Annotated in this window: 380 protein-coding genes, 5 tRNA genes, 4 rRNA genes and 4 pseudogenes (2 of these 393 running past the window's edge); 192 read left to right on the top strand and 201 right to left on the bottom strand. The window is 60.1% G+C overall.

The genetic code is table 11. The annotated features are described in order from the left end of the window. A protein-coding gene (oadA, locus tag J3P95_RS25050; RefSeq protein ID WP_434559612.1) for a sodium-extruding oxaloacetate decarboxylase subunit alpha crosses the window boundary here: on the top strand, window positions 1–575 show its end. 1,234 nt of this gene lie to the left of the window's left edge; 575 of the gene's 1,809 nt are visible here — the last part of the coding sequence; its start codon lies off the left edge, out of view; it ends in the stop codon at window positions 573–575. A 63-nt stretch (window positions 576–638) separates the two neighbouring features. Here the strand turns inward: oadA and J3P95_RS25045 are convergent, their stop codons facing one another. The 3 genes from J3P95_RS25045 to J3P95_RS25035 form a co-directional block, all read right to left on the bottom strand. Continuing rightward, window positions 639–2,663 carry an autotransporter outer membrane beta-barrel domain-containing protein gene (locus J3P95_RS25045; RefSeq protein ID WP_434579311.1) on the bottom strand — a complete coding sequence of 675 codons (2,025 nt, stop codon included), beginning with the start codon at window positions 2,661–2,663 and terminating at the stop codon, window positions 639–641. 207 nt (window positions 2,664–2,870) lie between these two features. Next, a complete protein-coding gene (locus J3P95_RS25040) occupies window positions 2,871–3,704 on the bottom strand; it encodes an amino acid ABC transporter permease (protein ID WP_434579312.1) in 834 nt (277 codons plus the stop codon). Next, a complete protein-coding gene (locus J3P95_RS25035) occupies window positions 3,701–4,522 on the bottom strand; it encodes an ABC transporter substrate-binding protein (RefSeq protein WP_434579314.1) in 822 nt (273 codons plus the stop codon). Before J3P95_RS25035 ends, J3P95_RS25040 begins: the two co-directional genes overlap by 4 nt. A gap of 114 nt (window positions 4,523–4,636) precedes the next feature. Here J3P95_RS25035 and J3P95_RS25030 point away from each other — a divergent pair, with 114 nt between their 5' ends. The 3 genes from J3P95_RS25030 (at window position 4,637) to J3P95_RS25020 (ending at window position 15,793) form a co-directional block, all read left to right on the top strand. Next, a complete protein-coding gene (locus J3P95_RS25030; RefSeq protein ID WP_434579315.1) occupies window positions 4,637–5,536 on the top strand; it encodes a homocysteine S-methyltransferase family protein in 900 nt (299 codons plus the stop codon). Window positions 5,537–5,686: 150 nt separating this feature from the next. Further along, a complete protein-coding gene (locus tag J3P95_RS25025; RefSeq protein WP_434626230.1) occupies window positions 5,687–10,639 on the top strand; it encodes a dermonecrotic toxin domain-containing protein in 4,953 nt (1,650 codons plus the stop codon). A 369-nt stretch (window positions 10,640–11,008) separates the two neighbouring features. Further along, a complete protein-coding gene (locus J3P95_RS25020; RefSeq protein ID WP_434579319.1) occupies window positions 11,009–15,793 on the top strand; it encodes an OTU domain-containing protein in 4,785 nt (1,594 codons plus the stop codon). 96 nt (window positions 15,794–15,889) lie between these two features. Here J3P95_RS25020 and J3P95_RS25015 read toward each other — a convergent pair whose 3' ends face one another. From J3P95_RS25015 to J3P95_RS25005, 3 genes are read right to left on the bottom strand one after another with little or no spacing between them, the layout of a single operon-like run. Next, complete coding sequence (locus J3P95_RS25015; RefSeq protein ID WP_434579320.1) at window positions 15,890–16,561, bottom strand: GNAT family N-acetyltransferase; 672 nt, start codon at window positions 16,559–16,561, stop codon at window positions 15,890–15,892. Between the two features lie 10 nt (window positions 16,562–16,571). Continuing rightward, complete coding sequence (locus J3P95_RS25010; RefSeq protein ID WP_434579322.1) at window positions 16,572–17,018, bottom strand: GNAT family N-acetyltransferase; 447 nt, start codon at window positions 17,016–17,018, stop codon at window positions 16,572–16,574. Between the two features lie 2 nt (window positions 17,019–17,020). Beyond that, on the bottom strand, window positions 17,021–17,662 hold the full coding sequence (locus J3P95_RS25005) for an FMN-binding negative transcriptional regulator (RefSeq protein ID WP_434579324.1): 642 nt from the start codon (window positions 17,660–17,662) through the stop codon (window positions 17,021–17,023). A 100-nt stretch (window positions 17,663–17,762) separates the two neighbouring features. Between J3P95_RS25005 and J3P95_RS25000 the strand changes: the two genes are divergently transcribed. Then, on the top strand, window positions 17,763–19,310 hold the full coding sequence (locus tag J3P95_RS25000) for a PLP-dependent aminotransferase family protein (RefSeq protein WP_434559588.1): 1,548 nt from the start codon (window positions 17,763–17,765) through the stop codon (window positions 19,308–19,310). A 35-nt stretch (window positions 19,311–19,345) separates the two neighbouring features. Here the strand turns inward: J3P95_RS25000 and J3P95_RS24995 are convergent, their stop codons facing one another. The 8 genes from J3P95_RS24995 to aspA form a co-directional block, all read right to left on the bottom strand. After that, window positions 19,346–23,830 (bottom strand): dermonecrotic toxin domain-containing protein, encoded by a 4,485-nt coding sequence (locus J3P95_RS24995; protein WP_434579325.1) that lies wholly within the window; start codon window positions 23,828–23,830, stop codon window positions 19,346–19,348. Window positions 23,831–24,096: 266 nt separating this feature from the next. Next, window positions 24,097–25,197, bottom strand: a complete 1,101-nt coding sequence (locus J3P95_RS24990; protein ID WP_434579327.1) for a polyamine ABC transporter substrate-binding protein — start codon at window positions 25,195–25,197, stop codon at window positions 24,097–24,099. A gap of 11 nt (window positions 25,198–25,208) precedes the next feature. Further along, a complete protein-coding gene (locus tag J3P95_RS24985; protein ID WP_434559580.1) occupies window positions 25,209–26,240 on the bottom strand; it encodes a histone deacetylase family protein in 1,032 nt (343 codons plus the stop codon). Window positions 26,241–26,551: 311 nt separating this feature from the next. Continuing rightward, complete coding sequence (locus J3P95_RS24980) at window positions 26,552–26,914, bottom strand: DUF6124 family protein (protein WP_434559578.1); 363 nt, start codon at window positions 26,912–26,914, stop codon at window positions 26,552–26,554. A gap of 480 nt (window positions 26,915–27,394) precedes the next feature. Continuing rightward, a complete protein-coding gene (locus J3P95_RS24975; protein WP_434559576.1) occupies window positions 27,395–28,387 on the bottom strand; it encodes an AraC family transcriptional regulator in 993 nt (330 codons plus the stop codon). 80 nt (window positions 28,388–28,467) lie between these two features. Beyond that, window positions 28,468–29,472, bottom strand: coding sequence for an asparaginase (locus J3P95_RS24970; protein ID WP_434559574.1), 1,005 nt, complete (start codon window positions 29,470–29,472; stop codon window positions 28,468–28,470). Window positions 29,473–29,603: 131 nt separating this feature from the next. Next, complete coding sequence (locus J3P95_RS24965) at window positions 29,604–31,055, bottom strand: alanine/glycine:cation symporter family protein (protein ID WP_434559572.1); 1,452 nt, start codon at window positions 31,053–31,055, stop codon at window positions 29,604–29,606. A 488-nt stretch (window positions 31,056–31,543) separates the two neighbouring features. Then, window positions 31,544–32,968, bottom strand: coding sequence for an aspartate ammonia-lyase (gene aspA / locus J3P95_RS24960; RefSeq protein WP_434559570.1), 1,425 nt, complete (start codon window positions 32,966–32,968; stop codon window positions 31,544–31,546). 181 nt (window positions 32,969–33,149) lie between these two features. Between aspA and J3P95_RS24955 the strand changes: the two genes are divergently transcribed. Beyond that, window positions 33,150–34,061 carry a LysR substrate-binding domain-containing protein gene (locus J3P95_RS24955; RefSeq protein WP_434559568.1) on the top strand — a complete coding sequence of 304 codons (912 nt, stop codon included), beginning with the start codon at window positions 33,150–33,152 and terminating at the stop codon, window positions 34,059–34,061. 42 nt (window positions 34,062–34,103) lie between these two features. Here the strand turns inward: J3P95_RS24955 and J3P95_RS24950 are convergent, their stop codons facing one another. Continuing rightward, window positions 34,104–34,673 (bottom strand): hypothetical protein, encoded by a 570-nt coding sequence (locus J3P95_RS24950; protein ID WP_434559566.1) that lies wholly within the window; start codon window positions 34,671–34,673, stop codon window positions 34,104–34,106. 351 nt (window positions 34,674–35,024) lie between these two features. On the opposite strand from J3P95_RS24950, the gene purE reads away from it, so the two are divergent. The 4 genes from purE (at window position 35,025) to J3P95_RS24930 (ending at window position 37,587) form a co-directional block, all read left to right on the top strand. Continuing rightward, a complete protein-coding gene (purE, locus tag J3P95_RS24945; protein WP_003187060.1) occupies window positions 35,025–35,516 on the top strand; it encodes a 5-(carboxyamino)imidazole ribonucleotide mutase in 492 nt (163 codons plus the stop codon). A 12-nt stretch (window positions 35,517–35,528) separates the two neighbouring features. Continuing rightward, entirely contained in the window at window positions 35,529–36,614 is a 1,086-nt protein-coding gene (locus tag J3P95_RS24940) for a 5-(carboxyamino)imidazole ribonucleotide synthase (protein WP_434579331.1), read from the top strand. A gap of 102 nt (window positions 36,615–36,716) precedes the next feature. After that, on the top strand, window positions 36,717–36,962 hold the full coding sequence (locus tag J3P95_RS24935; protein ID WP_186633148.1) for a GlsB/YeaQ/YmgE family stress response membrane protein: 246 nt from the start codon (window positions 36,717–36,719) through the stop codon (window positions 36,960–36,962). An 88-nt stretch (window positions 36,963–37,050) separates the two neighbouring features. Then, window positions 37,051–37,587 (top strand): DUF3299 domain-containing protein, encoded by a 537-nt coding sequence (locus tag J3P95_RS24930; RefSeq protein ID WP_434559562.1) that lies wholly within the window; start codon window positions 37,051–37,053, stop codon window positions 37,585–37,587. 59 nt (window positions 37,588–37,646) lie between these two features. On the opposite strand, the gene J3P95_RS24925 is transcribed toward J3P95_RS24930, so the two are convergent. Both J3P95_RS24925 and J3P95_RS24920 read right to left on the bottom strand, forming a co-directional pair. Next, a complete protein-coding gene (locus tag J3P95_RS24925; RefSeq protein ID WP_434579334.1) occupies window positions 37,647–38,546 on the bottom strand; it encodes a D-hexose-6-phosphate mutarotase in 900 nt (299 codons plus the stop codon). A gap of 57 nt (window positions 38,547–38,603) precedes the next feature. Then, window positions 38,604–39,008, bottom strand: a complete 405-nt coding sequence (locus J3P95_RS24920; protein WP_030139126.1) for an acyl-CoA thioesterase — start codon at window positions 39,006–39,008, stop codon at window positions 38,604–38,606. A 373-nt stretch (window positions 39,009–39,381) separates the two neighbouring features. Between J3P95_RS24920 and J3P95_RS24915 the strand changes: the two genes are divergently transcribed. The 8 genes from J3P95_RS24915 (at window position 39,382) to J3P95_RS24880 (ending at window position 49,938) form a co-directional block, all read left to right on the top strand. Beyond that, the gene (locus J3P95_RS24915; RefSeq protein WP_434579336.1) at window positions 39,382–40,680 is read left to right on the top strand and encodes an MFS transporter; all 1,299 of its coding nucleotides are present in this window, start codon (window positions 39,382–39,384) and stop codon (window positions 40,678–40,680) included. A gap of 167 nt (window positions 40,681–40,847) precedes the next feature. Further along, window positions 40,848–41,846, top strand: coding sequence for a phosphate ABC transporter substrate-binding protein PstS family protein (locus J3P95_RS24910; RefSeq protein WP_434559556.1), 999 nt, complete (start codon window positions 40,848–40,850; stop codon window positions 41,844–41,846). 407 nt (window positions 41,847–42,253) lie between these two features. Continuing rightward, complete coding sequence (locus tag J3P95_RS24905) at window positions 42,254–44,287, top strand: ABC transporter permease subunit (RefSeq protein ID WP_434563963.1); 2,034 nt, start codon at window positions 42,254–42,256, stop codon at window positions 44,285–44,287. Between the two features lie 15 nt (window positions 44,288–44,302). Continuing rightward, window positions 44,303–45,973 (top strand): phosphate ABC transporter permease PstA, encoded by a 1,671-nt coding sequence (pstA, locus tag J3P95_RS24900; RefSeq protein WP_434626225.1) that lies wholly within the window; start codon window positions 44,303–44,305, stop codon window positions 45,971–45,973. 93 nt (window positions 45,974–46,066) lie between these two features. Continuing rightward, on the top strand, window positions 46,067–46,900 hold the full coding sequence (gene pstB, locus J3P95_RS24895) for a phosphate ABC transporter ATP-binding protein PstB (protein WP_039593593.1): 834 nt from the start codon (window positions 46,067–46,069) through the stop codon (window positions 46,898–46,900). A gap of 114 nt (window positions 46,901–47,014) precedes the next feature. Beyond that, window positions 47,015–47,776: a phosphate signaling complex protein PhoU gene (gene phoU / locus J3P95_RS24890; protein WP_030139132.1), complete on the top strand. Its 762-nt coding sequence runs from the start codon at window positions 47,015–47,017 to the stop codon at window positions 47,774–47,776. Window positions 47,777–47,941: 165 nt separating this feature from the next. Beyond that, window positions 47,942–48,892 carry a response regulator gene (locus J3P95_RS24885; RefSeq protein ID WP_434559552.1) on the top strand — a complete coding sequence of 317 codons (951 nt, stop codon included), beginning with the start codon at window positions 47,942–47,944 and terminating at the stop codon, window positions 48,890–48,892. A 149-nt stretch (window positions 48,893–49,041) separates the two neighbouring features. Further along, window positions 49,042–49,938, top strand: coding sequence for a peptidoglycan DD-metalloendopeptidase family protein (locus J3P95_RS24880; RefSeq protein ID WP_434559550.1), 897 nt, complete (start codon window positions 49,042–49,044; stop codon window positions 49,936–49,938). 58 nt (window positions 49,939–49,996) lie between these two features. Here J3P95_RS24880 and J3P95_RS24875 read toward each other — a convergent pair whose 3' ends face one another. The 3 genes from J3P95_RS24875 to phoB all read right to left on the bottom strand — a co-directional run bounded on the left by J3P95_RS24875 (window position 49,997) and on the right by phoB (window position 53,575). Further along, the gene (locus tag J3P95_RS24875; protein ID WP_434559548.1) at window positions 49,997–51,337 is read right to left on the bottom strand and encodes a hemolysin family protein; all 1,341 of its coding nucleotides are present in this window, start codon (window positions 51,335–51,337) and stop codon (window positions 49,997–49,999) included. A 122-nt stretch (window positions 51,338–51,459) separates the two neighbouring features. Then, window positions 51,460–52,746, bottom strand: coding sequence for a phosphate regulon sensor histidine kinase PhoR (gene phoR / locus J3P95_RS24870; protein WP_434581327.1), 1,287 nt, complete (start codon window positions 52,744–52,746; stop codon window positions 51,460–51,462). A gap of 139 nt (window positions 52,747–52,885) precedes the next feature. After that, window positions 52,886–53,575 (bottom strand): phosphate regulon transcriptional regulator PhoB, encoded by a 690-nt coding sequence (phoB, locus tag J3P95_RS24865; protein WP_003177195.1) that lies wholly within the window; start codon window positions 53,573–53,575, stop codon window positions 52,886–52,888. Between the two features lie 152 nt (window positions 53,576–53,727). Between phoB and J3P95_RS24860 the strand changes: the two genes are divergently transcribed. Further along, entirely contained in the window at window positions 53,728–54,111 is a 384-nt protein-coding gene (locus J3P95_RS24860) for a COG4315 family predicted lipoprotein (RefSeq protein ID WP_434559546.1), read from the top strand. Window positions 54,112–54,266: 155 nt separating this feature from the next. Here the strand turns inward: J3P95_RS24860 and ubiA are convergent, their stop codons facing one another. Continuing rightward, window positions 54,267–55,157, bottom strand: a complete 891-nt coding sequence (gene ubiA / locus J3P95_RS24855; protein WP_434579339.1) for a 4-hydroxybenzoate octaprenyltransferase — start codon at window positions 55,155–55,157, stop codon at window positions 54,267–54,269. Then, a complete protein-coding gene (locus J3P95_RS24850; RefSeq protein ID WP_434579341.1) occupies window positions 55,157–55,720 on the bottom strand; it encodes a chorismate--pyruvate lyase family protein in 564 nt (187 codons plus the stop codon). The genes ubiA and J3P95_RS24850 overlap by 1 nt, the downstream gene beginning before the upstream one ends. A 176-nt stretch (window positions 55,721–55,896) precedes the next feature. Here J3P95_RS24850 and J3P95_RS24845 point away from each other — a divergent pair, with 176 nt between their 5' ends. From J3P95_RS24845 to J3P95_RS24835, 3 genes are all read left to right on the top strand, one after another. After that, window positions 55,897–56,064 (top strand): rubredoxin, encoded by a 168-nt coding sequence (locus J3P95_RS24845; protein ID WP_003437744.1) that lies wholly within the window; start codon window positions 55,897–55,899, stop codon window positions 56,062–56,064. A gap of 23 nt (window positions 56,065–56,087) precedes the next feature. After that, window positions 56,088–57,236 carry an NAD(P)/FAD-dependent oxidoreductase gene (locus J3P95_RS24840; RefSeq protein ID WP_434579342.1) on the top strand — a complete coding sequence of 383 codons (1,149 nt, stop codon included), beginning with the start codon at window positions 56,088–56,090 and terminating at the stop codon, window positions 57,234–57,236. Window positions 57,237–57,427: 191 nt separating this feature from the next. Continuing rightward, window positions 57,428–57,703, top strand: coding sequence for an HU family DNA-binding protein (locus J3P95_RS24835; protein ID WP_003213368.1), 276 nt, complete (start codon window positions 57,428–57,430; stop codon window positions 57,701–57,703). 102 nt (window positions 57,704–57,805) lie between these two features. Here J3P95_RS24835 and J3P95_RS24830 read toward each other — a convergent pair whose 3' ends face one another. Beyond that, window positions 57,806–58,168, bottom strand: a complete 363-nt coding sequence (locus J3P95_RS24830) for a DUF6124 family protein (protein ID WP_434559538.1) — start codon at window positions 58,166–58,168, stop codon at window positions 57,806–57,808. A gap of 647 nt (window positions 58,169–58,815) precedes the next feature. On the opposite strand from J3P95_RS24830, the gene J3P95_RS24825 reads away from it, so the two are divergent. Genes J3P95_RS24825 through J3P95_RS24815 form a run of 3 tightly spaced genes read left to right on the top strand, consistent with a single transcriptional unit; the run spans window position 58,816 to window position 61,101 of the window. Beyond that, the gene (locus tag J3P95_RS24825; RefSeq protein WP_434579345.1) at window positions 58,816–59,250 is read left to right on the top strand and encodes a DcrB-related protein; all 435 of its coding nucleotides are present in this window, start codon (window positions 58,816–58,818) and stop codon (window positions 59,248–59,250) included. Window positions 59,251–59,275: 25 nt separating this feature from the next. Further along, window positions 59,276–60,571 carry a PAAR domain-containing protein gene (locus J3P95_RS24820; protein ID WP_434579347.1) on the top strand — a complete coding sequence of 432 codons (1,296 nt, stop codon included), beginning with the start codon at window positions 59,276–59,278 and terminating at the stop codon, window positions 60,569–60,571. Continuing rightward, window positions 60,568–61,101, top strand: coding sequence for a hypothetical protein (locus J3P95_RS24815; protein WP_434579348.1), 534 nt, complete (start codon window positions 60,568–60,570; stop codon window positions 61,099–61,101). Before J3P95_RS24820 ends, J3P95_RS24815 begins: the two co-directional genes overlap by 4 nt. Before the next feature lie 136 nt (window positions 61,102–61,237). Here the strand turns inward: J3P95_RS24815 and J3P95_RS24810 are convergent, their stop codons facing one another. The 4 genes from J3P95_RS24810 to J3P95_RS24795 form a co-directional block, all read right to left on the bottom strand. Beyond that, a complete protein-coding gene (locus J3P95_RS24810; protein WP_434579350.1) occupies window positions 61,238–61,600 on the bottom strand; it encodes a DUF6124 family protein in 363 nt (120 codons plus the stop codon). A gap of 633 nt (window positions 61,601–62,233) precedes the next feature. After that, window positions 62,234–63,448, bottom strand: coding sequence for a hypothetical protein (locus J3P95_RS24805; RefSeq protein ID WP_434579352.1), 1,215 nt, complete (start codon window positions 63,446–63,448; stop codon window positions 62,234–62,236). Beyond that, on the bottom strand, window positions 63,445–63,915 hold the full coding sequence (locus J3P95_RS24800; protein WP_434579353.1) for a hypothetical protein: 471 nt from the start codon (window positions 63,913–63,915) through the stop codon (window positions 63,445–63,447). Before J3P95_RS24800 ends, J3P95_RS24805 begins: the two co-directional genes overlap by 4 nt. Further along, window positions 63,896–67,426, bottom strand: a complete 3,531-nt coding sequence (locus tag J3P95_RS24795; RefSeq protein ID WP_434626220.1) for a hypothetical protein — start codon at window positions 67,424–67,426, stop codon at window positions 63,896–63,898. The genes J3P95_RS24800 and J3P95_RS24795 overlap by 20 nt, the downstream gene beginning before the upstream one ends. A 258-nt stretch (window positions 67,427–67,684) precedes the next feature. Here J3P95_RS24795 and J3P95_RS24790 point away from each other — a divergent pair. Further along, window positions 67,685–67,879, top strand: a pseudogene (locus J3P95_RS24790) (serine/threonine protein kinase); the annotation flags it as partial. Here the strand turns inward: J3P95_RS24790 and J3P95_RS24785 are convergent. Next, window positions 67,868–68,959 carry an aminopeptidase gene (locus J3P95_RS24785; RefSeq protein ID WP_434579356.1) on the bottom strand — a complete coding sequence of 364 codons (1,092 nt, stop codon included), beginning with the start codon at window positions 68,957–68,959 and terminating at the stop codon, window positions 67,868–67,870. The pseudogene J3P95_RS24790 and the gene J3P95_RS24785 sit on opposite strands and share 12 nt — an antisense overlap. 58 nt (window positions 68,960–69,017) lie before the next feature. Between J3P95_RS24785 and J3P95_RS24780 the strand changes: the two genes are divergently transcribed. Together J3P95_RS24780 and J3P95_RS24775 are read left to right on the top strand one after the other, a co-directional pair. Continuing rightward, complete coding sequence (locus tag J3P95_RS24780; RefSeq protein WP_434579357.1) at window positions 69,018–69,431, top strand: hypothetical protein; 414 nt, start codon at window positions 69,018–69,020, stop codon at window positions 69,429–69,431. A gap of 40 nt (window positions 69,432–69,471) precedes the next feature. Next, a complete protein-coding gene (locus J3P95_RS24775) occupies window positions 69,472–69,897 on the top strand; it encodes a hypothetical protein (RefSeq protein WP_434559520.1) in 426 nt (141 codons plus the stop codon). 6 nt (window positions 69,898–69,903) lie between these two features. Here the strand turns inward: J3P95_RS24775 and J3P95_RS24770 are convergent, their stop codons facing one another. Together J3P95_RS24770 and J3P95_RS24765 are read right to left on the bottom strand one after the other, a co-directional pair. Further along, window positions 69,904–70,137 carry a DUF1161 domain-containing protein gene (locus tag J3P95_RS24770; protein WP_434559518.1) on the bottom strand — a complete coding sequence of 78 codons (234 nt, stop codon included), beginning with the start codon at window positions 70,135–70,137 and terminating at the stop codon, window positions 69,904–69,906. A 138-nt stretch (window positions 70,138–70,275) separates the two neighbouring features. Then, window positions 70,276–70,707 (bottom strand): OsmC family protein, encoded by a 432-nt coding sequence (locus J3P95_RS24765; RefSeq protein WP_434559516.1) that lies wholly within the window; start codon window positions 70,705–70,707, stop codon window positions 70,276–70,278. Between the two features lie 236 nt (window positions 70,708–70,943). Between J3P95_RS24765 and J3P95_RS24760 the strand changes: the two genes are divergently transcribed. Continuing rightward, complete coding sequence (locus J3P95_RS24760; RefSeq protein ID WP_434579358.1) at window positions 70,944–71,945, top strand: LLM class flavin-dependent oxidoreductase; 1,002 nt, start codon at window positions 70,944–70,946, stop codon at window positions 71,943–71,945. Between the two features lie 55 nt (window positions 71,946–72,000). On the opposite strand, the gene J3P95_RS24755 is transcribed toward J3P95_RS24760, so the two are convergent. Together J3P95_RS24755 and J3P95_RS24750 are read right to left on the bottom strand one after the other, a co-directional pair. Then, complete coding sequence (locus J3P95_RS24755; RefSeq protein WP_434559512.1) at window positions 72,001–72,225, bottom strand: DUF1161 domain-containing protein; 225 nt, start codon at window positions 72,223–72,225, stop codon at window positions 72,001–72,003. 115 nt (window positions 72,226–72,340) lie between these two features. After that, window positions 72,341–72,556: a dodecin gene (locus J3P95_RS24750; RefSeq protein ID WP_003177209.1), complete on the bottom strand. Its 216-nt coding sequence runs from the start codon at window positions 72,554–72,556 to the stop codon at window positions 72,341–72,343. A 156-nt stretch (window positions 72,557–72,712) separates the two neighbouring features. On the opposite strand from J3P95_RS24750, the gene J3P95_RS24745 reads away from it, so the two are divergent. Further along, window positions 72,713–73,039 (top strand): DUF883 family protein, encoded by a 327-nt coding sequence (locus tag J3P95_RS24745; RefSeq protein WP_186611411.1) that lies wholly within the window; start codon window positions 72,713–72,715, stop codon window positions 73,037–73,039. Here the strand turns inward: J3P95_RS24745 and J3P95_RS24740 are convergent. Continuing rightward, window positions 73,012–73,929 (bottom strand): LysR family transcriptional regulator, encoded by a 918-nt coding sequence (locus J3P95_RS24740; protein ID WP_434559510.1) that lies wholly within the window; start codon window positions 73,927–73,929, stop codon window positions 73,012–73,014. The two genes, J3P95_RS24745 and J3P95_RS24740, sit on opposite strands and share 28 nt — an antisense overlap. Window positions 73,930–74,041: 112 nt before the next feature. On the opposite strand from J3P95_RS24740, the gene trpB reads away from it, so the two are divergent. Beyond that, window positions 74,042–75,274 (top strand): tryptophan synthase subunit beta, encoded by a 1,233-nt coding sequence (trpB, locus tag J3P95_RS24735; RefSeq protein WP_434559508.1) that lies wholly within the window; start codon window positions 74,042–74,044, stop codon window positions 75,272–75,274. Then, complete coding sequence (gene trpA / locus J3P95_RS24730) at window positions 75,274–76,086, top strand: tryptophan synthase subunit alpha (protein ID WP_434559506.1); 813 nt, start codon at window positions 75,274–75,276, stop codon at window positions 76,084–76,086. Before trpB ends, trpA begins: the two co-directional genes overlap by 1 nt. A gap of 73 nt (window positions 76,087–76,159) precedes the next feature. On the opposite strand, the gene J3P95_RS24725 is transcribed toward trpA, so the two are convergent. The 10 genes from J3P95_RS24725 to J3P95_RS24680 all read right to left on the bottom strand — a co-directional run bounded on the left by J3P95_RS24725 (window position 76,160) and on the right by J3P95_RS24680 (window position 85,985). Continuing rightward, window positions 76,160–78,121: a DUF4105 domain-containing protein gene (locus tag J3P95_RS24725; RefSeq protein WP_434579361.1), complete on the bottom strand. Its 1,962-nt coding sequence runs from the start codon at window positions 78,119–78,121 to the stop codon at window positions 76,160–76,162. Further along, on the bottom strand, window positions 78,118–78,438 hold the full coding sequence (locus tag J3P95_RS24720; RefSeq protein WP_186708198.1) for a DUF2388 domain-containing protein: 321 nt from the start codon (window positions 78,436–78,438) through the stop codon (window positions 78,118–78,120). The genes J3P95_RS24725 and J3P95_RS24720 overlap by 4 nt, the downstream gene beginning before the upstream one ends. Window positions 78,439–78,464: 26 nt before the next feature. Continuing rightward, a complete protein-coding gene (locus J3P95_RS24715; protein WP_434559502.1) occupies window positions 78,465–78,773 on the bottom strand; it encodes a DUF2388 domain-containing protein in 309 nt (102 codons plus the stop codon). A gap of 106 nt (window positions 78,774–78,879) precedes the next feature. Next, the gene (locus J3P95_RS24710; RefSeq protein ID WP_434559500.1) at window positions 78,880–79,197 is read right to left on the bottom strand and encodes a DUF2388 domain-containing protein; all 318 of its coding nucleotides are present in this window, start codon (window positions 79,195–79,197) and stop codon (window positions 78,880–78,882) included. A gap of 337 nt (window positions 79,198–79,534) precedes the next feature. Continuing rightward, on the bottom strand, window positions 79,535–79,750 hold the full coding sequence (locus J3P95_RS24705; RefSeq protein ID WP_434559498.1) for a DUF1127 domain-containing protein: 216 nt from the start codon (window positions 79,748–79,750) through the stop codon (window positions 79,535–79,537). A gap of 319 nt (window positions 79,751–80,069) precedes the next feature. Continuing rightward, window positions 80,070–81,563, bottom strand: coding sequence for an acetyl-CoA hydrolase/transferase family protein (locus J3P95_RS24700; protein WP_434579364.1), 1,494 nt, complete (start codon window positions 81,561–81,563; stop codon window positions 80,070–80,072). Between the two features lie 197 nt (window positions 81,564–81,760). Then, the gene (locus tag J3P95_RS24695) at window positions 81,761–83,197 is read right to left on the bottom strand and encodes an NAD(P)(+) transhydrogenase (Re/Si-specific) subunit beta (RefSeq protein ID WP_434559494.1); all 1,437 of its coding nucleotides are present in this window, start codon (window positions 83,195–83,197) and stop codon (window positions 81,761–81,763) included. Then, entirely contained in the window at window positions 83,197–83,520 is a 324-nt protein-coding gene (locus J3P95_RS24690; RefSeq protein WP_003187010.1) for an NAD(P) transhydrogenase subunit alpha, read from the bottom strand. The genes J3P95_RS24695 and J3P95_RS24690 overlap by 1 nt, the downstream gene beginning before the upstream one ends. A 15-nt stretch (window positions 83,521–83,535) precedes the next feature. Beyond that, window positions 83,536–84,657 (bottom strand): Re/Si-specific NAD(P)(+) transhydrogenase subunit alpha, encoded by a 1,122-nt coding sequence (locus J3P95_RS24685; protein WP_434559492.1) that lies wholly within the window; start codon window positions 84,655–84,657, stop codon window positions 83,536–83,538. Window positions 84,658–85,085: 428 nt separating this feature from the next. Further along, window positions 85,086–85,985: a LysR family transcriptional regulator gene (locus tag J3P95_RS24680; protein ID WP_434579367.1), complete on the bottom strand. Its 900-nt coding sequence runs from the start codon at window positions 85,983–85,985 to the stop codon at window positions 85,086–85,088. 158 nt (window positions 85,986–86,143) lie between these two features. On the opposite strand from J3P95_RS24680, the gene J3P95_RS24675 reads away from it, so the two are divergent. The 14 genes from J3P95_RS24675 (at window position 86,144) to pgaD (ending at window position 103,716) form a co-directional block, all read left to right on the top strand. Next, complete coding sequence (locus J3P95_RS24675; RefSeq protein WP_434559488.1) at window positions 86,144–87,325, top strand: acyl-CoA dehydrogenase; 1,182 nt, start codon at window positions 86,144–86,146, stop codon at window positions 87,323–87,325. Between the two features lie 13 nt (window positions 87,326–87,338). Beyond that, window positions 87,339–88,559, top strand: coding sequence for a CaiB/BaiF CoA transferase family protein (locus J3P95_RS24670; protein WP_434579369.1), 1,221 nt, complete (start codon window positions 87,339–87,341; stop codon window positions 88,557–88,559). A gap of 629 nt (window positions 88,560–89,188) precedes the next feature. After that, window positions 89,189–90,725: ribosomal RNA gene (locus tag J3P95_RS24665) — 16S ribosomal RNA — on the top strand. A 123-nt stretch (window positions 90,726–90,848) separates the two neighbouring features. Then, window positions 90,849–90,925, top strand: a tRNA-Ile gene (locus tag J3P95_RS24660). Between the two features lie 10 nt (window positions 90,926–90,935). After that, window positions 90,936–91,011 (top strand) — tRNA-Ala (locus J3P95_RS24655). 242 nt (window positions 91,012–91,253) lie between these two features. Next, window positions 91,254–94,145, top strand: a 23S ribosomal RNA gene (locus J3P95_RS24650). Between the two features lie 160 nt (window positions 94,146–94,305). After that, window positions 94,306–94,421 (top strand): 5S ribosomal RNA (rrf, locus tag J3P95_RS24645). Window positions 94,422–94,525: 104 nt separating this feature from the next. Further along, window positions 94,526–94,641, top strand: a 5S ribosomal RNA gene (rrf, locus tag J3P95_RS24640). The 16S, 23S and 5S rRNA genes sit together here with 2 tRNA genes alongside, the layout of an rRNA operon. A gap of 183 nt (window positions 94,642–94,824) precedes the next feature. Further along, complete coding sequence (locus J3P95_RS24635) at window positions 94,825–95,460, top strand: NADH:ubiquinone oxidoreductase subunit N (RefSeq protein ID WP_434559484.1); 636 nt, start codon at window positions 94,825–94,827, stop codon at window positions 95,458–95,460. 158 nt (window positions 95,461–95,618) lie between these two features. After that, window positions 95,619–97,124 carry a YdgA family protein gene (locus J3P95_RS24630; RefSeq protein ID WP_434581136.1) on the top strand — a complete coding sequence of 502 codons (1,506 nt, stop codon included), beginning with the start codon at window positions 95,619–95,621 and terminating at the stop codon, window positions 97,122–97,124. Between the two features lie 241 nt (window positions 97,125–97,365). Further along, window positions 97,366–99,849, top strand: coding sequence for a poly-beta-1,6 N-acetyl-D-glucosamine export porin PgaA (gene pgaA / locus J3P95_RS24625; RefSeq protein WP_434579371.1), 2,484 nt, complete (start codon window positions 97,366–97,368; stop codon window positions 99,847–99,849). A 12-nt stretch (window positions 99,850–99,861) separates the two neighbouring features. Further along, the gene (gene pgaB, locus J3P95_RS24620) at window positions 99,862–101,859 is read left to right on the top strand and encodes a poly-beta-1,6-N-acetyl-D-glucosamine N-deacetylase PgaB (protein ID WP_434579373.1); all 1,998 of its coding nucleotides are present in this window, start codon (window positions 99,862–99,864) and stop codon (window positions 101,857–101,859) included. A 1-nt stretch (window position 101,860) separates the two neighbouring features. Beyond that, entirely contained in the window at window positions 101,861–103,216 is a 1,356-nt protein-coding gene (pgaC, locus tag J3P95_RS24615; RefSeq protein ID WP_434579375.1) for a poly-beta-1,6-N-acetyl-D-glucosamine synthase, read from the top strand. Then, window positions 103,213–103,716: a poly-beta-1,6-N-acetyl-D-glucosamine biosynthesis protein PgaD gene (pgaD, locus tag J3P95_RS24610; RefSeq protein ID WP_434579377.1), complete on the top strand. Its 504-nt coding sequence runs from the start codon at window positions 103,213–103,215 to the stop codon at window positions 103,714–103,716. Before pgaC ends, pgaD begins: the two co-directional genes overlap by 4 nt. 35 nt (window positions 103,717–103,751) lie before the next feature. Here pgaD and J3P95_RS24605 read toward each other — a convergent pair whose 3' ends face one another. Further along, complete coding sequence (locus J3P95_RS24605) at window positions 103,752–105,284, bottom strand: FAD-dependent oxidoreductase (RefSeq protein WP_434579378.1); 1,533 nt, start codon at window positions 105,282–105,284, stop codon at window positions 103,752–103,754. Between the two features lie 140 nt (window positions 105,285–105,424). Here J3P95_RS24605 and J3P95_RS24600 point away from each other — a divergent pair, with 140 nt between their 5' ends. The 6 genes from J3P95_RS24600 to J3P95_RS24575 all read left to right on the top strand — a co-directional run bounded on the left by J3P95_RS24600 (window position 105,425) and on the right by J3P95_RS24575 (window position 110,674). After that, window positions 105,425–105,985, top strand: coding sequence for a YbhB/YbcL family Raf kinase inhibitor-like protein (locus J3P95_RS24600; RefSeq protein WP_434559472.1), 561 nt, complete (start codon window positions 105,425–105,427; stop codon window positions 105,983–105,985). A gap of 135 nt (window positions 105,986–106,120) precedes the next feature. Then, window positions 106,121–106,294, top strand: coding sequence for a hypothetical protein (locus J3P95_RS24595; protein ID WP_434559470.1), 174 nt, complete (start codon window positions 106,121–106,123; stop codon window positions 106,292–106,294). 31 nt (window positions 106,295–106,325) lie between these two features. Beyond that, window positions 106,326–107,639 carry an MFS transporter gene (locus J3P95_RS24590; RefSeq protein WP_434579380.1) on the top strand — a complete coding sequence of 438 codons (1,314 nt, stop codon included), beginning with the start codon at window positions 106,326–106,328 and terminating at the stop codon, window positions 107,637–107,639. A gap of 161 nt (window positions 107,640–107,800) precedes the next feature. Further along, on the top strand, window positions 107,801–109,462 hold the full coding sequence (locus J3P95_RS24585) for a vWA domain-containing protein (RefSeq protein WP_434579383.1): 1,662 nt from the start codon (window positions 107,801–107,803) through the stop codon (window positions 109,460–109,462). A 25-nt stretch (window positions 109,463–109,487) separates the two neighbouring features. Then, window positions 109,488–110,060, top strand: a complete 573-nt coding sequence (locus J3P95_RS24580; RefSeq protein WP_434579385.1) for an RNA polymerase sigma factor — start codon at window positions 109,488–109,490, stop codon at window positions 110,058–110,060. Beyond that, window positions 110,057–110,674: a hypothetical protein gene (locus J3P95_RS24575; RefSeq protein WP_434579387.1), complete on the top strand. Its 618-nt coding sequence runs from the start codon at window positions 110,057–110,059 to the stop codon at window positions 110,672–110,674. Before J3P95_RS24580 ends, J3P95_RS24575 begins: the two co-directional genes overlap by 4 nt. A 62-nt stretch (window positions 110,675–110,736) precedes the next feature. Here the strand turns inward: J3P95_RS24575 and J3P95_RS24570 are convergent. Continuing rightward, window positions 110,737–110,813 (bottom strand) — tRNA-Arg (locus tag J3P95_RS24570). A gap of 349 nt (window positions 110,814–111,162) precedes the next feature. Between J3P95_RS24570 and gabD the strand changes: the two genes are divergently transcribed. The 3 genes from gabD (at window position 111,163) to J3P95_RS24555 (ending at window position 115,441) form a co-directional block, all read left to right on the top strand. After that, on the top strand, window positions 111,163–112,605 hold the full coding sequence (gene gabD / locus J3P95_RS24565) for an NADP-dependent succinate-semialdehyde dehydrogenase (RefSeq protein ID WP_186641367.1): 1,443 nt from the start codon (window positions 111,163–111,165) through the stop codon (window positions 112,603–112,605). 169 nt (window positions 112,606–112,774) lie between these two features. Then, window positions 112,775–114,052, top strand: coding sequence for a 4-aminobutyrate--2-oxoglutarate transaminase (gene gabT / locus J3P95_RS24560; RefSeq protein WP_434559458.1), 1,278 nt, complete (start codon window positions 112,775–112,777; stop codon window positions 114,050–114,052). Window positions 114,053–114,223: 171 nt separating this feature from the next. Further along, window positions 114,224–115,441, top strand: coding sequence for an HDOD domain-containing protein (locus J3P95_RS24555; protein WP_434579389.1), 1,218 nt, complete (start codon window positions 114,224–114,226; stop codon window positions 115,439–115,441). Between the two features lie 35 nt (window positions 115,442–115,476). Here the strand turns inward: J3P95_RS24555 and J3P95_RS24550 are convergent, their stop codons facing one another. Both J3P95_RS24550 and desA read right to left on the bottom strand, forming a co-directional pair. Then, the gene (locus J3P95_RS24550) at window positions 115,477–116,466 is read right to left on the bottom strand and encodes a GGDEF domain-containing protein (protein ID WP_434581138.1); all 990 of its coding nucleotides are present in this window, start codon (window positions 116,464–116,466) and stop codon (window positions 115,477–115,479) included. 297 nt (window positions 116,467–116,763) lie between these two features. Further along, window positions 116,764–117,948 carry a delta-9 fatty acid desaturase DesA gene (desA, locus tag J3P95_RS24545; RefSeq protein WP_186613951.1) on the bottom strand — a complete coding sequence of 395 codons (1,185 nt, stop codon included), beginning with the start codon at window positions 117,946–117,948 and terminating at the stop codon, window positions 116,764–116,766. A gap of 145 nt (window positions 117,949–118,093) precedes the next feature. Between desA and J3P95_RS24540 the strand changes: the two genes are divergently transcribed. Further along, window positions 118,094–118,408 carry a hypothetical protein gene (locus J3P95_RS24540; protein WP_434563983.1) on the top strand — a complete coding sequence of 105 codons (315 nt, stop codon included), beginning with the start codon at window positions 118,094–118,096 and terminating at the stop codon, window positions 118,406–118,408. 130 nt (window positions 118,409–118,538) lie between these two features. Here J3P95_RS24540 and J3P95_RS24535 read toward each other — a convergent pair whose 3' ends face one another. Then, window positions 118,539–118,922, bottom strand: coding sequence for a DUF6124 family protein (locus J3P95_RS24535; protein ID WP_434559452.1), 384 nt, complete (start codon window positions 118,920–118,922; stop codon window positions 118,539–118,541). A gap of 488 nt (window positions 118,923–119,410) precedes the next feature. On the opposite strand from J3P95_RS24535, the gene oscA reads away from it, so the two are divergent. The 5 genes from oscA (at window position 119,411) to J3P95_RS24510 (ending at window position 123,556) form a co-directional block, all read left to right on the top strand. Next, complete coding sequence (gene oscA, locus J3P95_RS24530; RefSeq protein ID WP_003186967.1) at window positions 119,411–119,593, top strand: sulfur starvation response protein OscA; 183 nt, start codon at window positions 119,411–119,413, stop codon at window positions 119,591–119,593. 125 nt (window positions 119,594–119,718) lie between these two features. Further along, the gene (locus tag J3P95_RS24525; RefSeq protein ID WP_434579392.1) at window positions 119,719–120,732 is read left to right on the top strand and encodes a sulfate ABC transporter substrate-binding protein; all 1,014 of its coding nucleotides are present in this window, start codon (window positions 119,719–119,721) and stop codon (window positions 120,730–120,732) included. Window positions 120,733–120,861: 129 nt separating this feature from the next. Beyond that, entirely contained in the window at window positions 120,862–121,680 is an 819-nt protein-coding gene (cysT, locus tag J3P95_RS24520; RefSeq protein WP_434579393.1) for a sulfate ABC transporter permease subunit CysT, read from the top strand. A gap of 13 nt (window positions 121,681–121,693) precedes the next feature. Further along, complete coding sequence (gene cysW / locus J3P95_RS24515; RefSeq protein ID WP_186613959.1) at window positions 121,694–122,563, top strand: sulfate ABC transporter permease subunit CysW; 870 nt, start codon at window positions 121,694–121,696, stop codon at window positions 122,561–122,563. Between the two features lie 3 nt (window positions 122,564–122,566). After that, a complete protein-coding gene (locus tag J3P95_RS24510; protein WP_186641358.1) occupies window positions 122,567–123,556 on the top strand; it encodes a sulfate/molybdate ABC transporter ATP-binding protein in 990 nt (329 codons plus the stop codon). 38 nt (window positions 123,557–123,594) lie between these two features. On the opposite strand, the gene J3P95_RS24505 is transcribed toward J3P95_RS24510, so the two are convergent. Beyond that, window positions 123,595–124,119 carry a DUF962 domain-containing protein gene (locus tag J3P95_RS24505; RefSeq protein WP_434579396.1) on the bottom strand — a complete coding sequence of 175 codons (525 nt, stop codon included), beginning with the start codon at window positions 124,117–124,119 and terminating at the stop codon, window positions 123,595–123,597. An 87-nt stretch (window positions 124,120–124,206) separates the two neighbouring features. Between J3P95_RS24505 and J3P95_RS24500 the strand changes: the two genes are divergently transcribed. The 3 genes from J3P95_RS24500 to J3P95_RS24490 all read left to right on the top strand — a co-directional run bounded on the left by J3P95_RS24500 (window position 124,207) and on the right by J3P95_RS24490 (window position 126,478). Then, window positions 124,207–124,893, top strand: coding sequence for a Crp/Fnr family transcriptional regulator (locus tag J3P95_RS24500; RefSeq protein ID WP_434559444.1), 687 nt, complete (start codon window positions 124,207–124,209; stop codon window positions 124,891–124,893). 105 nt (window positions 124,894–124,998) lie between these two features. Continuing rightward, a complete protein-coding gene (locus J3P95_RS24495) occupies window positions 124,999–125,247 on the top strand; it encodes a helix-turn-helix domain-containing protein (protein ID WP_434559442.1) in 249 nt (82 codons plus the stop codon). Then, a complete protein-coding gene (locus tag J3P95_RS24490) occupies window positions 125,240–126,478 on the top strand; it encodes a type II toxin-antitoxin system HipA family toxin (RefSeq protein ID WP_434559440.1) in 1,239 nt (412 codons plus the stop codon). The genes J3P95_RS24495 and J3P95_RS24490 overlap by 8 nt, the downstream gene beginning before the upstream one ends. 38 nt (window positions 126,479–126,516) lie before the next feature. Here the strand turns inward: J3P95_RS24490 and J3P95_RS24485 are convergent, their stop codons facing one another. After that, entirely contained in the window at window positions 126,517–127,521 is a 1,005-nt protein-coding gene (locus J3P95_RS24485) for an AraC family transcriptional regulator (protein WP_434559438.1), read from the bottom strand. 100 nt (window positions 127,522–127,621) lie between these two features. Here J3P95_RS24485 and J3P95_RS24480 point away from each other — a divergent pair, with 100 nt between their 5' ends. Further along, entirely contained in the window at window positions 127,622–128,695 is a 1,074-nt protein-coding gene (locus J3P95_RS24480; RefSeq protein WP_434579399.1) for a fatty acid desaturase, read from the top strand. Between the two features lie 72 nt (window positions 128,696–128,767). Here the strand turns inward: J3P95_RS24480 and J3P95_RS24475 are convergent, their stop codons facing one another. The 3 genes from J3P95_RS24475 to J3P95_RS24465 all read right to left on the bottom strand — a co-directional run bounded on the left by J3P95_RS24475 (window position 128,768) and on the right by J3P95_RS24465 (window position 132,850). Further along, the gene (locus J3P95_RS24475; RefSeq protein ID WP_434579401.1) at window positions 128,768–131,272 is read right to left on the bottom strand and encodes a TonB-dependent siderophore receptor; all 2,505 of its coding nucleotides are present in this window, start codon (window positions 131,270–131,272) and stop codon (window positions 128,768–128,770) included. Window positions 131,273–131,358: 86 nt separating this feature from the next. Further along, a complete protein-coding gene (locus J3P95_RS24470) occupies window positions 131,359–132,360 on the bottom strand; it encodes a FecR domain-containing protein (protein WP_434579403.1) in 1,002 nt (333 codons plus the stop codon). Continuing rightward, a complete protein-coding gene (locus J3P95_RS24465; RefSeq protein WP_434579404.1) occupies window positions 132,350–132,850 on the bottom strand; it encodes a sigma-70 family RNA polymerase sigma factor in 501 nt (166 codons plus the stop codon). The genes J3P95_RS24470 and J3P95_RS24465 overlap by 11 nt, the downstream gene beginning before the upstream one ends. A 270-nt stretch (window positions 132,851–133,120) precedes the next feature. Here J3P95_RS24465 and J3P95_RS24460 point away from each other — a divergent pair, with 270 nt between their 5' ends. Further along, a complete protein-coding gene (locus J3P95_RS24460) occupies window positions 133,121–135,001 on the top strand; it encodes a methyl-accepting chemotaxis protein (protein WP_434559428.1) in 1,881 nt (626 codons plus the stop codon). 184 nt (window positions 135,002–135,185) lie between these two features. Here J3P95_RS24460 and J3P95_RS24455 read toward each other — a convergent pair whose 3' ends face one another. From J3P95_RS24455 to J3P95_RS24435, 5 genes are all read right to left on the bottom strand, one after another. Further along, window positions 135,186–135,659 carry an SRPBCC family protein gene (locus J3P95_RS24455; RefSeq protein WP_434579407.1) on the bottom strand — a complete coding sequence of 158 codons (474 nt, stop codon included), beginning with the start codon at window positions 135,657–135,659 and terminating at the stop codon, window positions 135,186–135,188. Window positions 135,660–135,690: 31 nt separating this feature from the next. Beyond that, window positions 135,691–139,116 carry an amino acid adenylation domain-containing protein gene (locus tag J3P95_RS24450; protein WP_434579409.1) on the bottom strand — a complete coding sequence of 1,142 codons (3,426 nt, stop codon included), beginning with the start codon at window positions 139,114–139,116 and terminating at the stop codon, window positions 135,691–135,693. Between the two features lie 10 nt (window positions 139,117–139,126). After that, window positions 139,127–140,059, bottom strand: a complete 933-nt coding sequence (locus J3P95_RS24445) for a diiron oxygenase (RefSeq protein WP_434579412.1) — start codon at window positions 140,057–140,059, stop codon at window positions 139,127–139,129. Further along, window positions 140,056–140,832, bottom strand: a complete 777-nt coding sequence (locus J3P95_RS24440; RefSeq protein ID WP_434579413.1) for a DUF3050 domain-containing protein — start codon at window positions 140,830–140,832, stop codon at window positions 140,056–140,058. Before J3P95_RS24440 ends, J3P95_RS24445 begins: the two co-directional genes overlap by 4 nt. A 694-nt stretch (window positions 140,833–141,526) precedes the next feature. Further along, window positions 141,527–142,207, bottom strand: coding sequence for a GntR family transcriptional regulator (locus tag J3P95_RS24435; RefSeq protein WP_434579415.1), 681 nt, complete (start codon window positions 142,205–142,207; stop codon window positions 141,527–141,529). A 269-nt stretch (window positions 142,208–142,476) separates the two neighbouring features. Here J3P95_RS24435 and lapG point away from each other — a divergent pair, with 269 nt between their 5' ends. The 3 genes from lapG to J3P95_RS24420 all read left to right on the top strand — a co-directional run bounded on the left by lapG (window position 142,477) and on the right by J3P95_RS24420 (window position 146,834). Then, window positions 142,477–143,097 carry a cysteine protease LapG gene (gene lapG / locus J3P95_RS24430; protein WP_434563955.1) on the top strand — a complete coding sequence of 207 codons (621 nt, stop codon included), beginning with the start codon at window positions 142,477–142,479 and terminating at the stop codon, window positions 143,095–143,097. Window positions 143,098–143,111: 14 nt separating this feature from the next. Then, window positions 143,112–145,058, top strand: coding sequence for a cyclic di-GMP receptor LapD (lapD, locus tag J3P95_RS24425; protein WP_434579417.1), 1,947 nt, complete (start codon window positions 143,112–143,114; stop codon window positions 145,056–145,058). A gap of 1,389 nt (window positions 145,059–146,447) precedes the next feature. Next, window positions 146,448–146,834 (top strand): DUF6124 family protein, encoded by a 387-nt coding sequence (locus J3P95_RS24420; RefSeq protein ID WP_434563953.1) that lies wholly within the window; start codon window positions 146,448–146,450, stop codon window positions 146,832–146,834. A gap of 175 nt (window positions 146,835–147,009) precedes the next feature. Here the strand turns inward: J3P95_RS24420 and J3P95_RS24415 are convergent, their stop codons facing one another. Both J3P95_RS24415 and J3P95_RS24410 read right to left on the bottom strand, forming a co-directional pair. Continuing rightward, window positions 147,010–147,348, bottom strand: a complete 339-nt coding sequence (locus tag J3P95_RS24415; RefSeq protein WP_434559414.1) for a tryptophan synthase subunit beta — start codon at window positions 147,346–147,348, stop codon at window positions 147,010–147,012. Between the two features lie 117 nt (window positions 147,349–147,465). Then, complete coding sequence (locus J3P95_RS24410; protein WP_434579419.1) at window positions 147,466–158,604, bottom strand: retention module-containing protein; 11,139 nt, start codon at window positions 158,602–158,604, stop codon at window positions 147,466–147,468. A gap of 361 nt (window positions 158,605–158,965) precedes the next feature. Between J3P95_RS24410 and J3P95_RS24405 the strand changes: the two genes are divergently transcribed. From J3P95_RS24405 to J3P95_RS24330, 16 genes and pseudogenes are all read left to right on the top strand, one after another. Continuing rightward, entirely contained in the window at window positions 158,966–160,315 is a 1,350-nt protein-coding gene (locus J3P95_RS24405; RefSeq protein ID WP_434626209.1) for a TolC family outer membrane protein, read from the top strand. Between the two features lie 36 nt (window positions 160,316–160,351). After that, window positions 160,352–162,508: a type I secretion system permease/ATPase gene (locus J3P95_RS24400; RefSeq protein WP_434579421.1), complete on the top strand. Its 2,157-nt coding sequence runs from the start codon at window positions 160,352–160,354 to the stop codon at window positions 162,506–162,508. Beyond that, window positions 162,498–163,865 (top strand): HlyD family type I secretion periplasmic adaptor subunit, encoded by a 1,368-nt coding sequence (locus tag J3P95_RS24395; protein WP_434559406.1) that lies wholly within the window; start codon window positions 162,498–162,500, stop codon window positions 163,863–163,865. Before J3P95_RS24400 ends, J3P95_RS24395 begins: the two co-directional genes overlap by 11 nt. A gap of 354 nt (window positions 163,866–164,219) precedes the next feature. Continuing rightward, window positions 164,220–165,122 (top strand): TauD/TfdA dioxygenase family protein, encoded by a 903-nt coding sequence (locus tag J3P95_RS24390; protein ID WP_434559404.1) that lies wholly within the window; start codon window positions 164,220–164,222, stop codon window positions 165,120–165,122. A 37-nt stretch (window positions 165,123–165,159) separates the two neighbouring features. Next, window positions 165,160–166,185: an ABC transporter substrate-binding protein gene (locus tag J3P95_RS24385; protein ID WP_434579424.1), complete on the top strand. Its 1,026-nt coding sequence runs from the start codon at window positions 165,160–165,162 to the stop codon at window positions 166,183–166,185. Window positions 166,186–166,218: 33 nt separating this feature from the next. Next, window positions 166,219–167,051, top strand: a pseudogene (locus J3P95_RS24380) (ABC transporter ATP-binding protein); the annotation flags it as partial. 13 nt (window positions 167,052–167,064) lie between these two features. After that, entirely contained in the window at window positions 167,065–167,931 is an 867-nt protein-coding gene (locus J3P95_RS24375; protein ID WP_434559400.1) for an ABC transporter permease, read from the top strand. A gap of 274 nt (window positions 167,932–168,205) precedes the next feature. Then, entirely contained in the window at window positions 168,206–168,694 is a 489-nt protein-coding gene (locus tag J3P95_RS24370) for a cell division protein (protein ID WP_434559398.1), read from the top strand. Then, window positions 168,687–170,129, top strand: a complete 1,443-nt coding sequence (locus J3P95_RS24365; RefSeq protein WP_434559396.1) for a TIGR01777 family oxidoreductase — start codon at window positions 168,687–168,689, stop codon at window positions 170,127–170,129. Before J3P95_RS24370 ends, J3P95_RS24365 begins: the two co-directional genes overlap by 8 nt. 9 nt (window positions 170,130–170,138) lie before the next feature. Beyond that, window positions 170,139–172,574, top strand: coding sequence for an alpha/beta hydrolase (locus J3P95_RS24360; protein WP_434579427.1), 2,436 nt, complete (start codon window positions 170,139–170,141; stop codon window positions 172,572–172,574). 234 nt (window positions 172,575–172,808) lie between these two features. Then, a complete protein-coding gene (locus J3P95_RS24355; RefSeq protein WP_434559392.1) occupies window positions 172,809–173,054 on the top strand; it encodes a DUF2789 domain-containing protein in 246 nt (81 codons plus the stop codon). Window positions 173,055–173,173: 119 nt separating this feature from the next. Next, entirely contained in the window at window positions 173,174–173,755 is a 582-nt protein-coding gene (locus J3P95_RS24350; RefSeq protein WP_434579429.1) for an alpha/beta hydrolase, read from the top strand. 48 nt (window positions 173,756–173,803) lie between these two features. Further along, window positions 173,804–174,727, top strand: coding sequence for a sigma 54-interacting transcriptional regulator (locus tag J3P95_RS24345; RefSeq protein ID WP_434579431.1), 924 nt, complete (start codon window positions 173,804–173,806; stop codon window positions 174,725–174,727). 261 nt (window positions 174,728–174,988) lie between these two features. Further along, window positions 174,989–175,960, top strand: coding sequence for a hypothetical protein (locus J3P95_RS24340; protein ID WP_434579433.1), 972 nt, complete (start codon window positions 174,989–174,991; stop codon window positions 175,958–175,960). Continuing rightward, window positions 175,953–180,686, top strand: coding sequence for an RHS repeat domain-containing protein (locus J3P95_RS24335; protein ID WP_434579435.1), 4,734 nt, complete (start codon window positions 175,953–175,955; stop codon window positions 180,684–180,686). The genes J3P95_RS24340 and J3P95_RS24335 overlap by 8 nt, the downstream gene beginning before the upstream one ends. Before the next feature lie 178 nt (window positions 180,687–180,864). Beyond that, window positions 180,865–181,647 carry a MetQ/NlpA family ABC transporter substrate-binding protein gene (locus J3P95_RS24330; protein WP_434579436.1) on the top strand — a complete coding sequence of 261 codons (783 nt, stop codon included), beginning with the start codon at window positions 180,865–180,867 and terminating at the stop codon, window positions 181,645–181,647. A 129-nt stretch (window positions 181,648–181,776) separates the two neighbouring features. Here J3P95_RS24330 and J3P95_RS24325 read toward each other — a convergent pair whose 3' ends face one another. Further along, a complete protein-coding gene (locus tag J3P95_RS24325; protein ID WP_434559380.1) occupies window positions 181,777–182,937 on the bottom strand; it encodes an AAA family ATPase in 1,161 nt (386 codons plus the stop codon). A 125-nt stretch (window positions 182,938–183,062) separates the two neighbouring features. On the opposite strand from J3P95_RS24325, the gene J3P95_RS24320 reads away from it, so the two are divergent. Genes J3P95_RS24320 through J3P95_RS24310 form a run of 3 tightly spaced genes read left to right on the top strand, consistent with a single transcriptional unit; the run spans window position 183,063 to window position 188,271 of the window. Then, a complete protein-coding gene (locus J3P95_RS24320) occupies window positions 183,063–184,166 on the top strand; it encodes an efflux RND transporter periplasmic adaptor subunit (RefSeq protein ID WP_434579437.1) in 1,104 nt (367 codons plus the stop codon). Further along, a complete protein-coding gene (locus J3P95_RS24315; RefSeq protein ID WP_434559376.1) occupies window positions 184,163–185,227 on the top strand; it encodes an efflux RND transporter periplasmic adaptor subunit in 1,065 nt (354 codons plus the stop codon). The genes J3P95_RS24320 and J3P95_RS24315 overlap by 4 nt, the downstream gene beginning before the upstream one ends. Further along, the gene (locus tag J3P95_RS24310; protein ID WP_434579438.1) at window positions 185,224–188,271 is read left to right on the top strand and encodes an efflux RND transporter permease subunit; all 3,048 of its coding nucleotides are present in this window, start codon (window positions 185,224–185,226) and stop codon (window positions 188,269–188,271) included. Before J3P95_RS24315 ends, J3P95_RS24310 begins: the two co-directional genes overlap by 4 nt. A gap of 91 nt (window positions 188,272–188,362) precedes the next feature. Here J3P95_RS24310 and J3P95_RS24305 read toward each other — a convergent pair whose 3' ends face one another. Continuing rightward, window positions 188,363–190,582 (bottom strand): heavy metal translocating P-type ATPase, encoded by a 2,220-nt coding sequence (locus J3P95_RS24305; RefSeq protein ID WP_434579439.1) that lies wholly within the window; start codon window positions 190,580–190,582, stop codon window positions 188,363–188,365. An 85-nt stretch (window positions 190,583–190,667) separates the two neighbouring features. Between J3P95_RS24305 and cadR the strand changes: the two genes are divergently transcribed. Then, on the top strand, window positions 190,668–191,114 hold the full coding sequence (gene cadR / locus J3P95_RS24300; protein ID WP_434579440.1) for a Cd(II)/Pb(II)-responsive transcriptional regulator: 447 nt from the start codon (window positions 190,668–190,670) through the stop codon (window positions 191,112–191,114). 64 nt (window positions 191,115–191,178) lie between these two features. Here cadR and J3P95_RS24295 read toward each other — a convergent pair whose 3' ends face one another. The 4 genes from J3P95_RS24295 to J3P95_RS24280 all read right to left on the bottom strand — a co-directional run bounded on the left by J3P95_RS24295 (window position 191,179) and on the right by J3P95_RS24280 (window position 195,030). Continuing rightward, window positions 191,179–192,126 carry an IS110 family transposase gene (locus tag J3P95_RS24295; protein WP_434578380.1) on the bottom strand — a complete coding sequence of 316 codons (948 nt, stop codon included), beginning with the start codon at window positions 192,124–192,126 and terminating at the stop codon, window positions 191,179–191,181. A 222-nt stretch (window positions 192,127–192,348) separates the two neighbouring features. Further along, window positions 192,349–193,320, bottom strand: coding sequence for a thymidylate synthase (locus J3P95_RS24290; protein WP_434579441.1), 972 nt, complete (start codon window positions 193,318–193,320; stop codon window positions 192,349–192,351). A 49-nt stretch (window positions 193,321–193,369) separates the two neighbouring features. Beyond that, the gene (gene lgt, locus J3P95_RS24285; RefSeq protein ID WP_434559368.1) at window positions 193,370–194,179 is read right to left on the bottom strand and encodes a prolipoprotein diacylglyceryl transferase; all 810 of its coding nucleotides are present in this window, start codon (window positions 194,177–194,179) and stop codon (window positions 193,370–193,372) included. A 68-nt stretch (window positions 194,180–194,247) separates the two neighbouring features. After that, the gene (locus J3P95_RS24280) at window positions 194,248–195,030 is read right to left on the bottom strand and encodes a sulfite exporter TauE/SafE family protein (RefSeq protein ID WP_434559366.1); all 783 of its coding nucleotides are present in this window, start codon (window positions 195,028–195,030) and stop codon (window positions 194,248–194,250) included. Between the two features lie 174 nt (window positions 195,031–195,204). On the opposite strand from J3P95_RS24280, the gene J3P95_RS24275 reads away from it, so the two are divergent. Next, a complete protein-coding gene (locus tag J3P95_RS24275) occupies window positions 195,205–195,963 on the top strand; it encodes an NRDE family protein (protein WP_434579442.1) in 759 nt (252 codons plus the stop codon). Window positions 195,964–196,078: 115 nt separating this feature from the next. Here the strand turns inward: J3P95_RS24275 and ptsP are convergent, their stop codons facing one another. Further along, window positions 196,079–198,358, bottom strand: coding sequence for a phosphoenolpyruvate--protein phosphotransferase (gene ptsP / locus J3P95_RS24270; protein ID WP_434559362.1), 2,280 nt, complete (start codon window positions 198,356–198,358; stop codon window positions 196,079–196,081). A 22-nt stretch (window positions 198,359–198,380) separates the two neighbouring features. After that, entirely contained in the window at window positions 198,381–198,860 is a 480-nt protein-coding gene (locus J3P95_RS24265) for an RNA pyrophosphohydrolase (RefSeq protein WP_003186867.1), read from the bottom strand. 143 nt (window positions 198,861–199,003) lie between these two features. On the opposite strand from J3P95_RS24265, the gene J3P95_RS24260 reads away from it, so the two are divergent. Further along, complete coding sequence (locus J3P95_RS24260) at window positions 199,004–199,660, top strand: HAD family hydrolase (protein ID WP_434559360.1); 657 nt, start codon at window positions 199,004–199,006, stop codon at window positions 199,658–199,660. A 6-nt stretch (window positions 199,661–199,666) separates the two neighbouring features. On the opposite strand, the gene J3P95_RS24255 is transcribed toward J3P95_RS24260, so the two are convergent. From J3P95_RS24255 to ilvA, 4 genes are read right to left on the bottom strand one after another with little or no spacing between them, the layout of a single operon-like run. Next, a complete protein-coding gene (locus J3P95_RS24255) occupies window positions 199,667–200,134 on the bottom strand; it encodes a DUF2269 family protein (RefSeq protein WP_434579443.1) in 468 nt (155 codons plus the stop codon). After that, complete coding sequence (locus J3P95_RS24250; protein WP_434579444.1) at window positions 200,131–201,387, bottom strand: SDR family oxidoreductase; 1,257 nt, start codon at window positions 201,385–201,387, stop codon at window positions 200,131–200,133. Before J3P95_RS24250 ends, J3P95_RS24255 begins: the two co-directional genes overlap by 4 nt. Before the next feature lie 15 nt (window positions 201,388–201,402). Beyond that, window positions 201,403–201,816 (bottom strand): DUF2269 family protein, encoded by a 414-nt coding sequence (locus J3P95_RS24245; protein WP_434559354.1) that lies wholly within the window; start codon window positions 201,814–201,816, stop codon window positions 201,403–201,405. Window positions 201,817–201,854: 38 nt separating this feature from the next. Then, the gene (gene ilvA, locus J3P95_RS24240) at window positions 201,855–203,369 is read right to left on the bottom strand and encodes a threonine ammonia-lyase, biosynthetic (RefSeq protein ID WP_434579445.1); all 1,515 of its coding nucleotides are present in this window, start codon (window positions 203,367–203,369) and stop codon (window positions 201,855–201,857) included. Window positions 203,370–203,621: 252 nt separating this feature from the next. On the opposite strand from ilvA, the gene rpiA reads away from it, so the two are divergent. Continuing rightward, window positions 203,622–204,293 (top strand): ribose-5-phosphate isomerase RpiA, encoded by a 672-nt coding sequence (gene rpiA, locus J3P95_RS24235; protein WP_434559350.1) that lies wholly within the window; start codon window positions 203,622–203,624, stop codon window positions 204,291–204,293. Between the two features lie 46 nt (window positions 204,294–204,339). Here the strand turns inward: rpiA and J3P95_RS24230 are convergent, their stop codons facing one another. From J3P95_RS24230 to J3P95_RS24215, 4 genes are all read right to left on the bottom strand, one after another. Continuing rightward, window positions 204,340–205,254: an SdiA-regulated domain-containing protein gene (locus tag J3P95_RS24230; protein ID WP_434579446.1), complete on the bottom strand. Its 915-nt coding sequence runs from the start codon at window positions 205,252–205,254 to the stop codon at window positions 204,340–204,342. Window positions 205,255–205,371: 117 nt separating this feature from the next. After that, on the bottom strand, window positions 205,372–206,304 hold the full coding sequence (locus J3P95_RS24225) for an SdiA-regulated domain-containing protein (RefSeq protein WP_434559346.1): 933 nt from the start codon (window positions 206,302–206,304) through the stop codon (window positions 205,372–205,374). A 150-nt stretch (window positions 206,305–206,454) separates the two neighbouring features. Next, window positions 206,455–207,120 (bottom strand): fumarylacetoacetate hydrolase family protein, encoded by a 666-nt coding sequence (locus J3P95_RS24220; protein WP_434579447.1) that lies wholly within the window; start codon window positions 207,118–207,120, stop codon window positions 206,455–206,457. A gap of 43 nt (window positions 207,121–207,163) precedes the next feature. Further along, window positions 207,164–208,558: an FAD-binding oxidoreductase gene (locus tag J3P95_RS24215; RefSeq protein ID WP_434579448.1), complete on the bottom strand. Its 1,395-nt coding sequence runs from the start codon at window positions 208,556–208,558 to the stop codon at window positions 207,164–207,166. 204 nt (window positions 208,559–208,762) lie between these two features. Here J3P95_RS24215 and serA point away from each other — a divergent pair, with 204 nt between their 5' ends. Beyond that, complete coding sequence (gene serA, locus J3P95_RS24210) at window positions 208,763–209,992, top strand: phosphoglycerate dehydrogenase (RefSeq protein ID WP_434559342.1); 1,230 nt, start codon at window positions 208,763–208,765, stop codon at window positions 209,990–209,992. A gap of 84 nt (window positions 209,993–210,076) precedes the next feature. Here serA and J3P95_RS24205 read toward each other — a convergent pair whose 3' ends face one another. Then, window positions 210,077–210,502, bottom strand: a complete 426-nt coding sequence (locus tag J3P95_RS24205; protein WP_434559340.1) for a DUF4399 domain-containing protein — start codon at window positions 210,500–210,502, stop codon at window positions 210,077–210,079. A 133-nt stretch (window positions 210,503–210,635) separates the two neighbouring features. Here J3P95_RS24205 and J3P95_RS24200 point away from each other — a divergent pair, with 133 nt between their 5' ends. Then, the gene (locus tag J3P95_RS24200; protein ID WP_434559338.1) at window positions 210,636–211,202 is read left to right on the top strand and encodes a transporter substrate-binding domain-containing protein; all 567 of its coding nucleotides are present in this window, start codon (window positions 210,636–210,638) and stop codon (window positions 211,200–211,202) included. 75 nt (window positions 211,203–211,277) lie between these two features. Here J3P95_RS24200 and J3P95_RS24195 read toward each other — a convergent pair whose 3' ends face one another. The 12 genes from J3P95_RS24195 to J3P95_RS24140 form a co-directional block, all read right to left on the bottom strand. Further along, the gene (locus J3P95_RS24195; protein ID WP_434559336.1) at window positions 211,278–211,904 is read right to left on the bottom strand and encodes a class I SAM-dependent methyltransferase; all 627 of its coding nucleotides are present in this window, start codon (window positions 211,902–211,904) and stop codon (window positions 211,278–211,280) included. Between the two features lie 99 nt (window positions 211,905–212,003). Next, window positions 212,004–212,648 carry a methionine ABC transporter permease gene (locus J3P95_RS24190; RefSeq protein WP_434579449.1) on the bottom strand — a complete coding sequence of 215 codons (645 nt, stop codon included), beginning with the start codon at window positions 212,646–212,648 and terminating at the stop codon, window positions 212,004–212,006. Next, window positions 212,638–213,762 carry a methionine ABC transporter ATP-binding protein gene (locus J3P95_RS24185; RefSeq protein ID WP_434579450.1) on the bottom strand — a complete coding sequence of 375 codons (1,125 nt, stop codon included), beginning with the start codon at window positions 213,760–213,762 and terminating at the stop codon, window positions 212,638–212,640. The genes J3P95_RS24190 and J3P95_RS24185 overlap by 11 nt, the downstream gene beginning before the upstream one ends. A 2-nt stretch (window positions 213,763–213,764) precedes the next feature. Further along, on the bottom strand, window positions 213,765–214,574 hold the full coding sequence (locus J3P95_RS24180; protein ID WP_434579451.1) for a MetQ/NlpA family ABC transporter substrate-binding protein: 810 nt from the start codon (window positions 214,572–214,574) through the stop codon (window positions 213,765–213,767). A gap of 21 nt (window positions 214,575–214,595) precedes the next feature. Next, window positions 214,596–215,957 (bottom strand): LLM class flavin-dependent oxidoreductase, encoded by a 1,362-nt coding sequence (locus J3P95_RS24175; protein WP_434559328.1) that lies wholly within the window; start codon window positions 215,955–215,957, stop codon window positions 214,596–214,598. After that, a complete protein-coding gene (locus J3P95_RS24170) occupies window positions 215,957–217,150 on the bottom strand; it encodes an SfnB family sulfur acquisition oxidoreductase (RefSeq protein WP_434559326.1) in 1,194 nt (397 codons plus the stop codon). The genes J3P95_RS24175 and J3P95_RS24170 overlap by 1 nt, the downstream gene beginning before the upstream one ends. Window positions 217,151–217,173: 23 nt before the next feature. Next, entirely contained in the window at window positions 217,174–218,415 is a 1,242-nt protein-coding gene (locus J3P95_RS24165; protein WP_434559324.1) for an SfnB family sulfur acquisition oxidoreductase, read from the bottom strand. Window positions 218,416–218,707: 292 nt separating this feature from the next. Further along, window positions 218,708–219,475 carry a hypothetical protein gene (locus J3P95_RS24160; protein ID WP_434559322.1) on the bottom strand — a complete coding sequence of 256 codons (768 nt, stop codon included), beginning with the start codon at window positions 219,473–219,475 and terminating at the stop codon, window positions 218,708–218,710. Window positions 219,476–219,933: 458 nt separating this feature from the next. Then, window positions 219,934–220,695, bottom strand: a complete 762-nt coding sequence (gene tcyN / locus J3P95_RS24155) for an L-cystine ABC transporter ATP-binding protein TcyN (RefSeq protein WP_434579454.1) — start codon at window positions 220,693–220,695, stop codon at window positions 219,934–219,936. 3 nt (window positions 220,696–220,698) lie between these two features. Continuing rightward, a complete protein-coding gene (gene tcyL / locus J3P95_RS24150) occupies window positions 220,699–221,364 on the bottom strand; it encodes a cystine ABC transporter permease (protein WP_163006689.1) in 666 nt (221 codons plus the stop codon). Then, complete coding sequence (tcyJ, locus tag J3P95_RS24145; RefSeq protein ID WP_434559318.1) at window positions 221,364–222,164, bottom strand: cystine ABC transporter substrate-binding protein; 801 nt, start codon at window positions 222,162–222,164, stop codon at window positions 221,364–221,366. Before tcyJ ends, tcyL begins: the two co-directional genes overlap by 1 nt. A gap of 213 nt (window positions 222,165–222,377) precedes the next feature. After that, window positions 222,378–223,376 carry a D-cysteine desulfhydrase gene (locus J3P95_RS24140; protein WP_434559316.1) on the bottom strand — a complete coding sequence of 333 codons (999 nt, stop codon included), beginning with the start codon at window positions 223,374–223,376 and terminating at the stop codon, window positions 222,378–222,380. 335 nt (window positions 223,377–223,711) lie between these two features. On the opposite strand from J3P95_RS24140, the gene betT reads away from it, so the two are divergent. Further along, window positions 223,712–225,673: a choline transporter BetT gene (betT, locus tag J3P95_RS24135; protein ID WP_434563951.1), complete on the top strand. Its 1,962-nt coding sequence runs from the start codon at window positions 223,712–223,714 to the stop codon at window positions 225,671–225,673. 12 nt (window positions 225,674–225,685) lie between these two features. Here the strand turns inward: betT and J3P95_RS24130 are convergent, their stop codons facing one another. After that, entirely contained in the window at window positions 225,686–226,426 is a 741-nt protein-coding gene (locus J3P95_RS24130) for an SDR family oxidoreductase (protein WP_434579455.1), read from the bottom strand. Window positions 226,427–226,558: 132 nt separating this feature from the next. On the opposite strand from J3P95_RS24130, the gene J3P95_RS24125 reads away from it, so the two are divergent. Both J3P95_RS24125 and mgrA read left to right on the top strand, forming a co-directional pair. Next, window positions 226,559–227,449 carry a LysR family transcriptional regulator gene (locus J3P95_RS24125; protein ID WP_434579456.1) on the top strand — a complete coding sequence of 297 codons (891 nt, stop codon included), beginning with the start codon at window positions 226,559–226,561 and terminating at the stop codon, window positions 227,447–227,449. Window positions 227,450–227,549: 100 nt separating this feature from the next. Further along, window positions 227,550–228,587, top strand: coding sequence for an L-glyceraldehyde 3-phosphate reductase (mgrA, locus tag J3P95_RS24120; protein WP_434559310.1), 1,038 nt, complete (start codon window positions 227,550–227,552; stop codon window positions 228,585–228,587). 183 nt (window positions 228,588–228,770) lie between these two features. Here mgrA and J3P95_RS24115 read toward each other — a convergent pair whose 3' ends face one another. The 7 genes from J3P95_RS24115 to J3P95_RS24085 all read right to left on the bottom strand — a co-directional run bounded on the left by J3P95_RS24115 (window position 228,771) and on the right by J3P95_RS24085 (window position 236,723). Further along, a complete protein-coding gene (locus J3P95_RS24115) occupies window positions 228,771–229,322 on the bottom strand; it encodes a TauD/TfdA family dioxygenase (protein ID WP_434579457.1) in 552 nt (183 codons plus the stop codon). 48 nt (window positions 229,323–229,370) lie between these two features. Further along, window positions 229,371–230,210 carry a taurine ABC transporter permease TauC gene (tauC, locus tag J3P95_RS24110; RefSeq protein ID WP_434579458.1) on the bottom strand — a complete coding sequence of 280 codons (840 nt, stop codon included), beginning with the start codon at window positions 230,208–230,210 and terminating at the stop codon, window positions 229,371–229,373. After that, on the bottom strand, window positions 230,207–231,001 hold the full coding sequence (tauB, locus tag J3P95_RS24105) for a taurine ABC transporter ATP-binding subunit (RefSeq protein ID WP_434579459.1): 795 nt from the start codon (window positions 230,999–231,001) through the stop codon (window positions 230,207–230,209). The genes tauC and tauB overlap by 4 nt, the downstream gene beginning before the upstream one ends. Before the next feature lie 26 nt (window positions 231,002–231,027). Beyond that, complete coding sequence (tauA, locus tag J3P95_RS24100) at window positions 231,028–232,005, bottom strand: taurine ABC transporter substrate-binding protein (RefSeq protein ID WP_434579460.1); 978 nt, start codon at window positions 232,003–232,005, stop codon at window positions 231,028–231,030. A 246-nt stretch (window positions 232,006–232,251) separates the two neighbouring features. Further along, window positions 232,252–233,835 (bottom strand): glutamate--cysteine ligase, encoded by a 1,584-nt coding sequence (gene gshA, locus J3P95_RS24095; protein WP_434579461.1) that lies wholly within the window; start codon window positions 233,833–233,835, stop codon window positions 232,252–232,254. Between the two features lie 180 nt (window positions 233,836–234,015). Then, the gene (locus tag J3P95_RS24090; protein ID WP_434579462.1) at window positions 234,016–234,399 is read right to left on the bottom strand and encodes a PaaI family thioesterase; all 384 of its coding nucleotides are present in this window, start codon (window positions 234,397–234,399) and stop codon (window positions 234,016–234,018) included. Continuing rightward, window positions 234,399–236,723 (bottom strand): Tex family protein, encoded by a 2,325-nt coding sequence (locus J3P95_RS24085; protein ID WP_434579463.1) that lies wholly within the window; start codon window positions 236,721–236,723, stop codon window positions 234,399–234,401. The genes J3P95_RS24090 and J3P95_RS24085 overlap by 1 nt, the downstream gene beginning before the upstream one ends. 357 nt (window positions 236,724–237,080) lie before the next feature. Between J3P95_RS24085 and ompR the strand changes: the two genes are divergently transcribed. Beyond that, window positions 237,081–237,821 carry an osmolarity response regulator transcription factor OmpR gene (ompR, locus tag J3P95_RS24080; protein WP_003186825.1) on the top strand — a complete coding sequence of 247 codons (741 nt, stop codon included), beginning with the start codon at window positions 237,081–237,083 and terminating at the stop codon, window positions 237,819–237,821. Between the two features lie 107 nt (window positions 237,822–237,928). Next, window positions 237,929–239,242, top strand: a complete 1,314-nt coding sequence (locus tag J3P95_RS24075; protein WP_434559290.1) for an ATP-binding protein — start codon at window positions 237,929–237,931, stop codon at window positions 239,240–239,242. A 77-nt stretch (window positions 239,243–239,319) separates the two neighbouring features. On the opposite strand, the gene rimK is transcribed toward J3P95_RS24075, so the two are convergent. Together rimK and J3P95_RS24065 are read right to left on the bottom strand one after the other, a co-directional pair. After that, window positions 239,320–240,225 carry a 30S ribosomal protein S6--L-glutamate ligase gene (gene rimK, locus J3P95_RS24070; protein ID WP_003196697.1) on the bottom strand — a complete coding sequence of 302 codons (906 nt, stop codon included), beginning with the start codon at window positions 240,223–240,225 and terminating at the stop codon, window positions 239,320–239,322. Beyond that, a complete protein-coding gene (locus J3P95_RS24065) occupies window positions 240,222–240,686 on the bottom strand; it encodes an ATP-dependent zinc protease family protein (RefSeq protein WP_186612649.1) in 465 nt (154 codons plus the stop codon). The genes rimK and J3P95_RS24065 overlap by 4 nt, the downstream gene beginning before the upstream one ends. Window positions 240,687–240,938: 252 nt before the next feature. On the opposite strand from J3P95_RS24065, the gene J3P95_RS24060 reads away from it, so the two are divergent. The 8 genes from J3P95_RS24060 (at window position 240,939) to J3P95_RS24025 (ending at window position 249,771) form a co-directional block, all read left to right on the top strand. After that, window positions 240,939–241,343 carry an RNA-binding S4 domain-containing protein gene (locus J3P95_RS24060; protein WP_434579465.1) on the top strand — a complete coding sequence of 135 codons (405 nt, stop codon included), beginning with the start codon at window positions 240,939–240,941 and terminating at the stop codon, window positions 241,341–241,343. Between the two features lie 240 nt (window positions 241,344–241,583). Then, window positions 241,584–242,486: an Hsp33 family molecular chaperone HslO gene (gene hslO, locus J3P95_RS24055; protein ID WP_434559288.1), complete on the top strand. Its 903-nt coding sequence runs from the start codon at window positions 241,584–241,586 to the stop codon at window positions 242,484–242,486. Window positions 242,487–242,664: 178 nt separating this feature from the next. After that, window positions 242,665–244,209: a phosphoenolpyruvate carboxykinase gene (locus tag J3P95_RS24050; protein WP_434559286.1), complete on the top strand. Its 1,545-nt coding sequence runs from the start codon at window positions 242,665–242,667 to the stop codon at window positions 244,207–244,209. A gap of 209 nt (window positions 244,210–244,418) precedes the next feature. Next, window positions 244,419–245,618: a colicin E3/pyocin S6 family cytotoxin gene (locus J3P95_RS24045; RefSeq protein ID WP_434579467.1), complete on the top strand. Its 1,200-nt coding sequence runs from the start codon at window positions 244,419–244,421 to the stop codon at window positions 245,616–245,618. After that, window positions 245,615–245,842 carry a pyocin S6 family toxin immunity protein gene (locus tag J3P95_RS24040; RefSeq protein WP_434559282.1) on the top strand — a complete coding sequence of 76 codons (228 nt, stop codon included), beginning with the start codon at window positions 245,615–245,617 and terminating at the stop codon, window positions 245,840–245,842. Before J3P95_RS24045 ends, J3P95_RS24040 begins: the two co-directional genes overlap by 4 nt. Before the next feature lie 197 nt (window positions 245,843–246,039). Continuing rightward, on the top strand, window positions 246,040–247,968 hold the full coding sequence (locus tag J3P95_RS24035; RefSeq protein WP_434559280.1) for a RecQ family ATP-dependent DNA helicase: 1,929 nt from the start codon (window positions 246,040–246,042) through the stop codon (window positions 247,966–247,968). Between the two features lie 107 nt (window positions 247,969–248,075). Continuing rightward, window positions 248,076–249,302 carry a 3-hydroxyacyl-CoA dehydrogenase NAD-binding domain-containing protein gene (locus J3P95_RS24030; RefSeq protein WP_434579468.1) on the top strand — a complete coding sequence of 409 codons (1,227 nt, stop codon included), beginning with the start codon at window positions 248,076–248,078 and terminating at the stop codon, window positions 249,300–249,302. 49 nt (window positions 249,303–249,351) lie between these two features. Beyond that, a complete protein-coding gene (locus J3P95_RS24025) occupies window positions 249,352–249,771 on the top strand; it encodes an acyl-CoA thioesterase (RefSeq protein ID WP_434559276.1) in 420 nt (139 codons plus the stop codon). Window positions 249,772–249,855: 84 nt separating this feature from the next. On the opposite strand, the gene J3P95_RS24020 is transcribed toward J3P95_RS24025, so the two are convergent. From J3P95_RS24020 to J3P95_RS24005, 4 genes are all read right to left on the bottom strand, one after another. Continuing rightward, the gene (locus J3P95_RS24020; protein ID WP_305497521.1) at window positions 249,856–250,338 is read right to left on the bottom strand and encodes a glycine zipper domain-containing protein; all 483 of its coding nucleotides are present in this window, start codon (window positions 250,336–250,338) and stop codon (window positions 249,856–249,858) included. Window positions 250,339–250,585: 247 nt separating this feature from the next. Continuing rightward, window positions 250,586–252,934: an FdhF/YdeP family oxidoreductase gene (locus tag J3P95_RS24015; RefSeq protein ID WP_434579469.1), complete on the bottom strand. Its 2,349-nt coding sequence runs from the start codon at window positions 252,932–252,934 to the stop codon at window positions 250,586–250,588. Beyond that, complete coding sequence (fdhD, locus tag J3P95_RS24010) at window positions 252,931–253,770, bottom strand: formate dehydrogenase accessory sulfurtransferase FdhD (protein WP_434559272.1); 840 nt, start codon at window positions 253,768–253,770, stop codon at window positions 252,931–252,933. The genes J3P95_RS24015 and fdhD overlap by 4 nt, the downstream gene beginning before the upstream one ends. A gap of 93 nt (window positions 253,771–253,863) precedes the next feature. Beyond that, window positions 253,864–254,751 carry a LysR family transcriptional regulator gene (locus J3P95_RS24005; protein ID WP_434559270.1) on the bottom strand — a complete coding sequence of 296 codons (888 nt, stop codon included), beginning with the start codon at window positions 254,749–254,751 and terminating at the stop codon, window positions 253,864–253,866. A 136-nt stretch (window positions 254,752–254,887) separates the two neighbouring features. On the opposite strand from J3P95_RS24005, the gene lysM reads away from it, so the two are divergent. Beyond that, window positions 254,888–255,328 (top strand): peptidoglycan-binding protein LysM, encoded by a 441-nt coding sequence (lysM, locus tag J3P95_RS24000; protein ID WP_186612607.1) that lies wholly within the window; start codon window positions 254,888–254,890, stop codon window positions 255,326–255,328. A 47-nt stretch (window positions 255,329–255,375) separates the two neighbouring features. On the opposite strand, the gene yrfG is transcribed toward lysM, so the two are convergent. Then, the gene (yrfG, locus tag J3P95_RS23995) at window positions 255,376–256,038 is read right to left on the bottom strand and encodes a GMP/IMP nucleotidase (protein ID WP_434579470.1); all 663 of its coding nucleotides are present in this window, start codon (window positions 256,036–256,038) and stop codon (window positions 255,376–255,378) included. 88 nt (window positions 256,039–256,126) lie between these two features. Between yrfG and nudE the strand changes: the two genes are divergently transcribed. After that, a complete protein-coding gene (nudE, locus tag J3P95_RS23990) occupies window positions 256,127–256,693 on the top strand; it encodes an ADP compounds hydrolase NudE (RefSeq protein WP_434579471.1) in 567 nt (188 codons plus the stop codon). Further along, complete coding sequence (cysQ, locus tag J3P95_RS23985; RefSeq protein ID WP_434579472.1) at window positions 256,690–257,517, top strand: 3'(2'),5'-bisphosphate nucleotidase CysQ; 828 nt, start codon at window positions 256,690–256,692, stop codon at window positions 257,515–257,517. The genes nudE and cysQ overlap by 4 nt, the downstream gene beginning before the upstream one ends. Before the next feature lie 131 nt (window positions 257,518–257,648). On the opposite strand, the gene J3P95_RS23980 is transcribed toward cysQ, so the two are convergent. From J3P95_RS23980 to rfbC, 4 genes are all read right to left on the bottom strand, one after another. Beyond that, window positions 257,649–258,104 carry a YiiD C-terminal domain-containing protein gene (locus tag J3P95_RS23980; RefSeq protein ID WP_434579473.1) on the bottom strand — a complete coding sequence of 152 codons (456 nt, stop codon included), beginning with the start codon at window positions 258,102–258,104 and terminating at the stop codon, window positions 257,649–257,651. A 36-nt stretch (window positions 258,105–258,140) separates the two neighbouring features. Continuing rightward, window positions 258,141–259,532, bottom strand: a complete 1,392-nt coding sequence (locus J3P95_RS23975) for a sigma-54-dependent transcriptional regulator (RefSeq protein WP_434579474.1) — start codon at window positions 259,530–259,532, stop codon at window positions 258,141–258,143. After that, entirely contained in the window at window positions 259,529–261,337 is a 1,809-nt protein-coding gene (locus J3P95_RS23970; RefSeq protein ID WP_434559260.1) for a sensor histidine kinase, read from the bottom strand. The genes J3P95_RS23975 and J3P95_RS23970 overlap by 4 nt, the downstream gene beginning before the upstream one ends. A gap of 61 nt (window positions 261,338–261,398) precedes the next feature. Continuing rightward, window positions 261,399–261,947 carry a dTDP-4-dehydrorhamnose 3,5-epimerase gene (gene rfbC, locus J3P95_RS23965; protein ID WP_434579475.1) on the bottom strand — a complete coding sequence of 183 codons (549 nt, stop codon included), beginning with the start codon at window positions 261,945–261,947 and terminating at the stop codon, window positions 261,399–261,401. A gap of 149 nt (window positions 261,948–262,096) precedes the next feature. On the opposite strand from rfbC, the gene J3P95_RS23960 reads away from it, so the two are divergent. The 5 genes from J3P95_RS23960 (at window position 262,097) to J3P95_RS23940 (ending at window position 269,243) form a co-directional block, all read left to right on the top strand. Further along, window positions 262,097–265,009: an aminotransferase gene (locus J3P95_RS23960; protein WP_434579476.1), complete on the top strand. Its 2,913-nt coding sequence runs from the start codon at window positions 262,097–262,099 to the stop codon at window positions 265,007–265,009. Window positions 265,010–265,187: 178 nt separating this feature from the next. After that, window positions 265,188–266,066, top strand: coding sequence for an N-carbamoylputrescine amidase (gene aguB, locus J3P95_RS23955; RefSeq protein ID WP_434559254.1), 879 nt, complete (start codon window positions 265,188–265,190; stop codon window positions 266,064–266,066). A 3-nt stretch (window positions 266,067–266,069) separates the two neighbouring features. Beyond that, on the top strand, window positions 266,070–267,176 hold the full coding sequence (gene aguA / locus J3P95_RS23950) for an agmatine deiminase (RefSeq protein ID WP_434579477.1): 1,107 nt from the start codon (window positions 266,070–266,072) through the stop codon (window positions 267,174–267,176). 241 nt (window positions 267,177–267,417) lie between these two features. Beyond that, window positions 267,418–267,618: a hypothetical protein gene (locus J3P95_RS23945; RefSeq protein ID WP_186612636.1), complete on the top strand. Its 201-nt coding sequence runs from the start codon at window positions 267,418–267,420 to the stop codon at window positions 267,616–267,618. Between the two features lie 338 nt (window positions 267,619–267,956). Continuing rightward, the gene (locus tag J3P95_RS23940; protein WP_434559248.1) at window positions 267,957–269,243 is read left to right on the top strand and encodes an OprD family porin; all 1,287 of its coding nucleotides are present in this window, start codon (window positions 267,957–267,959) and stop codon (window positions 269,241–269,243) included. Window positions 269,244–269,354: 111 nt separating this feature from the next. Here J3P95_RS23940 and J3P95_RS23935 read toward each other — a convergent pair whose 3' ends face one another. Next, window positions 269,355–270,101, bottom strand: coding sequence for a DUF4123 domain-containing protein (locus tag J3P95_RS23935; protein WP_434579478.1), 747 nt, complete (start codon window positions 270,099–270,101; stop codon window positions 269,355–269,357). Between the two features lie 399 nt (window positions 270,102–270,500). Between J3P95_RS23935 and J3P95_RS23930 the strand changes: the two genes are divergently transcribed. The 4 genes from J3P95_RS23930 to J3P95_RS23915 are packed head-to-tail and all read left to right on the top strand — an operon-like array spanning window position 270,501 to window position 272,704. Beyond that, the gene (locus tag J3P95_RS23930; RefSeq protein ID WP_434579479.1) at window positions 270,501–271,247 is read left to right on the top strand and encodes a 2OG-Fe dioxygenase family protein; all 747 of its coding nucleotides are present in this window, start codon (window positions 270,501–270,503) and stop codon (window positions 271,245–271,247) included. Window positions 271,248–271,260: 13 nt separating this feature from the next. Next, window positions 271,261–271,698, top strand: coding sequence for a GNAT family N-acetyltransferase (locus J3P95_RS23925; protein ID WP_186613313.1), 438 nt, complete (start codon window positions 271,261–271,263; stop codon window positions 271,696–271,698). Then, the gene (locus tag J3P95_RS23920; protein WP_186613166.1) at window positions 271,695–272,408 is read left to right on the top strand and encodes an AzlC family ABC transporter permease; all 714 of its coding nucleotides are present in this window, start codon (window positions 271,695–271,697) and stop codon (window positions 272,406–272,408) included. Before J3P95_RS23925 ends, J3P95_RS23920 begins: the two co-directional genes overlap by 4 nt. Beyond that, complete coding sequence (locus J3P95_RS23915) at window positions 272,387–272,704, top strand: AzlD domain-containing protein (protein WP_434559238.1); 318 nt, start codon at window positions 272,387–272,389, stop codon at window positions 272,702–272,704. Before J3P95_RS23920 ends, J3P95_RS23915 begins: the two co-directional genes overlap by 22 nt. Here J3P95_RS23915 and J3P95_RS23910 read toward each other — a convergent pair. Further along, window positions 272,621–273,544 (bottom strand): LysR family transcriptional regulator, encoded by a 924-nt coding sequence (locus tag J3P95_RS23910; protein WP_434559236.1) that lies wholly within the window; start codon window positions 273,542–273,544, stop codon window positions 272,621–272,623. The two genes, J3P95_RS23915 and J3P95_RS23910, sit on opposite strands and share 84 nt — an antisense overlap. Before the next feature lie 338 nt (window positions 273,545–273,882). Here J3P95_RS23910 and J3P95_RS23905 point away from each other — a divergent pair, with 338 nt between their 5' ends. Together J3P95_RS23905 and J3P95_RS23900 are read left to right on the top strand one after the other, a co-directional pair. Further along, complete coding sequence (locus J3P95_RS23905; RefSeq protein WP_434559234.1) at window positions 273,883–274,293, top strand: MbcA/ParS/Xre antitoxin family protein; 411 nt, start codon at window positions 273,883–273,885, stop codon at window positions 274,291–274,293. After that, window positions 274,293–274,970, top strand: a complete 678-nt coding sequence (locus J3P95_RS23900) for an RES family NAD+ phosphorylase (RefSeq protein WP_434579480.1) — start codon at window positions 274,293–274,295, stop codon at window positions 274,968–274,970. Before J3P95_RS23905 ends, J3P95_RS23900 begins: the two co-directional genes overlap by 1 nt. A 107-nt stretch (window positions 274,971–275,077) precedes the next feature. Here the strand turns inward: J3P95_RS23900 and J3P95_RS23895 are convergent, their stop codons facing one another. Together J3P95_RS23895 and J3P95_RS23890 are read right to left on the bottom strand one after the other, a co-directional pair. Continuing rightward, entirely contained in the window at window positions 275,078–276,685 is a 1,608-nt protein-coding gene (locus tag J3P95_RS23895; protein ID WP_434626190.1) for a methyl-accepting chemotaxis protein, read from the bottom strand. A 243-nt stretch (window positions 276,686–276,928) separates the two neighbouring features. Further along, window positions 276,929–277,207, bottom strand: coding sequence for a DUF3077 domain-containing protein (locus J3P95_RS23890; protein ID WP_434579482.1), 279 nt, complete (start codon window positions 277,205–277,207; stop codon window positions 276,929–276,931). Window positions 277,208–278,361: 1,154 nt separating this feature from the next. On the opposite strand from J3P95_RS23890, the gene J3P95_RS23885 reads away from it, so the two are divergent. Genes J3P95_RS23885 through J3P95_RS23875 form a run of 3 tightly spaced genes read left to right on the top strand, consistent with a single transcriptional unit; the run spans window position 278,362 to window position 279,848 of the window. Continuing rightward, entirely contained in the window at window positions 278,362–278,598 is a 237-nt protein-coding gene (locus tag J3P95_RS23885) for a colicin E3/pyocin S6 family cytotoxin (RefSeq protein ID WP_401328798.1), read from the top strand. 9 nt (window positions 278,599–278,607) lie between these two features. Next, window positions 278,608–278,919 (top strand): hypothetical protein, encoded by a 312-nt coding sequence (locus tag J3P95_RS23880; RefSeq protein ID WP_401328801.1) that lies wholly within the window; start codon window positions 278,608–278,610, stop codon window positions 278,917–278,919. After that, on the top strand, window positions 278,892–279,848 hold the full coding sequence (locus J3P95_RS23875; RefSeq protein WP_434579483.1) for an ImmA/IrrE family metallo-endopeptidase: 957 nt from the start codon (window positions 278,892–278,894) through the stop codon (window positions 279,846–279,848). Before J3P95_RS23880 ends, J3P95_RS23875 begins: the two co-directional genes overlap by 28 nt. Window positions 279,849–280,076: 228 nt before the next feature. Here J3P95_RS23875 and J3P95_RS23870 read toward each other — a convergent pair whose 3' ends face one another. Further along, the gene (locus J3P95_RS23870) at window positions 280,077–281,441 is read right to left on the bottom strand and encodes a HEPN domain-containing protein (protein ID WP_434579484.1); all 1,365 of its coding nucleotides are present in this window, start codon (window positions 281,439–281,441) and stop codon (window positions 280,077–280,079) included. 892 nt (window positions 281,442–282,333) lie between these two features. Here J3P95_RS23870 and J3P95_RS23865 point away from each other — a divergent pair. The 3 genes from J3P95_RS23865 to J3P95_RS23855 all read left to right on the top strand — a co-directional run bounded on the left by J3P95_RS23865 (window position 282,334) and on the right by J3P95_RS23855 (window position 283,990). After that, window positions 282,334–282,522, top strand: a complete 189-nt coding sequence (locus tag J3P95_RS23865) for a hypothetical protein (protein WP_434579485.1) — start codon at window positions 282,334–282,336, stop codon at window positions 282,520–282,522. Between the two features lie 411 nt (window positions 282,523–282,933). After that, window positions 282,934–283,425: a helix-turn-helix domain-containing protein gene (locus J3P95_RS23860; RefSeq protein WP_095155734.1), complete on the top strand. Its 492-nt coding sequence runs from the start codon at window positions 282,934–282,936 to the stop codon at window positions 283,423–283,425. 49 nt (window positions 283,426–283,474) lie between these two features. Continuing rightward, the gene (locus J3P95_RS23855) at window positions 283,475–283,990 is read left to right on the top strand and encodes a hypothetical protein (protein ID WP_401328812.1); all 516 of its coding nucleotides are present in this window, start codon (window positions 283,475–283,477) and stop codon (window positions 283,988–283,990) included. Window positions 283,991–284,311: 321 nt separating this feature from the next. On the opposite strand, the gene J3P95_RS23850 is transcribed toward J3P95_RS23855, so the two are convergent. The 9 genes from J3P95_RS23850 to J3P95_RS23810 form a co-directional block, all read right to left on the bottom strand. Then, window positions 284,312–284,587, bottom strand: coding sequence for a hypothetical protein (locus tag J3P95_RS23850; RefSeq protein WP_401328815.1), 276 nt, complete (start codon window positions 284,585–284,587; stop codon window positions 284,312–284,314). Further along, the gene (locus J3P95_RS23845) at window positions 284,584–285,564 is read right to left on the bottom strand and encodes an integrase domain-containing protein (RefSeq protein WP_434579486.1); all 981 of its coding nucleotides are present in this window, start codon (window positions 285,562–285,564) and stop codon (window positions 284,584–284,586) included. Before J3P95_RS23845 ends, J3P95_RS23850 begins: the two co-directional genes overlap by 4 nt. Window positions 285,565–286,469: 905 nt before the next feature. Further along, window positions 286,470–287,798, bottom strand: a complete 1,329-nt coding sequence (locus J3P95_RS23840; protein WP_434579487.1) for a tyrosine-type recombinase/integrase — start codon at window positions 287,796–287,798, stop codon at window positions 286,470–286,472. 164 nt (window positions 287,799–287,962) lie between these two features. Beyond that, window positions 287,963–288,038, bottom strand: a tRNA-Thr gene (locus tag J3P95_RS23835). 372 nt (window positions 288,039–288,410) lie between these two features. Next, a complete protein-coding gene (locus J3P95_RS23830) occupies window positions 288,411–289,664 on the bottom strand; it encodes a methyltransferase (RefSeq protein WP_434579488.1) in 1,254 nt (417 codons plus the stop codon). Beyond that, entirely contained in the window at window positions 289,645–290,334 is a 690-nt protein-coding gene (locus tag J3P95_RS23825; RefSeq protein WP_434559226.1) for an ABC transporter permease, read from the bottom strand. The genes J3P95_RS23830 and J3P95_RS23825 overlap by 20 nt, the downstream gene beginning before the upstream one ends. Next, complete coding sequence (locus J3P95_RS23820; protein WP_434559224.1) at window positions 290,331–291,026, bottom strand: ABC transporter permease; 696 nt, start codon at window positions 291,024–291,026, stop codon at window positions 290,331–290,333. Before J3P95_RS23820 ends, J3P95_RS23825 begins: the two co-directional genes overlap by 4 nt. 78 nt (window positions 291,027–291,104) lie before the next feature. Continuing rightward, complete coding sequence (locus J3P95_RS23815) at window positions 291,105–291,857, bottom strand: ABC transporter substrate-binding protein (protein WP_434626184.1); 753 nt, start codon at window positions 291,855–291,857, stop codon at window positions 291,105–291,107. Between the two features lie 13 nt (window positions 291,858–291,870). Beyond that, window positions 291,871–292,644 carry an ABC transporter ATP-binding protein gene (locus J3P95_RS23810; protein ID WP_434559220.1) on the bottom strand — a complete coding sequence of 258 codons (774 nt, stop codon included), beginning with the start codon at window positions 292,642–292,644 and terminating at the stop codon, window positions 291,871–291,873. 371 nt (window positions 292,645–293,015) lie between these two features. On the opposite strand from J3P95_RS23810, the gene J3P95_RS23805 reads away from it, so the two are divergent. Next, a complete protein-coding gene (locus J3P95_RS23805; protein WP_434579489.1) occupies window positions 293,016–293,453 on the top strand; it encodes a carboxypeptidase regulatory-like domain-containing protein in 438 nt (145 codons plus the stop codon). 9 nt (window positions 293,454–293,462) lie between these two features. Here J3P95_RS23805 and J3P95_RS23800 read toward each other — a convergent pair whose 3' ends face one another. From J3P95_RS23800 to panM, 11 genes are all read right to left on the bottom strand, one after another. Continuing rightward, window positions 293,463–293,909 (bottom strand): hypothetical protein, encoded by a 447-nt coding sequence (locus J3P95_RS23800; RefSeq protein WP_434559216.1) that lies wholly within the window; start codon window positions 293,907–293,909, stop codon window positions 293,463–293,465. Window positions 293,910–293,949: 40 nt separating this feature from the next. After that, window positions 293,950–296,184 carry an ATP-binding protein gene (locus J3P95_RS23795; RefSeq protein ID WP_434579490.1) on the bottom strand — a complete coding sequence of 745 codons (2,235 nt, stop codon included), beginning with the start codon at window positions 296,182–296,184 and terminating at the stop codon, window positions 293,950–293,952. Next, window positions 296,181–296,789 (bottom strand): biliverdin-producing heme oxygenase, encoded by a 609-nt coding sequence (locus J3P95_RS23790; protein WP_434579491.1) that lies wholly within the window; start codon window positions 296,787–296,789, stop codon window positions 296,181–296,183. Before J3P95_RS23790 ends, J3P95_RS23795 begins: the two co-directional genes overlap by 4 nt. Window positions 296,790–296,840: 51 nt before the next feature. Next, entirely contained in the window at window positions 296,841–297,938 is a 1,098-nt protein-coding gene (locus J3P95_RS23785; protein ID WP_434579492.1) for a PDDEXK nuclease domain-containing protein, read from the bottom strand. A 198-nt stretch (window positions 297,939–298,136) separates the two neighbouring features. Continuing rightward, window positions 298,137–298,544: a hypothetical protein gene (locus tag J3P95_RS23780; RefSeq protein WP_434579493.1), complete on the bottom strand. Its 408-nt coding sequence runs from the start codon at window positions 298,542–298,544 to the stop codon at window positions 298,137–298,139. Window positions 298,545–298,608: 64 nt separating this feature from the next. Further along, complete coding sequence (locus tag J3P95_RS23775; RefSeq protein WP_434559206.1) at window positions 298,609–298,938, bottom strand: DHCW motif cupin fold protein; 330 nt, start codon at window positions 298,936–298,938, stop codon at window positions 298,609–298,611. 118 nt (window positions 298,939–299,056) lie between these two features. Next, window positions 299,057–299,132 (bottom strand) — tRNA-Phe (locus J3P95_RS23770). A gap of 102 nt (window positions 299,133–299,234) precedes the next feature. Then, window positions 299,235–299,507, bottom strand: a complete 273-nt coding sequence (locus J3P95_RS23765) for an oxidative damage protection protein (RefSeq protein ID WP_003186755.1) — start codon at window positions 299,505–299,507, stop codon at window positions 299,235–299,237. Next, complete coding sequence (mutY, locus tag J3P95_RS23760; protein WP_434579494.1) at window positions 299,504–300,571, bottom strand: A/G-specific adenine glycosylase; 1,068 nt, start codon at window positions 300,569–300,571, stop codon at window positions 299,504–299,506. The genes J3P95_RS23765 and mutY overlap by 4 nt, the downstream gene beginning before the upstream one ends. Next, window positions 300,568–302,793 (bottom strand): AsmA family protein, encoded by a 2,226-nt coding sequence (locus tag J3P95_RS23755; RefSeq protein WP_434579495.1) that lies wholly within the window; start codon window positions 302,791–302,793, stop codon window positions 300,568–300,570. Before J3P95_RS23755 ends, mutY begins: the two co-directional genes overlap by 4 nt. A gap of 111 nt (window positions 302,794–302,904) precedes the next feature. Next, the gene (gene panM, locus J3P95_RS23750) at window positions 302,905–303,303 is read right to left on the bottom strand and encodes an aspartate 1-decarboxylase autocleavage activator PanM (RefSeq protein WP_434579496.1); all 399 of its coding nucleotides are present in this window, start codon (window positions 303,301–303,303) and stop codon (window positions 302,905–302,907) included. Window positions 303,304–303,564: 261 nt separating this feature from the next. Here panM and J3P95_RS23745 point away from each other — a divergent pair, with 261 nt between their 5' ends. From J3P95_RS23745 to hisF, 6 genes are all read left to right on the top strand, one after another. Next, complete coding sequence (locus J3P95_RS23745; protein WP_434559198.1) at window positions 303,565–305,226, top strand: OFA family MFS transporter; 1,662 nt, start codon at window positions 303,565–303,567, stop codon at window positions 305,224–305,226. 278 nt (window positions 305,227–305,504) lie between these two features. Then, complete coding sequence (hisB, locus tag J3P95_RS23740) at window positions 305,505–306,098, top strand: imidazoleglycerol-phosphate dehydratase HisB (protein ID WP_003186751.1); 594 nt, start codon at window positions 305,505–305,507, stop codon at window positions 306,096–306,098. Further along, window positions 306,098–306,736: an imidazole glycerol phosphate synthase subunit HisH gene (hisH, locus tag J3P95_RS23735; RefSeq protein WP_434559196.1), complete on the top strand. Its 639-nt coding sequence runs from the start codon at window positions 306,098–306,100 to the stop codon at window positions 306,734–306,736. The genes hisB and hisH overlap by 1 nt, the downstream gene beginning before the upstream one ends. Beyond that, window positions 306,736–306,990, top strand: coding sequence for a DUF2164 domain-containing protein (locus J3P95_RS23730; protein ID WP_003186749.1), 255 nt, complete (start codon window positions 306,736–306,738; stop codon window positions 306,988–306,990). The genes hisH and J3P95_RS23730 overlap by 1 nt, the downstream gene beginning before the upstream one ends. Before the next feature lie 99 nt (window positions 306,991–307,089). Next, a complete protein-coding gene (hisA, locus tag J3P95_RS23725) occupies window positions 307,090–307,839 on the top strand; it encodes a 1-(5-phosphoribosyl)-5-[(5-phosphoribosylamino)methylideneamino]imidazole-4-carboxamide isomerase (protein WP_434559194.1) in 750 nt (249 codons plus the stop codon). Window positions 307,840–307,915: 76 nt separating this feature from the next. Beyond that, window positions 307,916–308,686 carry an imidazole glycerol phosphate synthase subunit HisF gene (gene hisF, locus J3P95_RS23720; protein WP_047226901.1) on the top strand — a complete coding sequence of 257 codons (771 nt, stop codon included), beginning with the start codon at window positions 307,916–307,918 and terminating at the stop codon, window positions 308,684–308,686. 2 nt (window positions 308,687–308,688) lie between these two features. Here the strand turns inward: hisF and J3P95_RS23715 are convergent, their stop codons facing one another. Beyond that, complete coding sequence (locus J3P95_RS23715) at window positions 308,689–310,236, bottom strand: trypsin-like serine peptidase (RefSeq protein ID WP_434579497.1); 1,548 nt, start codon at window positions 310,234–310,236, stop codon at window positions 308,689–308,691. A gap of 214 nt (window positions 310,237–310,450) precedes the next feature. Between J3P95_RS23715 and J3P95_RS23710 the strand changes: the two genes are divergently transcribed. Continuing rightward, window positions 310,451–311,206 (top strand): substrate-binding periplasmic protein, encoded by a 756-nt coding sequence (locus tag J3P95_RS23710; protein WP_434559190.1) that lies wholly within the window; start codon window positions 310,451–310,453, stop codon window positions 311,204–311,206. A 21-nt stretch (window positions 311,207–311,227) separates the two neighbouring features. Here J3P95_RS23710 and J3P95_RS23705 read toward each other — a convergent pair whose 3' ends face one another. From J3P95_RS23705 to gpmI, 4 genes are all read right to left on the bottom strand, one after another. Beyond that, entirely contained in the window at window positions 311,228–312,007 is a 780-nt protein-coding gene (locus tag J3P95_RS23705) for a divergent polysaccharide deacetylase family protein (protein ID WP_434559188.1), read from the bottom strand. A gap of 1 nt (window position 312,008) precedes the next feature. Beyond that, window positions 312,009–313,325, bottom strand: a complete 1,317-nt coding sequence (locus J3P95_RS23700) for a S41 family peptidase (protein WP_434559186.1) — start codon at window positions 313,323–313,325, stop codon at window positions 312,009–312,011. Window positions 313,326–313,357: 32 nt separating this feature from the next. Further along, window positions 313,358–314,650, bottom strand: a complete 1,293-nt coding sequence (locus J3P95_RS23695) for a murein hydrolase activator EnvC family protein (protein ID WP_434579498.1) — start codon at window positions 314,648–314,650, stop codon at window positions 313,358–313,360. Between the two features lie 147 nt (window positions 314,651–314,797). Next, entirely contained in the window at window positions 314,798–316,327 is a 1,530-nt protein-coding gene (gene gpmI / locus J3P95_RS23690) for a 2,3-bisphosphoglycerate-independent phosphoglycerate mutase (RefSeq protein ID WP_434579499.1), read from the bottom strand. 152 nt (window positions 316,328–316,479) lie between these two features. Between gpmI and J3P95_RS23685 the strand changes: the two genes are divergently transcribed. Genes J3P95_RS23685 through secB form a run of 3 tightly spaced genes read left to right on the top strand, consistent with a single transcriptional unit; the run spans window position 316,480 to window position 317,672 of the window. After that, window positions 316,480–316,893 (top strand): rhodanese-like domain-containing protein, encoded by a 414-nt coding sequence (locus J3P95_RS23685; RefSeq protein WP_186638826.1) that lies wholly within the window; start codon window positions 316,480–316,482, stop codon window positions 316,891–316,893. A gap of 1 nt (window position 316,894) precedes the next feature. Further along, entirely contained in the window at window positions 316,895–317,149 is a 255-nt protein-coding gene (gene grxC, locus J3P95_RS23680; RefSeq protein ID WP_305497430.1) for a glutaredoxin 3, read from the top strand. 40 nt (window positions 317,150–317,189) lie between these two features. Continuing rightward, the gene (secB, locus tag J3P95_RS23675) at window positions 317,190–317,672 is read left to right on the top strand and encodes a protein-export chaperone SecB (protein WP_434559180.1); all 483 of its coding nucleotides are present in this window, start codon (window positions 317,190–317,192) and stop codon (window positions 317,670–317,672) included. A gap of 65 nt (window positions 317,673–317,737) precedes the next feature. Here the strand turns inward: secB and trmL are convergent, their stop codons facing one another. Then, window positions 317,738–318,193 (bottom strand): tRNA (uridine(34)/cytosine(34)/5-carboxymethylaminomethyluridine(34)-2'-O)-methyltransferase TrmL, encoded by a 456-nt coding sequence (trmL, locus tag J3P95_RS23670; protein ID WP_434579500.1) that lies wholly within the window; start codon window positions 318,191–318,193, stop codon window positions 317,738–317,740. Between trmL and J3P95_RS23665 the strand changes: the two genes are divergently transcribed. Next, entirely contained in the window at window positions 318,192–318,632 is a 441-nt protein-coding gene (locus tag J3P95_RS23665) for a hypothetical protein (RefSeq protein WP_434579501.1), read from the top strand. The genes trmL and J3P95_RS23665 overlap by 2 nt on opposite strands. A gap of 420 nt (window positions 318,633–319,052) precedes the next feature. Here J3P95_RS23665 and ntrC read toward each other — a convergent pair whose 3' ends face one another. The 7 genes from ntrC to glnA all read right to left on the bottom strand — a co-directional run bounded on the left by ntrC (window position 319,053) and on the right by glnA (window position 325,641). Beyond that, window positions 319,053–320,489, bottom strand: coding sequence for a nitrogen regulation protein NR(I) (ntrC, locus tag J3P95_RS23660; RefSeq protein ID WP_186613250.1), 1,437 nt, complete (start codon window positions 320,487–320,489; stop codon window positions 319,053–319,055). Continuing rightward, window positions 320,486–321,571, bottom strand: a complete 1,086-nt coding sequence (glnL, locus tag J3P95_RS23655; RefSeq protein WP_434579502.1) for a nitrogen regulation protein NR(II) — start codon at window positions 321,569–321,571, stop codon at window positions 320,486–320,488. Before glnL ends, ntrC begins: the two co-directional genes overlap by 4 nt. A gap of 253 nt (window positions 321,572–321,824) precedes the next feature. After that, on the bottom strand, window positions 321,825–322,451 hold the full coding sequence (locus tag J3P95_RS23650; RefSeq protein WP_434579503.1) for a DUF4124 domain-containing protein: 627 nt from the start codon (window positions 322,449–322,451) through the stop codon (window positions 321,825–321,827). Then, window positions 322,448–322,960, bottom strand: coding sequence for a DUF4124 domain-containing protein (locus J3P95_RS23645; protein WP_434579504.1), 513 nt, complete (start codon window positions 322,958–322,960; stop codon window positions 322,448–322,450). Before J3P95_RS23645 ends, J3P95_RS23650 begins: the two co-directional genes overlap by 4 nt. 24 nt (window positions 322,961–322,984) lie before the next feature. Next, window positions 322,985–323,341, bottom strand: a complete 357-nt coding sequence (locus tag J3P95_RS23640; protein WP_434559168.1) for a cupin domain-containing protein — start codon at window positions 323,339–323,341, stop codon at window positions 322,985–322,987. 208 nt (window positions 323,342–323,549) lie between these two features. Continuing rightward, window positions 323,550–324,110, bottom strand: coding sequence for a chorismate mutase (locus J3P95_RS23635; protein WP_434559166.1), 561 nt, complete (start codon window positions 324,108–324,110; stop codon window positions 323,550–323,552). A gap of 124 nt (window positions 324,111–324,234) precedes the next feature. Then, entirely contained in the window at window positions 324,235–325,641 is a 1,407-nt protein-coding gene (glnA, locus tag J3P95_RS23630; RefSeq protein ID WP_186638815.1) for a type I glutamate--ammonia ligase, read from the bottom strand. A 326-nt stretch (window positions 325,642–325,967) separates the two neighbouring features. Here glnA and thiI point away from each other — a divergent pair, with 326 nt between their 5' ends. Both thiI and typA read left to right on the top strand, forming a co-directional pair. After that, on the top strand, window positions 325,968–327,422 hold the full coding sequence (gene thiI, locus J3P95_RS23625; protein ID WP_434559164.1) for a tRNA uracil 4-sulfurtransferase ThiI: 1,455 nt from the start codon (window positions 325,968–325,970) through the stop codon (window positions 327,420–327,422). 134 nt (window positions 327,423–327,556) lie between these two features. Beyond that, window positions 327,557–329,377, top strand: coding sequence for a translational GTPase TypA (typA, locus tag J3P95_RS23620; protein WP_186638811.1), 1,821 nt, complete (start codon window positions 327,557–327,559; stop codon window positions 329,375–329,377). Window positions 329,378–329,505: 128 nt separating this feature from the next. Here the strand turns inward: typA and J3P95_RS23615 are convergent, their stop codons facing one another. After that, a complete protein-coding gene (locus J3P95_RS23615; RefSeq protein WP_003196865.1) occupies window positions 329,506–329,943 on the bottom strand; it encodes a YkgJ family cysteine cluster protein in 438 nt (145 codons plus the stop codon). Window positions 329,944–330,194: 251 nt separating this feature from the next. Here J3P95_RS23615 and J3P95_RS23610 point away from each other — a divergent pair, with 251 nt between their 5' ends. The 5 genes from J3P95_RS23610 to J3P95_RS23590 all read left to right on the top strand — a co-directional run bounded on the left by J3P95_RS23610 (window position 330,195) and on the right by J3P95_RS23590 (window position 339,648). After that, entirely contained in the window at window positions 330,195–332,645 is a 2,451-nt protein-coding gene (locus J3P95_RS23610; protein WP_434579505.1) for a glycogen/starch/alpha-glucan phosphorylase, read from the top strand. Window positions 332,646–332,851: 206 nt separating this feature from the next. Then, entirely contained in the window at window positions 332,852–336,475 is a 3,624-nt protein-coding gene (locus tag J3P95_RS23605; RefSeq protein WP_434579506.1) for a DUF2339 domain-containing protein, read from the top strand. Further along, window positions 336,472–337,842 carry a DUF3999 domain-containing protein gene (locus J3P95_RS23600; RefSeq protein ID WP_434579507.1) on the top strand — a complete coding sequence of 457 codons (1,371 nt, stop codon included), beginning with the start codon at window positions 336,472–336,474 and terminating at the stop codon, window positions 337,840–337,842. Before J3P95_RS23605 ends, J3P95_RS23600 begins: the two co-directional genes overlap by 4 nt. A 195-nt stretch (window positions 337,843–338,037) precedes the next feature. Further along, a complete protein-coding gene (locus J3P95_RS23595; RefSeq protein ID WP_025211364.1) occupies window positions 338,038–339,048 on the top strand; it encodes a class 1 fructose-bisphosphatase in 1,011 nt (336 codons plus the stop codon). A gap of 3 nt (window positions 339,049–339,051) precedes the next feature. Beyond that, on the top strand, window positions 339,052–339,648 hold the full coding sequence (locus J3P95_RS23590; RefSeq protein ID WP_434559156.1) for a DUF924 family protein: 597 nt from the start codon (window positions 339,052–339,054) through the stop codon (window positions 339,646–339,648). A gap of 7 nt (window positions 339,649–339,655) precedes the next feature. Here J3P95_RS23590 and J3P95_RS23585 read toward each other — a convergent pair whose 3' ends face one another. The 3 genes from J3P95_RS23585 to J3P95_RS23575 form a co-directional block, all read right to left on the bottom strand. After that, window positions 339,656–339,988: a type II toxin-antitoxin system RelE/ParE family toxin gene (locus tag J3P95_RS23585; protein WP_434559154.1), complete on the bottom strand. Its 333-nt coding sequence runs from the start codon at window positions 339,986–339,988 to the stop codon at window positions 339,656–339,658. After that, window positions 339,985–340,257 (bottom strand): type II toxin-antitoxin system Phd/YefM family antitoxin, encoded by a 273-nt coding sequence (locus J3P95_RS23580; RefSeq protein WP_186613274.1) that lies wholly within the window; start codon window positions 340,255–340,257, stop codon window positions 339,985–339,987. The genes J3P95_RS23585 and J3P95_RS23580 overlap by 4 nt, the downstream gene beginning before the upstream one ends. 150 nt (window positions 340,258–340,407) lie before the next feature. Further along, on the bottom strand, window positions 340,408–342,300 hold the full coding sequence (locus tag J3P95_RS23575) for a methyl-accepting chemotaxis protein (RefSeq protein ID WP_434559152.1): 1,893 nt from the start codon (window positions 342,298–342,300) through the stop codon (window positions 340,408–340,410). A 285-nt stretch (window positions 342,301–342,585) separates the two neighbouring features. Between J3P95_RS23575 and J3P95_RS23570 the strand changes: the two genes are divergently transcribed. The 4 genes from J3P95_RS23570 (at window position 342,586) to J3P95_RS23555 (ending at window position 351,404) form a co-directional block, all read left to right on the top strand. Beyond that, window positions 342,586–342,840: a hypothetical protein gene (locus tag J3P95_RS23570; RefSeq protein ID WP_434559150.1), complete on the top strand. Its 255-nt coding sequence runs from the start codon at window positions 342,586–342,588 to the stop codon at window positions 342,838–342,840. Between the two features lie 43 nt (window positions 342,841–342,883). After that, entirely contained in the window at window positions 342,884–343,453 is a 570-nt protein-coding gene (locus J3P95_RS23565) for a lipocalin family protein (RefSeq protein WP_434559148.1), read from the top strand. Between the two features lie 518 nt (window positions 343,454–343,971). Next, a complete protein-coding gene (locus J3P95_RS23560; RefSeq protein WP_434579508.1) occupies window positions 343,972–345,744 on the top strand; it encodes a ShlB/FhaC/HecB family hemolysin secretion/activation protein in 1,773 nt (590 codons plus the stop codon). Between the two features lie 35 nt (window positions 345,745–345,779). Next, a complete protein-coding gene (locus tag J3P95_RS23555) occupies window positions 345,780–351,404 on the top strand; it encodes a YDG domain-containing protein (RefSeq protein ID WP_434579509.1) in 5,625 nt (1,874 codons plus the stop codon). Between the two features lie 36 nt (window positions 351,405–351,440). Here J3P95_RS23555 and J3P95_RS23550 read toward each other — a convergent pair whose 3' ends face one another. Further along, window positions 351,441–352,805, bottom strand: coding sequence for a formimidoylglutamate deiminase (locus J3P95_RS23550; RefSeq protein ID WP_434579510.1), 1,365 nt, complete (start codon window positions 352,803–352,805; stop codon window positions 351,441–351,443). Between the two features lie 144 nt (window positions 352,806–352,949). Between J3P95_RS23550 and hutC the strand changes: the two genes are divergently transcribed. The 18 genes from hutC (at window position 352,950) to J3P95_RS23460 (ending at window position 376,370) form a co-directional block, all read left to right on the top strand. Then, a complete protein-coding gene (gene hutC / locus J3P95_RS23545; protein WP_186613319.1) occupies window positions 352,950–353,660 on the top strand; it encodes a histidine utilization repressor in 711 nt (236 codons plus the stop codon). Beyond that, the gene (locus J3P95_RS23540) at window positions 353,657–354,226 is read left to right on the top strand and encodes a HutD/Ves family protein (protein WP_434579511.1); all 570 of its coding nucleotides are present in this window, start codon (window positions 353,657–353,659) and stop codon (window positions 354,224–354,226) included. The genes hutC and J3P95_RS23540 overlap by 4 nt, the downstream gene beginning before the upstream one ends. Window positions 354,227–354,672: 446 nt before the next feature. Continuing rightward, window positions 354,673–356,361 carry a urocanate hydratase gene (gene hutU, locus J3P95_RS23535; protein WP_434579512.1) on the top strand — a complete coding sequence of 563 codons (1,689 nt, stop codon included), beginning with the start codon at window positions 354,673–354,675 and terminating at the stop codon, window positions 356,359–356,361. Window positions 356,362–356,410: 49 nt separating this feature from the next. Next, window positions 356,411–357,874, top strand: coding sequence for a purine-cytosine permease family protein (locus J3P95_RS23530; RefSeq protein WP_434579513.1), 1,464 nt, complete (start codon window positions 356,411–356,413; stop codon window positions 357,872–357,874). 70 nt (window positions 357,875–357,944) lie between these two features. Next, window positions 357,945–358,913, top strand: a complete 969-nt coding sequence (locus J3P95_RS23525; RefSeq protein WP_434559134.1) for an ABC transporter substrate-binding protein — start codon at window positions 357,945–357,947, stop codon at window positions 358,911–358,913. Window positions 358,914–358,984: 71 nt separating this feature from the next. Further along, entirely contained in the window at window positions 358,985–359,836 is an 852-nt protein-coding gene (locus J3P95_RS23520) for an ABC transporter permease (RefSeq protein ID WP_186613288.1), read from the top strand. After that, entirely contained in the window at window positions 359,833–360,663 is an 831-nt protein-coding gene (locus J3P95_RS23515) for a quaternary amine ABC transporter ATP-binding protein (protein WP_434559132.1), read from the top strand. The genes J3P95_RS23520 and J3P95_RS23515 overlap by 4 nt, the downstream gene beginning before the upstream one ends. Before the next feature lie 194 nt (window positions 360,664–360,857). Further along, window positions 360,858–362,381 (top strand): histidine ammonia-lyase, encoded by a 1,524-nt coding sequence (gene hutH, locus J3P95_RS23510; protein ID WP_434579514.1) that lies wholly within the window; start codon window positions 360,858–360,860, stop codon window positions 362,379–362,381. Window positions 362,382–362,511: 130 nt separating this feature from the next. Next, window positions 362,512–364,050 carry a histidine ammonia-lyase gene (hutH, locus tag J3P95_RS23505; RefSeq protein ID WP_434579515.1) on the top strand — a complete coding sequence of 513 codons (1,539 nt, stop codon included), beginning with the start codon at window positions 362,512–362,514 and terminating at the stop codon, window positions 364,048–364,050. Between the two features lie 18 nt (window positions 364,051–364,068). Then, a complete protein-coding gene (gene hutI / locus J3P95_RS23500; protein WP_434579516.1) occupies window positions 364,069–365,271 on the top strand; it encodes an imidazolonepropionase in 1,203 nt (400 codons plus the stop codon). Between the two features lie 11 nt (window positions 365,272–365,282). Further along, complete coding sequence (gene hutG, locus J3P95_RS23495) at window positions 365,283–366,086, top strand: N-formylglutamate deformylase (RefSeq protein ID WP_434579517.1); 804 nt, start codon at window positions 365,283–365,285, stop codon at window positions 366,084–366,086. A gap of 260 nt (window positions 366,087–366,346) precedes the next feature. Then, entirely contained in the window at window positions 366,347–367,294 is a 948-nt protein-coding gene (locus J3P95_RS23490) for a choline ABC transporter substrate-binding protein (protein WP_434579518.1), read from the top strand. A gap of 197 nt (window positions 367,295–367,491) precedes the next feature. Continuing rightward, window positions 367,492–368,403 carry an alpha/beta hydrolase gene (locus J3P95_RS23485; protein WP_434579519.1) on the top strand — a complete coding sequence of 304 codons (912 nt, stop codon included), beginning with the start codon at window positions 367,492–367,494 and terminating at the stop codon, window positions 368,401–368,403. A 105-nt stretch (window positions 368,404–368,508) separates the two neighbouring features. Further along, entirely contained in the window at window positions 368,509–369,480 is a 972-nt protein-coding gene (pip, locus tag J3P95_RS23480; RefSeq protein WP_434559118.1) for a prolyl aminopeptidase, read from the top strand. Continuing rightward, window positions 369,477–369,914, top strand: a complete 438-nt coding sequence (gene dtd / locus J3P95_RS23475; RefSeq protein ID WP_434559116.1) for a D-aminoacyl-tRNA deacylase — start codon at window positions 369,477–369,479, stop codon at window positions 369,912–369,914. The genes pip and dtd overlap by 4 nt, the downstream gene beginning before the upstream one ends. A gap of 350 nt (window positions 369,915–370,264) precedes the next feature. Continuing rightward, window positions 370,265–372,007 (top strand): glucan biosynthesis protein G, encoded by a 1,743-nt coding sequence (locus J3P95_RS23470; RefSeq protein ID WP_434579520.1) that lies wholly within the window; start codon window positions 370,265–370,267, stop codon window positions 372,005–372,007. Further along, window positions 372,000–374,570 carry a glucans biosynthesis glucosyltransferase MdoH gene (gene mdoH / locus J3P95_RS23465; protein ID WP_434559112.1) on the top strand — a complete coding sequence of 857 codons (2,571 nt, stop codon included), beginning with the start codon at window positions 372,000–372,002 and terminating at the stop codon, window positions 374,568–374,570. Before J3P95_RS23470 ends, mdoH begins: the two co-directional genes overlap by 8 nt. A gap of 651 nt (window positions 374,571–375,221) precedes the next feature. After that, on the top strand, window positions 375,222–376,370 hold the full coding sequence (locus tag J3P95_RS23460; RefSeq protein WP_434579521.1) for a hypothetical protein: 1,149 nt from the start codon (window positions 375,222–375,224) through the stop codon (window positions 376,368–376,370). A gap of 85 nt (window positions 376,371–376,455) precedes the next feature. On the opposite strand, the gene J3P95_RS23455 is transcribed toward J3P95_RS23460, so the two are convergent. Continuing rightward, a complete protein-coding gene (locus J3P95_RS23455; protein ID WP_434579522.1) occupies window positions 376,456–376,797 on the bottom strand; it encodes a DUF6124 family protein in 342 nt (113 codons plus the stop codon). 538 nt (window positions 376,798–377,335) lie between these two features. Here J3P95_RS23455 and J3P95_RS23450 point away from each other — a divergent pair. Further along, window positions 377,336–378,510, top strand: a pseudogene (locus tag J3P95_RS23450) (integrase core domain-containing protein). Between the two features lie 840 nt (window positions 378,511–379,350). Here the strand turns inward: J3P95_RS23450 and J3P95_RS23445 are convergent. From J3P95_RS23445 to ubiE, 10 genes and pseudogenes are all read right to left on the bottom strand, one after another. Continuing rightward, window positions 379,351–381,267, bottom strand: coding sequence for a methyl-accepting chemotaxis protein (locus J3P95_RS23445; protein ID WP_434579523.1), 1,917 nt, complete (start codon window positions 381,265–381,267; stop codon window positions 379,351–379,353). Window positions 381,268–381,480: 213 nt separating this feature from the next. After that, window positions 381,481–382,188 (bottom strand): 16S rRNA (uracil(1498)-N(3))-methyltransferase, encoded by a 708-nt coding sequence (locus J3P95_RS23440; RefSeq protein ID WP_434559104.1) that lies wholly within the window; start codon window positions 382,186–382,188, stop codon window positions 381,481–381,483. Next, window positions 382,185–382,982, bottom strand: coding sequence for a twin-arginine translocase subunit TatC (gene tatC / locus J3P95_RS23435; RefSeq protein WP_434559102.1), 798 nt, complete (start codon window positions 382,980–382,982; stop codon window positions 382,185–382,187). The genes J3P95_RS23440 and tatC overlap by 4 nt, the downstream gene beginning before the upstream one ends. Next, window positions 382,979–383,392 (bottom strand): Sec-independent protein translocase protein TatB, encoded by a 414-nt coding sequence (tatB, locus tag J3P95_RS23430; protein ID WP_434559100.1) that lies wholly within the window; start codon window positions 383,390–383,392, stop codon window positions 382,979–382,981. The genes tatC and tatB overlap by 4 nt, the downstream gene beginning before the upstream one ends. 10 nt (window positions 383,393–383,402) lie before the next feature. Then, entirely contained in the window at window positions 383,403–383,687 is a 285-nt protein-coding gene (locus J3P95_RS23425) for a twin-arginine translocase TatA/TatE family subunit (RefSeq protein WP_434579524.1), read from the bottom strand. A gap of 24 nt (window positions 383,688–383,711) precedes the next feature. After that, complete coding sequence (locus tag J3P95_RS23420; RefSeq protein WP_003186671.1) at window positions 383,712–384,044, bottom strand: phosphoribosyl-ATP diphosphatase; 333 nt, start codon at window positions 384,042–384,044, stop codon at window positions 383,712–383,714. Further along, window positions 384,037–384,435 (bottom strand): phosphoribosyl-AMP cyclohydrolase, encoded by a 399-nt coding sequence (gene hisI, locus J3P95_RS23415; RefSeq protein WP_434559098.1) that lies wholly within the window; start codon window positions 384,433–384,435, stop codon window positions 384,037–384,039. Before hisI ends, J3P95_RS23420 begins: the two co-directional genes overlap by 8 nt. 132 nt (window positions 384,436–384,567) lie before the next feature. Then, window positions 384,568–386,172 (bottom strand): ubiquinone biosynthesis regulatory protein kinase UbiB, encoded by a 1,605-nt coding sequence (ubiB, locus tag J3P95_RS23410; protein WP_434559096.1) that lies wholly within the window; start codon window positions 386,170–386,172, stop codon window positions 384,568–384,570. Further along, a pseudogene (locus J3P95_RS23405) lies at window positions 386,169–386,793 on the bottom strand (ubiquinone biosynthesis accessory factor UbiJ). The gene ubiB and the pseudogene J3P95_RS23405 overlap by 4 nt, the downstream one beginning before the upstream one ends. Next, complete coding sequence (gene ubiE, locus J3P95_RS23400) at window positions 386,793–387,563, bottom strand: bifunctional demethylmenaquinone methyltransferase/2-methoxy-6-polyprenyl-1,4-benzoquinol methylase UbiE (RefSeq protein ID WP_186615663.1); 771 nt, start codon at window positions 387,561–387,563, stop codon at window positions 386,793–386,795. The pseudogene J3P95_RS23405 and the gene ubiE overlap by 1 nt, the downstream one beginning before the upstream one ends. A 155-nt stretch (window positions 387,564–387,718) precedes the next feature. On the opposite strand from ubiE, the gene J3P95_RS23395 reads away from it, so the two are divergent. The 3 genes from J3P95_RS23395 (at window position 387,719) to J3P95_RS23385 (ending at window position 389,527) form a co-directional block, all read left to right on the top strand. Next, window positions 387,719–387,994 carry a polyhydroxyalkanoic acid system family protein gene (locus tag J3P95_RS23395; protein ID WP_186615665.1) on the top strand — a complete coding sequence of 92 codons (276 nt, stop codon included), beginning with the start codon at window positions 387,719–387,721 and terminating at the stop codon, window positions 387,992–387,994. A gap of 200 nt (window positions 387,995–388,194) precedes the next feature. Continuing rightward, window positions 388,195–388,617, top strand: a complete 423-nt coding sequence (locus J3P95_RS23390) for a phasin family protein (RefSeq protein WP_434559094.1) — start codon at window positions 388,195–388,197, stop codon at window positions 388,615–388,617. 10 nt (window positions 388,618–388,627) lie between these two features. Then, the gene (locus J3P95_RS23385; protein ID WP_434579525.1) at window positions 388,628–389,527 is read left to right on the top strand and encodes a phasin family protein; all 900 of its coding nucleotides are present in this window, start codon (window positions 388,628–388,630) and stop codon (window positions 389,525–389,527) included. A 119-nt stretch (window positions 389,528–389,646) separates the two neighbouring features. On the opposite strand, the gene J3P95_RS23380 is transcribed toward J3P95_RS23385, so the two are convergent. The 10 genes from J3P95_RS23380 to J3P95_RS23335 form a co-directional block, all read right to left on the bottom strand. Continuing rightward, complete coding sequence (locus tag J3P95_RS23380; protein WP_434579526.1) at window positions 389,647–390,267, bottom strand: TetR/AcrR family transcriptional regulator; 621 nt, start codon at window positions 390,265–390,267, stop codon at window positions 389,647–389,649. Window positions 390,268–390,327: 60 nt separating this feature from the next. Next, window positions 390,328–392,010, bottom strand: coding sequence for a class II poly(R)-hydroxyalkanoic acid synthase (gene phaC / locus J3P95_RS23375; protein WP_434559088.1), 1,683 nt, complete (start codon window positions 392,008–392,010; stop codon window positions 390,328–390,330). Window positions 392,011–392,121: 111 nt separating this feature from the next. Beyond that, a complete protein-coding gene (gene phaZ, locus J3P95_RS23370; RefSeq protein WP_186639630.1) occupies window positions 392,122–392,979 on the bottom strand; it encodes a poly(3-hydroxyalkanoate) depolymerase in 858 nt (285 codons plus the stop codon). Between the two features lie 85 nt (window positions 392,980–393,064). Then, window positions 393,065–394,744, bottom strand: a complete 1,680-nt coding sequence (gene phaC / locus J3P95_RS23365; RefSeq protein WP_434559086.1) for a class II poly(R)-hydroxyalkanoic acid synthase — start codon at window positions 394,742–394,744, stop codon at window positions 393,065–393,067. 278 nt (window positions 394,745–395,022) lie between these two features. Next, entirely contained in the window at window positions 395,023–395,400 is a 378-nt protein-coding gene (locus J3P95_RS23360; protein WP_434559084.1) for a gamma-butyrobetaine hydroxylase-like domain-containing protein, read from the bottom strand. Window positions 395,401–395,502: 102 nt separating this feature from the next. Beyond that, on the bottom strand, window positions 395,503–396,840 hold the full coding sequence (hslU, locus tag J3P95_RS23355; RefSeq protein ID WP_186615681.1) for an ATP-dependent protease ATPase subunit HslU: 1,338 nt from the start codon (window positions 396,838–396,840) through the stop codon (window positions 395,503–395,505). A 41-nt stretch (window positions 396,841–396,881) separates the two neighbouring features. After that, window positions 396,882–397,412 (bottom strand): ATP-dependent protease subunit HslV, encoded by a 531-nt coding sequence (gene hslV / locus J3P95_RS23350; RefSeq protein WP_003186641.1) that lies wholly within the window; start codon window positions 397,410–397,412, stop codon window positions 396,882–396,884. Window positions 397,413–397,681: 269 nt separating this feature from the next. Beyond that, window positions 397,682–398,377 (bottom strand): SPOR domain-containing protein, encoded by a 696-nt coding sequence (locus J3P95_RS23345; RefSeq protein ID WP_434559082.1) that lies wholly within the window; start codon window positions 398,375–398,377, stop codon window positions 397,682–397,684. A gap of 1 nt (window position 398,378) precedes the next feature. After that, window positions 398,379–400,115, bottom strand: coding sequence for an arginine--tRNA ligase (gene argS, locus J3P95_RS23340; protein WP_434579528.1), 1,737 nt, complete (start codon window positions 400,113–400,115; stop codon window positions 398,379–398,381). Between the two features lie 155 nt (window positions 400,116–400,270). Then, window positions 400,271–402,490: a primosomal protein N' gene (locus tag J3P95_RS23335; protein WP_434579529.1), complete on the bottom strand. Its 2,220-nt coding sequence runs from the start codon at window positions 402,488–402,490 to the stop codon at window positions 400,271–400,273. A gap of 169 nt (window positions 402,491–402,659) precedes the next feature. On the opposite strand from J3P95_RS23335, the gene rpmE reads away from it, so the two are divergent. The 3 genes from rpmE to J3P95_RS23320 all read left to right on the top strand — a co-directional run bounded on the left by rpmE (window position 402,660) and on the right by J3P95_RS23320 (window position 405,162). After that, window positions 402,660–402,884: a 50S ribosomal protein L31 gene (rpmE, locus tag J3P95_RS23330; protein ID WP_434559076.1), complete on the top strand. Its 225-nt coding sequence runs from the start codon at window positions 402,660–402,662 to the stop codon at window positions 402,882–402,884. 41 nt (window positions 402,885–402,925) lie between these two features. Further along, a complete protein-coding gene (locus J3P95_RS23325; RefSeq protein ID WP_434579530.1) occupies window positions 402,926–403,708 on the top strand; it encodes a thermonuclease family protein in 783 nt (260 codons plus the stop codon). A 185-nt stretch (window positions 403,709–403,893) separates the two neighbouring features. Beyond that, complete coding sequence (locus J3P95_RS23320) at window positions 403,894–405,162, top strand: malic enzyme-like NAD(P)-binding protein (protein ID WP_434579531.1); 1,269 nt, start codon at window positions 403,894–403,896, stop codon at window positions 405,160–405,162. Window positions 405,163–405,311: 149 nt separating this feature from the next. Here J3P95_RS23320 and J3P95_RS23315 read toward each other — a convergent pair whose 3' ends face one another. Continuing rightward, the gene (locus J3P95_RS23315; protein WP_434581142.1) at window positions 405,312–407,756 is read right to left on the bottom strand and encodes a penicillin-binding protein 1A; all 2,445 of its coding nucleotides are present in this window, start codon (window positions 407,754–407,756) and stop codon (window positions 405,312–405,314) included. A 207-nt stretch (window positions 407,757–407,963) separates the two neighbouring features. On the opposite strand from J3P95_RS23315, the gene J3P95_RS23310 reads away from it, so the two are divergent. The 11 genes from J3P95_RS23310 to hemE all read left to right on the top strand — a co-directional run bounded on the left by J3P95_RS23310 (window position 407,964) and on the right by hemE (window position 423,722). Next, window positions 407,964–409,028 carry a pilus assembly protein PilM gene (locus J3P95_RS23310; RefSeq protein ID WP_434559071.1) on the top strand — a complete coding sequence of 355 codons (1,065 nt, stop codon included), beginning with the start codon at window positions 407,964–407,966 and terminating at the stop codon, window positions 409,026–409,028. Continuing rightward, window positions 409,028–409,594 (top strand): PilN domain-containing protein, encoded by a 567-nt coding sequence (locus J3P95_RS23305; protein WP_434559069.1) that lies wholly within the window; start codon window positions 409,028–409,030, stop codon window positions 409,592–409,594. Before J3P95_RS23310 ends, J3P95_RS23305 begins: the two co-directional genes overlap by 1 nt. Next, the gene (pilO, locus tag J3P95_RS23300) at window positions 409,591–410,214 is read left to right on the top strand and encodes a type 4a pilus biogenesis protein PilO (RefSeq protein WP_186611751.1); all 624 of its coding nucleotides are present in this window, start codon (window positions 409,591–409,593) and stop codon (window positions 410,212–410,214) included. The genes J3P95_RS23305 and pilO overlap by 4 nt, the downstream gene beginning before the upstream one ends. After that, entirely contained in the window at window positions 410,211–410,738 is a 528-nt protein-coding gene (locus tag J3P95_RS23295; protein ID WP_434559067.1) for a pilus assembly protein PilP, read from the top strand. Before pilO ends, J3P95_RS23295 begins: the two co-directional genes overlap by 4 nt. 13 nt (window positions 410,739–410,751) lie before the next feature. Beyond that, the gene (pilQ, locus tag J3P95_RS23290; protein WP_434579532.1) at window positions 410,752–412,824 is read left to right on the top strand and encodes a type IV pilus secretin PilQ; all 2,073 of its coding nucleotides are present in this window, start codon (window positions 410,752–410,754) and stop codon (window positions 412,822–412,824) included. Window positions 412,825–412,828: 4 nt separating this feature from the next. Then, window positions 412,829–413,347, top strand: a complete 519-nt coding sequence (gene aroK / locus J3P95_RS23285; RefSeq protein WP_186611754.1) for a shikimate kinase AroK — start codon at window positions 412,829–412,831, stop codon at window positions 413,345–413,347. A 148-nt stretch (window positions 413,348–413,495) separates the two neighbouring features. Next, on the top strand, window positions 413,496–414,596 hold the full coding sequence (aroB, locus tag J3P95_RS23280; protein WP_434579533.1) for a 3-dehydroquinate synthase: 1,101 nt from the start codon (window positions 413,496–413,498) through the stop codon (window positions 414,594–414,596). Between the two features lie 10 nt (window positions 414,597–414,606). Continuing rightward, window positions 414,607–416,172 (top strand): AAA family ATPase, encoded by a 1,566-nt coding sequence (locus tag J3P95_RS23275; protein ID WP_434559061.1) that lies wholly within the window; start codon window positions 414,607–414,609, stop codon window positions 416,170–416,172. Window positions 416,173–416,522: 350 nt separating this feature from the next. Further along, a complete protein-coding gene (gene gltB / locus J3P95_RS23270) occupies window positions 416,523–420,971 on the top strand; it encodes a glutamate synthase large subunit (protein ID WP_434579534.1) in 4,449 nt (1,482 codons plus the stop codon). A gap of 127 nt (window positions 420,972–421,098) precedes the next feature. Further along, on the top strand, window positions 421,099–422,517 hold the full coding sequence (locus tag J3P95_RS23265; RefSeq protein WP_434559057.1) for an FAD-dependent oxidoreductase: 1,419 nt from the start codon (window positions 421,099–421,101) through the stop codon (window positions 422,515–422,517). 137 nt (window positions 422,518–422,654) lie between these two features. Continuing rightward, window positions 422,655–423,722: a uroporphyrinogen decarboxylase gene (gene hemE, locus J3P95_RS23260; RefSeq protein WP_434559055.1), complete on the top strand. Its 1,068-nt coding sequence runs from the start codon at window positions 422,655–422,657 to the stop codon at window positions 423,720–423,722. A gap of 45 nt (window positions 423,723–423,767) precedes the next feature. Here the strand turns inward: hemE and J3P95_RS23255 are convergent, their stop codons facing one another. Continuing rightward, complete coding sequence (locus tag J3P95_RS23255; protein WP_434563945.1) at window positions 423,768–424,985, bottom strand: MFS transporter; 1,218 nt, start codon at window positions 424,983–424,985, stop codon at window positions 423,768–423,770. 176 nt (window positions 424,986–425,161) lie between these two features. Between J3P95_RS23255 and J3P95_RS23250 the strand changes: the two genes are divergently transcribed. Continuing rightward, entirely contained in the window at window positions 425,162–426,064 is a 903-nt protein-coding gene (locus tag J3P95_RS23250) for a LysR substrate-binding domain-containing protein (protein ID WP_434579535.1), read from the top strand. A gap of 117 nt (window positions 426,065–426,181) precedes the next feature. On the opposite strand, the gene J3P95_RS23245 is transcribed toward J3P95_RS23250, so the two are convergent. Then, complete coding sequence (locus J3P95_RS23245; RefSeq protein ID WP_434579536.1) at window positions 426,182–427,792, bottom strand: hypothetical protein; 1,611 nt, start codon at window positions 427,790–427,792, stop codon at window positions 426,182–426,184. A gap of 2 nt (window positions 427,793–427,794) precedes the next feature. Beyond that, window positions 427,795–432,333 (bottom strand): M3 family metallopeptidase, encoded by a 4,539-nt coding sequence (locus J3P95_RS23240; RefSeq protein ID WP_434579537.1) that lies wholly within the window; start codon window positions 432,331–432,333, stop codon window positions 427,795–427,797. Window positions 432,334–432,520: 187 nt separating this feature from the next. On the opposite strand from J3P95_RS23240, the gene J3P95_RS23235 reads away from it, so the two are divergent. Next, entirely contained in the window at window positions 432,521–432,964 is a 444-nt protein-coding gene (locus tag J3P95_RS23235) for a DUF2846 domain-containing protein (protein WP_434579538.1), read from the top strand. Window positions 432,965–433,407: 443 nt separating this feature from the next. Beyond that, window positions 433,408–433,941 (top strand): hypothetical protein, encoded by a 534-nt coding sequence (locus J3P95_RS23230; protein ID WP_434579539.1) that lies wholly within the window; start codon window positions 433,408–433,410, stop codon window positions 433,939–433,941. A gap of 150 nt (window positions 433,942–434,091) precedes the next feature. Here the strand turns inward: J3P95_RS23230 and J3P95_RS23225 are convergent, their stop codons facing one another. The 21 genes from J3P95_RS23225 to J3P95_RS23125 all read right to left on the bottom strand — a co-directional run bounded on the left by J3P95_RS23225 (window position 434,092) and on the right by J3P95_RS23125 (window position 452,679). Beyond that, window positions 434,092–434,538, bottom strand: coding sequence for a hypothetical protein (locus tag J3P95_RS23225; protein WP_003197008.1), 447 nt, complete (start codon window positions 434,536–434,538; stop codon window positions 434,092–434,094). Window positions 434,539–434,568: 30 nt separating this feature from the next. Next, a complete protein-coding gene (locus J3P95_RS23220) occupies window positions 434,569–435,795 on the bottom strand; it encodes a beta-ketoacyl-ACP synthase (protein WP_434559047.1) in 1,227 nt (408 codons plus the stop codon). Then, window positions 435,795–436,523 carry a 3-oxoacyl-ACP reductase FabG gene (fabG, locus tag J3P95_RS23215; protein ID WP_434559045.1) on the bottom strand — a complete coding sequence of 243 codons (729 nt, stop codon included), beginning with the start codon at window positions 436,521–436,523 and terminating at the stop codon, window positions 435,795–435,797. The genes J3P95_RS23220 and fabG overlap by 1 nt, the downstream gene beginning before the upstream one ends. Next, window positions 436,520–436,987 carry a hotdog family protein gene (locus J3P95_RS23210; protein ID WP_434579540.1) on the bottom strand — a complete coding sequence of 156 codons (468 nt, stop codon included), beginning with the start codon at window positions 436,985–436,987 and terminating at the stop codon, window positions 436,520–436,522. Before J3P95_RS23210 ends, fabG begins: the two co-directional genes overlap by 4 nt. After that, window positions 436,984–438,180 carry a beta-ketoacyl-[acyl-carrier-protein] synthase family protein gene (locus J3P95_RS23205; protein ID WP_434579541.1) on the bottom strand — a complete coding sequence of 399 codons (1,197 nt, stop codon included), beginning with the start codon at window positions 438,178–438,180 and terminating at the stop codon, window positions 436,984–436,986. Before J3P95_RS23205 ends, J3P95_RS23210 begins: the two co-directional genes overlap by 4 nt. Then, complete coding sequence (locus J3P95_RS23200; protein WP_434559039.1) at window positions 438,177–438,659, bottom strand: DUF3261 domain-containing protein; 483 nt, start codon at window positions 438,657–438,659, stop codon at window positions 438,177–438,179. Before J3P95_RS23200 ends, J3P95_RS23205 begins: the two co-directional genes overlap by 4 nt. Continuing rightward, window positions 438,656–439,384, bottom strand: coding sequence for a class I SAM-dependent methyltransferase (locus tag J3P95_RS23195; protein WP_434559037.1), 729 nt, complete (start codon window positions 439,382–439,384; stop codon window positions 438,656–438,658). Before J3P95_RS23195 ends, J3P95_RS23200 begins: the two co-directional genes overlap by 4 nt. Before the next feature lie 10 nt (window positions 439,385–439,394). Beyond that, entirely contained in the window at window positions 439,395–440,642 is a 1,248-nt protein-coding gene (locus J3P95_RS23190; protein WP_434579542.1) for an NAD(P)/FAD-dependent oxidoreductase, read from the bottom strand. Further along, window positions 440,629–441,786, bottom strand: coding sequence for a sodium:proton antiporter (locus tag J3P95_RS23185; RefSeq protein WP_434579543.1), 1,158 nt, complete (start codon window positions 441,784–441,786; stop codon window positions 440,629–440,631). The genes J3P95_RS23190 and J3P95_RS23185 overlap by 14 nt, the downstream gene beginning before the upstream one ends. Continuing rightward, entirely contained in the window at window positions 441,783–444,119 is a 2,337-nt protein-coding gene (locus tag J3P95_RS23180; RefSeq protein WP_434579544.1) for an MMPL family transporter, read from the bottom strand. The genes J3P95_RS23185 and J3P95_RS23180 overlap by 4 nt, the downstream gene beginning before the upstream one ends. Beyond that, window positions 444,103–444,696 (bottom strand): outer membrane lipoprotein carrier protein LolA, encoded by a 594-nt coding sequence (locus tag J3P95_RS23175; protein ID WP_434579545.1) that lies wholly within the window; start codon window positions 444,694–444,696, stop codon window positions 444,103–444,105. Before J3P95_RS23175 ends, J3P95_RS23180 begins: the two co-directional genes overlap by 17 nt. Further along, on the bottom strand, window positions 444,693–445,118 hold the full coding sequence (locus tag J3P95_RS23170) for an acyl-CoA thioesterase (RefSeq protein ID WP_434579546.1): 426 nt from the start codon (window positions 445,116–445,118) through the stop codon (window positions 444,693–444,695). The genes J3P95_RS23175 and J3P95_RS23170 overlap by 4 nt, the downstream gene beginning before the upstream one ends. Then, complete coding sequence (locus J3P95_RS23165) at window positions 445,111–446,655, bottom strand: HAL/PAL/TAL family ammonia-lyase (RefSeq protein WP_434579547.1); 1,545 nt, start codon at window positions 446,653–446,655, stop codon at window positions 445,111–445,113. Before J3P95_RS23165 ends, J3P95_RS23170 begins: the two co-directional genes overlap by 8 nt. Further along, window positions 446,636–447,574 (bottom strand): glycosyl transferase, encoded by a 939-nt coding sequence (locus J3P95_RS23160; RefSeq protein ID WP_434579548.1) that lies wholly within the window; start codon window positions 447,572–447,574, stop codon window positions 446,636–446,638. The genes J3P95_RS23165 and J3P95_RS23160 overlap by 20 nt, the downstream gene beginning before the upstream one ends. Further along, window positions 447,571–448,305 carry a glycosyltransferase family 2 protein gene (locus J3P95_RS23155; protein ID WP_434559021.1) on the bottom strand — a complete coding sequence of 245 codons (735 nt, stop codon included), beginning with the start codon at window positions 448,303–448,305 and terminating at the stop codon, window positions 447,571–447,573. Before J3P95_RS23155 ends, J3P95_RS23160 begins: the two co-directional genes overlap by 4 nt. 146 nt (window positions 448,306–448,451) lie before the next feature. Continuing rightward, window positions 448,452–450,134 (bottom strand): AMP-binding protein, encoded by a 1,683-nt coding sequence (locus tag J3P95_RS23150; protein WP_434559019.1) that lies wholly within the window; start codon window positions 450,132–450,134, stop codon window positions 448,452–448,454. Then, window positions 450,131–450,676, bottom strand: coding sequence for a hypothetical protein (locus J3P95_RS23145; protein WP_434559017.1), 546 nt, complete (start codon window positions 450,674–450,676; stop codon window positions 450,131–450,133). Before J3P95_RS23145 ends, J3P95_RS23150 begins: the two co-directional genes overlap by 4 nt. Beyond that, window positions 450,673–450,927, bottom strand: coding sequence for an acyl carrier protein (locus J3P95_RS23140; protein ID WP_434559015.1), 255 nt, complete (start codon window positions 450,925–450,927; stop codon window positions 450,673–450,675). The genes J3P95_RS23145 and J3P95_RS23140 overlap by 4 nt, the downstream gene beginning before the upstream one ends. Window positions 450,928–450,936: 9 nt before the next feature. Next, window positions 450,937–451,194 carry a phosphopantetheine-binding protein gene (locus J3P95_RS23135; protein WP_434559013.1) on the bottom strand — a complete coding sequence of 86 codons (258 nt, stop codon included), beginning with the start codon at window positions 451,192–451,194 and terminating at the stop codon, window positions 450,937–450,939. After that, window positions 451,175–451,984 carry a lysophospholipid acyltransferase family protein gene (locus J3P95_RS23130; protein WP_434559011.1) on the bottom strand — a complete coding sequence of 270 codons (810 nt, stop codon included), beginning with the start codon at window positions 451,982–451,984 and terminating at the stop codon, window positions 451,175–451,177. The genes J3P95_RS23135 and J3P95_RS23130 overlap by 20 nt, the downstream gene beginning before the upstream one ends. Further along, window positions 451,960–452,679: a beta-ketoacyl synthase chain length factor gene (locus J3P95_RS23125; protein WP_434559009.1), complete on the bottom strand. Its 720-nt coding sequence runs from the start codon at window positions 452,677–452,679 to the stop codon at window positions 451,960–451,962. Before J3P95_RS23125 ends, J3P95_RS23130 begins: the two co-directional genes overlap by 25 nt. A gap of 356 nt (window positions 452,680–453,035) precedes the next feature. Here J3P95_RS23125 and J3P95_RS23120 point away from each other — a divergent pair, with 356 nt between their 5' ends. Next, window positions 453,036–453,806, top strand: a complete 771-nt coding sequence (locus J3P95_RS23120; protein ID WP_186639737.1) for a ParA family protein — start codon at window positions 453,036–453,038, stop codon at window positions 453,804–453,806. 27 nt (window positions 453,807–453,833) lie between these two features. Here J3P95_RS23120 and trxC read toward each other — a convergent pair whose 3' ends face one another. Together trxC and ycaC are read right to left on the bottom strand one after the other, a co-directional pair. Further along, window positions 453,834–454,256, bottom strand: coding sequence for a thioredoxin TrxC (gene trxC / locus J3P95_RS23115; RefSeq protein WP_434559007.1), 423 nt, complete (start codon window positions 454,254–454,256; stop codon window positions 453,834–453,836). Between the two features lie 116 nt (window positions 454,257–454,372). Continuing rightward, window positions 454,373–454,999, bottom strand: a complete 627-nt coding sequence (gene ycaC, locus J3P95_RS23110) for an isochorismate family cysteine hydrolase YcaC (protein WP_018603387.1) — start codon at window positions 454,997–454,999, stop codon at window positions 454,373–454,375. Between the two features lie 207 nt (window positions 455,000–455,206). On the opposite strand from ycaC, the gene J3P95_RS23105 reads away from it, so the two are divergent. After that, window positions 455,207–456,112, top strand: a complete 906-nt coding sequence (locus tag J3P95_RS23105) for a LysR family transcriptional regulator (protein WP_434563943.1) — start codon at window positions 455,207–455,209, stop codon at window positions 456,110–456,112. Window positions 456,113–456,214: 102 nt separating this feature from the next. Further along, window positions 456,215–456,493, top strand: coding sequence for a hypothetical protein (locus J3P95_RS23100; RefSeq protein ID WP_434559005.1), 279 nt, complete (start codon window positions 456,215–456,217; stop codon window positions 456,491–456,493). 414 nt (window positions 456,494–456,907) lie between these two features. On the opposite strand, the gene selO is transcribed toward J3P95_RS23100, so the two are convergent. Both selO and mscK read right to left on the bottom strand, forming a co-directional pair. Then, window positions 456,908–458,371 (bottom strand): protein adenylyltransferase SelO, encoded by a 1,464-nt coding sequence (gene selO, locus J3P95_RS23095; RefSeq protein ID WP_434579549.1) that lies wholly within the window; start codon window positions 458,369–458,371, stop codon window positions 456,908–456,910. Between the two features lie 37 nt (window positions 458,372–458,408). Beyond that, a protein-coding gene (mscK, locus tag J3P95_RS23090) for a mechanosensitive channel MscK (RefSeq protein ID WP_434559001.1) crosses the window boundary here: on the bottom strand, window positions 458,409–461,373 show its 3' portion. It continues 398 nt past the right edge of the window; only the last 2,965 of its 3,363 coding nucleotides appear in the window; its start codon lies off the right edge, out of view — the gene reads right to left on this strand; its stop codon occupies window positions 458,409–458,411.

The raw sequence follows: 461,373 nt of genomic DNA, 5'->3' as shown, positions 1-461,373 counted from the left end.
GTGGAGAAATCGGCGCCTTGGCCAAATCCGAGGAAGACGTGCTGACCTATGCGATGTTTCCGGACATCGGTCGCAAGTTCCTCGAAGAACGCGACGCCGGCACCCTGACCCCTGAAGTGCTGCTGCCGATTCCCGAGGCGGGCAGCGTGAGTTCTGCGGGCGGCGAAGGCGTGCCAACCGAATTCGTCATCGATGTTCACGGTGAAACCTACCGCGTCGACATCACCGGTGTGGGCGTCAAGGCCGAAGGCAAGCGTCACTTCTACCTGTCCATTGATGGCATGCCGGAAGAAGTCGTGTTCGAACCGCTCAATGAGTTTGTCAGCGGCGGCAGCAGCAAGCGCAAGCAAGCCACTGCGCCAGGCCATGTCAGCACCACCATGCCGGGCAACATCGTCGATGTGCTGGTCAAGGAGGGCGACATGGTCAAGGCCGGCCAAGCGGTGCTGATTACCGAAGCGATGAAAATGGAGACCGAAGTGCAGGCGGCTATCGCCGGCAAGGTCACCGCCATTCACGTGGCCAAGGGCGACCGGGTCAACCCGGGCGAGATCCTGGTCGAGATCGAAGGCTGACTGAACAGCCTCGATACAACGTTTTAACCTCGGGGGGGCATGTGCTCCCCTTTTTTTGGCTCGTCAGAACATCATTCGCCATTGTCCCATCAGCGCTCCGTTGCGGTTGTCCTGGCCGGTTTCGCCGCTGTAACTCAATCCCAAGGTATGCCGGGGCGAAACGGCCAGGTCCAGCCCCGCTTGCAGCAGCAGGCTGTCACGGTCCAACTCGACCCCTTCGATCATATAAGTCCTGCCGCCGTTAGCCAGCTGTTGATGGGAGCTGCCCCCGATATCGCCGTACAGGTGTTTCCAGGCAACATCCAGGTGCGGTGTCAACCGTATGCCTTGGTCGAACACAAAAGGACGGGCGAGGCGCAGGCCCAGGTCGCTGTTGTAGTGTTCCTGGGTTTGACCGTTGTACTGCAACGCGGCGTCGCCACCTTTTTCCGAGTAGGCGTCGCGTTGATAGCGTTGGTAGCCCACTTGGACGTAGGGCTCTATATCGAATTGTCCGACGTCCAGGTTGTAGCCGACCTGTCCAAAGACCTGTTGCGTCGTGGCGTCGTAACGACCCTTGAGGCGGTCCCTGAATCCATTGAACGCGACATGGCGCTTGGTGCTGCCGTCATGACTGCCATAGACAGCGCCCAGGCGCAGCGCCAGCGGCCCGTCCTGACGCAAGGCGTACGCGCCTGCGAGCCAACTGTCGAGCGCTCCTTCGAATCGATAACTTTCCAGCCGTGTCTGGGTCTTGCTGCCGATGATGCCCAGCCGCCAATCGGGCGTGACAGCCCAATCGGTTCCCAGCATCAGGCCCTTTGTCGAATGTTCAAGGGCAAAGCTACCCAGTTCCTTGGCGAGGCTGCCGCTGTTGCCGATGGCCTGGACCCAGACTTGACCGTTGTCATGCTTACCCATGGGGTTATTGCGGCCCATCGCCGAGAGCATTCCCGAGCTGATCGGTGCGACGCTGCTCAGGGTGGCGTTGCCCAGGTCGGCGGTGTCGTAGCCACTCAACTGGTCGAGGGCACTGGCGGCGGTGATCAGGTTGCTGCCGAGCAGGGCGTTGACGGCGGTATTGGGTTGCGGGGCGGGGCTGGCCGGTTGCGGCTCGTTGATGCTGTCCGCAACCGATCGAGCGGGATCAGAGGTGGCCGCCACGTTGATTGGAAGGCCGGTGCGCGCGTAGCTCAGGCTGACCTGCGTCGCGGTGGAGTGCATTGTTGCCGTCATGTATGGCAGCTCGCTGATTACTGGCCCAAATGCACCGATGATCTGTCCCGCTTTGATGACGGTGTGCTCTTTCGCCCCGACGTACTCGCCGGGTACACCGACAATCTTCAGCGTCGCGTTGTTCAAGGTTGCGGCGTTTTCAACCTTGATCGTTGAGCTGTGGCCCTCAGCGTCTACGCCATAGATCAATACAGCGGTTGGGGAAAACGTTAAATCCTTGGCGGAGGGGGCACCTATTTCATGGCCAACCTCCAACCGACCTTTTACGTTCAGCAAGCCCACTGAGCCCGGACCGCTGAACGTTGCATCCTGTTGAACATCTACCCGGCCAGTTACGGTTCCGGAGTTCACCATGCGAGCGCCCGGTTCGACAGTCACGTTATTTGCAACGTCCCCCTTGTTGTCAAAATCACCGAGGACCCCGATCTGTCCGGTGAGATGGCCGGTGTTGATCAATTTCGTTTTCGACTCGATCACGCCCCAGCCAGCGAAGCTTGTGGTGTGCTCCCACTCGCCATGGGTGACGTGCAAAGCCTGGAAGTTGCGGGTCTCCGGCAATTGGGAAGACGTTGCATCGCCTAATTGCAGGATGTTGGTTCCACCGCCGCCATCAACAATCCCGCCGAACATGCCATTGGCGCTGACGTTGACAACGTCATTGGCCTTGGTCAGTTTCAAGCCGGTTTTGCGAGGTTTATCGAGAGTGTGCTGTTTGGTATCTGGCGCTTCTGCGACGGCCTTCAGGCGCTCCTGCAACTCGGCAGTGGTGAAGATTTCAGCAGGTTGCTGAGCCATCGAGACATCGGCGAAACCGACTGCCAGCGCGATTGCCAAAGCGAGGTGCTGAGGCAGGAATAGGTGTTGGGTAGGCATCGAATGCGGCTCTTATGAAATGAGTCCGCACTTTAAAAATTCCCCCTGAGAGACGATGCCAGCCAACTCGTCGCCGCTGGCGAGACATGGCGATGAAGCTCGTAGGCTGTCCGTGCCGCGATCACCGCATCGCTGCATTGGCACTCGTGATCGCAGGCTTTGCCCTACACCGTTCTCGGATCGTTCCGTTTGACGACGTGCCGCCGATCAACTGCGCTTGAGATAAGCCTTCCCATAATGCCGCTCCATCCGCGCCTGAATCAGCTCCAGCGCAATGGACATCAACCAGTAGATGATCGCCGCCGTAGTCAGCATTTCGATATAGCGATAGCTCGATCGACCGTAGGATTGCGCCAAAAACATCACCTCCCAAACCCCCATCACCGAGATCAGCGAGGAGTCCTTGAGCATGGAGATGAACTGGTTGGTGGTCGGCGGGATGATGGTGCGCATGGCCTGGGGCAGGGTGACGCGCCAGAAGATCACGGTTTCGCCCATGCCCAGCGCCAGCGAGGCTTCGCGTTGGCCGTGGGGCACGCCGAGGATGCCGGCGCGAAAGATTTCGCTCAGGTAGGCGCCGTAGTTCAGCGACAGGGCGATGATCCCGGCAGCGATGGCGCCGGGCACGACGCCCAGTTGGGGCAGGCCCAGGTAGATCAGCAGGATCTGGATCAGCAGTGGCGTGCCGCGAAAGAACGAGGCGTAGAAACTGGCGATGCCGAACGCCACCGCGCTGCTGGACAGCCGCGCCAGGGCGGTGATGAAACCCAGCAGAGAGGAAGCGAAGATCGAGCATACGCATAGGAACAACGTCAGCACCGCGCCCTGCAGAAAGCCGTTGGGCGCCAGGTGCACGCCCAGCAGGTTCGGCAGTTTGTCGAGGATGATCGAGAACTTCAGGTCGAAACTCAGGAAGAAACTGGCGAACAGCGCCAACATCGCCGCCCAGGTCAGGTACAACCGGGTGCGAAAACCGAAGATTCTTTGCAGGCGTGACTCAGCCACCGGTGGCGGTGGCTGAGGGGGTGGAAAAGAAGTCATTGGCTGATATCGGCGCCGATCCATTTCTGCGAGAGTTTGCTCAAGGTGCCGTCCTGTTTCAACTGAGCGAAGACTTCACGCACCTTGCTGTTCCACTCGGCGTCACCCTTTTCGATAGCGACCGAGTTGGGCTCGGAATACAGCGCCTCGCCCGCCAGTTTGAAACGCTTGTCTTCGGTCAGGCGCGGCTGCGCGGTCACCAGGTTGGTCAGCACTGCATCCAGTCGCACCCCGGCGCCGAGGCCCAGGTCTTGGAACGCTACGTTGTCGGTGTCGTACGGGGCGATCTGCACGTCCTCGAACGGATAGCTCAGTTGGGTATCTTCAGCGCCTTCGATGACCAGGTTCTTGTTCAGGTAGCTCTCGTAACTGGAGGCGCTGGTGAGGCCGACTTTTTTGCCGCTCAGGTCCTTGGCGCCGTGGATACGATCGTCCTTGGCGTTGACCACGATCACCGCTGGCGAGGCGTAGTACTGCACCGGGAAATCGAACACTTCGGCGCGCGCCCTGCTCGGCGTCATGGAGCAGATGCAGATGTCATAGCGCCCGCTCCAGTGACCGGCCGCGATCACGTCCCATGAAGGCGTTTCCAGGCGCAGCTTCACGCCCAGTTTTTCAGCGACTGCCTTGGCGACGTCCACGTCAAAACCATCGAGTTGGTTTTGATCGTTGAGGAACGAGAAGGGTGGATAGCTTTCCATCAGTACACCGACCATCTCCTTCTTCTGTTCGATGCGATCCAGCGTGGCGCCGGCGAACGCTTGCGAAGAGGCGCCCAGAAGAGTCAGGCCCAGGGCCAGCAACGGTTGTAATTTCATGTGACGTGCCCTGTTAGAAAAATAAGTTGTAGTTCTCAGATTGGTGCGTATTAAATAGTTATAAGAACGACTCCGGTAGTGAGTATTTTTCATAAGCTTATGAGTGAATCGCATATGGCCGCAGCAACGACAGTCATTCTCGATGGCGGCATGGGCCGCGAACTGCAACGCCGGGGCGCGCCGTTCCGACAGCCCGAGTGGTCGGCGCTGGCCTTGAGCGAAGCGCCCGAGGCGGTAGAAGCCGTGCACGCGGCCTACATTGCCAGCGGCGCCAACGTCATCACTAGCAACAGCTACGCCGTGGTGCCGTTCCACATTGGCGAGGCGCGTTTCGCCGCCGAAGGCCAGGCCTTGGCCGCGCTGGCGGGTGAATTGGCGCAACGGGCGGTACAGGCTTGCGGCAAAGCGGTTCGGGTGGCCGGGTCGCTGCCGCCGCTGTTCGGTTCCTACCGGCCGGACCTGTTCGATGCTTTTCGCGCCAATGAACTGTTGACGCCCCTGGTGAACGGCCTGGCGCCCCATGTCGACTTATGGCTGGCCGAGACCCAAAGCTCCACGGTCGAAGCGCGGGCGATTCACGCCGGTCTGCCGAAAGACGGCAAGCCGTTCTGGCTGTCGTTCACCTTGAAAGATGAAGACACCGATGAAGTGCCACGCCTGCGTTCTGGCGAGCCGGTGGCAGACGCCGCGGCGGTGGCGGCGGAACTGGGTGTCGAAGTGCTGCTGTTCAACTGCAGCCAACCGGAAGTGATCGGCGCCGCCATCGATGCGGCGCGGGACACCTTCGAACGCTTGGGGGTGAAGATCGCCATCGGTGCCTACGCCAACGCTTTCCCGCCGCAACCGAAGGAAGCGACCGCCAACGACGGCTTGGACCCGCTGCGCGAAGACCTCGATCCGCCAGGATATCTACGGTGGGCGGCTGACTGGCGCCAGCGCGGGGCGAGTCATCTGGGCGGCTGCTGCGGCATCGGGCCCGAGCATATCGCGGTGCTGGCGCAACGGTTGGGTTAATCCGCCTGGCGTTGGCGCCACGGCTGCGGACCTTCTTACATTTAAACTTACGGTTTTGCGGATAGGTTCGCGTCGCCTATATATATGTATGTCATTTGTGGTTGGCCAGCGCGATAGGTTCTTCGCTTTCCAACCACAATGGACAGTCAGATGCCTATTTCCTCAGGAAATGGACCCGACACTTTGTCGCTCCCTCATGTTTCTCAATTACCCGCCCTCGGCCAGACCTCCGACTTATCGAGCCCCCCCCAGGAGAAGGCGCAGGCAACGCTGTTAGGCCTGCTGGACATAAACCAGGCAGAACTGACGCGGTTGTTTGCCGGCCTTCCGACATTCGACACAGCGCTCAAGAATCTGATGGTCAATACGATCAAGGCGAAGATTCCCGAAAACAAGTTTCGTGCTTTGTTGCTTGAGCAAATCGACCCAGATCACGGGTACGTGAATCATTACTCCACTGGGTCGGACGGTGCACGTTCGTTGACCGCCTCGAAGAGTTTCAGCGAGGTTATGTGGGGTGGCTTATCGACCGGTTTGCCGCCCAACTACACGGGGAAGTCCTTGGGTTTTTTTATCCGCCCGGACAGCGTTGACGAACGTGACAGCATATTTGTCGACCCTGTGGATACGCAGATATCAAAGGCCATGGAAACGGCGCTTTATATCGAAAATCCGACAACCAACGACCGAATCAAGCAGCAGTTTCGCCAGGAGCTTGCGCTGTTTCGAAGTCAAAAATACGAGGGGGGCTCGCTCGGTACGACCACGTCGTTGACGGTGGAAACCGCCTTTGCGCATTTGCTTTCGCAACGATTCCTGCACCTTTTCGATTTATATAAGGTTGATCGGGATGCAGACGGTCAAACCCGCGGCAATGCCAGCACTCGGGATGCGGACGAAGACCGCCTGCTGGACATCATCACGACTCATCCTTCGAAGCTGGACAGAAGTCGATTGATGCGAGATCCAATTCCGCAGGTCTATTGCGTCATGCTCGATGGGGAAGCCAACGCACTTCAAAAGTGGCCCGCTGCGATGGTCATCAAACGAGCGGACCGAGAGGCGTTGTTTCTCTACTCCCTGGAAAGCGGATTGCAGCGATTTTCCTCTTTTAAGGAATTGGTCAATAAAGTCCAACCGGTCTACAAGGAACATCAGCGCACGATCCGGAATATTTCTTCTGAACTGTCCGGGCATGTCTTTGATGTTGCGGCAGAGGACTTGCTGCACCTGCAACGCGCCGCGCTTGAAGCCGTACTGGGTGCGCCTGAAAACAAAATGATCGCGGTCAGGGCCTTTGCCAACAAACTGGAAGCCGCACTGCTTTTGCCCATGCTGTCGCTCCTCGGTCCGTTGCTTTTCCGTGCGGCAACAACAATCGAGAACAAACGCCCCAATTTCTATAAAACCGCAACGCCCTTGGAACAAGCCCACTATCGTCGTCTTGAAGAACGGGTCATGGACGCGGCCTCTCGATTGGCTGGCGGGGTCCAGGGGCTGGAGCAGTTCGCCCGCGAGAAAATCAAGGATTACCTTCATCAAACCGTGCACCTGGATATCAAACCAGACCCAGACAAGACAACGATTACGCTTTTCTCAGGAACAAGCCCGGATCCAAGGAATTCGCGTGTTACCAGTTTGACTCAGCTGATGCTCGATAATGTCCGCCCGCTTCACTACCCGAACGCGATGAGGGAGCTATTGCCGGTGTATCTGGTCGACCGAGATAGCCAACGCATTTCGCACCCAGTCGCTGGCTCTCCGATCACGTTGAAGGGAGACGAGCTTGCCAAGATGGCAACAACGCTCGATATCGGCGGAAACTACGAAATCCAGCTTCAAAACGAGCTGAATAAGCCTGCTTATAAATCGGCTTGGCAGACAGCGTACCTGGCCAACTTGAAGTTCAAGCGCTACGAGGCGACGCTCAAGGGGAGCGAAGTATTCAAGGTCGAGGTGCTTGATAAGAGCCTCAAGCCACCGAAATCCAGAAAGCTGCTCGCGCTCTGGTTGAATGCCATTTTGAAATCGCCGACGGCAGCTGGACGTGGTCTGGTCTGCGAGCGACGGGTGCATGTCTTTGGTCTTCTGCTGGGCGGAAGCGTGGGCATCGGTGGGCAGGACGGGACGATGGGCAACGCGGCCAGCATCGACGGCGCGCTGATTTTTTCGGATCAGGAAGGACCGGTGATCAAGGGAACCGTCGGCGTCTATCTCCCTGACGGCCCCGAGGGCAATGACCTTCATGAGTTCTCTGATTTGAGCGATGGCATTACAGCTCTTCTTCAACAAGCGGCGTGGCAGAAGTACTTTCGTTCACGCATCAGCAGTGTCGACGAAGAAGAGATCAAAGATCTGCTGGGGCAGCACCGTCGCCGTCCTCTCATTCGGGTGGTGTTGATGACGGGGGATTTTCTGAAAACCTTTCATCAGGCACACGTCAACTTTCACAAGGCCTACGCGGATCATCGCTCTACCAGCAACCGCGATATCCAACGTCAAACTGCGCTCAGGCTCGGCATGATGGCGGTAGAAGCCATCATGGACGTGGTCGGTCTGCTTTTTACGCCGGGCTTTCGATTGCTCAAGAGTGCGGTGGACATTGGTTACCGGGCGTTCAGGACTGGGATTCCAATGGATCTGAAAACTTTGATCCGGGTGCACAATCTCGTTTCACGCAGAGGCCGACGTTCTGTCCGTGAAGTAATTCTCGCTCTAGAAGGGCAGGGGTTTTCCTTGAACATGGCCGCCCGTCAGGCCCAGGGCGATGTCTTTGCGGGGTTGCCCTTGGAAGAGACGCTTTATCGCCGTTATGCCGTGAGTGATGCGTCTTTGCTTCAAGGGGTTTCGGCGGATACTCACGGCTTTTATCGCCCTACCGTCACCGATAGTGTCACCGGCAGCGTGACTCGTCCCGTGTATGTTCGGCAAGCCGATGGGACGGTGTTCCGCGTACACGATCACACTCGGTTGAACGCTATCGAAGCCACGCTGGTCGACCCGGTGACCGGCTTGAGTATCCGTTCAAGCGGAGTGATGAGAAGTACGGTGGCACGAATGCCCGATGGCGAGTGGCGAGCCGTGGGATTTGGCCGTGGAGGAGGAAAGCGCTCGGGTGACACCCCCCCTCAACCAGGGTCTTCAAAGCCTAAAGTGCCCGCCTTGTCGCGAATGTCCGACTCAATACGCACGCCAGGCAGTTGGGACAATGAAATCATGGACCTGGTCCCAGCCATCATGACTCGCCTTGAGCGTTGGCCGCAAAACCGAAGTCTGCTGATCCGGGATGAAACATCAGCGGAAAATTATTGGTCGGTGCGTTTTACCCCGGGGCAGAATGAGCGCATCTATCCTTTGCGTCTTCACCCTGATGCGTCGGCCAATGACGTCGTCCTGAGTCGAGTCGGCAGTAATCATTACCGCTTGATCCTGAACGATCGTGTCGTAGATATCCCTGCCGATGGCGATTGCTTCTTCAATGCCGTTGCCCAAGGCCTGAACGAGGGGCAGGCGCAGGGTACGTTTTCAGTACAGGGGCTGCGTAACGAGGCCGCTGACTATATCGATCAACATCCAGAATTGAGGCAATACCTGCCGGCCCGAGAAGGCCCAGGCGTGCAGCTGGCGCTGTTTCATAACGCCCCCGCACTGAAAAATATGCTGGACATCGATGCGTTCACCGAACTGACACGGATCATCCATGGAGCCCCTAACCCGCATGGATTATTCCAGCCCGCTCTTAACTACTTGGACCTGATTGTCAGCAGAGTGGGGCGTGAAACATTGTATCGAGCGGAAAATGCCCGGTTACCAGCAGAAATATTCCAGCTCATTGGCCGCGAGCTATCCCCCCATTCCCCTGGCCGGTTACGCCGTTGGTATGGCCCTCTCTCATTGGAAGAACAGCAATCCTTGCAAAACACCTTGGAGAGCATTCTGTTGGCGCCCGTTGAGAGTGGTTATCTCACCGCAGTGCTTGAACACGATCACCTTATATTAGGTGCCGATCAGTTTCATATCATGCTCGAGTACGGCGTCACCGCCCAAGAATTGTCATGGAATCATCCGCACTCCGAAGATTTCTTTGCCATGTTCGATCCGGCAACCCATGGTCAACTCGACGAGGATCAGCTCGACGAACTCGGCGTTTCCCTGGTGTCCAGCGAAGAGTTGGAGGCGCTGGCGCAAAGACTCAAGCAGGCCACCGGTTACGTGCTCGAGGACGAAGAGCAGCTGCTGAGTGCCTACATAGACGACAATAACGCGGACCGTACGAGAAGCCTCTATCGCGGGGCGCTTGGGCGTTTTCCAGAGCTACAAAGACGGGCTCGAATTCTGCTGAGATCGTCGGTGATCGAGTGGACGCTGGGCGACCAGCTGAGGGTGAGCTTGTTTGCGAGTTGGTTGCGCAATCCGGCGCTGTCTGACGAGCGCCTTCGATTGATTGCCGCGTACGCCAGCACCCGCTATCGGGAGTTGTTATTCGATCATGACCTCGACATCAGCTGGATGCAGCCATTCGATGATCAGAATGTGCAGAGCTTCATCACTCATCAGGAGGAGTTGAGGGCGTTCCGGACGTTTTTGCTGGGGGCAGATGACGAGGAGGACATTTTTAGCGTTTCTAAACAGATGCCTTCAAACATCAGGATCAGACTTCTGTTCAACACCCCGGACTTGTGGAACTCCCTGCAGCGGTTTCCACTCGATCAAGCCAGGCAAGTCTGGGAGGATCTGGTGGGGCCGCACTTTAGCGATACCCATATTCGCTTGGCGCTCGAACGGCCTGACGCGTTACGTTCGGAGTTGGATTTTGCATTGGCACTGCAAGCCAGCCTTGGACAGGAGGAGGCCCGTGCGAATCGGATTATCCAAGGCCTTTTCGGTTTCGGCCAACGGCGAGCACAACAGTATCTGTACAATTTTGAGTTCCCCAGCCAGCGTCTTGGGCATAGCCGTCTGGACTTCGCATTGCACCTGGAAAGTCATCTGCAGATACCGGACTGGGCTTGGCAATATGCCAGGGAAGGCGTGACGCCGGACTCGCTGAAATCGTTCGGAATCATGAAAGCGGCAAAACCAAGCGAAGATAAAATCAATTAACCGATGAACATGCGCGCCGGCACACAGCGTGCCGGCGCTGCCGCTTTAAATGGCGTCTTTGGTAGCCCGTACAACGTGGCTTACGGTTTTTTCCGGGCTTGGCGGGGACGCTATATATATGTATGTCATGGCTGATCAAATAGGGCGATAGCTTCTGCACTTTCCAACCGCTTGGACAGTCAGATGCCTGTTTTTCCAGAAATTGAATCCATCAACTCGTCGCCCTCCCATGGCGATCAACTTCCCGTCGACATAACGTCTACCGTGCAGCGGGCCATCGCCGAGGCAGACGCACAGGGCCGAACGCTCAGCGCCCAAGGCAAGGAACAGCTCAGGCAACTGGCGCTGCTCGACGCCAACCAAGCGCGCATGGCCCGCTTGTTCGCGGGCCTGCCGACCTTCGATACAGTGATCGGCAACTTGCTGGTCAGCACCCTCAAGGCAAAGATTCCAACACGCAAGTTGCGAGCCCCGTTGCTTGGGCAGATCGACCCGGAAGGTTGGTATGTGAATCACTTCACCACCGACCCCGAAGGTCGGCGTTCGCTGACGACTTCAGAGCGTTTCATCGACGTCATGTGGGAGTGTCTGTCCGCCGATTCGCCGCCCATCTACACGGAAGGTGGCGTCGGTTTTTTCACCCGGCCGGACGTGGTGGATGAAGCGTCCAGCATTTTTACCGATTCGGTGGACCGGCAAATCCTCAGCGCCATGGAGTCGGTGCTCTATATCGCCAGCCCCCCAACGAGCGATGCTGTGGGGCGTCAGTTCCGGGAAGAATTGGCGCTGTTTCACGATCAGCCAGTGGACGATGACTCGCTCGATACAACGACCCCGTCGACCACCCGAACAAAGTTCGCCCATCTGCTCTCCCAGCGGCTCCTGCACTTGGTCGATCTGTACAAAGCCGATCGAAATCCAGATGCGCCCATGACCCAAGGTGCCCGGGCCCAGCAGGTCGAGGACGATCGTCTGCTGGGCATCATCAACACTCACCCGAGCAAGGCAGATCGAAACCGTCTGCTGCAAACGCCTGTTCCCCAGGCTTATGCCGTCATGCTCGACATGGGCTCAGCGGCCGCGCAAAAGTGGCCCGCTGCAATGGTGGTCAAATACCCCGAGCGACAAGGGTTGTTCCTGTACTCGATGGAAGCGGGCCTGCAACGATTCCAGTCCTTCCAGGACCTTGTCGGCGCGGTATGCCCCGTCCATCAAGGGCTACCGCGCACGATCCGCGATATTTCCTCCGAGCTGTCCAACCATGTCTTTGAAGTGGCGGCTGACGATTTGCTCAAGGCTCAGGGCGCCGCGCTCGAAGCAGTATTCGATGCCCCGGAAAACGAGACGCTTGGCTTGAGGGCTTTTGCGCAGAACACAGAAAACGCACTGGGTTTGCCGATGTTGTCGTTGGCCGGTCCCTTGCTGGCCCGCCAGCAGTGCCTGATCGAAGACAACCGCCCCGCGAGCTATAAAACCGCGACACTGTCGCAAAAGGCCCGGTACCGCCGTCTCGAAGAGGATGTTTTTCAAGCGCTCCATGACGTGGGCGACGGCGTTCAGACGTTATGGCAATTCACTCGTCAGAAAATCAAACAGTACCTGCGGCAAACCGTGCATCCGGGCATAGATCCGGATCCGGACGAGACCCTGGTCACGCTATCGTTCGGCAGCCGTGCCAATCCCAGGCAGAGTCGCACGTCGCCTCTGACCCAATTAATGCTGGATAACCTGCGCCCGAGTCAGTTTCCCAACGCCATGCGGGAAGTGCTGCCGGTGTATCTGGCCGATCAACAGGGCCAACGGATCCGGCATCCCGCCAACGGCTACTTCATCACCTTGGCGGGGGGCGAGCTTGCCAGGATGGCCGTGAGCATCGATGCCGGTGGCCGTTATGAGCACTATTTGCGCGAAGCCATGAATAAAACCCAGTACAAGGCGGCTTGGCGGACAGCCTATCTGGCCAATCTGAAATTCAAGGCCTATGAGGCTGGGCTCAAGGAAGATGAGGTCTTCCGGGCCACTGTGGTGGATAAGGCTTTCAGTCCGCCCAAACGTCAAAAGCAGGTTGCGCTCTGGTTGAACGCTGTTCTGCAATCGCCGGCGGCGGCCAGTCGGGCGCTCGTTTCCGGTCGAAAGGTGCAGGTGCATGGCCTCCTGTTGGGTGGAAGCACGGGCGCTGGGGAGCGGCATGGCACGATGGGGAATGCGGTCAGTGTTGATGGTGTGATGTTTTTTTCTGATCAGGATGGGCCCGAAATCAACGGCACGGTAGGTGTTTATTTTCCGGACAGTCCGCAGGGTGACGACATCCACGAGCTCGACGACCTGAGCGACGGCATTACCGCGCTCCTGCAACAGGCGCAATGGCAGGACTACTTTCGCTCGCGAATTTCCACGGCTGACCCCGAGGAAATCAAACGGACCCTGGGCCAGCGCGTCAGACCGCTGGTTCGCGGCGTTTTGATCGAGGACGATTTTCTTGAGGCGCTCCACCGAGCCCATGTCAATTTTCACAGTGCTTATGCGGACCATCGTTCCAACAGCAATCGGGAGGTCCGGCAGCAAATAGCCGTCAGGATGATGATGGTGGCGATCGAGGTGGTGCTGGACTTGGCCGGTATGCTGTTGGTGCCCGGTGTCCAGTTGCTCAAGCGTGCCGTACAAACCGGCGCGTTAGTGCTCAGGACCGGTGCGGTGCCCATGGACCTGGGCACCCTGGCATTCGTACACGAAGTGGCGCGCCATGGAACGCGGCGCGCGGCCCGGGCAATGGTAGTGCCTTCTCGGGGCCAGGCTTCATTCCTCGCGTTGACGGCGCGGCCGAGCAAGGGTGGGGTCCTTCTAGGATTGCCATTGGAGCAAGCGCTTTATCGCCGTTATGCCGTGACGGACACCGCGTTGACACGAGGGTTTTCGGCAGACTCCCAGGGATTCTATCGTCCCCAAGGCAGCGGCGCGGTGTACATCCGCCAACCCGACGGGACGGTGTTCCGGGTGCATGACCAGACGAGGCGGATGGCCACGGAGGCGACTCTGGTCGATCCCGTAACCGGGCTAAACATTCGCTCCAGTGGCGTGATGAGAAGTACCGTTGCGCGCATGCCCGATGGTGAATGGCGCGCCGTGGGATTCGGCCATGGGGGAGGCAAGCGCCCCGGGGGGAAATCGCCACAGCCCGGTCCTTCCAAGCCCAAGCTGCCAGCGCTGGAGTCTCTCGATGTGGCCCGCTCGATACGCACGCCAGGCAGTTGGGATAACCAGATCATGGACCTGGTGCCGGCCATCATTACCCGCCTGCCAAGTTGGCCGCAAAACCGCAGCCTGGTCATCATTGATGAAATCACCCCGGGGCGTCATTGGTCGGTACGCTTTACGCCGGGCGAAACCGAAGTCATCTATCCGATGAGGGCCCATCCAAATGAAACGGACGCCGACGTCCTCCTGAGGCGAATGGGCAGCAACCATTACCAGTTGGTGCTGGAGGATCGCCCGGTGGATATTCCCGCCGACGGTGATTGCTTCTTCAATGCCATTGCCCAAGGGCTGAACGAGGGGCAGGCGCAGCCGCGTTATTCAATACAGCAATTGCGTAACGAAGCCGCGGATTACATCGATCACCACCCGGAGCTAAGTCATTACTTGGTGTCGCAGCCTTCCATGACCCACCAAGCGCTGTTCGATAATGCCCGTGTGTTGGACCTTATCCTGGACGAGAAGGCGCTGCTCGATCTCACTCGGATCATTCATGGCGGTCCCAATACCCTGCGTGTGTTCGAACCTGCCCTGAACTACCTGAATACTTACGCCAGCAATTTGGTCTCGAATCAAACAACGGGCGCCGTTTTGCCAGCAGAGATACTGCAAATGATCGGGAGTTTCCTGGCGCCTCGGTCGAGGGGATTGTTAAGGCCAAAGACTGCGCCCCTGGCCCCGCTGGAAAGGCAGCTTGTGCAAAAGTATCTGGAAGGCATCCTGCTGGGTACTGCTGAGCCTCATCTGATCGCTGAATTGCTCGAAAGCCGGTCTTTTACGTTGTCTCAGGACCTCAATCATATTTTGCTGGAGTACGGTCTTACCACGCGACAGTTGAGATACAACAACCCCTTGAGCCAAGAGCCGTACGTCCGGTTCGATGAGGCCATCCATGGCAACCTCGACGAGGATGAATTGGAAGATTTGCTCGATGGCGCTTATCTGGTGAACAGCGACGAACTGTACGATTTACAGCATGAGCTCAGGAGTGACTTGGGAATAGACGTTCGGGAAAACGCGGAGCTGTTTGACTGGTTCAAATACAATCAAGCGGTCGAGGGCATCGTCGAGTTGCTTGAAAAAGCGCTTACACGTTTCCCCGAGTTGCGAAGGCGAGCCGAAATCCTGCTGAGCTCCCCGGTCGTCGCCTTGAACCTGGGCGGCATGTTACGGGTTAATTTCGTGGCCAACCTGATACGTAATCCGGCGATATCGGATGAGCGGCTTACTCTCATTGCCGAGTACGTCAGTACCCGTTATGACGAGCTGCTAGGGGATGAGCACATCGATGTCGATTGGATGGGCCTTTTCGATAATCGGAACCTGCGAAGTATTGTGACGCGGCGCAAGGAGCTCACCGGATTCCTGAGCCATGTAGGGGGGGCGTGGGGTGTCGCGGAAGAAACCGATATACCCTCCATCGCCAGATTGTTCAGCCATCTGGGACAGCCGGTTTCCGATAGTCGGGTTGCGCTTCTATTGGATACGCCCGGTTTGCTGCCCGCCGTCCAGAATCTTCCGGTGCAATATCGTTGGCGCGTCTGGGCCGAATTGACCGGCCCCCACTTCAGCGATGCCAATATCCAAGAAGCGCTTCAACACCCAGAGGTGTTCAGCTCCCCGGAAGGCCTGGTGACAGCCTTGCGAGCCAGCCTGGGGCCGGAAGAAGCTCGTGCGAACCAGATTATCCGGGACGTATTTGCCATTGGCCAAAGCCAGGCCCAGGTATATCTGCATCACTTCGATTTCCCCGTGGGACGCCTGGGCCGTAGTCGCCTGGATTTTGCGTTGCACTTGGAAAGCCATATGGCGATACCGGAGTGGGCGTGGCAATACGCAAGGGCAGGGGTTACCGCGGATTCGCTCAAGCATTTCGTGGCGAAAAAACCGCAGTCGAACTGAGTGATCCGGCTGACGGTTGAATCATGACCCTGGCGAGCAGTCTCGTTGCCCTGGCAAACAGGGCGACGAGTCAGCTCGTGTGGCTACTGGATCAAATCACGCTCTGCACTGCGCCAGGCTTCGCACTTGGCCACCCTCGCGCTGGTTTTCCTCGCTCAGCCAGCGCTCGAAGCCGGCGCCGATGTCTGGCCATTCCGAATCCAGCATCGAATACCACGCGGTGTCGCGGTTCTGTCCCTTGACCACCATGTGCTGGCGAAACACTCCCTCAAAGGTGAAGCCCAGTCGCTCGGCGGCATATTTGGAGCGGGCATTGGCGGCGTTGCATTTCCATTCGAGGCGACGGTAACCCAAGGCAAAACTCTCCTTGGCCAGCAGATAGACCGCCTCGGTGCTCTTGGGCGAGCGCTGCATCGGCGCGCCGAACGTCACGTGGCCAATCTCGATGCGACCTTGGGCCGGGACGATGGACATCAGGCTGAGGATGCCCTGCACGTCGCCGCTGGCGCGGTCGATCACGCTGAAGAAATACGGGTCGGCGTTGGCGGCGTGGTTGTTCAGCCAGGCATCGAACGCGCCGCGTTCCTTGAACGGACCGTAGGGCAAGTAATCCCAGAGTTTCGGGTCGGCGCCTGGGCCTTCAAGGGCTTGCCACAGACCCTCGGCATGCCGGGCCGGGTCGAGTTTCTCCAGGCGGATGAAACGCCCTTCGAGCCACTGCGCAGAGGGCGCAGGGACACCTTTCCAATCGGCGAGTGAAGTCGACATGCTGTGCTCCTTACAGGGCTTTGCGAAATTGAATGTAGCCTGGGCGTTCGGCGATGCGCTCGTAGAGCTGGATCGCGGTCGTGTTGGTTTCGTGAGTCAACCAGTGCACCTTGCAGCAACCATCGGCCTTGGCGGTGGCGTAGACAAACTCGATGAGCTGGCGACCCACACCGCTGCCCCGGTTCTGTTCCGTCACCAACAGGTCTTGCAGGTAGCAGGAGTTCTCGATGCTCCAGTTCGACCGGTGATAGATAAAGTGCACCAGGCCCACCGCCGTGTGGCCCTTCCAGGCCAGGGCAGCATGGGTCGGTTCACGCTCATCGAGCAAGCGCTGCCAAGTGCTTTGGCTGACCGCATCCGGCAGTTCGGTGTTGTAGAACCGCAGGTAGGCTTGCCACAGCGGCAGCCAGGCGGCGTGATCGTCGGCGCTGACGCGGCGGATGTCGAGTTGGCTCATGTTCACTCCTTGGACGATTTTTCAGGCATTAGGTCGGCGAGGGCACGGTCCTGCGCATCGGGGCTGGCGGCAAGCCCGTTGCGCACCCCGGCGGCGTCCTCGGGGCTGCGGTTCTGGCTTATTTTGCGTTTACCCTCCAGGCGCTGGATGGGCAGGGCGAAGCCGACGATGGCCTTGAGCATGCTGTCGATGTACTCGGCCGGTGCGTCATCGATCTTCCACGGCTGCTCGCGGCCGCTTTCGTGGCGGTCGGTGAGGGCGCCCACCAGGTTGCGCAGGCGCTGGGCGTCGCTGAATACCTCGGCGCTGCCGTACGCGTGGACGGCCACGTAGTTCCAGGTCGGCACGACTTTGCCGTGTTCGACCTTGCTCGGGTACAACCCTGGGCTGACGTAGGCATCGGCACCGACGAATATCACCAGGGCTTGGGCCCCGGCTTCCAAATCGCGCCATTGTCGATTGGCCCGGGCCATGTGCCCGTAAAGGCTGCCGTTCGGCCCCTGCTGCGTGTCCAGCAACAGCGGCAAATGACTGGCCTGCAAGCCGTGTTCGCCGTGGGTGACCAATACGGCCAGGCGGCAATCGCCGATGATCTGGTGCAGTTGGGGCAGGTCTTCGACGGCAAAGGCTTTGGGATTGTACATGATGATTTTCCTTGGCGAATGCGAGCATCCTAGGCAGGCTATTGGTCTGTTGTAAGAGCCACTTCAGGCCAATTCGATAGGTCCATTCACGAGGGATGTCATGCACAACGCCGTGCCGCCACTGTCCTTCAACCCCGCTGGCATCGAGCTCGATCGCGGCCAGGGGCTTAGCCGCCAGCTTTACCAGGCCTTGCGCGCCCGCGTGTTGGACGGGCGGCTGGCCAGCGGTACGCGGCTGCCGGCCAGCCGGGACCTGGCAACGGCCTTGTCGATTTCCCGTAACAGCGTCGTGCGGGCCTACGACCAGCTCTATGCCGAGGGTTTCATCGAGGGACGGGTTGGCGACGGCACTTATGTGGCGAAACTCTCTTCCTCGGTCTTGCCGCTGAAAAACATATCCACAAAATTGTCCACAGGGTTTTCAACAGGCTTACCCACAGGGTTATCCACAGAATGGCTCGATTTACCTGTGATTCCATCCAGCAAAGTTATCCACAGCGGTGCGCTGGAGCGGCTCGAAAAGCATCATTTGGCCCAGCCTCCCAGCGGGCCGCCCAAAGCGTTTCGGGTCGGCGTTCCGGCGTTCGATCTATTCCCATTCGACGTATGGGCCAAGCTGAACGCGGCTTTCTGGCGCAAACCGGATCTGCAGCAGCTGTGTTATGGCGATTCCCAGGGCGATGCACGATTGCGCAGTCTGATCGCCGCTTACCTGCGCAGCTCCCGTGGGTTGCAGTGCACCGCTGAGCAAATTGTGATCACCAGCGGCGCGCAGCAGGGCATTAGCCTTTGTGCACAGCTGCTGGTGGACCCTGGCGACAGGGTGGCGATTGAAAACCCGGGCTATCGCGCCGCCGGGCACGCGTTTGCCGTCGCCGGTGCCGATGTGCGTGGCGTGCCCGTCGACAGCGAAGGCCTCGACTGCAGCGCGCTCGGCAGACTTGAGGGTTGTCGGCTCGCTTACGTCACGCCGTCCCATCAGTACCCGATGGGGGTGGTCATGAGCCTGGCGCGGCGACTGGAGCTGCTGGCCTGGGCCGAACGCAATGACGGCTGGATCGTCGAGGATGATTACGACGGCGAATACCGCTACAGCGGCGCGCCGCTGGCACCATTGGCGGCGCTGGATCGCCAGGGCCGTGTGCTGTATGTCGGGACGTTCGGCAAAGTCGCGTTCCCGGCGTTGCGCCTGGGCTACCTGGTGCTGCCACCCGGCCTGGTGGATGCTTTTGCGCGACGGCGGGCCGTGGACGTGCGTCATTCCGAAGTCAGCACCCAGGCGGTGATGGCCGAATTCATGGCCGCCGGGCATTTCCAGCGGCACATCCGGCGCATGCGACGGGCTGCCCTGGCCCGGCGTGATGCGCTGTTGACGGGATGGCCCAAGGCTGTGCCGGGCGTCGGCCCGCTGCCTTCGGTCGTGGCGGGGTTGCACGTCACGGTGCCGGTGGACAGCCCCGAGCGTGAGCGTGAGCTGGTCGCACAAGCGACCAGCGTCGGCGTGGAAATCAACGGATTGAGCAGTTATTGGCTGCCCGGCACGGCACCGTCGACGATCAGTGCCGGGCTTGTGCTGGGCTTTGCCGCCGTCCCGCCAGCGGCGATCGCCATCGCCCTGGCGAGCCTGGCGAAAGTCTGGAAAGGCTGAGGCGGGGGGCATTGATCGATGCCCCGGTCCGATGCCTAGGATTTTTCCTTGGGAAAAAATACCTGCTGGGCCTGGTCCACAGCGATTTCGCTGCGATAAAGCGCGATCAGTTGACGCTGATCCAACTCCCGGGTCGAGGCATCGGTGACCACCTGGTCGATTTGCTCCAAGGTTTTCAACCGCGCCGAAAGGAACGTGCGGGCAGGCACCCAATCCGTCGAATAGCGGAAGTCCGCGAACCAGAGTGTCTTATTGGTCTTGCGATCCTTGATCTGGTACCGGTCGAGGTAGCCATAAGGCGGCGTTTTCCTGCGCTGCCGGTTGAGCTGCTTGGTGATGGTGATCTGGTTGCGGTCCTTCAGCCAAATGACGCCTTCCATGGTTGGTGGGCTTTGCTTGATGATGTTCAGCACGGTCTGGAACTCCAGCGCGTAAAGGGCCTGGGACTCGAGCTTGAGTTGCTTGCGCAACGATTCAGCCGCGCGTCGCACGTCGGCCGGGGTTTCAGTCGTTTCGTTGGTGGAAACACCTTCCGCCTGTTCAAGTGCCTTATCGATCGCATTGCCGACTTTCTCCATTCGACCTGCATGAGCATTGATGATCATGCCGATTCCGGCTGGCGTTCGGTGGGGTCGCTTCAGGTCTTTTTCCAGCTGCGCCTTGAACGCCGGCAGTCCGTCGATCAGCGCCTGGCCTTTGCTGATGCTGGTGGCCAGGACAGGGACGGTCAGGGGACGGCTGGCCATTACGTGAGGCACCCATTCGCCGGTTTCCTTGCGGTGGAACGAGGCGATGGTCGCGTCCGAGAATGGGTTTTTCACATCGACCCAATCGGTTTCTTCCCTCAGGTTCGATAGACGAGGCTCGCCGCTGATCAGGCCCCAGTAGCGTGCCCTGATAAAGCGTTTCCTGGGCCTTGGACGCTCCTCATAAGGGCTGCCGATAGTGCGCCGGTTGCTTCTTTCATCGAGGGCGCGGGCCAAATGACCCAGTGTTCGCTTCTTGAGCCCGATGATCCGGGCGCGCATGCGATTGATTTGTCCAGGGCTGGCGCTGCCTGCGTATTCGGTGCCCAGGTAGTCCAAGTGCTCGGCGATGGCGGTGAACTGCTCGGTCAGGCTGCCGAACGCGTTGATCTGTTCGTCTAGCCGGATCACGCTGCGCTCGTCGACGGCGTCGATCAGGCTTTGGAACGCAACCGTGGCATTGTCGACCACTTGGTTAATTTCCGCCCAGCCTTCGGGCATCGTGCTGACGCTTTCGAGTGAAAGACAAAGGTGGCGGTACATGTCCAGTTGGATCAGCCGCAGGTCGTTGCTGTTGAACACCGGCATCTTGCGCCGATGCTGGCGGACGAAGCCAAAACCTTCGCGCCCCAGTTGCTTGAGCTCGGCGAATCGCGTCTCCATGTAGTCCAGCCGTTCGATCATGTCGTCGCTGGTCTTGATCATGTTCTCGGCGGCATCGACGTGCTGCTGTTCAAGCACTTCCACGCCGGACGTAATCATGTCCATCGCGGCTATCATGGCCGGGGCGAAGCGTTCTCCCAGCGCCTCCATTTCGACGAAGGTGAAATTGACCTGGGCATTCAGATAGCCGAGTCGGGTTCGCGGGCTGTCGGCCCGGGATTGGAACACCGGCCATTCAGTGAGTATTTTCAACGCTTCTTCATAACGTTCTCGCTGGGTCTTCAGCGTATTGACGTATTCGTCGCGCCGGGCCTCCCTCGCCGTGCCCGTTGCTTTATCGAATGCTTGTGCCTCCATGGTCAGCTGTTTTTGATCCTGGGTTTTTCGCTCTTCGAACTGGTTCAGCTCGGCCATCAGCTGGATGCTGCGACGTCTGGCCTGGGAGACGACTTGTTGCCGGGCGCCTTTGGAGCCGGCGCCGCGTAGCTGCAAGCGAGTCTCGATGTGCCATTGGCCGCCCGTATCGAGCCACAGCGCAGGTCCCATGCGCGAGGGCTGCTTGGCGTCGATGATGACCGCCTGGTCTCCTGTCACATTGACGTTGAACCATGTCTGCGCGACCTTCGCGTACCACGTGCCATTTTGCTCATATAAGCCTCTGGTTGGGCCGTCGAGCTTGGGTTGCCCCAGGTTTTTGGGGGCCTCGATGCTGAAGGTCTCCAGCAGTTTCCCGCTTTCCCATGACTTGCTCATCAAGGCGCCGCTGGTATGGACGGTCTCATAGCGCTCAACTGCCAGCGCCGCGTGGGTCACGGACGCGAGCTTCTCGATGATGAGTTCAGGTTTGGGCAACCTGGGCTGGGCAGGTACTACCTCCGGGGCCTCGGTCCGGCGACCGCGTCCGGTTTTGCGGGTTTGCTCGATGGCGACGTTAAGGGTGGCCAACGCCATGTTCAACAGCAGATCGACGAAGGTCTGCCATTTGGCCTGGCTGTCGGACGCCTCGTCACGTTCGGTCAGCTTTTCAACGTCATCCAGGATCTGCCAGAGCCAGACCGCGTTCCCCACCGTGGAGCCCAGGTAGGGCAGCGCCAGGTTGAAAATCAACCAACCCGTCTGCTTGAACGTCTCCCAGCGGCTTTCGCTGTTGGAAACCGATTGGCGGTCGGCGAGTTCGACCAAGGCGTTGGCGTTGGCCTTGAACAACAGCGGCATGAAGTCCGAATCCAAGGGGTCGTCGACCAGGCTGACGGGGCCGCTGTAGGCGAAAGAGGTCAGTGGGTCCACCGCAAACTCCACGACAGTCCAGGGCGAAGGCAGTGGCCCGGAAAAAACGTATCGGCTATAGGTTTCGCGCACGCCGTCGGGCAGCCAGGCCAGCACCGATTGGCGCAGCGAGGGCGTTTGCCGGATGGCATACAGCAGGTTGCTGAACGACGGGAATTGGCTCAGCTGTGGCTCAAGCAGGGGCCGATAAAGCAGGCATGGGCCGGCGCTCGGATCTTTCGGGCCGATCACGAACATATTGGTCACGACGTCTTCTGAGCGGGTCAGCTGCAGTTCCGGCACGAAAGTCAGCTTGCGCATCACGACCCGTTGCCCGTCGACATTCGGCTCGGTTTGTTCGGCGTCCATCAGCGCCATGACATAACGCACACCCAGTTCATTCAGGTTGCCCTGGCCCCGGAGTTTGTTTTCCAGCGCCAGCATCGGCAGCTGAATGCGCAATTGCGCGATGTACAACTGCTCGCGGCGGGCCGATTCAGCAGGGTCGTCGAGGAGCTTTTGCTTGACCAGTTCAGGATAGACACGACCCACGTCGATTTGGCTGATCAACCCCTCGACGTATTCGACCGTCATCCATTTGGGCAACGCAGAGTCGTCGGTCGAGCGGATGGATTTATTGCCCAGGGGAAGGGCAATCAGGTTTTGCAGGGCAAGTTCAACGACGCTGAACGTGGTGGTGTCGATTTGCCCGGGTACGACGAAACTGCCCCAGAGCACTGGGCTGCGTATCTCGATCTGGATCTTGTGCGGATCCAGCGTGGAAGCGTCGTCATGCTCGGCTTGCATCAGCTTTTTCAGGGCGCTCGATGCATAGTCCTTGATGGACGGAATGTCGTCCAGGTAGGTCTTGCCGGCATGGGCGTTGCTCAGGGCGGACAGGTTTCTCAGGCACTGGGCGAACAACGTCTGGTCCGATATCGAGGCGGCCTGTAGCCAGGGGGGCACTTGTCGTTCGAACCAGGCTTCGCCAAAACTCTTTTTGGCTTGCAAGCGCTCGGTGCCAGGTTGCGGCTCCGCGTCGGCTGGCGTAACGCCCTGGAGATGGGCGGAACCCAGGATCTTCACCTGCATGGCGATGACGCCGCAGGCCTTGTTGTCAAAGATGTCCCCGTCGGGCTCATAGAGCCGCCAACGGATTTTTTTACCGCTGGACATGGGTCCCAAGTATGGCGGCAGTGACTGACCCAACGCCTCCCTCGACTCGAACTTCTGGTAACCGTTGAGCAAGGAGTGAGCAAGGATCACTTCCTCATTGTCGATCAGGCCGATCAACACCACGATCGAGTTGTCCTCCAGCCGCCGCACTGTTTCGCCGTCGACATCCTCAATGTCGACCAGGTAGGCGTGGCTGTCATAAGGGCCTTTGCGAGTTAGTACGTCAGGATGCAAGTAAAGCTGTCTGGCCATCTTGCATTCTTCCGTGGTCCAGCCGTCGATCCGGCTGACATCCCATAGCTTGCGTAGCGATCGCGAAAGCTCATGCCAGCGCGGACCGGAAGCGCCCTGCGAAGCATTCCAGTAGGCCAGTTGTTTTTCCTGGTAGGCCGGCAATATGGTGGGGACCAGTTCGTTGATCACCCGACCAATCTGGTCGATGCGTACCGGCAGGTGCACTTCGGGGAAGGTGATGGGCAGCCGGGTCAGGTAATGCAGCCCTTCGATAAACAGCGACGAATCGTCCTTGACCACGCGCGCGGCGATGATGGCGGCCAGGGTCTCATAGCGAATGGGCAGCTCGACGATGTCATCCCCGACAATCTGCCAGGTCGGCACGGCGACGACGGTCGTGTGTGGATCGATGTCCAGCGTGGGATAAAGCTTCACCAGCGCATCCCGAAGAAGCTCGGCGGCCACTTCTGGGTACGAGGGGCCCGTAAGCAACTGATTGAATATGGCGTCCCGTAGAGGGGCGTCGGGTGACGGATCCGGGGTTGTAGCGCGCTCTGTCATCTCAATAGTCCTGTCTCGCAATCCATGGAAACCCGAAGCCAAAAGGCTTCGGGTTTCTCGATGCTAGGGATTGGCGGGACAGGCTAGGTGGTAACTATGTATAGGCCGCCGTGCGACACGCAATGAAACTGTGCCTGGGATCACTGGCCGGACTTGATCCGCGTCCAGGCCCGGGTCCGCGCCCGTTCGGCGTCCCTGGGCAGGGGTTGCAGCGTGTACAGCGTGGCCATGGCCGCTTCGGTCGGATAAAGGTTGGGGTTGCCGCGGATCGCCGGGTCGACCATCTCGGTGGCGTCCTTGTTCGGGTTCGGGTAACCGACAAAATCGCTCACCGGCGCGATCACCTGCGGTTGCAACAAGTAGTTGATGAAGGTGTAGGCATCGTCCGGGTTTTTCGCGCCTTTGGGGAGGGCGAGCATGTCGAACCAGATCGGCGCGCCTTCCTTGGGCAGGCGCATGTCCACGGTCACGCCGTTCTTGGCTTCCTTGGCGCGGTTGGCGGCCTGGGAAAAGCTGCCGGAATAGCCCACCGCCACGCAGATGTCGCCATTGGCGATGTCGGCCATGTACTTGGACGAGTGGAAATAGGTGATGTATGGGCGCACCTTCATCATCAGCGCTTCGGCCTTGGCGTAGTCCGCCGGCTGCTTGCTGTTGGGGTCCAGGCCCAGGTGCTGCAAGGCCAGGGGCAGGATCTCCGACGGCGAATCGAGCAGCGCCACGCCGCACTGCTTGAGCTTACTGATGTTCTCTTCCTTGAAGATCAGGTCCCAACTGTCCACCGGCGCGTTGTCGCCCAAGGCAGCCTTGATCTTGTCCGGGTTGAAACCGATCAGAATGGTGCCGTACATGTAGGGCACGGCGAACTTGTTTCCCGGGTCGTTGGCTTCGATCAGTTTCATCAGCTTGGGATCGAGGTGGTGCCAGTTCGGCAACTTGCTGCGATCCAGCGGCTGGAACACCCCGGCTTCAATCTGCTTGGCCAGGAACACGTTGGACGGCACCACCACGTCGTAGCCAGCGTTACCGGTCAACAGCTTGGCCTCCAAGGCCTCGTTGGTATCGAAGATGTCATAGACCAGTTTTACTTGGGGGTTCTGCGCCTTGAAATCATCCAGCGCCTTGGGCGTGATGTAGTCGAACCAGTTATAGACACGCAGGGTGCGCTCCTCGGCCTGCGCCACGCCGCTCAGCAGCGCGGCGCACAGGGCTGGAGCCATCAAACGCTTGAGTCTGTTCATACTGTTATTCCTCATTGGGCGCTTTGGAAACCTTCGAGAACGTTCACGGCGTTGATGCCGATTTCTGCCACCGCGTAGCCGCCTTCCATCACGAACAGGGTTGGCTTGCTTAGCGCTGCGATGCGCTTGCCCATCGCCAGGTAGTCCGGGCTGTCGAGCTTGAATTGCGAAATCGGGTCGTCCTTGAAAGTGTCCACGCCCAGGGAGACGACGATGACATCCGCGTCGTAGCGTTGGAGTTCGCCGCAGGATTGCTCAAGGGCGTTGCTCCACGTGTCCCAGCCGGAGCCTGCGGGCAAAGGATAGTTAAAGTTGAAACCCTCGCCGGCGGCTTCGCCGCGCTCATCGGCATAGCCGAGGAAGAACGGAAATTCGGCTTCCGGGTGGCCGTGGATCGAGGCAAACAGTACGTCGCTGCGCTCGTAGAAGATTGATTGCGTGCCATTGCCGTGGTGGTAGTCGACATCGAGGATCGCGACTTTTTTGCGGCCTTGGTCAAGGAATGCCTGGGCAGCGATGGCAGCGTTGTTGAGGTAGCAATAACCGCCCATCAAGTCGCTGGCGGCGTGATGCCCCGGTGGGCGGCACAACGCAAAGGCGCTGCGCGCACCCCGCTGGATCTCGGCCTGGGCGGTGAGGGCAACTTGCGCGGCGCTGTAGGCGGCTTGCCAGGTCCCGGCGGTAATTGGTGCACCGCCGTCGAAACTGTAATAACCGAGCTGGCCGTGCAGGCTGGTCGGGATGACGGGGCGCAGGGTACGGGCCGGCCAGGTATAGGGCAGCAGATCACCGTCGCGTTTGAATTCGGTCCAGCGGTCCCAGGCGCCTTTGAAGAATTCCAGATACGCCGGGGTGTGGATGCGCTGGATTGGCCCCAGGCCAAAATCCTCAGGTGCTCTGACCGGACCCAGGCCTTGGGTCTTGACCCGGTCCAGCACATGGTCGGCCCGGGAGGGCATTTCGAAGCAGGGCATCAATTGCCCATCCATCAACTCGCAGCGTCCATGGTGCAGGTGGTGATCGTCCGAGTAGATCGTCAGCATTTTTGTTCTCCGCAGGGCTGATTCGCTGAAACACAGTCTTGCGGCGCGCGGCGTTTCGGAGAACGGCAGGAGAGGCCAAAAGGGGATCGAAATGGCCAAAAGATTTGACCGTAAATCGCCCCTTATTGGCGCGGGTATGAGCGGGTTTAGGGCATGAGTGAGGTTCAGGGCCACCCTGGAACCCGTGGCGAGGGAGCTTGCTCCCGCTCGGCTGCGAAGCAGTCGTCGCTTTTGGAGCCGCTACGCGCTGGAGCGCCAGCCCGGCCCAGCGGGAGCAAGCTCCCTCACCACAGTGGGTTGCGGTGTGGCGGCTATCGTGGATCGACGTTATCCAACACTCGATTCGCCAGCAGCGAGCTCAGCTCGATCAGTTGCTGGATGCCAAGAAGGAAGTGCCGGTGTGAGCCTTCCAGGTCGAAAGCAAGTTTGTTGACCATCGCATCAGCTGAAGCCAGGGTTTCGCTGAGGTTGGCCAGCAGGCATTCGTTGTCCATGTCTTTTACAACGGTGAATAGCTGGCCGGGTTGTGGGGTTTCTTCGGGCTTGTCCGGTTTGGGCGCCAGGTAATAGTCCAGCGCGCGCTTGGCGGCTTCGTCGAGCCTCTTGGCGTTGAGGCCGTCCAGATAGGGAGAGTTTGGATCAGCTTCCGGTGGGTTCGGGGTGATTTTGAACATGGTGAAGCTCCTTTCGTATGAGGAACCGTCACCGTCTGCCGCCAAGCAGAAGGGGTGACGGATTACACAAGGTTGGCGGACCGGAACGAAAGGCACCCGGTATCCCCGAGGGGATCCTTGCGCAACCCGTCATAAAGAATGCCGATGCCAGAAGCACCGCAATGACTGCTGAAGGGTTTGGTGCGCCTTTCGTCAACCGGGCCGCCAAGCCCGTTCGCTGATGTCAGCGACAAGGAGACGATAGGGGCTCGGGGGAAAGGCGCACAAGCCGGCGGATTCTGGCGTAGTTGTAGGCAAAGGCGCAAGGATGCGTGGTTCGGCGTTCGAGGGCTGAAGAATCTGTCAGACGCGCCTCTCAACCCGTGGCGAGGGAGCTTGCTCCCGCTGGGCTGCGAAGCGGCCCTAAAACTTTGCGGTCGCTGCGCAACCGAGCGGGAGCAAGCTCCCTCGCCACGGGGATCGTGTTGAAACCAACGCGGATCACGGCCTAAACTGACTCGGCGCCACGCCGCTCCAGCGCACGAACGCATGGCGAAAACTGGCGGTTTCGCTGAAGCCGAGCAGTTCGGCGATCCGGTAGATTGGCAGTTGATCCTCGCAGAGCATCTGCTTGGCCCGCTCGAAACGCAGTTCATCGAGCAGTTCCTGATAGCTACAACCCAGGTCTTTGAGGTGCCTGCGCAGCGTGCGCGCCGAGCAGTTCATGTGTTCGGCCAAGCCTTCGAGACCCGGCGCGGCGTCCAGTTGCGCGGCAAGCAGTTGGCGGATCCGGCCCAGCCAGGCCTGGCGTCCGGTGAATTCGGTGTTCTGCCGGCGACAGCGTTCGACCATGGCGTGATGGGTGATCGGGTCGGCCAAAGGCAGGGGCTGTTCCAGCCAGTGGCGGTCGAAAGCGAAGGCGTTGTCGATGCAGTCAAAGCGCACCGGGCATTCGAACAGCGCGCCGTAGCGTTCTTGATAATCCGGTGCCGAATGCTGGAACCGCGCCGCGCGCAAGGGCAGCGGGTGGCCGAGCAGGTCGTTGCAGATCACCTTCAGCGAGACCATGCAGAACTCGGCGTTGAACACCGCCAGGGCCGGGTTCTCTCGATAGTCGCTGGCGCTGAGCCAGATGTGCTGGCCGTCGTCTTCCAGGGCCAGTTCGAAGAGTGTTCCCAATAGCGCCGGATAACGCAGCGCCAGGCGCAAAGCGTCACCTAAGGTGGCACTGGTGAGCAGGGCGTATCCGAGCATGCCGTAGGACGAAACGTGCATGTTGCGGCCCAGTTCCAGGCCAATGTCGCGCTTGAGGGCCACGGCGCTGGCGCAGACCTGCATCTCCTGGTTGGTAGTGATGCGGGTGTCGGCCCGGCTCAGGTCCGCCGCGCTGATGCCGCTGCCGGCCAACAATGCGTCACTGGGCAAGCCTTCGTTCTTGAAGGCGTTGAGCACCAAAGAGACAGCGTTGAGGGTAGTGAGGTGGGAATGAAGCATGGTCCGTTTCCAGCCTTTGGGGACTGGAAACGGAGCAAGTTGTATGCCGAACGGTTTTTGTCATGCGTTGCAGATTTGAATCAGACCAGCTCACCACACAGATCCAGCTCAACCAACCGCCGAACCTCATCCACCGGCAAACCCGCGCCGATCAACGCGTGCAACTTGCCGAACGCCGCCTCGCGGGTCATGCCGCCGCCGGACAGAACGCCGACGCCACGCAAGCGGCTGCCGGCTTCGTACACGTCCAGCTCGACGCCGCCTTCATGGCATTGAGTGACCGCCACGACCACCACGCCGTTGTCCCGCGCCCGTTCCAGGCTGGCGAGGAAGGCCGGGTTGTCGCTCGGACCGGTGCCGCTGCCGTAGCATTCCAACACCAGGCCCTGGATGCCGCTGCCCAGCAAGCCATCGATAACCTCGGCGGCAATGCCAGGGAACAATGGCAGCACCACGACATTTGCCAACTGTTTCGGCTGGTTGTAATTCAACTGCGCCGGCAGCGACGTGGCCTCGATGCCGCCACCCTGGCGCTCCAGGCGCTTGAACGGATGGCGACCAAAGCTGCGCACCTTGGCGCAGCGGGTCGGCACCAGCAGTTCACCGTGGAAGTAAAGGTGTACGCCCGGCGCCAGGCCTTGGCCGAGGGCGACCAGCGCACCGCTGAGGTTTTCCCAGGCGTCGCTGTCGTTCACGCCGGCGGGCAACATCGAACCGGTGAAGCAAACCCGCGCGTGCAAGCCCAACAACTGGAAGCTCATGGCGGCGGCGCTGTAGGCCAGGGTGTCGGTGCCGTGCAGGATCAGGACACTGTCGCAGCCCTGTACGTCGACGGCATCGACCACCGCTTCGCGCAGTTGCTGCCAGTAGCCCGGGGTCATGTTGGCGCTGTCGATCAGCGGCGACATCTCCCGGAAGCGCCATTGCGGGATAACCAGTTCGGGCTGGCTGTGCAGGTAGTCGCGCATCCGCGCTTCGAAACCGGATGCCGGGGCCAGGCCGTTGGCGCTGGCCTGCATGCCGATGGTACCGCCGGTGTAGAGCACCATGACGTGCTGGGCGGCGGGATAGGTCGAGGCATTCATGGGTGTTCTCCGAGGACGAAAACAGCAGCTTCACTCGCTGCCGCAACATAAGGCCGAGCATGACGCCGACCTTGTGCTGTGTCACGCCAGGCGCAGGGGATGCGCCCGGTTTTTTTCAAACAGACTGTTGATCAGCGTTGCGCTGCAGCCAGGCTTGCCGGAGCGTTTCCAGATTCGGCAACCGGTGCCGACGGGGTCGCTGGCCAGGCGTTGCGGTCCAGGTCCAGGTCCGGGAACTTGCTGGAATCGAAAACTGGAACCTTGATGCCGGCCGAACGCTGGTCGTCGTAGTCGCGCAGGATGCGCATGCCGACCTTGAACAGCAGGAACAACGCGATCAGGTTCACGAACGCCAGCAGCGTCATGGTGATATCGGCGAAGGCGAACACGGTGCCGAGGTTCTCGATGGCGCCCCAGAAAATCAGCCCCAGGACCAAGGCGCGATAGGCCATCAGCGCCTTGCGGTTTTCACCGAGCATGAAGCGCAGGTTGTTTTCGCCCAAGTAATAGTTGTAGAGGATCGAGGTGAACACGAACAACGACAGGGCCACGGAGATGAATATCCGGCCCCAGTCGCCGACCACGGCCGCCAGGGAGTTCTGGGTCAGGGCAATGCCGTCGCCTTCGAAGCCTGGGGTGTAGAAACCCGACAGCAGGATCAGCAGCGCGGTGCAGGTGCAGATCACGAACGTGTCCAGGAAAACGCTGAACGCCTGGACCACGCCTTGCGCGACCGGGTGCTCCACCGACGCCACGGCCGCCACGTTAGGCGCGCTGCCCAGGCCGGCTTCGTTGGCGAACACGCCACGCTTGACGCCCATGACGATGGCGCTGCCGATCAGGCCGCCAAAGGCCTGGTCCAGACCGAAGGCGCTCCTGACGATCGTCGCCAGCATGCCTGGTACATGTTCGAATTGCAGCACTATCACGTAGAGCGTCACGGCGATGTATGCCAGGGTCTTGACCGGTACCAGCAGGTCGGCAACCTTGGCGATGCGCTTGATTCCGCCGATGAACACCAGGCCCAACAGCACCGCCAGGCCCAGGCCGGTATAGGTGGTATCGAAGCCGAAGGCGTTGTTCAGGGAGTGCGTGACGGCGTGGGCTTGCAGGCCGTTGAAGGCGAAGCCGAAGGTGATCAGCAGCAGGAACGCCATGATCATGCCCAGCCAGCGTTTCTGCAGGCCGTGCTGGATGTAATAGGACGGGCCGCCACGGAACTGGCCTTCGGAGTCGCAGCGCTTGTAGAGCTGGCCGAGGGAGCATTCAAAGAAGCTGCTGGACATGCCGACCAGCGCGGTCACCCACATCCAGAACACCGCACCGGGACCACCGAGGGTCACGGCGATGCCGACACCGGCGATGTTGCCCGCGCCGACACGGCCGGCCAGGCTGAGCATCAAGGCCTGGAAGGAGCTGAGCTGGTCAGTGCTGCTTTTCAGGCTGTCACGGAACACCGCGAACATATGAAAGAAATGACGGAACTGGACGAAACGCGAGCGGATCGTGAAGTAGCCACCGAGCCCGACAATGAGCACGATCAGCACTTTCCCTGAGAGGAAGTCGTTGATGACTTCGAGCATGAGTATTCCTCGCTGTTTTTTGTTTAAGCAAATGCTGGCCATTTGGAAACATCGTGTTACATCGGTCCGCAGGCGGCTCGACAGGTCAGGCGATGTTTCGTCCCGGTCCACTTCGCGGGTTTGTTATTAGTTCGGTTTTCGCATGTTGTTGAGGCCTCGTTGACGACGACCACTCATGCGAAGAGGGGCGGCACTATACCTATCAGTGCGACGCCCGTCTGCACAGTTGTGGTGCGTACGACGAAACGGACCTTTGTTGCTCCTGGCCTATCGGTCAGGTTCTTGCGGGACCGAGCCAGCTCGCGACGGCGGGCGACGCGGGTTACAACGGCAGCGTGTCGTCGTTTATCGCGAGCTGGCTCGGTCCTACAGGTTCTGTCTTGCTTGCAGTCATTTGTTAAAAAAAAGGGCTTGGGGAACGAGTCCCCAAGCCCTCAAAAGGTGAGAGGTGTCTAGTCCCTCGACCTGGTGAGCAGTGGTCGCGTCGATCAAGCCTTCAGCGGGACCAGACGCGGAGCAATCATGTTTTCCGGGCGCAGGATGTCGTCGAGCATGGCGTCGTCGAGCAAACCTTCTTCGCGCACTAGTTCCAGCACGCCGCGGCCGCTTTCCAGGGCGACACGGGCGATGCGAGTGGCGTTTTCATAGCCGATGTACGGATTCAGGGCGGTGACCAGGCCGATCGAGTGCTCGACCAGTTCACGGCAGCGCGCTTCGTTGGCGGTGATGCCGACGATGCAGTGCTCGCGCAGCATGTCCATGGCCCGTTGCAGCAAGCGGATCGAGTCAAAGATCTTGAAAGCGATCAGCGGCTCCATCACGTTCAGTTGCAGCTGGCCGCCTTCGGCCGCCATGGTCAGCGCCAGGTCGTTGCCAATGATCTGAAACGCGACCTGATTGACCGCTTCAGGGATCACCGGGTTGACCTTGCCGGGCATGATCGAGCTGCCTGGCTGGCGGGCCGGCAGGTTGATTTCATTGATGCCAGTGCGCGGGCCGCTGGACAGCAGGCGCAAGTCGTTGCAAATCTTCGACAGCTTGACTGCGGTGCGCTTGAGCATGCCGGAGAACAACACGAAGGCGCCCATGTCAGAGGTGGCTTCGATCAGGTCCGCGGCCGGCACCAGCGGCTGGCCGCTGATGGTCGCCAGGCGTTGTACGGCCAGGGCCTGATAACGCGGGTCGGCATTGATGCCGGTGCCGATGGCGGTGCCGCCCAGGTTCACTTCGGTGAGCAGTTCAGGCGCCAGGGTTTTCAGGCGCGCCAGGTCTTCGCCAAGGGTCGTGGCGAAGGCGCGGAATTCCTGGCCGAGGGTCATCGGCACGGCGTCTTGCAATTGTGTGCGGCCCATTTTCAGGACGTGGCTGAATTCCTGGCCCTTGGCGGCGAACGCCTGAATCAGGCTGTCGAGGCTGGCCAGCAGCGCGTCATGCCCCAGCAGCAGACCCAGGCGGATCGCGGTCGGGTAGGCGTCGTTGGTGGACTGCGCCATGTTCACGTCGTTGTTGGGATGCAGGTACTGGTACTGGCCTTTCTGGTGACCCATGGCCTCCAGCGCGATGTTGGCGATGACTTCGTTGGCATTCATGTTTGTCGATGTGCCAGCGCCGCCCTGAATCATGTCCACCACGAACTCTTCGTGGAAATCCCCGCGGATCAACCGTGCGCAGGCTTCGCTGATCGCGGCGTGCTTGGCTTCGCTGAGTTGGCCCAGCTCACGGTTCGCGTCAGCGGCGGCTTGCTTGACCATCGCCAGACCGACCACCAGCTTGGGGTAATGCGAGATCGGGACACCGGAGAGACGAAAGTTGTTGATCGCTCGCAGGGTCTGGATGCCGTAATACGCTTGCGCCGGTACTTCGAGTACGCCAAGCAGGTCTTTTTCTGTGCGGAATGATGCAGCGGAGGACATGATGGAAATCATCTCAATAAGGACCCGGTCTGTGCCGGAACGCTGTGAATCCTAGGCTTTCAGGAAAATTTGGGCCAATGCTGTTAAACACTGCCCTATGCATATTCGGCATAATGCGCGTGTGACGCCGACGACTCGGCGAACGTGTGACCTGTTTTGGTGCGTCCTTCGGAGGACGAAGATGAATCTTGAAAGCAAATGGCTTGAGGACTTCAGTGCCCTGGCCGCGACCCGCAGTTTTTCCCAGGCGGCCGAGCGTCGCTTTGTCACGCAACCGGCTTTCAGTCGGCGGATCCGCAGCCTGGAGGCGGCGCTGGGGTTGACGCTGGTCAACCGCTCCCGTACGCCGATCGAACTGACCGCGGCGGGGCAGCTGTTCCTGGTGACGGCGCGCACGGTGGTCGAGCAATTGGGCGAAGTGTTGCGGCATCTGCATCATCTGGAGGGCGGGCAGGGTGAGGTCATCCAGGTGGCGGCGGCCCATTCCCTGGCGCTGGGTTTTTTCCCGCGCTGGATTGCCCAGCTGCGCAACGAAGGCATGAACATCGCCACGCGACTGGTCGCGACCAACGTGGGTGATGCGGTGCATGCCTTGCGTGAAGGTGGCTGCGACCTGATGTTGGCCTTCTATGACCCGGACTCGGCAATGCAAATGGACCCGGAGATCTTTCCATCCTTGCACCTGGGCCAGACCGAGATGCTCCCGGTCTGCGCGGCCGATGCCGACCGCAAGCCGTTGTTCGATCTGGAGGGCGAGGCCAGCGTGCCCTTGCTGGCCTATAGTGCCGGGGCTTTCCTGGGACGTTCGGTGAACCAGTTGTTGCGCCAGCGTGCGCTGCGCTTCACCACGGTCTATGAGACGGCCATGGCCGACAGCTTGAAAAGCATGGCCTTGGAAGGGCTGGGGATCGCCTGGGTGCCTCGACTCAGCGTACGCGCCGAGCTGGAGCGTGGGGAGCTGGTGATCTGCGGCGGGACGCAATGGCACGTGCCGCTGGAGATCCGCCTGTACCGCTGCGCCCTGGTGCGCAAGGCCAATGTGCGGTTGCTGTGGCGCAAGCTTGATGGCGGTATGGCAAGCGCCATAGGTTGATAAATAATCATTGCACCGCCAACCAAGACCTGACTGATGGGCTCATCTGAGCTGGTTAAAATACTGCCGCATGTTGTCCCTGTTCTTTTCGGAGTAACGATACGTGTTGCCACGCAAGTGTGAAAAGTTATCCGTCAGCATGATCGAGTCATGCCACCAGCCGTCATACTCAACGGCGCTATCCTCATGAGTGGCGTGGAACATATGACCTATCTCATGGGCAGGGAAGCGAAAGGATGTAATAGATGAAATAGCGAAACTTCCTCCTTGGTGAGCAACGCCGCCGACCGTCCTGTTCAGGTTGTTTCTGGTTAACAGGAGCGTTTTGGTGATTCTCGGATCATAGTTGCCCGACCGGACGCGTGTGTAATGCCAATCCGCAGCGACATTTTTCCATGAATTCAAAATTGCGCCCACGTCTTGGCCTTGGTAGTCGAACGTGGATAATTCAATGGGCAACCGGCTCCGATTCAAGAGGATGACAGTTTCACGCTGCGAAATATATTCCAGTTCTGACTTAAGCCAAACAAAGTAGTCGGAGTAAAGTTTGTCTTTGCCGTAGCTTTTCAAGTCTTCATGTAGACAGACCAGTATCGTGATTTGGTTTTTCATTAGTTGAACATCCTTGTTCGGTGGGCGTAGTTCTCGGCAACTTGTTCATGCGATCAGTGCGCTGTTTTTATAAAGCTTTTTAAGCATGGGTTGAACGTTGGTTGCACTTCAGAATGTGTAGTAACGAATAGAAACACGGCGCGCTGACTTTCAAGTCAGGAAGTGGGGGCTTTTTCAGTGTGTGACAGGTGGTCGCGACAGGGGCTGTTTATCCGCTCCATTGCGGTATACTGCGCGGCCTTTGGCCGGTCCGGATCGGCCATAATTCGTACAACAAGCCACGCTGGTTTTCCCGCGTGGCTTGTTGTTTTTTGACGCGCCTGCGGGCGCCCAGAGAGAAGAGGCACGACGATGAGTGCACTGGTTGGCGTGATCATGGGCTCCAAGTCCGATTGGTCCACCCTTAGCCACACCGCCGATATGCTGGAAAAGCTCGGCATCCCTTACGAGGTGAAAGTGGTGTCCGCCCACCGTACCCCGGACCTGCTGTTCCAGTACGCCGAAGAGGCCGAGTCCCGTGGCATCGAGGTGATCATCGCCGGAGCCGGTGGCGCGGCCCATCTGCCGGGCATGTGTGCGGCCAAGACGCACCTGCCGGTGCTGGGCGTGCCGGTGCAGTCGTCGATGCTCTCGGGTGTCGATTCGCTGCTGTCGATCGTACAGATGCCGGCTGGCATCCCGGTTGCCACCCTGGCCATCGGCAAGGCCGGCGCGATCAACGCGGCGCTGTTGTCGGCGAGTATCCTGGGGGCCAAGCATCCGCAGTTTCATACCGTGCTGAAAAAATTCCGCGCTGAGCAGACAGACAGCGTCCTGGACAATCCAGACCCACGCATTGCCTGAGGTTGTTGACGAATGAAGATCGGTGTAATCGGTGGCGGCCAGTTGGGTCGCATTTTGGCCTTGGCGGGTACGCCGCTGGGGATGAACTTCGCTTTCCTGGATCCGGCGCCGGACGCCTGCGCCGCTGCCCTGGGTGAACACCTGCGGGCCGATTACGGCGACCAGGATCACCTGCGCCAGCTGGCCGATGAAGTCGACCTGGTGACTTTCGAATTCGAAAGCGTCCCGGCCGAGACCGTTGCCTTCCTGTCCCAGTTCGTCCCGGTCTACCCGAGCGCCGAAGCCCTACGCATCGCCCGCGATCGTTGGTTCGAAAAGAACATGTTCAAGGACCTGGGCATCCCGACACCAGCCTTCGCTGACATTCAGTCCCAGGCCGACCTGGACGCCGCGGTCGCGTCCATTGGCCTGCCGGCCGTGCTCAAGACCCGTACCCTGGGTTACGACGGCAAGGGTCAGAAGGTCCTGCGCAACCCCGAAGACGTCGCCGGTACTTTTGCCGAACTGGGCAGCGTTGGCTGCCTGCTGGAAGGTTTCGTGCCGTTCACCGGTGAAGTCTCGCTGATCGCCGTGCGTGCTCGTGACGGTGAACTGCGCTTCTACCCGCTGGTGCACAACACCCACAAAGACGGCATCCTCAAGCTGTCCGTCGCCAGCACCGACCATCCGCTGCAAGCCTTGGCCGAAGATTACTCCAGCCGAGTGCTCAAGCAGCTCGACTATGTGGGTGTCATGGCGTTCGAGTTCTTCGAAGTGGACGGTGGCCTCAAGGCCAACGAAATCGCCCCGCGCGTGCATAACTCCGGGCACTGGACCACCGAAGGCGCCGAGTGCAGCCAGTTCGAAAACCACCTGCGGGCGGTGGCCGGGCTGCCGCTGGGCTCGACGGCCAAGGTCGGTGAAAGCGCGATGCTGAACTTCATTGGCAAAGTGCCGGATACCGAGAAGGTCCTGGCGATTGCCGACTGCCACCTGCATCACTATGGCAAGGCCTTCAAAGTGGGTCGCAAGGTCGGTCATGCCAACCTGCGTTGCGCCGACCGGGCCACGCTGGCCCAGCAGATCATCAAGGTCGAGACGTTGATCGCCGAGCAATAATCCGAAACATTCTTTGAACCATTCGTCGGCCGGCTTCTCTCATGGCAAGGTGCCAAAGTCTGACTAGGCTTTGGCATAGCTATTCAACCAGAGGGAAATGCCATGGGAATCATCGGAACCATCTTAATCGGCTTGATCGTCGGCCTGCTGGCGCGCTTTCTCAAACCGGGCGATGACAGCATGGGCTGGATCATGACCATCCTGCTCGGTATCGGCGGTTCGTTGGCGGCCACGTACGGCGGCCAGGCCTTGGGTATCTATCAGGCCGGCGAAGGCGCTGGTTTCCTCGGTGCCCTGGTGGGCGCCGTGGTGTTGCTGGTGATCTACGGCCTGATCAAAAGAAACTGATCAAACGTGACAAAGCCCTCTCTGCGCGGCGCGCTTAGAGGGCTAAACTGCCCGGCGTTTCATTTATCACTCATTGCCGAGCCACTTCATGCGCCGTCTAGTATTTATCCTTCTTCTGCTGGGCAGTGGCTTGGCCCACGCCGCCGAGCTGCCCGAAACCGACTGGCTCGAACTGATGCCCAAATCGGACCAGAAAGCTCTCGAGGCCATGCCCGAGATTGACCACAACTCCCCCGAAGCCAACGGCACGTTCACCGAAAAGGGTGGCCTGAAGCAAAGCAAAGGCTTGCCGGCGGTGATGTACTCGGCAAAGACCGTGGCGTCGATGAACGACAAGCACATCCGCCTGGGCGGTTATCCGGTGCCGCTGGAAACCGACGCCAAGGGCCGCAGCACGCTGTTTTTCCTCGTGCCTTATCCGGGGGCCTGCATCCACGTCCCGCCTCCGCCGCCCAATCAGTTGGTGCTGGTGCGTTATCCCAAGGGTGTGAAGCTGGACGATATCTACGCACCGCTGTGGGTGACCGGCACGCTGAAGATCGAAAAGGTCGATAACGACTTGGCGAGCGCAGCCTATGCGATGGAGGCGCAAAAAGTGAGGGTGGTGCAGGAGGCGGATCTGTAGGCCTGTAATACGCTCACTGTAGGAGCGAGCAGGCTCGCTCCTACATGAATTGGCCTGGCTTAGAGCTGCTTGCTGCGGATGCTTACGCCAAGGGTATGACTGGCATCCGGCAATAGCGTCACTACATCGTCCATCACGTTCGCGGTCTCGATGCACAGCATGCGCTGCCAGCCATCGTCGGCCATGTCGCTGAAGGCCTTGGCCCGTTCGGTCCAGGGGTTCCAGATTACCGCCGAGCGTGAGCCGCTGCTGGTCAGTTCGATGCGTCGCTGCCAGTGCGGGTCAACGATGCTCAGCGTCGGCGGAGTATCGAGATAGATCCGGTCGGTTTCGCCGGCAAAATGTAGATCGCCGGCCTGGGCGTGGGTCTTCCAATCGTCCAGGGTCTCGATGTAGCTCAACCCATCCACGCCGTCGACATGCACATTGCGCACATCGCTGACAGCGAAATAACTGTGCAGCGCCTGGCTGAGGCTGACGGTTTCGCTGCCACGGTTGTGGCTGGTGAGGCGGATGTGCAGCTGCTCGTCCATCACGATCGCCAGCGTAAGGTCCACGTGGTGGGGCCAGCCCGAGAGGCCGTTTTCCGGGTAGGGCAAGACGAATTCGATCTTCAGGCTTTCGCCCTCGGCCTCGATGCCCTTGAGTTCCCAATCCATCGCCCGCACCAAGCCGTGGGCCGTGGCCGGTTCGTTGCTGACGCGCATCGCCTGGACACTGTCAGGGTTGAGGGTCAGGTTACCGAACCACGGCCAGCACACTGGAACGCCGGCGCGGATGCTCTTGCCGGTCTTGAACGTGGCCTGGTCGTTGAGCCAGATCAGCGGCGGCTGGCCGTCCACTTGATAGCTGAGGACATGCGCGCCTTGCTGGGCCACCAGCAACTCGGCCTGACCGTGGCGGATGCGCCAACCGTTCAGTTCATCCAGTTTGACGGCTTCGACGTTAGGCGTAGGCATCTGGCAAATCTCGTTCAGGAACATGAACTGCAATGGACCGCAAAACGGTCGCCGTGTTTAACGGGCGCGTGGCGGAACCGAGCGGGTGCGACCACTGCCATCAATCGCGACGAATACAAACACCGCTTCGGTGACCTTGCGCCATTCGCTGGACAGCGGGTCGTCGCTCCAGACTTCAACCATCATCTGGATCGAGCTGCGGCCAATTTCCAGGGCCTGGGTATAGAACGACAGCTGCGCGCCGACGGCCACCGGCACCAGGAAGGCCATGCGATCAATGGCCACGGTCGCCACGCGTCCGCCGGCAACCTTGCTGGCCATCGCGGTGCCGGCGAGGTCCATCTGGGACACCAGCCAGCCGCCAAAAATATCGCCAAAGCCGTTGGTGTCTCGAGGAAGCGCGGTGATCTGCAAGGCCAGGTCGCCTTGCGGAATTGGATCTTCTTGTTCGAGCTCTATCATGCCGAAGGGGCCTCTGACCCGTAACTCTGTCTTGTCTTTCAGGTGAATAGCCGTCTTTGAAAAAACGATTCAGCCCGAACATGCCACGTTCGTCACGTTTTTCGTAAAGGCGTGCCAAAGGGAAACTCTGCGAAACCGGCTGATTTGACTACATCACCAACGACGTTTTCGCACAGCAACCCCTTACAGAGTGTCGCAAGGTTGCGAGTATATCGGGCGAGAGACGTCGAGACGACCACTGGGTTCTGATTTCGACTGTCTATTACGCACCTCTATGTGCTTTTTCTAACAATTTGCTATCGTGCCGGACCTGCCCAGGCTCCCATTGCGCGTTGTCGGGGCCGCAGAACCGACTATAAGAGAAGCCCTTGCCATGACCACTGCGCCTTCGAGCACGGCGATGCCCGCACAACCCGCCCGTCCGCTGACCCGTAATGACTACAAGACCTTGTCGCTTTCTGCCTTGGGCGGCGCGCTGGAGTTCTACGATTTCATCATTTTCGTGTTCTTTGCCACCGTGGTCGGCAAACTGTTCTTTCCCGCCGAGATGCCGGAATGGCTGCGCCTGATGCAAACGTTTGGCATTTTTGCCGCCGGTTACCTGGCCCGGCCGCTGGGCGGGATCGTCATGGCCCACTTCGGTGACCTGCTGGGCCGCAAGAAAATGTTCACCCTGAGCATTTTCATGATGGCGGTGCCGACCCTGATCATGGGCTTGCTGCCGACATATGCGCAGATCGGCATGTGGGCGCCGATCCTCTTGTTGCTGATGCGGGTGATTCAGGGCGCGGCCATCGGCGGCGAAGTGCCTGGGGCCTGGGTATTCGTCTCCGAACACGTGCCAGCGCGCCACATCGGCTATGCCTGCGGCACCCTGACCTGTGGGCTGACGACGGGAATTCTGTTGGGTTCGCTGGTCGCCACCGCCATCAATAGCCTTTATACGCCGATGGAAGTGGCGGATTACGCCTGGCGGATCCCGTTCCTGCTGGGCGGTGTGTTCGGCTTGTTCTCGGTGTACCTGCGCCGCTGGCTGCACGAAACCCCGGTTTTCGCCGAGCTGCAACTGCGCAAGGCCCTGGCCGAAGAGGTACCGCTGCGGGCCGTGCTGCGCGACCACCGCGGTGCCATCGCCATTTCGATGCTGCTGACCTGGCTGCTGTCAGCCGGTGTCATCGTCGTCATCCTGATGACGCCGACCGTGCTGCAGACTGTGTATCACTTCAGCCCGACCACGGCATTGCAGGCCAACAGCCTGGCGATCGTATTCTTGAGCCTGGGTTGCATCGGCGCGGGTGTGCTGGCAGACCGTTTCGGTGCGGGGCGGGTGTTTGTCTTCGGCAGCGGTTTGCTGCTCGTCACGTTCTGGACCTTCTACCACAGCCTGTTCGAGCACCCCGAGTGGTTGTTCCCGCTCTATGCCTTGAGTGGCTTGCTGGTGGGTACTATCGGCGCAGTGCCCTACGTCATGGTCAACGCCTTCCCGGCCGTGGTGCGCTTCAGCGGCCTGTCGTTTTCCTACAACCTGGCCTACGCAATCTTCGGCGGATTGACACCGATGATCGTGACCCTGCTGTTGAAAGAAAGCCCGATGGGGCCGGCGTATTACGTGGCGATCATCTGCGGGATCGGGATGGTGGTGGGTGGTTATCTTTGGAAGAAGGGTCGCTAAGCGACGCCGAACAAGCTTTGTGGCGAGGGGATAAAGTCCCTCGCCAAGACATCCGACGAAACCCGATGCTGGCCTTTCATCCAATTGTCATATTTCAGCAATAGAGTGTTCACACGGCTTACCGATACTTGGCCGACTTAACACACCCTATCTGCTAGGAGTAAGGCATGAAACTGAAGCGTTTGATGGTGGCAATGACTGTTGTCGCTGCTGGCGTTGCGACTGCCAACGCGGTTGCCGCTGTTGACCCTGCGATCCCGAGCTACACCAAGACCACTGGTGTGTCGGGCAACCTGTCCAGCGTCGGCTCCGATACCCTGGCCAACCTGATGACCTTGTGGGCTGAGAACTACAAGAAAGAATACCCGAACGTAAACATCCAGATTCAGGCCGCCGGTTCCTCCACCGCGCCGCCCGCACTCACCGAAGGCACCGCCAACCTGGGCCCGATGAGCCGCAAGATGAAGGACAACGAACTGCAGGCCTTCGAAACCAAGTATGGCTACAAGCCTACCGCTATCCCGGTTGCCGTGGACGCCCTGGCCGTATTCGTCCACAAGGACAACCCGATCAAGCACCTGACCATGGCTCAAGTCGATGCCATCTTCTCCTCGACTCGCCTGTGCGGCGCCAAGGCTGACGTCAAGACCTGGGGCGACCTGGGTGTGACCGGTGACTTGGCCAACAAGCCAGTCCAGCTGTTTGGCCGTAACTCGGTGTCCGGCACCTACGGCTACTTCAAGGAAGAAGCCCTGTGCAAAGGCGACTACAAGCCTAACGTCAACGAACAGCCGGGTTCGGCTTCGGTTGTGCAGTCGATCAGCAGCTCGCTCAACGGCATCGGCTATTCGGGCATCGGCTACAAGACCGCCAGCGTGAAAACCGTTGCCCTGGCCAAGAAAGAAGGCGGCGAGTTCATCGAAGACACCGAAGAAAACGCCCTGAACGGCAAATACCCGCTGTCGCGTTTCCTCTACGTTTACGTCAACAAGGCACCGAACAAGCCTCTGGCCCCGCTGGAAGCCGAGTTCGTCAAGCTGATCCTGTCCAAGCAAGGCCAGGAAGTCGTGGTCAAGGACGGCTACATCCCGGTTCCAGCCAAAGTCGCCGCCAAGGCACTGGCTGACCTCGGTCTGCAAGCAGGCGGCAACGTCGCGAAGCAGTAACGCCTGAGTCCGGGCCAACGCCCGGGCTGCTGTGGGAGGGAAGACCGCTCCCACGGCCTAATTTTCCTGTCCGCTGCCAGCGTCCCGTTGGCGGCGGATTTGTTGCGTCACTTCACTGTCATCTTTCTGTCATACAGGATCGCTAGGGTGTGCGCATGAATGATCTGGCCAACTCCACAATGACTACGACTTCCCCTCCCAAGCGCATTGACTTCAATACGCCTGAGCTGCAACGCAAGCGTCGCATCCGCGCGCTCAAGGATCGCCTGACACGCTGGTACGTGCTGGTTGGCGGCCTCGCCGTCCTAGCGGCAATTACCCTGATTTTCTTCTTCCTGGCTTATGTGGTGCTCCCGCTGTTCCAAGGTGCGGACCTCACGGCCAAGGACTCGATCACGCCTGCCTGGATGCAGGACGCCGGCAAACCTTTGATGATCGCCATCGAAGAACAGAACCAAGTTGCCATGCGGATTTCCGACAAAGGCCAGGCGCTGTTTTTCGAGCTCGACAACGGTGCCGAACTGCGTCGCGTCGACCTGCCGATCCCGGCCGGCGCCAGCGTGACGTCCATCGGCGAGGACCAGCCCGGCAGCCCGTTGGTAGCGATCGGTCTTTCCAATGGCCAGGCCCTGGTGGTGCGCCACACTTATAAAGTCAGCTATCCCGACGGCAAGAAAACCATTTCGCCGGCCATCGAATACCCTTACGGTGAAGCGCCGATCGCCTTGAACGAGCAGGGCGCTGCCCTGGAGCACGTCAGCCTCAACGCCACCGATTCGACCCTGTTGCTGGCCGGCTCCAGCGGCGCCCAGTTGCAGGTGCTGTCGCTCACCAGCGAAGAAAACATGATGACCGGTGAAATCACCAGCGAGCAGACGCGTATCGACCTGCCGCAGATGACCGAGCCGGTGAAGAACATTTTCGTCGACCCGCGCCAACAGTGGCTGTATGTAATCAACGGTCGCGCCCAGGCTGACGTATTCAGCCTGCGGGACAAGAGCCTCAACGGTCGCTACAAGCTGCTGGAAAACGCCGAAGCCCAGATCACCGCCACGGCTCAACTGGTAGGCGGTATCTCGCTGATCTTCGGGGACTCCAAAGGTGGCTTGGCCCAGTGGTTCATGGCGCGCGATCCGGACGGCGAGCAGCGCCTGAAGCAGATCCGTACCTTCCAGATGGGCTCTGCGCCGATCGTTGAAATCAGCGCCGAGGAACGTCGCAAAGGCTTCGTGGCCCTTGATGCCGCCGGCAAGCTCGGCGTGTTCCACAGCACCGCCCACCGCACCTTGCTGGTGGATCAGGTCGTCGATGGTCAAGGCTTGTTTGGCATGTCGCCACGGGCCAACCGGTTGATCGTGGAGCAGGGCGGCAAACTGCAGCCCTTGCTGCTGGAAAACCCGCACCCGGAAGTTTCCTGGAGCGCGTTGTGGAGCAAGGTCTGGTACGAAAACTACGATGAACCCAAGTACGTCTGGCAATCGACCGCGGCCAACACTGACTTCGAACCCAAGCTGAGCCTTTCGCCGCTGACCTTCGGCACCTTGAAAGCCGCGTTCTACGCGATGCTGCTGGCCGCGCCATTGGCGGTTGCCGCGGCAATCTACACCGCCTACTTCATGGCCCCGGGCATGCGCCGCAAGGTCAAGCCGGTAATCGAGCTGATGGAAGCGATGCCGACGGTGATCCTTGGTTTCTTCGCCGGCCTGTTCCTCGCCCCGTATGTCGAAGGGCACCTGCCAGGCATCTTCAGCCTGCTGATGTTGCTGCCGATCGGCATCCTGGTCGCCGGTTTCGCTTTCAGCCGCCTGCCGGAATCCATTCGCCTGCGAGTGCCGGACGGCTGGGAAAGCGCCTTGCTGATCCCGGTGATCCTGTTCGTCGGCTGGCTCTCGCTGTACATGAGCCCGTACATGGAAGCCTGGTTCTTTGGTGGCGACATGCGCATGTGGATCTCCCATGACCTGGGCATCACCTACGACCAGCGCAACGCCTTGGTGGTTGGCCTGGCGATGGGCTTCGCAGTCATTCCGAACATCTATTCGATTGCTGAAGACGCTGTGTTCAGCGTGCCGCGCGGCCTGACCTTGGGCTCGCTGGCCCTGGGAGCCACGCCGTGGCAGACCATGACGCGCGTGGTGATCCTCACTGCCAGCCCGGGCATCTTCTCAGCCTTGATGATCGGCATGGGCCGTGCGGTGGGCGAGACGATGATCGTGCTGATGGCCACCGGCAACACACCGGTCATGGAAATGAACCTGTTCGAAGGCCTGCGCACCCTGGCGGCCAACGTCGCGGTGGAAATGCCGGAATCGGAAGTCGGCGGCAGCCATTACCGCGTGCTCTTCTTATCGGCCTTGGTGTTGCTGTTGTTCACCTTCGTCATGAACACCCTCGCGGAGCTGATCCGTCAGCGTCTGCGCAAGAAATATTCGTCGCTTTAAGAAAGGTAGAAGTCTGTGAAACAGAACTCCCTGAAAGGATGGTTCAAGAGCGGCGCCCCTGGCGTCTGGATCAGCGGTGGCGCCGTGTCCATCGCGGTCATCATGACCATTGGCCTGCTGGCGGTGATTGCCGTGCGTGGCCTGGGCCACTTCTGGCCGGCGGACCTGATCCACGCCAGCTACACCGTGCCGGGCATGCCTGCGCAGTTGGTGGTCGGCGAAGTTGTGCAGAAAGAAGAAGTGCCTCGCGAACGCCTGAAAAGCGCCGGTCTGCCGGTGCCGGACGAAGGCCCCGAGTTCATGACCCGCGAGCTGGTGAAGGTCGGCAACCGCGACCTCAACGGCACCGACTTCACCTGGATCGTCGGCGACTGGCTGACCAACCAAACGATGCCGCCGGAACTGATGGCCCTCGAGCGCCGCGAGTGGGGCAACTTCTACGGTTACTTGGTCAACGTCAAGGAACAAGGCAAGGTCATCGCCGAAGGCGAGGCCGCCTGGCCGCAGCTGCAGACCCGTATCGAACGGGTGAACCAACTGGCCGACGAACTCAAGACCCTGGAAAAAGCCGACATCGGCGCGATCAACGCCGGGCTCGAGCGCATTCGCCTGCACGGTCGCAAACTGGAACTGGAGGGCAAGCTCGACGCCACCGCACAAGCCGATTTGGAAAGCGAGCGCGCCGAACTCAACGCCCGCTACAAGGACATCGAAGCGCGCCTGGCCGACCTGCACGCGCAGTTCAATCGCGACAGCCTGACGGCACGCGATGCCAACGGCAAGGAAGTGGAGATCGAAATCGGCAAAGTGGTACACGCCTACCAGCCAAACGGCATGGGCACGTTCACCAAGATCGGTTTCTACTTCAGCAAGGTCTGGGAATTCCTCAGCGACGACCCTCGCGAAGCGAACACCGAAGGCGGGATCTTCCCGGCGATTTTCGGCACCGTGATGATGACCCTGATCATGGCGATGATCGTGACGCCGTTCGGCGTGCTAGCGGCGGTGTACCTGCGTGAATATGCCCGCCAGGGGCCGATGACCCGCTTGATCCGCATTGCCGTGAACAACCTGGCGGGCGTTCCGGCCATCGTCTACGGCGTGTTCGGCCTGGGTTTCTTCGTCTACGTGCTGGGCGGCTCGGTTGACCGGCTGTTCTTCCCCGAAGCCTTGCCGGCACCGACCTTCGGCACGCCGGGCCTGCTCTGGGCCTCCCTGACGCTGGCGCTGCTGGCGGTGCCGGTAGTGATCGTCGCCACCGAAGAAGGCCTGGCGCGGATTCCGCGCACCGTGCGTGAAGGTTCGCTGGCCCTTGGCGCAACCAAGGCCGAGACCCTGTGGAAAATCGTCCTGCCGATGGCGAGCCCGGCGATGATGACCGGCATGATCCTGGCCGTGGCCCGTGCCGCTGGCGAAGTCGCGCCGTTGATGCTGGTGGGCGTGGTGAAACTCGCGCCGTCGCTGCCGCTGGACGGCAACTACCCGTATTTGCACCTGGACCAGAAAATCATGCACCTGGGCTTCCATATCTATGACGTCGGCTTCCAGAGCCCGAACGTCGAAGCGGCCCGACCGTTGGTGTACGCCACGGCGCTGCTGCTGGTGCTGGTGATCGCCACGTTGAACCTGTCAGCGGTGTGGATCCGTAACCACCTGCGCGAAAAATACAAAGCGTTGGATAGCTAAAAAGCCTTAGCCACAAGCGGCAAGCTACAAGCCGCTTTTGCTCAAACTTGCAGCTTGCAGCTCAAAGCTTGCAGCTACGAACGGAGTGAGATCATGCAACACGAAGCGCATACACACGGCATCAACATGTCGGCCCTGGGCCGCGACAAGCAGAGCCTGAACCTGGCTCAGGAAACCGTCGCCATCGAAGTGCCCGGGCTGAACCTCTTCTACGGCCAGAAACAGGCGCTCTATGACGTCAGCCTGAACATTCCGAAACAGCGCGTTACCGCGTTCATCGGCCCGTCGGGTTGCGGCAAGTCGACGTTGCTGCGCACCTTCAACCGCATGAATGACCTGGTGGACGGTTGCCGCGTCGAAGGTGAAATCAACCTCTACGGCAATAACATCTACCGTAAGGGCGAAGACGTCGCCGAGCTGCGTCGCCGGGTGGGCATGGTGTTCCAGAAGCCCAACCCGTTCCCGAAGACCATCTACGAAAACGTCGTCTACGGCCTGCGCATCCAAGGCATCAACAAGAAGCGCATCCTCGATGAAGCCGTGGAATGGGCGCTCAAGGGCGCGGCGCTGTGGGACGAGGTCAAGGACCGCCTGCACGAATCGGCCTTGGGTCTGTCCGGCGGCCAGCAGCAACGTCTGGTAATCGCCCGCACCATCGCCGTGGAACCGGAAGTGCTGTTGCTCGACGAACCGTGCTCGGCCCTCGACCCGATCTCGACATTGAAGGTCGAAGAGCTGATCTATGAGCTCAAGTCCAAGTTCACCATCGTCATCGTGACCCACAACATGCAACAGGCGGCTCGGGTATCGGACTACACCGCGTTCATGTACATGGGCAAGCTGGTGGAGTTCGGCGACACCGATACCCTGTTCACCAATCCGGCCATGAAGCAGACCGAGGATTACATTACAGGCCGCTACGGCTAGCCGTAGAGCCGCAAGCGTCAAGCTGCAAGCGGCAAGTAAAAAGCGATCCGAGTCACGACACATATCAGCTTGCAGCTTGAAGCTTGCAGCTCACAGCTTTTGCGGAGCAAAACCATGATTTCGAAGGAAGGTCTCACTCATCACATTTCCGCGCAGTTCAACGCCGAGCTGGAAGAGGTGCGCAGCCACCTGCTGGCCATGGGCGGGCTGGTGGAAAAACAGGTCAACGACGCGGTGACCGCGCTGATCGAGGCTGACTCCGGCCTGGCCCAGCAAGTGCGCGAGATCGACGACCAGATCAACCAGATGGAACGCAACATCGACGAAGAGTGCCTGCGCATCCTGGCCCGTCGACAGCCGGCTGCGTCCGACCTGCGCCTGATCATCAGCATCTCCAAGTCGGTGATCGACCTTGAGCGCATCGGCGACGAAGCCACCAAGATCGCCCGCCGTGCCATTCAGTTGTGCGAAGAAGGCGAAGCGCCACGCGGTTACGTCGAAGTCCGCCACATCGGTGACCAGGTGCGCAACATGGTCCGCGATGCGCTGGACGCCTTCGCCCGTTTCGACGCCGACCTTGCGCTGTCGGTGGCCCAGTACGACAAAATCATCGACCGCGAATACAAGACCGCCCTGCGCGAACTGGCGACCTACATGATGGAAGATCCGCGCTCGATCTCGCGGGTGTTGAGCATCATCTGGGTGCTGCGCTCGTTGGAGCGTATCGGCGATCATGCGCGCAACATCTCGGAACTGGTGATCTACCTGGTGCGTGGCACCGATGTGCGCCATATGGGCCTCAAGCGGATGAAGGAGGAAGTTGAGGGCACACCGTCCGAAACCGCTAATGTTCCCGGCGAAACTGACGATAAGTAAGATTGCCAAGAAAAGCGCCCGGCCTTCTGGTCGGGCTTTTTTTTGCGGTCTTTTTAATCGAAAGCAGCACCCCGCGAACGAAAGTCCCGGCGTGACTGAAGGTTTTTGGCAGTGTGCCATCAGTAAAGCGGTATGCTTGCCGGGATTTTTTAGAGGTGTATCTGGATGAGTAAGGTCAGTGTGTTGGTCGTGGACGATGCTTCGTTCATTCGTGACTTGGTGAAGAAGTGCCTGCGCAACTACTTCCCAGGCATCCGCATCGAAGACGCGGTGAACGGCAAGAAAGCCCAGGCCCTGCTGGCCCGTGAAGCGTTTGACTTGGTGCTGTGCGACTGGGAAATGCCGGAGATGTCCGGCCTGGAACTGTTGACCTGGTGCCGCCAGCAAGACAACCTCAAGGGCATGCCGTTCGTCATGGTGACCAGCCGTGGCGACAAGGAAAACGTAGTCCAGGCGATCCAGGCCGGCGTTTCCGGCTATGTCAGCAAGCCCTTCACCAACGAGCAACTTCTCACCAAGGTCAAACAGGCGATGCACAAGGCCGGCAAGCTCGAATCCTTGATGAACAGCGCCCCGACCAAGATGAACTCGGCCTTCGGCAATGATTCCCTCAGTGCCCTGACGGGTGGTAAGCCTGCGGTTGCAGCTGTTGCTTCGGCGCCTGCGGTGAATCCTTTTGCCAAGCCAGCCGCCCCGGCTCCCGCAGCCGCTGCCGCCCCGGCCCGTGGTTTGCTCAATAGCCCGCCGGTGAAGGCACCTGCCGCATCGGCGTCGTCGAGCAATCGCGGCCAAGGCCAGTTGCGCCTGTCCAGCGGCACCCAGCAATGCGTGATCAAGGCCCTGAGCCTCAAGGAAGCGCTGTTGGTGGTCAAGCGCACCGACATCCTGCCACAGGTCCTTGAAAGCGCCGTGCTGGACATGGAGCAGGGCGACAACGCCGAAACCGCTCGTCTCAACGGTTACCTGCACGCCATAGTCGCTCACGAACAAACCCCCGACAGCGAGTGGCTGCAACTGACCTTCCGCTTCGTCGACAAAGACCCGCAGAAGCTCGACTACATCTCCCGCCTGATCGCCCGCGGCACCGCGCAGAAGCATTTCGTACCGGGCGCCTGATTCGGCCATGTAGATCGTTCCCATGCTCCGCCTGGGAACGATCAGCAACACCGATCGCTGAACCGATTTTGAAACATCCGTCGACTACGCTGGTCCATCCCAGCTGCTAGGCTGCTTTGCAGGCCTTCATTTCGACAGAATTCTTGCCCATGCTCGTGCCGCTGCTGTTCGCCTGTGGTCTTGTCCTGGCCGTCACCCCGGCCCTGGCCATGACTATTTATAAATCCACCGATGCCAATGGCGTGGTCTCCTACAGCGACCGCCCCACCAAGGGCTCCCAGGTGTTCGTGTTCCGTGATCGCATGGTCGAGCGCCTGGAGCGGCAGGTGTTTCTCGACATCAGGAAGCAGAACGACGCGGACGCGGTGTTCGTGCGCAACGACTTATACGCCCCGGTTGAAATCGAGCTGAGCTTTGCCGGTCTGCGCAACGTCAGTGGAGCGCCGAGCCGGCCGATTCGGCGTGTGCTGCCGGCGCGCAGCAATCTGCGCCTGGCGCTGCTGACGGCCACCCGGCCCGGAAGGCCGCTGGCGTATACCCCAAGATTCGAATACTCCCTGGGCGACCCGGCGGGCGCGGCGCAGGCGTATCGGTATCCGTTGCCTTGGCGAGGCGGGCCGTTTCGACTGAGCCAGGGCGCCAACGGCCAATACAGCCACTACGGACCCAAGAACCGCTACGCCATGGACATCGCCATGCCCGAGGGTACGCCGATCATCGCGGCCCGGGGCGGCGTGGTGGTCAAGACCGAAAACGAGCAGACCGGACGCGGCACCGACCCATCCGGCAATTTCGTGCGTGTGCTGCACGACGACGGGACCATGGGCGTGTACCTGCATTTGCAAAAAGGCTCGGTGAGCGTACAGGAAGGGCAGCGGGTCGTGGTCGGCACACCCTTGGCGCTGTCGGGCAACACCGGCAACAGCTCCGGCCCGCACCTGCACTTCGTGGTGCAACGCAACACCGGGTTGGGGCTGGTCTCGATTCCCTACCAGTTCAACCAACCGGTAGGCGAGTTGCCCAACTTTGCGGTGGGCAAGCAGTAGAGGCTTGCGGGGGCTTTTCGTGGCGAGGGAGCAAGCTCCCTCGCCACAAGGGGCTCAGTCAATCGAGCATCAACACCTTCGCCAGGATGATCTTCGGTCCTTTCATCTTCTTGATGATGATCCGCAGGCCTTCGACTTCCAGCACTTCTTCCTCTTCCGGCACCCGTTTCAGGGTTTCATAGACCAACCCTGCCAGGGTTTCCGCCTCGATGTGGTCCAGGTCGATGCCCAGCAGGCGTTCCACCTTGAACAGTGGCGTGTCGCCGCGTACCAGCAGTTTGCCCGGTTGATAGGCGAGGATGCCGCGCTCGGCCTTGCGGTGTTCGTCCTGGATATCGCCCACCAGCACTTCCAGCACGTCCTCCATGGTCAGGTAGCCGATGATGTTGCCATCGGCTTCCTCGACCACGGCGAAGTGCGAGCCGCCCTTGCGGAACTGCTCCAGCAACTGCGACAGCGGAAGGTGCCGCGACACGCGCTCCAGTGGACGGGTCAGTTCGGCCAGGTTGAACGACTCGGGAATGTGATCCAGGGCCGCCAGTTCCAGCAGCAGGTCCTTGATGTGCAGCAGGCCGACGAACTCCTGGCGCTCGCTGTCATAGACCGGGTAACGGCTGAACTTGTGACGGCGGAACATTGCCAGGATTTCCTTGAGCGGCGCATTGAACTCCAGCGTCACCAGGTCTTCCCGGGAGTTGGCCCAGTCGACCACTTCAAGCTCGCCCATTTCCACGGCCGAAGCCAGCACGCGCATGCCTTGGTCGCTCGGGTCCTGGCCTCGGCTGGAGTGCAGGATCAGCTTCAGCTCCTCGCGACTGTAATGGTGTTCGTGATGCGGGCCGGGCTCGCCTTGGCCGGCGATGCGCAGGATGGCGTTGGCGCTGGCGTTGAGCAGGTAGATTGCCGGGTACATCGCCCAATAGAACAGGTACAGCGGCACGGCGGTCCACAGCGACAGCAGCTCGGGTTTGCGGATCGCCCATGACTTGGGCGCCAGTTCACCGACCACGATGTGCAAATAGGAAATGATGAAGAACGCGGTGAAGAACGATACACCCTTGATCACTTCCGGCGACTCGACGCCGACAGCGCCCAGCAGCGGCTCGAGGATATGTGCGAACGCCGGTTCGCCGACCCAGCCCAGGCCCAGCGAAGCCAGGGTGATCCCCAGTTGGCAGGCTGACAGGTAGGCATCGAGCTGGCTGTGGACGGTGCGCAGGATGTGCCCGCGCCAGCCGTTCTGCTCGGCGATGGCCTCGACTCGGGTCGAGCGGAGCTTGACCATGGCAAATTCGGCCGCAACGAAAAAACCGTTGAGCAGGACCAGGATCAGAGCAAAAAGAATCATGCCGAATTCGGCGAAGAGTGTGACGAGGGACAAGCCAGGGGAAGGGTCCATGATGGAGTTTTGCAGGTTCCGTATGTTCGTAAGAGTGAAAAACAGTGCCTGAAAAGGCAGGCACAAGTCAGCCAATGTAGCGGCTGACCCGGCGATTGCCTAGTGGGGAGCGCTGGCCGGTGTCACTCGTCGCGGCTGGGGACGCGTCCGCGAACCACCTGCGCCGGGGCGAAATGGCACGTGAACGTGCTGCCATGCCCCGGCACGCTGCTGATTTCCATGCGCCCGCGGTGACGCAGCAAGACGTGTTTCACAATCGCCAGCCCCAACCCGGTGCCGCCGGTGTTGGAGTTGCGGCTGGAGTCGACCCGGTAGAAACGTTCGGTCAGGCGCGGCAGGTGCTTGCTGTCGATGCCGATGCCTGAATCGCGCACGCTCAGGTGCGCGCCTTGTTCATCACCCCACCAGCGGACCTGGATTCGCCCCTGTTCCGGCGTGTATTTGACCGCGTTGAACACGAGGTTGGAAAAAGCGCTGCGCAATTCCGCCTCGCTGCCTTTGAGCTGCACGGTCGGATCGGCTTCCAGGGTGATGGCCTGCTGCTTGGGGCCGGACAGCTCCTGGGCGTCCTCCACAATGATTTGCAGCAACTCGTCGATGGGCACCGGCTGGTTGTCCGACGGGTAATCGGTGGCTTCCAGCTTCGCCAGCAGCAGCAAGTCGTTGAGCAGGGTCTGCATGCGCCCGCCTTGCTGCTGCATTTGTTGCAGGGCGCGGCTCCAGCGTGGGTTCACCTCCTCGACGTTATCGAGCAGGGTTTCCAGATAGCCGCAGATTACCGTCAACGGCGTGCGCAGCTCATGGGACACGTTGGCAATAAAGTCTTTACGCATCTGTTCCAACTGATGAATGCGCGTCACGTCCCGCACGAGCATCAAATGCTCGTTGTTGCCGTAGCGGGTGATATACAGCTGGATGCGCAAGCGATCGTTGGTCGGCGAGGGAATTTCCAACGGCTCGGCGTAGTTGTCCTGTTCGAAATATTCCTTGAAGCGCGGATGACGCACCAGGTTGGTCACTGGCTGGCCGCTGTCCTGTGGCGTCTTGAGGCCTAGCAGGGTTTCGGCGGCGCGGTTCCACCATTCCAGGTTGCCGTCGCTGTCGAGCATGATCACCGCGTCTTTCAGCGCGGCTGTGGATTCCTGGACGCGGTCGATCACCGCCTGCAGGCGCCCGCGCACGCGTTGGTCGCGCCGTTGCAGGTGATAGATGCTGTCGAACACTTCGCCCCAAAGGCCGTAGCCGTCGGGCGGGGCCTCGTCAGGCTGGTGCAGGCGCAGCCACTCGTGCAGGCGCAGCAGTTGCTTGAGAGTCCAGGCCAGGTAAAGCGCCAGGCCCACGGCCAGGCTCCAGCCGTAATAGCCTGTGATCAGGCCGATCAACAGGCAACCGGTCACCAGCAACAACATGTGGCGGATCAGGGTGCCATGCCAGTTTTGATTCACGGAAAAATCCCTAGGGCAGCTTCAAGCTCCAAGCTTCAAGCTTCAAGCGACAAGTTAAAAGCCAAGCGCGGCTCAGCTTGCCGCTTGTAGCTTGCAACTGTCGTTAAGCCTTTGTCGAAAAACGATAACCGGTGCCGCGCACGGTTTGTACCAGATTCTCGTAGGCATCGCCGAGGGCTTTGCGCAGGCGTCGGATGTGTACGTCCACGGTGCGTTCCTCGACATACACATTGCCGCCCCACACCTGGTCCAGCAGTTGGCCGCGGGTGTAGGCGCGCTCCTGGTGGGTCATGAAGAATTGCAGCAGGCGGTATTCGGTCGGGCCCATCTCGGCAGGCTTGCCGTCGATGGTTACGCGGTGGCTGATCGGGTCCAGCAGCAAGCCACCGACTTCGATCGGCGCTTCGCCATCGGTCGGACCGGCACGCCGCAGCACGGCCTTGAGGCGCGCCACCAGCTCCCGAGGGGAAAACGGCTTGGTGATGTAGTCGTCGGCGCCGACTTCCAGGCCCTGGATCTTGTTGTCTTCTTCGCCCTTGGCGGTGAGCATGATGATCGGGATATCACCGGTCAGCTCGTCGCGCTTGAGGCGCCGCGCCAGCTCGATGCCGGAAGTGCCAGGCAGCATCCAGTCCAGCAGGATCAGGTCGGGCTTGCGGTCGACGATGATGGCGTGGGCCTGTTGAGAGTTCTCTGCTTCCATGCAGTCATAGCCGGCCATCTCCAACGCAACGGCGATCATCTCGCGAATGGGCGCCTCGTCGTCGACGATCAGAATGCTCCTGCCAACCATGGGGTAATCCTCTTGTCATTTAACTGTCTTGCGCCGCATTAGATAACGGAATTATTGCAGTCGTGTGACAGTTATTTCCTTGAGCGGCAGCGAAGGGGATCTTGGACTACGCTTTTCAGTCCGAATCCTGACAACTGCGAAGGAAGGTTTCCATGGCTTATTACACTCAATCCATCAAGGCGCTGGGGCTGGTGGCTGCGCTGATGTTGCCGGCGATGGCGTTTGCGGCTGGCGAACCGGCAATGGTCAAGGATGGCGTGCTGGTCGATCACAAGGGCATGACCCTTTACACCTATGACAAGGACGACGACAGCAAATCAATGTGCAACGACAAATGCGCCGAGAATTGGCCACCGCTCAAGGCCGAAAGCACCGCCACTCCGTCAGGGGAATGGACCGTGATCACTCGCGATGACGGGGCCTCGCAGTGGGCCTATGACGGCGATCCGCTGTACACCTTCGTCGGCGACAAGAAGGCCGGCGACAAGACGGGCGACGGCAAGGGTGGCGTCTGGAAAATAGCCAAGCCCGACTGACCAGCACCAAACCGCTCTTCGTGGCGAGGGAGCTTGCTCCCGCTGGGTTGCGAAGCGGCCCCAAAAATCTTGCGGTCGCTACGCAACCGAGCGGGAGCAAGCTCCCTCGCCACAGGGTTCTTCTTCATCCCAAACCCAGCGCTCGGCCACAGAACTCAGCGCAACCCGTAATCCAGCACAATCCCCACGAAAATCGCCAACCCGGCCCAATGGTTGTGCAAAAACGCCTTGAAGCAACGCATCCGGTCCTTGCCACGGGTGTACCAGAACTCCCAGGCGAAACATCCCGCAGCGGCCAGCAACCCCAGGTGGAACCAGCCGCCCAGGTTGAATTGAGTCCCAGCCAGCAACAGACAACCCAGCGCCAGGCCTTGCAGCGTCAGAATGATCGCCCGGTCGGCATCGCCAAACAGGATGGCCGTGGACTTCACGCCGATCTTCAGGTCATCGTCCCGGTCGGTCATCGCGTAGTAAGTGTCGTAGCCCACCGTCCACAGCAGGTTGGCGATGTACAACAACCACGCGGCGGCCGGCAGATGGCCGGTTTCGGCGGTGAATGCCATCGGCATGCCCCAGGAAAACGCCGCGCCTAAAACCACTTGCGGGTAATAGGTGTAGCGCTTCATGAACGGATAACTGAACGCCAGGGCCAAGCCGCCCAAGGACAACAGAATCGTCGGCGCATTGGTGCACAGCACCAGCAGGAAGCTCACCCCCATCAGCACCGCGAAGAACACCAGCGCTTCTTTCGAACTGATCTTGCCGCTCACCAGCGGACGCTGTTCGGTGCGTTTGACGTGGCCGTCCACCTTGCGGTCGGCCCAGTCGTTGATCACGCAACCGCCGGCGCGGGTCAGCACCACGCCGAGCACGAAAATCACGATGTTGGCCAGGGAGGGCGAGCCTTCGCCGGCAATCCACAACGCCCACAATGTGGGCCACAGCAGCAGATAGATGCCGATGGGCTTGTCCATGCGGGTCAGTTGCACGAAGTCCCAGGCTCGCGGGTTCAGGCGGTTCAAGGATTTGAGCAATTGCACGTACATCAGCAGTTCTCCGAATAGGCGCGCGCAACGGTCCACAGGCGCGGCAGGAAAATCTCCGCCACCAGCACGCTCAGCGCACCGCGATCGAAACGCGAGCGACGGCCCCACAGCGCGCTGGCGCGAACCTGGGGTGGCAACCATTCGCTCGGGTAGTGACACACCTCGATAGCCCGGCGCTGGAACGCCTGGTCGCAAAACAGCAGCTCACCCAGGGAGCGGCTACCGAGTTCATCCATTTGCAAACCGTCGCCCTGCAAGGCGCTGCGCGCCGCCACGCTACGGGCGAATACCCAAGGCACGCCGTGGCCGCGCAGGTACACCTCGCGCACCCAACCCTCGCTGCCGTCGGCCAGATCCAGCGCGGCGCATTCGTCGGCGCGCAACGGCTGCCAGCCCTCGAACAACGGCGTCACGCTGAAATGCTCGTCCGACAGGCCGGTCAGGCGTCGGGTCAGGGATCCCTCGTCGAACAACCAGTCCAGCACGCAAGCATCTGGACGGGGCGACAGCAGGTGCTGGGGCAGCCATTGGAGTGTAGGAAATTTCGAATTTGTATGCGGCACAGAGGTCTTGATTGGCAGCAAATGAGGCCGCGAGCTTACCATGTCGGTCGGTGATTTTGCCTGAGCGGACCCGCCGCCGCGCGGATCCTGCTTGCATCTGTTGCGAACGATCAGTACAAAACCGCCCTGAGCCGGAAAATACCGGCCAAGGCCTGACATCTTGAGGAAATATTGGAATGAAGAAGTGGCAATGTATCGTCTGCGGCTTGATCTACAACGAAGCTGACGGCTGGCCGGACGATGGCATCGCGCCCGGCACTCTGTGGCAAGACGTACCAGAAGATTGGCTGTGCCCGGACTGCGGCGTCGGCAAAATGGATTTCGAAATGATCGAAATCAACTGATCGTTCCTCAAAGGGAGAGCAACATGAGCGCACCTGTCGTCATCGTCGGTACCGGCCTGGCTGGCTACAACCTGGCCCGGGAGTTTCGCAAGCTCGACAGCGAAACCCCGTTGCTGCTGATTACCGCGGACGATGGTCGTTCCTACTCCAAGCCGATGCTCTCCACGGGCTTCGGCAAGAATAAAGACGCCGACGGCCTGAGCATGGCCGAGCCTGGCGCCATGGCCGAGCAGCTCAAGGCCGAGGTCCGCACCCACACGCGCATCAGCGGCATCGACCCGGGCCACCAGCGCCTGTGGATCGGCGAGGAAGCGGTGAGTTATCGCGACCTCGTCCTGGCCTGGGGCGCCGAAACCGTGCGCGTGCCCGTGCAGGGCGACGCGGCGGACTTGATCTTCCCCATCAACGATCTCGAAGACTACGCACGCTTTCGCGCCGCCGCCGATGGCAAGCGCCGGGTGCTGCTGCTCGGCGCCGGCCTGATCGGCTGCGAATTCGCCAACGACCTGATCCTGGGCGGCTACGAAGTGCAGCTGGTAGCGCCATGCGAACAAGTCATGCCGACGCTGTTGCACCCGGCCGCCGCCGCAGCGGTGCAAGCGGGTTTGGAAAGCCTGGGCGCGCGTTTCCACTTGGGGCCGGTGCTCAATCGCCTGCAACGGGTGGCCGACGGATTGGAGGCACACCTGTCGGACGGCCAAGTGATCGCCTGCGATCTCGTCGTCTCGGCCATCGGCCTGCGCCCACGCATCGACCTGGCAGCGGCCGCCGGGCTGGTGATCAATCGCGGCGTGGTGGTTGATCGTCAGCTGAAAACGTCTCACGCCAACATCTACGCCCTGGGCGATTGCGCCGAAGTCGATGGCCTGAACCTGCTCTACGTTATGCCGCTGATGAGCTGCGCTCGCGCCCTGGCCCAGACCCTGGCCGGCAACCCGACCGCTGTCAGCTACGGCGCCATGCCGATCACGGTGAAGACCCCGGTTTGCCCGTTGGTGGTCTCGCCGCCACCACGGGGTAGCGAAGGCGTGTGGAGCGTCGAAGGGCAGGGCGCCGACATCAAGGCCTTGTGCCGCGACGCCCAAGGCAACCTGCTGGGTTATGCCCTAACGGGCGCGGCGGCCATGGAGAAACTGGCGCTGAACAAGCAGCTTCCGGCACTACTGGCGTAAACGCCGGTCGTTCTGTCGTAAATACCCTGCTTTTGAGGCGACAAAGGCCCGCCGGACACTGGCGCCGGTTGCGGCCCCGTGCCATCCTCACTCCCGTCTGCCGCAGAGTAGAGCCTGCGGCGCCTTAGGGGTTGTTCCGAAGAGAACAGCACGGACATAACAACAAAAAAACCGTCAAAGGGGCTTCATTCATGCGTAAACCAGAACTCGCTGCCGCCATCGCGGAAAAAGCAGACCTCACCAAAGAACAAGCCAACCGCGTCCTCAACGCCGTCCTCGAAGAAATCACCGGCGCCCTGCACCGCAAGGACAGCGTCACGCTCGTCGGCTTCGGCACCTTCCTGCAACGCCACCGCGGCGCCCGCACCGGCAAGAACCCACAAACCGGCGAGCCAGTGAAGATCAAGGCCAGCAACACCGTTGCGTTCAAGCCAGGCAAGTCGTTGAAGGACAGCGTTAACCCGTAAATGGCGGGGTACCTCTGTCGAGGAAAGAAAGCGGCGACAAAAAAGGCATACCGATGAATCGATATGCCTTTTTTTGTGCCTGAGTAAATCGTGGCGCAGCGGTTAGCGCGGATCGACGTTGTTCAACACTCGGTTCGCCAGTAACGAACTCAGCTCGGTCAGTTGCTGGATGCCTAGGAGAAAGTGGCGGTGCGCGCCATCCAGGTCGAAGGCCAGGGTGCTGACCATCGCGTCAGCGGAGGCCAGGGTTTCGCTGAGGTTGGCCAGCAGGCATTCGTTGTCCATGTCTTGTACGACAGTGAACAGCTGGCCGGATTGAGGGGGTTCTTCGGGCTTTTCCGGTTTGGGCGCCAGGTAATAATCCAGCGCGCGCTTGGCGGCTTCGTCGAGTTTCTTGGCGTTGAGGCCGTCGAGGTACGGAGAGTTGGGATCTGCTTTTGGAGGATTCGGAGTTATTTTGAACATCGTTACGCTACCTCTGATTTAGTAGGCCGCAACCGTCTCGCTACTAAACGAAAGGAGGCAGCTGTGCGCAAGTTAGTAGACCGGTAGAGGCAACGGAACCCGGCGCGCCCGAAGGCGCCTTGCGCACAACCACCATCGAGTGCAGGCAATGCCTGACTGATGAGACTCATGCAGCCGTTGCTATTACCGGGCTACTAAACCCGACCACTGATGGGCAGTGGCAGGAAGACGATAGGCCCCCGGGGGCAAGGCGCACAAGCCGGCGGATTCTGGCGTAGTTGTAGGCAAAGGCGCAAGGATGCGTAGCTTGGCGGAAGAGGGAGACTCAGGATGAATTTTGTTCTGACGGATGCCCCCGATTCGTGGCGAGGGAGCTTGCTCCCGCTCGGCGGCGCAGCCGTCGTAGGCCGGTTGATGCGGTTTGTCTGTAGGAACGCGCCGGGCCTTTTGGGGCGGCTTTGCCACCCAGCAGGAGCAAGCTCCCTCGCCACGGATCCGGGGTTGCTGGTGGAACTCGGGCGGCAAAATTGAGACCGGCGTCATGGCCTCGAAAACGGCCTCTTCAGGCACCTTGATTGTTACCCTCCATTGCTTGAAGATCTGCCGCTCGTTCAAGCCTCCCTCTTGCCTGGAAAACGACCCGGATCATGACGCTCTATCGCCTCCACGAAGCCGATCTCGACATCCCTGACACCTGGCAGGACCAGAGCATCAACATCTTCAAGTTGCCAGCCGTCGGCGGCGCCAAGGAAGCCAGTTTCGTCATCAGTCGCGACCCGAGCCGAGGCGATACGCCGTTCAACGATTATGTCGATCAACAACTGGCCAGCGCCGAGCAGCAACTGCCTGGGTTCAAGCTGATCAAGCGTTGGGATTTTTTCCTCCACGAACATGCCGCCGTGCTGCTCGACTACAGCTGGCAGCGTGAAGGACGGGAGCTGATGCTGCGCCAGGTGTTTATCGACCGCCAACCCGTGGGGCTGATCACCACGTTGACCACGACGCCGGGTGATCTGGTGCATCACGAACCCGCCTGGAAAGCCGCCATGCATTCCTTCAAGGTTTTGTCCGCGACCGCCTGATCAATCTCCGGAAGACCCTAACGCGATGGATATGCTGGCCGCTGCGCGCCTCGGCGACGAAATAGCCCACGGTTTCGGTGTCGCCGCGATGGTGGCGGGCGCCGTTGCCGGTGCGTTGATCGGCGCGGCGGTGGTAGCGGCCACGGTCGCGACCGGGGGCGTGGCGCTGGCGATCATGGCGGGCTCGATTGCCGCCGGCGGCTTGTCGATGTTCCAGATACTCAAAGGCCTGAACACCCTTTTCAACTTGCCCGAGCCTACGACGGGCGCGTTGATCATGGGCAGCCTCAACGTCCACATCAACCGGCGCAACGCCATGCGCGCCGGCGTCGACGTGTCGGCGGGGTGTACGGGCCTGCCGATGAACCATCCGATCTGGCCGTTCCCGGTGCTGATCGCCGAGGGCAGCGCCACCGTCTATATCAACGGCAAGCCAGCGGCGCGCTTGCAGAGCAAAATGGTCTGCGGCGCCCACATCAAGACCGGCAGCCCCAATACGTTTATTGGCGGGCCGACGATCTCGGTGGCGTTTGTCCTCGACATCGAAGGGTGGCTGCACACCGGCCTCGAAGCCTTGGGGCTGGTCGCCATGGGCGCGGCGGCCATACTGGCGGCGATGGCCGGCGCGGCGGCGTTTGCAGGCTTCGTGGTGATTGGCGGCGCCATGATGGGCGGCATGGCCTTGCTGGGCGATTTGGGTGATCGCCTCGGGCCGGGTTATCGCGACTTGCTCCAGGGCATCGCGGGTATGGCGCTGCTGGGGCTGGGGCCGAAAATGGCCCGCCTCGGCGCAGCGCCCAAACCTCGCGTCGCGGCGTACAAGCCGGGCACCACCGACGCCGATATCATGGCGATTCCCAAGGGCAGTCGGCCGCCACCGAGCGACTACCTCGAAGGCCCGTATATCGACAAGCACCTCAAGACCTTCGAGGACGAGGGCGGCAGTTTCCTCTTCACCACCGACGACATCGCCAACCCGAAATATGGCTCGTTCAACCCGAACAAATTCGTCATGGCAAAGTCCGACCTCAGCGCGGTGGTGACCGAGTACAAGAAAACCGGCGACGTTTCGGTGCTGGAGTCAGCCCTGGGGTACGATCCGGGATCGCTGGTGGGCAAGGACATTTACATGCTGAGCCTGGACAAACCCAAGGTCCTGATGCCGACCGGTAACGAAGGGGGCGTGAACTCGCTCTGGCGCCCCGGCGGCCTGACCCATCCGGGCGGCATGCGCGAAGCGGTGCTGGACAACGTACCGATCTTCCACGGCAATGACATCAACGCGCTGATGAAGGCCCAAGACGTAGTGAGAGTCCCATGAGTAACCCGCAAGACAACGTGTTGCTGTTGGCCCTGGCCAATGATGAGTTGGACAAATTCCTGGTGGGCGAGCCGTTCTACTTTCTCGAAGCCAAGACTGACAACAACGAGCCACAAAACGTCGTGGCCGCGTTCGACCAATTGATCATGCCGTACTGGCGCCAGACCCACGACGCTAGCTTTCCCCTGCGTTTCGTGGCAGCCCTGCTGACGATGCTGGCGACGTACCCAGACCGCACGCGGGCGATCTACATCGCCGCCGATTGGGTCTGGTATTACCGTTTCTGCCAGGACAAACAGCGCCAACAGCCGCTCGGCCCGTATGGCGATCTGTTCGACGTGGACATGGGCAGCGTCGCCGTAGCGCTCAAGCGACTGCTGGAAAACCACAAGGCTGAACTGATCGCCGACACCCGCTGGGCCGGCGCGGCGTGGAACAGCCCGGACGGCATGTGGACGCCGCTGATGCGTTCGGCGGTGATGGTGCGGGACAAGCTGGGTGGGCCGGATTTTGTGCCGGGGAATATTTGACGAACGCCAATGTATTTAACGGTCTGAGCTGACCGTCGGCGTCGACAATCTGCAGGGGAGTTGGGTTACAGATGTCGACGCTCGTTGATTCGTGGCGAGGGATTGCTCCCTCGCCAGAACGGGTTACGTGTAACGGTTAACGCGGATCAACGTTTTGCAGCGCCCGGTTCGCCAGCAACGTGCTCAGCTCGATCAATTGCTGGATGCCTAGGAGAAAGTGGCGGTGCGCGCCATCCAGGTCGAAGGCCAGGGTGCTGACCATCGCGTCTGCGGAGGCCAGGGTTTCGCTGAGGTTGGCCAGTAGGCATTCGTTGTCCATGTCTTGTACGACGGTGAATAGCTGGCCGGGTTGAGGGGGTTCTTCGGGCTTTTCCGGTTTGGGCGCCAGGTAATAATCCAATGCGCGCTGGGCGGCTTCGTCGAGTTTCTTGGCGTTGAGGCCGTCGAGGTACGGAGAGTTGGGATCTGCTTTTGGAGGGTTTGGAGTTATTTTGAACATATGCATTATTCCTTCTAGTAGGCCGCAACCATCTCGCTACTAAACGAAGGGTGGCAGCTGTGCGCAAGTTAGTAGACCGGTGGAAAACACATAAAAGCCCGGCGCGCCCGAAGGCGCCATGCGCACAGCCACCATCGAGTGCAGGCAAGGCCTGACTGATGAGACTCATGCAACCGTTATGTATTTCCAACCAGGGCTACTAAACCCGACCACTGATGGGCAGTGGCAGGAAGACAATAGGCCCCGGGGGCAAGGCGCACAAGCCGGCGGATTCTGGCGTAGTTGTAGGCAAAGGCGCAAGGATTCGTAGCTCGGCGGAGGCGTGGCGTTTAGAAATTAAACAACGCTGAACACCTTCCGAATCGAGACGTGGAGGCTTGCTCCTGCTCGTCAAAAGGAAGAAGGGGCCTGGCACAGAGCCTCGCCTAGGCTGCCCTCTGCCCTCCCAGCTCAGATTGAACAGATGTGCTATGCCAAAAGTTGCGGCAAATAACTCCGTTGAGAAGGGGCATCTTGGTCTGCTTTCGGCCAGAAGCGGACGGTACGCGTCCGCATAGATTTTTCGATTAACATCCCCCCGTGGCAATGAGCCATTGGAGAATGCCAAGAGATAAAACAAAGTAGCTCACACCTTTAAGTCAAATGTTCATCAGTAAAAAGTCGATTAAAAAAAGCCGCGCTCGTATATGCCGCATATGATTGCCAAAGATCATTTTTTTCCGCGTCAGCAAAATCACAGACTGACTTAATTGCGACTGGAATGGGCGAAGGTTTGCAAGCGAAATCTGCAGACGCCATCACAGCATAAGCTTCCATCTCGACGCCGAGAACCTCGCGATTTTGGGCGGTAATGGGTTGCATTGCGTCACTAGTAGCTAAGACCGCAGCACCTGAGGCCATAGGCCCCACTCTAATGCTTAGTTTTCCCTCTGGTGTGTCACCGTCCCAGCCAGTTTGAAGTTCGCGGGCAACTTTGTCATTGGCAAGTTCCATAGCCAATTGGGAAATATGAATATCCAGTGGATGTGGGTAAGGGGCGGCCATGAATACTCTAGTCCCGTCATCCGTTTCTGCATATTTGCCGCTTCCCCAGTCCCATGAAGGATCTGCGATTATGACATCTCCATAGTTGGTTTTTCCTTTAACGCCTGCACAAATGCCCAACATTACAACATACTTTGGTTGGAATCTTGCGACCATCTTCGAGGCCAGTGCGGCTGAAGATGGCATACCCTTACGTCGAGCAGAAGCAGCCACGACGCTCAGACTTCCTCGTGCCCTCGGAATTTTCCCAGCATGGTAGCCAGTAGGATCGTTACCAAACCTTAAGGTTTTCCAACCATATTCGAGCTTAAGTACTGCGCTTAGCTCTGGCTCTCCAAGAGCAGTCATCACTACCACGTCGAAACGAGGGGATGATGCATTGATCCTAGCTCTTCGTTGTGAAGCATACTTGATTTTACCTGATAAAATCTGTTTCCAGATTCCAGAATCGCTAGTGCTATAAGAGCAAAAAATTGCCCCTCGTTCATTTACCGCTTGCTCTGCTTCTTCCAATGAGTCTTCGAGCGCAGATAAGAAAACAACATCCGGAAGCAAAATTGCTTTATCTAATAAAAGTAAATCGAAAAACTCAAGCCCACCATTCCGGGTTGGTGAAGCGCCAAGAGTTGCTGGCAGATTAAGATCGATAATCAAAAGATCAAATTCGTTTTCTTGAAGCTTGCGGCGGCCTTCATTAGAAGTACTTGCGTGCTCTATTTGAATAGAACTATCCAAAGCCATCACAATCTGGGAGATCGCAGAGATTTTTGCGTATTCATCATCTACAACTAAGAGCTTAATCATCGGCCACCTTCCCTAATATTGTTAATTATAATTTTTAGCGAAGATCGCCACCCATCTTCCGCCGGATTGTAATAGACAGAACCTTTAAAAATTGGATGAAACTGCCTAGCAAGTTTTTCAACTAGTTGATCCAAAGAAACTTTGGAAGAATTATCACCAAAAGCATCAAACATTGTTACGACCACAGTTGGGATTTGAATGCCGCGGAGCTTCATTTGTGCCAATAATTCGCTTCCGGCAAAACTTTCAGGGCTTCCACCGCTAGGCTCACTAGGACTCACATCATAATTTGGCATGCTCATGTCGAGCAGAATGAAATCATATATTTTATTTCCTTTGATTATTGCCCTCAAGCCGCTATTGTATGACTTGGCTGTTTCTACCATATATCCTGGAAATTCTTGATCGATGAAGTCAGCTAGTGTCTTAAGCTTGTCCTCATCATCTTCAATTATAAGCATTTTCATAGTTGGTCACCTCAGTCTTGAAGCTAACGATCACCTCGAATACTGCGGGATCTTTGAAGCCGAATTCCAATGATGGCTCCCAATATTGAGGCGCATTTATTATAGCCCAAAGCTTATGAAATCCACTCCGGCCTTCTTTCTGTGCTTTATTTCGATTGTCATCTTTGGTTAGCTCCGCTCGAATGCGTTGAAGTCGACTTTCGTCCCGCTCAGCAAATGTTCTATTAAAGACAGAGTTGCGTAGCGTCGCATTGAAACAGCCATCAACAAATCGCAAGTCAGCAGACACCTTAAGGTTCGTTAAGCTCTCTCCGGAGTGGCCTATCGCATTTTCGAATAAAACGCAGAACATGTCGACCATAGCGTCCAGGCTTCTTCCCGGCATGAGACCTTGAACTTCCGAAATATTAAGGTCTATGCCCTCCCAGTCCCGGGCACCAGAAATAGAGTTGCGAATCATATTTGTGGCAACTAGCATGGGGAATTCGATTGAGTAATCTTGCCGATCGTAGACCTCGCTCCGTTTGAACCATGAGGTCACATTGTTAAGCTGCGCTTGGGTATTGGTGCGAGCCCGGAATACATGATTAATTAGCTCTCCAAGCCTATCGGCAAAACTCAGCGAATACAAAGATCTGTTTAGCTCATCAAATGCTGACGATAGCTTCTGTCTAATCTCTGTGCGCAGTACATTTTGAACAAGGACTAAGTTTGCGTCTGTTTTGTCCCATAGGGTGTCCACGCACAAATCAATAAACTCGTCTAGGCTTTTAACTGTCGCATCATTGGCTTGCATGTACATCCGCTCTAGGTTTGTCGTTTGGTAGGCGAATAACGCAAAATGATTAGTGTCCTTGGAAACGAGCTCATGAGTAACCCTAACCTGAATAAGGTCATCTTTGACGTGAGATATTATTGAGTCAAGAGTGCTCGCAAATATCTCTAGTACCTCTGAAAGTTGCTCGTGCTGTTCTTGATCAAGACCGCTTAATGTCTGAGCCCAATGATAATTAGGGACATAGAAGGTAGACCCCTCTTTTCGCTCGGTAACAAGGTACTCATCCGCCGCCGGCTTGCGAAGGGCGTTGCTTAACTTACCATGACGGACTCTAGTGCTTAGGTAGGCATTTAGTCCATGGTCTCCACGCAAAAATTCGTTCGTAACCTCAGCGAACATCGCAGCAAACTGGAGATCTAGTTCGCTCGTTGTTGTGTTTTTACGTATGAGATGGATGCTAGACATGAGGCGGGTTACTGATATATCGCTTCCTGACTGTGATAGCGCCTCTGAAATAGTCTCCATTAGTTTGGTATCAGATGCCGCGACGCTGGGAGCAGCAGACTTATATCGAGCGTAAGCGTCGCCCAACTTATTTCTTAAGGATTTTTTTATTGCCGCTATATCGACATAGACTTTACTTTGCTCTACCAAGTTAGTCGCCTTGGCAATTTCTAGAGTTTTAACGCGCTCACGTATTTCGGCGAGATATTTTAGCGAATTCGAACTATCAATGTCTGCCAAAACTTGACATACCCTAATCCGTTCCTCTTCGATTTCCCGGGTGCCTTCATACAGCACGGTCTGTCTCATAACCTCCGGACGCCAAACGCTGTTCAGGTAGTAAATTACTTTTCCTAATCCAAATTCGGAGGCGCGTTCCTTCAATTCAAAGGGCGAAGATAAATTAAATTCATTGTGGAAGCGCTCAAATGCATAGCGTAAATGCGTCATTCGATCATTTGAGCAGAACGAAGTATATAGTTCAAATATAAGTGGTACGCATATTGACTCAGGCCAGTTCTCAGGTAAATCGAGTCCGGAAACAATCTCGTGTAATGGAAGAACAGTGGGGGCGTGCGGCCAATTTAGGTAGCCGCTCACTAAAGACTCAGCTGAGCTTAAATACTGCCCGCATCGTGCATATGCAATGGCTGCAGCAGCAGAGGCCCGCATTGATTCGGCTTCGGATAAATTTGTAATTAACCATTCAAAATTTTCGATGGCTTCTTGGAGATTTCCTTTGTTTAGAGCATAACTACCTAGATAGCGTCTCCGACGCTCTTCACTGATACTTGACGGGTTGTTGGAAGTGCCATAAGTGGCAAGTCTAAAAACCTCAATTGTGCTGGTGAATAATTTACGTTTTTCAAAATAACTAATTAAATGATGTTCGCTGCCCTTAGCTGGTTGTAGAAGAGCTGTGAATGGTGTCGGCGTCGGCTCCAGAACCAGAGTCCGCCTCAATGCAACTGAGGGGTAGTCGAACTTTTCTGTTTCCAGCTCTAAATTAACTATCCCTTTTAGAAAAGCAGTCCAAGAATGGCCGAAAAATCTATCATAAAGAGCAAATAAAGAAAGCGCAGATGAGTAAGTGTCCGGGCTAAGAGAGATTATATTCCGGAGGTGCTGTACAACTTCCCCCAAAACACCTTCATATTTTATCGTCGAGGCATTACACTTTTTCTCTGTGCGCACCAGCATTACTAGTGCACCTATGTCATCAGCATGCTGAGAAAGATGGGATGCAGCCAGAGTCAACGCTTCCTGATATCTACCTTGAGAATATGCTTCAATGAATTTAATTTTGCTGTCTGCGCTTTTATACAAGTTTGGATCTACAACTCCAAATGCAATTAGGATTGGGACTAGTCGCCTATCCGCAGTGAGTCGAAATAATTTTTGTATCGGGTGGGCCAATACTGAAGCCACGGTAGCAGCTAGTTCCGCAATAACAACTATGGTTTGTAAAACCGAGATCACACTTTCATAATGATCAATCGCACTGAGCTTGGAGTCGATGTTTAAAACTAGAGCTAGTGTATCTACATCGGCATCAGACAGATCTATAATTTTAGCTTTTAGATAATTATAGGCTGCCCCCTCATAGCTATTAGCTAGCTCGCTTTGCAAATAGCCCGGAACGCCAGTTCCCTCAATCCTCTTTGCCATGAAGTGCAGCATGATGGTTAATAGCGGACTATGACTTACCTCCTTCTCATATATCGAGGTAAGTCGTCTCTTTTCCTCAACGCCATCTTTGTACTGCGCGTTCGCTAGGGTATTTTGCATGTACCATATTGACCATCCAAATTGCAACTGGCAGTCGCTCAATACATCAACAGCACCAGAGCTATTGTTTGAAACAACTGCAAGCTCAAATCGCTGTCTCTGCTTAACAAACTCCTTAATTTTTGCTCCATTTGGTAGAAGCGTTGCTACGGCCCATATTATTTCATTGGCTAACGCGCCATAACTGCCGACCAGCGAAGTGGTAAATACTTTGTCAAGGGATGATGGGAATGGTTCGCCTTTGAGTTTAATTAACTGCGCTTGACTTAAGTTCAAGCTGTTGAGCAAAGCAAAAAGCTCATTAGAAGGAGCTTCTTGCTTCAATCGTGCAATAGTTTTCGAGTCAACTCCGACGGATTGAATCGCTGCGACTTTCTTTTTTACCGTCGCGTGGTTGCTTACTGATCTGTTTTGGCGCCACTTGGGAATCTTCCTTGGCATGAGAGCACTCTGCAACTAGATTGGACGCGAAATTGCAAAACGCCATTATGGCATGCTTGATAGCACGCTGTTAATGCCGTTTACCTTAACTCTAGACACCGTCTTTATTCTCTGTAGTCTTTTTTAGGCAGCGTACAAAACCTCATGAACGAGGAAGTGAAGGGCCGCAACGGGCCGATTGCGGCCCGTTCCGAGAGCCAGTTATAACAATTTATACTATCGACAGCTGGTTTGGGTGCCCACTAATAAACATGCTGCAAACATCCCTACCGACGTTTACCGTCAAACCAGGCGCGCGATACCGGGCTGGAGCGCCAACTCAAGGCACCGCGCAGCCTGCCCAGGCGCTGTTGGCCGTCGTTGCGTACGACGCTGGCCTTCGATCCAGAACGGCGCAGCCTCAATGCGGCGCAGTTGCGTAAGGTTTGGGCGGGTGGTTCATTATGGTGGTAGCGGCTTGCTTGCACTGAGCGCCTTCAAGGCTGCCTTGCGCTCATCCACCGGCAACCGGCCAAGGTTTTCCACTGCCGCATAAAACGCAACCCAATCCCCACCCTCACGCTCGAACAACGCCGCAAACGCCGGCACCCATTGGTCATACAGGCCGAAGGGCAGTAGCCGTGCGTTGTTCAGTGGCGTGTAGACCCAGGCGTCGTAGCGCTTGTCACCGGCCCACTGGGTATCGCGCATTTGCGCGTAGTCGGCGCGCAGTCGTTCAAATTCCGCAGCCTTGCGCTGGCGCATCTGATCGGCCGGCAGCGGTTGGGCGTAGAGGGTTTCCAGCCGCTGGCGGGTGTCGAGGATCAGTTGGATGAATTGGTCGCGTTGGCGCACCTTGTTGCCGTTGTCCGGCGCCAGCCCACGATGGGCGCGCCATTGCCGGGTGCCCTGCTGCTCGACGAAGGTGGCAAAGGATTCGTTGAATTCCGTATCGTCCTTTACGTAGAACCGCTGGTGCGCCAGCTCATGAAAGATCAGCGTCGCCAGGCGCTCGTCGCCCCAGTGCAGCATCGAACTCAGGATCGGGTCGTTGAACCAGCCCAGGGTCGAATAAGCCTCCACGCCGCCAATCGACACATCCATGCCCCGCAGGCGCTGCAACGCGGCCTCGCCTCGGGCGGCGCTTTGGCTGTAGTAGCCGCGATACGCGACGCAACCGGCGATGGGGAAGCAATGGTTTTGCGGTGCCAGGGAGAATTCCGGGGTGGCGAAGACATTCCAGACGACGAAGGGGCGATCAATGTCCGCATACAGGCGATAGCTTTTGTTGTCGGGCAGGTGCAGGCGGGCGCTGGCGAACGCCCGGGCCTCGCGCGCCTGGGCCAGATGGGCGCGCAATGTCGGGTCGCGGGCGGGGTCGGCGATGACCCGGTCGATCGGTTCCCGGGCTTGCAGCAGTCGCAGTTGTCCGCTGGCGAGCTGGCCGTAGTAGCTGACGCTGGAGCAACCGTTGAGTAACAAAAGCACGAGGGCGGGAAACAAAATTCGGAAAACACGGTCGAGTAACCGATGGCGTGAACGCTGCCTGATCAATTGGAATCACCCTGGGAAAGTCTGCCCCAAGACTATCCCGCTTGCCCGGAGCTTCGCTATGCGCGTGTTGATGCTGACGAGTGGACTGTTGCTGCTGACCGGTTGTGCCGGTTTGCCCGATCCTGATCCGTCCCAAGCGTGGGTCGACCTTGCAGACCATCAGAACACGGCGTTGCAGGCGTTGGAGGTCGACGACAAGGAATCCATCGACCGGCGTTATTTCGAAGTGCAACCCGGCAGCCATGAGCTGACGGTGCGTTATCAATTTGCCGTGGAGCCGGGCAACATCGGCCCGGATGCAGAGCCGCTGTGGCGTGATTGCCGGCTGAACGTGAAATTCAAGGACTTCAACGCGGGCCAGCGTTATCAACTGCAGGCCGGCAGTATCGGTTTCCGTCCGTGGGCCAAGCTGTATGACCAGCAGCGCAAAGTGGTTGGGCAAGGGACGCCGGCGGGCTGCCAACAAACGTGATTGGCGCTATGCTCAGTGCCTGATCCTCGGGAGACTCACCATGCGCTTACCCCTGCTGTTACTGGCCCTGGTCTCCTTGAGCGGTTGCGCAACGAGCCCGCTGCCCCAGGTCGACCCGAACATGGCGTGGATCGATTTCGCCACACCCATGCCGGGCGGCAAAATGTTGATGGCTGAAAGCCTGGATGGCCAGCGGTTGCGAGACGGAAGGTTCTTTCAGGTTTCGCCGGGCAGCCACGAACTGAGAGTTCGCTTCGACTTCGAGGTGTTCAGCGGTGGCGGGTTGGGCATGCAAGCCGAACCGCAAGAGCGGCTGTGCTATATGCTCGTGCGTTACGACCATTTCGAGGCTGGCCAGCGCTATCGACTGGAGGGACGCAACCTGGCGTTCACGCCCAGCGCCCGGCTCTATGACGCCAAGCGTCAAATCGTGGCCGAAGAGCGACAAGTCAATTGCGTTCCGTAGAGCGCTCTACCGGTCGTTCTTCTGGTAGATGATCTTCTTCGTGCCGTTTTCGCAACTGCCCACCACCATGTTCTGATCGTGCGCTTCGTCATTGGTGACGATTTCCAAGGTGTATGACAGCACGTTGTTGGCCTGGATTTTCGCTTCGATCTCTGCTTTCAGTTCCTCGCAGGATTTAGGCGCCGCGAGGGCCGATGTGGCCAATGCGCAACCGATGACTGCCAGGGCGAATCGTTTCATGCTGGAATTCCTCAATACAGCGCGCACTGCCTGTGCGCTGAAACTGCAGACCTGCATTCGATCACAATTGCTTTCGGGTAAATAGATCGCCCATGAGGAAGATCGCAACCTATTGGGGGCTGCGATCTTTTCAGTTCATCAACTTACCAGCGATGCCTCCAGGGTGATCTTGGCGTTGAGCACCTTGGAAACCGGGCAACCTTCCTTGGCCTTGTTGCTCAATTCCTCGAATTGTTCCTGGCTGGCGCCGGGAATCCTGGCCTTGAGAATCAGCTTCACCGCGGTAATCGCAAAGCCGCCCTCAACCTGGTCCAGCGTGACTTCGGCGTTGGTGTCGATGCTGTCGGCCTTGAGCCCGGCGTCGCCGAGGATCATCGAAAATGCCATGGAGAAACAGCCCGCGTGGGCCGCGCCGATCAATTCCTCGGGGTTGGTGCCCTTGCCACCTTCAAAACGTGCCTTGAAGCCATAGGGCGCTTCACGCAACACGCCGGTTTCCGTGGAGATCGAGCCGATTCCGGTCTTCAGGTCACCTTCCCAGTGAGCCGATGCTTTCTTGACGATAGCCATGTGTGCCTCCTCTTGATCCGGCGCGAGGGTTCGCGCCTGGGTATTTTTCAGTGCCAGGATTGTGAGGATAGACCGACCGATAAAGTTCATCCGGTCGATTAGCCGACTAATTTAGTAGGAAAATTCTTCGCTGCTATTGAAACTCGGGTATATGCCCACATTGCATGTAGCACACCTATAGAAACGGCAGGCTTTCGTCCGTAGGAAAGCTCATACGCCGTTGGAGATGCCGGCCCATGAAACAGCTGTCCGAAGTTAAATTTTCTACCCTTGACCTTGTGCCCGTCCGTGCTGACGGCAACGCCGGCCAGTCCTTGCGAAACTCCCTGGACTTGGCGCAGCACGTGGAAAAATTCGGCTACACCCGCTTCTGGGTGGCCGAGCACCACAACATGGACGGCATCGCCAGCTCGGCGACGGCGGTTCTGCTGGGCTATCTGGCAGGGGGCACTTCGACCATTCGTGTTGGCTCCGGCGGCGTCATGCTGCCGAATCACGCGCCGTTGGTGATCGCCGAGCAGTTCGGCACGCTTGAGAGCCTCTTTCCTGGCCGGATTGACCTTGGGCTGGGACGCGCGCCCGGCTCCGACCAGATGACCGCCCGGGCGCTGCGCCGTGAACGTTCCGGCAGCGCCGATGATTTCCCCGAAGACGTGACGGAACTGATGCGCTATCTCGGCCCGCGGACGCCCGACCAACGCATCATCGCCATGCCCGGCACGGGCACTCATGTGCCGGTGTGGTTGCTGGGTTCAAGTTTGTTCAGCGCGCAGCTGGCCGGTGAGCGCGGTTTGCCGTACGCCTTCGCCTCGCATTTCGCACCGCGTTTCATGCACGAGGCGATTCGCGTCTATCGCAGCCACTTCAAGCCGTCGGCGGTGCTCGACAAGCCCTATGTCATGCTCGGCGTGCCGCTGGTGGCGGCGGATACCGACGAGCAGGCCGATTACCTCGCGACTTCGGTGTACCAGCGGATCCTCGCGTTGATGCGCGGCCAGAGCCTGGTGCAACGCCCGCCCGTCGAAACCATGAACGGCCTCTGGCTGCCCCATGAGAAAGAAGCGGTGGGCGACTTCCTCGGCCTGGCCATGGTTGGCGGCCCGCAGAAGATCCGCGCCAAGTTGGACGTGCTGATTGAGCAAACCCAGGCCGATGAGCTGATTTTCACCAGCGACCTGTACGAGCATGCCGACCGCCTGCACTCATATGAGCTGCTGGCGCAAGTCATGAAGGGCTGAATCACAGCCACAAAAAAGCCGACGCAGGTGCGTCGGCTTTGATTTGGACGCGTAATCAGCCGCGTTTGTAGACGATTTCCTTCGAGCCGCCTTCGCAGGTGCCGACGACTTTTGCGTCAGCCGCTGCGCCTTTATCGACAACTTCCAGCGAATAACCCGACACGCCTTTGGCATCGAGCTTCGCTGCGATTTCGCTTTTGAGTTCTTCGCAGGGCTTGCCGGCCGCGAACGCGGTCCCTGCAAGGCTTAGTAAACCCAGGGCCACCATCAACTTTTTCATCGCTTGCACTCCTTGGTCGGATCATAGGAAAGGTATGAGACAGGGCGACGCGCTCGTTCGATAGCGCATCGCCATTCCCTATGGCACTCCGCCAGTGTGCAAAGTTCACCGAGCGTCAGCTATTGGCGATCCGGAAGCCGACCTTGATGGTCACCTGGAAATGCGCGGCCCGGCCGTTTTCGATGTGACCGCGGGTTTCCGTGACTTCAAACCACTCCAGATGCTTGAGGCTTTTGCTGGCCTCGGCCAAGGCATTGTTGATGGCGTCTTCAATGCTGGTGGGGGACGAGCCGACCAGTTCGACTTTTTTGTACGTGTGATGATCACTCATGACGTTCTCCTTGGTTGTTTTTAACAGCCTAGCAGCGATTTTTCGCCTTACTTGTGTCGCCGTTTACGCTGCGAAAGTTCAGATTTACTGCACTTTCCCAAACGGTCGGAGTCCCAACTCTCACACGCTACTCAACCACTGCAGGAGAGAGCCACTATGGCCAGCACTTCGTTACGCAAAGCCTCGTTGCAAAGCATGGAAGCGGAAATCGAGAGTCTGCTCAAGTCGTTGGAAAGCCTGAAGGACGACGCCTCGGACGAGTCGCGTAAGACCCTCAAGTCGCTGAAGGCAAATGCCGAAAGCGCACTGAAACATTCCCGGCATCTGCTGAGCGATGCCTATGAGGAGGTCAAGGTGAAAACCCGCGAAACGGGGATCGCCACACGCGACTACGCTCAAGAACACCCTTGGACCACCGCCGGTGTCGCGGTCGGGGCGCTGGGTTTGTTGGCCGCCTACTTGCTGTGCAAGCGCGGTGACTGAATCGATGGGTTCAGCTCTTGCCTGAGCCATTGCGCCAATTGCCGGGCGCGCCCATCGGCGGCGCGCTTGGGCAGCCATAACGCCAGCCGCGCCGAAGTTTCACTGAAACCCCACGGCGCGGCCAGGCGCCCGGCACGCAGGTCTTCGGCGACCAGCGGCTCGGGGGCAATGGCCACGCCAAGCCCGGCTACGGCAGCCTCCAGCAAATAATACAAATGCTCGAAACCTTGCCCGAACTTCAACGCCTGGGGTTCAAGGGCATTTTGCCGTGCCCAGGTCGGCCAGGCCTGGGGGCGCGAAGTGGTGTGCAACAGCGGTTCGCCGAGCAGCGCACTGGCCGGTGCATCTTGCAAGTGTACGAACCCGGCGTAACGAGGGCTGATGACCGGGCCGATTCGCTCGCTGACCAGTTCATACACTTGCATGTCGGCCGGCCAGGGCGGCTCGGCGAACACCAGCAATGCGTCGAGCCCCGGGCGCCTGGGGTCCAGGTCGCCCTCTCCGGCGGACAAGTGCAAGCGCAAATCCGGCAGGTCGGCATTGAGCCTGCCCAGGCGAGGAATGAACCAGCGCGCCAGCAAGCTTCCCGAGCAGCCCAACACGAACGGAGCGTCCGCTGTGCTTTGCGTCAGCTCTGCGCAAACGGTGCGCAGGCGCTCGAACGCATCGGCACTGGCGTCACGTAGGCGCAACCCTGCATCTGTGAGTTTAAGGCCACGTCCATCCTTGACGAACAGGCTGACGCCCAAGTGCTCTTCGAGCACCTTCAGTTGCCGGCTGACGGCGCCGTGGGTTACATGCAGCTGTTCTGCCGCTTGGCTTACGCTGTTCAGGCGGGCGGTGGCTTCGAAGGCACGCAGGGCGTTAAGCGGCGGTAAGTCGTGGCTCATGGTATCTGTGAGTTTTTCTGACAGGTTGCGGCGATCTTATCGGTTTTCAGGGCGAGATGTCAGGGGTAGAGTGAGCCTCATTGTCTTTCTACGCATTCGCCTGGAGCGCCCGATGACCCAGTCTACGACCTCTTTCAACCTCAGTAGCGGCCCTGATGCGAACGGTATGTTCGGCGCGTTCGGTGGCCGCTATGTGGCCGAAACCTTGATGCCGCTGATTCTTGATCTGGCCCGCGAATACGACGTGGCGAAGGAAGATCCTGCGTTCATCGAGCAATTGGCCTACTTCCAGCGCGACTACGTCGGTCGTCCGAGCCCGCTATATTTCGCCGAACGCCTGACCGAATATTGTGGCGGCGCGAAGATCTATCTCAAGCGTGAAGAGCTGAACCACACCGGCGCGCACAAGATCAACAACTGCATCGGCCAGATCCTGCTGGCGCGGCGCATGGGTAAAAAACGCATCATTGCCGAGACCGGCGCCGGCATGCACGGCGTGGCCACTGCCACCGTCGCGGCGCGTTTCGGCCTGGACTGCGTTATCTACATGGGCACCACTGACATCGAGCGCCAGCAGGCCAACGTGTTCCGCATGAAGCTGCTCGGTGCCGAAGTCATCCCGGTGGTCGCCGGTACCGGCACCCTGAAGGATGCGATGAACGAGGCGCTGCGCGACTGGGTGACCAACGTCGATAGCACGTTCTATTTGATCGGCACTGTGGCAGGTCCGCATCCGTACCCGGCTATGGTCCGCGACTTCCAGGCCGTGATCGGCAAGGAGACCCGCGATCAACTGCAAGCCCAGGAAGGTCGGTTGCCGGACAGCCTGGTGGCGTGCATCGGCGGCGGTTCCAATGCCATGGGCCTGTTCCATCCATTCCTGGATGACAAGAGTGTCGAGATCATTGGTGTCGAAGCTGCCGGCTATGGCATCGAGACCGGCAAGCACGCGGCGAGCCTGAACGGCGGCGTGCCGGGCGTGCTGCACGGCAACCGTACCTTCCTGTTGCAGGATGACGACGGTCAGATCATCGACGCCCATTCGATCTCTGCAGGCCTCGACTATCCCGGTATCGGCCCGGAGCATGCCTGGTTGCACGACATTGGTCGCGTCCAATACACCTCGGTCACTGACGCCGAAGCCCTGGAAGCGTTCCACAAATGCTGCCGCCTGGAAGGGATTATCCCTGCGCTGGAAAGCGCCCATGCCCTGGCTGAAGTGTTCAAGCGCGCACCGAACTTGCCAAAGGATCACCTGATGGTGGTCAACCTGTCCGGCCGTGGCGATAAAGATATGCAAACCGTGATGCACCACATGGAACAGTCCCAGCAGGAGAAACACTGATGAGCCGCCTGCAAACCCGTTTTGCCGAACTCAAGGAACAGAACCGCGCGGCCCTGGTGACGTTTGTCACCGGCGGCGACCCGGACTACGACACCTCGCTGGCGATTCTCAAGGGACTTCCTGCCGCTGGCGCCGATGTGATCGAGTTGGGCATGCCATTCACCGACCCGATGGCCGACGGCCCGGCGATCCAGTTGGCTAACATCCGGGCCTTGGGCGCCCAGCAAAACCTGGCGAAAACCCTGCAGATGGTTCGTGAGTTCCGCAAGGACAATACAGATACGCCGTTGGTGCTGATGGGTTATTACAACCCGATCCATCGTTATGGCGTGCAGCGTTTCATTGGCGAGGCGCTGGACTCCGGTGTCGACGGCCTGATCGTCGTGGACATGCCGCCCGAGCACAACAGTGAGTTGTGCGAACCGGCCCAGGCGGCAGGGCTGGACTTCATCCGCCTGACCACGCCGACTACCGATGACGTGCGCTTGCCGACTGTGCTCAACGGCAGTTCGGGTTTCGTGTACTACGTGTCGGTGGCGGGCGTAACCGGTGCCGGTGCTGCGACGCTGGAACATGTCGAAGAGGCTGTCGCACGCCTGCGTCGCCATACCGATTTGCCGATCAGCATCGGGTTCGGCATCCGCACGCCGGAGCAGGCGGCGGCCATCGCACGACTGGCTGATGGGGTGGTGGTGGGTTCGGCGCTGATCGATCATATCGCCAGCGCCGATACGCCGGAGCAAGCGATTGATGGGGTGTTGAGTCTGTGTGCTGCCTTGGCTGATGGCGTGCGCAAAGCGCGTGTCGACTGATTGGGATCAGCATCAAAAAAGGGGTTCAGAACTGGGTTCTGAACCCCTTTTTGTTACTGCAGGAGTGTTTTCGTCAGGGTAGCTCCAACCCGCCTCCGGCCTTGTGCAGCTTGCGCAAATGCTCGCCAATCGCTTTCACATTGGCCTCGCTTGCAGCAATTTCAGCGGCGCGGCTCGGTTCCAGCAACGCCCGGACTTCCTTGTCCAGATCACCTGTCAGCGTTTGCAGCTGTTTCTGACGCAAGCTGCTTTCTGATTCCAAGCGCTGCCACTCGCTGGGTTGCGGCAATCCGTAGCCGCTGGTGCCTAGCAGTTCAGCCGGACGGCTCAGGAAGCCGCTGTTGGCTAGAATTTGCTGCAACGTCGCGTTAGCCCGTTCCATGCCGCCGTTCTGCAGTTCACGGGCTCCGAGGTAGCGTTGTTTGACTTCATCCTGTGCCAACAATAGTTGTCGACGATAGCTGGCCTGTTCCAGCAATAACAACGCTGCGCTGGTGCGCAGGTCGGCCTGTTCGAACCAGACGCGGCGCTCGGCGGCATCCAAGGCCAGCCAGTCCTCCACCGTTTGTTGCTTGATGGGCAGATGCTTCTTCAGCACCTCGAACATTGCCTGGTACCGGTCACGGAATGAGTCGAAGCGGTAGCCCAGGCGCAAGGCTTCCTTGGGATCATCCAGCACGCTGGTATCCGCCAGGCCTCGGCCCTTGAGCACTTCCAGCAGGCCGTTGGGCATGATGCTGTCCAGGCCCTTGAGCTGTTCGTTGTTGCTGCCGCTGCGCAGTAGCTTCAGGCTTTCCACGGCGCAGTTATTGGAAAGGAAGTAATAACTGCCGTCGTAGCTCCAGTGCATTTCGGCGGCGTGTTCGACCGTTTCCTCTATCTCAGTGCGCGACAGGTTCAGCGGTACAGACGCCAGGCTGCGCAATTCGGTCTTGGTGTATTCATCGATCACTTGGGCGAGCGGTAGCACGAACAGGCGCGACGGGTATTTGCCCACCAGTCCGTCCCAGCTCGACAACTGCACGTCGCCCACAAAGGCGCGGTAGGACAGCACCAGGTGTTGGTCCAGGTCCAGGCGGCAGTCCGGGCCACGCGGCCGGTCCGGTGCGCAAATGACCAGGCGGAGCATGCTGTGGCCCCAGCGGCTGACCCAGTTCTGGTTGGCTTCGGCCAACAGGTAGTCAATGGCATAGACCCGTTCCGGATCGACCTTGCCCAGTGGCGTCTTGGCGAAGTCGTTGCCGGCATTGAGGAAGGCGAACGATTTTGCGCAGATGTCCTTGGCGGCGGGGGCCCAACCAAAGTGTTCCCGATAATAGCGATACAGCGCGGGACGTCGGCAGGCATAGCTGGAGTCCAGGAGAAAGTACTCCATGTTGACCGCGACGAACTCCTTGGGGCTGCTCGTCTCGTAAAGGTCCGGGCTGCGGACGACTTGACGATTGTGCTGCTCCCGTTCACCGCGCCGGCCGACGTATTGCGGCCAACCCGCCAGGTCGAGCAAGCGAGGATCGTCGCTCAGTGTAAAGCGGCGATCGTTCTGGCCTCGGCATTCATCGGGCAGGCCAATCAACCCGGCGCTGCTGTTGCGTCGGGTGCAACGCTGGATCAGGGTACGCTCGGCATCCGGCCATAGACGCGAGCGGTCATAAATGTGGGTCAGTTCGTGCAGGACCGTAGCGAGCATTTCCCGCCGTACCGTGCCGTGGGGGCGCTGGGTCTTCTGTGTGGCGGCGCTGCCGTCGGTGAGGCTGTCCAGCAGGTTTCGGTTCAGGTCCAGCTGTGACACCAGGGAGGCCTGGCCGTAGGCGTTGGCGGGCATCTGGTCAGTCCAGCCAACATCGATGCGGCGGTCCAGTCGCTCGATGAAGCGTGGCGGCAATGCCTGCATGGCTTCGTCGAGCAGTGCCTGGCTGGCCTGCTGCTGCGCCGGCGTCAAGCCGTCGGCGTTAAGGTGTAGTTGCAGGCCGGCCTGGGCGGTGCTGCCGATAAGCAGCGCGACCCCGGCCGTTAGCCAGGCGGCGAGCCGCCTCACAATGCGAGGATGGCTTCGGCGAGAACCTGGTCACTGGCGTCGCGCGCTTCCGGCACGCGTGTACGCAAGGTATCGAAGGCGGCCTCGAGATGAGCGCCACGAATTTCGCCGTTGCTGGCGACGAAGCTGGCCGCGTCGTCGTGGGCTTCACGAACGATCTTCGAATCACGGATGGATGTGGTGGTGTCGGAAGTGAAATCGATCGTGCGCTGGGAAGCGCGAACGATGATGTTACTGGTGGCTACCAGGGTTTGTGCCTGGGCCACATCGGCCAACACCAGCAGGCCTAGGGCGGCAGCAATCAGCGGGCTACGCATGGAACGACTCCGGAAAATGAAGATAACTATTGGACGAGAATTGCCTGTGCCAGTTCAAGGTCGCTGGCGTGAAGTTTTGGCTGGGTCCGGCGCATGTAGTCCAGGGCCGATTCCAACCGTGCACCTCTCAGCTGTCCATCGCTGGCAACGAATACCGCAGCGTCATCACGGGCGGCGACGACCAGTTTATTGTCGAAGGGCGCAGAGGTCACCAAGGATGTGGCGTAGCCGCTAGCCACCACTTGCTGGGTGGTCACATCGAAGGCGTGGGCCGGAACAGGCCAGCAAAAAACCACTAGGCAAGACGCGATAAACGGATTTGGATAAAAACGCATGGGACTCGACGGTTGATGGCGAGCCTGAAGGCTAGCGCAAACCTGCGGGCCAGAGCCAGTGCTGAAACATCGGAACACCATAAGGCGCCCGATGTTTCATGTTGCTTCAGATCACCAGAATGGCCTGGGCCAGTTGGGCGTCGGTGGCGTTGATCTGGGGGGCCTGCTGGCGAATATAGTCCAGCGCACTTTCTAGCTTCACACCACGGATGGCGCCTTCGCTGGCCACGAAGCTGGCGGCGTCATCTCGGGCGGCCTGGACGATCTTGTTGTCCCGCAGTGATGAGGTTGCATCGGAGGTGACGTCGGACGTGGCCTTGAGCGCACCGACAATGGAGTCTGTGGTAACGATGAAGCTGCTGGCGTTGGAGTGGGCGGCGACGGCCAGCAGGGCAACGGTGCTGAGCAGGCGAAGACGGATCATGATGAACTCCTTGGGAATTGAGGTAATGCAGGTGCAGGTAGCTGGAAGAAGAGACGCAGGCTCGACTCGCTTCGCCACGTTGTATTGATATTAGGACAGAACGCCTTGGCTGACAGCTGGGAATAACCCCGTTATACCGCATGCGGCTCGCACCGGCTGCGGTGTAGATAAACTGTACCTAATAATATATAAAAATATTCAACTGTTATGGTTTTAGTGGATCGACTGAAATCTGCCCCATAAACGACAAGACCCGTCGCGGTTTCCCGCGACGGGTCTTGTTTGTTCAATTCGGTGCTGGCGGTGGACCCGGTGGGTCAGGGCCAGCGACGCTGAGTTAGCGCCAGAACGGCTTGCTCAGCTCTTCGTAACGTTGGGCTTCGCTGATACCGGCATCAGCCAGCAGGCGCGAGTCCAGACGAGCCAGTTGATGGCGGCTGGCAATGCGGCGCTGCCACAACATCAGGTTGGCGATAACGCGAAGAGGCATGGAAGCCTGGTTGTTTTCAGCTTTGTCTTCGAAAAACAGCTCGGAACTGAGTGTACGTTCCATGGTTGACATCCTTCCGCTTGTGGCGGGATTAGGTAGTGGTTTAACTGGTGCCCATGATCTGCTCGTTTGGCCAGCGACTGTAGATACAGTTCATTTGTATTGTGAGAGACCAGTTAACTGTTAAAGAGTGGTGTACTGGTCAATAACGAGGCAACTGTACTTGTCTGCGCGATTATGGTGCATTTGTGCGGTTAAGTCGTGGTTTTGTGGGAAAATACGGTAGGAAAATACCAGTACAGAAGTACAGTTTTTGTCGGGTGACGCGTAAGCGGTGGGCTCCAATCAGAACTGTATGTACAACAGCTGTTTTCCAGCTGTATCAGAGCGCCAACATGCGCCCGGTTTCTTCGAGGTTCAGGTGCCAACTCAGTGCATCGCGCAGGATATGCGGCGTATGCCCACCCAATGCGCACGCGGCGTCGAAATAGTCGTTCAAGGCCTGGCGGTAGGAAGGGTGCACGCAATTGTCGATGATCACGCGTGCCCGCTCCCGTGGCGCCAGGCCCCGCAGGTCGGCCAGGCCGATCTCGGTCACCAGGATGTCGACGTCATGTTCGGTATGGTCCACATGGCTGACCATCGGCACGACACTGGAAATGGCACCGCCCTTGGCGATCGACTTGGTGACGAAGATCGCCAAGTGAGCATTGCGGGCGAAGTCCCCCGAGCCGCCGATGCCGTTCATCATCCGCGTGCCGCAGACATGGGTTGAGTTCACATTGCCGTATAGGTCGAATTCCAGCGCGGTGTTGATGCCGATAATGCCCAGGCGGCGCACGACCTCGGGATGGTTGGAGATCTCCTGCGGACGCAGCACCAGTTTGTCCTTGTACCTTTCCAGGTTTCCGAACACGTCGGCATTGCGTCGACCCGACAGCGTGATCGAGCTGCCAGAGGCGAAACTCAGCTTGCCGGCGTCAATCAAGTCAAACGTCGAGTCCTGCAAAACCTCGGAATACATGGTCAAGTCTTCGAACGGCGAATCGATCAGCCCGCACATCACGGCGTTGGCGATGTTGCCGATCCCGGCCTGCAGCGGCCCGAGCTTGTTGGTCATGCGCCCGGCCGAAACCTCCTGCTTGAAGAAGTCGATCAGGTGATCGGCGATGGCCTGGGTGTCGCTGTCTGGCGGCGCGACTGTCGAAGGCGAGTCCCCTTGGTTGGTTATGACAATGGCGGCAATTTTTTCCGGCAGGATCGGGATCGCGGTGCTGCCAATACGGTCGTCAACTTTCACCAAGGGGATCGGTGTGCGAGTGGGGCGATAGGTCGGGATATAGATGTCGTGCAACCCCTCAAGATTTGGGTTGTGAGCCAGGTTGATCTCGATGATCACTTGCCGGGCGAAGATGGCGAAGCTGGCTGAGTTACCCACCGATGTGGTCGGTACGATATGCCCTTGCTCGGTGATGGCCACTGCTTCGATCACGGCAATATCGGGCAGTTTGAGCTGGCCGTTGCGCAGTTGCTCGACGGTTTCCGAGAGATGCTGGTCGATGAACATCACCTCGCCTGCGTTGATTGCCTTACGCAACGTGCTGTCGACCTGGAACGGCATGCGTCGCGCGAGCACACCGGCTTCGGTGAGCTCCTTATCGAGGTCGTTGCCCAGGCTCGCCCCGGTCATCAAGCTGATTTTAAGCGGGGTGACCTTGGCACGCTCAGCCAGGGCGTGGGGCACTGCTTTGGCTTCTCCGGCGCGGGTAAAGCCGCTCATGCCGACGGTCATGCCGTCCTCGATCAACAAGGCGGCTTCGGCAGCGCTCATCACTTTATTCAACAACGAAGGCAGGCGGATGCGATCACGGTACATGGAGGGTCGTCTCGGGCTGGAAGCTGGATGCGCAGTCTAGAGAATTCGCGCTTTGCCCGACCCGCTACAAAAGTCGCATTTAAGGCGTCTATTACGGGGGTTTCAGGCAAAACATTGTTACCGGATCGGTAATGCTTTGCCTTGATACAAATCAAAACGCCCCGACAAGGCGGGGCGTTTTTGGCGAAACGGGAAAATTATTCCACCGCTTTGACCATGTCCTCGATCACCTTTTTGGCGTCACCGAACACCATCATGGTCTTGTCGAGGTAGAACAGTTCGTTGTCCAAACCGGCATAGCCGCTGGCCATCGAGCGCTTGTTGACGATGATGGTCTTGGCCTTGAAGGCTTCGAGGATCGGCATGCCGGCAATCGGCGACTTCGGATCGTTCTTCGCCGCCGGGTTGACCACGTCGTTGGCGCCCAGCACCAACACCACATCAGCCTGGCCGAACTCGGAGTTGATGTCTTCCATCTCGAACACCTGATCGTAAGGCACTTCGGCCTCGGCCAGCAGGACGTTCATATGCCCAGGCATGCGTCCGGCCACCGGGTGGATCGCGTATTTCACGGTGACGCCGCGGTGGGTCAGCTTCTCGGTCAGCTCTTTCAGCGCATGCTGTGCCCGAGCTACCGCCAGGCCGTAGCCCGGCACGATGATCACCGTGTCGGCGTTGGTCAGCAAAAAGGTCGCGTCGTCAGCCGAACCGGATTTCACCGGCCGGGCTTCTTTCGAGCCTGCCGGGCCAGCCGCGTCCGGCGTGTTGCCGAAGCCGCCGAGCAGTACGTTGAAGAACGAACGGTTCATCGCCTTGCACATGATGTACGAGAGGATCGCGCCGCTCGAACCCACCAGCGAACCGGCAATGATCAGCATCGAGTTGTTCAGCGAGAAGCCGATACCCGCTGCGGCCCAACCGGAATAGCTGTTGAGCATGGAGACCACCACCGGCATGTCCGCGCCGCCGATCGGGATGATGATCAGCACGCCCAGGACAAAGGCCAGGGCCAGCATCAAGGCGAATGCGCCGAGGTTGCCGGTGAACATGAACATCAGGCCTAGGCCCAGCGTTGCCAGACCCAGGATCAGGTTGAGCTTGTGCTGGCCACCAAACTGTACCGGTGCGCCCTGGAACAGGCGGAACTTGTACTTGCCCGAGAGCTTGCCGAACGCGATCACCGAACCGGAGAAGGTGATTGCACCAATGGCGGCACCGAGGAACAGCTCCAGGCGGTTACCCGCCGGAATCGGATCCCCCAATTGCTTGACGATGCCCAGGGATTGCGGCTCGACGACCGCCGCGATGGCAATGAACACCGCCGCCAGGCCGATCATGCTGTGCATGAACGCCACCAGCTCCGGCATCTTGGTCATCTCGACGCGCTTGGCCATGATCGAGCCGGCGGTACCGCCGACCAGCAGGCCGACGATGACGTAGCCGATGCCAGCAGTGGCCAGCTCAGCACCGAGCTTATAGATGAGGCCCACAGTGGTGATCACCGCCAGCGCCATGCCGAGCATGCCGAACAGGTTGCCTCGGCGCGAAGTGGTGGGGTGCGACAGGCCTTTGAGGGCCTGGATGAAGCAGATCGACGCGATCAGGTAGAGCGTCGTTACCAGGTTCATGCTCATTACTTGGGCGCCTCTTCTTTTACGGCTTTCGGGGCTTTTTTCTTGAACATCTCAAGCATGCGGCGTGTCACCAGGAAGCCACCGAACACGTTCACGGCGGCCAGGGCCACGGCGAGGGTGCCCATGGTCTTGCCCAGAGGCGTTACGGTCAGCGCGGCGGCGAGCATGGCGCCGACGATCACGATCGCCGAAATGGCGTTGGTCACCGCCATCAATGGTGTGTGCAGCGCGGGTGTAACGTTCCAGACCACGTGGTAGCCGACATAAATCGCCAGCACGAAGATGATCAGGTTGTAGATACCGGGGGAGATAAGCTCTTCCATTGTCTGAATCCCTGCTTAGGCGTTTTTGCGGATGACTTGGCCGTCGCGGCACATCAGGCACGCGGCGACGATGTCGTCTTCCAGGTTCACGTCGAACTGACCTTCCTTGGTGAAGACCAGCTTCAGGAAGTCCAGCAGGTTACGGGCGTACAGCGCCGAAGCATCGGCCGCGACTTCACCGGCCAGGTTGGTCGGGCCGCAAATGGTCACGCCATTCTCAATCACGACCTGATCGGCCACGGTCAGCGGGCAGTTACCGCCCTGGGCTGCCGCGAGGTCGATGACCACCGAGCCGGGCTTCATCTGCGCGACGGTTTCGGCACTGAGCAAAGTCGGTGCCTTGCGGCCCGGAATCAATGCAGTGGTGATGACAATGTCAGCCTGCTTGGCGCGCTCGTGTACGGCTTGGGCCTGGCGCTGCATCCAGCTGGCCGGCATGGGGCGGGCGTAGCCACCGACGCCGACGGCGCATTCACGCTCTTCATCGGTCTCGTAAGGCACGTCGACAAACTTGGCGCCGAGGGATTCGATTTGCTCCTTCACCGCCGGACGCACATCCGAAGCCTCGATCACCGCACCCAGGCGCTTGGCGGTGGCAATCGCCTGCAACCCGGCCACGCCCGCGCCAAGGATCAGCACCCGCGCCGCTTTCACGGTGCCAGCGGCGGTCATCAGCATCGGCATGAAGCGCGGATAGTGGTGGGCGGCCAGCAGCACGGCTTTGTAACCGGCAATGTTCGCTTGAGACGACAGCACGTCCAGGCTTTGGGCTCGGGAAGTCCGTGGCGCGGCCTCAAGGGCAAAGGCGGTGATGCCGCGTTCGGCCAGCTTGGCAATGGTTTCGTTGTTGAATGGATTGAGCATGCCCACCAGAACGGTGCCGCTCTTGAACAGCGTCAGTTCGCTGTCGCTAGGGGCAACCACTTTGAGGATCAGCTCAGCGCCAAACGCATCACTGGCGCTGCCAATGGTTGCGCCCGCTGCCTCATAGGCACCGTCGATAACGCTGGCCTTGATGCCCGCGCCGCTTTGGACAGTGACTTTATGGCCTTGGCCGATCAACTTCTTGATGGTTTCCGGGGTAGCAGCAACCCGTGTTTCACCCGTTTGGGTTTCGAGGGGAACACCAATGTGCACGTCAAATCTCCTGCGTGATCTTATTGAGTAAACCCAGGCACTTCGGATGGTGCGGCTGGGGCGGCCGATCAGCACGATCCCGCTGGAAGGCGGGGCGCGGCATTTTGCAGGCGAAAATACAGCCCTTCAAGGGATTATGACGGGTGACGGAAAATTAACTACAAGTCACCCTGTGACCGAATGTCGCAACCCCTGGGGTTTGTTCCTTGAAAGCCCCGTAAATATTGAGCGTTCTATAAAAAGTCATACTTTTCCATTGGCCAGTTGAATAAGCGGTCATGCGGTGCACAATATGGCTCAACGCCACGTATTTAGACGCTTGTGGGACGAATGTTCCTACTCGATGACAGTTTGGCTTTATGCGACATAAACGTATATCTGTAGCGCTGCGATATAACTGACTACGAGGTCAGCATAAGAATTTTTCCTTAACTTTCAGGTAGATAGTTGTTGGCTTGATGGACCAGCCAGTCGCGAAAAGCCTGGAGAGAAGCGGATTCCACTTTTCGTTCCGGGATCATCAGGTAATAAGCCTTGATGCTCGACAATCCGTTGCGGTTGGCGATGACCAGACGTCCTTCGGCCAATTCTCTCTGAATTAAAAACGGTGGGATCAGCGCGATACCCATGTCGTGCATGGCCGCTTGGGCCAGCATGGAGAATAGTTCATAACGCGGGCCTGTCAGGTCGCGTGGGATGGTTAGCTCTTGTGAATTGAACCATTGGCGCCAGGCATAGGGGCGCGTGGTTTGCTGGAGCAATGGCAATTCGGCAATGGTGGCCGGCGTCAGCATCTTCCGGTTGCCCAGTAGGGTGGGGCTGCATACCGGCATCGGGTTTTCACCCATCAGCTTGTGTGATTGGGTTCCGGACCAATCGGCATCGCCGAAATAGATGGCCGCGTCAAACTCGGTGTCAGCAAAGAGAAAGGGGCGCGTGCAGTTGGTCAGGTTGACCGTGACTTCAGGGTGCTGCTTCTGAAAGTCCTTCAGGCGCGGCAATAGCCACTGGGTGCCGAACGTTGGAACGACCGCTAGCTCGATAACGTTCGCGCCTGTATGCCCCATGACTGAAAGGGTGTCGCGTTCGACCGCGTCCAACTGGGTCGCAACCCGGCGACTATAGGAAAGGCCTGCCTCGGTCAGTTTGACGCCACGCCTCGAACGTCGGAACAACTCAACGCCCAGGAAATCCTCCAGGCTGGCGACCTGTCGGCAGATGGCCCCCTGGGTAAGTGATAGTTCTTGCGCAGCCTTGGTAAAGCTCTCGTAGCGGGCGGCGGCCTCGAAACTGATCAAGGCGGCGGTGCTGGGGATTTTGCGGCGCATTTACGGCAACCTCACTCATGGTGGGCTTGAATTGGCCTCATAAGCCCTTACGGAGTGAGAAATTAGCACAACCGCATGCGTAATCCTCGTTTGCTCCCGTAGGAAACCGCGCCTAGGATCAGTCCACGACTTTTCATTTCATTGGCGAGGACTTTTTCATGGCTGGTAACGCGAGTTTCAACTGGATCGATCCGCTCTTGCTGGACCAGCAGCTCACTGAAGAAGAGCGCATGATTCGCGACACGGCCGAACAATTCGCCCAGCAGAAGCTCGCGCCGCGAGTGCTGGAAGCGTTCCGCCATGAAAAAACCGATCCGGCGATCTTTCGTGAAATGGGTGAGGTAGGCCTGCTGGGGGCAACCATCCCCGAGCAATACGGCGGCAGCGGCTTGAACTATGTCAGCTACGGCCTGATTGCCCGAGAAGTGGAGCGTGTCGATTCCGGGTACCGTTCGATGATGAGCGTGCAGTCCTCCTTGGTCATGGTGCCCATCAATGAGTTCGGCACCGAGGCACAGAAGCAAAAGTATCTGCCGAAGCTGGCCTCCGGGGAATGGATCGGCTGCTTTGGTCTGACAGAGCCGAATCATGGTTCCGACCCAGGCGCGATGATCACTCGCGCACGCAAGGTGGACGGTGGCTATAGCTTGACGGGTAGCAAGATGTGGATCACTAACAGTCCAATCGCCGACGTCTTTGTGGTCTGGGGTAAGGATGACGCGGGTGATATCCGCGGCTTCGTTCTGGAAAAGGGCTGGAAGGGCCTGAGTGCCCCGGCCATTCATGGCAAGGTCGGTCTTCGGGCTTCGATCACTGGCGAGATCGTCATGGATAACGTATTCGTCCCGGAAGAGAACATATTTCCAGATGTGCGTGGCTTGAAAGGGCCATTCACTTGTTTGAATTCGGCGCGTTATGGCATTTCCTGGGGGGCGTTGGGCGCCGCCGAGTTCTGCTGGCATACCGCTCGCCAGTACACGCTTGATCGGCAACAGTTCGGACGCCCGCTGGCGGCCAACCAGTTGATCCAGAAGAAACTGGCCGATATGCAGACCGAAATCACTCTCGCTCTGCAAGGATGCTTGCGTTTGGGGCGTATGAAAGATGAGGGCACGGCTGCGGTTGAAATCACCTCGATCATGAAGCGCAACTCTTGCGGCAAGTCCCTGGATATTGCGCGTATGGCGCGGGATATGCTCGGCGGTAACGGTATCTCCGACGAGTTCGGCATTGCTCGTCATCTCGTGAATCTGGAAGTCGTGAACACCTACGAGGGCACACATGATGTTCATGCGCTGATCCTGGGGCGTGCGCAAACCGGTATCCAGGCGTTCTATTAATAGGAGAACGACCATGGGCGCGCTTTCGCATCTGCGGGTATTGGATTTATCCAGGGTGCTGGCCGGGCCTTGGGCTGGGCAGATCCTGGCGGACCTGGGGGCTGACGTCATCAAGGTCGAGCGCCCCGGCAATGGCGACGATACACGCGCATGGGGCCCGCCCTTCTTGAAGGACGTCCACGGCGAGAATACGACCGAGGCGGCCTATTACCTGTCGGCCAATCGCAACAAGCAATCCGTCACTATCGATTTCACGCGTCCCGAGGGGCAGAAGCTGATCCAAGAGTTGGCGGCCAAGTCCGACATCCTGATCGAAAACTTCAAGGTGGGTGGGCTTGCGGCCTATGGCCTGGATTACGACTCGCTGAAACTGATCAACCCGCATTTGATCTATTGCTCGATTACTGGGTTTGGCCAGACGGGACCGTACGCCAAAAGGGCCGGGTATGATTTCATGATCCAGGGGCTGGGAGGCTTGATGAGCCTGACCGGCCGGCCGGAGGGAGACGAAGGCGCCGGGCCGGTGAAAGTTGGTGTTGCGCTGACCGACATTCTTACAGGCCTGTATTCAGCCGTTGCCATCCTCGCAGCATTGGCTCACCGCGATAATGTAGGTGGAGGGCAACATATCGATATGGCATTGCTGGACGTTCAAGTGGCTTGCTTGGCTAACCAGGCGATGAACTACCTGACTACAGGTATTGCGCCGAAGCGGTTGGGAAATGCGCATCCGAACATTGTGCCTTATCAGGATTTTCCTACTGCCGACGGTGACTTCATTCTTACGGTGGGTAATGACGGCCAGTTTCGAAAATTCGCTGAGGTTGCCGGTCAGCCACAATGGGCCGATGACCCTCGGTTTGCGACAAACAAGATGCGGGTGGCGAATCGGGCACAATTGATTCCGTTGATTCGCCAGGCGACAGTATTCAAGACGACGGCTGAATGGGTTATTCAGCTTGAGCAGGCTGGCGTGCCGTGCGGGCCGATCAACGATTTGGCTCAAATGTTTGCTGATCCTCAGGTGAAAGCTCGCGGGTTGGCAATAGAACTGCCTCACGCGCTGGCGGGCAGGGTACCGCAAGTCGCCAGCCCGATTCGTCTGTCCGAAACGCCTGTCGAATACCGAAGTGCGCCTCCATTATTAGGTGAGCACACGCTGGAAGTGCTCCAGCGAGTACTGGGGATGGACACGGCGACCGTCACGGCTTTCAAGGACGCAGGCGTTCTATGATTTCCTTCTATATAGACGGTGCTGCTTATCTAGGCAGGCGTCCACGGTTTTCGGGAGCTCAGGCAGCTCATTGAAATAAAAGCGAAATAAAGGGTTGACGGCAAATCCTGGGTGTCTATAATTCGCCCCACTTCCGGCGCAGTCGAAACGGAAAACTCCTTGAGTTTCAACGAGTTAAGTAGGTTTCGATGTAAGCGTGCTTCAGTTCATCGAGGCACGGAAGGAGCGGGTAGAGCGGCGTTGTTTGGCTCTATCGGCGGTTCGATCTTCTCGGTCGAAAGCGGAGAAAAAGAGGTGTTGACAGCAGCGACTAACGCTGTAGAATTCGCCTCCCGCTAACGAGAGATCGAAAGCGCAAGTGGTTGAAGTTGATAAGGAAACTTTGAAAACTTCTAAAAATAACCGCTTGACAGATGCACGGGGCGCTGTAGAATGCGCGCCTCGGTTGAGACGAAAGACTCAGCCAACCGCTCTTTAACAACTGAATCAAGCAATTCGTGTGGGTGCTTGTGGAGTCAGACTGCTAGTCAACAGATTATCAGCATCACAAGTTACTCCGCGAGAAATCAAAGATGTAACCAACGATTGCTGAGCCAAGTTTAGGGTTTTCTCAAAACCCAAAGATGTTTGAACTGAAGAGTTTGATCATGGCTCAGATTGAACGCTGGCGGCAGGCCTAACACATGCAAGTCGAGCGGTAGAGAGGTGCTTGCACCTCTTGAGAGCGGCGGACGGGTGAGTAATGCCTAGGAATCTGCCTGGTAGTGGGGGATAACGCTCGGAAACGGACGCTAATACCGCATACGTCCTACGGGAGAAAGCAGGGGACCTTCGGGCCTTGCGCTATCAGATGAGCCTAGGTCGGATTAGCTAGTTGGTGGGGTAATGGCTCACCAAGGCGACGATCCGTAACTGGTCTGAGAGGATGATCAGTCACACTGGAACTGAGACACGGTCCAGACTCCTACGGGAGGCAGCAGTGGGGAATATTGGACAATGGGCGAAAGCCTGATCCAGCCATGCCGCGTGTGTGAAGAAGGTCTTCGGATTGTAAAGCACTTTAAGTTGGGAGGAAGGGCATTAACCTAATACGTTGGTGTCTTGACGTTACCGACAGAATAAGCACCGGCTAACTCTGTGCCAGCAGCCGCGGTAATACAGAGGGTGCAAGCGTTAATCGGAATTACTGGGCGTAAAGCGCGCGTAGGTGGTTCGTTAAGTTGGATGTGAAATCCCCGGGCTCAACCTGGGAACTGCATTCAAAACTGTCGAGCTAGAGTATGGTAGAGGGTGGTGGAATTTCCTGTGTAGCGGTGAAATGCGTAGATATAGGAAGGAACACCAGTGGCGAAGGCGACCACCTGGACTGATACTGACACTGAGGTGCGAAAGCGTGGGGAGCAAACAGGATTAGATACCCTGGTAGTCCACGCCGTAAACGATGTCAACTAGCCGTTGGGAGCCTTGAGCTCTTAGTGGCGCAGCTAACGCATTAAGTTGACCGCCTGGGGAGTACGGCCGCAAGGTTAAAACTCAAATGAATTGACGGGGGCCCGCACAAGCGGTGGAGCATGTGGTTTAATTCGAAGCAACGCGAAGAACCTTACCAGGCCTTGACATCCAATGAACTTTCCAGAGATGGATTGGTGCCTTCGGGAACATTGAGACAGGTGCTGCATGGCTGTCGTCAGCTCGTGTCGTGAGATGTTGGGTTAAGTCCCGTAACGAGCGCAACCCTTGTCCTTAGTTACCAGCACGTTATGGTGGGCACTCTAAGGAGACTGCCGGTGACAAACCGGAGGAAGGTGGGGATGACGTCAAGTCATCATGGCCCTTACGGCCTGGGCTACACACGTGCTACAATGGTCGGTACAGAGGGTTGCCAAGCCGCGAGGTGGAGCTAATCCCACAAAACCGATCGTAGTCCGGATCGCAGTCTGCAACTCGACTGCGTGAAGTCGGAATCGCTAGTAATCGCGAATCAGAATGTCGCGGTGAATACGTTCCCGGGCCTTGTACACACCGCCCGTCACACCATGGGAGTGGGTTGCACCAGAAGTAGCTAGTCTAACCTTCGGGAGGACGGTTACCACGGTGTGATTCATGACTGGGGTGAAGTCGTAACAAGGTAGCCGTAGGGGAACCTGCGGCTGGATCACCTCCTTAATCGACGACCGCAGCTGCTCCATGAGCTCCCACACGAATTGCTTGATTCATTGAAGAAGACGATAGAAGCAGCTTTAAGCTCCAAGCTGATAGCTCACAGCTAACAGTTACAAGCTCGAAATTGGGTCTGTAGCTCAGTTGGTTAGAGCGCACCCCTGATAAGGGTGAGGTCGGCAGTTCGAATCTGCCCAGACCCACCAATTTTGTAATGGGGCCATAGCTCAGCTGGGAGAGCGCCTGCCTTGCACGCAGGAGGTCAGCGGTTCGATCCCGCTTGGCTCCACCATAAACTGCTTCTGAAAGCTTAGAAATGAGCATTCCATCGACGTGATGGTGAATGTTGATTTCTAGTCTTTTGATTAGATCGTTCTTTAAAAATTTGGGTATGTGATAGAAAGATAGACTGGACGTTACTTTCACTGGTAACGGATCAGGCTAAGGTAAAATTTGTGAGTTCTCTTAGTTGAGGAATTCGAATTTTCGGCGAATGTCGTCTTCACAGTATAACCAGATTGCTTGGGGTTATATGGTCAAGTGAAGAAGCGCATACGGTGGATGCCTTGGCAGTCAGAGGCGATGAAAGACGTGGTAGCCTGCGAAAAGCTTCGGGGAGTCGGCAAACAGACTGTGATCCGGAGATGTCTGAATGGGGGAACCCAGCCATCATAAGATGGTTATCTTGTACTGAATACATAGGTGCAAGAGGCGAACCAGGGGAACTGAAACATCTAAGTACCCTGAGGAAAAGAAATCAACCGAGATTCCCTTAGTAGTGGCGAGCGAACGGGGACTAGCCCTTAAGCTTCTTTGATTTTAGCGGAACGCTCTGGAAAGTGCGGCCATAGTGGGTGATAGCCCTGTACGCGAAAGGATCTTAGAAGTGAAATCGAGTAGGACGGAGCACGAGAAACTTTGTCTGAATATGGGGGGACCATCCTCCAAGGCTAAATACTACTGACTGACCGATAGTGAACTAGTACCGTGAGGGAAAGGCGAAAAGAACCCCGGAGAGGGGAGTGAAATAGATCCTGAAACCGTATGCGTACAAGCAGTGGGAGCCCACTTTGTTGGGTGACTGCGTACCTTTTGTATAATGGGTCAGCGACTTATTTTCAGTGGCGAGCTTAACCGAATAGGGGAGGCGTAGCGAAAGCGAGTCTTAATAGGGCGTCTAGTCGCTGGGAATAGACCCGAAACCGGGCGATCTATCCATGGGCAGGTTGAAGGTTGGGTAACACTAACTGGAGGACCGAACCGACTACCGTTGAAAAGTTAGCGGATGACCTGTGGATCGGAGTGAAAGGCTAATCAAGCTCGGAGATAGCTGGTTCTCCTCGAAAGCTATTTAGGTAGCGCCTCATGTATCACTGTAGGGGGTAGAGCACTGTTTCGGCTAGGGGGTCATCCCGACTTACCAAACCGATGCAAACTCCGAATACCTACAAGTGCCGAGCATGGGAGACACACGGCGGGTGCTAACGTCCGTCGTGAAAAGGGAAACAACCCAGACCGTCAGCTAAGGTCCCAAAGTTATGGTTAAGTGGGAAACGATGTGGGAAGGCTTAGACAGCTAGGAGGTTGGCTTAGAAGCAGCCACCCTTTAAAGAAAGCGTAATAGCTCACTAGTCGAGTCGGCCTGCGCGGAAGATGTAACGGGGCTCAAACCATACACCGAAGCTACGGGTATCACGCAAGTGATGCGGTAGAGGAGCGTTCTGTAAGCCTGTGAAGGTGAGTTGAGAAGCTTGCTGGAGGTATCAGAAGTGCGAATGCTGACATGAGTAACGACAATGGGTGTGAAAAACACCCACGCCGAAAGACCAAGGTTTCCTGCGCAACGTTAATCGACGCAGGGTTAGTCGGTCCCTAAGGCGAGGCTGAAAAGCGTAGTCGATGGAAAACAGGTTAATATTCCTGTACTTCTGGTTATTGCGATGGAGGGACGGAGAAGGCTAGGCCAGCTTGGCGTTGGTTGTCCAAGTTTAAGGTGGTAGGCTGAGATCTTAGGTAAATCCGGGATCTTAAGGCCGAGAGCTGATGACGAGTTACCCTTTGGGTGACGAAGTGGTTGATGCCATGCTTCCAAGAAAAGCTTCTAAGCTTCAGGTAACCAGGAACCGTACCCCAAACCGACACAGGTGGTTGGGTAGAGAATACCAAGGCGCTTGAGAGAACTCGGGTGAAGGAACTAGGCAAAATGGCACCGTAACTTCGGGAGAAGGTGCGCCGGTGAGGGTCAAGCACTTGCTGCGTAAGCCCACGCCGGTCGAAGATACCAGGCCGCTGCGACTGTTTATTAAAAACACAGCACTCTGCAAACACGAAAGTGGACGTATAGGGTGTGACGCCTGCCCGGTGCCGGAAGGTTAATTGATGGGGTTAGCTAACGCGAAGCTCTTGATCGAAGCCCCGGTAAACGGCGGCCGTAACTATAACGGTCCTAAGGTAGCGAAATTCCTTGTCGGGTAAGTTCCGACCTGCACGAATGGCGTAACGATGGCGGCGCTGTCTCCACCCGAGACTCAGTGAAATTGAAATCGCTGTGAAGATGCAGTGTATCCGCGGCTAGACGGAAAGACCCCGTGAACCTTTACTATAGCTTTGCACTGGACTTTGAATTTGCTTGTGTAGGATAGGTGGGAGGCTTTGAAGCGTGGACGCCAGTTCGCGTGGAGCCAACCTTGAAATACCACCCTGGCAACTTTGAGGTTCTAACTCAGGTCCGTTATCCGGATCGAGGACAGTGTATGGTGGGTAGTTTGACTGGGGCGGTCTCCTCCTAAAGAGTAACGGAGGAGTACGAAGGTGCGCTCAGACCGGTCGGAAATCGGTCGTAGAGTATAAAGGCAAAAGCGCGCTTGACTGCGAGACAGACACGTCGAGCAGGTACGAAAGTAGGTCTTAGTGATCCGGTGGTTCTGTATGGAAGGGCCATCGCTCAACGGATAAAAGGTACTCCGGGGATAACAGGCTGATACCGCCCAAGAGTTCATATCGACGGCGGTGTTTGGCACCTCGATGTCGGCTCATCACATCCTGGGGCTGAAGCCGGTCCCAAGGGTATGGCTGTTCGCCATTTAAAGTGGTACGCGAGCTGGGTTTAGAACGTCGTGAGACAGTTCGGTCCCTATCTGCCGTGGACGTTTGAGATTTGAGAGGGGCTGCTCCTAGTACGAGAGGACCGGAGTGGACGAACCTCTGGTGTTCCGGTTGTCACGCCAGTGGCATTGCCGGGTAGCTATGTTCGGGAAAGATAACCGCTGAAAGCATCTAAGCGGGAAACTTGCCTCAAGATGAGATCTCACTGGGACCTTGAGTCCCCTGAAGGGCCGTCGAAGACTACGACGTTGATAGGCAGGGTGTGTAAGCGCTGTGAGGCGTTGAGCTAACCTGTACTAATTGCCCGTGAGGCTTGACCATATAACACCCAAGCAATTTGCTGATCCTGCACGCAGGGCACCAGATTGCGGTGTGTGAAGACGAAACGAACCGAAAGTTCGAATCTCACAAAACACCGAAGCTATCACATACCCAATTTGCTGAAGCGAGGCCAGCCGGCCACGACTCAGTACCCGAATTTCTTGACGACCATAGAGCATTGGAACCACCTGATCCCATCCCGAACTCAGCAGTGAAACGATGCATCGCCGATGGTAGTGTGGGGTTTCCCCATGTGAGAGTAGGTCATCGTCAAGATTAAATTCCGAAACCCCTATCTGCTGATGCAGGTAGGGGTTTTGTTTTTGTAGAAGTCCACGATTTTCACCAACACGTTTTTAAACGGGTCGGTCACCGAATTTCTTGACGACCATAGAGCATTGGAACCACCTGATCCCATCCCGAACTCAGCAGTGAAACGATGCATCGCCGATGGTAGTGTGGGGTTTCCCCATGTGAGAGTAGGTCATCGTCAAGATTGAATTCCCAGAACCCCTGTCTGCCAACGCAGCCAGGGGTTTTGTCGTTTTGAGGCCGATAATCGGATTCGGTCCCCTGATTGCTCTCCCTGCCCGGCAATCCCCGAAGCCGTTGCTATGCTTTGATTGTTGGGCGTTGGCAACAAGCGCCCGCGACATGACTGGTCATGGGGATTCCAATAATGAAAAACCCTTATGCTCCTGGCTTCTGGTGCGCTATCGCGGCCTTGGTGCTGCTTTCGGCCACCTATTTTTATGGTGTGATGCTGACTCACCAGATCGACAAAGCGCTCATTTTCCTCGATAGCGCGTCCGCGCTGATCGGTGTCATATCCATCGCCATCGTCGCCTGGGCTTCACTTCAAGGCCAGCGCATCAAGAAAAAACAACTTGAGCAAGGCAAGACCTTGGTGCTGATCTGGGATACCAAGGTTGCTCTACGGCGGGTCGAAACGGTGTTCGATCGCTATTTCTGGGGCAGTTACTGGCAGCCGGGGCGCACGTTCCAAGAGGTCATGGGAGAACTCACCGGTACCCCGCTGGAGAAAAGCCTCGAGGCCCTGAAAATCCAATGCGTCGCCTTGGACAAGCAAGTTGCTCAAGATGACTGGCATTGGCTCAACAATGCCCGCGAACTGTGCGATGTTGCCAACGCCATGGCTCGGGAGCGCTATCAATTGGATTTTTGCGATGGGCGTGCCGATTCATCGGGCGCGGCAGTGATCAACCGTGATTTTGAAGTGCTGGTCTACACCTGGACGGCGCGGCTAAAGACCTTCGATCACCAACTCGACGAGATCGAAGTCCAATATTCGTAGACCATTTCGCAAGATCGCGCTTTTTCCCCTTTAAACATTGGGCTTGCCTGCCTGCCTGATGCTAATCTCCCCACCACTTTTACCGCGTCGAGCCACAGCCCTTGCGGGTCAAGGAAGACGACGACTTTTTCAACCATGGAAATACGATCGGGTCACTCATGAATAAATCAGCAAGCGTACTTCTGGGAATCGTTGTGGTTATCGGTGCGGTCAGCGCAGGTGGCGCCTGGTATACCGGCACGAAACTCGAGGGAGTGCTGAAAACCGCTATTGCCGACAGCAATAAGCAAATGCAAACCGCACTGGCCGGCTCTAATGGCACCGCTTCTATCGAACTGGTTTCCCTGGATCGTGGCACATTCAGCAGTACCGCGCATTACCGCCTGAAGGGCGAAGGCGAGATGTTTGGTGGTGAGCCGGTCGAGTTGCTGTTCGTGGACAATATCGAACACGGGCCACTGCCGTTCTCACGCCTGATTACGCTCAAATGGTTGCCCGTCATGGCTACCAGTCACACCGAACTTGAGCGCACCCCGCTGACTGAAAAATGGTTCGTGGCTGCGAAGGACAAGTCTCCTCTCAAAGGTGTTGTTAACCTGGGATACGACCAGTCCAGCAACGGTACAGTTGAGCTGCTGCCCCTGGACACCAAGCTGGATGAGCAAACACAGCTCACTTTTTCTGGTCTGAAGATCGATGTGGCCGCCAGTGCCCAAGCGCAAAAGATCAAGGCCGACGGCTATATGGACAGCTTCAAGCTGACCACCGTCGCCGAAGATCAGACCCCGGTGCAAGTCGAATTCAGTGGCCTGACGATAGCCAGCAATCTGACCAAGAGCACATACGGCTACTACATGGGTGACAACACCCTGCTGTTGAGCAGTAGCAAAACCAGTTTTGGCGAACCGAAATCGGTGCTGGGCTTGAAGAACTTCGAAATGAAGAACCACAGCAGCGAGAACGGTACCAGCGCTTCGGGGCGTGCCGACTACAAGGTCGGCGAATTGTCTTTCAACGACAAGGTTATCGGGTCTGCGCAGATGGCGGTCAGCCTGAAGAACCTGGATATCCCTGCCACCATGTCGCTGATGCAGGTTTACCAGTCCAAACTGCAGCCTTATGAGAGAGCGGCTGCCGAGGCGGCTGCAGCTGGCGAACCGGCTCCGGAACTGGACCTGACCGAGGCTGAAGAAGCACAGGTCAAGGCGGATCTGGAGAAACTCCTAGCGGGTGGCCCGCAAGTCGCGCTGGAAAATCTGTCGTTCAATACCGCCAACGGTGAAAGCCGCGCGAGCCTGATCGTTGACTTGGCCAAGCCGCAATCCATGGACCTTCCGCCTGATGAGCTTGGCCGTCAGTTGCTCGCCCTGCTGGATTTCAAGGTGAAAGTATCCAAGCCAATGCTGGTGGATCTCCTGACCGTGCAGGCGCAGATGGAGGGTCAGACCGACGCCAAACTGATTGCTGACCAGGCCACTGCCACCAGCGATATGTTCAGCGCCATGGCGATAGGTACCGAGCTGGCGAAGCTTGAAGGCAACGACGTTGTCACCAACCTGCACTACGCCAACAATCAGGTTGATTTCAATGGCCAGAAAATGACAGTCGAACAATTTACGGCATTCGTCATGAGCAAGCTGGGCGGCGGCGTCGCCGTTCAGTAATTCGCCTCAGTAACACCAAGACCGGCCCGTGCCTTGCGCACGGGCCGTTTTTTTTGCTCATCGAAAAAGCCAGCGCTGAAATCTGCATGGATTCTGAAGAATTATGGCGTTCCGGAAGATGACCCTTCACAGGATGCAAGACTAGGCACGTTAGAGCTTGGCTGGATTCCTTTGATCCGGCCTCCTGTTTGATGGGCAAGGGGGCACTGCGACCCGGCTGGCCATGTAAGGATGCTGACGAATGCCGCGTACTGTGGGTCCTCTTATTCAATTCGGTTTGCGCCCGTTGTTTCGCGTCGCGCTGTGCAGCCAATTGTGCTGGCCGGTAGTGGCGTTTGCCGACCCCGCTTATGACCAGATGGTGCTCGACGCCAGGGCGGGCAATCACGCGCCCGCGTTGACCGTTTTGCGCCAGGTGCCGCCCGGTCAGGTCAGCACTGCGCAGGTCAGTGATCATCTGCAGATCGCCAGCTGGGCCGGTCTCGATGCCGAGGTGGTCAACGTCTACGAAACCCAGGGGCGATCTCGCGACTTGCCGGTCCAAGCGCTGGCCGCTACGGCCCGGGCTTACCGCAACCTCAAGCGTTGGGACTCGGCGGCTGAATTGTATCGTCGGGCACTGGCGATCGATCCGCAGAATCCTGACCTGCAACTCGGCCTGGCCTTGACCCAGGCCGACGCCGGCAAGCCTGACGAAGCCGTCAGCCGTGCCAGGGCGCTTGTTGCCGCGAAGCCTGAAGACCCGATGCGCCGGTTGGCCCTTGGCTACGCCCTGACGCGCGCCGACAACCCCCACGGAGCGTTGTTTGAATACGACCAGGCCTTCACTCGCGCCGGTGGCAACAAGCGCGAGGTCGCGCGCGAATATATCCATGCCTTGCAGCGCGCCCGGTTGCCCGAGCCGGCCCTGCGCCTGGCCCGTCTTCAACCTGGGTTGATCGACCGTGGCGTGCAGCGCAGGCTCGAAGGCGATGTCGCGGCCGAGCGGGTGCGCTTGGCGGACATGGCCAGTCGCAGCGAGAAGGAGCGTTTTGTCATCGCAGATCGCGCCCTGGCCGATTACGACAAACTGCTCGCCACCTGGACCCCGGTGGCCGAGGCTCATGACGACGTGTTGCGCTGGCGAATTGACCGCATGGGCGCCCTCAACGCCCGGGCTCGCCGGGCGGAAGTGATCGCCGAATACCAGAAGCTGGTCGCTGAAGGGGTCAGTATTCCCACGTACGCCTTGCGCTGGGTTGCCTCTTCCTATCTGGAGCAGCGTGAGCCAGAAATCGCCGTTGACCTTTACCGTCGCGTGCTCACCGCGCCCGATGCCGACCCTGCGGATCGTTTCGAGGACAGCACCGCGCTTTACTACGCATTGTTGGAAAGCGAAAAATCCGAAGAAGCCCGCGCGCTCGCCGAAGACCAGGCCAAGTCCCAGCCCCCACGGGTCGAACTCAAAGGCCTGCCCATCGGCAACCCTAACGACGAATGGATGGATGCCCAGCAATTGGCCGCCCAGGCGGGCACTTACGGCGCTGATCTGCCTTCGGCCGAAGCGCGCCTGAACGATCTTGTCTATCAAGGCCCCGGCAACACCGGTTTGCGCCTGGCCCAGGCCGATCTGTACCAGGCCCGTGAATGGCCGCGTCGTTCGGAGATGCTGCTCAAGGAAGTCGAGGCCACGACGCCGCGCAGTCGCGATCTGGAAGTCGCCCAGGCCCGTGCCGCCATGGACTTGCAAGAATGGCGGCAGATGGACGTGCTGACCGACGACGTGGTTGCCCGCTATCCGGAGAATGCTCACGTCAAACGCCTGCAACGCCAGCGCGAAGTCCACGACATGGCCGAACTGCGCATCGAAGCCTATACCGGCAAGAGTTACGGCGGCGGTAATGGCGATGCCGGCGCAGTCACCGGCAGCCGGGACTTTGGTATCGAGACCTTGCTGTACAGCCCGCCCATTGACGAGGACTGGCGCCTGTTCGGCGGTGCCGGCTACGCCACCGGCGATTTCGAAGAGGGCACGGGCCATCATCGCTGGCAGCGCCTGGGAGTGGAGCGGCGCACCCGTGACATGACCCTCGAAGCCGAAGTGTCCAACCACTCGTATGGCTCCGGTGACAAACAAGGCGCGCGCGTGGCCGTGGCGCGGGACATCAATGACCATTGGCAGTACGGCGGCAGCCTGGATTACCTCTCGGCCAACACTCCGCTTCGAGCGCTCAACAGCGGCATTAGGGCCAACGGTGGGAGCGGCTTCGTTCGCTGGCGAGCCAATGAAAGCCGTGAATGGCGACTGGATGTCAGCCCGTCCCACTTCAGCGATGGCAACAACCGCCTCGAGACATTGCTGACGGGCCGCGAAGGCATCTATAGCGCCCCGAGGTTGCAAGTAGAGCTGGGCCTGGAGGTCGGTGCCAGTCGCAACAGCGGCTCCGATGAAGTGCCGTACTTCAATCCGAAGTCGGACTTCAGCGTCATGCCGACTGTCAGCGCCAACCACGTGCTGCACCGCCGTTACGAAACCACCTGGAGCCAGCAATTCCAGGCCGGTGCCGGTACCTACAGCCAGCGCGACTACAGCACCGCAGCCATGGGTTTGCTCAGCTACGGCCAGCGCGTGATCTGGAACGACGTGCTTGAGGCCGGCGCTGCACTGAGCTGGCTCAACCGCCCCTACGACGGCGATCGTGAAAGCGATCTGCGCCTGCTTGTCGATCTCACCTACCGCTTTTAGAAGAGTTTGAAAATGCCCGTCATTTCGCGATTCATCCTTCTGCTGGGAGCTTTGCTGATCAGCGCTTGTGCCCAGCAGGCCCCGGCATTCGCTCCGCCTTCGCAACGACCGGTAGCCGCCAACGATGCTCCGTGGCCAAAAAACCACGTGCTCGGCATTGCCTATCACGATGTCGAAGACCTCGACCCCGACCAAGCCTTGGTGGCCGTGCGCACCGAGCGCCTGATCGAGCAATTGGCGTGGCTGCGGGAGAACAACTATCAGCCGGTGACGGTGGACCAGATCATCGCCGCCCGCAACGGTGGTCCGCAGCTACCGTCGCGAGCGGTGCTGCTGAGCTTCGACGATGGCTACTCAAGCTTCTACACCCGCGTCATGCCCATTCTGCGCGCCTATAACTGGCCGGCTATCCTGGCCCCGGTTGGGGGCTGGATCGATACGCCGATGAACCAGCCGGTGGACTTTGCCGGGGTGCCGCGCAAGCGTTCAGAGTTCTTGACCTGGGAGCAGATTCGCGAGGTGTCCAAATCGGGCTTGGTGGAAATCGCAGCCCACACCGATGCCAACCACAAAGGTATCCTTGCCAACCCGCAAGGCAACCAGCAACCCGCCGCGACCACCCGGCGCTACGACCCGGCCACCGGTCGTTACGAGACCGAAGCCGATTTTCAGGCTCGCCTGCGCAAGGACGTGGCGGCCATTTCCGAGAAAATCCGCAAAGTCACCGGTTACAGCCCGCGCGTCTGGGTCTGGCCTTATGGGGAGGCCGATGGCACTGCGTTGCAAGTGATCGGCGACCAGGGCTATCAAATGGCCCTGACCCTGGAAGACGGCCTCGACAGCCTCGATAACTTGATGAGCGGCCCACGTTTTCTGGTGGCCTCCGACCCCGATGGCGCGCACTTCGCCGAGAGCATCGCTTCCGTACAAACGATCGACCCGATGCGGGTGGTCCATGTTGACTTGGATTATGTCTATGATCCGGACCCCGTGCAGCAGGAAGCCAACGTTGGCAAATTGGTCCAGCGCGTTTACGACTTGGGCGCCAACACCGTGTTCTTGCAAGCGTTCGCCGACCCGAAAGGCGACGGTTTGGTCCACTCGCTGTACTTTTCCAACCGTCACTTGCCAGTACGCGCCGACTTGTTCGACCGGGTTGCCTGGCAACTGCGTACTCGGGCCAACGTCAAGGTGTATGCCTGGATGCCGGTGCTGAGCTTTGCCCTCGACCCGAAATTTCCCCGAGTGCAGCGCTGGGATCCCGAAACCGGCAAGACGGGCGTCGCCCCGGACCAATACGTGCGCCTGTCGCCGTTCGACCCGAACGTGCGCAAGGTCATCGCAGAGATCTACGAAGACATGGCGCGGATGAGCTCGGTGGACGGCGTTCTGTACCATGACGACGCGGTGTTCTCCGACTTCGAGGACGCCGGCCCCGCCGCGATGAAAGTCTATGCTGCCAACGGCTTGCCGACCTCCGTCGCCGCCCTGCGCGATGACCCGGCGGCGATGCAGCGCTGGACCCGTTTCAAGAGTCGCTACCTGATCGACTTCACCGCAGAGCTGACCGCCAAGGTCCGGGCAATTCGCGGCCCGCAGGTTCGCACGGCGCGCAACATCTTTGCCGAGCCGATGCTCAACCCGCAAAGCGAAGCCTGGTTTGCGCAGAACCTCGACGATTTCCTCGCCGCCTACGACTGGACGGCACCGATGGCCATGCCGTTGATGGAAAAACAGACCCGCGAGCAATCCGGTCCTTGGCTCGAGCGGCTGGTGGAAACCGTCAAGGCTCGTCCCGGCGCGCTCAAGCGCACGGTGTTCGAACTGCAGGCCCGCGACTGGCACAGCAAACCGGTGGCCGACATCGACGGCGAACAATTGGCCGACTGGATGGGGCGCCTCAAGCGCCAGGGCGTGACCAGTTTCGGCTACTACCCGGACAACTTCATCGAAGACCAGCCCGCCGTGAAAGCCGTACGGCCCGCGCTCTCCAACAAGTGGAATCCTTGACATGCTCGACAGACTGCTCGCCGTCCTGGTGCTGGCGATCGTCCTTGGGGTGCCCCTGGGCCTGATCTTCCTGGTCACCGGGCAATTCCTGATGGACTTCGTGTTCTTCTACCCACTGTTCATGTCCGGGCTATGGATCGCCGGCGGCCTGTATTTCTGGCTGCACTGGGAGCGTCACTGGCCTTGGAAGGACGACACCTTGCCGCCGCCCTTGGCGGGCGAGCCGCTGATCAGCATCCTGATCCCGTGCTTCAACGAAGGCGATAACGTCGCCGACACGATTCACGCGGCGCTGGGCCAGCATTACCCGAACATCGAAGTCATCGCCATCAACGACGGCTCCAAGGACAACACCGCTCAAGTGTTGGATCAATTGGCGGCTGAAGACCCACGCCTGCGGGTGCTGCACCTGGCGGAAAACCAAGGCAAGGCGGTGGCCCTGCGCATGGGCGCCATCGCCGCGCGCAGCGAATACCTGGTGTGCATCGACGGTGACGCACTGCTGGCGCCGAATACCTGCGCTTACCTGGTGGCGCCGATGCTGGACAACGCCCGCCTCGGCGCGGTAACCGGCAACCCGCGTATCCGCACCCGCTCGACCCTGATAGGCCGGGTCCAAGTCGGCGAGTTCTCCTCGATCATCGGCCTGATCAAGCGCACTCAGCGGGTTTTCGGGCGGATCTTCACCGTGTCCGGTGTGATCGTCGCGTTCCGTCGCACGGCCCTGCACCGGGTCGGCTACTGGAGTCCGGACATGATCACCGAAGACATCGACATCAGTTGGAAGCTGCAACTGGATCACTGGAGCATTTTCTACGAGCCGCGCGCGCTGTGCTGGATCCTCATGCCCGAGACCCTGCGTGGCCTGTGGCGCCAGCGCTTGCGCTGGGCACAGGGCGGTGCCGAAGTGCTGTTCAAGAACATCCGTGGCATCTGGCAATACCGCCACCGCTACCTGTGGCCGTTGCTGTTCGAATATTGCCTGTCCACCGGTTGGGCGTTCACCTTCCTGCTGTCGGTGATCTTCTGGGGCGTCGGGAAATTCGTCGAGATGCCCGCCGCCATTGCTGTGGACCATCTCCTGCCGCCGGCCTTCACCGGGCTGTTGCTGGCGGTGGTGTGCCTGATGCAGTTCGCGGTGAGCATCCTGATCGACCGCCGCTACGAGAAAGGCCTGTGGCACATCATGTTCTGGGTCGTCTGGTACCCGTTGGTGTTCTGGTTGATCAGTCTGTTCACCACGTTGGTGAGTTTTCCCAAGGTGCTGTTCGGTCAGCATCAGAAACGCGCGCGCTGGGTCAGCCCGGATCGCGGGATCAAACCGATCGATGACGAAGAAGAGGAAGTGATCCGATGAAAATTATCAGGACCCGGCAACGGCCTTTTCTGGTGGTCATCGATGTGTTTTTCACGGTCCTGGCGTGGGTCGGATTGTTGTATTTGCTGGTGAACGGGCTCTGGCCTCTGTTCGACAGCCATGCCGGCCCGCGGCTGGGCGGTTCGCTGTTGGAAACCCTTGGAACCTTGCAGATCTACGGTTGGATTGCGTTGGTCAACGCGATCATCCTGATCACCTGGGCGCGTTATCAGCAGCGCAAGAGCCGCAGCTTCGCCCAGCGCCGACTGCCGGCGCCAGTGGTGGACGATTTGGGCTTGAGCGCCAGCTTCAAGTTGACCGACGAGCGTCTGGACACTTTGCGCCAGCCGGGTTCCAAGATTATCCACAACAATCAGGAGGGCGACATCAGCCACGTGGTGCCGCATTTCCACCTGTTGAGTCCGGACATGCAACCTGCGCCCTTGGCGCCGCTGGAACGGCCGCCGGTCATCCATCTGCCGGCCGATCATTCTGCATAGGCACTACTTTGCATAAGCACTGCTCTGCGTAGGGACTACGCCGAAAAATCCCGAACCAGCCGCCAAGCCTCATCCACGGGCAGCGGTTGTTTCATCCGCTGGGCCAGCGCCGCCATTGCCCGGCCTTCATCGCAGGCCACGGCAGCAGCGACGAGGCCGTCCTTGCCGAGCAATGCGATAAAAGGCGGATGCTCGGGCGTGCCTTTGAACTGCACCTCGTCCCATTCTTCGGCGTGGCCGAGGTATTCGTAGCGTTTGCCGAAGTGGTAAGTCCAGAAGAACGGCACATCCAGGTAATGCTCTTCGCCGCCGAGCATGTTCGTCGCGGCGATGCGTGCCTGTTGCTGGGCCAGGCGCCAATGCTCGATACGCCTAGGCTGGCCGTTTAGCGCAAAGGTAGCGATGTCGCCGACGGCCCATACGCCATCGGCCGCGCGCATGCTGTCGTCGACCATCAATGAGCGATCATCCGCCCGTGGCAGCTTAGCGAACGGCTCCGTCGCGGGGTGTATGCCGACGCCGATGATGACCAGGTCCGCCGCGAAGCGTTGGCCATTATCCAGCAGCACGGCTTCAACCTTGCCCGCGCCTTCGATTCGCGCCGCCTCGCCGTCGCTGTGATAGACCACGCCATTGGCCCGATGGCGAGCCAGGATCGCCTTGCCGATGCTCTCGCCGAACTGCGCCGCGAACGGCACCGGATGACGGGCCAGGACGGTGACGCTCAGCTCACGCTTGCGCAATGACGAGGCGACTTCCATGGCGATAAAGCTGTCGCCGATAATGACTGCCCGTTGTCCTGGCTTGGCTTGCTCGAGGATCTGCCGGCTGTCGGCCAGCGAGCGCAACACCAGGACTTGGGGCAAATCGCTGCCGGGCAGATCCAGTTTCCTGGGCTCCCCTCCGGTTGCAACCAGCACCGCGTCATAGCCCAGCAACGTACCGTCGGCGAGGCGGACTTGGCGCGCCGCAACATCAAGACCGACGACTTCGCCATGGCGTCGTTCGATGCGCTGCTGGGTGAAATAACTTTCATCGCGCAGGGACGGGGTTTCTTTCGCTGCCATGTCACCGGCCAGGACGTATTTGCTCAACACCGTGCGGTCATAGCCGGCCTCGGCTTCGCGGTCGATCATCAGGATTTGGCCACCGAAACCTTTTTCCCGCAACGCCGCCGCGCAGGCGGTGCCGGCCGCTCCGGCGCCAATGATGACGAACGTGCGCGGGTCGTCGGCCGGGGGGATCTTTTCCGCAGGCAGTGGTTGGTCATCGACCCAAACGTCATCGCCTCGCACCTCGACGTGATAACGCTCCAGGCTGTCGAGGGCCGGCGGTTCACACAGAGCGCCGTCTTCGGCGCGGAACGCCGCTTTGTGCCACGGGCAGATCACCCGTCCATGGCACACGGCACCCTTGGCCAGCGGCGCCCCGGCATGCGGGCACTTGCCTTGGAACGCCCGCACCTGTCCGCCAGCTCGCAGCAGCAGGATAGGTGCTTCGTTGAGGGTGACTTCGAGGCCGCGGTCTTCTCGCACATCAGCGAGGCGGGCGACTTGATGCATGGGCATGGTCGTTCTCCGACAGGCATTTCCCGTTGGAGTCGGGTGATTGGAATGAGGTTCAGCATAATTGTCACTGCAACCGGGCTGGCCCTGCGGCTATAGTTTGCAGGCCATCCATGGCCTGAATCGCATTTAAGGTGCCCGGTATGACCCGATTGACCTCCCTTTCCTCCTGGCTCGCGGCCGTCATCCTCGCGCTGTGCGCACAAGGGGCTGTCCAGGCCGAAGAGCGTTTCACCCTGAGCATTCCCGGTGTGTCGGACGACCGCCTCTTCACCGCCGCGGCCGCCAGTGACGCCAACACCTGCGGCGGCAAGAATATTTCCCCGGCCCTGAGCTGGAACGCCGGCCCGCCTGGCACCCTCAGCTATGCGATCGTCATGCTCGACCCCGACGGCCAACGAGGGCAGGGTGTGGACCATTGGGTCCATTACGGGATCAAGGCCACCACGCGGCAGATTCCAACGGGTGCGGGCACCAAATCCACGCTGGAAGGCATGAGCGGGATAAACAGCAAGAACACCCATGGCTATATCGGCCCGTGCCCGCCTGTGGGCGACAGCGCGCACCATTACCTGATCCAGATTTTCGCCCTGGATCTGCCGCCCGATGCACTGCCCGCCGGCCTCACCCGTACCCAGCTAATGGAAAAACTCAACGGCCACGTACTGCGCAACAGCAGCGTGGTGCGCCGCTATCACCGCTGACCGGACCACCCGACCCGTGGCGAGGGCGCTTGCTTGCGCCGGGCTGCGCAGCAGCCCCAATCGTCACGCAAGTTGGCATCACGGGCCAAAAGCGAGCACTATCGAGCCCCTGTTCACTCTTGCCGGAGGATGGCGATGACGCAGAAACCGGACGGCATCGCCCGCCTCCTAAACTGCCCCACCAAGGGCGACGAGATACGCCAGGCGATTGCCCGCAGCCGCAAGGATTTCCTGCCTGATGACGAGGCCGCAGACGCCGAGCCAGGCCAACCGCTGGCTCAGCCCGTGGACACGAATCCCGCTGCCTGAACCACTGTCTTCAACTTTTTCAACGATGCCCATGACTGCCACCACTCATTTACCAGGCGCGCGATTCAGCCGATCCGACTACAAGACCTTGGGCCTGGCCGCCCTCGGCGGTGCGCTGGAAATCTACGACTTCATCATTTTCGTTTTTTTCGCCCTGACCTTGAGCCAACTGTTTTTCCCGCCGGAAATGCCCGAGTGGTTGCGCTTGCTGCAAAGCTTCGGGATTTTCGCCACCGGCTACCTGGCGCGTCCCTTGGGCGGGATTCTCATGGCGCACTTCGCCGATCGCCTGGGCCGCAAGCGCGTCTTCAGCCTCAGCATCCTGATGATGGCGTTGCCTTGCCTGCTCATCGGGCTGATGCCTACCTATGCACAAATCGGTTATTTCGCCCCGTTGCTGTTGCTGGCGCTGCGCATCCTGCAAGGCGCCGCGGTGGGCGGCGAAGTGCCCAGCGCCTGGGTGTTTGTCGCCGAGCATGCGCCGCTGCAGCATCGCGGCTACGCCTTGGGGTTCCTCCAGGCCGGCCTGACCTTCGGCTACTTGCTGGGCGCCCTGACGGCCACGGCGCTGGCGCGGATCTACACGCCGGCCGAGATCCTCGATTACGCCTGGCGCCTGCCGTTCCTGTTGGGCGGGGTCTTTGGCGTAATCGGCGTCTGGTTGCGCCGCTGGCTGAGCGAAACGCCGATTTTCATGGCCCTGCAGGCCAATCGCGAAGGCGCGCCTGAATTGCCGCTGCGCACCGTCCTGCGTGACCATCGCCACGCCTTGCTACCCGCCGCGATTCTCACCTGCGTGCTGACCTCCGCCGTGGTGGTGTTCGTGGTCATCACCCCGACCGTGATGCAGAAAAGCTTCGGCCTGACACCTGGCCACACCTTTGCCCTCAGTAGCCTGGGTATCGTGTTCCTGAACATCGGCTGTGTCCTGGCTGGGCACATCGTCGACCGCATCGGCGCCTGGCGCACGGTCATGCTCTACAGCCTGCTGCTGCCCCTGGGCATCGCCTTGCTCTATGCCAGCCTGATCAACGGCAGCGCCTGGCTGGGCCTGGCCTACGCCGTGGCCGGGCTCAGTTGCGGCGTGGTCGGCGCGGTGCCTTCAGTGATGGTCAGCCTGTTTCCGCCGAAGATCCGCGTGTCCGGCATTTCGTTCACCTACAACATCGCCTACGCGCTGTGGGCGAGCATGACGCCGTTGGTATTGATCGCGCTGGTGCCGTGGAGCCCTTGGGTGTGCGTGGGGTATTGCGCGGTGATGGGCGCGGTGGGCGTGGGGGCGGCGGCGTATTTTCCTGGGCGGCATGCCAAGGCTGTGCAGCCTTCGCTGGCGTGTGAGTCGTAGGCTTGCGCAGGCGGGCGAATTTCCGACAAGGCGAGCCGTCCTGACGTCAATAGCCCAGCTCCTTTGCGAGATTGATCAAAAAAATTCGGGTCGTTAACCCGAACCACCAAAGGCTTGCGTCTGACCCTGTGAACGGATCATTCACTCACGAGGCTCAGCCCATGTCCCGTCCGCTTTCCTATATACGCCCTGCTGCCCAGGGCTTTGCTGTCACCCTGCTGGTGGCGTTGGCCGGTTGTGGGTTGTCTTCATCCCGTGAGCCGGCCAAGCCGTCCGAGCCGGTGCCCGTGGCGCCTAGCGTCGTACCGCAAGGCGAACTGCACCAGTCAACCGTCAAGCGCACGCTCATGAAGCCGGCATCGATGCCCGCTCCCAGCGTGGCGAACGATGCCATCGCCGCGGGTTACCGCGCCGAGTCGCGCGAACAATACGAAAAACTGCCGGACAACCCGATCCACAGCGTCGCCGAAACACCGGTCTCGACCTTCAGCGTTGATGTCGATACCGGCAGCTACGCCAATGTGCGACGTTTTCTCAATCAAGGCAGCCTGCCGCCCGACGGCGCCGTACGACTTGAGGAAATGGTCAATTACTTCCCTTACCACTACGCGCTGCCTACCGATGGTTCGCCTTTTGGCGTGACCACCGAAATCGCCCCTTCGCCATGGAATCCTCACACCCGTTTGCTGCGCATCGGCATCAAGGCGTCCGACCGCGCCGTGGCGGACCTGGCCCCTGCCAACCTGGTTTTTTTGGTGGACGTTTCCGGCTCCATGGATCGTCGCGAAGGCCTGCCGCTGGTCAAAAGCACCCTGAAATTGCTGGTGGACCAATTGCGCGACCAGGACCGAGTGTCTCTGGTGGTCTATGCCGGCGAATCGCATGTAGTGCTCAAGCCAACCTCGGGCCGCGAAAAGACGAAGATCCGCAACGCCATCGATCAACTGAGCGCAGGCGGTTCCACTGCCGGCGCCTCGGGCATCGAATTGGCCTACCAGATGGCGCGGGAGAGCTTTATCGATAAAGGCATCAACCGCATCCTGCTGGCCACCGATGGCGATTTCAATGTCGGCGTCAGCGACTTCGACAGCCTCAAGCAGATGGCAACGGACCAGCGCAAAAGCGGCGTATCCCTCACCACACTGGGCTTCGGTGTGGATAACTACAACGAGCATCTGATGGAGCAACTGGCCGACGCTGGCGACGGCAACTACGCCTACATCGACAACCTGCTCGAAGCGCGCAAAGTCCTTGTTGACCAGCTCAGCTCCACCCTGGCGGTGGTGGCGCGGGATGTGAAGTTACAAGTGGAGTTCAACCCCGCCCAAGTCAGCGAATATCGCCTGCTGGGCTACGAAAACCGCGCGCTCAAGCGTGAGGATTTCAATAATGACAAGGTTGATGCAGGTGAGATCGGTGCCGGGCACACAGTCACGGCGCTGTATGAAATTGTCCCGAAGGGTGAGAAGGGCTGGCTGGAACCGCTGCGCTATGCCAGCGTGCCCAAGTCGGACGGCACGCCAGGCGAACTGGCGATGTTGCGCGTACGCTACAAACCGGCTGAAGGCGGTAACAGCCGCTTGATCGAGCACCCCATCGCTGCCGCTCAGCAGAATGACAGACCCAGCGATGACCTGCGCTTCTCGGCCGCTGTGGCTGCCTTCGCCCAGCAGCTCAAGGGTGATGGGCGCTACACTGGCACGATGAGCCTGAAGGACACCGCGCAATTGGCGCGTTCGGCCCGCGGCGAAGACCCGTTCGGGCTGCGAGCGGAGTTTGTGCAGTTGGTGGAGCTTGCGCAGAGCCTCAAGCCTGCACCCTGATCAGCGAAAGGAGTTCATCAGCGACATGGCCGTTGTGCTTGATTCTCCCAGCGACGAATCGCTGCTGGCCCGTTACCGCGATGGCGACGGGGCTTCTTTCGAAGTCCTGTATGCGCGTCATCGCCTCGGGCTTTATCGTTTCCTCGTGTCCTTGAGCAACAAAGCCGAACTGGCCGAGGAAATCTTCCAGGACACTTGGCTCAGCTTGATCCGCAGCACCACCCAGCCACAAGGCCGCGCGAGTTTTCGTACATGGTTGTTCCAGATCGCCCGCAACCGCTTGATTGATCACTGGCGCAGGCACGGCGTTCATAATCCACTGCATGACAGTTATGACGAACAACTTCACGTCCAACCCGACGACAGCAGCGGCCCCGAGCAACAGTTGAGCCTGAGTCGCGATCAGGCGCGCCTTGACGCGGCGCTGCAGGCATTGCCCGAGGACCAGCGGGAAGTTTTCCTGCTGCGCCTACACGGCGATTTGGAAGTGCCACAAATTGCTGCCCTGACCGGCGTCCCGCTGGAGACGGTCAAGAGCCGCTTGCGTTACGCCCAACAGAAATTGCATCGACTGTTGGCCGAGGAGGTACCCGCATGATCGACCGCAAACACGCGCCGAATTCCGATGACGAGATGTTGATCAAGCATTTTCGCCAACACGCCAGCGGTGAACCGCCGGCCTCGCTCGACAATTTCATCCTGGCCGCCGCCCGCCGTGAAGCCCCGACGCCCGCACCGAGCTTGTGGAAGCGCTGGCTACAGGCCTGTCAGCGGCCGCGTGGGCAAATGGCCTTCGCCACGGTCGCCGGCGTGGCGCTGATGATCGGTTTGGTGCTGCGTTCCCCGATGCCCGAGGAGCCTCTGTCCGCGCCTGCCTCGATGGAATTTTCCGCCGATCGGCAAGCGCCCGCCGTTGTCGCTGCACCACCGCCCGCCATGCCCGCCCCCGCGCCGATCACCCGCATGGCGCCGCAAGGCGAGCTGGCGCGAGCCCCGGCCATCCCGATGCAATCCTTGGCGGATACGACGGCAAAAAAAATCAGCAAACCGGCGCCTGCTGCACTGCCATCGCTTGAGCAAGGCTTGCTGGAAATCCTGCGCTTGCGCCAGGCGGGGGACACCAAGGCCGCTGATGAGAAGCTGCTGGCGTTGCACAAGCGTTTTCCCAAGGAAGACTTGCCGGCGCGGTTGGAGGCGTTGCAGACGCGTTGAGTAAGATTCGCGCCCACAAAAAAGCCCCAGGTCTTGCGACCAGGGGCTTTTGAATCTGAAGATGGTGCACCAGGCGGGATTCGAACCCACGACCCCTGCCTTCGGAGGGCAGTACTCTATCCAGCTGAGCTACTGGTGCAACGCGGGCGCCATGATACTCATAAGCATGGCGGGCGTCCATGCTACTGAATCGCCTGCGTTTTCGTGCCGCTCGGCGGCCATTGACTACGCTGATCAGAAAAAACAGGCAAATTCAGCTTTTTCGTTCTTTTTTTCGAACAGCCTATTGTCCTTCACCCCCATCGGCCCTAGGATTCGTTTGAGATTTCAAACGCTCTTGTCTGGGTGCTGAACCGCACGTCTGTGCTTATGTGCGATATTTCTGTGCTTCAGCCCGGTGGATGATTTCCCTGACGGCAGCCCCCGAGGCGCCTTTCTACAACTCTAATTCGCTCCGCGTGCGCGCGGTGCTGTTAAGGAAAGCCGACATGCAGCTTAAAGACACCCAGTTGTTCCGCCAGCAAGCTTTTATCGATGGCGCTTGGGTCGATGCGGACAACGGTCAGACGATCAAAGTCACCAACCCGGCGACGGGCGAGGTGCTGGGAACCGTGCCAAAAATGGGCGCTGCCGAAACCCGCCGGGCGATTGAAGCCGCCGACAAGGCGCTGCCGGCCTGGCGTGCGCTGACCGCCAAGGAGCGCGCCAACAAGCTGCGCCGCTGGTACGAATTGCTGATCGAAAACCAGGACGACCTGGGTCGCCTGATGACCTTGGAGCAGGGCAAGCCGCTGGCCGAGTCCAAGGGCGAAATCGTCTACGCCGCCTCGTTCATCGAGTGGTTCGCCGAAGAAGCCAAGCGCATCTACGGCGACGTGATTCCGGGCCATCAGCCCGACAAGCGCCTGATCGTGATCAAGCAGCCAATCGGCGTTACCGCCGCCATTACGCCGTGGAACTTCCCAGCTGCGATGATCACCCGTAAGGCTGGCCCAGCGCTGGCTGCCGGTTGCACGATGGTCATCAAGCCCGCTTCGCAAACCCCGTTCTCGGCCCTTGCGTTGGTGGAACTGGCGCACCGTGCCGGCATCCCGCAAGGCGTACTGAGCGTAGTCACTGGCAGCGCCGGCGACATCGGGGGCGAGCTGACCAGCAATCCGATCGTGCGCAAGCTGTCCTTCACCGGCTCGACCGAGATCGGTCGCCAGTTGATGGCCGAATGCGCCAAGGACATCAAGAAAGTATCCCTGGAACTGGGCGGCAACGCGCCATTCATTGTGTTCGACGACGCGGACCTGGATAAGGCTGTCGAAGGCGCGATCATCTCCAAATATCGTAACAACGGCCAGACCTGCGTCTGCGCCAATCGCCTGTACATCCAGGATTCGGTGTACGACGCGTTCGCCGAAAAACTCAAAGTGGCGGTGGCCAAGCTCAAGATCGGTAACGGTCTGGAAGACGGCACCACCACCGGTCCGTTGATCGACGAAAAAGCTGTTGCCAAGGTGCAAGAGCACATCGCCGACGCGGTCAGCAAAGGCGCGACCGTGCTGGCGGGTGGCAAGGCGATGGAGGGCAATTTCTTCGAGCCGACCATTCTCACCAACGTCCCATCGAGCGCCGCCGTGGCGAAGGAAGAAACCTTCGGCCCGCTGGCGCCGCTGTTCCGCTTCAAAGACGAAGCCGAAGTGATCGCGATGTCCAACGACACCGAATTCGGCCTGGCCTCGTATTTCTATGCCCGTGACCTGGGCCGTGTGTTCCGTGTGGCCGAAGCCCTCGAATACGGCATGGTCGGCGTCAACACCGGGTTGATTTCCAACGAAGTCGCGCCGTTCGGCGGCATCAAGGCGTCGGGCCTGGGCCGTGAAGGCTCCAAGTACGGCATCGAGGATTACCTGGAAATCAAATACCTCTGCCTGGGTATCTGATCTGCTTCAAGCGCAAGGGGCACGAGAGCGCTGTCCCTTTGCGCGTTTCACCCGTTCTGTTTCTTGTGGCCGGAACGCTGCGGCAGTCGATCATCGCATGCTGTCGCAGTCGCCTCCCCGCCCTGTATTCCTTGAACTACGCCGCCCTGAGCTGCGAATGAGGACTTTGATGAGCAAGACTAACGCTGACCTGATGGCCCGCCGTACCGCCGCTGTTCCCCGCGGTGTCGGCCAGATTCACCCGATCTTCGCCGAATCGGCAAAAAACGCCACGGTGACCGACGTTGAAGGTCGTGAATTCATCGATTTCGCCGGTGGTATCGCCGTGCTGAACACCGGCCACCTGCACCCGAAAATCATCGCTGCCGTGACCGAACAGCTGAACAAGCTGACCCACACCTGTTTCCAGGTTCTGGCCTACGAGCCGTACGTGGAACTGTGCGAAAAAATCAACGCAAAGGTCCCGGGTGATTTCGCCAAGAAAACCCTGCTGGTGACCACCGGTTCCGAAGCAGTGGAAAACGCCGTGAAGATCGCCCGTGCCGCCACTGGCCGTGCCGGCGTGATCGCGTTCACCGGCGCTTACCACGGTCGCACCATGATGACCTTGGGCCTGACCGGTAAAGTCGTACCGTATTCGGCCGGCATGGGCCTGATGCCCGGTGGCATCTTCCGCGCGCTGTACCCCAATGAACTGCATGGCGTGAGCATCGACGATTCCATCGCCAGCATCGAGCGCATCTTCAAGAACGACGCCGAGCCGCGTGACATCGCTGCGATCATTATCGAGCCGGTCCAGGGCGAGGGTGGTTTCTATGTGGCGCCGAAGGCATTCATGCAGCGCCTGCGCGCCCTGTGCGACCAGCACGGCATCCTCTTGATCGCTGACGAAGTGCAGACCGGCGCCGGGCGTACCGGTACCTTCTTCGCCATGGAGCAGATGGGCGTTGCCGCCGACCTGACGACCTTCGCCAAGTCCATCGCAGGCGGCTTCCCGCTCGCCGGCGTGTGCGGCAAGGCTGAATACATGGATGCCATTGCGCCAGGTGGCCTGGGCGGCACTTATGCCGGTAGCCCGATTGCTTGCGCGGCGGCGCTGGCGGTGATGCAAGTGTTCGAAGAAGAACACTTGCTGGATCGCTGCAAAGCCGTGGGCGAACGCCTGGTGACCCGCCTCAAGGCTATCCAGAAGAAATACCCGGTCATTGGCGAAGTGCGTGCGCTGGGCGCAATGATCGCCGTGGAGCTGTTCGAAGACGGCGACACCCACAAGCCGAACGCCGCGGCAGTCGCCCAGGTGGTGGCCAAGGCTCGCGACAAAGGCCTGATCCTGCTGTCGTGCGGTACTTACGGCAACGTCTTGCGGGTGCTGGTGCCGCTGACCTCACCGGATGAGCAGTTGGACAAAGGCTTGGCAATCATTGAAGAGTGCTTCTCCGAGCTCTGATCTGCTCTGATCTGCTCTGATCTGCTCTGATCTGCTCTGACTGTGTACTGATTCACAAAAAACCCGCTTCGGCGGGTTTTTTCATGTCCGCAGGCATATCCCGCAGGTTTGAGCTGTCTGGAACGGCCGTCATTGTCTAAGGTGCATGGTATGGCAAGGGAGCGATGCTGCATGACTGCTGTGGTTTTACCTGCTGTACCGCGTGTGTTGATCGCCGAGGCCGACCCGGCGTCCCGGGAGATGCTTGAGCAAGTGCTTTCGGGCGTGCGCTGCGATGCCCGCGTGGATACCTGCGCAGAGGGGCAACAGGCCCTGGATTTGCTGGCGCATCACGCGTACGACCTGATCATCGCCGATTGGGAACTGCCGGGTATCGATGGTCTGAATCTCCTGCGCGGCCTTCGTCAACAGCATCGAGCCACGCCGTTACCGTTCATTCTGATGAGCCGGCGTAACGACAGCGCCAGTGTGCGTGAGGTCGTTCCACTGGCGCCGACGGCGTATTTGACCAAGCCGTTGAACCGGGAAAGCCTGACCTTGCGTTTGCAAGGGCTGCTGTTGGGTGCCACTGACGAAACCTCCGGCGACGTGCCGGTCCCAGGGCCGGGGCTGACCTTGATCGCCTTTTTGGAACGACGGCGTGATCTGTCCGAAGGCGCGCCGCTGATGACCGATGTGCAGGTGGCGGTCAAGCGCTGCCTCAACCCCACTGGCCTGGACCTGAAACTGCTGGAAGAACAGATCCGCACCGACCCGCAAATCACTGGGGTGCTGATTGCGGCGGCCAACAGCGCTGCCCAGCATCAGGGCGGTGGCCCGGTGCAGACCGTGGCCCAGGCGCTGCACCAGCTCGGCACCGGGCAAAGCATGAACCTGATTCTTGGGCTGACACTCAAGCGCTGTGCCCGGCTGAGTGTCCCTTGCCTGGCCGACTATGCCGAGCGCTATTGGGAATTGTCGCTGCACACCGCCGAGTACGCCCGGATCCTGGCGCGGCTGCTGGATCTGGAACCAGAGCGTTGTTACTGCGCGGGGCTGTTGCATCGCCTGGGCGACCTGGCGCTGCTGCGTTGCCTGGAAGAATGGGCGCAGGCGGGTGGCGAACTGGATGAGTTGGAGGAAGTCGGGAACGTCCTCGATCAATACGGCGCCGGCTTCGGCTCGGCGCTGCGCACTCGTTGGCGCTTGCCGCTGGAGTTGCGTGAGTTGATCGCGGCGGCCTACAGCCTCGGTGGTGGGGTTTATTCCCGCGAAGCGCTGGTGATGAACATGGCCGCGCAAATGGCTCATCTGCCCGCGTACGAAGGCCTTGAAGAGTTGGCCCGTGGACGCACGGCGCGTCTGCTGAAAATCGGGTTGCCGGAGTTGATGCGGTTGCGTCGCAAGTAGTATCCCCGCTTAACCCGACGCGGCGCGGCGTTCACTCAAGCCGCGATTATGCGGTTCTTACCCTGGCGCTTGGCTTCGTACATGGCGGCGTCGGCGCGGGCGAACAGGTTGTCGAGGGTCTGGTCCTCGGCGGCGATGCTGGTGATGCCCTGGCTGACGGTGATGCCGAAGTTTTGGTCGCCGCAGCGGAACGCCAGGCGCTGGATTTCCCGTTGCAAGCGTTCGGCGACCTGCAAGGCCATGTCCGGAGCGCAACCTGGAAACACGGCGGCAAACTCTTCGCCGCCGATCCGTCCGAACAAGTCTCCGCGTCTAAGCACGTTCCGTCCGCTTTCGGCAATTTTCTGCAACACCGTATCGCCTTCCTGGTGACCGTAAGTGTCGTTGATCAATTTGAAATCATCGATGTCCAGCAGCAGGAACGCCATTGGCGTGCCTTGCAACCGTGCTTGCTCGAATTCGCGGTGGGCACATTCGAAGAAGTGCCGACGGTTGCTGCTCTGGGTCAGCACATCGGTGGTCGCCAGCCGCTGCAGCTCGCTTTCGAGCAACTTCTTTTCGGTGATGTCCTCGGCGATGCCCACCACAATCACCGGTTGCCCCGGGTCAGCCTGACGATTGATGAAACACTTGTCGCTGAGCCAGCGGATCTGGCCATCGGCGGCGATGATGCGATACTCGCGGTCTTCCACGGCACCCTTGACCAATACTTCAGCGAGGCTGCGCTCGGCGTAATCCAGGTCATCCGGGTAGATTGCGTCACGCCATTCGTTGTAGTCGGCCAATACCAGGCCAGCGGGGCGGCCGAAAATCCGCTCGTAGGCGGGGCTGACGTAGAGCACCTGTCGGGTTTCCCAATTGAACGCCCACAACACCGCGTTGACGCTGACCAGCAAGGAACTGAACAGCTGCTCGCGCTCGCTCAAGCGCGCCACTTCGCCTTGGGCGTGCATCAGCGCCATGAGTGTCTGGGCCGCTTCGGGCCAATGCGGTTGGGATGAATCCTGTAGGTTCTTGTCGACCATCGGTACCAATCTCAAAGAACGTGCATTGCTATGGATTTGCACGCGCTTGCTCCAAAGCCCGCCAGGATGGCGAAGTGCTCTTGAGATAGGGGATTACGGGCGAAGTTCCTTTTCAGGCGACGAAGGGCGGGAGCTTTCGTTCGAACATGTGGGATGAATTTGTGGCGAGGGAGCTTGCTCCCGCTCGGCTGCGAAGCAGCCGTGAACCGGCGGGTGCAGGGTGCCTGATGGTCCGCATTCGGCAGGTTCTGGGGCCGCTTCGCGGCCCAGCGGGAGCAAGCTCCCTCGCCACGGGAGTCAGGCGGTGGCCGGCCGCAAGGAATAAGTCTTGAGCTGGTCGGCGAAGTCGCGCAGGGACTGGATGCCGCTGGCCTCGGCTTCGTGGACCCACTCCTTGATCGCGGCGAGCATGTCGTGGCCGTTGCTGCTGGTCTTGACCCAGATCTGCTGCAAGGCCAGGCGTTTTTCGTAGATCACTTTCAGTGCCTGGCTGTGCTCCAGCATATTCTGGATACGCACGTGGTGACGGTCGTCCAGCAAGCTGGTTTCCCGCGACAGCAGGCGTTTGGCCCGATGGAACTGGTGACGAACCGAGTGATCGACTTTTTCCAGCTCCTGCTTGACCAGGGGCGCGATGACCAGCCGGCGATACTGGGCCATGATCTGGAAACGGTTGTTGAGGATCGCCATGGCAGTGTCCATGTCCAGGTGGCCCTTGCCTTCGACCCGGTGGGCGATCGGCGCTACCCGCTGGACTTTGGCCAGGCGCAGGAAACTGAAGACCTTGATCCAGGCCCAGCCCATGTCGAACTCCCATTTGCGCACCGAGAGCTTGGCCGAGTTGGGGTAGGTGTGATGGTTGTTGTGCAGTTCTTCGCCACCGATCAGGATGCCCCAAGGCACGAGGTTGGTCGCCGCGTCGCGGCATTCGAAGTTGCGATAGCCCACGGCATGACCCAGGCCATTGACCACGCCGGCGGCCCAGACCGGGATCCACATCATCTGGATGGCCCAGATGGTGATGCCGATGGTGCCGAACAGCAGGAGGTCGATGACGCCCATGATGGCGACGCCCAGCAGCGGATAGCGACTGTAGAGGTTGCGCTCGATCCAGTCTTCGGGGCAGTTCTTGCCATAGATGCGCAGGGTTTCCGGATTTTCCGCCTCGGCGCGATACAACTCGGCGCCTTTGCGCAGCACGGTCGACAAGCCCTTGATAACCGGGCTGTGAGGGTCATCCTCGGTTTCGCATTTTGCGTGATGCTTGCGGTGGATCGCGGTCCACTCGCGGGTATTCTGCGCCGTGGTCAGCCACAGCCAGAAGCGGAAAAAATGTTTAAGGCCGGCGTTGAGTTCCAGGGAACGGTGAGCCGAATAACGGTGCAGGTAGACCGTGACGCTGATGATCGTGACATGAGTCATCAGCAGGGTGACTGCCACCAGCGACCAGGCCGACAAGCCAAGAAAACCTTCGTACCACATAGGCTGTAGGGCCCTCGATAAAGATAGAAACAGCCGTTGCATTATCACCACCCCCAGCGATAAAACCAGTCGGCCTTTCAGATAAGAGTGGCAGAATGTTTCTTCCTCTATAATCCCCTCAAATTACAGGGACATGGATGAGCGCATGACCATCTCTCATCGCATTGCCATGCGTGGGGCACTGCTTTACCTCCTGCTATCCGTCGCCTGGCTGCAGCTGGTTGGCTATTTATTGAGCAGTTTATTCGATCATTCCGCCGACCGGCTTCGCTGGCAACTGATCAACGGTTATGCCTGGGTGCTAGTCAGCGCCGGGCAGTTGCTGCGCAACGCCGATTCGGCCCTGTTCAAGGCCAAGAGCAGCGGACGTGACGGTTATGCCTTGTACACCGAAGAGCTCACCGCCCATGCCCAGCAACGGAGATCGCCTCCGAACTGCACCGTGCATTGGAGCAGCTAACGGGGCGCCGAGATCAACGTCCGCTGCGAGGCGGCCTGAGAGCCGACCTGGTTCTTAATGGGACCGCGTTTCTCCTGTGGGAGCGGGTTTGCTCGCGATGGCGCCGGCTTAGCTTGCCTCAATGTAAGCGTTATCCCTTGGCGCTGTGCGCCGCCATCTCCTTCGTTTCCAAATGATCCAGCGCTCGCTCAACCAGCAACTGAACCCCATCGGCCATGCGGCTGATTGCCAGCGCTACGCAGCGGCGTGATTCGTCGATGTCGTCGGCCAGGTCGGCGGCGATGGCGCTGATGGACAGCAGGTCTTCGGAGGCGTTGGCGAGCAGGGTTTCGGTGTCGATGTGCGGGGAGACGATGAAGAGCTGGTCTTTGTCGGGTTCCGGCGGCGGGGCGGGCTGGGGCTTTAGGTAATAGTCGAGGGCGCGGTTGGTGGCGTCTTCGAGGCGTTTTTCTTCGAGTTTTTCGACGCGGGATTTATGGCCGTTTTCTGGTGGATTTGGAGTGACTTTGAACATGATTAATTACCCGATATGTAATTGATTGGAAAACTGGCACCTCTCGTTGCACCGAAGAAGGTGGCAGCTGTGCGCGGGTGTGCAAGACCGGGCATATCGGACCCGGCAGACTGCGAGAGTCTCCCGCGCGCAGCCGCCATAAACATGCCAATACGAGCGTGGGCTGTTTGGCTTGGCAGTTGCGCGCCGATATGTACCGGACTTGCACGTCCGTGTCACCGTTTTTTGCGATGACGAACAGAGGTTAGCGGTGCATGACCGGGCTGCCTAGTTCACGCAAAGCGCCGCGTTTTGAGGGAAATTTCCGACGACATGGCAGGGGAAAGGCCGGCAATCAAAAATGCCGTAGGACGCCAAATTCGAATTGTCAGTTTGGTTATATAAAAATTCTTAAATAGTCTTTTTAAGAATATCTGCGTTTATCTACTATTGCTCCACGCCGCAAGCAGTGCCGCCCACTGCCAGGCATTCATTCAAGGAGCAGCAGCATGAGCGCATCCCTACGTAGCGTTGACGGCCAGGACGAAGCAACCATCTTGCGCGAGATCCAGAGTGCCCTGCGTGACCTGCGCTTTGGCGCGGTGGAGATCACCGTGCACAACGCGCAGGTGGTGCAGATCGAGCGCAAGGAAAAATTCCGCTTGCAGCAGCCGAGTCATAAACCGAGCTGAAGGATCGCAGCCTGCGGCCCTCGCTACCGGGGGCTTGGTGTAGGAGCTGCCGCAGGTTGCGAATTTTTTCTACGGGTCAACCAATTTCCAGAGCCATAACAACCAGAATTCCAGGAGCTTTCACCATGTCGTCGATTCGCCGTTATGCCTTGGCCGCCCTGGCCAGTGCTGTTTTTGCAGGTTCCGCGGTTGCCAAGGATTACGAGCTGCTCAACGTGTCCTACGACCCGACCCGCGAGCTGTACCAGGACTACAACGCCGAATTCGCCAGCTTCTGGAAAAAAGCCCACCCGGACGACACCGTGAAGATCCAGCAGTCCCACGGTGGCTCGGGCAAGCAAGGCCGGGCGGTGATCGATGGCCTGCGCGCCGACGTGGTTACCCTGGCCCTGGCCGGTGATATCGATGAAATCGCCAAGCTGGGCAAATCCCTGCCGGTGGATTGGCAAAACCGCCTGCCGGATGCCAGCACACCTTACACATCGACCATCGTGTTCCTGGTACGCAAGGGCAATCCCAAAGGCATCAAGGACTGGGGCGACCTGATCAAGGATGACGTGTCGGTCATCACGCCGAACCCGAAGACCTCCGGCGGCGCACGCTGGAACTTCCTTGCCGCGTGGGCCTATGGCTTGAAAGCCAACGGTGGCGACGAGGCCAAGGCCAAGGAATACGTGCAGGCACTGTTCAAGCACGTGCCGATCCTCGACACCGGCGCCCGTGGCTCGACCATCACGTTCGTGAACAACGGTCAGGGCGACGTGTTGCTCGCGTGGGAAAACGAAGCGTTCCTGGCGTTGAAAGAAGATGGCGGCGCCGACAAGTTCGACATCGTCGTGCCGTCGCTGTCGATCCTCGCCGAACCGCCGGTGGCGGTGGTGGACAAGAACGCCGAGAAGAAGGGTAATGCCGAAATCGCCGAGGCGTACCTCAAGCATCTGTACAGCCCGGCCGGCCAGGAAATCGCCGCGAAGAACTTTTATCGCCCACGTGACAAGGACGTGGCCGCCAAGTACTCACGGCAATTCCCAAAACTGGACCTAGTGACCATCGACAAGGACTTCGGCGGCTGGAAAACTGCCCAGCCGAAATTCTTCAACGATGGCGGCGTGTTCGACCAGATCTATCAGGCGCAGTAAGCTGAATAGACCCCGGATTCATTGTGGCGAGGGAGCTTGCTCCCGCTTGAGTGCGAAGCGCTCACAAAAAGGGGGCTGCTGCGCACCCCAGCGGGAGCAAGCTCCCTCGCCACACAACCAAGGACCTTTATGTCGCGTCGCATATCCCCCGTCATACCCGGCTTCGGGCTGACGCTGGGCTACACCCTGGTGTACCTCAGTCTGATTGTGCTCATACCGCTGGCGGCGATGTTCGTGCATGCCGCCCAACTCACCTGGGATCAGTTCTGGGCAATCATTTCGGCGCCGCGGGTGCTGGCGGCCCTGAAACTCAGTTTCGGCACAGCGCTCTACGCCGCCATCATCAATGGCGTGATTGGCACGTTGCTGGCCTGGGTGCTGGTGCGCTACACCTTCCCGGGTCGCAAGATCATTGATGCGATGATCGACCTGCCGTTTGCCCTGCCCACCGCGGTGGCCGGTATTGCCCTGACCGCGCTGTACGCGCCGACCGGCCTGGTCGGACAGTTCGCCACGGACCTGGGTTTCAAGATCGCCTACACCCCGCTGGGCATTACCCTGGCGCTGACGTTCGTGACGCTGCCGTTCGTGGTGCGCACGGTGCAGCCGGTGTTGGCCGATATTCCCCGTGAAGTCGAAGAAGCCGCCGCGTGCCTGGGTGCCAAGCCGTGGCAGGTGTTCCGTCACATCCTCGTACCGGCGTTGTTGCCGGCCTGGTTGACCGGCTTCGCCCTGGCCTTTGCCCGGGGCGTGGGTGAGTACGGCTCGGTGATTTTCATCGCCGGCAATATGCCGATGAAAACCGAAATCCTGCCACTGCTGATCATGGTCAAGCTCGACCAATATGACTACACCGGCGCCACCTCCATTGGCGTGCTGATGCTGGTGGTTTCCTTCGTCCTGTTGCTGCTGATCAACTTGCTGCAGCGGCGCATCGAAACCCCATAAGGAGGCGCGAACCATGTCCCAATCGTCTATTTCCGCCGCCTCCACCAACGCTGCCCGTCGCGGCAGCGCGGTTTCGCGGCGCATCCTGATTGGCCTCGGCTGGCTGATTTTTGCGCTGTTTCTGTTGTTGCCGCTGTTCATCGTCGTGTCCCAGGGCTTGAAGTCGGGCCTGGGGACTTTCTTCGCAGCGATCTTTGAACCCGATGCGTTGTCGGCGCTCAAGCTCACGGTGTTCGCGGTATTGATCTCGGTGCCGTTGAACCTGGTGTTCGGGGTCAGCGCGGCGTGGTGCGTGAGCAAATACTCGTTCCGTGGCAAGAGCATGCTGGTCACGCTGATCGACCTTCCGTTCTCGGTGTCGCCGGTGATCGCCGGCCTGGTCTATGTGCTGATGTTCGGTGCCCAGGGCCTGTTCGGACCGTGGTTGTCGGACCACGACATCCAGATCGTGTTTGCGCTGCCGGGCATCGTGCTGGCGACGATTTTCGTCACGGTGCCGTTCGTGGCCCGTGAGCTAATCCCGCTGATGCAGGAGCAGGGCACCCAGGAAGAAGAAGCCGCGCGCCTGCTGGGCGCCAATGGCTGGCAGATGTTCTGGCATGTCACCGTGCCGAACATCAAGTGGGGCCTGATCTACGGCGTGGTGCTGTGTACCGCCCGCGCCATGGGCGAATTCGGCGCGGTGTCGGTGGTTTCCGGGCACATTCGCGGGGTGACCAACACCCTGCCGCTGCACGTCGAGATCCTCTACAACGAATACAACCACGTGGCCGCGTTCGCCGTGGCGAGCCTGTTGCTGATCCTGGCGCTCTTCATCCTGCTGCTCAAGCAGTGGAGCGAAAACCGAATCAACCGCCTGCGCGCCAGCGCCGCGGAGGAATAAGTCATGTCGATCGAAGTCCGTAACGTCAGCAAGAATTTCAACGCCTTCAAGGCCCTCGACGATATCAGCCTGGACATTCAGAGCGGCGAGCTGGTGGCGCTGCTCGGCCCGTCGGGCTGTGGCAAGACCACGCTGTTGCGAATCATCGCCGGCCTCGAAACGCCCGACCAAGGCAACATTGTCTTCCACGGCGAGGACGTGTCCGGCCATGACGTGCGTGATCGCAACGTTGGTTTCGTGTTCCAGCACTACGCTTTGTTCCGCCACATGACCGTGTTCGACAACGTCGCCTTTGGCTTGCGCATGAAGCCCAAGAACCAGCGTCCGAACGAAAGCGAAATCGCGACCAAGGTCCACGAGCTATTGAATATGGTGCAATTGGATTGGCTCGCCGACCGTTACCCGGAGCAGCTGTCCGGCGGCCAGCGCCAGCGCATCGCCCTGGCCCGCGCCTTGGCGGTGGAACCCAAGGTGTTGCTGCTGGACGAACCGTTCGGCGCCCTCGACGCCAAGGTCCGCAAGGAATTGCGCCGCTGGCTGGCGCGGCTGCACGAGGACATCAACCTGACCTCGGTGTTCGTGACCCACGACCAGGAAGAGGCCATGGAGGTCGCCGACCGGATCGTAGTGATGAACAAGGGCGTGATCGAGCAGATCGGCTCACCGGGCGATGTATACGAGAACCCGGCCAGCGATTTCGTGTACCACTTCCTCGGCGACTCGAACCGCCTGCATCTCGGAGAGGATCGGCATGTGCTGTTCCGTCCGCATGAAGTGTCGCTGTCACGCTCGGAACTGGAAGACCACCACGCCGCCGAAGTGCGCGACATTCGCCCGCTCGGCGCCACCACTCGGGTGACGTTGAAGGTTGAAGGCCAGAGCGAACTGATCGAGGCCGAAGTGGTGAAGGACCACGACAGCCTCGTGGGCCTGGCGAAGGGCGAGACACTGTTCTTCAAGCCGAAGGTCTGGCAGAAAGTCGCCAATCTTTAACAGCAAAAGCCATCGCGAGCGCGCTCGCGATGGCGCCCTCAGGCAGCAGCCCGCTTCGGATTGACTCTTACCGGCCCGGTCTGCGTGTCGATCTGCTGTTTGAGATCGTGGCGCATGCCCATCAGGAAACCTGCTTCGACCACGACAAACAATGGCCCGACAATCAGCCCGGTCAGGTCATCGACGAACGCCGGTTTGCGGCCCTCGTAATGGTGGCCGACGAACTGGATGATCCAGCCCACCACGAACATCCCCAGGCCGCTGCCCAGCCATACGACGGTGCTTTGCGCCGCGAGCACTTGGCCCAGCCAGACGGAAAGCCCCAGCAGCACCGTCATCAGCACGCCCAGGCGCAACTCCAGGCGCAGATAAAACCAGGCACTTGCCACCGCCACGAGCAGCGCGGGAGAGACCAGGACCGCGCCAATCGGCCATCCCGGCCGTGACAACAGCACCGCGACGGCGACTAAAATCAGCGGGATACCGATGAAGTGAGTGGCGATGTTGCGCGGATCGCGGTGGTACGCCGCGTATTGACTGAGATGATCGACGAGGCTTTTCATTGTTGTTCCTCCTGAGGTGATGCCTGCATGATGCCCAGGTTTCACAAGGCGCTCTGTCAACTAGCCGACACTTGTCCCGGAGTTTCCATGAATTCGCACCCCTGGCACTCGCACCTGTTGGCCGGCCACTGGTATAGCCACCTGCCCGTTGAGTTACAGAATAGCCTGCTGGGCATGGCGCAGGTGCGTCACCTGTCGCCAGGGCAGCGATTGTTCCAGCGCGGCGATCCACCGTGCGGCCTGTACGCCGTGCTCGAGGGCGCGGTACGGATCGGCGCGGTCAGCGAGCAGGGCAAGGAAGCGTTGCTGAGCGTGGTGGAGTCGCCGCACTGGTTCGGGGAAATCTGCCTGTTCGATGGCCAGCCGCGCACCCATGACGCGGTGGGCGTGGGGCAATGCACGCTGGTGCATTTGCCGCAGGCGGCCCTGTTGGCTTTCCTGCAAGAGCAACCCGTCCATTGGCGGCACCTGGCGCTACTGATGAGCCACAAGCTGCGCCTGACGTTTATCAATCTCGAACATTTGAGCGTGATGCCCGCCTCGGCGCGACTTGCCCATCGCCTGCTGCTGATCGCCGAAGGCTACGGCGAAATCGAACCGGCGCGCCGGGTGCTGCAACTGCCCCAGGAGCAGCTGGCGTTGATGCTGTCACTGTCGCGCCAGACCACCAACCAGATCCTCAAGGATTTGCAGGGGCAGGGCATTCTTAATCTGGGGTATGGCGAGATCGAGATTTTGGACATCGAGCGGTTGCGGGCGTTGACTTCGGTCTGACGCGTTTGCGCGCGCGATACGCTACACTCGGTTAAATTTGAATTAAATACAGTGCATTTTAACGATAAGTACGCTTGTGCACTGTATACGATGCGGATCCTCGACATGAAAACGCTCGGCGAATTGATCAGACGGCTACGTAAAGAACGCCGTCTCTCCCAGCAGGCATTGGCCGCACAGTACGGCATGAGCCGCGCCACAATTTCGGGCATCGAAAACAATACGATTCCTGAAGTCGGAATTCGTAAGGTAGAAGCGATCCTCAACGGTTTTGGCTATGAGCTGACAGCTACTGCCCGCCCAGCCAAGCGCCCTACGCTCGATTCACTGAAAACGGACTCTTTCCATGAGTGATCGACAAAGCCAGGACAGGTTGCAAGTCACCGTCAGCGAAACGGCGGTCGGCGTTCTTGGGCGCGGTCAGCAACGCGGTGACTCTGTATTCGCTTATGCCACAGGGGCGCAGGTCGAGCAGTCTGTATCGCTGACCATGCCGGTGCGTCTAGAAAGTTATACCTGGGAATCCGGCGTACCCCCGATCTTTGAAATGAACCTGCCGGAAGGTGCCTTGCGTGAAGAGTTGGTTCGTCGCTTCAGTAAAGCGGTACGGGGCTTCGACGACTTCACCCTGCTTGCCATCGTGGGACCTCACCAGTTGGGCAGGGTGGGTATTGGTCATTTGCAGATCGAGACCGAGCCGCCGGAAACCAGCCTGGCGGACTTATTGGTGCACGACGGGGCTGAGGGATTGTTCGATGATCTTCTACATACCTATGGGCAGTATTCGGGTGTTTCCGGAGTACAGCCCAAGGTACTGGTACGCGACAGCGCTGCGACGATCGATCGCTTGACCCATCGAGGTGCCACACATCTGATCAAGGCATTTCGCTCGGACGAATTTCCCGAGTTGGCCGCCAACGAATTTTTCTGCATGCGCGCCGCGTTGCATGCGGGCCTTGATGTGCCGGAGTTCGAGCTGAGCGAACGCGGTAAATTCCTGATCGTTAAGCGCTTTGATTTGCCAGGTCCTGGAGAGTATCTGGGTTTTGAGGATTTTTGCGTGCTCAACGGCTCGCCGTCGAAAGCCAAATATGATGGTTCATATGAAGGCGCGGCCCGGCAGATCAAGGCGTTTGTATCACCTCATATGCTTCATCAGGCGCTGGAGTCCTTGTTCAAGATAGTCGCGCTCTCGGCTGGTTTGAAAAATGGCGACGCGCACCTGAAAAATTTTGGGGTGCTTTACGATCATTGTGGCGCTGATGCATCTGTCAGGCTCGCGCCGGCTTACGACCTCGTCAGTACTGCGGTTTATATTCGTAACGACAACATGGCGCTGTTGTTAGGTGGTTCCAAAGCTTGGCCGAAATATAAAATGCTCATGGGGTTTGGCCGCACCGCCTGCAATCTGACCGAGAAGCGCTGCAAGGAATTATTGGAACAGGTTGTCCATGGAATGGATGTCGCCTCGGTCGAACTGCGCCGCTACATGAACAGTCATCAGCCGTTCAGAGCGACGGGGGAAGCGATGATCATGGCTTGGACAGCCGGGCTTGCACGTAGCCTGAAATCCAGCGCCGATTGACCCGGCGCAATCGCGAGCTTGCAAGGCAAGGCAAGCGCCTACCGCAACCCATCCCGAAACTGCCCCGGCGTCATCCCTGTCCAGCGCTTGAACGCGCGGCTGAAGCTGCTGGTATCAGCAAAGCCCAGTAGGTAACTGACTTCGCTCAACGAGCATTGCGGATCCCGCAGGTGTAGCAGAGCGAGGTTTTCCCGGCATTCGTTGAGCAGGGCGTCGAAGCGGCAGCCTTCGTCCGCCAGGTGTCGCTGCAGGCTGCGCAGGCTCAGGTGCATGGCTTGGGCGATGCGTTCGGCACTGGGTTCGCCTTCGGGCAATTGAGCTTCGATGGCGGCGCGGACCTTGCGCTCCCAGGTCAGCGGCTGAAGTTGGGCGAGGGTGCGCTTGAGCACGGTTTCGTTGTGTTCGGCCAGCTCCGGGTTGGCGTCGTCCAGGTGGCTGTCGAAGTCGATGAAGCTGAATTCCAGGCAATCCTGCGCAGCGTCGAAATGCACCGGTGAGCGGAAGACTTTATGCCAGGGGGCCGGGTCCACCGGTTCCGGGCGCCGCAGATACACCGCCAGCGGTGCGTAATCGCGGCCGAGGCGGTTGCGGCAGGTGCGCACGTAGATCGCCGCGAACGCATCGATGGCCTCGAAGGCCGGCGCCGGGCCTTGCGGCGGCACATCGAGGCTGAAGCGGTAGCGGTCTTCGCCGCGGCTCAGGCGCAAGATCAGCGCGTCGCTGACCACCGCGTGATACTTGACAATGCGCTCGAACACTTCCCGCAGGCTGCCGCTGGCCACCAGGGCATAACCCAGGGCGTGAAAGGTGGTGGGGCTGACGAAGCGCGACACCCGCAGGCCGATCGCCGGGTCCCCGCTCGCTTGCACGGCCAGCGCCCACAAGCGGGTAGTGCCCGAGAGCGGATAACGGGCATTGGGATCGTCCATCAATTGCGGATCAAGGCCCGCCTGCAGGCACAGGGCATGGCTGTCCAGGCCCAGTGCATCGAGCTGCTTGCGCAGGGCGCGGGTCCAGCTGGCGAGAGAGGTCGGTTCCGTCATGGCGATTGGCGCTTGCGGTCAACAGGTTGGCGTTTACGGCTACCACCCCGTGAGACAACGCCCGGCAGGATGAGCACATCGATGACAGAGGATGTAAGCCATGCACGGCACATGCGCAAGCCCCGACCGATTGAATGCACAACAACGATCCGCCCATATTCGTCAAGTGGTCCTGGCCCGAGGCGAAGCGTTGCGCCAGCGCTACCCGATCCTGCGGCACCAGGACGCCCTTGGCGCGGGCATCCTGGCGTTCGCCCTGGCGGGGATGATCGGATCGGCACTGCTGTACATCAACGGCTACCTGGCCGGTTGGGCCTGTTTGTTGCTCAACGCTTTTTTCGCCTCCCTGACCCACGAGCTGGAACATGACCTGATCCACAGCATGTATTTTCGCAAGCAGCGCGTGCCTCACAACCTGATGATGGGCCTGGTGTGGCTCGCGCGGCCGAGCACGATCAATCCATGGATTCGCCGCCACCTGCACCTCAACCATCACAAGGTCTCCGGCAGCGAAGCGGACTTGGAAGAGCGCGCCATTACCAATGGCGAGCCGTGGGGGCTGGCACGCTTGCTGATGGTCGGCGACAACGTGATGTCGGCGTTCATTCGCCTGTTGCGAGCCAAGACCTGGGCGCACAAGCGCAGCATCCTCAAGCGCACGCTGAAGGTTTATTTTCCGCTGGCGTTGCTGCACTGGGGCGCCTGGTATGTGTTTCTCGGTTTCCATGGCGCCAACGCAATGGCCGGGTTGCTCGGCATCTCCATCGACTGGTCGGCGAACACCTTGGCGATGATGCAGGTGATCGATGTCGCGGCGGTGGTGATCATCGGGCCAAACGTGCTGCGCACTTTTTGCCTGCACTTCATCAGCTCGAACATGCACTACTACGGCGACATCGAGGCGGGCAATGTCATCCAGCAAACCCAGGTGCTCAACCCCTGGTGGTTGTGGCCGTTGCAGGCGTTCTGCTTCAACTTCGGCAGTAGCCATGGCGTCCATCATTTTGTGGTGAAGGAGCCGTTTTACATCCGCCAGATGACGGTGCCGGTGGCGCATGAGGTGATGCGCGAGATGGGCGTGCGGTTCAATGATTTCGGCACGTTTGGGAGGGCGAATCGGTTTGTGGGCAAGGAAGGCGTTGCGAGGGAGAAGGCGAAGGCGGTTCAGGCCTAAGGCAAAGACAAGCTCTTGTGGCGAGGGAGCAAGCTCCCCCGCCACAAAGAATGAATCAGGGCAGAAAACCGATCAGAACTGATAACTCACCGTAGCCGCCACGTTGCGCTCTTCGCCCAGGTAGCAATAGCTCAGGCTGGCACACGAGGCGACGTAGGTTTCATTGGTCAGGTTGTTGGCGTTCAGGCGTACATCCACGCCTTTCAAGCCGACCTTGCCCAAGTCATACCCAACCGAGGCATCGAACAGCGTATACGACGGCACCTTCATGGTGTTCTCCGCATCGGCCCAGCTGTAGCCGACATACCGCACGCCGCCGCCCAGGCGCAGGCCATCAAGCGTGCCGCTATCAAATTTGTAGTCGGCCCACGCCGAGGCCATGTGGCGCGGGGCCTGGGTCGGTGAGTTGCCTTTGTTTTCGATGATGTCGGTGGGCGTGCTCAAGGTGCTGACCATCGACTTCGAATATTCGACATCGGTGAACGTGTAGCTGCCCAGCACCTTGAACTGCTCGGTCAATTGCAGGTGCGCCTCCAGTTCCAGTCCCTGGGAGCGAACAGCACCGACGGCGCGGTAGAAATTGTCCTGGGGCAGCTTGGTCGCCAGGTTCTCCTGGTCGATGCGGAACAGCGAGGCGGTGTACAAGTCGTCGGTGCCCGGCGGCTGGTATTTCAGGCCCAGTTCCCATTGCTTGCCATCGGTGGGCGGCAGCGGGTTGCCCGCACTGTCGGCGTAGGAGTTAGGGTTGAACGACTCGGAATAGCTGATGTACGGCGCCAGGCCGTTATCGAACAGGTACAGCGCTCCGACACGGCCGGTGAGCTTGGTGCGCTTGTCGTTGATTTCGGTGCCGGCCGGGCGGTTAAATTCAGCGATGCGGTTTTCGTCCGAGGTTTCTACCCAGTCCTGGCGTAGTCCCAGGGAGAAGCGCCACTTGTCCATTTCGATCAAGTCTTGCAGGTAGACGCCGGTCTGTTCCAGGCGCCGCAGATAGCTGGTGTCATAGCGATCACTGATTGCCGAGTTGCCATAGACCGGGTCGAAAGCGTTGATCGGCGCGAGGCTGCCGCTGGTCCAGTCCACCACGGTTTTGCGCCGCTGATAATCGGCACCCATCAACACGGTGTGCTTGGTCGCGCCAGTGAAAAATTCAGCCTGCAGCATGTTGTCGATGATGAACGAATGCAGCTTTTCTTCGGCGCCGGTGTAGTAGCGGTTCAGCTCGTTGCTGGTAGGGCTGGTCCAGCCATAGGCGTAGACCTGACCGTTGGTGACCTCTGAGTCCAGGTAGCGGAAGTTCTGCCGCGCGGTGAAGACATCGTTGAAGCGGTGCTCGAACTGATAACCGAACGACTGCTGGTCGCGTTCGTAGCCATCGACGCCCGGTTCGCCTTCGAAGAAGTGTTCGGAGATCCGCCGGCCGTTGCGCTGGTGCAGCGTGCCGTCGGCCGGCATGCCGCCATGGTAGCCACCGTCGGGGTCGTGTTGCAGATAGGCTTGCAGCGTCAGCGAGGTGTCCTCGGTGAAGTCGATGCTGACCGTAGGCGCCAGGGCGAAACGCTTTTCCTTGTTGTGATCGAACTGGGTATCGGACGTATCCGCCAGGCCGATCAGGCGATAGGCAATGCGCTTGTCCTCATCCACCGGCCCGCTGAAATCGAAGCCCATGCCGCGCTGGCCTTGAGTGCCGACGGTCGCCTGGACCTGGTGATAAGCCTCGTACAGCGGCTTTTTGCTGGTCAGCGCCACCAGGCCACCCGGTGAACTGCGACCATAGAGCACCGAGGACGGGCCCTTGAGAATGTCCACCCGCTCGAGGAAATACGGATCGACCTGCATGGAGCTGTAGGTGCCGCTGTCGCCCATGGACTTGAGGCCGTCGAGGTAGATGTTGTCCACCGAGCCGTCGTTGAAGCCGCGCATCGCCACATAGTCGTAGCGGTGGGTCGCGCCGTAGGGGTTGGTCAGCACGCCGGGGGTGTAGCGCATCGCCTGGGAGACGGTTTGCGCACCCTGGTCGTCCATTTGCTCGCGGGTCACCACGGACACGCTTTGCGAGGTTTCGCGCAGCGCGGTACTGGTTTTCGTCGCGACCTGGCTGTGGGTGGCGTTGTAGCCTTGCATGCTGCCCAGGGCGTTGCCCAAGGCAAATCCTTTGACGTCGGTAGCCGGCAGCGCGAGGGTGCTGTCCGGGGCCTCGGCTTGCAGCACGTAGCCGCTGCCCTCTTGGCCGAGCGCCACCAACCCTGAACCGCTGAGCAGTCGGTTCAGGGCCTGGTCCGCCGAGTATTCGCCTTTAAGGCCCGGGGACTGGAGGCCAGCCGTTTGCTCCGGCGTGCTCGCCAGGGTAATGCCGGCCTGGCGGGCGAACTGGTTGAGCACATCGCTCAAGGGGCCGGCGGGGATGTTGTAGCTCTGGCGACTGGCGCTGACGCCATCCTGTGCCGCGATGGCGAGCATCGGCACGGCGCCGACGCCCAGCGCGGTGCTCAACAGCGCGGCACGGATGGCGTGGCGCAGCAGGCCTGTTTGCGAGGAACAGCCAAAGGGAGTCTTGGGGATTACGCGCTCAGTCATTATGGATTTCCGTTGGAGTCGCTGAAGGCAGATAAGCGTTGCTTACTGTCCTAGCCGGACGCCTTGGAAAAACCCGCCAAAAAAAATCAGGCCGCACGTTCCACCGTGACCCACCAGCGGGTTCGATAACGCAGTTGAACGGGCAATGTGCGTGGCAGCACGGAGAGCATTTTGTCGGTGTCTTCCAGGCGGAAGACGCCGGACAGGCGCAGGTCCGCCACCGCTGCGGCGCATTTCAGGTAGCCGCGACGGTAGCGGTTGACCTCGTTGAGAAAATCTTCCAGGCGCATGTTTCGCGTCACGATCAATCCGTCCGCCCAAGCGCCGGCGTCCATGTCCAATGGCGGCGCCAGGGTCGCTGCCGATGCGCTGATCAAATAGCTTTGGCCCGCATCGACTTGGATCGGCGCGCCATCGCTGCCCCGGTGCGAGCGGATGGCGACGTGGCCACTGGCGACGCTCAGGCGTGTGCAGTCGTTGTCTTGGCGCACGACGAAGCGTCCTTCCAGCCCCTCGAACTCGCCATGTCGGCTTTTCACCAACAATGGGCGCGCGGGATCGCGACCGCAGGTGACCATTATTTCGCCGCGCGCCAACGTGATCAGGCGTTGCGTGGCGGTGTAGTCGAGGTCGGCGGCGCTGTTGGTATTGAGTTCAAGCCGTGTGCCGTCCGGCAGTTGGAAGCCGCGTCGCTCTCCCGTGGCGGTGGCGAAGTCGGCGCTCCATGGCTGCCATCCCTGGTCTTTGCCCAGCCAGGCGGCGCAGCCCAGCACGGCCACGCCAGACAGCAGCTTCAGGGCCTGGCGCCGGCCGAGGCGCTGGGCGCTGGTTTCCAGCGTTTCGAGGGCGACGTGGGCGCCGGGCACGGCTCGCAGGTTGGCGGTCAATTCATTGTGCAGCGATTGCACCCGTTGCCAGGCCAATTCGTGATCGTGATGAGCGATGCGCCAAGCCTCGCACTGTTGGCGCACGACAGGGTTGGCGGCATGGTTGCGCAGGCGCAGCAGCCAATGGATCGCTTGCTTGACCACTTGCTGCGAGGGGCCGCGACCTCGGCCCAGCGGAGTCTGCACTGGCTCAGTCTGCATAGCGCAGCACGTAGCAGTGGTACAGCGCATCGGCGACGTAACGTTCAACCGACCGCAGCGAGACGCCCATTTGTTCAGCAATCTGCTTGTAGGTCAGGCCATCACACTGGGCGAGCAGGAACGCCCTGCGCACTTTGGGCTTGAGCCCTTCGAGCATCCTGGCAATCGCTTCCAGCAGTTCCAGGATCAGCGCCTGGGCTTCGGCGCTGGGCGTTTGTGCTTGCGGCAAATGCGCGATGGTTTCCAGGTAGGCACGTTCGATTTCTTCCCGACGCCAATGGTCGATCACCAGGCCTTGGGCGATGGTGCGCAGAAAGGCGCGAGGGGTCTTGAGTTCCAGCCGTTCGCTACGTTGCAGCAGGCGCACGAACGTATCTTGGGCCAAATCCGCCGCGTCGGCGGCGTTGCCCAGTCGATTGCGCAGCCATGTGTGGAGCCAGCCGTGATGGCTGCTGTAGAGCGCCTGTACTGCAAGCTGGGGAGATGACATGAACGCGACGGCCTAAAGCTACGAATGATAATAGGTCGCATTGTCATCAGCGTTCGTCAAATTTGCAACCACCGTTCGCCTGTAGGGCCCAAGCATCGCGGAGTGCCATCTCGTCGGACAATTGAACAAGGGGCCTAATTTTTTCCAGCCCCTTGCCGACAGAGTGGTATGCGTGCACCAAAATGGAGCGGATCCAATATCCTGCCCATCATTTACAGGGAAGTTGCACAACGGAATGCACCCTCACTTTTTGCATAAGAAGCCCCGTCCATGAATCTAAAGTTCAGCCACAAAATCCTCCTGGCCGCCTCTGGTGTGGTGGTTCTGGCTTTTGCCCTGTTCACGCTCTACAACGATTACCTGCAGCGCAGCACCATCGGTCGCAGCCTCGAATCTTCTATCGAGCAGTCCGGTGACCTGACCGCCAGCAGCGTCCAGAACTGGATGACTGGCCGGGTACTGGTGTTGGAAAACCTGGCGCAGAACATTGCCCATCAAGGCGCTGCCGCCGATTTGCCAGGGCTTGTCGACCAGCCGGCGTTGACCTCGAATTTCCAATTCACTTACGTGGGCCAGAACACCGGCGTCTTCACCCAGCGGCCGGATGCCAAGATGCCTGACGGTTACGATCCGCGTCAGCGTCCTTGGTACAAACAGGCGGTGGCCGCCGATAAAACCATGCTGACCCCACCCTACATGGCCGCAGTGGGTGGCCTTGTGGTGACCATCGCCCTGCCGGTCAAGCACAACGGCGAACTGCTCGGCGTGGTGGGTGGCGACCTGAGCCTGGAAACCTTGGTGAAGATCATCAACTCCGTGGATTTCGGCGGCATCGGTCACGCCTTCCTGGTCAGCGGCGATGGCCAAGTCATCGTCAGCCCGGACAAAGACCAGGTGATGAAAAACCTCAAGGACATCTACCCCGGCACGCCAGTGCGCATCGGCAAGGGCGTCCAGGAAGTCGAGCTGAACGGGCAGGACCGGATCCTGTCGTTCACCCCGGTCGCCGGTTTGCCGAACGCCGAGTGGTACATCGGCCTGTCGATCGATAAGGCCAAGGCCTACGCGCCGCTGAGCCACTTCCGCACTTCGGCACTGATCGCGATGTTTGTCGCGGTGGCGGCGATTGCGTTGCTGCTGAGCTTGTTGATCCAGGTGTTGATGCGTCCGCTGACCACCATGGGCCGCGCCATGCAGGACATCGCCCAGGGCGAAGGCGATCTGACCCGGCGCCTGGTCGTGCAGGGCAAGGATGAGTTCGCCGTGTTGGGCAGTTCGTTCAATCAGTTCGTGGAGCGTATCCACGCCTCGATTGCCGAAGTGTCTTCCGCTACCCGCCAAGTGCATGATCTGTCGCAACGGGTGATGACTTCGTCCAACGCCTCGCTTGTCGGCTCGGATGAGCAAAGCGCCCGGACCAACAGCGTGGCTGCGGCGATCAACCAGCTCGGCGCCGCGACCCAGGAAATCGCCCGCAACGCCGCCGATGCCTCGCAACAGGCCAGCGGCGCCAGCGAGCAGGCGGATGACGGTCGCCAGGTGGTGGAAAAAACCATCCAGGCCATGACCGAGCTGTCGCAGAAAATCAGCTTGTCGTGCACCCAGATCGAAACCCTGAACGCCAGCACCGACAACATCGGCCACATCTTGGACGTGATCAAGGGCATCTCCCAGCAAACCAACCTGCTGGCCCTGAACGCCGCCATCGAAGCGGCCCGTGCCGGTGAAGCCGGGCGTGGGTTTGCGGTGGTGGCCGATGAGGTGCGCAACCTGGCGCACCGCACCCAGGAATCCGCCGAAGAGATTCACAAGATGATCACCTCGCTGCAGGTCGGTTCCCGCGAAGCGGTGACCACCATGAATGCCAGCCAGGTCTCCAGCGAAGAAAGCGTGGAAGTCGCCAACCAAGCCGGCCTGCGCCTGGTCAGCGTGACCCAGCGCATTGGCGAAATCGACGGCATGAACCAATCCGTGGCCGCCGCGACCGAAGAACAGACCGCCGTGGTGGAAACCCTCAACATGGACGTCAGCCACATCAATCTGCTGAACCAGCAGAGCGTCGCCAACCTCAACGAAACCCTGAAGGATTGCGACGCCTTGTCACAACAGGCCAATCGGTTGAAGCAATTGGTGGACAGCTTCAAGATCTGATCCCAGGCGAACCAGTGCTTACTTGAGCAAACCCGGTTCCCTGTGGCGAGGGAGCTTGCTCCCGCTGGCCTGCGCAGCAGGCCCCCCTGCATTCTTGCAGGCGGACCGCATTGGCCGGTTTTGCGACTGCTGCGCAGTCGAGCGGGAGCAAGCTCCCTCGCCACGGGTTTGCGGGTTGCCTCGATTAGACCCTGTCAACAAACTTCTTGCGGACATTCTCCATCGCCTCATCGGCGAACCCTTGCAGGAAATCCCTGAAGCCCGACGCAGTATGAGCATCGGTGTGGTCGGCGATGATGGTCCAGGTGGCGCGGCAGCGGTTGTTGTTCAGGGGGTCGACGCGCATCGCCGCCCAGAGGTTGTCGATGCCCAGGGTGTTGTAGATCAGCGTCCAGGTCATGTGCATGGCCTGGTCGTCGCGGCTGTTGAGTTGTTCGACGACCAGGTTCTGTCCGTCGACGAAAAACTTCTTGCGCAGGGATCTCACGCCTTCCCCGGTCATTTCGATGCGTTCAAGCGCTGGGATAAAGTGGTTGAAGCCACCAAAGTCCCCGACCACTTCCCAGACGCGCGCCGCCTCGGCGGACACTTCCACCGAGGTTTCGACCTGGCAGGCTCGAGGGTTCTTGATCAGGGTGTCGGGTTGGAATGCACTCATGGTCTTGCTCCTTGCGTTGGGTTGGGTTGCTTCAGATGAAATCGATGGCCTTGAGGTAATCAGCGCCACGGCGTAGAAGGGCCTGGGATTTTTCCGGGTAGCGCGCGCCCATCTGCCGCACGCCGGAGCGGGCGTTGTCGTGGCGAATGAGCGAGATGTCGCCGATGTCTTCCTCGAAACCGTTGAGGTAAAAACCCAGCACGCCGAATAGAGCGTTGTCGGCATCGACCCGCGCCAGCTGCTGTTGCCAGTCAGCGACGCTCACCAGGGAAAACTCCCGGCCACTGTCACGGAACGACGCCACATACGCGTCCCAGCCCAGGGGCTCGGGGTTGTGCAGGTTGAACACCGCTTGCGTTGGCTGGTAGCGGCTGGCGTGGAAGGCGATGAAGCGAGCCAGGAAGTCCACCGGCATCAAGTCGAAATTGAGCGACAGGTCCGGCACCTGGCCGAGCTGGATCGAGCCCTTGAGCATCAGCATCAGCCGGTTCTTGTGGGGCTGGCAGACCCCGGTCTGGCTGTTGAAACTGATGTTGCCAGGCCGGAACAGATTGACCCGGACCCCGACGTCCCGCGCCCGTTGCAGGATCCGTTCGCCGACCCATTTGGACAGGTTGTAGCCATTCTTGATGTAAATCGGTGGGGTCTTGGCCGCCGGCTGCTCCAAGACCTGGCCATCGGCATCCAGTGCGCTGCAAGCCGACAGCGTCGAGACGAAGTTGAAGATTTTCTTGCTGCGCCCTTCGCACAGGCGCAGGCACTCGAAGATCGGCTCGACGTTGTCTCGCGCCAGCGACTCGTAGTCGAGCACATGGTTGACGTGGGCGGCGTTGTGCACCAACGCGCCGAATGTACTGTCGATGTGCAGGTAGATGTCGTCCGGCAAGCCCAGTTGCGGTTGGGTGATGTCGGCGGCATAGACGCTGACCCGGCTCAGGTCCAGGTGCTCTAACTGGTTTTCCCGCAGGGATTGGGCGAAACGTTCGGCGGCGCTCTGCCCGCCGGACTCGCGCACCAGGCACGCCACCTCGGTGGCGCCCCACGCCAGCAAGGCTTCGACGATGTGCACGCCGAGAAAACTGTTGGCGCCCGTCACCACCACTTTGTGCACGTCACCGCATTGACTGATGGGCAGCGGGTCGAGGTTGAGTTCGGCCTCGGCATCGATGAACGCCTGAGGGCTGAAGGTCGAGGTGCCGCTTTGCTCCGGGCCGTCGAGCAACTTCGCCAGGGTGATCAGCGTCGGCGCTTCGATGAAGCGATTGATCGACAGGCTGCGGCCGAACGATTGGCGAATGCTCAGCAGCAATTGCGACAGCAGGATTGAATGCCCGCCAAGGTTGAAAAAGCTCTCGTCAATGGCGATGTCCTCGGCCGGCAATTCCAACAGTTCGGCCCACAGCTGCTGGAGCTGGGTTTGCACTGCATTTTGCGGCTGGCGCCCTTGGCTGCCAACCTGGACGGAGCCCGCCGTTGCTAGCAGCGCCCGACGGTCGACCTTGCCATTGCTGGTGTAGGGCAGGCTGGGCAGCTCGATGTAAGTCGCCGGGTGCATGTAGCTGGGCAGCGTGTCCTGCACATGCTCGCGCAGGGCCTGGAGCGCCGCGCCGGGCGCTGTGTCCACTGGGTTTACCAGGAACGCCAGGACCCGCCGGCGCTCATCGACCCCCACCGCCACCTGACGGAACAACTGACTGTCGCGCAAGCAATGCTCGATCTCCTCGGGCTCGACCCGAAAGCCGCGGATCTTCACTTGGTTGTCGCGGCGACCGCACAGCTCGATCCCATCGTTGGTCCACTGGCCGATGTCGCCGGTGCGATAGACCCGCAACGTGTGTCCGGTGGGCAGCGTCAGGTCGAGGTAGCGGGTGGCGGTCAGCGTCGGATCGTTCAGGTACCCCAGGCCGACCCCCGGCCCGGCGATATACAGTTCGCCGGGCGTGCCTTGTGCGACCGGTTGCAGATGTTCATCCAGAATCAGCATCCGCGCGTTGGTGATGGGTGCGCCCAGGTTGCGGTTGTTATCCCCCACGGCGAATTGCCGAGTGGTCGCCAGCACGGTGGTTTCGGTCGGGCCGTAGATGTTGTGGAACCGGCACTGCGGCGCCAACTGCTCGATGACGAAGGGTTCGCAGACATCGCCGCCGGTGACCAGGTGTGTCAGCCCCAACGGTGCGCCCAGGGGCATGACGCTCAGCAGCGCGGGCGGCAGGAAGGCATGGCTGATGCGCTGCTCACGAATCAACGCCACCAGCTGTTGCGGATCGCGGCGCTGATCTTCGCTGGGCACCACCAGCAGCGCGCCCTGGATGAAGGTCGGCAAGATATCCAGCAACGAGGCGTCGAAGTTGATGGTGGAAAACTGCAACGCACGGCTGTCGCGCTGCAACCCGACATGGTCGGCGTACCAGGCGCAGAAATGGCTGAGGTTGCGGTGGCTGAGCAGCACGCCCTTGGGCTGGCCGGTGGTGCCGGAGGTGTAGATCGCCACAGCCGGTTCGTCGGGATTCACCACGCGGCGAATTGTCGAGGCCGGCAAGCGTGGCTTGGCCGAAGGCAGTCGGCGGACATTCAGCGTCGGTAATGCAGACTCGCCCGGCTCGTCGTCACCGTCGTGCAACAACAGGTCGGCCTTGGCGTTTTCCAGGATGAAGCGCCGACGTTGCACTGGGTGCTGCGGGTCCAACGGCAGGTACACCGCCCCGCAACCCAGCACCGCCAGGATTGCGGCATACAGCTGCGCAGACTTGGGCAGGCACACGCCGATCACCTGGGGACGGCCGGTTGTTTTCGGCAGGCTGGCGATTATCGATTGCTGCAACTGCAGCACGGTATTGCGCAAGGATTTGTAGTCGATGTCGTGGCCGTCGACCCACAACGCAGTGTGCTTCGCGTCATCGAGCATGCGCTGCTCGATGTTGTGCATCACCGGCACGTCCGCGGCCGCCAGCAGCCAAGGCACCGCAGGCCGATTGAGGCGGTGTTCGAAGGCCAGTGGCTCCAGCGCGTCGAGCCCGTGAAGCGGTTGGCCGATCACGTCGCTCGGTTCCGTCGGCCATTGATCGAAGCCGTCTTCTTCCCGGGATAACTGGCTGACCAGCCGCGCGCCATGCTCCACCACCGCTGCCGTGGCGCGCAGACGCAAAGATTGGCCGTTGCCGTCGCAATGCGCTGTGATTCGTTCCTGGGCCAACAGCCGTCGCGCACCGTCGCGAAACAGCACCACCGGCTGCGGCAAGGCCTGGCCGGGCACGGTCTGGAGCACCACGTGCACTTGAAGACAAACACGGGCCTCAAGTGCGCACGTCACCGTACCGTCGTCGATCAACACGTCGATCGCGCCGTGGCCGGTCAGTGCTTGCACATCCACGACACCGTGGCCGTGCAGTTCCAGTTCCCTGGCCAGTTCAGCCATGGCCTGGCTCTTGCCAGACACAGCAATTTCGAGGCGTCTCATTGGAAGGTCCTCATGGGGTCAAATAATCGGCCAGGGCATCGCGCACGCACGGTGACGCCAGCATCGAGCTGCCGCGAAAGAAACGCGTGATGTTGCCCACCAGCGGATGAAAACGATTGATGGGATACGCCAATGCGGCAGCGTCTTCACGCAGCGACTGGCGCGCTGATTCGTCGATGGGCAGGTGCGTGATCAACTCGAAATCGAACGCCTGTTGCAGATCGCTGGCCAAATACTCGGCGATGAAACCGGGCATCAACCGAGCAATTGCCTCGCGGTCCTCTTCGGGCGCGGTGCGCCAGTAGATCTGCACCAGCCGCGTCCAGAAGCCCGAGTGCCGGCCCTCGTCCAGTAAGTGGTCGGCCATCAATCCCTTGATCGAGGCCTTGACCGAGTCGTCGCGGGCAAACGCCGCCACGTCGTTGGTCACGGTGTTCTCGGCGATGGCGATGCAAATCAGTTCCACAGCGGCGAGCAGGTGCCCCGGCGCCCGCGCCAGCGTGGCGGGAATCGCCCGGCTGAGTTCGATCTGCTGGGGCAGCGGGATCGGCGCGATACCGGTCATGTCGATGGTCTGCTGCATGAAGTCCATCGCCACCAGTGCGTGGTAGTCCTCATCCACCACCACGGTCATTGCGTCGTAGCGACAGGCAAACGGAAACTCGATACCGAAGCGGTTCTTGGCGATGCGTCGGGCGGTGTGGTCCACCAGCTCCGTTTCAAAAATCACCACGTCGTTGATGAATTTGTAGAGGCTTTGCACCAGGACAAAATCACGCAGCTGCGGGCAATGGCTCAGGAAGGTCTGGCTGTGCACCATGGGTTGGCGGCTCATGGGAAAGATCAGCTTGTCGTCGTCTTCGACCCGGCGCCGTGGGCGAGTGCGGATCGTGGCGCGGCTTTCCCAGGCGTCGGCGAAGGACTGATATTGAATGGCGTTCATGGCGTCACCTGCGCAACGGCCTGGGTCATGCTCTGGCGCAGGCCATCCCACAGCGCCGTGCGACTGTGAACGGCGGCGAGGGCGGCGGTCAGGACTTCGTGCTCGCGCTGCGGGTCGCCATCGATCAGCCGGGCCAGCAGTTTTTCCGCTGCTGGGCCGTGGTCTTCGGAGTCCACCTCGATATGCCGTTGCAGGTAATAACGAAACGTCGGTGCCTGATCCAGGCCAATGCCCCAAGCGTCCAGCATCCGCTGGAACATCTGCGGGATGACGCTTTCGCGACCATGCACGAACGCGGCGGCCACGCTGTGGGCCGGAGCATGAAGCGCGGTGTGCAGGGTCTGGCGCACGAAGCGCGCCGCGGCCGGTTCGACCTCGACGCTGTCCAGCGCCGTCTCTGGGCTGACGCCTTCTTGTTGTAGGGCGATAAATTGCTCAATCGCCCGGGTGTCCGCGCCGACTTCGCGCATGGCGTCCAGGTACAGTTCGAAATGGCTGCAGTAGCCCGCACCGGGACGGTCGTCGGACTCTTCACCCAAGACGATTTCGTTGATCAGGCGCGCCGCATGCGGGTCGGCCGGCGGCAGCCACGGCAGATGAGTGCAGGTCAGTTCCCGTTGCAGGCGCTTGGTCAGCGACATGAAATCCCACACGGCGAAAACATGACTTTCCATGAAGCGCCGCAACAGGTCGATTGATGTTATTTCAGAAAAGACCGGGTGTTGACCAAGTTCGTGCTTTTTCAGGGAAAGTTGCTCTTTGGTTGGCTGCATTGAAACGTCCTCGTCAATGATGTTCGTCCGGAAGTTGCTCGCCTTGTTTATCAGGGTGAGCAGGGGCCTGAACCGGAATCCATGTTTTCTTAATAATGCTTGGGGGCGCGCGATTTGCTCTGTTGCGCCTTTGTCTGGCTTGGCTTGCCAAGCGCTGGAGAGACAGATAGCAACTCGACGAGTAAAAAATTAGTACATGTATCAAAGACTCCGCAAGTTATTTTTTAGTTATTTGAAGTTGGGTATTTGTTGGGCGCGAAGAGGCTAATTAAAACTTTTGCTATAAGTTTTATTGGGGCGAAGTTGCTCCTTCCGATTTATAACTATCAGAATCGAATGGTTCGAACGAATGCCTCGTTCGGAGCACTTCAGGGATCGGGGGAATAAAGAAGTTGGTGTTTTATGGGCGGGAGACCGGTCGGACTTCCGGGTCTTTCCGCCAGTGGGCGACGCTCCTTGCGTAAGGGGTTCGATTCGCCTGGCCTAGCGCCGGGCGCTGACTTCTTCAGGTCTGTTTTTTTTGAATCGATAAACGCAAGAGTGAGCCCAAATCGACAGCAGTTCCATTGAACTGATGTCGCGACGGATCGCAGCCTCGGTGAGGCCGTGTCGGGCGGGCAATCTGGGCTGTAGGGAGGATGTGTAAGAAAGTGCTACGCCGGCTTGGAGGCCGGCGCGCAGGGGAGCGGTTCGCTTACTGGTTCAGGTATTGGCGCATCGTGATGGACGCTTTTTCCAGATGCTGTTCCAGCAGGTAAACCGCTTGAGCGATGTCTTTGGCTGCCGCAGCGGCGAGCATTGCGCGATGGTCGTTCTGGGTCAGCTTGCCCAGTCCCATGGACGACAGATGAAAGCGCAGAAAGCGCTCTTCTTCATTGAGCTCGTGCTCGACCAGGTCAAGCAGCTTGGCGTTGGGCGCCCGGTGGTAAAGCGACATGTGGAACAGCCGATTGAGCCTGGCGATCTCGGCATGATCGGTCTGGGTTTCCAACTGCTCGATGTAGTGGGCGGCCATGGCCAGGTCGTTGTCGTCGAGCAGCGGAACGGACAGGCGCAGGGCGAAGCTTTCCAGGACCGAACGCAAGGCGTAGGTCTCGACCGCATTGCTGGTGATCAGCGGAGCCACCACCGCGCCCTTGTGCTGGACCACGGTGAGCAATGATTGCGCCTCGAGCTGACGCAATGCCTCGCGCACCGGCATGCGGCTGACCCCGAACAGGTCGGCCAGCTCCTGTTGGCGCAACGCGGTGCCGCTGGGCAGGCGGCCGTCGAGAATGGCTTCGCGTAGGGAGCTTTCGATGACTGCGCGGGCCTGGGCAGCGGGGATAGGTCCGTTGACCTGGATTGTGCTTAACGGTTTGGGCTTCTGCGTCACGACAACACCTGACTGGTAGTAACGAAATTGGATCCAAGCCAACATTAGTTACAGATTGCCAAGCCGTCAAAATCTCGCGGCCCCGGTTCCTGAACTAAAGTTTAGTCTGCCTACGGTGATTGCAACCTGCCATTGTCTTTTGCCGGGCCAGGCTTCACCATCCAACGAATTTCCAATGGCCCTTTTCGGACTTATTTCCCTTGGCTGCACCTTTCCCGGTCCTCAGGTCCTTGCGCTGGCTGTGTACGGCATTGCTGCTGGCCGGCCTGATGCTGGGCGGCCTGCGAGCCGACTGGGACTTTGCGCAGATCAGCCGGCGGGCGCAAGCGTTATATGGACCGTTGGGCGAAGGGCAGCAGCGGATCGATGCGTGGCAGCAATTGCTGACGACCCAGAAACAGATCCCGGAGCTGGAACAGCTCAAGGTGGTGAACCTGTTTTTCAACAAGCAGGTGCGCTACGTGGAAGACATCGATCTGTGGCGTGAGGTCGATTATTGGGAAACCCCCATCCAGTCCTTGTGGAAGGGCGCGGGCGATTGTGAGGACTACGCCATCGCCAAGTATTTCAGCCTGCGCCATCTCGGGGTGTCCAGTGACAAGCTACGCATCACCTACGTCAAGGCCCTGCGGCAGAACCGTGCGCACATGGTGCTCACGTACTACGCCACCCCCGACGCCATGCCGCTGGTGCTCGACAGCCTGATCGACGGCATCCTGCCCGCCAACCAGCGAACCGACTTGCTCCCGGTCTACTCTTTCAATGCTGAAGGCTTGTGGCTGTCGGGCAAGGGCAACAAAAAAGTGGGCGACACCAAGCGCCTGTCCCGGTGGCAGGATGTGTTGAAAAAAATGCAGGCCGAAGGTTTCCCGGTCGAGACGACTAACTAGGAGCACGCGCTCAGATGTCCTTGTTCAAACAGCTGTTGATCGCTATCTGTCTGTTCCTGGTGGTTGCCTTCAGCGGCAGCTTCATGGTCAGCCTGGAAAGCTCGCGGACCCAGTACGTCAACCAGTTGCGCTCCCACGCCCAGGACGCGGCCACGGCGCTGGCGCTGTCGCTGACGCCGAACATCGACGACCCGGCGATGGTCGAGCTGATGGTCAGCTCGATCTTCGACAGCGGTTACTACGCCAGCATCCGCGTGGTCGACGTGGCGACCGACAAGGCCTTGGTGGAGCGCACTGGCACGCCTGACGCCGGCAGCGTCCCGCAATGGTTCATCAGGCTTATTGGCCTTGAGCCGGCTGGCGGCGATGCGATCGTCAGCCGTGGTTGGGAACAGGCGGCGCGGGTCGAGGTGGTCAGCCATCCGATGTTCGCCCTTGCCAAGCTGTGGCAGAGTGCGCTGGGCAGTCTGGGTTGGTTGCTGCTGTGCGGCGCCGTGAGCGCGGTGCTCGGCGCCTTGCTGCTGCGTCGTCAGCTCAAGCCGTTGGATTACATGGTGCACCAGTCCCACGCCATCGCCCGTCGTGAATTCCTCAGCCTGCCGGAGCTGCCGCGCACCCCAGAGCTGCGTCGGGTGGTGCAAGCAATGAACCAGATGGTCGAGAAGCTCAAGGCGCTGTTCCAGGAACAGGCTGAGCGCAGCGAGAAGCTGCGGGTCGAGTCCTACCAGGACAACCTCACTGGGCTGGCCAATCGACGCTATTTCGAAATGCAATTGCATGCCCGGGTGAGCAACCCGGAGCAGGCCAGTTCCGGTTACCTGCTGTTGCTACGGGTCAAGGACCTTGCCGGTTTGAACCAGCGGCTGGGCGGGCAGCGCACTGACCAATTGCTCAAGGCCGTGGGCGAGCAGCTGTTGCGTGAATGCGCCCGGTATCCGGAAACCCATAACCTGGTGACACGCATCCGCGGCGGTGAGTTCGCGGTGTTGGCGCCGGGGCTGGTGCGCGAGGAGGCGCTGCAACTGGCGCAGAGCCTGGAAAGCGCGTTGGCGAGCCTGCACGCCACCGGCGCGACCGACGTGGCCTCGGTGGCTTCCATCGGTCTGGCGCCGTTCGTTCATGGCGACGCGCCGCAAGCGGTGCTCCAGCTCGGCGACCAGGCCCTGGCCCAGGCCGAAAGCCAGGGGGAACCGGGCTGGGCTTGCCTGGATCACAGCGCCTCGGCGAGTGTCGGCGATGATCACCATGCCTGGCACAACCTGCTTGACCAGGCGCTGAGCAATCAGCGTTTCGAGCTGTATTTCCAGCCGGTAGTGGCCGCCCGGGACACCGATGTGGTGTTGCATTACAAAGTGCTGTCGCGGTTGCTCGACGATCAGGGCCAGACCATTCCCGCCGGACGTTTCCTGCCGTGGCTGGAGCGCTTCGGCTGGACTGCGCGCCTGGACCGCCTGATGCTCGAACAAGTGCTCAAACAAATAGCCGGGCATGAGCAGTCCCTGGCGCTCAACCTGTCTTCCGCTACCCTGGCCGATCCTCAGGCGCTCAATAAGATTTTTGAAATCCTGCGCGCCCACTCCAACCTCGGGCCGCGCCTGACCCTGGAAATCGGTGAAGAGCAATTACCCGAGCAAGCGGTGCTGGAGCAATTGACCCGGCAGTTGCGCGAGCTCGGTTTCTCCCTGAGTCTGCAGCGTTTTGGTGGGCGCTTCAGCATGATTGGCAACTTGTCACGATTGGGGTTGGCGTACTTGAAGATCGATGGCAGCTACATTCGCGCCATCGACCAAGAGAGCGACAAGCGCTTGTTCATCGAGGCTATTCAGCGGGCTGCTCACAGTATTGACCTGCCGTTGATTGCTGAGCGGGTTGAGACGGCGGGGGAGTTGGCGGTGATTCGTGAGATGGGGTTGTTTGGGGTGCAGGGGCAGCTGGTTGGGGAGCCTAAGCGTTGGGGGTGAGGCGGTCTTTTATCCTTCTGACTGAGTACATATCCATTGCTGCGGTAACGGCGACTTAGGGTTTCGCCCTGACGGCGACTCACTTTTTTTCAGACGCCAAAAAAAGTAAGCAAAAAAGGCTTGCCCCACCACTCGGTGCCTCGCTAGGGCTCGGCATGCCCTCACTCCGGCATTGCTCCGTGGGCCCGCCGCGAAGGGCCATCCATGGCCCAGCGCGGCTATCCCGGCATCCATGCCGGGATGCCCACTGCGCAATGCCTGCGTTCGGCCATCGTGGTTAACGGGGCTCCCGGATCAAAAGCAAAAGCGAGGCGGCCTGATAGCCGACCTAGTTCTTGGAGGGAGCGCGTTTTCCCTGTGGGAGCGGGCTTGCTCGCGAAGGCGCCCTTACAGTCGACCCGTCTCTCCGGCCGTACCCCGATCCCATTGTGCGAGCCTGCTCGCGAAAGCGAAGGGGCAGTTTGCGGTGATGTTGGATACCTACAAGGTTTTTGGGAACGGCACGGTCCTGTGGCGAGGGAGCTTGCTGCCGCTGGGTCGCGCAGCGGCCCCAAAAAAGCGATGAGCGCTGCGCACTCAAGCGGGAGCAAGCTCCCTCGCCACAAAAGCTTCCCAGCCATCACGCCACAGATTGATCAACGGGAAACACTGTGGAAGCGAGCTTGCTCGCGACGGCGGTGGCGGTGGGGCAGTCAAATGGATGCTGGGTTTGCCGGACTCTTCGCGAGCAAGCCCGCTCCCACAGGGAAAACGCGGTCCCTCCAAGAATCAGGTCGGCTCTCAGGCCGCCTCGTGGTGGACGTTGATCTCGGCGCCCCGTTAACCACGATGGCCGAACGCAGGCATTGCGCAGTGGGCACCTCGGCATGGATGCCGAGGTAGCCGCGCTGGGCCATGGATGGCCCTTCGCGGCGGCCCACGGAGCAATGCCGGAGTGAGGGCACACCGAGCCTAGGCGAGGTGCCAAGTGGTGGGGCATGAGCGCTTTGGTTACTTTCGCGCTTTTGAAAGTGACCCGCCGTCAGGGCGGAACCCTAAGCAGCCGTTACCGCAGAAACGGATATACAACCCTTCTAAAAGTCACGTCCTAGGAGATTTCCTTCGAGTTGTGGCGAACTTGGTGAACTTGTCCGGCGCCTGCCTCGTGGCTAGTCTGGGTTTGTCACTGAAAAAACGGTGACACGGACGTGCAAGTCCGGGTAAAAGAGCGCCAAATAATGCCACCAGCCATTTAATGAGCATTCGTGTCTATGTTTTATGGCGGCTGTGTGTGGGGAGACCTTCGGGTCTGCCGAGGTTTTTTGGCGTTTTCTACTCGGTCTTGCACACCCTCACATAGCTGCCACCCTTTTATATCGCGTGCAAGCGAGCCAGGGCGGCCTTGATTGAATAGGAAGCCAAAACCATGTTCAAAGTAACTCCAATCCGCCAGGAAACCCTGGCAAAACCTCTAGCAAATCAGCGAAGTCCAAAAAACTCGACGAAGCCGCCGAACGCGCCCTCGACTACTACCTCAATCCCAAACCAACCGATAAAGCCTCGGGGAAACCCCAAACCGCCCAGCTTTTCATGGTCTCTCCAGACATCGACACCGAAACCCTCCTGGCCAATGCCTCCGAAGACTTGTTGTCCATCAGCGCCATCGCGGCCGACCTGGCGGATGACGTCGACGGCTCACGCCGCAGCGTGATCCTGGCGATCAGTCGAATGGCCGACGGGGTGCACCTGTTGGTGGAGCGGGCGATGGATCGGCTGGAGGTTCAAGCGTCGGGCTGACCCAGAACCTGTGGCGAGGGAGCTTGCTCCCGCTCGGCTGCGCAGCAGTCGCAGAACCGGGCAATGTGGTCCACCTGGAGAAATGCAGGGGCCTGCTTCGCAGGCCAGCGGGAGCAAGCTCCCTCGCCACAGGGTTTTGTGTACTGCTCAGGCGGGTGTCAGCCTGGGAGACAGGCTAGATCAACCCTTTCTCATCATCATCGATCAACCGGCTCAACCCACCGAGCGCTTCCCGCGCCTGGTTGCGGTCCATCAGCTTGGCCTGGGCCGCTGCTGGCAGGTCGGTGACGCGGATGACGCCTTTGGCGGTCAGGACCTGGATCAAGTCATCGAGTACCCGGATCATTTCCAGGTCGCTTTGCTTGAGTTGCTTGAGGCTGTTTTCTACGGCCTGGTTGGCGAACCAGTCCTGAATCTCGTGGTTGTCGGCCGGCAAGGTCTCGGTGGCCTCGGCATAACCGGTGGCTTCGACGCGCACCAACAGGCCTTGTGCATCGCGTTGCACATAAAACATCGGGCATCCCTCATGTATGAAGCGGCGTCATGCTGGGCAGCATAGGCCAACTGGGGGGATTATGAACACCTATCCCGTGCGAGGGAGTTGGCTCTCTCGCATGGGACTCTGTCAGGTTCAGCTGTTGTTGTGATCGATCTTGATGGTTGGATCACTGCCGGCGATGAGTGAGTTCAGGTTGATGTTCGACCAGTTGTTGCCTTCCAGCTTGATCGTCACGTCTGGCGTCGCTGCCGCACCGTTGGCCGCGTTGAACTGGCCGGTGGTGCTGACTTGCAGGGAAGACACGCCATCGACCGTGCTGATTTTCAGGAAGTGGTCGATGGTGCTGCCGGTCTCGCCCTGCAACAGGTCACGCAGGTCGATCCGATCACCGTCGCTGGCCTTGAAATCCTTGATCACGTCGGTGCCGGTGTCACCGGACTTCCAGACGAAGGTATCGCCGCCCAGGCCACCGAACAGGGTGTCGTTGCCCTTGCCGCCGATCAGAGTGTCGTTACCCGTGCCACCCAAGAGGATGTCATTGCCCTTACCGCCGTCCAGCAGGTCGTTGCCGCCCTGGCCGAAAATGATGTCGTTACCGGCGCCGCCCAGCAGGGTGTCGTTGCCGTCATGTGCGCCGGACACATCGAACGCGGTGTAGTGCTCGGTGATGTACTGGTGCACGTTGCTGGTGGTGACCTTGCTGACGTCCACACCGCTTTGCTGGGCCACGAACGACTGGATGGCTTGGTAGCCCTCGCCGGCAATGCCGTTGAAGCTCACCAGGTCGCCGAACAGGATGTCGTTGCCGTCGGCACCGTTAACGGTGTCGGCACCTGGCATCGTCGCTTCGGTGTGGCCGATGATCGAGTTGGCCAGGTCCTTGGGGTCGATGTTGGTCTGCGGTTTGCCGTCCGAGTCGTAGGGCTTGAGGTCGGACAGGGTCACGTCTTTGTTCAGGCCTATAGCTTCCACACCCGACACCGAACTCAGCAACGCGAAGGCGCTCGCGGAGTTGCTAGTGGTAGCCGCGTCGGTGCTATTGCCGGTACCGTCGCGGTACGACAGCTCGTAGGTGCCGTCGCCCTGGGCGTGCAGCGTGCCCAGGTCTTCGTCGCTCCAGTAGCCACCCCAGGATTTTTTCCAGGTCTGCAGGGTCACGTTGCCGGCCCCGTCGACCTGTACGCGGTGGGTACTGTCCAGCGTGGCGCTGAAGGTCTGGCCCAACTTGTAATTGCTGGTAGTGATCAAGCTGTCGAGCGTTACGCCGTTGTAGATATTCGGGTTTGTGGCTTCACCGCTCTGGTAGTAAGTCGGTTGGCCGTCGGTGATGAAGTAGGTCAGGTTTTTCGCACCGGAGTTGCTCAAGGCCTCGCTGCTCTTGAACCAGTTGGCGGTGGTCTTGAATACGTCCTCATAGTTGGTGCCGCCGCCGGACACCATCGAGTCCAGAACGCTCTTGAGTAACGCCAGTGCATTTGGGTCCTTGAGATTCACCGAAACGGTCTTATTCACCTGCTTGTCGAAGTCCGCCAGGAAGATATTCACCGTGCCCGAGTTGCTGCCCATGCTCTGCTTGAGTGTATTGAATACCGACGTCAGCGAGTTCTTGGCCGCGGTCAGGGACGATTCGCTCATGCTGCCGGAGCTGTCGACCATGAAGGCGATGTTGTAGTTGACGCCCGGCACCACGGTCAGCCCGCCGATGTCGGCGACGATGATGTCGTTGCCGTCGGTACCGGTGACGTTGTCGCTGCCGGAAGTGGCGGTGGTGGCGTTGTAGGTCGCCGGATGCACCGTCACCGGGATTTGCGCGGTGGTCACGGCCGATCCGCCGAGGGCTTCGGTGGAGGTCGACGTCACGGTCAGGTTGATCTGGCCGTTGAAGTAGGTCGGTGGCGTCAGGTTGAGGCTGCCCAGGTTCCAGCCAGAGACCGAGGCTTCGCCGTTGGCGCCCACGGTCGCGGTGTGGCCTGCGCCGTCGCTGAGCACGCTGCCTGCCGGCATGCCGCCGATTTTCACACTCAGGCTTTCGGAGCCGTCGGTGTCGGTCAGGGCGGTGGTGATTTTCGACAGGTTCACACTGCCGCCTTCGCCGCCTTCGTTGAGCTTGTAGCCGTCGTAGTAGCCTTCGCCATTGCTGCCGTGCAGGTCGGACACCGACACGCCGGCATTCACCAGGTCGGTCACGCCGGTATAGAGCGGTACGCCGGCACTGCTGAGGTCTACGGGCGTGCTGCCGTTGACCGACAGGTTCACGTCGTAGCTGCCAGGGCCGGTCTGGTTGTGGTGGTAGATGTCCAGGGTGTAGTAGCCGCTGGTGGTCGGCGTGAACGAGCCGTTCAACTGACCGCCCGCCCCCCAGGTGGTTGCCGCGGCGGTCTTGCCACCGATGGTGACCAGCAGACTGTCATCGCCCGTGCCGCTGAAGGTGTAGGTCTTGCCGGCCTCCAGGAAAATCAGGCCCGAGGTTTTCGACGCGGTGCCTGCGTTGACGTTGCTGTCGTTCTGAACGTTGCTCACATTGGTGCTGGTGTTCGGCGTGCCGGCGGCATCGATCACCGACTTGAGCGTGCCGGACGGCGCGCCGCTGCCGTCGGTGCCCAGGCCGGACAGGCCGGTCCAGACTTCCTTGATCAAACCGGTGGAGGTCACGTTGTTGCCGGCCACGTTGAGGCTCGGTGCGTCGGCGACCGGGGTGATGTCGATCTTCACAGTGCCGGTATTGCCTAGCGTCTGGCCGTCGGTTGGCTGGAAGCTGATTTGCGCGTAGTCGGCCTTTTGATTACCCACGCCGGCCGGGTTGCCGTTGGCACCGGATTCGTTGGCATCGGGGGTGAAGCGCAGCTTGCCAGCGTCGATGTCCGCCTTGCTGAAGGTCTGGTTGTTGGCCACATCCTTCCAGGTTGCGCCGTCCAGGTACTGCAATTTGCCGTCACCCGGCAGCCCGGTGATTTTCACGCCCTGGCTGGTGGCGGCGCTGTCCACGTCGCTGATGCCGAACGTCGACCAGCCGAGGACCAGTGAAGTGTCTTCGGTACCGGTCACCGCGCCACCGGTGGCTACGGGTGCGTCGTTGACCCCGACCACGTTCACGGTGGTGGTGGCGGTGTTGGAGTAGCTTGCGCCGTCGGTCACTGTCACGGTGATGACGCGCGGTACGGTGCTCGGATCTTCGCTGTTGTTGATGAAGCTGATGTTCTTGATCTGCTGCATGTAGTCGGCCAGCGTTGCATTGCCTGTCAGCGTCAGGACGACTTTGCCGTCGGTGCTGTTGGCGTTGATGCTGATGCCGTTGACGCTATTGCCCAGGTTCAGATGATCGCCAGGCTGACGGTTGGTCAGCACGATGGTGGCGCCGGTCAGCATGGTGCTGTCCGGGTCGGTGATTTTCAGGTCGGTGTCGGCAATCGATACGCCCGGGCCGGTGGTGCCTTCAGTGAACGTCACTTGATAATCGGCGCCGGTCTTGCCGCTGGAGTTGTTGGCGTCCAGGTCGAGTACCGGCGGCGCATCGTTGTCGATGATCGAGGTGCTGACGCTGCCGTTGGTGCCGCTGACCGCCAAGTGCTCGAAGTTGCCACCGGTAGCCGAGTCAATCTTGACCACGAAGTTTTCCGTGCCTTCGGTGATCTTGTCATCCAGCGTTGCCACGTTGAAGGTCGCGCTGGTGGCGTTGGCAGGAACTTTCACGGTGTACACACCGGTGAAGTCCGTGCCATCGGCGGCGGTGCCGCTGTAGACGATCTTGAGCGTCACCTCGGTTTGTGCCGGGTTCGTCAGGCTGACGATGTACGTAGCGGCCTGGCCTTCGGTGACCGATGTGCTGCCGCTGATGCTGACCGTAGTGTTGTCTGGCGTGTCGGTAACGGTGGTCACCGCTGGCGTGGTGCTCGGCACCAGTTGCTCGAAGTTGCCGCCCGTTGCCGTCTTGATCGTTGCCTCGACATTGCCGGCGTCTTTGTAGACGTCATCTTTCGGCGCGTCGACGGTGACGGTGCCAGTCTTGGCGCCGGCGGCGATGTTGATCACCGCGCCGTTGCTCAAAGTGATGGTGACAGGCGAACCGGCGGCGTTGGTCAGGGTCGCGGTATAGGTAATCTGGCCGCCTTCGGCGACCGAGCCGGTGGCGCTCAGGCTCAGGCCGGTGCTGTCTTGCACATCGGTGACAGCGGTGTCGGCCGGCTTGCCGTTGATGTCCAGGTTTTCGTAGTTGCCGCCTTTCGCGTCGTCGATCTTGACGCTGAGGTTGCTGCCACCAGCGAGGGCATCGTTTGGTGCGGTGAAATTCACCGAGCCGGAGCTTGCGCCGACTGGGATGGTGATGGACTGGCCGTTGCTCAAGGTCACTACGAGCGGAGCGCCGGTGACTGGAGCGTTCACCGAAGCGGTGTAGACGACGGTGCCGCCTTCGCCAACCGTCGAAGTCGCGGAGAGTGAAACGGTACTGGTATCGAGCGTGTCGGTGATCTCAGTAACGGCAGGTGCAGTACTTGGCACGAGGCTTTCGAAGTTGCCACCAGTGGCTTTGTCGATGCTGACTTCGACCTTTCCGGCGTCTTTGTAGACATCGTCTTTCGGTGCATCGACGGTGACGGTGCCAGTGGTGGCGCCGGCGGCGATGTTGATCACCGCGCCGTTGCTCAGGGTGATGGTCACCGGTGAACCGGCAGCGTTGGTCAGGGTCGCGGTGTAAACGATCGAACCGCCTTCGGTAACCGTGTCGGTCGCGGACAGCGTGAGTCCGGTAGTTTCTTGGGTATCGGTGACTTCGGTGTCCGCAGGCTTGTCGTCGATTTCCAGGTTTTCGTAGTTGCCGCCTTTCGCGTCGTCGATCTTGACGCTGAGGTTGCTGCCGCCCGCCAACGCATCGTTTGGCGCGGTGAAATTCACCGAGCCGGAGCTGGAACCAACCGGAATGGTGATGCTTTGACCATTCGACAGAGTGACGATCAGCGGAGCGCCGGTTACCGGGGCGTTTACGGATGCGGTGTAAACCACAACACCACCTTCACCAACAGTCGAAGTCGCGGAGAGCGAAACGGTGCTGGTGTCGAGCGTGTCGGTCACATCGGTGACGGCTGGCGCAGTGCTTGGCACCAGGTTTTCGAAGTTGCCGCCGGTAGCTTTGTCGATGCTGACTTCGACCTTTCCGGCGTCTTTGTAGACATCGTCTTTCGGTGCATCGACGGTGACGGTGCCAGTGGTGGCGCCGGCGGCGATGTTGATGACCGCACCGTTGCTCAGGGTGATGGTCACCGGTGAACCGGCAGCGTTGGTCAGGGTCGCGGTGTAAACGATCGAACCGCCTTCGGTAACCGTGTCGGTCGCGGACAGCGTGAGTCCGGTAGTTTCTTGGGTATCGGTGACTTCGGTGTCCGCAGGCTTGTCGTCGATTTCCAGGTTTTCGTAGTTGCCGCCTTTCGCGTCGTCGATCTTGACGCTGAGGTTGCTGCCGCCAGCGAGGGCATCGTTTGGTGCGGTGAAATTCACCGAGCCGGAGCTTGCGCCGACTGGGATGGTGATGGACTGGCCGTTGCTCAAGGTCACTACGAGCGGAGCGCCGGTGACTGGAGCGTTCACCGAAGCGGTGTAAACCACAACACCACCTTCACCAACAGTCGAAGTCGCGGAGAGCGAAACGGTGCTGGTGTCGAGCGTGTCGGTGACGTCAGTAACGGCAGGTGCAGTACTTGGCACCAGGTTTTCGAAGTTGCCACCAGTGGCTTTGTCGATGCTGACTTCGACCTTTCCGGCGTCTTTGTAGACATCGTCTTTCGGTGCATCGACGGTGACGGTGCCAGTGGTGGCGCCGGCGGCGATGTTGATGACCGCACCGTTGCTCAGGGTGATGGTCACCGGTGAACCGGCAGCGTTGGTCAGGGTCGCGGTGTAAACGATCGAACCGCCTTCGGTAACCGTGTCGGTCGCGGACAGCGTGAGTCCGGTAGTTTCTTGGGTATCGGTGACTTCGGTGTCCGCAGGCTTGTCGTCGATTTCCAGGTTTTCGTAGTTGCCGCCTTTCGCGTCGTCGATTTTGACGCTCAGGTTGCTGCCACCAGCCAACGCATCGTTAGGCGCGGTGAAATTCACCGAGCCGGAGCTGGAACCAACCGGAATGGTGATGCTTTGACCATTCGACAGAGTGACGATCAGCGGAGCGCCGGTTACCGGGGCGTTTACGGACGCGGTGTAAACCACGGTGCCGCCTTCACCAACCGTCGAAGTCGCGGAGAGCGAAACGGTGCTGGTGTCGAGCGTGTCGGTCACGTCAGTAACGGCTGGCGCAGTGTTTGGCACCAGGTTTTCGAAGTTGCCGCCGGTAGCTTTGTCGATGCTGACTTCGACTTTGCCGGCGTCTTTGTAGACATCGTCTTTCGGTGCATCGACGGTGACGGTGCCAGTGGTGGCGCCGGCGGCGATGTTGATCACCGCACCGTTGCTCAGGGTCACAGTTACCGGCGCCCCAGCGGCATTGGTCAACGTCGCGGTATAAACAATCGAACCACCTTCGGTAACTGTGTCAGTTGCCGAGAGGGTGAGTTCGGTCGTGTCAGTTGAGTCCGTAATGGTGGTAACGGCAGGCGTAGTGCTCGGCACCAGGTTTTCGAAGTTGCCGCCGGTTGCGCCGGTAATCGTGGTGCTGACAGTGCTGCCATTGTTGTAGACGTCGTTGACCGGGGTATCGACAGCCACGGTGCCGGTGGTCTGGCCAGCCGCGATGGTGATGACCGAGCCGTTGCTCAGGGTCACAGTTATCGGCGAGCCAGCGGCATTGGTCAACGTCGCGGTATAAACAATCGAACCACCTTCGGTAACTGTGTCAGTTGCCGAGAGGGTGAGTTCGGTCGTGTCAGTTGAGTCCGTAATGGTGGTAACGGCAGGCGTAGTGCTCGGCACCAGGTTTTCGAAGTTGCCGCCGGTTGCGCCGGTAATCGTGGTGCTGACAGTGCTGCCATTGTTGTAGACGTCGTTGACCGGGGTATCGACAGCCACGGTGCCGGTGGTCTGGCCAGCCGCGATGGTGATGACCGAGCCGTTGCTCAGGGTCACAGTTATCGGCGAGCCAGCGGCATTGGTCAACGTCGCGGTATAAACAATCGAACCACCTTCGGTAACTGTGTCAGTTGCCGAGAGAGTGAGTTCGGTCGTGTCAGTTGAGTCCGTAATGGTGGTAACGGCAGGCGTGGTGCTCGGCACCAAATTTTCGAAATTGCCGCCAGTTGCGCCAGTAATCGTGGTGCTAACGGTGCTGCCATTGTTGTAGACGTCGTTGGCCGGGGTATCGACAGCCACGGTGCCGGTGGTCTGGCCAGCCGCGATGGTGATGACCGAGCCGTTGCTCAAGGTCACAGTCACTGGAGTCTGAGCTGGATTGGTCAGGGTCGCGGTATAGGTGATCTGGCCGCCTTCGGTGATGGTATCGCTGGCCGTCAGGGTCAGGCCAGTGTTATCCGCCGAATCAGTAATCGTGGTGACCGCAGGCGTAGTGCTCGGCACCAGGTTCTCGAAATTGCCGCCGGTTGCGCCGGTGATGGTGGTACTGACGGTGCTGCCATTGTTGTAGACGTCGTTGACCGGGATATCGACAGCCACGGTGCCAGTGGTAGCGCCTGCAGCGATATTGATGACTGCGCCGTTGCTCAGGGTGACGGTGACAGGCGAGCCAGCAGCGTTGGTCAGCGTCGCGGTGTAAGTGATTTGCCCGCCTTCGGTGATGGTGTCGCTGGCGCTCAGGGTCAGGCCAGTGTTATCCGCCGAATCAGTAATCGTGGTGACCGCAGGCGTAGTGCTCGGCACCAAATTCTCGAAATTGCCGCCAGTTGCGCCGGTAATCGTGGTACTGACGGTGCTGCCATTGTTGTAGACGTCGTTGGCCGGGGTATCGACAGCGACGGTGCCGGTGGTCTGGCCAGCCGCGATGGTGATGATCGAGCCGTTGCTCAAGGTCACAGTCACTGGAGTCTGAGCCGGATTGGTCAGCGTGGCGGTGTAAGTGATCTGACCGCCTTCGGTAATGGTGTCGCTGGCCGTCAGGGTCAGGTCAGTGTTATCCGCCGAATCAGTAATCGTGGTGACCGCAGGCGTGGTGCTCGGCACCAAATTTTCGAAATTGCCGCCAGTTGCGCCAGTAATCGTGGTGCTAACGGTGCTGCCATTGTTGTAGACGTCGTTAGCCGGGGTATCGACAGCCACGGTGCCGGTGGTCTGGCCGGCGGCGATGGTGATGACCGAGCCGTTGCTCAGGGTAACCGTCACTGGAGTCTGAGCTGGATTGGTCAGGGTCGCGGTATAGGTGATCTGACCGCCTTCGGTGATGGTGTCGCTGGCGCTCAGGGTCAGGCCAGTGTTATCCGCCGAATCAGTAATCGTGGTGACCGCAGGCGTGGTGCTCGGCACCAGGTTTTCAAAGTTGCCGCCGGTTGCGCCGGTAATCGTGGTGCTGACAGTGCTGCCATTGTTGTAGACGTCGTTAGCCGGGGTATCGACAGCCACGGTGCCAGTGGTAGCGCCTGCAGCGATGTTGATGACTGCGCCGTTGCTCAGGGTGACGGTGACAGGAGCGCCAGCAGCGTTGGTCAGCGTCGCGGTGTAAGTGATCTGACCGCCTTCGGTAATGGTGTCGCTGGCCGTCAGGGTCAGGTCAGTGTTATCCGCCGAATCAGTAATCGTGGTGACCGCAGGCGTGGTGCTCGGCACCAAATTCTCGAAATTGCCGCCAGTTGCGCCAGTAATCGTGGTGCTAACGGTGCTGCCATTGTTGTAGACGTCGTTGGCCGGGGTATCGACAGCCACGGTGCCGGTGGTCTGGCCAGCCGCGATGGTGATGACCGAGCCGTTGCTCAACGTCACAGTCACTGGCGTCTGAGCTGGATTGGTCAGCGTCGCGGTGTAGGTGATTTGCCCGCCTTCGGTAATGGTGTCGCTGGCGCTCAGGGTCAGGCCAGTGTTATCCGCCGAATCAGTAATCGTGGTGACCGCAGGCGTAGTGCTCGGCACCAGGTTCTCGAAACTGCCGCCGGTTGCGCCGGTGATGGTGGTGCTGACGGTGCTGCCATTGTTGTAGACGTCGTTGGCCGAGGTATCGGCAGCGACGGTGCCGGTGGTCTGGCCGGCGGCGATGGTGATGACCGAGCCGTTGCTCAAGGTCACAGTCACTGGAGTTTGAGCTGGATTGGTCAGCGTCGCGGTGTAGGTGATCTGACCGCCTTCGGTAATGGTGTCGCTGGCGCTCAGGGTCAGGCCAGTGTTATCCGCCGAATCAGTAATCGTGGTGACCGCAGGCGTAGTGCTCGGCACCAAATTCTCGAAATTGCCGCCAGTTGCGCCAGTAATCGTGGTGCTAACGGTGCTGCCATTGTTGTAGACATCGTTAGCCGGGGTATCGACAGCCACGGTGCCGGTGGTCTGGCCGGCGGCGATGGTGATGACCGAGCCGTTGCTCAACGTCACAGTCACTGGAGTTTGAGCTGGATTGGTCAGGGTCGCGGTATAGGTGATTTGCCCGCCTTCGGTAATGGTGTCGCTGGCGCTCAGGGTCAGGCCAGTGTTATCCGCCGAATCAGTAATCGTGGTGACCGCAGGCGTGGTGCTCGGCACCAGGTTTTCAAAGTTGCCGCCGGTTGCGCCAGTGATGGTGGTACTGACGGTGCTGCCATTGTTGTAGACGTCGTTGGCCGGGGTATCGACAGCCACGGTGCCGGTGGTCTGGCCAGCCGCGATGTTGATGACTGCGCCGTTGCTCAGGGTGACGGTGACAGGCGAGCCAGCAGCGTTGGTTAGCGTGGCGGTGTAAGTGATCTGACCGCCTTCGGTAATGGTGTCGCTGGCCGTCAGGGTCAGGTCAGTGTTATCCGCCGAATCAGTAATCGTGGTGACCGCAGGCGTGGTGCTCGGCACCAAATTTTCGAAATTGCCGCCAGTTGCGCCAGTAATCGTGGTGCTAACGGTGCTGCCATTGTTGTAGACGTCGTTGGCCGGGGTATCGACAGCGACGGTGCCGGTGGTCTGGCCGGCGGCGATGGTGATGACCGAGCCGTTGCTCAGAGTAACCGTCACCGGCGTCTGGGCCGGATTGGTCAGCGTGGCGGTGTAGGTGATCTGACCGCCTTCGGTAATGGTGTCGCTGGCCGTCAGGGTCAGGTCAGTGTTATCCGCCGAATCAGTAATCGTGGTGACCGCAGGCGTGGTGCTCGGCACCAAATTTTCGAAATTGCCGCCAGTTGCGCCAGTAATCGTGGTGCTGACAGTGCTGCCATTGTTGTAGACGTCGTTGGCCGGGGTATCGACAGCCACGGTGCCGGTGGTCTGGCCAGCCGCGATGGTGATGATCGAGCCGTTGCTCAACGTCACAGTCACTGGAGTTTGAGCTGGATTGGTCAGCGTCGCGGTGTAAGTGATTTGCCCGCCTTCGGTAATGGTATTGGCCGCGCTCAAGGTGACGGTCGTGCTGTCGACGGTGTCGGTGATCTGGGTCACGGCTGGTGTAGTCGGCACGGTCACGGCGATGCCGCTGCCGCCAGTGGTGCCGGTGACGGTGACGCTGATCTGGCTTGGGTCGTTGTAGACGGTGTCGTTCGGTGCGAGCGGCACGTTGACGCTGCCGGTCAGTTGCCCGGCCGGGATCACGATGACGGCACCGTTGGACAAGGTCACGGTCAGGTTGGTTAACGGCGCCTGGGTGACGGTCGCGGTGTAGACCAGCACGCCGCCGGCCTCGGTCAGGGTCGGTGTGGCGCTCAGGGTCATCGTTGCATTGAGCACGGCGTTGGCGGTCGTGTCGGCCGTGGTATCGCCGCCCAGGATGTTGTCATCGGTGGCGGCAGCCGCAGCGAGACCTTCGGTCGGAAAGCCGATCGTCGGATCGACGCTGCCGGCCGTGGCATCCAGCACGACGAAGCTGTGGCCACCACCAGCGGCACCGCCCGTTCCGGCAGCGGTTGGGCCAGCGGCGGTGGCTTCCAGCGCCGTCGTCGGGTCGACGCCTGCGGCGATGGCTTGTTGCAATTCTTCTACAGACGGCGCGGCTTGGGCGGCGGCCTGTTCAAGGTCAGTGGAAGAGTCCGGGGCGCTGGCGCTCCACTGGGTATCGCGGCCCAGGTCCAGGGTGCGGCCATCGGCCAGCTCCAATGTGACGGCGCCAGCAAGCCCGGTGTCCAACTGATCGCCAACGTTCAGGCGATCGCCTTCAATGAGTACGCGCCGAATACCCTCGGGGGATACGGCGAAAACCTGACCAACAATGCTTTTGACAACGGCAATAACACTGCTCATTGAAGACTCTCCGGGTGCCACATTCAGTAGACTTCCATGGACCCGATAGCCTTCAGGGCCAAGCGGTCTGGACGTTCATATTTACGATTGGGAAAAGTTTTTGACGCCTGCAAATGACAATTTCTTGACCGTCATTTCGGCCGATTTTGTTACTGCCAAACTATTGACCTTATGCTGGCCATCCTAAACAATCGCCCCTGTAATGTCACATTGATATTTAAGCGGCGACTTGTTCTTTCGGTGCGTGTTCCAGCCCCTGTTTTGAACTTTCCGACATACGGTCATTCCGGTTGCCATCATCCGATGCAGCGCCACGTTTCGCTGTGATTCAAGACAAGAGTTTTCGGGAATAAAACCAACCATGCGTTCGCTTCTGTTCAAGGCTTTACCCTTCGCCCTCGCCGCCACTTTCGTACAAGCACAAACCTTGCCGCAGGCCATGCAACAGGCGCTGGATGTCCATCCGGAAATCCAGGCAGGCGTAAACAGTCGCCTGGCCGCTGACTATCAGCTCAAGGCGGCCAAGGGCGGCTACTTGCCTAGAGTGGACCTTGCAGCCGGGTACGGCCGGGAAGGCACCGACAGTGTCACCACCCGTTCGGGCAGCAACAATCACTGGGAAACCTTGAACCGCAGCGAGTCGAGCCTGCGGTTGTCGCAGATGGTTTTTGACGGTTTTGCGACGTCCAGCGAAGTAGGGCGTCAACAAGCCAACGTCAGTGCCCGCGCCTATTCCCTGCTGGATGCCTCCGAGCGCACCGGGCTGACGGTCGCCCAGGTCTACCTGGATGTGCTGACCCGCCGCGAGTTCGTACGATTGGCGGAGGAAAACCTCAAGAGCCACGAGCGCATTTTCGATCAGATCAAACTGCGCACCTCCCGTGGCGTTGGTAGCGGCGCCGACTTGGACCAGGCTGAAGCGCGCATGGCCCAGGCTCGCAACAACCTGATCACCGAACAGACGAACCTGGCCGACGCCGAGACCAACTACCTCAGCGCCGTCGGCCAATTGCCCGACCAATTGGAGCGTCCCGCCGACTCTCTGGCGTTGCTACCGGCCAACTTGACGGAAGCCCGCGCCCAGATGCTGGAAAACAGTCCGGTATTGCGTTCGGCCGAAGCCGACATCGCCGCTGCGGAGCAGCAGTACGAGGCCGCCAAGTCGAGCTTCTATCCACGCTTCGACGCTGAACTGGGCCGCACCGCCGACAACGACCTGGACGGTCAGAACGGCCACAACAATGAATGGCAGGCCATGTTGCGCATGCGCTTCAACCTGTACGCCGGTGGCAGCAACAAGGCCGACCTGGAGTCCAAGTCCTACCTGTCCAACCAGGCGCTGGATATCCGCAACAACGCGCTGCGCCAGTTGAATGAAGAGCTGGGCCTGGCTTGGAACGCGCTGAACAACGCCAACGCCCAAGTGCCGATCGCCCAGCAATACGTCGACCGCAGCGCCAACGTGCGCACCGCCTACCAGAAGCAGTTCAGCCTCGGCGAGCGGACCTTGCTCGACCTGCTCGACAGCGAAAACGAGCTGTTCAGCGCATCCCGCCGCCTGGCAGAAATCAAGAATGTGCAGTTGTTTACCCAGTACCGGATCAAGGCAACCATGGGCCAGTTGCTGAAAAGCCAGGGTGTGGTCGCACCGTTGGCATCGGTTGTGCAGAACGACGTGAAGCCCAAGGTTCAATTGCCTGGGATGAATTGAGTCATCCATCCGTTTTTCAGCGAAAGAGTGCCGAGCGTGGAATCAGAAGTCAGTCCAGTCGAACTAGTTCATGACCCGCGCACGCTGCACGATGACCCGCTGTTGGATGGTTTGCTGGCGCTCTGCATGTTGCATCAAAAGCCTGCTAGCGCGGCGATGCTCACCACCGGCCTGCCGTTGCCCAAGCAACGGCTGAGCGTCGACTTATTGTCACGTGCTGCGGCCCGTGCCGGTTTGCAAGGTCGGGTGCTGCAACGCAAGCTGGAACAGATCCCGACCATCGCCATGCCGGCGTTGTTGCTGCTTAAAGATGGCCGCAGCGCGGTGCTGTTGGGCTGGGTGGGCGACGATCAGGCGCGGCTGCTGCTCAGCGAAAGTGATGGCGGCGAAGTCACCATCAGTCGCGAACTGCTGGCCGACGACTACAGCGGCAAGGTTTTCTTCGCCCAACCGCAGCATAAATTTGACGTTAACCACGGCACGCTCATTCCCCGGGCACGTTCGTGGTTTCGTGACACCCTCAAGCGTTCCCGCTGGCTTTACGCCGACGCCATCGCAGCCAGCCTGCTGATCAACATCATTGCCATGGCCGCGCCATTGTTCGTGATGAACGTGTATGACCGCGTGGTGCCCAACCAGGCGGAATCGACCCTGTGGGTGCTGGCGATCGGCATCACCGGCGCCTACGTGTTCGACCTGATCCTGAAGATGCTGCGCAGCCTTTGCCTGGACCTGGCGGGCAAGAAAACCGACTTGATCATTTCCGCGACGCTGTTCGAGCGCATCGTCGGCATGGCGATGAAATATCGCCCGGCGCGGGTCGGCAGCTTTGCCCAGAACATCCATGAGTTCCAGAGCCTGCGGGACTTTCTCGCGTCGCTGACCCTGACCAGCCTGATCGACTTGCCGTTCACGCTGTTGATCCTGATGGTCATCGCAATCCTCGGCGGACACCTGGTGTGGATTCCGGTGGTGGCCTTTCCGCTCGCCCTGTTGATCGGCTACGCATTGCAGAAGCCCCTGGTTGCAACCATGGAACGCACCATGGCCCTGGGTGCCGAGCGCCAATCCAGCCTGATCGAAACCCTGGCCGGCCTGGATGCGGTGAAGGTCAACAACGCCGAGAGCGAACGCCAATACCAATGGGAACAGACCATCGGCACCCTCAGCCGCCTCGAACTGCGGGTGAAAATGCTGTCCGGCCTGGCGATGAACATCACCTTGCTGATCCAGCAACTGGCCGGCGTGATCATGATCGTCTTTGGCGTCTACCAGATCATCGCCGGTAACCTGAGCATGGGCGGGCTGATCGCCTGCTACATGCTCAGTGGTCGCGCCCTGAGCCCATTGGCCTCGCTGTCGGGCCTGCTGACTCGTTATCAGCAGGCACGGGTGACGATGACCTCGGTCGACCAGATGATGGAGCTGCCCCAGGAACGCAATTTCGAAGAGCGCCCGCTGAGTCGCAAGGTCCTGCAGGGCGCCATCGAATGCCGCCAGTTGAACTTCACTTACCCGAACCAGCAGAACGCCGCGTTGAAGAACATCAACCTGGTGATCAAGCCGGGCGAGAAGATTGGCATCATCGGCCGCAGCGGCTCGGGCAAGAGCTCTCTGGCGAAATTGCTGGTGGGCCTGTATCAGCCGGACGACGGCGCGTTGCTGGTGGATGGCGTGGACATCCGCCAGATCGACGTCAGCGAACTGCGCTACAACATCGGCTACGTGCCGCAGGACATCCAACTGCTGGCCGGCACCCTGCGGGACAACCTGACCTCCGGCGCTCGTTACGTCGAAGACGAGCTGGTGCTCCAGGCCGCCGAACTCGCGGGTGTGCATGAGTTCGCCCGCCTGCATCCGCAGGGCTATGAGCTGCAAGTCGGCGAACGCGGGCAAAACCTGTCCGGCGGTCAGCGCCAGAACGTCGCCCTGGCTCGGGCGCTGCTGCTCAATCCGCCGATCCTGCTCCTGGACGAGCCCACCAGCGCCATGGACAACACCGGTGAAGAGCGCTTGAAACAGCGGCTGGCCGCCGTGGTGGAAAACAAGACCGTGCTGCTGGTGACGCACCGGGCGTCGTTGCTGTCGCTGGTGGACCGCCTGCTGGTGATCGACCGCGGGCAGATTCTCGCTGATGGCCCGAAAGCCACCGTGATGGAAGCGTTGAAGAAGGGGCAGATCAGTGTTGCTTAAATCAGGTTTCCGGGGTGCTGTCGGCCGGTATTTCAAAGGTTCCGACTCGTTGCATGGCCAACCGCTGCCCGAGGTCAACAAAGCACTGATCGAGGACGCCCCGCGCGTGGTGCGCCTGACGATCTGGGGCATCATCGGCTTCTTTGTGTTCCTGGTGCTGTGGGCCAACTTCGCCGTGGTCGATGAAGTGACCAAGGGCGACGGCAAGGCGATTCCATCGTCGAAGATCCAGAAAATCCAAAACCTTGAAGGCGGCATCGTTGCTGAGCTGTTCGTCAAGGAAGGGCAGATCGTCGAAGCCGGCGCGCCGTTGATTCGCTTGGACGATACGCGGTTTGTCTCCAACGTCGGCGAAACCGAGGCGGATCGCCTGTCCATGCTGTTGCGGGTCGAGCGCCTGAGCGCCGAAGTCGATGACCGGCCGCTAAAATTCCCGGCCGATGTGCTCAAGGCCGTTCCGGGCCAGGCGGCGAGTGAAGAGTCGTTGTACATCAGCCGTCGCCAGCAGTTGCACGATGAAATTGGCGGCTTGCAGGAGCAATTGATCCAGCGCCAGCAGGAACTGCGCGAGTTCGCGTCCAAGCAGGCGCAGTATCGTTCCGGCCTGGCGCTGCAACGCCAGGAAATTAACATGTCCGAGCCGCTGGTGGCCCAAGGCGCGGTATCGCCGGTGGAAGTGCTGCGGCTCAAGCGCGCCGAAGTCGAGACCCGTGGGCAACTGGACGCGACGACGCTGGCGATTCCCCGTGCCGAGTCGGCGATCAAGGAAGTGCAGCGCAAGATCGACGAGACCCGCGGCAAGTTCCGCAGCGAAGCCCTGACCCAACTCAACGAAGCACGCACCGACCTGAACAAGGCCCAAGCCACCGGCAAAGCCTTGGAAGACCGTGTGAGCCGTACGTTGGTGACATCGCCGGTGCGCGGCATTGTCAACAAGTTGCTGGTGAACACCATTGGCGGCGTCATCCAGCCGGGCAGCGACCTGGTGGAAATCGTGCCGCTGGATGACACGATTCTGGTGGAAGCGAAAATCCGTCCCCAGGACATCGCCTTCCTGCACCCCGGCCAGGACGCCACGGTGAAATTCACCGCCTACGACTACACCATCTACGGTGGAATGAAAGCCAAGCTGGAACAGATCGGCGCCGACACCATCACCGATGAAGACAAGAAAACCACGTACTACATCATCAAGCTGCGCACCGAACGCAGCCATCTGGGCACGCCTGAAAAGCCCTTGTTGATCATCCCGGGAATGGTGGCGTCGGTGGACATCATCACCGGCAAGAAGACCGTGCTGAGCTATCTACTCAAGCCAATCATCAAGGCCCGGTCCGAGGCGTTGCACGAGCGCTAATGCCGAGCAGTTGATTATTCTGTAGCTTGGTAGCTTGGTAGCTTGGTAGCTTGGTAGCTTTTGTGGCGAGGGAGCTTGCTCCCGCTTGAGTGCGCAGCGCTCATCGCTTTTTAGGGCCGCTGCGCGCCCCAGCGGGAGCAAGCTCCCTCGCCACGGGTGCCGTTCCCCAGGCATTGGTTCTGTCATATAGTTATGCATTTTTATTATTTAAATTAACTTTCTTATACCTTTAAAGTCATTCTCCTGCGTACCTGCCGACCAATCGGCGCGCCGCACGACACAAACCAACACGGCAACGCCGTGAGTTTTGATCGACCGCGCGCCATTTGAGCGCGCCGTGCGTGGGAGTGATGTATGCCAGCCGTCTCTTTTTCTCCAGATTCAAATGCCGCGAACATCGCGCCGCAGTCGTTCGAAGTCCGTCCATTCAGCGATGCGGTCGGTGCCGAGATCGTCGGTCTGGACCTGTCCCAGCCGATCAGCGACCAGGATTTCGGCCGTATCCACCGCGCGCACCTGGACTATCACGTCGTGGTGTTCCGCGATCAGCGCATCGCCCCCGAACAGCAGATCGCTTTCAGCCGCCGGTTTGGCGTGTTGCAAATCCATGTGCTCAAGCAGTTCCTGCTGGCCGGGCATCCCGAGATTCTCATCGTCTCTAACATCGTCGAGAACGGCCAATCCATCGGCCTTGGGGACGCCGGAAAATTCTGGCATTCGGACCTTTCCTATAAAGAACTGCCCAGCCTCGGCTCGATGCTCCACGCCCAGGAGCTGCCGAGCGAAGGCGGCGACACGCTGTTCGCCGACATGCACAAGGCCTGGGACGGTTTGCCCGAAACGCTGCGTAAAGCGGTCGAGGGCCGTTCGGCGGCGCATTCCTACACGGCGCGCTACAGCGAAACCAAATTCGAAGGCAACTGGCGCCCGACGTTGACGCCTGAACAACTGGCCCAGGTCGCCGAAGTCGTGCATCCGATCGTCCGCACGCACCCGGAAACCGGGCGCAAGGCGTTGTTCGTCAGCGAGGGCTTCACCACCCGCATCGTTGGGCTGCCGGAGGATGAAAGCCAAGCCATCCTGGCCGAGCTGTATACCCACAGCGTGTTGCCTCAAAACATCTATCGCCATCAATGGCAGCCCCATGACTTGGTGTTCTGGGACAACCGCTCGCTGATCCATTTGGCCGCCGGTTGCCCGAGCCATCTGCGCCGCAAGCTGTATCGCACCACCATCCAGGGCGACGCCCCTTACTGATCGGCTGCGCAGCGCGCAAAGAGCCCGGAGACTCATCATGTCCAAACGCATCGCTTTTGCACCGCTGGCCGCCGCCATCGGCCTGGGCTTCAGCTTGCTGGCCGGCAGCCTGGTCGCGCCGGCCAGCGCCCAGGCCGAGGGCGAGATTCGCATCGCCGAGCAGTTCGGCATCGTTTACCTGTTGCTGAACGTGGTCCGCGACCAGCAACTGATCGAGAAACACGGCAAAGAGGAAGGCATCGACATCAAGGTCGATTGGACTCAGCTGTCCGGCGGCGCGGCGGTCAACGATGCGTTGCTGTCGGGCTCCATCGACATTGCCGGGGCGGGCGTCGGGCCGTTGTTGACGGTGTGGGACCGCACCCGTGGCAAGCAGAACGTCAAGGCCGTGGCCTCGTTGGGCAACTTTCCCTACTACCTGCTGAGCAACAACCCTAACGTCAAGACCATCGCCGACTTCACCGAGAAAGACCGTATCGCGGTGCCGGCGGTGGGTGTTTCGGTGCAGTCGCGTTTGCTGCAATACGCCGCCGCGAAACAGTGGGGCGACAAGGACTTCAATCGTCTCGACAAGTACACCTTGGCGGTTCCGCACCCAGACGCCACGGCGGCGTTGATTGCCGGCGGCACCGAGTTGACCGGGCACTTTTCCAACCCGCCGTTCCAGGACCAGGCCCTGCAAAACCCCAACGTGCACGTGGTGCTCAATTCCTATGACGTGCTCGGGCCGAATTCGCCCACAGTGCTGTTCGCCACCGAGAAATTTCGCGATGAAAATCCGAAGACCTACAAGGCCTTCGTCGAGGCGCTGACTGAAGCGGCCGAGTTTGCCCAGAAGGACAAAGGCGCCGCGGCGGACACCTACCTGCGGGTGACCAAGGCCAAGATCGACCGGGCGACTTTGCTAAAGATCATCGACAACCCGCAGATCGAATTCACCGTCACCCCGAAAAACACCTACCCGCTGGCGGAATTCCTCTACCGCGTCGGCGCCATCAAGAACAAGCCCGCGTCGTGGCAAGACTATTTCTTCCAAGACGCCAAACCGTTGCAGGGGAGCTGATTGTCATGAACGCGCCATTGCAAGGCCACGCGGCCAGCAACCCTACCCGCACCGACACAGCAGTGTTGTCGGTGGATAACGTCAGCCTGGAATACCGCACCCCACAGCGTGTGGTACGAGCTACCCATCAGGTGAGTTTTGAAGTCGACCCGGCGGACCGTTTTGTCTTGCTCGGCCCTTCCGGGTGCGGCAAGTCCACGCTGCTCAAGGCCATTGGCGGTTTCATCGCGCCGTGCGAAGGCGAGATTCGCCTGCAAGGTCAAACCGTCCGCGTACCGGGGCCGGACCGGATCGTGGTGTTCCAGGAGTTCGATCAGTTGCCGCCGTGGAAAACCGTCAAGCAGAACGTGATGTTCGCGCTGCTGGCGTCGGGCACGCTCAAGCGTCGCGAGGCCGAGGAGCGGGCGCTGCATTACCTCGACAAAGTGGGCCTGGCAGCGTTTGCCGATGCCTACCCCCACACGTTGTCCGGTGGCATGAAGGCCCGCGTTGCCATTGCTCGAGCACTGGCGATGCAACCGAAGATCCTGCTGATGGATGAGCCCTTCGCGGCCCTCGATGCCCTGACGCGACGCAAGATGCAGGAAGAATTGCTGCTGCTCTGGGAGGAGGTGCGTTTCACCCTGCTGTTCGTCACCCATTCCATCGAAGAAGCGCTGGTGGTGGGTAATCGTATTTTGCTGCTGTCACCACATCCGGGGCGGGTGAGGGCGGAAATCCACAGCCATCAATACGATTTGCACAGCCTCGGCGGCGTGGGGTTCCAGCACACGGCGCGGCGGATTCATTCGCTGCTGTTTAACGAAGGTCAGCCGCCTGAAACCGAGCGTGAGCTGGATTTCACTGACATCCGCATCGCGTATTGAGGGGGAGCGTTCCATGAGCCAGTTATCGCCTGCGCGCGAAGAGTACGAAGTCGACCTGCAACCGCTGACCCACGTGCCGCTGGAGCGGGAACTGCCCTTGGGCCAGCGCCTCTGGCAACAGGGTTGGCTGCGCAAAAGTATGATCCTGTTGCTGCTGGCGCTGGTGTGGGAGGGCGTGGCGCGTTACCAGAACAACGACCTGCTGCTGCCGAGCTTCTTGCAGACCGCCAGCGCGTTGTACGACGGTATGCTCAGCGGTGAGCTGCTGGGCAAGGTGTGGATTTCCCTGGTGGTGCTGCTCAAGGGCTATTTGCTGGGCATCGTCCTGGCGTTTGGCTTGACCACCTTGGCGGTGTCGACCCAGTTGGGCCGCGACCTGCTCAGCACCCTGACGTCGATGTTCAACCCTTTGCCTGCCATCGCGCTATTGCCGTTGGCGCTGCTGTGGTTTGGCCTGGGACAGAACAGCCTGATATTCGTGTTGGTGCATTCGGTGCTGTGGGCGCTGGCGTTGAACATGTATGCGGGGTTTCTCGGTGTGTCGGAAACGCTGCGCATGGCGGGGCGCAACTACGGGCTCAAGGGCCTGCGCTTTGTCTTGTTCATCCTGATCCCGGCGGCGCTGCCGTCGATCCTCGCCGGGCTGAAGATCGGCTGGGCCTTCGCCTGGCGCACCCTGATCGCCGCCGAACTGGTGTTCGGCGCCACCAGCGGCAAGGGCGGCCTGGGCTGGTACATCTTCCAGAACCGCAACGAGCTGTACACCGACAAGGTCTTTGCCGGGTTGGCGGTGGTGATCCTGATCGGTCTGCTGGTGGAAAATCTGGTGTTCGACAGTTTGGAGCGGGTGACGGTGAAGCGTTGGGGGATGCAGCGGTAGCCGCGCTTGAACACTACCCCGTGGCGAGGGAGCTCGCTCCCGCTGGCCTGCAAAGCAGGCCCCCGGCATTTCCCAAGGTCTACCGCGTTGCCTGGTTTTGCGACTGCTGCGCAGCCGAGCGGGAGCAAGCTCCCTCGCCACAACTGTGTTCGGCTTGGGTTTCAAGCACTCCAGACGGTGGATTTTATTTATCGCTGCCCGGCCCGTTAGCTCAGTAAATCCCCTTCCATTTCCTTTAGACTGGCCGCCCTCAAGCAAGCCTTCAGGACATGGAATGCCAACCTCTCCCAGCACCCTTCGCAAAGCCTTGGTCGTTTGGTTGTACGCGGCGGCCGTGGCGCATCTGCTCGCCGGCCTCACGCTGACGTGGGCCGGTCACTCTGGCTTGCTCGACGGCTACCTGAATACCATCGAACTGGCTTTCTGGGGGGGCGACGCGGTACCCGGCACGGCCCGTGCGCAACAAGTCTGGTGGCTGGCCTTGTTCGGTGCCACGTTGCAGAGCTATGCGCTGTACATGCTTGCCCTCGTGCACATCGGCAATCGATTCAAAAGTGCATTGCCCTGGGGCTGGCTGATTGTTGGCATCTTGCTGTGGGCGCCCCAGGACATGCTGATCTCCGCCCAAGCCCGAGTCTGGTCGCACCTGTGGTTCGACAGCTTCGCACTGCTCGTTTTACTGCCGCCGCTGTTCTGGCTCTATCGCCACGACCGCCGCACTTCCCTGACTGACAACGCGCCGAGTGATTCCAACCATGGCTGATTTTTCACTGCTGGATTGGGCGATCGCCCTGCTGATTGCCCAGGCCATCCTCGGTGCGCTGGACACCCTCTATCATCACGAACTTACCGTCGCCTTGCCCTATCGCCACAGTGCGCGGCTGGAGCTCTCGATCCACGCCTTGCGCTCGTGTTTCTACGGGATCCTGTTCCTGGGCATGGCGCATCTGGCCTTCGAAGGCACCTGGGCGATTGTCATTGCGCTGCTGTTCGCCCTGGAGATTTGCCTGACGCTGTGGGATTTCGTGGTCGAGGACCGTAGCCGCAAGTTGCCGGCCATCGAGCGCATCATGCACACCGTGCTGGCGGTCAACGGTGGGGCCTTCTTCGCGCTGTACGGCGTGCAACTGGCGCAGTGGGCGAGCCTGCCGACCGGCCTGAGCGGGATCGACCTCGGCTGGCGCGGCTGGCTGCTGACCCTGTTCGCCATCGGCGTCACGGCTTCGGGGATTCGCGACGGCTTGGCGGCCCTGCGCATGCAACGCGCGGGCACGCCCGCCAACCCGTTTGCCGGTGGCACCTACAAGCGAGTGCTAGTCACGGGGGGCACCGGGTTTATCGGCGAGACCCTGGTCAATCAATTGCTCGACGCCGGGCACACGGTCAGCGTGTTGGCCCGTGATCCGTTGAAAGCGGCCTATCTGTTTGATGGCCGCGCCCGCTGCCTGCGTTCGCTGGGCAAACTGGGTCATGACGAAACCTTCGATGTGGTGATCAACCTGGCGGGCGCGCCGGTGGCCGGGCCGCGCTGGAGTGCCAAGCGCCAAGCGCAACTCATCGCCAGCCGGGTCAACACCACCGAAGCCTTGATAGCCTGGTTGAAAAACGCCCGGCACAAACCGGCGTTGTGGGTCCAGGCCTCGGCCGTCGGTTTCTACGGTGTGCGTGATGCCAGTGAAAGCCTCGATGAAAGTGCCGCCCAAGGCGATGGCTTCATGGCTGAACTCTGTGTGCGCTGGGAGGCGTCGGCCCGGCCGGCCACGGAACTGGGTGTGCGGCAGGTGGTGATGCGCCTGGGCGTGGTGTTCGGCCCGGGCGGTGCGTTGCTGCCTTTGCTGATTCCGTTTCGCCTGGGGTTCGGCGGGCGGATGGGCGATGGTCGGCAGATCATGAGTTGGGTGCATCGCGACGACGTGATCCAAGTGATCGCCCGAGCCTTCGACGACGAAAGCCTGAGCGGAACCTACAACCTGGTGGCGCCGGAAACGGTCACCCAAGCGCTGTTCGCTGAAAGCGTCGGCAAGATTCTCAAGCGTCCGGTGTGGTTCCACATTCCTGCCGCGCCGGTGCGCGCCTTGGCAGGCGAGATGGCCCAATTGTTTTTCGACGGCCAGCGCGTGGTGCCCAATCGTCTGGTCGAGGCAGGCTATACGTTCCGTTACCCAACGCTCGATGCCGCCCTGCGCGACCTGGCCTGAGGATCGTCCATGAGCAAGCCCCGGATGTACCTGCTGGCCGGCAACGGCAGTGCCGCCGATTGGTGGGACGACGCATTGCTGCACTTTCAACACCACGACGTGGTGCCGCTGGAACTGCCCGGCTTCGGCGACAACCCCCAAGCCCCTTGTGAAGACCTCGCGGCCTACGCCCAGGCGTTGCTGGCGACGACGGTCCGGGGCAGCGCGATCATGGCGGTCGGGGTCAACGCCTTGCTGGTGCTGCACGCTTTGCAACGCGAGCCCGGGCATTTTTGCCGCAGTGTGTTGCTGGCGCCGGTGGGTGCGTTTTTATGGCAGCGGCGGTTGCCGGCGTTGATGTCGCCGCTGCCGATTCGCAAGACCATTCACTGGTTGCTGGCGAACAAGCCGGCGCTGTTTGCCCACAAGTTTTCCAGCCAGGCCTGGACGCCCGCGCAATACCAGCGCATGGGCGCCGGCTATGCTCGCTGCCGAGCCTTTGTGCCGCACTGGGATCTGGTGCGCGCCGACACCGCGTTGCCGTTGCTGGAGTGGATCACCGATCCGGTCGAACTGGTCTGGGGCGATCTGGACAAGGTACTGGGCGTCGCGCAAGCGGCAGCCTGGTCCGCCATTCTGGCCCGTGCCGATTTGACCATCAGCCTGAAAACCGGCTGGGGCCACTACCCGTGGATCGATTCACCGGCTGAATTCGCGGCGTGGCTGGAGTCCGGCGAGCGTGGCTTCGTCGCGCACACCAAGGGCGGCCGCTTGCGTCTGGCAGCACTGGCTGGGCAGCCGGTGCCTGCGGCGCTGTCGCTCAATGACTTTGATGATCCGCGCTTGCCGGGCTTCCTGAAGGGCCAGCCGGACGCTATCTGGGCGGTGCGTTCCTCCAGTTACGGCGAGGACCAGGCCGATGCGGCGAACGCCGGCTTGAGCACCACGTTCCTGCGCGAACCGACGCACAACGTGCCGGCGCGGGTTGCCGAGTTGAGTGCGGCGGGTGTCGAAGAAGTGGTGGTGCAGCGTTTCATCACGCCACGGCTGTCCGGTATTGCGTTCGTGCGCCATCTGTCAGTCGAGCTCGAATGGGTCGAAGGGCATCTGGAGTCGTTGGCCGACGGCCAGGTGAGCCCCGAGCGCGCGGTTATCTCCCGTCTTGGCGCGTCATGGAACAGCGGCACGTTCAAGCCAGTCCACGGCCTGACCGCCGACGCGCTGTGGCGGTTTCTCCAAGGCGTACTGCGGGTCTTTCACTACGTGCCTGGCGACGTCGAATGGGCTTGGGACGGCACCCAATTGTGGCTGCTGCAATACCGACCCATCAGCGACTACGGCTGGCGCCGGCACCTGACCGCCGCCAACATCGCCGAGATCCTGCCGCCGCAACCCAGCGTTCTGGTGGAGTACGCCCAGCGCCGCGCGGCGTCGAGCATTCCGGCGATCATGGCGCGTTGGGATTCACGGGTGTTGCAGGACAACGAGCCTTTCACCGCGGTGTTCGGTGGCGCTTCGTATATCAACAACGACCTGTTTCTTGCCCGGCTGGCCGATTGGGGCATCAGCGCCAGCAGCTACGCTGGCGAGGTTGGCGGCGCGACCCCGCACCTGCCTTGGCAACCACTGCGCCTGCTGCGGTCGCTGTCGTTGTTCCTGCGCATGCAACGCATCGCTCGTGGGCATTTGCTGACACTGGAAAACGGTTTGCGACGTTTTGACCGAGAGCTGCACGAACTGACCGGACAAGGCGCCGACGGCCAGCAACTGGCCGACTGGTTTACTCGCTTCTACGTGTTTGTGGTGCAAGGCAACCTGTGCATCGCCAGCGCTTTGGCCAGCAGCGGCGGCGACTGGCTGGGACGGCCACCGACCGCTTATGACAATCTTGAACACAGCCCTCATCGGCTGCCGTGGGAAACCGATCCGGCCACGCCACGCTCGGCGCCGACCGAACTGCCCTTGCAGGCATTCCCACAATGGCCGTTAGCGATTCGCCTGGCTCACGGGGCCGGTTTGCCGGGGTTGCGCGGTTATTACTTGCAGGTGCGCGAGTGGTATCGCGACAACCTGATGCGGATTTTCTTCCGCCTGCATCACGCCATGCCGAGCGTTGACCGTGAGCGCTGGTTCGCCCCGCACCCGGACATCCGCAGCCGCGACGGCAGTTTCTGGCAGGACGGTCGCGAAGGCACCGAGCAGGCGAGTGGCTTCCTGATCTACCCGGGCCAGGCCCAGGGCATCCTGGGCGAGCACATCCTGCTGGAAGACACTCTGGACCCTGGCCGCCACGCCCACTACCAAAGTGCCCGCGCCGTGATCGCGCGCATGGGCGGCCGCCTGTCCCACGGCTCGACGCTGCTGCGTGAGTTGCGTAAACCGTCGGCGGTGCTGCCTCAGGTGGATGTGGGGTGGGTCGGGCGTGAGGTGGTGTATTGCGATGGGGTGTTGAGGTTGGTGGATTAGGCCGCGCGATGATCTGTCGATCACAGAACCTGTGGCGAGGGAGCTTGCTCCCGCTGGGTTGCGCAGCAACCCCAAGCAATTTGAATGCGATCTGCCTGACACACCGAGGCGCCAGGATTGGGGACTGCTGCGCAGTCCAGCGGGAGCAAGCTCCCTCGCCACGGTGTGCTCGGCTCCCAGGGACTAGACTGCAGGAATAGAGCCCAGCCATCCGTCCATGACCAGGAGTCCCGCATGGAATCCCCGATCCATACGCTGCCCGCGTTATTCAAACAACTCGGTCTGCCCGACGACGCCGTCAGCATCGATCAATTCATCGCCAGCCATTCGCCGCTCAAACCCGAATTGCACCTGTCTGATGCCTTCTTCTGGAGCGAGGGCCAGCGGCAATTGCTGCGCGACGAGATTCTTGAAGACGCCGACTGGGCGCTGGTGGTGGATCAGCTTGACGTGCTGTTGCGTAAGGGACGCACCGAGTGAGTTCCCATCCTTGAAGTTCGTTATTCCCGTATCGAATTAATAAATAGCTTCTTATTCCTTAAATAATATAACTCTCCTCCTTATACTCGTCCGGGAACAGACACGCAGGAGAGCAACCCATGCGCAACGAATCGATTCGCTACCTGATTGTGCCGGGCTGGCAAGGATCGCCGGAAAACCATTGGCAGACCCATTGGCAGCGCAGCCTGCCCAATAGTGCCCGGGTCGAGCAGGCCGACTGGCTGACGCCTCGGCGTGAAGACTGGGTCGCCGCGCTGGCCGAGGCCATCGCCGCCGACAGCACGCCGGTGATTCTCATAGCCCACAGCCTGGGTTGCATCACGGTGGCCCATTGGGCAGCGACCGCGCCGGTGCAGTTTCTGCGGCAGGTTCGTGGGGCATTGCTGGTGGCGCCGGCGGATGTGGAGCGGCCATCCTGTGCCCCGGCGCTGCGCAATTTTGCGCCGATTCCTACCGATCTGCTGCCGTTTCCCAGCCAAGTGGTCAGCTCCGACAATGACGCAGCGGTGAGTGCCGCGCGTGCTGTGGAGCTGGCGCGCAATTGGGGAGCGGAGGCCGGTATCCTGGCCGGAGCGGGGCACATCAACGTGAAGTCCGGCCACCAGCGCTGGGAGCAGGGCTTCGCTTATCTCTATCGCTTGCAAAGCCGCATGGAGCACCACGCCCTGCGTCGCGCCTGAATTTTTTAGCGCCCCCCGTCTCCCGGCGGTTTGGGGCGGGAGCCTGCCATGAGCCTGCATGAAACCGTCGGCCAGCCCTTGCTGACCTTTCCCGATGCGGAAAAAAGCCCCCTGAGTATCCGCGCCAAGGCGCTGGTGTTCGTCGACCCGCGTTCGCGGCAATTGCGTCAGGAACTGGAAGAACTGGCACCGCGCTCGGTCGCGGTGTTGATTCGGGGCGAAACCGGTACCGGCAAGGAGTTGCTGGCCCGGCACATCCATCGCGAGAGCAATCGCCCAGGACTGTTCGTCTCGGTCAATTGCGGCGCCATCAGCCCGACTTATGCCGACGCCGAGTTGTTCGGCTACGCCGCCGGCAATCACAGCAGTTCGGCCAGCAGCCGGGCCGGATGGTTCGGTTCAGCCAATGGCGGCACGCTTTACCTGGATGAGATCGGAGACCTGCCGTTGCCCATCCAGGTCAAATTGCTGGCAGCCCTGGAAAACCATGAGGTCACCCGCGTGGGTGCTCATCAGCCCAACCCGGTGGACGTGCGCCTGGTGGCGGCCACCAGTATCGATCTGGCGCAAGCGGTGGCCGCCGGGAAATTCCATGAGCGGCTTTATCACTACTTGAGCGAGGGCCGGCTCGAGCTACCGGCCTTGCGCGAAAGGGTGGGCGATATCCTGTCTCTGGCCGAGTACTTCCTGGGCATTTATAGCCATCGCCTCGGCCTCTGCGTGCCGCTGATCAGCGAAGCGGCGCAACAGGCACTTGAACGGCACAGTTGGCCGGGCAATACCCGAGAGTTGGAAAACGTGATTCATTTTGCGTTGTTGGTGAGTACGGGGAATTACATATCGCCGGAACATCTAAACTTGCCCCAGGTAATGGATCCCTTGGCAGCGATACAGCAGAAGGTTCTTGCATTAATCGAATCGGGCGACCCTCAGGGTGTCAAGCGATTGAAGGAGTGGGTCGCGGGTCTTTGATGCATAAGCTGGACGTGCTGAGTTTATATAACCCTGGCGGTGTATGCGGTTAGGGTTTTATTATGTAGACGTTAAAGGTATTGTTTGGATTCTATTATGTTGGTGTCTGATTTATATATTGTTATATAAATAATATGTGTGATTTTAGAGCTTGATTGCAGGCCTGCTGTGATTGTTAATTGAATGGCGCAAGCAGGGTGGCTGGCCGAATATGAGGTGCAGCCATAACGATATTCAATTAAGTAATCTCCGAGGTTTAAAATGACATTTGAAACTACTGTGCCCGCATGGGATCGTTTGAAAAATTTTAAGATCATCGCCCTGTCGGCTGCTCATCGAGTGTATAGAAACGGCTATCAACAACTGCCGGTGAGGGTATACGTCGAGGTCGAGAATCCAGTGACCCACGCAAGTGTCGCACTGACCCAGGCCGAGCTGGATTCTATTGTTTTGATTGAACCATTAGGTGGGGTAGAGTTGGTTCGAGACGCAAGCTGGGCACCAGCGACGACATGGCAGTACAGTGAACTAAAGGACAGTCGTTTCCTGGAGCCTACCTTTATTGATGGGCCTGTCCCGGACGTGATGCCAACGGGCCCCTATGTTTATACAAAGGATTTCTATATCAGGACCGGCTCGCGCTCAGGGATTACGGTGCAGCCTCGCATAACGCGAGCGGACGGAAAAACATTTCAAATGGGCGAGTGGGATTCCACCTATAGGACGCTTCGACTGCAGCCAGTCGATCCCATTGTCTATCGTGCTGATCAATATAGTCTACCTGCCGCTTCTTACGATAATTTCAGTCAAATTGGCGATATTCGTAAGGTCACGGTTTTTAAGCTAAACCTGATAGTGGACCAGCGGCAGATAGGATTCGTATCGGGTTCTGATATGCCGGCACATCTTAGAGTAACCAGCTCGAACCGTGAGTATTCAGGTTATTACCTTGTTGGATACGAGCACGGTAGACGTATGCGAACGGGCGGAATAGTGCAATGGGATATGCCGGATGTTTGGGGGCGGTCTGCAAGCCTGCCGTCAAGTGTTGTGTTTGTGCTCGTCTATGGGAGGCGAGGTGGAAGGGTAGACGTCCGGACCCCTACTCCCGATACCGTTGTGAACGTGCGCGACAGCTATGGGAATAGTCAACGACTGACCTTGCGGCTGACCGAGTCCGCAGGGGAGCCGGATGTGTCGATCATATTTGCTCGAGGGCCGGACGATGAATAACTCATCTTCGGCGTTGGGGCGGCTGACCTCGGCGGCGTTCAAGTTTGACAGTTTTGTCCGTTCGGGCGTGGATCCCCGTACAGGTAGTTATAGCTGCAGTGTGGCGCTGGATGCGGCGCCGGCTGAAGGAGGCGACCGCCCCAAAATATCGGTTACGCTTTCCTATGATTTCTTCAATGATCAGAGTCTTGGTTTAGGGAAAGGTTGGTTCTTGCGCACCTGCCACTATGACCAATCGCGCAAGAAATTGACATTGACGAACGGAGAGACTTACCCGCTGTGGATCCACGGCGATGAGGCCTATCTCTATGATAAAAAAATTGAAAACTTAAGCGTCACTGTGAGGGGCAATGATCTGACCATTGTTCATGCCGATGGAAGAATTGAAGTTCTTTCGCGCTTGAATGCCGGAGATAATGAGTGGCTGCTGACGAAGGAGTATTGTCCTGATGGCAGGGAGACGCTTTATGAATATAATCGGGCGTCAGGACGGCGACAACTGCTGACGGTCCTTCACCAGAATCGCCGTGTATTGCAGGTTGACTATGCGCTAGATAAACCGGGGCGGCCGACAATTATCGTATGGCCGGACATTGCCTCAAAAACCATCGAATATCAGTTTGTAATCGGGAACGGGGAGCTCGAAGAACTCCACTTGATTACCGCGGAGAAAACGACGCTGAGGTGGCGCTTTCTATATTCAAACAGTGATCGTTTCCGGGTAATGAGTGAAGTACAGCAGCCGAATGGCGTTCGGGAGAGCCTTGTATATAAGGCTAAGGGGCACCGGCTACCAACCGGGGCGCCGGTGTCCGATTTGCCCTATGTCACTGAATCGATCATTTATCCCGGCGACGGGCAGCCGCGGATGTCCACTAGATATGTGTATTCCGGCACCAATTTCCTAGGGGCTGGTTCGACGGTTCGTTGGTCGGCTGAACGTGATGTGCTTTATAGGGAAAGGGGGAACTACGAGTATTACAGCGTTCAGACCCAGACGACCCGAGATGTAAACGGTCCAGAAGTCACAACTCGAACTATTCGTACCTACAACCGCTTTCATTCGCTGATTTCGCAGCGAACTGTCTGCGGTAATACGATACAACTGCGAAGCATCCGTTATCACGACAGGGCCGGCAAAGCTTTTGACGAGCAGCCGCATGATTTCCAATTACCGAGCGAGGTGTGCGACTCTTTTTTTACGACAAAAGACTTGAATAATGTCAGAACTGAGATCACCCGCACCTCCTACGATAAGCACGGGAATTTGCTGGAGAAAACCAGCCCGTGCGGTGCGCGCGAGATCTACGAATACTACCCTGGGCAAGGGAGCGCGGATTGTCCAGCCAGCCCTATACGTGTGCCGTATTTTCTCAAACAGAAGACCATTGTTCCCGCTCCTGACTTCGCCGCCGCGCCTACGACGGTGGTTCGTTATACCTACAGCGAGTCGCCGTCACTGCTTGCGGGTCGCCATTGTGTCCGGCTCGCCAGCGAAACACTCTATGAAGATGGCGTCAGCGAGCCGCGAGTAGATTGTCGATTGCGGTATACCAACAACACTCGTGATTTCTTTCATGGACGCCTGCAAAGCAAGGTGGAAACCGTGGGCGGTGTCCGCAGTGAGCACCGTTATGCGTACCGGCACGAAAACGGCAACGTTCGCACCGACCAGACTTTTGTGGCTCAAGGCGTGAGCCATCTGCGGCAAGATTGGCATGACGAATGTGGTTGGCTGGTCAAGACCCGTGAGTCCGGTGGCAATACCGTCAGCATGGAATACGATTCGTTGGGGCAACTGATCTGTGAAACGGTAATGCCCGATACCGGCCGGGCAGCGTCTCGTCAGTTCAGCTATCAGGCGGCTACGGGCGTTGATCGGTTTGTCACCGTGACCATGACGGACTCCCGCGGAGGCCGCACAATTACCCGCAGCGACGGACTTGACCGCACCCTGCGCGTCGAGAAGCAGGACGTCGATATGCCCGGCGCGCCCATGCGCGTCATTTACGAAGCGCAATACGACGGCCTCGGTCGCCTGAGGTCAGATACGCAAACCGATTGGTTCAATGGCGAGCCCAAAACACTGGACACCCGCTATCACTATGATGAATGGGGCCATCAGCACCGGAGCATTCGTTACGCGCAAGTGATCGTTCATGATGAAATCGACCCGGTAGCGCGCACTCGTACCGAGTGGGTGGAAGGTGCTGGCAAGACTCGAACGTTCATTAACGCTCTGGAGAAACCGTCGCGCGTCGAACGTGTGGACCTGTCGGGCGTCGTTCGAGAGGTTACCGCCTATGAATACGATGGCTTGGGACGGTGTATCAAACAAACGGCGTCCGATGGTGCGGTTACCCGCTATACCTATGATTTGGCCGGCCGCGTGCTGAGTACGACTCTACCCGACGGTACCGTGGTGGAGAAAAAATACGCGGCGCAGAGCCAGGGCGATTATCCCACTCAAATCAGCGCAAACGGCTATGTCGTGGGGAGTCGTACCTATGATGGGCTGATGCGAATCACCGGCAATCAGTGCGGCGGTCGCGCCGAGCAGATGAGCTATGCCGGTTCAAGCAGGAACCCTTCGCACAAGCGCACGGCTGCCGGAAAGGAGTTGGTGTTCACCCTGGACCCCTTGCTTGATGATCGCGTCACCAGCCGTTCCGGCAGCCAAGCGCCCGTTGCGACCAAGCATAGATTTGATCCGCATACCGGCTTGCTCCAGGAGTCAGCCAATTCATTGGTGCAGCGCCGCATGGAATATTGTCCTTCCGGTCGGCTCAGCCGGGAATCCTGGGTCACCGCACTTGACCGGTTCGAGAGTGAACAGACCTATTCATTGATGGGTAAGCCGATTTGCCATACCGACGTCAATGGCACGGCACGCACCTGCCGTTATGACGGAGCGGGACGCCCATCGCAAATTACGCAAGGCCCAGTTGCTGGCTCTGCTCAGGAATGCGTCACCGTGACCTACTTGTACGACGCCCAAGAGCAGGTCAAGAGCATCACCGTCAACGATCCTCGATCGGGCCGTTCGATGGTCACCGATCTGGTATACGACGAATTCGGCCGCGAAATCCTTCGGCGCTCCTCGTCCCAGGGAACTGACGTCGTCGAGGTGATCCAGTCGTTTGGCCCGGGCGATAAGCTCAGCCAACGCACGCTCAAGGCCAACGGGGTCCGGCGTGTCGAGACGTTTGCCTATGACTTGCGGGGGCGGTTGACGCATTACACCTGCCAAGGCCAGCAGGCGCCGGTGGACGCCCAAGGTAAAGTCATCGTTTCGCAGAATTACACCTATGACTATCTCGATAACATCCGTCAGGTTGTTACGCGTTTCGCGGGCGGCGAGAACACTGCCACGTATCGATATGACCTGCCTGACAAAACGCAACTGAGCGCTGTTACCCACAGTCATCCCGCCTATGTGTCAGCCAATTCCACCTTCCGATACGACGACGACGGCAACTTGCTCAACGACTCACTGGGTCGCACGTTGATCTACGACGAATTGGGCCGTCTGGAGCGCGTAGGTTCGGCTGACGCCAGGTCGACATTGGCGAGCTATCGATACGATGCATCGGATCGGATTCATGCTGTTGAATGGGGAGGGCAGAAGTGGTGCCGGCGGTTCTACCAAGAAGAAAACTTATGCAGTGAGTTAACGCAGGAGGGCGGCCGCAGCATCCTGCGCGAGGGACAACAGTTGCTGGCCGTGTCGCAGGACCAGGAGACAACATTGTTCAGGACTGACGGTTGCGGCAACGTCTTTCAGGCACTCTCTGGTAGCGGCAACACTCACCACGCCTATTCGCCATACGGGCAGCGTCCGGTGACAGATGGCTTGGGCAGTCTGTTCGGTTTCGGTGGCGAACCGCAGGATCCGGTGACCGGCTGTTACCTGCTTGGCAATGGCTATCGGGCCTACGATCCGGTACTGATGCGTTTCCATAGGCCCGACAGTTGGAGCCCGTTCGATGGCGGTGGCCTGAACCCCTATGCCTATTGTCTCGCAGACCCGATCAATCTTATTGATCCGACCGGTCATGTTTCCACTTGGGGCTGGATCAAGATCGGTCTTACCGCTGCTTTCGCGATTGCTTCCGTTGCGTTCACCATTGTGACGCTTGGCGCATCCGCTCCCTTGGTTGGGGTGTCGTTTTCGGCCGCAGCGGCATTGACCCTGGAGGTGGTGTCGGGTGCGGCATCGATTGCGTCGATCGTGCTGGAGGAGGCGGCTCCGGACGCCGTCGCCACGCAGATCCTGGGTTACGCCAGTATTGCGTTGGGCGTTATGTCCGGCGGCGCTTCCCTGACGGGGAAATTGCTCGGCAAAGGCACATCAGTCGCTTTGCAGAAAACCATCGACTCCCTCGGTGACGTCGTGACATTGGGCCGCAGCAACGCTTTGCGTGGGACGCGGGTTGGCGGTTCCGCCAAGTCTGCGAGCCCGTTGATCCGAGGCGCAGGGCAGCGCAACCTGATTGGCTTGCAAAACGATCTTGGAAACGTGCTCACGGCCAAGGATGTGGTGGGCTACGCCAATTATCCCGTCAAAGCCGCCACGTATGCGATTGACAGAGACAAGTACATTGAAAAGGCCCAAGGGTATTTCCAACAAATGCAGGAGTGGGCCGGCAATCTTCAGGGCGGTGAAGCGCCCGATGACATTTACGGCAACGTCAGGAAGCGAGGCTCGGACATCCGATTTGCATGACGAAGGTACGTCCGTATGTTTTGGGCATATTCAATATTGATATATGTATTTCCATAAAAGATATTGTTAAGGCATAAAAAATATCGGTATCTTCCGCATCACGCCAGCGATAGCACTTCGCTGGCACTCTACTTTGACCGTCGTCCATGACGACCGTGATATTCGATAAGGACACTGCATGAAAAAGGTTCTGTTGTTCACCGCATTGGCGGCAGCCCTGACCTCGGGCCTGGCCCAGGCGGCGGAGAAACTGGTTGTCGCGGCCACGCCGGTGCCCCACGCTGAAATTCTCGAGCTGATCAAGCCGGCCCTGGCCAAAGAAGGCGTGGATCTGGAAATCAAGGTGTTCACCGACTACGTCCAACCCAACGTACAGGTTGATCAGAAGCGCCTGGACGCCAACTACTTCCAGACCCTGCCTTACCTCAAGAGCTTCAACGAAGGCAAAGGCACCAACCTGGTAACCGTGATCGGCGTGCACGTCGAACCGTTTGGCGGCTACTCGAAGAAAGTCAAAAGCCTGTCCGAGTTGAAAGACGGCGCAACCATCGCCATCCCCAACGAAGGCAGCAACAGCGGCCGCGCTTTGATCCTGCTGCAGAAGGCTGGCCTGATTACACTCAAGGATCCGAAAAACGCCCTGGCAACGCCGAAAGACATCGCCGAGAACCCGAAGAACTTCAAGTTCAAGGAATTGGAATCGGCCATGCTGCCGCGCGTTCTGGATCAAGTTGACCTGGACATGATCAACACCAACTACGCCTTGGAGGCGGGCCTGAACCCGGCCAAGGATGCCTTGGTAATCGAGGGGGCGGATTCGCCATACGTGAACTTCCTGGTGGCCCGTCCTGACAACAAGGACAGCCCGGCCATGCAGAAACTCGCCAAGGCCTTGACCAGCCCTGAAGTGAAGGCGTTCATCGAGAAGAAATACAGCGGCGCGGTGTTGCCGGCGTTCTGATTCACCGGATAATTCTTTCGCAGTTCCCAACGCCGACGGCTGATACAGCGTCGGCGTTATCGTTCCCACGCGCCGCGTGGGAATGCCTCCAGGGACGCTCCGCCTCCAGTGAAACGGTGTCAGCGCCAGCTAGTCCGGCCAATGCCACGCCGGCTCATCCAACGCCCGCTGCCCGACTATTCCGGTCTGTCCCAGCTCCTTCTCCAACACGATGCAATTGCAGTGCTCATCCTGCTCCAATGCGGCGATCAGGCGCGTGGCATGGGAAACGACCCACACTTGGCAATTTGCCGAAGCGCGGACAATCAATCGCGCCAAGGCTGGTAGCAGGTCCGGGTGCAGGCTGGTTTCCGGTTCGTTGAGCACCATCAGCGAGGGTGGTCGCGGTGTGAGCAACGCGGCCACCAGCAACAGGTAGCGCAGGGTTCCGTCCGACAGTTCGGCGGCGGACAGCGGCCGCAGGAGGCCATGTTGCTGGAATGCAATGGCAAAACGTCCGCCATGGAGTTTGTCGATGTGCAATCGGGCGCCGGGAAAGGCATCGCCGATGGCGGCATGCAGGGCTTCGGAGTCGCCTATTTCAAGGATCGTTTGCAGCGCTGCGGCCAGGTCGCGTCCATCGTGATGCAGCACCGGGGTGCGCGTGCCCAGTTGCGGTTGGCGCACCGGGGCGTCGGCGTCGCTGCGAAAGTGGTCGTAGAAGCGCCAGCGACGGATGAACTCACGCATCTGCAACACTTCCGGCGAAGCCCGCAGGCTGCCGACCTGGTCGAACAGGCTGTCAAAGGTCGGCGTGTGTTGAGACAGGACGTCCCAGGAGCGACTTTCGCGGGCGCGAACCATCGGTCCGTTACGGTCCACCAACAGGCTGGCGGGGCGAAAGACCGGACCGGCCCAGATACATTCCCGCTTGATTTCAGGGTCCAGTGAAAACGCCGAACTGCTGGGCGCGGGCAGGCCCAGGGAAATCGAATAGCTGAAGTCCTCACCAGCGAATCCCAGGCGCAGGCGCTTGGTGCCCTGGCGCACGGTCGCCTGGACAGGTACTTCGCCGCTGCGCATGCGTCGGCTGATTTCTTCCGGCCCGGCCCAGAAGGTTGAATCCAGTCCGCCTTCACGAGCCAGCGCGTTGACCACGCCGCCCTGTGCCGTCTCGGCGAGCAGGCGCAATGCGCGATACAGATTGGATTTGCCACTGCCGTTGGGCCCAGTGATCAGGTTCAATCGGCCCAGTGGAATGACCAACTTATTGATGGACCGGTAGTTGGCCACCGCCAGGGTCTTGAGCATGCGAATTCCTTTCTTGCATGGATGTCAGAGACGAGTCTGCCTCATTGCCGTGCATTCGGTGAACCCTGTTCTAAGCTCACAGTCGTATCGTCACTGGCACGTCCGTACAACGCAAAGGAGTCTGCATGGCTGGTCCCGGAATCACATTGATTGTTGGCTTGGGCGTGTGTGCGTTGTTGGCGGGATGTGGTGACAAGAAACCCGAGGACAAAGCCCTGCCACGGGTGTTCATCCAGCAAGCCACGCCCACTGAATACGCTGCCTCGGTAACGCTGACCGGCGATGTCCAGGCCCGCGTGCAAGCCGACCTGTCGTTTCGTGTGGGCGGCAAGATCATCGAGCGCAAGGTCGATGTCGGGGACCGGGTCTCGGCCCGGCAGGTACTGGCCCGGCTCGATCCGCGCGACTTGCAGACCAATGTCGACTCTGCCCAGGCCCAGGTGGCCGCCGAGCAGGCGCGGGTCAAGCAGAGCGCGGCGGCGTTCGTGCGCCAGCAAAAACTCCTGCCCAAGGGCTACACCAGCCAGAGCGAATTCGACGCGGCCCAGGCGCAGTTGCGCAGCAGCCAGAGCGCGCTGACGGCGGCCCAGGCGCAACTGGCCAACGCCCGTGAACAGCTGAGCTATACCGCTCTGATCGCCGAGGCGCCAGGCATCATTACCGCGCGCCAGGCTGAGGTCGGCCAAGTGGTGCAGGCGACGGAACCGATCTTCAGCCTGGCCCGGGATGGCGAGCGCGACGCCGTTTTCAACATCTACGAATCGCTGCTGAGCGAGCCGCCGTCGGACGCTGCGATTACCATCAGCTTGCTGGATAACCCGGCAATCAAGACCACCGGTACCGTGCGCGAGATCACCCCGGCGGTATCCGCCGAGACGGGCACGGTGCAGGTCAAGGTGACCCTCGACAATTTGCCCGAAGGCATGCGCCTGGGGTCGGTGGTCAGCGCCACCGCCAAGTCCGCCGGCAAGACTGCCGTCGAGTTGCCATGGTCGGCATTGACCAAGAACCTCAGCGAGCCGGCCGTGTGGCTGGTAGATGGCGAGGGCAAGGCACAGTTGCATACGGTCACGGTCGGTCGCTACCTGACCGGCAAAGTCATCATCAGTGACGGGCTCAAGGGCGGCGAGAAAGTGGTTACCGCTGGCGGCCAACTGCTGCACCCTGGCGTGCGCGTCGAGATTGCTGAAAATACCTATGAAAAATCCACGCCGGGAGCCCAGCCATGAAGCGCTTGTGGATAGTCTCGGCAGGCCTGCTGCTCGCCGCCTGTTCGAAGGAAGAGGCGCCGCCGGAGCCGGTGCGACCGGTGTTGTCCGTTGAGGTCCGGGCCCTCGACCAGCAGGCCCTCGGCCGATTCGCCGGGAATATCCAGGCGCGCTACGAGACCAATATGGGCTTTCGCGTGCCAGGACGGATCGCCAGCCGCAACGTCGACGTTGGCGCCGAAGTGAAAAAGGGTGACCTGCTCGCGACCCTCGACCCCACCGACCAGCAGAACCAATTGCGCGCCGCCCAAGGCGACCTGGCGCGAATCGAAGCGCAATACATCAATGCCCAGGCCAATGCCCGTCGCCAGCAACAGTTGTTCGACCGTGGCGTCGGCGCCCAGGCGCAACTGGACATCGCCCAGACCGACCTGAAGACCACCGCCGCCTCCCTGGAGCAGGCCCGGGCCGCGGTCGAACAAGCCCGCGACCAGCTCAACTACAGCGAACTGCATACCGACCACGATGCGGTCGTCACGGCCTGGAATGCCGAGGCCGGGCAAGTGGTGACCGCCGGCCAGCAAGTGGTGACGCTGGCTCGTCCAGATATCAAGGAGGCGGTGATCGACCTGCCGGCTGGATTGGCTGAGCGCCTGCCTGAAGACGTGGTCTTCGAAGTCGCCGCGCAACTGGACCCGGCGACCCGCACCACCGCCATCGTGCGCGAGATCGAACCCCAGGCCCAGAGCGCCACCCGCACCCGTCGCGCGCGCCTGACGTTGACCGACACGCCGCCGGGCTTTCGCCTCGGCACGGCCATCAGCGTGACCCTGAGTTCAGCCATCGAGCCGCGCATCGAGCTGCCGCTCACCGCGCTGCAAGAGGTCGACGGCAAGGCGCGAATTTGGCTGATCAACCCGCAGGACCAGACGGTCTCGCCACGCGAAGTACAAATTCTCGAACGCTCGGCTGATTCAGTGTTGGTGGCTAACGGCATCAAGCCCGGCGATCGCGTGGTCAGCGCCGGCGTGAACAGTCTCAAGCCAGGGCAGAAAGTGAAACTCGACGAGGAAGCACGATGAAAGGGCCTTTCAACCTATCCGAATGGGCCCTGCGGCATCAGTCGTTCGTGTGGTACCTGATGTTCGTCGCGTTGCTGATGGGCGTGTTCTCCTACATGAACCTGGGCCGCGAGGAAGACCCGTCGTTCACTATCAAGACCATGGTCATTCAGACTCGCTGGCCCGGCGCGACCCAGGAGGAAACCCTCGAACAGGTCACCGACCGCATCGAGAAAAAACTCGAAGAACTCGACTCCCTCGATTACGTGAAGAGTTACACCCGGCCGGGGGAATCGACGGTGTTCGTCTACCTGCGCGATACCACCGGAGCCAAGGAAATCCCTGAGATCTGGTACCAGGTCCGCAAGAAGATCAACGACATTCGCGGCGATTTTCCCCAAGGGTTGCAAGGCCCGGGATTCAACGACGAGTTCGGCGACGTGTACGGTTCGGTGTATGCCTTCACTGGCGACGGCCTGTCGATGCGCCAGTTGCGCGACTACGTTGAGCAAGTGCGCGCCGAGATCCGCGACGTGCCCGGTCTGGGCAAGGTGGAAATGGTCGGCGAACAGGATGAAGTGCTGTACCTGAACTTCTCCACGCGCAAACTCGCGGCCCTGGGGATCGATCAGCGTCAGGTGGTGCAGAGCCTGCAATCGCAGAATGCCGTGACCCCGGCCGGGGTGATCGACGCCGGGCCGGAACGGATTTCGGTGCGCACGTCGGGACAGTTCCAGTCGGAGAAGGACCTGGCCAACGTCAACCTGCGACTCAATGACCGGTTCTATCGCCTGGCCGATATCGCGGATATCCGCCGTGGTTATGTCGACCCCGCGACGCCGATGTTCCGCTTCAACGGTACGCCGGCCATCGGTCTTGCCATCGCCATGAAGAAGGGCGGCAATATCCAGGACTTCGGCAAGGCCCTGCATGCGCGCATGAACGAACTGACCGCCGACTTGCCGGTGGGCGTTGGCGTGCACACGGTGTCGGACCAGGCCGAAGTGGTGGAGGAGGCCGTCGGCGGTTTCACCAGTGCCTTGTTCGAGGCGGTGGTCATTGTCCTGGTCGTCAGTTTCATCAGCCTCGGCATACGGGCCGGCCTGGTGGTGGCCTGCTCGATCCCGTTGGTGTTGGCGATGGTGTTCGTGTTCATGGAATACAGCGGCATCACCATGCAGCGGATATCCCTCGGTGCGCTGATCATTGCCCTCGGCTTGCTGGTGGATGACGCGATGATCACCGTGGAAATGATGGTCACGCGCCTGGAAAAAGGTGACAGCAAGGAACAGGCCGCCACCTTCGCCTACACCTCGACCGCATTCCCGATGCTCACCGGGACCCTGGTGACCGTGGCCGGTTTCGTGCCCATTGGCCTGAATGCCAGTTCCGCCGGCGAGTACACCTTCACTCTGTTCGCGGTCATCGCCGTGGCGATGCTGGTGTCCTGGATTGTCGCGGTGCTGTTCGCCCCGGTCATCGGCGTGCATATCCTCAGCACCAACATCAAACCCCACAGCGCCGAGCCGGGGCGTATCGGTCGGGCGTTCAACGGCGGCTTGTTGTGGGCGATGCGCAATCGCTGGTGGGCTATCGGCATCACGGTGCTGCTGTTCGTGCTGGCGGTGTTTTGCATGCGCTTTGTGCAGAACCAGTTTTTTCCGTCTTCGGACCGGCCGGAGATCCTGGTGGACCTCAACCTGCCGCAGAACGCCTCGATGGACGAGACCCGCAAAGCGGTCGACCGCCTGGAAGCGACCCTCAAGGATGACCCGGACGTGGCGCGCTGGAGCACTTACATCGGCGAAGGCGCGATCCGCTTTTACCTGCCGCTGGACCAGCAGCTGCAGAACCCGTACTACGCGCAACTGGTGATCGTCAGCAAGGGCCTGGAGTCGCGCACGGCGCTGACCGAACGCTTGCAGAAGCGCTTGCGCGAAGATTTCGTCGGCATAGGCAGCTACGTGCAAGCCCTGGAAATGGGGCCGCCGGTGGGCCGGCCGATCCAATACCGCGTCAGCGGCAAGGACATCGACCAGGTGCGCAAGCACGCCATCGAACTGGCCACCGAGCTGGACAAGAACTCGCACATCGGCGAAATCATCTACGACTGGAACGAGCCGGGCAAAGTGCTGCGCATCGACATCGCCCAGGACAAGGCAAGGCAACTGGGGTTGTCTTCGGATGACGTGGCCCGGCTGATGAACAGCATCGTCAGCGGTTCGCCGGTAACCCAGGTCAACGACGACATCTACCTGATCAATGTGGTCGGTCGTGCCGAAGACGCCGAACGCGGTTCGCCGGAAACCCTGCAGAATCTGCAAATCGTTACTCCCGGCGGCACGTCGATCCCGCTGCTGGCATTCGCCACGGTGCGTTATGAATTGGAGCAGCCGCTGGTCTGGCGTCGCGACCGCAAGCCGACCATTACCATCAAGGCCGCCGTGCGCGATGAAATCCAGCCGACGGACCTGGTGCGGCAACTGCAACCGGACATCGACAAGTTCGCTGCCAAATTGCCGGTGGGCTACAAGGTCGCCACCGGCGGCACGGTGGAGGAAAGCAGCAAGGCCCAGGGGCCGATCGCCAGCGTGGTGCCGCTGATGCTGTTCCTGATGGCGACGTTCCTGATGATCCAGTTGCACAGCGTGCAGAAGCTGTTCCTGGTGGCCAGCGTCGCGCCGTTGGGCCTGATCGGCGTGGTCCTGGCGCTGGTGCCGACGGGCACGCCCATGGGCTTCGTGGCGATCCTCGGCATCCTCGCGCTGATCGGCATTATCATTCGCAACTCGGTGATCCTGGTGACCCAGATCGATGAGTATGAACGTGACGGCTACGAACCCTGGGATGCGGTGGTGGAAGCGACCGAGCACCGGCGCCGGCCGATCCTGTTGACGGCGGCTGCGGCGAGCCTGGGGATGATTCCGATTGCCCGGGAAGTGTTCTGGGGCCCAATGGCGTACGCGATGATTGGCGGGATTATCATTGCCACCCTGCTGACATTGCTGTTCCTGCCGGCGCTCTATGTAGCCTGGTACAAGATTCGCGAGCCCAAGCGCGATTGAAGCGGCTTCATGCGTTGCCCTTGTGGCGAGGGAGCTTGCTCCCGCTGGGCCGCAAAGCGGCCCCATGAAGCCATGCGTCACCCTGGCCTTTTTACTTGCGCAACAACCGCATCCCATTGAACACCACCAGCAAGCTCACCCCCATGTCGGCAAACACTGCCATCCACAGGGTGGCGAACCCGGCAAAGGTGACGGCGAGAAAGATCGCCTTGATGACCAGCGCCAAGGCAATGTTCTGTTTGAGGATGCTGGAAGTCTGCCGCGATAGCCGGATGAACGCCGGAATCTTGCGCAGGTCGTCATCCATCAAAGCGACGTCGGCGGTCTCGATCGCCGTGTCGGTGCCGGCCGCTGCCATGGCGAAGCCGATTTCCGAGCGGGCGAGGGCCGGGGCGTCGTTGATGCCGTCGCCGACCATGCCGACTCGGTGACCCTGGGCGTACAGCTCCTCGATGGCTTTCAGCTTGTCCTCTGGCAACAAATCGCCACGGGCCCGGTCCATGCCCACCTGCTCGGCAATCGCCTCGGCGGTGTGGGCATTGTCGCCAGTCAGCATCAGCGTCTTGATGCCCAGCCCGTGCAGTTGCCGGATGGCTTCGCGACTGGAGTCCTTCACCGTGTCCGCCACGGCGAATAACGCCAAAGGGCCCGTGCCGTCGAGTAGCAGCACCACGGACTTGCCTTGTTTCTCCAGGGCAAAAAGTCTCTCTTCCAACTCCGGTGAGCACAGTCCGAGATCTTCCACGAGTCGGTGGTTGCCCAGATGATACGTCCGGCCATCGATGTCGCCGCGCACGCCGCGTCCGGCAAGCGCCGCGAAGTTATCCACAGCGTGCTGTGCCCGCTGGTTATCCACAGCCGCATCGGCAATCGCGCGCGACACTGGATGGTCTGAGCGCGCGGCGAGGCTGGCGGCCAGCGCCCTGGCGGTGGTTTCCACCGTCGGGTCCAGCGGCACGTAGTCGGTCTGCACCGGCTTGCCATGGGTGATCGTTCCGGTCTTGTCCAAGGCTACGTAATCGAGCTTGTGGCCGCTCTCCAGATAAACGCCGCCCTTGATCAGGATGCCTTTGCGCGCCGCTGCCGCCAGGCCGCTGACGATGGTCACCGGGGTGGAGATCACCAGTGCGCACGGGCAGGCGACCACCAGCAGGACCAATGCCCGGTAGATCCAGTCGAACCACGGCGCGCCCATGAACAGGGGCGCAATGACGGCCACGGCCAGCGCCAGGACGAACACCGCCGGAGTGTAAATGGTCGAGAATCGATCGACGAAACGCTGGGTCGGTGCGCGGGAGCCCTGGGCCTGTTCCACGGCGTGGATAATCCGCGCGAGGGTGGATTGATCGGCGGCGGCGGTCACGGTGTACTCCAACTCGCCGGCCTGGTTGATGGTGCCGGCGAACACTTTGTCGCCCACGGTTTTATCCACCGGCAGGCTCTCGCCGGTGATGGGCGCCTGGTCGATGGTCGAACGGCCGGCGACCACGTCACCGTCCAGGCCGACACGTTCTCCGGGACGGACCCGCACTCGCGCGCCGAGGGCGATGGCTTTGACGGCCTGGACCTGCCAAGTGCCGTCAGTCTGTTGCACGGTGGCCTGCTCCGGCGCCATTTGCATCAGGCCGCTGATGGCGTTGCGAGCGCGGTCGAGGGATTTGGCTTCGATCAACTCAGCCACGGTGAACAAGAACATCACCATCGCCGCTTCCGGCCACTGGCCGATCAACACCGCGCCGGTCACGGCGATGCTCATCAAGGCATTGATATTCAGGTTGAGGTTCTTCAGGGCGATCCAGCCCTTTTTGTAAGTGCCGAGGCCACCGCTGAGAATCGACGCCAGCGCTACCAACGCGACGACCCAGTTTGGCGCGGTGTTGGTGAAATGAATCACCTCGGCACCCAGCGCGGTGACACCGGACAGCGCCAACGGCCACCAAGGCTTGGCGGGTGCGGGCAGGTTGTTGGTCGACTCTTGCTGACCGGCCGTAAACGGTTCCGCTTGCATCCCCAAGGACTCGATAGCCTTGATGATCGGCGCATCGCTGGGCAAGTCGTGAGTCACGCCCAGCACCCGGTTGATCAGATTGAATTGCAGTTGCTGCACGCCTTCGAGCTTGCCGAGTTTGTTCTGTATCAACATCTGTTCGGTGGGGCAGTCCATGGCTTCGATGCGAAAACTGCTCAGCCGCGCACCGTCCGTTGGCGCCTTGCCGATGTTGACCACGGACGGCGCCGCTTTGGACGCGCAGCAGGAATGAGCGTGATCGTGACCGTGGGCCGATTTGGGGGTGTGAATGGAGTCGCTCATGAGGTTACGTCCGTGAAAAGTGCCTGTTGCACAGTAGAGACCCTGTAGCCACTATAGGGTCAAGCACCTATTTCGGAGGCGTGCCATGAAGATCGGCGAACTGGCGAAACTCACCGACTGCCAAGTCGAGACCATCCGTTACTACGAGCGCGAGGGCCTGCTGCCGGAGCCCGCCCGCAGCGATGGCAACTACCGCGTCTACACCCAGGTCCACGCCGAGCGGCTGACGTTCATCCGCAACTGTCGCACCCTGGATATGACCCTGGAGGAGATCCGTAGCCTGCTGATCCTGCGCGACAGCCCCCAGGACCAGTGCGAGAGCGTCAATGCGTTGATCGATGAACACATCCACCACGTCAAGGCACGTATCGACGGCCTGCTGGCGTTGCAGGCGCAACTGATCGACCTGCGCCATCGCTGCGGCGAAGGGCCGGACCTGGATCAATGCGGGATCTTGCAGCGGCTGGAAGTCAGCGGCGCGGTGGCGCCGGAAGTGGAGCATTCACATGTGGGGCGTAGTCACGGGCACTGAGCCCTTAGCACCCATGATCGTTCCCACACAGAACGTGGGAGATTCTATGGTTGAGGGAAAGCCCTCAACTGGCTTTTGGCTGATATTCGCTTTGCCCTTTCAGCAAGGCGAATACCACCCGAGCAAGCTTGCGAGCCAGCATTACCAACGCCTGAGTGGTGCTGAAGCCTCGAGCTCTTTGGGCTTCGTAAAACCGTTTCCAGGCTTTTGTACGGCTAGCCGACATCGCTGCATTGTGCAAAAGCCGGCGGGCTTCGGGGTCTCCGCGCTTGGTCAAGCTGCGGCGACCGTCCTTTTGCCCAGATTTCGATACCCGCAGATCCATGCCCAGAAAGGCGATAAACGCATCCGCGTTGCTAAATTCCCCCCGCTGAAACGCCGTGAGCAAGCGTGCTCCGGTTAGAAATCCAATGCCCTCAACTTTCAGGCAGCGCTTCAGTTGACCGAGCAAACCGGCTTCTTTGAGCTGATCGTTGATCGTCTTTTCGATCATCGTTTCAAGCCGCTGCATGGACTTTATTTGTTCGGCAAAAGCCGCCTTGAGCAGCGGCTCATTCGACCAGCTCTGCACTAGGCCGACCCTGGCCTGGACCAAGGCTGCGCGACGGCGGAAAAGGCTCAGGAGCTGGCGGTACAGCGGTGAGGGCGGGGTCCATGGGCGCAACTCCTCGGCTTCGTTTTTCAGGTAACGGGCCAGCAGCCTGGCGTCCAAGGCGTCGGTTTTAGCGCGGATCTTCACGCCTTCGCGGTAATGTTTGAGTTCATAGCCGCCCACCATGTAAATCGTGCAACCGGCCTCATAGGCCAGATCAGCAAACTCCAGGTGGTAGATGTTGGTTGCCTCAATGGCAATAGACACGGGGCATGGCAAGGCCTTCAGCCACTGCTTGATGGATGTTTTGGTATTAGGGATCTCTTCAAGCAGATCGCTATCGGCCTGATAAATCACCAATTCATTCTTGGCGACATCCACACCCACGATCGGTTTTGATAAAGAGACCGGCATTGCCATAGGATTTCCTCCGAGATAAGGTTTGAGCACTTGAAGGGCTCACCCAGAGGCGCAGGCTTGTTCCTATCGTCGGTCTAGCCAGATGCATTCTTTATCGGCGCTTAGGTGAAAGGAGGAGGGGCGAAATCTCCCACGGTCTGTACTGCGTCAACAGTCAGAATCGAGCCTTGTCCCTCCTCCTCCCTTCAAGTCCTACCATACAAGCGATCAATAGTCGTGTTTCTAGACCGCCATCGGCGCGGTCATCGGCGCGTGGTGTTGATAGCCTTCAAGAGAGAAATCGCTCGGCTCCACCAACTCCAGCCATTCAGGCTGGTACACGCCTGTCTTGGCAAACTCCGGCACGCGCTCGGAAATCACCAGTTTGGGCATCGGGAACGGCTCGCGGGTGAGCTGTTCGTTGAGCATGTCCAAGTGGTTTTCGTAGACGTGGGCATCGCCAATGAAATAGGTGAACCAGCGCGGCGTGTAGCCGGTCAGGCGACCGATCAGGCTCAGCAGCGCGGCGCCTTCGGTGAGGTTGAACGGCGTGCCCAGGCCCAGGTCATTGGAGCGGATGTAGAGGGTCAGGGAGATTTCCTTGGTCTCGACATTCGGGTGGAACTGGTACAACAGATGGCACGGTGGCAGGGCCATTTCATCGAGCTGGGCGCAGTTCCAGCCGTGGAACAGGATGCGCCGGCTGCCCGGGTCCTTGATGATGGTATCGACGCACTGGCGAACCTGGTCGATCGCTTTGTACAGCACCACATAGGCCTGGCCGTTTTCTTTGCCTTCGGCGATCTGCCGGTAACCCTGGGCCAGTGTCTGCTCGATGGCCGCCGGGTTGCTCAGCGGGATCTGCTTGTAAGCCGGCCATTTGCGCCATTGCACGCCGTAGATCTCGCCCAGGTCGTCTTCGCCCTGGCGGAACGGGTTGGCCAGCCACTGGGCGTTTTCGTTGGCGTTCTGGTCCCAGACCTTGCAGCCCAAGGCGCGGAACTCAGCGGCGTTATTCACACCACGGAGAAAACCGCACATTTCGCCAATGGCCGATTTAAAAGCCATCTTGCGCGTGGTGATGGCCGGAAAACCTTCTTTCAGGTCATAACGCAGCATCGCGCCGGGAAAACTGATGGTGTTCACACCGGTGCGGTTGGCTTGCCTGGTGCCGTTCTTGATGACGTGGGCCACCAGATCGAGATATTGCTTCATGGGATACCTGTGTCCTTGAACCCGAGGCCAGCGCCCCGGGGTCCGAATTTTAAACCTTGGCCGCCGCAGCCGGAGCGCGATGATAGGCCAGCCAGATCAGTGCCAGGCCACCAACGATCATCGGCAGGCACAACACCTGGCCCATGGTCAGCCAGTTCCACGCCAGATAGCCGAGCTGGGCGTCGGGGACGCGGACGAATTCAACGATAAAGCGGAAGATCCCGTAGAACAGCGCAAACATGCCTGACACCGCCATGGTCGGTCGCGGCTTGCGCGAAAACAGCCAGAGGATCAGGAACAGTGCCACGCCTTCGAGAGCGAACTGGTACAGCTGCGACGGGTGGCGCGGCAACTGCGCCGGGTCGCTGAACGGGGGGAAGACCATTGCCCAAGGCACGTCCGTCGCCTTGCCCCACAACTCGGCGTTGATGAAGTTGCCAATGCGCCCGGCACCCAGGCCGATCGGCACCATTGGCGCGACGAAATCCATCAGTTCGAAAAACGATTTGTTGTTGCGCTTGCCGAACCACAGCGCCGCGAGCATCACGCCGATGAACCCGCCATGGAAGGACATGCCGCCTTTCCATACCTCGAAGATCAGTGTCGGATTGGCCAGGTAGGCGCTCAGGTCGTAGAACAATACGTAGCCCAGGCGTCCGCCGACGATCACGCCCATGGACAGCCAGAACACCAGGTCCGAAAGCTTCTCTTTGTTCCAGGTCGGATCAAACCGGTTGAGCCGGCGCGAGGCCAGCCACCAGGCGCCACCGATACCGATCAGGTACATGAGACCGTACCAGTGGATTTTCAGCGGGCCGATGGCCAGGGCAACCGGATCGATCTGCGGGTAAGGCAGCATTGATATTCCTCGTGAATGTCAAAAATACCCGGGCGACGCTGCCACCTCGGGATTAAGCCAGGATTGCGTCAGAGCAGGAAACTCAAGCCGACGCCGAACAGCAAAGCGGCGAACAGCCGCTTGAGCAAGCGCGGCGACAGGCGATGGGCCAGTCGCGCGCCGAAACGGGCGAAGACCATGCTCGTCAGGGCGATGCCCAGCAGCGCCGGCAAATACACAAAACCGAGACTATGGGGCGGCAACAACGGATCCTGCCACCCCAGAATCATGAAACTTAACGCACTGACCAGGGCGATGGGCAGCCCGCACGCCGACGAAGTCGCCACCGCTTGTTGCATCGGCACGCTGCGCCAGGTCAGGAACGGTACGGTCAGCGAGCCGCCACCGATGCCGAAAATCGCCGAGGCCCAGCCGACCACCGTGCCGGCCAGGGACAACCCGACCTTGCCCGGTACCGTGCGGCTGGCCTTGGGCTTGAAATCCAAGGCCAGTTGCGCGGCGACGAGCATGGCGAACACCCCGATGATCTTTTGCAGGTGCGGACCGGAAATCGCTTCGGCGGTGATCGCGCCGAAACCGGCGCCGACCAGGATGCCAACGGTCATCCAGGTGAAAATCTGCCAGCGCACCGCCCCTTTGCGGTGATGCTCGCGCACGGCGTTTACCGACGTGAAGATGATCGATGCCAGGGAAGTACCTACGGCCAGGTGCGTCAATACTTGCGGGTCGAAACCCTGCAAGGTGAAACTGAAGACCAACACCGGGACGATGATCATCCCGCCGCCCACGCCGAACAACCCGGCCAGTACGCCGGCACAGGCGCCGAGCAGCAGATAGAGCAGAAATTCCACCAGCGTCTCCTCGCCCGTACCAAAATAAGAGCGGCATGGTAACGGATCAATGGCATCTGGCTCCACTGAAGGCGATGGATGCGTTAGTGATGTATGGGTAGAGTGGCTAATGATCGCTGTCCCCTCGCCACAAAAGCAGTGTCGTTCAGCTTCATTCTTAAACAGGACAACCTGATGTGCCTGATCGTATTTGCCTGGCGCCCCGGCCACTCCCAGCCGCTGATCGTGGCGGCCAACCGCGACGAGTTCTACGCTCGTCCAACCCAGCCCTTGGCCCAATGGTCTGACGCACCCCACGTATATGCCGGGCGTGACCTGGAGGCTGGCGGCACCTGGCTCGGTGTCGGCGCGCAGGGGCGCTTTGCCGCGCTGACCAACATCCGCGACCCGGGCCAACTGCCGGCATTCAAGTCGCGCGGTGAGTTGGTGGCGCGGTTCCTGACCGGAAGTCTTTCGATTGGCGATTATTTGAGCGAAGTCGTGCCTCGTGCCGGCGAATATGGTGGTTTCAACCTGCTGCTCGGTGATGGCGCCGAACTGTGGCACTACAACGCCCGGGATACCCGGCCACAACAGTTGGCTGAAGGGGTTTATGGCCTGTCTAACGCTGGGCTGAACACACCCTGGCCGAAATTGCTCAAGGCCCGGGCGGCGCTGGTCGAGGTGCTGGACGATCCGCAACCCCAGGCGCTGCTGGCACTGCTGAATGATCCACAGCCCGCGCCCATGGCCGAACTACCGGACACCGGGGTGGGATTGGCGACGGAGATGCTGCTGTCGAGTGTGTTCATTGCCAGCCCGGCCTACGGGACGCGAGCGAGTACGGCATTGATTGTTCATGCCGATGGGACGCGGCATTTAGTGGAGCGCAGTTTCGGGCCGCATGGGGGGCATTTGGGAGAAGTGGAGCTGCTCGCTTTATGCCGGCGATAATCCGTGGCGAGGGAGCTTGCTCCCGCTGGGCTACGAAGTAGCCCCAAAGCTTTTTGGGCGGGCTTCGCCCACCAGCGGGAGCAAGCTCCCTCGCCACAGACGCTCGCTGGAGGATCTAAAGTGTTTTGTTCGACGCCGGATTGATCATCCGCGCCAACCCGAGGTTCTTCAGCGCCAACTGCAGGGAGCTATGAATCACTTGCGGGTTATCGATGGTCATCAGCTCCGCCAGCAGCTCCTGGGCCTTGCTGAGGTTGATCTGGCGCAGCATCCACTTCACTTTCGGCAGGTTGGTGGCGTTCATCGACAGGCTGTCGAAGCCCATCGCCATCAGCAGCACCGCTGCCGCCGGGTCGCCGGCCATTTCGCCGCAGATACTCACGGGCTTGCCTTCGGCATGGGCGTCGCGCACGACGTTCTGTAGAGCCTGCAGCACGGCCGGGTGCAGGTAGTCATACAAGTCCGCTACCCGTGGGTTGTTACGGTCCACGGCCAGCAGATATTGGGTCAGGTCGTTGGAACCGACGGACAGGAAGTCCACCTGCCGCGCCAATTCCTTGGTCTGGTACACCGCTGCCGGAATTTCGATCATCACGCCGACGGGTGGCATCGGTACGTCGGTGCCTTCGTCGCGTACTTCGCCCCAGGCCCGGTGGATCAGGTGCAGGGCCTCTTCCAGCTCATGGGTGCCAGAGATCATCGGCAACAGGATGCGCAGGTTGTTCAGGCCTTCGCTGGCCTTGAGCATGGCGCGCGCCTGGACCAGGAAGATTTCCGGATGGTCGAGCGTCACGCGGATCCCGCGCCAGCCGAGGAAGGGGTTGTCTTCCTTGATCGGGAAATAGGACAGGGATTTGTCGCCGCCGATGTCCAGGCTGCGCATGGTCACTGGCTGCGGATGGAACGCGGACAATTGCTCGCGGTAGATCGCCAGCTGTTCCTTTTCGCTGGGGAAGCGCTGGTTGATCATGAACGGTACTTCGGTGCGGTACAGGCCCACACCCTCGGCACCACGCTTCTGCGCCCGGGCCACATCGGCCAGCAGGCCGGTGTTGACCCACAGCGGCATGCGGTGGCCATCGAGTGTGATGCAGGGCAGGTCCCGCAGCGCATCCAGGCCCAGGGAGAGTTGCTTTTCTTCTTCCACCACATCGGCAAACTGCTTGCGCAGCACGTCGCTGGGGTTGGTGTAGACCTCGCCGTGGTAGCCATCGACGATCATCTGGATGCCGTCGACCTTGGAATACGGCAGGTCCACCACGCCCATCACCGTGGGAATGCCCATGGCCCGGGCGAGGATCGCCACGTGGGAGTTGCCCGAACCCAAAACCGAGACCAACCCCGCCAGCTTGCCTTCAGGCACTTCGCCGAGCATGGCCGGGGTCAGCTCTTCGCTGACCAGGATCGTGTTGTCGGGATAGACCAGCGTCTGTTGGCGTTCCTGCTGCAAGTAGGCGAGCAAGCGGCGGCCGAGGTCCTTGACGTCGGAAGCGCGCTCGCGCAGGTAGGCATCGTCCATCAGTTCGAAACGATTGACGTGGTCGGTCACCACTTGGCGCAACGCGCCCTGGGCCCATTGGCCGGTCTTGATGACCGTGGTCACCTCGCTGCCCAGGGACGCGTCGTCGAGCATCATCAGGTAGACGTCGAACAGCGCGCGCTCTTCCGGGCGCAGCTGCGTCGCCAGCTTGGCCGACAGGGTGCGCATGTCGGCGCGCACGCCTTCGATGGCGGTCTTGAACAAGCCCAGCTCGGCCGGGATGTCGGAAATGGTCTTGTCTGGCACCACGTCGAGGTCGGCGGGCGGCAGCATGACCAGCGCGGTACCCACCGCCGCGCCGGGGGAGCCTGGGACGCCGACGAACTTGGCTTCCTGGATGCCCTTGCCCTGGCGACCCAGGCCGCTGATCGAACCCGTGGCTTCGGCGTGGGCGATTACCCCAGCCAGTTGCGCGCTCATGGTCACGAGGAAGGCTTCTTCACCTTCGTCGAACTGGCGGCGTTCCTTCTGCTGGATGACCAACACGCCGACGACACGGCGGTGGTGGATGATCGGCGCGCCGAGGAACGATGCGTAGCGTTCTTCGCCAGTTTCGGCGAAGTAGCGGTAGCGCGGGTGATCCGCGGCGTTTTCCAGGTTCAGGGGTTCTTCACGCGTGCCGACCAGGCCGACCAAGCCTTCGTTGGGGGCCATGCTGACCTTGCCGATGGAGCGCTTGTTCAAGCCTTCGGTGGCCATCAGCACAAAGCGGTTGGTCTCGGGATCAAGCAGATAGACCGAGCAGACTTGGCTGCCCATGGCCTCTTTGACGCGCAATACAATAATGCCCAACGCCGCCTTGAGATCCTTGGCGGAGTTAACTTCCTGGACGATCTTGCGCAGCGTATTGAGCATGGCTCGGGGTCGAACTCCGTCGTCAGTCGCGCGTCAGCAGGCGCGGGGCAAGCTCTTTGAGAGCGCGTCGATACACTTCGCGCTTGAATGTCACCACCTGGCCCAACGGATACCAATAGCTGACCCAGCGCCAGCCATCGAACTCCGGTTTACCGGTCAAATCCATCCGCACCCGCTGCTCGTTGGAGATCAGGCGCAGGAGAAACCATTTCTGCTTCTGGCCGATGCACAGCGGTTGGCTGTGTGTCCTGACCAGGCGTTGCGGCAAACGATAGCGCAACCAGCCTCGGGTGCAGGCGAGTATTTCGACATCCTCTCGCTCAAGCCCCACTTCTTCATTCAACTCGCGGTATAAAGCCTCTTCCGGCGTCTCCTGAGGATTGATCCCACCCTGGGGAAACTGCCAGGCGTCTTGATTGATACGGCGTGCCCATAGCACCTGCCCAGCATCATTCGTAAGAATGATCCCCACATTGGGACGGAAACCATCGGGATCGATCACGGCAACAACCTCGCAAACGCATGTCGCCGCATTGTTCCACAAAGGTTGTGAAAGCAGCAACGAGCCTTCCTACCTTATGTGCACTCTTGTGAAAAGTCCGTATTCTGAGCGCCTTTCTTCAGAATTTTCAGCGAGTAACTGCAATGCGGCTGGCTTTATTCGACTTGGACAACACGCTGCTGGGCGGCGACAGCGATCACGCCTGGGGCGATTACCTGTGCGAACGCGGATTCCTCGATGCCGTCACGTACAAGGCGCGCAACGACGAGTTCTACCAGGATTACCTGGCCGGCAAGCTCGACAACGCCGCGTACCTGAATTTCTGCCTGGAAATCCTTGGCCGTACCGAGATGGAAGTGCTGGCACAGTGGCATCTGGACTACATGCGCGATTGCATCGAGCCGATCGTGCTGCCCCAGGCCATCGAACTGTTGAAAAAACACCGCGACGCCGGTGACAAATTGGTGATCATCACCGCCACCAACCGCTTCGTCACCGCACCGATTGCCGAACGCCTGGGGGTCGAAACGCTGATCGCCACCGAGTGCGAGATGATCGACGGGCGCTACAGCGGGCGCAGCACCGACATCCCATGCTTTCGCGAGGGCAAGGTGACCCGGTTGAACCGTTGGCTGGAAGAAACCGGGTATTCGCTCGACGACAGCTACTTCTATAGCGACTCAATGAACGACTTGCCGCTCCTGGAGGCGGTGATGCATCCGGTGGCTGTGGACCCGGATCCGAATCTTCGGTCCGAGGCCGAGCGACGGGGTTGGCCGGTGATCAGCCTGCGCGGCTGATCCCTCTCACGCAGGCTTGGCCACCATCAAGTAGAAAATTGCCATGAACGCCAAGAAGGCCGGCCAACCCAGCGCAAACCACCAGCGCATGTAGATCGTGGCCTTGATCGGGATGGGCGTGCCGTCCCGCAAGGCTTGTTCAGCCATCTTGTGCACGCGGATCTGCAACCAGACCACTGGCAGCCAGCAGACGCCCGCCAAGCAATAAAGGCCGATGCTCCACATCAACCAGCTCTGTTGCAGTGGCCAGCCGGCCACATGCATCAGGGCCAGCCCGCTCAGCGGTTGAAATACCGCGGTGGTGGCGGTGAACGCCCAATCGGCGAAGACCAGATGCTTGAAGGTGACGGCAATGACTTCGACCTTGCCGCTGCGCCAGGCCCGGAGCGCATAGTAGGCCGAACCCGCGCCCAGGCCGAACAGAACGGTGGAGGAGAGGATATGCAGGGTTTTCAGCAGCAGATACATGCTCATCGGCGGGGCTCAGTCCAAAGCAGCCATAAAGTTGCGACGATCAATACCAGATTCTTGGCGACAGCCGCGTAAGGGTCGAACCAATAGTGCGGCAGGATGAAACTGATGCACAGCGTATAGCCCGCCATCAGACCCAACTGCAGCAGCAAGGCCTGGCGACGCCAACGCTTGAGCAGCATGCCCACGCCCAGCACGCCGTCACACAGCGCGCCGCTGACCACCGCAAGCTTCGCCCAAGCGCCGTGTACGCCAGCTTCGGCCATGATGCGCAAGCCCCAATCGTAACCCGGGCCGAGGCACACCACGGCGGTCCCCAGCCAGATCAAGGCCAGGACCGCCAGCATCAATGGACGCAAGGCCCGCAGGCTGCTCTGGGCGACCGTTGGCCATTGCTGCAAGCGAGTCTGCACCGGGGCGGCGTGATAGCCGCATACCGACGCGAGTACGCCTGGGTCGGCCAGATTGTCCCGTTGCGCCAGAACCACACTTTGCCCGTTCAAGGCCCGCCAGCCGAACCGATCCCCCAACCGGCTGCCAACCTGGATCAACAGCGCAGGCGCCTTGAGGTAGCGCGCCGGTGCCCAACCCTGCGCGGCTCGCAGATGATCAATGAGTTGTGCCAGGCTCATTGGCTCGGGCCCCACCAGCGGCAACACTACGGATTCGCTCGGCCATTGCCGCAGCAGGGCGAGCACCGCGCCCGCCAGGTCGTCGATGTGCACGGGTTGGATGCGCGCCTTAAGATCCAGCAAGGGAATCAACGGCCACGGCGAAAGGCCCGCCAGCCAGTCGCTGCTGGTGCCACCCGGTCCTACTACCAACGAAGGCCGCAGGATGACCGATGGGCCGTCCAGCCCGGACAGATACTCGTCGGCCAGGCCTTTGCTCGCCAGGAACGGCACGTCGGATTGGGCGCTCGCGCCCAGCGCGGATATCTGCAGAATCCGTACGCCTCGACGTGAGGCCTGATCGAACAGCGCCCGAGCGCCGCGGTCCTGGACCAGGCTCAACGCCAGGGTGTCGACGCTGAGCAGGCCGGCTGCGTTGATCAGCAGGTCGATGTCGTCGGGGAATGCAAAATGGGCCGGCTCGGCTGCCAGCAAGCCGAGATCCAGCTGCCGCCATTCGACCCCCGGCCAGCTTGAAGCCTCGGGTTCACGACGGGTTGCGATGATCGAGTGGCCGGCGCCGTGCAGCGCTCGCAGCAGGTGGCCGCCGATAAATCCACTGCCACCCACCAACAGAATCTTCATGACAGCCCCTGTCAGTTAAACCGGCTTGGCGCCCATCAACGCGGCAATGGACAGGAAGCCGACACCACCGACGATTGCCAGCGCCAAGGTAAATCTACTGCCGCCGCCGTTGCCCATGCGCAGGCGGTTGAGCCGCGCCAGCAGCCAAATGGCGCAGGGCGCCGCCACGGTATAGATCACGCTGGAACCCAGCAGCCAGGTTTGCCCAAGCGGCCAGCCCACCAGATGAACCAGCCACCATCCGGTAAACGGCATGCTCAGCATGCCGATCAACATCACGCCCCAGGCGAATAGCCAGGGCCGCCGCAGCGTATAGGCGGGGCCCTCGCTGCGTTTGCGCCAGGCCACGACGGCCAGGCTCACACCGCAGGCCAGCAGCACGACGGTGGCCGCGACGTGCAGGATTTTCAAGGTCAGCAGAGTTTCCATGGATGTTTCCTTAGACCGATGTCCTTGAGCGTAGCCCTTCAGCCAAGAAACAGCTGATACGCGGGGTTATCGCTTTCGTCCCAATACGGGTAGCCAATTTCCTCCAGGGCTGCCGGCACCAGGTGGCGTTCATCATGTGGCACTTGCAGTCCGGCGACTACACGGCCATCCGCCGCGCCATGGTTGCGGTAGTGGAACATGGAGATGTTCCAGCGCCCGCCCAGTTTATTGAGGAAGTTGAACAGCGCTCCCGGGCGTTCCGGGAATTCGAAGCGCAGCACCACCTCGTCGATGACATGGGCCGCATGGCCGCCGACCATATGGCGGATGTGCAGCTTGGCCAGTTCGTTGTCGGTCAGGTCCAGCACCGGAAAGCCTTGCTCGGTCAGGCTGGCGATCAGCGCGCTGCGCGGGTCGTTTTCCGGGTGCGTCTGCACGCCAACGAAAATGTGCGCTTCGCTGCCGGTGTTGTAGCGGTAGTTGAATTCGGTGATCTGGCGCTTGCCGATGGCTTCGCAGAACGCCTTGAAGCTGCCCGGCTTCTCGGGGATGGTCACGGCGATGATCGCTTCGCGGCCTTCACCCAGCTCGGCGCGCTCGGCGACGTGACGCAGGCGGTCGAAGTTGACGTTGGCGCCCGAATCGATGGCCACCAGGGTCTGGCCGCTGACGCCCCGCGACTCGACATACTTTTTGATCCCGGCCACGCCCAAGGCGCCGGCGGGTTCGGTGATCGAGCGGGTATCGTCGTAGATATCCTTGATGGCCGCGCAGATCTCGTCGGTGCTGACGGTGATCACTTCGTCCACGTAGTGCTTGCAGATATCAAAGGTGTGTTGGCCGATCTGCGCCACGGCAACGCCATCGGCGAACAGGCCCACCGTCGGCAGCACCACGCGCTCGCCCGCGGCCATGGCCGCTTGCAGGCAATTGGAGTCATCCGGCTCGACGCCAATGATCTTGATCTCGGGGCGCAGGTATTTCACGTAGGCCGCAATCCCGGCAATCAACCCGCCACCGCCCACCGGGACGAATATCGCGTCCAGGCGCCCTGGGTGTTGGCGCAGGATTTCCATCGCCACCGTGCCCTGCCCGGCAATGGTGTGAGGGTCGTCATAGGGATGGATGTAGACGTAGCCTTTTTCGTCGACCAGTTTCAACGAGTACGCCAGGGCCTCGGGGAACGAGTCGCCATGCAACACCACTTTGCCGCCACGGGAACGCACGCCCTCGACCTTGATTTCCGGGGTGGTCTTAGGCATGACAATGGTGGCCTTGACCCCCAAGACCTTCGCCGCCAGTGCCAGGCCTTGGGCATGGTTGCCCGCCGACGCGGTGACCACGCCCCGTGCGCGTTCTTCATCGCTGAGCTGGGTCAGCTTGTTGTAGGCCCCGCGAATCTTGAACGAGAACACCGGCTGCAAGTCTTCCCGCTTGAGCCAGATATCGTTGCCCAGCCGCTCGGAGAGCTGGCGGGCGGTCTGCAGCGGGGTTTCTACGGCAACGTCATAAACGCGCGAGGTGAGGATCTTTTTGACGTACTGTTCAAGCATCGGAAAGCATCACTGGGCGGGTTGGGCAAGGCCAAGGAGTCTAACCCGGCTTTTGGCCAGGCGACCACACGAATTAAGGCACTTTGAGCACAGAAACCCCCGTGGCGAGGGAGCTTGCTCCCGCTGGGTCGCGCAGCGGCCCCAGAAAAAGCGATGAGCGCTTCGCACTCAAGCGGGAGCAAGCTCCCTCGCCACGGTTTCTACGCCTATAATGCCGGCCTTTCGTTCCCTCTCGGCACCCTCGGAGCCCGCATGACCCAGGATCAACTCAAACAGGCCGTGGCCCAGGCCGCCGTCGACTTCATCCTCCCAAAGCTGGATGACAAGAGCATCGTCGGGGTCGGCACCGGCTCCACGGCCAACTGCTTCATCGACGCGCTGGCGCAGCACAAAGGTGCGTTCGACGGCGCGGTCGCCAGCTCCGAAGCCACCGCCGCACGCCTGAAAGGCCATGGGGTCCCGGTGTACGAGCTCAACACCGTGAGCGACCTGGAGTTCTACATCGATGGCGCTGACGAAAGCGACGAGCATCTGAACCTGATCAAGGGCGGCGGCGCAGCCCTGACCCGCGAGAAAATCGTTGCGGCGGTGGCCAAGACGTTCATCTGCATCGCCGACGCCAGCAAACTGGTGCCGGTGCTCGGAGCGTTTCCGCTGCCGGTGGAAGTCATCCCCATGGCCCGCAGCCACGTTGCCCGTCAGCTGGTGAAACTGGGCGGAGATCCGGTGTATCGCGAAGGCGTGTTGACCGATAACGGCAACATCATCCTGGATGTGCACAACTTGCAAATCACCGATCCAGAAGAGCTGGAGCGCCAGATCAACGCCATCGTCGGCGTGGTCACCAATGGTTTGTTCGCTGCGCGCCCGGCGGATGTGCTGCTGCTGGGGACCAGTGAAGGGGTGAAGACCCTCAAGGCCTGATCCGAAGTAGTGACAGGCACAGTTGTGGTGAGAGGATTTTTTCCTATTAGTCGAGCTGCGGTTTCTTGAACACATAGAACAGGTTCGGCTCACTCACCACGTACAAATTGCCGTCGTCGTCCATCGCCAGGCCCTCGGCCTGGGGGATGGTGTCCTGCAGGCCGTGGCGCCCCTTGCTCAACGACAGCGTGCTCAACGGCCGGCCATCGATATCCAATTCGATAATCAACCGCGACTCATCGGACAGTGCCAGCAAATGGCCGCTGCGCTCGTCGTATTGCAGGCTGGAGAGGTCGCGCACAAATAATCCGGCATCGCGCTTGGGATTGTTGATGACGTGGACTGCGTAGGACTTCTCTGGATTGTGGTAGGGAAAGCCGTGCACTTCATAAATCAGCATCGGATCGCGCTCCTTGGCCACGAATAGCCGTTTGCCCACCGAGTCGTAAGCCAGGCCTTCGAAGCCTTTGTTGCCGCTCATGTGCACGCCAAGCGTCATTTGCTCAGCGTCGGCTGCGTCGAGGAATCGCGTGTCTTGCTCCAGGTGAATCTTGATCAGTCGCTGTTGGCGCTCGTCGGTGATGACGTAAATGTTCTCGCTGATGAATTCCACTGCTTCCGGATCGCCGAACCCGATCAGGGCGAGGCGCCGCAATATCTTGCCATCCAGTGACAACTCGATCAGCTCGGCATTCTTGTTGGTGACGGTGAACAGGCTTTTGCGGCTCGGATCAAACGTCAACGCCGAAACGTCTGCGTCCAAGCCTTCGATTACCTGGCCTTCAAGCGTGACCTGATATTGATCCAGTGAGATGACCTGTTCACTCACGGGGTGCCAGAGGGTATTCAGGTTGAACCAGGCGCGCTCGAACAGACGCAGGTACTGGCCCGCTGCGATCAGCGTAATCAACACGATCAGCAGCAACAGGATCAGGAACTTGGGACGGGCGAGTCGACGCATGTGAGATGAGCTCGATAAGAACAGGTGGTTGGAAATACCACGACTGCCTGAACTGAAGCTTAATGGCCGACTGCCACATCCTACAGCGATGGATGAATTACCTTACAGCGTTTGCTATCAGCGTGATTTCTCAAACCGATAGAACAGGTTCGGTTCGCTCACCATATAAAGATTGCCGTCCTCATCAAGGGCGACGCCTTCTGCACGGGGGATGGTGTCCTTCAGCCCGTTGAAGCCACCGAGCAGCGTCATGAAGCTGATCTGTTCGCCCTGTTGATCGAGTTCCAGCAACAAATGAGAGTCGGCTGACAGCAATGCGGTATGGCCCGTGCGAGGATCGACCGCCAGGGCGGAGAGATTGCGCAGGTCCAGTTCATTGCTGGCATGGATCTGTTTGTCGCCCTTGAGCAATGGGCTGCCGTCGCTTTTCCAGGTGAATAAAGCAGGCGGACGTTCTTCGCCCAGCACCAATTGTCGATTGCGGGGATCCCACGCGATGCCTTCAAATCCTTTGTTCTGATTTTTTGACGAACCCAGATCGTAATTAGGGAGGGCGTTGAAGTTCAATTCGCGGGTATTGGCATCCACCTGAACGATCGACAGGCTGTGCTTTCGCTCGTCGATGATGGCGAGCAGTCCATTCTCCATGTAGCTCACCCCTTCTGGGTTGGCCCAGCCCACCAAGGGGATTTTTCGCAGCACGTCTCCTTGCAGGGTCAGCTCCACCAGAGACGGATGTTTGCCCATGACCGTAAACAAGGTCTTGGTTTGTGGGTTATAGGTCAGGTCGGATGCTTCATCTTCCTCCATCCCAAGAAGCGCCTTGGCATCGATGACAGCGCGATACTCAGGGAGCCAAATACTGTCCTGGCGCAGGTCTTGGCTCTTGAAGCGTTCCGATACCCAAAGCAAGCCTCGGTCATCCCAGTGCATTGCGAATGCCAAGGTGTAAGGGGCAATTGTCGCCAGCAACAGCCAGGCATACCGAGGCAATTTGAGGCGCGCGGGACGAGTGATCGAGGGGGCGGGCAGGGCTTGGGTGTCAGCCATCAGGAATGCATTCCAGAAATTCGGCGAGGGATTGGCAGGCTCAGATGCCGCAATCCCGAGAATTATCCGGATGGCATGTGAAAAAATGGTTAACGCGGTGGCTTTGCTATCTGCGGGAGGCTCGCTCCCGCCAGATACAAGGTGTTGCCGTTAGCGAACGCTGCTCTCGAAGCGGCTCGCGCCTGGCAGCTCCAGCACCAGCTCATCGCCCACGTTCAGTGGTCCGACGCCCGCCGGAGTACCGGTGAGGATAACGTCGCCGGCCTGCAGCGAGAAGCAGCCGGCCATGTACTGGATCATCGGCACGATAGGGTTGAGCATCAGGCTGCTGTTGCCGTCCTGGCGCACTTCGCCATTGATGACCAGGCGAACGGGAATGTCGGTCAGGTCGGCGAAGGTGTCCTTCGATACGAACGGGGCGATCACTGCCGCGCCGTCGAAAGACTTGGCGACTTCCCAGGGCAGCCCCTTGTCCTTGAGCTCGGCTTGCTTGTCCCGCAGGGTCAGGTCCAGGGCCGGAGCGAAGCCGGAGATTGCGTCCAGCACTTCTTCGGCGCTGGGCCGGGTGGACAGAGGCTTGCCGATCAGCACGGCGATTTCCGCCTCGTAGTGCACCGAACCGCGATCGGTGGGAATGCTGAAACCGCCTTCCAGCGGCACCACGCAACTGCCTGGCTTGATGAACAGCAACGGCTCGGTGGGTACCGGGTTATCCAGTTCCTTTGCATGCTCGGCATAGTTGCGGCCAATGCACACCACTTTCCCGATCGGGAAATGAATACGCGTACCGTCGACATACTGGTGCTGATAGCTCATAACCGACTCCTGCCTTTGGATTTTCATCAGGTGTTTATAAGGGTCAAACCGCGAAGATCTTGCCCGGGTTCATGATTCCGTTGGGGTCGAAGACTGCCTTTACCGCTTTCATGTATTCGATCTCCACCGGCGAGCGACTGTAGGTCAGGTAGTCACGCTTGGTCATGCCCACGCCATGCTCGGCGGAAATCGAGCCGTTGTACTTCTCCACGGTTTCGAAGACCCATTTGTTCACGGTTGCGCACTTGGCGAAGAACTCATCCTTGCTCAGGTTTTCCGGCTTGAGGATGTTCAAGTGCAAGTTGCCGTCGCCGATGTGGCCAAACCAGACGATTTCGAAATCCGGGTAGTGTTCGCCGACGATTGCATCGATTTCCCGCAAGAATGCCGGAACCTTCGAGACGGTTACCGAGATGTCGTTCTTGTAAGGCGTCCAGTGGGAAATGGTTTCGGAGATGTACTCGCGCAGTTTCCACAGGTTCTGCAGTTGGGTTTCGCTCTGGCTCATCACGCCGTCCAGCACCCACCCTTGTTCGACGCAGTGCTCGAAGGTTTCCAGCGCATGGTTGGCGACCTCTTCGGTGGTGGCCTCGAATTCCAGCAGGGCGTAGAACGGGCAATCGGTTTCGAACGGCGCGGGCACGTCGCCGCGACCGAGGACCTTGGCCAGGGCCTTGTCGGAGAAAAATTCGAATGCGGTCAGGTCGAGCTTGCCCTGGAAGGCATGCAGCACGGGCATGATCGAGTCGAAGTCCGGCGTGCCGAGCACCATGGCAGTGAGGTTTTTCGGCGCCCGGTCCAGGCGCATGGTGGCTTCGACCACGAAGCCCAGCGTGCCCTCGGCGCCAATGAACAACTGCCGCAAGTCGTAGCCGGTCGCGTTCTTGATCAGGTCCTTGTTCAGCTCCAGCACGTCGCCCTTGCCGGTGACGACCTTCATGCCCGCCACCCAATTGCGCGTCATGCCGTAGCGAATGACCTTGATCCCGCCGGCATTGGTACCGATATTGCCGCCAATCTGGCTTGAACCCGCCGAGGCGAAGTCCACCGGGTAGTACAGGCCGTGTTCCTCGGCCTTGTTCTGCAATTGTTTGGTTACCACGCCCGGCTGGCACACGGCGGTGCGGTCGGTCAGGTTGACGTCGAGAATCTGGTTCATGTAGTCGAATGACACCACGACTTCGCCATTCGCCGCCACGGCGGCAGCGGAAAGCCCGGTGCGCCCGCCCGATGGCACCAGGGCGATTTTGTGCGCGTTGGCCCAGCTCACGATGGCCTGGACTTGTTCGGTGGTCTTGGGGAAAACGATAGCTGTCGGTGCGGGTGCGTAATGCTTGGTCCAATCCTTGCCGTAGGCATTCAGTGAGTCGGCGTCGGTCAAGACCTTGCCAGGCTCAACCAGGGTCTTCAGCTCATCTATCACGGCAGGATTGGTCATCGACAGAACTCTCGAACAATTCATGGTCATCCTGAGAACGCTTCACGTCGCAGGAATGGGTGTTTGCGGGGGGCATATGCTAGCATACCGACCCCGCAACGTAGTGCCCAACGGCTGTTCTGCGGCGACGGCTGTCATGCCGGTCGGGCCAGCCTATGCTGCCCGATTCCCTGCCATTTTTCTCCGGGACACAGGTTTACGCAGATGAGCAAGACTTCTCTCGATAAGAGCAAGATCAAGTTCCTTCTTCTCGAAGGCGTCCACCAATCGGCTGTCGACGTCCTCAAGTCGGCGGGCTACACCAGCATCGAGTACATCACCAGTTCTCTGCCGGAAGCCCTGCTCAAGGAAAAGATTGCCGATGCTCACTTCATCGGCATTCGCTCCCGTACCCAATTGACCGAAGAGATCTTCGACCACGCCAAGAAACTGGTCGCGGTCGGCTGCTTCTGCATCGGCACCAACCAGGTCGACCTCAACGCAGCCCGTGAGCGCGGTATCGCGGTATTCAACGCGCCATACTCCAATACCCGTTCCGTTGCCGAGCTGGTGCTGGCCGAAGCGATCCTGCTGCTGCGCGGCATCCCTGAGAAAAACGCTTCCTGCCACCGTGGCGGCTGGATCAAGAGCGCGGCCAACTCCTTCGAAATCCGTGGCAAGAAGCTGGGCATCGTCGGCTATGGCTCGATCGGCACGCAACTGTCCGTCTTGGCTGAAGGCTTGGGCATGCAGGTGTTCTTCTACGACACCGTGACCAAGCTGCCGCTGGGCAACGCCACCCAGGTGAATAACCTGCACGAGTTGCTGGGCATGTCCGACATCGTCACCCTGCACGTGCCGGAAACCGCTGCCACCCAGTGGATGATCGGCGAGAAGGAAATCCGTGCCATCAAGAAAGGCGGGATCCTGATCAACGCCGCACGCGGCACCGTGGTCAAGCTCGACGCCCTCGCCGAAGCGATCAAGGACAAGCACCTGATCGGCGCTGCCATCGACGTATTCCCGGTGGAGCCGCGCTCCAACGACGACATCTTCGAAAGCCCGCTGCGTGGCCTGGACAACGTGATCCTGACTCCGCACATCGGCGGTTCCACCGCTGAAGCCCAAGCCAACATCGGTTTGGAAGTGGCGGAAAAACTGGTCAAGTACAGCGACAACGGTACCTCGGTATCGTCGGTGAACTTCCCGGAAGTGGCCCTGCCGGCTCACCCTGGCAAGCACCGCCTGTTGCACATCCACGAGAACATTCCGGGTGTGATGAGCGAGATCAACAAGGTCTTCGCCGAAAACGGCATCAATATTTCCGGTCAGTTCCTGCAGACCAACGAGAAAGTCGGCTACGTCGTGATCGATGTCGATGCCGAATACTCAGACCTGGCGCAAGAGAAGCTGCAGCACATCAACGGCACCATTCGTTGCCGCGTGCTGTTCTAGGAAGTTGACTGCAAGTCGAGGTTTGGCTTGCGAAAAAAAAACGGGAGCCCCGAAAAGGGCTCCCGTTTTTTTTGCCGGGTATCGTTACTTCACGTTCACGGTGATCTTTTCGGAGACAATCGACGGGTCGAACGGCATGTGGCCGCTGTCGCCCAGGATCAATTGCAAGGTGTGCTTGCCTGGAGCCAGTTTGATAGTGGCTTCGGTCTGCGCCTTGCCGAAATGCATGTGGTGGGCGTCGGTCGGAATCGGTGCGCCTTCCTCTGGCAGGTCTTTGACATCGATCAGCAAATGGTGATGACCGGTGTTTTTCGTCACATCGCCCGCCGGGGCCAGGGCGATGTTCTTGACGCCGAACTTGACCTTGAATTCCTGGCTGACGGTGGCGCCGTCTTCCGGGGAAACGATGAACACTTCTGCACCTTTGGGCGCCGGCGTCGCGGCGCTTGCCAGCATCGAAGCGCCCAACAACAGACCGGCCAACGCGGCACGAGACATAAAGCTTTTCATTTTTTTCTCCAGTTTTTCCATGAAATCCGTTCGGTCATGACAACTTCATGACCAATCGTTGTCGAAGCCTGCAACAACCATAGCAAAGCGAGCCTGAAACGAGCGTCGCTTGTATAAATACAAAGGAGTGATCATGCGTTTTCTGCCTGGCCTGATCTGCCTGCTACCCCTGTTGAGCCCTCTGGCCCATGCGGAACTGATCGACGACATCAACGACCGTGGCGAATTGCGGATCGCCCTCGAGGCCAACATGGCTCCTTTCAACTTCAAGGAGGACGGCAAGCTCACCGGTTTCGAAGTGGAACTGGGCGAAATGCTTGCCAGTGAGCTCGATGTACGGCCCGATTTTGTCGTTACCGATGCCGCGGATCTGCTGGCCGGTGTGGAAAGCGGCAAGTACGACGTCGCCATCAACCACATAGCAATGACCCCGGAACTGGCGGAACGTTTCGACACCAGCGCGACTTACGGCCAACCGGATGCACAGTTGCTGGCCAGCAAGGATGAGCCGCAACGTCCGCTGGTCCTGGTCCAGTCATTCCAGCCGGAGGAAAAGCAGGGCCCGCCGCCCAGCCTGGTGATTCCGTTCCAGAAGGGCAACCCGGCGTTCAAGGCCAGCCTGGACAATGCCCTGAGTCGCATCAAGGATGACGGGCGGCTGGAGCAGTTGTCGCAGAAGTGGTTGGTCAAGCCGGACTGACAGGCGCTTAAAAAATCGGATTCAGGCTCCCTCGCCACGGGGGCCAGCATCCACCCGGACCAGACCGGTTAGCCTTTAAACTTTACGCCACACACTCGCCAGCCAAGGCTGCTGCTCTCGCGGCAGCCCCGCCGGTCGGTAGTAATGCTCCAGCTCGACGAACCCCGCCTCGGTGAGCAACGCCCGCCAGGCGTCGAGATCGTGATACGCACCGAATCGCTGGCCGTTCCAGCCTTCCTGGTTTTTACCCCGCGGATTTGAGCTGAACAACACGCCGCCGGGCTTGAGCGTGGCGTGCAATTGTCTGAGCACCCGAGGCAGTTCCTGGACGGGAACATGGAACAGCACCGCGTTGGCGAAAATCCCGTCAAAGCGTTCGGCTGGCAGGTCGAGTTGCAAAAAGTCCTGGCGCCACACGTCACAGCCGCTGTCCTGGCGCGCCATCCGGGCGAATTCTTCTGAGCCGTCGAGGCCGACCGCAACATGACCCATGGCGGTGAACGTGCGCAAATCCCGTCCCGGACCGCAGCCGAAGTCCAGGATATGAAATGGCGCCTGGCCTTGGATGTGCCGCAGCAAGGCGTCGATGTTCTGGCTGACATCGTGGTCGCGTGTGCCTTCGCGAAACTCTTCTGCCACTTCGTTGTAGTGACCCAGGGTCGTGGCGGTGATGGTGCGCAGGTCGTCGGGTGTGTGTTTCATGGTCACGGCTTGGGTGGGGAGCGTTGGTCGACTATACCGCAAGCAGGCTTGCGGCTTAATCGCCACCGGCAAGCAGGCTCGCTCCCGTGATGCCGCGTTTCAGCGCTTGTTCAGGCTTCGCGCCAAGCGGTCGCCACCCAACTGGATCACCGCCACCAGCGCCACCAACAACACGATCACCGTGAGCATCACCTGGCTGTCGAAACGCTGGTAGCCGTAACGGTAGGCAATATCGCCCAGCCCACCGGCGCCGATTGCCCCGGCCATCGCGGATGAGTTGATCATGGTCACTAACGTGATGGTAAAACCGCCAACGATGCCCGGCAGCGCTTCGGGCAGCAGCACGTGCCAGACGATGTGCCAGCGCCGGCAGCCCATGGCCTGCGCGGCTTCGATCAGGCCATGGTCGACCTCCCGTAGACTGACTTCGGCGATCCTGGCGAAGAACGGCGTGGCGGCGATGGTCAGTGGCACCACCGCGGCCCACACGCCGTAAGTCGTGCCGACGATCAACCGGGTGAACGGAATCAGTGCCACCATCAGGATCAGGAAAGGTATCGAGCGAAACAGGTTCACGAACGCGCCCAGGGCTCTGTTCACGACGGGCGCTTCATAGATTCCGCCCTTGCCACTGGTGACCAGGATTACCGCCAACGGAATGCCCGCCAGCAAAGCGATCAACGACGACACGCCGACCATCAGGAACGTGTCGATAAAACCCTGCAATAACCGATCAAACCACATAACCCAGCACCTCCACGTGTTGCGCCCAAGCGCCTGCCCGTTGGCGCAGTTCTTCCGCGCCCCATGAGGAGCCGCTCACCGCCAGCAATAATTGCCCGAGCCCATGGCCCTGGATCCGTTCGATGCCGCCATGCAGCAGCCGCACCCGTCCGCCGAGGGCATTGAACAGCGCAGCGAGGTCCGGTTCATCACGGCTTGTCCCGGTGAATTGCAGGCGCAGCACCGTGGCGGCAGCCGCCGACGGCGGTCGTGGCTGCAAGCGGTTCTGCAATTCCTCAGGCAACGCGTGCTGCAGCGGCGCCAGCAGCGTCCGGCTGACGTCGTGCTGCGGGTTGCCAAAGACTTCCCAGACCGGCCCTTGCTCGACTATTCGCCCCTGTTCGAGCACCACCACCCGGTCGCAGACTTCCCGGATCACCGCCATTTCATGGGTGATCAGAACAATCGTCAGGCCCAGCCGCTGGTTGATCTGGCGCAGCAAACCGAGGATCGACTGAGTCGTCTCCGGATCCAGCGCCGAAGTGGCCTCGTCACACAGAAGAATCTCTGGATCGTGGACCAGCGCCCGGGCTATCCCGACCCGCTGCTTCTGCCCGCCCGAGAGCTGCGCCGGATAAGCCCCGTGCTTGCCCTGCAATCCCACCAGTTCGAGCAGCTCGCGGACTTTTTGTTGCCGTTGTCCCTTGGGCACGCCGGCCACTTTCAGCGGCAGCTCCACGTTCTGCCACACCGTCTTGGCCGACATCAGGTTGAAGTGCTGGAAGATCATGCCGATGCGTCGGCGCAGCGCCACCAGGCGATCCTCATCGAACTCGCCGATGTCCACCTGATCGATTAGCACGCGCCCGCTGGTGGGTTGTTCGAGCCGGTTGATGGTGCGGATCAACGATGATTTGCCAGCGCCGCTGCGGCCGATGATCCCGAACACCTCGCCGTGTTGGATCGCCAGGTCGATGCCCAGCAGCGCATTGACCGGCCCCTGGGCACCCGTGTAAGTCTTGCCCAGGCCGATGAAACGCACATGGGCGCGATTGAGCTGCGGGTGCAGTTCGGTGCGCTCGGCTGTCCGTGGCGTGGGTGCCTGCTGTTTGAGCAGTGTGTTGACGGCGTTCATGATCAGCTTTCCCAACCGGCTTGATAGAGCTTGCCGTGGGCCTTGTCCAAGGCTGCGCGCACGGCGGGGGAGTGCTGGTAGATGTCGACGAACTTGATCAGCCGAGGATCGCTTTTGCTCTTGGGCTGGATCACGAACTGGATCACATATTCCTTGTGGTCGAGACCGTCGAACAGCAGGGCGGACGTGGCGTCGAAGGTGTTCGCCAACCGGATGTAGGCCGGATAGCCCTGCACCAGATCGGCATCTTCATAGGCGCGCACCAGTTGCACGGCCTCGACTTGCAGGATCTTGAGCTTCTTCGGGTTGGCGATGATGTCGTCTTCGGTGGCCTTGTAGCCCACGCCCGGCTTGAGCTGTATCAGCCCGGCCTTGGCCAGCAGTTGCAAGCCGCGACCGCTGTTGATCGGGTCGTTGGCAATGGCAACGCTCGCCCCCTCGGGCAGCTCGTCGAAGCTTTTGTAACGTTTCGAATAGAGCCCTACGTTGTTGATGATCCCCGGCGCGAACGGCACCAGATCGAATCCGGCGGCGGCCTTGGCGTTTTCCAGGAAAGGGATGTGCTGGAAGTAATTCACGTCAATGTCGCCGGAAGCGAGGCTGACGTTGGGTGCGATCCAGTCGCTGAACTCCACCAGTTCTACCTTCAGGCCTTGTTTGCCCGCCTCTTCGACAGCGGCCTCCAGCGGAATGGCGAAGGCGGCGGTGGTGCCAATTTTCAACGGAGCATCAGCCGCAAAGAGAGCTGAACTGAACAGGCCGAGGGCCAGGGCCAGTGCTTTGACTGGCAGGGTCAGGAGGTGCTTGGTCATGTCGGTTGTTCCAGTCATTGATTAAGAGTGCCGGTAGGTGGAGCCGGTATGTTGTTCGGGCAATCGGGCGCCTCCCTGAAAGAGCTTTGCGCGCAACGTACCGTCGTCGTATTCGGTCTTGTACGAGCCGCGTCGCTGTAGCTCGGGAATCACCAAGTCGATGAAGTCCACATAGCTCTCGGGCGTGACGATGCGGGTCAGGTTGAAGCCGTCGAGGCCGGTCTCGGCAATCCACGATTCCAGCTCGTCGGCCACCTGCGCGGGCGAACCGACCACGGTGATGTAGCGGCCGCCCAAGGCGTGTTGCTCCAGGAGCTTGCGTCGGGTCCAGTCGTTGTTCTGCAGCGTCTTGGTGGCGGACTCGATGGCATTGCTCTTGACGTACTGGATCGGTTCGTCCAACGCGTACTCGGAAAAATCGATGCCCGTCGACGCGCTAAAGTGCGCGACGCCGGCCTCGGCGCTGGCATAGCTCATGTACTCGGCATGCTTGGCCCAGGCGGCGGTTTCGGTTTGCCCGGCAATCACGTTCAGGCCCATGAACACCTTGATGTCCTCGGGATGTCGCCCAGCCGCGACGGCACTGGCGCGGACCTTGTCGACTTGGGCCTTGGTCGCGGCTTTGTTCTGGCCGCTGATGAACACACACTCGGCATGGCCCCCGGCGAACCGCAAGCCGCGCTCGGAACTGCCGGCCTGGAACAGCACCGGTGTGCGTTGCGGAGACGGTTCGCAGAGGTGATAGCCCTCGACCTGGTAGAACTCACCCCGGTGGCTGACCTTGTGCACTTTCTCCGGCTGGGCGTAGATCCGTTGCCGGCGATCATTGATCACCGCGTCGTCTTCCCAGCTGCCTTCCCACAATTTGTAAAGCACCTGCAGGTATTCGTCGGCCTGGTCGTAGCGACGGTCGTGCTCGACCTGGGTGGTAAGCCCCATGGCCTTGGCGGCGCTGTCCAGGTAACCGGTGACGATGTTCCAGCCAACCCGGCCGTGCGTCAGGTGATCCAGCGTGCTCATGCGTCGGGCGAACAGATAGGGCGGTTCATACGTGAGGTTCGCGGTGAGGCCGAAGCCCAGGTTCTTTGTAACCGCCGCCATCGCCGAGACCAGCAGCAACGGGTCGTTGACCGGCAACTGGATCGACTCTTTGAGTGTGACATCCACCGATTGCTGGTAGACGTCGTAGACCCCGACGATGTCGGCGATGAACAGCCCGTCGAACAATCCGCGCTCGAGCAACTGCGCGAGCCCGGTCCAGTATTCAATCGTATTGAATTGGGTAGACGTGTCCTGGGGATGGGTCCACAGGCCGTGATTAATGTGCCCGATGCAGTTCATATTGAACGCGTTGAGCAGGATCTTCTTTTTGCCGTGGGCCATCAGATGGTCCCTCGCAGCGGCGGGTTTTCATCGTTGAGGTAGAAATTGCCGACCGCGTGGTATTTCCAGCGCACCGGGTCGTGCAGGGTGTGCACCCGAGCGTTGCGCCAGTGGCGATCCAGGCCGTGTTCGGCGAGGGTCGCCTGGCTGCCTGCCAGCTCGAACAGCGTGCTGCCGGCGGACAGCGAGATTTCAGTACTGATGGCCCGGGCTTCGGCGACGGCGATCGAGGCTGCCGCGACCGTTTCGGCGTTCGTATCGGCCTGGGCCAGGTCGAGAAATTCACCGGCGCGTTCCAGCAGGGCTTCGGCGGCATGCAGGCGAATGCTCAGTTGGCCGAAGCTCTTGAGGGTGTGCGGGTCCTGGGTGGCGACGTCGCTGGTGGCGTCGATCCACGGGCGGGTTTTGTTGCGGACAAAATGCAGGGCGTCTTCATAGGCGGCGCGGGCAATGCCGGTGTCGATGGCCGCATGGAGGATCTGCGCCAGCGGGCCAACCGGAGTAGGGCGTTCGAAGGCGCTCTGGAACGGCACGACGTCTTCGGCGGCGACCTGTACATCTTCAAACACCACCGAGCCGCTGCCCGTGGTGCGCTGGCCGAAACCGCTCCAGTCGTCGATCACGGTCAGGCCCTTGCTGTTGCGCGGGACGAATGCCAACTGCTGCACGCCGTGCTCATCCACCACCGAGGTAGGAATGCGCTGGGCATAGATCGCCCCGGTGGCGTAGAACTTGCGACCATTGATCCGGTAGCCCTCACCGTCGCGACGCAATTGCGTGGTGCGGTCGTGGGCGGTCTTGGTGCCGAGCTCCGCCAACGCATTGCCAAAACGTTGGCCGGCCAGGACGTCGGCGTACAGGCGTTGTTTTTGCGCTTCGCTGCCGTTTACCCGCAACACTTCCAGCGCGTAGAAATGGTTTTGCGGGATCTGCCCAAGCGAGCCGTCAGCCTGGGCGATCAGGGCAATGACCTTGGCCAGCGTGACGTTGGATACGCCCGCACCGCCGTGGGCCTTGGGCACGCTGATGCCCCACAGGCCGGAGCGGGAGAAAGCCTCCAATTCCGGGTATGGCAGGCGACGTTCGCGGTCGCGCAGGGCGCTGTCGCGCTTGAAGTCATCGGCCAGGTCGCTGGCCACGATCAGGGCTTGTTCATCGCTGGTGATTACCGCGACGTGTTGGGAAAGCGTCATGTGCTGCTCCAGAGGTCGGGTCGTCAGATCCAGGAATGTCGGGCCGGCAAGGTGCCGTTCAGGCGATAGTCGCCGACTGCGTGATACTTCCAGCGCACCGGGTCGTGCAGGGTGTGGACCCGCGCGTTGCGCCAGTGGCGATCGAGATTGAATTCAGCGAGGGTGGCGCGGCTGCCGGCCAGCTCGAAGAGTTTTTCGCTGGCTTGCAGGGCGACCTCAGTCGCCAGCACCTTGGCTTCGGCCACGGCTATCGACGCGTGGGCTGCGGACTGAGCGGTAATCGGCATCGCGTTGACTTGGTCCAGTACTCGCCCGGCCTTGCGCAGCAACGCTTGGGCGGCGTGCAGTTCGATCTTCAACCGGCCGACGTCGGCGATGACATAAAGATCATCGCTGGCGCGCTCGACCTTGGCGTCGATCCACGGCCGGGCGCGTTCGCGAACGAAGGCGATCGCATCGTCAATGGCGCCGCGGGCGATACCTACGTCGATAGCGGCCTGGATCAGTTGGGAGAACGCGCCTTGTACATTCGGTGTGTCGTTGATGCGCCAGTTATCCAGTACCAGTTCGGCATCGACCCGCACATTGTTCAGCAGCACGGTGCCGCTGGCCGTGGTCCGCTGGCCGAAGCCCGACCAGTCATCGACTATCCGCAGACCCGGCGTGCCGCGCCGAACGAACGCCAATACCTGGCGACCCTCGTCGTCCAATGCCTTGACCGCCACCCAATGAGCGAACAGCGCGCCGGTGGAATAGAACTTCTGCCCATTGATGACAAAACCGTCACCGTCGCTGGTGATCCGCGCCTTGAGTTCCAGGGTGTTGCGAGTGCCACGCTCCGGCCCTGCGTTGCCGATGCGCCAGCCTTGGAGCACGCTCTGGAGGAGAACTTTTTTCTGCCGTTCGGTGCCTGTGGCGAGAATTAGCTGAAGCACGCCGAACTGGTTCTGGGGAATTTGACCGAGGGCCGGGTCAGCCGCGGAAATGATCGCGAACACCTCGGCGACGGTGACGGCCGAAACTTGCGGGCCGCCATATTCGCGAGGAACGGCAATGCTGCCGAGCCCGCTGCGGGTGAACTGTTCGATTTCTGACCAGGGAAGTTTACGCTGCTGGTCGCGACGCGCGGCCTGCTGCCGGGCGAGCTGCGCCAGTTCATGGGCAGCCTTGATTGCTTCGGCGTCGGTGCGCAGGACCTGTGCCGGCAATAACAGGGGAGCGATGTCTTGGTCGCTCTGGACCTTTGCTTGCGCCAGATCGGACATCACAGCCACTCCGTGGCTGCATTCAGTGCCTTGGCGCCCCGCACCGGGGTGATTGTGTTCCGTACCATACCCACCTCACATCTCAAGAAAACACCGCGATGAATGCGGTGGACGAAAATCAAGAATGTCCGGTGGTCCGGTGCATATACCCTAAACGCGTATAAAGGGTTTTTGAACTAACTTTTAAGAATATCCATAGGTGGGTTTTAAATCGAAGGCATACGCTCCTTGGGCGAAGCGGTTTTTGTGGCGAGGAAGCAGACGCCCTTGCCACAAAAAACGAGCGTCACCATTATTTTCGGTGACGCGGTTCGGCGACCATGAGCGGTTCTTTCGCAGGATGCTTCGGATAAGGGTTGGCGCAACCGATTTTTAAAGTCCGTGGTGGTGCCCAGTGGGAGTTGTTGCCAACCCGGTCGATGATGCAATAGGTCACCTCCAGACGCAGGTCTTCACCCGCTTCCATGATGACTTCCGGCGGCACCCAGACGTGAACGGGCTGCCCCACTTCGCCAGGCTTTATGGGTGGCAGATCCATGCGTACGTCGCCCCAACGCACGGTAATCGCATCGCCGGCCGCCATGTTCAGGTAGGGCTCTATGGTCAACGGCACACCGCGTTTGATCTGATTGGGGTTCACGCCTTGGCGGCGGATGGTGTCCGGGATACGCGCCGGCGCCAGGCCCTGATTCTCGTCGCCGAGCAAGGATGAAGGCCGTCCGCCGGGGCAATCGAGCTTGACCTGCACCTGTTGCGTTGCCGACAGCGACGGCCCTCGTCCAATTTGCATGATCCGATAGTGGATGCGCGAGGTGCCGTTGACGATGAAGCTCTCGGGGACGCGCAAACTGACGCTGCCGTCTATATCCGCCTCTGACAGCAGGCGCGAGCCAACGTAGCAGTTGTCCCAGAACAGTTCGATCAGGTCGCCTGGGTCCATACCCGGGTAAGGGGCAATGACGACTTCCAGGTGCTCGGCGCTGGTGATGTTGATGCCGGTACGTTGGCCGCTGGCCAGGTTGGGCGCGGCCAACTCAGGGAAATTCGACATACTTGTCATGGTGTTCTCCTTGATGTCTAAAACGAACTATGTTCCGAAAGTTCAAAGACGACTGATAGTCGCGACACTTTGTGATGTGTTACTGCCGAAAATAAAACCCGTGATGCGTGTTCAAGCTAGATATAGGTTCGGCAGTTTCACTGTCAATAGCGGCGATTGCTTAATAGTTAATTAAGCAAGTCTTCAGAAATGTCCTACGCGTCGGAGTTATTAATGCGCGGCGTCGAGCGCACTTTTCCTCGGAATGTCGCGTTCGTTGGACGCTAGGAAAGGCGCCTTTGGGCTGGCGTGGGTGGAGAGGTCAATGGAAGTAAAGCGCGCCAACAACCTGCCTGTTCGTTATTGGGGTTGCCGTGGAGAAGTTGCGATTGGACGTTGTTTTCGATGCGCGGATGTTTGGCTTTTTAAAGTTGGACTTGTTTCACTTCCGTCCCTGGAAGTGTCGACAAGCCAATAAATTACTGCGCGCCGTGTCCGGCCGAGAGAAACTTGCTGAGAAACTGTCGAGTGCGTTCTTCTTTCGGAGCTGCGAACATCGCCTTGGCTTCACCTTGCTCAACAATTACGCCTTTGTCGAAGAACACCACGCGATTGGCTACATCCCGGGCGAAGCCCATTTCGTGAGTCACGATGACCATGGTGCGTTTTTCTTCGGCCAGGCCCCGGATGGTTGCCAGCACTTCACCCACCAGTTCCGGGTCGAGGGCCGAGGTTGGCTCGTCGAAGAGGATCACCGCAGGTTCCATCGCCAGCGCCCGGGCGATCGCCACGCGCTGTTGCTGACCGCCGGACAGGCGCCTCGGGTAGGCGTCTTCCTTGCCGGCCAGGCCGACCTTGGCCAGTAGCTTGCGACCCAAGGCTTCAGCGTCGGCACGCGGGGTCTTTTTCACCACCAGCGGACCTTCGGTGACGTTTTCCAGTGCGGTGCGATGGGGAAACAGATTGAAGTTCTGGAACACGAAGCCCACCTGCTGGCGCAAACGACGCACCAAGCCTTGCTGCTGGTTCAGCGGGCGACTGCCATCGATTTCGATGTCGCCCACCATGATCCGTCCGCTGGTGGGTTCTTCGAGGAAATTCAGGCAGCGCAGAAATGTCGTCTTGCCCGATCCGCTGGGGCCGATGATCGCTACCACTTCGCCTTCTTCAATCCTCAGGTCGATGCCGTTGAGCACCACCTGACCCTTGAATTGCTTTGTCAGTTTTTCCACGACAATCATGGGTCAGGACTCCTGGTCATGCCGATTGACCCGGGCTTCCAATACGTTCTGCAGGTGCGAAAGCACGGTGGCAAGAACCCAGTAGATCAGCGCGGCGGCAAGGTACATGGTGAAAATTTCGAAGGTGCGCGCAGTGATCAGTTGCGCCTGGCGGAACAGCTCCGGCACCTGGATGGTTGCCGCCAGCGCGGTGTCCTTGACCAGGGAAATGAAGCTGTTGCCCAATGGTGGCAGCGCCGTGCGTGCGGCTTGCGGCAGGATGGCCCGGCGCAGTGTCTGGGCACGGGTCATCCCGATACTGGCCGCCGCTTCCCACTGACCGCGCTCGATGGAACTGATGGCGGCCCGCAGGATTTCACACGCATAGGCGGCCATGTTCAGCGAGAAACCGATCAGGGCCGCCGGCAGCGGATCCAGCTCGATGCCCAGTTGCGGCAGTCCGTAATAAATCACGAACAACTGCACCAGCAGCGGCGTGCCGCGAAAGAACGACACGTAGATACGCGCGATCCAGTTCACCAGCTTGAAACGCGACAGACGCATCAGCGCCAGGCCGAACCCCAGCAACAAGCCGAAGAACATTCCGCCCAGGCTGAGGATGACCGTGTAGTACGCGCCCTTGAGCAGAAAGGGCGCGGAATCCAGTGCGAGTTGAAGAGCTGCTTCCATTATTGGGTGACGTCAGCGCTGAAGTATTTTTCCGAAAGCTTCTTCAGCGTACCGTCGGCGCGCAGTTTTTCGATGGCTTTGTTCACGGCTGCCAACAGCTCAGGCTCGCCTTTGCGCAGGGCAATACCCGACTCCTGGCGCGAAAAGGCTTCGCTGGTGACGGTGGTGTCCTTGGCCTTCTTGGCATATTCCAGAGCGGCCAGACGGTCGATCAGGATGGTATCGATGCGGCCGACGCGCAGGTCCTGGAACTTGGTGGGGTCATCATCATAGGTTTTGACTTGCGCGCCCGGTACTTCGGCTTTCACCCACTGTTCGTAGTTGGTGCCCAGGCCCACGCCGACTTTTTTACCGTCCAGGTCGGCGGCTTTCTTGATGTTCAGCTCATCGGCTTTTTTGGTCAGTACCAGCGCTTGAATCCCGGAGACGGTGTACGGCTCGGAGAAATCATATTTTTTCTTACGTTCTTCGGAGATGGTCACTTGGTTGACCACCGCATCCAGTCGCTTGGATTCCAAGGCCGCGAGGATACCGGCCCAAGGCGTGGTCTGCAGCCTCACCTTGACGCCCAGCTCCTTGGCCAAGGCTTCAGAAAACTCCACTTCGAAGCCGGTCAGCTTGCCGCCATCATCAACGAAACTGAACGGTGGATAAGTGCCTTCCAAGCCGATCTTGATCTCGCCGGCATCCTTGATTTTTTGCAGTTGCTCACCGGCAACCGCCTGCCCCAGCAGGCCGGTGCTCAATGCCAGGCCCAACGAACCTACCAGCAGGTTGCGACGTAATGCGGAAAAATTCATGACAAGCCCCTGTGTTTTCTTATGAAGACGTTTATCGGCAAGAGAAGGCGTAGCCGCGGTACGAAAGTGTTGCCACATCCTGCCTTAAAAGCAGGTGATGCGTCTCGTGGCAAATACGCCTGCGGCGCGACTATAAGTTGCGTTCCATAGATTGGAAAATAATATTAAATCAGCCATATATTCCAAAGCGGAATGTAACCGCTGTCAGGAGTTTCACGCCCCTAGCGCCGCGTCGTAGGCAAACAACGCTGGCGCGCCGCCGGTGTGCAGGAAGATGATCGGGCCGTCGTCAAAGCGGTCGCGACCAAGGCCATCGAGCAGGCCGGCCATGGCCTTGCCGGTGTAGACCGGATCGAGCAGAAGGCCTTCCTGGCTGGCCAGCAGCTTGACCGCCGCCAACGTGCCGGCGTTGGGTTCGCCGTAGCGGGGACCAAAATACTCGTCCCATAGATTCACTTTGAACGCCTTCGCAAGGGGGACTCCGAGCAACGCTGCCGTGCGCTCGGCCAGGCCCTGGACCTTCGGAAACTGGTCCTCCTCGCTACGGGACACCGTTACACCAATGACCGCAAGCGTGGGCAGGGTTTCGCTCAAAGCCAGCGCCAGGCCACTGTGGGTACCGGCGCTGCCCGAGGCCAGCACCACGGCGGCGAATTCGATGCCGGTGTCCTTGATCTGTTCGGCCAACTCCAGGCCAGCGCGCACATACCCCAACGCACCCAACGCGTTCGAGCCGCCAATCGGCACCAGGTAAGGCTTTTTCCCGCTGCTGCGCAGGCGGCCGGCGAGCGCATGCAGCTGTTCGTCGGCATTGTCCAGGTTGTCTACCAACTCAACTTTAGCGTCGAACAGCTCAAGCAACAGCCGATTGCCGTTGCCCAGGTAATTGCTGTCCTCGGTGCCGATGGGGTTTTCCAGCAGCGCCACGCAACCCAGGCCGAGCTTCGCGGCCAGGGCTGCGGTCTGGCGGACGTGGTTGGACTGGATCGCGCCGGCGGTGATGAGTGTGTCGGCACCTTGGGCCAAGGCGTCGGCGGCCAGGTATTCGAGCTTGCGCAGTTTGTTGCCACCGAGCGCCAGGGGCGTCAGGTCGTCGCGCTTGACGTAGATGTCCCGGCCGAGCCAACGGGAGAGGCGGTCAAGTTTTTCCAGCGGTGTCGGATGGCCGAGCAGGTCAAGACGACTGAAGCGAGACAACTGTTCTTTGATCATGGGTCCGTACTGGTTGTAGGCGATAGCGGACTATAGGCACGCCGATATTCAGGGGCAACTGGCGTGTGGGCGGAGCACTGAACGAATGCGCTCCCGGCAGCGTCATACCCACCCATGGACTAGTGTAGGAAGCGTGCCGTTGAGCCCTGCGATTAGTCCTTAGCAGCCTATTCATGTTTAACTTGAACGTTCATTCAAGTTAAACCCTTGGTTTGCTGCCCGCTCACAACAGGAGGCTTGCCTTTGCCGAGTCCGTTTGCACACGTCATGATTTCGTTTTGCGAGGTGCTTCGTCGATGAGTACTTCGTCCCTTCCACCCAGCGGCCTGGTCCGCATGAATCCGCCGGTATTCTACTTCGCGGCGACCTTCATCCTGCTGTTCGGCCTGGTCGTCATTGCCGCGCCGGAGCAGGCCGGCGCCTGGCTGCTGGCGGCGCAGAACTGGGCGGCCAACACGGTCGGCTGGTACTACATGCTGGCGATGACGCTGTATCTGGTCTTCGTGGTGGTCACCGCCTTGTCCGGCTACGGCAAGATCAAGCTCGGTGCCGACCACGACGAGCCCGAATTCAGTTACCTGTCCTGGGCCGGCATGTTGTTCGCCGCCGGGATCAGCATCACGTTGTTTTTCTTCTGCGTCTCCGAGCCGCTGACCCACTTGGTCCAGCCGCCCCAGGGCGAGGCCGGAACCGCCGACGCGGCGCGCCAGGCCATGCAGATCCTGTTTTTGCACTGGGGCCTGCACGGTTGGGGGGTGTTTGCGTTTGTCGGCATGGCGCTGGCGTACTTCGCCTACAGGCACAATTTGCCATTGGCCTTGCGTTCGGCGTTGTATCCGCTGATTGGCAAACGCATCAACGGCCCTATCGGTTATGCGGTGGACGGCTTCGGCATCATCGCGACGGTGTTTGGCCTTGGCGCGGACATGGGGTTTGGTGTGTTGCACCTCAATTCCGGATTGGATTACCTGTTCGGCATCGCCCACACCCAATGGATCCAGGTCGGCCTGATCGTGCTGATGATGGGGGCAGCGATTATCGTCGCGGTGGCCGGTGTCGACAAAGGCGTGCGGGTCATGTCCGACATCAACATGCTGCTGGCCTGCGCGCTGTTGCTGTTCGTGCTGTTTGCCGGGCCGACCCAGCATTTGCTCAACACCTTGATCCAGAACATCGGCGATTACCTCGGCGCCCTGCCGATGAAGAGTTTCGACCTTTACGCCTACAACGAGCCCAGCGACTGGCTGGGCGGCTGGACGGTGTTCTACTGGGCCTGGTGGATCGCCTGGTCGCCGTTCGTGGGACTGTTTATCGCGCGTATTTCCCGTGGCCGCACCATCCGCGAATTCGTCTTTGGCGTGCTGTTGATCCCTTTGGGCTTCACCCTGGCGTGGATGTCGATCTTTGGCAACAGCGCCATGGACCAGGTGCTCAACCACGGCATGAGCGCGTTGGGCATGTCGGCCCTGGAAAATCCGTCGATGAGTCTTTATCTGCTGCTGGAAACCTATCCGTGGAGCAAGACCGTCATCGCGGTCACGGTATTCATCAGCTTCGTGTTTTTCGTCACGTCCGCCGACTCCGGCACCGTGGTGCTGTCGACGCTGTCCGCCAAGGGCGGCAACCCCGATGAAGACGGGCCGAAATGGCTGCGGGTGTTCTGGGGCGCAATGACCGCCCTGGTGACCAGTGCGTTGTTGTTCTCCGGCAGTATCGATGCGCTCAAATCAGCCGTGGTACTGACGTCCTTGCCGTTCTCGTTGATTCTCTTGCTGATGATGTGGGGCCTGCACAAGGCGTTCTACCTCGAATCCCAGAAGCAGATCGCGCAATTGCATTCCCTGGCACCGGTGTCGGCTTCACGGCGCGGCACGGGTGGCTGGCGCCAGCGCCTGAGCCAGGCGGTGCACTTTCCTTCTCGCGACGAGGTATACCGCTTCCTCGACACCACGGTGCGCCCGGCCATCGAAGAAGTGAAAGCGGTATTCGCCGAAAAAGGGCTGACCGTGGTGACGCAGCCAGACCCGGCCAACGACAGCGTCAGCCTGGAGATCGGTCACGGCGAGCAGCATCCGTTCATCTATCAGGTGCAGATGCGCGGCTACTTCACGCCGTCCTTCGCCCGCGGCGGCATGGGCTCCAAGCAAATCAACAATCGCCGCTATTACCGTGCCGAAGTGCACCTGAGCGAAGGCAGCCAGGATTACGACCTGGTGGGCTATTCCAAGGAACAGGTCATCAACGACATCCTCGACCAGTACGAGCGGCACATGCAGTTCCTGCATCTGGTGCGCTGATCGGAAGGGGCCTCAAACCAGCCCACCGTTTGCCCGCAGGATCTGCCCGTTCACCCAACCGGCGGCCGGGCTGGCCAGGAAGGACACGATGCTGGCGATGTCTTCCGGTTGGCCGAGGCGCTCCAAGGGCGGCATCTTGGCGTAGTGCTGGACCTGCTCTTCGCTCTTGCCGTGCATGAACAGCTCGGTGGCGACGGGGCCGGGGGCCACGGCATTGACGGTTATCTGCCGACCGCGCAGCTCCTTGGCGAACACTTGGGTCAGGGATTCCACGGCGGCCTTGCTGGCGGTGTACACCGAGTAGCCGGGCAGGTTGAGGCCTACGGTGCTGCTGGAAAAATTCACGATGCGGCCGCCATCATTCAACCGGGTCGCGGCTTCGCGAAGGGTGTTGAAGGTGCCGCGCGTGTTGATGGCGAACGTGCGGTCGAACAGCTCATCGCTGTGCTGCGCCAGGGGCATGACCTGGAGGACGCCGGCGTTGTTGATCAGCACATCGATTTTGCCCAGCTGTGTCTCGACTTCATCGAACATCCGGCTTACATCCGCCGCGACAGACACATCGGCTTTCACCGCTATGGCCAGGTGCCCGGCCTGGCGCAACTGCACCACGAGCTTCGAGGCCTCGGCGGCGCTGTTGGCGAAGTTGATGGCAACGGCAAAACCGTCGCTGGCCAGTTGCTTGGCGATCTGCGCGCCGATGCCGCGGGAGGCGCCGGTCACGATGGCGACTTTCGAGTTCTGGACAGTCATGGCAAGAGTTCCTCTTTAGGGGGAGTGCAGTGATTCGTTGGAGCCAGATTCACATGTTTACTCTCGGCGATAAATGCCTGAGAGTTGCCTTGACTGTTCAATATCCACCAACAATCAAGGTGCGCCAATCAGATGGATCAAGTCAGGGCAATGAGGGTGTTCGTCCGAATATACGAGCGCAGCAGCTTTACCTTGGCCGCTGAAGACTTGAACATGCCCCGGGCCACGCTGACCCATACGCTCAATCAGTTCGAGGCCTGGCTGGGCGTTCGATTGCTTGAACGCAGCACGCGCAAAGTGCGCCCGACCCTCGATGGCGAGGCCTACTACCCGCGCTGCGTGCAGTTGCTGGCGGAACTCGAAGAGGCCGAGTTGGCGTTTCGCGGCGTGGCGCCCAAAGGCAAGCTGAGGGTGGACCTGCACGGAACCCAGGCCCGGTATTTCGTGATTCCGGCGTTGCCACAATTCATGGCCCGCTACCCGGAGATCGAATTGTTCATCAGCGAGGCGGATCGCTTCGTCGACCTGATTGCCGAAGGCGTCGATTGCGTGCTGCGGTCCGGAACGCTGGGGGATTCGTCGTTGATTGGCCGGCGTGTCGCCACTCTCCGGCAGATCACTTGTGCCAGCCCCGGCTACTTGCGCGAGTACGGCGAACCGAAAAGTCTCGATGACTTGCGCCACCATCGGGCGGTGAACTACGTCTCTCGCACCACCGCCAAACTGTATCCGTTCGAATTCATGGTCGATGGCGACATCAAGGAAGTGCCGATCGGGGGCACGTTGTCGGTGTCCGGCGCGGAAATCTACGCCGCCTCGGCCATCGCCGGCCTGGGCCTGATCCAGTGCCCGCACTACCGGATGGAGGAGCAGATCAAGCAGGGCCTGATCCAGGAAGTCCTCACCGCCACCCCTCCGCCGCCCATGCCGGTGTCGGTGCTTTATCCCCACAACCGGCACATGTCGCCGCGGGTACGGGTGTTCGTGGATTGGGTGGCCGAGGTGTTTGCGCAGGCGCGTTAGTTAATGTCCCTCCTACCACTGCGGCGAACTTTTGGCCTGGGTGATGCGTCTGTGAAATGTTAGCTTCTGCCACCCGTCGCCCGAACAGAGAGCCCATTCGATGACTTACACCGCTGCGCAAAACCGCTACGAGTCCATTCCTTACCGCCGCGTGGGTCGCAGTGGGTTGGTGCTGCCGGCGCTGTCACTCGGGTTATGGCACAACTTCGGTGACAGCACGCCGATCGAGACCCAGCGAGCACTGTTGCGTACAGCATTCGACCTGGGCATCAATCACTTCGACTTGGCCAACAACTATGGCCCGCCCTACGGCAGCGCCGAGATCAATTTCGGCCGGTTGCTGCGTGAGGATTTCAAGCAGTACCGCGACGAGTTGATCATCTCCAGCAAGGCCGGTTGGGATATGTGGCCAGGTCCTTATGGCCAGGGCGGCGGGTCGCGCAAGTACGTGCTTGCCAGCCTTGACCAGAGCTTGCAACGCCTGGGGTTGGATTACGTAGACATCTTCTATTCCCACCGTTTCGACCCCGACACGCCACTGGAAGAAACTGCCAGCGCCTTGGCCACCGCCGTGCAGCAAGGTAAGGCGTTGTACATCGGCATTTCTTCCTATTCCGGCGTGAAGACCCGGGAAATGGCCGCGCTGCTCCAGGAATGGAACGTCCCGCTGTTGATCCATCAACCGGCCTACAACCTGCTCAACCGCTGGGTGGAAAAAGACTTGCTGGATGCCACCCAAGAGCTGGGCACCGGCGTGATCGCCTTCACGCCGCTGGCCCAGGGCCTGCTGACCGACAAGTATCTCAAAGGCATTCCGGCCGATGCTCGGGTCAACCGTCCGGGTGGCGGCTCGTTGCAGGCTTCGCACTTGTCCGACGAAAACATTGCCCACGTCCGCGCCCTGAATGAAATCGCCCAGCGTCGCGGCCAAAGCCTGGCGCAGATGGCCTTGGCCTGGACCTTGCGCGACCCGCGCGTCACCAGCGCACTGATCGGCGCCAGCCGGCCGGAGCAGATTATCGAGAACGTCGGCGCCTTGAAGAATCTGAGCTTCAGCGCCGAGGAGCTGGCCGAGATCGATCGGTTTGCCCAGGAAGGCGGGATCAATCTGTGGGAGAAGCCTTCGTCGGCTGAGTAACGCCGAACACCCTGTGGCGAGGGAGCTTGCTCCCGCTGGGCCGCGAAGCGGCCCCAAACCCATTCAACACGGCGCATCAGGAAAAGCAGTGGGGCAGGTTTTGCGACTGCTGCGCAGTCGAGCGGGAGCAAGCTCCCTCGCCACAAGGGTATGCGTACGCCAAAAAACCTTCAGGCAAGATCCTTACCTGAAAAACGGCACATCCCCCAACACCGTCGCCCGATGCATCACCCGTCGGGCGGGGCGGTAGTCGTCTACGGCGAAATGCTGGGTCACGCGGTTGTCCCAGAACGCCACGTCGTTGACCTGCCAGCGCCAGCGCAGGGTGAACTCCGGGCGGGTGGCGTGGGCAAAGAGCAGTTTCAGGATCACCCCGCTTTCGGTTTCCGACAGTTCATTGATGCGCGTGGTAAAGCCTTCGTTGACGAACAGCGAGCGACGGCCGCTTACCGGGTTGTCGCGAACATCGGTGACGGCCGTGTCGAGCACCAGCACTTCGGGCTGATCCGGCACGTTGGGGTAGATCGGATGAATATGCAGGTCTCCGAAGTACGCGGCGAAACGAGTCTGTTGTTGTGGTTCGATTGGCTGGTCGCGGAAAAACAGCACCTGATGGTCGAGCAACGCCTGTTCAACGGTATCGCGCTGCTCCTGACTGAGCGGCTGGCTGATATCGATGCCGCTGATCTGCGCGCCGAGGGCGATGCTCAAAGGAGTAATGGTCGGACGGCTCATCGTCGTTCTCTCGAAGTGGCGCCGAATCGTCGGCGTGGTCATTGGGGATCAATGGGCCTGGCCGTGCCAAGGCACTAATTTGCGTTGCAGGGCGCGCAGGCCCATTTCCATGGCGAAGGCGATCAGCGCGATCACCAGGATCCCCAGCACCACGACATCGGTGACCAGGAACTGCGCAGCCGACTGCACCATGAAACCCAGGCCGCTGGTGGCCGCGATCAGTTCGGCGGCGACCAGCGTCGACCAACCCACGCCCAGGCCGATGCGAACACCGGTGAGGATGTCGGGCAGGGCGCTGGGCACGATCACATGGCGGATCAACTGCGCGCGCGTGGCGCCCAGCGATTGCGCGGCTCGCAGTTTGGCCGGGTCGACGGTGCGCACCCCAGTGGCGGTGGCGATGGCGATCGGGGCGAAGATCGCCAGGTAGATCAGCAGGACTTTCGACAGCTCACCGATGCCGCACCAGATCACGATAAGTGGCAGGTAAGCCAGCGGCGGGATCGGCCGGTAGAACTCGATCAACGGATCGAGCACGCCGCGGGCGATTCGGTTCGCGCCGATAGCGATGCCCACCGGCACGGCGGTTAGCACCGCGAACAACAGACCCAGGCCAATCCGCCCCAGGCTTGCGCCCAAATGTTGCCAAAGCGTGGAGTCCATGTAGCCGCTGGTAACCAGCAGCCAACCTTTTTGCAGCACGGCGGAGGGCGGCGGCAGGAACAGTGGTTCGATCAGGCCGCTGGCGGTAACCGCCCACCAAAGTGCCAATAACGCGATCAGGGTCAGGCCGCTGATCCAGCGCGTACTCAGCTGCCGTTGGACGCGTAGAGGAGGGCGCGCGAGCTCGGCGTCACGGGCCACGGCTGGAATTTCGTAACTGCTCATGCGCGCTCCTGTTGCCGAGTGGCGCTGCGTTGGGAAAACACCTTGGCAAGCACGTGCTCGCGAGTCTCGATGAAGCGTGGGTCGGACTTGATCGACCGCGCTGACTCCCCGGCCCCGTAGCGGCGGCCGAAATCCAGGCCCAGGCGCTCGACGATCTGCCCAGGATCGGGAGCCAGCAGGATCAGGTCGGTGGCAAGGAACACGGCTTCTTCGATGTCATGGGTAATCAGGAACACTGGCTTGGCGGTGCGTTGCCAGACTTGCAGCAGCAATTCCTGCATCTGTTCGCGAGTGAACGCGTCCAGGGCGCCGAAAGGCTCGTCCATCAACAACACGCGCGGATCGGCAGCCAACGCGCGGGCCAGGCCGACGCGTTGCTTCTGCCCGCCGGACAGCTGCCAGACGCGACGTTTTTCGAAACCGGCCAGGTCCACCAAGGCGAGCATTTCCCGGGCGCGGGCCTCGCGCTTATCCCTCGCGACGCCTGCCAGTTCCAGGCCGAACCCGACGTTCGCCAGCACGTCCTGCCAAGGCAACAGCGCATCGTCCTGGAACACCACGCCGCGCTCGGCGCTCGGGCCCGACACTGGCACCCCGTCCAGGGTGATCTGCCCGGCGCTGGGCTCGACGAACCCGGCAATCAGGTTCAGCAGCGACGTCTTGCCACTGCCGGAGGGACCAAGGGCAACCAGCAATTGCTCCGGGCCCAGGGTCAGTGAAATATCTGCCAGCACCGGTTTCGTTGCGCCGGGGTACTGTGCGCTGATGCGCTCCAGCTGTAGCAAGGCCATCTTGGCGTCTCCCTTTTTCGTCTTGATCAGCGCGTGATGTATTGGGCGCTGACGTATGGCGCGTAGTCCGGCAGCACGGCCTCGACCTTGCCTTGCTCCTTGAGGAACGCGGCGGTGTTGGTGATGGCCTGGGTGGTCGGTGCGCCGAGGCTCACCAGCTGATCGGCGGCCAGCGGGAAGACGTTGCCTTGCAACAGCAATGGGATATCGCTGGCCTTGGCCCCGGAGAGTTTCACCAGCTTGTCGATGTTCGATGCATCGGCCAGCCAGGCTTGCGGGTTTTTGCGGTACTGGGCGTAGGCGTCCAGGGTGACCTTGGCGAAGGCCGTGACAATTTCGGGATGCTTCTGGGCGAAATCCTTGCGCACGATCCAGGCATCGAACGTCGGTGCGCCAAACTGGGCCAGCTCAGCTGAAGTGATCAGCACCTTGCCGTTTTCCTTGGCGACGCCCAAAGCGGGGTCCCAGACGTACGTGGCATCGATGTCGCCGCGCTTCCAGGCGGCGATGATGGCCGGTGGCGCGAGGTTGAGCACGGTGACTTTCGACGGGTCGATGTTCCAGTGTTTCAGCGCGGCGAGCAGGCTGTAATGGCCGGTGGAAACAAACGGCACGGCGATTTTCTTGCCGATCAGGTCTTGTGGAGTCTTGATGCCGGAGCCGTCACGCACTACCAAGGCTTCTGCGGCGCCGATCTGCGTGGCGATGAGGAAGGTCTCCACCGGAACCTTGCGCGTGATGGCAGCGGTCAGCGGGCTGGAACCGAGGTAGCCGATCTGCACATCGCCCGAAGCGATGGCGGCAATGATATCGGCGCCGTTGTCGAACTTGCGCCAGTCGATGTTGGCCTGGGTGGCTTTCTCATACGAGCCATCGGCCTGGGCGACTTTTGCCGGGTCGACGGTGGTCTGGTAGGCGACGGTCAAATCCGTCGCCTGGGCAAAAAGGCTCGCTGCGGCCAGGGAAGCGGCCGCGAGAAGGCGAAGGGGGAAACTCAAAGACATGGAAAAGCTCCTCAACAGGCCGCCGGATGTTCGGCGTTGGAGGAGACTAAATGATCTAAGAATTGGTAAATAAATAACGTTTTCGAATTAGCTTATTTGCGAACACATCTATCCAAGATGGCTAATAACCCCGTGGCGAGGGAGCTTGCTCCCGCTCGGCTGCGTAGCGGCCGCAAGATGGGCCTGCTGCGCAGACCAGCGGGAGCAAGCTCCCTCGCCACAGAAGCGTCCTCATCAAGAGGAAAGTCAGTTACTGATCGCCAGGATGCTCGCCTGGTAAGAACCCACGAACACGTCGAAATCCCCCACCTCGTTCTGCTCCAGCTCGGTTTGCTGGACCAAGGACTGGCGAGCGGTTTCTTCGAACGCGACTTGCTCTTCGGTCGACAACGGTTCGGCGCGGAAGAACTCGGCGTGGGCCTTGCTCTGGCGCAGGGAGAACTGGGCGAAGCTTTCCCGGTGCTCGGCCATAGCGGCCAAGACCTGGGCGGACGGCGTCAGCGACGGGTCGCGGACTTTAGCCTGTTGCGCTTCGAGAGCCTGGCGATGGGCATCACCGCCTTGGCTCTGGTCAAGCAGGGCGGCCAGCGGAGCAATCTTTTCCAGCAGTTCCATGGCCCAGGCTTGCATGTCCACCGATTGGCCCTGGCGCTGCAGTTGCAGGCCTGGCTTGCGACCTTCCTTGACCACGGTCAGGAAGTTGCTCGTGGCGTTGCCGCATTCGTTGTTTTCCAGCTGCGGGCTGTCGTTGAGGCCGCAATACAACAGGAACGCATCGAGGAACCGCGACTCGCTGAGGTCGATGCCCATCGGCAGGAAAGGGTTGATGTCCAGGCAACGCACTTCGACGTACTGGATCCCACGGGCCATCAGCGCCTGGATCGGGCGCTCGCCGGTATACGTCACGCGCTTGGGGCGGATGTTGGAGTAGTACTCGTTTTCGATCTGCAGGATGTTGGTGTTGAGCTGTACCCATTCGCCGTTCTGGTGAGTGCCGATTTCGACATACGGCGCGTAAGGGGTTGCCACCGCTTTGCGCAGGCTGTCGGTGTAGCTTGCCAAGTCGTTGTAACAGGGGGTCAAGCCAGCCTGGGCGTTGCTCTGGTAACCCAGGTCGCTCATGCGCAGGCTGGTGGCGTACGGCAGGTACAAAGTGTCCGGATCCAGCTGTTGCAACTGATGCGGGCGCCCACGCAGGAAGCCGGCGTCCAAGGCCGGCGAGGCGCCGAACAGGTACATCAGCAGCCAGCTGTAGCGCCGGAAATTGCGGATCAGCGCGATGTAGGCCGACGACTGGAAATCGCGGTCGCTGACGTCACTGGCTTCGTCCTGCCGGAGCAGCGGCCAGAGCTTTTCCGGCAGGGAAAAGTTGTAATGAATGCCGGCGATGCATTGCATGGTCTTGCCGTAGCGCAGGGCCAAACCCTTGCGGTAGACATATTTGAGCCGGCCGATATTCGAGGTGCCGTAATACGCGATCGGAATGTCCTCTTCCGCCGGCAGCGGACACGGCATCGAAGGGCTCCACAGGTATTCATCACCGAGTTTGCTGTAGGCAAACCGGTGGATCTTGTCGAGGCTATGCAGGGTGTCGGCCGGGTTGGCCAGCGCCGGCGTGATGAACTCCAGCAGCGACTCGGAGTAGTCGGTGGTGATCTGTTCGTTGGTCAGCGCCGAACCCAGGGTCTCTGGATGCGGTGTCTGCGCCAGTTGGCCATTTTCCGTGACGCGCAGGCATTCACGCTCGATGCCATGCAGGCATTGTTCGAGCAGGGAGAGGTTGGCGCGCTCGCCGAGCAGGGCCAGGCGGCGGTTTAAAAGGTCGCTCAAGTTGAATTCCTTCACGCGTCAGTCGCCCCAATATGGGGGTGGGCAAGACGGTCTACAAGGGTGAAGTTAAAACTGGCGTAGTCGCCTGGTTTATATGCCAAAGGCTAGTCATCGCAACCCACAGGGGATTTCGCCGCTGCATTCATGGCGTCGAAATTAACCCAAATCGATGACACTGAGCTATAGGACAGCGAACGTGCCTTGCGCTTTTGCGACCAGCTTGTCGCCTTGCATCACCTCGGCCTCGACCACCAGCGTGCGCCGCCCCGGGTGGATGACCCGGGCAGCGCACATAACCTCGCCGTCGGACACGGCGCGAATGTAGTTGATCTTGCATTCGATGGTCGCGCTCTGCTGGTCAAAACCATGGACGCTGGAGCAGGCCAGCCCCATGGCGATGTCCACCAGGCTGAACAACGCTCCGCCGTGCAGTTTGCCACCACGATTGCGCAACGGCGGCTCAAGGGCCAGGGCGACTTGCGCCGCCCCGTCCCCAAGGCTGTGCAGGCGGCAGCCGAGCAGCTTGAAAAAGGCGCTTTCCACTAACCCGGCCGGCGCGTCCATCAGCGTTTCTTCAACTGCTTGGCGTTGGCGAACAGCGAGGCCATGGCGTTGTTGGCCGGAGCCGCCGTAGCGGTTTCCTTGCGCGGCGCGGTGTTCTGCGACTGACGCGGCGTCGAGCCAGGACGCGCACCGCGGGCACCGTCGACTTTCTCGCCCGGCGTGTCGCTCATGCGCATCGACAGGCCGACGCGTTTGCGCGGGATATCGACTTCCATGACCTTCACTTTCACCACATCGCCGGCCTTCACCGCTTCTCGCGGGTCCTTGATGAACTTCTCGGACAACGCCGAGATATGCACCAGACCGTCCTGATGCACGCCAATGTCAACGAACGCGCCAAAGTTGGTGACGTTGGTCACCACGCCCTCGAGGATCATGCCCGGTTGCAAGTCCTTGAGGTCTTCGACGCCGTCCTGGAACTCGGCGGTCTTGAATTCAGGACGCGGGTCGCGCCCCGGTTTTTCCAGTTCCTGCAGGATGTCGGTGACGGTCGGCAGGCCGAAGGTTTCGTCGGTGAATTTCTTCGGGTCCAGGCGCTTGAGGAACGCGGCGTCGCCGATCAGCGAGCGGATGTCGCGGTCGGTCTGGGCGGCGATGCGTTGCACCAGCGGGTAGGCTTCCGGGTGGACCGCCGAGGAGTCGAGCGGGTTATCGCCGTTCATGACACGCAGGAAGCCTGCGGCTTGTTCGAAGGTTTTCTCACCCAGGCGCGGCACTTTTTTCAGCGCGGCGCGGGTCTTGAACGCGCCGTGTTCGTCGCGGTGGGTGACGATGTTCTGCGCCAGCGTGGCGTTCAGGCCCGAAATGCGCGCCAACAGCGCCACCGAAGCGGTGTTCACGTCCACGCCCACGGCGTTCACGCAATCCTCCACTACCGCGTCCAGGCCGCGAGCCAGTTTCAGTTGGGAAACGTCGTGCTGGTACTGGCCGACCCCGATGGATTTGGGGTCGATCTTCACCAGCTCCGCCAGTGGATCCTGCAGGCGACGGGCGATGGACACCGCGCCACGGATCGACACGTCCAGGTCGGGGAATTCCTTGGACGCCAGTTCCGACGCCGAATAAACCGACGCGCCGGCCTCGGAGACCATGACCTTGGTCATTTTCATGGCCGGGTATTTCTTGATCAGCTCGGCGGCCAGTTTGTCGGTCTCGCGGCTGGCGGTGCCGTTGCCGATGGCGATCAGGTCCACCGAATGCTTGGCGCACAGGGCGGCGAGCACGGCGAGGGTCTGGTCCCACTTGTTGTGCGGCACGTGCGGATAGACCGTGGCGTGGTCCAGCAGCTTGCCGGTGGAGTCCACCACGGCCACCTTGCAGCCGGTGCGCAGACCCGGGTCCAGGCCCAGGGTAGCGCGTGGGCCGGCCGGTGCGGCCAGCAGCAGGTCGTGCAGGTTGTGGGCGAATACGTTGATCGCCTCGGTTTCGGCGTTTTCGCGCAATTCGCCAAGCAGGTCGGTTTCCAGATGGGTGTAGAGCTTGACCTTCCAGGTCCAGCGCACCACTTCGGCCAGCCATTTGTCGGCTGCGCGGTTCTGGTTCTGGATGCGGAACTGCTGGCCTATCATGCCTTCGCACGGGTGCATGGTGCCGGGCAATTCTTCACCGACCTTCAGCGCGGAACTGAGGATACCTTCGTTGCGTCCACGGAAAATCGCCAGGGCACGGTGCGACGGCATGCTTTTGAGCGGTTCGTCGTGTTCGAAGTAGTCGCGGAACTTCGCGCCTTCCTCTTCCTTGCCAACAATGACGCGGGCGCTGAGGATGGCTTCCTGTTTGAGGAAGTTGCGCAGTTTTTCCAATAGGTTGGCGTCTTCGGCGAAGCGCTCCATAAGGATGTACTTGGCGCCTTCCAGCGCGGCCTTTACGTCTGCCACGCCTTTTTCGGCATCGACGAAACGCGCGGCTTCGGTTTCGGGGGCCAGGGTCGGGTCGTTGAACAGGCCATCGGCGAGCTCGCCGAGGCCGGCTTCCAGGGCAATCTGGCCCTTGGTGCGGCGTTTCTGCTTATAAGGCAGGTACAAGTCTTCGAGGCGGGTCTTGGTGTCGGCCAGCTTGATGTCGCGCTCAAGCTGCGGGGTCAGCTTGCCCTGTTCCTGGATGCTGGCCAGGATGCTGATGCGCCGTTCGTCGAGTTCTCGCAGGTAGCGCAGGCGCTCTTCCAGATGACGCAGTTGGATGTCATCGAGGCTGCCTGTCACTTCTTTCCGGTAACGGGAGATGAAAGGTACCGTGGAGCCTTCATCGAGTAGCGCGACGGCCGCTTCGACCTGTTGTGGGCGTACGCCGAGTTCCTCGGCGATGCGGCTGTTGATGCTGTCCATAAAACCACCTGACAAATTGTGAAATCAGGCTCGCCGCCACATAAGCCGGGCTCGACGAGGCTGGTTGAGCGGCCTGGGGTGCGCCGCTGCCTGGGTCAAGAGGCTGCCAATTGACCCGCTAAATTCAAAAAGTGCTGCCTGGCCAGAGGAGAAACCGCCGCACCGGTGTAACGATCCGGCACGTGCTGGCGCCAAAGGCCGCGCATTATAACCAGCGTTCCGCTGTTCGGGGGGCGTCGTGAAACGTGCGCTTGATAGGAGGATCGCTGAAGATAGAGGAAAAATCTGCTAACAATGCACACGGTGCGTATAACGGCAGCTAAGCCATAATGCGCGCCAAGATCAAAGGAGCTTCCTATGAGCAGCACTGCACAAACTGCTGAAGGCGAAAAAATTCTGATTGTTGATGACGATCCAGGGCTCAGCAGCCTGTTGGAACGCTTTTTCGTCAGCAAGGGCTACCGCGCCCGCACCGTACCGAACACCGAGCAAATGGATCGGCTGCTGGCCCGTGAGGTTTTCAACCTCGTGGTCCTTGACCTGATGCTGCCCGGCGAAGACGGCTTGACAGCCTGCCGTCGCCTGCGCGGTGCCAACAACCAGATCCCGATCATCATGCTCACCGCCAAGGGCGACGAACTGAGTCGTATCAAAGGGCTGGAGTTGGGCGCCGACGATTACCTGGCCAAGCCTTTCAACCCGGATGAACTGATGGCTCGGGTCAAGGCGGTCTTGCGTCGCCAGTCGGCTCCGGTGCCAGGCGCGCCGGGCAGCGAAGACGAAAGCGTGACCTTCGGCGACTACGAGCTGTCGTTGGCCACTCGCGAGCTCAAGCGTGGCAACGAGATCCACATGCTCACCACCGGCGAATTCGCGGTGCTCAAGGCCTTGGTGATGAATGCGCGCCAGCCGCTGACCCGCGACAAGTTGATGAACCTGGCCCGCGGCCGGGAGTGGGATGCGTTGGAGCGCTCCATCGACGTGCAGATTTCCCGTCTGCGCCGAATGATCGAGCCCGACCCGTCCAAGCCGCGTTATATCCAGACTGTCTGGGGCGTAGGCTACGTGTTCGTGCCGGATGGCGCCGCCAGCAAGTGATCAGCGATTTGTAGGAGCGGGTGGCCTGGCTGGATATTTTCCAGGCGACTCGCGATCCGTCATTGTGCGAGCATCGCTCGCTCCTGCAAGTATGTAGCGGTTATTTCATGAAAACCCCCGTGTGGTTCCCCCAGAGTTTCTTCTCTCGCACCCTCTGGCTGGTGCTGATCGTCGTGCTTTTTTCCAAGGCGCTGACGTTGGTTTATCTATTGATGAACGAGGACGTGCTGGTGGATCGCCAATACAGTCACGGCGTTGCCTTGACCTTGCGCGCCTACTGGGCGGCCGACGAAACCAATCGAGCGAAGATCGCAGAAGCGGCAACGTTGATCCGGGTCGTCGGTGCCGGCGTGCCGGAAGGGGAGCAGCACTGGCCGTACAGCGAGATCTATCAACGCCAGATGCAGGACGAGCTGGGCGCCGATACCGAAGTGCGACTGCGCATGCACTCACCGCCGGCCTTGTGGGTCCGTGCCCCGAGCCTGGGGGACGGTTGGCTGAAAGTGCCGCTGTACCCTCATCCATTGCGCGGCCAGAAAATCTGGAACGTGCTTGGCTGGTTCCTCGCAATCGGCCTGTTATCAACCGCTTCGGCGTGGATCTTCGTCAGCCAGCTCAACCAGCCGTTGAAGCGCCTGGTCTACGCCGCCCGTCAACTGGGCCAGGGTCGAAGCGTACGGTTGCCGGTCAGCGATACGCCCAGCGAGATGACCGAGGTCTACCGCGCCTTCAACCAGATGGCGGAGGATGTCGAACAGGCAGGGCGCGAGCGCGAGCTGATGCTCGCCGGTGTTTCCCACGACTTGCGCACGCCCTTGACCCGGTTACGGCTGTCACTGGAGCTGATGGGCGAGCATACCGACCTGACCGATGAAATGGTCCGCGATATCGAAGACATGGATGCGATTCTCGACCAATTCCTGGCGTTTATTCGCGACGGTCGCGATGAGTCGGTGGAGGAAGTGGACCTCAGTGATTTGGTACGGGAGGTGGCCGCGCCCTATAACCAGAACGAGGAAAAAGTCCACTTGCGCCTGGAACCGATCCAGCCGTTCCCGCTACGCCGCGTGTCGATGAAACGGTTGCTGAACAACCTGATTGGCAACGCCCTGAATCACGCCGGTACGGGTGTGGAAGTCGCTGCTTATGTTTCTGGCGACACCAGCGCGCCTTACGTGGTGCTGAGCGTCATGGATCGAGGCGCCGGCATTGATCCGTCCGAATTGGAAGCCATTTTCAATCCGTTCACCCGCGGCGACCGCGCCCGGGGAGGGAAGGGTACCGGCCTGGGCCTGGCTATCGTAAAGCGCATTGCTTCGATGCATGGCGGCAACGTGGAGTTGCGCAACCGCGTCGGCGGCGGGCTGGAGGCTCGGGTGCGCTTGCCGTTGGGGTTGATGTTGCCCAGGGATGCGGTATAGAGGCAGCTATGAGTTATAAGCTGCAAGCTGCAAGTTAAAGCGGTTCAGCATGCAGCTTGCGGCTCATAGCTGTTTCTTTAACCTTTTCCCTTGGTCCGGGTCATGTTCGGCCCGCCGTTCTTTTCCAGATGCTCGATGATGATCCCCGCCACGTTCTTGCTAGTGGTGGTCTCGATCCCTTCCAGTCCCGGCGAGGAGTTGACTTCCATCACCAGCGGCCCGTGATTGGAACGCAGGATGTCCACGCCCGCCACGGCCAGGCCCATGACTTTTGCTGCGCGCAGGGCGGTCATGCGTTCTTCCGGGGTAATCTTGATCAGGCTCGCGCTGCCGCCGCGATGCAGGTTGGAGCGAAACTCGCCTGGCTTGGCCTGGCGTTTCATCGAGGCGATGACCTTGTCACCGACCACGAAGCAGCGAATGTCCGCGCCACCGGCTTCCTTGATGTATTCCTGGACCATGATGTTCTGCTTGAGGCCCATGAACGCCTCGATCACCGATTCCGCCGCCGTCGCGGTCTCACAGAGGACCACGCCGATGCCCTGTGTGCCCTCCAACACCTTGATAACCAGCGGCGCGCCGTTGACCATCGCGATCAGGTCAGGAATGTCGTCGGGAGAGTGGGCAAAGCCGGTCACGGGCAAACCGATACCGCGCCGAGACAGCAATTGCAGAGAGCGCAGCTTGTCTCGGGAGCGGGCAATCGCGACGGACTCATTGAGGGGAAACACGCCCATCATTTCGAACTGGCGCAATACCGCGCAACCATAGAACGTCACGGATGCGCCGATGCGTGGAATCACCGCATCGAAGCCTTCCAGCGGTTTGCCGCGATAATGGATCTGCGGCTTGTGGCTGGCAATGTTCATGTAGGCGCGCAGGGTATCGATCACCACCATTTCATGGCCACGTTCGGTCCCGGCCTCAACCAGGCGACGAGTGGAATACAGACGCGGATTTCGCGACAGCACAGCGATCTTCATGCAACACCTGTGGCAGAGGTAGTGGACGCCGGGAACGCCGGCTTGTCTTGAACGTATTTGATGCCTGGATTGACCACCAACTGGCCGTCGATCAAGGCCTTGGAACCCAGCAACAGGCGATATCGCATGGATTTGCGGCAGGCCAGGGTGAACTCGACCCGCCAGAACCGATCGCCCAGCGCCAACGTGGTGCTGATCACGTAGCGGACCTGGGCGTGGCCGTTGGAACTCTTGATGGTCTTGCGGGCCACCAGTGGCGCTTCGCAGCGACGATGGCGCAACTGCACCACCGTCCCGAGGTGCGCGGTGAAACGCACCCATTTTTCACCGTCGCGCTCGAAGGGCTCGATATCGGTGGCGTGCAGGCTGGAAGTGCTGGCGCCAGTGTCGATTTTCGCCCGCAAGCCAGCGACTCCCAGATCTGGGAGCGCCACCCATTCGCGCAGACCGACGACGGTCAGATGGTCAAAAGTCTTCAATAAAAACAACCTGCAATCGGCACATCGGCTCGTGGACCCGCGAATCGCGGTATTCACGCAGAATAATCACAAAATGGCGACAGTTATCTACACACATGTTTGCGCTTGTAACCGATACCGACCCCGGCCAAGCGCGTGGGCGGTTCGGCGGGCATTCTATCTGTCTGATCGGATTCGTGCGCCCGACAAAAACGGTAGTACAGTTCTGGCTATTGGTTGAAAAGAGGAATGGCAGTGGCACAAAAAAACGAAGAGGACGACAAGGTTCGTCTCGATAAATGGCTGTGGGCGGCGCGATTCTATAAGACCCGTGCACTGGCCAAGGCGGCCATCGAAAGCGGTAAGGTTCATCATCGGGGCGAGCGTTGCAAGCCTGGCAAAGAGCCACGCATCGGTGATGAATTTGTCATCCGTACCGGGTTCGATGAGAAGACCGTGGTGGTCGAGGCCCTGTCGATCGTACGTCGCGGCGCGCCAGAAGCGCAGGCGCTGTATCGGGAAACCGAAGCCAGTATCGCCAAGCGCGAAGCAGCGGCAGCGCAACGCAAGGCCGGCGCCTTGGGTGTAAGTACCGATGGCAAACCGAGCAAGAAACAGCGTCGGGACTTGTTCAAGTTTCATGGCAGCAATAGCGAATAAGGCATCTGCCACACCGGTAACCCGTGGCGAGGGAGCTTGCTCCCGCTCGGTTGCGCAGCGACCGTAAGATTTTGGGGCCGCTGCGCAGCCCAGCGGGAGCAAGCTCCCTCGCCACAACAGCACTGCAAATGTGGATGGGCAGTCCTTCCCGTCAGGCAAACCCAAGCCTTGCTTGGAACCCACCCCGAATGCCCATAAAATGACCGCCATCACTTGTCATCACTTCAGATACCAGACCTTATGACTGATCTACCGGACACCGACTACACCCAGCGTTTCATTTTCGACGACAGCGACGCCCGTGGCGAGCTGGTCGCGTTGGAGCGTAGCTATGCCGAAGTCCTCGCCAAGCACCCCTATCCGGAGCCGGTCGCGCAAATGCTCGGCGAACTGATGGCGGCGGCGGCGTTGCTGGTGGGTACCTTGAAGTTCGATGGCTTGCTGATTCTCCAGGCCCGTTCCGAAGGCCCGGTGCCGCTGTTGATGATCGAATGCTCCAGCGAGCGCCAGATTCGTGGCCTGGCCCGTTATCACGCCGAGCAGATCGCCCCCGACGCGACGCTGGCCGACATGATGCCCAACGGCGTGCTGGCCCTGACGGTCGACCCGACCCAAGGCCAGCGCTACCAAGGCATCGTCGACCTCGACGGGGCGACGTTGGCCGAGTGCTTCACCAACTATTTCGTCATGTCCCAACAGACCAACACCCGTTTCTGGCTCTACGCCGACGGCCGGCGCGCCCGTGGTCTGCTGCTGCAGCAGCTGCCCGCCGACCGCATCCGGGATCCGGAAGATCGCGATGCCAGCTGGCAGCACGTTACCGCTCTGGCCAGCACCTTGAGCGCCGATGAATTGCTGGGCCTGGACAACGAAACCATCCTCCATCGCCTCTACCACGAAGAGCAGGTACGCCTGTTCGACGGCCAGCCGTTGCGCTTCGAATGTAGTTGCTCTCGTGAACGTTCCGCTAATGCGCTGGTCAGTCTGGGTCTGGAAGATGCGCAGCAGCTGGTGATCGAGCATGGCGGGGCCATCGAAGTCGATTGCCAGTTTTGCAATGAGCGCTACCTGTTCGACGCGGCGGACATTACGCAATTGTTCGCTGGGGCGGGTGTCGACACACCGTCAGATACTCGTCACTAAAACGGTTCAGCGCAGGTAAATCTCCTAGCAAACGCCGGTTTTACGCCGTACTGACCGGAGGGCCCTACTTTTTTTGGGCTTTTCTGGCATAATCCGGCCCACTTTTTTCGGGTAGTAGTGCGCGACTTCCTACTACAAAACGTTTGGAGCACTCGGCCACGGGCCGACGGGGAATCTCATGACGCAAGCCAATAACGCCGTGTATACCGATCTGAGTGTCGATGATCTGGTCAAAGAAGCCCTGAATCGCGGTGAAGGCGAGCTTGCCGATACTGGCGCACTGGTTGTTCGTACCGGTCATCGTACCGGTCGTTCGCCGGTTGACCGTTTCATCGTGGAAGAGCCGACCACCCAGGACGCCATTGCCTGGGGCCCGATCAACCGCAAGTTCCCGGCCGACAAGTTCGATGCCCTGTGGAACCGTGTCGAAGCTTACCTGGGTGAGCGCGAGCGTTTTGTCTCCCACGTGCATGTAGGGTCCGATCCTGCGCACTACCTGCCGGTCAAGATGACCACCGAGACGGCCTGGCACAACCTGTTCGGCCGTTGCCTGTTCATCAACCCCGAGCAATACAACGCCGGCGGCAAGGACGAGTGGCAGATCCTCAACGCACCGGACTTCGTCTGCGAGCCTGAGCGTGACGGCACCAATTCCGATGGCACCGTGATCATCAATTTCGCGGCCAAGAAAGTGCTGATCGCCGGCATGCGCTACGCCGGTGAAATGAAGAAAGCCCTGTTCTCCGTGCAAAACTTCCTGCTGCCCGCTGTTGACGTGCTGCCAATGCACTGCGCCGCGAACATGGGCGAAGACGGCGACGTGACCCTGTTCTTCGGCCTGTCCGGCACCGGCAAGACCACCCTGTCGGCAGACGAAAGCCGTTACCTAATCGGCGATGACGAACACGGCTGGGGCGTGGGTGTGGTCTTCAACATCGAAGGCGGCTGCTATGCAAAGTGCATCGACTTGTCCGAGAAGAACGAGCCGGTCATCTGGAAAGCCATCCAGCACGGCGCCGTCCTGGAAAACGTGGTCCTGGACCCGGTCACCAAGAAAGCCGACTACGCCGACGACAGCCTGACCCAGAACAGCCGCGCTGCCTACCCGCGTGAGCTGATCGAAAAACGCGCACCGAAAAACCTCGGCGGCGAGCCAAATGCCGTGATCTTCCTGACCTGCGACCTGACCGGCGTATTGCCACCGGTGTCGATCCTCAGCGAAGAGCAAGCCGCCTACCACTTCCTGTCCGGCTACACCGCACTGGTGGGTTCGACCGAAATGGGTTCGGGCAGCGGCATCAAGTCGACTTTCTCCACCTGCTTCGGCGCGCCATTCTTCCCGCGTCCAGCCGGTGAATACGCTGAGCTGCTGATCAAGCGCATCCGTGGTTTCGGCTCCAAGGTCTACCTGGTCAACACCGGTTGGACCGGCGGCGGCTACGGCGTCGGCAAGCGTTTTAACATCCCGACCACCCGTGCGGTGATCGCGGCGATCCAGAGCGGCGCGCTGATCGGTGCTGAAACCGAACACCTGGACATCATCAACCTGGACGTGCCGCTGGCTGTTCCAGGCGTCGAGACTGGCTTGTTGAACCCACGCAACACCTGGGCCGACAAATCCGCCTATGACGAAGCGGCCAAGGCATTGGCCGGTCTGTTCATCGAGAACTTCAAGAAGTTCGAAGTGAGCGACGCGATCAAGGCGGCGGGTCCGCAGTTGTAAGATTTGCTTCGAAAATGAGAAAGCCGCCCTTCAGGGCGGCTTTTTTTTGGGCGGCTATTTTTTCATTCCCTGCATATCCCATCGTTGCGCCTGGATTGCTCTGAAAATAAAGAAAGCTCTTACGACAGTCTCGGAACCGTCCGGCAAGCGCTCCTTGAGGCGCGCGGTAAGGTTTGCCGCGCCTTTTAAGGTAACGGCAAGGTCGAAGGATGACGAGAGCAAAAAAAGACGTTCCACAGGTCTGGGAATATCAGGGCGGCGACTGGCGCTACAAGGTGGCGCGGGACATGACCTTTGACGAGTTGGCGAAGAGGGACGCCGATCAGAAGGCCCTTGAGGACATGCTCGCCAGGCAAGAGGCCTACATGAACGAGCGTCTGGCTCGGACACGGGAAAAAGAACCCGTGGTCATGAGGGGTTGTGTATTCGCCAAGTCCTGCGAACTGCCTGCCGCGATCATCAACTACCACAATCTTACCGGCTACATCCCGACGGAAATGCTGAGCGCTTATGGCGCGTTCACATTGTTAGGTGGTCGTGAGGTTAACGAGTCAGGCTGCGCACCGTTGAAGACAATCAGCGGAGCGTTACCGGCGAGTATCGGCACGTTGGCGCTGGGCGGGACGGCGCTGGCCTCGCTGGGTGCTGGCGCGGCGGTCACTGCACCCGTGGTGGCGGGCGCGCTGGTGGGGCTGGTAGGGCTGCTGATGCCCTCGAATCTGGCTGACGGTTCGCTATACACCGAAGAGCAACTGCGCTCCCTTGAACAGGCGCGCACTCGGGTTCGGCTACATGTCGAGGCCCAGGCCGACGGGACGCTTAAAGGGTATGGCTACAACACCCAGTCAAGGCGTGACTGGGAGATGATCCCGGTGGTGACGTTCCAGACTCGTGGCGAGCAGCAAGTGGCTGACTTTGGCGATGGGGTCGAGTTGATCTGGACGCCGGCAGTGGATCCCGCTTCCACGTTAGGCATCCCGGCGCTGGAGGCTGCACCACAGGCACCGCGCATCTGGATATTCCCGCCGACGCCCATGGCGGACAGCATCATTGTCAACCCGATTTATCCGCCGGAGTTCAAGGATTTCATTCTTGTGTTTCCGTTGGGGTCGGGGGTTTCGCCGTTATATATCGTGTACGGCGTTGCTGACCACAAATATCACCCGACTCCGAAAGGCGTACTTCCTGCTTTTCCTGACCTTGTTCGCGGTCGGGCTAAAACTCCCGTACAAGGAGGTGGAGGGTTACGTCCACGTTGGCACGACCGCAAAGGAAATATTTATGAATGGGACCGTCAGCATGGCGCCCTTGAAAAGTACAATCCACGTGGCAAACATTTAGGCGAGTTTAATCACATCACGGGCGAACAGACCAAAAAAGCGATTAAGACAAGGGAGGTTGAACCATGAGCTTTGCTGTATTGGGATTTTATCCAGGCAAGGAAGAATTGGTATTTGAGCAGAGCATCAACCTGTCAGTAGAGGACTTGGCCCCCGTGATGGACTGGACCAATAACGTCGAACATATCGGCGCTGATTTCAGGCTTTCTACGAAACAAATTCTTGAAATCGAGCGCTTGGCGTCGCTGGCTTTACCCGAAGATCTTGATCTGTACCTAACATCATGCGAATAACCTTCAATGGCACACGTTAACGAGCGAAAGGAGCTAAGACGAAAGGTCAGTTCGCCCGGATTTGTATCGCCTTATGGTCAAGCCAGAGGCAACCAGGCTGTATCATCCGGTATTGTTTTTTGACCTGACCTTTTCTCGACTCGCTGCGCTGCCCGGCTAGGCTTTGGGCATCACAGCAGTCAAAGGAGCGACCGCTTATGCACAGCACCCTGGAACAGGTTTTCGGTTATCCACAGTTTCGTCCCGGTCAGGAAGCCGCCATCGGTGCGATCCTTGCCGGTCGGTCGGCAGCGGCGATTTTCCCCACCGGCTCGGGCAAGTCCCTGTGCTATCAGTTGCCGGCCTTGTTGTTGCCACATCTGACGGTGGTGGTCTCGCCGCTGTTGGCGCTGATGCAGGATCAATTGGCGTTCCTGCAGCGTCACGGCATCGCGGCGGCCAGTATCGATTCGGCCCAGAGTCGTGATGAAGCCAACGACGCGATGGCGCGAGTGCGCTCGGGTGAGTTGAAGGTCCTGATGGTTTCTGTGGAGCGACTGAAGAACGAGCGCTTTCGCAATTTCCTGCAGCAGGTGCCGATTTCACTGCTGGTGATCGACGAGGCGCATTGCATCTCCGAATGGGGGCACAACTTCCGCCCGGACTATCTCAAGCTTCCCGATTACCAGCATCAGTTCAATATTCCCCAGGTACTGCTGCTAACGGCCACCGCGACCCCGAAGGTCATCGCCGACATGCAGGCGAAGTTCTCCATCGCCGCCGCCGATGTGGTGACGACAGGTTTCTACCGTCCCAACCTCAACTTGCTGGTCGAACCCGTGCGTGGCGTGGACAAGCGTCAGCGGCTGGTGCAGTGGCTGGGCGAGCGGGCCGGGCAGGCGAGCATCGTCTACGTCACCTTGCAGCGCACCGCCGAGCAGATCGCCGAGCACCTCAGTCATCACGGCATCGAGGCCGAGGCCTATCACGCCGGGCTGCCTCATGAGCAGCGCGAAGCCATCCAACGGCGTTTCATGGGCGGACAGTCCAATTGCATCGTCGCGACTATCGCGTTCGGCATGGGCATCGACAAAAGCGATATTCGCAACGTGGTGCATTTCGACCTGCCCAAATCCATCGAGAACTACAGCCAGGAAATCGGTCGGGCGGGGCGGGACGGACAGCCGTCCGATTGCCTGGTGTTGGCCAACCGGGACAGCCTCAACATCCTGGAAAACTTCGTGTACGGCGATACCCCTGAACTGGCAGGCATTCGCTGCGTGCTCGACGAGCTGAAAGCCGCTGCCGGCGACGGGCAATGGGAGTTCTTGCTCGGGCCGTTGGCGGACAAGAGCAACATCCGGCAACTGCCGCTCAAGACGCTGCTGGTCCAGCTCGAACTGCGGCGGCTGATCGCGCCGCGCTATGCCTATTACGCAGAGTATCGCTTCAAATTCCTCACCGAGCCGCAGCTCCTGCTGGAACGTTTCGAAGGTGAGCGAAAGGATTTCGTCGCGGCCATCATCCAGACCTCCAGCCGCGCGCGGACCTGGGCAACGGTGAATTTCGATGGGATGTACCAGCAATATCGCGCCGAGCGTAGTCGTGTGGTAAAGGCGCTGGATTTTTTTCACGAGAAGGGCTGGATCGAGCTGGAAAGCAAGCAGATGACCGAGGTCTACAACGTCCTGGAAGCGAACTTCGACTCTCAGGATTTAAGCCTCGAGCTGCATGCTGATTTCACCCGGCATGAGGAAGCTGAAATTGCCCGGGTTCACGCCATGCTCGAGCTGTTTGCCACGGACCGCTGCCTTGGTTATCGATTGGCGCAGTATTTTGGCGATGAAAATGCGCCGTCGCAGTGTGGGCACTGTTCGGTGTGTCACGGGCATGTCGCTTGTCTGCCGGAACCACCACCGCTGCCGGCGCTTGTGGATAAAAACTTCGATGACTTGTGTGGCGATTTTATCCACAAGCATGAGCAAGTCATCGGCAGTTTACCGACCGCCGAGCGGCTGACCCGCTTCCTGTGCGGAATCAGCGTACCGCTGTTCACCAAACTGAAGGCGCGGACGATCCGTGGATATGCCGCATTGGAGGAGTATCCCTACGCGCAGGTGCGTCATCGGAGCCAGGCTCACTTGTAAGCTGCATCCATCTGCTGAATGCCCTTCATCACACGAATAAATTTCAAAAATAGTGAGTGGCTGACTATGGTGATGGCTGTCTTTGGATCGCCAACAAGAGAGCAAACATGAGCCAGACATCCTTCGATATCCAGCGCGCCGCCGTGGTCGGTGCAGGCACCATGGGGCGCGGCATTGTGATGTGCCTGGCCAATGCCGGCGTTGCGGTGCAGTGGGTCGATAACGATCCGCAGATGCTCGAACAAGCGCTGGCTGCGGTGGCCGACACCTATGCTCATAACGTACGCCAAGGCCGTATCGACCAGGGCGAAGCCGACGCCCGGACCGCCCGGATCACGCGAGCAGACAACTATACGGCGATCCGCAACGTGGACCTGGTCATCGAGGCGGTCTACGAGAACCTGCCGCTCAAGCAGAAGATCTTTCGCGAGTTGGACGGCTTGCTCAAGCCTGAAGCTATTCTGGCGAGCAACACCTCGGCGCTCGACATCGATGCGATTGCCGCCGCCACACGCAGGCCGACCCAGGTGCTGGGCCTGCATTTCTTCAGCCCGGCGCACATCATGAAACTGCTTGAGATCGTTCGTGGCGCGCAAACTTCCAGGGCGGTGCTGGACGCCGCGCTGGCGTTGGGCAAACGCATGGGCAAAGTGAGTGTTGTATCGGGCAATTGCCATGGGTTCATCGGCAACCGCATGCTCCGCCCGTATGTGCTTGAGGCGCGCAAGATGCTGCTGGAGGGAGCTTTCCCCTATCAGGTCGATGCGGCGCTACAAGGCTTTGGCTTCGCCATGGGGCCGTTTCGCATGTACGACGTGGTCGGGATCGATCTGGAGTGGCGCGCCCGCGAGCTGGCGGGGCAGGGACAGGATGCGCCCGAGGTGCAAGTGGACAATCGCCTGTGCGAGTTGGGCCGGTTCGGCCAGAAAAGTGGCAACGGGTATTACCATTACGAACCGGGTAGCCGGCATGCTGAGCATGATGTCGAGGTCGACGCGCTGGTACAGCGGGTCAGCGAAGAGCTGCGCTTTCAGCGGCGCGAAATAGGCCCTGAGGAAATTCTCGAGCGCTGCTTGCTGGCGCTGGTCAACGAAGGCGCGAAGATTCTCCAAGAGGGCATTGCCGAGTCTTCCCATGACATCGACCTGGTCTACCTCAACGGCTACGGTTTTCCGGCAGACAAGGGAGGCCCAATGGCTTGGGCCGACCACCAAGGGCTTAGGGACATCCACGCGCGCTTGCTGGAGCTCGAGACAAAGCAGGGCGACCAATGGAAGCCTGCTCGCTTGATCGGCGAACTGGCGACGCAAGGCAAGGGCTTCTCCCAGCGGTAGCCCTGGGTCCGGCACCCAGCCCCAAAACAGATAACCCTAAGGACACGTGATGCCCCAACGCAGCGAGTATCTGCACTTCCAGCCCGTGACCACCCGCTGGCACGACAACGACGTGTACGGCCATATCAACAATGTTACTTACTACAGCTTTTTCGATACGGCGGTGAATACCTATCTGGTCGAGACCGGCAGCTTGGATATTCATGAGGGAGACGTGGTGGGTTTCGTCGTGAGTTCGGCGTGCGATTACTTTGCGTCAATCGCTTTCCCAGATCGGATTGAAATTGGCCTGCGCGTCGGAAAACTGGGCAACAGCTCCGTGCAATACGAGCTTGCGGTGTTCAAGGTGGGAGAGGATGAAGCCTGTGCGGCGGGGCGCTTCGTGCATGTATTCGTGGACCGGGCATCTAACCGGCCCGTGGCGATCCCGGATCGGCTACGCCGGGCTTTGGAACCCTTGGTGGCCTGAAACGAAAATCGCAGCCTCCGGACGTTCTCTGACGAGAGCGGCCGAAGGCTGCGATCTTTTTAACGATCTGGATTAAACCAACCGTCAGTCATCGTGATAGCGATGTTTGTGCTTGTGCTTGCGATGCCCATAGGCATGGCCACGGCCCGGGTGGCCATCACGGTAGTAGCGACGATCACCACGACGACCTTCATAACGATCATCATCGTCGTCCTTGCCCATGTAGTTACCCAGCGCGCCACCGGCGCCACCGCCCGCTGCGGCACCGATCAGGCTACCTGTGCTGCCGCCCACGCTACGGCCGACCACGTTACCGCCGGCTGCGCCCAGCGCGCCGCCGATTGCCGCTTCGCCGCGGCTACGTTTGTCTGCGCCGACTGCGCTACCGCCCGCGCCGCCCAGGGCCGCGCCGATAGTGGAACCGGTGTTGCCGCCCAGGGACTGGCCGACGACCGAACCCAAAACCCCGCCCAATGCGCCGCCTACACCTGCTTCGGCGGTACCGCCGGCAGATGCGACGCCACTGATCAGGCCAAGGGACAACAAGAGAATGGAGGAGAACTTCATAGAGGAGCCTCAAAGGGATGACGGCGCGATCCTGAGGCTGGCTTCGCTTGGTTACAATCGAAATCCGACGAGTAACACGACTTGTGCACAATTCGCTAAGTTATTGTTTTCAGTATGGAACTTAAGGTGTTTTTGCCGGTCTTTAGCTACTTCGGACAGGCCGTTTTCTTTAGGAAACGGCCTTTTTTGTGGGCGTTTGAAAAATACGAACGTGGCGAGGAAGCAAGCTCCCTCGCACAAGATCATGTCAGGCTGACTTGGCCATGATCAACCCGCTCTCGCTCGCTGCTTCCAGGCGGATCGCCACGAACTTCGAGGTTGGGGTGTGGCTGCCGTCGCCGGTGCTTTCCAGCGGCACCAAGGGATTCACTTCGGGATAATAGGCAGCGGCTTGTCCGGCCGGGATATCGAAGGCCAGCAACGTGAAGCCCTTGACGCGCCGCTCACGCCCATCCTCCCAGAGCGAGATGATGTCTGCTTTCTGCCCCGGCTTGAAGCCCAGGCGGATGATGTCCGCTTCGTTGACGAACAGCACATCACGTTGGCCCTTTACGCCGCGATAACGGTCATCGAGTCCATAGATGGTCGTGTTGTACTGATCGTGCGAGCGCATGGATTGCAGGATCAGGTCCGGCACTTTGCCCGTGGCGTGGGTGCGCTCATGAATCAGATCGGTCGGCAACCGGTTAGGCTTGAAATTGGCGCGGCCCGATGCGGTATTCCAGCGACGGGCGCCAGCGCTGTTGCCCAGATAAAAGCCGCCAGGGTTCTTGAGTTTTTCGTTGAAGTCCTTGAAGCCGGGAATGGTCTCGGCGATCAAGTCGCGAACACGGCTGTAATCGGCCACGAGCCAGTTCCAATCCACCGGACGGCTGCCCAGCGTGGCAGCGGCGATACCGGCAACGATCCACGGCTCGGAGCGCATCTGGTTCGACAGCGGCTGCAATTGACCATTCGAGGCGTGGACCATGCTGAAGGAGTCTTCCACGGTCACCGCTTGCGGGCCTTCTGCTTGCACGTCGATGTCGGTACGGCCCAGGCACGGCAGGATCAGTGCTTCTTTCCCATGGGCCAGGTGGCTGCGGTTGAGCTTGGTGCTGATCTGGACGGTCAGGTCGCAGTTGCCCAAAGCTTTGAAGGTCCGATGGCTGTCTGGCGTAGCCTGGGCGAAGTTGCCGCCCAGAGCGATAAACACTTTTGCCCGGCCCTCGGCCATGGCGTGGATCGACTCGACCACGTTGTGGCCGTTTTCACGCGGCACCTTGAACTGGAAGCGCCGCTCCAGCGCGTCGAGGAATGCAACGGGCGGGCGCTCGTTGATGCCCATGGTCCGGTCGCCCTGCACGTTACTATGGCCACGCACTGGGCAGAGTCCCGCGCCTGGCTTGCCGATGTTGCCGCGCAGCATCATCAGGTTGGCGATTTCCTGGATGGTTGCCACCGAATGGCGGTGTTGGGTGATGCCCATCGCCCAGCACATGATCACATTGCTGGCCTTGGCGTACATACGGGCTGCCTGCTCAACCTCGGCCAGGGTCAGGCCGGATTGCTCGACGATCTGCTCCCACGAGGTGTCATCGACCACCGCCAGGTATTCCAGCGTGTTGGCGCTGTGCTCATTGAGAAATGCATGATCGAACACCGCGGGAGCGCCGTTGTTCTGGGCTTCACGTTCCCATTGCAGCAAGAATTTTGCCATGCCGCGCAGTATTGCCATATCGCCACCCAAGGCCGGACGGAAATAGGCAGTGTTGGTCGGTTTGTCGCCGTTGGTGAGCATTTCCAGCGGATGTTGCGGATGCTGGAAGCGCTCCAGGCCACGCTCCTTGAGCGGGTTGATACACACCACCTGCGCACCGCGCTTCACTGCTTCGCGCAGCGGTTCAAGCATCCGCGGGTGGTTGGTGCCGGGGTTCTGGCCCCAGACGAAAATCGCATCGGCGTGCTCGAAATCGTCAAAAGTGACCGTGCCTTTGCCCACGCCGACGCTTTGGGACAGTGCCACGCCGCTGGCTTCATGGCACATGTTCGAGCAGTCTGGGAAATTGTTGGTGCCATAGGCGCGCACGAACAGCTGGTACAAATAGGCCGCTTCATTGCTGGCCCGGCCCGAGGTATAAAACTCGGCCTGGTTCGGGCTGGACAGTCCTTGCAGGTGTTTGCCGATCAAGGCAAATGCCGCCTCCCAACTGATGGGCTTGTAGCGGTCGGTTTCGGCGTCGTAGCTCATCGGCTCGGTCAGGCGGCCTTGGTACTCAAGCCAGTAGTCGCTCTGCTCCAGCAACGAGGTCACGCTGTGCTTGGCAAAGAACGCACCGTCGACGCGACGCTTGGTCGCCTCCCAGTTCACGGCCTTGGCGCCGTTCTCACAGAACTTGACCATGCCACTTTCCGGCGAGTCGCCCCAGGCGCAGCCCGGGCAGTCGAACCCGCCGTTCTGGTTGGTCTTGAGCATCATGCGAATATTCTTCAGCGCGTTATCGCTGGTCAGCCAGGCCTGGGCAACGCTGATCAGCGCCCCCCAACCACCGGCCGGGCCCTTGTAAGGCTTGTAGCGCGGTGTGGGTTTCTGGTCGGCTTGTTGATGATTGCTCACGCTTGTTTCTCCATCGCAGGGCTGTAGACCCGCGGCGCACTTTTTTGCGGCAGGTGGATGAGGTTGAGGTTGTGTTGGCGAGCCCACTGCACGGCGAGGCCGGTGGGCGACGACAGGCTGACCAGTGTCTGGACGCCCGCGCGTAATACTTTTTGAATCAGTTCGAGGCTGCAACGGCTGGTGACAATCGCCAGACCGCCGGCCACCGGGATCTGTTGTCGGACCAAGGCCCCGATCAGTTTGTCGAGGGCGTTGTGCCGGCCAATGTCTTCACGGCCCAGCAGCAACTCGCCTCGGGCGTTCATGAACAATGCTGCGTGTACCGCGCCGCAATGCTGCCCCAAGGGCTGGAACTGGCTGATGCGCTGTCGCAGGCCATCGAGCCATTGCGCCGGTGGCAGCGATGCGCCGGGCAGCTTCTTGAGGTCTGGCAGCGCCTGCTCCACGGCTTCGACGCCGCATAATCCGCAGCCGCTGGTGCCGGCCAGTTGGCGGCGTTGCTGCTTGAGGTTCCAGAACGCGCGATTGGCGATGGTTACCTGGGCATAGTGCGCGGAACCTGCACCGCTCAGTTGCAGGTCATAGATATCGGCCGGGTCTTCGATGATGCCGCTGCCGAGGCTGAAACCGACGATAAAGTCTTCAAGATCAGTGGGCGTGACCAACATCACCGCTTGGCTGATGCCGTTATAGGCGATCGCCAACGCCACTTCCTCGGCCAGCGCGGTGCTGTCCGATTGAGAGTGGTCCAGGTTGCAGTAGCGATAGCTCTGGCTGGCGGCTGGCGTGGAGGGTTCCACAGCAGGCACTGGACAGACCGGAGGCTTGTCGTTCATGGGCATCACTGAAAGTGAGAATAGTGCTAAGACTAAATGCGGCAATCTGCCACGTCTAATTGCTATTACTGATCTTCCAATAGATGACGTCGATCAAGAGATGGTCGTTGATTTCTGATAGAGGGCGAAACAAGCCTCCGCCAAGGCCGAACGTGGAGCGCCGCGCCGCATGATCAGCCCCAGCGGGACCAGGGTCTGGGCGCTTTCGATAGGCTGGATCCGCAGATCTTCGGTGAGGACGTTCAGTCCGCTCTCCAACGGCACCACGGCGCAGCACAGTCCACCATGCACAGCTTGTAACAATTGATGCACCGCGTCGGTTTGCAGCAGCGGTTGGGGGGCTAGGCCTCGACTGTGGAAACTGTGGTCGATGGATTGGCGGAAATGCATGCCGCTGGTAAGCATGCCCAGGGGCAGCTCCACCAGCGCTTCCCAAGTCAGCGGCTCTTCACCAAAAAAGAAAAAGCGTTGGTCATACAGCAGGCCCATGCGGGTATGGGCAAAGGGCAGGGCTTCGAAACGATCGTTGTCCAGGCGTTCCAGGTAGGAAATACCCAAGTCGATGCGGTTGTTCGCCAGCTGTTCGAGGATGCGTTCGGAACTCAAGGACGATAATTCGAAACGCAGGCTGGGGTGGTCGGTGTGCAGGCGCTGCATCATCGCCAGCGGGTCGAAGTCCGACAGTGGCACCACGCCCAGGCGCAGCGTACCCACCAGGTTGCCACGGCACGCCGCCGCTTCGGCCTGCAGCCCGTCATAAGCCGCCAACACCGTGCGTGCCCAGGCCAGCACCCGCTCCCCCGGTGCGGTGAAGCCCTCGAAGCGCTGGCCGCGGTTGACCAGCGGCAGGCCGAGCTCTTCTTCCAGGCTGCGCAGGCGCATCGACAAGGTGGGTTGGGTGATGTGGCAACGAGCGGCGGCTTGGCCGAAGTGGCGGGTTTCTTCGAGCGCGATGAGAAATTTCAGCTGCTTGATGTCCATCTTCGCTCCTGGGCGCGGGAAGATTCTGATTCTAGCGCCTTGGAGGTGGCGAGGTCATTGGTCGGTTGGAGAATGGGCTCGGTTGGCTTGGTCTAGTCTTATCCGTCTGGACATTTAAACCCAAGGAGCGTGCGCCATGAGTATTTTTAGCTTTGTGAAGGAAGCGGGAGAAAAGCTTATCGACCTGCTGACTCCCGGCAATGCCAATGCCAGCGAGCAGTTGAAGGAACACATCAGCAAGGTCGGGCTGGGCAATCCGAATGTGCAAGCGACGATAGACGGCGACAAAGTCACCCTGACCGGTGAAGTCGGAAGCCAGGAGGAGAAAGAAAAGATCCTGTTAGCCGCGGGCAACATCGCCGGTGTCGGCAGCGTGGATGACCAGATCACCGTGACTGGGCCGGTGGCAAAGGCCGCGCGTTTCGTGACGGTGAAAAAAGGTGACACGCTCAGCGCCATATCCAAGGCCGAGTATGGTGACGCGAACCAGTACAACAAGATTTTCGAAGCCAACAAACCGATGTTGTCGCATCCAGACAAGATCTACCCCGGGCAGTCACTGCGTATCCCTGAGTAACCCGTACCTCCGTGGCGAGGGAGTAAGTCCCTCGCCAAAGGCTTGCACTAGAGCCCTTGGATCAGCGTCCGATAATCCGTTACCGCGTCGAACTCCGCCGTATCCTTCGGCCCCTTGCGGCTGTCCGGCTCGCTGACCGCCAGCAGGTGCGCCACGCCGAAGTCCCGGGCGCTGCGCAGCACCGGCAGGGTATCGTCGATAAACAGGCTGCGGGCCGGGTCGAAACTCAGGTCGGCTTGCAGCGCGTCCCAGAACTGCGGGCTCTCCTTCGGGAAACCGTAGTCGTGGGAGCTGATCAAGCGCTCGAAGTAGGGTGCCAGTTCGATGCGTTCCAGCTTCAGCGACAGCGAATCCCGATGGGCATTGGTAATCATCACGACCCGTTTGCCTGCGCGCTGGATGGCCGCGAGAAATGTATCAGCGTCTTGGCGCAGGGCAATCAAGTGGGCGGTTTCAAGTTTCAATTCACGCACCGGCAGCTTCAGTTCGGCGCTCCAGAAATCCAGGCAGTACCACTGCAACTGGCCGGCGTTGCGCTCGAACAGCGGCTGTAACTCCATCTCGGCCATCGCCCGGCTGACCCCATGCAGCTCGGCATAACGCTGGGGCAGGTGCTCCAGCCAGAAGTGGTTGTCGTAATGCAGGTCCAGCAGGGTGCCGTCCATGTCCAGCAGAACCGTATCGATCTCATGCCAAGGCAACAAGGCCATAAAACTTCTCCAGCGGTAAGCAGATATCCGACACAAACAATCAGAATAGGCCGGGTATAGTAGCCCGCTATCGCCCAGGGAGCCGTTCATGCGCCAGAAACCCACCATACTCGACCGACGGATCGTCGCCACCAGCCGCCTGTTTTGCGTGGAAGAACTGAAACTGCGCTTTTCCAACGGTGTGGAACGCACCTACGAACGCCTGGCGGGCAAGGGCGCAGGCTACGGCGCGGTGATGATCGTCGCGATGCTCGATGCCGACCATGCCGTGCTGGTGGAAGAATACTGCGGTGGCACCGATGCCTACGAGCTCTCGCTGCCCAAGGGGCTGATCGAGCCGGGTGAAGATGTACTGGCGGCGGCCGAGCGCGAGCTCAAGGAAGAGGCCGGTTTTGGCGCGCGTCAACTGGAGCACCTGACCGAACTGTCGTTGTCTCCCGGCTACATGAGCCAAAAGATCCAAGTGGTGCTGGCGACCGACCTGTATGAAGAGCGGTTGGAGGGCGACGAGCCCGAACCGATGCGTGTGGACAAGGTCAATCTGGGCGAATTGTCGGCCCTGGCCCAGAATCCTCAATTCACCGAAGGCCGAGCGCTGGCGGCGTTGTACCTGGCGCGTGACCTGCTGGCCCAGCGCGGAGCCTACCTGCCATGAATTTCCCTCATCCCCTGATGGCGCCCGTCATCGAGCTGGCGCTTGAAGCCGGTGCGGCGATCCTGCCGTTCTGGCGGGCCAACGTAGAAGTTGCGCACAAGGCTGACGAATCACCAGTGACCGCTGCGGATATGGCTGCCCACGATGTCATCGTGGCTGGGCTGACCGCGCTGGCACCGGATATTCCGATCCTCTCGGAGGAAGACGCCGATATAGCCCAAAGCGTGCGCGCCGAATGGAAACGCTGGTGGTTGGTGGACCCTCTGGATGGAACCAAGGAGTTCATTTCCGGCAGTGAGGAATTCACCGTCAACATCGCGTTGATCGAGGACGGTCGCGTGGTGTTCGGCGTGGTCTCGATGCCCACCGATGGCCGCTTTTATGTTGGCGGAGCGGGACTGGGCGCCTGGCGTGCCGACAAGGGCGCCGAGCCTTCGCCTATCTCAGCACGGCACGCGATGGCGCCCGGTGACGTGTTTACCCTAGTCGCCAGCCGTCGCCACACCAGCCCCGAGCAGGAGCGCCTGGTGAGCGGGTTAAGCGAAAGCCTGGGACCCTTGCAGTTGACCAATATTGGCAGTTCATTGAAGTTCTGCCTGCTGGCCGAGGGCGCGGCTGATTGCTATCCGCGGTTGGCGCCAACGTCCCAATGGGACACCGCCGCCGCCCAGGGTGTATTGGAGGGCGCGGGTGGCGAAGTGTTGGACCTGCAGGGTCAACCGTTCCGCTATCCGGCACGGGAGTCGTTGTTGAATACGTCTTTCCTGGCGCTGCCGGCGAAAGCGGCGTGGCGTGGAAAGTTGTTGGAACTTGCTCGTTCTTAAACCCTGATCTTTGGCCAGGAAGCTTTTGTGGCGAGGGAGCTTGCTCCCGCTCGGCTGCGCAGCAGACGCTTTGGGGCCGCTTCGCTGCCCAGCGGGAGCAAGCTCCCTCGCCACAGGGGCTGTTGCGCCAATTAACGGTGCAACACGTACTGCCCCTCGAATTGCACCGCCACCTTTTCGCTGCCTACATTTATCACTTGCGTCTGCAACGCCAGCCTTGCCCGGCCGTAACGCCGATAGGTGGCCAGGAAGCGTTTCCAGGTTTTTTCATCCGGTGCGTCACAAATGACAGTCGCATCGCCGGTGACGGGCAGCGGATAAGTGATCTGCCCTTCCTGAATCACGATGTGTCCATCCTCGATGCCTTCCTCGCGCAAGGCCAGGTGCAGCCAGCCCCAGCCGCCAAGTACCGCGCCGCAATACAGGCTGCCGCCGAACATGGTGCTTTTATGATTGACGTTGGCCGCAAGCGGCAGGAACAGGCGCAGTTGTCGCGCTTGCCAATCGAGCACTCTCAGGCCCATGTCCTGGGTCAACGGGATGTCCCGGTGCAGGGTCGTTTCCAGGTAACGGCTGTCGCGGTTCATGCAGGCCCTCTTGTTTGAAGGTGAGTTGGCGGGCGCTCAATCGGACTCATCGGCCGAGCCAGGGTTGCTGTCGCCAAACGTAAGCCCGTGCTTGCGCAGTTTGTCGTGCAAGGTCTTGCGCGGAATGCCCAGCGCTTCGGCGAGGCTGCGTACCGAGCCGTGGGGGCGGGCCAACTCGGCGGCAATCAGGGTCTTTTCGAAATTCTCCACCTGCTCGCTCAGGCCGCCGCTGATGATTTCCACCGGCGCGCCGGGGCCAGTGTCGGGTGCGCTATTGTCCAGGGCCAGTTCCAAGCCCAGGGCGAAGCGTTCGGCGGCGTTCTGCAATTCGCGGACATTGCCCGGCCAGCCATGGCGCAACAGCAGCGCACGGTGGGCCGGCAGCAGTTCGTGGGGCGGCAGGCCGTGGCGCGCGCTGGCCTCATCAGCGAAATGCTGGAACAGCATCAGTACGTCCTCACCCCGTTCGCGCAGCGGTGGGATGCGCAGTGGCGCGACGTTCAGGCGGTAATACAAGTCGGCGCGAAAACGGCCCTGATCGGCGGCCTGGCGCAGGTCTTCCTTGGTGGCGGCGATGATGCGGATGTCCAGCGGGATCTGCTGATTGCCGCCCAGGCGCTCCACTACGCGTTCCTGCAGCAGGCGAAGCAGCTTGACCTGTACATCCAGGCTCATGCTTTCGATTTCATCGAGGAACAATGTGCCGCCGTTGGCGAACTCGAATTTGCCGATACGGCGCTTCTGCGCGCCAGTGAAGGCGCCGGGTTCATGGCCGAACAATTCGCTTTCCACCACTGACTCAGCCAACGCGCCGGCATTGATGGCCACGAACGGCCCGTTACGCCGGCCAGACAGGTCATGCAGTGCACGGGCGACCACTTCCTTGCCGGCCCCGGTTTCGCCGAGGATCAGCACGTCGGCGCGGGTCGCCGCCAAGGCGCCGATCTGCTCGCGCAGGCGCAACATGGGGGCCGATTGTCCGACCAGCCGGGCGCTGAGTTCATGACGGTCACTGAGGGCCAGGCGCAGGCTGCGGTTATCCAGGACCAGGCGCCGCAAGGCCAGGGCCCGGCGTACGCTATCGAGCAACTGGTCACTGGCGAAGGGTTTTTCGAGGAAGTCGTACGCCCCGGCGCGCATCGCCTGGACCGCCAGCGGCACATCGCCGTGACCGGTGATCAGCAGCACCGGCAACTCCGGATCCTGGCTATGCAATTGGCCCAGCAGTTCGAGGCCGTCCATGCCCGGCATGCGTATATCGCTGACCACCACGCCGAGCCAATCGCGGGGCAGTTGCCCGGCCAGGCCGTTGGCCTCGCCCAAGGGCAGGATCTTCAGTCCAGCCAGGTCGAGGGTCTGGCTCAGGGCCTGACGCAGATGGGGATCGTCGTCGATCAGCACCACCTCAATCTGGTTATCGATGGTCATACACTACGGTCCTCGGACGGTTGCAGGCTCACCCCGGGCGCACCGGCGCGCAGCTTCAGGGTAATCAGGGCGCCGCCTTCCTTGTGATTGGCGAACAACAGTTCTCCGCCGAAGGCACGCATCAGGGTGTCGCAGATCGCCAGCCCGAGGCCAAGCCCTTGGGTGCGCGTCTTGGTGGTGTAGAACGGCTCGCCGGCGCGGCCAAGGGCCTCCATGCAAAACCCCGGGCCATTATCGCGGATGTACAGGTTGACGCCGGTTTCCGTCGCCTGGGCACTGAGCCACAGTTTACGCGGTGGACCCTTTTCGGTCAGGGCGTCAAGGGCGTTGGCCAGCAAGTTACCGAGCACCTGGCGCAGGCGCGTTTCGCCGGCCTCCACCCACAAAGCAGCCGCCGGCAAGTCGCGTATCAGCTCCACTTCCATGCTGCGCCGACGTTTGGCGAGCAGTGCGAGGGCATCGTCGAGCGCCGGTTGGAGTGCGACGCTTTCCGGGGCGTGTCGGTCCCGGCGGGCGAAGGCGCGCAGGTGGGCGATGATCGAGGCCATGCGCCCGGTCAGTTCGTTGATCAGCTTGAGGTTGCCCCGAGCGTCTTCGGTGCGCTGGTGATCGAGCAGTATCTCGGCGTTTTCGGCATAACTTCGAATCGCCGCCAGCGGCTGGTTGAGTTCGTGGCTGATGCTGGCCGACATGGTGCCCAGGGCTGACAACTTGCCGGCCTGTACCAGATCATCCTGGGCGCGGACCAATTCCTGTTGGGCGTGCTCGCGCTCCAGCACTTCCTGTTTCAGGCGACGGTTGAGTCCCTCCAGGTCGCTGGTACGTTCCGCGACCCGGCCCTCCAGTTCGTGTCGAGCCTTGGCCTCGAAGGCGATCCGGTCCAGATAATGCCGCCGGCGTTGCATCATCAACCCGAGCAACAGCATCAACACCAGCAGCGCTGCACCGCCGATGGCCACCACCGTGCGTACTGGCCGGTCGATCAGCGTGCGCGGAGCGAGGATGCTCACGTTCCAGCCTGTCTCTTCGATGACCTGGGTCTGGGGCAGCCAGGCACCGCTGTCCAGATGGAGCGGTTTGGGGTCCCGTGTCGGGTAAGGCTGCACCGCACTGATTGCCTTGCTTTCTTGCTCGCTCAAGGGGCGAGTTGCGCGAAATCTCCATTCCTGGCGCGAGGTCAGGATCACGACGCCGTTGTGGTCGGTAACCAACAACTGCTCTGGGGTCTTGCCCCAGAGGCTTTCGGTGTGGTCGAGGTCAACCTTGACCACCAATACGCCGATGACTTTTTCGCGATCGCGTACCGCGGCGGCGAAAAAATAACCGCGCTTGCCTGACGTGGTGCCCAGGCCGAAGAAGCGCCCCAGGCGCCCGGCCATGGCTTCGATGTAGTAGGGGCGGAAGGCGAAATTGCGTCCGACGAAACTGTCGTGCTTGTCCCAGTTCGATGCCGCCAGGGTCTTGCCAGAGGCGTCCATCAGGTACATGACTTCGGCGCCGGTCTGGGCGCTGATGTTTTTCAGCAACCGGTTGGCATTGCCCTGGGTCACCCCATCGTCCGGCGCCGACAGGGCCGCGCGCAGGGCCGGCAGCTCGCCGAGAATCTGCGGCAGCACTTCATAGCGGTGCAGGGTCCCGAGGAGGTTGGCCACGTAGAGGTCGAGAGTCTGGCGGTTTTGTCCAGCCAGTTCGCTGCGGTAATAACGCTCGGCCAAATGCTCAAGCGGCCATAGCAATGGCGCCAGGCACAGCGCAAGCAGGGCCAGGCTGCGCCAACGAGGTCTGCGGGGAAGGGTGGAATTCATGAGCATCGGGCGCCTGTGGTGACAAGCGCATTATGCCTAGGACACACCTCAACGTCTTCGATCAGGCGAAGACTTCTGCCTGCTGGAGGGTTGCAGCAGCCAGATCCTTGCCTGACAGTTGTGGCTTGATATCACCCAGTTGCCAGTCGATATTCAATGCGGGGTCGTTCCAAAGCAAGCTGCGTTCGGACGCCGGGTCATAGTAGTTGGTCGTCTTGTACAGGAACTCCGCGAATTCACTCAAGACCACGAAGCCATGGGCGAACCCTGGCGGCACCCAAAGCTGACGGTGGTTATCGGCGCTGAGGCGCACGGCGACCCATTTGCCGAAGTTCGGCGAGCTGCGGCGGATATCCACTGCCACGTCGAGCACTTCTCCGGCAGTGACACGCACCAGCTTGCCTTGGGTGTTTTGCAACTGATAATGCAGGCCACGCAACACGCCCTTTTGCGAGCGAGAGTGATTATCCTGCACGAACTGCGTTTCGATGCCGGTTGCGTCCTTGAAGGCCTTGGCGTTGAAGCTTTCATAAAAAAAACCGCGTTCGTCACCAAAGACCTTGGGTTCGATGACCAGGACATCGGGCAGCTCGGTGGCGATTACATTCATTGCGTGTCTCCAGAAGAAAGTATAGATGCGACCATTCTTGCCCAAAGCAGCGGGCGGCGCGAGCCCTGAGGTCAGAAGAAGGGGTTGCTAATCCCTTGGCTCAATGGCGTGATAGGCGTCCAAGACAAAACCTACTCAGGGGTCGTTGTATGCCGCTCGCTACGTTGGTTCATCGTGCCAGTTTGCCAAGCCCACAAATCAGCGCCGGGCAGGCGTTGGTATTGCTGCGCTCGAATTACGGACTCAGCGGTGACCTGCGACCCCTCGGCAGCCATCAGGACGTCAACTACCGCGTCGACAGCGAACGCGGCCGGTTCGTGTTAAAGATTTGTCATGGCAACTATGCCGTCCAGGAACTCCAGGCCCAGCATGCCGCCCTCAAGCTGCTGGCCGAGCATGGCGCGGTGAAAGTGCCGCGAGTGATCGCGGCCAGCAACGGCCAGGACCTGCTGACCCTGGAAGTTGATGGGCAGTCGGTTCATGTGCGACTGCTGGAGTACATCGACGGTCAATCCCTCACTCAACTGTTGCACCTTACGCCCGACTTGGTGACAGGTCTGGGAAGATTGTGCGCAGACATGGACTTGGCCCTGGCCTCGTTCGACCATCCGGGCCTGGAGCGCACCCTGCAGTGGGACGCACGCCATGCGCCGGCCTTGATTGACCATCTATTGCCCGTCATCAAGGACGATCAGCGGCGCCATTTGATCGCCGAGGTCGCGCAGCAGGCCGAACGGCGCTTGCAGCCGCTCAAGGCGAGCCTGCCGGTGCAGGCGATCCACATGGACATCACGGACGACAACGTGGTGTGGCAACGCGATGCCCAGCGCCAATGGCAGTTGCAAGGTGTGATCGATTTTGGCGATCTGGTTCGCACCTGGCGCATCACCGACTTGTCGGTAACCTGCGCGGCCCTGCTGCATCACGCCGGCAGCGATCCGTTTTATATCCTGCCGGCCATCAAGGCCTATCACGCGGTCAATCCGTTGCAGCGCGAAGAACTCCTGGCGCTCTGGCCCCTGATCGTGGCCCGCGCCGCGGTGCTGGTGCTCAGCGGCGAGCAACAAGTCGCTGTCGATCCGGATAATCAATACGCCCGTGACAATCTTGAACATGAGTGGGAAATTTTTCGCGTTGCCTGTTCCGTGCCGCTTGAATTGATGGAGGCGGCGATTTTTGCCGCCGCGGGTCACAGCCTGCCGTCGATTGCCAACGAGGGTTTCGCCCCCTTGCTGCCAACCTTGGTGGGGCGTGATTTTGCGCTGATCGACCTGGGCGTACTCAGTCCACATTTCGAGGCCGGCAATTGGGAACAGGCTGGAATTGACCAGCGTCTTCTCAGCGAAGGCGCGGCGCTGCACGGGTTGGCTGCCAGTCGCTACGGCCAGTACCGGCTGTCCCGCACCCGGCCGGACAGTGCCGTCGAGCCCGATACTTATCCGTTACACGTTGAATTGCATGTCCCTCAAGATACGCCGTTGGAGTCGCCTTTCGCCGGGGTGGTGCACAAGGATGCCGAGGGCCTGTTGCGGCTCGACGGTCCGCAGTTGAGCGTACGATTGTGGGGCGTATCGTCGTCATTGCATTCTGGCGCCGCGCTGGTCAGGGGACAGGTCTTGGGTGAAGTGGTTGGCCCGTTGCGGGTTCAACTGTGCCGAGGCGCGCATCTGACCCCACCATTGTTCTGCACGCCCTCCAGGGTGAAGGCCTGGCAGGCGCTTTGCCCATCGCCCGCGACGCTGCTGGGGCTGGCTTGCGATGCCGAGCCGGAAATCGATCCCGCCGCGCTGCTGGCCCGTCGCGATGCGAGTTTCGCTCGTTCGCAGAAGCATTACTACGTCGACCCGCCGCACATCGAGCGTGGCTGGCGTAACCACTTGATCGACATGCAGGGCCGCTCTTACCTCGACATGCTCAACAATGTCGCGGTGCTGGGGCATGGCCACCCGCGCATGGCGGCGGTCGCGGCCCGGCAATGGTCGCTGCTCAATACCAACTCGCGCTTTCACTATGCGGCGATCGCCGAGTTTTCCGAGCGCCTGTTGGCGCTGGCGCCATCGAACATGGATCGAGTGTTCCTGGTCAACAGCGGCACCGAGGCCAACGACTTGGCGATCCGCCTGGCCTGGGCCTACAGCAAGGGACGCGACATGCTCAGTGTCTTGGAGGCCTACCACGGCTGGTCGGTGGCGGCCGACGCGGTTTCGACCTCCATCGCCGACAATCCCCAAGCCCTCAGCAGTCGTCCGGACTGGGTGCATCCGGTGACCGCGCCGAACACTTATCGCGGCGAATTCCGTGGCGCTGACAGTGCGCCCGACTACGTGCGCAGCGTCGAACACAACCTGGCTAAAATCGCCGAGCAAAAACGCCAATTGGCCGGTTTCATCTGCGAACCGGTGTATGGCAATGCTGGCGGGATCGCGCTGCCACCGGGGTATCTGAAGCAGGTCTATGCCTTGGTGCGCGAGCGCGGTGGCGTCTGCATCGCCGACGAGGTGCAAGTCGGTTACGGACGCATGGGTGAGTTTTTCTGGGGCTTCGAGGAGCAAGGCGTGGTGCCGGATATCATCACCATGGCCAAGGGCATGGGCAACGGCCAGCCGCTGGGAGCCGTCATCACCCGGCGAGAAATCGCCGAGGCGTTGGAAGCCGAGGGGTATTTTTTCTCTTCCGCCGGCGGCAGCCCGGTCAGTTGCCAGATCGGCATGGCCGTGCTGGATGTCATGGAAGAGGAAGACTTGTGGGAAAACGCCCGGGTGGTCGGAGCACATTTCAAGGCGCGCCTGGAGGCATTGATCGACCAGTATCCGCTGGTCGGCGCGGTGCATGGCTCCGGGTTCTACCTGGGCGTGGAGCTGATCCGCAACCGCGCCACCCTGGAACCTGCCACCGAAGAAACCACGGCGCTGTGCAACCGCCTGCGGGAGTTGGGCATCTTCATGCAACCGACCGGTGATTATCTAAACATCCTGAAGATCAAGCCACCGATGGTTACCACCCGTCAGAGCGTGGATTTCTTTGTCGATATGCTGGCGAAAGTGTTGGAGGAGGGGCTGTAGCCAACCGGGCGCTGCTGGTCATCCTGCAGGCGCGGGTCCGCCCGCGCATGCGGGGTACAGTAAGCCGATTTTTGTCGGCTTTTTTAGCGGTTTTTCCTCGTGTATGGTTTTTCTCCTCTTTCTAAGCCGATTTTTATCGGCTATAAAGTCGGCATTGCCATCGCCCAGGAGATGATTCATGACTCGTATCGTTACCGTCGCCGCCACTCAGATGGCCTGTTCTTGGGATCTCGAAGCCAATATCGAGACCGCCGATAAGTTGGTTCGCCAGGCTGCTGCCCAAGGCGCACAGGTGATTCTCATCCAGGAATTGTTCGAGACGCCGTACTTCTGCCAAAAGCCAAATCCGGACTATCTGCAACTGGCGACGTCGGTCGACGAGAACGTCGCCATCAAGCACTTCCAGAAAGTTGCCGAGGAACTGCAGGTTGTGTTGCCGATCAGTTTTTTTGAACTGGCCGGACGGGCGCGTTTCAACAGTATTGCGATCATCGATGCCGACGGTCAGAACCTGGGCGTGTACCGCAAAAGCCACATCCCGGATGGGCCTGGCTACCATGAGAAGTACTATTTCAATCCGGGCGATACCGGCTTCAAGGTATGGGATACCCGCTACGCCAAAATCGGCGTAGGCATCTGCTGGGACCAGTGGTTTCCGGAATGCGCTCGCAGCATGGCGCTGCAAGGCGCGGAGATTCTGCTGTACCCAACCGCCATTGGCAGCGAGCCGCACGACAAGACCATTTCTTCGCGCGATCACTGGCAACGTGTGCAACAGGGCCACGCCGGCGCCAACCTGATGCCGCTGGTGGCCAGTAATCGTATCGGCAATGAAGAGCAGGATGGCTACGACATCACGTTTTATGGCTCCTCGTTCATCGCCGATCAGTTTGGTGAAAAAGTCCAGGAGCTCGGCGAAACCGAAGAAGGCGTGCTGGTGCATAGCTTTGACCTCGACGAGCTGGAACACATTCGCAGTGCCTGGGGCACTTTCCGTGATCGGCGTCCGAACCTGTACGGCGCGGTCAAAACCCTCGACGGCTCACTGGAGTCCTGATTCATGACAATTTTGCACAGCACTGCGCGCGCGGATGGTTTTCATATGCCTGCCGAGTGGGCACCCCAGACTCAGGTCTGGATGATCTGGCCCGAGCGCCCCGATAACTGGCGCCTGGGCGGCAAGCCCGCCCAAGCGGCCCATGTGGCCGTTGCCAAGGCCATTGCCCGTTTTGAGCCGGTGACCGTCGTCGTGTCCGCCGCCCAGTATGAGAACGCCAAGGCGCGCCTTGATGTACCGAACATCCGCTTGGTCGAGATGTCCAGCGATGACGCCTGGGTCCGGGATACCGGGCCGACGTTTGTGATCAATGGCAACGGTGAGGTGCGCGGCGTCGATTGGGATTTCAACGCCTGGGGCGGTTTCGACGGCGGCCTGTATTCGCCATGGAACCGGGATTCGCAGGTGGCCAGCAAAATCCTCGACATCGAGCGCAGCCAGCGTTATCGCACCGAAGGTTTTGTGCTTGAGGGCGGCTCGATCCATGTCGATGGCGAAGGTACCTTGATCACTACCGAGGAATGCCTGCTCAACCGCAATCGCAACCCGCATATGAGCCGTGAAGAAATCGAGACAGTGCTCAGCGCCCAACTGGCGGTAGACAAGATCATCTGGTTGCCGGATGGCCTGTTCAATGACGAAACCGACGGCCATGTGGATAACTTCTGCTGCTACGTGCGTCCCGGCGAAGTGCTGCTCGCTTGGACCGACGATCCACAGGACCCAAACTACCCCCGCTGTCATGCGGCGATGGATGTCTTGCAAAACAGCACCGACGCCCAGGGACGCTCGTTCACAGTGCATAAGATGCCTATTCCCGGGCCGTTGTACGCCACTGAAGAGGAATGCACGGGCGTAGACGCCGTTGAAGGTTCCCAGGAACGCAATCCGAGCGTCCGCTTGGCCGGCTCGTACGTGAACTTCCTGATCGTCAACGGGGGCATCATTGCCCCAAGTTTCGACGATCCGCTGGACGCCCCGGCAAGGGAATTGCTGGAAAGTCTTTTTCCGGAGCATGAAGTGGTGATGGTGCCTGGCCGGGAACTGTTACTGGGGGGCGGGAATATCCATTGCCTTACCCAACAGCAACCCGCGCCGCAGATAAAATGAGTGGCGTTGTAACAGCCCGGTAAGATCGGTCGCAACGGCTCTGCGCCGGACTTTTTGGATCCATCCTGGCAAGCCCGCGTCCCGATTGGGGCGCGGTTTTTTTTGTGTCTGGTTTGCTAGCGACGGGCGACGTTGGCATAGCTCTTGTATCGCCATCCAGGCAGTTCCGGAAAGCGGGGCTGCGTTGTTTTGTCATAAACCTCGGATAGATTGGCCGCTCATCAACCAGGAGGGCGCTGGAATGAACATGATAAGCGAGCGCACATGCCATCCTTTGGCTGTTAATGGTGAGTCGCTTCAAGCCTTGGCGCAGTGGTTGAAGTCCAACGGAACGCGTCAGATCAGGGAGCCTGATCCGCGGCGGATGATCATGGAGCGCTATCCCGTTGGCCTGTTCAGCGAGGCGGAGCTGGAAGCGTTGTGGGATGTGATGCAAGGATAGAATTCGAAGGATTGATAAGAAGCGCTGGCCGGGATGGCAGCGCTTTTTTTACGCGCGCTGATTTCTGTTCGGCAGGAGACATTCACCTAACGTCTTAGACGTTTTTCGCCTAATCACAGACGATTCACGAAATTGACACAGGCTTCAGGGCGCGACTAGGATTCGCCCACGCCTGTGGCCAACAGCCATGACTCTTAAATAATAAAAAGGCCCGACACGGTAAAATCGTGGGCGGGCCTTTTCATTATTTCCAGGAGCAAGAGTCTGAAAAGAGCGCGAAAAGCGCCGTTTCGGTTGCCGGTTGCAGTGCGTATCAACCTCGTACAAGGAAAATAATCATGTTGAACACACGCATCAGTTTGATCGCACTGGGGATATTGAGCAGCACACACGCCATGGCCAACGACCAAGCGCAGTCCAAGGGGTTTGTTGAAGACAGCAGCTTGAAGGTGCTGTTGCGCAACGCCTACATCAACCGCGACTACAAGGACGGCAACCAGGACAAGGCCGAATGGGGCCAGGCGGCCATCGGTACGTTCTCGTCCGGGTTCACCCAAGGCACCGTGGGCATCGGTGTAGATGCGTTCGGCCTGTACGCATTGCGTCTGGACGGCGGCAAAGGACGCACCGGTGCACAGGGCATCGATTTTTTCAAAAAGGGTGACAGCGGCAACGCGGCAGATGACTTGTCCAAGTTCGGCGCCGCGGTGAAATTCCGTGTCTCCAACACCGTGCTGGCTTACGGTGACCAGATGCCGGCCCTTCCGGTGTTGAACTATGACAACTCCCGCCTTCTGCCGGAAAGCTATACCGGCACGTTGATCACCTCTAAAGAGATCAAGGGACTGGAACTGAACGCCGGCCGTTTTACCGCCGAGTCGCGCAAGAGCGCCGAGGGTCGTGACAGCGGCGGTTTGAAGTCGATCAACGTGTTGGGCGGCAGCTATCAGTTCACCGAACAGTTCAAGGCTTCGCTCTACGCCTCGGATGTCGAGGACGTACTGAAGAAGCAGTACGTGAACGCCAACTATGTGTTCCCGCTGGCCAAGGATCAGTCGCTGACCCTGGACTTCAACGGCTACCGCACCAAGCTGGACAACAGCTACGTTCGCGAAAACAACGTCACTGGCGACGACAACAAGATCTGGAGCCTGGCAGCCACTTTCGCCACCGGCCCGCACAGCTTCACCCTCGCTCACCAGCGCAGCACGGGCGACAGCAACCTGGGCTACGCCTACGGCGGCTATCAGCGAGGACAGAATCGTGTCGGCGATGGCGGCAACACCATCTACCTGGCCAACTCCTACTGGTCGGACTTCAACGCCGAAGACGAACGCAGCTGGCAACTGGGCTATGGCCTGGACTTCACGACCTTCGGTGTACCGGGCCTGACCTATAACGTGGCGTACGTGCGCGGCGACAACATCACCACCTCCACCAGCGAGGGCGGAACCGAGCGCGAAATTTTCAACCAGTTCAAATACGTGGTCCAGGGCGGCCCGGCCAAGGATTTGAGCGTACGGTTGCGCAGCTCGGTATTGCGCGTGTCGCAAAAATCCAGTGAGTACAACGTCAGCGGGAATGAGCTGCGGGTGTTTGTGGATTATCCGATTAATGTTTTTTGAGGGTTGATTGGGTGACACTCGGTTGATGAAAACCCCCGATCATTGGATCGGGGGTTTTCATGAGTGGTCCATGACTTTTACGTTGGCGAGGCAAAGAACTCGGGGCAGGCATCAACCTTGCTCCTGAATCAAATCATTCAGCAGCGCTTCCCGAAGATTGTCCCGAGCACCCGCTTGCCGTACGTAGCGGCCGACTTTCAGTCGCAGATTACCTTTGGGCCATGCGGTGAAGACATACGGATGTTCCTCTTCCAGCCACTGCATCAGGCCGTCCAGCGACACTGATGGGTTCTGCTTCGCCAAAGCATCGGCCAGGTCCCCCGGCATCTCCCACCATGGCCAATCCCTCGCCGCCGGCACTTTCCTGGGCGATGTCTCCAAGGGTTTGCCATTGATCAGGTACCGTTCAAAGACCGGCAGCAGGTTCCCGGCTTCGGCGCCCAGGCCTTCAAGGATTTGCTGGAGGTATCGCCCATCCCAAAACCGGAAGAACACTTCATTACCGTACGGCATCTTCACTTGCGTAAGGCTGCGCAGGTGCGCCCGCACCGTTTCCGGCTCACAGCGGGATACGGCCAGCCAGCCCCAATCAAGGGCCTCGGTTTGCGCGATCCATGGCAAGAACGCCGAATCGGGTTCGAGCTGGGCGACATAAGGCATCACTGGTTGCCAAGTGGCATAAGGTGTTTCTCCCCAGATGGGAAGCAATGGATGAGTGGGAGCGGACCGGCGAAAGGCTTTCACAGCATCTGAATCGCTCGCCGCGCTGATCACCAAATAAAGGTGCTCGTTTTCCTGCAGCGGCTGTTGGGCCAGCCATGCCACAGGGCCAAGGGGCACGAATGCCTGTGTTGCCATTGAGGCTCTCCTTCGAAGGGGTGCGAGGTCGGGGCTTCACCCGGCAAGGACGTCACTCAATCAAGGATCAAGCCAGGTTTGGGGGGGGCCGTGAACCGGCGTTTCTGTGCGGTTTCAGACAGTTTGAAGGCGGGGCGGCGGGGGATTCGGGCAAAAAAATGCCTGACAACTTGCGCAGTAGTGCGTCATATCTTGCGCATCTTGGTGTGAGGCGTTTTCTCGCGGCGGTTTGCCTCGAATATCGGCGTTGCAGAGACTGTTCTGCTGGTGAAAAGTCGTACTAGTGAAACTTTTTGCCCCGTTTCAAGCTGGGCTTGAAATGCCTCAAATACTTTTTCATGGACGCAATTCCTGCACCTACTAGATTAGTCCGCTCAACGCAGTGGAGACTTATGAAAAATGATCGTTCTGAACAGGGAAGTGGGCGCAGCGCTAAGGCGTGACAAATACGTCAACGTCCGCGGTGGAGACTTCAACCTCTACGGTCATTTCGGCGACTTCGTCCGGCTGACCAAAAGCTGGGAAAACATGGAACCCGACAGCTATTACGGCCAGGCCGAGTCAGGCATGCGTTTCCGCCGCTACAGCGACTTCGAATACAACCCCGCGACCCGCGAACTCAAGCAGCTTGAACACCGCGCTTATGTCCAGTCCAAAGCCAATAACAGCTACGTCGGCGGACTGGAGCGACACTTCGAGGATTTCTCCCACGAAGTGATCAATTCGCCCGTGATGCGCAGCCTGATCGACACGGACTTCGACGTTTACAAAAACGTTCTGCCGCAGGAACTGCATGATGAAATCTGGCAGTGCCAGATCCATCAGATCCGTATCGAGATCAAGCCGGGCAAGCAGTTGGAGATCACTCCCGAAGGCATCCATTGCGATGGGTACCCTTTCAGTGGTGTCCATTTCTGGGGTCGTAATAACGTCGCCGGCGCGGAAAGCCGTCTCTACAGTGCCCAGGAAGAGCAATTGGCGGCAACCACTTACGAGGACATCCTCGATACGACCTTTTTCCTGGATCGGGACATGCGCCACTACGTGACCCCTGCCCGCAACACCCACAGCCATGAAATGGCGTTCAGGCAGATCCTGGCGATTTCGTTTTCGCGGCCGGGGACCGCTTTTGACATTGTTCGCTGAACAGCTCGAACCCATGGATGAATCGGTGCCGCAGATCCTGTTGCGCCGAGCCATGGTCAGGGACGCCGAACGACTGGAGCAATTTTTTCGCGGTTTTGCCGAGGTGTCGTTCTGTGAATGGCAGGATGCGCGGTTCTTGCGTGGCGTGCTGTTGCAGGAAACCACCACCGCCTACATGGCTTTCGATGCGACGGGTGACGTCGTAGGCGCGGTCATCGGCGGTATGCTGGGCACTCGGGGGACAATCAATCACTTGGCAGTCAGCTCGAGGCATCGCACCCAAGGCCTGGGTCAGCGCCTGGTGGAAGCGGCATCCGCTGACATGAAGCGGGTCGGCGTGCTGCGCATGTTCCTGTTTGTCGACGATACCAATCTGGCCGGCAAGCGCTTCTGGGCTGCCCAAGGGTTCTGTGAACCTCGGGGCGAAATCACTTTCGAGAGGGATTTATGAACAAGACTTCCAGCCAGCCGCTGGCAGTCGAACCACAAGCCTCGCGAACCTTTGCTGAAGCCAGTCCGGTAGTAGCGGGTTATTTCACGGTTTCGTTTGTGTTCGGTCTGATGGCGGTCAACGCCGGGTTGCCATTGTGGCTCCCGGTGGCGATGTGCCTGTTCGTTTATGCTGGCGCCTCACAATTCGCGGCGTTGGCATTGATCTCCAGCGGGGCGTCGTTGACGACTATCGTGCTCACCACGTTCCTGATCAATGCGCGCCACATGCTCATGTCGGTCTACATGGCCAAGGCCCTGCGGGCGTTGGGACTCAGTCGTTTCGAGCGCTGGTGCTACGCGGCGGGGCTCACGGATGAGTCGTTCGCCTTTCACAGCGTCAAGCTGGGCACCGGGGCGCCGGTCAGTGTGCGCTACCTGATCGGCTTCAACCTCTTTTGCCACACCTCTTGGGTGCTGGGTGGCTTGTTGGGGGCCGTTTGTGCGCAATACGCGGCGCACCTGATCAAGTATCAACTCGACTACGCCTTGACTGCCATGATGCTCTACGTGCTGGTTTCGTTGTGCAACACGCGCAACAAGCTGATCGCGGCGCTGGCGGCAGTTATCTGCATGGGCGCGCTGAGCCTGATAGGCAGCTCGCCGTTCAACGTATTCATCGCCACGTTCGTTGGCTGCGGGGTGGGCGTATGCCTGACCAAACGTTCCTGATCCTCGTCGTTGCGTTGATGATGGCCGTGACCTTCCTGCCCCGCGCCTTGCCGCTGCAGGTCAATACGGACAACTGGCCGCCGTTCGTCGCCCGTGCGCTGGAATACCTGCCGGTGGCGATCGTCGCGGCCATCAGCCTGACTCCGCTACTCATCAAGGACCAGCAGATACAGCTCGACCGTCCGGAGTTCTATGCCGCGATTCCGACGCTGTTATGTGCGTATTTCAGCCGCAACCTGTTTCTCAGTGTGGCGGTGGGCACGGCGGCGTACATCGCGCTCGGTTCGCTCCTGTAGGGCCAGGTCGACGACATCGTGCAGCGCCTGGTCGGACAGCTCGGGATTGTTCACCGCCAGGCGTACTTCCAGGAAGTCCTCGAAGTCCGGGAATATCGCCAGGCCGTTGCGCATCGCCGCGTCCCGGGAGACGAGCCCCAAGCCGTCGAGCTGGGTGATCAAAGACAACGTCAGCGTTTCGCTGCAGGAATAGATCATTCGCTGGCTCGGTCCGTACTCGCCGAGGCCCGCATCGAGAAAGCGCAGGAAGCTGTGGGAATACGGACATTCTTCTGCCGGACGTACCTGAAATTTGTTGCCAAGCAGGCCAAGGGAATCGTCCTTGTCACCGCAATGGGCACCGACGACCTGCACCTGCACGCCCGGCATGGGGATGCTGGTAAAGCCATTTTGCTGCCCGATCAGGATCGCCAGGTCAAAATGCTCGTTCTTGAGTTTGCTCAGGTTCTCCATCGACTCGGCATAACTGAATTCCAGCTGGTACTGGGGAAAAACCGCGATCAGGCGATCGATTATCCGCCGGTTGAAATCCGCCGTCAGCGTGGTGTTGAGCGCCACCTTCAGGCTTCGCTGCCTGGGTGTCTTGAGCGCCGCGACTTTTTCTTCCAGCTGTCGCGTGGCCGCCAAAACCTGATCCATGAACGGCGTCAGTTCAGAGCCTTGGCTCGTCAACGTCAGGCCTTTGTTCGAGCGTCGGAACAACCGAAACCCGAACTGCTCCTCGACCTTGTTCAATTGCGCCGCCAGTGCCTGCACCGTGAGGCACGACTGTTCCGCTGCGGCCGACAACGAGCCGGTCTGCATGATGCGCATGAGGTTGCGTAAGGTTCTGCTATCCATGAGGTAATGCCCTCTGCTTAAGTGGGCTCGCTGTTATTTATGCACCCGGCCCCGGCCTGGCGGGGCGATGGTCGCTATCATCAAGCACCTTGCCACGGTTGTCGCGGTTTTGTAGCGAAAAGCGCCGGCAGGCGATGATTGGAGCTTAAGTGGGATTTTCGATTTCTGCTGGTTCGGCTTGTCTGTTGATACCGTTAATACAACGACAAGATGTTCCGTTGTAGCAAACCGCTCGGAAAATAATGGCTGCGTCTGTTCGCTTGCGAATTAAAACTTAAATTTTATCCATATATGTACTATTCTCTACGCATCACCCAGTAACAAGGAGCCCAAAACTCATGGCGACTTCCTCCATCAACCTCAGCGCTCAGCAACAATTGGATTCCCCGGATGCGGGTCGAGTCGCCTTGAAGTTCTTCTTCAATCTCATGGAGCTGTGGGGTTGCAGTGTCGAGCAGCAGCGCACGTTGTTGGGCAAAGTCGGAAACACGACCTTCTACAAATACAAACAATTACCTGAAAACGTCAGGCTGCCGCGGGACACCCTCGAGCGTATTTCCTATCTCATGGGTATTCACAAGGCGCTGAGCATCATCTTCAGTAACAGCCGGGATCGCGTATATCAATGGGTCAGCAGCCCGAACACGGCGGCACCTTTCAATGGCCAGTCGGCGCTGTCGTACATGCTGGCGGGACGGGTGGTCGACATTGCCGATGTGCGGCGATACCTCGACGGAGTGCGCGGTTGATGACGCCACCGCTGGCGGACCCGAAATGGAAGCGGGCCTATCGGATCGTCAACAGCAGCTTTCCGCCGATCACGCTGTTCGAAGATGTGCTTGATCCGGATGACCTGGCCACGGCCTACGCCCTGGAAGCCCTGACCAATGACCGGCTCATGGAAGAAGCCGGCGCGCTGTCCCGGGTACGCCCTGAAGATCGGGTCTGCGGTCCAGGTTCCTCTCCCGTGATGGCGGCGTTTACCCACATCGGTAAAAGCAGTCGCTTCAGCGATGGCACGTTCGGCGTCTATTACGCCGCCAGCAGCCAGGAAGCGGCCATTGCCGAGACGTGTTACCACCAGGCTCGGTTCTTGAGTGCGACTAACGAGCCTGACCTGGAATTGACCATGCGCACCTACGTCAACCGCGTCGTCAAACCCTTGCACGACATCCGCCACGATTATCCACACCTGCACAATCCAGACCCCACGGCCTACGGCCCGTCCCAAGTGTTCGCCCGGGAACTGCGCGCGACATTGTCGTGGGGGCTTTTGTACAACAGCGTTCGTCTGCCCGGTCACGAATGCGTCGCTGCTTTTCGACCGCCAGCGGTATCGATTCCAGTGCAAGGCAAGCATATCCGCTACGTCTGGAGCGCCCAGAAGCGGGAGATATCGTTTGTGTTCGAGGTGAATCAGGTTTGATTCGAGACTTTATTAGGATTATGGCTGGGCAATAATTATTGCCCAGCCGTAATTAGCAATAAACGGGATCAGGGGCTCGCTGCTAGCAGTTAGGCCGCGGCGAACGTTCAAATCTTGAACTGCTGTACCGAAGATTGCATCGACCCCGCGGCGTCATTCAACTGGTCTGCCGTGTGCTGCAGATTGTGAATGGACAAAGTGTTGTCTCTCGTTTGCGCGGCAATCGCTTCCACCCGCTGAGCCATTCCGTCACTGGCCTTGGATTGCTCGGCGATGGTGTGGGAAATTTCCTCGACAACTTCCGCAGCATGCCGGGCACCGGTGCGGATTTCGCTGATGGACACCCCGGCCTGCTGGGCCAGGTTCACGCCTTCGTCCACGCGGCTGACGCACGCTTGCATGTTCGCCACCGCATCCCGGGCGCTGGTCTGGATGCGCCCGATCATCGTGGTGATTTCCTGGGTGGATTGCGTGGTGCGGGCCGCCAGGTTGCGTACTTCATCGGCCACCACCGCAAAGCCGCGCCCGGCCTCACCGGCGCGGGCCGCTTCAATGGCGGCGTTCAGCGCCAGCAGGTTGGTTTGCTCGGCGATGCTTTTGATCACTTGGATGATCGAGTGAATGTCCTCGGAAGACGCATCCAGCGCGGTGATCTTGCCGGAGGATTGGTTGACCACCTCAGCGATCCGGTTCATGCCTTCCACCACCCCGAGAATCACTTGGCCGCCGCTGCTCGCCAGTTGCTCGGACTGCGCCGAAATCGTCCGGGCGCTGTCGGCATGCTGATTGATCTGGCTGATGTTGGCGATCATCTGCTCCATGCTCGCTGCCATGCTGGTGGCGCTGTGGGCTTGCTGGTCGGCGCTGGACACAATTTGCCGCGCGGTATCGCCCAACGTCCGGGACGTGCCGTGCAAGCCATCGCTTTGACTGCGGATCGTCGCGATCATCTGCCGCAAGTTGGATTGCATCTGCTCGATCACACTTTGCAGTTGCCCCAGCTCATCATCGCCATGAGCGCCCATCGAACGCTGCAAATCGCCTTGGGAAATCGCCTGGGTGTTGAGGATGATTTTATTCAGCGGCGTGAGCACGGCTTTAAGCAGGCTCCACGACAACAGCGCCAGCGCCACGCAGGTCGCCAGCAACGTGACGATCAGCCAGCGTTCAGAAGTATGAATGCTGTGGTCCTGATGCTCGCGAGACGACTTCGCCTGGTTTTCGATCAGCTCGCTGACCGCCTCGTTGCGCTCCTCCAGGGCCTCAAAGGCCTTGTCGAACTCGGCCCGCAACGCCCGGCCATCCTGAGCGCCGCTCAGCGCCTTGCCAATCACCTGCTTGGCTGAAGCGATATAAGCGTCGGCCTGAGGCTTCAACTCGGCAATCGTCTGGGAAATCGTTCCCGGCAAATGAGCCTCGGCGTTCTCGGCGATGACCTTGCGCATCCGCTCCGAATGCTCATCGAACGCCTCGGTCACTTCCTTCGCGCCGGCGGCATCGCCTGGCGCAACCAGCAAAGCAGCCAACACATCGCCACGAATGGCGTCATGCATCATGTCCGCCTCCATGTGCTTGCGCATGGCTGAGATACTGGTCTCGTTCTGAGCCAAGGCATCGATCATGGCGTTATAGCCCCACAGCCCGATACCGCCCAGCAACAGCGCAAAAAACAGACTGACCAACCCCGAACCTACAATCTTGGTGCGGATTTTCATCGTTTGCTGCTCCTGGAGCGGGGATTCTGGGCAAGTGTAGTTGAGCGCCAGCGGAGCCTTGGGACAGGCCATGCTCTTATTTGAGGCTATCGGCGGGGGGCGGGATTAGATGAATATCCACAGCTCGTGGCGAGGGAACTTGCTCCCGCGGGGCTGCGGAGCAGTCCTTCTTTCAACTGCCTAATGCTAATACTGATTAACCCAATGCTGCCCCGCTCAGCAAAGCAGCATTGCGCCAGCCGCTTAAGCCGGATTATTCCCCGGAGCTTCCAGCACCTTAACCACGTCATCGACGACGGCCTTGCTCATATCCTGCAAATAACACGACGCCCATGCATACCGATCGGCGCCGCGAATCATCGCCGCGTCCTCGGCCAACAGCTTGGCAATGTGGAGCAGGTCGGAAGCGTGGGACAGGGCTTCGCCGAGGGGAATGCCGCTGTTGACGCGGAATAGCGGGCGGTCGGAATGGTAGGAGAAGGGGGTTAGGCCTGGGGTTTTTAGGTCTTGCGGATTTGGCATTGTCTGGCTCCTTGACTGTAAGAGCCGCAACCGTCCTTTCCTACGGGATTGGGTGGCGGCCATGCACGGGGTAGGAAAACCGGGAATCAAGGCACCCGGCACACCCGAAGGTGTCCCGCGCACAGCCGCCATAACGCATATCGCAGACACAAAAAAAGCGCCTGCAATAATAAGCGGGGCGCAGCTGATGCGCCTTGATTACTTCGGGTTTCCTACGCCCGGTCGCTGAATTGGCAGCGACGATTGGAGAGTATCGGGCGATTGGGTAGGGTGCAATCGTGGCGCGGTGCTGGCCGCGTCCTTTCGGATCTACAGACAATCAAACCCAGGCATCTGGGCTGGGAATCCCATTGCATCAGAGATAACAAAGCCCTCGCATTTCTGCGAGGGCTTTGTATGGTGCGGGCACCAGACGAACGGTAGCTAGGGGCGGGGCTAGGTTTTCTGCGGGACTGGAGTTCGGTGGAAAATTTGGCGTACCCCAACCGGTAACTATAAATAAATCAGCTAGTTATGGCGCTCAGTGGAATCGAACCCGGAACTTATAGCGTATCAGCACGCTTTACCAGCATTCGGCGACCTCCGTTCGCGGAGTTTGGCCGTGCGCATTGCAGGTCGCTAAGGGGGATAGACGTGGCATATGGGGCGCCGTCCTGACCGGCTAATGGGCGTCCTCTTTTCTACTTTTTTTGCTTTCAGAGATCGTCCGGCCGAAGGTTTACTAATGTGATTTCGGTGACTGCGCTTCCATCGGCAACTAAAAGGGATCTGCTCATGATCGGTTTTCTTCGCTCCAAATTGGTAGGCAGTTCAGCTGTGATGAGCAGTGGGTGCTGCTGAGCCGGAGGAGAGAACTAACCGAATACCCTGCGTGTGCCTTCCCGTGGCGGGATCATTCGAACGCCTCAGCCCATTAACCTTGAGCTACGCTGGAGTACGCAATCGAGAGCTAGCTGGCACATTGATTTTGGACATACAATCACTAGCTCTTGAATACCTCTTCCGCTACTACTTCTGTGGAGGGACGGTTCTGGTGACCTAGCGCTCATTTTTGAGTACCAAGGAAGCTGAAATAGGTGTTGGCTACTCCAGAATAGTGTTATGAAATAAATTAGCACTGTCTGTTTCTAATAGGGACTGATAAAGAGAACAAAATGGGCGGACTACCTAGACCTAAACCTTCAATTTTGGATAATCTCAAGGTCGCCTTTATTGAGGGTGGTCGAAAAGTTTACTTTGAACCTATCGAAAAACTATATTACACATGGGACTCGCTTCACGGGGAAGTTGAAGTTTTCAATCATCAAGGTCGCCATATTGGCGCAGCATGCCCAATTACCGGAACTATGCTGAAGCCAGCAGTGCGCGGTCGTAGAGTTAATCCAAACTAAGAGGCATTTATGAATTTTATCGAGCAGTGTTTAGCCGGTGATGTCCTCTTAGAGGAAATTGACGAGTATGTGGGGAAATGGCACGACGGGGAAGAAGGAACTGATCAGGAGTTGCACGAGTATCTCGGAATGTCTTGGGAGGAGTATTCCTTGTGGGGCACTACCCCTTCGATAATTTCGTACATCATTGCAGCGCGAAGAAAAGGTTGTACTTTTGACGAGGAGTTGAATCGCGAGAGATTTGCACTTGCCGCGCGCGCCAGCACGCCAGAAGAGGCAAAGCGGATAGAAAAATGGCTTCGGCAAATAGGGAAAATTTGATGGCTCCCGAAGAGAAGATGGCGGCCCGAGTATTGGCACGTCACTCTTTGACACCACCTTATGACTTGATGGCTCTTGCATGTATTTATGGTGACGTAGAAATCATTCCATTTCCTATCGTTGCCGATGGAGTTACCATTGGAATCGGAGGGGCGGAAAGACCGCAGATCTTGGTTAACTCTTTAGCACCAGAAACCAGGAAAAATTTTACCCTAGCTCACGAACTGGGGCATATTATTATTCCTTGGCACACCGGAACCATTGTTTCGCACTTAGATGCCGACGCCGATGATTATGATTATTTACAGATGGAAAGCGAAGCAAATAGATTTGCTGCGGAATTATTAATACCAAGTTTATGGCTAAAAGAGAACTATGACAGCTATGAAGAGCTTAGTGGTTATCTGAAGTATTTAATTAAGGCGTCCAATGCTTCTCGTGAAGCTGTTTTAATTAAGGTTTTTAAAACCCTTCAGGCTCCAATCATTTGCTGTCAGATTGATAGCGATGGATCGCTTATAAGATTTTATAGAACCACTACTGCACCTAACACTCCATCTCTTGATGGGCGGGATCTTATGAATGATATCATTTTTAGGACGGAGCATAGTTTTGAGTCATTCAAGTTGAATGGATACTCTTATGTGGCTTGGTGTTTTAGTAATAAGGATATTGAGGAAAACGACTCTCGTCCCTGGCGCGAAATTCTAGAGCAGATTTTGCTTGAAAGTGGAACTCAGCACTTGAAGCAAAGTATCAATGCAATACTTCCGGCTAGATTTCAGAAGTGCAAGAAATTGAGTGAGTCAGAAATATGTAGCGCGATCATGCGTACATATGATGGTAGGGAAGGTATTGAGGAAGCAGTTAATCACCCACTATTTGAACAGTATGTCATAAAACGTGTGAAGGAACTTCTCTCGAAGTAATGTCGAAGATATAGTCGAACCTGAGTTAGGTTAATTACTTTCGCAAATTATATGTGTTGGGGCAGACACAGACCCAGTGTTGGAAGACTCACCCGGACAAGGTGCCGACACGACGCACCGCTCCTGAGGAGGGTCTGAAGAAGCTTTTCATCGTCATTCCCGCGAACGCGGGAATCCAGATGCCACGGAGGTCCTGGACCTCGGTATCGGATAGATTAAAAAATGCTCTCAATAATTTCTGAGTCGGCTTGTCAAATTCGTAACATTAACCAGAATTACGCCAAGTTTTTGTAGAAGCGCAAAAATCAATAGATGATGAACAAAAGCTGTATAGGCGTACATCTGATTTTCGTCTGCGCGATATTCATTCGCATGAGTGATGTCGTTTCTTAGTTTGCATATCGACTCTATCAACACAGAAGACAGCCCCAGCTCATTCTGAATTTGGCTTGGCAAGGAATTGAAAAAATCTGTGACGCATTTTTGCGTATTGTATTTTGATGAGTTAAATCGCTTAAGACCCTTCTCAAAGCTCAAGATCTCTTTCCGAGCTAGACCGTTTGACTTGAGGAACTCCTTTGCAGACTTGGTAAGCCCAACAAGCAACTCATCGGATAAATAACTTTTCTTGTTGTAACAGTGCTTCTCTAGTAAACGAAAATATCCGAGTAGCCTATCTTCAATATTCCCCATGTTTCGATATTTAACATACTTAGACATGATGTCAGGTAATTCGGAGTCGGAGGAAAAATACAACTCAAATGATGATAGGGGGAACGGCGCCAATCCCCAGCTCTCAAATCTAGGGTCTTTCCCAAGGGGGAGCATAATAAATTCATTAGATCGTCTAGGTTTTAAGCTGTTGTTTACAAAGTACAGAGATGCATACTTGGTAAAGCCTTGAAGGTCATATTCCAAGCTAACGCTTTGAACAGATGGCTCAATGCCAGTTAAAAAGGCAATTAAATTGTATATTTTTGAGTAAATTACCAATGGGTTGCGTTTGTTTTCATCGCTTTCAAGCGTGTAAAATAAAGAAGGTGGAAAAGCAAAGCTTTGCTCGTACGATAATGGGGAGTGGTTATAGTTGGCGTTGTATTGAACTCCTATGTATTCACTACCATTAGCCTCTGCCATGAACTCAGTTAAAAATGGCCGCACATCTCCGCCATCATGATTTACTTCAAGTATTTTCTCCTGGGTCGTAGTATGTCCCACCCAGTTATTCACCGTCTCCGAGTGAATTTGAATAGCTTGAAATCTCCCTTTTGCTGGGCCCTGTCCAGGACAAAAAATGACACTTTCTACAGTAAACTCTATTTCGTAAAATCCTACTGATGGAATATTACCGAGCGAACTCGATCTAGACCCAATACAACGTAACCCCTTGAGAATGAATCTGTTGCGAAAGTCATAACACTTTGCCTCGGTGGTCTCCCAAGACAGGTGGCAAGAGCGCTCGGTCATGACTTTGAAAGTTATCAGTTCTGGCGTTAAGTTGAGAACGCCTGCAAATCCAGCGTCGCCTTCACTATAGACCACTTTAAAAGTATATGATTGATTCAGTACTAGCTCGGTAACCCTGTCTTGCATGATTTCCATCCTTTAATCCGAACACCCATCTTGTACTGGCATTTTGAAAAAGCAAGGTACTTTTTGTTGGGCGCACGGTTGCTGTCCGAGAACAAACAATTCTCTAAAACGTAATAGGTTTGAGTCTGCCACCGAGCAGCAACGAGGTAGCAGCTTGAGCGCGCCGAGGGCTCCATCTGCGCCGGACCCAGACTCCTACTAGCTCTCACTGGTGACAAATCGATTTGGAGTACCGGCATTCTCAACTTCAAGCCAGCCTGGCTATCTGTGGCAGATCGACGTGCAGGCCTCGCTGCTGCAGTTCCAATTGCTGTTCTACGCTGAGGGCCGGTTTGCTGAAGGGCCTCATGTAGTTTTCTCCAGACAAAGAAAACCCGCACGATTTGAGCTTGTTGACTGGGTCAACCTAGGCTTGGCGGGTGTATTGGGGTGCATTTTAGGTCGCTGGAGGAGGTCGTCAACGTCACGCTGAAGTGAAATTGTAACGGGGTAGGGGGGGCAGCCAGATTTTGGTACTGGTGAGGGTTAAGACGGTATCAGGGGCTGCTTGTAGCAGTTGGATTTCTGGATGCCAGTAACAACAAAGGCCCGGTGGAAAATTTGGCGTACTCCAACTAGTAACTATAAATAAATCAGCTAGTTATGGCTTTCTGTGGAATCGAACCCGGAATGCGGGATGCTGAGTAAAATTTCGCGCCGGTGTTCTGGGCCGGCCGCTGGCGATCCTTTCCACTGCTGGAGGCTTGGCTCTGGTCCACTTCTTACCCTTTGTGCACAGGCCCAGCTAACGAGGAGTTGAACTATCGCCGCGCCAAGATAAATCCTGCTGATCAGATTTGATCCGAAGTCTGTCGTGACGGCATATTGGTCCAAACCGACGGAGGCCTTGGCCATGAGCGCAGCAAAACAGTTTCACGCCCAAATCGATGGCAAACAGATTCAGGGCTGGGTGGTGAAGGACGGACGCTCATACCTAGCTTATGCGGATTTCCGCGGAAAACAGATCGTTGCCCGTGGAAGTTCCGAACCAAATGCCATTAGCAAATGGCGTGAGGAAGCCAGCTACGCAGCTAACGAATAGGACATTCAGTTCCAGGCGAACACCCAATGACCCCAGTTACGACCGAAAAAACAAGCCGATGATTGCGAAATATGAGGGCTTGAGTCAGTCGTAAAGCGCATCTATGACGCCTTTTGAAAAAAAACTCAGAAAAAGCAGTTTTTTTTTCACGATGGGGGAGGCTTTTATGACCCCTGCCGAAGGCGTGGATGTCTCCCTCCTTAGAGGCGTAGCTTTCTCCCTCCAGGAGACATTGTCGACTCCCAAAACATACTCACCGTTAAACACATTCAACTTTGAAACACATTTAGCCAACCAAGACACAGTAAACTTAACCTAAGGGGCTGACACAGGCGCCTCCCCCCCCACCGTTGCCAGCCCTGTTTAGAGCCACCATACTCCAGCCAACGGTAAATTAAGGGGGATCAGGGGATGACTAAGTTAACGACAACGGTGAAGGCGAAAAAGCCGGCGCCGGTAGAAAGCAAGGAAATCGAGAAACGGTGGGGAAAGGATTTGGTAGCGGCTGGATGGACAGCCATTCCCAATGTGCTTTTCGACTGCTCACAACAACTGGGGCTGAAACACCTGCATATCGTGATCATTCTGCATCTGGCCGGCTACTGGTGGCAGGCGGGCAATGATCCTTATCCGACCAAAGAGACCCTTGCTAAGAAAATTGGGGTAACGGCCCGGACAATCCAGCGGTCAATCGCCGAGCTTGAGGAAATGAAATTCATCACTCGACACGCCCGAAAGTCGAAGTTGGGCGGTAACCTCGCGAATCGCTATTCCTTCGATGGGATCATCGAGGCCGCTACCCCGTACGCTAAAGCCATCGTGGACGCGCGCGAGAAGCAAAAAGCTACCGGTGACGGCCGTGCTACACGTAAAAAGCCAGCCACTTTGGAATTGGTCAAATAAGAGGACAGCGGTGGACGATTCCGTCGTCGAACCCAAAGGAAGTACGACGATGAACAAAACCGCCACACAACTGGGTGATGAAAGCCTGGCAGATGCCTTCCGTGAGTTGATGAGCGTCGTCATCAGCATGCGCGAGGCAGGTGTCGAATTGAGCCAGGTGCAGCATGCGCCTGAATTCACCTACTTGCTGACTCCCAAGCAGTTTGACCGGATAAAGCGTATTTGCCGTGAAAAGGGCTGGTCGGAGCCAAACCGGAGGGGCATTTTGATTGACCTTCAAGCCATCGCTCATCCATTGGATTCTCGCGAGAGCAAAGACCACTGCACCCCAGAAGAAGCTTTGCAGATCCTGGTGAACGCGTACTGCGCTTACAGCCAGATAGGCTTGAACAAGCCCAAGCATGCTCAGGGTATTCTCTTTAACACCGGCAGAAAGGTCAGCGTAGGTAACGGCAGCTATTACGCCTTGGCGGTCGTAAAAGTATGTGAGGACGGGGCTATAAGGTACTTGGCCCCGGTTACTGCGTATCACGCAACCGAGGCCAAGATCCGAAACATTAGGTGACTACGAGGAAGGACGGCCTCGAAGGCAAGTCTCCTGCACTGAAGCAGAACAACCCATATGCCTGCGATTTCCCTTCATATGACCCTGGCTAGCCAGGCCTCCGCAGCTCCGCCGACAAATTTTCTGCTGTCTGCGTAGTCGAGATCAATGTTAAGCAAGCGCTAAGCAAATTGCAAACATTTCTCCCCCTCCAGCCCCATACGCCTCCCCCCTAGATCCCCAGAATGTCATCATTTGGCTCGCTCGATGACGCCGGTTTGACTCTATCAAGCACATCAGGTGATGCTTGGGTCGGATACCCGGTTCTCAGCATGGTTCCGCTTAGCGGTTGAATTGCCAGAGTTTTCCTAGGCGATGAGTGAGCAATTGTATGGTCAGCAAATAGTAATAGCGCGTCGATTCAGTGCGCTGGTTTAAGTGGTGATTCAAAAACCAAGCAAGATGTTTTCTCTGCCAAGTCCATGGATTGTCGCGTTGCCAGCGCTCAGCGATCGCTGTTTGGATAGCCTTCGCCTGACGCAGGTGGCGTTGGCGGGTGGTGTGCGATCCGGTCAGGACGCCCGCCAGGAACAGCTCCATATCGAATGGCTTGCTCATGCTCGGCCACCGATGTACGCCGATACCACGTCGATACGGCCGTGTCCGAGCTCATAGCTGATTTGTAAGCGTGCCTCTCGATCAAGGCGTGGATTGAGGCGCCAGCACCTGCCACCGTTGATGGGCGCGAGATGATGGGTGATTTGCTCATAGCGTTCGCAAGCATAGGCTGCCCGCAATTCGTGGAAACCTTTGAGATTGTGTGTATGGAGGATATCTCGGGCGGGGCGGACGATCCCCTGCAAGAAATCGAGGTAGCTTTCGTTCGGTGCCAGCAGGTTGCGGCCACCATCTGGCGAAACCTGTTCGGCAAACCTCAGAGCTTCTCGAATATGATCATCTACCGTAATCCAGCGAGGTGCTGACGCACCGGATCGGCCGCCTTTGGTGCCGTCCTGGATGTTGATCTTGTCGCAGTGTTCGGCTTCACGCTTGAGTCGCGGTAGGTCGGCCAGAATCGCTTCGCGCAGACGCATGCCAGTGGCTCGCGTTAACTTAGCGATGGCCGCGGCGCGCGGCTGCTGATGTTTGCAAAGTACCTCTACGATTCGCTTCACGTGTTCGCGGTCTTGGCCTTGCGGCACCGAGCAACGAACGCTGGTGCGCCGCATTCCCAGCGCCTTGCTCGGACTCGGCACTTTCACATACTGATCACCGCGAAGCGCTGCGAGGGTCCGGTTCACGCTGGACAACCGATTTTGCGCGGTGGCGATGGCGAGTTCACCTTGGTCAACTTGCAGGCGCAGATGCCCGGCGTAGTCCAGCAAGGTCTGCCGATCAATTAGCCGGGCATCGTTAAACCCCGGCCCATCCTCCGAGCGACACCAGCGCACAAACGCCTGCCAGCGATCACTGTGTGCTTTGACGGTCCCGTAATGCCCACCGCCAAACAGATCTTTCAATGCCTGTGGCCCGGCATAGCTCAACTGCCGACCGTAGCCAAAATTGCGTCCATCTCGCCTGCCCACCAGTGCCATGATCGAACTCCTCTCGAAGCCAAAACTTTTAAAACTTTCCCCACGTCATCCCGCCAAGAATGTTGAGTGTTATCAGGGATCAAGGCCCCTGCGACCTGTGAGGGTTGTCCGCTAACGCGGGACTGGCGGCTCCTTACGACCGGAAGCTTGGGCATCTCATGATCTGGCCTCCTGAACACTTCCGAGGAAGTGGGCGGGTGGAGGCTGCACTGGCTGACGAGACCAACGCCGCGAGATCCTGAGTCGGGTGAAGGCAGTGATTCGATGACCGGGGCATGCCTGACTGTCAGTCAGGTGCAGTCCATTCCCTGGGTTGCGGCACCATCATCTGCATCGCTATTGCTGGTGACTTCGGTGTTTGTCACGCCGATTGTCACGATGGGGAATGCCGCAATGCCTTGTACGAGTTGGGCTGCAGCAGCGTTAGGAGCGCCCGTCTCTTTCCAGAAGAAAGAGACGGGCGCAGGTTGGCGCAGTGAAATGGCCAAGCGGATAGGTTGCTGCAGGGCAGCAGGGTAGGGGGATGTATTTGCCGCAATGGCAATGATCTGAAGTAGGCATCCATCACTCGGCGAGTGATCGTGCGAGCCGCCGGACGCTAATCGCACTTTGGGAGAACCACCACGGTGTGGCGTAGCCTCAAAGGCTCTGGCTACCTGGGTTGCTGTCAACGACAGCGCTTTGCCCGATCTTTTCTACGCCTGTGGATAATTCGGGTCAAGGTTCCAGTTTTCAGGGGTACTGCGGCTGTGGATGAAATTATCCACCGGTGGAAATCAGTGGTTTTCCACAGACAGTTGCGTGGGCTTTAAATTTTTTAAATGAGGTCCATCCAAGCAGGGCGGCTTTGCAGCCCCGCTTGGATGGACCCGCGTGGAAGGGCGGATAACGGTGATCTCACAGGCTTACCCACGTTTGGATGCGCCACGGCTATTTTGTAGGGCGGTGATGTTGTCGCCGACGGGGTGAGCGAACTCGTGAGGCGTTACATGCCCGCTGCGGTTGGCGTCGATGTAGTTGCTCCACCACGCCATGATTAGCCTGCGCTGTTCGAGGAATTCGGCCTTGTGGATATAAGCGGCGCGCACGCGGTTGCGTTCCTTGTGGCTCATTTGTCTTTCGATGGCTGCGTCGGTCCATAACCCAGACTCCAGCAGGGCGCTACAGGCCATGGTCCTGAAGCCGTGGCCGCACACGTCCTTGCTGGTGTCATAGCCGACGTTGCGGAGCATGGTGTTCACCGTGTTTTCGGACATGGGCTTCCAGTACTTGTGGTCGCCCGGTAGCACTAACTCTGAAAAGCGGCTGAGGTTGCGCAGGCGCTCCAGTATTTCGATGACCTGCGGCGATAGCGGAACCATTTGAATGTCGCCGTTCATCTTGGTCCCACGTGTGGAGTTGCGTACCCCTTCAATCGGTGCGCGCGTATCGGGGATTTCCCACATGGCGCGTTGAAGGTCGAACTCACTCCATCGAGCGAAGCGCAGTTCGCTGGAGCGGACGAATACATGCAGAGTCAGCAGCACAGCAAGGCGCGTTAGCTCGCGGCCGTTGTAGTTGTCGATACGGTGTAGCAGTTCGGGTAGGCGGTTGAGGGAGAGGGCCGGGCGATGGACTGTGCGCGGCGCGTGAATCGAGCCTGCCAGATCCAGTGCAGGATTCATGGTGATCTGCCGAGCCCTTTTGGCTCCGCGCATGATGGTGGATAAGTAGTTCTGTACCCTTAACGCCACATCCATGGTGCCGCGTTCCTTGATGCGCTGGGTGATCTCTAGCAGGTCGTGGGTATCGAGTTCAGCGATGGGTCGTTGGCCGATCAGCGGGAAGACGTGGGTGCGCAGTCGGCTCATTACGGTTTTTGCGTGGCCTTCGGTCCAGCGGCGGGACATATCAGCGTGCCACTCCAGGGCGACGGTTTCGAAAAGCAGTGCCGCCCGCTGGGCTACGATCTTGGCCTTCTTCTTTTCTTCCATTGGGTCGAGGTTGTCGAGCAGCAACGCCTTGGCTTCGTCTCGCTTACGTCGTGCGACGGAAAGGGTAACGATGGGGTAATTGCCAATGATGAGCGTACCTTCCTTGCCGCTGGGCTTGGTGTACTTCAAGCGCCAGGTCTTCACACCATTGGGTTTGACGAAAAGGTACATGCCGCCGCCGTCGAACAGTTTGTAGGCGCGTTCGCGGGTTTTGGCCGTGCGGCATTGCAGATCGCTGAGGGGGATCGCTAGACGTGGCATAGGGGTACGCGCTCCTGACCGGGAAATCGCAGTACCCCTAACATACCCTCGGGGAAGGGGGATTTTGTTGGATCCCGACAGAGGGTCCTGGAACGAAAAAACCCGCCAAATGGCGGGTTTTCGGGGCTTCCAGAGCATTCGGTGGAATGCAATGGAGCCTAATATGGTGCCGGCACCAGGAGTCGAACCCGGGACCTACTGATTACAAGTCAGTTGCTCTACCAACTGAGCTATACCGGCGTGTGGGCGACGATTATAGCGATTGGGTGGTTTCTGTAAACCCCTGAATTCTGACTATTTTTAAGCAAGCCGCTGATTCTGGATGCAATCGCGGATGGGCGGTGTTTGCGAGTACGGCTGTTCGGCGCCGGATAAAGCGGAAAATTCACGTTCCGTTCCAATAAAACGCGCCTTTATATCGGTTTGTCCAGGCGCTTATACACAATCGAAACAACCCCACCGGCCGAAATTTCCAATTTTGTGACAGCCTTGTCGTCCAGCCGCAAATACCTGTTTTCATGGTTTTTTATCCATATGAACAAAAAATGAACAGCTTGGAAACGGCCAGGAAATTACGGTTTCGTTGGATCTAGGGCTATTTCATCAACAGAGTTATCCACAGGCTGTTTGGTGTGGGTGCCGCTCTGCCAGCAGCATCATATTTCTCGGGGTGAGGGGTGTGTCGCAGAAGGTGCCCAGGCGAACCTCGTAGCCCTTTTGCACGAGAAAGAGCGCTCGATCCAGCACCAGCCAAAGCTCCAGTGCCCGTCGGAATAGGCCTCGCACCAGTTCAAGGTTGCGCACCTGCGCCAAACGCTGGTAACCCGCAGCCTCCAGTGCTTGCCAATCAGGCGAGCCGGCTGTGGATAAATGCTTGAGGGCCGCGAGATCGATGCAGTATTGGGCGAAGGTTTTTTCCAGCCAGGCGCTGGGGAGCGAGGGCGTGGGTAAGTACTCGTCGCGCCCCGTGATCTGCCGTTGCAGCAGGTCGAAACCCAGGCGCCGGGCCATGGATGTGTCCCGTTGGCGTCGGACGCGCTCGCCCGCGGTGACGGTTTCGGTCTGCGGCAGGCTGAGATCATCGAGCGACAGTTGTAGGGCTGAGCCTTTGGCGGCGTCGGACAGCGGCTGATACGCCGAAGCGCTGATGCGGTTATAGCAGCACGGTGCGATCGCCATGTTTACGCAACCGCTGGCGCTCGCCAATTGCATGAGTCGCACGTGCAAGTCACCGCAGGCGTGCAGCGCTACGGGTGTGTGTTCGGGCTGAATCGCTTGGGCTGCATCCGCCGCCAGCACGTCTTGCTGCCGATGCGTGGCGGGCAAGTGGTGGCGTTGGCTCAGTTGCTGGCCGCTGGCGACCAGGGCCGGATCGTATTCCAGGCAGGTCAGTTGCTGGTTGCCCTGCAGCAGGCGTCGACCCAGGTGACCTTTACCGGCGCACCAGTCCAGCCAGTGAGTCGGTTGCGCGGCGAAGTGCAGGCGACTGGCGAAGGCTTCAATCTGTTGCCATTTGCGGCCAGGTACATCGACGTTGAGGCGGTGGATTGACGCTTGCAGCTTCTTGGTCGGCAATTCCGGAACGGCGCTCAAAGTGCAGGAAATAGCCGCCAGCTCAGGGAAGGGGGCTGGTGCATCTTCAATCAGCCAAGGCTGGTGATGGTCTGCTTCTGCATTCTCCAGCGAACGCTGGCGTAGCCATCGGGCCAATTCGGGGTGGGACGTTTCCCAAGGCAATTGCAGATGGGTGAACGGGCGCGGTTTCCAAAGGGCTTGGTTCGCCGTAAGAAAGGCATCCAGTGCCATGAAACGGGCGAGCAACGCCTCGCCCGTCAGCACACCCGCGTCAACGTCCCTGGCAAGCATCGACGCGTAACCAGCGTTCCAGCTGCTTGAAGCCTTGCACCAGGATGAAGGCCATCAGCAGATAGAACATGCCTGCCGCGAAGAAAATCTCTACCGGCATGTAGGTCCGGGCAATGATCGTACGAGCCATGCCGGTGAGTTCCAGCAGGGTCACGGTGCTGGCCAAGGCGCTGGCCTTGAGCATCAGGATCACTTCGTTGCTGTAGGCCGGCAGGCCGATGCGTGCGGCGCGCGGCAGGATGATGTAGAGCAATGCTTTGGGCCGCGACATGCCCAGGGCCCGCGCGGCTTCGATCTCGCCACGGGGGATGGCCTGGATCGCACCGCGCAGGATCTCGGCGATGTAGGCGGCGGTGTGCAGGGTCATGGTGGCCGTGGCGCACCAGAACGGGTCCCGCAGATATGGCCACAACGCGCTGCTGCGCACGGCATCGAACTGCGCCAGGCCGTAGTAGACCAGGAACAACTGAACCAGCAACGGAGTACCGCGGAAAAAGAAGATGTAGGCGTAGGGCAATGCCCGCACGTACCACAGGCGCGATGAGCGGGCGATGCCCAGCGGAATCGCCAGCAACAGGCCGGCGATCACGGCGATCGCTACCAGTTCAAGGGTCAATGTAGCGCCCTGGGCCAGTTTCGGCAGCCACTTGATGATGACGTCCCAGTTCATTGGGTGCTCCTGGCGAAGCCGCGGGCGGCGCGTCGTTCCAGCAGGTGCATGCCGATCATGGCGAGCACGGTCAGGCCCAGGTACATGAGCGCGGCGACCATGTAGAAGGTGAATGGCTGCTTGGAGATGGTCACGCCGATTTGCGCATGACGCATGATTTCTTCCAGGCCAATCACCGAGACCAGCGCGGTGTCCTTCATCAGGATCATGAACAGGTTGCCCAGGCCGGGCAGGGCGATGCGCCACATCTGCGGCAGGATCAACTTGGTGAAGATCCGCCATTTCGACAGGCCCAAAGCGACGCCGGCTTCACGGTGGCCCTTGGGGATCGCCAGGATCGCGCCGCGAAACACTTCCGTGGCGTAGGCGCCAAAGCACAGGCCCAGGGCAATGACCCCGGCCGCAAAGGCGTCGAGGGCGAGGTCGGGATTGCCGAAATATTCACCCAGGGCATGCATCAGGTTGACGGTGCCGAAATAGATCAATAGTACCCAGAGCAATTCCGGGATACCGCGAACCAGCGTCGAATAGGTGCCGCCCAGCCATTGCAGCGGCTTGTACGGTGAGGTCTTGGCCAACGCGCCGAGCAGGCCGAGCACCAGCCCCAGGCAGAGGGCCGTGAGCGCCAGTTTGACGGTCATCAGCGCGCCGGCGGCAAGCGCCGGGCCGAATCCGTAGAGATCGATCATCATGGGTAAGAATTCATATCGCGGCAGGCTTTGCTAAGGAGCGGCGCCGTACAACAGCGGCGCCGGCCAGGCACGTCAGGATCAATAGATGCTGAACGGGAAGTACTTGTCGTTGATTTTTTTATAGGTGCCGTCGGCAACGATCTCTTTCAATGCGGCGTTCAGCTTGTTGCGCAGTTCATCGTTACCCTTGCGCACTGCTATGGCGATCTTGTCGCCCTCGACCACCGGGTCACCCTTGAATTCGTAAGCGCGGCCAGCTTCGGTTTTCAGCCAGTCGTAGTTCGCGTATTTGTCCGCCAGAATTGCATCGACGCGACCGGAGGTCAGGTCCAGGTAGGCGTTTTCCTGGGTGTCATACAGTTTCAGCTCGACACCTTCCATGTTGTCTTCCATCCAGGTGCCGGCGAGCGTGGAGCGCTGTGTCCCGATGACCTTACCCTGAAGAGACTCTTTATCGACTTTGAAATCGACGTTTTTCGGCGCAATGAATTGCAGTTTGTTCGAGTAGTACGGGTCGGTGAAATCCACCGCTTGCTTGCGCTCTTCATTGATCGAAAGCGAACTAATCAGGAAATCGAACTTCTTGGCCATCAGGGCCGGAATGATGCCGTCCCAGTCGGACGTGACCACTTCGCACTCGACTTTCATCTTGGCGCACAAGGCATCGCCGATGTCTTTGTCAAAACCCACGACCTGGCCGCTGGCGTCCTTGTTGTTGAACGGAGGGTAGGCTGCTTCGATGCCCATTTTCAGTTTGCCGTCCGTCATGGCGTTGGCCGAAAAGACCAGGCTGGCCGCAGCGGCCAAGAGAAATTTCCTGTAGGTCTGCATAGGTACTGCTCCGTTAGCGGTTGCTGGACATGAATTGTTTGCAGCGCGCCGAAAGCGGGCTCTCGAAAACCTGCTGTGGCGATCCTTGCTCCTCGACCAAGCCCTGGTGAAGAAACACGACTTCGCTGGATACCTGACGAGCGAAACCCATTTCGTGGGTGACCAGCAGCATGGTGCGGCCTTCTTCAGCCAGGGCGCGGATCACACTAAGTACTTCCTGGACCATTTCCGGGTCAAGGGCGGAAGTGGGCTCGTCAAACAGAATCACCTTGGGCTGCATCGCCAAGGTACGGGCAATGGCAGCGCGTTGCTGCTGGCCGCCGGACAATTCGGCAGGGTAGGCGTGGCGCTTGTCGGCGATACCGACCTTGGCCAGCAGGGCTTCGGCGACTTCGATGGCTTCGGCCTTGCTCTGGCCGAGCACCCGGCGCGGGGCTTCGATGATGTTGTCCAACACGCTCATGTGCGGCCAAAGATTAAAGTTTTGAAATACAAAACCAATCTCGCTGCGAATGCGGTTGATCTGCTTGCCGTCGGCGGCTATCAGCTCACCGTTTTTTGCGGCCTTGAGTTTGAGCTCTTCACCTGCCACCAGGATCTGGCCCTGATTGGGGTTTTCCAGCAGGTTTATGCAGCGCAGGAAAGTGGACTTGCCGGAGCCGGAGGAGCCCAGGATCGAGATCACGTCGCCGTCGCGAGCGGTCAGCGAGACGCCTTTGAGCACCTCCAGCTGTCCGTAGCGTTTGTGCAAGTTGCGGATTTCAAGCGCGGGCGTGGCCTGGGCCATGTGCGGTCCTCATGATATGTGCTCCCTTGCTGTTGGCAGCCTTCCTGGCGAGGCGGCCAAGCTAGCATGCGCCCCAATGGCAGCCAACAGCGCTACGGGCGGTAAACCGGCGATGTGCGGCAGGTTGTCGCATCGGCGCAGCAGACTGTCGCGCCATCAACAACCGAACGGCTGTTTGAACCCTGCCCGCCGGCGCAAAGCCCGGGGAGTCGCGTAAAAAAAGGCGCGATGGTGCCAGCTTTGGGCGGGGGTGGGAAGGGTTAATCGGATGAGCGTATTCCGATCCGCAGTCAACTCAACTTCCAATCGATCTAAACCCCGCGTCCGTTGACTCATCAAATGAGGGCATCCCGGAATCAGGAGTGGTTGCCATGAACTCGTTATACCGCCTCATCGTTTTAGGCGCGCTATTAATCCCCTCCATTCTCAACGCCACCAACCTCGCGCCCGTAGACAACACAGGCGTCCAGGTCCAGCCAACGCAGCAGAACGGCGTCACTTATCTGTCCGGCGGTATCGGCGAGGACGAAGCCCGGGCCATCGGTCAGGCTCAGGGTTACAACCTGCATATGACCTTCGCGATCGGTCCGGAGAACAAATACGTCCCGGATGTAGACGTGACCGTTCAGAAGACTTCAGGACAGACATTGCTGACGCTCAGTGACGCCGGGCCGCTGGTTTATGTGCAACTGCCACCGGGCAAATACACAGTGGTGGCAATTCGCAACGGCGAGGAGCGACGCGACACCGCCGACGTAGGCAGCGGGGCCGGACGCAAGCTGGTTTTCCACTGGAACAGTAGCGAGTAGCGAGTCGACTCATTCGCTGGCGGGCTCTTCCATCGATTGGCGATAACGGTCCAGCGCCTCGCTGAAGTCCTTGATGAACTCCGGCGTGCTGAGCCAGCGCTGGGCCGCCTCGCGGTCCATGTCATCGACCCACATGCGGTAGTCCACCAGCATGTCGGCGGCCAGGTTGGTGGCAGCCATGCTTTCGTTTTCGGCGTTCTTAAGGTCCAGCAGGCCTGGACGCTCGATGATCATTTCGCTGACGTTCGCCAGCAGCGTGTCGAGCATTTCGCTACGGCTGACGGCCTCGGCCTCGCGCAGTTTGACGAACAACTCCTGCACGTAGACCGGCGGCTGGGCGGTGGCATGCGCCGGATCGCCGTACATGGGGATGGATTTACGTCCGGTCATGCGCAGCTGCTTGGCTTTGTCTTTGGCGCGCTTGGCGCGTTTTTGCTGTTTGTTCAGTGAGGCCATTGGGCTTCGGTTTCCAGTTCGTTAGGGGACGGTGCCCGGCTCAATTGATTTTTGGCACGGTGAAGCGGAATTCGCTGCCCTTGCCTGGTTGGCTTTCGGCGAGCAGTTTACCGCCATGGGCCTGCACAATCCCCTTGGAAATGTACAACCCAAGGCCGGTACCGTTCGGGTTGCCTTCCTTGCTGGTCCAGTATCGATCGAACACATGAGGCAATTGCTCTGGCGCGATACCTTCGCCGGTGTCCCGGACGCAGAATACGATTTCATCGCCCACGGACATTGCGCTGATGCCCACGGACCCTTGATGCGGCGTGAACTTGATGGCATTGCCGATCAAATTGGACAGCACCTGGAATATCCGCTCGGGATCGGCGTTGATTCTCAGGTTGGGTTCGGCGTGGAAAGAGATATCGATAGTCTTGGCAGAGGCCAGCGGCGTCAGCAGCGAGCACGCGTCCTCGAATATCTGGCTGACGTCCATCGGCTGGGGATGGATGGTGTAGCGCCCAGCGTCGATGCGCGAAGTATCCAGCAGGTCTTCCAATAGCGCGTTCATCCGGCTGGCGGCCTGTTGCATGGTGTCGATGGCTGAGGCAATTCGCTTTGAACTGTGGGAGCCGTCGGAGCTGAAGGCCTTTTGCATCATGCCGCAAAGCATGGAAATGACCGTCATCGGATTGCGCAAGTCATGGGATACGACCGCCACCAGTTCATCGCGCGCCTGCACCGCCTGGCGTTCCTTGCTGACTTGCCGGGCGAGATCATTTTCCAAGGCTGAGCGACGCAGGTCATTGGCGGCGAACAGGTCGCCATGACTCCATTTGGCGCTGATCCCGGCCATCTCGACTTTCCATATTTCGAACGATGTGCGTGGTTGCAGGCGCAGCCCGGTCTCACCGTTTTCCAAGTCGAGGGGTTTTTGTGGGTCGCCGCTCCAATGAATGGTCTGCTTCACTTCGGGACGAAACCACAGCACGCCGTTGTTCACAGGTTTGGGCAGGTGGATGGCCAGCACACCGCTCGCGACGTCTTGATAAGCCTTGGCCGGGGCGAAAACGCTGCCCAGGTTGTGGTGGGAAAACACCGGTTGGCCTGTCTCCATTATCCACTTGTGCAATTCACGGATCTGCTCAGGTTCCGGGCATTGGCCGTGGCGATGCAGTTTATTGTTTTCGAAGATCGCGACGCCGTGGGCGCCGGTGAGACCTATCAGTCGTTGCGGTTCGCGAGACAAACCGTCGAAGACGTTGTCGTTGGATTCGGCCATGACGGTAGCGAGGGCCTGGAGATCTTCCAACTTGGCGTCCCGTTGGCGGGACAGCGCAAGGGCTTCCATCGCGCTGATCTGCAGTGACAAGATCTGGCCGATGTTCTGGCAGGCCATGCGCATTTCGTGCGGCACATGCAGCGGCTGGCGATTGCCGCAACTGATCAGCCCCCACAGTCGTTCACCTTCCATCAGCGAAATGCTCATGGACGACAATACGCCCATGTTCTTCATGTATTGGCGGTGGATCGGCGAGACGCTGCGCAGCGTGGAAAAACTCAGGTCCAACGGCGCCTGTGTGTCGGGGCGCAGCTCGGGCACCAGCGGTACCGGCGTGTAATCGGCGTTGGGGATGATGCGCAACCAGTTGGTGCGATACAGCTCCCGCGCCTGTTCGGGGATGTCCGACGCTGGGAAAAACAGCCCTTTGTAGAGCTCCATCGAAGGCGCGCTGGCTTCGGCAATGACCTGTCCGTGGCCTTCTTCCTCGAAGCGATAGATCAACACGCGGTCGTAGCCGGTCATGGCCTGGATTTCCCGCACGCTGATTTCGTACAGGGCTTGAAGTGTTTCCGCGCTTTGCAGGCGCTGCAGCATACGGCCCAGGTTGGCCTCGCCGCTGACGCCTTCGGGACGGTAATCGCTCAGGTGTTGTTCCAATTCAACGATCAAGGCGCCTTGATGACGGTGGATCAGCGCGTCAAAGCGCTGCTGGTTTACGACGACTTCAAGGGGGGCGTTGTCCGTTTCGGCATCGGTGCGACAAGCGTCCAGCAGGATTGCAGCCTGTTCTTGCCCAAACAGTGTGCCCAATGTTTGTCCCAGTAACCCGTGGGGCGCGTGCCCCATCAGTAGCTCTGCGTTGGCGCTGACCTGTCGAATCACGAAGTCAGGTTCGGACAGCATCAGCAGCACACCATGAGGCTGGATGGCGCCGGGGAAGCGAATCGGCTCGTCTGCACAATTGGCCAGCAACTCTTCGAAGGCTTCTTTGTGTTCCGAGTTCATAACAGGACCTCCTGACTGTCCAGCCAGCGTTCAAAGCAGATAAAAGTCGTCTTGGCGGCGTGTGTGGCTTCGAGCATCTGGCTGTCGCCGAGGTTCCGGTCGGCCAGGTATTGAAGGAAATCTTTCCAACGCCGGCCGGTGAGGCCGCCATAAACGTTTAGGAACGCTGCGCCGCTGGATGCGTCCAGGCCAAGCTGCTCGGCCACTCTGCGCCGCAGAATCTGCCCACCCAGCGTTGCGCCTTCCAGAACGTAGAAAACGCCGAGTGCCGCCGCCGGTGAGTTGATCTGCGGCAGGAGCTCGCAGGTGGGCAATGTATCGACCGTCGCTTCGTCCAGGCCTAATGCCATGAGATCTGCCCGCAACACCGGCAGCTTGATGCGTAGGGATTGATCCAGCCCGGTCGGCGTGTGCGCCAGAGCGTGAAGCAGTTGTTCCAGCGGCTTATAAAAGCCGTGATAGGCCGCCATCAACCGTCGGTACCACCCAAGGTCCAGGCGCTCGGAAAAAAATGGCAGGCGTTTCTCCAAGGCAACGTGCAGCTCCGCGGTTTCGGTCCGCAGGGCCTGGATAAGCGAGGAAGCGGGAGCGGCCGATGAAAACATGCAGGATAGAGCTCTTCGAATGAAGCGTTGCAGAAAAAAAGCGCATCAATCTTACACAGATTTCTTGGGCGGACGGTCGCCAATTGCTGGCTTTGTCGCGTCAGTTGTCTGGCTTGGTTGCCGTTCTTCAAGCCGTGCGCGCTCGCGATCGAGTTCTTTGCGCAGCTCTTCTTCGGTGGGAAGCACTAGTTTGTACTGGCTGGCGAACAGTTGTTCATTGCCCTGCAACACTGAGTAACGTACCACTGACTCATCCTTCTGGGCGCAGAGAATGATGCCTACGGTGGGTTTGTCGTCGGGGCCGCGCTTGAGGTCATCGTAGAGGCGCACATACATGTCCATCTGGCCGATGTCCTGGTGGGTCAGCTCGCCACGCTTGAGGTCGACGATGACAAAGCACTTGAGCACATAGTTATAGAAAACCAGGTCGAGGTAGAAATCTTTGCTTTCGGTGCTGATGCGCTGTTGACGGGCTATGAAGGCGAAGCCTTTCCCCAATTCAAGGAGGAAGCCCTGCAGTTGATTGATCAGGGCTTGTTCAAGATCGGTTTCCTGCAATATGCCGGCGTTTGGCAGCCCTAGAAACTCAAGGACCACCGGGTCCCTGACTATGTCTCTAGGACCAAGATCAAGTTTCTCGATATTGGTAAAAGCTTCCTGCTCCACGGCAGGCCGGTCGCGGCTTGCCAGGAGGCGTTCGTAATAGAAGGTGCCGATTTGACGTTCCAGTGCTCGGGTCGACCAGTTTTGGGCGGCGGCTTCGTTCATGTACCAATGGCGGGTGTTGTCGAGCTCTACCCGCAGAAGGGTACGGTAATGAGTCCAGCTCAATTCGGTACGCACTGCGTTCCAAATTGGGAATTTTTGATAGAAATCACGCATGTGCCGCAGATTGCGCTCATCAAACCCTTTCCCAAATCTCGCCGTAAGCACCTTCGCCAAAGACGGTAGCAGCCGTGCTCCGTAAGCCGCCCGTTCGGCACCGCCTTGCTCGAATTCGACGATGTGTCGACCGATCTGCCAGCAGGTCTGTACCTGGAGCGTATCGACGGCACGCAGAACTTTCTGGCGTGCCTGGCGGATCAACTCGCCCAGTTCATTGATCAAGGGGGCGAGCTGTGGATCATCTTGGGGCAGCGTTGGCGTCATCGAAATGTCCGGTCGTCGAAGGGAGTGGACCAAAGCATGCCGCAAAGGAAGTTTCGATGATGCCGGACGGCGCTGATAGGTTGGAGGGAAAAAGACCTGGTTTATGCAGGATGGGTATGACGCCGTTGCATGTTGGTTGACCTTGGCTTGTAGGAACTCTCCCCACAAGCTGTCAGCCGTCGCAAGCCCGACGTGACGTCAGGCTTGGCCTTGCGCCAGCGCCTGGGATGCAGCCACATAATCAGCCTGGAACTGCTTGCTCTCGACCCAGTCCAGTGCGGTCTGCTCGTCGACACCCTTGGTCATCTGGCGATACTCGATCAGGGCCGTAATGATGAAGTCAGTGGCGCCTTCCTCGCCTTCCTGTTCCAGCACCAACTCCAGCAGCGGATGCCCCAGGAAGGCCGTGCACATGGCCTGCTGGCTGGTCTTTTCCGCAGCGCTCATGAGCTGGAACAGGTCCGATAAATCCACGGTTTCCAGGTCGATGCGCTCATCGTTCGGGTCGAGGAACTGCTCAGGCGCAGCGGCGCGTTGAATCCTGTTCTGCTTGGCTTTCGCCTTGGCGCGCTGGTTTCGCTTCTGTTGTTTGTTGACCGATGCCATGGGTCGGTTCCTTGCTGGAAAATAAGGCCATCTATCCTACAGCTTCAAGGTGATCGCTTCGATCTCAATCCACCACGAACAAGGTGGCGCCAAGAGAGGTTGAAGAGCGATGGGGCTCGGCCTTGTCAGCCACCTGATAGCTCATGCCTGGCTTGAGCAAGAATTGTCGGCCGTCTTCGAGTTCAGTGTTCAATTCACCCTTGAGGCAAAACAGGATGTGGCCCTTGGTGCACCAATGGTCAGCCAGATAACCCGCCGTGTATTCCACCATTCGCACCCGAATGCTGCCGAAATGCTGCGTGCGCCAGTAGGCGGTTCCGGTAATGCCTTGGTGTTCGGTGGGCTCGATGGTTGACCAGTCGGTGGTGCCGAAGGGGATGCCGGTGATGTCCATGACGACTCGTTTGCAGGAGTAGGGGAGCGGACGAATGTAGCTGAGTCGACGAGGCCCGGGAAGAAAATCCCAGGCAATAAAAAACCCGATCAATTTCTTGATCGGGTTTTTCGGTATTTGGTGCCCAGAGACGGAATCGAACCGCCGACACGGGGATTTTCAATCCCCTGCTCTACCGACTGAGCTATCTGGGCAACGGGGCGCATTAAACGGGTTTTTCAGGGGGGCGTCAAGCAAGTTATCAAAAAATATTTAACTATTACCGTCGCTTACGATCCGCTCCCGCTCCGGACAGCTTATTCGGAGGGCGGCACGTAGCCTTCGGCCTTGGCGTATTCTTCGCCGGAAAAGAACTTGTCCATCTCGCCCTGGAGATACTTTCGGTCCTCGGCGTTCATCATGTTCAAGCGTTTTTCATTGATCAGCAGCGTCTGGTGTTTTTGCCAGTCGCCCCAGGCCTTGGCCGAGACGTTGTCGTAGATGTCCTGGCCCTTGGCGCCGGGAAATGGCGCACGTTCCAGGCCTTCCAGTTGTTCTTTGTACTTGCGGCACATGATGGTGCGGGTCATTGCGATTCTCCTGCGTTCAATACGGCGGCCGCGCGTGCGAGCAAGGTTTTGACCGGAGCGGCGAGGCCCAGGCGCGGCGGGGTGGCGAGGTTATACCAGAGCCAGTCGGCCTCGGCCACGTGGTGGCCGGTTTGCTGGACCCGGACCAGCCAGGGTTCGATTGCCAACTGGAAGTGACTGAAGGTGTGCACCAGGTTCGGCATTTCCTGCTGCTGGCCCAGCTCCAACGCGTGTTGCGATGCCAGGTGTTGCAGATCATCCAGGTCGTCGAGTTCCGGCAGGCTCCACAAGCCACCCCACAAACCAGTGGAAGGGCGACGGTAAAGCAAGATAGCCCCTTCGCGGTTGGCCAGCATTGGCATCAAGGTGCGTTTCTTGGGTACTTCCTTGCGCGGCTTGGGAATTGGATAGCGGGTTTCCAGGCCCAGCATGTGCGCCTCGCAGCCTTGGTTCAGCGGGCAGAGCAGGCAACTGGGTTTGCTGCGGGTACAGAGCGTGGCGCCCAGGTCCATCATCGCCTGGGTGTAGGCGTTGACCCGATCTTGCGGAGTGAAACGCTCGGCGGCGGCCCACAGCTGTTTCGCAACCTTCGGCTCACCCGGGTAGCCTTCCTGGGCCGTGAAGCGCGCCAGCACTCGCTTGACATTGCCATCGAGGATCGGCGCCCGCAGGCCCATGCTGATGCTGGCAATTGCACCTGCGGTCGAGAGACCGATCCCGGGCAGTTCGGTAAGCTTCTCAACGTCCCGGGGAAATTCGCCGCCATATTGCTCGACGACGATCTTCGCGGTTTTCTGCAGATTGCGCGCGCGGGTGTAGTAACCCAGTCCCGTCCACAGGTGCAGTACTTCATCCTCCGGCGCGGCCGCGAGAGCCTGGACGGTGGGCAGGGACGCCATGAACCGGTCAAAATAATTGAGCACGGTGCTCACTTGGGTCTGTTGCAACATGATTTCCGAAACCCACACCCGATAAGGGTTGATGCCCTGTTGCCAGGGCAGGTCGTGGCGTCCGTGGCGGTCGAACCAGTCCAGTACCGCGATGGAGAACTGCTCAGATGTCATCGCTTGAACAGCCCCTTGAGCGCGTCTTTTAGCTCGGGGCTGACCTTGTCGCCCAGCTTCTCGTCGATTTTGTCGCCGAGGCGGTCGCCGGCCAGTTTCGCTGCGACTTTGCCCAGGCCATCGTTGTCCAGTCGACAGGCCTTCGCACCCAGCTCCAGCGGGCCGCGGCAGCGCAACGGCCATTCGACGTCGACGTAGCGCTCGTTGACTTGGCAGGCCGGATCGGGCATGTCGCTCTTGTCGCCTTCGACGATGACGCCGACGCGGTAGTCCATGCCCAGCACTCGCAAGTCGATATCGCCGTTGCCGTTGACGGTCATGCCGGGAATGCGCACTTTAAGGTCCGGGTTGCTTGCAACGCCGTTGTTAAAAGTGAGATTGCCGTTGAGCTGCTGGAATGGCGTGTCCTTGCCTCGCGGTTCGCCACTGAGGGACTTGCGGTTCAGCGTGGCGATGCCTTTGCACAGTTGCTGTTCAAGGTTGGCGTTGAGCAGCATGCCATCGTTGATGACGAACCCGGCTGTGCCGTTGAGGCTGTCGATCAGGGCTTTCTGGCTGTTGCCGCTGGCGGTCACGGCGCTGTTGAGCGTCACCAGGCCCTTGACGGGGGGATTCTTGCCCTGGCTTTCGATGATTTTTTCCGCCGGCACGCGATTGATGCGGGTTTGCAGGCTCAGCTGCGGCGTGGGCTGGCGTACGTCCAGGGTGCCCTTGGCTTCGAAGTTGCCGTTGTACAGATCGCCACGCAGGTTTTCCAAGGTCAGCAGGCCGCCTTGGCCGGTAGCCTTGAGGGCGGCATTCTGGATGGGCAGCTTGTCGAGGGTCAGCAGGCCGAAAGTCAGGTCGGCATCGACGTCCAGCTTGCTCAGGCGCTCCACCGGAAGGAGCCGGTCGTTGCTCCAGGCGCCTTGGGTCGGGGCGTTGGGCAACGGTGTGCTGCCGGCGCCGGCCATGGCGCTGGCCTCGGTGTGGCTGACCTCGGCCTCGCGGGCGGCCTTGGAGCTGTCGGCTTCGGCGGATTTTGGCGGCAGGTAGCGATCGACATTGAACGTGTCGGCCTTGAGCTGGGCACGCAGGGATTGCTTGGCGATATCCTCCACGGCTACGCGGCCGCTGAAATGGCTGTCGTCGATCTTGAAGTTGATGTCGTTGAGCTCGATGGTTGTTGGCGTGGCTGCAATGCGGCTTGCCAGTTCGACTTTGCTCAGGCTGCCTTCCGCCATGGCCGGCAGTGTCTGGCCGATGCTGTCGACGAACTTCGCCAAGTCGAACTGGGCGATCGAAATTCCACCGTTCAGTTGCGGTGTTTTGTCGAGGTCGTTGACTTTCAACTCGCCCAAGGCACGCAATTGATTGACAGACAGCTTGATGCCGGTCCATTCGGCGACGTTTGCAGCTTTATCGAGGAAGAGTTGCCCTTGTGCCGCGAAGCTCACGGTCTTGCCCTGCAGTGGATCGCCAGTGGCTTCGCCGGAAAGCTTCAGGTCTTCGAATCGATAGCGCTGCAAGGCACGTTCGAAGCGCAGCTCGCCAGTGACCTCGGTGCGCACGCGTACGGCAGGCTGGTTGCTGGACAGGAACGCCGTGAGGGTGACCGGGATGTTGGTGGAGTCATGGACCGGGCCGGTGCTCAGTTGGATGCTTTCGGCGGTGAACTGCTTGCCGGTCTGCTCGTCGGTGTATTCCACCCGGGCGTTGTTCACGGTCAGGCTGTCGATGTCCAGGCGGGTTGGCTGGGCCGGTTTCTCTGCCGGTGTGCTGGCAGGTGGAGTGGTTTGCTCGACCGGAGCCGGGGTGCCCGTGGTTGACGCCGAAGCGGGCGCCTTGCCGATGTCTTCCCAATTGCCGTGACCGTTCTTGTCGCGGTTCAGGCGCAGGTTCAAGCCTTCGACGCGGACATCGCTCATCTGCACCTCGCGGCGCAGCAGCGGCATTACCCGGACCGACAGCCCGAGCATTTGCAGGTCCGCGAAAGGTTGCGTAGGGCTGGCCAGGGTGGCGACGCTGGCGTCATGCAATTCCAGGCCCAGCCATGGGAACAGGCTCCAGCCAATGTCCCCATTGAGTGTCAGCTCGATGTGGGCTTTGTCACGGGCTATCTGGCGGATCTCTTCTTTATAGTCGTTGGGATCGAAGAGGTGGGTCAGGGCAAAGCCCAGGGCCACAATGATCAGCAACAGCCCGAGAAGTACCAGACCCAGGATTTTGCCGAACGCTTTCATGGGCGAATCCTTGTAGGTTGAGTTCAAATTTTGCCCGGGAGTATAACGTCCCGGGTTGCTGGCGCGTTGGCTGATCCGTCTTGCGGCAGACTTACTGCGCGTGGACAGGCGTCAGCGGATATCCAAGGTCAATTTCAGTTTCGCCGCCAATGCCTGCGCCTCCAGATGTCCTGCCGGTGCCAAAAGCCGAAGCTCTGCTTCATCTTGCTGGGCCATCCTTCGCGCTTCGCTCACCATTCGCTCGCCGACGCCACGGCGACGAGTGACGTTTCGCACGCACATTTGAGACAAGTACCAAGCGCCCTGGTGCCGTTGCAGGCGCGCGGCGCCGAGCAGTCGATCGTTGAAGCGCGCGGCGATCAACGTGCCGTCGTCCAGGCAACGGTCGATCAGTTGTCCGGCGTCACTGAAAGGTTCGAACAGCCAGGCCGGGGCATCCCGGTAGATTTTCTGCAGGTCTTGCAGGTCCTGACCAGTGGCGTCATTCAGGTGCTCGACAACGATGGGCATGGAAATTCCTGAAAAATAAATGAATTTTGCCCTACAGAAAGCGAGCAGAGGCGCGATAAGACGAGTAACAGAAAAAAGGTGATAGCACTTTGGCTTTTCTGTCACGAGCAAATGGTAACCTTTGTCAGTTCGCCCGTCCTTCTGTGACGTAATGTCGCACTAAAATGGAGCTTCACCACAAAATACAGCCATGCCTGCGTGCAATGGAGGCTGAGGGTGATGCATGGCTGGCGAACCATTCCAATAACTGGGGGATTCACAATGAGCACGAGCATCACGGCAGGCGGCGTTGCCGACCAGCCAGCGTTCCTCTCCAAGGAACGCATCATCGCCAAGCCGGGCTTCAACCGGTGGCTGGTTCCACCGGCCGCATTGGCCATTCACCTCTGCATCGGCATGGCCTACGGCTTTTCGGTGTTCTGGTTGCCACTGTCCAAGGCCTTGGGTGTCACCAAGCCGGTGGCCTGTGCACCGGACATGAGCTTCATCGCGCAAATCTTCTCGTCCCAATGCGACTGGCCGATCTCGATGCTCGGCTGGATCTACACGCTGTTCTTCATCTTCCTGGGTTGCTCGGCAGCCATCTGGGGTGGCTGGCTTGAACACGCCGGGCCACGCAAGGCTGGCGTTGTATCAGCATTGTGCTGGTGCGGTGGCTTGCTGATTTCCGCGTTGGGTATCTATACCCACCAGATCTGGCTGATGTGGGTCGGCTCTGGTGTCATCGGCGGTATCGGCCTGGGCCTGGGCTACATTTCCCCGGTCTCGACCCTGATCAAGTGGTTCCCGGACAAGCGCGGCATGGCGACTGGCATGGCGATCATGGGTTTTGGCGGTGGCGCGATGGTGGGTGCTCCACTGGCTGCGGCGCTGATGAGCCATTTCGCTTCGCCAACTGAAGTGGGCGTATGGCAGAGCTTCCTGGTCATGGCCGCGATCTACTTCGTGTTCATGATCGGTGGCGCCCTGTCGTACCGCGTTCCGCCGACCGGCTGGAAGCCTGAAGGCTGGGCGCCGGCGCCGAAAAAAGCCGCGAACGCAATGATCACCCATCGCCACGTTCACGTGAACACTGCCTGGAAAACCCCGCAGTTCCGTCTGGTATGGCTGGTGCTGTGCCTGAACGTATCTGCCGGTATCGGCATCATCGGCATGGCATCGCCACTGTTGCAGGAAGTGTTCGGCGGCAAATTGCTCGGCAATGACCTACCTTTCGGTCAGCTGGACGCTGCGCAACTGGGCCAGATCGCGGCCATCGCGGCCGGTTTCACTGGCCTGCTGAGCCTGTTCAACATCGGCGGCCGGTTCTTCTGGGCATCCTGCTCGGATTACCTGGGCCGTAAAAACACCTATTTCGTGTTCTTCGCCCTGGGCTTTGCCCTGTACGCGCTGATCCCGAACCTCGGTCACCTGGGCAGCGTCGCGCTGTTCGTGGCGGCGTTCTGCATCATCCTGTCGATGTACGGCGGCGGTTTCGCCACCGTGCCGGCCTACCTGGCGGACCTGTTCGGTACGCAAATGGTCGGTGCCATCCACGGTCGCCTGTTGACCGCGTGGGCGGCGGCAGGCGTGCTGGGTCCGGTACTGGTGAACTACCTGCGTGAATATCAGTTGAGCATCGGCGTTGAACGCGCCGCGGCCTATGACATCACCCTGTATATCCTCGCCGGCCTGCTGGTACTGGGCTTCCTGTGCAACCTGATGGTTCGCCCGGTCGCCGACAAATACTTCATGACCGACGCCGAACTGGCCGCCGAACAGGCGCTGGGCCATGACAAGGGCGCCGACAGCACCACTTCGCTGGAATGGAAAGCCGCACCGGGCACCAAGCCCCTGGCGATTGCCGCCTGGCTGGTGGTGGGCATTCCGTTGGCGTGGGGTGTGTGGGTGACCTTGCAGAAGACAGCGGTGTTGTTCCGCTAAGACAGTTGCCCTGACCATAACGTCAGGGCAACCCTTGTGGGGGCGGGCTTGCTCGCGATAACGGAGTTTCAGTCGACATCAGTCTGCTGGCCCCCGTTATCGGGAGCGAGCTCCGCTCCCACTGTCGTTTTGGGCGATGGCATAAACCTGTATGGACATGTCTAACGCCGACGGCACCGAATTCAGCCCGTCACCGATGTCACCTCTTGTGTTTCTGTTTGCCGCTCGCGCCCCTATAATGGCTGCCTTTTTCGCCCAATGATTTTGCGGAGCTGGTGATGGCCGAACGTAAGGCGTCTGTCGAGCGCGACACCCTGGAAACCCAGATCAAAGCCTCGATCAACCTGGATGGCACCGGAAAGGCCCGATTTGATATCGGCGTGCCTTTTCTTGAGCACATGCTCGACCAGATCGCCCGTCACGGGCTGATCGACCTGGACATCGTCAGCAAGGGCGACCTGCATATCGACGACCACCACACGGTGGAAGATGTCGGTATCACTTTGGGCCAGGCCTTTACCAAGGCCATCGGCGACAAGAAGGGCATCCGCCGCTATGGCCATGCCTACGTGCCGCTCGATGAGGCGCTGTCGCGCGTGGTCATCGACTTCTCCGGCCGCCCTGGCCTGCAAATGCACGTGCCGTACACCCGCGCTACCGTCGGCGGCTTCGACGTTGACCTGTTCCAGGAATTTTTCCAGGGCTTCGTCAACCATGCCAACGTGACCCTGCACATCGACAACCTGCGCGGGCACAACACCCACCACCAGATCGAAACCGTGTTCAAGGCGTTCGGCCGCGCGCTGCGCATGGCCGTCGAGCTCGATGACCGCATGGCCGGCCAGATGCCTTCCACCAAGGGCGTCCTGTAATGCAGACGGTCGCGGTTATCGACTACGGCATGGGCAACCTGCATTCGGTGGCCAAGGCCCTCGAGCACGTGGGCGCCGGCAAGGTGCTGATCACCAGCGATGCCGACGTGATTCGCGAAGCCGACCGGGTGGTGTTCCCCGGCGTTGGTGCGATTCGCGATTGCATGGCCGAAATTCGTCGCCTGGGCTTCGACAAGCTGGTGCACGAAGTCAGCCAGGACCGTCCGTTCCTCGGCATCTGCGTGGGCATGCAAGCCTTGCTCGAGCGCAGCGAAGAGAACGACGGTGTCGATTGCATCTCCCTGTTCCCCGGCCAGGTGAAGTTTTTCGGCAAGGGTTTGCATGAAGACGGCGAGCATTTGAAAGTCCCGCACATGGGCTGGAACGAAGTGAAACAGGCGGTTGATCATCCGCTGTGGCACAACATTCCGGACCTGGCGCGCTTCTATTTCGTGCACAGCTACTACATCGCCGCCGGCAGTGCGCGGCAGGTGGTGGGCAGCGGCCACTATGGCATCGATTTCGCCGCGGCCCTGGCCGATGGTTCGCGCTTCGCCGTGCAGTTCCACCCGGAGAAGAGCCATACCCATGGTCTGCAACTGTTGCAGAACTTCGCGGCATGGGACGGGCGCTGGTAATGGCGCGCAAGAAACCGCCAATCCTCACCCTCACGCCCGAGCAGGAGAGTGAGGCGAACCGCAAGATCCAGCGGTTCATGGAGGAGCGTTTCGAGCTGGACCTGGGTTCATTCGAAGCGGCGGAAATTCTTGACCTGTTTACCCGCGAAATTGCTCCGCACTATTACAACAGGGCGATTTTCGATGTGCAGACGCACCTTAAAGAAAGGTTCGAAAGCATTGAAAGCGACTTGTGGGCGCTTGAGAAGAATTAGAGCAGCGGCAAGCTTCAAGCTTGAAGCTGCAAGTATTGAAACGCGTGCCTGCTTGCCGCTTATGGCTTGCAGCTTGCAGCTCTTTGACGAAGGAAAAGCATGCTAATTATCCCCGCTATCGATCTCAAGGACGGCGCTTGCGTACGTCTGCGTCAGGGCCGCATGGAAGACTCCACGGTGTTTTCCGATGACCCGGTGAGCATGGCCGCCAAGTGGGTGGAGGGCGGCTGCCGTCGCCTGCATCTGGTCGACCTGAACGGCGCCTTCGAAGGGCAGCCGGTCAATGGCGAAGTGGTCACGGCCATTGCCAAGCGTTACCCGAACCTGCCGATCCAAATCGGCGGCGGCATTCGCTCGCTGGAAACCATCGAGCACTACGTCAAGGCCGGCGTGAGCTATGTGATTATCGGCACCAAGGCTGTGAAAGACCCGGCCTTCGTCGCCGAGGCCTGCCGCGCCTTCCCGGGCAAGGTCATCGTCGGCCTCGACGCCAAGGACGGTTTTGTCGCCACCGACGGCTGGGCTGAAGTCAGCACCGTGCAGGTGATCGACCTGGCCAAGCGTTTCGAAGCCGACGGCGTGTCCGCCATCGTCTACACCGATATTGCCAAAGACGGCATGATGCAGGGCTGCAATGTCCCGTTCACCGCTGCCCTGGCCGCCGCCACCAAGATCCCGGTGATCGCCTCTGGCGGCATCCACAACTTGGGCGACATCAAGGCACTGCTCGACGCCAAGGCGCCAGGCATCATCGGTGCGATCACGGGCCGCGCGATTTATGAGGGCACGCTGGATGTGGCAGAAGCCCAAGCTTTATGTGATGGCTATGCGGCCAGCTCTAAGCAATAAGCCGCAAGCTGCAAGTTGAAGCGCGACCGCATCCGCTTTTTCTTGCAGCTTGAAGCTTGCAACTCGAGGACTAACCATGGCATTAGCAAAACGCATCATTCCCTGCCTCGATGTGGACAACGGTCGGGTGGTCAAGGGCGTCAAGTTCGAGAACATCCGTGATGCCGGCGACCCGGTGGAAATCGCCCGCCGCTACGACGAGCAAGGTGCGGACGAGATTACCTTCCTCGACATCACGGCCAGCGTCGATGGTCGCGACACCACGTTGCATACCGTCGAGCGCATGGCCAGCCAGGTGTTCATCCCGCTGACCGTGGGCGGTGGCGTACGCACCGTGCAGGACATCCGCAACCTGCTCAATGCCGGCGCGGACAAGGTGTCGATCAACACCGCGGCGGTGTTCAACCCGGAATTCGTCGGCGAGGCGGCCCAGCGCTTCGGTTCGCAGTGCATCGTCGTGGCCATTGATGCGAAGAAGGTCTCCGGCCCGGGCGAAACCCCGCGCTGGGAGATCTTCACTCACGGCGGGCGCAAACCCACAGGCCTCGACGCTGTTGAATGGGCGAAGAAGATGGAAGGCCTGGGTGCCGGTGAAATCCTGCTGACCAGCATGGACCAGGACGGCATGAAAAACGGCTTCGACCTAGGTGTGACTCGCGCCATCAGCGATGCCTTGGGCATCCCGGTGATCGCTTCCGGCGGCGTCGGCAACCTGCAGCACCTGGCCGACGGCATCCTGGAAGGCCATGCCAGTGCAGTGCTGGCGGCGAGCATTTTCCACTTTGGCGAATACACCGTGCCGGAAGCCAAGGCATATATGGCCCAGCGCGGTATTGTCATTCGATAGGTTCAATGCTCGGTCTGTAAGCTATAGAGAGGCTGCGATGTGGAGGCGCTCAGCAGATCGATCCTTGGTTCCGACTCGTTTCCCGAGCGGTCGCGAGCGACGCTGCAAAACTTGATTGGCAAGGGTGTACCTGCCATTTCGACAAACAAGGTTGGGGCGAAGTTGTATCCCTCCTTCTTTGAACAATCCGTTGTATCCGGTGGGCCGAATTTATAGACGTAGATTCGGTCCGGCTCTTCGTTGCTTGCAAGACTCACCGTAAGTCCTTGGAACGATAGCGCGGGTTTCGTTGCCGGCGCGCCACCGAGGATTTGCACGGGAAGCGAAAGCGCATTGCTCATCAGCCCGATTGAAGGGCGCTGAGCGGGTGAATCAACGCCGATAATGCAAAGAAAGTAATACCCCGGCTCGGTGCCGATGGGTGTGTCGATAAACGCATCTTTGGCGCCTTGAGCATTTTTAGCATTTATCGCACCGCTGTATTTGCGGGGCTTTTCGCAATCTTTGGCGGTGCGAACAGTTGCGTAGCGATAAAAGGGGGTATCGATGGAGAAGCGATAGTCCCATGTCGGTGTTTCGAGGGTTCCGTCCTCGTGCCTGTTGGGTTTTTGAAGTTTTGTTGGTTTATCCTGATCAGCGCTGATGATTGTAAATGCTGGAAAGAGCGCGCAGGACAGTGTTCCGTGATCGATCAGGCGGCCTTGTTCGAAACAGTCATTGAGGAACCCCGTTGGAATTCCGAACACATCTCCAGGCGTGGCCCTATAAACGCCGTCGATCGGCGTGCACGGCGCATTGGTGCGGCAGGTGGAGCTAAGGTCTTGCGCCTTGAGCGTTATATTCACAATGCCAACTATCTCGTTGGAATGACGGTCAAGAACCGGGCCCCCGGAACTGCCGCCAGCGATGTCCTTACAGCGAGTCATCAAAGTGCTACGCCATACCCATCGGTTGGCTACCACCTCTTTGGCGGGTTGCAAGGTACAGGCCGCCATGCGCAATGTTGACGCAAATGTCTCTTGGTTGAAGAAGCCGCGCGGAGCGGTCACGGTCAATACATCTGTTCCGCTGGCCGGCAGTTGTCGGGCCAGTTTCAAGGGCTGTATTGCGTCCTGGATCAGTGTTTGAAGAGTGTCTTCCAATTCGATGATTGCCAGATCCACGCCGTGCATGCTCCGCCAGGCTACTGTTTTCATGGTGTAGTCTTTGGTAGCGGTGTCACTGAACAGGTTGAATCGCAAGACACCCCACTCAGGTCGATCGGTCACGATGTTGCCGTAGGTGAGTTCAATGCAATGTCCAGCGGTAAGCACGTAGGCGGGGGTGTGGCCGGTTACGGAGGCGTCTCGGGTGTCAAGCAGCGTTGCGGTGCAATTATGTGTGGTCAATCGTCCGATGCCTGTCCAGTGGTTACGAGTCCCGTCAGCATTTTCCAAAAGTATTGAGTCCGTGAAGTTCTGCAGGTGTTCTCCGTAGTCCTTGCTATGTGCAGTGCCATGAATGGCAATCGAGCACAGCGCGCCAAACAAGAAAAGAGCGGTTGTTTTCATCGAGCGGTACCTGTGAACAGTTGAATAGAGCCGGCGTTGGCCGGCGCAGTCAATTAATCAGGTACGGTCGAATGCCTGGCGGTAACTAATTACCTCATCCGAGATGACGCTCGGTTCTACGCTGAACGGTTTTATGTCGGCGTAGCGAGGGGCGGTAGACAGGGGCGCGGGCCCAAGGCACTCTTGGGCATGCCATGGAATCCGGTAGCCAGACATGCTCAGACGCTTTTTCGTTGTACTCGCCAGCGCACTTCTTTTATTCGCTGCTACCGCGCAGGCGCAAGACCGGCGGGATGTCGGCCTGGTGTTGCTGACGGAGAACTTTCCGCCTTACAACATGGCGAAGAACGGCAAGAACTTCGCCCAGGACGAAAACATCCATGGCATCGCCGTGGATATTGTCCGCGAGATATTCAAGCGTGCCGACATTACTTATAGCCTCACGCTGCGCTTCCCCTGGGAGCGCATTTATAAACTCGCCCTGGAAAATCCTGGCTACGGTGTGTTTGTCATGGCGCGGTTACCGGAGCGTGAAAAGCTATTCAAATGGGTCGGCCCCATTGGTCCGGACGATTGGATCATGCTCGCCAAGGCCGACAGCAAGATCGCCCTCGACTCGTTGGAGCAGGCGCGCCAATACAGGATCGGCGCCTACAAGGGTGATGCGATTGCCGAAACATTGGCCAAGCAGGGGCTCAAGCCAATTGTCGTGCTGCGCGATCAGGACAACGCCAAAAAACTGGTCAACGGCCAGATCGATCTGTGGGCCACCGGCGATCCAGCCGGTCGTTACCTGGCGCGTCAGGAGGGGGTAAACGATCTCAAGACGGTGCTGCGATTCAACAGCGCCGAGCTGTACCTGGCGTTGAACAAGGACGTACCGGACGAGGTGGTTGCCCGGTTGCAGAAGGCCTTGGATGAACTGCGCAAGGAAGGCGCGGTGGATGCGATCATGGCGCGGTATCTCTGAGGGGGGCGTCAGCCTCGCTGGCTACCGATAAACCCCATCTTTCCCATGCCCAACCATCGCCCGGTTACTGCGCAGGCTGATCATTGACTTGATGTCGATCCATTCGATGCCTTGGGCCTTGAGCTTGGGCAGTTCGCGTTCGAGCACGGCCAGGGTCTGGGGGTAGGGATGGCCGATCATCACGGCCGAGCCTTGCCGGCGGGCCAAGTCGATGGCGATTTGCAGTTGCTGGGCGATGGCGGCTTCGGTGCGTTCGTCATCCAGGAACACATCCCGCGACACACTGGCCAGGCCGATCTTTTGCGCTTCGGCGGCGGCGACTGTCCGGGCGCTGGTGCGGCTGTCGATGAAGAACTTGTGTCGTTGCTGCAAGTTCGCCATCAACCACGCCATGGCTTGGGGCTGGGCGGTCATGCGACTGCCCATGTGGTTGTTGATTCCGCTGGTGTAGGGCACGGCTGCGAATGCGGCGTCGAGGCGCTTGCCCAGTTCTTCGATGGGTAGCTCCGGATGCCAGGCGAATGGCCCGGTGGCCGGGTCCATGGGCATGTGCAGCATGACCAGCTTGCCGGCGCGATGGGCTTCGCGGGCGAATTCGGCGGCGTGGGGCGTGTCGGGCATGATCGCGGCGGTGACCGGACCGGGGAGGGTCAGAACCCGGCGATCCCGGGGCAGGTTTTGCCCCAGGTCGTCGATGATCAAGCTCAGGTACGCTTTGTGCGGCGAGGAGGTTGTGGCAGGGGCCGCGTTAACGGCTCCCGCCAGCAGGCACAGCAGGACGAAGGTAAACCGCAGGCCCATCTCAGCGGCCGGACGTGATGTTCAACCCCTTGAGCAAGCTCAAGGCCTGGGCCAACTGATAGTCGTCATCCTGCGGCATTGGCTTGGCCTTGGCGCCGGAGCCGGTCGGTTTGTCGGCGCCGCCGTTGCCATTGCCCAAGTGACCCTGCAGGTCGGCTTCCTTGAAGTACTCGCTGTCCTGCTCGCTGGTGATCTTGGCCTTGCGCACCTCGATGTCCGGGACGATGCCTTGGGCCTGGATGGAGCGGCCGTTGGGCGTGAAGTACAACGCGGTGGTGATCTTCAAGGCGCGGTCGTTGTTCAGCGGCAACACGGTCTGCACCGAGCCCTTGCCGAAACTGGTGGTACCCATGACGACACCGCGCTTCTGGTCTTGCAGGGCGCCGGCGACGATTTCCGATGCCGACGCGCTGCCGCCGTTGATCAGCACCACCAGTGGCACGGCTTCGCTCAGGTCGTTGCCGGTGGCCGAGAAGCGCAGCTCGGAATTGGCGATGCGACCCTTGGTGTAGACGATCAGGCCTTTGGTGATGAAGTGATCCACCACTTCAACTGCTGATTGCAACACGCCGCCGGGGTTGTTGCGCAGGTCCAGGACCAGGCCGTTGAGCTTCTTGCCGTTGTCCTTGCGCATCTTGGCCAGGGCCTTGGCGACTTCCTCGCCGGTCTTGACCTGGAACTGGGTAATGCGAATGTAGCCGTAGCCCGACTCCAGCAACTGGCTTTTCACACTTTTGACCTGGATGACGGCGCGGGTCAACGTCACGTCGAATGGCGTACCACCGTCGCGCACCAGGGTCAGGGTGATCTTTTCTCCGATCTTGCCGCGCATCTTGTCCACGGCTTCGGTCATGCTCTGGCCGCGAGTCGGCTGGCCGTTGATCTTGACGATGAAATCGCCAGCCTGGATGCCGGCCTTGGAGGCAGGCGTGTCGTCGATTGGTGAGACCACCTTGATGAAACCGTCTTCGCTGCCGACCTCGATCCCGAGGCCGCCGAATTCGCCGCTGGTGCTTTCCTGCAACTCGGCGAAATCTTCTGGTCCCAGGTAGGCGGAGTGCGGGTCGAGGTTGCTGAGCATGCCTTTGATGGCATTCTCCAGCAGCATCTTGTCGTCCACCGGTTCTACATACGCGGCTTTGATCCGGTCCATGACTTCGGCGAAGGTACGCAGCTCATCCAATGGCAGCGGGGCCTTGGTGGTGACAGCCGTAGCGGTTGTTGGCGACGGCGCGGGTTGCGCGGCAAAAGCCAAAGGCGCACCGATCACGAGGGCGATCGTCAGGGCCAGCGAGGTGAGGCGGGACAAATGCAGCATGTCGAACGAACTCCTGAGTTGGATGGGCGCGCTTATCCTTGCGCACGACACCATTGGGCCGGATCACTGGGGCGACCCTGCTGGCGAATAGCAAAATACAGTGCTGGCGTGTCCTGCCCGCCACTGTTGCCGACCGTGGAGATGGACTCGCCGGCCTTGACCACATCCCCCGCCGACTTGAGCAGCGTTTGATTATGGCCGTAAAGGCTCAGGTATCCGTTGCCGTGATCCAGGATCACCAGCAGGCCGGCACCGCGCAGCCAGTCGGCAAACACCACGCGCCCGCCATGTACGGCGTGCACCTGGCTACCGGCGGAGGCGCTGATCATCACGCCGTCCCATTTGGTGCGGGTGTCGTCGCCGCGGGTTTCACCGAAGCGCGCAAGTAATCGACCATTGACCGGCCATGGAAGTTTGCCCCGGGCTGAAGCAAAAGCGCCGCCAAAGGTTTCGCCGTCACTGGTAACCAGCGCGCCGGGGCTGACTTTGGCTGGCTTGCGCGGTGCCTCGCCGGCACCGGCGTCGGCTTGGGCTTCACGCAAACGCTTTTTTTCGGCTTCCTGCTGGGCAATCAGCGCTTTCTGGCGCGCTTCTTCCGCCTCTCGGGCCTGGCGGGCCAGGGTCTCTTCGATGGTTTTCAACACATTGGCCAGTTCGGCCTGGTCCTGCTCGCGGGCCTTGAGCTTGCTGTCGCGGGCCTTCACATCGTCATTGAGCTTGGCCAGTGCGACCTGGCGTTCCTTGCGGACCTTGTCGAGTTCTTCGCGTTGGGTGTCGAGGCTGCTTTTTTGCACCAATAGCTGGGCTTGCTGCAGCTCGATGTCTTTTTCGACATTGGCCAGTTGGCGCAGGGTTTCGTTGAAGCTCTTGAGCTGCTCCAGGCGTGCCTGGCTCAGGTAATCGTAATAGGTCAGGGTGCGGGCGAATTTTTCGGGGTTCTGCTGGTTGAGCAACAGCTTTAGGTATTCCTGGCGGCCGTTCTGGTAGGCGGCCCGGGCCTGGATGGCGATCAGCTTTTGCTGTTCAGTGCGCGCGCTCTGGAGTTTTTTTTTCTCTCCATCGAGCCGTTGCAGCTCGGATTCGCTTTTCTTCAGCTCTTTCTGCAAGGCGTCGACCTGCTTTTCCAGCTTGCCCATCTCGGTCTCGGTGCCGCGCAGGTCTTTCTGTACGCTGGATTTTTCTTCCTGCAGCTTGTTCAGCAGTTTCTTCAGCTCGGCAATGTCCTGACGCGTGGCGTCCAACTGTTGTTGGGTTTGCGCGCGCTCATCAGCGAAGGCCGGTTGGAGCAGGCAGGTCAGAGCAAAGGCTATCAGGACGCGAAGCATAGAGGCGGGCGACACCAGGGAAAGGGACGGCCTAGTATGCCCGCCCCACGCTGCAAAAAAAACGCCCATTTGGGGCTGTGTGATAACTGGCCGAAAAAACACCTGGACCAATGCGGGAGCAACCTTGCTCCCGCATTGGGGTGCGGGTCAGACCAGGATCGAAGTCCCGGTCATCTCCGCCGGTTTTTCCATGCCCAGCAGCATCAGCATCGTCGGCGCGACGTCAGCCAACACGCCGCCGTCGCGGACCTTGAAGTCACGCTTGCCGACATAGATGAACGGCACCGGCTCGGTGGTGTGGGCGGTGTGGGCCTGGCCGGTGGACTCGTCGGACATTTGCTCGACGTTACCGTGGTCGGCGGTGATCAGGGCTTCGCCGCCGACTTTTTCCAGCGCGTCAACGATGCGACCGACGCAGACGTCAAGGCATTCCACGGCCTTGACCGCCGCGTCGAACACGCCGCTGTGGCCCACCATGTCGCCGTTGGCATAGTTCACCACGATCACGTCATAGCGCTGGTTCTCGATGGCGTCGACGATGCGGTCGGTCACTTCCGGCGCGCTCATTTCCGGTTGCAGGTCGTAGGTGGCGACTTTCGGCGACGGAATCAGGATTCGCTCTTCGCCCGGGAAGGGCTCTTCGCGGCCGCCGGAGAAGAAGAACGTCACATGGGCGTACTTCTCGGTTTCAGCGATGCGCAGCTGGGTCTTGCCGTTTTTTGCCAGGTAGTCGCCCAACACGTTTTCCAGGCTGCCGGCGGCGAAGGCCGATGGCGCAGGGATGCTGGCGGCGTATTGGGTCAGCATCACGAAGCCGGCCAGTTTCGGCTGCCGAGCGCGCTCGAACTCCTTGAAGTCGTCTTCGACAAAGACGCGGGTCAATTCGCGGGCGCGGTCGGCGCGGAAGTTCATGAACACCACGGCGTCGCCGTCTTCAACCTTCACCGGCTCGCCGACGGTGGTGGCCTTGACGAATTCATCGCTTTCGCCGCGCTCGTACGCGGCTTGCAGGCCTTCCTGGGCGGAGGCGGCGTTGAATTCGGCGCTGCCATCGACGATCAGGTTGTAAGCCTGGGCGACGCGGTCCCAGCGGTTATCGCGGTCCATGGCAAAGTAGCGGCCGATCAGGCTGGCGATCCGGCCCTTGCCCAGCGTCTTGAACGTGTCGTCCAGCAGCTTGATCGACGACTCGGCGCTCTTGGGCGGCGTGTCGCGGCCGTCGAGAAAGGCATGCAGATAAATATGCGTGGCGCCGCGTTTGGCGGCGAGCTCGGCCATGGCGATCAGGTGATCCTGGTGGCTGTGCACGCCACCGTCCGAGAGCAGGCCCATGAAGTGCACGGCCTTGCCGGCAGCCACGGCTTTGTCCACGGCGGCGCAGATGGTCGGGTTTTCGAAGAACTCGCCGTCGCGGATCGATTTGGTCACGCGGGTGAAATCCTGATACACCACGCGACCCGCGCCGAGGTTCATGTGGCCGACTTCGGAGTTGCCCATTTGCCCGTCTGGCAGACCGACGTCCATGCCGCTTCCGGAGATCAAGCCGTTCGGCACGCTGGCCCACAAACGGTCCAGGACGGGCTTCTTCGCCGCGTACACGGCGTTGGATTCGTGGCTGTCACTGTGACCGAAGCCGTCGAGAATCATCAGGACCAAAGGTTTAGGCGTGGTAGTCATGGAATCCACTCGTGGCTGATTAAAAGAAGACGATGGAAAAGGGACGGGCAGTTTAAAGGTAAGTTCCGGTGCCGTCACCGCCGGGCGGGGTTTGGCCGGCCATGCGTGCTGTGTATACTGGCCGACATTTTAACGCCCTGGAACCTCCTTCGATGGTTGCTCACCTGATTGAATTTGCCACTAACCACTACATTCTCGTCGGTATCTTCGTCGTACTGCTGGCGTTGCTGGTTGCCCATACGATGCAGGGCGGCGGACGCAGCCTGAGCACCGGCGAGCTGACCGCGCTGGTCAACAAGGATGCCGGCGTGGTGGTCGATATCCGCCCGAGCAAGGATTTCGCCGCTGGTCACATTGTTGGCGCGCTGAACATTCCCCAGGACAAACTGATCGCTCGCGTGGGCGAACTGGAAAAGCACAAGGCCAAGACGCTGATCCTGGTCGACGCCCAAGGCCAGCAGGCCGGCACCCTTGCCCGCGAACTGATGAAGTCCGGCTTCACCGCCGCCAAGCTGTCCGGTGGCGTTGCGAGCTGGAAAGCCGACAATCTGCCCCTGGTGAAGTGAGATGCCGCACGTTGTTGTCTACTCCAGCGATTACTGCCCCTATTGCTCCCGAGCCAAGATGCTGCTCAAGAACAAGGGCGTGGCTTTCGAAGAGATCAAGGTCGACGGCAAGCCGCAGCTGCGCGCCGAAATGACCCAGAAGGCCCGGCGTACCTCCGTGCCGCAGATCTGGATCGGCGACACCCACGTGGGCGGTTGCGATGATCTGTTCGCCCTGGAGCGCGCCGGCAAGCTGGACGCGCTGCTCAAGGCCTGAATTCCCAATTAATAGAACCTGAAAGTAAGAAGGATCTGCGATGACTGACCAACAGAACACAGCTGCCACTGAAGAAGAAGCCGCACCGCAATTCTCCTTGCAGCGCATTTACGTTCGCGACCTGTCCTTCGAAGCCCCGAAAAGCCCGGCGATCTTTCGCCAGCAGTGGGAGCCGAGCGTGGCCTTGGACCTGAACACCCGCCAGAAGGCCTTGGAAGAAGACTTCCACGAAGTGGTGTTGACCCTGTCGGTGACCGTGAAGAACGGTGACGAAGTGGCGTTCATCGCCGAGGTCCAGCAGGCCGGCATCTTCCTGATCAAGAATCTGGATGCCGCTTCGATGAGCCACACCCTGGGCGCGTTCTGCCCGAACATCCTGTTCCCCTACGCGCGGGAAACCCTGGACAGTCTGGTGACTCGTGGTTCGTTCCCGGCCCTGATGCTGGCCCCGGTGAACTTCGATGCGTTGTACGCCCAAGAGCTGCAGCGCATGCAGGAAGCGGGTGAAACGACCGTTCAGTAAGCGGTCGATGAAACCTGGAAAAGCGCCTTGATAGGCGCTTTTTTCTTAGGCTGGTTCGTATCGGGTTATCTGAAGCCGTTCTGCCGCCAGGCTTCGTAAACCGCCACCGCCACGGTGTTGGACAGGTTCAGGCTCCGGCAACCTTCGCGCATCGGCAAGCGCAAGCGTTGCTCCGCTGGTAGCGCGTCCAGCACGTCTGCCGGCAGGCCACGGCTTTCCGGTCCGAACAGGAATGCGTCACCGGGGACGAAGCTGGCGTCATGAAACGGCCGAGAGCCTTTCGTGGTGAAGGCAAACAGACGCGGTTGCCCCAGGCTTTCAAGACAACTCGCCAAGTCGGCGTGTCGCTGCAAGGTGGCATACTCGTGGTAGTCGAGGCCGGCGCGGCGCAGGCGCTTGTCGTCCATCTCGAAGCCCAGTGGTTCGATCAGATGCAGGTGGCAGCCGCTGTTGGCGCACAGCCTGATGACGTTGCCAGTATTGGGCGGTATTTCCGGTTGAAAAAGGATGACGTGAAACATGCACGGCTCCGCAGATAAAGATGAGCGGCATTCTACGCCGCAAACCGATCGACGTTCGAAGCTAATGCCTCGGGTGATGGGCTCCTTGGCGCTTTTCGGCATGATGGTCGGGCTGATGATCGGTCGCATCACCACGCCCGAGCCGAGCGAGCTGCAGCAGATCGAAGTGGTCGACGGGGCCTTGGTAGCGTGGTTCAACAATGAGCCCAAGCTGCACGGGGAAATCATCGACGGCTCGGTCGCGCTGTTGTTCCAGGCAAAGGGCAAGGCGCAGAAGGGCCAGCTCAAGCTCATCGGCAGGGACGTGAACTGGCGGGTTCGCTTGAGTGACAAGGGCTTGTTGCTGACGCTGGTGGCGGCGCGTCCGTTGCGAGGGGATTGGGCCGGCAGCGAAGTCGATGACCGCTGGCGGCTGGAGGTCCGTCTCCAAGAGCAATAAAAGAGGGAATCCCCGGCCTGCCTGTACCAAGGTTCCCGAAACGGGAGGGCTTGCCGCGAAGGGTCCAGCCCTGGTGTAAAGAAGGGAAACCTTGACCTGCCTGTATCAAGGCCCCCAAAACTGTGGGCTCGATGAGCCCGGTATAAAAGAGGGGAATCCCCGGCCTGCCTGTACCAAGGTCCCCAAAACTGGGTAGTGACTGGGTTATTGCAGAGGGCGTGCCAGTTTCGAATGTTTTGTCACAAAAAAATGGTCATGAAGCGAAAAGCCCCGTAAATCGGGGCTTTTGCGTTATGTGGGTTTGGTTTTCCGAGACGGAGCGTTGGGTTCAGCGCTCGCATTACATGCGCAATTGCAGTTCATGGTGCATTGATGCGGTGCATGCGCCCCGCCTGGAGGCTGGCGCAAAGCGAAGGGCGGTCAGCCCTCATCCCCTTCATCGTCATCGCCGCCGTCAACCTTCATGCCCAATTCCTTGATCTTGCGGGTCAAGGTGTTGCGGCCCCAGCCCAGCAGCACGGCGGCGTCGCGACGGCGGCCGGCGGTGTGCTTGAGGGCGGTTTCGATCATGATGCGCTCGAAGGCCGGGACGGCGCTGTCGAGCAGGCTCGATTGACCACGTGCCAAGGCCTGGTCGGCCCACTGGCGCAGCGCTTGTTCCCAGTTGGTCACCGGCGCCGAATCCTGGGGCAGGCTCAACAGTTCCGGCGGCAGGTCGCTGATATGCACTTCGCGACCGGACGCCATCACGGTGATCCAGCGGCAGGTGTTCTCCAGTTGGCGCACGTTGCCCGGCCATGGCAAGTTCTTGAGGTATTCCTCGGTTTCACTCTTGAGCAGCTTGGGCTCCACCGCAAGTTCCTGTGCCGCGCGTCCGAGGAAGTGGCGTGCCAGGGTCGGGATGTCTTCACGCCTGTCCGCCAGGCGCGGGATGTGGATGCGGATCACGTTCAGGCGGTGGAACAAGTCTTCGCGGAATTTTCCGGCGTGAACCAATGTTTCCAGGTTCTGATGGGTGGCGGCGATGATGCGAACATCGACCTTGACCGGCGTATGCCCACCGACTCGATAGAACTCGCCGTCGGCCAAGACACGGAGCAAGCGAGTCTGGGTATCGGCCGGCATGTCGCCGATTTCATCGAGGAACAGCGTACCGCCATCGGCTTGTTCGAAGCGTCCACGGCGCAGGTTGGCCGCGCCGGTGAAGGCACCTTTTTCATGGCCGAACAACTCCGATTCCATCAAGTCCTTGGGAATCGCCGCCATGTTCAGCGCAATGAACGGCGACGCCGCCCGTGGGCTGTGGCGGTGCAGGGCATGGGCAACCAACTCTTTACCGGTGCCCGATTCTCCGTTGATCAGCACGGTGATGTTGGAATGGCTCAGTCGGCCGATGGCGCGAAACACTTCCTGCATCGCCGGCGCTTCGCCGATGATTTCCGGCGTGCGGGCCAGGGCGGGCACTTCTTCCAGGCCTTGTTGTTCCTGGGCGTGCTGGTTGGCGCGCTTGACCAGCGACACGGCTTCGTCGACATCGAACGGCTTGGGCAGGTATTCGAACGCACCGCCCTGGTAGGACGCCACGGCGCTGTCCAGGTCGGAATGAGCGGTCATGATGATCACCGGCAACCGCGGGTGCTGCTCGCGAATCCGCGCCAGCAAATCCAGGCCACTGGCGCCGGGCATGCGAATGTCGGAAATGATGACGTCCGGCTGCTGACGGGCCAGGCGGCTCATCACCCCGTCGGCGCTGTCGAAGCTCTGGGTGGTCATGCCTTCCTGCTGCAAGGCTTTTTCCAGGACCCAGCGGATAGAACGGTCGTCATCGACGATCCACACGGTTTCACTACGGCTCATGTCGATGTGGCTCCTTGTTCCAGTGGCAGGAAGATCGAGAAAGTGGTGTGGCCGGCGTGGCTTTCACATTCGATCAAGCCCTGGTGCTGGCTGATGATGTTCTGGGTGATGGACAGGCCCAGCCCGGTACCGTCCGGACGGCCGCTGACCATGGGAAAGAAAATGGTTTCCTGCAATTCCGCAGGGATGCCCGGGCCGTTGTCGATAATTTCGATCTTGGTCACCAGGCGGTGGCGTACATGGCCGATGGTGAACTGGCGCATGGCGCGGGTGCGCAGGCTGATACGGCCCAGGCGAAGTTCGTTCTGGCTGCTGATGGCCTGCATGGCGTTGCGCACGATGTTGAGCACCGCCTGGATCATCTGCTCGCGGTCGATCAGGACGTCGGGAATGCTCGGGTCATAGTCGCGCACCAAAGTGATGCAGCCCTGGCTTTCCGCTTCCACCAGGCTGCTGACACGCTCCAGCACTTCATGGACGTTGCACAGCGCCAGGGACGGCAGTTTGTTGGAGCCGAGCATGCGGTCCACCAGGTTTCGCAGGCGGTCGGCTTCCTCGATGATGACATTGGTGTAGTCCTTGAGGCTCTCTTCCGGCAGTTCCCGGGCAAGCAATTGCGCCGCGCCGCGAATACCACCGAGTGGATTCTTGATCTCATGGGCCAGGCCGCGCACCAGCATCTTGCTGGTTTCCTGCTTGGATAACTGGGCTTCTTCCTTGGTAATGCGCAGCAGGCGATCGCGAGGATGGACCTCCAACAACAGGAGCGTGGTGCCGTTGTTCAGGATCGGCGTAACTGCGTAGTCGACGGTAAGGGTCTGGCCGGCCAGGGCGGTGAGCATCGCTTCGCGCTTGGTGAACGGGTGGGCCTGTTCAACGGCCTGGCGCAGGGAGTTCAGCGCCTCGGCGGACTCGGTGAACAGTTCGCTGATGAATTGCCCGTGACTGCGCTGGCCACTGATGGCCAAGAGCATTTCGGCCGCCGGGTTCATGTACTCCAGACGCAATTCGGCGTCGAGCAGGATGGTCGCGGTGGTGAGGTTGTCGAGCAGCAAGCGGTGTAGTGCGTCGCTAATGGTCATCAGGACCTCTTTTAAAGCGTAGCAATCGGGGTCAAGCCCTCAAATTGCGCGCGCGATTAATGCGCTGATACCAGGAAAATGCAAAAACCAAACCAAGGCTCCGAAAAGAAGCGTTTAAAGCCTCAAATAGCTTTTTTCCGCCCGTTTCCGTGGCGTTCTGCCAGCTTGATCGGGTAGTTTCGAACCAAAATGGGTTGGGGTTTGGGTAGGGTGCTGATTTGCGCACCAATAGGGTGCGCCATCTTGATGAGCATTAAAAGAAGGGGAGGATGCTGCTTTCTTCTTCCTTGGGTTTGTCGGAAAGCGGGCACTCCGGGCGTTGGCCATAGTCGGTCTTGGCGCACGGTTTGACGCGGCGCTTCTGTGCCAGGGACATGCGTTGCATGTGGAACGGCTGGTTGGCGGTGCGTTCGACGATACGATCCTGTTCATCGAGGATCTCCACCGCCAGATGGTGGGTGCCTCGATCAATGTTCTCCAGGGCAAACACCGGGCTGGGTCCCGGTTCGCCGGTGGGCTTGCCATCCAGCAGCAGGCGATAGCGGTGGCCTTTCTGCAGGCCGGGTTCGCTGGTCGCGGTGACGATCATTTCCCCTGCGGTACTGCGTATCGTCGCGTCCGGTTCGGGAATCAACAGCCGGAGCATCTCATAACGGAACAAGGGCTCGGAGGGCGGCTTTGCGGACGTCGCCGCCGAGGTGGCGGCGGACGGTGGTGTCGCCATCCGGTTACCGGGCGGCAATTGGACCTTCTTTGCATTGCCCGGGCGTGGCTGGTCGGTGAAGACCCGGTTGCCCTGGGCGTCGATGTAGGTATAGACCTGCGCCAGGCTTGGCAACACGGTCAGCGACAAGCCAAGGGCGAGCAGCCAGCGGATCATGGAACATGCACTCGCTGGACGGTGAAGGTGACGGTTTCGCTCTGCTGCACGAGGGTTTTCCCATCGACGACTTGAACCGCCAGGCTGTGCTCGCCGCGGTCGATGTTCACCAATTGCAGGCGCGGCACGTTGCTCGGTTGACCGTACGGCTGGCCGTCCAGCAACAGTCTGAACAGATGGGGGCTGCGCAGGCGCGGCTGGGTCCGGACGCCAACGGTGAAGGTGCCGTTATTGGCGCGCAGGGCTTCTTCGGTAGGAATGTCGGTTAGCTCAAGCACCTCGTAAGCGTTGCGCGGCTCGTTGTTCGCTGGGGCCGCAGGCGCGTCCATACTGGCTGGGGCCTGGGGCTCGACGCTGTTGAGCGGCGGCAGCTCCACCGCCTGGGCAGGGACGCCGTCGGGCGGCTGGTTGCTATAGGCGGTGTTGCCGTCGGCGTCGGTGTATTTGTATATCTGCGCCATTGCTGGCAATGCCAGCAACAGCAGCAGGAGTGACAAAATCGGCCGCATTCGATTTCCTTTTGGGCGCGCGGGTCATTGTGAAAGTGGAATGCCCTGGCTGCCAGCATAGAACACGATGAGTTCCACCGGGCCGTCGCCGGTCCTGCCGCGATGGCTGATGTCGACCATTTCGGCCAGCACATCGCCAGCCTTCAAGCTTCGTTCGTGCCTGCCATCGCGGCTTTCGACGGTAAGTTCGCCGGACAGGATATAGGCGGCATTGGGGATAGGGTGAGTGTGCCAGGGCAGTTGGGTATTGGCCGGTATCTTGAGCTTGAGCAGTGTCAGTTCAGGGGGCGAGGTCGGATAGCTGGCGTAAGGTGTACCGTCCCAGGACTCGCTGCTCTGGAGCAGGACGTCGCGTTCGATGGCCGGGGGCTGGGGAGGCATTTCAGTCGGGCTGGCGCAGGCGGAAGCGGCAAGGCAGGCAAAAGCGATGGGTAAAAGTCTGAGGCAAGCGTGCATCTGTCCATCCTTATGGGTAAGCAGGCTTCGCAGGTTAGGTATCGGCTAGCGCGATTGATGTCGGATTAGGTTTATATCGAATAGGAATTGCGCGACCCGCTTTGTCGGAAAATGCCTATCTGCGTCGGATGCTTCAGCCTTTGAGTACGCACAGCTCAGCAGTCGCCCGGATCAGGGCGAGCCGGTGTATCGGGTGCTGCTTGTTGTGGTGAGTGGCTCGGGCCAGCCATTGTGGGCATTGCGGGTCGGTGCGATAGGGGGCGAAGTCGGCCAGTTGTTGCAACAGGCGCTTTTGCAGTCGGTCGAGTTGTGGACGAATCTGTCCCACCAGGTCCGGACGTGGGAGGTCCGGAGCTTTGCCTTCCAGGGCCCAGTCGGACAGGTTGATGTATTGCACCAGTTTGTTGGCTTCAATCTGGGCGGCGAAAAACGCTTCCACGGTTTCGCCAGTCAATTTGTAGGCCGGTGCCTGGGCGACGGCCGCGGCGATCACTTCACGCTCGCGCTGACGGTCTTCCACGGGTTTATGGCTGTCCCATTTGCTCAGCGCCACTTGGTCTGCAAGCGCCAGGCGTTCGCCGATGGCGTTAAGCAGAGGCGTAAGGGCCTCAGGGGCGGGGGTTGAGGCGGCTTGGACGGTAGGGGCCAGCAGCGCGGCAGACAGGGCGAGGTAGAGCTTGAAGCGCAAAGTCATGGGCAGTCTCGTCTTCTGTGGGGGAATGACGAGGCATCATGCGCTTAACCTGCGCCCATAAAAAAGGCCTCCCGAAAGGGAGGCCTCTTTTTATTTCACGCCGTGCGGGGCGGCGCTTACCGGATCAGCAGCTGTAGTACAGCTCATATTCCAGTGGGTGTACGAAGGTGCGAACCTTGATTTCTTCTTCGCTCTTCAATGCGATGTAGGCATCGATGAAGTCGTCGGAGAACACGCCGCCCTTGGTCAGGAACGCGCGGCCCTTGTCCAGCTCTTCCAGGGCTTCTTTCAGGCTGCCACAAACCTGTGGGATTTCCTTGGCCTCTTCAGGCGGCAGGTCATACAGGTTCTTGTCGGCGGCATCGCCAGGGTGGATCTTGTTCTGGATACCGTCCAGGCCAGCCATCATCAGTGCAGCGAAGGCCAGGTAAGGGTTGGCAGCCGGATCCGGGAAGCGCGCTTCGATACGACGAGCCTTGGGGCTGTTGACGTAAGGAATGCGGATCGAGGCGGAGCGGTTGCGAGCCGAGTAGGCCAGCATGACCGGAGCTTCGAAGCCTGGCACCAGGCGCTTGTAGGAGTTGGTCGACGGGTTGGTGAAGCCGTTCAGGGCCTTACCGTGCTTGATGATACCGCCGATGAAGTACAGGGCAGTGTCCGACAGACCGGCATAACCTTCGCCTGCGAAGGTGTTCTTGCCGTCCTTGGAGATCGACATGTGGACGTGCATGCCCGAACCGTTGTCGCCGTACAGCGGCTTCGGCATGAAGGTCGCGGTGCGGCCGTAGGCGTCGGCAACGTTGTGGACGCAGTATTTCAGCGTCTGGACTTCGTCAGCCTTCTTGACCAGCGTGTTGAATTTCACGCCGATTTCGTTTTGGCCGGCGGTCGCCACTTCGTGGTGGTGAACTTCGACGGTCTGGCCCATTTCTTCCAGTGCGTTGCACATGGAGGTACGGATTTCGTGGTCGAAGTCGAACGGAGGAACCGGGAAGTAGCCGCCCTTGACGCCAGGACGGTGGCCTTTGTTGCCGCCTTCCACGTCCTGGTCGGACATCCACGAACCCTGTTCGGAGAAGATCTTGAACATGGAGCCGGAGATGTCGGACTTGAATTTGACCGAGTCGAAGATGAAGAACTCAGGCTCAGGACCGAAGAATGCAGTGTCGCCGATGCCGGTGGACTTCAGGTATTCCTCGGCACGGTGGGCGATGGCGCGTGGGTCACGGTCATAGCCTTGCATGGTCGAAGGTTCGATGATGTCGCAAACCAGGATCAGGGTCGGCTCTTCGGTGAACGGGTCCAGGACGGCGGTTTCGTCGTCCGGCATCAGGATCATGTCGGAGGCTTCGATGCCTTTCCAGCCGGAGATGGAGGAACCGTCGAACATCTTGCCGATTTCGAAGAATTCGTCGTCCAGCGCATCACGGGCCGGCATGGTCACGTGATGTTGAGTGCCCTTGGTGTCAGTGAAGCGCAGATCAATCCACTTGACGTCATGATCTTTGATGAGTTGAACCGACTTCGACATATGTCCTCCGGGTGGCTTCGGGCGGTAATGGTGTGCCCTTAGATATGGGTGATGCCGGCGCGAATACTCTGCCAAGGCAACCTGCCTCACAAGGGAGCAATTTGCATGCCAGTGCCCCAGCATGGGTTTTTTGCACCAAATACACGCTTTTAAACGTCGAAAATATCGATTGTCGAACAATTGCGCACTGCAATGTGGCGCTTTTTGTCATTAATGAACCGTTTTGGTGCGCGCAAACCGCCCGCACATTAACTGGTCAAACCTTGAGCAATTTCCGCTATAATCCGCGCCCCCCTTTTTCGGCTGGCCGATCGCGCGCTGTTTTCATGAAACTAATCGTAAAAGTCTTCCCCGAGATCACCATCAAGAGCCGCCCGGTACGGATGCGTTTCATCCGCCAGTTGGCCAAGAACATCCGCGCCGTGCTCCGAGACCTGGACCCGGCCGTGGTGGTGAACGGTGTGTGGGACAATCTCGAACTGGAAACCCGCGTCAGCGATCCCAAGCTCCTGAAGGATATGACCGAGCGCCTGAGCTGCATGCCGGGCATTGCGCATTTCCTGCAAGTCGACGAATACCCGCTGGGGGATTTCGACGACATCCTCGCCAAATGCATGCTCCATTATGGTGACGCCCTGGCCGGGAAGATTTTTTCGGTGCGCTGCAAGCGTGCCGGCAAGCACCCGTTCAGTTCGATGGATGTGGAGCGTTATGTCGGCAGCCAGTTGCGCCGACAGTGCGGCGCCGCCGGTATTTCCCTGAAAGACCCGCAGATTGAAGTACGTATCGAAATTCGCGACCAGCGGTTGTTCGTGATTCACAGCCAGCACGACAGCATCGGCGGCTATCCGCTGGGGTCGCTGGAGCAGACGCTCGTGTTGATGTCCGGTGGCTTCGACTCCACTGTCGCCGCCTACCAGATCATGCGTCGCGGGCTGATGAGCCATTTCTGCTTCTTCAACCTCGGCGGGCGCGCCCACGAATTGGGCGTGATGGAAGTGGCGCACTTCATCTGGAAGAAGTACGGCAGCTCCCAACGCGTGTTATTTGTGAGCGTGCCGTTCGAGGAAGTCCTGGGGGAGATTCTCGGCAAAGTCGATAACAGTCATATGGGCGTCATTTTGAAGCGTATGATGTTGCGGGCCGCGTCGAACATCGCCGATCGCCTGCAGATCGATGCGCTGGTGACTGGCGAGGCGATTTCCCAGGTGTCGAGCCAGACGTTGCCGAACCTGTCGGTCATTGACTGCGTCACTGAAAAACTCGTGCTGCGCCCACTGATTGCCAGCCACAAGCAGGACATCATCGACCAGGCCAATGAAATCGGCACCGCCGATTTTGCCCGGCACATGCCCGAGTATTGCGGGGTCATCTCGGTCAATCCGAAGACGGCGGCCAAGCGCGGACGCGTGGAGCACGAAGAGAAAGCATTCGACATGGCGGTCCTCGAGCGTGCGATCGAGAACGCCAGGCTGGTGCCAATTGATCGGGTCATCGATGAGTTGGGCCAGGACATACAGATTGAGGAAGTCGGCGAAGCATTGGCCGGTCAGATCATCATCGACATCCGACACCCGGATGAAGCTGAGGACGACCCGTTGGATGTCGCCGGCATCGAGGTACAAACGATGCCGTTCTATGCAGTGAACGCGCGTTTCAAGGAACTGGACCCTACTCGCCAGTACCTGCTGTATTGCGACAAAGGCGTGATGAGTCGCCTGCATGCCCACCATTTGCTCAGTGAGGGGCATGCCAATGTGCGCGTTTATCGACCGAGCTAAGTGCCCGGGGCTGTTTGCCTGTGGCCTGCGTCACCGGCCCCCCGACGCCGCCGACACGCTGTAATTGTCGGACTCTACTGTAAATCGCTGCCACGACCTGTCAGCACACCGAATCCTCTGATCGAGATACACAAGTGATCGAAAATCTACGCAACATCGCCATCATTGCTCACGTTGACCATGGTAAGACCACCCTGGTAGACAAACTCTTGCGTCAATCCGGCACCCTGGAGCGCAACGAGCTCAACGACGAGCGCGTGATGGACTCCAACGACCAGGAAAAAGAGCGCGGTATTACCATCCTGGCGAAAAACACCGCCATCAACTGGAACGGCTACCACATCAACATCGTGGACACCCCGGGCCACGCCGACTTCGGCGGTGAAGTAGAGCGCGTGATGTCGATGGTCGACTCCGTGCTGCTGCTGGTCGACGCCCAGGACGGCCCTATGCCGCAAACCCGCTTCGTGACCAAGAAGGCTTTCGAAGCCGGCCTGCGTCCGATCGTGGTCATCAACAAGGTTGACCGTCCAGGCGCGCGTCCGGATTGGGTTCTGGACCAGATCTTCGACCTGTTCGACAACCTCGGTGCCACCGAAGAACAGCTGGACTTCAAAGTCGTCTACGCCTCGGCCCTGAACGGTATTGCCGGCCTGGACCACACCGCCATGGCCGAAGACATGACGCCGCTGTACCAGTCGATCGTCGACGACGTACCTGCGCCGAAAGTCGACCGTGACGGTCCGTTCCAGATGCAGATCTCGGCACTGGACTACAACAGCTTCCTGGGTGTTATCGGTGTTGGCCGTATCGCCCGTGGTCGCATCAAGCCGAACACCCCGGTGGTCGCCATCGACGCCGATGGCAAGCGCCGCAACGGTCGTATCCTCAAGCTGATGGGTCACCACGGCCTGCACCGCATCGACGTTGAAGAAGCAGCGGCCGGCGACATCGTCTGCATCAGCGGCTTCGACCAGCTGTTCATCTCCGACACCCTGTGCGACCCACTGAACGTCGAAGCGATGAAGCCGCTGACCGTTGACGAACCTACCGTTTCGATGACCTTCCAGGTTAACGACTCGCCGTTCTGCGGCCGCGAAGGCAAGTTCGTGACCAGCCGTAACATCAAGGAACGCCTGGACAAGGAACTGCTCTACAACGTTGCCCTGCGCGTTGAAGAAGGCGACTCGGCCGACAAGTTTAAAGTGTCTGGCCGTGGTGAGCTGCACCTCTCGGTACTGATCGAAACCATGCGTCGCGAAGGCTTCGAAATGGGTGTAGGTCGTCCTGAAGTGATCATCCGCATGGTGGATGGCGTCAAGCACGAACCGTACGAAAACGTGACCATCGACCTGCCGGAAGAATCCCAGGGCGCGATCATGGAGCAAATGGGCCTGCGTAAAGGCGACCTGACCAACATGGTTCCGGATGGCAAGGGCCGTGTGCGCCTTGAGTACAACATCCCGGCCCGTGGCCTGATCGGTTTCCGTAACGAGTTCCTGACCCTGACCTCCGGTGGCGGCATCCTGACGTCGATCTTCGATCGTTACGACGTGATGAAGTCCGGCGACATGTCCGGCCGTCAGAACGGCGTTCTGGTATCGGTTGCGACCGGCAAGGCACTGACCTACTCGCTGGAAACCCTGCAAGCGCGCGGCAAGCTGTTCGTCGAGCACGGCCAGGATATCTATGAAGGTCAAATCGTCGGCCTGAACAGCCGCGACAACGACCTGGGCGTGAACCCGACCAAAGGCAAGAAGCTCGACAACATGCGTGCTTCGGGCAAAGACGAAACCATCGCCCTGGTTCCGCCGGTCAAGTTCACCCTGGAGCAAGCGCTGGAGTTCGTACAGGAAGACGAGCTGTGTGAAGTGACGCCTAAGTCGATTCGCCTGCGTAAGAAAATCCTTGGCGAAAGCGAGCGTACCCGCGCTGCCAAGAAAAGCGGTAACTGAGTTTCGACTTAGTTAGCGGCTAAAAAAAACGCCCCCGGTCGCGAGATTGGGGGCGTTTTTTTATGTCTGGGTTTCACGGTATTGGAAAGCGGCAATCGCGAGCGGATGCCAGGAAAGCTAGCGCCCGATCAAAATTTGTCCAAAGTCCGCGGATTACGCTCGCGTTCCACTTCCTTGGGCTTGTAGGCGCAGTAACCCGGGCGTGGTCCGACCCGCGGGTGATTGCGGCAGGTGTCCGGGCGCTTCTCGTAAATGGTGCACAGCCGGCTCTTGCGGTCCAGATACAGGCAATCGTTGTTGCTCATGCGCTGGAGCGTGAAGATTTCCGACTTCTGGTTATAGCGCTCGACGATCCCTTCCTTCTGCAGGCGCTTGGCGATGTTCTTCGGCGGGTCGCCCAGCTCGAATTCGTCAACGATGCCAATGCGGATCAGGTCCTTGATCTTGACCTCTACCGGCAGCGTGCAGCAGCTCGACACGCAGGAACCGCACATCGGGGCGGAGTACTTGGCCCAGGTATCGAGTCGGTCGATCTCCGCGGCGGCGATCAGGTTGGGCTTCATCATCAAGGTTTACCAGCATGCATCAGGGCGCGCGATCATACCGGGACTGGTGAAATTTTGAACGACCATCTGCCGGTTTTTTTCTGGTCCGACAAAATCCGTCAAGACCGGCACGGCCCCTGCATTGCTCCCGTTAATTGGCATTTCTTTGGCGACGAATCTCCGGCGCGGAGGAAAAACACCGAACCAGAGCCTGTACCGTCTGTCAGACCGACTAGGCTCAGACAATTCCATGCTCGTTCGAGGTCTCATCAATGACTCAAGAACCACTTGTTCGCGAAGCGGAGGTTGCCGCTTTTCGCGACGCCGTGTTGACCAAACTCACTTATGCCGTCGGCAAGGACCCCGATCATGCGTTTGATCACGATTGGTTCGAGGCCATAGCCCTTGCCGCCCGCGACCACATGGTCGAACACTGGATGGACCATACGCGGCAGATCTACCGCAAGGGCCAGAAGCGGGTCTATTACCTCTCCCTGGAATTTCTCATCGGTCGCCTGCTGTATGACAGCCTCAGCAACCTCGGCCTCCTGGATACCGCCCGCGAGGCGTTGACCGAGCTGGGCGTGGACCTGGAGCGCATCCGCTTGCTGGAGCCCGACGCGGCCCTGGGCAACGGCGGCCTCGGCCGTTTGGCGGCGTGCTTCATGGAAAGCATGTCGACCTTGGGTATCGCCGGCCATGGCTATGGCATCCGTTATGAGCACGGCCTGTTCCGCCAGGCGATTGTCGACGGCTGGCAGCAGGAGCAGACCGAGCACTGGCTGGACTTCGGCAACCCGTGGGAGTTCGAGCGTCCGGAAGTCGTCTATCCGATCGGCTTCGGCGGCAGCGTCGAGACCGTTACCGACGAGAGCGGCAAGCCCCGCCAGGTTTGGTCGCCGGCTGAAACCGTGCGGGCCATTGCCTATGACACCCCCGTAGTGGGCTGGCGCGGTGCCAGCGTCAATACCCTGCGCCTGTGGCGCGCCCGAGCCGTCGAGGACTTGCACCTGGAACGCTTCAACGCCGGCGACCACCTCGGCGCGGTGGCCGAAGTGGCCCGGGCCGAGAGTATTTCCCGCGTGCTGTATCCCGCTGATAGCACCGAGGCTGGCCAGGAGTTGCGCCTGCGTCAGGAATATTTCTTCGTCGCCGCTTCGTTGCAGGATTTGCTGCGCCGTCATCGCAACATGCACACCTCGGTACTGACCCTGGGCGACCATGCCGCCATCCAACTCAACGACACTCACCCATCGATTGCCGTGGCCGAGTTGATGCGCCAGTTGGTCGACGTCTACGACGTGGCATGGGACGCGGCCTGGCAGGTCACCCAGGACACGTTGTCCTACACCAACCACACACTGCTGCCTGAAGCCCTGGAAACCTGGCCGGTAGGGCTGATGGAACGCATGCTGCCGCGGCACATGCAGATCATCTACCTGATCAACGCCCAACACATCGATTCGCTGCGAGCCAAGGGCGTGCATGACTTCGACGTGCTGCGTTCGGTGTCGCTGATCGAAGAAGACAACGGCCGCCGGGTCCGCATGGGCAACCTGGCATTCCTCGGCTCCCACAGCGTCAACGGTGTATCCGCGCTACACACGCAGCTAATGCGCAGCACGGTATTCTCCGAGATGCACAAGCTCTACCCGGACCGGATCAACAACAAGACCAACGGCATCACCTTCCGCCGCTGGCTGTTCCAGGCCAACGCCGAATTGACCTCGATGATGGTCGACGCCCTCGGCCCGAGCGTGCTCGACAACCCCGAGGAGCGCCTGATCGAACTGGAGCCGTTCGCTGACAAGCCGGCGTTCCGCAAACAGTTCGCCGAACAGCGCCTGCACAGCAAGAAAGCCTTGGCCTACCTGATCCACGAGCGGCTGGGCATCGCCGTCAACCCGGCGGCGATGTTCGACGTGCAGGTCAAGCGGATCCACGAATACAAGCGCCAGTTGCTCAACCTGATGCATACCGTGGCGCTGTACCAGGCAATCCGCGCCGAGCCGGAAGTGGATTGGGTACCGCGGGTGAAGATCTTCGCCGGCAAGGCCGCCGCCAGTTATCACCAGGCCAAGCTGATCATCAAGCTGACCAACGACATCGCCCGCGTGGTCAACAACGACCCGACCGTGCGCGGCCTGCTCAAGGTGGTGTTCCTGCCTAACTACAACGTCAGCCTGGCCGAAAGTATCATTCCGGCGGCGGATTTGTCGGAGCAGATCTCCACGGCCGGTTTCGAAGCGTCGGGCACCAGCAACATGAAGTTCGGCCTCAATGGCGCGTTGACCATCGGCACCATGGACGGCGCCAACGTCGAGATGCACGAGCGCGTCGGCGGCGAGCACATGTTCATCTTCGGCCTGACCGCCGAGCAGGTGGAAGCGCGCAAGCGCAACGGTGAATTCAGCGCCGCGCCGGACGTGGCCGCGTCCCACAGGCTCAACGACGTGCTGCAGGCGATTCGTGGTGGCGTGTTCTCGCCGGACGATCCGATGCGCTACACCGGGCTGGTGGACTCGCTGGTGGATTACGACCGCTTCCTGGTCTGCGCCGATTTCGACGCGTATTGGAACGCCCAAGCCAAGGTCGAGGAGCGTTGGCACGACTCCAAGCAGTGGTGGCGTTCGGCGGTGCTCAACACCGCGCGCATGGGCTGGTTCTCCTCCGACCGGACCATTCGCGAATACGCCACCGACATTTGGAAGGCCCTGGACTGATCTGTTGCAAGAAATGTGAGCGAAGCCCAACGGTCGTTGGGCTTCGTCGATATACTAGGCGCCAGTTTCGCCGGGCTTGATGGTCGCCGGGCCCAGCAACGCAAATACCGACACTCCGACAGGGGTTGGACGGTTTCGCCAAGCTGACCCGGGCACCGCATCATTCCGGTCATGCCCGCAACGGGCGGCTTAGGGATATCGACCATATGCAATGGATTTTGACACTGTTGGGCCTGGCCCTTGGCTGGGTGGTGGATGAGTCGTTCGCTGATGCGCTGGTCGGGGCGTTGGTGGGGCTCGGCGTCGCCCAGGCGTATCGATTGGGACGACTGGGTATCCAGGTCGCCAAGCAACAGCTGTTGTTGCAAGACGCCCAGCAGCGCGTGCTCACATTGGAAGCGCGTCTGGCGGTCCTCGAAAGCGGCACCGTTGCCGCGCCAATTGATCCGGCTCCCGCGCCCGAATCTGTGGTGCCCCAAGCCGCAAAACCCGAAGCCCGCACCGGGCCGGAGCTCGTCTGGGATCTGCCACCCGAGCTCGAACCCGTCTCCGTCATGGCCACCCAGGCCAGCCAGCCGTTGCCGGAAGAAATCTGGAGCCCTGCGCCAGTAACCTTTAGCCGGGGTGCTGACCGCGACTTTGAGTCTCTCCCTATGGAGCCGAGGGTTGCGGATCCGGCAGCCCCTCGGGGCCCGAATCTGTTCGACCGTGCCTGGACTGGCGCGCGCAACTGGCTGTTCGGCGGCAACACCGTGCTGCGAGTGGGTGTGGTGTTGCTGTTCCTTGGCCTGGCCTTTTTGCTGCGCTACGCCACCGAAGGCATGATCGTGCCGATCGAGGTGCGTTACGCCGGCGTCGCGGCCAGCGCCTTGGGCCTGCTGGGCCTGGGCTGGTGGTTGCGTCAACGCAACAGCAACTATGCTCTGATGTTGCAGGGCACGGGGATTGCGGTGCTGTACCTGACCGTATTTGCTGCGATGCGCTTGCATCCGTTGCTCGACTCCAAGGCTGCCTTGGGCCTGTTGGTGGCGGTCACGGTGTTTTCGGCGATCCTGGCCGTTACCCAAAACGCCCTGGGCTTGGCAGCGGCCGCGGCATTGGGCGGGTTTGCCGCGCCGATCCTGACGTCCACCGGCAGCGGTAACCATGTTGCGCTGTTCAGCTATTTCATCCTGCTCAATGCCGGGATCTTCGCCATTGCCTGGTTCAGGGCCTGGCGCCTGCTCAACCTGATTGGCTTCGTTGGCACCTTCGGCATCGGTTTTGCCTGGGGCCTGCGTTCCTATGCGCCGGAACTGTTGTGGAGCACGGAACCGTTCCTGATTGTTTTCTTCCTGATGTACCTGGCGATCGGCTTGCTGTTCACCCGGCGCAAGCTGCAGGAAATGAGCGATGCCCCCGTAGATGACAGCCGCGATGCCGTGCTGCGCTGGTCGGCGCGCAAGGGCGATTACGTGGACGGCACCATGCTGTTCGGCCCGCCGTTGGTAGGCTTCGGCCTGCAATTGGCATTGGTGCAGCATCTGGAATTCGCCGCAGCGTTCAGTGCCCTTGCCCTGGGCATGATCTACATGGGGCTGGCTCGCGTGTTGATGGGCGGTCGCGCCGTGCTGCTGGCTGAAACCTGCCTGGCCCTGGGTGTGATTTTCAGCAGCCTGGCCATCCCGCTTGGCCTTGATGCACGCTGGACTGCCGCGGCATGGGCGGTGGAAGGTGCCGGGATCTTCTGGCTGGGCCTGCGCCAGCAGCGGCCGTTCGCGCGAATCTTTGCGCTGTTGCTGCAATTGGGCTCGGCACTGGCCTTCATCAGCGAACTGAGTACCGGCGAAAGCAGTCTGCTCGAAGGCGCGCCGCTGGGCGCGTTGATGCTTGGTGTGGCCTTGCTGTTCAGCTTCTATCAATTGCGCAAGGCTGACCCTGGGCACACCGCAAGCTGGGAGCGCCGCGGGCAGTCAGTGCTGGCGGTGCTGGGGCTGGGCTTCCTTTATCTGTTGGCGCCGCTGTTCTTCTTCATCCACGGCACAGCCATCGCCTGGGCGCTGGCCGGCCTGGCAACGCTGGTGGTTGGCCTGCGCCTGCAATCGCGCGCGTTCCTGTTTACCGCGTTTGCCGTGCAACTGCTGGGCGGCGCGCTGTTCTTGCTGCGCCTGCAAGGTGCCGAAGGGGATTCGGCGGCAGTGCTCAATGCCGGCTGGAGCGGTCTGCTTAGCGCCTCGCTGATTGGCTTGGCATTGATCGGCGGCATGTTGCTGGCGGCTCGCGACGACATGGTGCGCAATGACGTCCGGTTGCTGCGCGGCTTGTCGGTGGTGTTGCTGGCCGGGTTGGTGCTGATCAACCTTGCCGTGCTGTTCGTCCTGCCCTGGCAAACGGCGAGCGGGGTGTGGGCGGCCAGCGGCCTGCTGATCATCTGGCTGAGCCTGTACCTCAAACAACGCGTGAGCTTTGTCTTTGGCCTATTGCTGCAAGTGCTTGGCGGTGCGTCGTTCCTGGTGGCAGGGCCGGCACTGCTGGGTCCGCTCAATGCCGAGGAGCTGCGGCCCCTGGCCCATAGCGGCTTCTGGACGCCGCTGGTGCTGGGGCTGGCCGCGTTGGTGGGCGCATGGCGCCTGCAACGGGCGCACGCGGCGCAGGAACTCGATGCATTGAGCTTGCAGCGCTTGTCCGAACTGTTGCTGATCTGGGGTGCCGGTTGGTGGGCGCTGGCGTGGGTCAGCGAAGTGCTGCGCTTTGCCCCGCAAAACCTGCAAGGTAACTTGTTGCTGATTGTCGCGGCTGCCAGCGTGGCGGTGTGGAGCGTATTGTCGCTGCGGTTGAAATGGCCGGCGCTGGGGCTGCTGTGCACCTTGTTGATCCCGGCGGCGGGCTGTGTGCTGGTGGCAACAGGGCACAGCCACTATCACCCGGCGGCGGACTTTGGCTGGCTGGCTTGGCTGGCGGTATTTGCCGTGCATTTCCTGTCGCTGAAACGCCTGGCCACGACGCTGCCGGCCCAGGCGCGCAGTACGGCTCATGTGCTCGGTTGCTGGTTGCTCATGGCGGTGCTGATGCTGGAGTTGCGTTACGGCCTGCTGTTGCTGTCTGAGCAGTACAACGCCTGGCGCTGGCTGGCCTGGGCGATCCTGCCAGGCCTTTACCTGGTGCTGATGGCCGCGCCGCGTACCTTGCCGTGGCCGGTATCGGCCCAACCGCGCGAATATCGTGTCTACGCGGCGGCGCCCATGGCGCTGTTGATGCTCGGTTGGTTCTGGATGACCAACACCTTCAGTGACGGCAACTCAGAGCCACTGCCTTACGTGCCGTTGCTCAACCCCTTGGAGCTGGGCCTGCTGTTCGCCTTGTTCGGGATCTATGTGTGGGCCCGCAACGCCGTGGAGCAATCGACGAACCGTTGGAATCGCATTGGGCAGATCGCCCAGTTGATCGCCGGTGTGTCGCTGTTCGCGTTCTTCACCGCCTTGGTGATGCGCGTTGCCCACCAGTGGATGGATGTCCCGTACGAGCTGGACGCGCTGTTTGAGTCCATGTTCGTGCAGGCCGGCTTGTCCATCGTCTGGACCTTGATTGCCCTCGGCCTGATGATTGGCGGGCACCTGCGGCACCGGCGTGAAGTGTGGTTGATCGGCGCGGCGCTGATCGCCGTGGTGGTCGCCAAGTTGTTCTTTGTCGAATTGAGTAACCGTGGCGGTCTGGCGCGGATCGTGTCGTTTATCGGCGTGGGGGTCTTGTTGTTGGTGGTGGGCTATTTCGCGCCGCTGCCACCGAAACGCCCGGAAACGGTCTCGGAAACCGAGCCGCCGATGCCTGTCAGTGAGGGAGTGTCGTCTTGAGTCGCAAGTTGAATCGGATCGGGCTGGGCGTGGTCGGGTTGTGGGTGGCGCTGTCGGCTACGGCCCAGGAAAAACCGGCGGACTTCGCCCATCAGGTGCCTCTGGCCTTGAGCGGGGAGGGGCCTTGGTATCGCCTGCCGTTGCCGCTGGACGTCCAGTTGCAGGCGCGGCAGACCGATCTCAGCGACCTTCGGGTCTTCAACGCGGCCGGACAGCCACAGGCGTATGCTTTGGTTCGTGAATCGGCGCAAAGCCGGGAAAACCGCACCCTCACCGACGTGAAGTGGTTTCCGCTATACAACGCTGCCGATGACAGCGAGCGAGCGCCGAGTGTGCGTGTGCAGTCGAACGCCAACGGCACGTTGGTCGAAGTCCAGCCGTCCAGTCGGCTCGAGGCGGGCGAAGAGGAGCTGCGTGGCTGGTTGCTCGATGCCAGCGCGATCAAGGCGCCCTTGCAGCAATTGATCCTCGACTGGACCAGCGAACGCGACGGCTTCCAGCGCTTCAGCATCGAAGCCAGTGACGATTTGCAACACTGGCAAGCCTGGGGCGAAGGCCAGGTTGCGCGGCTGACATTCGCCGACGAGCGGGTCGAGCAGCATGAAGTGAGCTTGCCGGGGCAATCGGCGCGGTACTTGCGATTGTTGTGGGATTCGCCTTCCTCGGCGCCGGTGCTGACCTCGGCTCAACTGCAAAGCGCCAGCCGCGAGAGCCTGCCGTTGCCGTTGGTGTGGTCGCAGCCTTTGGCCGGTAGCACGACGAAGGCCGGTGAATACACCTGGCAGTTGCCCATGGGGCTGAACATCGAGCAAGTGCAGGTGGAACTGAGCCAGGCCAACAGCCTGGCGCCGGTGACCTTGGCCGGCCGCCGTGAAAGCAGCCAGCCTTGGCAGCCAATGGGCAGCGGTTTGCTCTATCGCTTGACCCAGAACGGCCAGGACGTGCTGCAAAACCAGCTGCAGCTGTCGGGACAGACTGTCCAGCAGTTGAAACTGACCGTGGATGAACGCGGCGGTGGCTTGGGCGTCGAAGCCCCGGCCCTGCGTTTTGCCGTGCGCCCGACGCAGGTGGTGTTCCTGGCGCGTGGCGAAGGCCCGTACAGCCTGGCGCTGGGCAGCGCGACGGTGAAAGCGGCGAGCCTGCCGTTGACGACACTGGTGCCGGATTACAAGCCGTCGCGGCTGGCGACATTGGGAACGGCAACAGTGAACGGTGCGGCCACCTCGACCCCGGCGGTTGAAACCACGCCCGCGATCGTCGAGACCAACTGGAAAAAGATCGGCCTGTGGGTGGTTTTGCTGCTGGGCGTGCTGTTCCTCGCGGCGATGGCGTTCAGCCTGCTGCGCAAGCCGCCGGTCAATAATTGAAGCGCCTGCTTATCAACAGGCTCGCTTCCATAACGGGCGAGCCTGCTGGTGATGCGTCCTCTTTATCAACATAAACACCGAAGCGAGCCCCAGCCCGTGAACTCAATCCTCCATATCCCGTCTCATAGGAGGAATTAAGTCCAGACTCGCGCTAAACTGCGCGGGTTTTCCGCCCCCTATTCTTCGGAGCCGTCCATGTCCCGCGTTACCTTGAGTCGCTATTTGATTGAGCAGACCCGCAGCAACAATACCCCTGCCGATCTGCGCTTTTTGATCGAAGTGGTGGCGCGTGCATGCAAGGAAATCAGCCATGCCGTGTCCAAGGGCGCGTTGGGCGGTGTCCTGGGCAGCATGGGCACCGAGAACGTGCAGGGCGAAGTGCAGAAGAAACTCGACGTGCTGTCGAACGAAATCCTGCTCGAAGCCAACGAATGGGGCGGCCACCTGGCTGGCATGGCGTCCGAAGAAATGGACAACGCCTACCAGATCCCGGGCAAATACCCCAAGGGTGCCTATCTGCTGGTGTTCGACCCACTGGACGGTTCGTCGAACATTGACATCAACGCGCCGGTCGGCACCATCTTCTCGGTGCTGCGTTGCCCGAACGAATACCTGAGCCAGAACGAAGCCCTGAATGAAAAGGCCTTCCTGCAACCGGGCACCGAGCAGGTCGCCGCCGGTTATGCCATCTACGGCCCTCAGACAATGCTGGTGTTGACCCTGGGCGACGGCGTGAAAGGCTTCACCCTGGATCGCGAGATGGGCAGCTTCGTACTGACCCACGAAGACATTACCATTCCTGAAACCACCCAGGAATTCGCCATCAACATGTCCAACCAGCGTCACTGGGAAGCCCCGGTACAACGCTACGTCAACGAGTTGCTGGCAGGTGAAGAAGGTCCGCTGAAAAAGAACTACAACATGCGCTGGGTCGCGGCGATGGTTGCCGATGTGCACCGTATCCTGACCCGTGGCGGTCTGTTCATGTACCCGCGCGACAGCCGTGAGCCGTCCAAGCCGGGCAAGCTGCGCCTGATGTACGAAGCCAACCCGATGTCGTTCCTGGTGGAACAGGCGGGCGGTGCTTCCACCGATGGCCACCAGCGTATCCTCGATATCCAGCCTGAAGGCCTGCACCAGCGCGTAGCAGTGTTCCTTGGCTCGAAAGAAGAAGTGGCCCGCGCCACGGCCTACCACAAGGAATAAATCATGGCCGAGCCCTGGCAGCCGTTACTCGATTGGTGGTTTGGTTCAGCCAACACCCCGGACGAAATAGCGGCTGACAAGGGCAAGCTGTGGTTTGGCAAGGGCCACGATCGCCAGGCGCAAGAGCGCTTCGGCGCTCTGGTCGAGCAGGCACTGGCCGGCGGATTGACCGAATGGGCGCAACGCCCGGAAGGTTGGCTGGCCCTGGTGCTGTTACTCGATCAACTTCCGCGGATGATCTTTCGCGACACCCCCAGAAGCTTTTCCGGCGACCTGCGTGCCCAAGCGCTGGTAGCACAGGGACTGGCGGCGGGTTTCGACCGGCACCTCAAGCCCATCCAGCGCGTATTTATCTACCTCGTACTCGAACACTGCGAAAACCTCGCGGTGCAGAACGAAGCCGTGTCGCGGTTCATCGACCTGGTCCGGGAGCAACCGGAGGCGCAGCGGGCGGTGTTTGAAGACAACCTGGATTATGCCGAACGGCATCAGAAGATCATTGCCCGGTTTGGACGCTTCCCTCATCGCAATGCGGTGTTGGGGCGTGAGTCGACGGCTGAGGAGATGGAGTTTTTGAAGAGGCCTGGGTCGCGATTTTAGTGAAGCCCTACGGATTACTTCGAAGTAATCGTTTCATCAGCAACGTGGGTAAGCTCTTGCGGCTGTCGGCAATGATACGGACATAGATCGTTTGGCCTCGTACTTCATAAATGATTCTGTTCATCCCTGACACTATTTGACGATACTGGCCGAGATTGAGCCTTTCGATTTCTGCCGGAATTGATCCCGCATAGGGCAAGGTCTCCAACTGACGGATCGCCGTTTTAAGGCTGGCGTAGGTATTCTGCCAAGCTTGAAGAGAAAATCGCTCAATGAGATAGCTACGAAGTTCCTTAAGGTCCGCTTCAGCCGATTGAAGGATGACGATGTTCAACCTCATTGAATGTCGGCCTTGTCCAACTCACCGAAGACCTCTTCAATCGCCTTGAATTTACCGTCTTCAATCTCTTGATTGCCCATCGCCAACAATTTCAGCAGCGCCATTGTGTCTTCTTGCTCTTCGAAGCTTTTTACATCCATCACCACCAGCTTGGCTTCACCGTTCTGGGTGATGACCAGCGGCTCTCTAGTCTCGGTGATCGTCTTGACGATCTCAGCGGTATGGCTTTTCAAGTAGCTGATGGGTTTGATTTGGGATGACAGCTTCATCAGGTGGACCTCGGAATTGTGGATGGACCGATTCTAGTCTTAATTCGGTCTTGCGTCAGGGCTGCGCTGACATAAGGTCTCGCATGCGCTAATGCCGCTATCGCGAGCAAGCCCGCACAGTCTCTGTGAAGCTTGCTCGGGATGTAGGCGCTAGATCCTGAAACTACCCACCAACTGCTTCAACCGCGCCGCCTGCTGCTCAAGGTCGGCACAGGCCCGCAACGTTGCTTGCAGGTTCTCCACGCCTTCCTGGTTCAGGGTGTTGATTTCGGTGATGTCGACGTTGATCGATTCCACCACGGCGGTCTGTTCTTCGGTGGCGGTGGCCACGGACTGGTTCATGCCGTCGATTTCTCCGATGCGCTGGGTCACGCTGCCCAGGCGTTCGCCGGCCTGGTTGGCGATGCCGACGCTGCTCTCGCTCTGCCGCTGGCTGTCGGTCATGGTCAGCACCGCTTCCCGCGCGCCGACTTGAAGCTCTTCGATCATCTTCTTCACTTGTTGCGCCGAATCCTGGGTGCGGTGGGCCAGGTTGCGGACTTCATCGGCGACCACCGCGAAGCCACGTCCGGCTTCACCGGCCCGGGCGGCTTCGATGGCGGCGTTCAGTGCGAGCAGGTTGGTCTGTTGGGAGATGCTGGTGATCACCTCAAGGATCTGGCCGATGTTCACCGTGTTGCTGTTCAGGGTTTCGATGTTGCCGCACGAGTCGCTGATCTTGGCCGACAGCTGCTGCATCGCCGTGATGGTTTTATCCACCACCTGCTGGCCATCTTCAGCCAGGTTGCGGGCTTCGCTGGAATGCTGCGAGGCGAGGGCGGCGTTCTGGGCGATTTCCTGGGCGGCGGCGCCGAGCTCGTTGATCGCCGCGGCCACGCTGCTGGTGCGCGACGCCTGCTGGTCGGAGTTGTACATCGACGAGTTGGACGCGCTGACTACGCGCAGCGCCACTTCGTTGACCTGACCGGTCGCCGAAGCCACTTCGCGGATCGATGTGTGGATACGCTCTACAAATCGGTTGAACGAGGTGCCCAGGGCACCAAATTCGTCCTGGCCATGAATGACCAGGCGCCGGGTCAGGTCACCTTCGCCCTCGGCGATGTCGTGCATGGCGCGGCCCATGGTCAGCAGCGGTTGCATCAGCACGCGGATCAGCATGCCTAGCAGGGCGATGATGAACACCACGGCGATGGCCATGGCAATCAGCGCCGAGGTGCGGAACTCGCTGAGCATCGCCAGCGCCGTGCTCTTGTCGAGCACCAGCGCCACGTACCAATCCGCCCCGGGTACGCCATTCACGCGGGTGAAGGAGATGAATTGGGTCTTGCCGTCGAACTCGACTTCCTTCATGCCCGGGCTGACGTGCGGCGCGCCGTTGGGGTAGGCCTCGGCGAGCGTCTTGAGCACGCGCTTGCTGTCGGGATGGACCAGGATCTTGCCCTCGGCGCTGACGATGAACGCATGGCCGTGGCCGCCGAAATTCAGCGAGTTGATGATGGCGCTGACGCTCGACAGGTCGATGTCCGCCCCCGCCACGCCGATCATCTGGTTTTGGCGTTGTACCGGCGTGGCAACAGTGATCACCAGCTTGCCCGACGAAGCCGCGATGTAGGGTTCGGTGACGATGGTTTGCTGGGCGCTGTTGGCGGCCTTGTACCAGCCGCGAGCGCGAGGGTCGTAATCGGCGGCACGATTGCCGGCGGGTATCGAGAACATGACGCCGTCGGTACCGCCGAAATAGCTGAGCTGGAAGTTGCCGGTATAAGCCGGCAGGCCCACGGCGCGTTTCAAGCTCTCGGCGCTGTTTCCATCAATGGCGATTTGCTGGGCCAGCGATTGCAACAGTTGAATACGGCCCTCGACCCACGTCTGGATATTACGACTGGTCAGGTTGCCGAGTTCCTGCATGGACGTCTCGGTGCTGGCGTTGAGGCTTTGTCGTTGGCGGTAATCGTTGAACAGGATGAAACAGGCGAATGCGACGGCCACCACGAGGGCGGCCGCCAGCAGGATTTTATGGCTGAATTTCATATTTCTGGTCATTAAGAGCGCTACCGCGGAGGGACGGGTCAGAAAGGGGCGCCAATTTGCCATAACACTGGACTTTGCGCTGTTACTTTTTATCGGCGCAAAGGTCAGGCCCATCAGGCTTCAGCGGCCCATTCCCGACGAAAGGCACGACGGCGTCACAAACTGGACGACCAGGCCGATGAAACACCACTGTGCGGCCAATAAATACTGGGTCCGTCGGGGAACCAGATAGGGGTTTTCTCTTCTAAGGTTCAGGTTGGCACCCTGCCACCTCCCTTCCGTTCCAGGAGTTACACCATGTCGCTGCGATCTATCGCCCTGCTGTTTATGTGCGTCGTGTTGACCGCATGCAGCAAGGTCAACCAGGAAAACTATTCGAAGTTGTCGGCCGGCATGCCCAAGGCGGAGGTCGAAACGTTACTGGGGCAACCGACTGATTGCTCGGGCGCGCTCGGCATGTCCAGCTGCACTTGGGGCGACCAGAAAAGCTTTATCAGCGTGCAGTACGCGGGTGACAAAGTGTTGATGTTTTCCGGCCAAGGCCTGAAGTGATCTGAAGTAAACCGGGGCCAAGCGCCCGCGGGAGAAAAAAATAATGATGCGGTTAGTTTTTGTGCTTCTGGCTGGCCTGGTATTGGCTGGCTGTGCCACTTCTGGCGAAGACCCGTTGGCGCCCAAGACTGTCAACAGTGTCAATCTCAAGCGTTACCAAGGGACCTGGTACGAGTTGGCCCGGCTGCCGATGTATTTCCAGCGCAACTGCGCACAATCCGAAGCCCACTACACCCTCAAGCCTGACGGCAACGTGGATGTATTCAACCGCTGCCTGACGTCGGACTGGCAGTGGGAGGAAGCCAGGGGTACGGCCTCCCCGCAAGTGCCAGGCAAGACTGACAAGCTGTGGGTCGAATTCGACAACTGGTTCTCGCGGATCGTACCGGGCGTGGCGAAGGGTGAATACTGGGTGTTGTACGTCAGCGACGATTACAAGACGGCAATTGTCGGCGATCCGAGCCGTCGCTACATGTGGCTGCTGTCCCGCTCGCCAACAGTCAATGTGGACGTGCGGGAAGAATTGCTGAGCAAGGCGCGCCAGCAGGGCTATGACACGACACGGTTGATCTGGCGTGCGTCGGATCGGCAGATGGCCAAGACTTCGGATTGACTACTGTCCTGAATCAACGTGCGTGAGCGGTCTTGAACTGGCCTGATGATTCGCACTTCTCAATAGGGCGCTCTGCTGCGCCCGGATTCTGAATTTTGCCATGACGGTACGCTGGGCACTGGCGTCAACACTCCGCTTTTGGTGAGCGTGTCGGCATTGATCGGCGTCGCCTTGGACATCGTACCGCTGGCGGTGCCGTTCAGTCTGGTCATCGACTGAGTGCGTGCTGCAACTCTCCTCAAACCCGCATCGGGTCAAGATCTGCTCAACTCTGTCGATACATTGCGCAGAACTCTCAGTAACTCCTCCTGGATATGCAGCAGGCGACGTGCGCGCTCTGGTCGCGTGCGTCATGTTCCTCGCCGTTTGCGTGAATGAGTGGTTTTTTACGCCTGCGCCAAAGCATCGGTCCGGTCAAGCACAGTCGGGACATTGGCGGCGTAATTGAACCCTACGCGTTCTGCTTCTGGCGGGCCGAGGCACGGTGGGTGGTTTCCCTATTTCCATGGAGTTGTACCATGCCAGTTCCTTACCAGTGTCCCGCTCGCCTGGGCAAGCGTCTGCTGTATTACGCCGTCGCGCTGGTGGGGGCGAGTGCGGCCCCGTTCGTCTTCGCGCTGAGCATTCCCGATGCCGGACAGTTATTGAACGAGCACCAGCAGACACTGCCGTCCGAGCCTCGTTCTACCGAACCACCGCCGGCGTTCGAGCTTCCCTCCGACAGCCGCCGTCCTGCGGATTCCGGGCTTCGCGTGCAGCTCAAAGAGATTTACTTCAGTGGTGATACCGGGCTGGCCCAAGCGGAGAATCTTCAAGAACTGGTCAAGCCCGCCCTGGGAAAGACACTCGATCATGCAGGTCTGCAGCAGTTGGCCGACAGCCTCACCCGCTACCTTCGCGGACGCGGCTACGTGCTGGCCCGCGCGTATCTGCCCCGGCAGGATCTGACGGAGGGCAAGTTGCAGATCGCCCTGGTCAAGGGGCGGCTGCAGTCTGGCGCCTCACGCATCGAACTGAACGGCAATACCCGCAGCAGCAACGCTCGCTTGCGACAAATCGCCGAGGCTGCGCTGCCGGAAGGCAAGGTGCTGCAAGTCGAGGATCTGGAGCGCGCTTTGCTGCTGATCAATGATCAGCCCGGTGTAAGTGCCCAGTCGGCGCTTGAGCGCGGCACTGAGCCCGGCACCAGCCGCCTGTTGATCAACGCCAAGCAGGGTGCCCTGGTCGATGGCGGGGTTTCGATGGACAACTATGGCAATCGCAGTACGGGTACTGCCCGTGCCAATGCACAGATAAACCTCAACGACCCACTGGGTATCGGCGACCAACTGAGTATCGGCTTGAGCAAAAGTACAGGCAGCGACATTGTTGGCGGCTCTTACAGTGTGCCGCTGACAGCCTCCGGTCTGCGCCTCAACGCCTCGGCCTCTTATCTGCGGTATGAGGTGGATCAGGAGCAGTTCCGCTCGCTGGATCTGCGTGGTTCAGCCCGTAGCGGCTCGCTGGGGCTCAGCTATCCGTTGATTCGCTCACGCCTGCAAAATCTCAATCTGTCGGCGACTTATGAATACAAGGCGCTCGAGGATCGTGGCCTGGGTACCAACCTGCGTGATCGCGAGCTGAATAATTTGATCGTTGCCCTGAACGGTAACCGCTTCGACAGTTTCGCAGGTGGCGGTGTGACGGATGCCATGGTGGCGTTGACGCTTGGCGAACTGGATCTGTCCGGTAATCGCGATGATCAGTTTGCCGACAGCACAAGTGCCCAAAGCGACGGCAGCTTCCACAAGCTCAACGTGCGTGTTTCCCGCCTGCAGAGCTTGGGGCTCGCTAGTCCATGGACGTTGTTCGGCGGCGTTTCGGCGCAGTGGGCCGGTGACAACCTCGACTCCTCGGAAAAATTCCTGCTCGGTGGCCCTGCCGGTGTTCGCGCCTATCCGGTCGGCGAAGCCTCCGCGGATCATGGCTGGCTGGCAACCCTTGAGCTGCGCCGCAACATTGATCTGGGTCTGCCAAGCGTCACGATGCAGGGCCTCGGGTTTTTCGACACCGGTCGTGTCTGGCTGAACGAGAACCCTTGGCCAGGCTCGCTCAACAATGCCGATCAGACGAATCGCTACGCCCTGCACGCCGTCGGCTTGGGCACCAACCTGTGGGCGGGCGATTTCAGTGTCCGTACCGCTGTGGCGCGCACGCTAGGCAGCAACCCGGGACGGGGACAGTCAGGGCTGGACGCGGACGGCCGCGACAGCCACTGGCGCGCCTGGGTCCAGGTCTCATACGCATTCTGATCAGACCTGGTACGGTCTCTATCTAGGAGCACCTCATGCAGCGCGCTTCATTGAACCATCTTTATCGTCTTGTCTGGAGCGATGCCGATCAGGCATTTGTTGCCATAGCGGAACATTCCACCTCAAGGGGCAAGTGCGCTGGGGTAGTCGGCGTCCTCGCCGTCCTTGGCCTGCTCGGTAGCGGGATGGTTCAAGCGGCCGAGCTGCCCACTGGCGGATCTGTAGTCGGTGGCAGCGGAGCGATCTCGCAGAACGGCAGCCATATGGTCATCGACCAGCACACCGGCAAACTCGTCACCCATTGGAACAGCTTCGATATTGCTGCTGATGCCAGCGTCACTTTCCGTCAGCCAGGCGCCCGGAGCGTCGCGCTCAACCGCGTCACAGGCGGCGGCAGCGCCAGTCGGATCATGGGCAGGCTCAACGCTAATGGTCAGGTGTGGCTGCTCAACCCTAATGGGGTGGTGATCGGTAAAGGCGCGCAAGTCAATGTTGGCGGTCTGGTGGCGTCCTCCCTGAAGATCACCGACGAGGATTTTCTTGCTGGCAAAACCGCTTTGAAGGATGGCGCCGGAGCGGGTGCGGTGCTCAACCAGGGCACGGTCAACGCGGCGCCGGGTGGCGTGGTCGCATTGATCGGCCCGCAGGTCGGCAACAGCGGAACAATCCGTACCCCTGGCGGCAGCACCGTGCTGGCCGCAGGCGATAAGGTCAGCCTCGATTTCCAGGGGGACGGCCTCGTAAGCGTCAACATCGACCGCGGTGTGCTCGACGCGCTCGTTCAGAACGATGGCCATATCAGCGCCGACGGCGGCATGGTTGCCTTGAGCGCACGCTCCGCCGATGCCGCATTGAACAGTGTGATCAACAATACCGGCCTCATCGAGGCCAAAGGTCTGGTCACGCGCGGTGGTCGCATCCTGCTTGACGGTGATAGCGAGGGCGGTCTGACCCAGATCGCCGGTACGCTTGATGCGTCCTCCGGGCATGGCCGGGGCGGCGACATCGTAGTGACGGGTGAGCGGATCGTCGTTGCCGATGCAACCCTCAAGGCCAGCGGGACGAGCGGTGGCGGTACGATCAAGGTCGGTGGTGGCTGGCAAGGCCAGGATACCGGCGTGGCCACCGCCAGGCAGGTGACGGTCGAGCGTAACGTCAAGGTGAACGCGGATGCGACCCACGACGGCGACGGCGGTACTGTCGTGTTCTGGGCTGACGGGGACAACCGTTTTGCCGGCGATATCTCTATCCGTGGCGGTGCCCGGGGCGGCAACGGTGGCAAGGCCGAAGTATCCGGTAAGCAGACGCTGCAGTATGCCGGCACGACCGATGCCCGTGCGGCCAAGGGGCGCACGGGTGATCTGTTGCTCGACCCGACCAACATCACCGTTTCCGGCGGCACTGGGGTCAGTGGTAACTGGTCCGCCGGCAGCGGTAACGTGACGGTCTTTGAGAAGACGCTGGAAGCCCAGTTGGCTAACGTGCTGATGCAGGCAACCAACAATATCAACTTTGCGAATCTGAACCTCAATGGTGGCGACGGCGTCATCACTCTGCAGGAAAACATCAGCTTCCGTGCCGAGGCGCTCGGTGGCAGTAACGCAACCATTACCTTCGCCAACCCGAACAATACGCTTGCGGTTTCCGGTACAGGCAGCATCTACATGCAGGCCGGCGGCACTGGCACCGGCTCTATCAGCAATGTGTTCAACCTAACTGCGTCGGGCGCCGGCGTGAATCCCGCTTTGGCCAGTTTGCCCGATCACAACGTTTCCTCGATTGGCAACGGTACGCCTGGAGCGGGCAGCATCACGTTGCTGGGTGCCGACGGTTTGACCATTGCCGGCGCGCTGACCACCGCAGGCGGTTACGTGAGGATGTCCAGCGATTCCGATAGCGGTGGTCGTGGCGCATTGACCATCAATACGCCGATCACCACCAACGGTGGCAACCTCTACCTGTCGTTCGGCACCGCCGCAAACGCTGATAGCATTGCCATCCTCAACAGCAATATCACGCTCGGCGCGGGACGGCTGTATTTCGGCGACGCGATGGGCAGCAAGGCGCTAGGCGGTTCCACCGGAGAGAAGCGTCTGGCGGGCTTGCTCAGCCTGAGCGGCGATGTCAACTTCAGTACGCCAATGACCATGCTTGCCGGGGCCTCGATCTATACCGACGGGGCGATCAACTTCACCAACACGCTCAACCTGAATACCGGCGCCGGCCGGCTGACGCTGCGTGCCAACAACGTCGACTTCACCCAGGCGACGCTGCAGAACCTGAGTACTGCCAGCATTCGCCTGGAACCCTTCGATGCGACTACGGACATCCAGTTGAACAGCAGTAGCGGGAGTGCCGGTGGCGGCATTCTCCTGGATGCGAACGCGCCGGCTACGGACATCAGCAAGCTGCTGGGGGCCAACAACCTGACTATCGGCCGTTCTGACGGCACCGGCATCACCTCGGTTGATGCCTCCGGTTTCGGCTTCAGTGCCGGCAACAACCTGACGCTGCTCAATGGCGACATCCAGATCGATGGACAATTGCGCAACACCCATGCGAACGGGCACATCATCGCCCAAGCGGGCACCGGGGATGTGGTCATCGGCAGCGCAGGTACGGTCAGCGCCCAGGGCACCGGCGATGCCGTCGTATTGGTCGCCGCGCGCAACCTGGTCAACCAGGCCGGCGCCAACGCATTGGCTGCCAACAATGGCCGATGGCTGACCTATTCCACCAGCCCGCTGGATGATACCCGCGGCGCACTGGCTGCCGCCTTCAAGCAGTACGCAGCGCAATTTGGCGACACGGTGCTGGGTACGGGCAATGGCCACCTCTACAGTTTTGCGCCCAAGGTGCATGTCGAGCTGCAGGGGGAGGTGCGCAAGACCTATGATGGAAACACCACCGCGACGGTGACGAACCCCAACTTTGCCATGAGTGGGGCAATCGATGGCGATACCATCGACGTACTTTCGTTCGGCAGTGCCTCTTACGCGGATAGAAATGCGGGGGCGGGCAAGCTGGTGACGGTGGACAACGTCGAAGTGTCCGAAGCGACCAAGGGTGCGGTAAAGATCTTTGGCTATCAGGTCGATGCCTCCAGTGTCAGCGGAAATGTTGGCCGGATCGATCGTAAGGTCCTGACCGCTACTGCCGACGTGGCCGACAAAACCTACGACGGCAGCACCACGGCGAGCCTGAGCAACCTCGCGCTGATCGGCATCGTGGGTGCTGATGCCGGCAAGGTAGAGACTGTTGGTACCACCGGAACCTTTGTCGACAAGAACGCCGGCCAGAACAAAGCGGTCAGCGGCTCGGGCGTTGCCTTGAGCGGTGACGAGGCGAACAACTACGCATTCGACACCGCTGCCCGGATCGGCACGGCCGATATCGACCGCAAGGTCTTGACCGCCACTGCCGACGTCGCCGACAAAATCTATGACGGCAACACCACAGCCAACCTGAGCAACCTCGCGCTGATCGGCATCCTGGGTGCTGATGCCGGCAAGGTCAACGCCAGTGGCACCACCGGCGCCTTTATCAACAAGAACGCCGGCCAGAACAAAGCGGTACGCGGCTCGGGCGTTGCCTTGAGCGGTGACGAGGCGAACAACTATGCGTTCGACACCACGGTGCAGATCGGCACGGCCGATATCGATCGCAAGGTCTTGACCGCCACTGCCGACGTGGCCGACAAAATCTATGATGGCAACACCACAGCCAACCTGAGCAACCTCGCGCTGATCGGCATCGTGGGTGCTGATGCCGGCAAGGTAGAGACTGTTGGTACCACCGGAACCTTTGTCGACAAGAACGCCGGCCAAAACAAAGCGGTCCGCGGCTCGGGCGTTGCCTTGAGCGGTGACGAGGCGAACAACTACGCATTCGACACCGCTGCCCGGATCGGCACGGCCGATATCGACCGCAAGGTCTTGACCGCCACTGCCGACGTCGCCGACAAAATCTATGACGGCAACACCACAGCCAACCTGAGCAACCTCGCGCTGATCGGCATCCTGGGTGCTGATGCCGGCAAGGTCAACGCCAGTGGCACCACCGGCGCCTTTATCAACAAGAACGCCGGCCAGAACAAAGCGGTCCGTGGCTCGGGCGTTGCCTTGAGCGGTGACGAGGCGAACAACTATGCGTTCGACACCACCGTGCAGATCGGCACGGCCGATATCGACCGCAAGGTCTTGACCGCCACTGCCGACGTCGCCGACAAAATCTATGACGGCAACACCACAGCCAACCTGAGCAACCTCGCGCTGATCGGCATCGTGGGTGCTGATGCCGGCAAGGTAGAGACTGTTGGTACCACCGGAACCTTTGTCGACAAGAACGCCGGCCAAAACAAAGCGGTCCGCGGCTCGGGCGTTGCCTTGAGCGGTGACGAGGCGAACAACTACGCATTCGACACCGCTGCCCGGATCGGCACGGCCGATATCGACCGCAAGGTCTTGACCGCCACTGCCGACGTCGCCGACAAAATCTATGACGGCAACACCACAGCCAACCTGAGCAACCTCGCGCTGATCGGCATCCTGGGTGCGGATGCCGGCAAGGTCAACGCCAGCGGCACCATCGGCGCCTTTATCAACAAGAACGCCGGCCAGAACAAAGCGGTCCGTGGCTCGGGCGTTGCCTTGAGCGGTGACGAGGCGAACAACTATGCGTTCGACACCACTGCCCGGATCGGCACCGCAGATATCGGCCGCAAGCTATTGAATGCGACGATAGGGATCGCCAATAAACCTTTCGACGGTGGAAATACCGCGACCATCCGGGCTGTCGCTCTTGCTGGTGTGATTGCCGGCGACGGGGTCGGGGCCACAGGCAAGGCGTTGTTTGACACACCAAAGGCAGGCCAGGGCAAGCCCGTGAGTGTGATCAACCTGTTGTTGCACGGCGCCGATGCGGCCAATTATCAGCTGGCTGACCAGCTGCAAGTGGGCACGGCAAACATTGATCCGTCTTTTCACACTCCAGTGGGGCTGATCAATGTTGCGCCGGGAGCTAATGGCACCGAAGTCGCTATCAAGCGCCCGGGAGATCGGGTGGTTGCAGAGGGGCTGTCCCCCGCGCAGCCGATCCCGTCTACCGCCTTGTTCAGCGATACGCCGAACCTGACTGATGTCGCTGCCAATTTTGTCGGCGTTAATCAGCTGGTTCTGCAGGATGCTGTACTCAACGGCAATGGCAGGATGAGCCTGGCCCTGGCTGACGGTGTCGCCGAGCCTGCGGTGCAAAAAAGCCTGGCGCTTTACCGCACCCGTGCCGGCGAACCGCTAAATGGGGAAGGGCAGTATTCGGCGACCGACCTGGGCAACAGCCTTACGCTGGAGCTGATAGATGCGGGCAACCGTCAAGCGCCTGTGCTGCAAGGCTCCGGTAGCGGCTCGGTGGAAGGTTCAGTCGCAATGGCAAACGGCAATCGCCTGAGCTTGCAGGTGACCCTGCTGGGTGACGGAGTGCTTCTGGTGAAGGTTCCTGCTGTGGCAAGCGACATCGCCAGTAATGAGCTGGCGGCCTATGGGCTGGTCGTAGCCAAGAGGCGGCTGGGCATCAGCGTTCGTAGCATTGAAGCGGTGATCATCGAGCATTCGCTGAGGCAAGCCCGAATTGTCGACAAGTCCCAAGAGGTCGTCAGCCGTTGAGGTAGCACCCCGGTATCGTTTACCGGGGGCTTTTTCTCAGCCCAACAGTTCGCACAAAACCTGGGTAAACGCCCGGATACTTTCCTCTTCCCCGGCATGGCGCCCATCCCGCACCACCCACTGGCCGCCCACCATCACATCCCTGACCTGGCGATCGCCACCGGCGAACAGCCAACGATTGAGAATGCCGTCGCCGTTGGCCGTGGCCAGGTACGGATCGTTGCCATCGAGCACCAGCCAGTCGGCACGTTTACCTACTGCAAAAGCACCGATGGGTTGCCCCAACGCCTGAGCGCCACCTTCCAGCGCGGCGCCATAGAGCGTGCGTCCGACCATCGGTTGATCCGTTCGGTACAACCGGTTGCGCCGTTGGTCTCGCAGGCGCTGGCCGTATTCCAGCCAGCGCAACTCCTCCACCACGCTCAACGACACATGGCTGTCGGAACCGATGCCCATCCGCCCACCTTGGGCGAGGAAGTCTACGGCCGGAAAGATCCCGTCGCCGAGATTGGCTTCGGTGGTCAGGCACAAGCCAGCAATCGCCCGACTCCTGGCCATCAGGCTGACTTCCTGGGGATTGGCGTGGGTAGCGTGGACCAAGCACCAGCGCTGGTCGACTTGGACATTTTCGTACAGCCATTGCAGCGGGCGGGCGCCGCTCCAACTCAGGCAGTCGTCGACTTCCTTTTGCTGCTCCGCAATGTGGATGTGCACTGGACAATGGGGATCGCTGGCGGCCAGCACCTCTTGGATTTGCCCGGGCGTCACGGCGCGCAAGGAATGGAAGCACAAGCCCAGGGCCTGATTCGCTTGCCCGGCCAGGATCGGCTGCAAGCGTGATTGAAGCTTCAAGTAGTTTTCGGTGCTGTTGATGAATCGGCGCTGCCCTTCATTGGGCGCCTGACCGCCGAAGCCGGAATGGCTGTAGAGCACCGGCAACAGTGTCAAGCCGATGCCGGCGGCACTGGCGGCCTGGCTGATGCGCAAGGCAAGTTCGGCCGGGTCGGCGTAGGGCGTGCCGTCGGTGTCGTGATGAACGTAATGGAATTCGGCGACCGAGGTGTAGCCTGCCTTGAGCATTTCGATGTACAGCTGCCGAGCGATGATGCCGAGCTGATCGGGGCTGATTTTACCAACGAGGCGGTACATCAGGTCGCGCCAGGTCCAGAAGCTGTCGTTGGGATTGCCCGCCACTTCCGCCAGCCCGGCCATCGCCCGCTGGAAGGCGTGGGAGTGCAGGTTCGGCATGCCTGGCAACAAAGGACCCGCCAGCCGTTCGGCGCCGTCTGCGTGGGAACCGGCCTGGATATGGATCAAGACGCCTTCGGCGTTGATCTCAAGACGTACATCATTGGCCCATCCATCAGGCAACAGCGCGCGCTCAGCGAAGAAGGCGGACATGGGTTGAACCTCGGTGCGTGTAATTTGTATATACATATACAGACGTTTGCCTGGCCGGTAAACTCCGGCAAGCTAGCAACCTTATTCGCAGAACAGGGAACCGCCGTGCCGACTCCGCCTGCCAAACCGCCGCTGGCCGCACACATGGGTGACAGTCCGGCGCCCTTGTACGCCCGCGTCAAACAGATGATTACCCAGCAAATCGACAGTGGAAACTGGCCGCCGCATTACCGCGTGCCATCGGAAAGCGAGCTGGTCAGCCAGCTGGGTTTCAGCCGCATGACCATCAACCGCGCCCTGCGAGAAATGACCGCCGATGGCCTGTTGGTGCGCATGCAAGGTGTCGGCACATTCGTCGCCGAACCCAAGAGCCAGTCCGCGCTGTTCGAAGTGCACAACATTGCCGACGAGATCGCCTCCCGGGGCCATCGCCACACCTGCAAGGTCATCACCCTGGAAGAAGAGGCGGCCGGCTCCGAACGGGCGCTCGCCCTGGACATGCGCGAAGGCCAGAAGGTGTTCCATTCGCTGATCGTGCATTTCGAAAACGACATCCCCGTGCAGATCGAGGACCGTTTCGTCAACGCACTGGTGGCGCCGGAATACCTCCAGCAGGATTTCACCGTGCAAACCCCCTACGCCTACCTGAACCAGGTTGCTCCGCTGACCGAAGGCGAGCACGTGGTCGAGGCAATTCTTGCAGAACCGAGCGAATGCAAGTTGTTGCAGATCGAAAGGGGCGAGCCGTGCCTGTTGATCCGTCGTCGCACCTGGTCCGGGCGCCAACCGGTGACCGCCGCGCGGCTGATCCATCCGGGCTCCCGTCACAGCTTGGAGGGACGTTTCCATAAATGAGCCAGGTGAAGGTTTTACGTGCCGCGCAGTACCCGCGCATGCCATGGAAGAATGGCGGTGGCAGCACTGAAGAAATCACCCGCGATGCCGGCACGGGCCTGGAAGGTTTCGGCTGGCGCCTGTCGATTGCCGATATTAGTGAGTCCGGCGGCTTTTCCACGTTCGCCGGTTATGAGCGGATCATCAGTGTCTTGCAGGGGGACGGCATGACGCTGGACGTCGATGGCCATTCCACGCGGCTTTTGCATCCGCTGGATCCTTTCGCGTTCAGCGGCGAGAGCCATGTGCATTGCTCATTGCTGGGCGGACCGATTCGCGACTTCAACCTGATCTACGCGCCACAGCGTTACCGTGCGCGATTGCAGTGGCTGGCGGGTGAGCAACGACTCTTCAGCGAGGCGGGAACCGTGTTGGTGTTCAGTGCCGCTCCGACGCTGGGGGTCAAGATGGACGGAGCTGTCGAGACACTGGGGCTTTATGACTGCCTGCAATTGAGCGGTAACGCTGGAATGGTGGAAATCACCACCCACGGCCAATGCTGTGTGATTGAGCTGACGGCCCACTAATTTGCGGCTTGAGAGCTGTTGTGGCGAGGGAGCTTGCTCCCGCTTGGGTGCGAAGCGCCCACAAAAAATGGGGGGTCGCTGCGCAACCCAGCGGGAGCAAGCTCCCTCGCCACAAAAGCAGGTTTCGCCGTTTCCTTCGCGCACCAACTTGTTACCGAACGCCCCAGCGTGGCGCAATACCACGCTTCTGTGCCCCTCCGATTTCCCCCTCGAATACCCTCTTCAAAAATTTCATGCAGCTCAGCAGCCCTTAAATCACAAGGCTGCAGCCAATTCCCCAACCGTTCCTGAAGATCGTCTCCAATAAGTTGGCCGTTCGATTGCATATGCTTGTACATACAAGTAAAGACGTATGCGTATGAGTCACCGATATTCAACGCAACGTTTGCAGAAATCATTGCCCGCCGCACGGGCTGTTCTGGATTGATCGCTGAGGAGTTTTTGCTGTGACCGACGCTACCCGCAAACCCGAAAAATACCGTGACGTTGAAATCCGCGCCCCTCGCGGTAACACGCTGACCGCCAAGAGCTGGCTAACTGAAGCGCCGCTGCGCATGTTGATGAACAACCTCGACCCGGAAGTGGCCGAGAACCCCAAGGAACTGGTGGTCTACGGTGGCATCGGTCGCGCGGCGCGCAATTGGGAGTGCTACGACAAGATCGTCGAAAGCCTGACCAACCTGAACGATGACGAAACCCTGCTGGTGCAATCCGGCAAGCCGGTGGGCGTGTTCAAGACCCACAGCAACGCCCCACGCGTACTGATCGCCAACTCCAACTTGGTGCCGCACTGGGCCAGCTGGGAACACTTCAACGAACTCGACGCCAAGGGCCTGGCCATGTACGGCCAGATGACCGCCGGCAGCTGGATCTACATCGGCAGCCAGGGCATCGTGCAAGGCACCTATGAAACCTTCGTCGAGGCCGGTCGCCAGCATTACGACGCGAACCTCAAGGGCCGTTGGGTCCTGACCGCCGGCCTGGGCGGCATGGGTGGCGCGCAACCCCTGGCCGCAACCCTGGCCGGTGCTTGCTCGCTGAACATCGAGTGCCAGCAGGTGAGCATCGATTTCCGCCTGAAGACCCGCTACGTCGACGAGCAGGCCAAAGACCTCGACGACGCCCTGGCGCGCATCGAGAAATACACCGCCGAAGGCAAGGCGATTTCCATTGCGCTGTGTGGGAACGCTGCTGAAATCCTGCCGGAGATGGTCCGTCGTGGTGTGCGTCCGGACATGGTCACCGACCAGACCAGCGCCCACGATCCCCTCAATGGTTACCTGCCGGCCGGCTGGACCTGGGACGAATACCGCGCCCGCGCCAAGACCGAACCTGCCGCCGTGGTGAAGGCCGCCAAGCAATCGATGGCCGTCCACGTCAAAGCCATGCTGGCCTTCCAGAAAATGGGTGTGCCGACCTTCGACTACGGCAACAACATCCGCCAGATGGCCCAGGAGGAGGGCGTCGAAAATGCCTTCGATTTCCCCGGCTTCGTCCCGGCGTATATCCGTCCACTGTTCTGCCGTGGCATCGGCCCGTTCCGTTGGGCCGCTTTGTCCGGTGATCCGCAGGACATCTACAAGACGGACGCCAAGGTCAAGGAACTGATCCCCGACGACGCCCACCTGCACAACTGGCTCGACATGGCTCGCGAGCGCATCAGCTTCCAGGGCTTGCCGGCACGTATCTGCTGGGTCGGCCTGGGCCAGCGCGCCAAGTTGGGCCTGGCGTTCAACGAAATGGTACGCAGCGGCGAATTGTCAGCCCCGATTGTCATCGGTCGCGACCACCTGGACTCCGGCTCCGTCGCCAGCCCGAACCGTGAAACCGAATCCATGCAGGACGGTTCCGACGCCGTATCCGACTGGCCGTTGCTCAACGCCTTGCTCAATACCGCCAGCGGCGCGACCTGGGTTTCCCTGCACCACGGTGGCGGCGTCGGGATGGGCTTCTCCCAGCATTCGGGCATGGTGATTGTCTGCGACGGTACCGACGACGCGGCCGAGCGAATTGCCCGTGTGCTGCATAACGACCCGGCTACCGGGGTGATGCGCCATGCCGATGCCGGTTACCAGGTCGCCATTGATTGCGCGAAGGAGCAGGGGCTGAACCTGCCAATGATCACTGGCAAGTAACCGGCGCGAAAAGCCCGCCCGAACCTGAACAATCCACAGAGGTTGAACCATGGCTGTCACCAATACGCGCACAAGCAGCAAGTTGATCGAGAAACGTTCGATCGACTACATCCCGGAAGCGGAGAGACACGGCCGGCTGTTAAGCCAATTCACCCTCTGGATGGGTGCCAACCTGCAAATTACAGCCATCGTCACCGGTGCATTGGCGGTGGTGCTGGGCGGGGATGTGTTCTGGTCGTTGATCGGTTTGCTGATCGGCCAAGTGCTGGGCGGTGGCGTCATGGCCTTGCATGCCGCGCAAGGGCCCAAGCTGGGCCTGCCGCAGATGATCTCCAGCCGCGTGCAGTTTGGGGTGTATGGCGCGGCCATTCCGATCGTGCTGGTATGCCTGATGTACCTGGGTTTCACCGCAACGGGAACCGTGCTTTCCGGCCAGGCGCTGGGCCAGTTGTTTGGCGTCAGCGACAGCGTCGGCATCTTTATTTTTGCCAGTGTCATCGTGCTGGTCACGGTGCTCGGTTATCGGGTCATTCATTTTATCGGTCGTATTGCCAGCGTCATTGGTGTGATTGCCTTTGTTTACCTGTTCGCTCGCCTGATCAACCAGACGGACGTGGGTGCGCTCCTGCAAATCCGCCATTTCAGTTGGAGCAGTTTCCTGCTCGCGGTGTCCCTCGCGGCCTCTTGGCAGATCGCCTTCGGTCCCTACGTGGCGGACTATTCACGCTATCTGCCGAGCAAGACGTCCTCGGTGAAAACCTTTTTTGCCGCGGGCGCCGGTTCAGTCATCGGCGCACAAGTGGCGATGATCCTCGGCGTGTTTGCCGCGGCCTCGGCCAATGGGCAGTTCGCGGGGCACGAAGTGGCCTACATCGTGGGTCTGGGTGGGACCGGCGCCACCGCTGCGCTGCTGTATTTCAGCATCGCGTTCGGCAAGGTCACCATCTCCACGCTGAACTCCTACGGCAGCTTCATGTGCATCGCGACGATCATCAGCGGGTTCCGGGGTCACCTGAACGTCACGCGCTTGCAGCGTCTGGTCTTCGTGCTGGTCATTGTCGGCGCGGCGACCTTGATCGCGTTGCTCGGCCAGCACTCGTTCCTCGGTGCGTTCAAGTCCTTCATCTTGTTCTTGCTGGCGTTCTTCACGCCTTGGAGCGCCATCAACCTGGTGGACTACTACTGCATCACGCGCGAGCGCTATGACGTGCCGGCACTGAACGACCCGAACGGTCGTTATGGTCGCTGGAACGTCCTCGGCATTAGCGTCTATGTCTTCGGGGTACTGGTTCAACTGCCATTCATTGCCACCAAGTTCTATACCGGTCCGCTGGTGAAGGCCATGGGCGGTGTGGACATCTCCTGGATCATCGGCCTGGTGGTCCCGGCGGCGCTGTACTACGTCCTCGCCAAGAAGTGGCACAGCGCAGTACCCGATCAATTGATCCTGCCGGTCGAGCAGGACGCGGTTGACGCACAACCGAGCGGGGCGGGCCGCATCCAAGCGGTCTGATGGGACGTTGCCAGGGCTGGATGCCTCTTGACTGCCGTAAGCCAATCCAACTGATTAGGAGCGTCACATAATGAAGTCGAACAAGACCCTGCTGACCACACTGCTTTCCATGGGCCTGCTGGCCAGCGCCGGCGCCACGCAAGCGGCGGGTTGGTGCGAGTCGGGTAAACCGGTGAAGTTTGCCGGCCTGAACTGGGAAAGCGGCATGCTGCTGACCGACGTGATGCAAGTGGTGCTGGAAAAAGGCTACGGCTGCAAGACTGACAGCTTGCCAGGCAACTCCATCACCATGGAGAACGCCCTGAGCAGCAACGACATCCAGGTGTTCGCCGAAGAGTGGGTCGGCCGCAGCGAGGTGTGGAACAAGGCCGAGAAGGCCGGCAAGGTGGTCGGCGTCGGTGCTCCGGTGGTGGGCGCCATCGAAGGCTGGTACGTGCCGCGCTACGTAATCGAGGGTGACGCCAAGCGCAAGCTCGAAGCCAAGGCGCCGGGCCTGAAGAACATCGCTGACCTGGGCCAATACGCCGCCGTGTTCAAGGATCAGGAAGAGCCATCCAAGGGCCGTTTCTACAACTGCCCGGCTGGCTGGACCTGTGAGCTGGACAACAGCGAAATGCTCAAGAGCTACGGCCTGGACAAAACCTACACCAACTTCCGTCCAGGCACCGGTCCGGCGCTGGATGCGGCGGTGCTGTCGAGCTACAAGCGTGGCGAGCCGATCCTGTTCTACTACTGGTCGCCGACGCCGCTGATGGGCCAGGTGGACTTGGTCAAACTAGAAGAAAAGCCGGGTGTGGATAAAAGCGTTAGCATCAAGGTCGGCCTGTCCAAGGTCTTCCACGACGAAGCCCCCGAGCTGGTGGCAGTGCTGGAAAAGGTCAACCTGCCAATCGATATCCTGAACCAGAACCTCGGGCGCATGGCCAAAGAGCGGATCGAGTCGCCGAAACTGGCGAAGATCTTCCTGAAGGAACATCCTGAAGTCTGGCACGCCTGGGTGAGCGAAGACGCTGCCAAGAAAATCGACGCGGCTCTGTAGGTCGAATATTTCCCGGCCAACCGTGGGGCTGGCCGGGACGTTCACCGCATCCACCTGATCGAGAGTCTCTTATGTTTCCCGAAAGCTTTACCTTCTCCATCGCCGACTGGGTCAACGGTTGGGTCGATTCCCTGGTGACCAACTATGGCGATGTGTTCCGGCACATCTCCGAGACCCTGTTGTGGGCCATCGTCAACCTCGAGGGTCTGCTGCGCATGGCGCCCTGGTGGTTGATGTTGGCGATTGTCGGTGGCATTGCCTGGCACGCCACCCGCAAAGTCGTGGCCACCGCGGTGATCGTCGGCCTGCTGTTCCTGGTGGGCGCGGTGGGCCTGTGGGACAAGCTGATGCAGACCCTCGCATTGATGCTGGTGGCGACCCTGATCTCAGTGTTGATCGGCATCCCCCTGGGCATCCTCTCGGCGCGCAGCAATCGCCTGCGCTCGGTATTGATGCCGCTGCTGGACATCATGCAGACCATGCCGAGCTTCGTGTACCTGATTCCGGTGTTGATGCTGTTCGGCCTGGGCAAGGTCCCGGCGATTTTCGCCACGGTGATCTATGCCGCGCCGCCGTTGATTCGCCTGACCGACCTGGGCATCCGCCAGGTAGACGGCGAAGTCATGGAGGCCATCAATGCCTTCGGCGCCAACCGCTGGCAGCAGCTGTTTGGCGTGCAACTGCCCCTGGCCTTGCCGAGCATCATGGCCGGGATCAACCAGACCACCATGATGGCCCTGTCGATGGTGGTCATCGCCTCGATGATCGGCGCCCGCGGCTTGGGTGAAGATGTGCTGGTGGGCATCCAGACCCTCAACGTCGGGCGCGGCCTGGAAGCGGGGCTGGCCATCGTGATTCTCGCCGTGGTCATCGACCGCATTACCCAGGCCTATGGTCGTCCTCGGCATGAGGTGAGCAAATGAGCAACGCAGCCGTCAGCAAGATCGAAGTCAGGAACGTCTTCAAGATTTTCGGCAATCGTTCCAAGGAAGCCCTGGAGCTGATTCGCCAGAACAAGACCAAGGACCAGGTGCTGGCCGAAACCGGTTGCGTGGTCGGTGTGAACGATCTGTCGTTGAGCATCGGCACCGGGGAAATCTTCGTGATCATGGGCCTCTCCGGTTCTGGCAAGTCCACCCTGGTGCGCCACTTCAACCGGCTGATCGACCCTACCAGTGGCGCGATCCTGGTGGACGGCGAAGACATCTTGCAACTGGACATGGACGCCCTGCGCGAATTTCGCCGGCACAAGATCAGCATGGTGTTCCAGAGCTTCGGCCTGCTGCCCCACAAGAGCGTGCTGGACAACGTCGCCTATGGTTTGAAAGTGCGCGGCGAGAGCAAGCAAGTGTGCGCCGAGCGCGCGCTGCACTGGATCAATACCGTGGGCCTGAAAGGCTACGAGAACAAATACCCGCACCAGCTCTCCGGCGGCATGCGCCAGCGCGTCGGCCTGGCCCGTGCGTTGGCGGCGGACACTGACATCATCCTGATGGACGAAGCCTTCAGCGCCCTTGACCCGCTGATCCGCGCGGAAATGCAGGATCAGTTGCTGGAACTGCAAAAGACCCTGCACAAGACCATCGTCTTCATCACCCACGACCTCGACGAGGCCGTGCGCATCGGCAACCGCATCGCGATTCTCAAGGACGGCAAGCTGATCCAGGTCGGCACGCCGCGGGAGATCCTGCACTCGCCGGCGGATGAATATGTCGATCGGTTTGTGCAGCGGCGGGCGGCGGTGGTTTGAGGGTGACGTGGCAGGCGAACAGCTATTTTTGGCTGACAGGCTGTTGTGGCGAGGGAGCTTGCTCCCGCTCGGGCGCGCAGCGGCCGCTGCTTTTGGGCCTGCTGCGCAGTCCAGCGGGAGCAAGCTCCCTCGCCACGGGTTTGATGCCTTCAGCCCAAGATACAGCGCACTGAGAATTTGGAATGAGGTTTGAGATGTCCCAGGCTGAAAAAATCGTAATCGCCGACGCCCCGCTGCGTTGGCAAGACGTCGTCGCCGTCGCCCGCTTCGGCGCTGTGCTCGAACTGTCGACCCAGACCTGGGCGCGGATCGACAATGCCCAGGCCATCGTCCAGCGCATCGTCGAAAGCGGCGAGCGCGCCTATGGCGTCAACACCGGCCTGGGCGCCTTGTGCAATGTCTCGCTCAAGGACGAACAACTTAGCCAGTTATCACGCAATACCTTGCTCAGCCATGCCTGTGGCGTCGGCCCGGTACTTTCCATTGAAAAGACTCGGGCGATTCTCTGCGCCGCGATCCTCAACTACAGCCAGGGCAAGTCCGGCATCCATCATCGGGTGGTCGAAGCGCTGCTGGCGCTGCTCAATCGTGGTATCACGCCGCAAGTGCCATCCCAGGGTTCGGTGGGTTACCTGACCCACATGGCCCATATTGGCATCGCGCTGCTGGGCGTCGGCCAGGTCAGCTATCGCGGGCAAGTCGTCCCGGCGCAACAGGCCCTGGCCGCAGAGGGTTTGCAACCGGTGCAACTGGGGGCCAAGGACGGTTTGTGCCTGGTCAACGGCACGCCGTGCATGACCGGCCTCAGTTGCCTGGCCCTGGCCGACGCCACGCGCCTGGTGCAGTGGGCCGATGTGATCGGTGCCATGAGTTTCGAGGCCCAGCGTGGCCAGATTGCAGCATTCGACGCCGAAGTCATTGCCCTCAAGCCGCACCCGGGCATGCAGCAGGTCGCAAGCAACTTGCGGGCACTGCTCGATGGCAGCGAAGTGATCGCCGCGAGCCTGGGCATCCGCACCCAGGATGCGTTGAGCATCCGCTCGATCCCCCAAGTGCATGGCGCCGCGCGCGATCAACTGGCCCACGCCTGCCGACAGATCGAAACCGAACTCAACGCCGCCACCGATAACCCTTTGCTGCTGGGTACACCGGACAATTTCCGCGTCATGTCCCAGGCCAATCCCCACGGCCAGTCAGTGGCGATGGCGGCGGATCTGCTAGCGATCGCCATGGCGGAAATCGGCTCCATCGCCGAGCGCCGTCTCGACCGCCTGATCAACCCGCACGTCAGCGGCCTGCCGGCATTCCTGGTGGCGAACCCCGGAGTAAACTCGGGGATGATGATCGTGCAGTACGTCGCTGCGTCGCTGTGCGCGGAGAACAGACAACTGGCGCAACCGGCGGTACTCGACAATTTCGTCACTTCCGGGTTGCAGGAAGACCATTTGAGCATGGGTACCAACGCCGCCCTGAAGCTGCACCGGGCGCTGGAAAACTGCACACAGATCCTCGCCATCGAATACCTGCTGGCGGCCCAGGCCTTTGAGTTTCTCAAGGCGCAGCGTTTTGGCGCCGGCACCGACATTGCCTGGAAACTGCTGCGCGAGCGCGTCCCGGCCTACGACCAGGACCGCTGGCTGGCGCCGGACATCGCCAGCGCCGCCGGACTGCTGAAAGACCCGAACGTGCTGCACAACGTATTACCGAATTTGAATTGATCAAAAAAGCGCCAGCGTGCCAAGGCACCTATCGCCCACAAGGCGTCGCCCAAAAGGTGAAGGTGACGGACAACGGAACATTCCAGAGCGACTGGCGAATGCAAAACAAAACTCTCAAAAGGAGCAATAAATGACTGCCTTGAACCTGATTCCCGGCCAATTGAGCCTGGCTCAATTGCGTGATATCTACCAGCAACCGGTGACGCTCAGCCTCGACGCCAGTGCTTCGGCGCAAATCGAAGCCAGCGTCGCCTGTGTGGAGCAGATCCTCGCCGAGAATCGCACCGCCTACGGCATCAACACCGGTTTCGGCCTGTTGGCCTCGACCCGTATCGCCAGCGAAGACCTGGAAAACCTGCAGCGCTCCCTGGTGCTGTCGCATGCCGCCGGCGTCGGCGAGCCGATCAGTGATGCGCTGGTGCGGTTGGTCATGGTGCTCAAGGTCAACAGCCTGAGCCGTGGCTTCTCGGGTATTCGCCGGCAGGTGATCGATGCCCTGATCGCGCTGATCAACGCCGAGGTCTACCCGCACATTCCGCTCAAGGGTTCGGTCGGTGCCTCCGGCGATTTGGCGCCTCTGGCCCACATGTCCCTGGTGCTGTTGGGCGAGGGCAAGGCCCGTTACAAAGGCGAATGGCTGCCGGCAGTCGACGCGCTGAAAGTCGCCGGTCTCGCGCCGTTGACCCTGGCCGCCAAGGAAGGCCTGGCGCTGCTCAACGGCACCCAGGTGTCTACCGCGTTTGCCTTGCGCGGCCTGTTCGAGGGCGAAGACTTGTTCGCCAGCGCCGTGGCCCTGGGCAGCCTCACTGTGGAAGCGGTGCTTGGCTCGCGCTCGCCATTCGATGCACGTATCCACGCGGCTCGCGGCCAGAAAGGCCAGATCGATGCCGCCGCCGCGTATCGCGATCTGCTGGGCGAGCGCAGCGAAGTCTCCGACTCACATCAGAACTGCGACAAGGTCCAGGACCCGTACTCCCTGCGCTGCCAGCCGCAAGTAATGGGCGCCTGCCTGACCCAGTTCCGCCAGGCCGCCGAGGTGCTGGTGATCGAGGCCAACGCGGTGTCGGACAACCCGCTGGTGTTCGCCGCCGAGGGCGACGTGATTTCCGGCGGCAACTTTCACGCCGAACCGGTGGCGATGGCCGCCGACAACATGGCCTTGGCAATTGCCGAGATCGGCTCCCTGAGCGAGCGGCGCATCTCGTTGATGATGGACAAGCACATGTCGCAGTTGCCGCCGTTCCTGGTGGCCAATGGCGGGGTGAACTCCGGTTTCATGATCGCCCAGGTCACCGCTGCCGCACTGGCCAGTGAAAACAAGGCGCTGTCCCATCCTCATTCGGTGGACAGCCTGCCGACCTCTGCCAACCAGGAAGACCATGTTTCCATGGCCCCTGCCGCCGGCAAGCGCCTGTGGGAAATGGCCGAGAACACCCGTGGGATTCTCGCGGTGGAATGGCTCGCAGCGTGTCAGGGGCTCGACCTGCGCGGCGGCTTGAAGACCTCTGCCAAACTGGAACAGGCCCGGGCTCTGTTGCGTGCCGAGGTACCGTTTTACGAGAAGGACCGCTTCTTTGCGCCAGACATCAACGCGGCCAGTGAGTTGCTGGCGAGTCGGTGCCTGAATGCATTGGTCACGGCGCAATTGCTGCCGAGTTTCCAAGGCTGATCTGACGGAGGACGTCCAATGAAAACCCTCTGGCAAAACTGCCACGCCGCCACCATGGCCCAGGGCGTCTACTCGATCATCGAAGACGCCGCCATCGTCACCCAGGGCGAGCACATTCACTGGATCGGCCCGCGTGCCGAAATGCCGACGAGTGACTACCCGATGGTCAACGACCTCAACGGCGCCTGGGTCACGCCGGGCCTGATCGATTGCCACACCCACGCGGTATTCGGCGGCAACCGCAGCGGTGAATTCGAGCAGCGCCTGCAAGGCGTCAGCTACGCCGAGATCGCGGCCGCCGGCGGTGGCATCGCCAGCACCGTGCGGGCGACCCGTGCCGCGAGTGAGGACGAGCTGTTCGCCAGCGCCGCCAAACGCCTGAAAAGCCTGATGCGCGACGGCGTGACCACGGTGGAAATCAAGTCCGGCTACGGCCTGGACCTTGCCAGCGAGCGCAAGATGCTGCGGGTCATTCGCCGCCTTGGCGCCGAGTTGCCGGTCAGCGTGCGCAGCACCTGCCTGGCGGCCCACGCCCTGCCGCCGGAATACAAAGACCGCGCCGATGACTACATCGAGCATATCTGCAGCGAAATGCTTCCTGCCTTGGCGGCCGAGGGGCTGGTGGATGCGGTGGACGCCTTTTGTGAATACCTGGCCTTTTCCCCGGAACAGGTCGAGCGGGTATTCGTCACCGCGCAACGGCTGGGCCTGCCGGTGAAGCTGCACGCCGAACAATTGTCGTCGCTCAATGGCTCCAGCCTGGCGGCGCGCTACCAGGCGTTGTCGGCTGATCATCTGGAATTCATGACCGAGGACGATGCCAAGGCCATGGCCGTATCCGGTACCGTGGCGGTGTTGTTGCCGGGGGCGTTTTATTTCCTGCGGGAAACCCAGCTGCCGCCCATGGATGCGCTGCGCAAGCACGGCGTGAAGATTGCCGTGGCCAGCGACCTCAACCCCGGCACCTCGCCGGCATTGTCGCTGCGCCTGATGCTGAATATGGCCTGTACCTGTTTGCGCATGACTCCGGAAGAAGCCCTGGCGGGAGCAACGATCCATGCGGCGCAAGCCCTGGGCATGGCCCAGACCCACGGTTCGCTGGAGGCCGGCAAGGTCGCGGACTTTGTCGCCTGGCACATCGACCGCCCGGCCGACCTGGCGTACTGGCTCGGTGGCGATCTGGAAAAACGCGTCGTGCGTCACGGCGTCGAAATCGATTGAGGAGAGTGGTTGTGGAAAAGGTCCTGAATTTCAAGCAAGGGCGCGTGCCACTGTTGGTCAGCATGCCCCACGCCGGCCTGCGCCTGACGCCGGCGGTGGAGGCTGGGTTGATCCCCGAAGCCCAGAGCCTGCCGGACACCGACTGGCACATTCCCAAGCTCTACGAATTCGCCGCCGAGCTGGGCGCCAGCACCCTGGGCGCCGAGTATTCGCGATTCGTCGTCGACCTCAACCGTCCTTCCGACGACACGCCGATGTATGTCGGCGCCACCACCGGTTTGTACCCGGCGACATTGTTCGATGGCGTGCCGTTGTTCCGCGAAGGGCTGGAGCCCTCATCCTATGAACGCGCGACGTATCTACAGCAGATCTGGACGCCTTATCACCAAGCGCTGCAACAGGAACTGGCGCGGCTCAAGGCCGAGTTCGGCTATGCCTTGCTGTTCGATGCCCACTCGATTCGTTCGGTGATCCCGCACCTGTTCGAAGGCAAGCTGCCGGACTTCAATCTCGGCACGTTCAACGGCGCCAGTTGCGACCCGACCCTGGCCAGCCAGCTCGAAGCCATCTGCGCCCGCCACGGCCAGTTCACCCATGTGCTCAACGGGCGTTTCAAGGGCGGACACATCACCCGGCACTACGGCAACCCGGCCGAGGACATCCACGCGGTGCAACTGGAACTGTGCCAGAGCACCTACATGGAAGAATTCGAACCGTTCAACTACCGCCCGGATCTGGCGGCGCCGACCCAGGTGGTGCTCCGGGAGTTGCTGGAGGGTTTGCTGGCGTGGGGACAACGGGCCTACAAACGCTAATTCGAGGTGAGGCGGCTGTTGTGGCGAGGGAGCTTGCTCCCGCTTGAGTGCGCAGCGCTCACAAGATCCTTGGGGCGGCTTCGCCACCCAGCGGGAGCAAGCTCCCTCGCCACAGAAGCGTTCATCGTCTTACCTGTCGCCACCGTGCAAAACCGCGTCGCCACAGTTCATCTTCAGCCCCTCGACGCTGCGTAATGTTCCGGTCACGGTGCACCAAGACACCGGCCTACAATAATCCGCTGCCGCACGAGACCTTTCCGATGAAAAGACCGTTCAAGCGCTGTCTGTCGATCCTCTGCGGTACCGTCCTGTTGAGCTCTGGTGCGATGGCCGCCGAGGCCGCGTCCTGCCAATCCGTGCGCATGGGCGTGGTCAACTGGACCGACGTGATCGCCACCAGCGGCATGGCCGATGTGTTGCTCACCGGCTTGGGCTACGAAAGCAAGCAGACCAGCGCTGTGCAGCAGATCATCTTCGCCGGCATTCGCGATAAGCGCCTCGACATTTTCCTGGGGTATTGGAAACCGGCGATGGACAAGAACATCGCACCGTTCCTGGCCGCCAATCAGGTGAAAGTATTGGACAAACCCAGCCTGGCCGATGCCCAGGCCACCCTGGCGGTGCCGGACTATGTAGCGGCGGCGGGACTCAAGACTTTCGCTGACATCGCGCGGTTCAAGGATCAGCTCGGTGGGAAAATCTACGGCATCGAGCCGGGCAGCGGCGCAAACACCACCATCAAGACCATGATCGAGACCAACCACTTCGGTCTCAAGGATTTCAAACTGATCGAATCCGGTGAGGCCGGGATGCTGGCAGGGGTGCAGCGGGCAGTGAATCGCAAGGAATTCGTGGTCTTCGTCGGCTGGACCCCGCATCCGATGAACATCAACATGGACATCACGTACCTGACCGGCAGCGAAGACGTCTATGGCCCCAATGAAGGTGCCGCGACCGTCTCTATCGTGACCGCGCCGGACTACGCCCAGCGCTGTCCAAACGTGCAACGGCTGCTGGAAAACCTCACGTTCACCGCAGCCCAGGAAAGCCAGTTGATGGTGCCGATCATGGAGCGCAAGACGCCTCAGGATGTCGCCCGGCAATGGCTGCTGGATCATCCAGAGGATCTACAGCGCTGGCTGGCCGGCGTGACCAGCTTCGATGGCAAGGATGGCGTGGCGGCGGTGCAGGCCAGCCTCAAGAACTGACACAGTCTTGCAGGTGATGAGACCATTGTGGCGAGGGGATTTATCCCCGTTGGGGTGCGAAGCGCCCCCCAAACAGTTAAATGCAGTCAGCCAGACACACCGCGGCGATCTGCATTCAGGGCTGCTTCGCACCCCAACGGGGATAAATCCCCTCGCCACAGGTTGCGCTCTGTTCACAGATATCTGGTTGTCACCCCATGGCCTACCCACTCTCCCAGGCAATGTCCGCCTTCATCGACAAGACCCTGGGCTTCACCTGCCCGGACGACAGCCTCGCCGGCTCGCGCCAGGCCTACAGCCAGATGTGCCGCGCGTTCACGCCGCCGTGTCCGCCTACGCTCGCGGTCGAGGATCTGCAACTGGCCGGCATGGCTCTCCGGGCTTATCACCCACGTACCTCGCCGCCGCTCGCTGGCTGGCCATGCCTGCTTTACCTGCACGGTGGCGGTTGGGTCGTGGGGGACCTGGATTCCCATGATTTCATCTGCATGGAGCTGGCCGCTGAGCTGGGCGCGCTGGTGTTGGCGGTGGATTATCGGTTGGCCCCAGAGCATCCGTTTCCGGCCGCTTTCGAAGACTGCCTCGCGGTGTGGCGCCACCTGGCGGATGCCCCGTTTGCCATTGATCCACGTCGCCGCGCGGTGGCTGGCGACAGCGCGGGCGGCAACCTCGCTGCTGCGTTATGCCTGGCCTTGCGCGATACAGGGCAGGTGCTGCCTCGGGCCCAAGTGTTGATTTATCCAGCGCTCGGCGGTCCCGCAGAGTTACCGTCGCGTCAGGAATGCTTCGACGCTCCGCTGCTGAGCAGTCGTGACCTGGATCGCTATGAGGCGCTGTACCTGGGTGGCGCCCGACCGTCAGCGTATGCAATGCCGTTGAACGCAGGCGATCTGAGCAGCCTGCCGCCGGCGCTGGTCGCCGTCGCGCAATGGGATCCCTTGCGCGACGACGGTGTCCTTTATAGCGATCGGTTGAATGCCGCGGGGGTGGCCTCTGTTTTGTACCGGGGCGAAGGCCTCGTCCACGGTTGCCTGCGCGGCCGGAACCAGGTGCCAGAGGTCGATCAGCTGTACCGCACGCTGCTGGCGTACCTGGCTGACACCCTTTGACTGCGTACGGGGCATGCTCATTCGGGTAATTCGGGTTTATGATGCCGGACGGCAGACTAAATAGACGTCCCCACAGGGATGACTCGACCCCTTACGGAGCGCGCAATGCAGACTTTGTACCCGCAGATCAAACCCCATGCCCGGCACGATCTGGCTGTCGATGACACCCATACGCTCTATGTCGATGAAAGCGGTTCGCCGGAAGGCCTGCCGGTGGTGTTCATTCACGGCGGCCCTGGGGCGGGTTGCGATGCACAGAGCCGTCGCTACTTCGATCCAAACCTGTACCGAATTGTCACCTTCGATCAGCGCGGCTGTGGTCGTTCGACCCCTCACGCCAGCCTGGAAAACAACACCACCTGGGATCTGGTCGAAGACCTCGAGCGCATCCGCAAGCACCTGGGCATCGAAAAATGGGTGCTGTTTGGCGGTTCCTGGGGCTCGACGTTGGCCCTGGCCTACGCCCAGACCCATCCGGAGCGGGTGCACGGCTTGATTCTGCGGGGGATCTTTCTCTGCCGGCCGCAGGAAATCGAGTGGTTCTACCAGGCCGGCGCCAGTCGCCTGTTCCCTGATTACTGGCAGGACTACATCGCACCGATTCCGCTGGACGAACGCGAAGACCTGCTCAGCGCCTTCCACAAGCGCCTGACCGGTAACGACCAGATCGCCCAGATGCACGCGGCCAAGGCCTGGTCTACCTGGGAGGGCCGTACCGCGACCCTGCGCCCGAACCCGCTGGTAGTCGACCGCTTCTCCGAGCCGCAGCGCGCGCTGTCGATTGCCCGGATCGAATGTCACTACTTCACCAACAACGCTTTCCTCGAACCCAACCAGTTGATTCGCGACATGGGCAAGATCGCCCATTTGCCGGGCGTCATCGTCCATGGCCGCTACGACGTTATCTGCCCGTTGGACAATGCCTGGGAGTTGCATCAGAACTGGCCCAACAGCGAACTGCAGGTGATCCGCGACGCCGGTCACGCCGCTTCGGAGCCGGGGATTACCGATGCGCTGGTGCGCGCCGCCGCGCAACTGGCCCGGCGCCTGCTCGACTTGCCACCCGAAGAAGCATGAAGGGGCTGCTGCAGCGGGTTCGCGGCGCCCGGGTCGAAGTCGCTGGCGAGATCGTCGGGGCCGTGGATCACGGCTTGCTGGTGTTGGTCGCCGTCGAGCCTGGAGATACACGGGCCAGCGCCGACAAACTCCTGCACAAGCTGCTTAACTACCGGGTGTTCAGCGACGCCGAGGGCAAGATGAATCTGTCCCTGGCGGATGTCGGGGGAGGGTTGCTGCTGGTGTCGCAGTTCACCTTGGCGGCGGACACAAAAAGCGGCCTGCGTCCGAGCTTTTCGACTGCCGCGCCTCCCGCCCTCGGGGAAGAGTTGTTCATCTATCTGCTAAGCCAGGCGAAACAGGTGCATGGCACCGTGGCATCAGGTAGATTCGGCGCCGACATGCAAGTGCATCTGGTCAATGATGGCCCGGTGACCTTCCTGTTACAGGTCTGAAAGCGTTTGAAACATCTTTTCGGTCCGGTTTCGAGGCAAAACACGGAGTTTTCTCGATAAATACTTTGCTAGCCCTGATGCGTTGTCACGCGGCCTACTAGATAATCGCGCGCTACGGGGGACCAGCGTTCGCTGGTCCATTTGACTTAGGTAGAGACTTGTCCTGAACCGTTTGGGGAATCATTTTGTCCCGTCGGAGTCGGAACAATGCTCGCCAACTTGGCAAGAGTGGTCGGCAGGAACGGTTTTTCAGCGCCGTTACCGTGCAGATACTTTATCTGGCCGTTGGTTTTTTGATCAGTTTTCGGCGAGGGTTGCTCGTGATTGTTAGTCCCTGTAATGCACCAAAAATGACTGCCAAACGGTTTAGAAACGCTCTGGTAGCGGGCTCGGCCCTGTTGTGCCTGTTTGGCGCCGGCCAACTGTGGGCATTCAGCCTGGATGATGTATCGGCGAAGGCACAAGAACTGGCCGGGCAGAAATTCGAAGCCCCGCGCAGCAATCTGCCGAACGAATTCCGCGAAATGAAATTCGCCGATTATCAGAAAATCCGTTTCCGCACCGAAAAAGCCGAATGGGCCGATCAGAAGACGCCGTTCCGGTTGTCCTTCTATCACCAGGGCATGCATTTCGATACGCCGGTGAAGATCAACGAAATCACCGCGACCACTGTCGACGAGATCAAGTACGACCCGACACGTTTCGATTTCGGCGACGTCAAGTTCGATCCCAAGGCCACCGAACAGCTGGGCTACGCCGGTTTCCGCGTGCTGTACCCGATCAACAAGGCCGACAAGCAAGACGAGATCATGACCATGCTGGGCGCGAGCTATTTCCGCGTTATCGGCAAGGGTCAGGTTTATGGCTTGTCCGCCCGCGGCATGGCCATCGACACCGCGTTGCCATCCGGTGAGGAATTCCCGCGCTTTCGCGAGTTCTGGATCCAGCGTCCGAAACCGACCGATAAGCACCTGGTGATCTTCGCCTTGCTGGACTCGCCACGGGCCACCGGCGCCTATCGCCTGACCGTGCGTCCGGGCACCGACACCGTCGTCGACGTCAAATCACGCGTGTTCCTGCGTGATCGCGTCAACAAACTGGGTATCGCGCCGTTGACCAGCATGTTCCTGTTCGGCGCCAACCAGCCGTCCAAGGTGCTGAACTACCGTCGTGAACTCCACGACTCCAGCGGCCTGTCCATCCATGCCGGCAACGGCGAGTGGATCTGGCGTCCGCTGAACAACCCGAAACACCTGGCCGTGAGCAACTTCTCGGTAGAAAACCCGCGTGGCTTCGGCTTGCTGCAGCGCGGCCGCGATTTCAGCCACTACGAAGATCTCGACGACCGCTACGAAAAACGCCCAAGTGCCTGGATCGAGCCGAAAGGCGATTGGGGCAAGGGCACCGTCAACCTGGTCGAGATCCCGACCGCCGACGAAACCAACGACAACATCGTTGCGTTCTGGAGCCCGGAAAAGCTGCCTGAGCCAGGCCAGCCACTGGACTTCGCCTACCGTCTGCACTGGACCCTCGACGAAGCCAACCTGCACTCGCCAGACAGCGCCTGGGTCAAGCAGACCCTGCGTTCCACGGGTGATGTGAAGCAGTCCAACCTGATCCGTCAACCGGACGGCAGCGTGGCCTACCTGGTGGATTTCGAGGGTCCGTCCCTGCAAGCGCTGCCTGAAGACGCCGAAGTGCGTAGTCAGGTGAGCATTGGCGACAACGGCGAGATCGTCGAGAACAGCGTGCGCTACAACCCTGAAACCAAGGGCTGGCGCTTGACGCTGCGCTTGAAGATCAAGGATCCGAGCAAGGCGACCGAGATGCGTGCCGCGTTGGTCCGACCTCTGGTTCCTGTCGAGCTGCCAGCCACCTCGCATTCGGTGACGACCCTGGCCAAGGCCGACAAGGTCGCCAAGCAGCAGAGCGATAAAGAGAAAGCCAACGAGCAAGCCGGCGAGCAGAAAGAAGCCAAGGCCGTCACAGCGTCCACCGCCGCTGCTGAGCCGACCCCAACCCCACAGGAACCGGAACAGACTGAGCAAGTCCTGACCGAGACCTGGAGCTACCAGTTGCCTGCCGATGAGTAATACTTCCGTACAACCAGAATCTCTTCGCGAGTATCTGGCCCATTTGCCGATGACCGATGAGCAGCGCGCCGAACTGGCGGGCTGCAAGTCTTTCAGCGAATTGCACGAGCGCCTGGCTTCACCGACATTCGATGCACCCAACGAGGCGGCGCAAGCCTCGGTGGGCCGTCGCCTGACGTTGAGCACTGCCGAGGAACTCGAGGAAGCCGAAATGCTGGCCCTCGATTCCAGCGGCCGGGTGTGCTTGAAGGCGACTCCGCCCATTCGTCGGACCAAGGTCGTGCCGGAGCCGTGGCGCACCAATATCCTGGTGCGCGCCTGGCGCCGCCTGACTGGCCGCACCAACCCGCCGAAACCGCCCAAGGACGAGCGCGTATTGCCGCACGCGCGTTGGCGTACCGTGGGCTCGATCCGCCGCTACATCCTGCTGATCCTGATGCTCGGCCAGACCATCGTTGCCGGCTGGTACATGAAAGGCATCATGCCTTACCAGGGCTGGTCGCTGGTGGACTTGGACGAAGTCCTGCACCAGCCGCTGCTGCAAACAGCCACGCAAGTGCTGCCGTATGCGCTGCAAACCAGCATCCTGATTTTGTTCGGGATCCTGTTCTGCTGGGTGTCGGCCGGTTTCTGGACCGCTTTGATGGGCTTTCTCGAACTGCTCACCGGGCACGATAAGTACCGTATCTCCGGCGCCAGCGCCGGTAATGAGCCGATTCCCAAAGACGCCCGCACTGCGCTGGTGATGCCGATCTGTAACGAGGACGTGCCACGGGTATTCGCTGGCCTGCGCGCCACCTTCGAGTCCGTTGCGGCCACGGGTGACCTGGATCGCTTCGACTTCTTTGTACTCAGCGACAGCAACGAAACCGATATCTGTGTCGCCGAACAGCAGGCTTGGATGGATGTCTGCCGTGAAGCCGGTGGCTTCGGCAAGATCTTCTACCGCCGTCGTCGCCGTCGCGTGAAGCGCAAGAGCGGCAACCTCGACGATTTCTGCCGTCGGTGGGGCAGCGACTACAAGTACATGGTCGTGCTCGACGCCGACAGTGTCATGAGCGGCGAATGCCTGACCAGCCTGGTACGGCTGATGGAAGCCACGCCGGACGCGGGCATCATCCAGACCGCGCCACGTGCCTCGGGCATGGATACGCTGTATGCGCGCATGCAGCAGTTCGCCACTCGGGTGTACGGTCCGCTGTTTACGGCCGGTTTGCACTTCTGGCAGTTGGGCGAATCCCATTATTGGGGCCACAACGCGATCATTCGCATGAAGCCGTTCATCGATCACTGCGCCTTGGCGCCGTTGCCCGGTAAAGGCGCGTTCTCTGGAGCGATCCTGTCCCACGACTTCGTCGAAGCCGCGCTGATGCGCCGCGCCGGCTGGGGCGTGTGGATTGCCTATGACTTGCCGGGCAGTTACGAAGAATTGCCGCCGAACCTGTTGGACGAACTCAAGCGTGACCGTCGCTGGTGCCACGGCAACCTGATGAACTTCCGGCTGTTCCTGGTCAAGGGCATGCACCCGGTGCACCGTGCGGTGTTCCTGACCGGCGTGATGTCCTACCTGTCGGCGCCGCTGTGGTTCTTCTTCCTGGTGCTGTCCACCGCGCTGCTGGCGGTGAATACACTGATGGAACCGCAATACTTCCTGGAGCCGCGCCAGCTGTATCCGCTGTGGCCGCAGTGGCATCCGGAAAAAGCCATCGCGCTGTTCTCCACCACGATCGTGTTGCTGTTCCTGCCCAAGCTCTTGAGCATCATCCTGATCTGGGCAAAAGGCGCCAAGGAGTTCGGCGGCAAGTTCAAGGTAACCCTGTCGATGCTGCTGGAGATGTTCTTCTCCATGCTGCTGGCGCCGGTGCGGATGATTTTCCACACTCGCTTCGTCCTTGCCGCCTTCCTGGGCTGGGCCGCGACCTGGAATTCGCCCAAGCGTGATGATGACTCCACGCCATGGAGCGAAGCGGTCAAGCGCCACGGTCCACAAACCCTGTTGGGCTTCTTCTGGGCCTTGCTGGTGATTTGGTTGAACCCGAGCTTCCTGTGGTGGCTGGTGCCGATCGTGGGTTCCTTGATGCTGTCGATCCCGGTCTCGGTGATCTCCAGCCGTGTGGGCCTGGGCTTGAAATCCCGCGATGAAAGCCTGTTCCTGATTCCTGAGGAATACGCACCGCCGCAGGAGTTGCTGTCGACTGACCAGTACACCCACGAGAACCGTTGGCATGCACTGAACGACGGCTTCATCCGGGCAGTGGTCGACCCGCAACAGAACGCCTTGGCGTATGCCTTGGCCACCTCGCGTCACGGCAAGGCCGAGCCGATCGAATGGCTGCGGGTCGAACGTGTTCGTCACGCCCTGAAGGTCGGCCCGGAGGGGCTTAACAACGCCGAGCGACTGGCGCTGTTGAGTGATCCGGTGGCCTTGTCCCGTCTGCATGAGCAGGTCTGGAGCGAGGCGCATCCCGAGTGGTTGGCGGCGTGGCGTGAGTCGGTGAAGGCCGATCCCCATGCACCGTTGCTGCCGCTTCAGCCGGTGAGCGTACAGCCTCAACTGGCTTGATCGCCTGATACGCAAAAAGCCCCGCTTCTGGAAGGACGCGGGGCTTTTTGTTGGGCTAAGGATTTGCGCCTGAGACTTGCCGCACTCTAAATGACTAGGTTTATTGTACAACTGGAGTGACATCGACAGCTGGACTGAGGAAATCAATGTGAAAGCCGCTGGAGCCATCCCCAATAGCTAAATGGATACCCCTAACCCCTTCATTCATTTGAGAGTTCACCTTGTAGTCTAAAAAGGGAACTATTTCATCGTTGACGCCAATTGCAAACTCGGTAAGTTCCAGGCCCCTAGCCCCGGCAGCTGACTCCAAGATTTCGATATGTTCGCCGTCTTCGGTTTGTAGGTAAGTGCGGGTTGGGTTTTCTTAGTATGGTTAATATTCTAGAGATCTTGTTATCGATTATCCGTTGGGTGAACAAGGGTGCTTGTATTAATGCAGGTCTGTTTAAAATGTGGAATGGCTGTTTTTTGAATTTTTAGAACTGATTATCTTGTTGTTTTTATTTTTGCGGTCTGATGGTTATTTGTGTAGGAAGTGTCTGTAATGACTTTCTGAAAATTTATGGAACGGCGCTCGAGTGTTGTCTGGTTGATCTAGCGTTGATAGGTTTGGTTGCCGTCGTTTGAATTTTTTAATTGAAGGGGAAGGAAATGACAGGTACGAAAAAATATTTGTCTGATACAGCTCTTCAGCAAGCGCTGTCCGTTATAGATCTGACAGAAATACGCGCACCCGTTCACGCAGTTCGCCTAATGGTTGACGAAATCGTCGAGGGATTAGTTCTTAACGGCTGGCCTCGGGCACGTCTTCAGACTGGCCCGCGTATCGTATCTGCTGAAGAAAATTATGGACTGCTGGGCTACGACCCGACAGAGATCACCTTGGGCAGTGAGCACACACGCTGGGTGAGCGAGCATTCACTGTTGCGTACACAAACCACCAGTCAGATTCCCGTCGCCCTCCAACGTGCTGCTCAAGAGCGCAAACCGGGAGAAATGGTTTTGCTCGCCGCCCCAGGCATCACATTTCGCCGCGACAGCCGGGATAGATGGCATTGTGCCGAACCGCACCAAATGGATATTTGGGTATTGGGGGATCCGGCGCTTTCGGATCGGGCGCATCTGTTGCGTCTGGTCGGCGATATTCTCGGAACCGCCGTTCCCGATAAGCCTTGGGTCTACAGCGATAGCCCGCATCACTACACCGAGGGCGGGATCGAAGTGAATGTAACTAACGATGGCACCGATGTTGAAGTACTTGAATGTGGTGTTATTGCCACTTCGTTGTTGCGGCGATTGGGAATCGATTCTCAGTGTCATGGAGGCCTGGCTTTGGGAATGGGTCTAGATCGGTTGACCATGCTACGAAAGGGAATACCAGATATCCGTCTGTTGCGTGACCCTAACGAACGGGTACAAGCACAAATGCAAGACCTGCGCCCTTGGAGTGCCGTCTCTCGCTTACCTTCGATTTCTCGAGATATCTCGGTGGCGGTGTCGCCTGGGTTGAGTGAGGAGGTGTTGACCGAAAAGATGTTGCAGGCGGCTGGCGACTGTTCTGGCTGGATTGAGGAAATGCAGGTCAAAGGACGTTGGGTTTCGTCAGAGTTACCGCCTCAAGCTATCGAGAGACTCGGTCTTTTGGACGATCAGGAGAATGTTCTATTGCGCGTCGTACTGCGTGATTGTTCCCGATCAATAACAACCACCGAGGCCAATGCTTTGTATGAAAAAATTCAGTTGGCACTACATGAGGGCGTTCCGGGAGCGGGATACCGAATGGATTTGACGGTGCGTTAATTCATTCGTCGATTGCGCTGGTTTTCGTCTTATAGATAATCAAAAAACCCCGTTTTGAAGAAAACGGGGCCTTGTGCGGTGTCGGTCAGTGTTGTGGGCTGACGTTATCCAGCATCCGGTTTGCCAGCAAACCGCTCAGCTCGATCAGTTGCAAGATGCCAAGCGCAACTTGGCGCCGGGAGCCTTCAAGGTCGAATGCAAGGTCGTTGATCATGGCATCGGCTGAGGCCAGGGTTTCGCTGAGGTTGGCCAGCAGGCTTTCGGTGTCGATGCCGTCGACGACGGTGAAGAGCGGGTCCGACGGTTGTTTGTTCCTGGGTTTGTTCTGTTCGGGTTTCAGGTAGTAATCGAGCGCACGGTCGGTGGCTTCCTGGAGTTTCTTGGGATCGGTTTCTGGTTCTGGCGGGTTGGGTGTCACTTTGTACATGGTTGACGCTCCTAGGGTTATGGAGCCGCCAGATATCGCTGCTAAACGAGGAGGGTGGCGACTGTACGCGGGTTAGCAGACCGGGACCCTAGAACCCGGCAGACCCGAAGGTCTCCCACGCACAACCGCCATGACATAGATGCGCAGGCGCTGAAGCCTGCTCACGCAGTTGGGGAGTGTACGTCTAGGATTTGTCCAGGCTGCTAAACCCGATCGCTGAACTGACAGCGACCCGCAAACGTTAGAGCCCAGAGTCAAGGCGCACAAGCCGGCGGATTCTGGCGTAGTTGTAGGCAATGGCGCAAGACGTCGTAGCCTTGGGATGACGGATTGTGGGACGTGGGTGTTTTTGTGTGTGTATCCGTTATTTAGGTAACGGCTGCTTAGGGTTTCGCCCTGACGGCGAGTCACTTTCGAAAGGCGCGAAAGTAACCAAAGCGCCTTTGCTGGTATGACTCACCCACATGGGTTACAAATCAGTTCAAGCACATAGGTAACAGTTATTAACTGGCATGGTCGATTTCGCGAGGATCTGACCATGCCCTGGAAGAGCTGAAACCTATGGACCTCAAAGTGATGTTCATCGCGGCGTATCTGTCTGAAGAGCACAGCTTTAGCCAGCTGTGTCAGGACTATCAGATCAGCCGAAAGACTTGCTATAAGTGGGTCGAACGCTATCAGCTAGAGGGGCCCAGTGGGCTCGATGAGCGTAGTCGGCGCCGGCACAACCAGACCTATGTGGTGCCGCTGATTGTAAGGCAAGCAATCATTGAGTTTCGCTCTGCTGGCGAAACGGTTCCGGGTCCTAAAAAGATTCAGAACGATCTGATGAAACGCTTTCCCGGGCAGGATCCGCCTTCGAAAACGACCATCTACAACATCCTTAAGGCAGCGGACCTGATCACGTCTCGACCGTTGCGCCAGCGTGTCGCTGTCTATCCCAAGCCTTTGCGTAAGGCAGAATCGCCTAATCAACTCTTCAGCGCAGATTACAAAGGCCAATTCCTCACCGGAGCGGGTGTCTGGTGTTATCCGCTGACGATCATGGACCATGCCAGTCGCTTCTTGCTTGCCTGCGAGAGCATGGCTAACACCAATCTCAAGGAGACCCAGCAAACCTTCGAGCGCGTCTTTCGGGAGTATGGGATGCCTGAGCGCATCCGAACCGATAATGGCGTGCCGTTTGCGAGCACGGGGCGTGCGGGGTTGTCGCAGTTATCGATCTGGTGGCTACGCCTTGGGATTATTCCTGAGCGAATTGAGCCCGGTCGACCAGATCAAAATGGACGTCATGAGCGTATGCACCGGACATTGAAGAGTACGTTTCCCAAACCGCCGGCCATTGCCTGGGAGGCTCAGCAAAAACACTTTGATCGATTTATGCAGCACTACAATCACGAGCGGGGACACGAGGCACTCGGCCAGAAAACCCCGGCGTCCTGCTATACCCCCTCAACCCGAGCTTACCCGGAGAAACTACCGGAAATGGGGTATGCGAGCCATGTTGAGTGTTACCTGGCCGATGGTAGCGGAATCATTAATCGAGATGGTCTGCGGATATATGTGGGGAACCTGCTCAGGCATCAAACCATTGGAATGGAGATGATCAAAGACGGGGTATGGAATGTTATCTTCGGTCCGGTGATCCTAGGTCACGTCAATGCCCGGGACGCAAAAAACGGCTATGTTTCAATCAAAGTGTCACCTATGTGAATGCACTTTTTTGTAACCCATGTGGTTGTTCCGTACAGCTTGCCCCACCACTCGGCACCTCGCTTAGGCTCGGCATGCCCTCACTCCGGCATTGCTCCGTGGGCCCGCCGCGAAGGGCCATCCATGGCCCAGCGCGGCTATCCCGGCATCCATGCCGGGATGCCCACTGCGCAATGCCTGCGTTCGGCCAGCGTGGTTAACGGGGCGCCGAGATCAACGTCCGCCACGAGGCGGCCTTAGAGCCGACCTGGTTTGGGTGGGACTGCATTTCTCCCGTGGCGAGGGAGCTTGCTCCCGCTGGGCTGCGCAGCAGCCCCAAAACCATTCGGCAAGGTGCATCTGGGAAAAAGCAGAGTGGTTTTTTACGACTGCTGCGCAGCCGAGCGGGAGCAAGCTCCCTCGCCACGGGTTGTTGTTTGCTTAGGAAAATGGTTTTTTCATGTGGGAGTGAAGACCAGCTCATAGCCCCACCGCCATACGCGAGCAGCTCGCGCTGGAGAAACGCGGTCCCGATCAAGAACCAGGTCGGCTTTCAGGCCGCCTCGCGGCGGACGTTGATCTCGGCGCCCCGTTAACCACGATGGCCGAACGCAGGCATTGTGGAGTGGGCATCCCGGCATGGATGCCGGGATAGCCGCGCTGGACCATGGATGGTCCTTCGCGGCGGGCCCACGGAGCAATGCCGGAGTGAGGGCACACCGAGCCTAAGCGAGGTGCCAAGTGGTGGGGCAGAGGCGCTTTGGTTACTTTCGCGCCTTTCGAAAGTGACTCGCCGTAAGGGCGAAACCCTAAGTAGCCATTACCTAGATAACGGATATACACCCAACATCAACACCCGAATCAAACCCGAAACCGCCCCACCAACGTCTGCAAATGAACCCCCAACCGCGCCAGCTCAGCACTGGAAGCAGCAGTCTCCTCACTGGACGACGCCGTCTGCTCCGACACATCACGCACATTCAGCACGCTACGGTTGATCTCTTCAGCCACGGCGCTTTGCTGCTCAGCCGCCGCAGCGATCTGCTGGTTCATCGACTGGATCGCCGAAACCGTGCGAGTGATGTTCTCCAACGAACCACCGGCGCGGCGGGTCAGTTCGACGCTGCTGTCGGTCAGGCTGCGGCTGTTTTCCATGATGGTCGCGACTTGTTCGGTACCGTTTTGCAGGCCGACGATCAATTCTTCGATTTCTTCGGTGGACTTCTGCGTGCGCTGGGCCAGGCTGCGGACCTCATCGGCTACCACGGCGAAGCCTCGTCCGGCTTCACCGGCACGGGCGGCTTCAATGGCGGCGTTGAGGGCCAGCAGGTTGGTTTGCTGGGCCACGGACTTGATCACGTCCAGGACGCTGCCGATCTTGTCGCTTTCGCGCTTCAAATCGCCCATGGCGGTCGTGGAGTTACCAACTTCCCGCGCCAGGCGCTCGATCTGGGCGATGGCTTCGCCGACGACTTTGTCGCCTTCGCGGGCCTGTTGGTCGGCGGCGACGGCGGCTTCGGAGGCTTCCTCGGCGTTGCGCGCCACTTCCTGCACCGTGGCGGTCATTTCATGCATGGCGGTGGCGACCTGATCGGTCTCGATTTTTTGGCTATTGACCCCGGCGCTGGTCTGTTCGGTCACCGCCGAGAGCTGTTCAGCGGCGCTGGCGATCTGGGTGACGCCTTCACCGATACCGCCGATCAACTGCCGCAAGCCTACGGTCATGCGTTGCATGGCACGTTGCAGTTGGCCGAGTTCGTCGCGGCGTTCGGAGGTGAGGTTGTGGGTCAGGTCGCCCGCGGCGACGCGTTCTGCCACCTTCAGGGTCTCATTCAGCGGGCCTACGATCTGACGGGTAATCAGCAGGGCGGCGATTACGCCGAACAGCAGGGCCAGCGCGGCCGCCACTATCAGCAGCATCTTGGCTTGGGCGACGTCGTGGTCGCGCACGGCTGTCTGTGACACGGTCAGCTTCTGGCTGGAATCGATCAGCACTTGCCCCTGCTCAGTCATGCGCTGCTGCGCGGCGGCGTTATCGATCTGCGAGTCACGGAACTGGGCGACTGCGGCGCGGTAGAGATTGAACGAGTCGTTGGCCTGTTGAAGGCTATCGGCATGCTCTTCAGGCAACTGGGCTGGCAAGCGTGCCAGTAGTTTCAGGGCATCGGTGATTGCATCGATGGCCGGCTGCTGGGCTTCGTTTTTGCCGCTGTAGGTGTAGCCGCGAACCTGATAACGGGCCTGTTGGATCGCTTTGCTCAGGGCCACCACGCTGTTGAATTGGGTGACGTCGCCGCCTTGCAACAGCGCTTTTTCCACCTCGGCGACGCGAGCCACGGCGCTATCGGCGCTGGCGCCCAGCTTGCTGCGGGCGTCTTCGCGGTTGACGGTGGCGCTGGTCATTTGGGCGAAGGCGCTTTTATATTCGGCAACGGCAGCCAGTTGTGTGTCGATCAGCGCCACATCAGCCGGCTGCTCAATCGAATCACGAGCAGTTTTCAGCCCGGCTTCTAGCCTGCCAAGCAGATCGTTGACCTGTTGCGGCCCTTTCTCGCCTCGCGTGGTGTTGTAGTCGATGCTGGCCAGGTTCAAGTCTTTGCTCAAGTCGTTGAGACTGGCAATGAACCCCAGCTTGTCACCCCGGCTGATGACATTGCCCAGGCCGGACCAACCGGTGAACGCGATCATCAAGGTAAGGAACAGCACCAGGCCGAAGCCTGCACCGAGTTTGCGATTAACGCTTACATTTCCCAGACCCTGGGCAAGCCACCGGAACATGCTGATACTCCCTTGGAGCGTTGAATTGGTTTTATGGGGACTGTATCGGCGGCTTTGGCGGGATCTGTAGAAAATAGACGCGGTGGGTCTTTTCGTGGCGAGGGAGCTTGCTCCCGCTTGGTCGCGAAGCGGCCACCTGGGGGCCAAGGATTTACGACTGCTTCGCAGCCGAGCGGGAGCAAGCTCCCTCGCCACAGGAGAGCAACTAGCTCGTTAGAACAGCCGTGCAAGCAGGGCTGTAACGGCGGTCTCGACCCGCAGGATCCGCTCGCCGAGCTGCACCGGCTGTAGACCGGCCTTGCCCAGCAGGTCGATCTCGTAGGGAATCCAGCCGCCTTCCGGGCCGATGGCCAAGGTCACTGGTCCTGTCAGCGCGCGCGGGCAGGGCGGGTGATTGCCGGGATGGCCGACCAGCCCGAGGGTACCGTCCGCGATGGCCGGCAGCCGGTCCTCGACGAAGGGTTTGAAGCGTTTTTCGATGATGATTTCAGGCAATACGCTGTCCCGGGCCTGCTCCAGCCCCAGGACCAGCTGCTCGCGAATGGCTTCTGGTTCCAGGAACGGCGTCTGCCAGAAACTCTTTTCCACGCGATAGCTGTTGACCAGGATCACCCGCGGCACACCCATGGTCGCAACGGTCTGGAACACTCGCCGGAGCATTTTCGGACGCGGCAGGGCGAGCACCAGGGTCAACGGTAATTTGGCCGGCGGCGTCTGGTCGAGGGTCACTTGCAGTTCGGCTTCGCGAGCCTCCAGGCGCAGCACCTGGGCCGAGCCCATCAGCCCGCCGATGCGCCCGACCCGCAGGCTGTCGCCGACAGCGCTGCGGTGGACTTCCTGCATGTGGGTCAACCGGCGATCGCTCAGGATGACCCGGTCCGGCCCGATGAAATCGGCCTCTTCGAGCAGCAGCAGGTTCACGCTTGGGTTGCTGGCGGCTGGTCGTTGTGGTCGTCCACGGGCTGGACTTCGGGTTCTTCTTCCCGGCGCTTGCGCACCAGGCCGCCGAACAGGATGCCGATCTCGAACAGCAGCCACATCGGCACGGCCAGCAAGGTCTGGGAGAAGATGTCCGGCGGGGTCAGGATCATGCCGACCACGAAGCAACCGATGATCACGTAGGGACGGATCTTCTTCAGGTAGGCAACGTCCACCACGCCGATCCACACCAGCAACACCACCGCTACCGGGATTTCAAACGCCACGCCAAAGGCGAAGAACAGCGTCATGACAAAATCCAGGTAGCTGGTGATGTCGGTCATCATCTCGACGCCCGCCGGGGTGGCGGCGGCGAAGAACTTGAAGATCAATGGGAACACGAAGAAATAGGCGAAGGCCATGCCGGTGTAGAACAGCAGGATGCTCGACACCAGCAGCGGCACGGCGATGCGTTTCTCATGCTTGTACAGGCCCGGCGCGATGAACCCCCAGATCTGATGCAGGATCACCGGGATCGCCAGGAACAGCGAGACCATCATCGTCAGCTTCAGCGGCGTCAGGAACGGTGATGACACGTCGGTGGCGATCATCGTCGCGCCTACCGGCAAATACTCGCGCAGCGGCGTGGAGACGAAGGTGTAGATCTGCTGGGTGAAGGCAAACAGCCCGGCGAAGATGACGAAAACCGCCGCGACGCAACGCAGCAGGCGGGTGCGCAACTCGGTGAGGTGCGATACCAGCGGCATCGGCTGGTCGTTTTCAGGGATATCGCTCATGGGGCTCGCGGCGGCAAAGTAGGATCGTGGGGAGTCGCAGTCGTCGTGGTCGCCGGTTCAACCGGTTTTGCCGGTTCAGCGGCCACTGGCGCAGCTTCGACAGCCGGTGCCTGGGGAGCAATGGTCGGCTCGGCGACGGGCTGGACCGGCGTCGGTTCCTGCTGGGTCGGTGTGAAGATCTTCCGCGCTTCCTGCTCCAGCGAGAGGATGTGTTCATTGTGCAGTTGCCGACGAATGTCGTCGGCACCGATTTCACGCTCAACTTCCTGTTTGATCGCATTGAAGCTGCGCTTCAGGCGCCCGATCCAGAGACCGGCGGTGCGCGCAGCACCCGGCAGGCGCTCGGGGCCCAGTACCAGCAGGGCGACGAGGCCGACGAGCAGCAGTTCAGTGAAGCTGATCCCAAACATTAGTCAGTGCTCACGAGTCTTTGCGGGTTGGCTCTTCGACTTTCTGGGCCTGCACGTCGATGGTATTCGGTGCGTTCACGGGCTGGGCGGCTTGCGGGTGCACCGGTTGGGCCGGCTGTACCGGTTGGGCCTGGGCGGTGGTGTCGGCCGGTTTTTCGTCATCGTTCATGGCTTTGCGAAAGCCCTTGATCGACTCGCCGACATCGGTGCCGAGGTTTTTCAGTTTCTTGGTACCGAATACCAGCACCACGACAACCAGGATGACGATCCAGTGTTTCCAGTCAAAGATACCCATGTGGCTACTCCTCTCAAAAATTGATCAGGCGGACGGGCGCGAGGCTTTCTCGACGTGCCCGGACAGACCGAAGCGACGGTCCAGTTCATCCAGTACAGCCTGCGGGTGCTGACCCAGTTGGGCCAGCATGACCAGGCTGTGGAACCACAGGTCGGCGGTCTCGTAGATCACGTCGCTGCAATCGCCGCTGATGGCGGCGTCCTTGGCGGCGATGATGGTCTCGACCGATTCTTCGCCGACCTTTTCCAGAATCTTGTTCAAGCCCTTGTGGTACAGGCTGGCGACATAGGAGCTGTCGGCGGCCGCGCCTTTGCGCTCTTCCAGCACCTGGGCCAGGCGGGTCAAGGTGTCACTCATGGGAATGTCCTGGATAAATGGCATGCGGGTCCTTGAGCACCGGGTCGACGGTTTTCCAGTCGCCGTTCTCGAAGACGCGGTAGAAGCAGCTCCGCCGGCCGGTGTGGCAGGCGATTTCGCCAACCTGTTCGACCATCAAAATGATGACGTCGCCATCGCAATCCAGGCGCATCTCGTGCAAGTGTTGTACGTGCCCGGACTCCTCGCCCTTGCGCCACAGTTTGCCACGGGAGCGTGACCAATAGATGGCGCGGTTCTCGGCGGCGGTCAGTGCCAGCGCTTCGCGATTCATCCAGGCCATCATCAGCACGCGCCCGGTCTTGTGATCCTGGGCGATGGCCGGAACCAGTCCGTCAGCGTCCCACTTGATCTCGTCCTGCCAGTTTTTCATTTTGGGTCCTGACGGCAGCTGCAAGCTTTAAGCTTCAAGCTGCAAGTAAAAGCGATTCTGTGTGGTGCTTAAGTAGATAGGTACAACCCACGCACTTGCGGCTTGCAGCTTATCGCTTGCAGCTCAATCCGGCTATCGGCGAACGACCAGATACAAACCCACGGCCACCATGATGCCGGCGGGCCAATGACCCAGTTCGCTCAGTGGGCCGCCGGCCGCGAGCACCGCGCCGCCACCCAGGTGGGCCGCGCCGAGCAGGCGCAGGAACCAGTCGTCCCGACGGCGTTTCCACGGTGGCGCGGGATCGTGGGCGTGGGGCTGGGACATGCGCTCGAGCAGGTCGCGGGTCATGTTGGCCAGGTGCGGGAGTTGTTCGAACTGGCTCTGCACGTTGCCCAGCAAGGTCTTCGGGCTCATCCGCTCGCGCATCCAGCGCTCGAGGAATGGTTGTGCGGTGTTCCAGAGATCCAGATCTGGGTAGAGCTGGCGGCCCAGGCCTTCGATGTTCAGCAGGGTTTTTTGCAATAGCACCAGTTGCGGCTGAACTTCCATGTTGAAGCGGCGCGCGGTCTGGAACAGGCGCATCAGCACCTGGCCGAATGAAATATCTTTTAACGGTTTTTCGAAGATCGGTTCGCACACCGTGCGGATCGCCGCTTCGAACTCGTTGAGCTTGGTCTCGGCCGGCACCCAGCCCGAATCGATGTGCAACTGGGCGACGCGGCGGTAGTCACGCTTGAAGAAGGCGAACAGGTTGCGGGCCAGGTAATCCTGGTCCTCGGGGGTGAGGCTGCCGACAATGCCGCAGTCGATGGCGATGTATTGCGGACTCCACGGCTGCACGGTGCTGACGAAGATGTTGCCCGGGTGCATGTCGGCGTGGAAGAAACTGTCGCGGAACACCTGGGTGAAGAAAATCTCCACGCCGCGTTCGGCGAGCAGTTTCATGTCGGTGCGCTGGTCGGCCAGGGTCGCGAGGTCGGTGACCTGGATGCCGTAGATGCGCTCCATCACCAACACTTTCGGCCGGCACCAGTCCCAATAGACTTGCGGGACGTAAAGCAGCGGCGAGCCTTCGAAGTTGCGGCGCAACTGGCTGGCGTTGGCGGCTTCGCGCAGCAGATCGAGTTCGTCGAAGATGGTTTTCTCGTAGTCCTGGACCACGTCCACCGGGTGCAGCAGGCGTGCATCGGCCGACACCCTCTCGGCGGCGCGCGCGAGGATGAACAGCCAGGCCAGGTCCTGGGCGATGATCGGCTTGAGGCCCGGGCGAATCACCTTGACCACCACTTCCTCACCCGTCTTGAGTTGTGCGGCGTGAACCTGGGCGACCGACGCCGAGGCCAGGGGCTCGACATCGAAACGGCTGAAGACTTCGCTGATCTTCTTGCCCAACTGTTCCTCGATCAGCGCTACCGACAGTTTCGAGTCGAAGGGGGGCACGCGGTCTTGCAGCAGCATCAGTTCGTCGGCGATGTCTTCGGGCAGCAGGTCGCGACGGGTCGAGAGAATCTGTCCGAACTTGATGAAGATGGGGCCCAGGTCCTGCAAGGCCAGGCGCAAGCGTGCGCCGCGACTCAACTCCAGGGTTCGGCGTGGGAACCAGCGCCACGGCAACACGAAGCGCAGCGCCAGGAGAAACCAGGGCAGCGGCAAGGCGAACAGCAGGTCATCGAGGCGGTAGCGGATCACGACGCGCTGGATGCGCAACAGACGGCGGACGGCAAGCAGCTTCATGCGTTATCGCTTGGTTTCAAGGGATCGGGAAAGGCGCTCGAAACGCGCCTCGAGACGTTCCAGATCAAGCTTGATCTGGTCCAGTTCATCAAAACGGGCCTGGGCTTCGCGTTGGCCTACGAGAGTACGCGATTCTTCGGCCAGGTATTCACTCAGATTCTGTCCCAGGCTGGCGAAGCCCTGGCGATACCAGCGGGTACGGCTGCGCAGATGACCGCTGAGCAACTGGGTGGCCACCGGACCGATCCAGCGGGACACCTCGTATTCCCAGTCCAGCTCAAGGTCCTGGAGAATCGCCGCCAGCTCCAGCAGCACGCCGCTGTCGCCGTCGAGTTCGACATCGGGGCCATGCAGCACTGCGGTCTTGTTCTGGCTCAGCGCCAGCTCCAGCAGGTTCGACGCCGGGGCTCGGAGCGTGCAGTCCGCCTCCGCCACCCAATGAGAGGCGAGCATCAGGCCCTCATCACTGGGCAGGATAAACAGCTTGAGCGCCGGGCTGCGACAATCGACGGCAATCACCTTGCCACTCAAATGCGCCAGGCGCATCGGCGCCGTGCTGTCCAGGCGCAGGACCCGGTTGATGCCGAGTTCGACGCCGGCGAGCAGGCCGGTGAGCAGCATCAGGGCTTGATACCGCGGTGCAGGGCAACGATGCCCGAGGTCATGTTGTGGTAGGTCACGCGGTCGAAACCGGCTTCGACCATCATCGACTTCAGCGTTTCCTGGTCTGGATGCATGCGGATCGATTCGGCCAGGTAGCGATAGCTTTCCGCGTCGTTGGTGATCAGCTTGCCCATCAGCGGCATGAAGGCGAACGAGTAGGCGTCGTAGGCCTTGGACATCAGCGCGTTGGTCGGCTTGGAGAATTCCAGCACCAGCAGCCGGCCACCGGGCTTGAGTACGCGCAGCATGGAGCGCAGCGCGTCTTCCTTGTGGGTGACGTTACGCAGGCCGAAGGCGATGGTGACGCAGTCGAAGTGGTTGTCCGGGAACGGCAGCTTCTCGGCATCGGCCTGGACGAACTCGACGTTGCCCGCCACACCCAGGTCCAGCAAGCGGTCGCGACCCACCTTGAGCATGGATTCGTTGATGTCGGCGAGCACCACATGGCCGGTCGGGCCAACGATGTGGGAGAATTTTTTAGTCAGGTCACCCGTGCCGCCAGCGATGTCCAATACACGATTGCCGGTGCGCACGCCCGACAGTTCGATCGCGAAGCGCTTCCACAAGCGATGCATGCCGCCCGAGAGCAGGTCGTTCATCAGGTCATACTTGGCGGCTACCGAGTGGAAAACCTCAGCGACTTTTTCCGCCTTCTGGCTTTCCGGCACGTTCTTGAAGCCGAAGTGAGTGGTGGGTTCGGCATCGCTGCCTTTGCGCTGATCAGTCATATCGCTGTCACCAAAAAAGAATGCGGGACATTCTAATCCCGGTGGAGTGCTTTGTCTTGGCAAGGCTGCAGGTAAGATGAACCACTGCCAGGACGTTTTGACGCAGGCAGGGTCTGAAACGTTCAGGCAAGTCTCGATCAAACAGGAGTTATCAGATGGCCCGTATTACTGTTGAGCGTGCCCATGCCCTGGGCAAGGAAGCGGCCCGCGAAAAGGCTGACAAGTTGGCGCAGAAACTTTCCGACAGCTATGGCCTGGAGCCCCGGTGGGAGGGCGACACGCTGAAGCTCAAGCGTTCCGGGGTCAAGGGCGAAGTGCATGTAGGCGAAGATTCGATCCGCGTCGATGTGGAACTGGGCATGTTGATGTCTGCCATGAGTGGCACGATCAAGACGGAAATCGAAAAAGCCTTGGACAAGGCGTTGGCTTGATTAACCCACTGGCGAATTGGGATATGGAATTCAGTTGCCTGACTAGCCCTGGTGCAAGCGAGCCTGCTTCCACCAGGGCGTCATTCCCTTGGGCCTATCCGTTTTGTTAGGGTGCCCTTTCTAATTATTGTCACTACTTTGTGCCTGAGCCCGACCCTGTACGGGCAGTTCCTCCCATCTGTCTTCGAGTGAGGTGCACCATGGCCAAAGTTATTTTGAAGAAAAAAACCGACATTGAATCTTCCACGCTGAGCGACGTGAAAACGTACGCGCGCAAGATCTGGCTGGCTGGCCTGGGCGCCTATACCAAGGTGGGCCAGGAAGGCAGCGAGTACTTCCAGGAGTTGGTCAAGGCTGGCGAAGTTATTGAAACAAAAGGCAAAAAGAACATTGCCGGAACACTTCAAGCAGCCAACAGCGAACTGATTGAAGCCAAAACCGACGTCAATACTTTCAAGGCCAGGGTTGAAGTCCAACTCGACAAAGTCGAGAAGGTGTTCGACGCGCGTGTTGCAAGTGCCTTGAATCGTATCGGCATTCCGTCTAAACATGACGTTGAGACACTCTCTGCTAAGCTCGATGAGCTGACGGCATTGCTCGAACGTGTCGCGCGTAAACATTAAGGAGAACGGGATGGCTGGCAAGAAAATCACCGATAAAGAAGGCAGCTCGTGGGCCGGGAAGATTGAAAAGTACTCCCGCAAAATCTGGCTTGCTGGTTTAGGCGTGTACTCGAAGATCGACACTGACGGCAGCAAACTCTTCGAGTCCCTGGTTAAGGACGGCGAGAAGGCCGAAAAACTCACCAAGACGGCGGTTGGCAAACAAGTCGATGCGGCTACGGTCTCCGCCGAGTCGGCGAAATCAAGAATCGGCGGCGTGAAGGATCGAGCCCTGGGTAAATGGGATGAGCTGGAGGGTGCCTTCGACAAGCGCCTGAACAGTGCAATTTCCCGCTTGGGCGTGCCGAGCCGCAATGAAGTCAAGGAACTGCACAGCAAGGTCGACACCCTGACCAAGCAGATCGAAAAACTCACCGGGGCCAAGGTCACGCCTGTCGCGACCAAGGCTACTGCAAGCAAGACGGTGGCGGCCAAACCCGCGACGAAGACGGCAGCCAAGCCACTGGTCAAGGCAGCGACAAAAACCGTCGCCAAACCTGCGGCCAAAGCAGCGGCTAAAACCGCAGCGGCCAAACCAGCAGCCAAGGCGGCCAAACCCGTCGCGGCAAAAGCAGCAGCCAAGGCCGCTGCCAAACCTGCTGCCAAGCCAGCGGCTAAAACTGCAGCAGCTAAACCGGCTGCGGCCAAACCTGCGGCAAAAGCCGCTGCGAAGCCGGCCGCCAAACCCGCCGCGGCGAAAAAGCCAGCGGTGAAAAAAGGGACTGCGCCAAAAGCAGCCGCACCGAAGGCGCCGACCGCGACCGCCAAACCGGCAACCCCAACGGGCACGGCGAACTCCGCTTCGGCTCCGACTCCGGTGGCCACCTCGACTCCAGCGCCGGCTCCGTCGACGCCTACCAGTCAGTCCTGATTTTCCAGGGCAGGCAAAGACGCCCGGCTTATGTAGGCCGGGCGCTCGTTCCCACGCTCCCGCGTGGGAATATCTCCAGCTGCGTTCCGCTGTTTGGGGCGCTGAGCGTCACGCTGGCGTCAATCGTGCTCTTCCAGGTACCGCAGCGCCATCTGTTCGGTCGCGACCTTGACCGCAGGCGGCAAGTGCGGCGCCACCAGCATCATGACCTGGTAGACCACCAGGCGAACTTCGCCTTCGCGATCCAGGATCCGTTGATAGTCCAGCGAGAACAGCAAGGTCATGGTGATCTGCTCCACCAGTTGCCCCAATGCCTGTGTATCGCTGACCAGAAACCCCTGGGCCTTGAGTTGCGCCAGCAATGAGGCCAGGGTCCGCTTCAGCGCGTTGAGCAACTGGCGAATCCCCTTGGCCAGTTTTGGCAGGCGCCCGGCCAGGTTCGACAGGTCCTGGAACAGAAACCGGTATTGAGCCAGGCGCTCGACGATCAGGTGCAGGAATAACCAGTAATCCTCCGGCGCCAGTTGCGCATCGGCCGGTGGGTCCAGCAGCGGCGCGAGCTCGGCCTGGAATCGCTCAAACAGCCCCAGTATCAGTGGTTCCTTTCCATGGAAGTGGTAATAGAGGTTGCCAGGGCTGATACCCATTTCATTGGCAACTTCCATGGTGGAGACGTTCGGCTCGCCCTTTTCGTTGAATAACTGCAGGGCACATTCAAGGATGCGGTCGCGGGTTTTCATCCGGTCTTCTTAGTGATGAAGTCGTGCCACGGTCGGAAGCGCGACCGTGGAGTGAAGTGCTCAGCGCACGCGCACATAGGTTCCGGGCGCGGCTTCCAGGGGTGGGTATTTCACGTTGCCCAAGGCCATCTGTGTTTCGCGTTGGGCACCGGAGCGTTCCTGGATCCAGCCCAGCCATTGGGGCCACCAGCTGCCATCGATGTGCTTGGCGTCGTAGTACCAGGCCCGAGGGTCACTACTCAGTTTCGGGTTTTCGATGTAGTTGGCCTTGGGGTTGCCGGGCGGGTTGAGAATGCTTTGGACGTGGCCGCTGTTGGACAGTACGAAGCGCCTTTCGCCGCCCAGCAACAGCGTCGAGCGATACACCGCGTCCCAAGGGGTGATGTGGTCGTTGATGCCGGCCACGCTGAAGCTGTCCACCGTGACTTTCTGCAAGTCTATAGGCGTGCCGCAGACTTCCAGGCCGCCGGGATGGGTCAGCGGGTTGTGCTTGAAAAAATCCAGCAGGTCGCCGTGATACGCCGCTGGAAGCCGGGTGCAGTCGTTGTTCCAGTAGAGGATATCGAAGGCCGGCGGCGTCTTGCCCAGCAAGTAGTTGTTGACGAAATAAGTCCAGATCAGGTCGTTGGGGCGCATCCAGGCGAACACCCGGGCCATGTCGCGACCATCGAGAATGCCTTTCTGGTAAGAGCGGCGCTTGGCAGCCTCAAGGGTCTGTTCGTCGATGAACAGCGTGGCCGGGCTTTCGATCTCGCTGTCCAGCAAGCTCACCAGGTAGCTGGCGCTGGCGACCCGGCGCAGTTGGCGCTTGGCCTGCAGGTGACCTTGCAAGGCGGCGATGGTCATGCCACCGGCGCAGGCGCCCATCAGGTTGACCTCGCGCGCGCCGGTGATCTCCCGGCAGACATTCATCGCCTCCTCCGTCGCCTCGACGTAACTGGACAAGCCCCACTCGCGGTGGCGCACGTCGGGATTGCGCCAACTGATGATGAACACCTGCAAGCCGTTTTTCAGGGCGTATTGGACGAAGCTGTTGGAAGGACTCAGGTCGAAAATGTAGAACTTGTTGATCTGCGGCGGCACGATCAGCAATGGCCTGGCGTATTGCTTTTCGCTCATTGGCTTGTACTGGATCAGCTCCAGCAGCTCGTTGCGAAACACCACCGCGCCGGGAGTAGTGGCGAGGGTCTTGCCGACTTCGAAGGCCTGGGGCGTGACCTGCCGGGGCAACCCGTCGTTGTGAAGCAAGTCATCCACCAGGTGGCCGATGCCGCGAATCAGGCTGGTGCCGCCAGTGTTGAATAATTCCTTGATCGCCACGGGGTTCAGCAAGGTATTGGAGGGCGACACGGCATCGTTGAGCAGCGAAAAGGTAAAGTGAGCGCGGGCGCGATCATCCGGGCTCATGTCGCTTTCGTCGATCCAGCTCCTGACCTGCTTCTGCCAGCTCAGGTACGCCTGCAGGCTGCGCCGATAGAACGGGTTGTGCCGCCAGGTGGGATCGGCGAAGCGCTTGTCGTTGGGGTTGGTGGGGTGCAGCGTTTCGCCCAGCAGCACGCGCCCCAGTTGACCGCCCAGCCGCAATGCATGCCGGGCGCTGTGCACCGGGTTGCGCAAGCCATGGACGGCGACGTTGTGCAAGGTGGCAAGCAGATCCCTGCCGCGCAGGCCGGTGACCGCGCTTTGTGCATTGATGAAACTGGCAGGGGCGGGCATGGAACCCTTCGCCGGTTTGTCGCGCATGAGTCAACTCCTTCGTCATCAGGCTAAAAACAAACGCACCGAACCAGACAACATAGTCGCTGTTTCGGATGGCTGCATGATCCGGCGTCCTGCCAGGCGCTCTCGGCGGTGTCAGCCGCCACTCAGCGGCGCGGGATGCGGATGCATGACCGCGCGCTGACGTTCTTCCTCCAGAAATTTCATGATGATCGGTGCCACGGCCTCGGCCCGGGTGATCAGGAACAAATGGCCGTCATCAATGATGTGCAACTGCGAGTTTGGTATGCGCCAGGCCAGCATGCGCATGTTGATCAATGGGATCAGCGGGTCGTCATCCCCGGCGAGGATCAGGGTTGGCTGGTGGATCTTGTGCAGCCAGTGGATGCTGGTCCAGCCCAGGCCAGCAAACAACTGCCAGTAGTAACCGAGTTTGCCCGCCGACCGAACCTTGGCGGCGTGACGGGCCGCCAGGCTCGGATCGCGGCGAAACGAGCCGCCGTAAATCAACGGGGCGATGCGCATCACATGGGACGGCTGAACGTAGCGCCGGGGACTGGCCATCATCCACAGCACCTTCGGCTTGCCCGGCACCATCACCGCGCCGGCGGCCGTAGCGGCGAGCACCAGCTTCTTGCAGCGTTCCGGATAATCATGGGCGAACTGCTGGGCCAAAGCGCCGCCCCAGGACACGCCGATCACGTTGACCTGCCCATAGTCCAGATAATCGAGCATCCGCGCGGTGAGCTTGGCCAAGCCAGGGAAGCGATAGGGCCGGCTCGGTGTCGACGAGCCGCCGACCCCAGGCACATCGAAGGCAATCACTTCCAGGTCCGGGTCCAGGGCCTCGATGAACGGGAACACCAGCTCCAGGTTGGCGCCGATGCCGTTGAAGATCAGCAGTGGCGTCAAGTGAGGCTTGCCGGGACGTACCGCGGTGCGCAAGGTCTGGCCATCCAGATCGACGGTACGGAAGATGTACGGTTGCGGCATGCTTCAAGTCCTGGGGTAGAAAAGCAGAAAAAGCAGCTCCAAGCTGCACGAGGACAGCTTGGCGCTTGAAGCTTGCAACTTGCAGCTATCTTTCATGCACATACGTACCGGGCGCCGCTTCACCCGCCACATAAGTCTTGTTGCCCAGTACGGTCGGTGCTTTTTTCAGCTTGCCCGAGCGCTCGGCCTGCCAGGCTTGCCAGTGCAACCACCATGAGTCGGTGTGCTTGGTGGAGTTTTCCATCCAGTCCTCGGCCTTGGCGGGCATGTCCTCGCTGGTCATGTAGCGCGACTTGGGGTTGCCCGGCGGGTTGAGGATGCTCTGGATATGACCGCTGCTCGACAGCACGAATTCCACCTTGCCGCCGAACAGTTGCGCCGACTTGTAGCAGGACTTCCATGGGGTAATGTGGTCGTTGGTACCGGCCAGGGAAAAGATATCCGCAGTGACCTGCTTGAGGTCGATTGGCGTGCCGCACACTTCCAGGGCGTTGGGGCGGATCAGCGGGTTGTTCTTGAACATCTCGATGAGGTCGCCATGGAAGGCCGCCGGAAGCCTGGTGGTGTCGTTGTTCCAGAACAGGATGTCGAACACCGGCGGCTCGTTGCCCAGCAGGTAATTGTTGACCCAGTAGTTCCAGATCAAGTCGTTGGGGCGCATCCAGGCAAAGACCTTGGCCATGTCGCTACCTTCGAGCACGCCGGCCTGGTACGAGTGGCGCTTGGCGGCTTCCAGGGTCTGCTCGTCGACGAACAGCGCCACGTCGGTGTCCAGGGTGGTGTCCAGCACGCTCACCAGCAAGGTCAGGGCATTGACCTTTTTCTCGCCCAGCGCGGCGTAGTGGCCAAGCAGCGCGGTGCAGGTGATGCCGCCCGAGCAGGCGCCCAGCATGTTGACGTCTTTGCTGCCGGTGATGGCCGTGACCACATCCACCGCTTCCTTGAGCGCCTCGATGTAGGTCGACAGGCCCCACTCGCGCTGCGCCTTGGTGGGGTTGCGCCAACTGATGATGAAGGTCTGCACGTTGCTGCGCAGGCAGAAGCGCGCCAGGCTCTTGTCCGGACTTAGGTCGAAGACATAGAACTTGTTGATCTGCGGCGGGACCACCAGCAGCGGTCGTTCATGGACCTGCTCGGTGATGGGGCGGTACTGGATCAGCTCCAGCACGTCATTGCGAAAGACCACGGCGCCTTCCGTCACGCCCAGGCTCTTGCCGACTTCGAACGCGCCCATGTCGACCTGGCTCGGCATGCCGCCGTTGTGCACCAGGTCCTTGGCCAAGTGGGACAAGCCATCGAGCAGGCTCTTGCCGCCGGTTTCGAAGAAGCGCTTGACCGCTGCCGGGTTGGCCGCCGAGTTGGTCGGAGCCATGGCTTCGGTCATCAGGTTGATGACGAAGTGCCCTCGGCTGATGTCTTGGGGCGAGAGGCTGCTGTCGTCTATCCAGGCATGCAGCTCCTTGCGCCACGCCAGGTAGGTTTGCAGGTAACGTCTGTAAAGCGGGTTCTGGCTCCACGCCGGGTCGTTGAAACGACGATCGTCACCGGCGGGCTGCAACTCGGATTTGCCGAACAGGACTTTCCTGAGTTCAGCGCCGAAATGGGCAACGTGCTTGACGCTGTGCAGCGGTTGTCTGATGGTCTGGGTCAGCACCATCCGGGCAGAGGCCAGCAGGTCTTTCCTGCGCAAGCCGACGACGGGATTCAAGCCCAGGGTATTTTCCGAGGCTTGGTACTTCAACTCATCGTTGTTCTTGTTGCTCATCTACGACGCTCCATTGTCCTTCAGACGAGTACCGGGGCCGAGCGATGAAGCCACACGGCCATTACCAGGTACGCTGCTCGGGGTGACCGTTAATTCCGCATCGAGGCCAATGAGGAAACGTGTGCCAGGAACTCGCCGGTTCCTTTGCAGGGAACTTGCCAGCTCCATTGGTTACCCGAGTTTAATTTTTTTCGCAAGCAGGCCAGTCATTGACGTTGCCGCGCGGGCATTCAAGCAGATGAGTCTAGAAAATTCGCCCTAAAGCGCCAGCCCTTGAGCTAGAGCATCAGCTTGACCACGGATTCGTTCGGATCGCGGGTTTTTCCGGCGGCCTTGAGCTCGGCGAGATAATCGTTCCACAGGTCCTCTTGGCGCAGCGCCAATTGGTACAGGTAGTCCCACGTGAACAATCCGCTGTCGTGGCCGTCGTCGAAGGTCAATTTCAGTGCGTACTGACCGGCCGGTTCAACCTTGGTCAGGCCGACGCCCAGCTTGCCGTATTGCAGGATGGGTTTGCCATGGCCCTGGACCTCTGCGGAAGGTGAATGCACCCGCAGGAATTCGGCGGGCAAGTGGTATTCCTCGTCCGGCGCGTATTTGAGCGTCAGGGTCTTGGAGGCTTTGTGCAGGTTGATGGCGGTGGGGAGTTTGGTCATAGAAGCAGCTTACAAGCTACAAGCTACAAGCTACAAGCTACAAGCTACAAGCTACAAGCTGGAGGTGACCCGCTTGCAGCTTGCAGCTAGAAGCTTGCAGCTTTAAAGAATATACCGCGACAGGTCTTCGTTCTCGGCCAGTTCTCCCAGGTGGCTGTTGACGTATTCGGCATCGATGATGATCGGCGCTTCATTGTGGGCGCTAGCGAGGTCGCCGGCACTGAACGAGACTTCCTCGAGCAGGCGCTCAAGCAGCGTGTGCAGGCGACGGGCACCGATGTTCTCGGTCTTCTCGTTGACCTGCCAGGCGATTTGCGCCAAGCGCTTGATGCCCTCGGGCGCGAACTCGATGTTCAGGCCTTCGGTCTTGAGCAGCGCGCAATACTGCTCGGTCAGCGACGCGTGGGGTTCGCTGAGGATGCGTTCGAAATCTTCTGGCGACAACGCCTTGAGTTCGACACGGATCGGCAAGCGGCCTTGCAGCTCGGGCACCAGGTCGCTCGGCTTGCTCAGGTGGAACGCACCGGAGGCAATGAACAGGATGTGGTCGGTCTTGACCATGCCCAGCTTGGTGTTCACCGTGCAGCCTTCGATCAACGGCAGCAGGTCACGTTGCACGCCTTCACGGGACACGTCGGCGCCGCCGACATTGCCGCGCTTGGCGACCTTGTCGATCTCGTCGATGAATACGATGCCGTGCTGCTCCACCGCTTCCAGCGCCTTGGCCTTCAACTCTTCTTCGTTGACCAGCCGACCCGCTTCTTCGTCACGCACCAGCTTCAGCGCTTCCTTGACCTTGAGCTTGCGGCTTTTCTTCTTGCCCTTGCCCATGTTGGCGAACAGGCTCTGCAACTGGTTGGTCATTTCTTCCATGCCCGGCGGCGCGGAAATGTCGACGCCAGCCATCTCGGCGACTTCGATCTCGATTTCCTTGTCGTCCAGCTGGCCTTCGCGCAGGCGCTTGCGGAACAGCTGGCGGGTGTTGGAATCCTGGGTCGCGGCGGAGTCTGCGTTGAAGCCCATGCGCGCCGGCGGCAGCAGCGCGTCGAGGATGCGCTCTTCGGCGGCGTCTTCGGCGCGATGGCGGACCTTGGTGATTTCCTGCTCGCGCAGCAGCTTGATGGCGGCATCGGCCAAGTCACGGATGATCGACTCGACGTCGCGGCCGACATAGCCCACTTCGGTGAACTTGGTGGCTTCGACCTTGATAAACGGCGCATTGGCGAGCTTGGCCAGGCGACGGGCGATCTCGGTTTTACCGACGCCGGTCGGGCCGATCATCAGGATGTTCTTGGGGGTCACTTCAACGCGCAGCTCCTCAGGCAGCTGCATCCGGCGCCAGCGGTTGCGCAGGGCAATGGCAACGGCGCGCTTGGCATCGTCCTGGCCGATGATGTGGCGATTGAGTTCGTGGACAATTTCGCGGGGAGTCATGGACATAATATTGGGGTCCTCAAGCAGGAATTCGGGCCTGGACGGGCTTATTCCGCGAGGTCCTGCTCCTCAATGGTTTGGGTGTGGTTGGTGAACACGCAAATGTCGCCGGCAATGCCCAAGGCAGTCTCGACGATTTCGCGGGCCGACAGGTCGGTCTTTTTTAACAGCGCGCTGGCCGCGGCCTGGGCGTAGGCACCGCCGGAACCCATGGCGATCAGGCCGTCTTCGGGCTCAACGACATCGCCGTTGCCGGTGATGATCAGCGAGGCGTCCTTGTTGGCGACCGCGAGCATGGCTTCGAGGCGGCTCAGGGAGCGGTCGGTGCGCCATTCCTTGGCCAGCTCGACGGCGGCGCGGACCAGGTGGCCCTGGTGTTTCTCAAGTTGGCCTTCGAAACGCTCGAACAAGGTGAAGGCGTCGGCGGTGGCTCCGGCGAAACCGGCGATGACCTGGCCGTGGTACAGGCGGCGGACTTTCTTCGCGTTGCCTTTCATCACGGTGTTGCCCAATGAAACCTGGCCGTCGCCGCCCATGACGACTTTGCCGTGACGGCGGACTGAAACGATGGTGGTCAAGGGAGAGTCTCCACGCAGCGGGGCGAAAATGCCCGGATGAAACTCATATGGGGGTGGCGTGGGGTTTTTCAACTGCGGGGTGGGGGAGGGGATGAGTGGCATTGGGTGTTTCTAGCGGAGCGCTCTTGTGGCGAGGGAGCTTGCTCCCGCTGGACCGCGCAGCGGTCCTAAGCTTTTGGGGCTGCTACGCCCGAGGCGTCGGACCGGCCCAGCGGGAGCAAGCTCCCTCGCCACGAAAAGCGCCGCTGCCACAAATGCCTTCGTTAGGATCAGCGGCTCTGGCGTTGTTGTAACAGCAGGTTGCTGAAACCACTGCCAGCCAGCTGTTTCTGGGCCTTGGTCAAGTCTTCGCGATTGCTAAACGGCCCGACCAGTACCCGATACCAGGTTTCGTCCTTCACCGTCCCGGACTCAACCGACACGGACTGGCCCAACAGAATGATCTGCGCTCGGACCTTGTCGGCGTCGGCTTCCTTGCGGAACGAGCCGGCCTGCAGGAAGAACTTCGTCACCGGCGCAGCCTTCTGCACGGGTGGGGCCGGTGGCGGCGTGATGCCGGCCAGCGCCGCCTGGGCGCGGGCGGTGTCGATCTTCGCCGCTTCAGCCGGGGTCACCGGCGTGGTGGGCACTTGCGGCGTCGGCAGGGTTTTCTCCGGCACGGCGTCGGGCGGCACGATGACTTCCGACTCCGGCAGCAAGGTATAAAAGTCGTATTTGGGCTTCACCGGTTGCGTCGGGCTCGGCGGGGTCTTGTTCGCCTCGGCGATGCGCGTGGCTTTCTGTTGCTCCTGGCGGACGCGCTTGACGTCATCGCCCTGGCCCGGCTCCAGTTTCATCAGGAACACGATGAAAGCGCCAACGGTTAGGCCGATGGCCATCCACAGCCAGCCCGGAATCGGTTTCTTGGCTGGAGGCTGGTAACGACTGGCGCCGCGCTTGGGAACAGGTTTTTTCTTGGCGGCCAACTTACATGCGCTCCAGCGTTTCCAGGCCCAGCAGTTCCAGGCCTTGCTTGAGGGTACGCCCGGTCAGCGCTGCGAGGCGCAGGCGGCTTTGCATCTGCGCGGGAGTTTCGGCATTCAGGATCGGGCAGTTCTCGTAGAAGCTGGAGAACAGGCCGGCAACGTCGTACAGGTAGGCGCACAGAGTGTGCGGCGTGCCCTTGTCGGCGACGTTGTTCAGCACTTCGCCGAACTGCGCCAGTTTCGCCGCGAGCTCCTGCTCCAGCGGGGCCTGGAGCACAATCTGGCCGTCTATTTCATTGAATTCTTTGCCGAGCTTGCGGAACACGCCCGCCACGCGGGTGTAGGCATACAGCAGGTACGGCGCGGTGTTGCCTTCGAAATTGAGCATCAGGTCGAAGTTGAAGCTGTAGTCGCTGGTGCGGTGCTTGGACAGGTCGGCGTATTTCACCGCGTCGATGCCCACGACCTGGGCGATCTTGCGCAGCTCGTCCTCGGCCAGCTCCGGGTTCTTGCCCTTGACCAGGGTGTAGGCGCGGTCCTGGGCTTCGGTCAGCAGGTCGATCAGCTTCACCGTGCCGCCGTCGCGGGTCTTGAACGGGCGGCCGTCGGCGCCGTTCATGGTGCCGAAGCCCATGTGTTCCATTTCCATCGGATGGGTCACGAAGCCAGCCAGGCGGGCCACTTCGAATACTTGCTGGAAGTGCAGCGCCTGGCGTTGGTCGACGAAATACAGCACCCGATCGGCCTTGAGCACGCCGTTGCGGTAGCGCACGGCCGCCAAGTCGGTGGTGGCATAGAGGTAACCGCCGTCGGCCTTGACGATGATCACCGGCAGCGGCTCGCCATCGGCGGTCTTGAACTGGTCGAGGAACACGCACTGGGCACCATTGCTTTCCACCAGCATGCCCTTGGCCCTGAGGTCATTGACCACATTGATCAGGTCATCGTTGTAGGCGCTTTCGCCCATCACGTCGGCCATGGTCAATTTGACGTTCAGCAGCTCGTAGATTTTCTGGCAGTGGGACAGGGAGATGTCCTTGAACTTGGTCCATAGCGCCAGGCACTCGGCATCGCCGGCCTGCAGCTTGACCACCAGGCCTCGGGCGCGGTCGGCAAACTCGGAGGACTCGTCGAAGCGTTGCTTGGCGGCGCGGTAGAAATTCTCCAGGTCCGACAGCTCGTCGCTGGTGATCGGATTTTCCTGCAAATAGGCCATCAGCATGCCGAACTGGGTGCCCCAGTCACCAACGTGGTTCTGGCGGATCACGGTGTCGCCAAGGAACTCCAGGACCCGGGCGACGCCGTCGCCGATAATGGTCGAGCGCAGGTGGCCGACGTGCATTTCCTTGGCGAGATTGGGGGCCGAGAGGTCAACGACGGTGCGCTGCAACGGGCCGGCCTTGCGCACGCCGAGGCGCTCGTCGGCCAGGGCCGCGTCCAGGCGCGAAGCCAGGGCCTGGGTGTTCTGGAAGAAGTTGATGAAACCGGGGCCGGCGATGGCCGCCTTGCTGACGCTCTCGTCGGCCGGCAGGGCCGCGATGATTTTCTCCGCCAGGTCCCGCGGCTTCATGCCGGCCGGTTTGGCGAGCATCATCGCGATGTTACTGGCGAAGTCGCCGTGGGTCTTGTCGCGGGTGTTTTCGACCTGAATCGCCGGCGACAGGCCTTCTGGCAGCACACCTTCAGTGACGAGTTGGGTGATGGCTTGCTGGATGAGCTGGCGGATGGTGTCTTTCATGGTCTTCTCTTTCAACCGCAGGCGCGGCGGCGCTTCGATGCGCTGGTGGAAAAACTGGGCATTATCCGTGGCGCGGGCGAGCTTGCCAACTGTAGCGGGTCGGTTGGGTCCATGTGATGACTATTCTGGCTTCGTCGCACGCGGGCGATCGCCATCTAATACAAATCCACCGGGTCCACATCCAGTGACCAGCGCACCGCCCGGCCGCTGGGCAGTTGCTCCAGCACCAGCAACCAGGCACTCAACAGTCGATGCAGCGGCGCCCGGGCATTGGCTTGCAACAGAAGCTGGGCGCGATAACGCCCGGCCCGCCGCTCCATCGGAGCCGGGACCGGGCCCAATAGTTCGATGCCAGTGAGGCTTTGCTCCGCCAGCAAGCGCTCTGCCTCGCTGCACGCTTCGTCAAGGAAACCTTCCGCCTGTCCCGGTTTGTGAGCCTCGGCCCGCAGCAGCGCCAAGTGTGCAAAGGGCGGCAGCCCGGCGCTGCGTCGTTCGCTCAACGCCTGTTCGGCAAAGGCAAAATAACCCTGCTCGGTCAACTGGATCAACAGCGGATGGTCCGCCAAGTGGGTCTGGATAATGACCTTGCCCGGTTCCTCGGCTCGTCCGGCACGGCCCGCCACCTGGACGATCAACTGCGCCATGCGTTCGCTGGCACGGAAATCCCCGGAAAACAGTCCGCCGTCGGCATCGAGGATCGACACCAGCGTCACCCGTGGGAAGTGATGCCCCTTGGCGAGCATTTGCGTGCCCACCAGAATGCATGGCTGGCCCTTCTGGATCGTGGCGAACAACTGATTCATCGCGTCTTTGCGCGAGGTGCTGTCGCGATCCACCCGCAGCACCGGGAAATCGGGGAAGAGGATGCCCAACCGCTCCTCGGCGCGCTCGGTGCCGGCGCCCACCGGGCGCAGATCCACTTTCCCGCACTGCGGACAGTGCCTCGGCACGCGCTCGGAGTGCCCGCAATGGTGGCAGCGCAATTCGCCGTAGCGTTGATGCACGGTCATTCGCGCGTCGCAGCGCTCGCAACCGGACATCCAACCGCAGTCGTGGCAGAGCAGGGTCGGGGCGAACCCCCGACGGTTGAGGAACACCAGGACCTGTTGCCCGGCGGCCAGGGTCTGGCCGATGGCTTGTTGCATCGGTCCGGAAATGCCGCTGTCCAGCGGACGACTCTTGACGTCCAGGCGCAGGAAACGCGGTTGCTTGGCGCCGCCGGCCCGTTCGTTCAGGCGTAGCAGGCCGTAGCGACCGGTGTAGGCGTTGTGCAGGCTTTCCAGGGAGGGCGTGGCCGAACCGAGGACAATCGGGATGTTCTCTTGGCGGGCGCGCACCAGTGCCAGGTCGCGGGCGTGGTAGCGCAGGCCTTCCTGCTGTTTATAGGAGCCGTCGTGCTCTTCGTCGATGATGATCAGGCCAGGGTTTTTCATCGGCGTGAACAGGGCCGAGCGGGTGCCGATAATGATGTCGGCCTCGCCGTCCCGGGCGGCGAGCCAGGCTTCCAGGCGCTCGCGGTCGTTGACCGCCGAATGCACCAGCGCGATCCGTGCGTTGAAACGCTGCTCGAAGCGCGCCAGCGTTTGTGGCCCGAGGTTGATTTCCGGGATCAGCACCAGGGCTTGCTTGCCGCCTTCGAGGGTCTCGCGAATCAGTTGCAGGTAGACCTCGGTCTTGCCGCTGCCGGTCACGCCCGCCAGCAAGAAGGCATGGTAACTATCGAAACCCGCGCGAATCGCTTCGCACGCGGCCCGCTGTTCGGCGTTGAGCGGCAGTTCCGGCTGGGCCAGCCAATGTTCATGGCGTGCGCCCGGGGCGTGCTTGCGCACTTCCACCTGGACCAGGCCCTTGGCCAACAGCAGGTCGAGACTGTCTTTACTGAGCATCAACTTGCTCAGTAGCTGATGCGCCACGCCGTGGGGATGCTGGGCCAGGGTCGCCAGGGCCTCGCGCTGGCGCGGTGCGCGGGCAATACGCGGATCGTCCAGCGCGGCGCCGGGCGCTGCCGACCAGAATCGTTCCTGGCGCGCTTCGGCCGGTTCGCCCTGGCGCAACAGTACCGGCAGCGCCCAGCTCAGGGTGTCGCCCAGGCTGTGCTGATAATACTGGGAGGTCCACAGGCACAGCTTGAACAACGACGCGGGCAGCGGCGCCGTAGCATCAAGCAAGGCCAACGCCGGCTTGAGCTTGTCGACCGGCACTTCGCTGTGATCGGCGACTTCCACCAGAATGCCGATCATCTCCCTCCGACCGAACGGCACCCGCAGGCGCATGCCCGGTTGCAACTGGGCGCGCGTCACCCCGGCCGGGGCACGGTAATCGAACAAGCGGCGCAGGGGTGATGGCAGGGCGAGGCGCAGGATGGCGTCGGGCACGCGGTGGATTCTCGATTAGGCAGCGGCGAAGAAGGCCGGGAGCCTAGCAGACGGTTGGTACAAGTTGTAGCTTGCGTGATTAATGTTGTCTGGTAGAATCCGCGGCCTAATTACGTGCGGTATTCAACAATAGTGTTGGGTGGCGGCACGCTAGCCTGAGGAAAACACCATGAAAACCGATATCCATCCGGACTACCCAGTTGTGGCTGTAACCTGCAGCTGCGGCAACAAGTTCGAAACGCGTTCGACCTACGGCAAAGCCTTGTCGATCGACGTTTGCAACGAGTGCCACCCGTTCTACACCGGTAAGCAAAAGACTCTGGATACCGGCGGCCGTGTTCAGAAGTTCGCCGATCGTTTCGGTGCTTTCGGCAAAGTTGCTCCAAAAGCCTGAGGCTGATCATTTTGGATGGTCTTCTCGACTGGTCCAGACTGATGAAAAAGGCGTCCCTTGCGGGCGCCTTTTTTGTGGCTGCGATTTGGCTCAGCGGTGCCCAGGCGTCCTGTCCCTTGCAGGCCAGCGTGCCTGAGGCGCAGGTGCAGCGTGTGGTGGATGGCGACACCTTATACCTTGAGGATGGCCGTCGTATCCGCATGATTGGCCTCAACAGCCCGGAGCTGGGAAAGCGTGGGCGTGCCGACGAGCCGTTTGCCGTGGCGGCGCACCAACGACTCGAGGCCTTGGTAGCTGCCAGTGCCGGTCGTGTCAGGGTATTGCCCGGCAAGGACGACCGGGACGACTATGGGCGCACGCTTGCTCATGTCTATGACAGCCAAGGCCGAAACCTGGAGGAGCAATTGATTGCCGAGGGGCTGGGGTTCCTCGTAGCCGTCGCTCCAAACGTCGATCTGGTCGGCTGCCAGCAGGCAGCGGAGCGCCAGGCGCGGCAAGCCGGGCTGGGCCTGTGGAAGCAGTCCCCGGTGGTGCGAGCGGAGCGGATCAGCGCACCTGGTTTCGTACTGACCAGTGGGCGGGTAGCCAGCGTGCAGCGCAATCGCGGCGGTATCTGGATTCAATTGCAGGGATCGGTTGTCCTGCACATCGCACCCCATGCGCAGCGAAACTTCGATGCCTCGATCCTCAAGGGTCTGGAAGGGCGGAAAATCGAGGCACGCGGTTGGGTCGTTGATCGCTCCCGGCGTGGCGCGGCCAAGCCTGGGCAGGCGCAATGGATGCTGCCATTGACCGATCCTGCGATGCTGCAGGCATTACGCTGAGAAAAATAATTGTAGACATAATGGTCTTGGATTGTATGCATCAAGCCCTTGTGTTTCGTAGCTCTTGGCCCAAAGTCGTAGGGCAGGGCGCTTGACAGCAGTGACTGGTCAGTCTTGTAGGGACTTTGCGAGGCGCGTATCCTCGGCGGTCCGTCTGTCCAACACAGTAAAAGCGGAATGCCCACATGTCTGATCTGAAAACTGCCGCTCTCGAATATCACGCTAATCCTCGTCCAGGAAAGCTGAGTGTCGAGCTCACCAAGGCCACCGCTACTGCCCGCGACCTGTCGCTGGCCTACAGCCCCGGCGTAGCCGAACCAGTACGCGAAATCGCTCGCGACCCTGAACTGGCCTACAAATACACCGGCAAGGGCAACCTGGTTGCAGTCATTTCCGATGGCACCGCGATTCTCGGCCTGGGCAACCTCGGCCCGTTGGCCTCCAAGCCTGTGATGGAAGGCAAGGGCGTGCTGTTCAAGCGCTTTGCTGGCATCGACGTGTTCGACATCGAAGTCGACTCCGAAAGCCCACAAGCCTTCATCGACACCGTCAAGCGTATCTCCATCACCTTCGGTGGCATCAACCTGGAAGACATCAAGGCACCAGAGTGCTTTGAGATCGAGCGCGCCCTGATCGAACAGTGCGACATTCCGGTTTTCCACGACGATCAGCACGGTACCGCAATCGTGACCGCGGCCGGCATGATCAACGCCCTGGAAATCGCCGGCAAGACCCTGCCAGAAGCCAAGATTGTCTGCCTGGGCGCCGGCGCTGCGGCCATCTCCTGCATGAAGTTGCTGGTGAGCATGGGTGCCAGGATCGAAAACATCTTCATGGTCGACCGTACCGGCGTGATCCACTCCGGCCGTGACGACCTGAACCAGTACAAGGCCGTGTTTGCCCACGCCACCGACAAGCGCTCCCTGGCGGACGCCCTGGACGGTGCCGACGTTTTCGTTGGCCTGTCGGGTCCGAACCTGCTGAGCCCGGAAAACCTGCTGCGCATGGCGCCGAACCCGATCGTGTTCGCCTGCTCGAACCCGGACCCGGAAATCTCCCCGGAACTGGCTCACGCGACCCGCAATGACGTAATCATGGCCACCGGCCGTTCGGACTACCCGAACCAGGTCAACAACGTCTTGGGCTTCCCATTCATCTTCCGTGGTGCCCTGGATGTTCGCGCCAAGCGCATCAACGAAGAGATGAAAGTCGCGGCCGCCAACGCCCTGCGCGAACTGGCCAAGCTGCCGGTGCCCCAGGAAGTGTGCGACGCCTACGGCGGCATCAAGCTGGAGTTCGGCCGTGAGTACATCATTCCGAAACCAATGGACGCCCGCCTGATCACCCTGATCTCCGACGCCGTGGCCAAGGCCGCCATCGAGACTGGCGTGGCCACCCTGCCGTATCCGAGGAACTACCCGCTCAAGAGCGTGGATGACGTGTTCAACGGTTAACGGCAGCCCGCCCATAAAAAACCCTGGCCTGAACAGCCAGGGTTTTTTTATGGGCTTCAAGCTTCAAGCGGCAAGTTAAAAGCAGCACGTACTGCTCTTGCTCTTGCCCTTAACTTGAAGCTTGCAGCTTGAAGCTTACCGCTGCTTTCCTAGAACAAATCGATTGGCGCGGCTTCATCCGCCGGCAGCGGGCTGCCTGGTGCTACACCGTTGCCCAGCTCGTTGGCCGACGGCGGCGTGTCTTCGCTCTTGAACAGCTCGAAGTACGCCCCTGGTGTGCCTGGCGTAGCGGCGCGGCCGCTGATTGGGTCGACCCGCAGGCTGAGGATGCCTTCCGGCTCCGGTTGGGTGTGGGGCGGTTTGTCCTTGAGGGCGGCGCCCATGTAGGTCATCCAGATCGGCAGCGCCACAGTGCCGCCAAACTCGCGGCGACCCAGGCTTTCCGGCTGGTCGAAACCGGTCCAGACGGTGGTGACGTAATCGGCGTTGTAGCCGGAGAACCAGGCATCCTTGGATTCGTTTGTGGTCCCGGTCTTGCCTGCCAGGTCGGTACGACCCAGCGCCAGGGCGCGGCGACCGGTGCCGAGCTTGATGACGTCCTGCAGCATGCTGTTGAGGATGTAGGTGGTACGGCCGTCAACAATGCGCTCGGCGATGGCTGGCGCTTGGGGAGCAGCGGGGGCGCTGGTGGCTTCGCCTGCCACCGGGTTGACCGTGAACGTCTCGGTGGGCGGCGCCGCGACACCCTCGCTGGCCTCTTCGCCGGAGGGCACCCGTGGCGGATTGGCGACAAACAGCGTGTCGCCATTGCGGCTTTCGATTTTGTCGATGATGTAAGGGGTGATCTTGTAGCCGCCATTGGCGAACGTGCTCCAGCCCGTGGCGATTTCCATTGGGGTCAGGGTCGCGGTGCCTAGGGCCAGGGACAGGTTGCGTGGCAGGTCCTGCTTGTTGAAGCCGAACTTGCTGATGTAGTCGATGGTGCGGTCCACGCCCAGCGCCTGCAACAGGCGGATCGATACCAGGTTACGCGACTTGTACAGGGCTTCGCGCAGGCGAATCGGCCCGAGGAAAGTGTTGGTATCGTTCTTCGGACGCCATACCTTGTCCAGATACTCGTCGACAAACACGATTGGCGCGTCGTTGACCAGGCTGGCGGCGGTGTAGCCGTTATCCAGTGCGGCGCTGTAGACGAACGGCTTGAAACTCGAGCCGGGTTGACGCTTGGCCTGCAACGCACGGTTGTAGTTGCTCTGCTCGAAGGCAAAGCCGCCCACCAGGGAGCGGATGGCGCCGTTCTGCGGATCCAACGACACCAGCGCGCCTTGGGCGGCGGGAATCTGGCTGAATTTAAGGGCGTTGTCCAGCTGTCGCTGCACCCGGATCAGATCGCCGACCTGGGCAACGTCCGAGGGCTGGCGAGGATTGGCCCCCATGCTGTTGGTATTGAGGAACTGGCGGGCCCATTTCATGGTGTCCCAGGCCACGTGCTCTTCCGATTGGCCATTGCGCGTCAGCACCTTGATGCCGTCCTTGTCCACTTGGGTGACAATGGCCGGTTCCAGGCTGCTGATGGTGCGTTGCTTGGTCAGCTCAAGGGCCCAGGCTTCCTTGGTCTTGCCCGGCAGGCGCGATTCAGGACCCCGGTAGCCGTGGCGCTGGTCATAAGACATCAGGCCTTCATGCAGCGCGGTATTGGCCATTTCCTGCAGATTGCTCGGTACCGTGGTGGTCACGCGAAAACCTTCGGTGTAGGCGTCGCTGCCATAGCGCCCGACCATCTCGGCCCGGGCCATTTCGGCGATGTACGGGGCGTTCACTTCAGGGGTCGGCACGTGATAGCTGGCGTTCAACGGCTCGTTGATCGCGGCGGTGTAGTCGGCTTCGCTGATTTTTCCGAGCTTGTACATGCGCCCCAGGATCCAGTCGCGGCGCTCTTTGCTTCGTGCCGGGTTGGCCAGGGGATTGAAACGCGACGGTGCCTTGGGCAGGCCGGCGATCATCGCCATCTGCGCCAGGCTGACGTCGCGAATCGACTTGCCGTAATACACCTGCGCCGCCGCCTCGATGCCGTAGGCGCGGTTGCCCAGGTAAATCTTGTTCACGTACAGCTCGAGGATTTCGTCCTTGGTCAGCTGCCGCTCGATTTGCAAGGCCAGGAGAATCTCGGTGGTCTTGCGCGAAAAGCTGCGCTCGCTGGTCAAGAAGAAGTTCTTGGCCACCTGCATGGTGATGGTGCTGCCGCCCGACTGGATATGACCACTCTTGATCAATTGGCTGGCCGCGCGCATCAGGCTGCCTGGATCGACACCATAGTGATTGGCGAAGTTGTCGTCTTCAGCACTTAGTAACGCATTGATGAAATTGGGGGGAATGTCGGCGAAACGGATCGGCGTGCGGCGCATTTCGCCAAATTCGGCGATCAACTTGTTGTCGCTGCTGTACACCCGCAAAGGAATCTGCAACTGAATACTTCTCAGCGCCTCCACGGACGGCAATCCCGGACTAAGGTAAAGAAACGCACCGCTCAGACCCAGGAGCAGTCCGCAGAAAACGGCGACGATGGACCATCCGAAAAATTTCAGCAGACGAATCAAGGCTTTTGGATATCCAGGCAAAGAATGAAAAAGGCGCCAGGTGCAGGGAAGGACCCGTGCTTGCAACAAAGCGAAAAAAACGCTGGGCATTATAAGCATTTTTTTTCGTTGGAAACGCCATCCGGACGTCCATCGGACCGGGGGGATTGAACGCAACGCATATTAGAGAGTCCGTAACTCACGGATAGTCATAGGGAATTGGTAGTGCTACGACTCTTCAATAAAAAAGCCCATGCGCTTCTGGGGATCGACATCAGCTCGACGTCGGTGAAGCTGCTCGAATTGAGTCGCCAGGGGGACCGTTACCGCGTCGAGTCGTATGCGGTCGAACCGTTGCCGGCCAACGCAGTGGTTGAAAAGAACATTGCCGAGCTCGAGGGCGTGGGACAGGCGCTATCGCGGGTCCTGGCCAAGGCCAAGACGCCCTTGCGCAACGTGGCGGTGGCCGTTGCGGGTTCGGCGGTCATCACCAAGACCATCGAGATGGACGCCGGGCTGTCCGACGACGACATGGAAAACCAGCTCAAGATCGAAGCCGACCAGTACATCCCTTATCCCTTGGATGAGGTGGCGATCGATTTCGAAGTGGTGGGTGCATCGCCCCGCAGTACCGAGCGGGTCGAAGTGCTGCTGGCGGCGTGTCGCAAGGAAAACGTCGAGGTTCGCGAGGCCGCATTGGCGCTCGCCGGGCTGACCGCTCGCGTGGTTGACGTGGAAGCCTACGCGCTGGAGCGCGCCTTTGGCCTGCTCGCCACGCAGCTGGCCGCGTCCCAGGAGCGCCTGACCGTGGCGGTGATCGACATCGGTGCCACGATGACCACGCTCAGCGTGCTACACAATGGCCGCATCATTTATACCCGGGAACAACTGTTTGGTGGTCGCCAGCTGACCGAGGAGATCCAGCGCCGCTATGGCCTGACCCCCGAGCAGGCCGGCCAGGCGAAAAAACAGGGCGGCTTGCCGGACGACTATCTCAGCGAGGTGCTGCAACCGTTTCGCGAAGCGCTGGTCCAGCAGGTGTCGCGCTCCTTGCAGTTCTTCTTCGCTTCGGGCCAGTACAGCGCGGTGGATCACATTCTGCTGGCCGGTGGCACGGCGTCGGTTGCGGGCCTGGATCGGCTGATCGAACAGCGCTTGGGCACACCGACCCAAGTGGCCAACCCGTTCACCAACATGGCCTTGAGCAGCAAGGTCAATGCGGGCGCCCTGGCCAGTGACGCGCCGGCGCTGATGATCGCCTGCGGGCTGGCCCTCAGGAGTTTTGACTGATGGCGCGGATCAACCTTCTACCCTGGCGCGAAGAGCTGCGCGAAGAGCGTCGCAAACGCTTTTTACTGGCGCTGGTGGGAGCGCTGGTCGGCGCGGTAGGGCTGACGCTGATTGCGGTGCAGTACCTGAACAGTGCCATCGACTATCAAACGGCGCGTAACGGCCACATCACCGGGCAGATTGCGATACTCGACGAACGCATCCAGCAGATCAGCGAGCTCAAGGCTCGTCGGCAGCAACTGCTGGAGCGCATGCGCATCATCCAGGACTTGCAAGGTAACCGACCGGTCAGCGCACGCATTTTCGACCAGCTGGCGCGGACCTTGCCGGACGGCGTGTATTTCACCGAGGTAAAGATGGAGGAGGGCACGCTCTCCATCAAGGGCGCGGCGCAGTCCAACAACCGCGTCTCGGACCTGATGCGCAACCTGGACTCATCGGACCTGTTCGACGCGCCCAGCCTGACGGAAGTCAAGGCCACCACGGCAGGCCAGCTTGACCAGGCGAACGTTTTCCAGCTGACGGTTCGCCAGACCCGCCCGGCCGATGCGGAGGACGCCCAATGAAGCCGGGGGAGTGGCTGGACGCGCTGCGCAAGATCGACATCAGCGACCTGGATACCAACAACGTCGGTTCGTGGCCCATGGCGGTCAAGTGGCTGGCCGGCATCTTGTTGGTCATCCTGGTGCTGGGACTGGGCTATAACTTTGCTTTGAGCGACCTGCAAACCCAGCTGCAGCAGGTGCGCGAGGAAGAAAATACCCTCAAGGCGCAATTTGCGGGCAAGGCCCACATGGCGGCGAACCTGGAGCGCTACACCGAACAGATGAAGCAGATGGAGACGTCCTTCGGCGTGCTGTTGCGGCAACTGCCCAGTGATACCGAGGTGCCCGGCCTGTTGGAAGATATCACTCGCACGGGCCTGGGCAGCGGCCTGGAGTTCGAGGAAATCAAGCTGTTGCCGGAAGTCACCCAGCCGTTCTACATCGAGTTGCCGATCCAGATCACCGTGACGGGCGGCTACCATGACCTGGCGACTTTCGTCAGCGGTGTGGCCGGATTGCCCCGGATCGTCACCCTGCACGATTTCGAAATCGCACCGATGGAGCCCGAAGCAGGGGCGAAGCTGCGCATGAGCATCCAGGCCAAGACCTACCGGTACAACGAGCAGGAGGCCCAGCCATGAGGTCGACCTGTCGCATCAGCCTGCTGGTCGGGTTACTCGCGTTGGCTGGATGCAACAACGGCGACGGCTTCAGCGACCTGGACGCCTACATGAACGAGGTGCGCCTGCGCCCGCCCGGCAAGATAGAACCCACGCCGACCTTCAGGCCTAACGAAACCTTTACCTACAGCGCCGCCAATCTGCGTAGCCCATTCTCCCAGCAGGTGCGCGTGGACCAGGCCGGCCGGCAACAGGGCTCGCGCAACGTGCGGCCCGACCCTAATCGAGCCAAGCAATACCTGGAAGGCTTCAACATCGAGCAGTTTGAAATGGTCGGGACGATCTCCAATGCCAGTGGCTCATTTGCGCTCTTGCGCGGCGCGGGTGGGGTGCATCGGTTGAAGGTCGGTGACTATCTGGGGCGCAACGACGGACGGATCGTCGCCATCAGCGCCACCCAGGTCGATGTGGTCGAAATCGTTCCGGACGGCGAAGGTGCCTGGCTGGAGCGGCCGCGGACCATTCCTTTGAAAGAGCACTCATAGTGGAATTCGAACAATGAACAGGATTTTTCCAGCCCTCGGTATTTCGCTATGGATAGCGCTGCTGTCGCCGATGGTTCATGGGGCCAGCCTGAAGACGCTCGACGTCGCGACGCTGCCGGGTGACCGTATCGAGCTGAAGCTCACCTTCGACGGGCCACCTCCGACGCCGCGAGGCTATACCACCGAACAACCGGCCCGTATCGCGCTGGACCTGCCTGGCGTGACCAGTAAATTAGCCAGCAAGAGCCGTGACCTTGGCGCAGGCAATGCGCGCAGCGCCACGGTGGTAGAGGCGGGTGAGCGAACCCGGTTGATCATCGGTCTTACGCAATTGGCGCCTTATGACACGCGAATCGAGGGTAACAACCTGTTCGTGGTGGTCGGCAAGGGCGCGGCTGCCAGGTCCTCCGCGCAACCCCCGCGCCCGGCAATCGCCAGCCCTGCGCCCGCCAGGGCCAGCGCCCCGGTGGGCAAAGCCATCAGGGGGGTGGATTTCCAGCGTGGCACCCAGGGTGAAGGCAATGTAGTGATCGACCTGTCGGACCCATCCATCGCTCCCGACATCCAGGAGCGCGAAGGCAAGATCATCCTCAATTTTGCCAGGACGCAGTTGCCCGAACCGTTGCGGGTGCGCCTGGACGTCAAGGACTTCGCCACCCCGGTGCAATTCGTCAATGCCAGTGCTGGCGCCGACCGCGCCACCATCAGCATCGAGCCCAGCGGCACGTTCGACTATTCGACCTACCAGACCGACAACAAGCTGACCGTCAGTGTCCGGCCAATGAGCGTCGAGGACCTGCAAAAACGCAACACCGATCGTGCCGCCTATAACGGCGAAAAGTTGTCCCTCAACTTCCAGGACATTGAAGTGCGCTCGGTACTGCAGTTGATCGCCGACTTCACCAATCTGAACCTGGTGGCCAGCGACACGGTGCAGGGCGGGATCACCCTGCGCTTGCAGAACGTACCTTGGGACCAAGCGTTGGACCTTGTGCTCAAGACCAAGGGGCTGGACAAGCGCATGGTTGGCAATGTGCTGCTGGTGGCGCCAGCGGATGAGATTGCAGCACGCGAGCGCCAGGAGCTGGAATCCCAGAAGCAGATTGCCGACCTGGCGCCGCTGCGGCGCGAGCTGTTGCAGGTCAACTATGCGAAGGCGGCCGACATTGCCAAGCTGTTCCAGTCGGTGACCAGTGCCGAGGCGAAGGCTGACGAGCGTGGCACGATCACGGTCGATGAGCGGACCAACAACATCATTGCCTACCAGACCCAGGACCGGCTCGACGAGCTGCGCCGGATCGTGGCGCAGCTGGATATTCCGGTGCGCCAAGTGATGATCGAGGCGCGAATCGTCGAGGCCAACGTCGATTACGACAAAAGCCTGGGCGTGCGTTGGGGCGGCTCGATCCAGAACAAGGGCAACTGGAATTCTTCCGGCGTCTCCACCGGTGACTCCACCACCATTGGCACGCCGGGCAGCACCAGCACCAACCAGCCATTCGTCGACCTGGGCGCGTCAGGCAATACTTCGGGAATCGGTATCGCGTTCATCACCGACAACGTGTTGCTGGACCTGGAGCTGACGGCGATGGAAAAAACCGGCAATGGGGAAATCGTCTCCCAGCCCAAAGTGGTGACCTCCGACAAGGAGACCGCGAAAATCCTCAAGGGCACCGAAATCCCTTACCAGGAAGCCAGCTCCAGCGGCGCCACCTCGGTGTCGTTCAAGGAAGCCTCGCTATCGCTGGAAGTCACGCCGCAGATCACCCCGGACAACCGAATCATCATGGAGGTCAAGGTCACCAAGGATGAGCCGGACTACTTGAACAAGGTCCAGGATGTACCGCCCATCAAGAAAAACGAGGTCAACGCCAAGGTGCTGGTCAATGATGGCGAGACCATTGTGATCGGCGGGGTTTTCTCAAATACTCAGAGCAAGGTCGTAGATAAGGTGCCATTTCTTGGCGATGTGCCGTATCTTGGCCGCCTTTTCCGGCGTGATGTGGTTTCGGAGAAAAAATCCGAGCTGCTGGTGTTTCTCACTCCGCGTATCATGAACAACCAGGCGATTGCTGTGAGTCGTTGATTCTGTGCGAAATTTGATTCTTGTTGGACCGATGGGGGCTGGAAAAAGCACCATCGGCCGTCTGCTGGCCAAAGAGCTGCGCCTGCCATTCAAAGATTCCGACAAGGAAATTGAATTGCGCACGGGTGCCAATATCCCGTGGATCTTCGATAAGGAAGGCGAGCCGGGCTTTCGCGACCGCGAGCAGGCGATGATTGCCGAGCTGTGTGGTTTCGAAGGCGTGGTGCTGGCCACCGGCGGCGGCGCGGTGATGCGCGAAGCCAATCGTCGGGCGCTGCATGCCGGCGGACGAGTGGTCTATCTGCATGCATCCGTTGAACAGCAGGTCGGCCGCACCGCCCGTGATCGCAACCGCCCGCTGTTGCGTACCGCCGACCCGGCCAGGACCTTGCGGGACCTGCTGGAGGTGCGTGACCCGCTGTACCGGGAAATAGCCGATCTGGTCATCGAAACCGATGAGCGTCCGCCACGGATGGTGGTGCTGGAAATTCTGGAGCGCCTCCAACAATTGCCCCCCCGTTAATGCGCCGCGCGAAATGCGCTATCCTCGGCATCCCGTCCAAGCCCTACTGGGGCGTGGCGGATGGCCATTAACTGGCGCCATGGCAGGCACCAAGGACTTTCGTTAATTGCAGGCAGGACGCCTGATTTCATCTTCACTGTGGGGACACATGCAGACACTTAAGGTCGATCTGGGCGAGCGCAGCTACCCGATTCACATTGGCGAAGGCTTGCTGGACCAGCCAGAACTGCTGGCGCCGCACATCGCTGGGCGGCAAGTGGCGATCATCACCAATGAAACCGTCGCCCCTTTGTATCTGGAACGCCTGACTCGCAGCCTGTCGGCTTTTTCGGTCATTTCCGTCGTGTTGCCTGACGGTGAGGCCTTCAAGACGTGGGAAACCCTGCAACTTATTTTCGACGGGCTGCTGACCGCGCGGCATGATCGCCGCACCACCGTGGTCGCCCTGGGTGGCGGCGTGATCGGTGACATGGCAGGGTTTGCCGCGGCGTGCTATCAGCGCGGTGTGGATTTCATCCAGATTCCTACCACGCTGCTTTCCCAGGTCGACTCCTCGGTCGGTGGCAAGACCGGGATCAACCATCCGCTGGGCAAGAACATGGTGGGTGCGTTCTATCAGCCCAACGTGGTGCTGGTCGACACCGCCACGCTCAAGTCCTTGCCGGCGCGCGAGCTGTCCGCCGGGTTGGCGGAAGTCATCAAGTACGGGCTGATCTGTGACGAGCCATTCCTGGGGTGGCTCGAAGACAACGTAGATCGCCTGCATGCGCTGGATCAAACGGCGCTCACCTACGCCATCGAGCGTTCCTGCGCAGCCAAGGCTGCGGTGGTTGGCGCCGATGAGCGCGAGTCGGGCGTGCGTGCCACGCTCAACCTGGGCCACACCTTCGGCCATGCCATCGAAACCCATATGGGTTATGGCGTCTGGCTGCATGGCGAGGCCGTTGCCGCGGGGACGGTCATGGCCCTGGAGATGTCTGCGCGCCTGGGCTGGATCAGCGAGCAGGAGCGTGATCGTGGGATTCGGCTGTTCCAACGCGCCGGGCTGCCGGTCGTTCCGCCCGAAGAAATGACCGAGGCGGATTTTCTTGAACACATGGCAATCGACAAAAAAGTGATCGACGGTCGTCTGCGTCTGGTGCTGCTGCGCCACATGGGCGAAGCGGTGGTGACCGACGATTATCCGAAAGAGGTTCTACAGGCCACGCTGGGAGCGGACTACCGCGCCCTGGCTCAGCTTAAAGGTTAAGAAGATTTCGATGACTAGTTTGCATGCCGACGAGGCTTTCCTCGGCCACTTCCAGTTAAGTCATGACCCATTTGCTCCTCGGGTTCCGGGCTTCAAGTTCTTCCCGGCCCAACGCAAGCCGGTGCTGGGCCAGTTGCACCACTTGGCGCGCTATAGCCAGTTGCTGTTGGTCGTCACCGGCCCCCAGGGCAGCGGCAAGACTTTGCTGCGCCAGGCGCTGGTGGCCAGTACCAACAAACAGTCGGTGCAAAGCGTGGTGGTGTCGGCCCGTGGCGCGGGCGATGCGGCGGGTGTACTGCGTCAAGTGGCCCAGGCGCTGAATGTCGCCCAGGCGGAGATTGGCGCGATTCTCGACCAGATCGTGCAATTGGCGCTGACCGGTCAGGAAGTCTATCTCCTGGTGGATGATGCCGAACAACTCGACGAATCTGCCTTGGAAGCTTTGCTGGCCCTCGCCGCCGGTGCGCCGGAAGGACGCCCTCACGTGTTCCTGTTTGGCGAGTCGTCGTTGATCGCTGTCCTGGACCAACTGGAACTTGAGGAAGAGCGTTTCCACGTCATCGAACTGGCGCCGTACACCGAAGAAGAAACCCGCGAATACCTGGCACAGCGTCTTGAAGGCGCGGGCCGGGGTATCGAACTTTTCACCGCGGATCAGATCTCTGAGATTCACGAAAGCTCCGACGGCTGGCCTGGCAACATCAACCAGGTGGCCCGAGATGCTCTGATCGAAATCATGATCGCCAGCCGCTCAGCGGTGAAGCGTCCAAGTATGGGGTTCAACATGCCGAAGAAACACGTATTGGCGATTTCCGCCGTAGTCGTGGTCGCGGTCGCTGCCGCCTGGCTGATGCCAGGTCGCAACAAGGCACCCACTACCGGCGCACCTGCCAACGAACAGGCACAGCTGCCTCTCGGTCAGGGCACGCCGCAACCCAACGCAGGTGCCGGCGCCCCGGCGGTGGAATTTGCCGGCAACACGCAGCCAATGCCGCTGCCGCTGGTCGGGCAGTCGCAGCCGGTCATGCGCGGTCCCCTGGCTGAAGCGGCTGGCGGAATAACCGAAGGCGACGACGGCGCACCGCCGCCGATCGAAGACACCAGCGACGTGCCGCCTACCGTGACCACCACCGCGCCACCTGCCGGTGTGCCTGCAGGGCCAGCGCCGACGCCGACCCCAGCTCCCGCCGCCAAGCCGACCCCGGCGCCGACTCAGCTGGCGACCGCCAAGCCTGCTCCGGTTCCGGCCCCGGCAGCCAAGCCTGCCGCCACTCCGGCCAAAGCCGCCGGCGGTAGCTGGTATGCCGGCCAGGCGCCGGGCAACTATGTGGTGCAGATCCTCGGCACCAGCTCCGAAACTGCTGCGCAGAGTTTCGTCAAGGAGCAGGGCGGCGAGTACCGTTACTTCAAGAAAGTGCTCAACGGCAAGCCGCTTTACGTCATCACCTACGGCAGCTTTGCCAACCGTGACGCAGCCGTTTCCGCCATCAAGGCCTTGCCAGCGAAGGTTCAGGCTGGTAAACCTTGGCCTCGCACTGTCGCCAGCGTCCAACAGGAACTGGCAGCAACTCGCTGATGATTCGGCGGCCTTACCCAGGCCGCCTCTCCCGGCAACCTCAAAATTTCCGCAACGGCGAGCGACCTTTCAGGCCGCGCGCCTTGTGGTGTCTGCGTCACAGTAGCGTTTGAGTCGTAGCGGTCGAACCCAAAAAAGTTTTGACTAGCACAGCATATAGCTTTAAACCTTTCACAAATGCGACATGGATTTGCGACAGTTCGTCGTCAAATTTGTGAGCCCCTGTGTCGGTGTGTACAATGACCTCCCTTTTGCCCCCGCAAAGCTGGCGTACGTTCGGCGCGGCATGCAACTGGTTGAATTGAAAAGAAATTTGCCTCGAATAGAGGCAGCCTGGTGAGAAAGTGTCTATGAAAGCAGGTCTGTACCAACCAGATGAATTCAAGGATAACTGCGGTTTCGGCCTGATAGCCCATATGCAGGGCGAGCCCAGCCATACCCTTTTGCAAACGGCCATTGAGGCCCTGACCTGCATGACCCACCGTGGCGGGATCAACGCCGACGGCAAGACCGGTGACGGTTGTGGCTTGCTGATTCAAAAGCCCGATGAGTTCCTGCGTACCGTAGCCCAGGAAACGTTTGGCGTGACCCTGCCCAAGCAGTACGCCGTGGGCATGGTGTTCTTCAACCAGGACCCGGTGAAGGCTGAGGCGGCTCGCGAAAACATGAATCGTGAGATCCTGGCCGCCGGCCTGCAACTGGTCGGCTGGCGCAAAGTGCCAATCGACACCAGCGTCCTCGGCCGCCTGGCCCTGGAGCGCCTGCCGCAGATCGAACAGGTGTTCATCGCCGGCGAAGGCCTGAGCGACCAGGAAATGTCGATCAAGCTGTTCAGCTCCCGTCGTCGTTCGTCCGTGGCCAACGCTGCCGACACCGACCACTACATCTGCAGCTTTTCCCACAAGACCATCATTTATAAAGGCCTGATGATGCCGGCGGACCTCACCGCCTTCTATCCGGACCTGAGCGACGAGCGCCTGAAGACCGCGATCTGCGTGTTCCACCAGCGCTTCTCCACCAACACCCTGCCGAAATGGCCGTTGGCCCAGCCTTTCCGCTTCCTTGCCCACAACGGCGAGATCAACACCATCACCGGCAACCGCAACTGGGCCCTGGCCCGTCGCACCAAGTTCGCCAACGACTTGATGCCGGATCTCGAAGAGCTCGGCCCGCTGGTCAACCGCGTGGGTTCTGACTCCTCGAGCATGGACAACATGCTCGAACTGATGGTGACCGGCGGCATCGACCTGTTCCGTGGCGTGCGCATGCTCGTTCCGCCAGCCTGGCAGAACGTCGAGACCATGGATCCGGACCTGCGCGCCTTCTACGAATACAACTCCATGCACATGGAACCGTGGGACGGCCCGGCCGGTATCGTCATGACCGACGGTCGCTACGCGGTGTGCCTGCTCGACCGTAACGGCTTGCGTCCGGCACGCTGGGTAACCACCACCAACGGCTTCATTACCCTGGCCTCGGAAATCGGCGTCTGGAACTACCAGCCCGAAGACGTCATCGCCAAGGGCCGCGTGGGCCCGGGCCAGATCTTCGCCGTGGACACCGAAACCGGCCAGATCCTCGACACCGACGCCATCGACAACCGTCTCAAGTCCCGTCACCCGTACAAGCAATGGCTGCGCAAGAACGCCCTGCGTATCCAGGCGACCATGGAAGACAACGACCACGGTTCGGCTTTCTACGACGTCGATCAGCTCAAGCAGTACATGAAGATGTACCAGGTGACGTTCGAAGAGCGTGACCAGGTGCTGCGTCCGCTGGGTGAGCAAGGCTACGAAGCGGTCGGCTCCATGGGCGACGACACGCCGATGGCGGTGCTGTCGCAGCGCGTGCGCACGCCGTACGACTATTTCCGCCAGCAGTTCGCGCAGGTCACCAACCCGCCGATCGACCCGCTGCGCGAAGCGATCGTGATGTCGCTGGAAATCTGCCTCGGCGCAGAACGCAACATCTTCCAGGAGTCGCCGGAACACGCTTCGCGCGTGATCCTCAGCTCGCCGGTCATTTCCCCGGCCAAGTGGCGCTCGCTGACCAACCTCGATCGCCCGGGCTTCGAGCGCCAGGTCATCGACCTGAACTACGACGAAAGCATCGGTCTGGAAGCGGCGATCCGAAACGTTGCCGATCAGGCTGAAGAAGCCGCGCGCGCCGGTCGCACCCAGATCGTGCTGACCGACCGTCATATCGCTGCGGGCAAGCTGCCGATCCACGCCTCGCTGGCCACCGGCGCGGTGCACCATCGCCTGACCGAAAAGGGCCTGCGCTGCGATTCGAACATCCTGGTGGAAACCGCCACGGCTCGCGATCCGCATCATTTTGCGGTGCTGATCGGTTTCGGCGCCTCGGCGGTCTATCCGTTCCTGGCCTACGAAGTGCTGGGCGACCTGATCCGTACCGGTGAAGTGCTGGGCGACCTCTACGAGGTATTCAAGAACTACCGCAAGGGCATCACCAAGGGCCTGCTCAAGATCCTCTCGAAGATGGGTATCTCGACCATCGCCTCGTACCGTGGCGCGCAACTGTTCGAGGCCATCGGCCTGTCCGAAGAAGTCTGCGAGCTGAGTTTCCGTGGCGTGCCGAGCCGCATCAAGGGCGCGCGCTTCGTCGACATCGAAGCCGAACAGAAGGCCTTGGCCGCCGAAGCCTGGAGCCCGCGCAAGCCGATCCAGCAGGGTGGTTTGCTGAAATTCGTCCACGGTGGCGAATACCACGCGTACAACCCGGACGTGGTCAACACCTTGCAGGCCGCCGTGCAACAGGGCGACTACAGCAAGTTCAAGGAATACACCGCGCTGGTGGACAACCGTCCGGTGTCGATGATCCGCGACTTGCTCAAGGTCAAGACCCTCGACACGCCGCTGGACATCAGCGAAGTAGAGCCGCTGGAATCGGTGCTCAAGCGCTTCGATTCGGCCGGTATTTCCCTTGGCGCCTTGTCCCCGGAAGCCCACGAAGCCCTGGCCGAAGCCATGAACCGCCTCGGTGCGCGCTCCAACTCGGGCGAAGGCGGCGAAGACCCGGCGCGCTACGGCACCATCAAGAGTTCGAAAATCAAGCAAGTGGCGACCGGCCGCTTCGGTGTGACGCCCGAATACCTGGTCAACGCCGAAGTGTTGCAGATCAAGGTGGCCCAGGGCGCCAAGCCCGGTGAGGGCGGCCAATTGCCTGGCGGCAAGGTCAACGGCCTGATCGCCAAGCTGCGTTATGCGGTGCCCGGCGTGACCCTGATCTCACCGCCGCCGCACCATGACATCTACTCGATCGAAGACTTGTCGCAACTGATCTTCGACCTCAAGCAGGTGAACCCGAAGGCGCTGGTCTCGGTGAAACTGGTGGCGGAAGCTGGCGTGGGCACCATTGCCGCGGGCGTGGCGAAAGCCTATGCCGACCTGATCACCATTTCCGGCTACGACGGCGGCACCGGCGCATCGCCGCTGACCTCGATCAAGTACGCTGGCGCGCCGTGGGAACTGGGCCTGGCGGAAACTCACCAGACCCTGCGCGGCAACGACCTGCGCGGCAAGGTTCGGGTGCAGACCGACGGCGGCCTGAAAACCGGCCTCGACGTGATCAAGGCCGCGATTCTCGGCGCCGAAAGCTTCGGCTTCGGCACTGCGCCGATGATTGCCCTGGGCTGCAAATACCTGCGCATCTGCCACCTGAACAACTGCGCCACCGGCGTGGCGACCCAGAACGAGAAGCTGCGCAAGGATCACTACATCGGCACTGTCGACATGGTGGTGAATTTCTTCACTTACGTGGCCGAAGAGACCCGTGAGTGGCTCGCGAAGCTGGGCGTGCGCTCGCTGGAAGAGCTGATCGGCCGTACCGATCTGCTCGAAGTGATCGAAGGCCAGACCGCCAAGCAGCAACACTTGGACCTGACTCCATTGCTGGGCAGCGACCTCATTCCTGCGGACAAGCCACAGTTCTGCCAGGTTGATCGCAACCCGCCGTTCGACAAGGGCGAGCTGGCCGAGAAGATGGTCGACATGGCCGCTTCGGCGATCAACGACATGAGCGGTGCCGAGTTTGAGCTGAACATCTGTAATTGCGACCGCTCCATCGGTGCGCGTATCTCCGGTGAAATCGCTCGCAAGCACGGCAACCAGGGCATGGCCCAGGCGCCGATCACGTTCCGCTTCAAGGGCACGGCCGGGCAAAGCTTCGGCGTCTGGAACGCCGGCGGCCTGACCATGTACTTGGAAGGTGACGCGAACGACTATGTGGGCAAGGGCATGACCGGCGGCAAGCTGGTCATCGTTCCGCCCAAGGGCAGTGTCTACCGGACCCAGGACAGTGCGATCATCGGCAACACCTGCCTGTATGGCGCCACGGGCGGCAAGTTGTTTGCCGCTGGCACCGCGGGCGAGCGTTTCGCCGTGCGTAACTCCGGGGCCCACACCGTGGTGGAAGGCACCGGCGATCACTGTTGCGAGTACATGACCGGTGGTTTTGTCTGCGTCCTGGGCAAGACCGGTTACAACTTTGGCTCCGGCATGACCGGCGGTTTCGCCTATGTGCTCGACCAGGACAACACCTTCGTTGACCGGGTCAACCACGAACTGGTGGAAATCCAGCGGATCAGCGGCGAAGCGATGGAAGCGTATCGCAGCCACCTGCAGCGCGTGCTGAACGAGTATGTCGAGGAGACCGACAGCGAGTGGGGTCGTGAACTCGCCGAAAACCTCGATGACTACTTGCGTCGTTTCTGGCTGGTCAAGCCCAAGGCGGCTAATTTGAAGTCTCTGCTTTCAAGTACTCGTGCGAGTCCGCAGTAAACGACGCAGCAGCAAGCGGCAAGCTCCAAGCCGCAAGTTAACAGCAGTGCGCGTTGTGCCTGCCACCGTGATTGTCTTGCAGCTTGAAGCTTGGAGCTTGAAGCTGTCGTGTATGAGGTTTTGAAGAATGACCGAACGTCTGAATAACGACTTCCAGTTCATCGATGTCGGGCGCAAGGATCCGAAGAAGAAACTGTTGCGTCAACGCAAGAAAGAGTTCGTGGAGATCTACGAGCCTTTCAAACCCCAGCAGTCGGCCGACCAGGCCCACCGCTGCCTGGGTTGCGGTAACCCGTACTGCGAATGGAAGTGCCCGGTGCACAACTTCATTCCCAACTGGTTGAAACTGGTGGCCGAGGGCAACATCCTCCAGGCCGCCGAGCTGTCCCACCAGACCAACACCCTGCCGGAAGTCTGCGGCCGGGTGTGCCCGCAGGATCGTCTGTGTGAAGGTGCCTGCACCCTCAACGACGGTTTCGGCGCGGTGACCATCGGTTCGGTGGAGAAGTACATCACCGACACCGCGTTCGCCATGGGCTGGCGCCCGGACATGTCCAAGGTCAAGCCGACCGGCAAGCGCGTCGCGATCATCGGCGCAGGCCCGGCGGGCCTGGGCTGTGCGGACGTGCTGGTGCGCGGCGGCGTGACCCCGGTGGTGTTCGACAAGAACCCGGAAATCGGCGGGCTGCTGACCTTCGGCATCCCCGAGTTCAAGCTGGAAAAGAGCGTGCTGAGCAATCGTCGCGAAGTCTTCACCGGCATGGGCATCGAGTTCCGGCTGAACACCGAGGTGGGCAAGGACGTGACCATGGAGCAACTGCTCGAAGAATACGATGCGGTATTCATGGGCATGGGCACCTACACCTACATGAAGGGCGGCTTTGCCGGCGAGGACCTGCCGGGCGTCTACGACGCGCTGGACTTCCTGATCGCCAACGTCAACCGCAACCTGGGCTTTGAAAAGTCGCCGGAAGATTTCGTCGACATGAAAGGCAAGAAGGTCGTGGTGCTCGGCGGTGGCGATACGGCGATGGACTGCAACCGTACGTCGATTCGCCAGGGGGCCAAGTCGGTGACCTGCGCCTACCGTCGTGACGAAGCGAACATGCCGGGCTCGCGCAAAGAGGTGAAGAACGCCAAGGAAGAAGGCGTGAGATTCCTCTACAACCGCCAGCCGATTGCGATTGTCGGCGAAGACAAGGTCGAAGGCGTGAAGGTAGTCGAGACCCGTCTCGGCGAGCCGGACGCCCGTGGTCGCCGTAGTCCCGAGCCGATCCCTGGCTCCGAAGAGATCATCCCGGCCGACGCCGTGGTCATCGCTTTCGGCTTCCGTCCAAGCCCGGCGCCATGGTTCGAGCAATTCAGCATCCAGACCGACAGCCAGGGCCGCGTCGTCGCCCCGGAACAAGGCCAGTACAAGCACCAGACCAGCAACCCGAAGATCTTCGCCGGCGGCGACATGGTCCGGGGTTCCGACCTGGTGGTGACGGCGATCTTCGAAGGCCGTACCGCGGCTGAAGGGATCCTGGATTACCTGAACGTCTAGCGACGTTAGCTGCAAGTTTCAAGCTGCAAGCCGCAAGAAAGACCAATCCTGCTTTTAACTTGCGGCTTGTAGCTTGCCGCTTGCCGCTTGCCGCTGTCTTTTGAGACCATGCCCGCACTTTTTTTCCGGATGCCGACATGACTGCCCTGAAGAACGACCGTTTCCTTCGCGCCCTGCTCAAGCAACCTGTAGACGTCACCCCCGTATGGATGATGCGTCAGGCCGGTCGCTACCTGCCGGAGTACCGCGCCAGCCGCGCCAAGGCCGGTGACTTCATGAGCTTGTGCATGAATCCTCAGTTCGCCTGCGAAGTCACGATGCAGCCGCTGGATCGCTACCCGCAGTTGGACGCGGCGATCCTGTTCTCCGACATCCTCACCATCCCCGACGCCATGGGCCAAGGCCTGTACTTCGAGACCGGCGAAGGCCCGCGCTTCAAGAAAGTCGTCAGCACCCTGGCCGATATCGAAGCGCTGCCGATTCCCGATCCGCAGAAAGACCTGGGCTATGTCATGGACGCGGTCAGCACCATTCGCCGTGAACTCAACGGTCGGGTGCCGCTGATCGGTTTCTCCGGCAGCCCGTGGACGCTCGCGACCTACATGGTCGAAGGTGGCTCGTCGAAAGATTTCCGCAAGACCAAGGCGATGCTCTACGACAACCCCCAAGCCATGCACCTGTTGCTGGACAAGCTGGCCCAGTCGGTCACGTCCTACCTCAACGGCCAGATCCTGGCTGGCGCGCAAGCGGTGCAGATCTTCGATACCTGGGGCGGCAACCTGTCGGCGGCGGCGTACCAGGCGTTTTCCCTGGCCTACATGCGCAAAATCGTCAGTGGCCTGATCCGCGAGCACGAAGGTCGCAAAGTCCCCGTGATCCTGTTCACCAAGAACGGCGGCCTGTGGCTGGAAAGCATCGCCGAGGCCGGCGCCGACGCCTTGGGCCTGGACTGGACCTGCGACATCGGCAACGCCCGCGAGCGCGTGGGCCACAAGGTTGCGCTGCAAGGCAACATGGACCCGACCGTGCTCTACGCCAAGCCTGAAGCCATTCGCGCTGAAGTCGGACGCATCCTCGCCAGTTACGGCAAGGGTAGCGGTCACGTCTTCAACCTCGGTCACGGGATCACCCCGGAAGTCGACCCGGAACACGCCGGGGCTTTCCTGCGGGCGGTGCATGAGTTGTCGGCGCAATTTCACGACTGACTCAGCACGGGAGCGAGCCCGCTCGCTCCCGCCACTGTTCTTGCGTCAGGCTTTCAAGTCACCCAGCGGCGGCAACTTGGCGAGCTTCAGCGCGATCAGCAGCGCGATCACCAGTAATGATCCGATGAACAACCCGGTTCCGTTCCATCCCCCCAGGTGCCAGGCCACGCCACCCGCCGTACCGGCAATACTCGAACCGGCGTAATAGCTGAACAGGTACAACGACGAAGCCTGCCCCTTGGCCTTCAGGGCCCGGCGGCCGATCCAGCTGCTGGCCACCGAGTGCGCGCCGAAGAAACCGAAGGTGAACACCAGCATGCCCAGGATCACCAGCCACAGCGGCGTGGCCATGCTCAGCACGAGGCCGACCAGCATCAGCGCGATGGTAACCCAGAGCATTTTGCGACGGCCGAGTCTGTCCGCCAGTGCGCCGATTTTTGCCGAGCTGTAGATGCCCGACAGGTACACCACCGACAGCAACCCGACGAAGGCTTGATCCAGATGATAAGGCTCGGCCAGCAGGCGGTAGCCGATGTAGTTGAACAGCGTAACGAATGCGCCCATCAGCACGAAGGCTTCGAGGAACAGCAGCGGCAACCCGGCGTCGCGAAAGTGCAGGGTGAAACCCTCAAGCAGGCTGCGTGGATGCAGCGAACGGGGACGGAAGTTGCGTGACTCGGGAAGAATCCGCCAGAACACCGCCGCCGCGATCAACGCCAGGCCGCCGATCACCAGCATCGCGGTGTGCCAACTGACGAAGTCGATCAAGACCCCGGTGATCAGGCGACCGCACATGCCGCCGATGGCGTTGCCAGCGATGTACAGCCCCATCGCCAGGCCGATGTGCTTGGGATGGATTTCTTCGCTCAGGTAGGTCATCGCCACTGCCGCCAAACCGCTCAACGACAACCCGACCAAGGCGCGTAGCACCAGCACGCCTTGCCAGGTCGGCATCATCGCACTGGCAATCGTGCACACCGATGCCGCGAACAGCGCCGCGACCATCACCGATTTGCGGCCGATGCGGTCGGAAATCGGGCCGGTGATCAACAGACCGATGGCGAGCAGGCCGGTCGCCACCGACAGGATCAGGCTGCTCTGCGCCGCGTTGATGGAAAACTCCTTGGACAACAGCGGCATCATCGGCTGCACGCAATACAGCAGGGCGAAGGTCGCAAAGCCACCGCAGAACAGCGCCAGCACCGTGCGCATGAACATCGGCGTGCCTTTCTCGATGTAGATGTCTTTCAATTCAGCAGCCATCTCATCCTGCGCGCGGGGCGGGATTTCATGGGCTAAAGGAGCGAGAGCGATTTTCACGGTGGACCTCGGTGGAGCACGGCCTAGCAGGCGATGGAAAAAGCATATAGCCGGCCAATGTTTCTATCCAATATATTGTTCGACCTGTTTAAGACGTTTAACGACCTATTGGAAAGCCGATGGAACTGCGTCACCTGCGTTACTTCATTGCCGTGGCCGAAGAACTGCATTTCGGCCGCGCCGCGCTGGCCTTGGGCATCTCCCAGCCACCCTTGAGCCAACAGATCCAGGCGTTGGAACAAGAGATTGGCGCCCGGCTGTTCGAACGCACCAATCGCCGGGTCGAATTAAGCCAGGCCGGGCGGTTGTTCCTCGAGGAGGCACGGCAGGTTCTGGCCCAAGTCGATAAAGCCACCGACGTGGCTCGCCGCGCCCAATTGGGCGAGCTGGGAGAACTGAAGATCGGTTTCACCTCCTCGGCGCCATTCAACTCCACCATTCCTCAAGCGATTTTTACGTTTCGCCAGCGCTTTCCGACCGTGCACCTGAACCTGCGGGAAATGAGCAGCACCCAGGTGGCCGATGCGTTGTTGGACGAGGTAATCGAGGTCGGCATCATGCGCCCATTACCGCTGCCCGATTCCTTGAGCAAAATCGAACTGAGCCGCGAACCGCTGGTGGCCGTGCTCAGTTCCAAACATCCCCTGGCCCAAGGCAGCGAAGAGGGCCTGTTCCTCTCGGAATTGGCCCAGGAGCCGTTCGTGTTTTTCCCCCGCAGCTACGGCAGCGGCCTCTATGCGCAACTCCTGAGCCTGGCCCGCGATGCCGGTTTCAGCCCGCATTTCGCCCAGGAAGCCGGCGAAGCCATGACCATCATTGGCTTGGTCGCGGCGGGGCTGGGCGTCTCGGTATTGCCGGCGTCCTACCAACGCATGCGTATCGATGGGGTGGTCTATCGCCCGCTGCTCGACCCGGCGGCGGTGTCGGCGGTGTGGCTCGTGAAGCGCAAGGACCAGCGTTCGCCGATGGCGGCGGCGTTTGTGGCGTTGTTGACCGATGGGGTGGAGTTATCGAGTGGTTAGCGTCAGCGCGGATGGCGCCATAACGTGAAGAAGGGCGTCCAAACGGGCGCCCTTCTTCGTTCATGAAGCCGTCATGAGCCTTGTACGGCTTTTGCTTGAGTTACCCGAGCTCGTCGGTCATTGCCCCCATACGGTAACCGTCCTATTGGTGTGGTAGTTATAAAACCCTTGAAGCGTCCAAGTATCGCCTTGACGTTCAAAAGCGGCGCGCCAGCGCCCTCTTCCACGGCTCCCACCTATCTGCGACATGGTGTACCAATAGGCACCGTTGCCCCATTTCGTCGTTATCCTACCGGTGCGAATATCATCCATGATTGATGTAATTCTCAAATTGGCGTCCTGATCGAAGTCGCGATAGGTCATTTGCAGTTCAGCCAGCGGACTGATGGATACTGAGTAGCGATTCGATGAGGCAGGCCCTTCTGGTTCTGGTTGAGGCGCTGAAGGGGTTGCGGTAGGTGTCCGAGGGTTTGTTTGCGCCCTTGTCACAGCCTCTATTTCAAAGGTCGCGTTATGAGTGTTGGGGCCTTTAATGGTTTTTTGGAACTGACCGACATCCTCTTCGGTGACGAATCGGGTGTATTGATTGGCCTTTCTTTTATTGATTTCAACGAAAGGGATTTTATGCATGCGCAAGGCTGCATGGATGCGGGGGGTATTATGATTTGCCAGTTCGGTGGAGAACTCATCGAGCAGGCGATGCTGGTAATTAGCCCTGTTTATGGGATCCGTCAAATACGCAACCCTGGCCGCCTCTGCGACAGCGTCATCACCCGGGATGACCGATTTTATGTAGGCTTCAGCGCGCGCGTCCGCCGCTTTCGTCATTTCTTGATAATGGGAGCTCAGCCTTTCGAACGTATCTCTCAGTGTTCCTGTCGGCGGGGTTATGATAATGAACGTTGCATCGGTAAAGAGATTGCTGAATGTATAAAATTTGGCGTCTACAACCGCGTCCTGTATGAGTCTGTCTTTATATTTGAAGATCAAGTCGTACAGTCTGGATTTGTTATTGGTGTCAAGGGCTAATCCCGCGTTTCGCTCTTGAAAATTTGAAAAATTAATGATTTTCCCCCATATATTGAGTTTTGATAACAGTGCGTAGTTGGCTTTTTTTTGTCTTTCTATGCGTTTTTTGGGTTGAGGCCTTCCGGTTTTATAATCATCTATATATCGACGATAAGCCTCTATATTCCTGGCACCAACATCGTTCATGTTTTCCTGCAATATTTGCTCGACCAGTGCCTCCGGCATGCTCCTGAGAACTGCCTTTTGCCGGTTGGCTATTCCCCACGTGTACCAGTAATAGGCTATCCATCCTGCTCCGCTGTACCTCAGCAAAGCGGCGTCCGACAACATATCGATCTTGGCCTGGTTTGGCGCCTCTGGCGTGCTGAGCAGGCTCGACGCCAGCCCACCACCGCGTAGCCGTTGCAGCTCTTCGACTTTCCAGCGGCCATTCTCCCAAGCCACCGTTCGCTGGTTCGTCCGGTTGTCCGGTGCATAGATAATCCGTTGGCCTTGTTGCATCGCCGTTTTGTAGTAGTACATCCCCAGCTTCAGATAACCCTGTCCGTCCGCATCTGTATACCGGCCGCGACCTTCGAACTTCAGCCCTTTGCCTTCGAACCCTTTCAGGCGCAACGGCTTAAGTTCCGGATCCTGCAGGCGGGGGAGAGATGATAGCGGCGGACGCGCCTTATGTCGGGGCCGCCCCGCGCGAGCCATTATCAGGTCCTCGCACCCTCCGCCAGGACCTCACCCAATCCGCTGATGAAATCGGTGAGCCACTGATCGAAGCTTGCGCCCTCACTTTTGATCGCGGCTATTGCGGCCCCTCCGGTCATCACCGGCAGGATCGCTCGCCCAAGTAATCCCCCCAGTCTGCTGGCGGGAAACATGGACATTGCCCCCGTCAGCAGAGCGACCGCGTTCCGGCGTCCTGCTTGAGCGTCGGCGCTGTCGCGCTCGGCATTGCTGAGCGTCAGCGCATCCGCCGTTTTAACTGCGTGGCTTACCTGCGTTTCATGCAGCACGTTCAGTAGATTGGAATCAACCCCTGCCCAGGATAACTTCGAGGCGAAATCAGCTGGAGCCCGGCTTCTTGCCCAACCCCTGAAGACCGCCTGGGTGATTTTCCTTATCTTTTCATCGAGCGTGAGGTCGGTCGATGTCGGCGTCAGGCTGTCGGCCTGATAGGCCTGCTCCACCAACGGCAGCTGCGAAATCAACCACTGGGTCATCTCAGGCGTGGCGGTAAGTGCCTTGGCCAGGGCCCGCTCCAACTCCCGTACATTCCCGGCATCCAGGTCCCGGAACATTTTGTTGTCCGGCGCACCGGGGGTGTACAACGTCAGCGAAGGTCGACTCGCCAAGCTTGCGCTGCCGAACGCCAGTATGTCCTTCAGCACGCTGTCGCCCCATTTCAATTGGCGAACCACCACTTCGTGTGTGTTGACCTTGCGACGGCCCTCCGGCGTCGGGCTGCCCAGTGCCGCCAGCACCAGATTCAGTCCGGTGTTGTCCTTGTCTTGCCTGAAGTCACCCGAGATATGGGCACTCCACGCCTGCGCCCGTATCTGCTTGGCTTTCAAGGCCATCCATTCTGTCTGCTGTTCCCGGGCCATGATCGGCAGTTCGATCAGGATCCGGGCGCCCACGTTTGCCTGTTCAATGACATTCTTAAACTGGTCATAGGTCATCGGCCCTTCCAGGAAAGGGGCGGTGACACTGCGTTCTTCCGACGTCAGATTGGACATTGCCCATTGCGTCATGGACTGGCGGTAAACAACGATGCCTTTTGTTCCTTGCGATACCCCTGACTCCCATGGCGACGTACCTGCGGGGGCGTGTGGATCAACGATGTAGCGATTGATGCTCAAAAACACCTGGTCGGGATCCGCGGCCACGTAGCCCTTCTCAGTGATGAGCCGGGCCAGCCGTTTGCGGCTCCATTCGCTAACGGCGTCCTCGGTGGCCAAGGTCACCGGATCGGGCGGTGAGGGTTGGATCTGCTGGGCTTCGTACAGATCTCGTACCGCTTTCCACCATTCCCGGCGGTCGTGACCGGTGACCTGAGGATTGCCATGCAGCCATTCGTTCTGTTTTTTCAGCTCCCGCTGGAACTCACGCTCGTCGAGGACGCCCGCCAGGTCCAGGACAGCTCCGACACCTGCTGCCCTGTCGATTCTGGCCGACCAGGCCGCGACCTCTTCTCCCGTCTCGGGGCCTTCCAGCAAGATATCCCGCACGATGGTTTTCTGTGTCGCTCGCAGGTCCGCCACCAGATGAGTCAGGAAATGCGGCGTCAGTGGTTCGGTGCTGACCGCTTCCCAGGCGAGACTGCCCTCGATCAGACCGGCCTTCAGTGCCGCCAGATTGTCGTAGATCTCCAAAGGGTGACCTGGGGCGTATAACACGGCCGTCCCCGATTCGCTGACATGGTCATGCTGCGTCAGCACAACGGTGCAGGGTAGCGGCACACTGTCAGCCCCTGCTGTAAAGGCCATATTCAGGCGGTAGACACCGGGCCGGACTTTTGCCGCCAGTTCGGCGCGAGAAGTCGCGTCCGGTGCCGACAATGCATGTTTGGTCAGGGCCTCGTGCATCGGCTGGCTCATGGTTGCGTCCAGCCTGTGAAGGTCTGTTTGTGCCCTGAGCTGAGCGGCGAATTCATCGGCCAGCCATTCGCCGACTTTACGGCTGCGGCTGAAGTCGGCCGGCCTGTTCCAGAAGTTGTCCAGTGCCTGCGTGAGCAACGGTTCAAAGGACATTGCCGTGTTGCTGATCAACGTCTTGAATTGTTGCTTGGCTTCTTGGCTGTTCAGGTCCGCGGGAATCTGGACGACGTCGCCTTGGGTGACGAGGATGTCGATCTGGCCGGGATCGCGGAAAAGCGTACCCGCATCGATTTTGCCAGCGAGCGCCTTCCAGAACAGCGACGCCAGGGCAATGGCATGGGTCGGGGGCTGTTTGATGGCCGGCTCATCGGCGTCGTCGGCCAGGCTTTGCGAGGAAATAACGGTCTCCTCTTGCCGCGTACGCACCGAAAGATGTTCTACCGCTATTGTGGCGTCCACGGCAGGGAAGGTTCGTTTGAGCCAGTAACGCAGTTGTTGCAGGGCAACCTCTGACGACTGCGGAACCGTATCGTTCAGGAGGATCATTTGTTGCTGGGAAGTATGCAACTGACCCACCAGTGGGATGCTTGGGTCTGGCGCGGTATCAGCCTGCAGAACGGCGTCATGGTTGCCCAGGGACGCACTCAGCCGGCCGGCGTACGGAGCACCGAGAAACAACTCAAGCGATTGCACCAACGAACGAGAGCCGCTGCGAGTGAAAAACGCTTCGCGAAAAGCCCGACCGGTATCACGGTCGAAGACGCCCATGCGTATAAACTTTTCGAACGCCTCTTCGGCCAGCACTTGCGACCATCTGTATGAACAAATCCTCGCGGCGTAAGGCGAGGCGATACCCGTCATGTTATTGAATGGCCGTACCGCTTCGGGCCATTTCAGGTGATCGACTTTATTGTTCGCGTCTTCAAAAACCCGCAGGGCACCGCGTCCGTCGCCAAAGGTGCGATGGGCCTCGAAATCGAACAGCATGAAGAGCAGCGAGTCCGCCGTCGTCCAACTGGTCTGCACCTGGATGCCCGCCAGAAATCGCTCGGCCTGGTCGGTAGAGATAGGCTCCCTGGTCTGGTAGTGGCCCGATACCCAAACCAGAAAATCCTTGGAAAAACACCACTGTTCCAGTACTTGGCTGGAGAACTCACCGGTGTCCGGACCGAGCCCATCCAGCCCGGAAATAGTCCTGTAGTCTTCCCCTGTTAAAAGTTGCTGCAAGCAATGACCGAACTCGTGCATCAACCTGCGTAGCTGATGATGATCCAGCAGGCACGGGGCGTCGTCGTCCCTGGGTGGGAGTTCGCTGCGCAGCACGGCGATCGGTAGCCTTGGCCGACCTTCGGCGGTCATTCGGCGATTGCGCAGGCCAAGCGCGTGGGGTGTTGCGCCAGCAAGATCATGTTGATACGGGTCGACGTAGAGATAGCCGATAGCCTGTCCAAACTCTCTGATTTCAAAAAGGCGCACATCCTCATGCCAGCGATCAAAATCCGCACGCTCGAGCATGTCGACACCAAACAGCCGTTGCACGAACAGGCATAAGCGGTCGAGCACCGAGTCCAATGGTAAATACGCTCGCAGTTGTTCTTGGCCGGCCCCCGCCTGTCGGCGGGTTTTCTCGGTCAGGTACTGGTAGTCCCAAGGCTTCAGCTCATCGAGGTCGTGCTGTGAAGCCAGTGCCTTGAGTTGCCTTGCCTCTCGCTCGAAAAGGCCTCTGTGCCGGTCGAGTGCCCCGCCCAGAAAGCTCGATACCTGATCCGTTGACTTGACCATCTGCCCTTCAAGTGCCAACTGGGCGAAATTTTCATACCCCAGCAACCGGGCCTTGTCGTGGCGAGCCTTCAGCAGTGACACCAGTACTTCGTCGTTATCGAGCCGAGGGTCATGCGGTCCTTGGGACGAGGCACGGTGCTGATAGGCTACCCACACCTCCTTGCGTAACCCCCGGTTTTCAGCATGGCACAGCACCCCGCGAAGCGACTCTTCGCTCAAGGTCACCAGCCAGCCTTGCACGTTTCTCCTGCGCGCCTCATGGGCCATGCGACGCTTGACCGGGCCAGGGACGCCGGCCAGTAGCGACTCCTCCTCGATGTGCTTGCTCCACGCGCCATGAGCCTGCTGTACATTCAGGTGGAACTTGTCTTGGTGCCGCTCTATATCGCTGTCCAAGGCCAGCAGGCGCTGTTGTTGTTCAGGTGCTAGGTTGACTCCGGCCCGGTGGAACGCCCGCAGTATTTTCTGCAATACCTTTTGCCGAGGCTGATCGAACTGTTGCGCTATCTCGCTATGGGAAAGTCTTTGATACAGCCCAAACAATTCACTTTTCCGGGCGAGCTCGGCCTGGTAAGCCATGACCCGTTCGCAACAGCGTTTTGCCGCGTCTCTCCACCCTGGTTGGGTCGTCACTGAGCTGATGATTGCGATGAGCTGGAGGGAAGTATCCAACCGCGCCTTCAGCTCATCCATGGCCAACACCAAGTCGTCCCAGGTCGGATAAGGCGTCTGGCTGGCGATAATGGCGGTGACTTTGATTCGGCTGTCGGCGATGATTTTTTCAATGGCCGGTACTAGATGCTCGGTGCGGATCGCCGAGAATGGCGGTAAATCATAAGAGGACAGAAGGGGGTTTTTATCCAGCATGTTCGCTTCCTGCGAAGTGTTCGGAGCAACACGCTATGCAAGAAGAACCAGGCGAGGGCGGTAGATAGTTACCGCCCGCGGGGGGATGGGCTGGTGTATGGACTTGATGAGACAGGTCGACGCTTGAGTTTTTCAGCGTACCAGCCGATACCTCTTATGTTCCACTTACCCAACATGGAGAAACAGGATGTTCAAGCAGTTGACCTTTACCGCATTGCTGGCAGTCGCCGCGCTGACCTCAGGGTGTGCCTCGGTAAAAATGGCGGATGACACCCAGGATGCTCAGGCGAAAACTTTCCAGACCGTCCCTGACAAAGCGAACATCTACGTTTATCGCAACGAGAGTATGGGAGCCGGGGTAAAAATGCCGGTGACGCTAAACGGTAAGGCTGTCGGGCAGACCGTTGCCAAGTCGTATTTAATGCTATCGGTACCGGCCGGCCAGCAGACGCTGGTGTCGTCTGCGGAAAACGATTCGGAACTCAAACTCAGCACAGAAGCCGGCAAGAACTATTTCGTCTGGCAGGAAGTGAAAGTGGGCTTCATCAAGGCTCGTAACAATCTGCAGGTCGTCGATGAAAAAACCGGCCGCGCCGGGGTGGCGGAAAGCAAATTGATTCAAGCTGAGTAATTGGGCTGTCGCCGTTCCGTGCTATTTGAGAGGGCGCCGCAAGGGCGCCCTTTTCTATGATGTAGCCTGGTGGTGATAGCCGTGCCAGGGTGCGTATTGTAGCAACGTCAATGAATGCGGTTGCGTTGCGATGTGCAGGGCCGCTGGACCAAATCAATTTATTGAAAGGCGACTTGCAACTCATAAGGTCGAACAGTTTTATCGAGCGCTGGCCTATCAGCAAGACCGGTGCGGGATGGAAAGTTGTGTCAAATACCCCTTCGACTGTAGGAAAACGCGCATTTCTAATTACGACACTTCCGATTCGTTGCAGAGACCACTTCGCAGCGGTTGCGACTCGCCCACGCTGCAACGTCTTATTCATCATTGCGAAGCCGCCGGCTCAACGCTCCTTCCCCAGTGGCAAGGGATGCAGCCTGAAGTCATGAATGAGGTCCCTGGAAATGCACTCATCTTTGGATGCCCCCTACACCAACGAAATCTCCCATGAATCTCTTCGCCATCTGGATGACTTGTATTTGGAGCCCCGCCAACTAGAGGGTTACGGCGAAGAAGTCGCGGCATTCATGAGCCGACAAAAAGCCTTCGTCGAAGCTCATCCGCCACTTGCCATCTACCGAGTGGCCACCGAGGGAAGCCAGACGCGTGACGGCGGAACGATCCAGCAAGTGTCATCGTCGTTGACGTTCACCTTGGACAATGGCTGGAAAGTACGCGCCGCGCAGAAAGGCGATGAGGTGGTGTACGCCGATGGCAGCACCGCACGGATCATCACCGGCGCCGGGAAAAACAATAGTGACATTGCACTGGTCGGCAGCCGCCTGAGCAATGGCGACGAGATCATCAATACGCTTCAGAAACGTTTCATGATCATCGTGCGTGAAGGCGTGCCGATGGCGGAGGATTTTTTGCCTGTGCTTAGGTTGGCGGAGGTGCATTACCTGCATTCGAAGAGAGGCGTCAGGTGTGATTTATAATAAAAAACACTTCCGCTCATACGGCCTGTCTTTCCGAGTTTTCCTTTTTGTCGTTCTGGGAGGCGCTTGCGGTTTATGATTTCTTGCGGCGGTTTGGGCTGCCGCGCAGCCCAGCGGGAGCAAGCTCCCTCGCCACGGGGAATGCGAGGTCTATTGCACCTTTGCCAGATCCCCTTTCAACGCAACACCGGCCATGATTGCCCCTGCATGGCATTCATAGGTGGTCGGGTCCTTGCGTTCGTTGCTCTTGTAGAAGCTGACAATGTTGGTAACAGCGTTGGCGCCGGCATTCTTGGCGGCCTGGTGCAGGCTGATCAGCGCCGATTGCAGCACCCATTCGCAAGCCACTTCATCGGACTTGTTGAACGCGTTGGTTTTCTTGTTGGTGACCGCGCCAGGGCTGACCACGGTGACGTTGCCGGCCGGTTTGTTGCCGGCCAGGTAGAACTTGACGCTGCCGTCGATCTTGCCGGTGCGGATGGCTTCGGCGACGACTTTGTCGAACGGCAGGAACAGCGCGGTATCACGGGCCTGGCTGAGGCTTGGCAGGGTGCTGAGCAACAGGGCGGCGGTTACAGCGATTTTCTTCAACGACATCATGGTCTCCTTGACCAGAGCTAACGGGAATCAGTGCCAGCGGCGGAAGATCAGCGAAGTGTTGACCCCGCCAAAGGCAAAATTATTGTTCATCACGTACTCATTGCTCATCGAGCGGAACTCATTGCGCAGGTAATCGAGTTTGCCGCATTCGGGATCGACTTCATCGAGGTTGAAGGTGTGCACGTACAGGTCGCGGTTCATCATCTCGATGCTGAACCAGGACTCCAGTGCGCCGCACGCGCCCAAGGTATGGCCGAGAAAGCTTTTCTGCGAACTGATGGGCATGTGTTCGCCAAACAGGCTGCTGGTGGCCAGGGTTTCAGCAATATCGCCCTGCTCGGTGGCGGTGCCGTGGCCGTTGACGTAGCCGATGGCCGAAGATTCGAGGCCGGCGTCTTCCAGGGCCAGCTCCATGGCGCGGCGCATGGTGCTCAATTCGGGACGGGTGGCGTGCTGGCCGTCGGCGTTGCTGCCGAAACCGACGATTTCAGCATGGATCCGTGCGCCGCGGGCCAAGGCGTGCTCAAGGTCTTCGAGCACCAGCATGCCGGCGCCTTCACCGATTACCAGTCCGTCGCGGCCCTTGTCGTAAGGGCGTGGGCTGGTTTGCGGTGCATCGTTTTTCAGGCTGGTGGCGTAGAGCGCATCGAAGACCATTGCTTCGGTCGGGCACAGTTCCTCCGCGCCGCCGGCGAGCATCAACGGCAGGCGACCGAACTTGATCGCTTCATAGGCGTAGCCAATACCATGGCTGCCGCTGGTGCAAGCGCTGGACGTGGGAATCAGGCGTCCGGTCAGCCCGAAGAAGATACTGATATTGGCCGCCGTAGTGTGGGGCATCATGCGCACATAGGAGTTGGCGTTCAGCCCTTCGGCGACGCTGTTGAGCAGCATGTTGCCGAATGCCTTGATCTCATCGGTACTGCCGGTGGACGAACCGCAGGACACGCCCATGCGCCCGTCCTTGATCGATGGATCGCCCAACAGGCCCGCGTCGGCCAGCGCCTGCTCCGCCGAGCCCACGGCCAAACGCGAAACCCGGCCCATGCTGCGCAGTTGCTTGCGGGTCCAGTGAGCGGGCACCTGATAGTCATCGATAGGCCCGGCCAGTCGGGTGTTCAGCTCGGTGAAACGGTCCCACTCGTGCATGCGCCGGATGCCACTGCGGTTGGCGGCGAAGTTGGCGGCGATGGTCTCCCAGTCGCTACCAATCGAGGTGATGCCGGACATGCCGGTGACAACGACCCGCCTCATCAGCACAAACCTCCGTTGACGGCCAGGACTTGCCGGGTGATGTAGCCGGCTTCGGCGGACATCAGGAAGTTCACCGCGCTGGCGACTTCTTCCGGAGTGCCCATGCGCTGGGCGGGGATCATTTTCATCAATTCTTCCACGGGTACGTTTTCATCGAGCATGGCGGTGTCGATCAAGCCCGGCGCGACGCAGTTGACAGTGATCTTGCGCTTGCCCAGCTCGATTGCCAACGCCTTGGCCGCACCGATCAGGCCGGCCTTCGACGCGCTGTAGTTGACCTGGCCACGGTTGCCGATCAACCCGGAAACCGAGGTAATGCAGACGATTCGCCCGGCGGCGCGACGACGAATCATCGGCATCATTACCGGGTGCAGCACATTGTAGAAGCCGTCCAGGTTGGTGCGCATCACGCTGTCCCAGTCGTCCTCGCTCAGGGCCGGAAACGCGCCGTCGCGGGTAAGGCCGGCGTTGAGTACCACGCCGTAATAGGCGCCGTGGGTTTCGACGTCGGCCTCAAGGATGGCCTTGCAGGCGGCGCGATCGGATACGTCGAATTGCAGCACCCGGGCATTTCGACCCAGGGCCAAGATCTGTGCCTGGACGGCTTCGGCCTCGGCGCGACCGCTGCGGCAGTGTAATACGATGTCGTGCCCGGCCTGGGCCAGGCGCAAGGCGATGGCGCGGCCGATGCCACGGCTGGAGCCGGTGACCAGTATGGATTCAGTCATGGCTGGGTTCCTGTTGCGGACGGTTCGTTGAGGTACTGGGCGGCATGGGGCGGGCGGAACACATTGAGGCGCGCGGTAGCGTGGATGCCGGGGGCGCGGATATGGCATTCGAACACACCCATGCCGTTGTCGTCTTCCAGGGAACGCACGCCGTGGATGGCCAGTTCGGTGCCGAGCGGAAAACATTCGACGTCGCATTCGAACTTGCGCGTACCGAGCAGGAAGCCCAGCTCCACGGAATCGCCCCGTCGGCGTGCGTGACAACCGGCAAACGCCGCCACGCTCTGGGCCATCAATTCAATGCCGACCCAAGCCGGCAGCGCACCGTCTTCACGGTTGAACAAACCGCCGGGCTTGACGGTGGCGAGTGCGTGGATCTGCTCGTCATCGAAGGACAGGATCCGGTCGATGAGGATCATGTCGCCTGCGTGAGGCAGCAATTCGGCGAGCGGCCAGTCAATCATGGGGCGTTTCCGATAATAAGGCTGACGTTGTTGCCGCCGAAGGCAAATGAATTGCTCATCAGGCGACGGGGTGTCGTCGGGTTCAGGCGGGTGCGGGTGTCCGTCCATTGCAGCGCCGGCAGGTCGGGATCGGCTTGGCCGTCCCAAACATGCGGCGGCAGTGCCTGGTCGGGGTTTTGTGAGCTCAGGGTCAACCAGCAGAACGCCGCTTCCAGCGCTCCGGCCGCGCCGAGGGTGTGGCCGGTCATGGGTTTGGTCGACGAGCAGGGTACGCCGGCCGGGAACAGCCCGGCCACCGCGTGGCTTTCCATCGCGTCGTTATGTTGCGTGGCGGTGCCGTGCAGGTTCAGATAATCGATCTGGCTGGCGTCCAGGCCCGCGCAGCGCAGGGCTTTTTCCATGGCCTGGCGGGCGCCGCGGCCACTGGGTTCGGGTGCGGAAATGTGGTGCGCGTCGGAACTGGCGCCGTCACCGAGCAGGGCGATCGAATGCTCATCGCCTGGCGTCTTGCTCATGAGAAACAGCACCGCCGCCTCGCCGATGTTGATGCCGCTGCGGTTCACCGAAAACGGGTTGCAACGTTCGCTGGAGACCGCTTCCAGAGCCGAGAAACCGTTGAGCGTCAGCTTGCACAAACTGTCCACGCCGCCGCACAGCACCGCATCGCACAGGCCAAGGTCCAGCAGGCGACGAGCGCTCATCAAGGCCCGCGCGCTGGAGGTGCAGGCCGTAGAGATCACATAGGACGGACCGCTCAGGCCAAGCCAGTCGGAGAGAAAATTGGCCGGCGCGCTGAGTTCCTGCTGTTGGTAGTCGTACCCATCGGGGAACCGCTGCTCGCGCAGATAGTGGGCGATGCCATGGCTGGCTTCATCGATGCCCGACGTGCTCGTGCCCAGGACGATGCCGATGCGGGCGCGGCCATAGGTACTGATCGCCTGGTCGATCTCGGGGCGAATCTGCATGCCGGCTTCGAGCAACAATTGATTGTTACGGCTGCGTTGTGCCGCCAAGCATTGGGGGATGGGGGCCAGTTCGCCCGTCACCGAAGCCACCGGCAACGTCCGCTCAGGCACCCAGCCGGCTTCGACACGCAGGCCCGAGCAATCGCCGGCAAACAGGTTGCGCGCGACGCTTTGCTTGTCGCGGCCCAGGGCGCAGATCACCCCGAGGGCGTTCAAATAGGCGGTCATGGGGCGTTCTCGGTCAGCGGTGTGATGCGGTAGTGCGGGCCTTGAGGCAGGCTCAGTTCGAAGTCCAGCGGTTGCTCGTAGCGCACCTGCCAGCGCGCGTCGAGGGTTCGCTGGGTGCTCTGCTGCAGAGCGGTGGGGTAGTTGCCGGCAAGCTCCGCTTCGGGCGTCAGGGCGAACAACAGCGCGGCGAACAGCTCCCGGGCTTCGGCATTCGGTGGCAGCAAACCGTCGGCCTGCCACTGGCCGTCGATCAGCCGCTGGCGGGCCAGGGGGATGCCCAGCGGGTCCATCATCGACCAACGGATCCAGGTGTTTTCGCGCTGGATCACCAATAACCAATCCTGGCGTTGGCCGGCCAGTTGCCGTTCGATGTGCAATTGCAGCGGCAGCGCCAGGGTCGGCGTACGTTCCGGCAGCGGCGCGTGGCTGGCGCAGGCACTGAGCAGCAGCAGACAACCGATCAACAGACCACGGATCATCGGGCGTCCTCTTCGAGCGGCTTGCGGGCGACCACGTTGACCAGGGTTTCCTCCCGTTCGCCAAACGGCTTGGGCCGGCGCAATCCCAAGCGTTCCAGCAGGCCGAAGTCCTTGGCGCGACTCCACCACAAGTACGGGTAGGAGACGTTGTGGTCTTCGAACTGGAACCCTTGATTGCGAATCATCGCCAGGTACTGCGCGGCGCTTTTCTGCACGTGCATCGGGTGGCGGAACAGCCAGCGGATCACCCAGGTGTCGATGTAGGCCTCGGTGGACTCGGCGAACATCAGGTAACCGCCAGGCTTGAGCACGCGGTAAAACTCGGCAAGGGTCTTTTCCTGCTCCACCAAATGATGAAAAGTCTGGTGGCAGAACAGCAGGTCCATGCTTGCATCAGGCACCGCCAACGTCGCGCAATCGCTGCCGATCAGCTCCACGGCCATGCCCTGGCGGGCAGCTTCTGCGCTGCTCAGCGCCAGGCTGTGCGGGTCGGCGTCGACGCCAATCAGTTGCTGTGGCGCGAATACTTGGCGCAGGTATTGAAACGACTTGCCCTGGCCACAACCGGCGTCCAATAGCACCGGATTGGAGGGCGGCAAAGTGCCGAACAGACCGCGCAGGTCGTTGATCGCCACGCGCAGCACATGGTGCTGCCAGGTGTGGCTGCGCAGGAACCAGAAACCGAAGCGGGTTTCTTCGACGTAGTTGTCGCTCAGGTAGCTCATGACGGCTGACTCATGACGCCGGGCTCGCGCAGATTTCCGAAAGCATGCGCAGGCGCCGCTTGGGTTCGCTGACGAAGGGATTACGCTGGTCCCAGGCGTAGCCGGCCAGGATCGAACTGATCATGCGCCGGATGTCGGAGGAACCTTCGGTGTAGAAAATCACGTCTTGGAACGTGCCGGCGTACCAGCCCTCGACGTAGCAGCGGAAGGTGTCGACGCCGCGCTTGAGCGGCTCGGCGAACTCGCTCTGCCAATCGACGCTTTCGCCTTGTAGCTGACGATGCAGCACGCCCGCGGCCATGCTCGCCGAACGCATGGCGATGGTCACGCCGGAGGAAAACACCGGGTCGAGGAATTCCGCAGCGTTGCCCAGCAGGGCGAAGCCAGGGCCGTGCAAAGTCTTGACGTTGGCCGAGTAGCCGCCGATGGTGCGCGCCGGGGTGTCCCACACCGCGTTCTGCAACACGCCGGCCAGGCTCGGGGTTTCATCGATGAAACCGCGCAGGCAGGCATCAAGGTCGTCGGTGCGGCCGGCGAAATGTTCCGCCGCCGCAACCACGCCCACGGAGCAGCGTCCGCCGCTGAACGGAATGGTCCAGAACCACACGTCGCGTTTGCTCGGATGGGTGGTGATGAGGATTTTTTCGCGGTCGAAGGCTGGGCTGTCGATGCGATCCTCGATGTGAGTGAACACCGCCTGGCGCACCGGGAAGTTCGAGGGTGCCTCAAGGTCCAGCAGACGCGGCAGGACTCGGCCGTAGCCGCTGGCATCGAGCACGAAGTCGGCTTCGACGCGGTATTCGCTGCCATCCTCGCGCTGCACGCCCAGTTGCGGCTTGGCCAGGGTGAAATCTGCGTTGGCGATGGCTTGGCCATAACGGATTTCCACGCCTTGCAGCGCGGCTTGGTCGGCGAGCAACTTGTCGAAGTCGGCGCGCTGGACCTGGAACGTGGTGGGCTTGCCTTCGCTGAAGGTGTCGCCGAAATCGAAGGCGCTGTAGCGCTCGCCCCAGGCGAACGCCGCGCCGTTCTTGCGCTGGAACCCGGCGGCATTGACCGCATCGAGCATGCCGGCTTCTTCGACGAAGTCCAGGCAATGGGACAGCAAGCTCTCGCCGATTGAGAACCGTGGAAAATGCTGGCGCTCGATGACCAGCACATCGTGGCCCCTGCGCTTGAGCAGCGCAGCGGCAATGGCGCCGGAAGGCCCTGCGCCGATGATCACGACCTGTCGACGTTCCATTTCAACTGTTGACACTTGGGCTCCTGGCCGGGACGGCATGCAAAGGAATACGGTGGAAACCGGCCACGGCCGGCAGCAAAGTGGCGATCAGGCCCATCAGCATCAGCGCGAAGTACAGCGCCGGGCTGATGAGCTGCTGTTGCAGCAGCAGATTGAGGAAGACGATTTCACTCAAGCCGCGAATGTTCAGCAAGACACTTTCCCGCCAGCGACTGGCGCCGACGAACGAGGCCCCGGCCCAACCGAGCCCCAGCCAGTTGCCGAGCAGTTTGCTGGCAATCGGCAACAGCAGCAACGCACCCAGCTGGATCCAGCCAAGGCTGTCCATGGCGCTGTGCACATTGATCTGCACGATGCCGAAGGTCAGGATCAACGGGATCGCCAGGTAGGTCTGCAACCGATGCATCCAGGCGGCGCTGAGTGGCAACACCAGTGGCACCTTGAGCGCGGCCATGCACAGCAGATAACCGATACCAGTGATCAACGCGTTGAGCCGGTAATGTTCGGCCACCACCAGCAGGGCAAAGAACAGGCCGCTGTGCAGCAGCGGTTGGCGCAGGCCGGCCAGTCGCAGCAGCAAGGGCACGCAGGCGCCGGCCAATGGCAGCAACAGGCTGCCCAGGTGCAGGCTGCCCTGGGCCAGGGCGAACAGGCTCCAGCAGATCAGGTCGATCAGAATCGCGGTCTGCACCAGGCGCCGGGTGGCGGCGGGCGGGTAAGCGATGTGCCGCAAATACAGGTACAGCACCGGAATCGCGGTAATCGCAAACAAAAGCCCGACCGCCAGCGAACTGATCCAAGGCTGTGGTGGCAGCAGCCAGACCGCAGTCGCCAACCCGCACGCGAACGGCACGCCAAAGCTCGGCAAGGCGATTCTAACGCTCTGGCGGTCCAGCTTCAGGTCGATCACATCGCTGAGAATGTGCCCCAGCAGCAAGGCGAACGCGAGGCTGTAGAGGTTTTTCAGCCACACAGGCGAGACCAGTTGCGCGCCGCTGAGGTGCCAACCCGGCTCGATCCAGAAGTACATCAACAAGGGCAGGCCGAACGTCGCCAGCAGCAACTGGCTGACGATCGGAATCAGCCCGAAGCGACGGCCAACCAGGGTCGCGACGGCAAACAGCGCCAAGGTCATCAGCCAGAACAACGCGGTCATCATTGGACAGGCTCCGTAGTGCTGGCATGGGCCTGGCGCCCCGCCCACGGCGCGAGCAGGAAGCTGAATGCCAGCCCCAGGCTCACCGCCAAGCCGAAGTTACTCACCGCCGGCGTACTGGACAACGCCAGCAAGCCGAACGACAGCCACGTGGTGACCGCCGCCAGCAGTGTGCCCAGCAGGCTCACGGCGGCCCCGCCGATCTGTTCACGCATGAGAATGGCGTAGTCGACACCGATGGCCGTCACCAGCAGCAGGCCGAACAGGCCGAACAGCGTCAACGGCTGCCCCAGCCAGCCGAGGCTTGCCAGGCTGCACAGCGCAGCCAGCAGCGGCAATGCCACGACGCGCAAGGCACCGCCGACGCCGAATGGCCAGATCAGCACCAATACGATCAACACGCACGAGGCCAGTTTCAGTTCGGCGGCGCTGACTTGCGTGGCAGCGAACACCCGGTTCAGGTCGCCCAGGCGATCCACCAGTTGTACGCCAGGCAGGTCCACCGCCTGCACCCGCAGCAGCGCGGCATCGTTCAAGCCTTGCAGGCTGACCACCGCCGCCACGCCTTGCGCCGTCGGGCCGAGCCAGAGCGTGCGGTAGGGTTCGGCCAGCGGCCCGGTCAGCGCGGCGTCAATGTCGGTGACCGGCAAGGCCTGCAATTGCGCCAGCTCCGTTTCCAGCGCAGCGGCGGGCACGCCCAGGTCCAGGAGCGGCTGCCAGAACGCTGGCAACCGGGCCAGGGCCTCACGAACCTTTTGTTGCTCGGCGGGTGGGCTGATCAATTGATTGAGGGACAGGTAGCCCTGGAGTTTTTCCAGGCCGATCAACTGGTCGAGCCGCTCGTTGAGGGCCGTCTGGCGTTCGAGCAGCTGTGGCTGGTTCTCGGCACGGATCAGGAAGAACTGGCTGGTGGGCTGGAAGCCGGTGATGCGGGCGATGGCCTGGGCTTCATCGGTCAGGTGTTGGGGCGTGCCGATCCACTGGCGAATGTCGTTTTTGCTGGTCAGTTGCCAGAGGCCACCGCCACAGAAGCCGAGCAAGAGTGCCAACAGAATCGGCGTGCGTACCCGGGCCAGCAATGCGTCGCGGCACTGGAGCAGGCTCTCACACAGCCGCAACGGCCATTGGGCAGGGCGAAGGTCAGCGTGTTGAAGCAGTGCCGGCAACAGGCAGACCGCCGACAGATAGGCGCCGACCAGGCCGGCGGCAGAGAAAATTGCGATTTGGGTCAGCGCCGGGAACGGGGTCCAGGCCAGGGCCAGGTAACCGATGCACGTGGTCGCCAGGCTCAGGCTCAGCCCCGGCAGGGTCAAGCGCAGGGTCGGCCAGCTGCGCCACGGCTTGAGGCTCCAGCTCTTGGACAGGTAGTGCAGCGGATAATCCACTGCCACGCCGATCAGGCTCGAACCCAACACCAGGGTCATCACATGCATCCGGCCGAACAGTGCCACGCAAGCCACCGCGCCGAACAGCATGCCCACCAGCACCGGCACGAACGCCAGCCACACCCGAAAGCGTCGGAAGGCCAGCAACAGCAGCAACAAGATGCCGACCGTCGCGCCGCCGCCAACCCAGGTGATTTCCCGCGACGCCTGTTGCTGGCCGCTAGCGGCGTACAGCAGGCCGCTGGCGGCGAGCAGTTGCCCTTGGGCCTGGCTTGCGAGGTCACGGCTGCGTTGCAGCAGATCGGCCACTTGCAGCGGCAGGTTCATGTCGAAGGCGTTGCCTTGGGTGCGAGCCCGCAGCATGACCCATTGCTTGCCGTCGGCTTCGGCGATCAGCGCGCCGCTGCCCACGTCCAGCTGTATCGCGCCGCGTTGCGGCTGGCTGTTCTGGATACGGCCGGTCAGGCCGAGCCAGTCATCCTGGCTCGGCACCAGGCTGAAGCCGCTGAACGGGTCGAACAGGGCCTGCACCCGTTGCTGGATGAAGGCCTGGGGTTGATCGATCAACTGCTGCCGATCGGCGGCCGACAGCATGGCCAGTCGGCCGTCGAGCAATTGCTTGCGCAGCGCCGGCAGATCAGCCTGCAGCGTCCACTGGACTTTGTCGAACAGACCGCTGGCCTGCCATTGTTCGCCGAGGGTTTGCGCCAGGGTGATGGCGTGCTGGCGGTCGGCGTGGCCAACCAGCACCAGCACTTCGCGGTTCAGCGGATCTTGCATGCGTTGTTCGGCAATCAGCTCCAGCGCATCAGGCGACGTACCGGGCACCAACTCCATGAGGTTGGCCGACAGCGGCGCACCGTTGCGCCATTGCCAACCGGCGAGCGCCAGCACCGCCAGCAGCAGGATCAGGAACAGCCGTGGCAGCATCCGTTCACTCGGCAAAATCATGTTGCTCCGCTTCGCTCAAAGGCTGCGCACTGGTGCTGTCCTGCATGCGCAGCACGGTGCTGTCACCCTGGGTTTCCAGCAGTTCGATGCGCTGGACCCATTCGCCGCCGTCGATGTTGATCTGGTTGAAGACTTGTTTAAGCAGCACCGAGCGCGGGGTCAGGGTGAGTTTCCACTGCTGCGGCTGGCCCGACAGGCTCAGCTCGAAATCCCGCTGCAAGCCACTGCTGTCGCCCTGCAACACCGCGAGGAACAAGCGGTTTTGCTCGGTGCCGGCACTTTTGTTCGGCAGCAGCTGCCAGCCATGGCCGTCGCGCCGTGCGATGCCTTTGGCGGTGATGCGGTAATCCTGTTGCAGCGGCGTTTGCAGCAGCCAGAGCAGGCCGTGGTTTTTCGCCAGTACGAAGCGGCCCTTGCTGGTGAGTGGTTGGGGCAGGGCGCGCAGGTGTTTTTCCTGGATGAACTGGCCGTGGATCACCTCCGGGCGGGCCAGTTGAGCGCTCAGTTGTTGCAGGTCGAACGCCTGGGCCAGGGGCGAGAGGCCGCACAGCAGCAGCCAGGTGAGCAGGCGTTTCATGAGAGTTTCCTTTCGACGGCTTCGACAAATACTCGTGGCGAGGCCAGGAGCATTTCGCGGGTGGCCATGTCCACCGCCACTTGCACCGAACTGGCGCGGGTCAAGCGATCGCCGGTTGCGGCATCGCTGATCAGGTAATTGATCTTTAGACGATTTTCCCATTCCACCAGGCTGGCGCGTACGGTCAGGGCCTGGCCGAACACGGCACTGCGCACGTAGCGCAGTTGCAGGTCGATCACCGGCCAGGCATGGCCGGATTCGAGCATGTCGTCGTAGTTGTGGCCGATCAGATCGAGCAAGGCGCAGCGGGCCACTTCGAGGTATTTGACGTAGTGGCCGTGCCAGACCACGTTCATCGAGTCGACATCGAAAAACGGCACCACGATCGGGGTATCGACGTGCAAGACACCTTGGCTACGCATGCAGCCTCCAATGTTGTTCAGCGATGCGTTGCAGGCACAGGCGCAGCTCGCCTTCCAGCGCGCGGTCTTCGATCACAGGTGGGAAATCCGCGGCCAGTTGCTGGTGCATGGCGGCCAAGGCAGGCGGCAGTGGTCGCGCATCTTCGGCGCGGCTGCGCAGCCAGACGCCCTGGTTGGCGGCCAGCAACGTGGCGGCGGCGACTTGCTCGGTCAGCTCCAGTACGCGGATCGCGTCCCGGGCGGCGATGGTGCCCATGCTGACCTTGTCCTGGTTGTGGCATTCGGTGGAACGCGAGAACACGCTGGCCGGCATGGTGTTTTTCAGCGCTTCGGCGGTCCACGCGCTGGTGCCGATCTGCACGGCCTTGAAGCCATGGTTGAGCATTGCCCGCTCGGCGCTGGCGCCGGACAGGTTGCTCGGCAGGCCATGGTTGTAGCGCTCGTCCACCAGCAAGGCGAGCTGGCGATCCAGCAAGTCGGCAACGTTGGCGACCAGGTTCTTCAGGCTGTCCATGGCGAAGGCGATGTGTCCGCCGTAGAAATGCCCGCCGTGAAGCACGCGCTCGGCTTCGGCGTCGATGATCGGGTTGTCGTTGGCGCTGTTGAGTTCGGTTTCGATGAACGAACGCAGCCAGCCCAGGCTGTCCGCCAATACCCCCAGCACATGCGGCGCGCAGCGCAGGGAGTAGCGATCCTGCAGGCGATGCAGCGGCGCGGTCGGCGCGTCGATCGCCAGGTCCTTGCGCAGCCACGCGGCGACTTGCATTTGCCCCGGGTGTGGCTTGGCGGCGAACAGGCGTTCGTCGAAGTGCTCCGGGTTGCCTTGCAGCGCGATGACGTTCAGCGCGGTGATGCGGGTCGCCAGTTGCAACAGATAATCGGCGCGGGCAAAAGCCAGGCAGGCCAGGCCGGTCATCACGGCGGTGCCGTTCATCAGCGCCAGGGCTTCCTTGGGCCGCAGCACCAGCGGGGTCCAGCCCAGTTCACGGTGCACGTCGGCGGCGTGGCGGCGCTCGCCACGGAACATGACTTCCCGTTCACCGGACAACGTGGCGGCGACGTAGGACAGCGGCGTCAGATCGCCGCTGGCGCCCACCGAGCCTTCTTCCGGAATCAACGGCAGGATGTCGTGTTCGAGAAACGCCTGGAGCCGTTCCAGCAGTTCAACCCGCACTCCCGACACGCCGTGGCACAGCGACTGCAAGCGCGCCGCCAGCACCGCGCGGGTAGTCTGGGCGTCGATCAGCTTGCCGAGGCCACAGCCGTGGAACGTGTACAAGTGACGCGGCAACGCCTCGACATGGTGCAGTGGCACGGCCACCACGCAGGAATCGCCGTAGCCCGTGGTGACGCCGTAGATCACGCCTTCCTTGTCCAGCAAGGAGTCGAGAAATTGCGCGCCCTTGGCGATGCGTTGACGGAACGCGGGGTCATCCTGCAACTGCGTTGGCGCCTGGCGGTTGGCCAGGGCTCGCACGTCTTCGATGCGCAGGGGGCGTTCGCCGAAGGTTACCGGCTCAAGAATGGGCTTCGTCATCGGTCTTCCAGAAAGGGTAAAAGTTGAACCATTGTTGTGGCGCCTGGAGACAATACTGCGCCAGGCGGTCGGCATACAGGCCGGCCCAATGGGCAATCACTTGCTCGCGGTCGTTGCGCTTCCAGGTCACCGCATCGGCGAACGGCTCAAGGGTGACGCGATAGCGCCCCTCGTGCTTGAGACACATCAGCAGGTTGACTGGGCATTTCAACAGGCCGGCCAAGAGCCAGGGGCCTTGCGGGAAGGCTGCCGGGTAACCCATGAAGTCCACGGTCACGCTGCGTCCGCCATGTAACGGCACGCGGTCGCCGGCGATCGCCAGCCATTCGCCGCGTTCCAGGCGTTCGCTCAGTTGCAGCATGATCACCGGGTCCAGCTCGCTGACCTGGATCAACCGCAGGTGCGTGGCGCCGGCCTCGCCGAGCAAACGATTGAACTGCTCGGCGTGCTTGGTGTGCACCAGCACGTTCATGGTGACTTTCTCACCCAGTTCGGCCAAGGCCCGGCACATTTCCAGATTGCCCAGGTGCGCGCCCACCAGCATTTGCCCGCGGCTGTCGCGCAGGTGATTGCGCAGCAGCGCCGGGTCGACGATTTCGATCTGCTCGATGCTCAGTTTGCCGTTCCAGACGTCGAGTTTGTCCAGCAGCGAGTCGGCAAAGGCCATGAATTGTCCGAACACTCGCCGGTGCGTTGGGCGCAACTCGGGCTGACGGCTCCAGTCGGCGAGCCGTTGCTGGTACTGCCACGCCGCTTGCCGGGCGCTGCGGCCGAAAACGAAGAAATACAGGACGATGCCGTACAGCACCGGCGTGAGAAGCCTTCGGCCAAGGACCTTCGCAGCAAACGCGGTGAGTTTCATCAGCCAGAAACTGCCGCGCTCCTGGCGGTCCGCCCAGTGCTGTTGGTCTGTGCTCATGCTCGCCACCGTCGCCAGAGAATCACCGGCAAGCGCACCAGCATGCCGAAGAACAGCCGAGTGTGCATGCGCGAAATCAGCACGTTGTCGTGGAACAGGCGAAAGTGCGAAACCCCGTCCAAAGGGTAATGCACACGGGTGCGCAACCAGCGCATCGGCTGGTTGCGCCAGGCCAGGCGCACCAGGATGTCCGAATCGAAGTCCATGCGCTTGCCGATGTTCGCCGAGTCGATCAGCGCCAGGGTGGGGGCAAGGGGATAGACCCGGAAGCCGCACATCGAATCGCGGATTTGCAAGGACAGGCTGTTGATCCAGACCATGACGTGGGTCAGGTAGCGCGCGTACAAGCGGCCTTTCGGCACGCTAGCGTCGTACTGCGGATAACCGCAGATCACCGCGTCCGGATGGGTGCGGGATTGCTCGATGAACGCTCGTACATCGCCAAGATCGTGTTGCCCATCGGCGTCGACCTGCAAGGCGTGGCTGAAACCCAGGCGCGCGGCCTCGCGCAGGCCGGTCATCACCGCGCCGCCCTTGCCCTGGTTGACCGCCAGCCGGACCAGGTGAACCCGCTCGTGCTCGGCCAGTTGCTCAAGCACCGCCGCGCATGCCGTGCTGCTGGCATCGTCCACCAGCACGCAGGGCAAACCGTTGCCGAGCAATGTCTGGACCACCGTGGCGATGGCGGTTTCGTGGTTGTAGACCGGGATGACGGCGCAGGTGTTATGCATGCGGCATGTCTCGGTGACCGAGGGGCATTTTGTGGCGAGGGAGCTTGCTCCCGCTCGAGTGCGTAGCGCTCGCTCTTGAAAAACCAGGGGCTGCGTCGCAGCCCAGCGGGAGCAAGCTCCCTCGCCACAGTGATTTGTGCAGGTACTCAGGCATTGTTTTCCCCCAACACAATCCGCCCACTGGAACAGGCCGCCGTTGCATTGCGATAAGCAAAGTACAGCTTGCCGCGCTCGCGATCGAAGCGCAGGTGCAGCTGGATTTCATCGCCGGGGCGCACCAGTTGCTGGAATTTCAGCACCTCCATGCCGACGAACCGCGGCGGCAGGTCCATCAGTTGGCGGCCCAGGTTCAAGGCCCAGTCCACCTGCACCACGCCGGGGAGGACCGGCGCGGTGGGAAAGTGACCGCTGAAGTACGCCAGGTCTGGCGGCACGGCCACGCGCAGGTTCCACTCGCCATCGGTCTCGCCTTGGTCGAGCACTTCAGGCGCTTTTGGACGTGGCGCCATCAGCAGGACTTCGACCTCGGCCTGGGCCAGTTTGCCTTGGGCGTTGAACGGCAGTTGCCGCAGCCAACGCCAGCGTCGTGGCAGGGCCAGGGTTTCGCAATGTCCGCTCAGGTGTTGGCGCAAGGCCTCGGTCACGGCTCGTCGGCCCAGGTTGCGCAAGGCGTGCAGGCCGGTTTCGCTGAGCACCAGCAAAGCGCCGAGGGAGGCGCGGTTTTCCTGCACCACCCCCAGCCGTGCTTCGCTGACCCAGTCGTGAGCCGTCAGTGCCTGCTCCAGCATCGGCAACGAGATACGTTTTTCTTCAAGCTTGACGATGCGATCCAATCGGCCGAGCAATTCGAAGCGCCCATCATCAATGATGCGCGCCGCGTCGGCGGTGTGCTCGACATGGCCGCTTGGGAGATAAGGCGAAGCAATCAGCAGGGCGCCGTCACTGTCTTGGCTCAGCTCGACACCGGCGAAGGGCTGCCACAGGTCGCCGCCCTGGCGCCAGGCGATACCGCCGGTTTCCGAGCTGCCGAATACTTCCGTTGGCCATTGTCCCAAGCGTTGCTGAAGGCTGCGGGCCGCTTCGGCCGGCAGTGCGCCGCCGGAAGAGAACACCCGGCGCACGCTGCTCAAGGCCGGCCAATCGAGGTTGTCGCCCATGCGCTTGAGCAGCGCCGGGCTGGCGACCCAGGCAAATGCCGAATACTCGCGACTGGCGCGCTGCAGGTCTTCGGGGAAAGCCAACTGCCGACGCACAAACGTGCGTCCGGCGCACAGCGGCCACAGCACCCGGAACAGCAGGCCGTAGATGTGTTGGGTGGCGACGCTGCCGATCATGCAGGCCCCCGGACCGAGGTCGGCGCCCCACAATTGCTCCAGCGCCTGGACTTCATTGCTCAGCTGGCGCAGGGTTTTCTCGATGCGCTTGGGTTCGCCGCTGGAGCCGGAGGTGCACAGGGTCAACCAGCACTGATCGAGGTCCAGTTCGGCGGCTTCCAGCGGCGCCTGGCGGATCTCGGCGAGCCGGGTGTCTGCGGCCAGGTCGGTCAGCCACAGGTCGACGTCGGCCGACCAGCGCTGGCGCGTCTGCGCTTGCACGTCAGCGGGCAGCAGCACGCGCACCCCGGCGCGCCAGGCGCCGAGCAGGGCCACCACCAGGTCGGCGGCATCTTCGAAGTGCACGGCCACGCGCCGGATGCCCCGGGCTTGCAGGCCGGCGGCCAGGCACAGCGCGTCGTCGCGCAGTTGCGCGTGATTCAAAGCCGGGGCGACAGCAACAACGCGGTCCGGCTGGGCCTCGAGCAAAAACTGCTCAAGTGTTATCCAATTCATGGGCGGCCTCTTACCCGTTGTCGTATGAGCCATTCAATGGCAAACAGCAGCCCCATCAATCCGTAGGAAATCAGGCCGGTGTACAACATCCACCAGCTCAGCGGCGCCCAGAGGGTCAGGGCGGCGGCAAGCAAACCGTTACACAGGAAAAACACACTCCAGACCACCGTGACCTGGCGCGTATACACCACAGCTTTGTCCGGCAGCTGCGGTTCGCGCAGGCGGGCCAGGCGTTCAATCATGGGCGGGCCATATTTCAGGCTCAGGGTGAACAGCCCGAGCATGAACGCGCTGATCAGCACCGGATACCAGCGCAGCAGGAGCGGGCTGTCGACTACCGCGAGCAGCACGCAAAAGATAATCGCCGAGGCCGCCATCCAGCGATTGCCGGGGTTGCCCTTGCCGAGCAGCGCCCGGGCCAGCCACAGGCAGCCCAACAACAGCCCGAACTGCCAAGGAGCAAAGTGCTCCATGCCGAAATACACCGCAAAGGGATACAGCAGGCCCGCCAGCAGCAGGCCAAGGCCGATCAGCCGGCTCATGCGGCCGGTTGGACCAGTCGATAGACCGCCTCGACCACGTCGTTGACGGTGCGCACCGACTTGAATTCATCGGCGGCGATTTTCTTGCCGGTCTGGCGCTTGATGTGGTCGATCAGGTCGACCGCATCGATGCTGTCGATTTCCAGGTCCTGATACAGGTTGGCTTCCGGCGTCACGCGTTCGGGGTCCAGCTCGAACAGCTCGACCAAGGCAGCACGCAGGGTGTTGAAAATGTCGTCACGAGTTTGCATGGTCCGGTCTCAGGCGCGTTTTGCAATGACGAAGGCCGCAAGGCTCGCCACGTTGCTGAAATGGTTACGGGTGTCCTTGGCGTCGGCGTCGATCTTGATGCCGTACTGCTTCTGGATCGCCAGGCCGAGCTCCAGGGCATCCACCGAGTCCAGGCCCAGGCCTTCGCCGAACAGGATTTGATCGTCGCCGATGTCGTCGACGCCAATGTCTTCCAGGCCAAGGGCGTCGATGATCAGGCGTTTGATGTCACGGTGCAGATCGCTCATCTAAGGCGAGCTCCTTGATGTAATAGTGATGCAGATAATCGTTGAGCCGGCGCGAAGCCTGCGGCGGGGGGCCAAGCGCGATGAAGGCTTGTGGATCTATATCGGCCCCTACACGAAAACTGAAGTGCACGCGCCGCGCCGGAATGCGATACCAGGGCTCGGCCTTGGTCAGGGTGGTCGGGCTGACCTTGATCGTCACCGGCGTCAGGATTGTCGCGCCCCGCAAGGCAATGGCCGCCGCCCCCCGATGAAAGGCTGGTGCCTGGCCTGGCCGGGTGCGCGTGCCTTCGGGGAAGACAATCAGGCATTGGCCGTCTTGCAGGGCATCGCTGGCAGCATCGAGCATGTCCATGCTGCCGTCGTTGCTGATGTATTGCGTCGAACGCAGCGGGCCCCGGGTGAAGGGATTGTCCCACAGACTTTGCTTGACCACGCAATTGGCGTCGCGCACCAGCCCGATGAGGAACACCACGTCGATCAGCGAAGGGTGGTTGGCGATGATCATCTGCCCGGGCCGACCGAGTTTCTCCGCGCCGTCGATCCGATAGGTCAGTACGCCGGTACGGGCCATGAACCGGATAAAGAACCAGAACAAGCGCCCAACCGTACGGCGGGCCCGTTGTCGATGGGTCCGGGGATCGCCCGGCAACGTATTGAGCAACGGGAACACCAGCAAACGCAGGCACAGCCCGCCCAGCCCGAAAAGGGCGAAGCTTGCAGCGGTCGCGAAGAGGCGCCAGTAATAGGCGTCGCGATGTTTACCGGTCACCGGTTGCGTTGCCAGGTCCATAGACGATTCTTCCAGGCATGTTGGCAGGTGGTGATGTCGTCCAGCAGCTTACGCAGCAGATCCAGGGCATGGGGCCAGTCGCTGCCAGGCGTCGGGGCCGGCGGGCTGGATAATTCAAGTTGCCAGTCTTCGCCCGGGGTCAGTAAAAGCCCCAGCGCGTAGGGAAACGGCACATCGTTGACCCACGGCGCGTACACCTGCGGCGGTTGCTCTTCGGTGATCACCAGCAATACCGCCGGCGCACCCTCGTTCAATAGCGCGGCGGCCTCCAGCATGCCGTGTTCCAGGCCGTCGCCGGTGGCGGCCAGCGCGGTCATCTCGCTGGTTTCGCCACGCATGATCGACCACAGGCCGATGACGGCGTTGTGCACCGACAAGCTGAACTGCGTCGGCGACAAGGGCTGGTCGGCTGCCAGGTCCTTGAGAATCTCAAAAGTGCGTGGGGTTTCGCCGTGACGGGAAATAAAGACCAACGGTAGGTCCGGTCGCCCCTCGGCCAGCGGCCAGGCGACGCTGAAAGCCATGCGGGCCAGGCGGCTGAGACGTCGGCGCTGCATGGCGGGCAGGAACGATACGTCAGGGGCTGCATCGCTGACGGGCGGCACGACCGGTTTTCGGCTCCATGTCCGCCAATCGTCCACGCTTTCGAGCCCAGGAGCCCACGCGCGCCATTGGGCGATATTGAAGTTGATCACAGACTCATCCCACCCCTGCGGGCTTTTATTGTCACGGTTCAGTGGCTTGACCCGCGTCCAACCCTGCATGGCCTTGCGACCCAAGTGGCGCGCATTATCCCGGTGCGGTTGGCTTGTAGCAAATACTGGTTACATTTTGTCCAGGGCAACCGTCGGCTGGTCCGGGCCGGGTCGGCAGGGCCATTGTCACGATTGTGACGAGGCGCGTCTGTAAGCCACTTCCGTCATCTTGCAGGTCAATTGACGCTCGGTTGTCCGAAAAAGCCACCTATGCCGTAATCCGCACCTGCTGAAGGTAGCGAAGCGGCGCGTAGGCCTACTACACTCGGGAATCTTTGATACACGGAGGTTTTGATATGCGGCGTGTGGTGTTCAATCAGAAAGGTGGCGTGGGCAAATCCAGCATTGCCTGCAATCTGGCGGCGGTCAGCGCCAGCGAGGGTTATCGCACGCTCTTGGTCGACCTGGATGCCCAGGCCAATTCCACTCAATACCTGACTGGCCTGACGGGCGATGACATTCCCATGGGCATCGCGGACTTTTTCAAGCAGACTCTGTCGTCCGGGCCTTTCTCGAAAAAGAACAAAGTGGATATCTACGAAACGCCCTTCGATAACCTGCACGTGATCACCGCCACGGCGGAGCTTACGGATTTGCAGCCCAAGCTTGAGGCGAAACACAAGATCAACAAGCTGCGTAAATTGCTCGAAGAGCTGGACGAAGATTACGACCGGATCTACCTGGACACGCCGCCAGCGCTGAACTTCTACGCAGTATCAGCGTTGATCGCCGCCGACCGTGTGCTGATTCCCTTCGATTGCGACAGTTTTTCCCGCCAGGCGCTGTACGGCCTGCTGGCGGAAATCGAGGAGCTCAAGGAAGACCACAACGAGGGGCTGGAAGTCGAAGGCATCGTCGTCAATCAGTTCCAGGCCCGCGCCAGCCTGCCTCAACAGATTCTCGACGAATTGATCGCCGAAGGCTTGCCGGTGCTGCCCGTCTATTTGAGCAGTTCCGTGCGCATGCGTGAGTCGCACCAGGCGAGCCTGCCGCTGATTCACTTGGATCCGCGGCATAAGCTGACCCAGCAGTTCGTGGAGTTGCATGGCTTGCTGGAAAGCGCCTGATCCTGGCAGCGCAGATAACGCGGGGCTTCAAATCCCCTGGCTGCGCAACCAACTCATCAGTTGTGGCAACGCAAACGCGCCACTTTGGCGCGCCACCTCCCGACCGTCCCTGAACAGGATCAGGCTGGGAATCGAACGAATCCCCAACTGCGCCGAGAGCTGTTGATTGGCTTCGCTGTCGAGCTTGGCCAGTCGGCACTTGCCCGTCAGCTGTGCGGCGGCCTGTTCAAACACCGGCGCGAATGCTTTGCACGGGCCGCACCACTGCGCCCAGACGTCCACCAACAACGGCAGGTCGCCCTTGACCTGGCTAGCGTAGTCGCCTTGCTTGAGTTCGAACGGTTTGCTTGAAAGCACCTGGGCTTTGCAGCGCCCGCACTTGGGCTGGTCGCCCAGCCGTTCGGCGGGGATGCGATTGAGCCCATTGCAATGGGGGCAAGGGATCAGCATCGGATCGTCTCCTGAAAAAATTCAAATGGTCTGGCACAGATTGAACACCCAAGTTGCGACCAGCGCAAAACCCCCGTGGGCGTCTGCACGCTCCACAGGGGAAATGGGTGGGACGGTTATTTAGCGTTGGTCAGCGTGTTGTAGCTGGTCATCAGGTTGCGGTAGTCCGGGATGTGGTTGGAGAACAAGGTCGCCAGCCCTTCCACATCGTTGCGCCAGTCGCGGTGCAGTTCGCAGGCCAGGCCGAACCAGGTCATCAGTTGCGCACCCGAGGAAGACATGCGGTCCCAAGCCGATTGACGGGTCAGTTCGTTGAACGTTCCAGACGCATCGGTCACCACGAACACTTCGAAACCTTCGGCCAGGGCCGACAGTGCCGGGAAGGCCACGCAAACTTCGGTCACTACGCCGGCGATGATCAGCTGCTTCTTGCCGGTGGCCTTGATTGCCTTGACGAAATCTTCGTTGTCCCAGGCGTTGATCTGGCCAGGACGGGCGATGTACGGGGCGTCCGGGAACAGGGTCTTCAGTTCGGGCATCAGCGGGCCGTTGGGGCCAGTTTCGAAACTGGTGGTGAGGATGGTCGGCAGTTGAAAATACTTAGCCAGGTCGGCCAGGGCCAGCACGTTGTTCTTGAAACGGTCCGGGTCGATGTCGCGGACCAGGGACAGCAGGCCGGCTTGGTGATCGACCAGCAGAACGGCGGCGTTATCTTTGTCGAGACGGTTGTAGGAAGTCGTCATGGCGTAGCCCTCATTAAGTTTTGGTTGCCGAAGGTTTCGGCGTGGTTAAGGTTTTTAATGTCGGTGCAGCGATTGATCGGTGACTCATCCGGTCGAAGCGCGCCGGCTTCAAACCGCGTTGCGTTTCGATGGGTGTAGATTAAAACTGGCACCTTTGATGCGCTAGACTGCGAAAATCAGCTTTAGCGTTCTATTTGGAGAACGATCATCGAAGACCTGAACACGCTTTACTATTTCACCCAAGTGGTTGAGCACCGTGGGTTCGCCGCGGCTGGCCGGGCACTGGACATGCCGAAGTCAAAGCTCAGCCGGCGTATCGCCCAGCTGGAAGAGCGGCTCGGGGTGCGATTGCTCCATCGCACCAGTCGCCATTGCACGCTGACGGAGATCGGCCAGGCCTATTACCAACGGTGCCTGGCGATGCGGGTCGAGGCCGAGAGCGCTGCGGAGGTCATCGAGCGCAACCGCTCCGAGCCCCAAGGGCTGGTGCGCATCAGTTGCCCGACAGCGCTGCTCAACAGTTGGGTCGGGCCGATGCTGACGCGCTACATGCTCAAGTACCCGCGGGTGGAGTTGTTCATCGAGAGCACCAACCGCCGGGTCGACTTGATCCATGAAGGCTTTGATATCGCCTTGCGGGTGCGCTTCCCGCCGTTGGAAAACACCGACATGGTGATGAAAGTGCTGAGCAACAGCACCCAGTGCCTGGTGGGCAGGCCGTCGTTCATCGAGCGCTTGTCTTCACCTGCCTCCCCGGCGGACCTCAACGGTTTGCCCAGCGTGCATTGGGGCGGCGCCCAGCGTGAGTACCAATGGGAATTATTCGGCCCGGACGGCACTCGCGCGCTGATCCGCCATGAACCGCGGATGGTCACCGATGATTTGCTGGCCCTGCGTCATGCGGTACTGGCAGGCATCGGCATCGCCCACCTGCCCACCGTAGTGGTGCGCGAGGACATCGCGGCCGGGCGGCTGGTGGAACTGGTGCCAGGCTGGACGCCCAAGTGTGGGATCGTCCATGCGATCTTTGCTTCACGGCGCGGGTTACTGCCGTCGGTGCGCTCGCTGATTGACTTTCTGGCCGAAGAATTCAGCCACAGCGATATGGCCTAGGGCTGTCCTCAGCAGGTTGCCATTCATCAGGTGCGCCGCACTGTAAACATGTCACGGCCTCAAAAAGACACGACGTACCCGTTTGCAATCTCAGGAGGTCCCATGAGCCATCCTCAAGACCCAGCTACCCCCCAGGCAGTAGACAACCCCAACGACGACGGCTTCGTCCTCGGCACCGCCGGCCGCGACGAAGACCCCAACGCCGCCCCGGCCTACGCCACCGACAGTCGTCACGACCGCGACGAGCTGACCCCTGAAGACGCCCGTGGCATGCCCGGCTATCCCGATGAAAAACCAACGGCCAAACCCAAGGAGAATATGCCTGAAGAGGCAGAACCGGGCATCGAGACGCCTGAGCAGGGGAACGATAAGGTGGGATGAGCAGGCTGCGATGACTTTCGCCCAGACAACCCTGAACCGGTGGCGAGGGAGCTTGCTCCCGCTCGGCGGCGCAGCCGTCGTAAAGCCGGTTGACGAGTTGGCCTGAAATGCCGCGTCAGCCCATTTGGGGCTGCTGTGCAGCCCAGCGGGAGCAAGCTCCCTCGCCACAGGGGGATGCGCTATGTCGACTGGCGTGGTTCGACGTTGTCCAGTGCCCGGTTCGCCAGTAAACCACTCAGCTCGATCAAAACGCAGTGATCGCTTGGCCCTTGTGGCGAGGGAGCTTGCTCCCGCTCGGCTGCGAAGCAGTCGTCGCTTTTGAGGTTTTGGGGCTGCTGTGCAGCCCAGCGGGAGCAAGCTCCCTCGCCACAGGGTTACGTGTTGGCAGGAGGAGACATTCCAGCCAGGGGAAGGTTACGACGAGCAACTGATCTCCAGATGCTTGCCCCACTCCGGCGGACGCTCGGCGTAGCTGTCCATGCCCGGTTGTTCCTCGAAGGGCTTGCTCAGCACCGTGTGCAGGCGGCGGACTTCCTCGTAATCGCCTGATTCGGCGGCGTCGATGGCTTTCTGCGCCAGGTAGTTGCGCAGCACATAATTTGGGTTGACCGCATGCATGCGGGCTCGGCGCTGGTCTTGATCGATGGGGCCTTCGCGATTGACCCGGGCGACATAGAGCTCGGCCCAGGCGTCGAAACCCTTCAGGTCGACAAAGTCATCGCGCAGGGTAGCGACGGCTTGCCCGGGAGTTTGCTCGCCCAGTCGACGGAAGAACAGGCTGTAGTCGACGCCGCTGTTCTGCATCAATTGCAGCAGGCGTTCCACCAACTTCTGGTCATCTTCTTCGGCTTGGGTCAGGCCGAGTCGGCGGCGCATCAAGTCCAGGTAGTGGGCCTGGTACAACGGCAAGTACAAACCGAGCGTTTCGCGCAGGGCGTCGACGCTGATGAACGGCGTCAGCGCCTGGGCCAGGGCACTGAGGTTCCACTGGCCGATGGGCACCTGGTTGCTGAACGAGTAGCGGCCCTGGTCATCGGAGTGGTTACAGATGAAGTTCGCATCGAAGTCGTCGAGGAAGGCGAACGGCCCGAAGTCGAACGTGATGCCGAGGATCGACATGTTATCGGTGTTCATCACCCCGTGACAAAAGCCGTAGGCCTGCCACTTGGCAATCAGCTCGGCGTTGCGCTCGAGGATCTCGCGGTACATCGCCAGGTACGGTTCCGGCTGCTCGCGGCATTCGGGAAAATGCAGATTCAGCACATGCTCGGCCAGCGTGGCGTGCAGCTCGGGCTTCTTGGTGTAGTAGAAGTATTCGAAATGACCGAAGCGCACATGGCTCGGCGCCAGGCGCAGCACCATGGCGGCGCGCTCCTGCTTTTCGCGCCACACTGGAGTGTCCGAACCGATCACGCACAAGGCACGAGTCGTGGGGATGCCCAAGGCATGCAGCGCTTCGGAGGCGAGGAATTCGCGGATCGAGGAGCGCAGCACCGCGCGCCCATCGCCCATTCGCGAAAACGGTGTCTGCCCGGCGCCCTTGAGGTGCAGGTCCCAGTGCTCACCGGCCTCGTTGTACACCTCGCCCAGCAGCAGCCCTCGGCCATCGCCCAGTTGCGGGTTGTAATGGCCAAACTGATGCCCCGAATACACCATCGCCCGAGGCTCGGTTTCGGCCCACAGCTTGTGGCCGCCAAAAATCTCGGCGAATAACGGTGTCTCGGCTTCGGCCGGATCCAGGTCCAGCAGCGCCATGGCGGCCGGGCTGGCAACCACCAAGCGCGGATTGTCGATAGGCTCGGGCAGCACGTGGGCCGAGAAACCGTCGCCCAGGCGGGCAAAACGGTTATCGAAGGTCAGCGTTTCCAGCGTTTTCATGGCTGTCTCCGGCGGGTTGCCCGCAGGCACCACGCGATCAGTCGAGTGTCTGTTGCGGTGGCTCCGGAACGGGCTTGATGCTGGCTACCGCCGAGGGCAAAGGGCCGAGGGTCTTGTTGTCGGGTTCGGCAGGCACCAATTTGTATTCCTGGCCTTGCAGATTTTTCAGATAGATCTCCATCTGACGGAACGAGATGTTGATATGTTCCTTTTTGAATTCGCGGTTGATGAAACGGTTGATTTCATCGAGCACCGGGTTGCGGTCGCCCAGGTCGCGAACGTGCATGCGCAGTTCATGATCGAGGGTGCTTTCGCCGAAATTCAGGAAGTACACGATAGGCTCCGGTTCCTTCAGCACACGCGGATTATCGCGGGCAGCCTTGAGCAACAGCTCGCGCACCCGATCCAGATCCGAGCCGTAGTCCACGCCCAACTTCAACGTCACGCGGGTCACGGTGTCGGTCAGCGACCAGTTGATCAATTGCCCGGTGATGAAGGTCTTGTTGGGGACGATGATGTCCTTGCGATCGAAGTCGGTGATGGTGGTCGCGCGAATGCGGATCTTGCTGACCGTGCCCGACAGGTTGCCGATGGTGATGGTGTCGCCGATCCGCACCGGGCGTTCGAAGAGGATCATGATCCCCGAGATGAAGTTGGCGAAAATCTCCTGCATGCCGAAGCCCAGGCCCACCGAGAGCGCGGCCACCAGCCATTGCAGTTTGTCCCAGCTCACGCCCAGGGTGGACAACGTGGTGACGAAGCCGACGCCAGCGATCACATAGGACAGCAGCGTGGTGGTGGCGTAGGCACTGCCCTGGGCCAGGTTCAGCTTCGACAGCACGAACACTTCCAGCAGGCCCGGCAGGTTGCGCGCCAGGGCGAAGGTGATGCCGATGATGATCAGTGCACCGAGCATGTCGCCGATGCTGATGGGCACCATGCTCATGTTGACGCCGGTGCCGCTGGTGTATTCGTAGAGGGTGATGTTGTCCAGGTAGGAGAACACGCTGATCAGGTCCGACCAGACCCAGTACAGCGCGGCCATGAAGCCACCCAGCAGGGCGAGGCGGATCAGGCGCAAGGACTGTTCGTTGACCTTCTCGATGTCCAGGGTCGGCTCCTCGACCACCGTTTCGCCGTCGCCGGCTTCCTTGGCCGCCTGGCGCTTGGCCAGGGCGCGCTGGTAGGCCAGTCGCCGGGCTGCGACCGACAGGCCGCGCACGAAGGTGGCCTCGATGACCAGCCAGAACATCAGCAAGTAGAGCGTGTTTATCAAGCGGTCGCTGAGCTTCAGCGCGGTGTAGTAGTAGCCGAAGCAGACAGCGACGAACAGTGCGATCGGCAGCGCGGTGAACAGCACGCCGACGGCCTTGCGAAACAGCGAGGCGTTCGTGTGCGTCGGGCTGCTGAGCAGCAATCGGCTGAGCAGCCAGGCCATCGAGGCGTAGCAGGCCAGCACTACCGGCATACCGAGTACGTCATCGGCGAGGGCCGACGGTTGCAACTCCGCCACGGCAACTACCGCCACCAGGGCCAACACCACCAGGCCAAGTCGACGGATCCAGGCCTGGAGGAATTCCACCTGGGGTTTTTCCCAGCGGAAGTGCAACTCGGCCACGCCGCCAGGGGAGAGGATTCGATAGGCGGTGTAGAACACCAGCCAGGCTTGCCCGATCTGCAACAGTGCCGCGCCGAGATTGGTGTTCTGGCCGCGGGCGTCGATCTGTAGGGCGTAGCCGCACAGCGCCAGCGCCAGGGCCACCGGCATCGCCAAGAGGATATTGATCAGGATCGCCTGGGGCGTGTGCCACTGGCTGTCGCGCTTGAAGTGCCCGACATCCTGGTGGACCTTGTTCAAGCGCGCGTAAAGATTCTTGCGGCGCCACAGCAGCGCACCGATCAGCAGCGCCAGGGGCAGGAACAGCAGCGGCCGCTGGGTCAGGCCGTCGGCCAGTTCGCTGAGGCTGGAAGCCCAGGGCAGCGAGTCGACCTGTTTCTCCAGGCGGGCCGGCACGCCACGCATCCATTCGAAATCCAGCGGCTTGTTGCTGGGAATCCAGAACATCTGTTCTTCGAGCGTGGCCCGCAGGTTCTGAGCCGTACTGAGCAACTGCTTCTGGTTGAGCTGCAAGGTGATGGATTCGTTGAGCACCGCGCTCAATTCGCGGTTCAGGCGCTCCAGCAGGTCAACGCGAGTAAGGGCCAGTTCCAGCAAGGTCTTGCGCAGTTGCGGCGTGACCTGCTCCGACGGCTGGGACGCCAGCAGGCTGTCGACGTAGGCGCTCGGATTGTTCAGCAGCTCGCGTTGCTGGCTGACTTCAAATTGGTAGAGGCGGATGTCGGCGATCTGGTCGGCCAGGTTCTGATCCAGCTTCAAGCGCGGCAAGGTCTGGCGCTGCTTGTAGAGAATCTTGGAAAGCAGCAGGCTGCCCTTGAGCACGCTGATCTGTTCATCCAGGGCCGCATCGGTCTGGGTCACGCTGTCCAGAAGCTGCTTGGTCTGCAGGTTCTGCTGGGTGACCTCGTTGAGACGGTCGGTGCTCTTGAGCAGGTAATCGGAGAGCTTGAGGTTGGCCGAGCTTTCCGTGGCCAGCAGGCTGCTGCCGCCGGCCTTCTGGGCTTCGATGGACTGCTGGGTCACGGTTTCCTGGGATTGAGCCAGGCGCTTCTGATTGATCAGGTTCTGCAGGTCCTGGATTTCCCGCTCCATGCGATCGATTTTTTCCGACAGCAAGTCGTGCTGGCTGTTGCCCAGGTCTTGCAACTGGCTGTTCCCGGCGAGTTCCTGGCGGCGCAGCGGAATCAGCGCATTCAGGGCCGCCAGTTCGGCGTTCAGCTGGTCGCGCTGCTCGCCGCTCAAGGCTTTGCCGGCCTCTCGGCCGGCCTTGAGGATGGTGTTGATTTGCTGGATGCGGGTCTGGCTGGCGGAAATTTCAGCCTGGGCCCGCTCCGGACGGGTCTGCGCGGTGATGACCAGGCTGTTGGCATCGGCCAGGGCTTTT

The sequence above is a fragment of the Pseudomonas sp. Z5-35 genome (assembly GCF_051131945.1).
GTDB lineage: Bacteria > Pseudomonadota > Gammaproteobacteria > Pseudomonadales > Pseudomonadaceae > Aquipseudomonas > Aquipseudomonas marvdashtae.
Note: the sequence above shows the minus strand (reverse complement) of the source record. Positions and strands in the feature narration are given on the sequence as shown.

Excerpts from the sequence above, each read along its gene's own strand:
- J3P95_RS25045 (WP_434579311.1), bottom strand. The coding sequence starts at position 2,663 with ATGCCTACCCAACACCTATTCCTGCCTCAGCACCTCGCTTTGGCAATC.
- J3P95_RS25040 (WP_434579312.1), bottom strand. The coding sequence starts at position 3,704 with ATGACTTCTTTTCCACCCCCTCAGCCACCGCCACCGGTGGCTGAGTCA.
- J3P95_RS25035 (WP_434579314.1), bottom strand. The coding sequence starts at position 4,522 with ATGAAATTACAACCGTTGCTGGCCCTGGGCCTGACTCTTCTGGGCGCC.
- J3P95_RS25030 (WP_434579315.1), top strand. The coding sequence starts at position 4,637 with ATGGCCGCAGCAACGACAGTCATTCTCGATGGCGGCATGGGCCGCGAA.
- J3P95_RS25025 (WP_434626230.1), top strand. The coding sequence starts at position 5,687 with ATGCCTATTTCCTCAGGAAATGGACCCGACACTTTGTCGCTCCCTCAT.
- J3P95_RS25020 (WP_434579319.1), top strand. The coding sequence starts at position 11,009 with ATGGCCCGCTTGTTCGCGGGCCTGCCGACCTTCGATACAGTGATCGGC.
- J3P95_RS25015 (WP_434579320.1), bottom strand. The coding sequence starts at position 16,561 with ATGTCGACTTCACTCGCCGATTGGAAAGGTGTCCCTGCGCCCTCTGCG.
- J3P95_RS25010 (WP_434579322.1), bottom strand. The coding sequence starts at position 17,018 with ATGAGCCAACTCGACATCCGCCGCGTCAGCGCCGACGATCACGCCGCC.
- J3P95_RS25005 (WP_434579324.1), bottom strand. The coding sequence starts at position 17,662 with ATGTACAATCCCAAAGCCTTTGCCGTCGAAGACCTGCCCCAACTGCAC.
- J3P95_RS25000 (WP_434559588.1), top strand. The coding sequence starts at position 17,763 with ATGCACAACGCCGTGCCGCCACTGTCCTTCAACCCCGCTGGCATCGAG.
- J3P95_RS24990 (WP_434579327.1), bottom strand. The coding sequence starts at position 25,197 with ATGAACAGACTCAAGCGTTTGATGGCTCCAGCCCTGTGCGCCGCGCTG.
- J3P95_RS24985 (WP_434559580.1), bottom strand. The coding sequence starts at position 26,240 with ATGCTGACGATCTACTCGGACGATCACCACCTGCACCATGGACGCTGC.
- J3P95_RS24980 (WP_434559578.1), bottom strand. The coding sequence starts at position 26,914 with ATGTTCAAAATCACCCCGAACCCACCGGAAGCTGATCCAAACTCTCCC.
- J3P95_RS24975 (WP_434559576.1), bottom strand. The coding sequence starts at position 28,387 with ATGCTTCATTCCCACCTCACTACCCTCAACGCTGTCTCTTTGGTGCTC.
- J3P95_RS24970 (WP_434559574.1), bottom strand. The coding sequence starts at position 29,472 with ATGAATGCCTCGACCTATCCCGCCGCCCAGCACGTCATGGTGCTCTAC.
- J3P95_RS24965 (WP_434559572.1), bottom strand. The coding sequence starts at position 31,055 with ATGCTCGAAGTCATCAACGACTTCCTCTCAGGGAAAGTGCTGATCGTG.
- aspA (WP_434559570.1), bottom strand. The coding sequence starts at position 32,968 with ATGTCCTCCGCTGCATCATTCCGCACAGAAAAAGACCTGCTTGGCGTA.
- J3P95_RS24955 (WP_434559568.1), top strand. The coding sequence starts at position 33,150 with ATGAATCTTGAAAGCAAATGGCTTGAGGACTTCAGTGCCCTGGCCGCG.
- J3P95_RS24950 (WP_434559566.1), bottom strand. The coding sequence starts at position 34,673 with ATGAAAAACCAAATCACGATACTGGTCTGTCTACATGAAGACTTGAAA.
- purE (WP_003187060.1), top strand. The coding sequence starts at position 35,025 with ATGAGTGCACTGGTTGGCGTGATCATGGGCTCCAAGTCCGATTGGTCC.
- J3P95_RS24940 (WP_434579331.1), top strand. The coding sequence starts at position 35,529 with ATGAAGATCGGTGTAATCGGTGGCGGCCAGTTGGGTCGCATTTTGGCC.
- J3P95_RS24935 (WP_186633148.1), top strand. The coding sequence starts at position 36,717 with ATGGGAATCATCGGAACCATCTTAATCGGCTTGATCGTCGGCCTGCTG.
- J3P95_RS24930 (WP_434559562.1), top strand. The coding sequence starts at position 37,051 with ATGCGCCGTCTAGTATTTATCCTTCTTCTGCTGGGCAGTGGCTTGGCC.
- J3P95_RS24925 (WP_434579334.1), bottom strand. The coding sequence starts at position 38,546 with ATGCCTACGCCTAACGTCGAAGCCGTCAAACTGGATGAACTGAACGGT.
- J3P95_RS24920 (WP_030139126.1), bottom strand. The coding sequence starts at position 39,008 with ATGATAGAGCTCGAACAAGAAGATCCAATTCCGCAAGGCGACCTGGCC.
- J3P95_RS24915 (WP_434579336.1), top strand. The coding sequence starts at position 39,382 with ATGACCACTGCGCCTTCGAGCACGGCGATGCCCGCACAACCCGCCCGT.
- J3P95_RS24910 (WP_434559556.1), top strand. The coding sequence starts at position 40,848 with ATGAAACTGAAGCGTTTGATGGTGGCAATGACTGTTGTCGCTGCTGGC.
- J3P95_RS24905 (WP_434563963.1), top strand. The coding sequence starts at position 42,254 with ATGCAGGACGCCGGCAAACCTTTGATGATCGCCATCGAAGAACAGAAC.
- pstB (WP_039593593.1), top strand. The coding sequence starts at position 46,067 with ATGCAACACGAAGCGCATACACACGGCATCAACATGTCGGCCCTGGGC.
- phoU (WP_030139132.1), top strand. The coding sequence starts at position 47,015 with ATGATTTCGAAGGAAGGTCTCACTCATCACATTTCCGCGCAGTTCAAC.
- J3P95_RS24885 (WP_434559552.1), top strand. The coding sequence starts at position 47,942 with ATGAGTAAGGTCAGTGTGTTGGTCGTGGACGATGCTTCGTTCATTCGT.
- J3P95_RS24880 (WP_434559550.1), top strand. The coding sequence starts at position 49,042 with ATGCTCGTGCCGCTGCTGTTCGCCTGTGGTCTTGTCCTGGCCGTCACC.
- J3P95_RS24875 (WP_434559548.1), bottom strand. The coding sequence starts at position 51,337 with ATGGACCCTTCCCCTGGCTTGTCCCTCGTCACACTCTTCGCCGAATTC.
- phoR (WP_434581327.1), bottom strand. The coding sequence starts at position 52,746 with ATGTTGTTGCTGGTGACCGGTTGCCTGTTGATCGGCCTGATCACAGGC.
- phoB (WP_003177195.1), bottom strand. The coding sequence starts at position 53,575 with ATGGTTGGCAGGAGCATTCTGATCGTCGACGACGAGGCGCCCATTCGC.
- J3P95_RS24860 (WP_434559546.1), top strand. The coding sequence starts at position 53,728 with ATGGCTTATTACACTCAATCCATCAAGGCGCTGGGGCTGGTGGCTGCG.
- ubiA (WP_434579339.1), bottom strand. The coding sequence starts at position 55,157 with ATGTACGTGCAATTGCTCAAATCCTTGAACCGCCTGAACCCGCGAGCC.
- J3P95_RS24845 (WP_003437744.1), top strand. The coding sequence starts at position 55,897 with ATGAAGAAGTGGCAATGTATCGTCTGCGGCTTGATCTACAACGAAGCT.
- J3P95_RS24840 (WP_434579342.1), top strand. The coding sequence starts at position 56,088 with ATGAGCGCACCTGTCGTCATCGTCGGTACCGGCCTGGCTGGCTACAAC.
- J3P95_RS24835 (WP_003213368.1), top strand. The coding sequence starts at position 57,428 with ATGCGTAAACCAGAACTCGCTGCCGCCATCGCGGAAAAAGCAGACCTC.
- J3P95_RS24830 (WP_434559538.1), bottom strand. The coding sequence starts at position 58,168 with ATGTTCAAAATAACTCCGAATCCTCCAAAAGCAGATCCCAACTCTCCG.
- J3P95_RS24825 (WP_434579345.1), top strand. The coding sequence starts at position 58,816 with ATGACGCTCTATCGCCTCCACGAAGCCGATCTCGACATCCCTGACACC.
- J3P95_RS24820 (WP_434579347.1), top strand. The coding sequence starts at position 59,276 with ATGGATATGCTGGCCGCTGCGCGCCTCGGCGACGAAATAGCCCACGGT.
- J3P95_RS24815 (WP_434579348.1), top strand. The coding sequence starts at position 60,568 with ATGAGTAACCCGCAAGACAACGTGTTGCTGTTGGCCCTGGCCAATGAT.
- J3P95_RS24810 (WP_434579350.1), bottom strand. The coding sequence starts at position 61,600 with ATGTTCAAAATAACTCCAAACCCTCCAAAAGCAGATCCCAACTCTCCG.
- J3P95_RS24805 (WP_434579352.1), bottom strand. The coding sequence starts at position 63,448 with ATGATTAAGCTCTTAGTTGTAGATGATGAATACGCAAAAATCTCTGCG.
- J3P95_RS24800 (WP_434579353.1), bottom strand. The coding sequence starts at position 63,915 with ATGAAAATGCTTATAATTGAAGATGATGAGGACAAGCTTAAGACACTA.
- J3P95_RS24795 (WP_434626220.1), bottom strand. The coding sequence starts at position 67,426 with ATGCCAAGGAAGATTCCCAAGTGGCGCCAAAACAGATCAGTAAGCAAC.
- J3P95_RS24780 (WP_434579357.1), top strand. The coding sequence starts at position 69,018 with ATGCGCGTGTTGATGCTGACGAGTGGACTGTTGCTGCTGACCGGTTGT.
- J3P95_RS24775 (WP_434559520.1), top strand. The coding sequence starts at position 69,472 with ATGCGCTTACCCCTGCTGTTACTGGCCCTGGTCTCCTTGAGCGGTTGC.
- J3P95_RS24770 (WP_434559518.1), bottom strand. The coding sequence starts at position 70,137 with ATGAAACGATTCGCCCTGGCAGTCATCGGTTGCGCATTGGCCACATCG.
- J3P95_RS24765 (WP_434559516.1), bottom strand. The coding sequence starts at position 70,707 with ATGGCTATCGTCAAGAAAGCATCGGCTCACTGGGAAGGTGACCTGAAG.
- J3P95_RS24760 (WP_434579358.1), top strand. The coding sequence starts at position 70,944 with ATGAAACAGCTGTCCGAAGTTAAATTTTCTACCCTTGACCTTGTGCCC.
- J3P95_RS24755 (WP_434559512.1), bottom strand. The coding sequence starts at position 72,225 with ATGAAAAAGTTGATGGTGGCCCTGGGTTTACTAAGCCTTGCAGGGACC.
- J3P95_RS24750 (WP_003177209.1), bottom strand. The coding sequence starts at position 72,556 with ATGAGTGATCATCACACGTACAAAAAAGTCGAACTGGTCGGCTCGTCC.
- J3P95_RS24745 (WP_186611411.1), top strand. The coding sequence starts at position 72,713 with ATGGCCAGCACTTCGTTACGCAAAGCCTCGTTGCAAAGCATGGAAGCG.
- J3P95_RS24740 (WP_434559510.1), bottom strand. The coding sequence starts at position 73,929 with ATGAGCCACGACTTACCGCCGCTTAACGCCCTGCGTGCCTTCGAAGCC.
- trpB (WP_434559508.1), top strand. The coding sequence starts at position 74,042 with ATGACCCAGTCTACGACCTCTTTCAACCTCAGTAGCGGCCCTGATGCG.
- trpA (WP_434559506.1), top strand. The coding sequence starts at position 75,274 with ATGAGCCGCCTGCAAACCCGTTTTGCCGAACTCAAGGAACAGAACCGC.
- J3P95_RS24720 (WP_186708198.1), bottom strand. The coding sequence starts at position 78,438 with ATGCGTAGCCCGCTGATTGCTGCCGCCCTAGGCCTGCTGGTGTTGGCC.
- J3P95_RS24715 (WP_434559502.1), bottom strand. The coding sequence starts at position 78,773 with ATGCGTTTTTATCCAAATCCGTTTATCGCGTCTTGCCTAGTGGTTTTT.
- J3P95_RS24710 (WP_434559500.1), bottom strand. The coding sequence starts at position 79,197 with ATGATCCGTCTTCGCCTGCTCAGCACCGTTGCCCTGCTGGCCGTCGCC.
- J3P95_RS24705 (WP_434559498.1), bottom strand. The coding sequence starts at position 79,750 with ATGGAACGTACACTCAGTTCCGAGCTGTTTTTCGAAGACAAAGCTGAA.
- J3P95_RS24700 (WP_434579364.1), bottom strand. The coding sequence starts at position 81,563 with ATGTACCGTGATCGCATCCGCCTGCCTTCGTTGTTGAATAAAGTGATG.
- J3P95_RS24695 (WP_434559494.1), bottom strand. The coding sequence starts at position 83,197 with ATGAGCATGAACCTGGTAACGACGCTCTACCTGATCGCGTCGATCTGC.
- J3P95_RS24690 (WP_003187010.1), bottom strand. The coding sequence starts at position 83,520 with ATGGAAGAGCTTATCTCCCCCGGTATCTACAACCTGATCATCTTCGTG.
- J3P95_RS24680 (WP_434579367.1), bottom strand. The coding sequence starts at position 85,985 with ATGCGCCGCAAAATCCCCAGCACCGCCGCCTTGATCAGTTTCGAGGCC.
- J3P95_RS24675 (WP_434559488.1), top strand. The coding sequence starts at position 86,144 with ATGGCTGGTAACGCGAGTTTCAACTGGATCGATCCGCTCTTGCTGGAC.
- J3P95_RS24670 (WP_434579369.1), top strand. The coding sequence starts at position 87,339 with ATGGGCGCGCTTTCGCATCTGCGGGTATTGGATTTATCCAGGGTGCTG.
- J3P95_RS24635 (WP_434559484.1), top strand. The coding sequence starts at position 94,825 with ATGAAAAACCCTTATGCTCCTGGCTTCTGGTGCGCTATCGCGGCCTTG.
- J3P95_RS24630 (WP_434581136.1), top strand. The coding sequence starts at position 95,619 with ATGAATAAATCAGCAAGCGTACTTCTGGGAATCGTTGTGGTTATCGGT.
- pgaA (WP_434579371.1), top strand. The coding sequence starts at position 97,366 with ATGCCGCGTACTGTGGGTCCTCTTATTCAATTCGGTTTGCGCCCGTTG.
- pgaB (WP_434579373.1), top strand. The coding sequence starts at position 99,862 with ATGCCCGTCATTTCGCGATTCATCCTTCTGCTGGGAGCTTTGCTGATC.
- pgaC (WP_434579375.1), top strand. The coding sequence starts at position 101,861 with ATGCTCGACAGACTGCTCGCCGTCCTGGTGCTGGCGATCGTCCTTGGG.
- pgaD (WP_434579377.1), top strand. The coding sequence starts at position 103,213 with ATGAAAATTATCAGGACCCGGCAACGGCCTTTTCTGGTGGTCATCGAT.
- J3P95_RS24605 (WP_434579378.1), bottom strand. The coding sequence starts at position 105,284 with ATGCCCATGCATCAAGTCGCCCGCCTCGCTGATGTGCGAGAAGACCGC.
- J3P95_RS24600 (WP_434559472.1), top strand. The coding sequence starts at position 105,425 with ATGACCCGATTGACCTCCCTTTCCTCCTGGCTCGCGGCCGTCATCCTC.
- J3P95_RS24595 (WP_434559470.1), top strand. The coding sequence starts at position 106,121 with ATGACGCAGAAACCGGACGGCATCGCCCGCCTCCTAAACTGCCCCACC.
- J3P95_RS24590 (WP_434579380.1), top strand. The coding sequence starts at position 106,326 with ATGACTGCCACCACTCATTTACCAGGCGCGCGATTCAGCCGATCCGAC.
- J3P95_RS24585 (WP_434579383.1), top strand. The coding sequence starts at position 107,801 with ATGTCCCGTCCGCTTTCCTATATACGCCCTGCTGCCCAGGGCTTTGCT.
- J3P95_RS24580 (WP_434579385.1), top strand. The coding sequence starts at position 109,488 with ATGGCCGTTGTGCTTGATTCTCCCAGCGACGAATCGCTGCTGGCCCGT.
- J3P95_RS24575 (WP_434579387.1), top strand. The coding sequence starts at position 110,057 with ATGATCGACCGCAAACACGCGCCGAATTCCGATGACGAGATGTTGATC.
- gabD (WP_186641367.1), top strand. The coding sequence starts at position 111,163 with ATGCAGCTTAAAGACACCCAGTTGTTCCGCCAGCAAGCTTTTATCGAT.
- gabT (WP_434559458.1), top strand. The coding sequence starts at position 112,775 with ATGAGCAAGACTAACGCTGACCTGATGGCCCGCCGTACCGCCGCTGTT.
- J3P95_RS24555 (WP_434579389.1), top strand. The coding sequence starts at position 114,224 with ATGACTGCTGTGGTTTTACCTGCTGTACCGCGTGTGTTGATCGCCGAG.
- J3P95_RS24550 (WP_434581138.1), bottom strand. The coding sequence starts at position 116,466 with ATGGTCGACAAGAACCTACAGGATTCATCCCAACCGCATTGGCCCGAA.
- desA (WP_186613951.1), bottom strand. The coding sequence starts at position 117,948 with ATGTGGTACGAAGGTTTTCTTGGCTTGTCGGCCTGGTCGCTGGTGGCA.
- J3P95_RS24540 (WP_434563983.1), top strand. The coding sequence starts at position 118,094 with ATGACCATCTCTCATCGCATTGCCATGCGTGGGGCACTGCTTTACCTC.
- J3P95_RS24535 (WP_434559452.1), bottom strand. The coding sequence starts at position 118,922 with ATGTTCAAAGTCACTCCAAATCCACCAGAAAACGGCCATAAATCCCGC.
- oscA (WP_003186967.1), top strand. The coding sequence starts at position 119,411 with ATGAGCGCATCCCTACGTAGCGTTGACGGCCAGGACGAAGCAACCATC.
- J3P95_RS24525 (WP_434579392.1), top strand. The coding sequence starts at position 119,719 with ATGTCGTCGATTCGCCGTTATGCCTTGGCCGCCCTGGCCAGTGCTGTT.
- cysT (WP_434579393.1), top strand. The coding sequence starts at position 120,862 with ATGTCGCGTCGCATATCCCCCGTCATACCCGGCTTCGGGCTGACGCTG.
- cysW (WP_186613959.1), top strand. The coding sequence starts at position 121,694 with ATGTCCCAATCGTCTATTTCCGCCGCCTCCACCAACGCTGCCCGTCGC.
- J3P95_RS24510 (WP_186641358.1), top strand. The coding sequence starts at position 122,567 with ATGTCGATCGAAGTCCGTAACGTCAGCAAGAATTTCAACGCCTTCAAG.
- J3P95_RS24505 (WP_434579396.1), bottom strand. The coding sequence starts at position 124,119 with ATGAAAAGCCTCGTCGATCATCTCAGTCAATACGCGGCGTACCACCGC.
- J3P95_RS24500 (WP_434559444.1), top strand. The coding sequence starts at position 124,207 with ATGAATTCGCACCCCTGGCACTCGCACCTGTTGGCCGGCCACTGGTAT.
- J3P95_RS24495 (WP_434559442.1), top strand. The coding sequence starts at position 124,999 with ATGAAAACGCTCGGCGAATTGATCAGACGGCTACGTAAAGAACGCCGT.
- J3P95_RS24490 (WP_434559440.1), top strand. The coding sequence starts at position 125,240 with ATGAGTGATCGACAAAGCCAGGACAGGTTGCAAGTCACCGTCAGCGAA.
- J3P95_RS24485 (WP_434559438.1), bottom strand. The coding sequence starts at position 127,521 with ATGACGGAACCGACCTCTCTCGCCAGCTGGACCCGCGCCCTGCGCAAG.
- J3P95_RS24480 (WP_434579399.1), top strand. The coding sequence starts at position 127,622 with ATGCACGGCACATGCGCAAGCCCCGACCGATTGAATGCACAACAACGA.
- J3P95_RS24475 (WP_434579401.1), bottom strand. The coding sequence starts at position 131,272 with ATGACTGAGCGCGTAATCCCCAAGACTCCCTTTGGCTGTTCCTCGCAA.
- J3P95_RS24470 (WP_434579403.1), bottom strand. The coding sequence starts at position 132,360 with ATGCAGACTGAGCCAGTGCAGACTCCGCTGGGCCGAGGTCGCGGCCCC.
- J3P95_RS24465 (WP_434579404.1), bottom strand. The coding sequence starts at position 132,850 with ATGTCATCTCCCCAGCTTGCAGTACAGGCGCTCTACAGCAGCCATCAC.
- J3P95_RS24460 (WP_434559428.1), top strand. The coding sequence starts at position 133,121 with ATGAATCTAAAGTTCAGCCACAAAATCCTCCTGGCCGCCTCTGGTGTG.
- J3P95_RS24455 (WP_434579407.1), bottom strand. The coding sequence starts at position 135,659 with ATGAGTGCATTCCAACCCGACACCCTGATCAAGAACCCTCGAGCCTGC.
- J3P95_RS24450 (WP_434579409.1), bottom strand. The coding sequence starts at position 139,116 with ATGAGACGCCTCGAAATTGCTGTGTCTGGCAAGAGCCAGGCCATGGCT.
- J3P95_RS24445 (WP_434579412.1), bottom strand. The coding sequence starts at position 140,059 with ATGAACGCCATTCAATATCAGTCCTTCGCCGACGCCTGGGAAAGCCGC.
- J3P95_RS24440 (WP_434579413.1), bottom strand. The coding sequence starts at position 140,832 with ATGCAGCCAACCAAAGAGCAACTTTCCCTGAAAAAGCACGAACTTGGT.
- lapG (WP_434563955.1), top strand. The coding sequence starts at position 142,477 with ATGCTGGGCGGCCTGCGAGCCGACTGGGACTTTGCGCAGATCAGCCGG.
- lapD (WP_434579417.1), top strand. The coding sequence starts at position 143,112 with ATGTCCTTGTTCAAACAGCTGTTGATCGCTATCTGTCTGTTCCTGGTG.
- J3P95_RS24415 (WP_434559414.1), bottom strand. The coding sequence starts at position 147,348 with ATGTTTTATGTGCAACGCGATGCACAAGGCCTGTTGGTGCGCGTCGAA.
- J3P95_RS24410 (WP_434579419.1), bottom strand. The coding sequence starts at position 158,604 with ATGAGCAGTGTTATTGCCGTTGTCAAAAGCATTGTTGGTCAGGTTTTC.
- J3P95_RS24405 (WP_434626209.1), top strand. The coding sequence starts at position 158,966 with ATGCGTTCGCTTCTGTTCAAGGCTTTACCCTTCGCCCTCGCCGCCACT.
- J3P95_RS24390 (WP_434559404.1), top strand. The coding sequence starts at position 164,220 with ATGCCAGCCGTCTCTTTTTCTCCAGATTCAAATGCCGCGAACATCGCG.
- J3P95_RS24385 (WP_434579424.1), top strand. The coding sequence starts at position 165,160 with ATGTCCAAACGCATCGCTTTTGCACCGCTGGCCGCCGCCATCGGCCTG.
- J3P95_RS24375 (WP_434559400.1), top strand. The coding sequence starts at position 167,065 with ATGAGCCAGTTATCGCCTGCGCGCGAAGAGTACGAAGTCGACCTGCAA.
- J3P95_RS24370 (WP_434559398.1), top strand. The coding sequence starts at position 168,206 with ATGCCAACCTCTCCCAGCACCCTTCGCAAAGCCTTGGTCGTTTGGTTG.
- J3P95_RS24365 (WP_434559396.1), top strand. The coding sequence starts at position 168,687 with ATGGCTGATTTTTCACTGCTGGATTGGGCGATCGCCCTGCTGATTGCC.
- J3P95_RS24360 (WP_434579427.1), top strand. The coding sequence starts at position 170,139 with ATGAGCAAGCCCCGGATGTACCTGCTGGCCGGCAACGGCAGTGCCGCC.
- J3P95_RS24355 (WP_434559392.1), top strand. The coding sequence starts at position 172,809 with ATGGAATCCCCGATCCATACGCTGCCCGCGTTATTCAAACAACTCGGT.
- J3P95_RS24350 (WP_434579429.1), top strand. The coding sequence starts at position 173,174 with ATGCGCAACGAATCGATTCGCTACCTGATTGTGCCGGGCTGGCAAGGA.
- J3P95_RS24345 (WP_434579431.1), top strand. The coding sequence starts at position 173,804 with ATGAGCCTGCATGAAACCGTCGGCCAGCCCTTGCTGACCTTTCCCGAT.
- J3P95_RS24340 (WP_434579433.1), top strand. The coding sequence starts at position 174,989 with ATGACATTTGAAACTACTGTGCCCGCATGGGATCGTTTGAAAAATTTT.
- J3P95_RS24335 (WP_434579435.1), top strand. The coding sequence starts at position 175,953 with ATGAATAACTCATCTTCGGCGTTGGGGCGGCTGACCTCGGCGGCGTTC.
- J3P95_RS24330 (WP_434579436.1), top strand. The coding sequence starts at position 180,865 with ATGAAAAAGGTTCTGTTGTTCACCGCATTGGCGGCAGCCCTGACCTCG.
- J3P95_RS24325 (WP_434559380.1), bottom strand. The coding sequence starts at position 182,937 with ATGCTCAAGACCCTGGCGGTGGCCAACTACCGGTCCATCAATAAGTTG.
- J3P95_RS24320 (WP_434579437.1), top strand. The coding sequence starts at position 183,063 with ATGGCTGGTCCCGGAATCACATTGATTGTTGGCTTGGGCGTGTGTGCG.
- J3P95_RS24315 (WP_434559376.1), top strand. The coding sequence starts at position 184,163 with ATGAAGCGCTTGTGGATAGTCTCGGCAGGCCTGCTGCTCGCCGCCTGT.
- J3P95_RS24310 (WP_434579438.1), top strand. The coding sequence starts at position 185,224 with ATGAAAGGGCCTTTCAACCTATCCGAATGGGCCCTGCGGCATCAGTCG.
- J3P95_RS24305 (WP_434579439.1), bottom strand. The coding sequence starts at position 190,582 with ATGAGCGACTCCATTCACACCCCCAAATCGGCCCACGGTCACGATCAC.
- cadR (WP_434579440.1), top strand. The coding sequence starts at position 190,668 with ATGAAGATCGGCGAACTGGCGAAACTCACCGACTGCCAAGTCGAGACC.
- J3P95_RS24295 (WP_434578380.1), bottom strand. The coding sequence starts at position 192,126 with ATGGCAATGCCGGTCTCTTTATCAAAACCGATCGTGGGTGTGGATGTC.
- J3P95_RS24290 (WP_434579441.1), bottom strand. The coding sequence starts at position 193,320 with ATGAAGCAATATCTCGATCTGGTGGCCCACGTCATCAAGAACGGCACC.
- lgt (WP_434559368.1), bottom strand. The coding sequence starts at position 194,179 with ATGCTGCCTTACCCGCAGATCGATCCGGTTGCCCTGGCCATCGGCCCG.
- J3P95_RS24275 (WP_434579442.1), top strand. The coding sequence starts at position 195,205 with ATGTGCCTGATCGTATTTGCCTGGCGCCCCGGCCACTCCCAGCCGCTG.
- ptsP (WP_434559362.1), bottom strand. The coding sequence starts at position 198,358 with ATGCTCAATACGCTGCGCAAGATCGTCCAGGAAGTTAACTCCGCCAAG.
- J3P95_RS24260 (WP_434559360.1), top strand. The coding sequence starts at position 199,004 with ATGCGGCTGGCTTTATTCGACTTGGACAACACGCTGCTGGGCGGCGAC.
- J3P95_RS24255 (WP_434579443.1), bottom strand. The coding sequence starts at position 200,134 with ATGAGCATGTATCTGCTGCTGAAAACCCTGCATATCCTCTCCTCCACC.
- J3P95_RS24250 (WP_434579444.1), bottom strand. The coding sequence starts at position 201,387 with ATGAAGATTCTGTTGGTGGGTGGCAGTGGATTTATCGGCGGCCACCTG.
- J3P95_RS24245 (WP_434559354.1), bottom strand. The coding sequence starts at position 201,816 with ATGGAAACTCTGCTGACCTTGAAAATCCTGCACGTCGCGGCCACCGTC.
- ilvA (WP_434579445.1), bottom strand. The coding sequence starts at position 203,369 with ATGCTTGAACAGTACGTCAAAAAGATCCTCACCTCGCGCGTTTATGAC.
- rpiA (WP_434559350.1), top strand. The coding sequence starts at position 203,622 with ATGACCCAGGATCAACTCAAACAGGCCGTGGCCCAGGCCGCCGTCGAC.
- J3P95_RS24230 (WP_434579446.1), bottom strand. The coding sequence starts at position 205,254 with ATGCGTCGACTCGCCCGTCCCAAGTTCCTGATCCTGTTGCTGCTGATC.
- J3P95_RS24225 (WP_434559346.1), bottom strand. The coding sequence starts at position 206,304 with ATGGCTGACACCCAAGCCCTGCCCGCCCCCTCGATCACTCGTCCCGCG.
- J3P95_RS24220 (WP_434579447.1), bottom strand. The coding sequence starts at position 207,120 with ATGAGCTATCAGCACCAGTATGTCGACGGTACGCGTATTCATTTCCCG.
- J3P95_RS24215 (WP_434579448.1), bottom strand. The coding sequence starts at position 208,558 with ATGACCAATCCTGCCGTGATAGATGAGCTGAAGACCCTGGTTGAGCCT.
- serA (WP_434559342.1), top strand. The coding sequence starts at position 208,763 with ATGAGCAAGACTTCTCTCGATAAGAGCAAGATCAAGTTCCTTCTTCTC.
- J3P95_RS24205 (WP_434559340.1), bottom strand. The coding sequence starts at position 210,502 with ATGAAAAGCTTTATGTCTCGTGCCGCGTTGGCCGGTCTGTTGTTGGGC.
- J3P95_RS24200 (WP_434559338.1), top strand. The coding sequence starts at position 210,636 with ATGCGTTTTCTGCCTGGCCTGATCTGCCTGCTACCCCTGTTGAGCCCT.
- J3P95_RS24195 (WP_434559336.1), bottom strand. The coding sequence starts at position 211,904 with ATGAAACACACACCCGACGACCTGCGCACCATCACCGCCACGACCCTG.
- J3P95_RS24190 (WP_434579449.1), bottom strand. The coding sequence starts at position 212,648 with ATGTGGTTTGATCGGTTATTGCAGGGTTTTATCGACACGTTCCTGATG.
- J3P95_RS24185 (WP_434579450.1), bottom strand. The coding sequence starts at position 213,762 with ATGAACGCCGTCAACACACTGCTCAAACAGCAGGCACCCACGCCACGG.
- J3P95_RS24180 (WP_434579451.1), bottom strand. The coding sequence starts at position 214,574 with ATGACCAAGCACCTCCTGACCCTGCCAGTCAAAGCACTGGCCCTGGCC.
- J3P95_RS24175 (WP_434559328.1), bottom strand. The coding sequence starts at position 215,957 with ATGGCCCACGGCAAAAAGAAGATCCTGCTCAACGCGTTCAATATGAAC.
- J3P95_RS24170 (WP_434559326.1), bottom strand. The coding sequence starts at position 217,150 with ATGACGCTTTCCCAACACGTCGCGGTAATCACCAGCGATGAACAAGCC.
- J3P95_RS24165 (WP_434559324.1), bottom strand. The coding sequence starts at position 218,415 with ATGTCCGATCTGGCGCAAGCAAAGGTCCAGAGCGACCAAGACATCGCT.
- J3P95_RS24160 (WP_434559322.1), bottom strand. The coding sequence starts at position 219,475 with ATGACAAGTATGTCGAATTTCCCTGAGTTGGCCGCGCCCAACCTGGCC.
- tcyN (WP_434579454.1), bottom strand. The coding sequence starts at position 220,695 with ATGATTGTCGTGGAAAAACTGACAAAGCAATTCAAGGGTCAGGTGGTG.
- tcyL (WP_163006689.1), bottom strand. The coding sequence starts at position 221,364 with ATGGAAGCAGCTCTTCAACTCGCACTGGATTCCGCGCCCTTTCTGCTC.
- tcyJ (WP_434559318.1), bottom strand. The coding sequence starts at position 222,164 with ATGAATTTTTCCGCATTACGTCGCAACCTGCTGGTAGGTTCGTTGGGC.
- J3P95_RS24140 (WP_434559316.1), bottom strand. The coding sequence starts at position 223,376 with ATGATCAAAGAACAGTTGTCTCGCTTCAGTCGTCTTGACCTGCTCGGC.
- betT (WP_434563951.1), top strand. The coding sequence starts at position 223,712 with ATGAATCCGCCGGTATTCTACTTCGCGGCGACCTTCATCCTGCTGTTC.
- J3P95_RS24130 (WP_434579455.1), bottom strand. The coding sequence starts at position 226,426 with ATGACTGTCCAGAACTCGAAAGTCGCCATCGTGACCGGCGCCTCCCGC.
- J3P95_RS24125 (WP_434579456.1), top strand. The coding sequence starts at position 226,559 with ATGGATCAAGTCAGGGCAATGAGGGTGTTCGTCCGAATATACGAGCGC.
- mgrA (WP_434559310.1), top strand. The coding sequence starts at position 227,550 with ATGACTTACACCGCTGCGCAAAACCGCTACGAGTCCATTCCTTACCGC.
- J3P95_RS24115 (WP_434579457.1), bottom strand. The coding sequence starts at position 229,322 with ATGAGCCGTCCGACCATTACTCCTTTGAGCATCGCCCTCGGCGCGCAG.
- tauC (WP_434579458.1), bottom strand. The coding sequence starts at position 230,210 with ATGAGCAGTTACGAAATTCCAGCCGTGGCCCGTGACGCCGAGCTCGCG.
- tauB (WP_434579459.1), bottom strand. The coding sequence starts at position 231,001 with ATGGCCTTGCTACAGCTGGAGCGCATCAGCGCACAGTACCCCGGCGCA.
- tauA (WP_434579460.1), bottom strand. The coding sequence starts at position 232,005 with ATGTCTTTGAGTTTCCCCCTTCGCCTTCTCGCGGCCGCTTCCCTGGCC.
- J3P95_RS24090 (WP_434579462.1), bottom strand. The coding sequence starts at position 234,399 with ATGGACGCGCCGGCCGGGTTAGTGGAAAGCGCCTTTTTCAAGCTGCTC.
- J3P95_RS24085 (WP_434579463.1), bottom strand. The coding sequence starts at position 236,723 with ATGGACAGCATCAACAGCCGCATCGCCGAGGAACTCGGCGTACGCCCA.
- ompR (WP_003186825.1), top strand. The coding sequence starts at position 237,081 with ATGAGCAGCACTGCACAAACTGCTGAAGGCGAAAAAATTCTGATTGTT.
- J3P95_RS24075 (WP_434559290.1), top strand. The coding sequence starts at position 237,929 with ATGAAAACCCCCGTGTGGTTCCCCCAGAGTTTCTTCTCTCGCACCCTC.
- rimK (WP_003196697.1), bottom strand. The coding sequence starts at position 240,225 with ATGAAGATCGCTGTGCTGTCGCGAAATCCGCGTCTGTATTCCACTCGT.
- hslO (WP_434559288.1), top strand. The coding sequence starts at position 241,584 with ATGACTGATCTACCGGACACCGACTACACCCAGCGTTTCATTTTCGAC.
- J3P95_RS24050 (WP_434559286.1), top strand. The coding sequence starts at position 242,665 with ATGACGCAAGCCAATAACGCCGTGTATACCGATCTGAGTGTCGATGAT.
- J3P95_RS24045 (WP_434579467.1), top strand. The coding sequence starts at position 244,419 with ATGACGAGAGCAAAAAAAGACGTTCCACAGGTCTGGGAATATCAGGGC.
- J3P95_RS24040 (WP_434559282.1), top strand. The coding sequence starts at position 245,615 with ATGAGCTTTGCTGTATTGGGATTTTATCCAGGCAAGGAAGAATTGGTA.
- J3P95_RS24035 (WP_434559280.1), top strand. The coding sequence starts at position 246,040 with ATGCACAGCACCCTGGAACAGGTTTTCGGTTATCCACAGTTTCGTCCC.
- J3P95_RS24030 (WP_434579468.1), top strand. The coding sequence starts at position 248,076 with ATGAGCCAGACATCCTTCGATATCCAGCGCGCCGCCGTGGTCGGTGCA.
- J3P95_RS24025 (WP_434559276.1), top strand. The coding sequence starts at position 249,352 with ATGCCCCAACGCAGCGAGTATCTGCACTTCCAGCCCGTGACCACCCGC.
- J3P95_RS24020 (WP_305497521.1), bottom strand. The coding sequence starts at position 250,338 with ATGAAGTTCTCCTCCATTCTCTTGTTGTCCCTTGGCCTGATCAGTGGC.
- fdhD (WP_434559272.1), bottom strand. The coding sequence starts at position 253,770 with ATGAACGACAAGCCTCCGGTCTGTCCAGTGCCTGCTGTGGAACCCTCC.
- J3P95_RS24005 (WP_434559270.1), bottom strand. The coding sequence starts at position 254,751 with ATGGACATCAAGCAGCTGAAATTTCTCATCGCGCTCGAAGAAACCCGC.
- lysM (WP_186612607.1), top strand. The coding sequence starts at position 254,888 with ATGAGTATTTTTAGCTTTGTGAAGGAAGCGGGAGAAAAGCTTATCGAC.
- yrfG (WP_434579470.1), bottom strand. The coding sequence starts at position 256,038 with ATGGCCTTGTTGCCTTGGCATGAGATCGATACGGTTCTGCTGGACATG.
- nudE (WP_434579471.1), top strand. The coding sequence starts at position 256,127 with ATGCGCCAGAAACCCACCATACTCGACCGACGGATCGTCGCCACCAGC.
- cysQ (WP_434579472.1), top strand. The coding sequence starts at position 256,690 with ATGAATTTCCCTCATCCCCTGATGGCGCCCGTCATCGAGCTGGCGCTT.
- J3P95_RS23980 (WP_434579473.1), bottom strand. The coding sequence starts at position 258,104 with ATGAACCGCGACAGCCGTTACCTGGAAACGACCCTGCACCGGGACATC.
- J3P95_RS23975 (WP_434579474.1), bottom strand. The coding sequence starts at position 259,532 with ATGACCATCGATAACCAGATTGAGGTGGTGCTGATCGACGACGATCCC.
- J3P95_RS23970 (WP_434559260.1), bottom strand. The coding sequence starts at position 261,337 with ATGAATTCCACCCTTCCCCGCAGACCTCGTTGGCGCAGCCTGGCCCTG.
- rfbC (WP_434579475.1), bottom strand. The coding sequence starts at position 261,947 with ATGAATGTAATCGCCACCGAGCTGCCCGATGTCCTGGTCATCGAACCC.
- J3P95_RS23960 (WP_434579476.1), top strand. The coding sequence starts at position 262,097 with ATGCCGCTCGCTACGTTGGTTCATCGTGCCAGTTTGCCAAGCCCACAA.
- aguB (WP_434559254.1), top strand. The coding sequence starts at position 265,188 with ATGACTCGTATCGTTACCGTCGCCGCCACTCAGATGGCCTGTTCTTGG.
- aguA (WP_434579477.1), top strand. The coding sequence starts at position 266,070 with ATGACAATTTTGCACAGCACTGCGCGCGCGGATGGTTTTCATATGCCT.
- J3P95_RS23945 (WP_186612636.1), top strand. The coding sequence starts at position 267,418 with ATGAACATGATAAGCGAGCGCACATGCCATCCTTTGGCTGTTAATGGT.
- J3P95_RS23940 (WP_434559248.1), top strand. The coding sequence starts at position 267,957 with ATGTTGAACACACGCATCAGTTTGATCGCACTGGGGATATTGAGCAGC.
- J3P95_RS23935 (WP_434579478.1), bottom strand. The coding sequence starts at position 270,101 with ATGGCAACACAGGCATTCGTGCCCCTTGGCCCTGTGGCATGGCTGGCC.
- J3P95_RS23930 (WP_434579479.1), top strand. The coding sequence starts at position 270,501 with ATGATCGTTCTGAACAGGGAAGTGGGCGCAGCGCTAAGGCGTGACAAA.
- J3P95_RS23925 (WP_186613313.1), top strand. The coding sequence starts at position 271,261 with ATGGATGAATCGGTGCCGCAGATCCTGTTGCGCCGAGCCATGGTCAGG.
- J3P95_RS23920 (WP_186613166.1), top strand. The coding sequence starts at position 271,695 with ATGAACAAGACTTCCAGCCAGCCGCTGGCAGTCGAACCACAAGCCTCG.
- J3P95_RS23915 (WP_434559238.1), top strand. The coding sequence starts at position 272,387 with ATGCCTGACCAAACGTTCCTGATCCTCGTCGTTGCGTTGATGATGGCC.
- J3P95_RS23910 (WP_434559236.1), bottom strand. The coding sequence starts at position 273,544 with ATGGATAGCAGAACCTTACGCAACCTCATGCGCATCATGCAGACCGGC.
- J3P95_RS23905 (WP_434559234.1), top strand. The coding sequence starts at position 273,883 with ATGGCGACTTCCTCCATCAACCTCAGCGCTCAGCAACAATTGGATTCC.
- J3P95_RS23900 (WP_434579480.1), top strand. The coding sequence starts at position 274,293 with ATGACGCCACCGCTGGCGGACCCGAAATGGAAGCGGGCCTATCGGATC.
- J3P95_RS23895 (WP_434626190.1), bottom strand. The coding sequence starts at position 276,685 with ATGAAAATCCGCACCAAGATTGTAGGTTCGGGGTTGGTCAGTCTGTTT.
- J3P95_RS23890 (WP_434579482.1), bottom strand. The coding sequence starts at position 277,207 with ATGCCAAATCCGCAAGACCTAAAAACCCCAGGCCTAACCCCCTTCTCC.
- J3P95_RS23885 (WP_401328798.1), top strand. The coding sequence starts at position 278,362 with ATGGGCGGACTACCTAGACCTAAACCTTCAATTTTGGATAATCTCAAG.
- J3P95_RS23880 (WP_401328801.1), top strand. The coding sequence starts at position 278,608 with ATGAATTTTATCGAGCAGTGTTTAGCCGGTGATGTCCTCTTAGAGGAA.
- J3P95_RS23875 (WP_434579483.1), top strand. The coding sequence starts at position 278,892 with ATGGCTTCGGCAAATAGGGAAAATTTGATGGCTCCCGAAGAGAAGATG.
- J3P95_RS23870 (WP_434579484.1), bottom strand. The coding sequence starts at position 281,441 with ATGCAAGACAGGGTTACCGAGCTAGTACTGAATCAATCATATACTTTT.
- J3P95_RS23865 (WP_434579485.1), top strand. The coding sequence starts at position 282,334 with ATGAGCGCAGCAAAACAGTTTCACGCCCAAATCGATGGCAAACAGATT.
- J3P95_RS23860 (WP_095155734.1), top strand. The coding sequence starts at position 282,934 with ATGACTAAGTTAACGACAACGGTGAAGGCGAAAAAGCCGGCGCCGGTA.
- J3P95_RS23855 (WP_401328812.1), top strand. The coding sequence starts at position 283,475 with ATGAACAAAACCGCCACACAACTGGGTGATGAAAGCCTGGCAGATGCC.
- J3P95_RS23850 (WP_401328815.1), bottom strand. The coding sequence starts at position 284,587 with ATGAGCAAGCCATTCGATATGGAGCTGTTCCTGGCGGGCGTCCTGACC.
- J3P95_RS23845 (WP_434579486.1), bottom strand. The coding sequence starts at position 285,564 with ATGGCACTGGTGGGCAGGCGAGATGGACGCAATTTTGGCTACGGTCGG.
- J3P95_RS23840 (WP_434579487.1), bottom strand. The coding sequence starts at position 287,798 with ATGCCACGTCTAGCGATCCCCCTCAGCGATCTGCAATGCCGCACGGCC.
- J3P95_RS23830 (WP_434579488.1), bottom strand. The coding sequence starts at position 289,664 with ATGCTTGCCAGGGACGTTGACGCGGGTGTGCTGACGGGCGAGGCGTTG.
- J3P95_RS23825 (WP_434559226.1), bottom strand. The coding sequence starts at position 290,334 with ATGAACTGGGACGTCATCATCAAGTGGCTGCCGAAACTGGCCCAGGGC.
- J3P95_RS23820 (WP_434559224.1), bottom strand. The coding sequence starts at position 291,026 with ATGATGATCGATCTCTACGGATTCGGCCCGGCGCTTGCCGCCGGCGCG.
- J3P95_RS23815 (WP_434626184.1), bottom strand. The coding sequence starts at position 291,857 with ATGCAGACCTACAGGAAATTTCTCTTGGCCGCTGCGGCCAGCCTGGTC.
- J3P95_RS23810 (WP_434559220.1), bottom strand. The coding sequence starts at position 292,644 with ATGGCCCAGGCCACGCCCGCGCTTGAAATCCGCAACTTGCACAAACGC.
- J3P95_RS23805 (WP_434579489.1), top strand. The coding sequence starts at position 293,016 with ATGAACTCGTTATACCGCCTCATCGTTTTAGGCGCGCTATTAATCCCC.
- J3P95_RS23800 (WP_434559216.1), bottom strand. The coding sequence starts at position 293,909 with ATGGCCTCACTGAACAAACAGCAAAAACGCGCCAAGCGCGCCAAAGAC.
- J3P95_RS23795 (WP_434579490.1), bottom strand. The coding sequence starts at position 296,184 with ATGAACTCGGAACACAAAGAAGCCTTCGAAGAGTTGCTGGCCAATTGT.
- J3P95_RS23790 (WP_434579491.1), bottom strand. The coding sequence starts at position 296,789 with ATGTTTTCATCGGCCGCTCCCGCTTCCTCGCTTATCCAGGCCCTGCGG.
- J3P95_RS23785 (WP_434579492.1), bottom strand. The coding sequence starts at position 297,938 with ATGACGCCAACGCTGCCCCAAGATGATCCACAGCTCGCCCCCTTGATC.
- J3P95_RS23780 (WP_434579493.1), bottom strand. The coding sequence starts at position 298,544 with ATGGCATCGGTCAACAAACAACAGAAGCGAAACCAGCGCGCCAAGGCG.
- J3P95_RS23775 (WP_434559206.1), bottom strand. The coding sequence starts at position 298,938 with ATGGACATCACCGGCATCCCCTTCGGCACCACCGACTGGTCAACCATC.
- J3P95_RS23765 (WP_003186755.1), bottom strand. The coding sequence starts at position 299,507 with ATGACCCGCACCATCATGTGCCGCAAGTACAAAGAACAACTGGAAGGC.
- mutY (WP_434579494.1), bottom strand. The coding sequence starts at position 300,571 with ATGACATCTGAGCAGTTCTCCATCGCGGTACTGGACTGGTTCGACCGC.
- J3P95_RS23755 (WP_434579495.1), bottom strand. The coding sequence starts at position 302,793 with ATGAAAGCGTTCGGCAAAATCCTGGGTCTGGTACTTCTCGGGCTGTTG.
- panM (WP_434579496.1), bottom strand. The coding sequence starts at position 303,303 with ATGCCCATCGTTGTCGAGCACCTGAATGACGCCACTGGTCAGGACCTG.
- J3P95_RS23745 (WP_434559198.1), top strand. The coding sequence starts at position 303,565 with ATGAGCACGAGCATCACGGCAGGCGGCGTTGCCGACCAGCCAGCGTTC.
- hisB (WP_003186751.1), top strand. The coding sequence starts at position 305,505 with ATGGCCGAACGTAAGGCGTCTGTCGAGCGCGACACCCTGGAAACCCAG.
- hisH (WP_434559196.1), top strand. The coding sequence starts at position 306,098 with ATGCAGACGGTCGCGGTTATCGACTACGGCATGGGCAACCTGCATTCG.
- J3P95_RS23730 (WP_003186749.1), top strand. The coding sequence starts at position 306,736 with ATGGCGCGCAAGAAACCGCCAATCCTCACCCTCACGCCCGAGCAGGAG.
- hisA (WP_434559194.1), top strand. The coding sequence starts at position 307,090 with ATGCTAATTATCCCCGCTATCGATCTCAAGGACGGCGCTTGCGTACGT.
- hisF (WP_047226901.1), top strand. The coding sequence starts at position 307,916 with ATGGCATTAGCAAAACGCATCATTCCCTGCCTCGATGTGGACAACGGT.
- J3P95_RS23715 (WP_434579497.1), bottom strand. The coding sequence starts at position 310,236 with ATGAAAACAACCGCTCTTTTCTTGTTTGGCGCGCTGTGCTCGATTGCC.
- J3P95_RS23710 (WP_434559190.1), top strand. The coding sequence starts at position 310,451 with ATGCTCAGACGCTTTTTCGTTGTACTCGCCAGCGCACTTCTTTTATTC.
- J3P95_RS23705 (WP_434559188.1), bottom strand. The coding sequence starts at position 312,007 with ATGGGCCTGCGGTTTACCTTCGTCCTGCTGTGCCTGCTGGCGGGAGCC.
- J3P95_RS23700 (WP_434559186.1), bottom strand. The coding sequence starts at position 313,325 with ATGCTGCATTTGTCCCGCCTCACCTCGCTGGCCCTGACGATCGCCCTC.
- J3P95_RS23695 (WP_434579498.1), bottom strand. The coding sequence starts at position 314,650 with ATGCTTCGCGTCCTGATAGCCTTTGCTCTGACCTGCCTGCTCCAACCG.
- gpmI (WP_434579499.1), bottom strand. The coding sequence starts at position 316,327 with ATGACTACCACGCCTAAACCTTTGGTCCTGATGATTCTCGACGGCTTC.
- J3P95_RS23685 (WP_186638826.1), top strand. The coding sequence starts at position 316,480 with ATGGTTGCTCACCTGATTGAATTTGCCACTAACCACTACATTCTCGTC.
- grxC (WP_305497430.1), top strand. The coding sequence starts at position 316,895 with ATGCCGCACGTTGTTGTCTACTCCAGCGATTACTGCCCCTATTGCTCC.
- secB (WP_434559180.1), top strand. The coding sequence starts at position 317,190 with ATGACTGACCAACAGAACACAGCTGCCACTGAAGAAGAAGCCGCACCG.
- J3P95_RS23665 (WP_434579501.1), top strand. The coding sequence starts at position 318,192 with ATGCACGGCTCCGCAGATAAAGATGAGCGGCATTCTACGCCGCAAACC.
- trmL (WP_434579500.1), bottom strand. The coding sequence starts at position 318,193 with ATGTTTCACGTCATCCTTTTTCAACCGGAAATACCGCCCAATACTGGC.
- ntrC (WP_186613250.1), bottom strand. The coding sequence starts at position 320,489 with ATGAGCCGTAGTGAAACCGTGTGGATCGTCGATGACGACCGTTCTATC.
- glnL (WP_434579502.1), bottom strand. The coding sequence starts at position 321,571 with ATGACCATTAGCGACGCACTACACCGCTTGCTGCTCGACAACCTCACC.
- J3P95_RS23650 (WP_434579503.1), bottom strand. The coding sequence starts at position 322,451 with ATGATCCGCTGGCTGCTCGCCCTTGGCTTGTCGCTGACCGTGTTGCCA.
- J3P95_RS23645 (WP_434579504.1), bottom strand. The coding sequence starts at position 322,960 with ATGCGGCCGATTTTGTCACTCCTGCTGCTGTTGCTGGCATTGCCAGCA.
- J3P95_RS23640 (WP_434559168.1), bottom strand. The coding sequence starts at position 323,341 with ATGCCTCCCCAGCCCCCGGCCATCGAACGCGACGTCCTGCTCCAGAGC.
- J3P95_RS23635 (WP_434559166.1), bottom strand. The coding sequence starts at position 324,110 with ATGACTTTGCGCTTCAAGCTCTACCTCGCCCTGTCTGCCGCGCTGCTG.
- glnA (WP_186638815.1), bottom strand. The coding sequence starts at position 325,641 with ATGTCGAAGTCGGTTCAACTCATCAAAGATCATGACGTCAAGTGGATT.
- thiI (WP_434559164.1), top strand. The coding sequence starts at position 325,968 with ATGAAACTAATCGTAAAAGTCTTCCCCGAGATCACCATCAAGAGCCGC.
- J3P95_RS23615 (WP_003196865.1), bottom strand. The coding sequence starts at position 329,943 with ATGATGAAGCCCAACCTGATCGCCGCCGCGGAGATCGACCGACTCGAT.
- J3P95_RS23610 (WP_434579505.1), top strand. The coding sequence starts at position 330,195 with ATGACTCAAGAACCACTTGTTCGCGAAGCGGAGGTTGCCGCTTTTCGC.
- J3P95_RS23605 (WP_434579506.1), top strand. The coding sequence starts at position 332,852 with ATGCAATGGATTTTGACACTGTTGGGCCTGGCCCTTGGCTGGGTGGTG.
- J3P95_RS23595 (WP_025211364.1), top strand. The coding sequence starts at position 338,038 with ATGTCCCGCGTTACCTTGAGTCGCTATTTGATTGAGCAGACCCGCAGC.
- J3P95_RS23590 (WP_434559156.1), top strand. The coding sequence starts at position 339,052 with ATGGCCGAGCCCTGGCAGCCGTTACTCGATTGGTGGTTTGGTTCAGCC.
- J3P95_RS23585 (WP_434559154.1), bottom strand. The coding sequence starts at position 339,988 with ATGAGGTTGAACATCGTCATCCTTCAATCGGCTGAAGCGGACCTTAAG.
- J3P95_RS23580 (WP_186613274.1), bottom strand. The coding sequence starts at position 340,257 with ATGAAGCTGTCATCCCAAATCAAACCCATCAGCTACTTGAAAAGCCAT.
- J3P95_RS23575 (WP_434559152.1), bottom strand. The coding sequence starts at position 342,300 with ATGACCAGAAATATGAAATTCAGCCATAAAATCCTGCTGGCGGCCGCC.
- J3P95_RS23570 (WP_434559150.1), top strand. The coding sequence starts at position 342,586 with ATGTCGCTGCGATCTATCGCCCTGCTGTTTATGTGCGTCGTGTTGACC.
- J3P95_RS23565 (WP_434559148.1), top strand. The coding sequence starts at position 342,884 with ATGATGCGGTTAGTTTTTGTGCTTCTGGCTGGCCTGGTATTGGCTGGC.
- J3P95_RS23560 (WP_434579508.1), top strand. The coding sequence starts at position 343,972 with ATGCCAGTTCCTTACCAGTGTCCCGCTCGCCTGGGCAAGCGTCTGCTG.
- J3P95_RS23555 (WP_434579509.1), top strand. The coding sequence starts at position 345,780 with ATGCAGCGCGCTTCATTGAACCATCTTTATCGTCTTGTCTGGAGCGAT.
- J3P95_RS23550 (WP_434579510.1), bottom strand. The coding sequence starts at position 352,805 with ATGTCCGCCTTCTTCGCTGAGCGCGCGCTGTTGCCTGATGGATGGGCC.
- hutC (WP_186613319.1), top strand. The coding sequence starts at position 352,950 with ATGGGTGACAGTCCGGCGCCCTTGTACGCCCGCGTCAAACAGATGATT.
- J3P95_RS23540 (WP_434579511.1), top strand. The coding sequence starts at position 353,657 with ATGAGCCAGGTGAAGGTTTTACGTGCCGCGCAGTACCCGCGCATGCCA.
- J3P95_RS23530 (WP_434579513.1), top strand. The coding sequence starts at position 356,411 with ATGGCTGTCACCAATACGCGCACAAGCAGCAAGTTGATCGAGAAACGT.
- J3P95_RS23525 (WP_434559134.1), top strand. The coding sequence starts at position 357,945 with ATGAAGTCGAACAAGACCCTGCTGACCACACTGCTTTCCATGGGCCTG.
- J3P95_RS23520 (WP_186613288.1), top strand. The coding sequence starts at position 358,985 with ATGTTTCCCGAAAGCTTTACCTTCTCCATCGCCGACTGGGTCAACGGT.
- J3P95_RS23515 (WP_434559132.1), top strand. The coding sequence starts at position 359,833 with ATGAGCAACGCAGCCGTCAGCAAGATCGAAGTCAGGAACGTCTTCAAG.
- hutH (WP_434579514.1), top strand. The coding sequence starts at position 360,858 with ATGTCCCAGGCTGAAAAAATCGTAATCGCCGACGCCCCGCTGCGTTGG.
- hutH (WP_434579515.1), top strand. The coding sequence starts at position 362,512 with ATGACTGCCTTGAACCTGATTCCCGGCCAATTGAGCCTGGCTCAATTG.
- hutI (WP_434579516.1), top strand. The coding sequence starts at position 364,069 with ATGAAAACCCTCTGGCAAAACTGCCACGCCGCCACCATGGCCCAGGGC.
- J3P95_RS23490 (WP_434579518.1), top strand. The coding sequence starts at position 366,347 with ATGAAAAGACCGTTCAAGCGCTGTCTGTCGATCCTCTGCGGTACCGTC.
- J3P95_RS23485 (WP_434579519.1), top strand. The coding sequence starts at position 367,492 with ATGGCCTACCCACTCTCCCAGGCAATGTCCGCCTTCATCGACAAGACC.
- pip (WP_434559118.1), top strand. The coding sequence starts at position 368,509 with ATGCAGACTTTGTACCCGCAGATCAAACCCCATGCCCGGCACGATCTG.
- dtd (WP_434559116.1), top strand. The coding sequence starts at position 369,477 with ATGAAGGGGCTGCTGCAGCGGGTTCGCGGCGCCCGGGTCGAAGTCGCT.
- J3P95_RS23470 (WP_434579520.1), top strand. The coding sequence starts at position 370,265 with ATGACTGCCAAACGGTTTAGAAACGCTCTGGTAGCGGGCTCGGCCCTG.
- mdoH (WP_434559112.1), top strand. The coding sequence starts at position 372,000 with ATGAGTAATACTTCCGTACAACCAGAATCTCTTCGCGAGTATCTGGCC.
- J3P95_RS23460 (WP_434579521.1), top strand. The coding sequence starts at position 375,222 with ATGACAGGTACGAAAAAATATTTGTCTGATACAGCTCTTCAGCAAGCG.
- J3P95_RS23455 (WP_434579522.1), bottom strand. The coding sequence starts at position 376,797 with ATGTACAAAGTGACACCCAACCCGCCAGAACCAGAAACCGATCCCAAG.
- J3P95_RS23445 (WP_434579523.1), bottom strand. The coding sequence starts at position 381,267 with ATGTTCCGGTGGCTTGCCCAGGGTCTGGGAAATGTAAGCGTTAATCGC.
- tatC (WP_434559102.1), bottom strand. The coding sequence starts at position 382,982 with ATGAGCGATATCCCTGAAAACGACCAGCCGATGCCGCTGGTATCGCAC.
- tatB (WP_434559100.1), bottom strand. The coding sequence starts at position 383,392 with ATGTTTGGGATCAGCTTCACTGAACTGCTGCTCGTCGGCCTCGTCGCC.
- J3P95_RS23425 (WP_434579524.1), bottom strand. The coding sequence starts at position 383,687 with ATGGGTATCTTTGACTGGAAACACTGGATCGTCATCCTGGTTGTCGTG.
- J3P95_RS23420 (WP_003186671.1), bottom strand. The coding sequence starts at position 384,044 with ATGAGTGACACCTTGACCCGCCTGGCCCAGGTGCTGGAAGAGCGCAAA.
- hisI (WP_434559098.1), bottom strand. The coding sequence starts at position 384,435 with ATGAAAAACTGGCAGGACGAGATCAAGTGGGACGCTGACGGACTGGTT.
- ubiB (WP_434559096.1), bottom strand. The coding sequence starts at position 386,172 with ATGAAGCTGCTTGCCGTCCGCCGTCTGTTGCGCATCCAGCGCGTCGTG.
- ubiE (WP_186615663.1), bottom strand. The coding sequence starts at position 387,563 with ATGACTGATCAGCGCAAAGGCAGCGATGCCGAACCCACCACTCACTTC.
- J3P95_RS23395 (WP_186615665.1), top strand. The coding sequence starts at position 387,719 with ATGGCCCGTATTACTGTTGAGCGTGCCCATGCCCTGGGCAAGGAAGCG.
- J3P95_RS23390 (WP_434559094.1), top strand. The coding sequence starts at position 388,195 with ATGGCCAAAGTTATTTTGAAGAAAAAAACCGACATTGAATCTTCCACG.
- J3P95_RS23385 (WP_434579525.1), top strand. The coding sequence starts at position 388,628 with ATGGCTGGCAAGAAAATCACCGATAAAGAAGGCAGCTCGTGGGCCGGG.
- J3P95_RS23380 (WP_434579526.1), bottom strand. The coding sequence starts at position 390,267 with ATGAAAACCCGCGACCGCATCCTTGAATGTGCCCTGCAGTTATTCAAC.
- phaC (WP_434559088.1), bottom strand. The coding sequence starts at position 392,010 with ATGCGCGACAAACCGGCGAAGGGTTCCATGCCCGCCCCTGCCAGTTTC.
- phaZ (WP_186639630.1), bottom strand. The coding sequence starts at position 392,979 with ATGCCGCAACCGTACATCTTCCGTACCGTCGATCTGGATGGCCAGACC.
- phaC (WP_434559086.1), bottom strand. The coding sequence starts at position 394,744 with ATGAGCAACAAGAACAACGATGAGTTGAAGTACCAAGCCTCGGAAAAT.
- J3P95_RS23360 (WP_434559084.1), bottom strand. The coding sequence starts at position 395,400 with ATGACCAAACTCCCCACCGCCATCAACCTGCACAAAGCCTCCAAGACC.
- hslU (WP_186615681.1), bottom strand. The coding sequence starts at position 396,840 with ATGTCCATGACTCCCCGCGAAATTGTCCACGAACTCAATCGCCACATC.
- argS (WP_434579528.1), bottom strand. The coding sequence starts at position 400,115 with ATGAAAGACACCATCCGCCAGCTCATCCAGCAAGCCATCACCCAACTC.
- rpmE (WP_434559076.1), top strand. The coding sequence starts at position 402,660 with ATGAAAACCGATATCCATCCGGACTACCCAGTTGTGGCTGTAACCTGC.
- J3P95_RS23325 (WP_434579530.1), top strand. The coding sequence starts at position 402,926 with ATGAAAAAGGCGTCCCTTGCGGGCGCCTTTTTTGTGGCTGCGATTTGG.
- J3P95_RS23320 (WP_434579531.1), top strand. The coding sequence starts at position 403,894 with ATGTCTGATCTGAAAACTGCCGCTCTCGAATATCACGCTAATCCTCGT.
- J3P95_RS23305 (WP_434559069.1), top strand. The coding sequence starts at position 409,028 with ATGGCGCGGATCAACCTTCTACCCTGGCGCGAAGAGCTGCGCGAAGAG.
- pilO (WP_186611751.1), top strand. The coding sequence starts at position 409,591 with ATGAAGCCGGGGGAGTGGCTGGACGCGCTGCGCAAGATCGACATCAGC.
- J3P95_RS23295 (WP_434559067.1), top strand. The coding sequence starts at position 410,211 with ATGAGGTCGACCTGTCGCATCAGCCTGCTGGTCGGGTTACTCGCGTTG.
- pilQ (WP_434579532.1), top strand. The coding sequence starts at position 410,752 with ATGAACAGGATTTTTCCAGCCCTCGGTATTTCGCTATGGATAGCGCTG.
- aroB (WP_434579533.1), top strand. The coding sequence starts at position 413,496 with ATGCAGACACTTAAGGTCGATCTGGGCGAGCGCAGCTACCCGATTCAC.
- J3P95_RS23275 (WP_434559061.1), top strand. The coding sequence starts at position 414,607 with ATGACTAGTTTGCATGCCGACGAGGCTTTCCTCGGCCACTTCCAGTTA.
- gltB (WP_434579534.1), top strand. The coding sequence starts at position 416,523 with ATGAAAGCAGGTCTGTACCAACCAGATGAATTCAAGGATAACTGCGGT.
- J3P95_RS23265 (WP_434559057.1), top strand. The coding sequence starts at position 421,099 with ATGACCGAACGTCTGAATAACGACTTCCAGTTCATCGATGTCGGGCGC.
- hemE (WP_434559055.1), top strand. The coding sequence starts at position 422,655 with ATGACTGCCCTGAAGAACGACCGTTTCCTTCGCGCCCTGCTCAAGCAA.
- J3P95_RS23255 (WP_434563945.1), bottom strand. The coding sequence starts at position 424,985 with ATGGCTGCTGAATTGAAAGACATCTACATCGAGAAAGGCACGCCGATG.
- J3P95_RS23250 (WP_434579535.1), top strand. The coding sequence starts at position 425,162 with ATGGAACTGCGTCACCTGCGTTACTTCATTGCCGTGGCCGAAGAACTG.
- J3P95_RS23245 (WP_434579536.1), bottom strand. The coding sequence starts at position 427,792 with ATGGCTCGCGCGGGGCGGCCCCGACATAAGGCGCGTCCGCCGCTATCA.
- J3P95_RS23240 (WP_434579537.1), bottom strand. The coding sequence starts at position 432,333 with ATGCTGGATAAAAACCCCCTTCTGTCCTCTTATGATTTACCGCCATTC.
- J3P95_RS23235 (WP_434579538.1), top strand. The coding sequence starts at position 432,521 with ATGTTCAAGCAGTTGACCTTTACCGCATTGCTGGCAGTCGCCGCGCTG.
- J3P95_RS23230 (WP_434579539.1), top strand. The coding sequence starts at position 433,408 with ATGCACTCATCTTTGGATGCCCCCTACACCAACGAAATCTCCCATGAA.
- J3P95_RS23225 (WP_003197008.1), bottom strand. The coding sequence starts at position 434,538 with ATGTCGTTGAAGAAAATCGCTGTAACCGCCGCCCTGTTGCTCAGCACC.
- J3P95_RS23220 (WP_434559047.1), bottom strand. The coding sequence starts at position 435,795 with ATGAGGCGGGTCGTTGTCACCGGCATGTCCGGCATCACCTCGATTGGT.
- fabG (WP_434559045.1), bottom strand. The coding sequence starts at position 436,523 with ATGACTGAATCCATACTGGTCACCGGCTCCAGCCGTGGCATCGGCCGC.
- J3P95_RS23210 (WP_434579540.1), bottom strand. The coding sequence starts at position 436,987 with ATGATTGACTGGCCGCTCGCCGAATTGCTGCCTCACGCAGGCGACATG.
- J3P95_RS23205 (WP_434579541.1), bottom strand. The coding sequence starts at position 438,180 with ATGACCGCCTATTTGAACGCCCTCGGGGTGATCTGCGCCCTGGGCCGC.
- J3P95_RS23200 (WP_434559039.1), bottom strand. The coding sequence starts at position 438,659 with ATGATCCGTGGTCTGTTGATCGGTTGTCTGCTGCTGCTCAGTGCCTGC.
- J3P95_RS23195 (WP_434559037.1), bottom strand. The coding sequence starts at position 439,384 with ATGAGCTACCTGAGCGACAACTACGTCGAAGAAACCCGCTTCGGTTTC.
- J3P95_RS23185 (WP_434579543.1), bottom strand. The coding sequence starts at position 441,786 with ATGATGACCGCGTTGTTCTGGCTGATGACCTTGGCGCTGTTTGCCGTC.
- J3P95_RS23180 (WP_434579544.1), bottom strand. The coding sequence starts at position 444,119 with ATGATTTTGCCGAGTGAACGGATGCTGCCACGGCTGTTCCTGATCCTG.
- J3P95_RS23175 (WP_434579545.1), bottom strand. The coding sequence starts at position 444,696 with ATGAAACGCCTGCTCACCTGGCTGCTGCTGTGCGGCCTCTCGCCCCTG.
- J3P95_RS23170 (WP_434579546.1), bottom strand. The coding sequence starts at position 445,118 with ATGCGTAGCCAAGGTGTCTTGCACGTCGATACCCCGATCGTGGTGCCG.
- J3P95_RS23165 (WP_434579547.1), bottom strand. The coding sequence starts at position 446,655 with ATGACGAAGCCCATTCTTGAGCCGGTAACCTTCGGCGAACGCCCCCTG.
- J3P95_RS23160 (WP_434579548.1), bottom strand. The coding sequence starts at position 447,574 with ATGAGCACAGACCAACAGCACTGGGCGGACCGCCAGGAGCGCGGCAGT.
- J3P95_RS23155 (WP_434559021.1), bottom strand. The coding sequence starts at position 448,305 with ATGCATAACACCTGCGCCGTCATCCCGGTCTACAACCACGAAACCGCC.
- J3P95_RS23150 (WP_434559019.1), bottom strand. The coding sequence starts at position 450,134 with ATGAATTGGATAACACTTGAGCAGTTTTTGCTCGAGGCCCAGCCGGAC.
- J3P95_RS23145 (WP_434559017.1), bottom strand. The coding sequence starts at position 450,676 with ATGAGCCGGCTGATCGGCCTTGGCCTGCTGCTGGCGGGCCTGCTGTAT.
- J3P95_RS23140 (WP_434559015.1), bottom strand. The coding sequence starts at position 450,927 with ATGCAAACTCGTGACGACATTTTCAACACCCTGCGTGCTGCCTTGGTC.
- J3P95_RS23135 (WP_434559013.1), bottom strand. The coding sequence starts at position 451,194 with ATGAGCGATCTGCACCGTGACATCAAACGCCTGATCATCGACGCCCTT.
- J3P95_RS23130 (WP_434559011.1), bottom strand. The coding sequence starts at position 451,984 with ATGGACCTGGCAACGCAACCGGTGACCGGTAAACATCGCGACGCCTAT.
- J3P95_RS23120 (WP_186639737.1), top strand. The coding sequence starts at position 453,036 with ATGCGGCGTGTGGTGTTCAATCAGAAAGGTGGCGTGGGCAAATCCAGC.
- trxC (WP_434559007.1), bottom strand. The coding sequence starts at position 454,256 with ATGCTGATCCCTTGCCCCCATTGCAATGGGCTCAATCGCATCCCCGCC.
- ycaC (WP_018603387.1), bottom strand. The coding sequence starts at position 454,999 with ATGACGACTTCCTACAACCGTCTCGACAAAGATAACGCCGCCGTTCTG.
- J3P95_RS23100 (WP_434559005.1), top strand. The coding sequence starts at position 456,215 with ATGAGCCATCCTCAAGACCCAGCTACCCCCCAGGCAGTAGACAACCCC.
- selO (WP_434579549.1), bottom strand. The coding sequence starts at position 458,371 with ATGAAAACGCTGGAAACGCTGACCTTCGATAACCGTTTTGCCCGCCTG.